Origin of the sequence: Bradyrhizobium arachidis (assembly GCF_015291705.1) — a bacterium.
GTDB classification, from domain to species: domain Bacteria; phylum Pseudomonadota; class Alphaproteobacteria; order Rhizobiales; family Xanthobacteraceae; genus Bradyrhizobium; species Bradyrhizobium arachidis.
The window spans coordinates 8,670,230-9,110,000 of sequence record NZ_CP030050.1 but is presented as its reverse complement, the minus strand read 5'-3'; the positions used below and the strand labels follow the sequence as shown (position 1 = coordinate 9,110,000).

Genomic DNA, 439,771 nt, shown 5'->3' with positions numbered 1-439,771 from the left:
CTTGCAGAAATATTCGCAGCCGCCATAGAGCGTATCGAGTGCCTTGGGCCAGCTCGCGGCGAGCCGCCATCTGACTTCCGGCATCGATTGGGCAACTGCTGGTGCGGCAACGGCACTCGCGGCAAGGCCCAATCCGCCTGCCGTGAGGAATTTACGACGTTCCATGCGCTTCCCCTCTCTGTGATGTCGAGTCCTCGACGAGGGATTGCGATCTTGGTGCCGCTTTGTCTTCGCCGGGCAACCGACGTTCTGTCCGAAATCTTGGTTTTCCGGATCCTGGTCAGGATGACCAAAGGGGATACGCAAAGCAAGCGCACTTTGGTCGTGTTTTCGGCATCGACGTTCAATGTTGCGCTGCGAACGCGGCTTCCATCGCCTTTCGAACCTTCACGGTCTCGTTGCTCGCGTCGAACTCGACGTCGCTCCAGCGCACCATCGCGCCATGCGCGACGTCGTGCCTCAGCTTCAGGCGATGGGCGAGGCCGATCGGCAGCGCGCCGGTCTTCAGGCTCGCGGCCGCCGGCACCAGCTTGCCCCACACCGTGTAGCCGCCTTCGCCGTCCAGCATCTCGCCGGCGCGCAAGGGGCGCTTGGCGACCGCCGCGACGTCGCCGCGGAAACCGTAGGGCTGCCCGGTCGGCTCGCCGCGCAGCGCGGCCGACAGGATCGAGATGTTCAGCTCGAGCCCGATCAGATGATAGGGCTTGTACATCGCCGCGTACCGCCCGCTGGCATCGGTCTTCAGGCCGTATTGCTTGAAGCAGTCGGCGGCGTAGTCGTTCGGCGCCTCCAGCACGACGTAGACGCCCCAGCGCAGATCGCGAAACACCGGCCGGCCGTCGCGCTCGAGCGACGACACCACCTCCACCACGCCGGAGCGCTCCAGCACGCCGCCCTTGTCGCTGGGCCGCATGACATGCGGCAAATCGTCGACGCCGCAGGGCGGAAACAGCAAGCCGCCTGCGGGCACGTCGAGCCCGCAAGCATTCGCAATCGCGGCCATCTCGATCGCCGATTTGGTGCCGTCGAGGAAGGAGTTGAACATCTGCGGGTTCATGCCGGCCGACCGCGCCTCGCCGGCGGTCAGGCCGTAATGCTGCCAGACGCCGTCAGGCGTGACGTCGTGGTAGGCCGGCAGATATTTTGTGCCCTTGCCGGCGGCGACGACGCGGAAGCCGGTGGCGCGGGCCCAGTCGACCATCTCCGCTGTCAGCGCCGGCTGGTCGCCATAGGCGAGCGAATAGACCACGCCGGCCTTCCGTGCTTCCTCGGCGAGCAGCGGGCCCGCCAGCACGTCGGCCTCGACGTTGACCATCACGATATGCTTGCCCGCCGCGATCGCCGCGCGCGCATGCTTGATACCGACCGCGGGATTTCCGGTCGCCTCCACCACCACATCCATGGCGCCGCCGGCGATGGCGCGGGCGCCGTCATCGGTGAATACGGTCCTGGCGATGCGCTCGGCGTCCCAGCCGACGGTGCGGCACGACTCGCGCGCGCGCTCGCGGTCGATGTCGACGATGATGGGCACTTCCAGCCCCGGCGTGTGCGGCACCTGGGCGAGGAACATCGAGCCGAACTTGCCGGCACCGATCAGCGCGACACGGACGGGCTTGCCGGCCGACGCGCGGGCCTGGAGGAGGCGGAAGAGGTTCATAGGCAAAAGTCCTGAGAGTAACAATTAGAGCTCGTCATTCCGGGGCGACGCGCAGCGTCGAGCCCGGAATCCATAACCCCGATCGGGAGTATGGATTCCGGGCTCGCGCTTCGCGCGCCCCGGAATGACAGACTACTCCGCCGCCTGCCGCGGTGCCCGCGCGAGCCGCACCAGCGCATCATCCTCCACCGTCTTGATCGGCGCAAAGTCGCGATGCGCGATGTACTCCGGCCGCGTCGGTGTGCGGATGTAGTTCGAGACCGCGTTCAGTGTCAGGTACACGATCTTGCGCGGGTAGGGCGTGATGTTGCCGCTCGAGCCATGCACGAGATTGCCGTGGAACATCAGCATGCCGCCGGGCTTGCCGGTGGGGGCGACGATGCCGCCCTGCTTGACGAGGCGCGTCACGGTGTCCTCGTCCAGCGTCCACAGCGGATAGGACGTGGTGCCAAGGTCGTGCGAGGCTTCGAGATCGCCGGCGTTCTGGCTGCGCGGCACAAGCATCAGGGGGCCGTTGATCGGCATCACCTCGTCGAGGAAGATCGCGATGTTCATCGCCCGCGGCTCCGGCATGCCGTCGTCGCGCTTCCAGGTGCCGTAATCCTGGTGCCATTGCCAGACATCGCCGGTGAAAGCGGATTTCGCGTTGATCTTGAACTGGTGCATGTAGACAGGCTCGCCGAACACCTGCTCGACCGGCTCGATCATGCGCGGATGCGCGCCGAGGGTTCTGAACGCCTCGTTGTAGAGATGCGCGGCAAAGGCCGTGCGCGGCGCGCCGCTCTTCTCCCGCCAGACCTCCGGCCGGTTGGCGTCATAGATGCCGACCGCCTCGCGCGCGAGCAGATCGACCTCCTCCTGGCTGAACAGCTCGGGCAGGAACAGCCAGCCCTCGCGGTGGAAGAACTCCAATTGCTCCTGAGACAGTTTCATGGGTCGTCCTCCTGTTTTGTTTTTGTCATTCCGGGGCGCGCGAAGCGCGAACCCGGAATCCATTTATTCGCCGTCTATGAGGCCCGATGGATTCCGGGCTCGACGCTACGCGTCGCCCCGGAATGACAGCCGCTTACGCCGCCGCCTCGTCCGTCGCCCTTAATCTCTCCTCAGTCATCCGTCCCGCCGTCTGCGCATGCGCCAGCGCCGCACGCTCGGCAGCCTTCGCCTCGCCTGCGAGAATGTGTTTTGCGATATTGGCATGCTCGGCCCAGGCACTGCCGCGATAGTCGAGCTCCGACAGCACCGTCGCCATCGAACGGCGCATATGCGGCCATTGCGGCGCGATGGTTTCCTCGATCACGGGATTGCCGGCGAGCTGATAGATCGCGCGGTGAAAATCGACATCGAGCGAGATGAGGTCGGCGAGCGAGGTGTTGCGGTCGATGTTCCGTCCGGCGGCGAGCGCTGCGTCCAGCCGTGCGCGTCCCGCCGCGTCGGTGCCTGCGCGCTCCGCCGCCAGCCGTGCGGCCAGCGCATCGATGGCGCCGCGCACCTCATAGAGCTGGCGGATGCGGGAAGGATCGAGCTGGGTGACTTCAAAGCCGCGCTTGCCGCTCTCGGCAACGAGCCCCTGTCGGTGCAACAGATGCAGCGCATGCGACACCGGCTGGCGCGAGACGCCGAGCTTGTCGGCAAGCTCGTTCTGCCGGATGCGCTGGCCGGGCTGCAGCGTGCGGTCGGAGATCGCCTCCAGGATCCGGGCATAGACTTGGTCGATCAGGTTCGGGAGCGGGTCGAGAGGGATCACGCCGGCAGCTCCGAAGCAAAAGGGAATACAGAATTCCGTATTCGAAGGTATAGCGGGAGGGAGGCGGCGTCAATGGTTCGTAAGCCTTTGATTTTATTGGAGCGGTCTACTGTGCATGGGGTTGTTTTCGAATGCGGGCCCCGGCGTGGCCCGGCCGCTACTTCTTCTTGCCCTGTTCGATGAGCATCCGACTCATCAGGTAAAGCCGCGGCACGATCGAGTTGGTGTCGATGAACTCGTCGCGGGCGTGATAGCCGAAGCCGGCAAGGCCAAAGCTTTCGACCACGACCGCCTTGCCGCTGCGGCTGGCATAGCCGGCATCCGTGCCGCCGCCGGTCATCTCGGCGATGTCGAGCTTGCGGTCGATCTCGGCATAGATCGCCTGTCCCTCCTGAGCCAGCGCACGGCCGCGCTCGCTCGCGACGAAGGGCGGGCGCCCCGCAATGATCGTCACCGTCGTCTCGGTGTCGGGCACGAGCTTGGTCTTCAGCTTCTCGTCAAGCGCCGCCTGCAATTTGGCGACGCCGTCGGGAATGGTGAGGCGGACGTCGGCGCCGGCCTCGGCCTTCTCCGGGATCTGGTTGCGCACGGTGCCCGCCTGCGCCGTGGTCCAGTTCAGCTGCGTGCCCGGGATCGACTTGGCGACGTCCTTTGCCTGCAGCAGTTGATGCGCGAGCTCGATCAGCGCGTTGCGCCCGAGATCGGGCGCCGCACCCGCATGCGAGGCGCGGCCCTTCACTTCCATTTTCGCCGTCGCTGTGCCGCTCGCACCCAGCAGCAGCGCGTCGTTCTTCGCCGGAGGCGACGCCGCCGTTGGCTCGCAGGACAGCACGACGTCATGCTGGTCGGCGAGCTCGGCGATGATCTCGCCCGACCCGATCGAGCCGACTTCTTCATCCGGATTGAACGACACCGTGAGCGTCGCGTAGTCCTTCCAGCCGACGTCCTTCAGCATCTTGAGCGCATGCAGCACCACGGCGATGCCGCCCTTGTCGTCGGCGATGCCGGGACCGTAGATGCGGTTGCCGTCGACATGGTACGGCTCGCTTGCGAGGATGCCGCGCTGATAGACCGTGTCCATATGCGCGATCAGCATCAGCTTCCGCGTGCCTGATCCCTTGAACGTCGCGATCACCATGTCGGCGCGGGTGCCCGCGGTGGTCTTGCGCCGCTCGGTGCTGGCGCCCAGCGCCTTGAGACGGGCTTCGGTGAAGTCGGCCATCTTCTTCAGGCCTTCGGCATCGCCGCTGCCGCTCTCGGTCATCACCATTTCGCGCAGGGTCTCGATCAACGGCGCCTTCTCCTGCTCGGCGGCGGCCTTCAGCTTCTCGTCGGCAGCCGCGAGCGCGGTGCTGCTGGCGGCGACGAGGCCGAGCACGGCCAGCATGGAGACGGAGCGGGCTGTCATGAGAGCATCCTTTCGCGTCTTGGGCGTCTGCAATCGCGCGATCGGACGGAAACGTAGCATCCACACCGTCCGGATGCCACGCTGCTCTAGGGCTCCAGCACCTCCACCTCGAGCGCCGCAATCCGCTCCGCATCGGCCAGAGCTTCGATCCCCGCGATACGGTCGCCGCTGAACGTGACGCGCAGCGCGATGCGCAGCTGGCCGTCGAGGATGACGGCCACGCCCATCTCGCCATCGACCAGCGCGGACCGTGCCGCCTGGGCGCGGCCCTTGTAGATCTGCGCGACCGCATCCGCGCCGCGGATCTCGGGCAGCGTGCCGAGCCGCACCGCGGCGTCGTCGGCGCGGAAGACGACGTCGGGATCGAGCACGGCCAAAAGCCCCTCGAAATTGCCCTCGCGCGAAGCCGTGAGAAAAGCATCGACGATCCTGCGCTGATGCGACAGGTCCGCCTCGGGCACCGGCGCGCCCTGCACGCGCCGCCGCGCGCGGCTTGCCAGTTGCCTCGAGGCATCGACCGAGCGCCCGACGATCGGCGCGATCTCCTCGAACGGGACTGCGAACATGTCGTGCAGCACGAAGGCGAGCCGCTCCGGTGGCTGCAACGTCTCCAGCACGACCAGCAGCGCCGCGCCGACGGAATCGGCCATCTCCGTCTCGCGCTCCCGCGTCTCGTCGACCGGCTCCGGCACATGCGGGCCCATCGGATCTTCCTTGCGCGACTTGCGTGCGCGCAGCATGTCGAGGCAGATGCGCGCGACCACGGTGGTGAGCCAGCCCCGGAGGTTCGCGATGTCGGATGTGTCGTAGCGGCTGACACGCAGCCAGGCCTCCTGCACGGCGTCGTCGACCTCGCCGCGCGATCCCAGCATGCGGTAGGCGACGGCACGCAGATGGTCCCTGTTGGCCTCGAACTGCCGCACCAGAAAATTGTCTTCGAAGTTTTCTTGGCTCATCGGTCACATTCCCTCATCGCGATCCGTCATGCCCATGACGAAGCCAATCCGGCCGATGTGACCGGAACCTTCGAAATTCGTGAAACGGAGACTCGATATGATGCACGCCCGCATGAATCACCCCGTCATGGTCCTGCCCGAAGCCATGAATGTCTTGCAGTCCCTCGGCAATTTGACCAAGCAGGGGCTGTCGGAAAAGCTCCTGGAACTGGTGCACCTGCGCGCCAGCCAGATCAATGGCTGCAGCGTCTGCGTCGACATGCATCCCAAGATGGCCCGCAAGCTGGGCGAGACCGAGGAGCGCCTGTTTGCCGTGTCCGCCTGGCGCGATGCGCCTTATTTCAGCGAGGCCGAGCGCGCCGCGCTGGCGCTGACCGAAGCCGTCACCCGCCTTGCCGATCGCGAGGACCCGGTGCCGGATGCAATCTGGAACGAGGCCGCCAAGCATTTTGACGAGCGCGAGCTTGCCACGCTGATCCTCTCGATCGCGGTCATCAACGTCTGGAACCGGCTGAACGCGACGATCAAGATGCCGGTCGGCGTGTGGAAGGTGTGAGGTCTCTCTTACCCTCTCCCCTTGCGGGAGAGGGTGGATCGCTGCGTAGCAGCGAGCCGGGTGAGGGGTTTCTCTCCACGAACTCATGTGTGGATAGAACCCCTCATCCGGCGCTTCGCGCCACCTTCTCCCACAAGGGGAGAAGGGAAGAAGAGAGTTACTCCGCCAGAAACCTGCTCACCACCTCACCGAACTCCAGCGGCGCCTGCTCGAACATCCAGTGGCCGGCATTGGGAATGACCGCCGTCTTGGCGCCTGCAATATGCTCGGCCAGCACCCGCCACATCACGGACAGGCTCCCCGTGGTCGCACCGCCGCCGATCAGCAGCGTCGGCGTCCTGATCACCTGCGCGTCGCTGAGCGTGTAGGGCCGGCGCAGCTCGTTGATCTGGCCGAGGAAGGTCAGCGTGTTGTCGCGCAGCTGCTGTTTGGCGGCCGCCGGCACGCGCCGCCAGGAGCCGTCGCCCTCGATGCCTTCGTAGAAATTCTGCAGCGCGCACTCGATGTCACCGGCGCGGATCATCTCCACCGAGCGCACCGTCCTCGCGGCGAGCGGCGGATGCGCCGGCGTGCCTTCCGGCACCGGCAGGCTGGCATCGAGATCGCCGCCCGGCTCGGCCAGCACCAGCTTGCGCAACAGATCAGGCCGCGCCTGCGCGACGCGAAACGCGATGTGGCCGCCGCGCGAATGGCCCATCAGGTCGACCGGTCCGGGCTTGACCTGCTCGATGAACGCGATTGTGTCGGCGACATGCTGCGCCATCTTGTAGTCGTCGCCGACGGCGTCCCAATGCTCCGGAAAGAAATGCCGCAGGCTGACCGAGATCACGCGATGATTCTTCGACAGCGGCCCGAGCACCGAATACCAGGTGCGAAAGTCACCGAGCGTGCCGTGCACGCAGACCAGCGGATGGCCCTCGCCGACTTCGAGATAGGCCATGTCGTAGCCGTTGACGTGAAATGTCTGCATGATCAGCTCGCCAGAAAGTCCAGGACCACTTCGGAGTATTTCTGCGGCGCCTGCTCGAACATCGGATGCGTCGCGTTCGGGATGATCGCCGTCTTGGAATAGGGCGCGTGCGCGGCTAGCGCATGCAGCACTTTTGGCAGCAGGCCCTTGGTCCGCGCGCCCAGGATGAACAGCGTCGGCATTTTGATGGACTCCGCATCCGCCTTCGAGAAGGGCGGGCGATTGTCGCGGACCTGGCCGATCAGGGTGTAGGCATTGTCGCGCAGGTTTTGCTTCACCATGGCTGGCAGCCGCGGCCAGGTGCCGGCGCCTTCCAGCGTATCCACGAAGACGGCGAGCCCGCCGTCGACATCTCCCGCTGCGATCTTTTCGGCAGAGGCCGTGAAGCGCGCCAGCAAAGGCGAGGGCCCGCCGACATAGTCAGGGTCGAGGCTGGCATCGAGCTCGCCGCCGGGCTCGGCCAGGATCAATCGTCGGAGCAGGTCCGGCCGCTGCTGCGCCACGCGGAAGCAGATGTGCCCGCCGCGGGAATGGCCCATCAAATCGACCGGGCCGAGGTCGAGCTTTTCGATGAAGGCGATGACGTCTTGGACATGCTGGGCGATCGAATAGGTCTCGCCGACACCGTCCCAACGATCGGGGAAGAAGTGCCTCAGGCTGACCGCGATGACCCGGTGTCGCTGCGTCAGCGGCCCGAGCACGCAGCCCCAGACGCGGAAGTCATTGAGCGATCCATGAACGCAGACCAGCGGCGCGCGGCCCCCGTCCTCGCCCACGTCCAGATAGGGCATGTCGTATCCGTTGACGTGGAGGCTTTGCATTCTGGGGGCTCGTGAGAAGAGGGCGGAACTCCTGTGCAAGATTCCCGGAAACCGGGTGGATCGCAACTATTTCCAAGCCTAGATTTGAGGACAGATCACAGTGGGGGCATGCGAGAAGGACGCAAGCTCGGGAACCAAGCCATGACCGACCAGCATTTTGCCCTGTTCGACACCAGGATCGGCCTCTGCGCCATCGCCTGGGGCCCGCGCGGCATCAACGGCACGCAATTGCCGATGGGCGGCGAGCAGAAGATCCGCACCCGCATCAGCCAGCGCCATCCTGACGCCAGCGAAGCCGAGCCGACCGCCGAGGTGCAGCGGGCGATCGACCGCATCGTCAAGTTGCTCGCCGGTGAGCCCGACGATCTCACCGACATCCCGCTCGACCTCGACGGCGTACCCGAGTTCAACCGCGGCGTCTACGAGATTGCCCGCGCCATCCCGCCCGGCAAGACCATCACCTATGGCGACATCGCCAAGCAGCTCGGCGGCGTCCAGCTGTCGCGCGACGTCGGCCAGGCGCTCGGCCGCAACCCATGCCCGATCGTCGTGCCCTGCCACCGCGTGCTGGCCGCCGGCAACAAGCCCGGCGGCTTCTCGGCGAATGGCGGCGTGGTGACCAAGCTGAAGATGCTCGAGATCGAAGGCGCGCTGGTGAACCACACGCCGAGCCTGTTTGATTGAGGCGGCTCACACCGACTTCGTAGGGTGGGCAAAGCGAAGCGTGCCCACCAGTCGGTCGTAATCGGGAGAGATGGTGGGCACGGCGCTTCGCGCCTTTGCCCACCCTACGAACCTTGCTCGGCGTCATGGCCGGGCTTGACCCGACCATCGGAAGCGACGCCGTTCTTCGAACGGCTATGCCCGGGCATGACGGTGTTCGGAACAGCCGCTCGCTCTAAATCTTCGCCGCCGTCTTCGGCCAATACCGATCCCGCAAATGCCGCTTCACCAGCTTGCCCGTGGGCGTGCGCGGCAGCTCGGCTTCGAAGTCGATCGAGCGCGGGCATTTGATGGCGGAGAGGCGGGTCTTGCAGTAGGCGATCAGGTCGGCCTCCAGCGCCTTGCCGGCACGCTTCATGTCGTGCGGCTGCACTACCGCCTTGACCTCCTCGCCCATCTCCTCGTTCGGCACGCCGAACACGGCAACGTCGGCCACTTCGGGATGGGTAATGAGGACGTCCTCGGTCTCCTGCGGGTAGATGTTCACCCCGCCCGAGATGATCATGTAGGACTTGCGGTCGGTGAGGAAGAGGAAGCCGTCCTTGTCGAGATAGCCGACATCGCCGAGCGTCGACCATCCCTTGGCGTTGTAGGCCTTCTTCGTCTTCTCGGGATCGTTGTGATATGTGAACGCCGGCGCGTCGGCGAAATAGACCGTGCCGATTTCGCCAACCGGCTGCTCCTCGTCGTTCTCGTCCAGAATCTTGATCTTGCCGACCACGGCGCGGCCGACGCTGCCGCGATGCTCCAGCCATTGCTGCGAGTTGCAGACGGTGACGCCATTGCCTTCCGAGCCCGCGTAGTACTCGATCAGGATCGGGCCCCACCATTCGATCATCTTTGCCTTCACGTCGACCGGGCAGGGGGCCGCGGCGTGGATCGCGCCCTTCAGCGTCGAGACATTGTATTTGGTGCGAACCTCGTCCGGCAGCTTCAGCATGCGCACGAACATCGTCGGCACCAGCTGGGATTGCGTGACCTCATACTTCTCGACCAGCTTCAAGAATTCTTCGGCATCGAAATGCTCCATGATGATGGAGGTGCCGCCAAGCACGATCGCCATCATGTTGAAGCGCAGGGGAGCCGCGTGATAGAGCGGCGCCGGCGACAGATAAGTGCTCTCCGCGTTCATGCCGCACATGTCGGCGCAGAGCACCCGCAGGAACGCGTTGGGCACGTCGATCGCATTGCCCTCGAAGGCCTTCTTGATGCCTTTCGGGCGGCCGGTGGTGCCCGATGAATACAGCATGTCGTAACCGGCGACTTCGTCCGCGATCGGCGTGGTCGGCTGCGCGGCTGCTTCCTTGTCGTAGGAGCGGAAGCCGGGCAGCGGCTCATCCACCATGAAGAAGATCGGCTCGCCGGGAGCGCCCTTGACCAGGTCCCTGATCTGGTCGGCACATTTCGGCGTGGTGATCACGACCTTGGCGCCGCAATCCCCGATGATGTAGTCGATCTCGTCCTGCTTCAGGTAACGGCTGATCGCGGTGTAATAGAGCCCGCTGCGCTGCGCCGCCCAGCAGATCTCCATGAACGCCAACCGGTTTTCCATCAGCAGTGCGATGTGGTCGCCGGCCTTGAGGCCGAGCGAGCGGAACAACTGCGCGCCCTGGTTCGAGAGCTCGTCGAGCTCGCGATAGGTGATCGCCTTGCCGGTCCCGGCCATTTGGTAGGCGATCTTGTCGGGCGTGGTACGGGCGTAGACGGAGGGGTGGGTCATGGCGTTTCCTCAAAACGCGAATGGCGAGTAGCGAGTGGCGAATAGGGAAGAAGGGCAAACCGCTCTTCGCCTACTCACCATTCGCTACTCGCCACTCACTACTCGCTCTTGTTTTTCTTACAGCCGCTCCACGATCGTCACGTTGGCCATGCCGCCGCCTTCGCACATGGTCTGCAGGCCGTAGCGCTTGCCGCGCTGGTGCAGGGCGTGGACCAGCGTCGTCATCAACTTGGTGCCGGAGCCGCCGAGCGGGTGGCCGAGCGCGATGGCGCCGCCATTGACGTTGAGGCGAGCCGGATCGGCGCCGGTGGTCTTGAGCCAGCCGGTCGGCACCGAGGCGAAGGCCTCGTTGACCTCGAACAGATCGATGTCGTCGACCTTCATGCCGGCCTTCTCCAGCGCCTTCTTGGTGGCGTGCAGGGGAGCGTCGAGCATGATGACGGGGTCGCCGCCGGTCATGGTCATGTGGTGGATGCGCGCCAGCGGCTTCACGCCGAGCTGCTTGAGGCCGCGCTCGTTGACGACCATGACGCCGGAGGCGCCGTCGCAGATCTGGCTGGCGCTGGCCGCGGTGAGCTTGCCGTTCTCGGCGATCAGCTTGACGCCCTTGATGCCTTCGAGCGTGGCATCGAAGCGGATGCCTTCGTCGATATGATGGGTATCCTTGCTGCCGTCGGCGCGAGTGATCTCGAGCGGCACGATCTCCTTCTTGAAGTGGCCGGCTTGCGTCGCTGCGATCGCGCGCTGATGGCTGTTGAAAGAGTATTCGTCGAGATCATCCTTCGACAGGCCGTACTTCTCGGCCATCATCTCGGCGCCGGTGAACTGGCTGAACACGATGTTCGGATACTTCGCCTCGATGCCCGGGCTCTTGTAGTGGCCAAAACCGTTCTTGGCGGCGAGCTGCGAGGACAGGCCCATGGGCACGCGCGTCATCGATTCCACGCCGGCCGCAATCACCACGTCCATCGTTCCGGACATCACGGCCTGGGCCGCAAAGTGCAGCGCTTGCTGCGAGGAGCCACACTGGCGGTCGATCGAAGTTCCCGGCACGCTCTCCGGCAGCTTCGAGGCCATGATCGCGTTGCGCGCGACGTTGTTGGACTGCTCGCCGACCTGCATGACGCAGCCCATGATCACGTCCTCGACCAGCGCAGGATCAACCTTGGCGCGATCGACCAACTCGTCCAACACTTTCGCGGCGAGATCGGCCGGATGCCAGCCGGCGAGGCGGCCCCCCTTGCGCCCGCCCGCGGTACGCGCGGCGGCGACGATGTAAGCCTCGGCCATATCGGTCTCTCCCTGGATTCTTCTGGATGGGTTTGGTTGTCGGGGGCGGATTTAAGGGGCGGGATATCGTTTAGTCAATCGATCAATTAACTCTTGTGATGAGGCGCTGCATCGGCTTATCTGCGGCCGCTTCAAGCGCCGAGAACAGGGATCTCCGTGACTACCAGCGTACCGAATAGGCTCCCGAGCGGAAAAAATTCCACGGCAGAGAAATTGCTCGTGGCCGCCAGCGAGCTGATGATCGAACGCTCATCGATCGAGATCTCGCTCTCCGACATCGCCCAGAAGTCGGGCGCCAACGCCGCGCTAGTCAAATATCATTTCGGCAACAAGGACGGCCTCTTGCTGGCGCTGCTCGAGCGTAACGCCGCGACCGAGCTGTCCAACCTCGAATATCTCCTCGCGCAGCCGATCACGCCGACGGCAAAGCTGAAGCTGCATATCGCCGGCATCATCCGCGCCTATTACCGGTTCCCCTACATGAACCGGCTGATCCATTATCTGCTGCACGAAAGCGTTGCCGGCTCCGCGGACGAGGTCTCGAAATTCTTCGTCGCGCCGCTCTTGGACTTCCATCGTCGCTTGCTCGCCGAAGGCGAGAAGAGCGGCGAATTCCGCGTCACCGATCCGGTGCTGTTCTACACCAGCCTGATCGGCGCCTGCGATCATCTGTTCTTCGGCCGGCACGCGATGTCTCGCGCGACCGGCGTCGGTCCGGTCACCGATGACGTCTGCCGGCAATACATCAAGCACATGGAAACGCTGATCTGCGGCGGCATCCTCGCGCAAGCAATGGATGCTGCCGCGGCCGGATGATCCGGCCATCACTCGTCAATCAGAAGACTTGCAAGTCTAGAGAAGAAACGCCCAAGGAAAGGTAAGAATACGATGGAGTTGAAAAACGTAGCCGTTCTCATCACCGGCGGTGGTTCGGGTCTCGGCGAGGCGACCGCCCGCGCCATGGCGGCCAAGGGCGCCAAGATCGGTGTGATCGACCAGAACAAGGAGAACGCCGAGAAAGTCGCCGCCGAGGTGAAGGGCGTTGCGCTTCATGCCGACGTCACCAGCGAGGAGCAGATCAAGGCGGCAATCGCGAAAGCAGAAGCCGCGCATGGTGTCGCCCGCGTGCTGATGAACTGCGCCGGCATCGGCGGCTCGCAGCGTATCGTCGGCCGCGACGGAGTTTATCCGCTCGAAAAGTTCGCGCGCATCATCAACGTCAACCTGATCGGCACCTTCAATTGCCTGCGGCTGTTCGCCGAGCGCCTCGTCACCATCGAGCCGGTCGGTGAGGAGCGTGGCGTCATCATCAACACCGCTTCGGTTGCCGCTTACGAAGGCCAGATCGGTCAGATCGCCTATTCGGCCTCGAAGGGCGGCGTCGTCGGCCTGACCTTGCCGGCCGCGCGCGACCTCGCCAGCCAGAAGATCCGCGTCAACACCATCGCGCCCGGCCTGTTCTTCACGCCGCTGCTGATGGGCCTGAACGAAGAAGCCCGCAAGAGCCTTGGGGCCCAGGTACCGCATCCCTCGCGCCTCGGCGATGCCAAGGAATACGGCGCGCTCGCCGTGCACATCGTCGAGAACGCCATGCTGAACGGCGAGACCATCCGTCTCGATGGCGCCATCCGCATGGCTCCGCGGTAGCTCTCTCCCTTCTCCCCTTGTGGGAGAAGGTGGCGCGCGTAGCGCGCCGGATGAGGGGTTCTCTCCGCGGAGACAGACCCCTCACCCAAGGGAGTATGTGGTCAGCGACGTACATGCCCTCTCCCACAAGGGGAGAGGGCCCAATAACCGCCACTCAAAGAGCGGATGCAGGAGCGCCCCATGTCCCAACCGCTGCTGATCGAGCATCACGACGGCGTCGATCGGGTGATGCTGAATCGTCCAGAGAGCCTGAACGCGCTCGATCCTGCGCTGATCGATGCGCTCAACGTCTATTTCCAGGGCCTCCAGCGCAATCGCGACACGCGCGTGGTCGTGCTCAAGGGCGCCGGCAAGAATTTCTGCGCGGGGCTCGATCTCAAGAATGCGATGGCGCGCCGGGCCGGGCAGCAGGAGCCGCCCGGCGTCACCGAGTCCTTGGACTCGCAGCGCCGCATCGCCGACATCGTCATGCTGATGCGGCGCTGTCCGCAGCCGATCATCTCTCTGGTGCAGGGGGCCGCAGCCGGTGGCGGCTTTGCGCTGGCGCTCGCCTCCGACATCCGCATCGCGACGAAGTCGGCGCGGATGAACTGCGCCTTCATCAAGCTCGGCCTTGGCGGCTGCGACATCGGCACCAGCTATTTCCTGCCGCGCCTCGTCGGTGTGTCGGTGGCGTCCGAGCTGATCCTCACGGGACGCTTCATCGGCGCCGAGCGTGCGCTCGCGGTCGGGCTCGTCTCGGAGGTCGTTGACGAGGACAAGCTCGATGCAGCGGCTGAGTCTTATGTCGATGCGATGATGACGGCCTCGCCCGTGGGGCTACGCCTGTCGAAGGAATGTCTCAACATGAGCGTCGATGCCGGATCGCTGGAAGCTGTGATCGCGATGGAGGATCGCAACCAGGTCCTGTGCAGCCGCTCCGAGGAATTTTCGGAAGGCATCAGGGCCTTCCTTGAGAAGCGAAAGCCTGTCTATATCAAGCGCTGAACGACAAAGATCCGCAAAGGACAATAATTCCGGGAGACGCAAAATGAGTGGAAGCGCGGCGGCGGTGATGTCAAAGCCCGCCTTTCGCAAGGTCGAGTGGCTCGCGCGCGACATCGATGTCGAGCGCCGGGCCGACGGCACGGTGGTGCTCAAGTCGCGCATTCCGCTGCAGGCCTACGAGAAGCACATCCCGGCCTCGCTGGCGAAATGGGCCAAGGAAGCGCCTGAGCGTATTTGGCTCGCACAGCGCGGTGATCCCAATCGTGACTGGCGCAAGGTTTCCTACGGCGAGGCCAAGCGCACCGTCGATGCGCTGACGCAGGCGCTGCTCGATCCCAGGCTCGACGGACGCCCGGTCGCGATCCTCTCCGGCAATTCGATCGAGCACGCGCTGATGACGCAGGCCGCGATGCAGGCGCGCGTCCCCGCGGCTCCGGTGTCGCCGGCCTACTCCTTGATGAGCCACGATCACGTCAAGCTGAAGTACCTGTTCGACCTGATCAAGCCGGCCGTGGTCATGGTGCAGGACGGTCCGACCTTCGAGAAGGCGCTGAAGGCACTCGATCTCACCGACGTCACCGTCGTTCACGTCGTGCGGCCCTGCGAGGGCGTCAAGAGCGTCAGCTTCGCTGAGCTCGAGGCAACGCCGGTGACTGGGGATGTCGAGGACTCGATCGCAAAGATCACGCCCGACACCGTCGGCAAGCTGCTGTTTACATCCGGCTCGACGGGCATGCCCAAGGCCGTCATCAACACGCAACGCATGATGTGCGCCAATGCGGCGATGATGATGCAGGTGCGGCCGCGCATCCCGGGCGGCCCGCTACCGGTCGTGCTCGACTGGATGCCGTGGAATCACACCATGGGCGGCAATGCCGCTTTCCATCCGGTGCTCGTTGACGGCGGCACGCTCTATATCGATGACGGCCGGCCGATGCCCGGCCAGCTTGAAGAGACCATCCGGAATCTCCGCGAGATCTCGCCGACCTATTACGCCAATGTGCCGGCGGGCTACGCCGCGCTCGCGGCGGCGATGGAGAAGGACGACGCGCTGTGCCGCTCGTTCTTCAAGAACCTGTCGATCATGGCCTATGGCGGCGCGCGGCTGCCCGACGATCTCTACGATCGCATGCAGGCCCTCGCCGTGAAGGCCACCGGCGAGCGCATCGTGTTCTACACCGGCTGGGGCTCGACTGAGACCGCGCCGACTTCGACCGGCACCTATTGGGACACCGAACGCGTCGGCCTGATCGGCCTGCCATTCCCGGGCGTCGAACTGAAGATGGTGCCGTGCGGGTCGAAATACGAGCTGCGCCTGCGCGGCGTCAACGTCACGCCCGGCTACTTCGGTCAGCCTGATCTCACGAAGAAGATGTTCGACGAGGAAGGCTTTTATTGCATTGGCGATGCCGGCGTCTTCGTCGACGAAGCCAATCCGGTGAAGGGCATCATCTTTGCGGGCCGTGTGGTCGAGGACTTCAAGCTCACCACCGGCACCTTCGTGCATGTCGGTTCGCTTCGCACCGATGCGATCGCGGCGGCGACGCCCGTCGTGCATGACGCGCTGGTCGCTGGACAGGATCAGTGCTCCATTGGCTTGCTCGCCTGGCCCAATCTGCATGCGTGCCGTCAGCTCGTCGGCAATCCCGAGCTGACCTTCGAGGACGCGGTGAAGCATCCGGAGGTGATCGCCTGCTTCAGGCGAGGTCTCGAAGCGCACAACACCGAATGCGGAGGCGCCAGCAGCCGCGTCATCGCCCGCGCGATGCTGATGGTCGAGCCGCCCTCGATCGACGGCAATGAGCTCACGGACAAGGGCTACATCAACCAGCGCGCCGGCCTCGAGCGCCGTGCCGCGTTGGTGGAACGGCTCTATGCGGACACGCCGGATCAGGATGTGATCGTGCTGCGATGAAGCACTTCTCTCTCCATTCGTCATTCCGGGGCGCGCGCAGCGCGAACCCGGAATCCATCGGGCCGCATAAACGCGGCGAAATGGATTCCGGGCTCGCCGCTACGCGGCGCCCCGGAATGACGGTCTCAATGACGATAAAATAAGAGGTAGCCGCCATGGACTTCGATTTCTCCGACGATCAGAAACAGCTCCGCGATCAGGCGCGCAAATTCCTCGCGGAAAAATGCTCGCCCAAGGCGGTGCGTGTCGTGCTCGACGGCAAGGCGCCCTACGACAAGGAGCTGTGGAAGGGCCTCGCCGAGATGGGCTTCCTCGGTGTCGCGATTCCCGAGGAGTTTGGTGGCGCGGGCGCCGGTCATCTGGAGCTTTGCGTGATCGCGGAAGAGATGGGGCGGGCGAATGCGCCGGTGCCGTTCTCCTCGACCGTCTATCTTGCCGCCGAAGCGCTGCTGATCGCCGGCAGCGAGGCGCAGAAAAAGAAGTGGCTGCCCGCAATCGCCTCGGGCGAGGCGATCGGCACGCTGGCCCTGTTCGAGGGCAAGGGCAATCCGGCGCCGAAGAACGTCAAGCTCACCGCGGCGAATGGCGTGCTCAACGGTGTCAAGAAGCCGGTAGCCGATGGCGCGATCGCCGACTTCGCGGTGGTTGCCGCGCGCACGGGATCGAGCGGGCGCGAGAACGACATCTCGCTGTTCCTGGTCGACCTTAGGGACGGCGGCGTCGAGGTCAAAAACCTCACCAATCTCGATCCGACCCGCGGGCAGGCTGAGTTCACGTTCAAAGACTGCAAGGCCGAGCCGCTCGGTGCGGCCGGCGAGGGCTGGAGCATCTTGACCCAGGTGCTCGACCGCGCCGCGGTGCTGTGCGCCTTCGAGCAGGTCGGTGGCTCCGACCGCGCGCTGGAGATGGGCCGCGACTACGCGCTCGACCGCATCGCCTTCGGCCGTCAGATCGGATCGTTCCAGGCGGTCAAGCACATGCTGGCCGATATGTATGTCTCGGCGACGCTGGCGCGCTCCAACAGCTATTACGGCGCCTGGGCGCTTTCGACCAATGCGGCCGAGCTGCCGGAAGCGGCCGCCGCCGCGCGGATCAGCGCAACGCAGGCGTTCCAGCATTGCGCCAAGAACAACATCCAGGTTCACGGCGGCATGGGCTTCACCTGGGAGTTCGACTGCCACATGTACTACCGCCGCGCCAACGCCATGGCGTTGGGCTTGGGCAGCCTCTCCTATTGGGAAGACCAGCTGATCGACCGCATGCGGAAGAAGAACGCGGCGTGATGTTGTCGTCATTCCGGGGCGCCGCAAGGCGGCGAACTACGATGTGCAATTGCACATCTGAGAATCCAGAGGTGAATGAATAACGTCGAGATTCCGGGTTCGCGCTGCGCGCGCCCCGGAATGACAGAGAGAAAAGCACCATGAACTTCGACGACACCCCGCAGGAAGCCGAATTCCGCAGCTTAGCCCGCGCCTGGATCGGCGCCAACGCGCCCAGGCAATACGAGGACGAGCTGCGCAAATCCTCGCTTGGCCGCACCGTGCTCAAGAACGCCAACATTCTCGAGGTCGCGAAGGCCTGGCAGAAGAAGAAGGCGGATGCCGGCTGGGCCTGCCTGCACTGGCCGAAGGAATATGGCGGCCGCGGATCATCGCCAATCGAGCGCGTGATCTGGCAGCAGGAAGAAGGGCCGTTCGGCCAGCTGTCCCGCATGTTCATCATCGGCCACGGCATGTGCGGGCCGACCATGATGGCGTTCGCGCGCGAGGAGCATAAGCGCACCTATCTGCCGCCGCTCGCTTCCGGCGAGAAGATCTGGTGCCAGCTGTTCTCCGAGCCCGCCGGCGGTTCGGACGTGGCCGGCCTGCGCACGCGCGCCGAAAAGGACGGCGACGACTGGGTCATCAACGGCCAGAAGATCTGGACCTCGGGCGCGCATTATTCCGACTACGGCATTCTCTTGACCCGCACCGATCCGACCGTGCCCAAGCACAAGGGCCTCACCATGTTCTTCCTGGACATGAAGAGCCCGGGTGTCGAGGTGCGGCCGATCAAGCAGGCAAGCGGCGCGTCCGACTTCAACGAGGTCTATTTCACCAATGTCCGCATCCCCGACCACCAGCGCCTTGGCGAGGTCGGCGATGGCTGGAACGTCTCGCTGACCACGCTGATGAACGAGCGCAGCGCGATCGGCGCGGCCGTCTCGACTGGCTTCCCGGAGCTGTTCGAATATTGCTCCAGCCTGATGCTCGACGACGGCCCGGCAATCGAGGACCGCGCGGTGCGCTCGAAGCTCGCGAACTGGGCGGTGAAGGCGAGCGGGCTGAAATACACCAGCATGCGCGCGATCTCCGCGCTGTCGAAGGGAGAGCGGCCGGGGCCGGAAAACTCCATCGGCAAGCTGGTGGCGGGCTCGATGATCCAGGACGTCGCGACCTATGCGCTGGATCTGCAGGGCGCGGCGGGCGTGGTCAGCGGCGAGGATGCCGAGCTGGCCGGCCGCTTCCAGGCCATGCTGCTGCGTGCCCCAGGCACCCGCGTCGAAGGCGGCACCGACGAGATCATGCGCAACATCATCGCCGAGCGGGTGCTGGGCCTGCCTGGCGATATCAGGGTCGACAAGGACGTGCCGTTCAACAAGATCCCGACCAAGGGAAGAGGTTAGAGGTCCGCCATGAATTTCGACGACACCCCGCAGGAAGCCGCCTTCCGCGAGACCGCGCGCAAATGGGTCGAGGCCAATGCGCCGAAGGAGCTGCATGCCGAGCTGTCAAAATCCTCGCTTGGCCGCATCCGGCTTGCCAAGCACGACATCGTCGATGTCGGCAAGGCCTGGCAGAAGAAGAAGTTCGAAGGCAATTGGGCCTGCCTGCACTGGCCAAAGGAGTATGGCGGCCGTGGCGCGACCCCGATCGAGCGCGTGATCTGGCAGCAGGAAGAAGGCGTCTACGGCAAGCTGACGCAGCCGTTCCAGATCGGGGAGGGCATGTGCGGCCCGACCGTGATGGCCTTCGGCAGCGAGGACGCCAAGCGCCGGTATTTGCCAAAACTCGCCTCGGGCGAGGAGATCTGGTGCCAGCTCTTCTCCGAGCCGTCGGCCGGCTCCGATGTCGCGGGCCTTCGCACCCGCGCGGAGAAGAAGGGCGATAGTTGGGTCGTCAACGGCCAGAAGATCTGGACCTCGGGCGCGCACTACTCCAACTATGGCCTTCTGATCGCGCGCACCGATCCCAACGTGCCCAAGCACAAGGGCCTCACCATGTTCTTCCTTGACATGAAGAGCCCGGGCGTCGAGGTCCGCCCGATCAAGCAGGCCAACGGCATGCAGGAGTTCAACGAGGTCTATTTCACCGATGTGGTGATCCCCGACAGCCAGCGGTTAGGAGCCGTCGGTGAGGGCTGGAGCGTGTCGCTGACGACGCTGATGAACGAGCGCATGTCGATTGGCGCGCGGCTTGCGACCGGCGTGCCTGAAATGTTCGAGTTCTGCGCGAACCTGATGCTGGATGATGGTCTCGCCATCGACGATCCCGCGGTGCGTTCGAAGCTTGCGAGCTGGGCGGCGAAGTCGAGCGGGCTGAAGTACACCAGCTACCGCACGATCTCGGCGCTGTCGAAGGGCGAGCGGCCGGGGCCGGAGAATTCGATCGGCAAGCTGGTCTCGGGCATGATGCTGCAGGACATCGCGACCTATGCGATGGACCTGCAGGGCGCGGCTGGTGTCCTCACCGGCAACGATGATGAGACAGTGCAGGGCCAGTTCCAGCAGATGCTGCTGTCCTCGCCCTCGATGCGCATCGCCGGCGGCACCGACGAGATCCTGCGCAACATCATCGCCGAGCGCGTGCTGGGATTGCCGGGTGATATCCGTGTCGACAAGGATGTGCCGTATAACAAGATCCCGACCAAGGGGCGGTGATCTCGCCTCTCGCTGCATCTCGTAGGGTGGGCAAAGCGAGGCGTGCTCACCATATGCGGATGCGCCGGAGTAAGTCTGTCCGTGGGCACGGCGCGATGCGCCTTTGCCCACCCTACGAAAGAGCGCGAGCTGATCCATGGACGCACAAGTGAAACAGAATGACCGCATCGGCGTGCTTGAGGAGCTCCTCAACGAGCGCTACTCCGTCCGCGCTTTCCATCCCAGGGAAGTCGACCGCGCGACCATCGAGCATGTGCTGACCACCGCGCAGCGCACCGCGTCCTGGTGCAACAGCCAGCCCTGGCAGGTCATCATCGCCAGCGGCGAGGCCAAGGAGCGCTTCCGCAAGCTGATCTACAAGGAAGCGTCGGGCGGGCTCGGCGACGACTACGATTTCACCCCGCCGCGCGAATATGTCGGGGTCTATCTGGAGCGCCGCCGCGAGAGCGGCTTCCAGCTCTACAACACGCTCGGCATCGCCCGCGGCGACAGAAGCGCTTACGCCAAACAGGCGCTGGAGAACTACAATTTCTTCGGCGCGCCGCACGTGGCCATCATCCACACCAACGAGCCGCTCGGCATCTACGGTGCGATCGATTGCGGGGCTTATGTCTCGAACTTCATGCTGGCCGCGCAGGCGCTCGGGCTCGGCACCATTCCGCAGGCGGCGCTGGCGCGTCACTCCGGCCTGATCCGCCGCCACTTCAATCTGCCCGACGATCGCCGCGTCGTCTGCGGCATCTCGTTCGGCTATGCCGACAACGCCCACAAGGTCAACAGCTACCGCACCTCGCGCGCGAGCGTGGCGGACACGGTGGCCTTCGTCGAGGAGTGATCCGGCGGCTATTCGCGGAAAACACCCAAATCCACGCAAGCAAAGGCGGCCGCAGAAACGGCCGCCTTTGCAGCTGTCGTTTGGTCCGATTGACGCGGGCCGCTAGCCGCCGCTGCCGCCGATCACGGCCCGCACGGTCTCGTCGGGCCCGAAATCTTCGGCACCGTCGACATAGAGCAGCGCGGCGAGCTTGGAGCGCGCGCGATTGACGCGGCTCTTGATGGTGCCGACCGCGCAGCCGCAGATCGAAGCCGCGTCCTCGTAGGAGAAGCCCGAGGCACCGACCAGGATCAAGGCTTCGCGCTGGTCCTGCGGAAGCTTGTCGAGCGCGGTACGGAATTCCTCGAACTCGAGATGCGCGTTCTGCGACGGCTGCGTCTTCAGCGTCTTGGCGTAATTGCCCTCGGCATCCTCGACTTCCCGCCGCCGCTTGCGATAGTCGGAGCGGAACAGGTTGCGCAGGATCGTGAACAGCCACGCCGGCAGATTGGAGCCGGGCTGAAACGAGTCGATGTTGGCGAGCGCGCGCAGCAGCGTCTCCTGCACCAAGTCGTCGGCGCGGTCCGCATTGCCGCTGAGCGAGATGGCGAACGCGCGCAGACTCGGCACGGCCGCCAGGATGTCGTTACGCAGGGAGTCCGTGAGAGGCATTAATCCCTCCCATTGTTGTTGTCGTTGGAGCCCCCAGCAACATTCTCGCTTTGAGATATCCCTCCCGGCGCATCAAGCTTTTTGATGAGCTCCGCGAACCGGTCGGGAACCCCCTGCCGCACGACGTCGTCGTACATGGCGCGGAGCTGATGCCCGATCCGGGATTGAATCTCCGGAGTGAGCCCTCCCTTGCCGGGGGTCGTGCTTTTGCTGGCTTGAGATTTGAGATCTTTCATGACCTGTTCCACGTTTCCCCGAGTTAAGTGACTGTAAAATAGAGAAGTTTTCTCAACCGGGAGCCGTTCCCTGGATAGGCACAATGCGACGTGAGATAAAAAGTTCCGCGCTTTGCGGAACTTTTATTGGCCTGATGCGTAAACAGCCCAGCAGGGGAACCCGGGCCCCCCCGCGTATCGCCTGACCTCAGGGTTGGATCTAAGGCTGGCCCGAAGATGAATGGAGTGGGGATGTCCCGTTCACAGCTTGTTGCTGAACACTTGCCGCTGTTGCGCCGCTACGCCCGCGCCCTGACGGGCAGCCAGGCCTCCGGTGACGCCTATGTCGCAGCCATGTTGGAAGCCATGCTGGGGGATCCGTCGGTGCTCGACGAGAGCCACGGGCCGCGCGCCGGTCTGTTCCGGCTGTTCACCCAGATCTGGAATTCCGTCTCGGTCAACGATGATGCCGAGGTGACGACGCTGCCGATGCCGCCGGAGCGGCGGCTGTCGAACATCACGCCGCTGCCGCGGCAGGCCTTCCTGCTACTCTCGCTCGAGGGATTTTCGGAAGAGGAGGTCGCCTACATCCTCGGCACTGACGTCGGCGAGACGCGGCGGCTGGCCGATGCCGCCGGACGCGAGATGGCGGCCGAGATCGCTACCGACGTGCTGATCATCGAGGACGAGACCTTCATCGCCATGGACCTCGAAAGCCTGGTGAAGAACCTCGGCCACAACGTCGTCGGCGTCGCGCGCACCCATGCCGATGCGGTGGCGCTGGCCAAGAACAAGCGGCCCGGCCTGATCCTCGCCGACATCCAGCTCGCCGACGGCTCGTCGGGCCTCGACGCCGTCAACGAGCTGCTGCGCACCTTCGAGGTGCCAGTGGTGTTCATCACCGCCTACCCCGAGCGCTTCCTCACCGGCGAGCGCCCCGAGCCGGCGTTCCTGATCTCGAAGCCGTTCCAGCCCGCAATGGTCTCGGCGGTGGCGAGCCAGGCGCTGTTCTTCCAGCGCAACTCGCGCAACCGCACGCCCAAGGCGCCCGCGGCGTAAGAAGGGCGCCCGCGGCGTAAGAAGGCGCCCGCGGCCTGATAACGCGTTATTCGGCGAAGTGATTGATCCGGCGTGCTGCAAGGCACGCCGGATTTTTCATGTCTGCCTGCCGCGCTTGACGCGCATCGAATTCGCCGCTCATACCTCGGCATCGACCCCAATCGGAGATACGCACCATGGACCAGCAATTGCTCGACCGCCTCGCCATCCGCGACCTCGTCGAGAACTGGGCGGTGTGGCGCGATGCCGGTGACTGGGAGCGTTTTGCTACCGTCTGGCACGAAGAGGGCTGGATGTCCGCGACCTGGTTTCAGGGACCGGCGCGGGATTTCATGCGCGTCAGCCAGGAGGGTTTTGCCAGGGGCGTGCGCATCCTGCATTTCCTCGGCGGCTCCAGCATCGACCGCGCGGGCGAGCGCGCGATCGCCCAGACCAAGATGACGATCTCGCAGCGTGCCCTGGTGCATGACGTGCTCTGCGACGTCGTCTGCACCGGCCGCTTCTACGATTTCCTGGAGAAGCGGCAAGGCCAATGGGGCATCGTCCGCCGCCAGCCGATCTACGAGAAGGACCGCATCGATCCGGTCGATCCCGCGGCAACACTCCGGCTCGACCAGCAAGCGCTGGCCGCACTGCCCGAAGGCTACCGCCACCTCGCCTACATGCAGGAGCTGATCGGCTACAAGGTCAAGCGCGACATGCCCGGCCTGATCGGGCCCGAGGTCGAGAAGCTTTATGCCGAAGGGCGGGAGTGGCTGGCGGGGAAGGCCAAATAACTTGAAGCAAAAGTGAGCCCCACACAAAAGTAAGGCGCGACTGGCATCACCACAGTCGCGCCCTACGTCGCCGGCTTATGGGGCAGGGGGGAATAGCCGGCTGCTGAGACGACTCCCGGGCGCGAAAGTCGTTCCAGGCGGTAGCGAAATTTTTTGTGCCGCCTTCGGTGATTTGCGCACACGGTTAAGTGATCTTAACGGCTGAGAACTCCCGGTCCTCTCGTCGCGTTGTTCCCGCGATCGCCATGGGGCGAGGGATATTTAGCCATGTCACAGATTCAAAAGATATTTTTGGGCGCCGTCGCAATTGCCGCAACGCTCGGTGCGGTCCAGGTCGGCGCGGTGCAGCTGGCCTCCGGCCACGATCTGGCCGACCGCTGGCAGGCGGTTGTCGATAAGCCGGGCCACAACGTCAATCGCGCCAGCAAGGCCGACCGTCTCGCCGAGGTCAAGGCCGCCCCGGTTCCCACCCGCACCGTGTCGATGCGGCTGAACGACCTTGCCGACACGTCGGTGCTGCTGCGGGTCCCTGCGGTAATCGAGACCGGCAATGCCAAGCCGCCGCCGATGCTGCTCAAGGGCAAGGACCAGAAGCAGGGCCGCCCCAAGCCGACGATTGCCTGCGAGCCGATGGTCAGCTCGCTGACCGAGGTCGCAAGGCTGCTCCAGCCAGGTCGCTGCGTGACGTGATCGCGCCTGGCCGAACGACCGGCGTCGTCGCGGCGCTCACATCCTCTTGATCCGTTGTCCGGTCGCGCTATATCCCGGCTTTCCCTTTGATTGACCGGGTAAACGCATGACGACGTCAGATACGGCTGTGCATACGCAGCCATTCCAAGCCGAGGTTTCCGAGCTGCTGCACCTCATGGTGCACTCCGTCTATTCGGAGACCGACATCTTCCTGCGCGAGCTCGTCTCCAACGCCTCGGACGCCTGCGACAAGCTGCGCTATGAGGCGATCGCAAGTCCGGCGCTGCTAGGCGAAGGCGACGCGCTCAAGATCCGTATCATCCCGAACAAGGCGGCCGGAACGCTGACGATCGCCGATAACGGCATCGGCATGGAGCGGCAGGAGCTGATCGACCATCTCGGCACCATCGCCCGCTCCGGCACCAAGGCCTTCGTGTCGAAGCTGAGGGAGGCCAAGGACGGCCTCGGCCTGATCGGCCAGTTCGGCGTCGGCTTCTATTCCGCCTTCATGGTCGCCGACAGGATCGTCGTCATCAGCCGTCGCGCCGGCGAGAGCGACGTCTGGACCTGGACGTCCTCCGGCGGCTCCGGCTTCGAGATCGCGCGGGCCGGCGAGGCGGACGCGGCGCGTTTGGCGCGCGGCACCGAGATCGTCCTGCACCTCAAGGACGACGCCAAGAAATATCTCGAGACGTACGAGATCGAGCGCATCGTCAGCGCCTATTCCGACAACATCCTGTTCCCGATCGAGCTCGTGCCCGAAGAGGGCGAGCCGCGCCAGATCAACTCGGCGAGCGCACTGTGGCAGCGCTCCAAATCCGAGCTGACGGCGGAAGACTACAAGAAGGCCTATCAGCAGATCGCCTCGGCCTTCGACGATCCCGCGATGACGCTGCACTACCGCGCCGAGGGCCGCTACTCCTACGCCGTGCTGTTGTTCGCGCCCTCGACCAAGCCGTTCGACTTGTTCGAGCCGAACCGCAAGGGCCGGGTGAAGCTCTACGTTCGCCGCGTCTTCATCACCGACGATGCCGATCTGTTGCCCGGCTATCTGCGCTTCATTCGTGGTGTGGTCGACAGCGAGGACCTACCGCTCAACATCTCGCGCGAGATGCTGCAGAACAATCCGCAGCTGGCACAGATCCGAAAGGCGGTCGCGACCCGCGTCGTGTCGGAGCTGGAAGGCCTTGCCGACAAGGACCCGGACAACTTTGCAAAGATCTGGGATGCCTTCGGCGCGGTGCTGAAGGAAGGCATCTACGAGGATTTCGAGCGGCGCGAAAAGCTGCTGGCGCTGTCGCGCTTCACCACCACCTCGGGCGAAAAGCGGTCGCTGAAGCAGGTCGTCGCCGATTTCAAGCCGAACCAGACCGAGATCTACTATCTCGTCGGCGACAGCATCGAGCGGCTGAAGTCCAATCCGCGGCTGGAAGCGGCGACCGCGCGCGGTATCGAGGTGCTGCTGCTGTCCGATCCGGTCGACGCGTTCTGGACCTCGATGCCGACGGAGTTCGACGGAAAGCCGCTGAAGTCGCTCAGCCAGGGCGATCTCAACCTCGACCTGATCCCGCGCGTCGACGCGGCGGACGAGGCGAAGAAGGACGAGCCCGAAGCGGACGAAGCCGCGACCGTCGCGGTGATCAAGGCCGCGCTGGGCGAGCGCGTCAGCGACGTCAAGGCCTCGACGCGCCTCACCAGCTCCGCCTCCTGCCTCGTCGCCGACAGCCAGGGCCCGAGCCGCGAACTCGAGCGCATCCTGTCGCAGCAGAACCGCGGCATGCGCACCAGGCCGATCCTCGAGATCAATCTGCGTCATCCCATGGTGAGCGCGATCACCAAGGCGCAGGCCGGCTCCAAGACGGTCGACGATCTCAGCCTGCTCCTGCTCGAGCAGGCGCAGATCCTGGACGGCGAGCTGCCGGAGGACCCGGCGGCGTTTGCGGCGAGGCTGAATCGGCTGGTGCTGCAGGGGCTGGGCTGACGCTCCTCTTGTTCCGTCGTCATTGCGATGGGGAGCAGCTTGCCACGCGCGCAGACCGCGTAGACCCTGTAGGGTGGGCAAAGCGAAGCGTGCCCACCAAATGCGGATGGTGGGCACGCTTCGCTTTGCCCACCCTACGGCACCTGATGAACGAAGCTGCTGCCTCATGCTCCGTCATTGCGAGGAGCCCTTGCGACGAAGCAATCCAGAACCCTCCGTGGAAAGCCTCTGGATCTACTCCGCCGCATCCTTCTGCTTGTCGCTGGCTGTCTCGGCCTGCGGCTTCCCGTCCATCCAGCGTGACAGCAGGTTGGAGAAGCGGTCGAGGTAGAGATAGACCACAGGCGTCGTGAACAGCGTCAGCGCCTGGCTCACCAGCAGGCCGCCGACCATGGCATAGCCGAGCGGCTGGCGGATCTCGGCGCCGGTGCCGGTGCCGAGCATCAGGGGGACACCGCCGAGCAGCGCCGCCATCGTCGTCATCATGATCGGGCGGAAGCGCAGCAGCGCGGCCTGGCGGATCGACTGCTCCGGTGTCAGATGCTGCTCGCGCTCGGCGGCGATGGCGAAGTCCACCATCATGATGCCGTTCTTCTTGACGATCCCGATCAGCAGGATGACCCCGATCAGGGCGATGAGGCTGAAGTCGAATCCGAAGATCATCAGGATCGCGATCGCGCCGACACCTGCCGACGGCAGCGTCGACAAGATGGTCAGCGGGTGGATGTAGCTCTCGTAGAGTACGCCCAGCACGAGGTAGACGACGACCAGCGCGGCGAGGATCAGCATTGGCACGGTGCCGAGCGATTGCTGGAACGCCTGCGCGGTGCCCTGAAAACTCGTCGACAGTGTCGGCGGCGCGCCCATGGCGCCAACCGCGCGCAGCACCGCGTCGGTGGCCTGTCCCAGCGCCACGCCCTCGGCGAGGTTGAAGCTGATCGTCACCGCAGGGAACTGGCCCTGATGCGCGATCGCGAGCGGCCGCACCGGCACGTTGGTCCAGCTACACATCACCGAAAGCGGCACCTGGTCCCCGGTCAGCGGCGACTTGATGTAGAGCTTCTCCAGCGTCTCGAGCTGGCCCTGCAGGGCCGGCGTGATCTCGAGCACCACGTGATAGCTGTTGGTCTGGGTGAAATATTGCGCGACCTGGCGCTGGCCGAAGGCGTCGTAGAGCGTGTCGTCGATCAGTTGCGGCTGGATGCCGTAGCGCGCGGCGGTGTCGCGATTGATCCTGAGCTGCAGCGTCGTACCCTCGGTCTGCTGGTCGGTGGCGACGTCGCGCAGTTGTGGCAGGCCCCTCATGCCGGCCAGGATCTTCGGCGCCCACTCGTTCAGCTCGGCGAGATTGGCGTCCTGGAGCGTGAACTCAAACTGGGTGCGGGTGGCGCGCCCGCCGAGCCGCACGTCCTGCGAGGCCTGCATGTAGAGGCGAGCGCCCTCGACCTCGGCAAGCTTCGGCCGCAGCCGCGCGATGATCGCTTGCGCACTGGCATCGCGCTCCCCGATCGGCTTCAGCGTGACATACATGCGCCCCGAGTTCAGCGCCGTGCCGCCGCCGCCGATGAACATCGCGATGGAATCGACGGCGGGATCGGCCTGCACGATGGCGTTGAGCTCCTCCTGCCGGCGCTTCATCTCGGTGAAGGAGATGTCCTGCGGCATCTCGGATACCGCGGTGAGGAAGCCGTTGTCCTGCTGCGGGAAGAAGCCCTTGGGGATCATGATGAACAGCACTGCCGAGAGCGCGACGGTGCCGAAGAAGATGAGAAGCGTGACGAAGCTGTGTTTCAGCGCGAGATCCAGGCCGCGCTCGTAGGTGCCGAGCAGGCGCTCGAACATCCGCTCGCTCCACTGGTAGAAGCGGCCGCGCCGCGCCTCGTGGTCGGCGCGGAGGAAGCGCGAGGCCATCATCGGCGTCAGGGTCAGCGACACCACGAGGGAGACGAAGATCGCCATCGACAGCGTCACCGCGAACTCGCGGAACAGCCGGCCGATGATGCCGCCCATCAGCAGCAGCGGGATCAGCACCGCGACCAGCGAGATGCTGATCGAGACGATGGTGAAGCCGATCTCGGCCGCGCCCTTGTATGCCGCGGCGACCGGGCTCTCGCCCCGCTCGACATAGCGCGTGATGTTTTCCAGCATCACGATGGCGTCGTCCACCACGAAGCCTACCGCGATGGTCAGCGCCATCAGCGACAGATTGTCCAGCGAATAGCCGAACACCCACATCAGCGAGCAGGCCCCGAGCAGCGCCAGCGGCACGGTGATGCTCGGGATGATCGTGGCCCAGAAGCTGCGCAGGAAGATGAAGATCACCATCACCACCAGCGCGATGGTGATCATCAGCGTGATCTGCACGTCGTCGACTGCGGCGCGGATGGTGATGGTGCGGTCGCTGATGATCTTGATCTTGATCGCGGGCGGGATCGCTGCGATCAGCCGCGGCAGCTTCTCCTTGATGCGGTCGACGGTCTCGATGACGTTGGCGCCGGGCTGCTTGAAGATGACCAGGAACACGCCGCGCTTGCCGTCGGCCCAGGCCGCGGTCTTCATGTCTTCCGGCCCGGACACGGCCTCGCCGATGTCGCGGATCCGCAACGGTGCGCCGTTGCGGTAGGCGACGATGATGTCCTTCCAGTGCGCCGCCTCGAGCAGCTGGTCGTTGGCGTAGATGGTGTAGGAGCGCCGCGTGCCGTCGATGTTGCCCTTCGGGCTGTCGGCGGTGGCGATCGCGATCTGGCTGCGCACGTCCTCCAGCGACAATCCCTTGGCGACGAGCTTGGCCGGATCGATCTGGATGCGCACCGAGGGCTTTTGCTGGCCGCCGACGAATACCTGGGCGACGCCCGGGATCTGGCTGATCTGCTGGGCGAGCTGCGCGTCGGTGCGGTCGCTGACGGTGGTCAGCGGCAGCGTGTCTGACGTCGCCGACAGGATCATGATCGGGGAGTCCGCCGGGTTGACCTTGCGGTAGGTCGGCGGCGAGGGCAGGTTCTTCGGCAATTGCCCGCTCGCCGCGTTGATCGCAGCCTGCACGTCATTGGCGGCGGCATCGATCAGGCGGTTGAGATCGAACTGGATGGTGATCGAGGCCGAGCCGAGCGAGCTCGTCGAGGTCATCTGGGTGATGCCGGGGATCTGGGCGAGCTGGCGCTCGAGCGGCTGTGCGACCGAGGAGGCCATGGTTTCCGGGCTGCCGCCCGGCAGCGACGCGGAAACCTGGATGGTCGGAAAGTCGACCTGGGGCAGCGGTGCAACCGGCAGCAGCGGATAGGCCACGAGGCCTACGAACAGGATGCCCGCCATCAGCAGCGAGGTGCCGATCGGGTATCGGATGAACGGAGACGAGAAGCTCTCTTGCATGCCCTGGGACCACAGAGGGCCAGCGCATCTTCTCCCCCGCGCATGGCGGAGCCGCGCCCGAAAGAGCCCGAGCGCGAATGTGCGTTTCCTTCAGCCCGTTTGTTTCTTGATTGCCCTGGAACGTCGTCGGTCCGGGGCCGGCGTTGTGCTCGAAAGACTAGTCCGTTCGTGCCGGTGTGCGAACGGATTCCTGCACCGGATGTTTGCGACCTTTGTCGGAGGAGAGTTGCAGCGAGTTATGCGCTCCGTGCAGGCCGAAAACGTCGCGTCTTCCCGCTTTCATGCTGTTGCGGCGCCAAGTCTCATGCGTTTCGCCGCGCGTCACAAGCGGGAGAGGTATGAACAGGAACAATCGCTTCTTCCGCGCCATTGTGCCATATCGAAATGACATACCGCGTGCCGTTGTTGCCGATTCGAGGAAATGCCCGATGCGCCTGCCAATTTTGACCCTGACCGCGATTGCTTCGCTGTTTGCCGCGGCGGACGCCCGCGCCCAGACCTATGATCCGCGCTACCCGGTGTGCATGCACGTCTACACGCCGGGCGGCTTCGGTGGCGGTGGCGGCGACTATTTTGACTGCTCCTTCACCTCGCTGCCGCAGTGCCGCGCGACGGCGTCCGGCCGCTCGGCAAGCTGCGACCTCAATCCCTATTACGCCTTCGACGAACCGCCGCCGCCTCCGCGCAAGCGCCACAGGAAGCAGCACTAGCGATCCGCGATTGCAGCTTGGAGAGATGCCTGTCATGCGCAGCTCATTCGGTCTGATGGTGATCGCCGGTGCATTGATCGCGGCTGCGCCGGCGCGGGCGCAGACGTTCGATCCCCGCTTTCCAGTCTGCATGCACGTCTATTCCGGCGCGAATGGCGGCGGTGGGGAATGGTACGATTGCTCCTTCATCTCCGTGCCGCAGTGCCGTGCCACAGCCTCAGGCCGCCCCGCGAGCTGCGATCTCAATCCGTATTATCCGGTCAACGCGCCGCTGCCCCGCGCGCGCTACAGGCGAGGCGGCTAGCTCCGCGCGATCACCGCTCGCCGGGCCACCAGTTCGAGCGCGGATCTTTTGCGGAGATCTTTGTCGTGCGGAGCGCAACCAGATGGCTGCGCTTGTAGGGCCGGCCCGCAAGCTCCGAGCACTGGCGGCAGCACATGGCCCGCTCAAGCTCGTGGATCGGCGTCGACTTCCTCCGCCTGACGATGTCGAGCGCCACCGTCTGATGCGTCTCGCAGCCCAGGCACTTGACCTCGAGATAGCAGTAGCCCGCGTTGAGTGCGTCCCCGAGCGTCGGTGAGGGCTGTGCGGGGCCCTGAAACCCCAGCATCCGCTGGTTCCAGGCTTCGCAGGCGAGACGATCGGCCTCTTTACGCACGTCGGCCGCGCGTTCTGCCGCCGCCCGGACGGACGCACCATAGATTCGCTCGCGGGATTTGGTCGTCATGACGCGGCAACATGCCCGCGCCCGGGACATTTCGGCAAGCCGCTAGGAATGGTGGGTGTGGATGGCTTTGACGCAATCCGCGTTCCGCACCGCTACTCCTTCTTGATCCCCGACAATTCCACAACCTTGCGCCAGCGCTCGGTCTCCGCATTCAGCATGCTGCCGAACTCGCCGGCGTTGCCGTGCAGCGGGATCGCGCCGAGCTCGGCGATGCGGGCCTTGATCTCGGCATCGGACAGCGCGGTGTCGATCTCGCGATTGAGCAGATCGACGATCTCGCGCGGCGTGTCGTGCGGCGCGCCGACGCCGTAGAACGAGCTCGTCTCGTAGCCGGGTAGGGTGTCCGCGATCGACGGCACGTCGGGCAGGATCTCCGAGCGCTCGCGCGTGGTGACGCCGAGCGCGCGCAGCTTGCCGGCGCGCATCAGCTCGAACGACGAGGTGACGTTGTCGAACATGCCCTGGATCTGGCCGCTCATCACGTCGGTGAGGCCCGGCGCTGAGCCGCGATAGGGCACATGGGTGAACTGCACGCCGGCGAGAGACTTGAACAGCTCGCCGGACAGATGCAGCGAGGTGCCGATGCCGGACGAGGCGATCGACATCTTGCCCGGGTTGGCTTTGGCATAGGCGATGAAGTCGGCAATATTCTTCACCGGCAGGTCGTTGTTAACGACCAGCACCAGCGGAATGCGCGCGAGCCCGGCGACCGGCGCGATAGCCCTGGCGAAATCATAGGGCAGCGAGGGATCGAACGAAGCGTTGATCGCGTTCGCAGTCGAGGTCAGCAGCAGCGTGTAACCGTCGGGCGCGGACGTGATCACCGTCTGCGTCCCGATATTGCTGCCGGCGCCGGGCTTGTTCTCGACCACGAAAGTCTGGCCGAGCCGGTCGGACAGCCGCTGGCACAGCAGCCGCGACAGCACGTCGGTCGCGCCGCCCGGCGCATAAGGCACGACCCATTTCACGCTGCGCGAGGGATAGGAGGGGTTGCCGATCGCAAAGGCGCGCGGTGCTGCGAGCGTGGCGACGGTGCAGGCAGCGGCCCGAAGGAAATGTCGTCTGGTGATCATCATCGTGTCCAGTTCGGCTCGTCCTGCAACCAGGGAGAGGGGACGCGCGCAGCGCGCCCGAAATGACTGGATTTGCTATCGCAAGAATTGCGCCACGCCGCACGCCGATCCCGTCGGCTTGGTAAAGGATGACTGGAGTTAATCGCGCACTAACCGGCTTTTACCTTGTCTCTTAACACCTGGGCAGGACGCGCGGGCTAAGCTGCCGCTACCTGCAGACACGTTCCGAAAGAATGAACGGCATGACTACCGGCGTCATCGAGCAATCAAAGGCCGCGCGTGCACCTTCGGCGTCAAAGATCTGGCTGAAAGCCATCGAGCTCACGGCACGGATCGAGACACTGCCGGGCCGCCTGTTCGCCGACGTCGTCGACGATCGGGCGCAGTGTCAGCCTGATCGCATCGCGCTGGTCGCAGACGAGACGACGCTCGACTACGAAGGCCTGTCGAGGCGGACCAACCGCTATGCGCGCTGGGCGCGCTCGGTCGGCGTCGCCAAGGGCGATACGGTCGCCCTGATCATGCCGAACGGCATCGACTATCTCGCGGCCTGGCTCGGTATCAGCCGGGTCGGCGGCGTGGTGGCGCTGATCAATACCAAGCTGGTCGGACCGTCGCTCGCGCATTGCATCGGCGTCGCAAGGCCCTCGCATATCATCGTCGCGCATGAGCTCGCGGAGACGCTGGAGAGCGCGAAGCCGCATCTGAAGACAGATGCAAAAGTCTGGACCCACGGCGATGTCCGCAGCGAGCGCGCCATCGACGTTGCGCTTGCGGCGCTCGACGATGCTCCGCTGGCGCCGGACGAGCGTGGCGACGTCACCATCGATGACCGCGCGCTGCTGATCTACACTTCCGGCACGACAGGCCTGCCGAAGGCCGCCAGCATCAGCCATCGCCGCATCCTCAACTGGGGTTTCTGGTTCGCGGGTCTTACCGGCGCCACGCCGCAGGACCGGCTCTATGACTGCCTGCCGCTGTTCCACTCGGTCGGCGGCATCGTCGCGCCATGCAGCATGCTCGCCGCCGGCGGCTCGGTGGTGATCGCGGACAAATTCTCCGCCTCGAATTTCTGGCCCGACATCGTCCGGCACGACTGCACGCTGTTCCAGTATATTGGCGAGCTCTGCCGCTATCTGCTCAAAGCCCCGCCGTCGGAATACGAGAACCGCCACCGGCTGCGGCTCGTTTGCGGTAATGGTTTGCGCGGCGACATCTGGGAAGATTTCCAGGCGCGCTTCGCCATTCCCCGCATCCTCGAATTCTACGCCGCGACCGAAGGCAATTTCTCGCTGTTCAACGTCGAGGGCCAGCCAGGCGCGATCGGCCGCATCCCGCCGCTGCTTGCGCACCGGTTTCCGGCGAGCCTCGTCAAGCTCGACCCTGATAGCGGCGCGCCGCTGCGCAATGAAGATGGCTGTTGCATCGCCTGCGCCCGCGGCGAAGCCGGCGAAGCGATCGGCCGCATCGGCACGGCCGACGAAGGCGGGGGCCGCTTCGAGGGCTATACCGACGCCGGCGAAACCGAGAAGAAGATTCTCCGCGACGTGTTCGCCAAGGGCGATGCCTGGTTCCGGACCGGCGATCTGATGCGGCTCGACGACAAGGGTTTTTTCCATTTTGTCGATCGCATCGGCGATACCTTCCGCTGGAAGGGCGAGAATGTCGCGACCTCCGAGGTCAATGACGCCGTGCGCGATTTCACTGGCGTGATCGATGCCACCACCTACGGCGTCAGCATTCTGGACACCGACGGCCGCGCCGGCATGAGCGCCATCGTGGTGAACGAGGGCTTTGACATCGCCGCGCTGCCGGCTCATCTCGCCGAGCGCCTGCCGCCTTACGCCCGCCCGGTCTTCGTCCGCATCTCGCGCGAGCTCGATGCGACCGAGACGTTCAAGCAGAAGAAGGGCGAGCTGGCGCGGGAGGGATTTGATCCGGCTGCGATCTCCGATCCGCTGTTCATGCTCGACCCGAAATCCGGCGCCTATGCCGCGCTTGATTCAGCGACGTTTACCAAGATCATCGACGGCACGATCAGGCTGTAGCGTCGCGGAAATCGCCAGATAGGTCCAATTTTATCTGAATTGTCCAAGAAGCCATTTACTTCTGTCGGGTAAACAGACGGCCATGGGGAGGCGGTCATCAAGAGCCGCCGCAACACGAAATATCGATAACAAGAGCGAGCCAGCCATGTCGGTACGGTCCAAGGTCATCGAGGCGATCCAGCAGATCGCCAAAGAGCAGCACGTGACGCTTCCCGCCCTCTCGGACGATCTGTCCCTGCACGAGACGGGCTTCGACTCGCTCGCCTTCGCCATTCTGGTGGCGCGCCTCGAAGACGAGACCGGCGTCGACCCCTTCACCATTTCCGAGGACGCAGCGTTCCCCGCCACCGTGGGCGATTTCGTGCGGGCCTACGAAAATGTCCCCGCGTGAGATTTTTGCGCTTCGCGACCATCTCGGCGCGGAGCTGACCGGCCGTACGCTGTCGGATGCCCACCATGTGGTGTCGCTGACGGATATCCTGTCGCAGACGGTCCTCGGCGGCCGCCTGCATGAGCTGTCTGGCCGTGCCGTCCTGCTGAAATTGTCCGACCAGCTTCGGTCGGGCATCGCCATGATCGAGCTCGACGGCATCGCCCGTCGCATGCTGCTGTGCCCGCCCGATCTCAACCCGGCGCATCTCGACGCGCTGATCGCCGATGCCGGGATCGATGCCGTTGTCACCGACGAGCCCGATCGCTGGACTGATGCCGGCGTGTCGCTGGTCGTCACCGCGCAACTGCCGCTTCAAGCCACCACGCCTGCCAAGACCGAGCGCGCCACCGAATGGCTGATGCTGACGTCGGGCACCTCGGGCGTGCCGAAAATCGCCGGCCATACGCTGGAGGCGTTGACCGGCGCCATCGTCGCCGAAGGTCCGGCAAAAGGCCCCGCGCCGGTATGGGCGACGTTCTACGACATCCGCCGCTATGGCGGCCTGCAGATCTTTCTCCGCGCCATTCTCTCCGGCGGCTCCATGGTGCTGTCCGATCCGCATGAGGCGCTCGGCGATCACGTCGCGCGGCTGAACGGGCGCGGCGTCTCCCACATCTCCGGTACGCCCTCGCATTGGCGCAAGCTCTTGATGAGCGGCGCGGCCGCGCAGTTCGCCCCGCGCTATGTCCGCCTCTCCGGCGAGATCGCCGACCAGGCGGTGCTCGACGGGCTCAAGGCCGCATTCCCGAATTCTTCCGTCGGCCATGCCTATGCCTCGACCGAGGCCGGCGTCGGCTTCGCCGTCAATGACGGGCTCGAAGGTTTCCCGGCCGACTATCTCGGCAACCGCAATGGCGTCGAGATGAAGGTGGTCGATGGCTCGCTGCGCATCCGCTCGACACGCACGGCGCATGCTTATGTCGGCCGCAACGCCACCGCGCTCACCGACGCTGACGGCTTTGTCGACAGCGGCGACATCGTCGAGCTGCGGGGCGACCGCTATTATTTCGTCGGCCGCCGCGGCGGCATCATCAATATCGGCGGGCTGAAGGTCCACCCCGAGGAAATCGAGGCGGTGATCAACCGCCACCCTGATGTGCGGATGTCGCGCGCCAAATCGCGGCGCAGCCCGATCACCGGCGGCATCGTCGTCGCCGACGTGATCCTCACGGAGGGCACCGACCAGGCGCGGATCAAGGAGATCCGCGACCAGATCCTGGAGCAGTGCCGCGCCCAGCTGGCGTCCCACAAGGTGCCGGCGGTGATCCGCTTCGTCGAGGCGCTCGATGTCACTCCGGCCGGCAAACTGGCGCGCACCGATGCATAATGTTCTCGTCACCGGCGGCAGCCGCGGCATTGGCCTTGCGATCGGCAAGCGCCTCGTTGCTTCAGGTTACAACGTGATCGCGGCGGCGCGGCGCGAGAGCGACGAGCTCAAGGCGGCGATCGCAGAGTCCGAGGGCCGCCTGCATTTTCGCGCCTGCGATCTTGCCGTGATCGACGCGATCCCTGCTTTCGCAAAGCTCGTGCGCGACGAGTTTGGCCCCACCTACGGTCTCGTCAACAATGCCGGCCTCGGCACCGAAGGCCTGCTCGCGACCATGCACAATTCGGAGATCGAGGCGCTGGTGCAGCTCAATGTGCTGTCGCCGATCATCCTCACCAAATATGTCGCGCGGCAGATGATGGCCGATGGCGCCGGCCGCATCATCAACATCTCCTCGATCATCGCGACGACAGGCTATAACGGCCTCTCCGTCTACGGCGCGACCAAGGCTGCCGCAACCGGCTTCACCCGCTCGCTCGCGCGGGAGGTCGGCAAGCTCGGCATCACCGTCAATGCGATCGCGCCCGGCTTCATCGACACCGAGCTCACGCACAATCTCTCCGACGAAGGCCGCAAGCGCATCGCCGGCCGCAGCGCATTGCGCCGCCTGCCGGAAACGGACGACGTCGCGCGCATGGTGGAATATCTGCTCGGCGAGGGCGGCCGCAACGTGACCGGTACCGTGTTCACGATCGACGCGGGCAATACCGCGTAAACGGAACCCGTCTGCCACAATTGCGTTGATCCGGCGCAATGACATTCAGCCGGATTTGGTCGTAAGATGCCCCGCAATCGATTGGGTTACGTCAATCGATCTGCCCTAATCGACAGGGAGCAGTCCATGACCGTGCAAGACATGACCGCTTCATCTCAGCACCGGACCGAGCAATCTGGCGCGAAGCCAGACGAGGTCCATTGCCCGCCGATGACGCATCAGAACTCCGGCGGCCACGGCCATGAAATGTATCCGCAGCAATTCGTGCGGCTTGTCGGCTGCCACGATGCCTCGCTCGAGGCCTTGCGCAAGCGCGAGGACGAGAAGCTGCATTAGCGCGTGCGGGCGCTCAAGCTCGATGCTTCGGCAGGTCAATCCGTTCGTGTGAGAATTCCGGCGGCCCCTCGGTGAGGCGGCGGATGCGGCGCTCGCGTTCGTCGACCGGCAGTGCGGGATCGAGCAGCGCTTTGATCTCGTGCACCGCGATCTCCTCGATCCGCGTGGCGTCGGATGCGACCGAGTGCGCCGATGCCGGCGCAGCAGGCGCGATCTTCAGCCCGAGCTCGACCAGCTTGCAGATCGCAGCCGAGCGCGACAAATGATGGGCTTCAGCCCAGGCATCGACAATTGCTGTCAGTCTTTCCGGCATTTTCACCGCACTGATCGGGTCAAGCCCCGTGCGTCGCCGCATCGGCGGGTTGGACTGCCTGTTGCTGAAGTCGGACACCTCGATCATCCCGCCTCGCCCCTGGAGATGCCGCCATCGTAGAGGTTGCCCGGGCCGGCTGTTTGACGTCGATCAATGATCGGCTGCGGCATTGCGGCGCGCTGCGATCTTGTTGTCCGGGCCGGTTTCGGCCAATGATCGAAAGCGGCGCCGCCCGGCGAACCCGGATCGCTCCTGCCTCGTATCTCTCTCGGACGCTTCCAACCATCCGGCATCACCCGATGACATCAGGCGACTCCTTCTACGGCGGCATTCCCGTCTTCCGCGGCTTTACCAGCCTGATGGATCCCGCGCTCTATGCGCCGCTGCCGGATGACTGGAGCATTGGCGTTGCCGATATCGTGGATTCGACCAAGGCGATCGCGGCGCAGCGCTACAAGGCGGTCAACATGGCCGGCGCCGCCGTGATCGCGGCGGTGACCAATGCGCTTGAGGGTCGCGAATTTCCCTTCGTGTTCGGCGGTGACGGCGCGAGCTTTGCGGTCGCGCCTTCGGATCTCGATGCTGCGCGCGAGGCACTGGCCGCGACCGCGACCTGGGTGCGGGAGGATCTCGACCTGAAGATGCGCGTCGCGCTGGTGCCGGTCAGCGCCATCCGCGCGCAGGGCCTCGACGTGCGCGTCGCGCGTTTCGGTCCGTCGGCGAATTTGTCCTATGCGATGTTCTCGGGCGGCGGGCTCGCCTGGGCCGACGCTGCGATGAAGCGCGGCGAGTTCGCGGTCGCGGAGGCACCGGCGGGCGCGCAGCCCGATCTCTCAGGACTGTCTTGCCGCTTCGAGGTGATGCCGGCTGCGCGCGGCCTGATCCTGTCGGTGCTGGTGATGCCCGCCCGCGGCGTCGATCCGGCGGCCTTCCGCAAGGTGATCGAGGACATCATCCACCTGGTCGAGCGCAGCCCGGACGGCGGCCGTCCCGTGCCGCCGGAGGGCCCGCCGCTGAAATGGCCGCCGCAGGGGCTGGACTTCGAAGCCCGCACCAAGCGCGGCGGTCCGCTGCTCGCGCGCAGGGCCAGCGTGCTGGCCTATACGCTGTTCGTCTATCTGATCATGCGTTTCGACCTCAAGGTCGGCGGCTTCGTGCCCAAGGTCTACAAGCGCCAGGTGGTCGAGAACTCGGACTTCCGCAAATACGATGATGGCCTGCGCATGATCCTCGACTGCACGCCGCAGCTTGAGCGCGCCTTGAGCGAGCGCCTCGCGATGGCGGCGCGCGACGGCATCGTGCGCTACGGCCTCTACCAGCAGGACGCGGCGATGATGACCTGCTTCACGCCGTCGGCGCTGCGCAGCGACCATGTCCACTTCATCGACGGCGCGCGGGGCGGCTACGCCTCGGCGGCGACGGCGCTGAAGGCGATGATGGCGGCGGGCTAAAGCATGATCCGGAAAAGTGCGAAGCGGTTTTCCGAAAAGATCATGCTCAAACAACAACCTAAAGCGGGATGACGATTCATCCCAATCTCATCGCGCTTTAGCGCCGGGTCCAGGTCTCGCCGCCACAGAGCGCGCCGACGCAGCCTTCGACCCGCAGCGAATCTGCGCCGGTGACCGTGACGCTGCTCGCATAGGTGCTGCCGTCGTCGGCATTGTAGATCTGGCCCGACCATTTGTTCGGCCCTGACGGCTGCATGCCGCTGAACAGCGGCAGGCCGATCATCGGGCGCCTCGTGAGCGCGGGGTTGGGGTTCTTGCTGTCGGTGGCGGGCTGGCCGGTCGCGGTGTCCATGGGCTCGCGCAGCCAGACGATGTGGCCGCAGATGCCGCCGCCGCACTTGCTGATCTTCACGCGCGCATCACCCGCCTGGGTGAGCCAGGTCCCGTCGGCGCTCTGAGCATGGGCGGCAGTCGCGCCAAACAGCGCAGCCAAAATGACGGAAGGAATCGCGAATCTGCTGAGCATGGAGGGAGCCCCGAAAAATGGAGGCGCTTCCATAGCAGCCCGGCAGGATAGTGCAACGCTGGATGGAATCACATTCCCGCGTTTACCTGCCTGCGCTTACTCGCCTGCGCTCATTTGCCCCAGCGCGCGAAGGCGACCGAGGCGGCGGTCGAAAGCCCGAACACGACCATGGCGCCGCCGACCAGCGCAAACAACGTCCAGGCCGGCGCCTGCGCCGTCATCAGACTGACGCCGCCGATCGCGACGATCAAAAGCCGCGCGGTGGAGGCCAGCACCGGGCCGCCGACGCGTGCCGCGCCCTGCGATGAGAAATACAGCGACACGCCCATGCCGAAGAACACGAAGGCCGGGCCGGCCCAGTGGAAATAGCTGTGCGCCGCCGCAGTGACACCGGGATCCCCGGTGAACAGCGACACCCACAGCGCAGGATCGAGCGCGACGGCGAGGCCGATCAGGCCGACCGCCAGTCCCGAAGCGGCAGCCGCGGTCCAGGCGACACGCCGCGCGCGCTTGATATGTCCGGCGCCCATCGCCATGCCGACCATCGGCACCGAGGCGATGCCGAAGGCGAAGGTGATCGGGATCAGCAGGAATTCCAGCCGCGAGCCAATGCCGTAACCGGCCAGCATCTCGGTGCCGAAGGTCGCCAGGATCTTTGTGAAGATCAGGATGGTGAGCACGGTCTGGAGCGGCGATAGGCAGGCCACGGCGCCGACTTTGAGAATGTCCAGGAACATCGCGCGCTCGAACTGGAAGGCGCGAAAGTTCAGCGCCAGCCGGCTGCGGCCTGATAGTAGATACCAGAGAAAGAAGACCGCGGCGCAGCTGAACGCGATCAGCTGGCCGGCAGCAACTCCGGGCATGCCGAATTGCGGCATGCCGAACAGGCCGAGCCCCAGCGTGCCGCCGAGCGCGATCTGGAGCACGCTCGCGACGATCAGCGTCATCGACGGCAGCCGCATGTCGCCGGTGCCGCGGATCACCGAGGCCAGCGTGTTGACGAGCCAGATCGCGACCGCGCCCGAGAACAGCACCTGCGAATAGCCGCAGGCCTCCTCGAGCACGCGCTCGCGCCCGCCGAGCAGCGTGAAGAACGAGCGGCCGAAGGCGAGCATCATCGCCGTGAAGAACAGTCCGCCGCAGAGGCCGATGATGGCGGCATGCAGCGCCAGCGTCGCGGCGCGATCGCGATTCCCGGCGCCTAGCGCGCGGCTGATCGCCGAGGAGACCCCGCCGCCCATCGCGCCCGCGCTCATCATCTGCGTCAGCATCGCGAACGGAAAAACGAGGGCGATGGCGGCGAGCGGGATGGTGCCGAGCCGGCCGATATAGGAAGTCTCGGCGATCGCAACCAGCGTGCTGCCGACCATCGCGATCATGTTGGGGATCGCGAGCCGGAGCAGCGTCGGCAGGATCGGTGCCGTCAGCAGGCTCGCAATGGGGGAGGCGACCGGGGCCCGCGGCGGCGCGGCGTCTATCGGGGCGTCGATCGTCATGTCCCACCGGGCGGAATATTGGATGATGAGCGACATATTATAGGGCGGCCCCCCTCCGCGCCAGCCCTGCGCTCACGCAGGGCTCACCAGGGCAGGCCGCATAGGTCGATGGTGCCGAGCGTCGGCGCGCGGACGATCTCGAAGACGTAGGGCGCCATGTACTCGAAGCGGATCCGCCCCTCCGGCTGCTCGCAGTAGACCTCGCCCTTGAAGGGCTGCCATCTGCGCGCCTCGTAGAATGCGAAATTGTGCGGCTCGCAGAACAGGAACCCGAAGCGGACCGCCTCGTTGGCGCGCATGGTATGGACGGCTGCGTCGATGGCCATGGTCGCATAGCCGCGGCCGCGCCGGTCCTCGCGGGTGCAGACGCCGCCGATGCCGCCGACATGGACCTTTTGTCCGTTCCAGGTGACGGTGCGGAAGTAGACGCCGACGTGGCAGACGATACCGTCCTCGGGCGTCTCGAGCAGCACGCGAAGATGGGCATTGTCCCATTTGACGTGAGCCCAGGGCTTGCCCGCGATCATCTGCGGTCCCCAGACCGCCTGATGCAGCGGCGCGGCGATCGGCCACGAGGCGTCGCCGTTCAAAATGTCGATCTCGATGCTCATGGCGTCCCTTCGCAGCTCCGCTTCGTGGCGCGCTTGTTCTGTCTTAAGCGCCTCAAAGGCAATGATATTTTATGGCGAACCGCAGGCTTGATCGACCGCGGCCCGTTGCGACGAATTGGTGCATTCGGGCGAAGTCACCCCATCACGCGTTTTCGCAAATTCTGAGGTATTTAATGCTGCAGGAACCTTCTATAAGGGGTGACCGTTAGAACTCGTTCCCACCAGTTGCGGACAAGAAGCCATGACCTTTACGCTGCCCCCACTCCCCTACGCCTATGACGCCCTCGGCCAGTACATGTCGAAGGAGACGCTCGAATATCATCACGACAAGCATCATCAGGCCTACGTCACCAACGGCAACAATGCGCTCAAGGGGACCGAATGGGAAGGCAAGTCCCTTGAGGAGATCGTCAAGGGCTCGTTCGGCAAGAACCCCGCGGTGTTCAACAACGCCGGCCAGCACTACAACCACATCCACTTCTGGAGCTGGATGAAGCCCAATGGCGGCGGCACGAAGCTGCCGGGCAAGCTCGAGAAGAAGATCAACGAGGACCTCGGCGGCTTCGAGAAGTTCAAGACCGACTTCCAGGCGGCCGGCGTCGGTCAGTTCGGCTCCGGCTGGTGCTGGCTCCAGGTCAAGAACGGCAAGCTCGAGATCTCCAAGACCCCGAACGGCGAGAATCCGCTGGTGCACGGCGCCACGCCGATCCTCGGCTGCGACGTCTGGGAGCACTCCTACTACATCGACTATCGCAACCGCCGCCCCGATTATCTCAAGGCGTTTGTCGAGAACCTCGTGAACTGGGAATACGTCGAGTCGCTGTTCGACAAGGCGTAAGCTTTACTCCGTCATCCCGGGGCGATGCGCCAGCATCGAACTACGGTGCGCGGTTGCGCACCTGAGGATCTCGAGATTCCGGGTTCGCACTTCGTGCGCTCCGGAATGACAAATCAGGCGGTCGCATCAGCGGCCGCCTTTTTGCTGTGCGGAATTGACTGATTGAACCAGTCCTGCGCAGCGCGCGCACGGGTCTGTCATCACACCGTTTGCATCGGGGGAACGCCGCCCTTAATCAGGACGGGCATCACCTTCGATCCGACCGAGCCGTTGTCAGAGCCTTCCCCGAACAATCCGGCGCCTGCCGAGGACGCGGAGTCCGAGCCGCGGCCGGGCCGTGTGCGCAAGCCGATCGGCTGGTCGACCATCATCATCGCAGCGCTGGTGGCGGTGAGCGCAGGCCTGGTCTGGCGGCGCGACGGCACCGACGGCGTCCTCGACATCCTCACCCACGATCTCTCGCTGTTCTCAGGCATCCTGCCGCGCGTGCTGGCCGGCTGCCTGTTAGGGGCCTTCATCTCGGAGATCCTGCCGCACGAGAAAGTCTCGCGCTCGCTCGGGCCGAAATCCGGCCTGATGGGCCTCCTGATCGGCACCGCCTTCGGAGCGATTCTCCCCGGCGGTCCCTTCACCGCCTATCCGGTGGCGAGCGCGCTACTTGCGGTCGGTGCCGATTTCGGCGCCACCATCGCCATGGTCGTGAGCTGGACCCTGATCGGCTATGGCCGCGCGGTCGCCTGGGAGATCCCGATCATGGGCACCGACTTCACGCTGTGGCGGATCGTGATCTCGCTGCCCCTGCCGGTACTCGCCGGTGCGCTCGGCCGCTTCGTCTATGTCCGGGTCTATCCGAAGCGTGAAAGCGACGAGGAGGCGAATTGAGCGCAGCGCTCCTGATCGACATCCTGCTCTGGGGCTCGGTGTTCGGCGTCGGCCTGATCGCCTTCCGCCGCGGCCCTCCGGTGTTCAAGGCCTCGCTGCGCGAAGGCACGATGGACTTCATCAACATCGTGCCGCGGATCGCGTTAGGGGTGATCGGCTCCGGCTACATCGCCGCGATCATCCCGCAGGAGGTGATCACCGGCTGGCTCGGCCCGGACAGCGGCTGGCTCGGGGTTGCGACCGCCGTGGTCGCCGGCGCGGCCACACCCGGCGGTCCCGTGATCGGCTTCTCGATCGGGACCGTGGCGCTGAAGTCCGGTGGCGGGGTGCCGCAGGTGGTGGCCTATGTCGTCGCCTGGGCCCTGTTCGCCTTCCAGCGGGTGATTTTGTGGGAAATCCCGTTCATGCCGGCCCGTTTTGTCTGGTTCCGCTGCGCGGTGTCCGTGCCGTTTCCCTTCGTGGCTGCCGCCATCGCGATGGTGATTGGCAAGCCCTAAACGCTCGGGAGGTCATTCCGGGGCGATGCGCAGCATCGAACCTGGAATCTCGAGATTCCGGGTTCGGCTCTTCGAGCCGCCCCGGAATGACATCCTCAGTCGTGGACAGGCGTAATGTTATAATATAACGTCCCTGGCATGGTTCCCGCCGCGTCCCACGCCCACCATCACGACCATGCTCATGGGCATTCCCAAGGTCATTCTCATGACCATTCGCATGGGCACGACCACACCCACGCCCATGTCCACGATGCGGCCTCGCCGCATCCGGCGCAGGACGCACCCTGGTCGATCCTGCGCATGACCATGGCCGGCCGCCTTGCGGCGGCTGTCGCTGTCTGCGCCGTGCTCTGGGGCATCGTCTTTCTGGCGATGAGGTGACCATGGCGGCGCTGCACTTCCACAACGTCACGCTCGGCTATGACCGCCATCCGGCCGTGCACCATCTCAATGGCGAGGTCGCGCGAGGGGCGCTGGTCGCCGTGATCGGCCCCAACGGCGCCGGGAAATCCACGCTGCTGCGCGGCATCGTCGGCATCCTGAGGCCGCTCGACGGCAGCATCCATCTCGGCGGGTTAGACGCCCGCGACATCGCCTATCTGCCGCAGAGTGCGGAGATCGACCGCACTTTCCCGATCTCGGTGTTCGATTTCGTCGGCACTGGGCTGTGGCGCGATGCCGGCCTGTTCGGCGGCATCGGCAAGGCCGCGCGCGGGAAGATTCTCCGCGCGATCGGCGCCGTCGGCCTCAGCGGCTTCGAGAACCGCCCGATCGGAACGCTCTCGGGCGGACAGATGCAGCGCGTGCTGTTCGCGCGCGTGCTGCTCCAGGATGCGCGCCTGATCGTGCTCGACGAGCCCTTCAACGCCATCGACAGCAAGACCACGGCCGATCTGCTCGCGCTGGTGAAGCACTGGCACGGCGAAGGCCGGACCGTGCTGGCCGCGCTGCACGACATGGAGATGGTGCGCACCCACTTTACCGAGACGCTGGTGCTGGCGCGCGGCCCCGTGGCCTGGGGCCCGACAGCGGAGGTGCTGACACCGGAAAACCTGATGGTCGCGATGCGGATGTGCGAGGCCTTCGACGACAGCGCCGCGGCCTGTGGCGAAGATGGGCGCTCGCAGGCGGCGTGATCACAGATGGTCTATGACGCGCTGATCGGCCCGTTCACCGAATTCGAGTTCATGCGGCGGGCGCTCGCCGCCGTGATCGCGCTGGCGCTGGCAGGCGCGCCGATCGGCGTGTTCCTGATGCTGCGGCGGATGAGCCTGGTCGGCGATGCCATGGCGCATGCGATCCTGCCCGGCGCGGCCGTCGGCTTCCTGCTCTCCGGCCTCAATCTGTTTGCGATGACCGCCGGCGGCCTGATCGCCGGCTTTGCGGTGGCGATCCTCGCCGGCGTGGTCGCGCGCTCGACCGGGCTGAAGGAGGACGCTTCGCTTGCGACCTTCTATCTGGCTTCGCTGGCGCTCGGCGTCACCATCGTCTCGATCAAGGGCACCAATATCGACCTCTTGCATGTCCTGTTCGGCAACATCCTCGCGATGGACGATCAGACGCTGCTGGTGGTCGCCTTCAACGCCACGGTGACGCTGCTGGTGCTTGCCGTGATCTATCGTCCACTGGTGATCGAGAGCGTCGATCCTCTCTTCTTGCGCACCGTCAGCCGTGCCGGCGGCCCTGCGCATCTCGCCTTCCTCGCCCTCGTCGTGATCAATCTCGTCAACGGCTTTCAGGCGCTCGGCACGCTGCTGGCGGTGGGGCTGATGATCCTCCCTGCCGGCATCGCGCGGTTCTGGTCGCGCGATCTCACGGCCATGATGTGCATCGCTGTGATCGCCGCGGCCATCTCGGGCTACGCCGGCCTCGTGCTGTCGTTTCAGACCCGCGTGCCGTCGGGGCCCGCGATCATCCTGGTGGCGACGGTGTTCTACATCGTCTCTGTGCTGTTCGGTCGCGTCGGCGGCATCGTCAGGCAGATGTTTCCCGGCCGGCATCTGGAGGCGTGACGATGCGCTTCCTTCTGCTCCTTGCCTTGCTGCTGATGGCCTCACCGCTGCACGCCGCCGAGCGGCTAAACGTGGTCGCAAGTTTCTCGATCCTCGCCGACTTCGTCCGCAATGTCGGCGGCGACCGGATCGATCTGACCACGCTGGTCGGCCCCGACAGCGACGTTCACGTCTATACTCCGGCGCCGGGCGATGCGAAGCGGATCGCGGCTGCAAAGCTCGTCATCGTCAACGGGCTTGGCCTCGAGGGCTGGCTGCCGCGTCTGGTGCAGTCAGCAGGCAGCAAGGCGGAGGTGGTCACCGCAAGCGCCGGCATTGCACCTCTGAAGCTTGGCTCGGCCGCCGATCCGCATGCCTGGCAGTCCGTGCCGAATGCCAAGGTCTACGTGACCGACATCGCCAACGCGCTGGCCGTGGCCGATCCTGACGATGCCGAGTTCTTCCGCGGTCAGGCTAGGGCTTATCTGGAAAAGCTCGAAGCCCTCGACCGCGAGGTCCGCGAGGCCGTCGCCAAAATCCCGGCCGAGCGGCGCAAGGTGATCTCGACCCACGACGCCTTCGGCTATTTCGCCGCCGAATACGGCGTCCAGTTCATCGCCCCCCTGGGCGTTTCCACGGAAACCGAGCCCAGCGCGCGGGACATCGCGGCCATCATCGGCCAGATCAAGGCCCAAAAAATCCCGGCGGTATTTCTGGAAAATATTAGCGATGACCGCCTGATCCGGCGGATCGCGGCCGAGACCGGCGCACAGGTCGGCGGGACCCTGATTTCGGACGGTTTGACCGGCGAAAAGGGGCCTGCACCCACTTACATTGACATGGTCAGGCACAATATAAAGGCCCTGACCAGCGCGCTTGACCATTAGGGCAGGGGGCCACCCCGCCTCGCGTCGCGCGAAAAGCCCGAAGCCGGAGTTGTTATGTCTGAAGCGACCTCCCAGAAAATTCCCGTGACCGTGCTGACCGGCTATCTCGGTGCCGGCAAGACCACGCTGCTCAACCGCATCCTGTCGGAGAACCACGGCAAGAAATACGCCGTCATCGTCAACGAATTCGGCGAGATCGGCATCGACAACGACCTCATCATCGGCGCCGATGAGGAAGTATTCGAGATGAACAACGGCTGCATCTGCTGCACGGTGCGCGGCGACCTCGTCCGCATCATGGACGGGTTGATGAAGCGCAAGGGCAAGTTCGACGCCATCATCGTCGAGACCACCGGCCTTGCCGATCCGGCACCCGTCGCCCAGACCTTCTTCGTCGACGAGGACGTGCAGAAGAACGCCCGGCTCGACGCCGTCGTCACGGTCGCCGACGCCAAATGGTTGTCGGACCGTCTGAAGGACGCGCCTGAGGCCAAGAACCAGATCGCGTTCGCCGACGTCATCGTGTTGAACAAGACCGATCTCGTCAACAAGGGCGAGCTTGCCGAGGTCGAGGCCCGCATCCGCGGCATCAACCCCTATGCGAAACTCCACCGTACCGAGCGCTGCTCGGTGGCGCTGGCCGACGTGCTCGATCGCGGCGCGTTCGACCTCGACCGCATCCTCGACATCGAGCCGGATTTTCTCGAGGCCGACGATCATGACCACGACCATGATCATCACCACCATCACGGCCACGACCATCACCACCATGATCACGGCCACGGCCTGAAGCACTATCACGACGAGGACATGCAGTCGCTGTCGCTGAAGACCGACAAGCCGCTCGATCCCAATGTGTTCATGCCCTGGCTGCAGAACCTGGTGCAGGTCGAGGGCGGCAAGATCCTGCGCTCCAAGGGAATCCTCGCCTTCCACGACGACGACGACCGCTATGTCTTCCAGGGCGTCCACATGATGCTGGAGGGTAACCACCAGCGGAAGTGGAAGGACGGTGAGCCGCGCGAGAGCCGCCTCGTCTTCATCGGCCGCGAATTGCCGGAAAAGGCCATTCGCGAGGGCTTTGAGAGCTGCATCGTCTCGTGATGAAAGAGTTTTCGCCGGCCCCCGATTCCGCCTCGATCGTCTCCGTCACCGACCGCGTCAAGCCGCTCGCGCTTGGCATGGCCGTGACCTCGGTGCATTTCCTTGGCCCCCGCGCCGCCTTCGTCGGCGGCGAGGAGAACGTCGCATTCGTCGACGCCAAGGGTGAGGTCTCCACGGTCGCCGTGCACGGCGGCGGCATTCTCTCGACAGCCTTCGATGGCAAGCGCCTCGTCATGGGCGGCGACGACGGCAAGGTCGTTGCGCTCGATGCCAAGGGCGAGGTGACGCTGCTTGCGACCGATCCGAAGCGGCGCTGGATCGATGCGGTAGCGCTGCATCCGGATGGCGCATTCGCCTGGTCGGCCGGCAAGACCGCGACCGTCAAGAGCGGCAAGGCCGAGGAGAAGTCGCTCGAGGTGCCCTCGACCGTCGGCGGTCTTGCGTTTGCGCCAAAAGGCCTGCGGCTCGCGATCGCGCATTACAACGGCGCGACGCTGTGGTTTCCGAACATGGAAGGATCGGCCGAATTCCTGCCCTGGGCCGGCTCGCATCTCGGCGTCACCTTCAGCCCCGACAACAAATTCCTGGTCACCTCGATGCACGAGGCGGCGCTACATGGCTGGCGGCTCGCCGACAACAGGCACATGCGCATGACCGGCTATCCCGGCCGCGTCCGCTCGATGTCGTGGAGCGCGGGCGGCAAGGGGCTGGCGACCTCCGGCGCCGACACCGTCATCATCTGGCCGTTCGCCAGCAAGGACGGCCCGATGGGCAAGGAGCCCGCGATGCTCGCGCCGCTGCAGGCCCGCGTCTCCGTGGTTGCCTGTCATCCCAAGAACGACATCCTCGCCGCCGGCTACAGCGACGGCACCGTGCTGATGGTGCGGCTGGAGGACGGCGCCGAGATCCTGGTCCGTCGCAACGGCACGCCGCCCGTGTCTGCGCTCGCCTGGAATGCCAAGGGCACGCTGCTGGCGTTTGCGGACGAAAGTGGGGATGGCGGGCTGCTGGAGCTTTAATCTGTCATAGTTCCCGCCGTAGGGTGGGCAAAGGCGCCCTCGCGCCGTGCCCACGATCTTTTTCCTTTGACGGGAGCCGTGGGCACGCTTCGCTTTGCCCCCCTCCGGCAGCTGACATTCATGCGGTTTCTGACGACCTTCCAGCTTGCTGATTTCGCCGACACGCTGGTCAGCCTGTTCACGGCCTTCGTGCTGGGCACGCTGATCGGCGCGGAGCGGCAATACCGCCAGCGCACCGCGGGCCTGCGCACCAACGTGCTGGTCGCAGTGGGAGCGGCCGCCTTCGTCGATCTCGCCATGCATCTGGATGGCGCCGACGGTGCCGTGCGGGTGATCGCCTATGTCGTCTCCGGCATCGGCTTTCTCGGCGCCGGTGTCATCATGAAGCAGGGCATGGACGTGCGCGGGCTCAACACCGCGGCGACGCTGTGGGCCTCGGCCGCGGTCGGCTCCTGCGCGGGCGCGGACATGGTCGCGCAGGCGGCCGCGCTCACCGTGTTCGTCATCGCCGGCAACACGCTGCTGCGCCCGCTGGTCAACGCCATCAACCGCATCCCGCTGAACGAGAAGGCGCTGGAGGCGACCTATTACTTCAAGCTGGCGGTCGCGACCGACGCGCTGCCCGACATGCGCGACCGCCTCGTCGACAAGCTCGAGGCCGCGAAATATCCGGTGGCCGATGTCGAGGTCGCCGAGATCGGCGAGGACAATCTGGAGATCGTCGCAAAGCTGGTGGCCACCGCGGTCGACCCGAACGAGCTGAATGCGGTGGCGACCGATCTCCAGCACCTGCCGGGCGTGCGTCACGCCACCTGGGAAGTCAGCACGACGGAGTGAGCGCGGCGCTTTGGCGCGCAGGGGATAGGTTCCCGCTCATTCGGCCCCGGAACCGGCGTGCCCCAGTTTCGTTGATCCCGCGGACAAACGCGGTGATCGATATGCCCGGCCAGAATGACAAGCGCAGACTGAAGCTCGACCTGACAATCGCCTGTTCGCTGTTCGCAGCAGGCGTCGTGGTGTCGGTGGTGTCACTGGCGCAAATCCGCGCCGAAAGCCGGATGCAGACGGCGCAGGCGACGCAGCCGCTCCAGGGCACGCCATCCGACGAACAGAGCAAGACGCCCGCGGAGTCCAAGCCCGGCGGCGACCGGCCGACCACGCCAGCCCCCGAGCCGGCGCGCCCCGATCCGCAGACGCAGGGTGCGGCAAAGCCGGTGTTGCCACCGGCTCCGGCGGAGAAGGTCGCGCCGCCGATCGAGAAGAAGTAGGTTTCTTTGTCATTCCGGGGCGCGCGAAGCGCGAGCCCGGAATCCATTCATCCGAACGTATTGCCGCCCGATGGATTCCGGGCTCGCGCCAAGTGGCGCGCCCCGGAATGACGGGGCGAGAGAGCCTGCCTCACCGCACCAGAATATTCCTGAACTGCCAGGGATCGCTGGTGTCGATGTCCTCCGGGAACAGTCCCGGTCGATCCGTCAGCGGCGTCCAGTCGGTATAGAAACCCTTCACCGGGCCAAGATACGGCAGCTGGATTTCGAGCAGGCGATCGAAATCCATCTCGTCGGCTTCGACGATGCCTGCGTTCGGGTTCTCCAGCGCCCAGACCATGCCGCCGAGCACGGCGGAGGTCACCTGCAGGCCGGTGGCGTTCTGATAGGGCGCAAGGGCGCGGGTCTCTTCGATCGAGAGCTGCGAGCCGTACCAATAGGCATTGTTGTCGTGTCCGAACAGCAGCACGCCGAGCTCGTCGATGCCGTCGACGATCTCGTTCTCGTCGAGGATGTGATGCTTCTCCTGCATCTTGGCGGCGCGGCCGAACATCTCATGCAGCGACAGCACGGCATCATCGGCCGGGTGATAGGCGTAGTGGCAGGTCGGCCGGTAGACCGCCTTGCCCGATGCGTCGCGCACCGTGAAGTAATCGGAGATCGAGATCGATTCGTTGTGGGTGACGAGGAAGCCGTATTGCGCGCCGCGGGTGGGGCACCAGGTGCGCACGCGCGTGTTGGCGCCGGGCTGCATCAGATAGATGGCAGCACCGCAGCCGGCCTCGTGAGTCCGCGCATTCTCCGGCATCCACTTCTCGTGGGTGCCCCAGCCGAGCTCGGACGGCTGCACGCCTTCCGACAGGAAACCTTCCACCGACCAGGTGTTGACGAAGACATCAGGCTCCTTCGGCTTCTTGGAGCGCTGGGTGTCGCGTTCGGCGATGTGGATGCCCTTGATGCCGGCCTGCCGCATCAAATCCGCCCATTCGGCCTTGGTCTTCGGCCGGGGGGCATTGAGCTTCAGATCGGCGGCGACATTGAGCAGCGCCTGCTTGACGAAGAAGGAGACCATGCCGGGATTGGCGCCGCAGCAGGAGACGGCCGTGGTCGAGCCCGCCGGGCGCGCCCGCTTGGCGGCCAGCGTCACTTCGCGCAGGGCGTAGTTGGAGCGCGCTTCCGGGCCCTTGGACGCATCGAAATAGAAGCCGAGCCAGGGCTCGTTGACGGTATCGATGTAGAGCGCGCCGAGCTCGTTGCAGAGCTCCATGATGTCGGTCGAGCCGGTGTCGACCGAGAGATTGACGCAAAAGCCCTGGCCGCCGCCTTCGGTCAGCAGCGGGGTCAGCAGCTCGCGGTAATTGTCCTTGGTCACGGCCTTCTGGATGAAGCGCACATTCTGTTGCTCGCAATGCGCCTTGCGGCCCTCGTCCTTGGGATCGATCACGGTGACGCGCGACTTGTCGTAGTCGAGATGCCGCTCGATCATCGGCAAGGTGCCTTTGCCGATGGAGCCGAAGCCGACCATGACGATGGGACCGGTGATCTTCGCGTAGATCTGCGAGGGGTGGCTCATGGGATGGTTTCTCCGGAACGTGCTGGCGAACGAAAGGTGAGGGGGTGGATCAGGCGCTGCGGCGCTTGTCAGACGCTGCGGCGCTTGGCGGTGACTTCGATCTCGACCTTCATCTCGGGCTTGGCGAGGGCGGAGACAACCAGCAACGTCGCCGCCGGCCTGATGTCGCCGAGAACCTCGCCGCAGACGGCGAAGTGGGCATCGATGTAGCTGGCGTCGGTGACGTAGTAGGTCGCACGGACGATATCGGCCATCTCGAATCCGCCCTCCTTCAGGGCGGCTTCGATGGTCTTGAAGCAGTTGCGTGACTGGCTCGTGACATCGGCCGGCATCGTCATCGTCGTGTAATCGTAGCCGGTGGTTCCCGCGACGAAGGCGAAATCGCCATCGATCACGGCGCGGCTGTAGCCGACGGTCTTCTCGAGCGGGGAGCCGGTGGAGATCAGGCGACGAGACATGTTTTGGACCTCGACTGAAAGGGGTGTTTCGCGGGGTTAAAAGGCGTTTCCGGCGCCTGCGCAACCCCAAAGGAAGGCTTGGCGCAGGCACGGCCGGGCATTGCCGCAGGATGCTGCGGCTTCGGTTTTCGCTATGAAAGCGATCCCTTAGGCCGCGTGCGCGTGGAGGGCGCGAACCGCCCTCCGTTTGGGCAGGGCCGCGCCGGTCGGGACGATCATCCCCTCGGCACCATCCAGTGCGCGGTCGCTGAACTCGATCGCCAGCAGGCGGTCGCGCTCGAACGGGCCGGGTAGCGACAGCGTGCCGGTCTTCTCGGCCGAGAAGCCGAAGCGGGCGTAATAGGGGGCATCGCCGAGCAGGATCACGGCGCCATGCCCGCGCGCCCGGGCGGCGGCCAGCGCTTGATGCATCAGCGCGGCGCCGATCCCGAGCTCGCGGAAGGCAGGGTCGACCGCCAGCGGTCCGAGGACCAGAGCGGGCCTGCCTCCGGCGCTGACGTGCCACAACCGCACGGTTCCCACGAGTGTCCCCTCGCGCATGGCCGACAGGGCAAGGCCTGCGGCAGGTGCGCGCCCGTCGCGGAGGCGCTGGCAGGTGCGGCCATGGCGATTCTCGCCAAAGCACGTATCGAGCAACGCTTCACGCATCGCGACGTCGGCAGCACGTTCCGCACGGATCGCGAACGGAGCGGCTTTCGAAGTGAGGGCGACTTGTGGCTTCCGAGGAGCAGTCATGGCGCGTCAGTCCCCGCTTGAGCCGACGCGCGTGCAGCACGCCGGTCCAAGACGTCGTCAGAAATCGAAGATGTCAGGGAGGAGCCGGCAAGCCGGCTCCCGGGTTCGTCAGGCCTCAGAAGAGAGGCAGCTTAGATGTGGTACGTCTTGAGCGGCGGGATGCCGTTGAACGCCACCGCCGAGTAGGTCGACGTATAGGCCCCGGTGCCCTCGATCAGCAGCTTGTCGCCGATCTCGAGCGTGACGGGGAGCGGGTACGGGTTCTTCTCGTACAGCACGTCGGCGCTGTCGCAGGTCGGGCCGGCGAGCACGCACGGGGTCATGTCCGCGCCGTCATGCGGGGTGCGGATGGCGTAGCGGATCGACTCGTCCATGGTCTCGGCGAGACCGCCGAACTTGCCGATGTCCAGGTACACCCAGCGCACCTCGTCCTCGTCGCTCTTCCTCGAGATGAGCACGACCTCGGACTCGATGATGCCGGCGTTGCCCACCATGCCGCGGCCCGGCTCGATGATGGTCTCCGGAATCTGGTTGCCGAAGTGCTTGCGCAGCGCACGGAAGATCGAGCGGCCGTAGGTCACGACCGGCGGCACGTCCCTCAGGTACTTGGTCGGGAAGCCGCCGCCCATGTTGACCATGGACAGGTTGATGCCGCGCTCGGCGCAGTCGCGAAACACCTGCGAGGCCATCGCCAGCGCACGATCCCACGCCTTCACCTTGCGCTGCTGCGAGCCGACATGGAAGGAGATGCCGCACGGCTCCAGGCCCAGGCGCTTGGCGACGTCGAGCACGTCGACGGCCATCTCCGGGTCGCAGCCGAACTTGCGGGACAGCGGCCACTCGGCGCCGGCGCAGTCATAGAGGATGCGGCAGAACACCTTCGCGCCGGGAGCGGCACGGGCGACTTTCTCGACCTCGGCGGCGCAGTCGACCGCGAACAGGCGAATGCCGAGCGCGAAGGCGCGCGCGATGTCGCGCTCCTTCTTGATCGTGTTGCCGAAGGAGATGCGGTCGGGCGTCGCACCTGCGGCCAGCGCCATCTCGATCTCGGCGACCGTCGCGGTGTCGAAGCAGGAGCCCATGGAGGCGAGCAGCGACAGCACTTCCGGCGCCGGGTTCGCCTTGACGGCGTAGAACACGCGGCTGTCGGGCAGCGCCTTGGCGAAGCTCTGGTAATTGTCGCGCACGACCTCGAGGTCGACGACGAGGCACGGCTCGGTGTCGAGACCTTCCTTGCGGCGGTTGCGCAGGAATTCCTGGATACGTTCGGTCATGGCACTCTCCAACGGTCCCAGCGACGGGATCCGCATCAACGTGACGTCGGATAAGAGTGCTTCGGCCACATCGCGCGATGGAGGCGCGTTGAGGCCAAAAAACTCAAACCGGACTGTGCTGCCGTGGATTGGTTGGGAGAGCTTCCCGCCCGCACACCTGGCAATGAAGGACAAGCCTTTTCAGTAGCCCGCGCCGGCGTTGGACTGCCGGTAGAGACCAAAAAAGCCCGATCCGTCGTTGCTTTAAGTCGCGTCCCCCGTTGAGAGCGGGGTGCGCCGGTTCGCCTCCGGCTGCCAGTCACGGTTGCAAAAAGTGAAGTCACCTTCGACAAGGCATCTCTTGAGAGAGATGCTGGGCTCCGGGTTTGCTTCGGTCGTTCGACTATTCAGTCTTCGACTTCCGCACTTCCGAAGAGCCCCTCGGCTTCTTCACCCCTTGGCGGCTGTCCGGCCTCTTGTCCGGATACCTACCGACTGACACACGACCACAGGCACGTGCGAAATTGGGCAAGACCGCACATAAGCGTTTTGACTCTGGTTCGCAAGAATTTTTTTAGGCTGCGGACAGAATTGCCTAACGTCTGCTTGCGCAGTGTTGCGCGAGCGACGCGGAAGATGAACGTGCGTTAAGTTTTCTGTGTCGCGCGCGTGTTGCTCACGCGCGTGTGCGCGTCAGCGGCGCTTGGTGAAGGGCTCGACGCGCTGAGCTGCGCGGATGAACGCGGTCATCACGAGCACGCCGAGCGTGAACAGCACGGCTTGCAGGATGTGCGTGCCTTGGTCGCCGAGCCCGAACAAGATCGCGAGCGCCCAGCCGCCGGCAAAGGCCGCGCCGAACACCTCCGCGCCGATCAGGATCGCGGCGCTGATGACGGTGATGACGCTCGGCCAGACGATCTGGCGGGAGGACGAGGAAGGCGCGTTCATGAACTCTGGGATCCCAAGGCTTCGAGGGCCGCAATCTCCCCGAAAAGCCGGCCGGGAGCAAGGGCAAATGGCCCAAAAAAGCCCCATGGCGTGCTATAGCTGCTCGCAACAAATCGGCTCAAAAATCGGGACTTGTGATGTCAGAACCCCGCCAGAATACGGACACCGAGACCAATCCGCTGCTGAAGGCTTGGGTGACGCCGTTCGCGACCCCGCCGTTCGACGAGATCAAGCCGGAGCACTTCGTCCCCGCCTTCGAGCAGGCCTTCGCCGATCACGCCGCCGAGATCGCGGCGATCACCAATGATCCCGCCGCGCCCGACTTCGCCAACACCATCACGGCGCTGGAGCGCTCGGGCAAGCTGCTGAGCAAGGTCGCGGCGGTGTTCTACGACCTCGTCTCGGCGCATTCCAACCCGGCCATCCTGGAGATCGACAAGGAGGTCTCCTTGCGGATGGCGCGGCACTGGAATCCGATCATGATGAACGCCGTGCTGTTTGGTCGCATCGCTCATCTGCACGAGAACCGCGCCAATCTCGGTCTCACCCCCGAGCAGCTCCGCCTGCTGGAGCGCACCTACACCCGCTTCCACCGCTCCGGTGCCGGCCTCTCGGAGGAGGCGAAGACGCGGATGGCGGAGATCAACGAGAAGCTCGCCCAGCTCGGCACCGGTTTCAGCCATCATCTACTCGGCGACGAGCAGGAATGGTTCATGGAGCTCGCCGAAGCGGACCGCCAGGGCCTGCCGGAGAGCTTCGTTGCCGCCGCCAGGGCTGCGGCAGAAGAGCGCGGCATGGAAGGCAAGGCCATCGTGACGCTGTCGCGCTCCTCGACCGAGCCGTTCCTGAAGAGCTCGGCGCGGCGTGACCTCCGCGAGAAGGTCTACAAGGCCTTCACCGCGCGTGGCGACAACGGCAATGCCAACGACAACAACGGCACCATCGTTGAGATCCTCAAGCTGCGGGAGGAGAGCGCCAGGCTCCTGGGCTATCCGACCTTCGCCGCCTACCGCCTGGAGGATTCCATGGCCAAGACGCCAGATGCGGTGCGCGGCCTCCTGGAGCGGGTCTGGAAGCCGGCCCGCACGCGGGCGCTGGCCGACCGCGACGAGATGCAGGCGCTGATCACGGAAGAGGGCGGTAATTTCAAGCTCGCGCCCTGGGACTGGCGCTTCTATGCCGAGAAGCTCCGCCTCCAGCGCGCCAATTTCGACGATTCCGCGATCAAGCCGTATCTCACGCTCGACGATATGGTCGCCGCCGCCTTCGACTGCGCCACGCGCCTGTTCGGCATCACCTTCGAGGAGCGCAAGGACGTTCCCACCTGGCACCCCGACGTCCGGGTCTGGGAGGTGAAGGGGCCTGACGGCAAGCACAAGGCGCTGTTCTACGGCGACTACTATGCCCGGCCGTCGAAGCGGTCCGGCGCCTGGATGACCTCGCTGCGCGACCAGCAGAAGCTCGACGGCGACATCGCGCCGCTCGTCATCAATGTCTGCAACTTCGCCAAGGGCGCTGGCGGTGAGCCCTCGCTGCTGTCGCCGGACGATGCCCGCACCCTGTTCCACGAGTTCGGCCACGGCCTGCACGGTATGCTCTCCAACGTGACCTATCCGTCGCTGTCCGGTACCTCGGTGTTCACCGACTTCGTAGAGCTGCCCTCGCAGCTCTACGAGCACTGGCAGGAGCGGCCCGAGGTGCTGCAGCAGTTCGCCCGCCACTACCAGACCGGCGAGCCGCTGCCGGACGATCTGCTGCAGCGCTTCCTCGCCGCGCGAAAGTTCAACCAGGGTTTTGCCACGGTCGAGTTCGTCTCCTCGGCGCTGGTCGATCTCGAATTCCACACCCAGCCGGCCGAGGCCGCACAGGATGTGCGCGCCTTCGAGAAGAAGGAGCTGGAGAAGATCGGCATGCCCGAGGAGATCTCGCTGCGCCACCGGCCCACCCAGTTCGGCCACATCTTCTCCGGCGATCACTACGCCGCGGGCTATTACAGCTACATGTGGTCCGAGGTGATGGACGCCGACGCCTTTGGCGCCTTCGAGGAGGCCGGCAACATCTTCGACCCGGCCGTCGCAAAGCGCCTGCACGACGACATCTACTCCTCAGGCGGATCGGTCGATCCGGAAGCCGCCTATGAAGCCTTCCGCGGCCGCCCGCCGGAGCCCGACGCGCTGCTCCGCCGCCGCGGCCTGCTCGACGACGCCAAGGCGGCCTGATGGGCATGCGCGTCCTGTTGGGGATATTGCTCGCCGCCGCGATGACCCTCGCGGCAGGCGCGGCGAGCGCGCATCCGCATGTCTGGATCACCGCGACCAGCGAACTGCTTTATGCAGCCGACGGCAGCATCACCGGCGTCCGCCACGCCTGGACCTTCGACGACATGTTCTCGGCCTATGCGGTGCAGGGGCTCGAGGCCAAGAAGAAGGGCGCCTATACGCGCGAGGAGCTGGGGCCGCTGGCGCAGACCAATGTCGAGTCGCTGAAGGAATACGCCTATTTCACCTTCGCCAAAGCCGACGGCAAGAAGGAGCGCTTCAATGAGCCGGTCGACTACTTCCTCGACTACAAGGATACGGTGCTGACCCTGCACTTCACCTTGCCGCTGAAGAACCCGGTCAAGCCCAAGCAGCTGGTGCTCGAAGTGTTCGACCGCTCCTTCTTCATCGACTTCCAGATGGCCAAGGACAATCCGGTCAAGCTGGTCGGCGCGCCCGCCGGCTGCCAGATGAAGCTCGACCGTCCTAGCGACGGCACTGCGACCGCGCAGAAGCTCAACGAGCAGACCTTCATGAGCGGCGAGAACACCAATTTCGGCATGATGTTCGCCAACAAGATCACGGTGGATTGCCCTTGACCGGTCGCCTTCAGTCTCCGCTCGCCCGCGGGCTGCTCGCCTGCGCTGCGCTCGTCCTCGTGCTGGGCGTGGCCGATGCCGCGCTCCATGATCTTCTCGCGCAAAATCCCTTTGGCGCGCCGCGCCCGGCACAGGCGGCCGAGCCCGAGGCCAGCGGCATCGTCGGCTGGCTGCTGGCAAAGCAGTCGGAATTCTATCGCCAGATGTCGTCGACCATCCGTGCCGCCAAATCCGACGGCTCGGCGGTGTGGTCCTTGCTCTTCATCTCGTTTGCCTACGGCATCTTCCACGCCGCCGGCCCCGGCCATGGCAAGGCGGTGATCGCCTCCTATCTCGTCGCCAACCGCGAGACCGCCCGGCGCGGCATCGCGCTGTCGTTCGCCTCGGCGCTGATGCAGTCGCTGGTGGCGATCCTGATCGTCGGCATCTCGGCCTGGATCCTGAACGCCACCGCCAAGACCATGTGCAAGGCGGAGGGCGCGATCGAGATCGCGAGCTACGCCCTGATCGCGCTATTTGGCCTGCGCCTCGTCTGGGTCAAGGGCCGCACCTTCATCCGCGCGCTCCAGGCGGCCCAGCCGGTGCCGGCGATCGCCGGCGTGCCGCATGACCATCATGATCACGGCCATCACCATCATCATGATGCGCATGGTCACCACGATCACCATCACCACGATCACAGTCACGCCCATGCCCATGATCACGCCCACGATCACGCCCATGACCATCACGGGCATGACCACGTCCACGACGAGCATTGCGGCCATTCCCATGGTCCGACGCCAAGCGAGCTTGCCGGCCCCGGCGGCTGGCGGCGCGGCTTTGCGGCGATCCTGACCGTCGGCATCCGTCCCTGTTCGGGGGCGATCCTGGTTCTGGTGTTCGCGCTGGCCCAGGGCCTGTTCTGGGCCGGCATCGCCGCGACCTTCCTGATGGGGCTCGGCACCGCGATCACGGTCGCGGCCATCGCCGTCGTCGCCGTCTCCGCCAAGGACATCGCCCAGCGCCTCAGCGGCGGCCGCGATGGCGGTGGTGCGCTGTTCATGCGCGGCATCGAATTCGCCGCGGCTGCCGTCGTGCTGCTGTTCGGTGCGGGGCTGTTGTTCGGCTACATCGCCGCCGAACGGACGACGTGTTTTTGAGCGCGGCCACGATCACCTAGTACCGTCACCCCGCGCAACGGCGAAGCCGTTGTCGCTGGAGGTGGCCGCTTCTTCAGCGGCCCTCGAAGGGCGACGGCCCGGCTGCATCGGGCCGTTCCATCCTTCGAGGCTCGCCCCACGGTGCGTTGCACCGCGGGGCTCGCACCTCAGGGTGACGGATTTAGAGGAGCCGTGCGCCTCACACCGGCAAAAACCTCATCAGCGCCGGCATGAAGAAGATCCCGAGATTGATCGCGAAGCCGATGCTCCAGAGGATCGAGCGCAGCGTCGGGCGGTTGCCGAGATAGGTCAGCACATAGGCGATCCGCACGATCAGGAACAGCACCGCGAGCTCGTCGATCAGGCGCTGCGGCGAATCCCGGAATTCGGCGAGCAGGACGGCGAAGGCGAAGAACGGGAAGGTCTCGATGCCGTTCTGGTGGGCGCCGAGCGCGCGCTGCGCGATGGCGTCCGCATAGAAGGCGGGATCGCGCGGCCGTGAATTGTCGAAGCCGCGAAACCTGATCCATTTGATCGAGACGATCGTCGACAGATAAAGCAGCACCGCTCCGAAGACGCACCATTCCGCGAGTGTCATCTTTCCTCCCCCGCTTGGATGCGACCCTAGCGAAACCCGCCTCATCTTGACAAGTTCGGGGCAACGCGCGACGCAACGGCCATGACGAACGTTGTCCCCATCGAGACTGCGAAGGCGGCCGTGCAGTCCGGCCGCCCGCGGGTCGGCGTGCTCCTGGTCAATCTCGGCACACCCGATACGGCCGATGCGCCCGGCGTGCGGGTCTATCTCAAGGAGTTCCTTTCGGACGCCCGCGTCATCGAGGACCAGGGCCTGATCTGGAAGCTGGTACTGAACGGCATCATCCTGCGCAGGCGCCCGCGCACCAAGGCGCTCGACTACCGGAAGATCTGGAACAATGAGCGCAACGAGTCGCCGCTGAAGACCATCACGCGCTCGCAAGCCGACAAGCTCGCGGCCGCGCTGTCGGACCGCGCGCATGTCGCCGTGGACTGGGCGATGCGCTATGGCAATCCGTCGATCAAGGCGGGCATCGACGCGCTGATCGCCAAAGGCTGCGAGCGCATCCTGGCCGTGCCGCTCTATCCGCAATATTCCGCCTCGACCTCGGCGACCGTCTGCGACGAGGTGTTCCGCGTGCTCGCGCAGCTTCGCAACCAGCCGACGCTGCGGGTGACGCCGCCATACTATGAGGACGAGGCCTATATCGAGGCGCTCGCGACCTCGATCGAGACGCATCTGGCGACGTTGTCCTTCAAGCCGGAGCTGATCGTCGCCTCTTTCCACGGCATGCCGAAATCCTATGTCGACAAGGGCGATCCCTATCAGAGCCACTGCATCGCCACGACCGAGGCTCTGCGCCGCCGGCTCGGCATGGACGAGACAAAGCTGCTGCTGACCTTCCAGTCGCGCTTCGGCAATGACGAGTGGCTCCAGCCCTACACCGACAAGACCATGGAGCGGCTGGCGAAAGAAGGCGTGCGCCGCATCGCGGTGGTGACGCCGGGCTTTTCCGCCGACTGCCTGGAGACGCTGGAGGAGATCGCGCAGGAGAACGCCGAGATCTTCAAGCACAATGGCGGTGAAGAGTTTTCCGCGATCCCCTGCCTCAACGACAGCGAGCCCGGGATGGACGTGATCCGCACCCTGGTGCTGCGCGAGCTTCAGGGCTGGATCTGATGGTTCGTCCCGTGAGTCGCCGCGACTGTCTGGCGCTTCTCGGGATGACCGCCGCGCTGCCGACCGCAGTGCTGGCGCAGCAGCCGAACGCAACGCGCCGGCTCGGCGTGCTGTCGGTCATTGCGGGCGATGAGGTGATCGGCCAGACACGCCTGGCCGAGGCGCTCGCCACCCATGGCTGGAAGGAGCAGGATAATCTGAGGGTCGACTGGCGCAGCGGCGCCGGAGATCGCGCGCGCATCGCCCGGCTTGCCGACGAGCTGATCGCGCTCAAGCCCGACGTCCTGCTCGCGCTTGGCACGCCCTCCGTCGAGGAACTGCGTCAGCGCACCACGACGATCCCGATCGTGTTCGCCGTCGTCACCGATCCCGTCAGCCAGGGCTTTGTCAAAAACCTTGCCCATCCCGGCGGCAACATCACCGGCTTCACTGATTACGACGGCCCGCTCGCCGGCAAATGGCTGGAGATGCTGACTCAGGTCACGCCCAGGGTGTCCCGCGTCTTCGTCGTCTACAACCCCGCCACCGCGCCGTTCGCGCCCCTGATGCTGCGCACGGTCGAGGAGGCGGCTCGGACCCTGCACGTGACGGTCGAGCCCGCGCCGATCCATGATGCCGCCGCGATCGCGTCGCTGGCCGCGCGCAAGGAGGGCGGCTTTCTGGTGCTGCCCGATTTCTTCACCATGGCCAATCGGATGCAGCTCCTGGCGGCGATCAGCGAAGCGCACGTGCCGGCGGTGTTCTGGAGCCGCACCTTCGTCGACGACGGCGGGCTGATGTCCTACAGCACTGACAGTGCCGAGCAGTTGCGGCGCGCGGCGTCCTATATCGACCGCATCCTCAAGGGCGCGCAGGCGGCCGACCTCCCGGTTCAGAACCCCACAAAGTTCGAGCTCGCGATCAACCTCAGGACCGCGAGGGCGATCGGCGTCACGGTTGCTCCGGGCCTCATCGCACTCGCGAACGACGTCATCGAATGACGTTCTCGAAACGGACGCCTTGCCGGATTCGTTAATTTTCGTCGGTAGGTCTGCGCCCGCACGCTTTCAAGAGCCCGTTGCAAATACATATCGTGACCATTCCCTCCTTCTCCGTCTTGTGCAGAATTGGGCCGATACCGACGTGAATCGCGACCGCTGAACCGGTAGGGTCGCGCTCCCGACCAATGACGGCGTGGGAAGGGGCTTTTCCTGCCTTGTTTTTCCCGCCTTGGAGGAAATATGAGCGGCTTCGACATTTTCGCGATTGTTCTGGTGTTGCTCGTCATCGCCACGCTGCTGGCCGGCGTGAAGACGGTGCCGCAGGGCTATGACTGGACCATCGAGCGGTTCGGCAAATACACGCAGACGCTGAGCCCCGGGCTCAACCTGATCGTGCCCTATTTCGATCGCGTCGGGCGCAAGATCAACATGATGGAGCAGGTGATCGACATTCCCGAGCAGGAGGTCATCACCAAGGACAATGCCACCGTGACGGTGGACGGCGTGGCTTTCTTTCAGGTGTTCGACGCGGCGAAGGCGAGCTACGAGGTCGCCAACCTCACCCAGGCGATCACGGTTCTGACCATGACCAACATCCGCTCGGTGATGGGCTCGATGGATCTGGACCAGGTGCTGTCGCATCGCGACGAGATCAACGAGCGCCTGTTGCGCGTCGTCGACGCTGCGGTCTCGCCCTGGGGCGTCAAGGTCAACCGCATCGAGATCAAGGACATCGTGCCGCCCGCCGATCTCGTCGAGGCGATGGGCCGGCAGATGAAGGCCGAGCGCGTCAAGCGCGCCGACATTCTCGCCGCCGAGGGCCAGCGCCAGTCCGAGATCCTGCGCGCCGAGGGCGCCAAGCAGGGCCAGATTCTCCAGGCCGAGGGCCGCCGCGAGGCCGCCTTCCGCGACGCCGAGGCGCGCGAGCGCCTCGCCGAGGCCGAAGCCAAGGCGACGCTGGCGGTGTCGGAAGCCATCGGCAAGGGCGACGTCGCCGCGCTGAACTATTTCATCGCCGACAAGTATATCAAGGCGTTCGGCCAGTTCGCGGACGCGCCGAACCAGAAGATCATCATGCTGCCGATGGAAGCGACCAGCATGCTCGGCTCGCTCGCCGGCATCGGCGAGATCGCCAAGGCGACGTTCGGGGAGAGTGCCGCATCGGCTACGGCCGCGGCCCGTCGCGGCGGTTCGGTGCCGTCGTCAGGCCCGACGCCGCCGGCCGTGCCGCCGCAGTAGGGCATTTGGAGAGGTCGTGTCATGACCGACATGTTCGCATCGCTCGGCAACTGGAATTGGCTGATCTTCGGCTTCATCCTGATGGCGCTGGAGACGATCGCGCCGGGCGTATTCCTGTTCTGGCTCGGGCTTGCGGCCTTGCTGGTGGGCCTGGTCTCATTCGTCGTCACGATGTCCTGGCAGATCCAGCTCGTGATGTTCGCGATCTTCGCGGCAGCGGCCGTGCCGGTGTGGCGGCGCCTCGCCCGTCCGAAGCTGGACGCCAGCGCCAGCCCCTTCCTCAACAAGCGCACCGAAGCGCTGCTCGGCCGCGAGTTCACGCTGGAGAAGCCGATCATCGACGGCTCCGGCACGGTCCGCATCGGCGACACCGTGTGGCGCGTCGCCGGCCCCGACACGCCGGCGGGAACGCGGGTGAAGGTGGTGCAGGTGGACGGCGCGAATTTGACCGTGGCGGTGACGTAGCTTTCTTACCCTCCCCTGGAGGGGGAGGGTCGGCTCACATTGAGCGTAGCGAAATGTGAGACGGGGTGGGGCGACGGTCTCTCCCCATTCAACAGTGCCCGAGTGGAGAGATCACCCCACCCCGCTCGCGCTGCGCGCGATCGACCCTCCCCCTCCAGGGGAGGGTAAGCGAGAGCCCTACCTCTTCCACCGCTCCGCAAACCGGTGCAGCGGCATGAATGTCTCGCACAACTCCCGCCCGAGCGGTGTCAGCCCGTAACCGCCGCCTTCGCCGAGCTCCACGAAACCCGCCTCGCGCAGCTCCGTCAGCCGCGCCTGCAGCACCGTCGGCGAGGCCTCGTCGCAGGCCGTGCGCAAGCTGCGTGAGGTGAGCGGGACATCGCGCAATTCCCAGAGGATCCGCAGGCTCCAGCGCCGGCCGAGCAGATCGAGCAAGGCCATGATCGGCCGCCCGGTGCGCGAGCCGCGGACATTCCCTGATGCTGCCTTTTTCCCCATCCAATCCCTCTTGCGCGATGCTACAGAAAGTGTAGCGTTGTGCTACGGTAAATGTAGCAATGGAGACGGCCGATGTCCGAGGTCACACCGCGCATTGCGGCGCTGGAGGCGCCTTATCCACCGGAGATCCAGGCGCAGTTCAACCGCATCATGCGCGGGGCGCCGCCGCTGCTGCTGTTCCGGGTGATGGCGGGCCACACCCGCGCCTGGGACAAGTTCCGCGCCGGCGGGCTTCTTGATCCGGGTCCGCTGTCCTTGCGCCAGCGCGAGATCGTGATCGATCGCACCTGCGCGCTGACCCGATGCGAATATGAATGGGGCGTGCATGTCGCGATCTTTGCCGGCCCGGCGCGGCTCACTGAGGACGAGATTCGCGCCACCGTGCAAGGCGATGCAGCCTCGCTGTGCTGGTCGCCGGCCGAGCAGGCGCTGATCGCGGCGGTCGATGCGCTGCATCAGCACGCGACCTTGAGTGACGACGAATTCGCCGCGCTCTCGGCGCATTACGATGCGGCGCAGATTCTCGAGATCATGCTTCTGTGCGGCTTCTACCGCACGGTGTCCTATCTGGCGAACGGGCTGAAGCTGCCGCTGGAAGAGAACGCGGCGCGGTTTCCGCAATAGACGTCCTCTCCCGCGGAGCCGGGGAGGGGACTTGCCTCACCCGAACAGCGGCGTGCCCGGCACGAAGGCGTCGAAGGCGGCCCAGAACTGCGAGCGGTAGCGGTCCTGTTCCTGCAGGATCTCGTGCTTGGCCCCGGCGATCACGAGATGCGAGCCGGCCCGCAGATGGTAGGCGAACTCCTCGATTGCCGCGGTCGAGACCACGGTGTCATTCGAAGCGGCCAGCATCAGGATCGGCTGGCGGATCTCGGAGGGGTAGTTCATGCCCTTGAAGGTGTGCATCGCGCGGAACGCGGTGTCGGCCCAGGCCACCGTTGGCGAGGCCAGCCCCAGCGTCGGGTCCTCCTCCAGGATCGCGGCATTGCGCGCATAGCGTACGGGATCGCTCGTCACGGGATTGTTGATGAAGGGATCGAGCCCGGTGAGGCGGTCGCTGCCGCCGGGAACGTAGCGGCCGCCCTGCCCGAGCAGGCGCATCGTCTTGAGCAGCGCGCGCACCGGAAACGAGGTGGTGCGGCCGGGCAGGTCGATCATCGGCGCCGACAGCACCATGCGGTCGAACCAGCGCTTGCCCGCATGCGCCACCCGCAGCAGCACGGTGCCGCCCATGGAGTGGGCGAGCGCGAAGAACGGCGGCGGACAGTCCGGCAGCACCACCTGCTGCACGAAGGCCTCGACGTCGGTTTCGAAATCGGCGAAGTCGCGCACATAGCCCTTGCGCGGATCGCGCAGGCGGCGCGCGGAATGACCCTGGCCGCGCCAGTCGATCATCGCCACCGCAAAGCCGCGGTCGCGCAGGTCGCGCACGGTCTCGAAATATTTCTCGATCTGCTCGCTGCGCCCGGTGAAGACGCAGACCGTGCCCTTGCGGTTCGCCGGCGGAGCCCAGCGCGCAAAGCGCAGCTCGACGCCGTCGGACGTCTTGATCGTGCCGCTGACGCAGTCTTCGGGAACGGGGTTGGACGGAATCGAGACCAGCGTCATGATGGGGAGTGCGTGGGCGCCAAGTGCTGCAAATCAAGGGGCGGGAGCGTCGAAAAGGCGCCAATGCCGCCCTCTTGAACGCCGTCTCGTGCCACCCATATCATTTTCGTGCAGGCCGCTACCAGTGTTTCGGAACCGGAACATCAGGCTGCACACAGACTAAAGCCCGGCCCGATTGGCGGGCGGGTAACCTGAACAGTCGCTCAATGGAGGACTTGAACCATGCGTACCTATGACCTCACCCCGTTTTATCGTTCCACCGTCGGCTTCGACCGCCTCTTCAACCTGCTCGACCAGGCCGGTTCGGACGGCAGCCCCGGTTATCCCCCCTATAACATCGAGCGTACCGGCGAGAATGCCTACCGCATCACCGTTGCGGTCTCCGGCTTCTCCAAGGACGAGCTCTCCATCGTCGCGAAGGAAAACACGCTGACGATCAAGGGCGAGAAAGTCGCCAACGAGAACAGCAAGTCCGAGGTGCTCTATCGCGGCATCGCGGCGCGTGCCTTCGAGCGCGCCTTCCAGCTTGCCGACTTCGTGCAGGTGAAGGATGCCTCGCTCGAGAACGGGCTGCTTCATGTCGATCTCGTGCGCGAGATTCCCGAAGCCAAGAAGCCGCGCCAGATCGCGATCAACGCCGCCGCGCCAAAGGCGCAGGTGATCGAGAACTCGGCCGCGCAAGCCGCCTGAGACAAGCGACCTCCAGGTTGCGAAAACGCCCCGGTGCCCCGGGGCGTTTTTTCATTTTGCATCGCATCACAGAACGGTGAGGACCGTAACGCCGCGGCCTCACGCTCCGTCCTTTGGGCATCGCACCCGAACAAGACGGAAGATGATCATGTCACTTTGGCGCAGCCTTTTCGTCGCCGCGAGCCTTTTGGCGGCTCCGCTCAGCCTCGCTCACGCGCAGACACCGCAAACCGTGAAGGCCAAGAACGTCGTGCTGGTGCACGGCGCCTGGGCTGACGGCTCGAGCTGGTCGGAAGTGATCCCGATCCTCCAGGCCGCCGGCCTCCATGTCACCGCCGTGCAGAACCCGCTGTCGTCGCTTGCGGACTCCGTCGAGGCAACCAAGCGCGCGCTGGCCGAGCAGGACGGGCCGACCGTGCTGGTCGCGCATTCCTGGGGCGGCACCGTGATCAGCCAGGTCGGCACTGATCCGAAGGTCACCGGCCTCGTCTATGTCGCGGCACGCGCGCCTGATGCGAACGAGGATTTCGTCGCGCTCTCGAAGCAGTTTCCGACCGGCCCGGTGCGCGCCGGTATCGTCGAGCGCGACGGCTACACCAAGCTGTCCGAAGAGTCATTCCTGAAGTACTTCGCCAACGGCGTGAAGCCGGAGCAGGCGAGGGAGCTCTACGCCGTGCAATGGCCGACGGCCGCCTCGATCTTCGCCGGCCGCACCACGGAAGCCGCGTGGCGCTCCAGGCCGAGCTGGTACGCAGTGTCGAAGAACGACTACACCATCAATCCCGATCTCGAACGCTTCCTCGCCAAGCGCATGAACGCCACCACCGTCGAGCTCGATGCCGGCCACCTCTCGCTGGTGTCGCATCCGAATGAGGTCGCGAATCTGATCCGGGAAGCCGCGGGGTATCCGCGGAGCTGAGGTGGTTGCGTGAGTGCAAAAGGCGCCTGCAATCTCAGGCGCCTTTTGTCTTGCTCCACTATCTTCCCGCCGTCGTCCCTGCGAACGCAGGGACCCATAACCCCAGGGAGCAGTTTGGCGATGATTCGGAGTTCGGGACTCGCTCCTCATCCCCACCGATCAATCACGCGGTATGGGTCCCTGCGTTCGCAGGGACGACACCGTTTGTGTGGTCATCCCATCGCATCTAACGCGCAGCGCTAATCCAGCCCCTGCGCGGCCGGCATGTCCTGCGTCGGTAGGATGGTCGGAGCAGGCTTGGCTTGCCCGACGGTCGGAACTGCGGCTTGCGGCGCCGTCTCGGCGGGTTTTGGCTGCGCGGCCGCCGTCTGCTGCTGCTGCGGAGCCTGAGCCTGCGGCGCCACCGGCTCGGCGTGCTTCACTGCCGCGGCCGGCGCCTCGGCGCGCTGTGGCGCGGCCTTGGGCAGCGGCACGGTGCGGCTGGCGACATGCGGGATCGGGGCGGGCGGACGCGGCGGTCCGCCACGGACCATGGTCGGCGGCGGCAGTGCGCTTTGCGGGCGGTAAGGTGCAACCGCGGGCTCTTCATACGAAGGCGCCATGCCATAGGCATCGGCGGCCGGCATGAAGCGGATGATCCGGCCGTCCCGGGCGTCGATCACGAGCCGGCCGTCATCGCCATGGCGGTCGATCACCGCGATGGTGTAGACGCTGCCGCGCAGGCGCGGGATGCCGAGCGGCGAGAAGCCGTTCTCGCGCAGCACGGCGTAAACCTCGGTGGGCGGCAGCAGCACCGGGGCAGGCCCGCGCTCCTCATAGCCATAGCCATAGCCGTAACGCGGCGGCGGTGGCGGCGCGTCCGGCGGGGCATAGGGCCCGTCGAAATCCGACACGGCGATCATGGCTCCGCCGCCGCTTCCGTTCGCCGGAACCTGCGCTTGCACCCCGGTCGCAGCCATCGCCAGCGCGGCGGCGGCCACACATCCTGTGAAAAACTTCATGGTCGACACGCTCCTGTCAGGGCCCCGGATGCTCGTGCTCTTTCGCTTCTTGCGGCGTGACGCGCCTTCCGAAGGGCCGATCCGAAGCTTCATTTGCGATTTCGGCGCGGCTTGGGCCGGATCAGGGCGCGTTTGCTTCAAAACGGGGGCTGCGCAACTTTCGGAAAGCGATTGATTGACTTATCGGGAATCGGGACTTCCACGCGCTTGTGTGCTAGACAAAAATTTGGCAAGGTGATGGTTAGGACAGGAAGACTGTCTCAATTTTGCTCGCGGTTCCGGCACAGGGATTGCAGCGAAAGCTGGCACTTTCGAGCGCCAGGAAGGTACCAGGCAAAGCCGTTCTCGGGGACGTAGAACGCCTAGGCCTGAATTTAAGAAAATGCGGCTCGCAAGCGGACGAGCGGTGACCCAGAGGCGGGTGCCGCGGAACGCCCAAGGTGCGCCGAAGATGGCGGTGAGACAGCTTGCCGCACGGAGAGGACAGGAACAATGAACGGGTCGCAATTCGAGCGCGCAAACATCGTGGCAGAACAGCTGTCGGCGACGGTCGCCTCGAAACCGGCCGATCCGATTCAGGAGCACAATTCCCGTCCGGCCGCTGAAGGCCTCTACGATCCGAGCCTGGAGAAGGACAGCTGCGGCGTCGGCTTCATCGCCAACATCAAGGGCAAGAAGTCCCACGAGATCGTCTCGGACGCGCTGAGCATCCTCTGCAATCTCGAGCATCGCGGCGCTGTCGGCGCCGACCCGCGCGCTGGTGACGGCGCCGGCATTCTGGTGCAGATCCCGCACGCCTTCTTCAGCCGCAAGGCCAAGGAGCTCGGCTTCGCGTTGCCGGCTCCGGGCGAATACGCCATCGGCGCGCTGTTCATGCCGCGCGACACCGCCTGGCGCAACGTCATCAAGAGCATCATCGCCGACCAGATCAAGGAAGAGGGGCTGACCCTGCTCGGCTGGCGCGACGTGCCGACCGACAATTCCTCGCTCGGCGTCACCGTGAAGCCGACCGAGCCCGCGTGCATGCAGGTGTTCATCGGCCGCAACGGCGTTGCCAAGACCGAGGACGATTTCGAGCGCCGGCTCTACATCCTGCGCAAGTCGATCTCGCAGGCGATCTACCAGCGCCGCGACCGCGGCCTTGCCGGCTACTATCCCTGCTCGATGTCCTGCCGCACCGTGATCTACAAGGGCATGTTCCTCGCCGACCAGCTCGGCAAGTACTATCCCGATTTGCACGAGAAGGACTTCGAGAGCGCGCTCGCGCTCGTTCACCAGCGCTTCTCGACCAACACCTTCCCGGCCTGGTCGCTGGCGCACCCGTACCGCATGATCGCGCATAACGGCGAGATCAACACGCTGCGCGGCAACACCAACTGGATGGCGGCGCGCCAGGCCTCGGTGAGCTCCGAGCTCTACGGCAAGGACATCAACCGCCTCTGGCCCATCTCTTATGAAGGCCAGTCCGACACGGCCTGCTTCGACAACGCGCTCGAATTCCTGGTGCAGGGCGGCTACTCGCTGCCGCACGCCGTCATGATGATGATTCCGGAGGCGTGGGCCGGCAATCCCCTGATGGATGAGAAGCGCCGCGCCTTCTACGAATATCATGCCGCGCTGATGGAGCCGTGGGACGGCCCCGCCGCGATCGCCTTCACCGACGGCCGCCAGATCGGCGCCACGCTCGACCGCAACGGCCTGCGGCCGGCGCGCTATCTCGTGACCAAGGACGACCGCATCGTGATGGCGTCCGAGATGGGCGTGCTGACGATCCCCGAGGATCAGATCATCACCAAGTGGCGCCTGCAGCCCGGCAAGATGCTGCTGGTCGATCTCGAGCAGGGCCGTCTCATCCCCGACGACGAGATCAAGGCCGAGCTCGCCAAGAGCCATCCCTACAAGGAGTGGTTGGAGCGGACCCAGATCGTGCTGGAGGAGCTGCCGAAGGTCCCGACCACCGGCGTGCGCTCGAACCTGTCGCTGCTCGATCGCCAGCAGGCGTTCGGCTACAGCCAGGAAGACATCACCATCCTGATGACGCCGATGGCGGCCACGGGCGAGGAGGCAGCCGGCTCGATGGGCAACGACACGCCGATCTCGGCGCTGTCGGACAAGGCCAAGCCGCTGTTCACCTACTTCAAGCAGAACTTCGCGCAGGTCACCAACCCGCCGATCGACCCGATCCGCGAGGAGCTGGTGATGAGCCTCGTCTCGATCATCGGGCCGCGGCCGAACCTGTTCGACCTGCAGGGCATGGCCACGACCAAGCGCCTCGAAGTGCGCCAGCCGATCCTGACCGACGCGGATCTCGAAAAGATCCGCTCGATCTCCGACGTCGCCGAATCGCACTTCAAGTCGCGCACGCTGGACACCACGTTCCACGCCGGTCTCGGCGCCGCCGGCATGGACCAGGTGCTCGATGAGCTCTGCGCGCGGGCCGAGAGCGCGGTGCGCGAGGGCGTCAACATCATCATCCTGTCCGACCGCATGGTCGGCACCGACCGCGTGCCGATCCCGGCACTGCTGGCCTGCGCCGCCGTGCATCATCATCTGATTCGCGTCGGACTGCGCACCTCGGTCGGTCTCGTCGTCGAATCCGGCGAGCCGCGCGAAGTGCATCACTTCGCGTGCCTTGCCGGCTACGGCGCCGAAGCGATCAATCCTTACCTCGCGTTCGAGACCATCATCGCGATGAAGGATCGCCTGCCCGGCTCGCTCGACGACTACGAGATCGTCAAGCGCTACATCAAGTCGATCGGCAAGGGCCTGCTCAAGGTGATGTCCAAGATGGGCATCTCGACCTACCAGTCCTATTGCGGCGCGCAGATTTTTGACGCGGTCGGCCTCAAGGCGGACTTCGTGTCGAAGTTCTTCGCGGGCACGCACACCCGTGTCGAAGGCGTTGGCCTTGCCGAGATCGCCGAGGAGGCCGTGCGCCGCCATGCCGACGCGTTCGGCGAGGCGCAGGTCTACAAGACCTCGCTCGATGTCGGCGGCGAATATGCCTATCGCAGCCGCGGTGAGGACCATGCCTGGACCGCCGAATCGGTGTCGCTGCTGCAGCACGCCGCGCGCGGCAATTCGCAGGAGCGCTATCGCGCCTTCGCCAAGATACTGAACGAGCAGTCGGAGCGCCTGCTGACGCTGCGCGGCCTGTTCCGGATCAAGAATGCGGACGAAGAGAAGCGCAAGCCCGTCCCGCTCGACCAGGTCGAGCCGGCCAAGGACATCGTCAAGCGCTTCGCCACCGGTGCGATGAGCTTCGGCTCGATCTCGCGCGAGGCCCACACCACGCTCGCGATCGCCATGAACCGGATCGGCGGCAAGTCGAACACCGGTGAAGGCGGCGAGGAAGCCGACCGCTTCAAGCCGATGCCGAACGGCGATTCCATGCGCTCGGCGATCAAGCAGGTCGCCTCGGGCCGTTTCGGCGTCACCACGGAGTATCTCGTCAACTCCGACATGATGCAGATCAAGATGGCGCAGGGTGCCAAGCCCGGCGAGGGCGGCCAGCTGCCCGGCCACAAGGTCGACGCGACCATCGCCAAGGTGCGGCACTCGACCCCGGGCGTCGGCCTGATCTCGCCGCCGCCGCATCACGACATCTACTCGATCGAGGACCTCGCGCAGCTCATCTACGACCTCAAGAACGTCAACCCGACGGGCGACGTCTCGGTCAAGCTGGTCTCCGAGATCGGCGTCGGCACGGTCGCCGCGGGCGTTGCCAAGGCGCGCGCCGACCATGTCACCATCGCGGGCTTCGAGGGCGGCACTGGCGCTTCACCGCTGACCTCGATCAAGCACGCCGGCTCGCCCTGGGAGATCGGCCTTGCCGAAACCCACCAGACCCTGGTGCGCGAGCGGCTGCGCAGCCGCATCGTGGTCCAGGTCGACGGCGGCTTCCGCACCGGGCGTGACGTCGTGATCGGCGCGCTGCTCGGGGCCGACGAGTTCGGCTTCGCCACTGCGCCCTTGATCGCGGCCGGCTGTATCATGATGCGCAAGTGCCATCTCAACACCTGCCCGGTCGGCGTCGCCACCCAGGACCCCGTCCTGCGCAAGCGCTTCACCGGCCAGCCCGAGCACGTGATCAACTACTTCTTCTTCGTCGCCGAGGAAGTCCGCGAGATCATGGCTTCGCTCGGCTTCCGCACCTTCAACGAGATGATCGGCCAGGTTCAGCTGCTCGACCAGACCAGGCTGGTCGCGCACTGGAAGGCCAAGGGCCTCGACTTCTCGAAGCTGTTCGTCAAGCAGAAGGAAGAGAAGGGCCAGAAGATCTATCACTCCGAGCGCCAGAACCATCATCTGGAAGCGGTGCTCGACCGCGCGCTGATCGAGAAGGCGACGCCTGCGCTCGACCGCGGCGCGCCGGTGAAGATCGAGGCCACGATCAACAGCACCAACCGCTCCGCCGGCGCGATGCTGTCGGGCGCGGTCGCCAAGATCTACGGCCATGCCGGCCTTCCGCACGACACCATCCATGTCGGCCTCAAGGGCACCGCCGGCCAGGCCTTCGGCGCCTGGCTCGCGCACGGCGTCACCTTCGAGCTCGAGGGCGAAGCCAACGACTATGTCGGCAAGGGCCTCTCCGGCGGCAAGATCATTGTCAAGCCGCCGCGGAACGGCGGTATCGTGCCGGAAGAGAGCATCATCGTCGGCAACACCGTGATGTATGGCGCGATCGAGGGCGAGTGCTACTTCCGCGGCATCGCCGGCGAGCGCTTCGCCGTGCGCAACTCGGGCGCGGTCGCCGTGGTCGAGGGCGCGGGCGATCATTGCTGCGAATACATGACCGGCGGCATCGTGGTCGTGCTCGGCAAGACCGGGCGCAATTTCGCGGCCGGCATGTCGGGCGGCATTGCCTATGTGCTGGACGAGACCGGCGACTTCGACAAGCTGTGCAACCTCAGCATGGTCGAGCTCGAGCCGGTCTTGTCGGAAGAGCTGATCAACGCCGGCACCTACAATCACGCCGGTGACCTCGAAGCGCACGGCCGGGTCGACGTGTTCCAGAACCTGCTCGATTCCGACGTCGAGCGTCTGCACGTCCTGATCACGCGCCATGCAAAAGCGACCGGCTCCAGGCGCGCCGCCGAGATCCTTGCCAATTGGAAGGACTGGCTGCCCAAATTCCGCAAGGTGATGCCGGTCGAGTACCGGCGCGCACTGCGCGAGATGGCCGCCAACGCGGACGCCGAGCCGAAGATCGCGATCGGGGCGTAATTCTCACCTCGCGTCATTCCGGGGCGCGCAAAGCGCGAACCCGGAATCTCGCAAAGATAACCTCCAGGTTCCGGGTCTGCGCGCGGCGCGCGCATCCCGGAACGACGGGAAAGAAAACTAAGCGGCAGGGACTTCGGGTTTAATGGGCAAGATCACGGGTTTTCTCGAAATCGAACGGCATGACCGCAAGTACACTCCGGTCACCGAGCGCGTGAAGCATTACAACGAGTTCGTCGTTCCCTTGAGCGAGAAGGAAGTGCGCGACCAGGCCGCGCGCTGCATGAATTGCGGCATTCCCTATTGCCACGGCACCGGCTCGGTCGCGCCCGGCACGCCCGGCTGCCCGGTCAATAACCAGATCCCCGACTGGAACGACCTCGTCTATCAGGGCAATTGGGAAGAAGCCTCGCGCAACCTGCACTCGACCAACAATTTCCCCGAATTCACCGGCCGCATCTGTCCTGCGCCGTGCGAAGCGTCCTGCACGCTCAACATCGACGACAACCCGGTCACCATCAAGACCATCGAATGCGCGATCGTCGACCGCGCCTGGGATAATGGCTGGCTGAAGCCCGAGGTCGCCGCCGAGAAGACCGGCAAGAAGGTCGCCGTGATCGGCTCGGGTCCGGCCGGCATGGCCTGCGCCCAACAGCTCGCGCGCGCCGGCCACGACGTGCACCTGTTCGAGAAGTACGCCAAGGCCGGCGGCCTGCTGCGTTACGGCATCCCCGACTTCAAGATGGAGAAGGGCGTCATCGACCGCCGCGTCAAGCAGATGGAAGGCGAAGGCGTCACCTTCCACTACAACAGCCATGTCGGCGCTGACGGCAATGTCGATCCGCGCGAGATGCTGAACGAATATGACGCGATTGCGCTCACCGGCGGTGCGGAAGCCCCGCGCGATCTGCCGATCCCCGGCCGCGAGCTCGACGGCATCCACTACGCCATGGATTTCCTGCCGCAGCAGAACCGCCGTGTCTCCAGCGAGCCGCTGGGCGGCGCCGCCGACATCCTCGCCGGAGGCAAGCATGTCGTCGTCATCGGCGGCGGCGACACCGGCTCGGATTGCATCGGCACCTCGATGCGCCAGGGCGCGCTGTCGGTGACCCAGCTCGAGATCATGCCCGCCCCGCCCGAGCGCGAGAACAAGGGCCTGACCTGGCCGAACTGGCCGCTGAAGATGCGCACCTCGTCGAGCCAGGCCGAAGGCGCCATCCGCGAGTTCGCCGTGCTGACGCAGAAGTTCACGGGCGAGAACGGCAAGGTCAAGAAGCTGCACTGCGTCCGCGTCGACGACAAGTTCAAGCCGATTGCCGGCTCCGAGTTCGAGCTCGACGCCGAGCTCGTCCTGCTCGCCATGGGCTTCGTCCACCCCGTGCACGAGGGCCTGCTCAAGCAGCTCGCGGTCGACCTCGACCCGCGCGGCAACGTCAAGGCCAACACGCTCGACTACCAGACCTCGCGCCCGAACGTGTTCACCGCCGGCGACATGCGCCGCGGCCAGTCGCTGGTGGTGTGGGCGATCCGCGAAGGCCGGCTGTGCGCCCGGTCGATCGACACGTTCCTGATGGGGAAGACGGATCTGCCGCGGTAGGCGCGGCGAGCCCCGCCGACAGTTCAATAGACGGTGTCATCGCCCGGCTTGACCGGGCGATCCAGTATTCCAGAGACAGCTATCATTGAAACGATAGCCGCGGCGTACTGGATGCCCCGGTCAAGCCGGGGCATGACCACGGAGTGGGTGGCGAGAGCGGAGCAAACCAAGCAGCATTCGCCCCAACGCCACGCGCCGCCGCCTCAATTCTGCAGCCTCACCCCCAGCATCACCACCGTCCCCTGCGAGCTCGATCCCGCCTGGTTCGAATCCAGGATGTCGTGCCGCAGCGTGCTCTTGATCCAGACGTTGCGGTTGAGCTTGTAGATCAGATTGCCTTCGAGCGAGAAGGTTTTGTCGTTGCGACCCTGGTTCTGGTAATCGTAGGTGCCGTAGGTGAACTTGCCGACCGCCGTGAGCCAGCGGCGGAAGTCGTGATCGACTTCGACACCGTAGGTGTGCACCAGCACGCCGGACGAGCCGGGGACGGTGGTCTCGGCGATCTGCGTGTCGGTGGCAAGTTTCACGGTGGTGAGGCCGCTCGCATTCCAGATCAGTGAGCCCGCGGTGAGGAAGCCGGAGAGCTGGCTGAGGCGCGGGTCGGTATAGTTGCGTGCGGAATAACCGACCGAGACCTCGCCGATGAGGATGCGCGAGAACTCGAAGGACGAGCCGACCTTGGCATAGCCGCCGTTTGAATCGCGGAAGTAGCCGTTGCGGTCGGCGGCCTGGTCGTGGACGCGGGTGTCGCCCTCGATCTCGACGAAGGGCTTGAGGCCCGGCTTCAGCTCGTAGGAGAAGCGGCCGACGCCGCCATACTGGTTGAAGTCGCGGTCGTTGTTGCTGAAGGTCGAGCCGTCGGTGAGCTTTGAATCCGTGTAGGCGGTGCGGTCGACGGTGGCGCCGGCGGCGACCTGGAAACGGTTGAAGGTCTGGTCGAAACCGAGCGTCGTGCCGTAGGTGGCGTAAACCGGATATTTCTGCAGGCCGGCCTGCACGTTCGGGCTGCCGGGATTGTCGGTGGCGAGCCGCAGACGCAGCTGCGAGGTCAGCTTGAGATCGCGGTCGACGTCGAGGCGGCCGTCGACATGGCCGGTGAAATCAGGCCGGTCGATCTCGACCGGCGAGGGCGAGGCAAAGCCGTCGATCGTCGCCGGCATGTTGTTGGTGTAGCCGGAGAACGAGCCGCGCAGGTCCGCGACCAGCGCGTGGCGTTCCCAGTCGGATTGCACGAGGAGGTCGGGCGCGACGACATAGACCGGCGAGCCGACCGGCTTGTTCAGGCGCGCCGGGTTGGTGTCGTAGCCGGCGGAGAGCTCGAGCCCGCCCCTGATCAGGAAGCTGCCGGCATAGTCACCGACCGCGCCGAACGCATCGTCATCGGCCTTGAGGCGGCGGCGCAGCGGCTGGCCTGGCACATTGCCGGCCATCGCCGGGGCGACCGGTGTCTTGTGCGCGGTCTCCGACGGCGGTGGCGCGATGCGCGGCGGGCCGAGCGTCGTCACCGGCGTTACTGGCGGCGGCGGCGAGCCGGGACCGAGCGGGCGCTTCGGCTTGGCCTGCCCGGGATAGAGCTTGGGCTGCTGCCGCTTGCGGTTGAGCGAGTCATAGCCCGAGCCGCTCGCGCCGTTGGCGGCGGGCAGGCCGTAGGTCGGGACCTGACCGGCTGTGTTTTGGCCGAGGCGCGAAGGCGCCGGTGTCTGCGGGCGCTTGCGCGGATCGGCACCGGGATCGGGCAGCGTCGGCAGCGCGTCCGAGGGTGCCTGCGGCACGCCCGCCGTACGGCGTGTCGGCAGCGTGTCGGGCGAGGCGAAGCTGCCGCGGTTGGGATTGAACAGGTCGGGCGTGAGGCTCTGGGCCACCGCCGGGCCGCTTCCAAGAGCGGTCAGCGCAAGGCACGGGACGAGACACGGCAAAGCCGCACGCAACAATTGCGCGCGCTTGCTCCGGCCCCTGCCTGGAGACGACCCCACGATGGAATAACTCCAACGAAATCAAATGCTTCCACGATGGCCTCCGCCGGCTGGCGGGAACCCATCGTTAATGGACTTAAAACAATTATGGTTAATGACCGGTTGAGGGCATTTGCGGCCGCGTCGCCTCACCAGCCCGGGCGTGCTAAGCAGGCGCCAACGGGCGAACGCCCACCTCTTCCTGGACGAGATCATGCCGAGTTCGAAACCGCTGATGACCCAATCATCCGGCCCCATCCCTGAGAGCGTCGAATCCGCGCTCCGCACGCTGGAGACGGAGAGCGGCGGCATCAACGCGCTCGCCGCCGCGCTGCGCGGCCCGCTGGGCGAGGCGTTTGCCAAGGCGGTCGATCTGATCCGCAACGCCAAGGGCCGCGTCATCGTCACCGGGCTCGGCAAGTCCGGCCACATGGCGCGCAAGATCGCGGCGACCCTGGCCTCGACCGGCACGCCCGCGTTCTTCGTCCACACCGCGGAAGCCGCCCATGGCGACCTCGGCATGATCACCGCGGACGACGTCATCATGGCGTTGTCCTGGTCCGGCGAGCAGCCGGAGATGAAGACGCTGGTGAATTATTCGGCGCGCTTTGCAATTCCCATGATAGCGGTGACGTCGAATGCTTCGTCCTCGCTGGGACAGGCCGCCGATATCGTGATCGAGCTGCCGAAGGCGCGCGAGGCCTGCCCGCATAATCTGGCGCCGACCACCTCGACCATGATGCAGGTCGCGATCGGCGATGCCATCGCGATCGCGCTGCTCGAAGGCCGCGGCTTCACCGCACTCGAGTTCGCGCATTTCCATCCCGGCGGCAAGCTGGGCGCGATGCTGAAATTTGTCCGCGACTACATGCGCACCGGCGCGGAGATTCCGGTCAAGCCGCTCGGCACCAAGATGTCGGATGCGGTGGTCGAGATGTCGGCCAAGGGCCTCGGCTGCGTCTGCATCGTCGATGAGGCCGGCGGCATCACGGGCATCATCACCGACGGCGATCTGCGCCGCCACATGCGCCCCGATCTGCTGACGGCGTCCGTCGACGAGATCATGACCAGGCAGCCCAAGACCGTGCCGCCCTCGATGCTCGCGACCGAAATGATCGAGGTGCTGAACACAAGCAAGATCACGACGCTGGTCGTGACCGAGGCGGACAAGGTGGTCGGCATCGTGCATCTGCACGACCTGCTGCGCGCCGGCGTGGCGTAGTCCTATCGCCGTCGTGCCCGGGACAAGCCCGGGCACATCAGCTCACAGCGTCTTCAGATACTCGATCAGCTCATAGCGCTCGTCGTCGTCCTTGAACATGCGGCCGATCACGCCGTCGCGTCTCGGCTCGCCGTCTTTAAGCTCGAACGAATGGCCGCGCACGCTGTTGCCCTGGACCGGCTTGCCGTCCGATCCGGTCATCGAGAACTGCGTTTCACCCGTCTTGCAGCGCTCGTCGGCGGTGACGGCGAAGCCGACGGTCACGGGATCATAGTCGCGGCGGCCCATGCAGAATTTGGTCGGGCGTTCGTTCTGCGGCTTGAGCAGCCAGTACAGCGAAGGCACCGAACCGTTGTGCAGATAGGGCGCCGTCGCCCAGATGCCGTTCAGCGGACGCGCGCGGTAGCGCGCTCCCCCCACCGGATTGAGGCAGTTCTTGCGCGCGAGATTCCACAGCTTCGCCCGCTCGGCGTCCGACAGCTTCTCGTCGTCCATCCATTTGCGGGCGACGAGATCCACCACCGTCATCAGGCCGAGCGCATAGACCATCTCGTTGGGCGAGGCGCTCGCGGTCGGGACATCGCATTGCCACCATGTCTGCAGGTCGGCCGTATTGACCTTCAGGAAGCCGGGCACGTCGATGATCCTGTTGCTGAGCACGAGCGTCTGCTCGGGGTCGGTGTTGATCTCCTTGAGGGGAATCGTGACCGCGTTCAGCACCTTGCTGTCGCCGCTCGGCTCCCAGCGTCCTGACGACCAGAATGCCGGGGTGTCGACCGCTGGCAAATGGCATCCGGAGCACATCTCGGCGTAGATCTTGCGGCCCTTCTCGGCCTTGTCCCTGTCGATCCTCCAGGCATCGCCGAGGATTTGCGACGGCCATTTCGGCGACAGCAGGCCGCCGAATTTCGGACCGGTGGCGGGATCGGGCGACTTGAAGGGATCGGGACCCCTCAGCATGTCCTCGATCCAGCCGAGCGTGTTGACGTGAACCGAGGAGCGCCAGATCCTGTCGCCGGGATAGGCGTCGGACAGGTTGAGCAGCGCCGTCACGCCGAGCGCTTCGCCGGCGTTGCGGATCAGCGGCTGCTCGATCGAGGCGTCGTATTGCGCGAACTTGAACCACGGCACGGTCCAGATCGGGGGATAGCTCACCGGCGCGTCCTGGGCGTGCAGGTTCTTCTCGAATCCCTTGATCCCGCTCAGTGCGAGATCCTGCGAGAACACCTGGTTGCCGATGCGATTGAGGGCGTCGAGGCGGCCGAACCCTTCCTCGGTGTCTTTCTGCTGCCTGCCGTCCCAGGTCTTCTTGCCTTCGATCGTCTCGTTATATTTCTCCTGCCAGCCGATCAGGAACTTGCCGATCGCGCTGAGCTTCTGCTTCAGCGCGTCGCGATCCGTCTTGCCGGCGTCGGCGCCGAGCACGCGATCGGCGAAGCGGTCGAAGCGGAACGGGACGTAGAGCGTGTAGGCGATCGACAGGCCGGTGGCGAGCTCGAGCTTCTTCAGGTCGGTCATGGCCGGGCCGCCGTCGAAGCGGACGTCGATGCCCTGGTAATGGATCTGGCCGGTGTGGCAGGCGGCGCAGGTCAGCCCGATCTTGTCCTCCTCGCGTCGGCCGCTCGCGGGATCGACGACGCCGGTCATCCGTGCAAAGCCGACCGGCAGGCCGTCGACGTTCTCGGCCGGCGTCCATCTCGTCGACCAGCCCGGTACCTGTTTCGTGTCATAGACATTGGCGTAGCCGAAGCGGCGCAACGTCGTCTCGTCGGTCTGGACCGACTGTGGGCTCGGGATGAAGCCGAAGCTTTCGAGATAGGCGCTGTCCTTCATCATGCCCGGCTTCGAGAACAGACGCAGGCGCGGCTGCTCCAGCGCCACGAACCACTCATAGGGCACCGGGAAGGTCGCAGTGCCCTGGCTCGCATGGTGAAACCAGTGCCGGTCCTTCAGCGACCAGTTCTGCTCGAGCCAGAAAGCGGCCTTGGTGTCGGGCACCGCGGGCAACGGCGGCGGCAGCAGCTGCGCGAGGATTCCCTTCTGCGGCAGCATGGCGCGGACCTGGTTGGGGAATTCGGCGACCGCAACGAGCGCGAGAAGCGCGCCGGCGAGGAAGAGCCCCGCGATTCCGAGAGCCCAGCGAAACCTGAGTGCGCAGGATGACAGCAGCGGCTGTGACACGATCCGCTGGGTGATCCTGCCGGGGAATTTGCGCTCGTTGAACAGCGTGCGCACGTCGGCCACGCTGAGATAGAGCTCCGCCTTCTTGCCGTCGACCTTGCCCTTGCCCATGATCTTCAGCAGGACTGGCCATTCGAACTGCATCAGCACCGGGTAGTACCAGCGCGCAGCGCTGCCGGCGCGCTTGAGATTGTCGTGCATGAAGGTCTTGATTTCCGCGGCGTTGAGGCCGGGCTCGCTGACGCCGGTGTTCGGATCGGTGTAGGTCCGGCCGAAGCTCTGGAGGCGCGCGATCTCGTCCTCGTTGACCTTGCCGTCGACGCCGAGAATGCGCGAGCCGGCGCCCAGCTTGTCCAGCGGACCGCCGCGCAGCGCGTCGAGCTGCGGGCCGGACCAGATGCTCTTGAGGATGTGACTGAAACCGTTGGCGATCGTCGCAACGCCGCGGACCTGGATGCGGGCCCAGATCTTCTTCAGTCCGGTCTCGCCGCTCGCATTCGCGATGGTCTGCGACAGCGTGTTGAGCGGGACGGTCCCGCCGTCGACAAAACCTTCGCCGACGAGGCCGCGCAGGAACGGGCAGGGATTGTCTGGCGAGACTGGGATCGAGGGGTCGAAGGGCGGCTTCGAAGCGGGGTCGTGCATGGCCCAAATCCTACAAACAGCGAATCGTGAAATAACGCGCCGATAAAGCGCGAAAAGTCCTAACAAACCGGCAGCACACTATACTACTTCAGCGTGTAGCGAAGTGTGTCCGAATTCACTGTCGCGTCAACACGGGCAGGCGCGAGGCCGGGGAAAACCCGCAAGGGATCGCAGACGGCCGCCGCCTGCCTTTTTAGGATTCGGCGGCGCGTTTGACGTCGCTCTGGACAAGGGTCAGCTTGCCGAGCGGCACGCCCGCATTCAGCAGCCCCTCGCGGTAATGGGCAAGGTCCTCGGGCCGCTTCCAGTGGAAATTGCGCAGGTGACGGTCGACATTCAGGGTCGGGTAATTGGTCATCAGCACCACGGTGGCCTCCGCCGCCTCATCGTCCCGGCGCAACTGTGCCAGCGCCGCCGCGCGGATCGCCAGCGCCTGCATGTGGTTCGGGTTGATGTAGAGCTGCTCGCGGGCCCATGACAGCGTCGCGTCGTATTGTCTCAACAGATAATGGCTGAAGGCGTTCAGCGCGGCCCATTGATAGCGCGGGTCGCTGTTGTCGCGTTGGGCGGCCATCGAGAACAGCTCGATCGCCTCGCGGTGCTCGCCGATCACGAAATGGCAGATGCCGAGCACGCCGCGCGCGCCCATGTCGTAGGGATTGAGTGCGACCGCGCGCTTGGCGGCGTCCATCGCGGCCTCGTAATGGCCTTCCATCGCATGCGCCCAGGATAGGATCGAGAACGCAAAGGAGGAACGCGGGTCGAGCCGGACGCTGGTCTCGGCGAGGTTCATCGCCTCGGCCCACATTTCGCGCGTGCCCTTGACCCAGCCGAACTGGATGCTCTGGATTTGGATCGTGGCGAGATAGGCGTGCGCGATCGACAGTTTGGGATCGAGCCTGATGGCCTCCCGGAACAGGTCGACGGCGGTGGCGAGGTCCTCCTTGGTCTGCCGGTAGTAATGCGACAGCCCCTTGAGGAAGCGGTCCCAGGCGGTCACGTCGGTGGAGGGCCGCGCCGGCGCCGAGGCTTCCGCGCGGACGATCTCGGTGGCGATGGCGGCGGACAGATTGGTAGTGATCTCGTCCTGCATCGCAAAGAGGTCGCCGATGTCGCGGTCGTAGCGGCCGGTCCAGAGCTGCTCGCCGGTCTCGGGGGCGATCAGCTCGGCGGTGACACGGATTTTTGCGCCGGCGCGCCGCACCGAGCCCTGGATCAGATAGGTGGCGTCGATCTCGCGCGCGATCAGGCGGGTCGAGACATTCTTGCCCTTGAAGGCGAAGGTCGAGTTGCGGCTCAGCACGCGATAGAACGATTGCAGCGCCAGCGCGTGGATCAGATCCTCGGTCAGGCCGTCGGAGAAATATTCGTCCTGGGCGTCGCTGAGATTGGCGAAGGGCAGCACGCCGACGATCGCGGTGCGGTACTGCTGCGACAGGACGGACGCTTCCCGCAGCTCGGGGAGGAGCGCCGGTGCGTTCTCGGGCGTCCAGGTGAAGACCCCGACCGCGTCCTTGATGTTCTTGAAACGGTGGTTGCCGGCATCGGTCAGCGGCACCTGGAGATGCTTGCTCGCCTCCCGGTAGGCCTTGGCCGAGATCGCGAAGCCGCCGGGGCTCGCCACCGCTTCGAGGCGAACGGCGATGTTGACGTCGTCGCCGAAGACCTCGTCCTCGTCGGCGATGACATCACCCATGTGGATGCCAAGCCGGAATTGCATGGCGCGGTCGGTCGGCAGATGGTGGTTGCGCTCCGCCATCAGCGTCTGCATCGCGATCGCGGCCTCAGTGGCGCCGACGATCGAGGGGAATTCCAGCAGGAAGCCGTCGCCGGTGTTTTTGACGACGCGGCCGCCGTGATTGAGGACAATGGGGTGAATCGCGCTGCGATGGGCTTTGAAGGCGGCATGGGTGCCGGCCTCGTCGCTGCCCATCATGCGCGAATAGCCGGCGACATCGGCGCAGACGATGGCAGCCAAACGTCTTTCCATAGCCCCGGAGCTCCAAGGGATCGAGGACCGGCCACCGCGTGGCAGTCGCCTCGAATCCCGCATTTCAAGAACCCTGCCTTTATAGAGCAGATGCGGCCGAGCGAAAGTATGATCCGCATTGCAAATTCGCGGTAAATTTGACGCATCCTGGTGGTGGACGCCGGCGGGCGAACCGACTAAGCCGACCCTTTGTGGCGGGCGGTCGGGCGGGCACCTCACATGCTGGGCATTCACGAGATCTGGCTTTTCATCCTGGCGGGCATAGTGCTCAACATCACCCCGGGCCCGGATACGGTCTATGTGATCGGCCGCAGCATGCAGATGGGCTGGCGGGGTGGCGCCGCGGCCGCGCTTGGCATCAGCTGCGGCTGCTTTTTCCATGTCGCGGGCGCCGCGATCGGCCTTTCGGCCTTGCTGATGGCCTCGTCCACCGCATTCTCGCTCGTGAAGCTGGTCGGCGCGGCCTATCTCATCGTCACCGGGCTTCAAATGTTGTGGGCGCGCCCGGTGCTGGCGACGGCCATCGACGAGCCGGCGCGGAGCTCGCTGCGACTTGTGTTCCTCCAGGGCGTCTTCACCAATGCGCTCAATCCCAAGGTCGCGCTGTTCTTCCTGGCTTTCCTGCCGCAATTCGTCGCAGCCGATTCCGCCCACAAGCCGCTCGCCTTCCTGACGCTCGGCCTGATCTTCATCTCGACGGGAACGCTGTGGTGCCTGGTGCTGGCCGCTTTCGCCGCCAAGGCCGCGCATCGCTTGCGCAGCTCCGAAGGCGCGATCGCCTGGGTCAACCGCGCGCTCGGCGGCCTCTTCATCTATCTCGGCATCCGCGTCGCCATGCTGGAGACGCGGTAGATCGTTCGAACGAATGACATTGCGTAGGGTGGGCAAAGGCGCAGAGCGCCGTGCCCGCCATTTGGCGATCCGGACGGTCAGGAATGGTGGGCACGCTTCGCTTTGCCCACCCTACGATCTCTATGAGCCGAAATCGTAGACCTCAGGCGAACTCTTTCAGCAGCGCGCCGCCGACGAGATAAAGCCCCAGCAAAATCATCGCGATCAAAAACCAGCGGCGGAACGCTTCTGCCGGCATCCGCGCCCGCACCGACTGGCCGACGAACATGCCGGCAAAGGCCATCGCCATCGCGACGGCGCCCGGCACGGCATTGGCCGGTGTCAGCAATCCACCGGCGGTGAGATTGAAGGCGAGCGCCAGCGTCGCGGTGGTGAAGAACACGCCGAGCGCCTGCACCAGTTCGTCCTTCTCCATGCCGATCGCCTGCATGAACGGCATCGAGGGGATCACCTGCACGCCCGTCGAGGCCGAGATCACGCCGGTGATGAGGCCGACCACGCCGCCGACCCATTTCTCGTTCTGCGGCGCGACGTGGAACTTGAATTTGCTGAGACCGATGATCGCGTAGATCACCAACAGGACGCCAAGCACCACGGTGCCGTAGCGTGCATGGGGGCCGGTGAGCGCGCCGGCATTGAGCCAGCAGCCGACCACGGTGCCGATCATCAGCGGCCATAGCCGCTTCAGGATGTCGCGCAAATAAGGGCCGACAAAAGTCTGCCAGATGTTGGTGACGATGGCGGGCACGATCACGATGGCGATCGCGCGGCTGGGCGTCATGCTCACCGCAAGCAGGCCCATGGAGACGGTCGGCAGGCCGAGCCCGACCACGCCCTTGACGAATCCGGCGATCAGGAACACGGCGGCGATGACGATGAGAAGCGGGTCGATCATGTCGGACACATTGACCGAAGCTGCATCCCGGCACAATCTGGAGGTTCCGGAGATAGCCTTCGTCTGCTACGAAGTCTGGAGCACGATCCGGAAAAGTGTGCAGCGGTTTTCCGAAAGATCGTGCTCAATCAACAAGGTTGGAGACCTGCCATGCGTTTTGATCTCGTCGATCTCCAGCTCTTCATCGCGGTCGCCGATCAGCGCAGCATCACCCGCGGCGCCGAGCGGTCGCACCTGGCGCTGGCCTCCGCGAGCGCCCGCATCAAGGGGCTCGAGGATGCGCTTGGCGTCGCCCTGCTCAAGCGCGGGCGGCGCGGCGTCGAATTGACCGCAGCCGGCGAGAGCCTGCTTGACCATGCGCGGCTCGTCATCCACCAGATCGACGCCATGCGCGGCGATCTCGCCGGCTTTGCCAGCGGCGTGCGCGCCAGCGTGCATTTTCTCGTCAACACCTCGGGGCTGTCGGAGCATCTGCCGAAGGCGCTGGCCGGATTCCTGCACGAGCATCGCGATGTCGCCGTCGACATCGAGGAGCGCGAAAGCACCGATATCGCGGCCGCGATCACCGCGGGCGCCGCCGATCTCGGCTTTGCCGCCGAGCATGCGCTGCCTGATCATATCGAGCGCTTCGTCTTCAGCGAGGATCATTTGACGCTGGTGACGTCGCGGCGCGGCCCGTTCGCGGGCCGCCGCCAGATCGACTTCCAGGAGACGGGCGCGTGCGATTTCGTCGGGCTCACCAGCGCCACCGCGCTCCAGATGCACATTTCGAAGCACGCCGCCCGGCTCGGCATGCGCCCGCATTATCGCGCGCGCATGCGCGATTTCGACGCGATCTGCCAGATGGTCGCCGCCGACGTCGGCGTGGCCCTGGTGCCGATCTCCGCCGCCCGCCGCTGCGCCAAGCTGATGCCGCTCGCCATGGTCCGCCTGCGCGATGCCTGGGCCAACCGCAAGCTCGTGATCTGCGCCCGCAGCTTCAAGGCGCTGCCAAGGCCGGCCAAGATGCTGGTGGAGCATTTGCGGGCGGAGGCGGTGTGAGGAGGCTGTTGCTGCGAACTGGCGTGAGCTCGCATCGTGGCCGCAAGCTCAACTGCGCTCCCTCCCCCCTTGCGGGGGAGGGCGGGGGAGAGGGGTGGCCCAGCAAAAGGTGTGACTGTCGTGAAGAAGTTTCTTTGCGCGATCGATGGAGTCCCCGTGTGAACCCCTCCCTAGCCCTCCCCCGCAAGGGGGGAGGGAACGCACCTGTCGCGTTGTGAGAGATCGGCTCTCCCCCTCCAGGGGAGGGTAAGAGAAAGCTACTTCGCCGTCTCGACCCCGGCGTCCTTGATCACCTGCGCCCACTTCTTCGTCTCGTCGGCAATGAAGGCGCGAAAATGCTCCGGCTCATCGCCGACAAGCGTCGCGCCTTGCGCGGCGAGCTTCTCCTTCACTGCGGGATCCGCCATGGCCTTGGTCGCGAGGCCATGCAGCGCCGTGACGATCTCCTTCGGCGTGCCCTTGGGCGCCACCATGCCGTACCAGTTCTCGATGCGAAGGTCGGGAAAGCCCGCTTCCTTGGTGGTCGGCACGTCGGGCGCGGTCGGCGCGCGCTCGACTGATCCGACGGCAATCGGCTTCAACGCGCCGGCCTTGACCTGCGGCAGCAAGACGGGGAGATCGAGGAACGTCATCTGCACCTGCTGGCCCAGGAGATCGTTCACGGCCGGAGCGGCGCCGCGATAGGGCACATGCACGATGTCGATCTTCGCTGTGAGCTTGAACAGTTCACCGGCAAGATGCGGCAGGCTGCCGGGACCGGAGGAGGCGAAGTTGAGCTTTCCGGGCTGCGCCTTGGCGAGCGCGATCAGCTCGCCGATGTCTTTCACGGGCACGTTGGTGGCGACGACAAGCATTTCCGGCACGGTCGCAACCAGCGTCACCGGCGTGAGGTCGGTTTGGGTGTCGTAGGCGACGCGCTCCATGCTCGGGCTGATCGCGAGCGCGCCGGCCGAGGAGATCGCGATGGTGTAGCCGTCGGGCGCGGCCTTGGACACCGCGTCGGTGCCGAGCACGCCGCCCTGGCCGCCGCGATTGTCGATCAGCACCGGCTGGCCCGACAGCTCCGACATGCGCTGGCCGATCACACGGGCGATGATGTCATTGGGACCGCCGGCCGGAAACGGCACGATCAGCTTGATCGGTTTTGCGGGAAAATTCTGCGCCGATGCCAATGACGGCAATAGCAGCAATAATCCAACGAGCAGCCTGCGTGAGATGGTCATGCAAGCCTCCCGCTCGCGTTTGTTATTGGTTGAGCAGCCTCAAGGCTTCTTCGTGAACTCTTGCGTCGCCGGCGGCAACGATGCGGCCGCCGCCCTGCGCCGGCTTGCCTTCCCAGGTGGTGACGACGCCGCCGGCGCCAGTCACGATCGGGATCAGGGCCGCGATGTCGTAAGGTTTCAGCTCGGTCTCGACCACGAGGTCGACATGGCCGGCCGCCAGCATGCAATAGGAGTAGCAGTCGCCGCCATAGCGCGACAGCCGTGCGCCCTGCTCGATGCGGCCGAAAATGGCGCGGTCGCGCTCGTTCATCAGCAGCGGAGAGGTGGTGTAGGTGGTCGCCTCCGACAGCGAGGCGCAGCGGCGGACCTGGAGCCGGCGCTCGCCGGAGGGGCCCTTGTAGTTCGCCGAGCCGTTGTCGCCGGAAAAGCGTTCGCCGATGAAGGGCTGGTGCATCATGCCGTAGACCGGCGTGCCCTTGTGCAGCAGCGCGATCAGCGTGCCCCAGATCGGAAAGCCGCCGATGAAGGATTTCGTGCCGTCGATGGGGTCGAGCACCCAGACATAGTCGGCGTCCTCGCGCTCATTGCCGAATTCCTCGCCGACGATGCCGTGCTGGGGGAAGCTGGCCTTGATCAGCCGCCGCATCACCGCCTCGGCGGCGCGGTCGGCTTCGGTGACGGGGTCGAAATCCTTGGTCTTGCTCTTGTCGTCGATCGACAGCGAGGTGCGGAAGAACGGCAAGATGGTCTCGCCGGAGGCGGTGGCGAGCCGTCCGATGAAGGCGGAGAAGTCGATCACCGTCACGGCGTATCCTCAAAGCGAAAGTCGGATGAAGCTTCCACCTGCCTAGCTCAAATCGCCTCTCGCGTGCAGCGCTGTCTTGATTTGGCCCCTGGTATTTTGAATGCCGCGGGCGGCTGCCTCAGCTCAGTCATATCCTGGCCAAATATCGATCACGGAGTTGAAAACTTAGTTCCGAGCATGCCTTGTTCGTATGCAAACGACTATCAACCCATTGAAATTCCTTATCAAAGAAACTGAATCTGGGTTTCTCTTAAAGCAATTGAGCCATGTGCATATTGCATGGGAAATGGCTCAAAAGCCCTTGCACTTTGTGCGGCGCGGCCGCATATTGTTGCGGTGCGGTAGCGCTCTGCGTTACCGCTGCCCTCCTTGGGCGTTTCCTCCCTAGACTTGGGCCGCTTCTTCATTAGAAGCGGCCCTTTTTTCTTGCCGCCTCCGTTTTCATTTTGGCGCGCGCAAGCGGCGAAGCGAAAACGCATTCGCGCCCATCGCGCACGGCGCGATCGTCCAAAGAAAAAGCTGTCGTCTATTCCGCTGCGGCCTGGAACGGGCCGAGATCGCCGAACGGAATCGTCGTCGCCAGCACGTCGGCAAGCACGCCGAAGTCGGAAGCGACTTGCGCAAAGCGCGGGCTGCGCTCGCGCCGCCGCTCGTCCATGTAGATCGCGCGATTGAGCTCGAGCTGCACGGCGTGCAGGCCGCTTGCGGGATTGCCGTAATGCTCGGTGATGAAGCCGCCGGCATAGGGCTTGTTGCGGCCGATCGAATAGCCGAGCCCGCCCAGGGTCTCCTCGACCCGGTCAGGCAAGAGCGGCGTGCAGCTGGTGCCGTAGCGGTCGCCGATCACGACGTCGGGCCGGCGCGGCTCGTCTCTGCTGACGCCGACCGACGGCATCGAATGGCAATCGACCAGCACCACGGTGCCGAACATCTGATGCACCTTGTTGATCAGCCGACGCAGCGCGCGGTGATAGGGCTTGTAGAGCGTCTCGATCCGCGCCAGCGCATCGTCGACCAGGATCCGTTCGCGGTAGATCTCCTGGCCGTCGCCGACCACGCGCGGAATGGTCCCGAGGCCACCCGCGACCCGCATCGAACGGGTGTTGGCGAAGCTCGGCAGGCGGCCGGTGAACATGCGCGGATCGAGCTCATAGGGCTCGCGATTGACGTCGACATAGGAGCGGGGAAAGTTGACCCGCACGGTCGGAAAGCCGCGCGTGCTCAGATGGCCGATCAGCTCGTCCATGAAGGAATCTTCGGAGCGCCGCAGCGTCGTCAGGTCGATCCGCGAGGCGCTGAGGAATTCGTCCGGATAGGTCGAGCCGGAATGGGGCGAGTTGAAGATGATTGGCGCGCGCCATGCGGCGGGCTCCACGATCTCGAAGGCTGGCGACACCTCGCCGTCAAACCGCGTCATCTTCTCAGGCTTCGTCCCTTCGCCGCACGATCCGGGCCCCGGATCGAATGATTCGGCCGGTCGACCGGCTCTTATGTGTCGTCATTGTCCGGAATCGCAACCATTCTGCCAAGCGAAAAGATGTGACGGGCGCTGGAACTTGTCTTAACCGTGCGGGCATCGAGGTGGGGATCGGCTCCGTCGGCTCGATTGATTCGCAGCCCGTTCGGGTTCACAAGGAGCGGGCAGCGCGAGCCGGCGCGGGTTAAGATTTTCACCCCAAATTTACCCTCTGTCGGGCTTAGTGAGCTCTGCTGATATCCTCTGGGGATTCGACGTTTCCTGCCATGCCAAAGATCCTGCTCGCCGAAGACGACAACGATATGCGCCGTTTCCTGGTCAAGGCGCTGGAAAATGCCGGTTTTCAGGTCTCGTCCCATGACAACGGTATGGCCGCCTATCAGCGGCTCCGCGAAGAGCCGTTCGAGATGCTGCTGACCGACATCGTGATGCCGGAAATGGACGGCATTGAGCTCGCCCGCCGGGCTTCGGAACTCGATCCCGACATCAAGATCATGTTCATCACCGGCTTTGCGGCGGTCGCCCTGAACTCGGATTCGGACGCCCCCAAGAACGCCAAGGTGCTGTCCAAGCCTGTGCATCTGCGCGAATTGGTCAGCGAAGTGAACAAGATGCTGGCGGCCTAAATCGGGCCTGTTCCGTCCTTGCGCCGGGTCCCCTGAGCCGTTATAGGGACCCCACCCGACGTAAGTGGACTATTAGGGCACGTAGCTCAGCGGGAGAGCACTACCTTGACATGGTAGGGGTCACAGGTTCGATCCCTGTCGTGCCCACCACGCTTCGCCTTCGGCTTCGCGTGGCACAGCCTGGAAAATCACGGCGAAGCGTGTCCGGCGTAGCTCGGAGAGCGTAGACGGACTGGCGCGCCTTGGAACGTGCCCATACACCAAGCATTGTTCCGCCATGCCCAAAACCTTCAAGCGCGGCGATCACGTCAGCTGGAATTCCGAGGCCGGCCGGGTGCGCGGCCATATCCTGCGCGTCCACACCGGGGACGTCGACTACAAGGGCTACACGCACCACGCGAGCCCGGACGATCCGCAATACGAGATCAAGAGCGACAAGACCGACCACGTCGCCCTGCACAAGGGCCGGGCGTTGCGGCTGCTGCGCAGCTGAGCGGCACAAGCCCGTGGCCGGATCGCGCTCCGCGCCATCCGGGCTACGATGCCCCTCCGGGATCTCCGACTATTTCAGTTCCGTATTCGCGACCGGCATGATTGAGGCGACGTGCCAGCCGTTCGCGTCCTGAACATAGGTCTGGCTGATCAGAAACGTATTCTGCTGGGGCGGTTTGCCCGGAAGCGCGCGCGTGAAAACGATGGGGACGAGGATCTGCATGACCTCGTTCGAGAGCACGGCGACGTGGAATTTCGACATGTCGGGCTCGAGGTGCCAGGTGCCCTCGTAATAGGTCTTGAACCGGGCCGCGACGTCATCGCGGCCGCGCGTCTCGATGCCTCTGGCAAACAACAGCGTTCCGGGCGAATTCAGCAGCATGGCCTTTACCGCGTCCGCATCATGCGCATTCTGCGCCGCGATGAATTTTTCGAAGATGGCTCGTGCCTCGGCGTCATTTGCGGCGGCGCGCGCGCTTCCGGGCGACCAGAACGTTGCAGCGAGAAACAGCGCCGCAGTCACCGCCATAACGCGTCGTGAAGATCGTCGTGGCCTGATGGTGCTGGGAGACGTTTCGGGCCGGGTCATGTTCACCTCTGGTCATTGGCAAGCATCGTTTGAATGGTGATCGACATACCATCGATGGCTGCGGCCGCGTTTTCAGAATTGCACGATCGGCGGCAGCGCCGAGATCACGGAAGGGTTAGTCGCGGCCATCGGATGTCGTGGCACGCACCAGGCAAGCTCGCCTCCAACGCGAAGTTGAGCTATCGTCCGGTGGCTCTATCCGGGGTACGATCTCCCTTCAGACAACGAGGCCGCCCATGAGCGTGTCCGTCATCGAGCAAGCAAAGATCCAGGCGCAGGTGCTGGTGCCGCTGGTCAAGGCGCTGCAGGCCGAACTCGGCGAGGCAAGCGCCAACGCGCTGGTTCGCAAGGCGCTCGGCGATCTCTATCGTGGCTTCGGCGAGGAGTTCTGGAAGGCGAAGAACGAAGCCGATCTCGGCAAGGCCGTGTCTTCGGCGTTCAGGACTTACGCCCGCGACGACGCGCTCGCCTATGACGTGATCGAGCAGACGCCGGACGCCTTTGCGTTCGACGTGACGCGCTGCGCCTATGCCGAGTTCTACAAGGCGCTCGGTGAGCCCGAGCTCGGCTTCCTCTTGGTCTGCACCGCGGACTTTGCGACCGCGGAAGGGTTCGGCCCCGACGTCAAGCTCACGCGCACCCAGACGATCATGCAAGGCGCGCCTCATTGCAATTTCCGCTACCGGCGCGATGGAGGCAAGACACAGTGAAGGGACTGCAAATGACGCGGTTGAGCTGTCTGGCCGCGGCGGTGCTGGCGCTGTTGGCGCCGCGCGCCGAGGCTGCGATCATCGACTGGCAAGCCGAGCTCCAGCGCTGCCGCGAGCTGCGGCAGAACGTGGCGCCGCTGCTTCAGGCCGGCGAGGGGATATCCGCCGTCGGCCGCTCCAACAGGTCCGTCCGTCGCTGCATCTGGATCCAGCGCATCGCGGTGCGCAAGAAAATACCGGGGGCGGAGGTGTGGTAGGCAGCCTGGCGCCCCCGAAGATCATGGCCCCGCCGTGACGAAGGCCGAGATGATCGTGCCATCGCTGCCAAGCGTAATGTGCCAGTGTGATGCGGCACCACCCTGGTGCCAGACCGAATAGACGTCCTGGCCTTGCGCGCCGACACCGAGAAATTCGATCGACGTGATCGGACCCATATCGGCGAGGCCGGGCTGCAGACGCGGCAATTGCTTGCGGGTGAGTTCAGCCAGAGCTGCGCTCATCTCGCCATAGTTGGGCTGGCCCGCTGCGAGGCTCTCGACGAGACGACGAAGCGCAGCGGCGCTGCCGGGATTGGCGGACCGGCTGCTCATGCGCGTCTCGATCGCGCGCTGGAGCTCTTGTGCTGCGGCTGCGTCGATGCGTTGCATGGTGTGGTCGTTGCCATGCTGGTGCAGGATCACGGCCGTCGGAATCCCGTCCGGTCCGAGGGTAAAACGAAACGCGACCTCGATATCCCGCGCGACGAATTCCGTTTCACTCACCGCGTAATAGGCAACCGAGCCTTGGCCGGTCAGCCGTGCCGAGAGATGGTCATCGTCACGCGTGATGGTGAAGACAGCGCCATGGAATTGATAGCTTCCGGCATAGCGATCCAGAGTCGCTTGCGGCAACTGAATCTCCTTGGCTTTCGAGCCGGATTGATCCGAACCATCGACTGTTCTGCCCGCCTCGTTATTGCGGTCCGGGCCGGGTTGCTCCGCCGAGCGGATTCTGGCGGCCAGCACATTCCAATCGGACAAGCCCAACATCTTCGCGACGAGCTCGAGGCTCTCGCTGACGGTGAGGGAGACTGATCGGGTGCTGCTGAGGGCTTCGCGAAGCGTTTGCGCCATGACCTTGGCGTCGCGGAAATCGCGCATCTTCTATTCCTTTGCGATATGAACGGAGAATGTCAGGGCTTGCGTTACTGACCCGTTCGCTCGAGCAAAGGAAGCGTGCGGCGGTCTGATACACTTCACCATACCCCGAAGGGCGCAAGCGGCAGGCGGTATCTACCTGGCAAAAATTGTGCTTGAGAGCCTCGTGATTGTCAACCGGTCATCGATCTCGCGATAAAGCTGTGTCACTCATGGCTCCAATTGATGCAGGCACGCGCATAAGCATTCTTGATGTTGGTCAGCTCTTGACCGTCCGAAGCAGCATCTCCTTCAATCCGGTTGGATAGAGGCTCGGCCCGCCCTCCGCGTCGAGATCGGCGAGGTTGAACCAGCGCGCGACGATTTGCTCTCCATTATCCTCGCGAAAGTCGATGCGGTCCTCGCCGCCGAACGCGCCGTCGGGGAACGTGACCTCCGCAACGAACATCACCTCGTGTCCGGTCGATCCCTCGTGCGCGAAAATGTTCTCCATCACCAGCGGCTCGCTCGTGATGGTGACGTCGATACCGAGCTCTTCGTTGAATTCGCGCACGAGCGCCGTCCGCCAGCTCTCGCCGAACTCGATCGCGCCGCCGAGCGGGCGCACGCCCTTGATCCGCCCCGCATCGTCCCGCACTTCCGCCGCCAACAGCAGCCCGTCCCGCCAGTGCAGGCCGATCGCGACGACGCGGATGTGAGGGTGAGGCCGCCATGTGGTCATGGGGCATGGTTAGTCGGCTTCGGGCGCTTTCGCAATCGGGGCGCGCCGGCCCAAAGCTTTCATCATGTCACCCCTTGACCGCGCCGGCGGTGAGCCCGGAGACGAGATAGCGCCGCACTGCGAGCGAGAAGATCAGCACCGGGGCCATCACCAGCGAGCCGCCGGCGGCGATCTTGCCCCATTCCCAGCCCTCGTAGTTCATGAAGTTGACGACCGCGACCGGCGCGGTGCGCGCATTGGTCCGGGTCAGGATCAGCGCGAAGAAGAAATCGTTCCAGGCGTAGAGGAAGCACAGGATCGCGGTCGCGGCGATGCCCGGCGTCACCATCGGCAGCACGATCTTGGTGAACACCGTGCGCGTCCGCGCGCCGTCGACGAGGGCTGCCTCCTCCAGCGAGACCGGGATGGTGTCGAAGAACGGCTGCATCATCCAGATCACCAGCGGCAGATTGAAGCTGGTGTAGACCAGCACGAGGCCGGTGATGGTGTCGAGCAGCCCGATCCAGCGGTAGAACAGGAAGAAGGGAATCGTGAACGCGATCGGCGGCGCCATGCGCGTCACCAGGATCGCAAAGGAAAGCGCATGCTTGCCGCGTCCGGCCCAGCGCGACAGCGCGTAGGCGGCAGGCACGCCGAACAGCAGCGCCAGCGCGGTCGAGAGCGAGGCGCTGAGCAGGCTGTTGACGAAGGAGGCCGAGAACGCGCTGTGCCAGAGCGAGATGTAGTTCTCAAGCGTCGGCGTGAAGATCAAAGGTGGCGGGAATTGCAGGATCTGATCGTTGGTCTTGAAGCTCATCTGCAACAGCCACAGGAACGGCGAGAGCAGGATCAGCAGCGTGACTGTGATCGCGACCAGCCGACCGGGCGTGGCCTTGCGGAAGGAGGATTCGCTCATGCCAGCGCCTCCTTGCGCCGGCCCATCCAGACCAGGCCCAGGCTGATGCCGCAGACAAGCAGCAGCATCACCACGGTGACAGCGCTCGAATAGCCGATCTCGTTGGTGTCGAAGGCGAGAAGGTACGCATAGTAGTTCGTGACTTCAGTGACGGTGCCTGGCCCGCCGCCGGTCAGGAGGAAGATCAGCGGAAATGCCTTCACGCTGTCGATCAGGCGGAACATGCCTGAGATCACCAGGATCGGCGTGATGAAGGGCAGCGTCACGTACCAGAAGATCTGAAGCTTGCTCGCGCCGTCGACGAGGGCTGCTTCCGAATATTCATCCGGAATGGTCTGGAGCGCCGCGAGCACCATCAGGAAGGTGAAGGGCAGCCATTCCCAGGTGTCGGCGATGATGATCGCGGTCAGCGCGAAGTCGACGCTGGAGGTCAGCGCCGGCAGGGTGAAATGCAGCGCCTGCGCCGCATAATAGAGCGGGCTGATGTCGGGCGCGTAGATCAGCTTCCAGATCACCGCGACCACGATCGGCGGCAGCACCATCGGTATCAGGAAGAAGGTGCGCGCGAACTCGACGAAGCGCGACGGCACGTTCAGCAGCAGCGCCAGCAGCATGCCGAGCAGCACCTGGAACAGCACGCTCGCGACCGAGAGCTTGGCCTGCACGGCCAGCGAGTTGACGAAGCGGGGGTCGCCCGGCAGCAGGGCATAGTTGCGGAACGGATCGCTGAAATCGGTGGCCGAGCCCGGCGTCGTCAGCTGGAACGGCGTCAGACTCGTTACGATAAGATAGATCGCCGGCAGCACCGCCACCGCGAACAGCACGATCAGGCTCGGGGTGAGCGCGAAGGCGATGAACCTTCGGCGCTCCAAGTCAATTCCACTCTCGGCCAATTCCGCTCTCGCTCAAAGCTTTGTCCCGGCACGGCGGAGTGCGGCGATGGCCTGATCTTGCGCTGCGTTCATCGCGTCCTTGGCCGGCAACTGGCCGGTGGCGACCTGCTCGAACGCCTTGTTGAGGACATCGCCGACGATGGGGAACTCCTTCGACGTACGATAGGCCATGTAGTTCTCGCCCTTGCCCGGCAGCTCCAGCACCTCGAGATAGAGCGCGCCAAGGTCCTGGCCGTTGACCGTGTTGAGCTTGCGATAATCGTCGCTGGTGATGATCGAGCGCCGGCACACCGAGGAGTGACCATGCTCCTTGACGAGCTTCATCGAGATCTCGGGCGACAGCGCCCATTTGATGAATTCCCACGCCGCCTTCTGGTTCTTGGCGTTCTTGGGAATGCCGAGCCCCTGGCTATTCGAGGCTGGGTAGTCGTGCACGGGGCCGGCGGGCGAGCGCACCACGCGCGAGGTCTCCTTCACCTTGCTCTCGTCGGAGAGCAGGATCGGCGTCACCCAGGCGCTGGAATGGATGAAGATGTTGGCGCGGCCGGTCAGCATCGCCTGCCGGGCCTGGTCCTCAGTGTAGGTCAGACCGCCCTTGGGCGCGCTCTTCAGGAGGTTCGCGTAGAACTCGACGCCCTGAATGGCCTCCGGCGTGTTCAACGCTGGCATCGGGTCGCCGGGCGGATTCCTGAAGATGTTGCCGCCAAAGCCCTGGATGTAGGGCGGCAGGTTCCAGTTGTGCAGGAACCACGACACCAGGCCGCTGACGCCATCGGTGCCGTTGATCTCGGCGCAGACCTGCTGAAGCTCGGCGAAGGTCTTGGGGATCTTCAGCCCCTTCTTCTCCATCAGGTCCATGCGCGACAGACCCATCAGCATCGCGCCGCCTTCCCAAGAGTAGCCGTAGGTCGCACCCTTGGCGTCGCGATAGGGCACCTGCGCGCCGTCGACGAAGTCTTTCGGATTCCAGTCGGCAGGCGTCAGATTGGCATCGCCCGTGAACTCGTCGAGGTTGGCGAGCAGGCCGGCCGCGATCCAGCGGGTCGCGAGCGTGAAGGTGACGTTGACGAAATCATAGGCCGAACCGCCCGAGGACAATTCGAGATTGGCCTGCTGGTTGTAGACGGGCAGCGCGGAGAGCTGGAGGTCGACCTTCATGCCGGTCTTTTCCTCGAACTCGGGAATGTATTTCTGCAGCAGCGTGAAGAAGCGGTGCTGGAACGAGGCGCCGTGCAAGGTGACGCCGGCAAACGGTTTTGTCTGTGCGATCAGCGGTGCGGGGAATGCCGCGAGCGCGGCAGTCGCGGCGCTGGCCTTGAGCAATTTACGGCGGGTGAGCGAACTCGCGCGCGATGCGGTCTTCATGTTTGTCTCCCTCGATTATTGTTTGCCGGTGTCAACGCGCCCGTCTGGGGCGGGCGTTCTCGTCCTCGGCGTCCTTTTTCTTCTGGCGCGACATGGCCGTGACGATGTTTCCTTCGGTGAGATCCATCAGCTTGTGCATGGCCTGGCGCGCACCGTCCGGATTGCGCGCCCAGATCTCGTCGAGCACGGCGCGATGATAGGGCAGGCTCTTGCGCGGCGCGCCGGGATTGGTGCTCGACAGGTTGAATGACATCCGCAGGGCCGCGGCCACTGTCGCGCCGAAGGCGATCAGAAAATCGTTGCCGGTGGCGATCAGGATGCCGCGGTGAAACTGCAAATCCGGCTCGGCATAGGCGGCGCGGTCCATGCCGGCTGCGTCCATGCCGCGATAGGCGCGCTCGATCCGGGCAAAATCCTCGTCGGTGCCGCGCAGCGCGCAGATCGCGCAGGCCTCGGGCTCGACGATGCGGCGGACCTCCATGATCTGCTTGGCGAACTCCTGCGTCGGCAAGGCCGACAGCGTCCAGTTCAAGAGCTCCTCGTCGAGCATGTTCCAGTCGAAGCGCGCGCGGACATGCGTGCCGGCCTTCTGCTTCGAGGCGATCAGGCCTTTCGCCTTCAGCAGCGACAGCGCCTCGCGGATCGAGGCGCGGCTGACATCGAAGCGCGACGCCAGCTCGATCTCGCGCGGTAGCGTCGTGCCCTCGCGCCACACGCCGGTCAGGATCAGCCGCGCCACCTCGCGGGCGACCTGGGCGCTCGATTGCGCGCTGTCCTTGCTAGGAGATTTTGCCACGTTGATCCCGGTTTCGTGGAATTAAATGTCTGATTTATTGCACGTGCGAATGGGGCGGCCACAGAAATTATGGCCTATATCCGCAGGATAATCCTGGAGGCTGCGGTTTGACAAGAATTATTATGTCAGACATATTTTCTGTTGTCTCAACGCCGCGCAGGACAAAACCATCGTGACAAAGCCCCACATCATCCTGGTCATGACCGACCAGCAACGGTTCGACACGATTGCGGCGACGGGCCATCCCTACATGAAGACGCCGAATCTCGATCGCCTCGTGCGCGAGGGCGTCTATTTCGACAATTGCTTCATCAACGCGCCGAGCTGCGTGCCCTCGCGCGCGGCGCTGTTCTCCGGCCTCTATCCGCATGCCTCGGGCGTGCTGAAGAACGGGCAGCACTGGCAGAAGACCTGGGTGAGCAATCTCGGCGACGCCGGCTATCACTGCGTCAATGTCGGCAAGATGCACACCATCCCCTATGACGCGAAAGCCGGCTTCCACGAGCGCTTCGTGGTCGAGAACAAGGACCGCTTCTTCGAGGGGCGCTGGTTCGCCGACGAGCTCGACAAGGCCTTTGCCGCGCACAAGCTGACCAAGCCGTCGCGCGCCGGCTATCGCAGCATGCCTGACTATGGCGACCGCATGGGCGCCTTCACCTGGGAGATGCCGAAATCGCTGCATCCCGACATCTTCGTCGCGGAAACCGCGATGTGGTGGCTGGAGACGCGCCCCAAGCCCGAGGCGCTGTTCATGCAGATCGGCCTGCCCGGACCGCATCCGCCCTATGATCCGCTCCCGGAATATCTGGAGCACTATCTCGCCCGCAACGACCTGCCGGTGCCGCAGCCGACCGAGGCCGAGATCGAGGGCCTGCCGGCGTATCTGAAGGAGAAGCGCCGGCACGACACCGAGGTCGACCACGATGCGGTGTCATGGAAGCTCGCGCCGACGCACGAAGAGATGCGCCGCTTGCGCGCGCACTACTACGCCAACGTCACCATGATCGACGAGCAGATCGGCCGCCTGATCGAGATGCTGGACAACAAGGGCTATCTCGACAATTGCGTCATCATCTTCATGTCCGACCATGGTGACAATCTCGGCGAGCACGGCCTCAGCCAGAAATGGTCGATGTACGAGCCTGTCACGCGCATCCCGCTGCTCTTCTGGTCGCCCAGCCTGTTCTCCAACGGCCGCCGCATCCGCGAAAAATGCCAGCTGTTCGATCTCGGCCCGACCATTCTCGATCTCGCCGGCGCACAGCATCCAAAGCCGTTCCAGGCGCACAGCCTGCTGCCGGCGCTGAAGGGCGAGGAATGGGCCGGCCGCGACTTCGTGTTCTCCGAGCAGGCCGGCGACGTCGCCATGACCGGTGCGCGGCTGATCACCATGGTCCGCGATAACAGGTGGAAGGTCGTATTCATTCACGGGGCCGCGGACGGCCAGCTGTTCGACCTCGAGACCGATCCGCTCGAGCAGCGCAATCTCTGGGGCGTGCCCGAGCATGCCGGCGAGGTGAGCCGCCTCAAGGACGCCTTCATCGACTGGCGCCAGAACAGCCTGCTCGAGACGATGGATCTGAACGCGGCGGCGCGGTGAGGGCGGCCTGCTCCCTGGCACCGCTTGCAGGGCGAGGTGACATATTCCAGATAGTGTGCCGTCGCCGGCATAAAGGCTTCGCGGTCTTGATCCGCTGTTGGCTGCCTGCCATTGTCCGGTCATCCACCGCGGCAATGTCTCGTCGAGACGTGTCGCGTCGCCGGATGTGAAAAGAAGGCAGATTGGCGAGATGAGCAACGTAAACAAGCCCGGCGGCAACTACCTGCCGGTGATCATCCATGGTGGAATTGCGTATGTGAGTGGTCAGCTGCCGCGTCGCGGCGAAGATCTGCTGTACGCAGGCAAGGTCGGTGCAGGTGTCGATATCGCGGCCGCACAAGAGGCTGCTTCCCTCTGCGCCGATCTCTGTATTGCGGCCATCAACCACGCGACAGGTGGAGAGGACAAGATCGTCCAGGTCTTGCAGGTCGTGGGATATGTCGCTTCGGCGCCTGGATTTACCCAACAGTCGCAAGTCATGAACGGTGCCTCCGATCGGCTGATCGAACGCCTCGGCGATCGCGGTCGTCATACGCGTACGTCCGTCGGCGTCGCCGAGTTGCCGCGGGGAGCGCCGGTCGAGCTGAACATGATGGCTGCTGTTCGGTCGTAGGCTCGTCGATCGGTGATCGACGCAGCGACAGACCACCTTATGTAACGAGATATTTGGCGACCGCCGCCTCGTCCCACGCAATCCCGTTCCCCGGCTCCTCGCTCGGCAGCGCAAAGCCGTCCTCGATCTTCAGCCGGCTCGCCAGCACCGCGTCGGCCCAGTCGACATATTCCAGCCAGTGCGCGGTCGGCGTCACGCAGAGCAGATGCGCGCTGACCTCCGAGAATAGATGCGTCGACATCTCGATGCCGGCGGCATGGGCGAGGGCAGCGGCACGCAGCCAGCCGGTCACGCCGCCGATGCGCTGCACGTCAGGCATCACGTAATCGGACGCCTCGGCGGCCAGTGCCGCCTGCATCGAGAACGCGCTGTCGAAATTCTCGCCGATCTGGACCGGCGTGCGCAGCGCGTCCGCGATGCGGGCATTGCCTTCATAGTCGTCGTGGCGGATCGGCTCCTCGATCCAGGTGAGGCCCTCGTCGTCGAGCATCTCGCCGCGGTGGATCGCTTCAGTCACCGTCAGGGCCTGATTGTAGTCGCACATCAGGGTCACCTCGTCGCCAACGGCCTTGCGCACCGCACGAACCACGGCGAGATCGTCCCGCGCATCGGGCCGGCCGACGCGGATCTTTGCGGCGCGAAAACCTTCGGCCAGCAGTTTCTGGGCTTCTTCCACCGCGGCGCCCGCCGGCATGATGCCGAGCCCCTTAGAATTGTAGGCGCGCACCGGCTTCGGCGCGCCGCCGAGCAGGCGCGCCAGTGGCAGGCCCTTGCTGCGGGCCAGCGCGTCCCATGCCGCCATGTCGATGCCGGATTGTGCCAGCCGCTGCAGGCCGGCAAGGCCAAGCAGCGTGAAGCGCTGGGTCAGCTTGCGCTCGATCTCGAACGGCAGCAGCGGATCGCCTGCGAGCAGCTCTGACATTTCCGTGACCATCGCGGTCAGCGGCTTCAAGGCCGACGGCGTGATCGAGAACAGATAGGCATGCCCCACCGCGCCCTGGTCGGTCTCGCAGTCGATCAGCACCAACGGCGCCTTGGCGACCGCGCCGGTCGAGGTCTGGAGCGGCAGGTTCATCGGCGCGATCACGGGGCGCGCATGGAAGCGCTTGATGCGGATATCGGTCATTCCAGGGTCTCCCGGCGGCGTGAATGCAGGTTCAAAGCCGATCTTAAACAATCATCATGAAACGAAAAGATGGCTGCCGCGACCACCATAAAATGGGGTTGCGCGAACCTGTGTTTATTGGCTCTGTGCCGCCGCAGGCTGCGCCGCAAATCTGGAGAGATTTGCGGCAAAATCGCACACAACGGAGCCACAGAGTGAAACAAGAGATCTCCGAAGAGCAGCGCAAGAGCGGCCTCCTGACGGGCGCCGCGATCGCTTTCCTCCTGCTCGCGCTGCCGCTCGCGGTCTGGCTGGACCTGACCGAACTCAGCAAGACGGCGCTGCGCCGGCAGGCCGCCGATCTCAACTCGGTGATCACGAGCGTTCGCAGCTATTATGCCTCCAACGTGGTCGGGCGCATCCTCGCCAATCCCAACGGCACCACCAAGGTCGTGCACAATTATGAATCCGTCCCCGGCGCGATTCCGATCCCCGCGACATTGTCGCTGGAGCTTGGGCGGGTGATCGGCGCGCAGCAGGAGAACATCACCTATCGTTTCGTCTCGGACTTCCCGTTCCAGAACCGCGCCCCGCACCAGCTCGACAAGTTCGAGAAGGACGCGCTCGATGCGCTGCGCAAGGACCCCGAGCAGAAGATCATCGACACCGAGACCTCGCTGTTCTCCGACAAGGTCCGCCTGGTCGCGCCCGTCACGATGGGCCCGGCCTGCGTCAGCTGCCACAACAGCCACCCCGAAAGCCCGAAGAAGGACTGGAAGGTCGGTGATATCAGAGGCATCCAGGAGGTGATCATCGCCCAGCCGATCGCCGCCAACATCTTCTCGTTCAAGTTCCTGCTGGCCTATTTCCTGATCGCCGCGGGCAGCGGGCTCTCGTTCCTCTCGCTCCAGCGCCGGCAGGCGAGCCGAATCAAGACCATGAACAAGGAGCTCGAATCCGCCAACGACTTCCTCGCCTCGCTGTCGATGAAGATCTCGCGCTACATCCCGCCGCAGGTCTACAAGAGCATCTTCTCCGGCCAGAAGGACGTCACCATCCACACCGAGCGCAAGAAGCTCACCATCTTCTTCTCCGACATCCAGAACTTCACTGCGACCACCGAGCGGCTGCAGCCCGAATTGCTGACCCAGCTCCTCAACGAATATTTCACGGAGATGTCGGCGATCGCGCATGAGCATGGCGGCACGGTCGACAAGTTCATCGGCGACGCCATGCTGATCTTCTTCGGCGATCCCGAGACCAAGGGCGACCGCGCCGACGCGCAGGCCTGCCTCCAGATGGCCTGGCGCATGCAGCAGCGCCTCGCCGAGCTCAACGCGAAATGGCGGGCGTCCGGCATCGAGCAGCCGTTCCGCTCGCGCATGGGCATCAATTCCGGCTATTGCAATGTCGGCAATTTCGGCAGCAGCGACCGCATGGACTACACCATCATCGGCGCGGAAGCGAACCTCGCCGCGCGCCTGCAGTCGATCGCCGAGCCCGGCGGCATCGTGCTGAGCTACGAGACCTTCGCCCTCGTCAGCGACATCGTCCGAGCCCACGCGCTGCCGGCGATCACGATGAAGGGCATCAGCCGCGAGGTGATTCCCTATTCGGTCGACGCGCTGAATGATGCCGCAGCCGAAAGCAGCGGCATCATCACCGAGCGCGCGCCCGGCCTCGAGCTCTATCTCGATCCCGCCGTGGTGAAGTCAGGCGACGCCGCCCGCGTGCGCACGCTGCTGGAAAACGCGCTCGCCTCGCTGAAGCCGGCGTGAGGGGCAGGTAACCGCTATCTGATCGAGAGAGTCCCCGTGTGGTACCCCTCTCCCTAACCCGCCCCGGCAAGGGGGGAGGGAACGTACCTTTCGTGTGGCGAATGACTCAATTCATCAGGGCGTTTGCAATCAGCCACAGTGTAGCTGCGCACTCCGCTGCGCTCCCTCCCCCCTTGCGGGGGAGGGCGGGGGAGAGGAGTGGCCAGCAAAAGGTGCGAGTATGATCGTCACGCTGACTGCAACGAAGCGCCAACGCGGCGCCTCAGTCACGTCACCTCGCCGCACCCTCCGTGAACGCCGTCTCGATCACGTCGCCAAACGGCTGCCAGGAGCGGCCGTCGAACTGGACCAGCCGCATCTGCCTGATCGGCAGATAGCTGTCCGCCGAGGTGTTCATCCGGATGTCGGGCAGCGCGACGGAAGGCTGATAGGCCTTCAGCGATGCCGCTTGCCGCATGATGTTGTCGCGCGAGAAATCGTCGCCGCATTGCTTCAGCACCTTGGTCAGCGCTTCGGCGGCGGCGTAGCCATAGACCGCCGCGCTGTTGTTGGTGCTTTCGATCTGATGGTACTTGTCCATGAAGGCGAACCAGTCCTTCATGCCGGTATCGTCCTTCCAGGCCGGATCGCTCGGATCCTTCAGGAACGCCGCCGAGATCACGCCGGATGAATTTTCGAGGCCCGCGGGCGCCATCGCATTGGCGATAGAGGCGGAGGCATCGTTCACGATGAAGACCGGGCGCCATTTCATCGAGGCCGCCAGCTTGATCACCTTGGACGCCGTCGACGGCACGCCGAGAAAGACGAAGATGTCGGCGCCCGCGCGCTTGAGGATCGAGACGTGGCCGTCGAGATGCTCGTCATTGATGTCGAAGGCGATGTCGACGAGGACCTGACGGTTGAGATCGCCGAGCCCTTCCTGGATGCCCTTGTAGAGCATCCGTCCGAACTGATCGTTCTGCCAGAGCACCACGATCTTCTTCCGGGGGTAGTAGGCCTGGATGTAGTTGGCATAGATCCGCCCCTCGGAGCGGAACGAGGGCTGCCAGCCCATGGTCCACGGAAACGCCTTGGCCTGGCTCAGCTCCTCGTCGCCGGAGGCGACGAACAGCTGCGGGATTCTCTTCTCGTTCAGATACCAGCGCGTGGCGATGTTGCCGGGCGTGCCGAACGAGCCGAACATCAGCTGCACGCCGTCCTTCTCGACCAGGCTGCGGGTCAGGTCCAGCGCGGTAGCCGGATCGGAATTGTCGTCGCGCGTGATGAAGCGGATCTTGCGGCCGTTGATCCCGCCGCGCGCATTGATCATGTCGAAATACGCGGCCTCCGCGGTGCCAATCGCGCCGAACTCCGAGAGCGGCCCCGAATACGGCATGACATTGCCGATGCGGATTTCGTTGGCGGTTGCAGGTTGTTCGGTGTGTTGCTGCGACATCGCCCCGAGCGAGGCGAAAGCAATCATCGAAACGAACAGCAGTCTGCCGGTGACGCGCATGTTCGACACCTTGTCGTTGGCCCCCAACGAGGTCGACCCGATCCGCTCCAAGGCCGCTTGATTTAGGTCAAGCGTTTGGCATTCCTGTGGCCGGGGCGCCCGCTTCACTGCGACGCATGGCCCTGAAGCGAAACGGCAGGCGTGTTGACGCGCCGGTGCATTCAGGTCTGAGACCAAACGTTTCGCATCAACTCCGTCATCCTGAGGTGCGAAACGTGGGACGCAGAGCGTCCCACGGGGAGCCTCGAAGGATGCACGGCCACCGCCGTGGCCGCGTGGAGAGAGCTGGGCCGTCGCCCTTCGAGGGCCGCCGAAGAGGCGGCCACCTCAGGGTGACGGTGATGGACTGATTGTCGCGGTTAGGGGCGTAGCCCACAAGTGCGGTCCGGCCATGTCGTTGCCGGAGCTGGCCCTCGACCGTACCTGCTACGGCAGCCCGCGTGCCTCCAGCTGATGCACCAGCAGCAGTGTCGGCTCGGCGAGACTGTCGCCCGAACCATCAAGCCCGAACGCCGCGGCGATGCTGTCGCGGCTGCGCAGCAGCGCGCTGCGCGGACAGTGGCCGGCGCCGCAGAGCGTCTTTTTCAGCGTCTCGCCTTGTGCGACGAGATTGGCAGCATCGTCCGCGGCCCAGGCCAGCACGATGGGCACATCGACATTGAGGATCCCGGGATAGACCGACCGCTTGTCATACTGGGCGGCGTCGGAGCCGAGATAGGCCTTCACGCTGTCGCTGGCGTCCTTGCCGGCGCGGTAGATCCCGGACACTAGCACCACGGCGGCGACCTCGGCGCGATCGGTCTGGAGCTCGGGATGCGCCAGCAAGGTTGCGACATGGAACGCGCCGGCGCCGTAGCCGACCGCGACGATCTCGCGGGCATCGCCATTGAACAGATCGATATTGCCGTGGACCCAGGACAGCGCCGCCGCGACATCGGTCGCGCCGACCGGCCAGGTCGCCGCAGGCGCCAGGCGATAATTGACCCGCACCCCGATCATGTCGTTGCGCGCGGCAAAGCACATCGCCTGGTCCTGGACCTCGCGCGATATGTCCGGCGCCCCACGGTCGCCGGTGAAGGTGTCGCCGGTCACGAACACCAGCACCGGCCGCGGCGTCGTCGCCTTGGTCGTGCTGGCGGCGACGTCGAGCACGTTGGCTTCGCTCTCGCCATAGCGCAGGCCGCGCGAGAAGGTGACATCCTCGCACAGCCGCGCGGTGCCGCCGGCGGTCGTGTCGGAATCGGTGAGGCCTGCCAGGACAAGATCGGACGGGGTGGGCAGCCGCGCAGGCATCGGGCCATGCGCTGAGGCTGTCGTGACGGTCAGAAGCAGGAAAAATGCGAGATAATTCTTCATATTGGTGCCGGCCTTGCGCGCCTTATCATGGGTCGCCGATCGGGCCTGTCTTTTCAATTCGCCTTATTAGTTAGCTGGGCTTGAGGCGATTTCACGGCGCTGTTGGCCGCCTCTCGGGGCCTCAATTCCCCGGCTGGAACGTGCAATCCGCCCCGCTGCCGTCCTTCCGCCTGATCGCGTTGGGGTCGATCGTGCAGCTCAGCTTGCTCAGGCTCTCGAAATTCGATCCGGCCGCGCCGTCAGGCGGAATGCCCGCCAGCGCTTCCGTGGCGAAGATCTCGTTTGCGGTGGAGCCGTTCACGGTCTTGGTCTTCTTGCCGAAGCTCACCTCGCAGTTGCGGACGGTGATATCGACATTGCCGGTGCGGCAGACGATCTTGTCCGCCGTCACCACGATCGGCTTCTTGTAGGGAATGTCGGCATTGGCGGCGAACAGCATCGCCATCGCCTTCTTCTCGGGCCCCGTCAGGTCCGGCGACAGCGGCGCGATCACGCCCGCGAGCGCCAGCGCCGTCGAGCCCGAGACTTTTGCAGGCGCGGCAGCTGAGGCACCGGCCGCACTTTGTGCGCAGGCAGCGACGAGGCCACAGGCGAGGATCGATCGAACGGATTTCATCTTTGCTCCACCGACCTGCCGTTTCAGGCGGCTTTCTTGCGCGTGGCGGCCTTCCTGGCGGCCTTCTTCGTGGTCTTCTTCGTAGTTTTCTTGGCTTTTTTCTTCTTCGCCGCCTTCTGGGCCGCGAGATAGGCCTCGACCTTCTTGGAAGAATGGCCGGCCGCGCCGACCACGAGCCTCAGCTTGGCCGGAGTGATCTTGAACTTCTTCGACCAGTAGCGGACCTCGTAGGGCTCGCTGAGCGCGATCCGGCTCTTGTCGGCGGCGCGGTGCTTCTGGAGCTTGATGTACTCCTCGACCTTCCTGGCGGAATGGCCGACCTTCTTGACGGCGTATTTCAGCTTGGCCGGCGTCACCTTGAACTTCTTCGACCAGTAGGCGACTTCGTATTTCTCGGTGAGCGCAATCAGCGCCCGATCGGCTCCGCCCCGCTTTGCCTTGTTGTCGGCCATGCATCCCTCCTGCCCTGGATGGCATCCAGTCTAGCATGCAACCGGATTTGGAAGGCAAGATGCCAATCCCGCATCGATTGCGCGGCGCGGCCGTTTAGCACTGATGTATCAGATATTTGTCGCGCGACCCCGCCTCGAGCCGGTTGAGACTTTCTACTGTGCATGGGGTTGTTTTCGCAGTCTTGTTTTGGGGCTGCCCCGTCACACCCGCTTCATGGTCCGGAAGGTGATGGAATAGCGGCGTGCCTCGACCGGCGGGATGCTGTGCTCCCATTGCGAGCGCGCCTCGCCGTCCATCATGTAGAGCGAGCGCGGCAGGGCCTCGAGCGCGTGGCGCTGCCATTTGTCGCCGCTGCGGCGGCGGAAGCGGAATTTGCAAGGCGAGCCCAGCGACAGGCCGAGCACCTTGTCGAAATGCGGCTTGTCGCGATGCCAGCCGATGCCGACGCCGGCCTCGTATTCGGTGCACAGCACCTGCCGCACGCTGCCCTCAGGGAGGCCGGCCCAGGCCTCGACCCGGCGCGCGACTGATAGCACCCACACCGGGATCGGATCCGCCTCGGTGAGCCGCTGTAGCGTGTAGTCATAGCGGTAGCCGAACGAGGCTACGCGGCGGTTGCCCTCGAAGGCGCCGAACTGGAAGCGCTGGAGCGGCAATGCTGCGATGCGGCCGATCAGATCCTGCTCGGCGGCGGCGTCGATAAAATTGTCCGCATAGCGAAGCCCGGCGGGACCGCTGTCCGGATCGGCGAACAAACCTAGCTGCGTCATTTCTCGCATTTCCGTGATGGAACCTAATGGCGGCTGATGCGACTTATCTATTGACGCGGGAAGTAACGTGCGAGGCTGTCATGGCAGAGAAGCATACCGCCGATCCGGCAGAGATCATGCGGGCCACCGGTCATCCCGAGCTGGAATACGCCGCCGGCTGGACCATCGCAGGTCTCGTCACCATCGGCACCATCGTCGCGGCCTGGGTGTTCGCGATCTAGGCGATTGGAAACTGAAGCTCGAAGGCGGCGCCCTCGTCCGTCGGCTTGAGCCTGATCGAGCCACCATGGCTCGCCATCACCGCGCGCGCAATCGCGAGGCCCATCCCGGTACCGCCCTGGTCCCGCCGGGTGGTGAAGAACGCATCAAATATCCTGGCGCGGTTCGGCGCCGAGATCGGTTCGCCGTCATTGCTGACCGTCACAAGCAGGGTCGTCCGCGCGTCGACCGCCTCCAGCCTGATTGTCCCCGCCTTGTGCCGCATCGCGTTGTCGGCGAGGTGCGAGAGCACGATCAGCGCCTTCTCCGACGACATCCCGATCGCACGGTCGAGGCTGCCGCTGGCTTCGATCGAGCTCGCCGGAAACCGGCTCCTGAGGTCGGCGATCACGGGCGCCAGCTCCGTCCGCTCGTTCTGCGGCAGGCTCTCGGCCCGCGCCAGCTCGCGCAGCCGCTGCGCCATCGCCTCCAGCCGCTGGGTGTCGGACAGGATGTTGGCGATGAAGGTCTTCTGCTCGGCCGGCGTCAGGCTGCCGGCCTTGCCCTGAACCGAGTCCTGCAACAGCTCGGCGGCGCCCTTGATCGAGGTCAGCGGCGATTTCAGCTCGTGGGTGAGGTGGGCCGAGAACGTCGCGATATAGTCGGAGCGCCTGGCGAGCTGCTCAGCCATGCCGAGGAAGCTGTGCGAGAGCTGGGCGAACTCGCGGGTGCCGTAATGCCGCAGCGGCCGAAACGCCTCGCGGTCGCCGCGGCCGATTCGCGCGGCGCGGTCGATCAGCTCGCGCATCGGCAGGGTGATGGTGCGGGAGAACACGAGGCCGATGGCGATGGTGCCGAGGATCACGGCGAGCCCGGCCAGCACGAACTTAGCCCGCTCCTGGTAGAGATGGTCGAAGATGTTGCTCGGCGTGCGCGTGGTGTAGATCACCCCGGCGACGCGGTTGTTGACGATGACAGGCATCGCCGAGAACACGTGGACGCCGAGGCCGCGGCTGAAGGAATAGATCGGCGGAGGCGGCTTGTCCGGCACGCGGTTGCGTAAAGTTGCGCGGTACTGCCCGTGCAGCGCGTCCGCGACCTCCTCGAGATGGGCGAGCGATTGCCCGACCTCATAGCGCCCGGCGATCACGACGCCCTGCGGATCGAGGATGCGGAAGCCCGCCAGCGTCACTTTCTGGGTCTCGCGGATGATGGGCGTCATCCTCGCGCCGATCTCGACATAAGCGGGCTGAGCTGCTTGCGGCGCGGGCAGCGCATCCGGCCGCCGCCTGAGCAGATCGTTGGCGGTGAGGTCGAGCGCGGCGCGGATTGGGGTGACCGGGTCGCCGGGGTCGGGCAGCATGTTCGGCGGCACCTCGGCGCCGAGCACTAGGCCGCTGCCAAGCCTTACCGTGACCTCCTGCGCGTAGATCGTCGCCAGCACGCGGCTCTGAGCGATCAGCTCGGCCTGGGTCTGGCGGATCAGCTGGTTGTCGTAGAGGCGGAAGAAGAACAGGCCGACCAGCGGCAGCACGCCGACGGTCGCCAGCACCGCGAAGATCACGAGGGTGAGCGACGGCCGCCATTTGTCGGGCGCCGCGCTCATGCCTCTTTCTCGCAGCGGCCAAGCTTGAAGCCGACGCCGTGGATGGTCTCGATCACGTTCTCGCAATTCTGCGCCGCGAGCTTGGCGCGGATGTTGCGAATGTGGCTGTCGATGGTGCGATCGGAAACCTGGATGTTGAGCTGGTACGCCGCGCGCATCAGCTGCTCGCGGTTGAATACCGAGGTCGGCCGGGTCAGGAACGCGCGCAGGATACCGAATTCGATCGCGGTGAGCTTCAGCGGCGTGCCGGCGAAGGTCGCGACATGCTGCTCGGGATCAATCAGGAGGCCGCCTTGCACCAGCGCGGCCGGACCTGTCTTGTCCTCGCCGTTGCGCGGGCTGAGCCGGCGCAGGATGACGTTGACCCGCGCCACCAGCTCGCGCGGGCTGAACGGTTTTGTCACGTAGTCGTCGCCGCCGATCTCGAGGCCAAGGATGCGGTCGATCTCCTCGTCGCGCGCCGACAGGAACAGGATCGGCACGTCGGAGCCTTTACGGATCTCGCGGCAGACGTCGAGGCCGTCGAACTCGGGCATGCCGATGTCGAGCACGATCAGGTCGGGCCTGTCGGCGGCGAAGCGGACGAGCGCCTCCTTGCCGTCGCGGGCCTCGATCACGCCCATGCCGGCCTTCTTCAGGGCGACGCGGATGACCTCGCGGATGTGGCCTTCGTCGTCGACGATGAGAATGCGATGCGCCAAGAAATTCTCCGCTGCCTCGTCAGCCTGCCGGCTGATTCGTCACCTGGGCGTCCAGCCTGCGCTGGAGCCGCCAGTTACGGAAGCCCCAGCTTCGCCAGGCCAGATCCTGGCGCTGCTGTTCTACAAGGCGGTCGCGGCGCGACACAAGGCAGGTCTCGGGATTGCCCGGCCTGAGCATGATCGCCTTGTCGATGGCGGGCAGCGCCTGCGGCCCGAGCGTGAGGAGATAGTTGATGTCGATCTGCACGCCGTTGCCCGATGCCTCCCGGCTGTGGGCGACATTGTAGTTGGCGATGAAGGCATCGAGGTTCACCAGCGAGCAGCCATAGAGCGCAACCGCCAGCGCGATCAGATTGACGCTGACCAGCCACTCGTTGGAGCGGTCGAGCACGATGCGAGCGACGATCAGGATCAGCCCGAGCGCGACCAGCCCCATCCAGATGAAGGCCGCGATCCGCCAATAGGTCAGCATGTAGATGTCGACATAGAGGTCGAGGCGGAGGATGGAGGAGGCGACAAGCAACACGTTCTGCCCGACCCAGAGATAGACCAGCGGCCGGATCACCCTGGATTTCTCGGCCGGGCCACCCGGGCGCATCGCGACCAGCACGAAAGCGGCAGCGAGCAGGGCGGTCGCGATCAGCGGATAGGCGCCGCGATGGGCATAGGCCGCATAGGTCACATTATCGCGCAGCGCGACATGGCCCCAGAGATAGATGCCGTCGAGCAGGGACTGCGCCGCGAACAGCAGGTTGAACAGGATCAGCGAGCGCAGAATGGTGGAGGGACCCAGAAACTCCGGCGAGATGAAGGGCGCAAGCGGCTCTGGCTCAGCGACATCGGTTTGGGTGGTTATGGCAATCTTCTTGCGCCGCCAGCGCACATGGATGAACGGCCAGACCAGCGCCAGCATCAGGATCCAGAACAGCACGCGCGGGACGCTGACATATTCGAGGATGATCTTTGGATTAAGTAGCGAGACCCATTGCTCGATCACGGGATTGGCGGCAGCGAACAGCGTGACGAAGACGGTGCCAAGCACCACCGGCATCAGCCACAGCGCGATGCCGCGCGTGAACGCCGACATGTTGAAGACCTGAAGCGCGTCGGGGAAGACTCTGAAGGGGCCGAACAGGACGAAGTTTCGCAGCGCGCGGGCGCGATCGGCGAGGCCGGTCGTTTCAGGATTTGTTGCCAGCAGCAGGGCGATGACCAGCGCTATAATGAGGATCAGGAACGAAAGCGTGTTGAGCTCTTCGATAACGGGCACGAGTCCGAGGACGATGACGGCGGCACCGATCGCCGCGCGACGGATGTCCAGGGATGCGTGGTTGGCGAGGAGCGAGGCGCAGACGATTGCGACCGCAAACACGACCAGCGATAGCCCGGCCCGCTGGCCATAGAACAGCCAGTCGGCGAGTGCGGCGAGCACCAGCGCCATCGCGAGCTTGGCCGATACTGTCGAAGGCCTGATCGGTTGGATGTCCGTCGTCGGCGTTATGGCCAGGCTCGTCATCTGCAAATGACCTTTCGTGAATAGCGATATCGTGCAGTCTGCACGGCGCTTGCGCAGAAGCCGGGGCCTTCGTCTGCACGGTTTCAGGAGTCTTTTGCAGTTTTCGTGCAGGTGCGCCTTTGCCCCTCGCGCAGCTTCAGTCGCCCTGATAGGTGCGATGCGTTCATCACCTTGGGCGTGACGCATCATGCAATTCCTCCGCCGTATCGGTCTCATCCTGCTCTGGCTTGCCGCGCCATTCGTCGCATTCGTGGCCGCGAACAAGAACGATCCCTATCTGGTCCCGCTGCGCGGCGCCGGAAACATCGCGCTTGTCGTCGCAAGCATCCTGATCGTCATCGTCCTGCTCCGGAGAGGGCGCTGGCGCACCATCGCAGGCAAGCTGCTCGTCATGCTGTGGTGCCTGCCGCCGGTCCTGATGCTAGCAGCCCATCTCAGGTTCGAGCTACGCAAGCACGACGTTCTTTCTGCCGGCGCAGCCGAGACGCGTCAGCTCGGGCCTCACTTCATGGTCGGCTATTCTTCCTTTCCCGAGGTCGCGCGCCTTGCCGAGCAGGGATTGATCGGCGGCGTCTACGTCACCAGGCACAATATCCGTGGGCGGACGATCGAAGCACTGCGCGCCGACATCGCGGCGCTCCAGGACAAGCGGCGTGCCGCGAATCTCCCGCCGCTGGTCGTCGCCGCCGATCAGGAAGGCGGCATCGTCGGGCATCTCGCGCCGCCGCTGACCAAGGTGCCGGCGCTGGCGACGCTCACCGGGCTAGCGCCTGATGACCAGCAGGCCAAGGCCGAAGAGTTCGGCCGCATCCACGGCCGAGAACTTGCCGGGCTCGGCGTCAACCTCAATCTCGCGCCGGTGCTCGATCTGAAGCCGCCGCAGCGGCGCAACCGCCTCGATTTCCACACGCTAATCGGCCGGCGCGCCATCGCGAGCGATCCCGTCGTCGTCAGCACGATCGCGAGCGCCTATGTCCGCGGGCTGGAAGAGACAGGCGTCGGCGCGACGCTCAAGCACTTTCCCGGCATCGGTCGCGTGCGCACCGACACGCATCATTTCAGCGCCAATCTCGACACTCCCGTCAAGGAACTGGAGGCAACCGACTGGCTGCCGTTCCGCGAGGTGCTGTCGCATTCGCGCAGCGCGCTGATGGTCGGGCACGTCACGCTCACCGCCGTCGATCCCGATCGCGCCGCTTCGCATTCGAAGCGCGTCGTCGACGGGATCATCCGCGGCAAATGGGGCTATCAGGGCGTCGTCATGACCGACGACCTCGTGATGGGCGCGATCTACCAGAACGACGTCTGCAAAGCCGTGGTCGAGGCGATCAATGCCGGCGTCGATTTGCTGCTGGTCGCCTATGACGGCGCGCAGTTCTACCGGGTCTTTTCCTGCGCCCTGCAGGGATCACGGCAGGGCAGGCTCGATGCGGCGATGTTGCATGCGAGCGCGGCGCGGCTGCAACGTCTCGTCATGCCCGGGCTTGTCCCGGGCATCCACGTTCTCGATGCAAAGAGGCAAGGCGTGGATGGCCGGGACAAGCCCGGCCATGACGACGAGAACACGTCGAACCTTCGGCGCGCCAAGCTATGATTTCGCGAACTGGCGGTAGTCCGGCTCGCGGTGAAACCAGAATTCGTAGCCGGTGACGGCTTTTTGCATGGCGACGTCGTGGATCGGCTGATTGAGCGGGACGACCGGAACGTCGCGCATGCAGAGTGCGATGAAATCCTTCACCGCCTTGTCGTACTCCGCTGCATCCGTGGTGAAGCGCGCTTTCTCGATCAGCGCGTCCATCTCCTTGTTCTGGTAGGAGGATATGTTGAAGATCGAATTGTTGCCGTGAAAATTCCAGTAGAAGTAATACTCGGGATAATCGAGCCAGCCGCTGAAGCGGTTGAGCGCGAGCGGCAGCTCCTTCTTGTTGAGCGTCGTGCGCCAGTTGGCGCCGGGGATTTTTTCGATTGACGTCTTGATGCCGATCTTGGCGAGGCTCTCCTGGATCAGGATGGCGGTCGGTTCGCCGACGGTCGCGGTGCCCGCGTCGAGCGACAAGGTCGTCTCAAGGCCGGCCTCGAAGCCCGCTTCCTTCATCAGCGCCTTGGCCTTGTCGAGATCGGTGACATAGGGAAACGGCTGCGGCCAGACCGGTTTTGAGACTTCGGCAGGCCCGCCGTACATGGGAACGGCGCGCCCGAAGAACGCGCTGCTCTGGATCTGCTCATAGGGCATCGCCCAGGCGATGGCCTGGCGCAGCTTCGCATTGTCGAACGGCGGCTTTGCGGTGTTCAGCGCGACGTACCAGAGCGCATTCGGGATCGGCACGCCGGAGACCTTGACCTTGCCCTCCCTGATGATCTGCTCGAAGTCGCGCGGCGCAAAGCCGCTGGAAATATCGGCATCGCCGCGCTCCAGCATGGCGCGGCGCGTGCCGGCGGAGGGCACGTCGCGCGCGATGACGCGCTTGACCTTCGGCAGTGGTCCGCTCTTCCAGTCATCGAAGCGTGCCAGCACGGTCTCGCTGCCGGGCTTCCAGCTCTCGATCCTGTAGGCGCCGCCGCCTGCCTCGTTGTTCTTCAGCCAGGCCAGCGCCCAGGGGTCCTCGGCGGTCGCGTTCTTCTTCGCAAGCTCCGAGTTGATGATGAAGGGAACGACGACGGCGACGTTGAACAGCAGCATCTTGTCCTTGCGCACATAGTCGATGCGGAAGGTATGGTCGTCGACCACCACGAACTGCTCGGGCTTCTCCAGCGATCCCGCTGACATCTGGAAGGTCGGAAAGCCGCCGACTTTCACCGCGCGATCGAACGACCATTTGACGTCCTGGGCGGTCACAGGCGTGCCGTCGTGGAATTTCGCGTCTTTGCGAAGCTTGAAGGTGCAGGACATGCCGTCGGCCGCGACCTCCCAGCTTTCCGCGAGCTCAGGCGCGAGCTTCTCGCGGTCGTACGAGACCGTCCCGTCCGGGAGCGTCTTCGAGGCATAGGTCAGCAGGCGGTCGTAGCAATTCCAGGACAGGCCGTTCACGGTCTGGTTGGAGCCGACGCCCTGCATGTCGAGCGAGTTCGGCCCGAGCTCCTGCACCACCAGAAGCGTCTCACTGCGTCCCTGGGCAGAGGCGAAGCGGGGAGCGAATGCTGTCATTCCGGCGATGCCGAGGCCGCCGAGCACCAAATTGCGGCGAGTGATGTCAAAAGGTGATGCTCTCATCGGTGCCTCTTTTGCGAGAAATTTACGCCCTAAAGAGGCAAGGCGCATGCCATCAGCCGCGCTTCACGACGTCGCATCCGCTCCTGGCCTATCTCAACTCCTCCGCCAGGAAATCGACCAGCGCACGCACCTTGGTCGAGGGACGCGGACCCGCGGGGAACACGGCGTAGACGTCGACAGGTGCGAGCTTGTAGCTCTTCAGCACAGGCACCAGCGCGTCTCGGGACCGGCCATCACCGGCGAGGTCATCGCGATGCCGAGACCGGCCAGCACGCTCGCGAACACGCCGGGGCCGGAATCGGTGGTGATGCGGCCGCGGACATCGACCGAGGTCTCGGCACCGTTGCGGGTGAACGACCACGTGGTGTGGCCGAACAGGCCGGGACCGAAGATGCAATCATGCGAGGCGAGATCGGCCGGCGTCTTCGGCGTGCCGCGTTTGGCCAGATAGGACGGCGATGCGGCGAGAAAGCGCGGCAGGGTCGCAAGCTTCCGTGCGCCAAAGCCGGAGTCGCTCAGCGGGCCGAGCCTGATCGCGACGTCGGTGCCTTCCACGACGAGATTATGCCGCTCGTCGGCAACCGACAGCTCGACGCGCAGCATGGGATGCGCGTCAAGGAATTTCGAGAGGCGCGGAATAATGTGTCTCGTGCCGTAGACGATCGGCATCGTAATGCGCAGCGTCCCGCGCAGGGAATCGATGCCGCGCGCGGCGTCCTCGGCATCTTCAATGTCTGCGAGCACTTCGCGGGCGCGGGTCAGGAACAGCGCACCGGCGTCGGTGACGGTGATCCTGCGTGTGGTTCGCAGCAGCAGCTTGACGCCGAGACGTGTTTCCAATTCGCCGATGATGCGCGACACCGAGGGCTGCGACAGGGCCAGCTCGCGTGCCGCCTGTGAAAAGCTGCCGCTCTCCGCCGCACGGACGAACACGGCCAGTTCCTGCAATCGGTCACTCATTTGAAATCCGGATAAATGTTGTCCATATGGACCATATACCCATTCATTTTCAAATAATCCAATTAGAGCGGGCCAACAGCAACCGATGGAGTTTCCCATGGCCCTGCAAGACCGACTCGACGCCTTCAAAGCCGATTTCGAAGGCGGCCGCTTTCCGATCAAACCGACGAAGGAGGCGCTGGACACCATGCACCGCGCCACCGCCGAACTGATCGCCAGCGGCCAGGCGCAGCGCGCGAAGAAGGCCGGCGACGCCGCGCCGGAATTCATCCTCAAAGATCCCGACGGCAAGCAGGTCGCCTCGCGCGATCTGCTCGCGAAGGGACCGCTGGTCGTGTCGTTCTATCGCGGCGTTTGGTGCCCCTACTGCAACCTCGAGCTCCAGGCGCTCCAGGAGGCGCTACCGGCGATCGCCGCGCACGGCGCGAGCTTGGTTGCGATCTCGCCGCAGACCGCGCCGAACAGCCGCAAGTCCGAGCGCGACAACAAGCTGTCGTTCCCGATCCTGAGTGACGTCAGGAGCGAGGTCGCCGACGCCTTCGGCATTCGCTTCGCACTGCCGGAAGCTCTCGTCGCGCTCTACAAGTCATTCAAGAACGATCTGCCGACGTTCAACGATGACCCGTCCTGGGTGCTGCCGATGCCCGCGCGCTACGTCATCGGTCGCGACGGCATCATTGCTTATGCGGAGGTGAACCCGGACTATACTCATCGTCCTGATCCGTCCGAGCTGTTGCCGGTGCTGGACCGGTTGCGGGCGGGCAAGGCGGCCTGAGCAACTACGGCGTCACCGCGCCGCGTGCGACCGCGCGCGGGGCGGTCAGCTCCTTCCAGGTTGAATTCGCCACATGCACCGGCGAGAAGGCGGGACGTTCGACGTAACGCCCATCGCCGGCCTCGGCGCGCAGATCGCCTTCCTTCCAGACGACGCGGCCGCGCGACAGCGTCGCGGCCGGCCCGCCGGTGCAGGCAAAGCCCTCGAACACATTGTAATCGATCTTGCTCATCTGCCGCTTGGCGCTGATGGTCTTGCTCGCCTTGGGGTCCCACAGCACGATATCGGCATCCGAGCCGACCGCGACCGCGCCCTTGCGCGGATAGATGTTGAGGATGCGGGCGATGTTGGCCGAGGTGACCGCGACGAACTCCTCCTTGGTCAGCCGTCCCGTGGCGACGCCCGCGGTCCAGAGCAGCCCCAGTCGGTCTTCGAGGCCGCCGGTGCCGTTCGGGATCTTCCTGAAATCGCCGAGCCCGAACCGCTTCTGCTCCGTGGTGAAGGCACAGTGGTCGGTGGCGACCACCTGGAGCGAGCCGGACTGAAGGCCGGCCCACAGACTGTCCTGGTGAGACTTGTCGCGGAACGGCGGCGACATCACGCGCTGAGCGGAATGATCCCAGTCCCTGTTCTGGTATTCGTCGGCATCGAGCAGCAGATGCTGGATCAGCGGCTCGCCATAGACGCGCTTGCCAGCCGCCCGCGCCCGGGCGATCGCCTCATGTGCCTCGCGGCAGCTGGTGTGCACGATATAGACTGGCGTGCCCGTCATATCAGCGATCATGATGGCGCGGTTGGTGGCTTCGCCCTCGACCTCCGGCGGCCGGGAGTAAGCGTGGCCTTCGGGGCCGGTGACGCCGCGCGCGATCAGCGCATCCTGCATCAACGCGACCACGTCGCCGTTCTCCGCATGGACCACGGGCATGGCGCCGAGATGGGCGCAGCGCGCGAACGAGTTGTAGAGCTCGTCGTCGTTCACCATCAGCGCGCCCTTGTAGGCCATGAAATGCTTGAAGGTGTTGACCCCGTAGGTTTTGACCACGGTCTCCATCTCGTCATGGATCTGCTTCGACCAAGACGTCACCGCCATGTGGAAGCCGTAGTCGGTCACCGCCTTCTCGGATTTGTGCCGCCACTCCTGATAGGCCGCGAGCATCGACTGGCCGGGATCGGGCAGGCAGAAATCCACCACCATCGTGGTGCCGCCGGCGAGCGCCGCCTTCGTTCCCGATTCGAAATCGTCGGCGGTCACCGTGCCCATGAACGGCATCTCGAGATGGGTGTGCGGATCGATTCCGCCCGGCATGACGTAGGCGCCGCCGGCGTCGATGATTTCGGCGCCAGTGGGGGCCTCGAGCGACGTACCCATCGCCACGATCGTCTTGCCGTCGATCAGCACGTCCGCGCGGCGCAAATGATCGTGATTGACGACGGTGCCGCCGCGGATGAGGAGGGGCATGGGAGACTCCGGAGCGAGACAAGGGGACGTTCCGCCACGAAGGCTAAGGGCGGCGTGCGCGATGCGACAGGCGAAATTTTAGTCAGCCGGTCGTTTTGCCGCGCACTCTCTACGCCGCCCGCGCGATCATCCCGTCGATCATCGCACGCACGAGGCCCGCGATCTCCTTGCGCAGCGCCGGCAGGGGAACTGCGACCAGCTTCTGCTCAAGCCCCAGCGCCACCATGCCATGCACGGCCGAGAACAGGCTGCGTGCGGTGATGCCGAGCTCCTCGGGGCTGCGCTTTGGAAACAGGACGGCCAGCGGCTGGTAGATGTGGCGGAACAGCTGCATCTGGTCGTCGATCGACCAGTCGGGCACGGCCTTGCCGGCCTCCATGCGGTGCTCGAACAGCGCGCGCCAGAGTTCGAGATTCTCCGCGGCGAAATCGCAATAGGCGATCGCGATGCGAACCAACGTCTCCTGCGGCGATGGCTCGCCCGCGCTCTCCGCCGCGCTGAGTGCTTCGTCGAGGCGAAGCAGCGTGCGCGAGCCGACGCGCAGGATCAGCTCGTCCACATCGGCCACGAGATTGTAGACCGCACCATTGGCGCAGCCGATCTCGCGGGCGAGATCGCGGGTTTTCAGGCCGGCCAATCCGCGGCTTGCGATCATCCGTTCTGCCGCCAGGATCAGGTCGGCCCGAAGTTTCTCTCGACGTTCCAAGGCTTTAGACATTTGTTAACCAAGGTTGTGAGCGTTGCTCAAATTTATCTTGAGCGACGCTCAAGATGTGCTACAAAGCGCTTGTGAGCAACGCTCATAACAGGGAGCAGCCAATGTTCAAGACCGTAGTGACACTTTTCCGCGGCAGCGTGGCCGCCGCGGGCGAGGAGCTGGAGGACCGGACGGCCCTTCTGATCCTCGACCAGCAGATGCGCGATGCGGCCGCGGCCGTCGAGCGCAGCAAGCGGACGCTGGCGCTGGCGATCGCCCAGGACCAGCAGGAAGGCCGCAAGCTCGAGGCGACCGTCGCCCGTATCGCCGATCTCGAGACGCGCGCGGTTGCGGCGCTCGATGGCGGCCGCGAGGATCTCGCCAAGGAAGCGGCCGAAGCCATCGCAGGGCTCGAGGCCGACCGCGATGCGGCGATGACGGCCCGCGCACTGTTCGCGACCGAGATCGTTCGGCTGAAGCGGCATGTGGCGAATGCGCAGGCCCGCATCACCGAGCTCGACCGCGGCCGTCGCGTCGCCCGCGCTTCGGAAGCGGTGCGCTCGCTTCGCCGCAGCGGTATCGAGGCAGCACGCCCTTACGAATCCACGCTGCCGGAGGCGGAGAGCACCTTGCGGCGCCTGCGCGAGCGCCAGCTGGAGGCCCAGGCGGCTGACGACGCACTGGTCGAGCTCGACGCGGCCACCGGTCCGCTCGCGACCGCCGAGAAACTCGCCGAGCAGGGTTTTGGCCCCCGGCTCAAGACGACCGCGGACGACGTGCTGGCGCGGTTGAAGTCCAAGCGCACCCCGACTGCCTGATCTCGAACCCGATCTCTCAAACCCCATCATCATTCGAACCAACAGGAGACCATCATGAACCAGAACGGCCAACCCCACAGCGGCGCCTGGGTGACCTTCACTTACGCGTCCTTCGCAGCCTCCGCCTTCCTCGTTGCGCTCGGCGTCTTCTTCCTGCCGATCGACCTCTGGATGAAGGGCTATCTCACCATGGGCATCGTGATGCTGATCCAGACCTGCGTCACCCTGACCAAGACCGTGCGCGACAATCACGAGAGCAGCCGGCTGATGAACCGCATCGAGGATGCCAAGGCCGAGCGGCTGCTGATGGAGGTCTCCAAGGCGGCTTGAGACAGCGGCTTGAACCCGGCAACGAGCAAGAGCGGCGGAGCAATGTGCTCCGCTGCTCCCGCGCCGAAAGGGAAATTGTCGGGTGCCTCTGAAGGTTTCATTTACCCTGGGGCGACAGCGCCAGGTTGAGCTTATCGCTCCTTAATACGTGCGAGCGCACAGATCGCCCGATCGAGGGCAGGCAGATGGCGTCTCTGGAAAACGGCGAATCGGCACCGCGCGCGAAGAAGGGTTTTGCGAAGCTCGGTGCAATAGCCGCCAGGCTGCGCGGACAGGCCGGCTTCTGGCTCGGCGCGCTGTCGCAGCCGACCATCGATCTCAGCTTGCGAACATCTCCGGGACTGCGCACACGGATCATCGAATCGCCGGGGCTGTCGCTGCCTCGCGCGGAGCTCGATACGCTCGTCGACCAGCTTCGCATCGTCGCGGCCAAGACGCTGCCGCAGGACAGCCTGACCTACGGCATCTTCTCAGGCGAGCCGGAGCGGCTGGCGTGCGCCATCGTCACGCTGATCTGCGAGGAGGAGAGCGGGCGCCCGATCGCCTTCAACGCGCTGTCGGTCATGGACGTCGCGCTCGACGGCCGGCCGGTCGAGGTCACCCATCTCGGGCTCGTGATGGTCGACCCTGACGTCCGCGGGCAGGGCCTGTCCTGGGTGCTCTACGGACTGACGGCCCTGGTGCTGTTCGCCCGTGACGGGCTGCGTCCGAAATGGATCTCGAACGTCACCCAAGTGCCGTCGGTGGTCGGCATGGTCAGCGACACGTTCTCGGATGTGTATCCGTCGCCGCTGCCCGGCGCGCGCCAGAGCTTTGCGCATCTGCAGCTTGCGCGCGGCATTCTGGCCCGTCACCGCGCCGTGTTCGGCGTCGGCGAGGAAGCGGGTTTTGACGAGGCGCGCTCGATCATCACCAACGCCTATACCGGCGGTTCGGACGCGTTGAAGAAGACTTTCGAGTCCGCGCCGAAGCACCGCAACGCCATCTACAACGATTTCTGCGAGCGCGAGCTTGATTACGCGCGCGGCGACGACGTGCTCCAGCTCGGCCGCATCGATCTCGCCGGCGCGCGGCGCTACGTCCTGAGCGAGGTGCCGCATGGCTCGCTGCCGGCGCTGCTCGCAGCGTCGGCGATGCTCGCGCTGCAACGGCTGGTGCTGCCTTTGGTCTACTGGCTGGACGATACCCGCGCGTATGGCTCGCTGAGGCCGCGCCGTAGCGATGCAGAGGGCGGGCGATGAATTTCGACTATTATTCCTTCACCGGCCGCAATCTCGGCTTCATCGATGAGCGCGAGCAGCAATTGCTGCGGCAGGCGCGCGTGTTCGTCTGTGGCGTCGGCGGCATGGGCGGCGCGGCATTCATGGCGCTCGCACGCGCCGGCGTCGGCAAGTTCGTGATCGCCGACATCGACCGGTTCGAGGTCTCGAACCTGAACCGCCAGGTGTTTGCCTTCGCCGACGAGGTCGGCCGCGAGAAGGCCGACGTCGCCGCGGAGGCGGCGAGGCGCATCAATCCGACCATCGAGATCGACGTGCTCGGCGAAAGCTGGACCAGCGAGCTCTCCGGCATCGCCGAGCGTTGTCCCGTGATCGTCAACGGCATGGACGACATCGCGGCCGGCGTGCACCTCTATCGAACGGCGCGGGATGCGGCGGCCACCGTGATCGACGCCTACATGTCGCCGCTGCCGTCGGTCATCGTGGTGCGCCCGGATGATCCGAGGCCCGAAGAGCGTCTGAATTATCCGACGCGGAACAAGGACTGGCGCGAGATCAGCGAGGCCGATCGGCGCGCGGCGATGCTCGCCGAGATCGAGCACGTGATGCTGCATTCGTCCTCGCGCAACTATGTCGATCTCGAGATCGCGGGCGAGGTCGCCGCCGGGCGGCGCAGCCGGATGTCGTTCGCGCCCATGGTGATCTCGACCGGCATGCTGATGGCCTATGAGGCCATCGCGCTCATCATTGGCCGCAAGTCGGGCACCGATTGCCGCGGCTGGTTCCTCAATCCGCACCGGCCCGCGATCGAGAAGCCGCGCAATGCCATCGTGGCCGCGCTGATGCGCCCGCTGGTCCGCCGCGCCATCGCCGAACTTGCGGGTGGCAAATGAGCGCGGGGGCGATCGCCGATTCCATCGTCAATCTGTGCGGCGCCATCGGCCTTGCCGTGGCCATGATGACGTTCTACCGGCGCGATCCCCGCAGCCCGCTGACGCACCGGCTGCTGGTCGCACTCGGCGTGATTGCCTCGCTGTTCCTGATCCGCGGTGCAGCGTGGTGGACCGGCAGCGTCTTGCTCGATCGCCTGTCGGTGCTGCCGGCCGCGCTGATCCCGCTCGGCGCGCTGATCGTGACCGAAGGCATCTTGCGGCGGCATGCGCCGCGCGCGGTGAAGATCGCCGCGCTCGCCGGCGCCGTGGTGCTGGGGCTCGGCGGCGCGCTCGGCCTCGAGCAGTTCGCAAAACCCTACGCGATTGCGCTGGCGCTGTTGCAGCTCGTGGGCTTCGTGACCTGCGGCCTGCTGCTGGCGCGGCGCGACCGGACAGAGCTGATGGGTTCCGAAAACCGCAGCATCGGGCGGCTCGCCGTCGGCGCGCTGCTGGTGCTGCCCTTCATCCTCACCGATTTCCGCACGCTGTGGCCGGACATTCCGGTTCGGCTCGGCGCACTTGGCGCGCTGCTCACGGTCACGGTCATGCTGATCGCTGGCGGCGGCGCGGAGACGCGGCGGCACGGGCTGACGCTGATGACGGTGCGGCTAGCGAGCTCGGCCCTGCTCGGCATTGCCGCCGCCTTCATGGCAGGGGACGTCGATGCGGCGCAGGTGATCCGGTTCTGCGCGGTCGCAGTGGCCGGCGTGCTCACCATCGGCATGATGACCGACGCGCTTCGAGCCCTGTTCGAATCGCAGGAGCCGGGCCTGCTTAACTCCATGGCCGGATCCCCCGCGCAGACGCGCGCCGAGCTGATTGCCGAGCTCGCGCGCCATCCGATCTTCGAGAGCGCGCGGCGCTTTCGCGCCGTCGACCTCGCCCCTTACGATCCGCCGCTGCTCCATGAGCTCCTGGTGACGTCGCGCGTGCTGCGCCGTTCCGAGGCGCCGTGGGGACTGGCGCTCACCCATCCTGCGGTCGAGCGCATGACGTCGCTGATGACGGCGCACAGCGCCACCCATGTGATTGCGCTGGGGCAGGATCCGATCGAGCTGATCGCGCTGGCGGTGCCCGTTACCTCGGCCGATCCCGCCACCGAAACGGCGCTCACCCTGGTGCAGCGGCTGCTCACCCTCACACCAGAGGCCGCATGACGCTGGAGATTCGCGAGGGCGACCGCAGGGCCGCATTCGATGCTGCGCTGAATGCCTATGGCGCGGACAGTCCCTACGTGCCGCCGCTGTGGAGCGATTTCGACCGGATGTTCGATCGCGCCAAGAATCCCTTCATCACCGAGGGACATGGCCGCTACGCGCTGTTCTCCGCGCATCGCGACGGGAGGCCAATGGGGCGGATCGCTGCTTCGATCCACGACGCCTCCAATCGCAAGCATGGCACGCGCGACGGCGCGTTCGGGTTCTTCGACTGCGTCGACGATGGCGAGGTCGCGGATGCGCTGCTGCATGCGGCGGAACGCTGGCTCACCGAGCGCGGCATGACGGCGATATCAGGCAATTTCAATCTCACGGCGATGCAACAGATCGGCGTGATGACAGATGGATTCGACAAGGCGCCCTTCACCGACATGATGTGGAGCGCGCCGCACATCGCCCGTCATCTCGCGCGCGCCGGCTACAAGGCGGTCTTCCCGATGACGACGTTCGAGATCGCGCTGGACCAGGGCCAGCCGGAGCAGCTGCTCGGCGACAAGCAGCGCGCGGTGCTCGCTGACACCGATTTCGTCTGGCAGCCGATCAAACGCTCCGCGTTCAAGGTGCGCCTCGAGGACGCCCGCCTGATCCTCAATGACGGCTTTGCCGAGAACCCCATGTTCGTGCCGCCGACAGCCGCCGAATATCTGTTCCAGGCCGGCGATATGATGTGGGTCATCGACAAACGGATCTCGACCGTGGTCTATCACCGCGGCCGCCCGGCCGGCGCCATCATCGCGATCCCCGATCTCAATCCGCTGGTGAAGTCGGTCGGGGGCCGGATCGGACTGTCGGCGCCGTTTCGTTTCCTGAAGCACCGCTTCAGCAACACCCGCGCCGTCCTGATCTACCAGTCGGTCTGCCGCGATTTGCATAATCGCGGGCTCAACGGCGCGATGCTCTATCGCACCGCGCTGGCGCTGCGCGAGGCCGGCTACCGCACGCTCGGCGGAACCTGGATCGCCGACGTCAACGGCGCCTCGTTGCATCAGGCCGAGAAGGTCGGCGCCAGGCCGCTGCACCGGCTGCATCTGTACACCAAGCCGTTGGCGGCGTCATGAGCCTCCTGACGCCGGATCTGTTGCGCGAGCTCGTCGCGGAGGCGCGGCTGGCGCCGAGCGTTCACAACATTCAGCCGACGCGCTGGCAGATGCTCGCCGACGGCCGGCTGGCGCTGGTCGACGACACCACGGTGCGGGCACCCGTCGCCGATCCCACCGGCCACGATGTGCGCGTTTCGCACGGCGCGGCGCTGGAGGGGATGAGCCTCGCGCTCAATCGGCGTGGACTGTCGATTGCCGACGTTGCGATTGATGATCAGAAATCCACCTCACCCCATGCGGTGGTGTGCAGGCTAACGATCGGCAGCGGTGCTACCTCCGATCCGCTGGTGGACAACGCGCCACGGCGGATGTCTTGGCGCAGCACTTTCGCCGCATCGTCCCAGGACGAGGCATCGCTCGCAGAGCTCACGGCCTCACGCGACGATCTCGTTTGCATCCGCGACCGCAAACAGGTCGCGGACATCGCGGCCTGGGCGGACGAGGCCGAACTGTCCTTCATTCGTGCGGCTGATTTCCGGCGCGAGTTGCTGACATGGATGCGGCTGTCGCCGAATGATCCCCTCTATCTGCAAAGCGGCCTCAATCGCGAGGCGCTTGCGATGAACGCGATCGAGGCGGTCGGCGCCCGCCTCGTGCTGGGTCCGCTGTTCCCGCTGCTCGACAGGCTCGGTCTCGCGGCGCCCCTGCTGTCCGACCATGCCAAGACGCAATCGGCGGCGGCCATGATCCTGTTCTGCCGCCCGCGTGGCGAGGATCCGCTTCTGAGCGGCCGCCATTTCTATCGGGCATGGCTGGAGATCGATCGCGCGGGCCTCAAAGCCTGTCCGATGTCGTCGCTGGCCGATCATCCCGCCTTCAATGACAGGCTGCGCGCGATGGCGCGGCTCAGTGACGAAGTGCGTCTCGTCAATGTGTTCCGCGTCGGCCGTCCCTCGGCATCGACATCGCCGCGACATTTCCGGTTGCCGGTCGATCAACTGATCGTCTAGCGCCGTCGCGCCTCATATCGCGCCTGCGAGATGCAACCGAGCCATGACGGATCACGCGGGCGTGCGCTCTTGCGCGCCGAAGCGGGCAGGGGCACTCTGCGCATGCGGCGCACAAAGAACGCCGCCAATAAGACCTGCGCGAGGAAGCTCCATGGCGGCGACGCGGATCGACTGCGACATCCACCCGGCGGTTGGTGGCACACGCACGACGCTGCTTCCCTATCTCAGCGATCACTGGAAAGAGCAGGTGGTGAGCCGCGCCATCGACGGGCTCGATCTTACCTCCTATCCGCCGAGCATGCCGTTTTCGGGCCGCGCCGACTGGCGGCCGGCCAATGGCGCCAAGCCCGGCTCCGATCTCGCGATGGTGCAGAAGGGCGCGTTCGAGCAGCTCGGTGCCAGCCACGCCATCCTCAACGTGCTCTACGGTGCGCAGGCCGTGTTCGACGCCTATATGGCGGCCGACTTCTGCAAGGCGATCAACGACTGGATCGCCGCCGAATGGCTGTCGCGCGACCCGCGCCTGCGCGCTTCCATCGTGGTGCCGATGCAAGCGCCGGATCTCGCCATCGAGGAGATCGAGCGCCGCGCCGGCGACAACCGTTTCGTCTCCATCCTGGTGCTGGCGCAGGGCGAGACGCTGCTGGGACGGCGGCATTTCTGGCCGGTCTACCAGCTCGCCGAGAAGTACAAGCTGCCGCTCGCGATCCATGCCGGCACGCAATACCGGCAGGCGCCGAGCTCGGCCGGCTGGCCGTCGCACCGCTACGAATATTACTTCGTCGAGGCACAGGCGTTTCAGGCCCAGATCCTGAGCCTGATCTATGAGGGCGTGTTCGGCAAGTTCCCGAACCTCAAGGTCGTGCTGATGGAATCGGGCGTGAGCTGGTTACCGGCCTTCATGTGGCGCGCCAACAAGACCTGGCGCGGCGTGCGTGTCGAGGTGCCGTGGGTCGAGCGCGAGCCGGCCGCGATCATCCGCGAGAATTTTCGCGTCACCATGCAGCCGTTCGATGCGCCCGGCGACGCCAGAAGTGTCGAGGAGATCATCGACCAGATCGGCTCCGAGAAGATGTTCCTGTTCGCGTCCGACTATCCGCACTGGCAGTTCGACGGCGACGATCCGATCCCGCCGAATCTGCCGAAGAGCATCATCGCAAAGATGTGTGTCGACAATCCGCTGGAGACGTTTCCGCGGCTGTCACTCGCCAACTAATTCAGGAGGATCGCATGAGTGAGGTCATCGACCGTCCGCTGCGTGACGACGAAAAGCCCACCGCGACGCGGCTGCGCATCGTTGATTGCGATGTGCATCCAAGCCTGCGCTCGACGGACGATCTCAACGAGTTCCTGCCGAAGCGCTGGCAGCAGCATTTGCGGGAATATGGCAGCCATCTGCGTACGCCGTATCTCTTTACCACGCCCTATCCGCGGTCCTCGCCGTTGATCGCGCGGCGCGACGCCTGGCCGCCGACCGGCGGGCCGCCCGGCTCCGATCTCGCCTTTATGCAGAAGCAGCATCTCGATCCGCTCGACGTCGAGTTCGGCATTTTGCAGGTGCTCGACCTCTTCATCTTCTCGCAGCAGAACCTCGAGTTCGGCGCCGCGATCCAGCGCGCCATCAATGACTGGCAGCTGGCGTTCTGGTCACATCGCGATCCGCGTCTGAAGGCCTCGATCCTGGTCGGGCAGGATGGCGTGGACCTTGCCATCGCCGAGATCGAGCGCTGTGCGAAGATCGGCGAATACATCCAGATCAACGTCTCGCCGCGCGCCAACGAGCCGCTCGGCCGCCGCCGCTACTGGCCGATCTACGAGCGCGCGCAGGCGCTCGACCTGCCGCTCGGCATCCATGTCGGCGGTTATGGTGGCCACGCGCCAACCGGCGGCGGCTGGCCGTCTTATTATGTCGAGGAGCACCAGTCGAACGCGCACACCATCGCGGCGCAGCTTGCGAGCCTCGTCATCGAGGGCGTGCCGGAGCGGTTTCCAAAACTGAAGATCGTCTTCATCGAGGGCGGCTTCGGCTGGATCCCGTCGGCGGTGTGGCGCATGGACCAGCACTTTGAGCGCTTCCGCAGCGAAGTGCCGCACCTCAGGCGCAAGCCGTCGGAATATGTCCGGGAGCATTTCTGGTTCACGACCCAGCCGATCGACGAGCCCGACGAGGCGCGACATCTGCGCGCGCTGATCGAATGGGTCGGCATCGACCGTCTGCTGTTCTCGTCGGACTATCCGCATTGGGACTTCGACGATCCGCGCTTCGCCTTCAAGACGCCGCTGACCGAGGCCGAGCGGAAGAAGATATTCAGCAGCAATGCCCGCGCGGTCTACAAGTTCTGAAGGTTTTGAGAGGACATGGCTCGTCACATCGTCGCCACCACCTCGGAGATCCCGCCCGGCGGCAACAAGGTCGTCGATATCGCCGGGCGTGACATTGTCGTGTTCCATGTCAATGGCGAGTTCTTCGCGCTGCTGAACCGCTGCCCGCACGAGGGCGCGCCGCTGGAGAAAGCGGCCTGCGTGGCGCGGCTGACCTCGCCGGAGCCGGGCGTCTATGAGCGCTCGCGCGTCGGCGAGATGCTGCGCTGTCCCTGGCACGGCTGGGAATTCGACATGCGCAACGGCCAGTCCTGGTTCGACCCGAAACGCGTCAAGATCCGATCATATCCGGTCGCGGTGGAGCGCGGCGAGGAACTCCAGAAGGGCCCGTATGTCGCCGAGACGTTTCCGGTGCATGTCGAAGACAGTTATGTGATTGTCGAGGTCTGAAGTCACACACCGTCATTCCGGGGCGATGCGAAGCATCGAACCCGGAATCTCGAGATTCCGGGTCTGGTCCTCCGGACCATCCCGGAATGACACGTTGATGGGTCCGCGATCCTCATCACGCATTGAGATTCCAACGCAGGTGCGATATGGCTCTCGCGCTTTCCAGAGGCGGAGATGAGCTTTGTCGAAACAATCCCTGCGTGAGGAGGCCGAGCGCCTGATCCGCGAATCGATGGAAAAGAAGACCATCGTCGTCAAGCAGGGCACGACCCGCATCGAGGCCGTCTGCGGCAAGTGCGGCGCGCCGAACCGGGTCCAGGCGGAAAAAGGCCAGAGCCGCGTTAAGTTCGCCTGCAAGAATTGCGGGCACAAGCAAGAGACGCTGTAACGGTTTCAGGCGGATTTGCGCCTGCCCGAGCGCGCGATCGTCCTCAGGATCGCCGAACCTGCCTTCAGGCCGGACTGAAGCGCGCCTTCCATGTAGCCGTAATAGGCAAAGCAGGTGTGCTCGCCCGCAAAATACATGCGCTTGTGAAATGCGCTGTTGAGCAGCGGTCCGGCGCGCGTGACTTCGCCGGGCGCGGGACAGGAATAGCCGGCACCGGTCCAGGGATCGGCGGGCCACGGAATGAAGTCGGGGGGCTGGGACAGATTGTCCTCATAGCCGCGATAGACCTGGCCGATCCGCGAGGCGTAGAATGCATCGACGGCGGACTTGCCGCCGCGCTCCCATTGTCGAAGGGCTTGCTGTGCCGGTCTGCTGCCGGCGAACAGGCTGAGCTCGACCTCGCGCCCGCGCGGCGCGATCTGATTGTCGGTGCCTTCCCAGGTGACGCCGAAGCGGCTCGAAGTCGCGGCCGGTGCCAGCCCATGGTCGATCCAGAAGCGGCGCTTGACCGGACTGAGGTATTTCACGGCCGTTCCCATCGAGATGTAATGGTCGGACGTGAGTTGTGGCGTGATCTCGATCTTCGCGAAGCGACCGCCGGGCCACAAGCTCGGCGGAATCGCAAGCACGACGTAGTCGGCGAGGTGGAAGGCCGCCCCCTCCGGCGTGATCGTCACGCCCTCCTTGTCGATGTCGATCGCGACGACAGGCGAGGACAGATGGACCACTCCTCCGACGTTCCTGATTTCCTCGGCAAGGTGCTCGGCCAGCGCTTGATTGCCCTCCGAGCAGCGTAGCGTCTCGGTCTGGGTGAAAAAGGCGGCTGGGTGTCCCTTGAGCGCGCCGCCATGGACCACGGCGAAATTGGCGAGCAGGCTCTGTCTCTCGACGGGCTGACCCGCGTCGTTGCTGAACTGCTCCTTCATCGCGAGCTTGGCGAGACGCGAACAAGGTTCGCCCCGAATCCAGTCCGCCATGGACTGCTGATCCAGCGCGTCGGCATCGGAGGTGAGCCAGGGCGCATGCTTGTGCACGTGCCGCGCGCGCTTTGCCATCCGCCCGAAGGCCACCTCCATCTGCTCGAACAGGGTCTTGAGCGCGAACGGATTCGAGATCTTTCGACCGTCGAGATAGATCGGCATGTCGAGATCGAGCGCGTCGAAATTCGAGTCCAGCGTGAACAGCGAGAGGCCCAGCCGGAACTGACGCGCCAGGGCCAGCCACAGCGGATGATTGTAGCCGATCAGCTCACCGCCCGCTTCGACCACGCCGCTCGCCTTGTTCTTGCTCCAGACGCGGCCGCCAACGCGTTCGCGCGCCTCGAAAATCGTCACGTCGCAGCAATGGGCGAGCGTGTAGCCGGCCATCAGGCCGCCGAGTCCCGCTCCGACGATCGTGACACGCGGCCGTCGCGCCACCCGCGCCGGGCGTGGCATGTCGCGGGGAGGTGTGGCCGCCGTGACGACCATGGCGTTCGCGAGTGTCGAACTGACCAGCTTCTGACGGTCGAAGCCGATGAACTTCCTGCCGTAACGGCGATTGAGCCGTGCGTAAATCGAGCGCATGATCGAAATCCTCGGATCGAAATCAAAAATCGAAAAACAATCTCAAACGGTCGAGGACCCCATTGAGAGTGCAGCGAGAGGCGCCGGGCGGCCCTCGAATTCGATGGGTCCGGGGATCGAGGATAACCCGCAACCTCTGGTCGTGTCGAGGGCGGGGCGCGGCTATGGTGCCGCGTGCAAACTTTGGTGCTCGCACCGCGCCTGTTGAGCGGCGCTGCTTCTGGGCCTCGGTGGCGCGGTCTACTCCCCGTCCACAAATCTCTTGAACGCATCCGCGTAATCCGGATGCCAGCGCGACAGCGGCGGGCGGTTCTCGACGATGTCGCCGGCGGCCCACAGCATGCGCTTCTCGTCCAGCGCCCGCGGCACGTCGTTATCAGGGCACAGGATATAGAAGTCGCCGGCCTCCAGCCGCGTCAGCATGAAATCGACCGTCTGCTCAGCCGTCCAGGCGCCGGCCGGCTTTTCGGTGCGGCCCTTCGCGGTGAGGCCGGTGAAGACGAAGCCGGGGATCAACAGATGCGCGGTGATCCTGCAATCCCTGGTGTTGCGAAGCTCGTGCTGGAGCGCTTCCGTGAACGCCTTCACGCCGGCCTTGGAGACGTTGTAGGCGGGATCGCCGGGCGGCGTGGTGATGCCCTGCTTGGAGCCGGTGTTGATGATGAGGCCCGACTTGCCGCGCGCCATCATGTTGGGCGCGAAGATGTGCGAGCCGTTGATGATGCCCCACATGTTGACGCCGATGATCCGCTGCCAATTGTCCGGCTCGGCGAACAGCGTGCTGCCGGGCTGGATGCCGGCATTGTTCATCAGGATGTCGGTTCCGCCAAAGCGCTCGCGCACGGCGCGCTCCAGTTCCGCCACGCTCTCGGCCTTGCCGACATCGACGGCGAAGGTCATCACATGTGTGGCGGACGCGATCGATGACAGTTTTGTTGCGGATTCTGCGAGGCGTGCCTGATCGACATCGGCGATGCACACCTTCATGCCGGCACGCGCGAAAGCCATGGCGGCGGCCAGTCCGATGCCGGATGCGCCACCCGTGATCACGGCGACATTGTCTTTGACGATGGCGGAATGTGGCATGGTTGGTCTCCGGAGCAGGGGCTGGGCCGAGCTATAACATGGCGCTCGCGGGACCCTGCACAAGTCGGCATGGCAGGGCTTCGTTCCGCGCTGACTTTACGCCTTTCCGGCAGCGCTGTATTCTCTTCGACCTAACGATCCCGCCCAGATCGAACCAATCAATCACCTGACAGGGAGTGCAGCCATGGCTGTGTCGCAGGCTATTCCGATCACGCGCCATCCGTTCGCCAACGGGTCCTACAAGCAGATGCTGATCGACGGCAAATGGGTCGATGCGGCCTCCGGCAAGCGCTTCGAGACCCACAATCCCGCCACCGGCGAGCTGCTTGCAACCGTCGCGGAGGGCGACAAGGAAGACATCGACCGTGCGGTCGCGGCTGCCCGCCGCGCCTTCGAAGGTCCCTGGAGCAAGGTCAAGCCGTTCGAGCGGCAGAACCTGCTGCTCAGGCTCGCCGATCTCGTCGAGAAGAACTTTGACGAATTGTCGCAGCTCGACACGCTCGACATGGGCGCGCCGGTCAGCCGCACCCGTGCCTATCGCCTGCGCGCTGTCGGCATGCTGCGCTACTATGCCGGCCAGACCACCGCGATCCATGGCGAGACCATCGAGAACTCGCTGCCCGGCGAGATCTTCTCCTATACGCTGAAGGAGCCGATCGGCGTCGTCGGCGCGATCATTCCCTGGAACGGTCCGCTTACCGCGACGATCTGGAAGATCGGGCCGGCGATCGCGACCGGCTGCACCGTGGTGCTCAAGCCCGCCGAAGAAGCGCCGCTGACCTCGCTGCGCATCGCCGAGCTCGCGCTGGAAGCTGGCATTCCGCCCGGCGTCGTCAACGTCGTGCCCGGCTATGGCGAGACCGCGGGCGCCGCGCTCGCCTCGCATCCTGACGTCGACAAGGTCGCCTTCACCGGCTCGCACGTCACCGGACAGTCGATCATCCGCGCCTCCGCCGGCAACCTCAAGCGCGTCTCGCTCGAGCTCGGCGGCAAATCGCCGGACATCGTGTTCGCCGATGCCGATCTCGATGCCGCAGTTCCCGGCGCCGCGATGGCGGTGTTCGCGAATTCCGGGCAGATCTGCAGCGCCGGCACCCGCCTGTTCGTCGAGCAGTCGATCTACGAGGAGTTCGTCGGCCGCGTCGCCGAGTTCGGCAAGAAGCTCCAGGTCGGCAACGGGCTCGATCCCAACACCCAGATCGGCCCGCTGGTCTCCGAGCAGCAGCTCGAGCGCGTCACCGGCTATCTCGACATCGGCCAGAAGGAAGGCGCGAAGGCGCTCGCCGGCGGCGGCCGCGTCACCGAAGGCGCGCTGTCGAAGGGCTTCTTCGTCTCGCCGACGGTGTTCGCCGGCGTTCAGGACAACATGCGCATCGCGCAGGAGGAGATCTTCGGCCCTGTCATCTCCGCGATCGCGTTCAAGGACATGGACGAGCTGGTCAAGCGCGCCAACAACACCACGTTCGGCCTCGGCTCCGGCCTGTGGACGCGCGACGTCAGCAAGGCCCATGCGGTCGCGAAGAGCTTGCGCGCCGGCTCGGTGTGGGTGAACTGCTATCAGGCGATGGACCCGGCCGTGCCGTTCGGCGGCTACAAGATGAGCGGCTACGGCCGTGAGTCCGGCAAGCAGCATGTCGAGGAATATCTCAACGTGAAGGCCGTCTGGATCAAGACGGCGTAAGACCTGTTCTCTCCCGGCGTTCCGCGGGAGGGAATATCTGCTTTTAGAGGGGCGGCACCTTTTCCGGGTCCCGCCCCTCGCTATATGATCCACGTCCTTCCATAGCCATTTCGGGGCCAGCATGAAATTCGAGGCGTTGTTTAAACCGTTGCAGGTCGGTCCGTACAAGCTTGCACATCGCGTCGCGATGGCGCCGCTGACGCGCATGCGCGCCGAGCGCGAGAGCTTTTCGCCGCGGCCGCTCAACGCCGAATATTACGGCCAGCGTGCAACAAAGGGCGGCCTGATCATCGCCGAGGCTTCTCCCGTGCTTTCGCACGGCCGCGGTAATCCGGCGACACCCGGCATCTATACGGAGGCGCAGATCGCCGGCTGGCGCAAGGTGACGGATGCCGTGCACGCCAAGGGCGGCATCATCTTCCTTCAGCTCTGGCATGTCGGCCGTGTCTCGCATTCCTCCTTCCATGGCGGTGAGCTGCCGGTCTCGGCTTCGGCGATTGCGATCAAGGCCGAAGGCATGCAGGCGATGACCGCCGACGGCAAGATTTCCGACTACGAGACGCCGCGCGCGCTGGAGACCGACGAGGTCAAGGACATCGTCGAGGCCTTCCGGCAGGGCGCCAAGAACGCGCTCGCCGCCGGCTTCGACGGCGTCGAGATCCACGGCGCCAACGGCTACCTGCTCGAGCAATTCCTGCAATCGCGCAGCAACCAGCGCACCGACCAATATGGCGGCTCGATCGGGAACCGCGCGCGGCTTCTGCTCGAGGTCACGCAGGCCGCGATCGACGTCTGGGGTGCCAACCGCGTCGGCGTGCGGCTGTCGCCCCACGGCATCGCCAATGATTCCGGCGAGCCCGATCCGATGCCGCTCTACACCCATGTGGTTAAGGCGCTCGACAAGCTCGGCCTCGCTTACCTCCACTTCATCGAGCCGCGCTCCAGCGGCGCCGGCCGCGCCGACGTGCACTGGGAGAACGTGCCCTCCGCGATGGTGCTGTTCCGCCCGCACTACAGCGGCGTGCTGATGACCGCCGGCGGCTTCACCGGCGAGACCGCGAACGCGGCGATCGCCGACGGCCACGCCGACATCATTGCCTTCGGCCGCATCTTCATCTCCAATCCCGATCTGCCGCACCGCCTTGCGCACGACTACCCGATCACGCCGTACAACCGCGCGACGTTCTATGGCGGCGAGGAGAAGGGGTATACGGATTACCCTGTCTATGACGAGCTGACGCCGGCCTGATCCGTCATTGCGGGGCGATGCGCAGCATCGAACTATGATGCGCAATCGCGCATCTGAGAATCCATCTAACGTCCTGGCTTGCCGCCCAATGGATTCCGGGCTCGCGACTTCGTCGCGCCCCGGAATGACAATCGTGTATTGTCGTCTCCATAACGACGTTCAGGAAACACCATGGCCAAAGCCGCAGTCGCCGCAGGAACCGCCACCGGCCAATGCCTCTGCGGCAAGGTCACCTTCGAGATCGACGTTCCCGCGCGCTGGGCCTGGCACGACCATTCCGCGGCAAGCCGCCGCGCGCATGGTGCGGCCTACGCCACCTATGTCGGCAGCTGGAAGAAGCGCTTCCGCATCACGTCAGGCAAGACCGCGCTGACCCGTTACGAGGACAAGGCCACCAAGACCGCGCGCAGCTTCTGCTCGCATTGCGGCACGCCGATCGCCTATGAGCGTCCGCGCGGGCCCCACATGGTCAACATCCCCCGCGCGCTGTTTACGGAGCGCACCGGTCGCCAGCCGCTCTACCACATCGCGATCGAGGAGCTGCAGGAGTGGGCCTATACCGGCGAGCCCCTGGTGCCGCTGAAAGGCTTTCCCGGCGTGGTCTGGCAGCGCTCGAAAAAGAAGAAGCGCGCTAGCGGCGAGGACCCGTTCGAGCTTGGCCGCGAGGAGCAGTTTTAGTCTTTGGCTTGGCGGTTGTCTTGGCGATTGTCTTCGCGATTGTCCTGGCAGCTGCCTTGCGCGGCGCGGCCTTCTTCGATTTGGTTTCCTTGGGCGTCGCCGCTACGAAGTCGAGCCCGCGCTTGACCCATCGCTTCAGATCGGCGCCGCTTTGGTAGCCTTCCGGCGCGACGCGCACAAATCCCCTCATGATGCGCCCGCGCATCTCCATCGGTGTCGTGTGCGGCTCTTCCAGCATGCGCGCATGCGCCTCGGGGCCGACGCGGATCATCATTCCGCCGCGGCCGCTGATGGTGCAGCACATGGTGTTATCGACCATGAAGCAGAGGCCGCCCATCATCTTCTTTTCCGCCACGTGGCGCTGGCCGGCCAGCAATTTGCGCACCCGTGCCGCAGTCTCTTCGTCATACGCCATTGTGCTTCCCCTTGCGGGCTGACGCCTGGGTCGATCCATGTTCCCAGCTTACGCGCGCCCGCGCAAGGCAGCCATGAGGACACTCCATTGCGCGTCGCCTCCGAGTTCGGCCATCATGCGACCGGCCGCAGCAACGTCCGCGGCACGGAGGAAACATGAAGAACAAGATCACCGGCCGCTCCGCCTTTCTCGCGCTGCTCAAGGACGAAGGCATCACCCATCTGTTCGGCAATCCCGGGACCACCGAGCTGCCGATCATGCACGCGCTGAAGGACCATCCTGACCTCACCTATGTGATGGCGATGCAGGAGAGCCTGGTGGTCGCGATTGCCGACGGCTACAGCCGCGCGTCGGGCAAGCTGGTTGCCTGCAACGTCCATGTCGCGCCCGGCCTCGGCAACGCGATGGGCTCGCTCTACAACGCCCAGTTCACGGGCACGCCGATGATCCTGACCGCGGGCCAGCAGGAGCAGGGCCACGGCCTGATGGAGCCGGTGCTGTACGGTCCCTTGGTGCGGATGGCCGAGCCGCTGGTGAAATGGGCAGTCGAGGTGACGCGGCTGGAGGATCTGCCGCGCATCGTGCGCCGCGCGGCCAAGGTTGCGATGACACCGCCGACCGGGCCGGTGTTCATCTCGCTGCCCGGCGACATCCTCAACAGTGAGGCCGGCATCGATCTCGGCCGCTCCACCCGCATCGACGCGCGCACAAAACCGTCGGACGAGGCGCTCCGGGCCTTCGCCGCGCGATTGCTCAAGGCCGAGCGCCCCGTGATCGTCACCATGGACGAGGTGGTCAAGAGCGATGCGCTGAAGGAAGCCGCAGAGCTCGCCGAATTGCTCGGCGCCGCTGCCTACCAGTCATCGACGCCCTATGGCGCGCACTTCCTGTCGGAGAGCCCGAGCTTTGTCGGCACGCTCGCGCGCGTGCAGAAAGTCGCACGCGATACGCTGGCGCCGCACGATCTGCTGGTCGCGCTCGGCGGCGATCCCTTGCGGATGTCGGTCTATAGCGAGGTCGACGCGCTGCCTGATGGCCTCGGCATCGTGCAGATTGGCCTCGTCGATTGGGAGATCGCCAAGAATTACGGCGCCGAGATCGCGCTGAAGGCGGACGTCAAGGAAACGCTGCGCGCGCTGATCCCGATGCTGAAAGACATGGGCGGCGCGGCGCTCGCAAACCGCGCCAGGGAGCGTCTCGCTGAACTGGCACCAAAGAACTGGACCGCGCGCCGCGCCGCGTTGGTCGAGCAGATCGGCAAGAGTGCGGGCCGCAACCCCATCGATCCGGACTATCTGGTGCTGCAGATGGTCGAGGCCATGCCCGATCACGCGATCCTGGTCGACGAAGGCCTCACCTCCAGCCGCCAGATCACGAACCTGCGTCCGCACCGCGACCGCTATGGCTATCACGGCCTTGCCTCCGGCGGCATCGGCTGGGGCCTGCCGGCGTCCGTCGGCGCCAGCATCGCCAACCCGGATCGCCCGGTCGTGTGCTTCTCCGGCGATGGCAGCGCGATGTATTCGATCCAGTCGCTGTGGACCGCGGCGCATCACAAGCTGCCGCTCAACGTCGTCATCGCCAACAATGGCGGTTACCGCATCATCAAGCAGCGCCTGCTCGCCTTCCATGGCGACGACAATTACGTCGGCATGGACTTTGCCGATCCGCCCGTGGATTTCGCCGGTGTCGCGAAAGCGCTGGGCTGCGAGGCGATCAGGATCAGCGATCCGCGCGAGCTGAAAGCGACGCTGGCGTCGGCGTTCAATCGGCCAGGAACGAAGCTGATCGAGGTGATGGTGGACGGGAAGGTGTAGGGCAAGGAAGATGCAGCGACAGCATCCTCTGCCTCATCACCGTCACCCTGAGGCGCCGGAGCGAAGCGGAGGCCTCGAAGGGCGACGGCCCGGCTGCATCTCGGCCGTTCATCCTTCGAGGCTCGTCCGGCGGTGCTTGCACCGCCGGTCTCGCACCTCAGGATGACGGAACTTAAAGCGTGGGGCGCTAGCCTGCCTCCTTCCCCACCCGATACCCCGCCGCCGGATGCGGTGCGCCGAGCCTTGCACGGCCATCGCCGAACAGCTTCTCCCGCAGCGTGCCTTTCGCATATTCGCTCTTGTACCGCCCGCGCTTGGTCAGCTCCGGCACCAGCATATCGGCGATGTCCTCGAAATCGCCGGGCGAGATCGCAAACGCGACGTTGAGGCCATCGACGTCGGTCTTCTCGAACCAATCCTCGATCTTGTCGGCGACGCTTTCGGGCGTGCCGACCACGACCGGGCCCGCGCCGCCGATGCCGACATGCTCGATGACGTCGCGCACCGTCCAGACCCGGTCCGGATCGCCGCGGGTGACGTTGTCCAGCGCGCTACGGCCGGCGTCGTTCTGCACGTGACGCACCTGCTGATCGAGCTCGTAGCCGGAGAAGTCGATGCCGGTCCATCCGGACATCAGGGCGAGGGCGCCTTCCGGATTGATGTGCGAGCGGTAGTCGGCATATTTCGCTGCGGCTTCAGCTTCGGTGTTGCCGAGAATGATCGTCATCATGTTGAACATCAGGATCTCCGCCGGATTGCGGCCGAGCGCGGCTGCCTCCTGGCGGATCGCGGAGACGCGCGGCGCGATGATCTTGGCCGACGGTCCCGACATGAACACGCATTCGGCGTGCTTGGCCGCGAATTGCCGCCCCCGCGGCGAGGTGCCGGCCTGGTACAGCACCGGCGTGCGCTGTGGCGACGGCTCGCTGAGGTGGATGGTGTTGTTGATGCGGTAGTTCGCGCTCTCGTGGTTGATGCGATGGACCTTGCTGGGATCGGTGAAGATGCCGCGCGCCCGGTCGCGCAGCACGGCGTCGTCCTCCCAGCTGCCTTCCCAGAGCTTGTAGACGACCTCCATATATTCGTCGGCGATGTCGTAGCGGTCGTCGTGCCCGGCCTGCTTGTCCTTGCCGGCGCCGCGCGCGGCGCTGTCGAGATAGCCGGTGACGACGTTCCAGCCGATCCGTCCCTCGGTGAGGTGATCGAGCGTCGACATCCGCCGTGCGAACGGGTAGGGCGGCTCGAACGAGAGATTGCTGGTGACGCCGAAGCCGAGATTTTTCGTCACCGCCGCCATCGCCGAGAGCAGCAGCAGCGGCTCGTTCGACGGCGTTTGTGCTGCATTGCGCAAGGCCGCGTCAGGGCTGTTGCCATAGACGTCATAGACCCCGAGCACGTCGGCCAGGAACAGCCCGTCGAAACGGCCGCGTTCCAGCGTTTTGGCAAGGTCGATCCAGTAGGGCAGGCGGTTATATTCGGCGGTGCGGTCGCGCGGATGGGTCCACAGGCCCGGTGACTGGTGTGCGACGCAATTCATCGCAAAGGCATTGAGCCTGATCTCTTTGGCCATGCTGGTCCCCTGGCGCCCTGTACTGAGCGCTCTTCGAATGATAGACGTGCGCCCCAATCTGGCGACGTTCTTGCATATCGTTTGCCCTTGGCAAGGCCAAAATCAGCGGCTGGCAAGCCAATCTCAAGCGAGCAAGAACGAAACCCGAAGAGAAGTACAAGCGAACTACAAGAACTGCCCAAGTCCCCGCCACTTTCGAAGGGCACCCTGCCTCGGATAGGGTCCTTCGTCTCAAAGCCTCGAAAACAAGTCATGACCAGAGCCGACGCCATCGCCCGCGCCCGTGAGGATTTCCAGTCCGGCGCATTTCTCGCCGAGCTCGACCGCCGCGTCGCCTATCGGACCGAAAGCCAGAATCCGTCGCGCGGCCCCGAGCTGCGTGCCTATCTGGAACAAGAGATGATGCCCTCCTTCGCCGCGCTCGATTTCACCAGCCGGATCGTCGAATCTCCGAGCGGCAAGGCGCCGTTCCTGTTCGCCGAGCATCACGAGAGCACGTCCGCGCCGACCGTGCTGGTCTACGGCCATGGTGACGTCGTCGACGGCATGGAGGGCGAGTGGCGCGACGGCCGCGATCCCTGGCGCACGACAGTTGCGGGCACGCGGCTCTACGGCCGCGGCACCGCCGACAACAAGGGCCAGCACAGCATCAACATGGCCGCGCTCCGCGCCGTGCGCGCGGCCCGCGGCGGCAAGCTCGGCTTCAACGCCAAGTTCATCGTCGAGATGGGTGAGGAGATCGGCTCGCCTGATCTCGGCAAGGTCTGCGATCTCAACCGCGATGCGCTCAAGGCCGATCTGTTCATGGCCTCCGACGGGCCGCGCCTGTCGGCTGATCGCCCGACGCTGTTCCTGGGCTGCCGCGGCGGCATCCGCATCCATCTCGATGTGAATTTGCGCGACGGCGGCCATCATTCCGGCAATTGGGGCGGCGTGCTCGCCAACCCCGCGACCATCCTGGTCAATGCCATTTCGACGTTGGTCGACGGCTATGGCCGTCTCCAGCTCGAGGCGCTGAAGCCGCCGCGGCTCAGCAACCAGATCCGCTCCTATCTCGCCGACGTGCAGGTGGTCCCGACAGCGGACGAGCCGGCGCTGGCAGAGAACTGGGGCGAGGAGGGCCTGTCGGCGGCCGAGCGGCTCTACGCCTGGAACACGCTCGAAGTGCTGGCGATGTCATCGGGCAATATCGAGAAGCCGGCCAATGCCATTCCCGGCCATGCCAATGCCGTGCTGCAACTGCGTTTCGTCGTCGGCACTGAGGTCAACGGCCTGATCGAGGCCATCCGCGCGCATCTGGTTCAGAACGGCTTTCCGATGGTCGAGGTGCGGGCGGCGCAGAGCTTTGCCGCCTCGCGCACCGATTTCGACAGTCCCTGGATCAAATGGGCGGCGGATTCGGTGAAAGAGACCACGGGCAAGCCGCCGGCGGTGCTGCCGAATTTCGGCGGCTCGCTGCCCAATGACGTGTTTTCCGAGATTTTGGGACTGCCGACGATCTGGGTCCCGCACTCCTATCCCGGCTGCTCCCAGCATGCGCCCAACGAGCACATCCTGCTGCCATTGACCGAGGAGGCCTTGACGGTGATGGCCGGGCTGTTCTGGGATCTCGGGGAATTGCCAAAGCCGTTAACCTGAGCCTCCGGTCCAGCCAAAAGTCACATTCTATTCCGGTCCGTTTTGTGCTTGCATCCCGCCCGCATCATCCTGAAAGGGGAAGAAAAAAGTGAAACATTTCCGTAGCATCGGGCTCGCGCTCGCCGCGACCTTCGCCGTCAGCCAGGCCGGGGCCCAGGAGCTGACCGGCACACTGAAGAACATCAAGGACACCGGCGCCATCACGCTGGGCTTCCGCGACTCCTCGATCCCGTTCTCCTATCTCGACGACAACCAGAAGCCCGTCGGGTTCGCGATGGACATCTGCTACAAGATCGTCGATGCCGTGAAGAAGGAGCTCAAGCTCGACAAGCTCGAAGTCAAGCTCAACCCGGTCACGTCGGCGACCCGTATTCCGCTGATGGCCAACGGCACCATCGACCTCGAATGCGGTTCGACCACGAACAACGCCGAGCGCCAGAAGCAGGTTGCCTTCACCAACACCCACTTCCTGACCGCCAGCCGCTACGTCTTCAAGAAGTCGAGCGGCCTGAAGTCGATCGACGACCTCAAGGGCAAGACCGTGGTGTCGACCGCCGGCACCACCAACATCAAGCAGCTCACCGAGGCCAACGTCGAGAAGAAGCTCGGCGCCAACATCATCCCGGCCAAGGATCACGCCGAAGCCTTCCTGATGGTCGAGACCGACCGCGCGGTCGCCTTCGTCATGGACGACATCCTGCTCGCGAGCCTCGTCGCCGGCTCGAAGACACCGGACGACTACACCATCTCCAAGGACGCGTTCTCCAAGCCCGAGCCCTACGGCATCATGCTGCGCAAGGATGACGCCCCGTTCAAGAAGGTGGTCGATGCGGCGACGGCTGCGCTCTACACCTCCGGCGAAGGCCAGAAGATCTACGACAAGTGGTTCACGGCCAAGATCCCGCCGAAGGGCCTGAACCTCAACACGCCGATCTCCTCCGAGCTGAAGAACGAGTTCGCCAAGCCTTCGGACTCGCCGAACCCGGACGACTACAAGTAAGATGCTGCTTCCCTCTCCCCGCAAGCGGGGAGAGGGAAGACATGCCGGCCGTTCTGGAGGGAAGTGGCCGGACATTTGCATAGGCGCCGGGACATTTCTGACTGGCGCGTTCGCGCGGGGGACACGTGAACTACAACTGGAACTGGGGAATCTTCTTCCAGCCGAACCCGATGGGGACTGGCACCTATCTCGACATGCTGCTGTCGGGACTGGTGCTGACCCTGGAGACCGCGGTGCTGGCCTGGATCATCGCGCTGATCACCGGCTCGATCGTCGGCGTCATGCGCACGCTGCCCTCGAAGGGCGCCTACTGGTTCGGCTTCTGCTACGTCGAATTCTTCCGCAACATGCCGCTGCTGGTGCAGCTGTTCCTGTGGTTCTTCGTGCTGCCGGAAATCCTGCCGAAGGCCGCGGGCCTCTGGCTGAAGCAACTGCCGAACGCGCCGTTCTGGACGGCGGCGATCGGCATCGGTCTGTTCATGTCGGCGCGCGTCGCCGTTCAGCTGCAGGCCGGCATCGGCTCGCTGCCGCGCGGGCAGAAGATGGCGGCGACTGCGCTGGGCCTGACCACGGTGCAGGGCTATCGCTACGTGCTGCTGCCGATGGCGTTCCGCATCATCCTGCCGCCGCTGACCTCCGAGTTCCTCAACACCATCAAGAACACGGCGGTCGCGATCACCATCGGCCTACTGGAGCTGACCGGCCAGGCACGCTCGATGCAGGAATTCTCGTTCCAGGTGTTCGAGGCCTTCACCGCCGCGACCATCCTCTATCTCCTCGTCAACGCCGTCGTCGTGACCGCGATGCGCTTCCTCGAGCGCTGGGTCGCGATCCCCGGCTACATTACGGGGAAATAAGCGATGCTCAGCAATTTCGATTTCGACGTCATCCGCCGCGCGCTGCCCTATCTGTTCTACGAGGGCATGACGTTCACGCTGACGCTGACCGCGCTCGCCGCGTTCGGCGGCCTGGTGTTCGGCACGGCGCTCGCCCTGATGCGGCTGTCCGGCTACAAGACCCTCGGGCGCATCGCCGGCATCTATGTCGACTTCATGCGCTCGCTGCCGCTGGTGCTGGTGATCTTCTGGTTCTACTTCCTGGTGCCCTATATCGGGCAGTGGCTGACAGGCGCCTCGCGCCCGATCAGCGTCGGCGCGTTCGCATCCTCGCTCATCACCTTCATCATGTTCGAGGCCGCGTACTTCTCCGAGATCATGCGCGCCGGCATCCAGTCGATCTCGCGGGGGCAGCCGGCCGCGGCCAGCGCGCTGGGGCTGACCTACGCCCAGACCATGCGCTACGTCGTGCTGCCGCAGGCGTTCCGCAACATGCTGCCGGTCCTGATCACTCAGACCATCGTGCTGTTCCAGGACACCTCGCTGGTCTACGTCCTGTCGATCACGGACTTCCTGGGCGCGGCGAGCAAGGTCGCACAGCGCGACGGCCGCCTCGTCGAAATGTACCTGTTCGCAGCCGTCGTCTACTTCACCATCTCCTGTATCGCGTCCTTCGGCGTTCGCCGCCTCCAGGCGCGCATCGCCATCATTCGCTAGAGCGCATCGATCATGATCGAAATCAGCCACGTCAACAAATGGTACAGCCCGACCTTCCAGGTGCTGACCGACTGCACCACCAATGTCACCAAGGGCGAGGTCGTCGTGGTCTGCGGCCCCTCGGGCTCGGGCAAGTCGACCCTGATCAAATGCGTCAATGCGCTGGAGCCGTTCCAGAGCGGCGACATCCTGGTCGACGGCACCAAGGTCAACGATCCCAAGACAAATTTGCCGAAGCTGCGCTCGCGCGTCGGCATGGTGTTCCAGCACTTCGAATTGTTCCCGCACCTGAAGATCATCGACAATCTCTGCCTCTCGCAGGAGAAGGTGCTCGGCCGGTCGCACGACAAGGCGGTGACGAAGGGCATGCAGCTCTTGGAGCGCGTCGGGTTGAAGGAGCAGGCGCAGAAATTTCCGGCGCAGCTCTCCGGCGGCCAGCAGCAGCGCGTCGCCATCGCGCGTGCGCTTGCCATGGACCCGATCGTGATGCTGTTCGACGAGCCGACCTCGGCGCTCGATCCCGAGATGGTCAGCGAGGTGCTCGACGTCATGGTCGACCTCGCTCGCGAAGGCATGACCATGATGGTCGTGACCCACGAAATGGGCTTTGCCCGCAAGGTCGCCAACCGCGTCATCTTCATGGACCGCGGCGAGATCGTCGAGGACGCCCCGAAGGACGACTTCTTCGGCAAGCCGCGCAGCGACCGTGCGCAGAAGTTCTTGTCGAAGATTTTGTCGCACTAAGGTCTCCGTCATTCCGGGACGCGCCAGAATTGAATTCGCCGTCATCCCGGGGCGCGCGTAGCGCGAGCCCTGGATCCATACTCCCGATGGTGGTTATGGATTCCGGGCTCATTCGCTTTGCGAATGCCCCGGAATGACGAAACGAGGGTGATTGGCGCCACCATTTCGGTTATAAGCGCGCCAAATCCCCCTTTCCCGCCAGGAGACCCGCCTTGGACTCGATCGCCTACGTCAACGGTTCATTCGTCCCGCTCTCGGACGCCAAGGTCTCGATCCTCGATCGCGGCTTCCTGTTTGCCGACGGCATCTACGAGGTCTCGGCGGTGCTCGACGGCAAGCTGGTGGACAACGCCTCGCATCTGGCGCGGCTGGAGCGGTCGGTCGGCGAGATCAAGCTGAAGCTTCCGGAGACCGTCGAGCGCATCACCGAGCTGCAGAAGGAGCTGATCGCGCGCAACAAGGTCGAGAACGGCCTCGTCTACCTCCAGGTCACGCGCGGCGCCGACAAGGGCCGCGACTTCGCCTTTCCGAAGGGCGACGTCAAGTCGAGCCTGGTGATGTTCACCTCCGAGAAGGACATCATCAACGCCGCCTCGGCCAAGACCGGCATCAACGTGATCACGGTGCCCGACATCCGCTGGGAGCGCCGCGACATCAAGAGCGTGGCGCTGCTGGCGCAGGTGCTGGCGAAGCAGGCCGCGGCCGAAGCCGGTGCCGGCGAAGCCTGGATGCTGCAGGACGGCTACGTCACCGAAGGCGGCTCGTCCTCGGCGTTCATCCTGACCAAGGACGACGTCATCGTCACCCGCAAGAACTCCAACGCCATCCTGCCGGGCTGCACCCGCAAGGCGGTCGTCGCACTCGCCGAGGAGCGCCAGCTCCGCGTCGAGGAGCGGTCGTTCACGGTGGAAGAGGCGCTGGCCGCGAAGGAGGCGTTCGCGACGTCGGCTTCGCTGTTCGTGCAGCCGGTCGTCGCCATCGACGGCAAGAAGGTCGGTGACGGCAAGCCCGGCCCGATGGCCACGCGGTTGCGCGAGATCTATGTGGAGTTCGCCAAGGCGACGGCGGTTTAGGCCGCATACTCCGCTATCGTAGCTATCGTAGGGTGGGCAAAGCGAAGCGTGCCCACCATTCCCGCGGATGCGTGAGAAGGCGTGGGCACGGCGCAAGTGCGCCTTTGCCCACCCTACGAGATTTGTCCTTGTGGCCTACGCCACCGACGCCTTCACCTTCACCGGGTGCACCGCGCGGAACGCGATTGCCAGCCTATTCCAGGCGTTGATGGCGCCGATCAGCATGGTCAGGTTCACCGTCTCCGCGTCGGAGAATTGCGCGCGGACCTGATCGTAAGTCTCGTCAGGCGCGTGCGTCTCGGAGATCAGCGTCACGGCTTCAGTCCAGGCCAGCGCGGCGCGCTCGCGGTCGCTGTAGAACGGGGACTCCCGCCAGGCGTTGAGCAGATAGATGCGCTGCTCGGTCTCGCCACGCTTGCGGGCGTCTTCGGTGTGCATGTTGATGCAGAAGGCGCAGCCGTTGATCTGCGAGGCCCGGATCTTGACGAGCTCGATCAGCGATTTCTCGAGGCCCGTCGACTGGATCTGTTCCTCCAGCGCCATCAGCGCTTTCATCGTCTCGGGGGCGGCCTGGTAGAAGTTCATGCGGGGTTTCATGGTCGTTCTCCTTGCTTGCTGGATTGAGGTCAGTGAGCGCCGCCGGCCGAGGTCTGGCCGGCCTTCTTCAGGAACAGGACGGCGGCGAGCGCGACGATCAGCGCCATGCCGAGCAGATAGAAGGTGTCGCTGAAGGCGAGAATAAAGGCCTGCTTCTGCACGGTATGGCCGATCGCGACATAGGCACGATGCGCGGCATCCGCACGGTCGAGGACGCCGTGATTGACGAAATACTGCGTGAGCTGTTCCAGCCGCGTCCGCGTCGCCTGCTCGAACATCGAGACCGACTGCATCAGCACGTTGGAGTGATACTGCTCGCGCTTGGTCAGCACGGTCTGGAGCAGCGCGATGCCGACGGCGCCGCCGAGATTGCGCATCATGTTGAACAGGCCGGAGGCCGAGCCGGCGTTCTCCGCCTCGATGCCCGCCGTCGCGACCGCCGACAGCGGCGCCATCACCAGCGCCTGGCCGATGGCGCGAACGACGTTCGGCCACAGCAGCTGGTCGGCGGCATAGTCGTTGGTCATATAGATGTTCATGAAGTTCGACGCAGCGAACAGCACGAAGCCGATGCCGATGATGATCCGCGCGTCGAACTTCTGCATCAGGCGCGGCACCAGCGGGATCAGCAGGAGCTGCGGCAAGCCGGTCCAGGCCAGCACGAAGCCGATCTGCTCGGCATTGTAGCCCTGGATGCGCGCCAGATATTGCGGCATGATGAACACCGAGCCGTAGAGCGCGATGCCGAGCAGGAAATTCGCCAGCATGCCGAAGCCGAAATTGCGGCGCGCGAGCAGGCGCAGATTGAGCAGCGGCTTCTTCACGGTGAGCTCGATGATCAGGAACGCGGTCAGTGCCACGGCTGCGATCACGCTGAGCTTGACGATGAAGGGCGATCCGAACCAATCGTCCTTGTTGCCTTCCTCCAGCACGGTCTGCAGCGCGGACAGGCCGATCGCCATGGTGATAATGCCGGCCCAGTCGCCCTCGCGAAGCAGCGCCAGCTTCATCGGCTTGGCCTCGAGCGCATACCAGAGCATGGCGACCATGATCGCGCCGGGCACGAGGTTGACGTAGAAGATGTACTGCCAGCCGAGATTCTCGGTGAGATAGCCGCCGATGGTCGGGCCGATCGCGGGGGCGAACGTCGCCGACAGCGCGAACATGGCAAGGCCGACGGGCTGCTTTGCGCGCGGCAGCAGCGTGATGATCAGCGTGAACGCCATCGGGATCAGCACGCCGCCGGTAAAGCCCTGCACGGCGCGCAGCACGATCATCTGCGGCAGGTCCTGCGCCAGCGCGCAGGCCGCCGACAGAATCAGGAACAGCACCGCGTTGGTGAGCAGGTAGATCCGGATCGAGAACACTTGCGCGAGCCATCCCGACAGCGGGATCACCACGATCTCGGCGATCAGATAGGAGGTCGAGATCCAGCCGCCGTCATCGATGCCGGCGCCGATCGCGCCCTGGATGTCCGCCAGCGAAGCGTTGACGATCTGGATGTTCAGCACCGCCATGAAAGCGCCGAGCGTGGCGCCGATCACCGCGATCCAGGTTTTTGCGGAAATGACTGGTGCGGCAGGCGCAGCCGGAGCGGGGATGCCGGCAGCGGAGGCGGCGTTGAGGGCGGGTTGGAGCGTGCTCATGGAAGCCTCGTCTCGGGTATGGAGACAGGATGCGTCAGGCGATTGGTTTCGATAATCGAGGAAGTTGGGGAAGCATCGTCCGGCAGGAATTGATAGTCCTGCCGATCAACCCACCTCAGCTGCCGTTCGGGCGAGGCGCGTTGTTGGCGAGATGCCTGGCCGTATTGCGCTCGGCCAGCACCGTCTGCTTGGTGTCGACGGTCGGCACCGCCGACATGCCGGGCCGGAGCAGTCCGGTCAGGCTGTGGTCGTCGAGCACGATCTTCACCGGCACGCGCTGCACGATCTTGGTGAAGTTGCCGGTGGCGTTGTCAGGCGGCAGCAGCGCGAATTCCAAACCGCTCGCCGGCGACAGGCTGTCGACATGACCGTGCAGGGTCTGGTTGCGGAAACTGTCGACGCGGAGCTCGACCGGCTGGCCGGGGCGCACATGCGTGAGCTGGGTCTCCTTGAAGTTCGCGACCACATAGACCGCGTCGAGCGGCACCACCGCCATCAACTGCGTGCCGGCCTGCACGAACTGGCCGACGCGCAGGCTGCGCGCGCCGACGGTGCCGTCGACAGGCGCGGTGACCTCGGTATAGGACAAATTCAACCCGGCCTGCTGCGCGACCGCGCGGGCGCGGTCGAGCTGCGCCGCGGCCTGGGCGCGCTGGGTGGTGAGGACGTCGACCTTGCGCTGCGCGGCGACGAGGCCCGATTTGGCGTGCTGCAATTGCGCGTTGCTGGCGCGCAGCGCCGCATCGGTCTGCTGCGCGCGCTGGATCGTGCCGGAGCCCGACTTCATGAGGTCGTCGTAGCGGGCGCGCTCCTCCTGCGCGAACTTCAGATTGGCGTCGGCGGCGGCGACATCGGCGGTGCTCTGCTCGATGACCGGCTGCTGCAGCTCGAGCTGCGCATCGATGTTGCGCACCGAGGCTTCGCCGGCGGCGACGTCGGCTCTCGCCTGGTTCAGCGCCGCCCTGAAGTCGCGGTCGTCGATCTTCGCCAGCAATTGGCCGGCCTTGACCCGCTCATTGTCGCCGACCAGCACCTTGGCGATATAGCCGGAGACCTTCGGCGCGATGATCGTGGAGTCGGCCTTCACATAGGCGTCGTCGGTGGATTCGAGGTAGCGGCCGTTGGTCCAGTAGTCGTGGCCATAATAGGCGACCGCCGCCGTGCCTGCGAGCAGCGCGAGAGCCAATGCCGCGCGCCGGACCAGGTTCCGGGCCGAAAGAGCCGGCGGCGTCTTGGCGTAATTATTAACGATTTCAGTTGCTTGCTCGAAGTTTTCGGTGCGGGGCATCTCGGACATGGCAGTCTCCTATCGGCTCCGTGAGACTATCGTTCGTTCCGGCTCAGGTGATAATTTGCGAAGTTCGGGAAGGATTATCCATCGAGGGTGGATAGTCTGCACCGTCGTCCTGGCTTGTAATGATCTACCGAAGCAGGCCGGCGACTGCCCCAGAGGGATTGCCGCGTCTGTCGTGCGATTGCTGCTAACCCATGGCGCCCGCACGGAGCTGCGAGCGGATGAGGGCGTGTTTATGATCTGATGAGATAATCGGGGTGAGTTCCTTCCGATTATCGATCGAGATGGGATAATCGGCGGTCATGGATCGATTGACGAGCCTCGAAGTGTTCAGCCGGGTGGTGGAGACCGGCGGCTTCTCCGCAGCCGCCCGTAAGCTCAACATGTCGACCACCATGGTGAGCAATCACGTTCAGGCGCTGGAAGACCGGCTCGGGGTGAGGCTGCTTCACCGCACCACGCGCAAGGTCAACCTCACCGAGATCGGCAAGGCCTATTACGACCGCTGCGTGCAGATCCTCGCCGATATCGAACAGGCCGACGACATCGCGGGCGAACTGCAATCGGTGCCCCGCGGCACGCTGCGTATCCACGTTGCGACCCACATGGTGCCGTTCGTTGCGCCCGTGGTGGCGAAGCTGCTGTTGGCCTATCCCGAGCTCAAGATCGATCTGCGCATGGGCGAGGCCGATGTCGATCTCATCGAGGAAGGCTACGATGTCGCCCTGCGCATGACCCCGCCGCCCGATTCAAGCTTGATCGTGCGGAGCCTTGCCACCTGGCGTCACGTGCTGTGTTGCTCCCACGACTATCTCGAGAAGCACGGCCGGGTGCAGCGGCTCGACGAGCTGACCGCGCATAATTGCGGCCGTCACCTGAACTATCCGTTCGGCGACGAGTGGCGCTTCTTCGATCGCAAGGGCGCGCCGGCCGCGGTGCGCATCTCCGGCAGCTTCGTCACCAACAGCGGGGAAGCGCTGCGCAGGGTGGCGCTGGAGGGGGCTGCCGTCTGCCTGATGGCCGGGTTTCTCGTCCAGGACGATCTCGACGCCGGCCGGCTCATCCGGTTGCTGCCGGAATATCGGCCGGTCGAGCTGTCGATGAACGCGGTCTATCCGCACCGGCATCATCTGTCGGCCAAGGTCAGGACTTTCATCGACCTGCTCGTGCACCACAGCGCCGAGCAGCAGAAGCTGGTCAATCCGTATGCGTGACGGCGCCGTGTCGGCAGAACCGTAGGGTGGGCAAAGGCGCGAAGCGCCGTGCCCACGATCTCGTCGTGAATTCGAAGGAAGCCGTCGGCACGCTTACGCTTTGCCCGCCCTACGATAGCGTCAACGCGGTGGCGGCAATCGTCCAAATACGCTGTCGAGCGCGATGCCGATCGCAAGCAGGCGGCGATCGCTGCCTGCCGGGCCGTCCAGCTCGAGCCCGACAGGCAATTTGCTCGTGGCGCCCAGCGCGACTGGAATCTGGATACCGGGAATGCCGGCATTGCTGCCGGGATCGGTGTTCTGGATGAGCAGGCCGAAATTTTCCAAGCTGCTGGAGTCGGGATTGGAGGCAATCGCCACGCGCGTCGTGGTCGGGAAGGCGATGGCGTCCAGCCTGTTGCCGGCAAACGTGCCGCTGTAGAGGGCCTGAAGTGCCGGCCGCCCGGTCTTGATCGCGGCGTCATAGAGCGGCTTGGCGTCGAGCAGCGTGCCATCGGGAGCCGGCAGTTTGCGCGGGATCACGAAGCCATCATAGATGCCCTTGACGTCGGCGCTGGAGATGTCCTTCGCCAGCGCCTCGATGCTGAGGCCGGTGCCGGTATGCTGGAGATAGGCGGCCAGATCGTCATAGGCCTCGTACAGCGCGACGGGAAAGCTGACCTGGCCGTTGAGCTCGGCGAGCTGCGGCATCGCGATCTCTATGATGGTGACGCCCTGCGCCTTCATGGCTGCAATCGCCGCGTGGAACGCGGCTTCGGTGTCGGCATCGAGATTGGTCAGCATCGTCTTCACGATGCCGATGCGAACCTGCTTCAGATCCGCCGGTGTGATGTCGTCGCCGCCGGCGACGACGCGGTCGAGCAGTGCGACATCCGCCATGGTTGCGGCCATAGGGCCAGCGGTGTCGCGGGTGTGCGAGATCGGCGCGATGCCTTGCTGCGGATAACGACCGATCGTCGGGCGCAGCGAGGCGCATCCATTCAGCGCGCCGGGCACCCGGACCGATCCGCCCGTGTCGGTGCCGAGCCCGCCCGCAACGATCCGCGCACCGATCGCAGCGCCGGTCCCGGACGAGGACCCGCCGGCGATCAGCGAGCGGTCATAGGCGTTTCGCACACCGTACTCCACGCCGGTCTTGAACGCGGTGTTGTAGCCGGAGACCCCGAAAGCGAGCTCGTGCATGCTGGTCTTGCCGATGATGACCGCGCCTGCGGCGTGCAGCCTGGCGACCACGGGCGCGTCTGACTTCGGAATGTAGTCCTTCAGCGCGGGTGTGCCGGCGCTGCACGGAAGTCCGGCAACCTCGATATTGTCCTTGATCACGATGGGAACGCCGCCGAGCGGCTTGCTGGTGTCGCCGCTCGCGTCGAATGCGGCGGCGGCCTTCAGCGCGCCAGCCTCGTCCAGAGTCACGAAGGCGTTGAGATCGGCATGGGCCTTGGCACGGGTGAGAGCTTCCGTCGTGAGTGATGTGCTCGCGCCTTTTCCGGCGCGGAGGTCGGCGGCGGCCTGGCTCAGGGTCAACTGGTGGAAATCCATGATGCGTCACCTGATTGCGGAGGCGCCAACAGGCGCCCCTTAAAGTCTGGAGGCTGAGGCCTCACTGGTGTCGCGTCAATCGTGGGCGTGCATCTTTTGCGTTACCGATGTCGTCAAATTCGCAACGAGCCGCTCGACCTCGGGCTTCACCTTGGCGATCGCGGCGTCCTTCACGGGTCCGTAGCCACGGATTTCCATCGGCGCTTTTGCGATGACAACGAGGTCGGACAGTCGCGCTGCGTCGAGATTGCCGAGCATGCGCTCGATCAGCCCTTCATACCAGCTGATCAGCTCCCGTTCAGTGCGCCGCTCATGCGTGTAGCCGAACGGGTCGAACGGCGTTCCGCGTAATCCCTTCAATCGCGCCAACACGGCGAGCGGCCTCTGGATCCACTGGCCGAAGGCGCGCTTGCGCGGACGGCCGCGGGCATCGCGCTTGGAGGACAGGAACGGCGGGGCGAGGTGATACTGGACGCTGAATCCGTCCTCGAACTCGCGCTTCAGCTCGTCGCGGAAGCCGCTCTGCATATGCAGGCGCGCGACCTCGTACTCATCCTTGTAGGCCATCAGCTTGAACAGGGCGCGGGCAACCGCCTCGGTCAGCGCCGTGCTGTTCAGGGCCGTTTCGGCGTTGCGGACCTTTGCGACGATTGTCCGATAGTGCGTCGCATAAGATTCGTCCTGATAGGCGGTGAGGAATTCGGCGCGCCGGGCGATGATCTGGTCCAGCGTCTCGGCTTGCGGCGTCGCGCTCGCCTCCGGCAAGAAGTCCGGATCGGCAGCCGCAATGCGGCCCCAGGCAAAGGCCTGCCTGTTGCGCTCGACCGCGATGCCGTTGAGCTCGATCGCGCGCAGCAGTGCGGATAGCGAGACCGGCACCAGCCCATGCTGCCAGGCAAAGCCGAGCATGATGATGTTGGCGTAGACGGCGTCGCCGAGCAGCCGTTCGGCCAGCGCATTGGCATTGATGGTGTCGAGATTGCTCTCACCGATGACATGGCCGATCGCGCGCAGGCGGGCGGGGGAGGCGAGATCAGCATCGCGGAAACGCACGACGTCGCCGGTCGGCATCTCCGCCGTGTTGACCACCGCGCGGGTGCCGCGGCGATAGGTGCCGGATGCCTTGGGCGAGGAGCTGACGACGAGGTCGCAGCCGATCAGTGCATCGGCCGCGCCCTGGTCGATGCGGACCTGGTGCAGCGCGTCCGGGGACGCGGCAAGCCGGAGATAGCTCAGCACGGGGCCGAATTTTTGCGCAAAGCCGGTGAAGTCGAGCACCGAGACGCCGCGTCGTTCCAGATGCGCGGCCATGCCGATCAGCGCGCCGACCGTGATCACGCCGGTGCCGCCGACACCGGTCACGAGCAGATCGTAGGGTCGATCGAGCGTTGTGGTGACGGGCAGGGGAAGCGTGGCGGCCCGGCCCACCGCATCGATCTCGCTTGCACTCTTCTTGCGTCGCGTCGCGCCTTCGACGGTGACGAAGCTCGGGCAGAAGCCGTTGAGGCAGGAGAAATCCTTGTTGCAGGCCGACAGGTTGATCCGGCGCTTGCGGCCGAATGGCGTCTCCTTCGGCTCGACGCTGAGACAGTTGGACTCGACCGAGCAATCGCCGCAGCCTTCGCAGACGAGGTCGTTGATATAGGCAAAGCGCTTGGGGTCGGCGAGCTGCCCCCGCTTGCGGCGTCGCCGCTTCTCGGTGGCGCAGGTCTGCTGGTAGATCAGGACCGAGACGCCCGGGACATCCCGCAGCTCGCGCTGGACCGCATCCATCTCCTCGCGCGGATGGATGGTGACGCCGATCGGCAGGTCCGCCGGAGCAAACTGCGCGGGATCGTCCGAGACCAGCGCAATGCGCGCGACGCCCTCGGCGCGGACGCTGTGTGCGATGGCATGCACGCTGATGGGGCCGTCGACCGGCTGGCCGCCGGTCATTGCGACGGCATCATTGAACAGGATCTTGTAGGTGATGTTGGCTTTGGCGGCGATCGCCTGGCGGATCGCCATCGAGCCGGAGTGATAATAGGTGCCTTCGCCGAGATTCTGGAAGACGTGCTTGTTGCCGGTGAATCGCGACGATGCCGCCCAGTTCACGCCCTCGCCGCCCATCTGGATCAGCGACGAGGTCTCGCGGTCCATCCAGCTCGCCATGAAATGGCAGCCGATGCCGGCCAGCGCCTTCGAGCCTTCGGGGACCTTGGTTGAAATGTTGTGCGGACATCCCGAGCAGAAATACGGCGTGCGCGTTGCACCGGCGACGGTGATCGTGCGTGCGGCCTCCGGCATCAAGGCGGCCGCACGTGCCGCAAGGTTGAGGCCGGGAAACATCGGATCGAGCCGGCGCGCGAGCACGCCGGCCAGCGCGCGCGGCGACAATTCGCCGATCCAGGAGATCAGCCGCCCGCCGCGCTCGTCGTGCTTGCCGACCATGCGCTCGGGCTTGGTGCCGGGATAGTCGTAGAAATATTCCTTGAACTGGCTCTCTATGATGCCGCGTTTCTCCTCGACCACGAGGATTTCGCGCTTGCCCTTCACGAACTCCATCGCGTCGTGCAGCGCCAGCGGCCAGACCATGCCGACCTTGTAGATGTCGATGCCGATGCTGCGGCAGGCCGCCTCATCGAGCCCCATCAGGCGCAGTGCCTCCATCAGATCGAGATGCGCCTTGCCTGTAGTGACGATGCCGTAGCTGGCATTGGGGATGTCGTAGATATGGCGATCGATCGGGTTGGCCTTCGCGAAGGCGTAGACCGCGTGCTTCTTCGCCTCCAGCCGCTCCTCGATCTGCGGCCCCGGCAGATCGGGCCAGCGATAGTGCAGCCCGCCTGGCGGCGGCGTGAAGTCCGGCGGGCGAAAGGCGCGGGGCGGGCGCAGCGCGACGGAGGCGCCTGATTCCACGATCTCCGAGATCGCCTTGAAGCCGACCCACATGCCGGAGAAGCGGCTCAGCGCGTAGCCATATTCGCCGAACTCGAGATATTCGCTGACGCTGGCCGGATGCAGCGTCGGCATGAACCAGCTCATGAAGGCGACGTCGGACTGGTGCGGCATCGACGAGGAGACGCAGCCATGGTCGTCGCCGGCGACCACCAGCACGCCGCCACGCGGCGAGGAGCCGTAGGCGTTGCCGTGCTTGAGCGCATCGCCGGAGCGATCGACGCCGGGGCCCTTGCCGTACCAGAGCCCGAACACGCCATCGACCTCGCGGTCTCCTTGCGTCTCGACCTGCTGCGAGCCAAGCACGGCGGTTGCGGCGAGGTCCTCGTTCACTGCGGGGAGAAATTCGATCGCATCGTGCTTCAATCGCTCCTGGATGCGCCACAGCTCGAGATCCATGCCGCCGAGCGGCGAGCCGCGATAGCCGGAGATGAAGCCCGCGGTGTTGAGCCCCGCGGCACGGTCGCGCCTGATCTGGTCGAGCGCAATGCGGACGATGGCCTGCGTGCCCGTGAGGAAGACGCGGCCCTCGTCGCGGTCGTAGCGGTCGGAGAGCTCGTAACTGTCGAGTGACGGAATGGCGTCCATGGCGGACCTCGCGCGGCGATCAGCGAAGGTTAGGCCTGGGCGGCTGGTAGGTCTTACCTATTTTTCCCGCGTAGATCACAAATTCGGTAGAATTTTGCGCTATGCTATCAAATTTGGTAGAAGTTCCCGATCTGAGAGGCTTTCATGATCGAAGAACAGGACACGCGAATACTCGCCCATCTTCAGAAGGACGGCCGCGCCACCAACCAGCAGTTGGCCGATGAGGTCGGCATGTCCACCTCCGCCTGCTGGCGCCGGGTGCGTGCGCTGGAAGAGAGCGGTGTCATTCGCGGCTATGCGGCGCTGGTCGCGCGCGAGCAGGCGGGCTTTGCGATGTCCGCTATCCTCCACGTTTCGCTGGAGCGGCACGATGCCAAGTTCGTCGACGAATTTGTCGCCCGGGTCACGAAGCGCCGCGAGGTGCTGGAGTGCTTTGCGACCACGGGCGACGCCGACTACCATTTGCGCGTCGTCGTGCAGGACATGGCGGCCTACAACCGCTTCCTCGACGAGTTCATGTTCCGCATCCCCGGCATCCGCTACGTCCGCAGCAACGTGGTGCTGAAGGAGATCAAGACCGGCGTGGCGCTGCCGTTCTGATGAGGCTGGCACGGTGCCGTAGGGTGGGCAAAGCGAAGCGTGCCCGCCATTCGTTCACGGCGACAGAAAGATGGTGGGCACGGCGCGAGAGCGCCTTTGCCCACCCTACGGCACCGTTGATCGTGTCACGGTGCTTTTGCTTCAGCCCCGCCCCTGAGCAGAATCATGAAGACGAGAACGTGGCTGACGAGCAGCAGCGGCACGTAAACGGCCGGAATGTAAATGCCGGCGCCGAAGAGGCCGGGATTCTGGATTTTCGTCACGCCCATGTAGTAGGCGTTCAGAAGATCCAGCGTGCCCCAGACGTTGAATATCCAGACCAACGGAACGGCGATCGACCATCGCCAGGTGAGTGCCGCCATCGAAACGAGCGCGAGGGTGGCGGCGATGAGATCGCCCCAGCCGACCTGGCCGGCGAAATCCGGGCTCAACTCCGAAGAGACGAACCCGGCGACCATGAAGTTCATGCCCAGGAACCTGAACGCGTTGAAGGCTGCGAGAAGTCTCAAGGCGGCGTAGCGCGGCATGGCGCGGAGTGCCGGCCAGACGTAGATGGCGGCCACCACCGCGCTTGTCAGGAAAGCGCCGACGACGCTGAGCACGAACGGTAGATTGAAGTCCGGTGGCACTTTGGGATTCCTTGCGATTGTCTGTCCGGTCGCGTGAGATCGAAACGGCTCGACCTCCGCGGACGCTCAGGGCTTTGTCATGAGCAGACGGAGCGGCATCAGCGGGCCGACTGCGATATATTCGTGGTCCACGAGCTCCTGCTTGGCGAGGGGCAGGCCGTCCATGATCGCGTGTCCCTCGGCAACGTCCTTGACGTTCAGCAGGAACACAGCGCCGCGCCCGTCGGACCGCGAATACCATTCTCGAACCATCCCGTTGAGGTAGAGCTGAACGGTCTGCCTGACTTCGTCGGGCATGACGGCCATCACCTGTTCGCGTGTGATGCCCGCCTTGACGGTCAGGATGACCATGACCCCGGTTGTCGGCGAGGTGGCTTGTGCTTGGGCAAGGGCTGGGTCGACCATGAGAGTTGCACCTGTCAGTGTGAGGGTGAGTGCCAATACGACGTTGCGGATTGTCTTCATCGGCTTCATGTCTCCGGTCACGGCGGTCGCCGTGATGTCGCCGATGTCGGCGCACGCGGCGGTACGGCTCATCAGCATTCCGGATGTAAGACCGCTTTTCGCGCGGCACTATTCGCGATAATGTTGATGGGCTATGAAGCAAAACTTCACAGTCAGGCAGGGCGCGCTCGATGGTGTGGAGGCGTTCCTGAGCGTCGCCCAGCACCGCAGTTTCCGCCGGGCGGCCACCGAGCTCGGGGTCACGCCGTCGGCCATCAGTCAGGCGGTGCGCGCTCTCGAGGCGCGCATCGGCGCCGCGCTCTTCATCCGCACGACGCGCAGCGTCGGTCTGACCGAGGCCGGCGAAAGATTCCTCGCGCGCGCAAGGCCTGCCTTCGAGGAGCTCATTGCGGCAAGCGGGGCGGCACGTGAGCTCGGACAGCGACCGGCCGGGCTCCTGCGTCTCACCGTGCCGCGCTCAGTCGTGCCGATCCTGCTGGAGCCGCTGATCGCCTCGTTCTGCCAGGCATTTCCCGAGATCGAGGTGGAGCTTGCTGCAAGCGAGGAGCTGGTCGACCTCGCAGCCGAAGGTTTCGATGCCGGCATCAGGTTGGGCCAGTTCATCGCTCCCGACATGGTCGCGGTGCGCCTGACCAAGCCTTTGCCTCTCATCATCGTCGGCAGTCCGGCTTACCTCGCCCGTCGCGGCCGGCCCGAACGCCCGGACGATCTGCGCGAGCACGCATGTTTGCGATTGCGGCGATCGAACGGTGCGCTTGCATCATGGTCGCTCGACGACAACGGCCGTTCGATCGAGATCGTCGTTTCGGGACCTTTCATCGCCAACGACTTTCCCACGATGCTCGGAGCCGCCATTGAAGGCGTGGGTCTTGCGCAGGTGCCCGCGCCGCTGGCCACCGGCGCCGTGACGGCAGGAAAGCTCGTCCATGTGCTGGAGCGATTTTCGCCGATGACGCCGGGTGTATTCCTCTACTATCCCGGCCACCGGCAGATCATGCCGAAGCTGCGAGCCTTCATCGACCATGTGAAGGGGCGCTCGGGGACAACGGCCTGATCTAAAGCATGATCCGGAAAAGTGCGCAGCGGTTTTCCGAAAAGATCATGCTCAAACAACAACCTAAAGCGCGATGACGATTCATCCTAATCTCATCGCGCTTTAGCGCCCCTCCCGCACAAACCTGTTCCGCAGCGTTCCGATGCCGGTGATGTCGATCTCGACGACATCGCCGTGCTTGATATCGGGCGACGCGCCATCCGTGCCCATCCAGATCACATCGCCGGGCCACAGCGTAAAATATTTCGTCAGCTCGACCAGGAATGGGACCACACCAAAAATCATGTCGTTGGTATGGAAGCGGTTGGTCTCCTGGCCGTTGACCCGGACGACCGTTTCCATTTTGGCAATATCGGCCTCGGTCTCGATCCATGGGCCCATCGGCTTGAACGTGTCGGCGTTCTTCGCGCGCCACAGGCCGCGATCGGCCTTCTGCCAGGAGCGCTCGCTGACGTCGTTGCCGATGGTGTAGCCGAACACGCAATCCATCGCATTCTGTTCGGTGAGGTGCTTCACCTTCTTGCCGATGACGACGACGAGCTCGCCTTCATAGTGGATCTTCTCGGTCGCGAAGGAGGGGATCACGACGTCCTCGTTGTGGGCGATCAACGCGTTCTGCGCGCGATAGCCGATCTCGGGCCGGTCGGGCACAGCCGGCACCTCGCCGCGTTTGTCCGCGGCCTCCTTCAGGTGCTTGAGGTAATTCAGCCCGACGCAATAGAAGGTCCGCGGGATCAGCGGCAGCTCGATCTTGACCTCGCCAAGCGGATGTACGCGCGAGCTGCGCTGCCATTCGCCAAAGGGGTCGCCGTCGACCGCGATCACCTGGTCGCCTTCGACGATTCCCCAGGAGATTTTGCCGGACGCCGTGAATTTCAGCCAGCGCATGTCCAGTCCTCGCCGTTATTCCGCGGCATCGCGCGGCTGCACCTTCCAGGCGCCGGCGGGAGGCCGCGTCAAGCCGAGGTTCTCCCGCAGCGTCTTGCCGCGATACTCCTTCTGGAACAGGCCGCGCCGCTGCAATTCCGGCACGATATGCTGCACGAAGTCGGCATAGGAGCCGGGCACGTAGGTCGCAGCGATGACAAAGCCGTCGCAGCCGCGCTCGACGAACATCTCCTCCAGTCTGTCGGCGATCTCCTTGGGGCCGCCGACCATGGCGTCATGCACTTGGCCGCGGCCGGAGAAGGTGACGAAGTCGCGCGCGCTCGGATTGCTCTTGCCGGAAGTCTTCAGCACGCCGTCGCGGATGCCGAGAATGCCCTGCATGCTCTTCAAGTCCTCCGTCGTCAGCGGCTCGTCGAGATCCTTGGACGCGAAATCGTAGTTGAGCGCTTCGGCGAGCAGCGACAGCGCGTCGATCTGGAGCGGCAGCTTGTTGATCAGCGCCATCTTGTCCTCGGCCTCGGCCTTTGTCGCGGCGCAGACCGGCGTCGTCAGATTGCACAGGAACATCTGGTCGGGATCGCGGCCGGCCTTGGCGGCCTCGTTGCGCACGGACGCATAGCCTTCCTTGGCGGCCGCGAGGTTGCGCGCGGCAGTGAAGATCACCTCGCCCCATCGCCCCGCAAAGCGCTGGCCACGGCCGGACGCGCCGGCCTGGATGATGACGGGGTGGCCTTGCTGCGAGCGCGGCACCGTGAACGGGCCGCGCGACTTGAAGGCCGGCCCGTTGTGATCGAGCCGCTTCACCTTGCTCGGATCGGCAAAGCGGCCGCTCTTTTTGTCCATGATGATCGCGCCGTCCTCCCAGGTGTCCCAATGGCCGAGCACGACCTCCATGAATTCGTCGGCCTTGTCGTAGCGGGAATCATGTTCGGGATGGGAGTCGCGTCCCATGTTGAGCGCTTCGCCGTCATTGAGCGAGGTCACGACGTTCCAGCCCGCGCGCCCGCCCGACATCAAGTCGAGCGTTGCGAAGCGGCGGGCGACGTCGAACGGCTCGTAGTAAGTGGTCGAGCAGGTCGCGCCAAGGCCGAGCTTGTCGGTGACCATGCCCATCGTGGTCAGCACGATCAGCGGGTCCATCTTCACGCAGCGGATGCCGTATTCGACGGTGTGAGCATGGTCGTTGCCGTAGCGGTCCGGCATCGCCAGGCGATCGTCGAAGAAAGCCATGTGGAATTTGCCGGCTTCGAGGATCCTCGCGATCTCCTGGTAATAATCCGCCGACATCGAATCGTCGCGCGAGTCCGGATGCCGCCAGGAGCTCGGCAAGTTCGTGCAGTTCTGCGCCTGAAGGAAGCCGACCAGGACCATCTGCCGATTCATGCTGCTGTTCTCCAAATTGCGTCAGGTGAGGTCGAGCACCGTGTCGAGCCGGTACTCGCGCGCCAAGGCGCGCATTTTCTCCCAGGTCGCATCCTCGACCTCGATGCCGTCACGCAGGCGCTGCTGCTCGCGGATGCCTTCGATCTCGCCGGGATAGTAGACGCCCTTGCTGCCCTCGGAGGGCGGCGTCGATTTCAGGTAGTGCGCGAATTCTGCGACCTCGCGCTTGAATTCCGTCAGCGGGCGGAACGCGGCGACGTTGAACACCGCCATGAAGCATCCGTCATTGTGCCGTCCCGTGGGTTCGACGCCGAAGCCGAGACCGGTGAGCAGGCCGCACAGCACCTCGACCATGGCGGCAAGGCCACTGCCCTTGTAACCCTCGGTGCCGCCGAGCGGCAGCAGCGCGCCGCCTTTGCGGTATTGCGTCGGGTCGGTGGTGTGCCGCCCCTCCGCGTCGATGATCCAACCGGTGGGAATTTCCTCACCGCGCGCGACCGCGAGCTGGATCTTGCCGGCCGCGACCGCAGAGGTCGCCATGTCCAGATAGAACGGCGCCGCGAGATCGGACGGCACCGCGATCGAGATTGGATTGGTGCCGAGCCGCGCCTCCTTGCCGCCGAACGGCGCCACGTGCTTCGGCGAGCGGCCGGAATCCGCCGTGGCGATCCCGATCATGCCCTCGCGCATCGCCATCAAGGGATAGGCGGCGAGGCGGCCGACATGGCTCTGCCGGAACACTGTGCAGGCGGCGACATTCGCCGTCTTCGCCTTCTCGATCGTGAGCGCCATCGCCTTGGCGTTGACGTGGAAACCAAAACCCCAATGGCCGTCGATCACGGTCGTGGTCGGCGACTCCTGGACAATGGTCCATGGTGCGCCGGGCACGATGTGGCCGGCCTTGATGCGGTCGATATAGGTGGGAACCGCTATCACGCCGTGGGAATCATGGCCGGCGAGATTGGCGTTGACGCAGCCAGTGGCGACCGCGTCGGCCTCTTCCTCGAACGCGCCGGCGGCCCGGAGCAGCGCGGCGCTGATGCGCGTGAGGCGATCGGCTCTGACGATCGGCATGGCGTTCCCTCGGCTTTCGTGCCCTTAATGGGCTGCTTGTTGGGCGCCATCGTCTCAAAGCGCGGGAGCGATATCAATCTCCCGTAAACCAATACAGGCCTGCAAATTCGTAAAGAGAGCGCGCCTTTGGTCGAAGATTCGTCCCGCGTGGCGGTATTTTCGCGAGTTTAGTGCCGCGCGTTCGCAGCTCGTTCACTTTGATCGATGGTTTGCCGCAGGCAATAACGACCACTTAGGCCATCGCCCTTCATAAAGGCACCGGGAGAAATAGGCAGAAATGCCCGGGAGCTAAGAACGTGCCGACGACACTCGCGCGCACCTTTGCGGCGTTGAGCGCCATCAATGAAGCGATCCTCTACGCGAAATCGCCGGAGGAGCTGTACCAGAAGGTCTGCGACGCCGGGTTTTCGAGCGGAGACTTTTTGGCCGTCGCCGTGTTCCTGGTGGATGCGGATGGTCAGCGGCTGCGTTTCGCCGCCGGTTGCGGCGACGACATTCCGCGGCTGCGCTCGCTCCTGATCACCACGCAAGCCGGCACGCCCGAGGGGGCGGGCGTCGGCGGCGAGGCGTTTCGCGATCAGAAGCTGTGCATCAGCAACGACTATCTGAACGATCCGCGGTCGCTGGCGTGGCGCGCCGGCGCGGCCAGCGCCCATATCGGCGCAGCTGCCGCGTTGCCGCTGCTCTGCAACGGCAAGAGCGTCGGCGTGCTCTATGTGACCCGCAGCGAGGCCAACTCGCTCAACGAGCAGATGGTGTCGCTGTTCGAGCGCATGTCGGCCAACATTTCCTATGCACTGGAGAATTTCGCGCGCGAGACCGCGCGGCAAACCAGCGATCGATCGACGCGGCGGCTCAATCGCATGTTCGGCGCGCTCAGCGCGACCAATGAAGCCATCCTGCGGGCCAAGACCGAGCAGGAATTATATCAGCTGGTGTGCGACGCTTCCGTGCACAGCGGCAAGTCGCTGGCGACGATCGTGTTGCTGCGCGAGCCGGATTCGCACTGGATGATCCCGGTCGCCTCCACCGGAGAAAATCTCCAACTGGTCACCCAGGCGCGCTATTCGATCGATCCGGACAATCCCTATGGCAAAGGCCTCTCCGGCGAGGTGTTCCGCACGCAGAAGGCCATCGTCGAGGACGATCTCGCCAGTCGCACCAAGGGCTCGCCCTGGGAGCAGGCTAATGTCAACACCGGGGTCGCGGCCTGCGTCGTCGCGCCGCTGATCAGGCACGGCGAGAGTGTCGGCGTGCTGCTGTTCTTCATCAGCCGTTCCTGGGCCAAGGACGAGGAGATCGTCGCGCTGCTGCTGCGCATGGCCGAGAACGTCTCGTTCGCGATCGAGAATTTCGGCCGCGAGACCGAGAAGGCCAGGATCGCCGCGGAAGAGGAGCGCCTGGCGCGCATGTATGCGGCGCTCAGCGCGACCAATGAGGCGATCCTCCGCGCGCACTCGCGGGCCGAGCTGTTCGATCTCGTCTGCGAAGCGACGGCAAAGGGCGCCAAGTTCACCTCGGCCGCCATCGCGCTGGTCGATCATGATGCCGAGCTGCTCCGAGTCGCCGCGTGCTACGGGCCGAACGCGGACGTCGTCCGCAGCTTCAAGTTCTCCACCTCCGAACAGGTGCCTGAAGGACGGGGGCTGACCGGAACCGCCTTCCGGTCGCGGCAACCCTGCATCAGCAACGATGTGCTGTGCGACGACCGGATCGCACCCTGGGCCGCCAACGCGCGCCGCAACGGCATCGGGTCTTCCGCGGCGCTGCCGCTGTTCAACGGCGACCGCGTCGAAGGCGTCTTCCTTTTCAACTCGCCAGAACGCGGCACGTTCACGCCCGAATTCATCGAGCTGTTGCAGCGGCTCCAGGCCAATGTCGCCTTCGCGCTCGAGAATTTCGATCGCGCGGACGAGAAGGCCAAGGCCGAGATGCAGCGCAACCGGCTGCGCGGCATGCTGGAGGCGCTGAGCGCCACCAACGAAGCGATCATGCGGGTCAAGACCCGCGACGAATTGTTCGAAGCGGTCTGCGACGCCGCCGTGCTCGGCGGCACCTTCACGTCGGCCACCATCGCCATGGTCGATCCGACCGGTCGCCATCTCGACATCGCCGTCACCAAGGGCGAATGCCGCCATCACGTCGAGAAATGGCGCTTTGCGACGTCCGCCGACGAGGTCGAAGGGCGGGGGCTCGCCGGCACCGCGTTCCGCACCAGGGCGCCTTGCGTCGCCAACGAGCTCCTCACCGACGTTCGCGCGACCCATTGGCGCCGCATCGCCCGCGATCAGGGCACGAAGTCGGGCGGCTGCTTCCCCCTGTTGAAAAACGGCACCGATGCCGTCGGCGTCCTCCTGTTCCTTTCGCCGGACGAAGGCACGTTCACGCCTGACCTGATCCAGCTGCTGGGGCGCCTTGCGGAGAACGTCTCCTTTGCGCTCGACAATTTCGACCGCGCGGAGGAGCGGGCGCGGACCGAGGCGCAGAAGGAGCGCCTGACGCGGATGTTCGCGGCCCTGAGCGCCACCAACGAGGCCATCGTGCGCGCCAAGTCGCGCAGCGAGCTGTTCGAGCTGGTGTGTCAGGCCGCCTCTACCGGCGGCAAGTTCACCTCGACGACGATCGCTCTGGCCAGCGCCGATAGCGATCAGCTCGCGATCGTTGCGGCGGCAGGGCCGTCCGCAGAGACCACGCGCAACGTTCGTCTGTCCATCGATGCCGATCGGCCGGAGGGCCGCGGCATGAGCGGCACCGCGTTCCGCACCCGCCAGCCCTGCGTCAGCAACGACTACGTCAACGACAGCCGCGTCAGCGCCTTCCATCAGATCTTGGAAGGCGATGGCGCACGGTCGGGCGCGGCGTTCCCGCTGATCACGCACGACGAGCCCGTCGGCGTCATGATCTACATGTCGACCGAATCGGCCACCTTTACGGCGGAATTCGTCGAGCTGCTGCAGCGTCTCGCCGACAACGTCTCCTTTGCGATGGAGAATTTCGACCGCGCCGACGAGAAGAACCGGGCGGACGAGCGGATCGAATATCTCGCCTCGCATGACAGCCTGACCGATTTGCCGAACCGCGAGACCTTCAACGGGCTGTTGCGGGCGGCGATCGACGAAGCGCAGCGGCACGATCACCGTTTCGCGGTGCTGTTCATCGATCTCGACCGCTTCAAGGTCATCAACGATTCGCTCGGTCACGAGGCGGGCGACCTGTTGCTGCTTGAAGTCGCGAACCGGCTGCGCGGCGCGCTGCGGGCCAGCGACGTCGTCGCGCGCCTCGGCGGCGACGAGTTCGTGGTGATCCTCGACCAGTGCGGCGAGATCGACGACGTCCAGCGTATCGCGACCGGGCTCTTGACCGCGCTGGCCGAGCCCATGGAGCTGGCCGGCCACGAGTGCCACACCACGGCGTCGATCGGCATCGCGATGTATCCGGCCAACGGCTCGGACGCGCAGACGCTGACCAAGAACGCGGACATGGCGATGTATCTCGCCAAGGAAGACGGCAAGAACGGCTATCGCTTCTTCTCCAAGGAAGTGAAGACGCAGTCGATCGAGCGGTTGTCGCTGGAGAGCGCGCTGCGCCGGGCGCTCGAGCGCGAGCAGTTCACGCTGAACTACCAGCCCAAGGTCGACATGGAGACCGGCCAGATCACGGGTGTCGAAGCCTTGCTGCGCTGGACCCATCCCGATCTCGGCAGCGTCTCGCCGGCGCAGTTCATTCCGCTTGCGGAGGAAACCGGCCTGATCGTGCCGATCGGCCGCTGGGTGCTGAACGAAGCCTGCGCGCAGGCGATGGCCTGGCAGCGCCGCGGCCTCCTGCCACTGTCGATGGCGGTCAACCTCTCGCCGCGGCAGTTCGCCGACGAGCATCTGTTGCAGGACGTCGACGAGGCGCTGGCTGCGAGCGGCATGTCGCCGGTGCTGCTCCAGCTCGAGGTTACCGAGAGCATGATGATGCGCAATGTCGGACGCGCGCTGAAGGTGCTCGACGCCATCCAGAGCCGCGGCATCCGCCTCGCCATCGACGATTTCGGCACCGGCTATTCCTCGATGTCGCTGATGAAACACTTCCCGATCGACACCATCAAGATCGACCGCTCCTTCGTGCGCGACCTGCCGCAGGACTCGGAAGACCAGGCGATCGCGCAGGCGATCATCAGCATGGGCAAGGCGCTCGGCATGACAGTCGTGGCCGAAGGCGTCGAGAACGCCGAGCAGGAGGCATTCCTGCGCACCCATGGCTGCGACGAGATGCAGGGCTATCTGATCTCCAAGCCGCTGCCGGCCAGGCAGATGGCAGAGCTGCTGCGGCCGACGGTGCTGCCGGTCGCGCCGCCGCTCCAGCCGGAGCTGGGCTCGGGCGACGCCGCGGCGTCAGGGCTGAAACGCGCTGTCATCTAGCGGCTGCGGGTGCAGCTCACGGACCTCGTGCTCGCCGGCTTCCGCCTTGCTCGGAAAATCCTGCGGTCCCGTCAGCGAGGTCTGCTCGACGAACAGCGCGAGAATCGTGCGTGCACCCTCGGCGAAGCTCGTGCCCTCGTTCAGGCCGAGCGCTGTGCACCATGCTCCGTTCATCGGCTCCCGGTCGTCGACCACGGCCATGGCTGGCCCCCACCACCAGGCGGGCGCGGGCGAGCGTTCGTCTCCGGGCACGACATGCCAGCGGACGAACTCATCCATCACGCGCTCGAACTCCAGGCGTGCAGCCTGATGCATGCGGTCGATACTCCCAGAATCTGCATCCGATGACAGGCCGACGTACGGATTTGATCGCGACACTGGCGTTCGGAAAAATCGGCTCGCGCACATTGGGCGAGCCATGCATGCCGACATCATCGTCGGCCACGCCTGAATTGGTGGCCGTCGGCGATACGCCAACGGCGGCCATGAACAGGCATTCTAGCCGCCTGGAGGTGCGGCAGGCAAGGTACGGATGTTACGGTTGCTTAACGGACCTTGAGCGGATGCGCCTTCTGGTGCCAGGCCCAGGCGGTGCGGATCACCGTGGCGAGGTCGGAGTGGCGCGGCACGAAGTCCAGCACTTTTCGTGCGGCGGAGGGGTCGGCGACCAGGTAAGTGGGATCGCCGGCGCGGCGCGGCTTGACGGTGTGCGGCACCTCGCGCCCGGCCTCCTTCTTGATGGCGTCGAGGATCTCGCGCACCGAGAAGCCGGAGCCGGTGCCGAGATTGAAGCTGCCGCCGGCATGTCCCTGTTCCAGCAGCTTCAGCGCGGCGACATGTGCCGCCGCGAGATCGGTGACATGGATGTAGTCGCGGATCGCGGTGCCGTCGGGCGTGTCGTAGTCGTCGCCGAACACGGCGAACTCGACATGGCCCTGGAGCGCCATCATGGCGCGCGGAATGAGGTGGGTCTCGTTGTCACGCAGCTCACCGATGCCGCCGGCCGGATCGGCGCCGCTGGCGTTGAAATAGCGCAGGCAGAACGCACCGAAGCCGTAGGCCGAACGATAATCGGCGAGCATGCGCTCGATCATCCACTTCGATGCGCCATAGGGATTGATCGGCGCGCAGGGAAAGTCTTCCGGCAGCTCCTTGGAATCGGCATTGCCGTAGACGGCGCCGGTCGAGGAGAACACGATACGATGACAGCCCGCATTGCGCATCGCCTGCAGCAGCGACAGCGTGCCCTGGACATTGTTGATGTAATATTTCTGCGGGTCGGTCATGGACTCGCCGACGAGGCTGGCGGCGGCGAAATGCATCACCGCCGTGACCTTGTGATCGGCAAAGGCGCGTGCCAGCGCCGCGCCGTCGAGCAGATCGCCCGTCACCAGCGGCCCGGCCACAAAATTGCGATGACCTGTCGTGAGATTGTCGTAAACGACGGGCTGATAGCCGGCGGCGGCCAGAGCGCGGCAGGCGTGCGAGCCAATATAGCCCGCGCCTCCTGTGACGAGGACGGTCGGTCGGTCGGTCATGTCGTAATCTACTCTTCTCTCAGCGATTGAACGGCCGGTTGCGGCTGAAGAGAAGATAGAGTGCGCGGGGGTTGGTGGTCAAATAGCGCCAGAACAGGCGGCGCGGCTCGAGCAAGGTCCGCCAGGCCCATTCGAGCCCGATCTTCTGCATCCAGAGCGGTGCGCGTGCCCGGCTGCCGGACAGGAAGTTGAACAGGCCGCCGGACGTCTTGATAACGCCAACATTGGTGAGATGCGGCGTGAATTCCTCGACGAATGCCTGCTCGTTGGGCACGCCCAGCGCGACCCACAGGTAATCCGGCGCGAGCGCGTTGATCTCGTCGACCTTCGCGCGCAGCGCTTCGCCTTTGAGATAGCCGTGGCTGCGCCCGATGATCTTGAGGTCCGGATACATCTTCTGGACGTTCTCGACGGCGGCGAGGTTCTCGACCTCGCTGGCGCCGAACATGTAGAAGGTGCGGCCGACTGCTTCCGCCTTGCGCGCGACGACATGGAACAGGTCCGTGGTCGCGACGCGCTCGGGCAGCGGAAACCAGGATTGCAGCCTCGAGGCCGCCACCAACGGCTGACCATCGGCATTGATCATGTCGGCGGCGCGGAACAGGCGCTCGGTCTGCGGCTCGGTCGAGCAGCGCGCCAGCACTTCGCCATTTGCCGAGGTCAGGAACAGCGGACGACCGATGCGCTTGTCGGGATCGGTGGCCTCGATCATGAAGTCGGCGGTCGCTTCCAGGTCGAGCGCGGCCATGCGCAGGCCGCCGACGGTGATGCGCGGCACGTCGGCTGTGGCTGCCCTTCCGTCGAGATTGACGCGGCGCTCAAGCATATTGTCTGCCTCGCTGGCGCGCTTGGGTTGCGGGGGTGAGCTCGTCGAGCACGACACCGACGAGCTTGCGCTCGGCGCGGCCGAGCGTGCTCAAAATCTCTTCAAGGCCGTCGTTGATGTCGAGGCTGGTCGGGAGCACCGCCACCAGCGCATCAGTGTCGTCGAGCAGCTTGCGGCTGCCGGCGCTGAGCGGCGTCACGGGGCCGTCGAGAATCACGAGATCATAGCCGCCGGCGGAGCGCGCCTGCGCAATCGCCTTGCGGATGGCCTCAGCCGCCTTGCCGGCATCGCCTTCGGCGGCGGGCAGAACCGAGATGCCATTGACCGTCTTGATCTCGCGCGCGGCCTTGCTGCCGTTCGAGAGCCAGCCGAGCCGGCTCGGCTCGCTCTTGCCGTTGCGGCCAACCTTGTTCGAGAGCGAATGTGCCAGATGATCGGCATCTATCATCAGCACGCGCACGCCGTCGCGCGCGGCCGCGAGGGCGAAATTCAGCGCTGTTACGCTCCGCCCGGTGGTCTCGCCGGCGCCGACCAGCGCGATGACCGGCATCGCCTTGCCGCCGGCGCGGCGGGCGACGGCAGCGCGCATGTCGCGCCAGGCGTTGAGCAGGCTCGTCAGCGGGAAGCCGGGCCGCAGCGTCGGCCAGCCCAGCCGGGTGACATCGGCGCCGCCGCCGGTGGCAAGGATGGCGCCGAGCGTGTGAATGACATCGGCTTCCTGGAGCCGCGCGATCAGCGGCTTTTCGATCACAGGTTTTTCGGCCATCGCAGGTTGCAGCGGTGGCGCGGCAAGTTCCGGCAGGGCGTGCCCGACGTCGGGAGCGCGCGCGACCGGCTGCGGCGGAGCAGGCTCCGGCGTTCGTGCGACCTGCGGTGCGCGCGCAGTGTCCGGCGCCGGCGTGCGCTGGGGGCGGGCGGGCGTCGGCACCGGTGCGGCCGCGCTGGCGAGCAGAAATTCGGCGGCGACGAACCAGCCCGATGCGGCGATCGCGCCGAAGATGAAGCCGATCATCGCGAACAGGCTCATCCCCGGCGGGAACGAGCGCCGCTGCGGCACCGTGGCTTCGCCGATGACGCGGGCCGCCGAGGTGTTCAGCGTCTCCTGCTCCTCGGTCTCGCGCGAGCGCTTGAGGAAGGACTGATAGACGTCGCGGCTGGCGTCGGCCTCGCGCTCGAGCTCGCGCAGCCGAACTGCGGCCTGGCTGAGCTGGACGCTCTGCCGCTTCTGCGCTTCCAGCGCCCGGTTGAGCGAGGCCTCGTAGTCGCGGGCGCGCGTCAGATCGTTCTTGGCGGACTGGGCGAAGCGGTCGATCTCCTCGTTGATCGTGCGCTTGAGATCCTCGACCTGCTTCTCGGTCTGGCGCAGCGCCGGATGGCGCGGGCCGAGCTCGCCGGCCTGCTCCGCGTATTTCTTGCGGGCGTCGGCATATTGGGCGCGCAGGTTCGCGATGGTCGGCGATTGCAGCGCCTCGGGGATCGCGCCGGCATCTGCCGCCGTGCGCCGGCTGGCCTCGATCTGGTCGAGCCGCGCCTGCGCGTCCATCGTCGCCGCGCGGGCTGCCGACAGCCGCTGGTTGCTGGCGGAGAGCTGCTGGTCGCTGATCAACGCGTCCTGGGTGCCGACGAAATTGTTCTGGGCCTTGTAGGTGGCGAGCGTGGTTTCGGCGTTGCGCAGCCGCTCGCGCAGCTCCTTGAGGCGGCCGGAGAGATCGTTGGTGGCGCGCCGTGCGGCAGACGCCTGCGAGTTGCGGGACTCCGTGAGGTAGGCGTTTGTCAGCGTGTTGGCGAGCATCGCTGCCTTCGCCGGGTCGGTCGACCAGACCTCGATGTCGACGATGAAGCTCTTCTCGGTCTTGCGGATGGTGATGTGCTTGTTCAGCGCCTCGAGCGCCCCGAGCTGCACTTCCCTGCTGTCCGCGGCCGAGGGCGCGCGGGGCTGAAGGCCGATCAGGCCGAGCAGCGACGACATCAGGCTCTTGCCGTCACTGCCGCCGAATTCGGGATCCTTGTCGAGGCCGGCCTGCTGGATCACCTGGAGCAGTACGCTGTTGGATGTGATCAGGCGCGCCTGGCTCTCCACCACCATGGACATGCCGGAGACGTCCTGCGCCCGCGGCGTGAGCTCGCGATCGACCAGCTGCAGCTCGCGCGGATCGACATAGAGCTGGGCGGTGGCGGTGTAACGGGGCGTCATGCTCTTGCCGACGGCAACGGCGAGCGTCGCGCCGAGCAGGGCGGCCGCGGCAATCGCGACCTTGCGGCGCCAGAGCAGATGGGAAAGCTCCAGCACGCTGAAGCCGGCCTCCGGCTTCTGCCGCGGAGCCTCCGGCCTGGCGCGATCTATCGGCTGGTTATAGTCAAGCATGGTCCCCAGCTTTCATTCCAACGGCCGCGGGCTGAGGGGTTACTCTTCGCTTTACGCCACGCACCCGGGATATAGGTGCCCAATCAACGCAACAGGGAAAATTAACCATACTCATTGAGGGACTATTCACCGAAATGGCAAACAAAGCGTTTAAGCGCATGCTGCTCTTGAACGCGTCACCGCGATGCAGTCCCCCAGAGATTAATGGTTCGTTACCGCGCGCGAGCATGCCGCGAAGCTTTGCTTCTCCTGCGATGGCCTGCGCGCGCATGATTGTCACATCTTCCGCAGGATGACGTGATAGTCGCCGCGGCGGACATCGGTCCCGCGCGGCAGCACGGCATTCAGCAGGGCGGCACCGGCATCGACCAGGGCTGCGAACAGCGGCTTGCGCCGGCGCATCTCGGGATAGCGCGGGCTCTCGACCTCGCGGCGGTAGATCATCTCGAGGCCGTTGGCGGCGGCGAAGGCTTCGAGCCGCGGCAGCGTCACCAGCGGATGGAAGAAGGTCGGGAACGGCGGCTCGCCGGGCAGCCCGGCATCCCTGATTCCGCGGATATTCCGGTAGAACCAGACGTGAAACCAGTGCGGCGAATATTTGGTTACGACGCCGGACAGCGAGCGCGGATTGGGCGCGCCGATCAGGATCATGCCGCCGCGCTTGAGCGCGTCGCGGAAATTCAAGAGCGCAGCGTCGACATGGGGCAGATGCTCGATCACGTTGTAGCAGATCACGAGATCGAAGGTTGCCTGGCCGAAGCGGTAGGTCTGCACGTCGCCGAGGATCGCTTCATCCGCGTAGGTGTTGTTACGAACCTGGTCCTCGTCGATGTCGACGACGGTGATCTTGCTGCGGCTCAGCAATTCCGGCGGCACGACGCTGCACGAGCCGCCGCCGGCTTCGTAGATCGCGAGTGGGCCCTGCGGCAGCTCGCGGCGCAGCGTGTCCTGCACGGCGAGCAGGCTGTCGCGCGCTTCGCCGGGCACGAGGTCGTGCAGCGCCGGCGCCTGTGCGGCGGCCGCGGGAAGGTGGGTGACTGTCGCGAAATCGATCGTGGCTGGCTTGTTCATTTTTTCTGACCGCGCTTGTTCTATTCAAATTTACAGGAAAAAACTCGCGAGCCCGAAGAGCAAATCCGATGCCGCGCCGCTTCACGCGTCACGGTGCTTACGTTCGGGTTAATGCGCACGGTCGTTAACTACGGCATTGTTCATGTCGGGCCGTCTTCGCGGCGATGGACCACGAATTGCAGTACCACGCACGCATGATTGCGCGGGAGAAACAGGCGAAAGCGGTTAAGTGCATTGGTACGGCGAGATGCGGCTCGGCGCCGTGTTGCGCATCCAGGCCGGGCGTTCATTTTGGGACGGATCCGTGCCGCGGCGATGTGCCGTCGCGGGACGGCGCCGATCCCGCGCGATCGAAGCAGGGCTTTTTCAATCTATCTCGGACATCTAGAACGTCATGACATTGATCCCGACAGACCTGTCAGCCACGCGTCTCCAGGATGCCGTGCGCGATCCCAACCGGGAGATCGCGGCGAGCTCCCGCGTCATCGACCTGTCGGTCGGCATCGTCGTCTGCATTCCCTGCTTCCGCCGCCCACAGCATCTGCGGCTGACGCTGGACTCGCTCGTGAACCAGCGTACGCCGCGCTCCTTTGCCGTCGTCATGGTCGAGAACGATGCCGCGCGGCGCGAGAGCGCGCCGGTCGCCGCCGAGTATCTCGCGGACGGCAGGCTTCAGGGCATCTGCCTCGTCGAGAAGCGGCAGGGCAATTGCCAGGCGATCAACGCCGCGTTCGAGACAGCGCAGGCGCTGTTTCCCGCCGCGACCCGCTTCCTGATGATCGACGACGACGAGATCGCCTCGCCCGACTGGCTCGAGTTGATGGTCCGCACCGCGGAGGCGACCGGCGCCGACGTGGTCGGCGGGCCGGTGCTGCCCGTCTTCGAGGACGACAGCAGGCCGTGGCTCGCGCGTCATCCCGCTTTCTGTCCCGCCTACGATTACACCGGCGCGGTGTCGCTGATCTATGGCTGCGGCAATTGCCTGATCACGCGCGTGGCGTTCGAGCGGTTCGAGCGTCCCGCCTTCGACCTGCGCTTCAATTTCCTCGGCGGCGGCGACTGCGATTTCTTCGTGCGCTGCCGCGATGCCGGCATGACGTTTCACTGGACCGCGGAAGCGGTCATCACGGAGACCGTGCCGCAGAGCCGCACCAGCCTCAGCTGGATCGCCAAGCGCGGCCTGCGCATCGGCGCGATCAACTACCGTGTGCAGTCGAAGGCCGCGCAGAAGGCGGGGGCACGGGTTCGGGTATTTGCGCAGATGCTGGCGCGCTTGCCGCTATCGCTGCTTCGCTCCGCGCGCCTGCTCGCGACATCGAAAGCCGTCGTCGCCATGCATCCCACGCTGGTCGCGCTCGGCTCTCTGCTCGCGGCGTTCGGCATCGAGCCGAAGCCCTACGAGGCCTCGAAGATCGTATCCTGACCTGACGGTATCGGGTTAGATGCCGAAGCGGGCGAGGGCAGTTCTCGCCACGGCGCGCGGCAGCGCCTTGAGCGATCGCCGGCCGATCATCCCGAGATAGCCCAGGGCCTGGCGATATCGGCCGAAGCGCACCGCCTGCATCGCCGCATAGGTGACGAGATGGATCTCGGCGGCCCGGCGCAATCCGGCCGCGGTGCCCTCGGGCAGCCGCGCCAGGATCAGCCCGTCGTCGAACACGCGCGCGACCGCCGGGAAGAAATCCTGCGGCGTCCGCACCGCCGCGTTCATGGTGTTGGCGGTGTGCAGGCGATAGTCGAGCAGCAGCTTGGGCGCGAACTCGAATTCTCCGATCGCCGCGAGGCGGCACCAGCAATGCCAGTCCTCGCAATATCTGAGCGAAGTGTCGAAACCGCCGATGGCGCGGAAGGCTTCGGCACGCGCGAGCGCGATGCCGCCATTGACGATGAAGTTGCCGGCCGCGAGCCGCGCCAGCACGTCGCCGGAGGGCTTGCGGCGGCCTTTCAGCAGCTCGCGCCGGCCGATCTGCCGTCCCTCGCTGTCGATGGTGTTGTAGTCGCCGTAGACGAGAACCGCGCGGGGAGCGCCGCGTGCCGCCGCCAGCAGGGCCGCCGCCGCGCCGGGGCGCAGGCGGTCGTCGGCATCGAGGAAGAGCAGCCAATCGCCGCTCGCATGGCGCGCGCCGAGATTGCGCGCGGCCGACACGCCGGCGGAATCGTTGGCCAGCAGGCGCAGCCGCGGGTCGCGCATGGCGCGAACGATTGCAACCGTGTCGTCCGACGAGCCGTCGTCCACGACGATCACCTCGCCGACCTCGCTCTGCGCCAGCGCGCTGACAAGGGTTTCGCCGATATAGGCCGCAACGTTCTTGGCGGGGATGACGACGGACACTGGCGCGGTCGGGCTCGCCGGCAGCGGCAGACGCACCGCTGGAGCGATGCGTGAAGAAGCCGGCAAATCGAGAACGTCTTCGGCGGTGATCAGAGCCACAGCTCGCCTTTAAGGATCCGTTAACCAGGGCGCATCTGTCGAACCGGAATTGCGATCGATCGCAACATCGGCCCGCTCGCGAATGATACTCGCATTACGGCCAAATCGTTGCCGCAAGGACCTGCGCGTCTGCGGTTTCGTCAATTAGCGTTAAGCCGATGGCATTAAGCCTGTGGCAAATTTGGAAGAGTGCGGCAGCCGGTCTCATGCGAGAATGCGCATCTGACTGCTCGCGGATGGATTCAGTGCCCGCAAAGACATTCGACGACGACTCCGATGCCATGGTCCTCAATCTCTTCTACGAGGACAAGGACGATCGCTGGTTTCCGGGCGACCGGCATCTGCGGCGCATGGCGCGCCGGATGCTGCTCGGCGAGCCGCGCATGAGCGGGCAGCTTCGCGTGTTCCTGAATCTTTGCGCGGGGCTCGACCGCCTCGGCATCCGCTACCGTGTCAACGACTACGGCTACATCGCGCAGCATCCAGGCGAGCTCGCCTGCATCATCGGCCGTACCTTCCTGCTCGACAAGTTTGCGTGGAAGAACCCGATCCTGCTCGGCGTTGCCGCGCACAACCATCCGCTCGACGACCCTGATTTGTTCAAGCGCCTGCCGGTGAAGAAGGTCGTGGTGCCCGGGCCGTGGTACGTCGACATGTACCGGCCATACTGGCCCGACACGGAGGCCTGGCCGGTCGGCATCGACACGGATCTCTGGGCGCCGTCGCCCGCCTCCGACAAGACCGTCGACGTGCTGATCTACGACAAGGTCCATTGGGACCGCGAGCGCTATGCGCCCGAGCTGATCGAGCCGGTTCGCGCCCGTCTCGCCAAGGAGGGCCGCTCGTTCATCGAGTTGCGTTACGGCAGCTACAAGGAAGAGGACTACCAGGCCGCGCTGGCGCGCTCGCGCGCGATGATCTTCCTGTGCCAGAACGAGAGCCAGGGCATCGCCTATCAGCAGGCGCTGTCCTGCGGCGTGCCGGTGTTCGCCTGGGATCCCGGCGGTCCTTGGCGGGATCCCGATTATTATCCGCACCGCGTCCAGTTCGGGCCGGTGTCCTCGGTGCCGTACTGGGACGCGCGTTGCGGCACGAGGTTTGCCGACGTCGCGGGCTTCGAGACGGGCTGGGACGATTTCTGGGCCGGATGCGCGGCCGACAGGTTCGATCCGCGCGGCTTCGTGCTCGACAATCTCACGCTGGAGCAGCGCGCGCTGCAATATTACGAGATCGCGCGGAGCATCGTGCGCCAGCAGGCGGTCTCGCAGACCTCAGGCCGAGTGGTTGACGAATGCTTAACAGGCATCGGCTAGAACCTGAACTTTCCCGGCTTCATCGACCTGCCTTGAGCCATGGATCGCAGCGCCGCTGACATGACCGACGTCGAGGCCCGATCGCTCGGTTACGCCTTCCGCGATGGGCTTGCGGGGCTGAACGCCGTGCAGGCGGCGCGATGTCTCGTCGCGATCGCAGCGCTGCTCCTCGTGCTGGTGACGCTCGATCCGTTTCCCGATTTGCGCAGTGAGGCCGCCACCACCGTCGTCGGCGGACGCATGGCGCTCGCCTATATCTCCTGGGGCCTGCTGGCTGCGGTGGCGGTGCTGTTCGTCGCCAGCACGGACGGGCCTTCGCTGAGGAGCCTGGTCACGCCGCTGCATCTCTGTCTCGTCGGCTGGCTGCTGGTCAACATCATCTTCTCCGAGAGCCGCGGCGTGTCGATCCAGCGCTTCGTGCTCGCCGCCAGCGTGACCTCGCTCGCGGTGCTCTTGCCGTTGCTGCCGCCGACCCAGCGCAGCTTCAATCTGTGCCTCGGCGGTGCCGCGCTCGTGCTGCTGGTGCTGTGTTATCTCGGCGTCTTCCTCGCGCCGCAATACGCGACCCACACCGCACTCGACATCACCGAGCCGATGCTGGCCGGCGACTGGCGTGGCAGCTTCGGCCACAAGAACGTCGCTTCGCCCGTGATGACCATCCTGGTCTATGTCGGCATTTACCTCACCGCCGTCGGCTCGTTCGTGATGGGGCCGGCGGTCGCAGCGCTCGCCGGCATCTTCCTGATCTTCACCGGCGGCAAGACCTCGTCGGTGCTGTGCCTTGCCATCTATGGGCTTGCATCGCTGGTCTATGTGACGCGGAGCCTGTGGCTGAAGCGGATCATCTGCTTCGTGCCGTTGATCGTGATGAACCTTTTGACGGTCGGCAGCGTCTTGAGCCCGGCGCTCGGCGCCATGACGCGGCAGCTTCCGCTGGATCCGACCTTCACCGGCCGTTCCGACATCTGGGAGTTCGCGCTCGCGGCCGTCGCCGAAAAGCCGGTCATCGGCCACGGCTACGCGGCGTTCTGGGACGACGTCACCGAACGGCAGACCGCCCAGGGCGCCGAATGGGCGACGAGCGCGGCGCACAGCCACAACAGCTATCTGGACCTCGCGGTCACCATCGGCTTGCCGGGACTGCTGCTCGTCATCCTCGTCTTCGTGCTCGCGCCGCTTGGCAATTTCCAGTCGGCCCAGGCCTATAGCCGCAGCGGCGCGCTGGCAAAACTGTTCCTGACCGTGTGGCTGTTCGGTCTCTACTACGGAACCACTGAAACTTTCCTGCTCGAGCGGCAGAATCCGATCTGGTTCATGTTCGCGCTCGCGGTCGCCGGCCTGCATTTCCTGGCCAGGTTCCAATGCGTTGATCAGATGAAACCCGAACGCTGACAGCTTGTCGCAGGGCCGTGGTGGGACCGGCTTAACGATAAGCAGCGACGTTGCTTGTGGTCTGCGGCAAAACATAATCTATCTGGAAACATTCAGTAATCGTATGTCCCGCGGATGACGTTTGTCAGCGTCGAGCAAGTCAACGGTCAGGTGTCCAGCGCGTCGGGAATCGCGGTCGATTTCGTGCGCGACTGGCGGCAGGCCGCATCGCGCCTGAGCGCAGGCCATCGCACCGCGTTCCAGCATGCTTACTGGCTCGGGCCCTGGTACGAGGCGTTCGGCGGCGGCGCGCCGCTGATCGCATTGATCTCCGATGCGGCGACGGGCAGGGACATCGCGGTGGTGCCGATGGTCAGCCATATCAGGCGCGGCATCCGCATCGTCGAATTTGCCGATTTCGGCGTCACCGACAACAACGCGCCGATCCTGGCGTCCGATGCAGCGCTGGACGCGGCGGCGATGGATGCGATCGGGGAGGCGCTCGTCGAGGCCTTGCGCCCGCTACCCGACGGCTTCGATCTGCTGCGCCTGAAGAAGATGCCGGCCCATGTCGGCGGCAAGGCCAACCCGCTGGTGTCGCTCGGCCGGATCGGCTCGAGCTCGCTCAATGGCAATCTCGTGCTGACCGGCGACCACTATGAGGCCTACCAGGCCTCGATCAAGCGCATGCAGATGCCTCGCTGCTGGCGCGTCTTCAGCCGGCACGCGGGCGCACGGTTCGAGATCGCCTCCGGTGTCGCGCGTGCACATGAGCTATTGGACGTGATGGATGCCCAGCAGCAGGCGCGCATGCGCAAGCTCGGCTCGCGCTTCGTCCTCAACGACGAGACCCATGCGAAATTCTATCGCGAGATCGCGCGCCAGGGTGTTGCGGATGGTTATGCCGTCATCTCGGCGCTGGTCTGCGACGAGGGCGTCGTCGCCACCACGCTCGGCGTCAGGCTGGGCGCGACCTATTTCCTCCTACGCATCAGCCACGCCGGCGATCCATGGTCGAGCTGCTCGCCCGGTCTGCTCGTCACCGAGCGCACCATGGCCGCGCTGCATGCACAGGGCGTGCGCCGGTTCGATCTCAGCATCGGCAATCACGACTACAAGCGCCGCTTCGGCGCCGAGAAGGTGCCGCTGACCGATGTCAGCGTCGCGCTGTCCTGGCGCGGGCTCCCTTATGCCTTGCGCGACCATGCCGCGCAGGGCCTGCGCCGTCACCCGAGGCTTGCCGCCATCGCCACCCCGGCGCTGCGCAAGATGCGTTGACCCGTCATCGCGAAAGGCCTGCACTGAAGGCACCGAGCAACGCGCGGCCCTGCGGCCAGTCACCGAGCCCGCTCGACGCATTGATATGGCCGAGCGCGCCCAACACGACCAGCCCGGATTGCCAAGCGTGGGCTCGCTGCCGTGTCGTATCGATTTCGCCATAGGGATCGTCCGTGCTGGCAATGACGAGCGCGGGAAAGCGCAGTGCGCGGTCCGGTACGGCCTTGAACGCGGCAGCCTCCGCGGGAAAGTTGACGCCATCGGGATCGGGCACCGCAACCAGAAACGCGCCGGCGATGGCAGATGGCAAGCGGGCGGCCCAGTGCGCGACCAGCAGACAGGCGAGGCTGTGTGCCACAAGCACAGGCGGCTTCGCGCAGTGCCTGACCGCTTGCTCGAGCGATTGCTCCCAGTCGTCGAGATCGGGCTGGTCGAAGCTCGCCGGCTGAAATCGCGCGTAGCGCGCATCCTTGCGCTCCCAGAGCGTCTGCCAATGGGTGTCGCCGGAGCCGCCGAGGCCCGGCAAGGTGATGATGTCGTGCATGATCGTCCCGTGATATCTGAGATGGACGCGCAGTGTGGCCGGTCTGGGCGCTGCGTCACATGGCAAGTCATCGGCGCAATCGATCATCTGCCGATGATCTCAAGGCGGAATGGAGATTTTTCTTGGATCGTTTCGGGAGCATCGACGCCAAGGATCTGAAGATCCTGGAGGCGCTGCAAGCCAATGCGCGCGTGCCGCTGTCCGAGCTCGGCCGTTCGGTCGGGCTGTCCCAGCCGGCGGTCTCCGAGCGCGTCAAGCGGCTGGAGGAAGCCGGGATCATCGAAGGCTATGGCGCCCGGATCAATCCGCGTGCGCTCGGGCTCGGCCTGATGGCGCTGGTGCGCCTGCGCACCTCGCATGAGCACATCAAGACCTGCCTCAAGAGATTTGGCGAAATTCCGCACATCATCGAGGTCCACCGCGTGACGGGCGATGACTGCTTCGTGCTCAAGGTGCTCGTTCCCGCCCCGGAAGACCTCGAGACGATCGTGGATCGTATAGCCGGCTTCGGCACTGTGACGACCTCGCTGGTGCTGCGGAGCGAACCGCCACGGCCGATCGGCCGCGAGCTTGTCATGAAGAAAGCCGAGCGTCGCTGAGACGCGTCACAGCCGGCCGGTCATCGCATTGACACAAAGCTCGCGATTGCGTGGCGCTTCCGGCGATCGCAATCCTCGTGCTATCGTCGCTTCTCCCCCGGAGGCGACATGGAAGATCGTTCGGCTAAATATCGCGCATTCTATGCGCAGCTGATCTGCGCTGCGGCGAAAGCCGCGGATCCCCGGCTCGAACAGGCCTTCCGGACCGTCAGGCGCGAGCCGTTCGTCGGGCCCGGGCCGTGGTCGATCACGCTCGGCGGGCATCCTTATGTGGTCACGCCCGATGATGATCCTGCCTTCCTCTATCAGAACGCGCTTCTTGCACTGGATCCGGAGCGCGGCCTCAATATCGGCATGCCCAGTGCGCATGCATATTGGCTCAGCGGCTGTGCTGTCATGGAAGGTGAGACCGTCCTCCAGATCGGCGCGGGCAGCGGCTATTACACCGCGATTCTGGCGCATCTCGTCGGCCCCGGCGGCCGGGTCCATGCCTATGAGATCGACGAGCGCCTGGCGGCACTCGCACGCGACAATCTGAAGGACATCGCCCATGTCGATGTACGCGAACGTTCCGGCATCGCGTCGGACCTGCCCGCAACCGACGTGATCTATGTCTGCGCCGGCGCGGCGCAGCCGGCCACGGAATGGCTCGATGCGCTGCGCCCCTGCGGCCGGCTGGTGTTTCCCCTGGCGCCGGAAGGCATGCTCGGCGGCATGCTGATGATCACGCGCCCGGATGACGGCGCGATCTGGCCGGCGAAATTCCTCAGCCGGGCCCAGTTCATTGGCTGTGCGGGATTGCAGGATGAAGATGCCGCCCGCCGATTGGCCGAGGCGTTCGCGAAAGGATGGGAAAGCGTGCAGTCGTTGCGGAGGGAGGGCGCTCCGGACGAGACGTGCTGGTTTGCCGGTGAGGGCTGGTGGCTGTCGACGGCGCCGCCGACGGATTCAGTTCAGGTGGATATCGCGCAGGCCTAGCGCCTCACGATCCCGTGCATTCCGCGCAGTGCAGCCGGCCGCGCGAGGCGCGGAACAGGCTGCGGCAATACCAGCGCCGCGCCAGCGCCTGCGCGGGCTTGCGGATCATCTGCGCGATCAACAAGAGTTCGAAAGCCATTCGTATCGCTTTTGGTCGTACTATTCTGCCAACAGAGATGGGGCGGCATTCCCGAATGAGAATGCCGCCCGCGTCGCATCAGCCATGCAATCGGCCGCGCAGCTTAACCTTTCAGCTTAGCCGTGAAGTTTCTTGGCGGTCTCCGCGATCTGCCGGCCCTGATAGCGCGCGCCGGCGAGCTCGTTGGCGCTGGGCTGGCGGCTGCCGTCGCCGCCGGTGATCGTGGTGGCGCCGTAGGGCGCGCCGCCGGTGACCTCGTCGAGCTTCATCTGGCCGGCGAAGCCGTAGTTCAGGCCGACCACGACCATGCCGAAATGCAAGAGGTTGGTGATGATCGAGAACAGCGTCGTCTCCTGGCCGCCGTGCTGGGTCGCGGTGGACGTGAAGGCGCCGCCGACCTTGCCGTGCAGCGCGCCCTTGGCCCAGAGCCCGCCGGCCTGATCGAGGAAGTTCGCCATCTGCGAGGCCATGCGGCCGAACCGGGTCCCGGTGCCGACGATGATCGCGTCGTAATTGACGAGGTCTTCGATCTTGGCGATCGGCGCGGCCTGGTCGACCTTGTAGTACGAGGCCTTGGCGACTTCGGCCGGCACCAGCTCGGGCACGCGCTTGATGTCGACGGTCACGCCGGCCTCGCGCGCACCTTCGGCGACGGCATTCGCCATCGCTTCGATGTGGCCATAGGCGGAATAATAGAGGACGAGAACTTTGGTCATGGTGGTCTCCGGTGGGGGATTAGATGCGATTGGTTCGGTTGTTAGTTGTCGTTGCCGGGCTTGACCCGGAGATGGATGCCCGGCTCGAGGCCGGGCATGACGAGTTGTTGTGTTGTCACGCCGCGTCGACGAGCACGATCTCCGAATCCTCCAGCGCCGTGATCTTCAGCTTGCTCTCGTCGCGGATCGCGGCGCCGTCGCGGGCGTTGACGCGCACGCCGTTGATCTCGATCGAGCCCGCCGCCGGCACGAGATAAAGATGCCGTGCCTTCTGCGGCGCGTACTCGGCGCTCTCGCCGGCCTTCAGCGTGGTGGCGAGCACCCGCGCATCGGCGCGGATCGGCAGCGCGTCGGTGTCGCCTTCGATCCCGCTCGCGATCGTCACGAGCTTGCCGGAGCGGTTCGCCTTCGGAAACGGCTTCGAGCCCCAGGTCGGCTGTCCACCGCGCGCGGTCGGCTCGATCCAGATCTGGAAGATCCGCGTCTGCGTCGGCTCCAGATTGTATTCGGAGTGGCGGATGCCGCTGCCGGCGCTCATCACCTGCACGTCGCCGGCTTCAGTGCGTCCCTCGTTACCAAGGCTGTCCTGATGAGTGATCGCGCCCTCGCGCACATAGGTGATGATCTCCATGTTGGCGTGGGGGTGAGCCGGAAAGCCCGTGTTCGGCGCGATCTCGTCGTCGTTCCACACCCTTAAAGAGCCATGACCTATGTTGTTCGGATCGTAGTGGCTGGCGAAGGAGAAGTGATGCTTGGCCTTGAGCCAGCCGTGATCGGCGCCGCCGAGCTTGTTGAAAGGTCTGAGTTCGATCATTTGCGTAGTCCTTGGTTTGAACAAGCGAGCCTTGATCAGGCGTTGAAACCGCCGTCGACGTTGAGCACGGTGCCGGTGACGAAGGAGGCTTCCGGGCTTGCCAGGAAGACGACGCCGGCGGCGACTTCCTCGGGGCGACCGAAGCGCTGCAGCGCATGCTGCTTGCGCTGGGTCTCGGCGAACTCGCCGCCGTCCTTCGGGTTCATGTCGGTGTCGATCGAGCCGGGCTGCACCACGTTCACGGTGATGCCGCGCGGGCCGAGGTCGCGTGCCGCCCCCTTGGTGTAACCGACCACGGCCGCCTTGGTGGCGACGTAGTCGGCAAGGCCGGGGAACGAGGCGCGGTCGGCGAGCATCGAGCCGACCGTCACGATGCGGCCGCCTTCACCCATCAATTGCGAGGCGGCTCGGATCGCCGCGATCACGCCGTGCACGTTGATCTGATCCTGGCGGGCGAACGCTTCGGTGTCGGCCTTGGCATCGTCGATCGCACCACCGGCAGCGACACCGGCATTGTTGACGAGGATGTCGAGATGGCCGAACTCCTTCGCGACATCATTGACGAGTTGCGTCACGTCCTTCGCCGAAGCTTGATCGGCCTTGAAGGCGCGGGCCTTCACACCCTTGGCCTTCAACTCGGCGACCACGGCCTCGGCCTTGTCGGGCGAGGCGACATAGCTGATGGCGACATCCGCGCCTTCATCGGCGAGAGCGCGGGCTGAGGCCGCGCCGATGCCGCGCGAGCCGCCGGTGACGAGGGCAACCTTGCCTGAGAGCTTCTTGGTCATTGGATTTCTCCAGTCCTGAATTTCTGATGACCCTTGGATAAGCCTCCGCCTGTGGTATAGAAATAGAAACTGTTGAAACGCATTGTTTCTCTAAATATCCTGATTGGACCGAGCCATGGCCAAACTCCCCGATTTCGAGGCGCTCGCGATTTTCGCAAAAGTCGTGGAATTACGGTCGTTTGCGGGGGCGGCGAGCGAGCTTGCGATGTCCAAGGCCACGGTATCCAAGGCCGTGACGCGGTTGGAAGAGCGGCTTGGCGCCCGGCTGTTCAACCGCACCTCGCGCCGGCTGGCATTGACCGATGCCGGCCACAAGCTCGCCGACCGCGCCACCCGCCTGCTCGCCGACGGCGAGGCGGCCGAGAACGAGGCGCTGGCGCAATCGGTGGCGCCGCGCGGCCTGGTGCGGCTGGCGGTGCCCATGACGTTCGGGATCAAGGCGGTGGCGCCGCTGTTGCCGGAATTCTTCGAGACCTATCCGGAGGTCTCGGTCGATCTGCATTTGAGCGATGCGACCGTTGACCTGATCGGCGAGGGCTTTGACATGGCGGTGCGGATCGCGCGGCTGCCGGACTCCTCGCTGATCGCGCGGCGGCTCTTCACGATGCCGCGCTTCACCGTGGCCGCGCCGTCCTATCTGAAGAAGCACGGACGCCCGACGCATCCGATGCACCTCGCCGAGCACAAATGCTTCAGCTACGCCTATCTCTCCACGCCCAACGTCTGGCACTACACCAATTCGGCCGGCGAGCAGGCGAGCGTGCGTCCCGGCGGCCAGCTCCGCGTCAACAATGGCGAAGCCGTGATGCCATCGCTGCTCGCCGGCCTCGGCATCGCCGAGCTGCCTGAATTCATCGTCGGCGACGCCATCTCCTCCGGTGCCCTCGAAGTCATCCTGAAGGACTGGAAGCAGGCCGAAGGCGCCGTGCACCTCGTCACCCCGCCCGGCGGCCCGCGCCCCGCGCGCGTCGAGGCGCTCGGCGATTTCCTCGCGGCAAAGCTGCCGGGCACCTGCAAGCGGCGACCGCGGAAGGGCGGCAAAGCCGGATAGATAGGTGGGCACGGCGCTTCGCGCCTTCGCCCACCTTACGGCATCTCGCTAGTCTCTCCTCAAAGCGACTACCGTAGGGTGGGCAAAGCGAAGCGTGCCCACGTCTTCGGCTGAGGGGATCACGGGTGTCTCGATATCGGCGCGCAGGGCAACACGTTCTTTTTCACGGTCGCGGCACATTGCAGTTCGGCGAGTGATGGTGGGCATGCTTCGCTTTGCCCACCCTGCGACACCTCGCTTTTCGGCCTGACTACGGCACCTTCACGCCGTCGATCGCGGCGATGCGCAGGCTCGGTTTCAGCGTCTCTTCCAACTGCGACTTCAATTCATGCACGCGCGGGTCGGTCGAGCGGGCCGCGCATACCGCGTATTGATGGACCGATTGCGCCAAAGCGCGCCGGGCCTCCGGCGTTCGCGTCAGGTCGGGCTTCGAAAGCCGCAGGACGATCGCCGCGAGATTCACCAGCATCTCGTCCAGCGCGACGTCGATGGTCGCAAGATTACGCATGGCCCACTCCTGGCAGGGCAACAGCCGCTCCAGGGGATGCGTTCCCGGCCGGGCTGGACATGGTTAATGCCTGGTAAACGTCTTGTTCTTCCCGGTCGCCACGCTAGGCTGGGGTCGAAACAAGAAAAGTCAGGGAGGGGAGTTGCCATGGATCGACGCGATATCCTGCGCGCCGTTGCCGCATTGCCGTTGTTGCGGGCTGCATGGCCGGAGCCGGCCTTCGCGCAAGCCTATCCGGCGCGCAACATCACGCTGATCGTGCCGTTTCCGGCCGGCGGGCAGGCCGATCTTGCGGCGCGCCCCGTCGCGATGGCTCTGGAGCGGATCCTCGGCAAACCCGTGATCGTCGACAACCGCGCCGGCGGTGGCGGCGGCTCGGTCGGCAATGCCGCAGCGGCGCGCGCCGAGCCCGACGGCTATACGCTGCTGATGACGCTGTCCTCGCTCGCGGTGCTGCCCGAGGCCGACCGGCTGTTCGAGCGGCCGGTCGCCTACGAAGTCTCGCAGTTCATGCCGATCGCGCGCGTGCTCGCCGATCCCACCCTGCTCGCCGTGCCGGCCTCGGCGCCGTGGAAGACGGCGCAGGAGTTCGTCGAGGATGCAAAGAGACGGCCCGGCCAGATCACCTATGGCTCCTCCGGTCCCTACGGCACGCTGCATGTGGCGATGGAGATGTTCGCCGGCAGCGCCGACATCAAATTGCTGCATGTGCCGTTCCGCGGCGCGGGGCCGGCGCTGACCGCGCTGCTCAGCGGCACCGTGCAGGCGATCGCAGCCGCGCCCGGCACGCTGAAGCCGCAGGTCGACGACGGCAAGCTGCGCGTGCTCGGCAATTGCGGCGCCCAGCGCATCGCGAGCTTTCCTGACGTGCCGACGTTCCAGGAGCTCGGCTACAAGGACGTCGAGATGTACATCTGGGCCGGCTTGTTCGCGCAGAGCACGCTGCCTGCGCCGATCGCGGCCCGCCTGCGCGAGGCGATGGCGCAGGCGATGGCGAGCCCCGACGTGCTCAAATCGTTCGAGGCCTCGGGCAGTCTCGTCGCCTATCAGGACGCGCCGGCCTTCTCCGAATTCGTCGCGGCCGACAGCACGCGCCTGATCGCGGCGGTGAAGAAGATCGGCAAGGTGGAGTAGGTTCCAGCCGCACTTTCACATTTTTTTGTTGGTTCAGAACCTGACCGCGTCTCATTGATTGAGGACAAATCAAGAGAAGCGAGAAGGATTTGGACATGCGAACAGAGCGGATTGCGCTGGGTGTGGCGCTCGCGATCGGCGGCATCGTCGCGCAGGGCGCTGCATTCGCCCAGGAATATCGCGGCACCATGGAACAGCAGATGGCCTGCACGCCGGATGTGTGGCGGCTGTGCAGCGACCAGATTCCGGATGTGAACCGCATCGTGGCCTGCCTGCAACAGAACTCGCCGCAGCTCTCCAGTGGCTGCCGCGCGGTGTTCCGGTCCAACAACCAGGTGCAGCCGCAGCAGCAGGTGCCGCGTGGTCGTGCCGCGCCGCCGCCGCGCTATAACAATGCGCCGCCGCCACCTCAGCAGATGCAGCCGCCGCCTTATGACAATGACGACGATTAGTGCTGCCTAGCCTGGTTCAGCGCTCCGGCTTGCTGTCCGATTGAGGTCGATGTCCAAGCGCCGTCCGCAAGACCACGGCAAAGAGAATGGCTGCGACTGGCCAATGGAACCAGATCTTATGGCCAGCGAAAAGATTGATCAGAATCAGGAAGGCCGACACCGTGAGTGCCACTGCAACCGGCCGGGGCAGCTTTCTGAGCCAAGCCGTGACGACATTCGTCGACGATGGTGCCACGCGCCTGTCTTCCATCCGCGGAGCACGCGCTCTTTCCAACGGCGTTGCGCTTCCCTCGATCGGGAAGCTCCCTTGCCCGGCGGTCCGGCCGCCAAGGGTCAGCCGGTAGCTGGTCAGGGGCGCAATGTTCTTCATGGGGCGCTGGCCGAGGCAGTCGAAGCCAACGGATAATTTGTTGTGCACCTGATCGTAGACGGAGCTCGAGATCACGACGCCGCCAGGGTCAGCGAGTTCTTGCAGCCGCGATGCGATATTGACCCCGTCGCCATAGATGTCGGAACCATCAACCATCACGTCGCCGAGGTTGATGCCGATGCGAAACTGCATCGGGTTCGCCTGAGGCGCGTCCGAATCTTGACTGGAAATTTCCTGCTGAATCTCGACCGCGCACTGCACGGCCTCGACGACGCTGGCGAACTCGGCGATCACGGCATCGCCCCAGGTATTCACGATGCGGCCGTCATGGCGCTCGACCAATCGCGCAATGGCGGTGCGGTAGCGGCGGAGCGTCTCCAACGTTCCGGTCTCGTCCGCTTCCATGAGACGAGAATAGCCGTACACGTCAGCGCACAGCACGGTGGTCAGTCGTCGTTTCACCTTGTCGTCGGTCATCCTCCGTATGGTAGCCTTCCTGACCGGCAAATGCATCAGGCATCGTATCCGGTGCCACCGCAGGCAACGACCGGTTGTGGCGCCAGGCCGTCTTAGCCCCGCAATGACTCGCTGCCAGCCAGGGTCCGCATGTCCGCGGCTGTCGAGGCCGGCGCCGCTTTAAGGCCGGTGCTCGCAGACGTCGACCCATTCGGCCGCGGTCAGCTCGGCCAGGCGATCGGGGGTGATGCGCACCGCGCTGTGGGTCGAGCCCGCGGCCGGTACCACCACGTCGAACGCCTTCAGCGAGACGTCGCAATAGACCGGCAGCGGCGACTTCAGCCCGAACGGGCAGACGCCGCCGACCTCATGGCCGGTGATCTCGGCGACCTCTTCCAGTCCCAGCATCTTCGGCTTGCCGCCGAACTGCGCTTTCACCTTCTTGTTGTCCATGCGCGAGGTGCCGGCCGCGACGATCAGGATCACGCGTTCGCCGACGCGCAAGGACAGCGTCTTGGCGATCATACCGGGCTCGACGCCATAGGCCTCGGCGGCCAGCGTCACGGTCGCCGAGCTGATCGGGGATTCCATGACGGAGATGTCGGGGGCTTTCTCGGCGAAGAAGGCGCGAACGGATTCCAGGCTCATTCCAGTCTCACGGGCAGTGACCTCTGGGCGATCCCTAGATGATCCCTGGCAGCTCGGAGAGCGCGCGGACGCGGTGGTCCGGCGCAAAGCCAAGCTCGTCCATCTGGGTGCGGATCGCCTTGAACATGGTCAGCGGTGCCACGAGTTCGTTCTCGACGCAAGCCAGCGCCATTGCCTCGGGCGTGACGCGCTCGATCCAGGCGACGTTCAATCCAAACGACTTTGCGCCCGCCACGTCCCATGGATTGGAGGAGACGAACAGCACCTCGTTCGGTGCGGTGCCGAATGTCTCGCCGATCAGCTCATAGGCCTCCGGGCTCGGCTTGAAGACCTTCTTGGCATCGACGCTGACGGTGGCATCGAGCAGGCCGTCGAGCTTGGTGTTGCGCACCAGCGCATTCAGCATGTCCGGGCTGCCATTGGAGAGGATGGCGAGTTTTCGCGGTTTGAGCGCCGCGAGTGTTGCCGCCGCGTCCGGATAGAGATCGAGATGCAGATATTTCTCGATCACGCGCTCGAACGCGTCCTTCTCATAGGCGAGCCCGAGCACGCGCAGCGTATAGGCCAGCGAGTCGCGGGTGACGGCCGTGAAATCCTGGTAGCGCCGCATCAGCGAGCGCAGCCAGGTATATTCGAGCTGCTTGATCCGCCAGACCTGCGTGATGATCTCGCCGTAGCCCGGAAACGCGTCCTCGGTGATCTCGGCGACGGACTGGATGTCGTAGAGCGTTCCGTAGGCGTCGAAGACGACGGCTTTGATGGTCATCGGCTGTCCTTCCCGGCAGTTGCGGTCACAAGAGATCCGCTTGGGGGAGTGCGCATAGTCGTCAGCTTACCAACCACAGCGGAAATCTGCCACTGCAAGTATGATCGGAGGCTTGTGACCCATTGCTGAAAATCGGAGCGCCGAGTAGCCTTGCCCACGTTGCCAAAGAGCAGGGGCGTCTCATGAACAGGCGTTATGCAATTGGACTCTGTGCGACGGTGTTGATTTCGGTTGTGACGTTCCCGAATAGTAGTGTTGCCCAAGTAAAGTCTCTTAAGGATCGGTTGGTTGGCACTTGGATTTACGTGTCCAGCACCGGGACGCGTGAGGATGGTAGCGCCGTAGAGCGGCCAAAGCTGCAAGGCGCTGTCACCTACGCCGCCGATGGTCACTTCCATTTCATTACGGTTCGCTCCGATGCTCCAAAGTATGCATCGGGCGATTCTGCACGGCCGTCCCCTGAGGAGGCCATGGCCATTGCGTCAGGTGTGGTTGCTTACACTGGGACATACACAGTCGACGAGAGCACGAAGACGATCCACGTCAACATCGAAACGAGCTCGTTTCCCAATTTGGTCGGAACGCCAAATCAACGTCGGATCGTGACATCGATTACGGACGATGAATTGAAGTTTACAAATCCACGCACCCCAGCTGGCATCACGCTGGAGCTGGTATTCAAACGGGCGAAATGACGATCTGGATTTCCGTTTGTCGCGACGTTCGTGGCGGATTGATTGTCGAAGCGGGCGGCTCGCTAGTCGGAGCCGTCGGTGTGTCTGGTGGGCCTGGCGGTGATGCTGACGAAGCCTGCGCTAGGGCCGGAATCGACGCCCTACGCGGCAAGCCGGAGTTTTAGGGCCGCTTGTCCGCCTCGGTGACAAAAAACCGCGAGCGCCGCATCGGCGAGCGCAGCCAACAGCCCTTCTCGGCGCGGCTGCGGCGTGACCTGCCTATTGGCCCATGGCTCACCCCAGCTCAGAGCGCCGCGAAGTCTGCTTCCTGATGGTGACCCGAACAGGGCCATGCAAGCTGGCCAAGGCCGCCTTTGACCCAACTCGGACATCAGAGACACTGGTTTTGACCAGAATGCTCGTGCGACATCCTTGCCAATTTGAAGGTCTTTTGGATGGGCGTAGTCTTCTTTAGAGCTGCTTTTCGAGACGGGACGTGCCGACGTCTCCGTTCGACGCGAATGGCAGTAATGCCGTCGGCAGGCATCACACTCTCAATAAAACCGACAGTCCTTTTGTGCCGGTCTCACGAGCACTGGCCGTGCGCGCGGACATGCGAGTTCATTTGACCGCAACGAAGGAGTGCTGCTCATGGTTGGAAAAACTCATCCCGAACCAGGCGATCGGGCGGCCGGCAATGGAATTCTAAGCCGGCGCATTTTTCTTGAAGGCGCGCTCGCTGTTGGTGCGACCGGTGCGGGCCTGTCCTGCGGATCGGCGGAACAGCTTACGGTGCAGCCGTGGATGAAGGTGCCGGGTCCCGGATTTGCGGGCTACGGCCAGCCCTCACCGTTCGAGAGCAAGGTCGTCAAAGTCTTTCCGCCGCCCCCCAACCCGGCCGGTGTCGGCTCGTCACGCACGCCACTGCACATGCTCGAAGGAATGATCACACCATCTGGGCTGCATTTCGAGCGTAGCCATTCCGGCATCCCAGAAATCGATCCCGATCAACACCGGCTGGTGATCCATGGACTTGTGAAGCGCCCGCTTGTGTTTACGGTCGAAGCGCTGTCGCGCTATCCGATGCAATCGCGCATCGCCTTCATCGAGTGTGGCGGCAACAGCCAGGCGCTCAACGCGCCTCAGGCCCAGCCGCTCAATGTGGCGGCTATTCACGGCCTACTGGGTTGCGCGGAATGGACCGGTGTGCGGCTCTCCACGTTGCTCGACGAAGCTGGCATCGAACCTGAGGCGCGCTGGGTGATCGCCGAGGGGGCTGACGCCGCCGCCATGAGCCGCAGCATCCCGCTCACCAAGGCGATGGATGATGCGCTGCTCTGTCTCTATCAGAACGGCGAGCGAGTGCGGCCTTCGAATGGCTACCCGGTGCGGCTGTTGCTGCCTGGTTTCGAGGGCAACATGAACGTGAAGTGGCTGCGCCGGCTCAAGCTGACCGCAGGCCCCGCCATGACCAAAGACGAAACATCGAAATACACGATCCTACTCAAGGATGAAAAGGCTTGGCAGTTCGTGTTCCCGATCGAAGTAAAATCCGTCATCACGCGTCCGTCGCCGGGACTCGCGCTGAAGGGACCGGGATTCTACGAGATTTCCGGGCTCGCCTGGTCGGGCAACGGCAGCATCCGGCAGGTCGACGTGTCGGCTGACGGCGGACGAAGCTGGGCGCCGGCAGCTTTGCAGGGCCCGATCCTGCCAAAGGCGCCCGTGCGCTTCCGCGCAGCGTGGCAATGGAACGGCGGTCCCGCCGTGCTGCAGAGTCGCGCCACCGACGACACGGGCTTGGTGCAGCCAACGCGTGCTCAGTTCGCCGACGAGCGCGGCTTGCGTGGGGTCTACCACTACAACGCCATCGCAAGCTGGCGCATCGACGAGATGGGGGAGGCCAGCAATGTTTACGCTTAAACCCATTGCAGTAGTCTGCGTATCTATGCTGACCGTTGTACCGGCGGCCCTGGCCCAGGCCCCGCAGTTCGGGCAACCGATCGCGCCCCCCGACATCGCAGCGTGGGACATCAGCATCGGACCGGATGGAGCAGGTCTGCCGCCTGGTCGTGGCACCGCAATCGAGGGGGAAGCCATCTATGTAGCGAAATGTCAGGCCTGTCACGGCGAGAAGGGAATCAGCCCCAGTGTCGCGCTCGCTGGAGCGCTTGCCGGCGGCATGGGCACACTGGCGCCGGACAAAACACCGATAAAGACTGTGGGAAGTTTCTGGCCCTATGCAACAACGCTGTTCGACTACATCCGCCGCGCAATGCCATTCCAAGAGTCGAAATCGCTCACCGCGGACGAACTCTACGCGGTATCGGCCTATATCCTCAATCTCAACGGGATCGTCGGATCGAACGATGTGATCGACGCGCAGTCGCTGCCCAACGTGAAAATGCCGAACCGGGACGGGTTCATCCTGTTCCCGCGCAATCCGAAGTAAGGGGGCGGACCTTAGTCCACACATGGCCCATCGCGACCAACCCGATTTGGCCTCTTTATGTCGGCGAGGAGGGGCACAGCAGCCGATATTTGCTCAGTCGGAGTTCTTCGCTGTTTGCCTCCTATCGGACAGAGGACCGGGCGAACCGCACGAATGGATGGTGCGACTAATACTGCACAAGACGTTCATCGAAGCCGCCATCCTTCGCCCCGTACTTTTTAATCGAACCACCATGACCAGCCTGCTACTGCTGTTTGCGATGCTCTACGCCGCGTGCGGGCTGGTACTCAGCATCGTTGTGAATGTGGTGTCGTTCACCAGCGTACAACTCGGCGGAAATGCCTTGTTTCCAGTGCTTATGTGGGGAATCTTCCCGGCCTTTTTGTCGGTCATCCTCATCGGCATTTCGGAAAGGGAAGGGAAGATGCGTAGCGGTGTGGGCGAGGAGATCGATCATTGGGAGCTGGTATTTGCGGGGTGCCCCTCGTCAATGAAATATATCTTCTGGGTCTGTTTCGTTTATGCGTGGGCGATCGGTATCGTCCTCGCCATATTGCAAACCCACGAACCGAACCTGATTTGGCGCGGCGCCTCCGCTTTTTGGATGGCGTTCTATGCGTTGGGCCTTGCGTCGGTTACAGGCGCCTATCTCCGCCGCGGCGCGCCTCAAACGCCGTGAAGGGCGATGGCTCTCATTCCTCAATGTCGGTGATCTCTCAGGTGAGCTGCCCGACCAGTCCGCAAGCGCGTTAGCAGGTCCATCGATTTTCACTTTCTTGCTCGGATGTCGGCTCTTGGGCCCGGCGCTGACTTTCGCGCAGGGCGCCCCAATGTCTGCTGCCGAGCGAGAAGCGGAACTAGGTCGCGCCGGGTAACGAGGGCAGCTAATGAGACCCATAGCTGACGCCGACGGTGGCCCCGGCCGGTGCACAATTGGTCTGCTCGACTCACCATTGATCTGAGTCAATCTCCTCAGTGTCCTCCCGGTGAAATGATTTCGACTGCAGCATGCAAGTAATCGGACGGCTCCGGCGCAATCCCGCCGAAACTTTCCCGCGAGGGAGGAGGCCTCCATGGCTGACCATGCCACCGTTCCAACTGAATTCTGCCTGGCGTCGCCGGGCCCGTCGACCGCGATCACTCGCCGCTCGCTGCTTGGCGGGACCGGCATTGCGGTTGGTGCCGCCGTGCTTGCGTCTCCGCCGAGCATGCCCGGGTTCGCCCCGGCGCTGGCGCAGCCTGCGAGCGCAAACGCCCGACCGCTCGACGAGGCATTCAAACGCCGGGCCTTTGAAGTCCGCGGGGTCTGTGCGAGCAACAACGAGAAAATTCCCATCGCGCCCCACCCCGCGAATGGCGACGAGGCGCGCTACAGTAACAAGATCGGCTCCGATTCACGTGGCCTGCCGCACGACAAACGCGGCGAAGTGACACAGGAGGCTTGGCAGGCTCTCTATGCCGCCTGCCAGTCGGGCGATCCCGCCGATTTCGAAAAGATCCCGCTTGGCGGCACTCGCAAGCTGGTCAATCCCTTGGGCACGCTGGCAGTCAGTCTCAGCGGCATAAACGCAACTCAGATTGGAATACCCCCGGCACCGGCTCTTGCAAGTGCGGAGCGCGGCGGCGAGGCGGTCGAGGTATATTGGCAATCCCTGCTTCGTGATGTTCCGCTTACCGAGTTGCGCGACGACACCTCCAATCGGGACGTGCTTGTAGCAACCGAGGAGATCAACAAGCTTGCCGATTTCCGAGGGCCGAAGTCTGGTGGGCGGGTCACGCCCGGCACACTGTTCCGCGCCAATGCGCTTTATTTCGACGCAGGCGACCCGAAGGGCCGCTCCGTCACGCCTCCAGGCGTTTTGAACGGTCCGCTGATCTCGCAGTTCCTGCTCAGGGACGCGCCCTATGCCTCACAGTGGATCAGTGCTCAAATTCGTACCGCGTTGCCCGCCAGCGAATTCCTGACTGACTACGAGGAGTGGCTGGCGATCCAGAATGGCGCCGCACCGAAGCGCCAGTTGCAGTTCGACGCGACACCGCGATACATCACGACAGGAAGAGATCTCGCAGAGTATATCCACACTGGTCCGGCACTCGGGTGGGCGGCAGCGCTGCTCCTCGCAACCCCAGGAGGCGGGGCAGACAAGCGCTACTCCGGGATCTATCCACCGGCAGAGCCCGTGTCCTACCCCTCGAACCCGTATCGGAAATCGAAAACCCAGGGCCCCGGTGGTGGCACCTTCGGATTGCCCTACGTGCAGGCACTGCTCGCCACGGGGATCAGTAACTCCGTCCGCGCGTCTTATTGGCAGAAGTATTTCGTGCACAGGGCTGTGAGACCGGAAGCCTACGGTGCTCTGGCGCACCATCGCCTCGCCAATGGCGTGAGCGACTACCCGCTGCATGATGATTTCCTGAAATCGGAAGCCCTCGCTCGCAGCAAGGCCAAATACGGCACTTATCTGCTGTCGCAAACCTATCCGGAGGGCGCGCCCTTCCACTCCACCTATCCCGGCGGGGCCACGAGCGTTGGGGCCGTCACGGCTACCATATTGAAGGCGTTCTTCGACGAGAGCCGCGTCATCGCCAATCCGGTGCAGCCCGATCCGGCTGACCCGACAAGGCTCGTGCCCTATGACGGCTCACCGCTCACGGTCGGCGGAGAGTTGAACAAGCTCGCGGTGAATTTCGGTTTCGGACGGAATTGGGCGGGCATCCACTGGCGTTCCGACGCCTCCGCCTCAATGGCGATCGGTGAGGAAGTGGCTATCTGCATGTTGCGGGACGAGCGCGCCACCCTTCGCGAGCCGTTCGACGGCTTCTCCTTCACGCGTTTCGACGGCAGCCGCGTGACGATCTGACAGCAGACGGGCGGCGTGCCTGCCGTGCGGCGCCGGTGCACATGAGCGGAAGCGTTTATGCTCGACGGCCTGTCGGTGATGGCCCAGCGCCTCGCCTGCGAAATTGACGTTGGCCCGAAGGCGGCCTCGTTCTGATCACGATGCGCGTTGGATTGACCTGGCCCTTAACCCGTAACAGCCCTTGATCTGGCGCAATACCCTCCAACAGCGACCATGCATTCATTCTATGGGGCAGGCTTTAATGGATAGTGGAGAACGTCCATGAAGCAGATGAGTCTGAGCAAAGTTGCAATTGCAACCTCGGCCTTCGCGTGCGCGACGTTGCTCTCGTTCAGCTGGTCTGAACAGCGCGGTGTCTCGCTGTCAGTTGAGAGCGCGCAGGCGCGGATTGGTCGCCCATTGACACCCCTTAGCGGTGCCGGCGTTGCGCGTCGCCATTACCGGCGGGCTGCGTATGGCTACGGTGCTGGTGTGGTCGGTGCTGGCTTGGCGGCCGGCGCGATTGGGACGGCCGCGATAGCGGCCACCTCACCTTATGGGTACTATCGTGGCGGCCCTCATGTAGACGCCGGGTGGGGCTACACTGGCAATTATTATGGCAGCTACTACGGCAGTCCTGGCGACTACGACGGCTACGCCAATCGCAGCTACGTCACCGGGCGGCCAACGCTGTTTCCGCGCTACTACGGCAGCAGCTATGCAGCTGGCGGCTACCCTGCCGGCAATTACGACGGCTACGCCAACCGCAGTTACGTCACCGGACGGCCAACGCTAATTCCGCGCTACTACGGCGACGCCTATGCCGCTGGCGGCTACCCTGCCGACTATTACGGCGGCTACGCCAACCGCAGTTACGTCACCGGACGACCGACGCTGATTCCACGCTACTACGGCGGCTGGAACTGGTGAAACGAAGGCTTTTGCGTTCGGAAGCGTCGGGCGGTCGCGCCTTGACAGGTCAAGCAATTTGAATCGCTTGATTTGGATCAAGCACGAAGATCTGGAAATCTCGCATGCAGAACCAGCAACTATCACTATTGGCGAGGACACTCTCATGAAAAAGATGAGCATGTTTGGCGCAATTTTGGTGGGAGCGACGATATTGTGCGCCGCCCCGATTTCGATTCAGTGGTCGCAAGAGAAGGGGTTGTCCGTATCGTCGGACAATGCTTCCGCCCGAGTAGGAAGACCGGCAACTGCAACGAGCGTCGCTGGCGTTGCGCGGAGAGCGGATCGACGGGCGGTGCGCCGCTGCGCAGCGGGAGTTACCTGCTAGAGGTGATGTCCGCTTGTGACTCCAACCGGCCGACCCGGCATGTCCGCTAGAGTCCACTCTTTGGGGTGAAGCGGGCTCGATATACTCAACCAGGCTTCCTCTGATGTTGACCCTAAGCGGGCACGACCTGACACCGCCAAGGTCGTAACGCCTCCTTCGCTTCACTGCTCCAGGCAGGGAAGCTGCGAAGCCTTGCGCCGGATCAAAGGTGATTTTCTGGACCTGCGGAGTTCGCGAAGCAGGAACGTCCATTTGCAGGGGACTGAAAATGAAGATTGCATTCTTATCGCTGGCCCTAGTGGGCCAACCGGTCCCGATACCGGTCTCTGATAAGGTTCCGGTGCTGAATGTGGAGGCGCTGTGCAAGGCAACAGTAGACGATGCCAAAGCACAGGGACTGACTGCCGTTCAGAGTTTCTCGGACTGCATGAAAGACGAAAAGCAGGCGCAACAACAAATAAGCACTTTGTGGGCGACCAGTCCCAGTGATGTTCGCAATCGTTGCGAGGGCGGCACTACGTCGATAGGGATGCAAAGTTACGTCGAACTGCTCACGTGTTTACAGGCCGCAATTGTCTCAGCCCACCCCGAGCTTGTCCCTCCAAGGCAAGGAATCAGGGACCGTAATAAACAGTAGCTGGATGAAGGCTTGTTATCTTGGAAAGGCCGAGTCGGGTTCTGGCCCTAAGCTGCCTTTCCTCTTATGCACCTGAACGTCGGCTTTCCAGCCGCGAACGGATCAGGAAGCGCGGTTGTGACCCAACTGCGACATCCGCGCGCATGTTGCTGTGATGCACAATACCGATGGGATTAGAAGCATATGTTAGACTGTCGCTCGGCCTGAGGGCGACGAAATGCGACGGCGCGAGTTCATAACGCTTGTCGGCAGTACGATGGTGGCGTTGCCGCTCGCAGCGTTGGCCCAGAAAGCGGGACGGACCTATCGCCTGGGTTGCTTGTCTCCGCATCCTAGCGATATTCAATTTAACGTACGTTTTTTCGACCAACTACGGCGCGCTGGTTTCATTGACGGCCAAAACCTCACGATTGATTACCGCGCCTTTGCATCTCAGATCGATCTGATTTCGCAACTCGCGGCGGAGCTGGTCATAGCCCAACCCGATGTCATCTATGCTGCTGGACCCGAGGCAGTTAACGCCGTACAGCGGGCAACCAAGAGCATTCCCATCGTTGGGATCACAGGCGATATGGTCGGGGAGGGATTGGTAAAATCGTTCGCCCGGCCCAATGGCAATATCACGGGGATCAGCATTTTTGCCCCTGAGCTTGACGGCCTGCGACAGGACATCCTGATCGAAGCCGTGCCCGGGATTCGCCGCATGGCGGCTCTCGCCGACGACCTTTGGTTCGAACGCGTGGTGCAGGGACGGTTGCGAGGCGAGGCGAAGGCGCGCGCCCTGCAAGAGGCGGCGCGCGCACGCAACGTTGAGCTTTCAATCTATCGCGTCACCAGAGCTGAGGAGATTGCAGCGACTATCGATAAGGCACAGGCATCGGGGGCCACGGCGCTGAATGTCCTTAATTCCGGGATGCTCGACGGCAATGGTCCACTGATTATGGAACGAGTTGCAGCACTGCGCCTTCCAACCATGTATCAGTGGGGAGTGCGGGCCGAGCAAGGTGGCTTTATCGGCTACGGTCCATCCTCCGATCACTTGGCAGACCTGACTGCCCGATTCGCGGCGAGCCTTTTGCGCGGCACGATGCCTGCCGATCTGCCGGTCGAACAGCCGACGAAATTCGAGCTGGTAATCAACCTCAAGACCGCTAAGGCGATGGGTGTGACGGTTCCGGAGGTTTTGTTGGCGCGCGCCGACAAGGTGATCGAGTGAGACGATGCTCCGCATGAGTCTGCTTGTGGCCCAAGCCGGACTCAGGGCAAGCACCTCCAACGCGCTGCAATCCAGGGCGGAGCGGACCTCGGACGAAGAGCAGCGCGAACTAGACGGTCGGTGGACGTTCTCGCCGCGTCCAGGTCGCCCGCTCGGCGAAGACCTGGCTGACCTCAGCCATGTGCTCGGTGCCCCACGCGCAGAGCGGCACCAGCGCTTCGGCCAGGCTGTGGCCCAGAGGCGTGAGGCTGTAGTCCACCCGCGGCGGCACTTCCTTGTAGTCGGTTCGCTTCACGAGACAATCGGACTCCAACTCCTTGAGCTGCTGGATCAGCACCTTGTCGCTGACGTCGCGCACGGATCGCCGAAGCTCGCCGTAGCGGGTCGGCCCGCCCTGCGCGAGGAAGTACAGGATCAGCGGCTTCCACTTGCCGGCGACGACCCGCAGGGTCGCGTCGAGGCCGCAGGTGAAGCCGGGCAAATTCGGCGTGCAATTCTGGACGGAAGGTGAAGTCTGCGCCGGCGGTGAGATCGGGTCTGACATTTTTGGGCACTTACCAAAAGGTGCATACTTGTCGATAGGTGGGTACGCCGCCAGCTCAGTGCAACCTCAATGAAGGGAGCACATCATGAGCAGACTACAAGGCAAGACGGCAGTGGTGACCGGCGGCGGCACCGGCATCGGGCTTGGAGCGGCAAAACGGTTCGTCGACGAAGGTGCGTTCGTCTATCTCTTCGGGCGGCGGCAGGAGCCGCTCGATGCCGCCGTTGCTCAGCTGGGGCCCTCGGCGCGCGCCGTCAGGGGCTCGGTGACTGATCTGTCCGATCTCGACCGGCTGTATGCGGCGGTGAAAGCCGAACGGGGCGGGGTCGATATTCTGTTTGCCAATGCAGGGACCGGATCGTTCGCGCCGCTCGGCGAGATCACGGTCGAGCACTACGATCAGATTTTCGACGTCAACGTGAAGGGGCTGGTGTTCACGGTGCAGAAGGCTCTGCCGCTGATGACAAAGGGGGCGTCGATCATCCTCACCGGCTCGAGTACGGGCGTGATGGGGACGCCGCAGTTCAGCATCTACAGCGCGACCAAAGCCGCGATCCGCAATCTCGCGCGCAGCTGGGCGCAGGATCTGCGCGGCACCGGCATCCGCGTCAATGTGCTGTCTCCGGGGCCGACCAAGACCGAGCTGGCGTTGGAGGTCGTCGGCGAGGAAGCGTTCGATGCGCTCGGAAACTCTACGCCGATCGGGCGTGTGGGCGATCCCTCCGAGACGGGGGCCGTGGCCGCTTTCCTCGCATCCTCGGACAGCAGCTTCATGACCGGCGGCGAGGTCTTCGTCGACGGCGGCCTGGCGCAGGTCTGAGGCCTCGTTCACCTCTCCCGCTTGCGGGAGAGGTCGGCGCGTCCCGGGCGATGCGAAGCATCGTCCCGCGCGCCGGGTGAGGGCTTTCTCCTCTTGGTGATTGTCCCATTGTGGAAACACCCCCTCCCGCAAGCGGGAGAGGGTGTGCGCCTCCGTTGTAGCAATCAACCTGATCTCATCACGCTTTAGGCTCGGGCGTGTACTCATAAATCCGCGCGTCCGCTTTTGGGCCATGAGGGGACCAAGCTCGGGCAAGTCCGGGATGCCTGATCGTGCCCCTCAGCAGACATTGGCTTTGCAGTGCCCTAAATGGGCGACCTGCGCTTCAGCTTCGGTCGCTTGATCCAAGTCAACGTCTGGCAGTGATTGGGATAAGAGGCTCTCTCGTTTCTCGATGGGAGGAGCACATGAGGAATGTGGTCGGACTGCTCCTTGTTGGGTTAGCCGTCACCCCAGCATTGGCTCAGAAAGCGAAGGAGCAAACACCCAAGCAACCTACACTTATTGAGCAAGCACGACCGGGGGTCACCTACGAGGATTGCGTCACCCGATGCGAGAAATGCGGATCGGGTCTACATACAGATTGCGTTAGGAATTTTTGCACGGGCTATCCTCACCGAAAACCGGGAGCCGAGCCATTGCCTGTGGTTTGCCCGGAGACGGATTAGGGACCGTAATAAACAGTAGCTGGATGAAGGCCTGTTATCTTGGAAAACCGAGTCCGGTTGTGGCCCTTAGCCGTCCTCGGTCTTCGACGACGTGATATCTGCTTTCAGAGGTCGAACAGACTCGCGCTGGAATTATGAGTACACACCCTAGTCATCTGGAACGCAAGTTCGTCACATTAGTTGATAGCTCGAATCTCTACAGAGGAGAGAGCTTGTGGCGAATGCAGGTGAGCGAGGCCGGCCGATCGCGCCGTTGGTGCTTAGTCCGCCGGAGCGGGCGTACTTGGAGAGACAAGTTCGTCGTCATCGCGTTGCCCGATCGCTATCTGAGCGCTGCCGCGCGATCCTGCGGTGTGCGGATGGCTTGCCAAGCAAGTCTGTGGCTGTCGAACTCGGCCTCCACGAACACACCGTCGGCAAGTGGCGCCGCCGATTTTTGAAGGATCGCTGTGATGGCCTGCTTGACGAGGCCCGCCCGGGCCGCCCTCGAACCATCAACGACGATCAGGTTGCTGAGGTAATTGAGCGGACATTGCGTACAACGCCACCCGACGCGACGCACTGGTCGATCCGCTCAATGGCTGCGGAAACTGGCTTTTCCCACACCACGATCCGCCGAATGTGGACGGCGTTCGGCCTGCAGCCGCACCGCAGCCAGACATTCAAGCTGTCGAGCGACCCGCTGTTCGTCGACAAGGTCCGCGATATCGTCGGCCTTTACCTTTCCCCACCGAACCGAGCCCTTGTCCTCAGTGTCGATGAGAAAAGCCAGATCCAGGCCCTGGATCGCGAGCAGCCGGTCCTGCCGATGATGCCGGGCGTACCGGAACGGCGCACGCACAGCTATGTGCGGCATGGTACGACCTCGCTGTTTGCCGCGCTCGATGTCGCCTCTGGATTCGTCATCGGCAAATGCTACAAGCGCCACCGGGCAGTCGAGTTCTTGAAGTTCCTCAAAGAGATCGACGCTCAAGTCCCTGAAGGGATCGATGTCCATATCGTCATGGACAACTACGCCACTCACAAAACACCCAAGATCAAAGCGTGGCTCGCCCGTCGGCCGCATTATCATGTCCACTTCACGCCGACTTCCGCGTCATGGATCAATCAGGTCGAACGCTGGTTCGCTGAGCTCACCCGAAAGCAGATCCAGCGAGGTGTTCACACCTCCGTCAGGCAGCTCGAGGCCGACATCCGTACCTTCATCGACCTGCACAACAAAAATCCCAAGCCCTTCAAATGGACCAAGTCCGCAGACCAGATTTTGGCTTCCGTCAAACGCTTCTGCCACAAAGCCCAGCAGACTTTATGTGGCGAACTTTAGATTCACGTGACTAGATCCCCAGCAGTTTTCGTGCGTTCGCCTTCAACACCTTCGGCCGGATCTCGTCCCGGATCTCGATCTTGGCAAAATCCGACAGCCAGCGGTCCGGCGTGATCACCGGCCAGTCCGAGCCGAACAGCATCTTGTCCTGCAGGATCGAGTTGATGTAGCGCACCAGGATCGGCGGGAAGTATTTCGGCGACCAGCCGGAGAGGTCGATGTAGACGTTCGGCTTGTGGGTCGCGACCGACAGCGCCTCTTCCTGCCAGGGGAAGGAGGGGTGCGCGAGGATGATCTTGAGGTCGGGGAAATCGGCCGCGACGTCGTCCATGTACATCGGGTTGGAATATTTCAGCCGCATGCCCATGCCGCCGGGCATGCCCGAGCCGACGCCGGTCTGGCCGGTGTGGAACAGCGCGATCGCGCCGCCATTGTTGATCTCTTCATAGAGCGGATAGGCCATGCGGTCGTTGGCGTAGAAGCCCTGCATGGTCGGGTGGAATTTGAAGCCGCGCACGCCGTATTCCTCGATCAGCTTGCGCGCCTCGCGCGCGCCGAGCTTGCCCTTGTGCGGGTCGATCGAGACGAAGGGGATGAGGACGTCGAGATGGTCGGAGGCGATCTCCAGCATCTCCTCGTTCTTGTAGCGACGGAAGCCGGTCTCGCGCTCGGCATCGACAGGGAAGATCACCGCGGCGATGTTCTTGGAGCGGTAGTAGGCCGCGGTCTCCGGCACGGTCGGCGGATGCTTGTGCGGCGACTTGAAGTACTCCGCCATCTGCGCCTGGAAATCGTCATAGCCGTCGTCGGGATGGGTGCCGCAGGGCTCCTCGGCATGGGTGTGGATGTCGATGGCGACGACGTCGTCGATGTTTGGCAGCTTTAGCTTTGGCATTGGTGTCCTCCCGGCGGGTTGGCAAATTGATTATATGATATAACGAATTTGGCAAGGCGTTGCCGGAGGTAAAAGCGCTGCCTGCAAAAAGTCTTTGCTATGCCTGACCGCGAATGGAGAAGATTGGGCCGATCCGGCCTTTTCTACTGTGCATGGGGTTGTTTTCAAGAATTTGCTGGCCCGGAACCGGGCAGTTAACATTGACATGACCTCCCGCCATGCCTTAAGAACCGCCCCGTCCCGGGCGGTCGGTCCGCCAGCGGGAAAAATCTCATTTTGCCACATTCGCGCGTGCCGAAACGGTAGTGCCGAACACGGCCTTTCGAACGTTCAGGATTCTGCCATGAAGGTCCGTAACTCGCTGAAGTCGCTGCGCGGTCGCCATCGCGCCAACCGCCTGGTCCGCCGCAAGGGCCGGGTCTATGTGATCAACAAGGTGCAGCGCCGCTTCAAGGCTCGCCAGGGCTGATATTGCCCTCGCGGTCGCCTTTCGCGCGCTCCCGCAAGACCACGGTCTCACACGAGTTTGACGCCGCCCCTGCTATGCAAGGGCGGCTTTGCGCGTTTAGACTTTGATGATGGCTGTGAGATTCCCTTTCGCGCGCACCCTCTCCATGGTGCTTGGTCTGGCCCTTGTGCTGGGAACCGCCGGGCTGGCTCCGGCCCTGGCGCAACAGGTTGAGCCGCCGCCTCCGCCCGGCAAGCAGAAGAAGCTTCCCGAGGCGCCGTCCAAGCTGCCCAAGGTTGACCGCAGCAAGAATCTCGATTTCCTGTTCGGCGCGCTGAAGGCTGCGCCTGACGAAGCCAGCGCCAAGCATGTCGAGGCGCGGATCTGGGCGATCTGGATCCAGACCCCGAGCGACACCGCGGCGCTGCTGATGTCGCGGGCCAAGACCGCGGTCGAGGCGCAGAAGATCGACATCGCGATCAAGCTGCTGGATTCGGTCATCAAGCTCAGGCCTGACTATATCGAAGCCTGGAACCGGCGTGCCACGCTCCACTACATGCAGAACGACTACGGCCGTTCGCTCGCCGACATCCGCGAGGTGCTGATCCGCGAGCCCCGCCATTTCGGCGCGCTCGCAGGGCTCGGCATGATCATGCAGGAGGTCGGCGACGAGAAGCGCGCGCTCGAGGCCTACCGCAAGGCGCTCGCCGTCAATCCGCACCTCGAGAAGATCCCCGAGCAGGTCAAGGCGCTGACCGAGAAGGTCGAAGGCCGCGATATTTAGCCGACAAGTCGATCAGTTCTTGAGCAGGTGCGGCGGCGGTGGATTAACCACGATAAGACGCACCGAGTGGCGAGGGGTATTGGCGCCACGGTCGCGGGCTTACCTTCATGGCAGGAGCACAGCCATGATGCGTTTGATCCTTGCAGGTACATTGCTGCTGGCGTCGGGGACGGTGAGTCTCGCCGACGGGTTGTTCTGGGTGGTCGGCAACCGCGCCACTGGCAAGTGCAACATCGTGACCAGCAATCCCGTGATCGACGGTGACATCTGGTTCGGCGATGGTCCCTACAAGTCCAGGGACGACGCCAAGCTTGCCCGCTCGACCATCCGCGCCTGCCCTGCCGTCACCCCGGACGAGGAAAAGGACGAGGACAGCACCAACTAGGCCGACCGCGTCCCTAGTGCAGGACGCTGCCGCCGCGCTCCGTCAGGCCGTGATCGGCTGCCGCGGCGTAGGCCCTTGCCAGCTCCGCCTCGAGATGCTCGTTGATCAGGAGCAGCGCCCGCACGGCACCGCGCAGATCGCCATTGCAGCTCGCCACGATCTCGTCGATCGCAGTGTCGTTCGATCTGAAGCTCATCGAAAATTCTCCGGTTCAAACCAGGACATATCCTGCCGGCCGTTCCTCGCATCCCCTGAGGCTGCGAGGAGGATCGGCGCCCACCCGGGTCTTAATGGCGGAACCGACCATGGCGATTATATGGAAGGCGCGATGACGACTGCATGAAGCTGGTCCGAGGCTTGTGTGTCACGGGGGAATGGCGTTGATTTTGCTCGATTTTTTGGTTCGGCAATTATGCACATATCCACAGCCCCTCAATTGCGGTGGAAGCGCTGACGCGCTCCGGGCGAAACTGCTGCGTGCAAGACCCGTAATTACCCTGTGCCCTGGACCGTCCGGATTCTCCCCATGATCGTGATGTCAGTCGTGACGGCGCTGGTCCTGCTGGCGCTGGTCACGCAGGCCGGAATCGTGGCCGTGCAGCGCGCCTTTCCGCCGCAAGGCCGGATGATCGAGGTCGAGGGCGCAACGCTCCACGTCGTCGACATTGGTCCGCGCGAGGCCGGCCTGCCGATCGTGATGCTGCACGGCGCGAGCTCCAATCTCGAAGCGATGCGGCGTCCGCTCGGCGACATGCTCGCCAGGGAGCATCGCGTCATCCTGATCGACCGTCCCGGCCATGGCTGGAGCACGCGCGCGCGGCGGCAGGATTCGACGCCGGAGATCCAGGCGCGGATGATCGACGAGGCGCTTGGCAAGCTTGGGATCGAACGCGCGGTGTTCGTCGTGCATTCCTGGAGCGGGGCGCTTGGCGCGCGGATCGCGCTCGATCATCCGTCCCGCGTCGCCGGCCTCGTGATGCTCGCGCCGGTGACCCATCCCTGGCGCGGCGGGGTCGGCCGCTACAACGAGATCATCGCAACGCCCGTGATCGGTCCGCTGCTCGCCTACACCATCACGCTGCCGCTCGGTTATTTTCTCGCCGAACCCGGCGCGCGCAACGTGTTCCTGCCGCAGATGATGCCGGATGGTTTCGTGCAGGACTCCGCAACGCCGCTACTGCTGCGCCCGCGCGAATTCATCGCCAATGCCTATGATCTGGTGACGCTGAAAGGGGCGGTGATTGCGCAAGCTCCACGCTATGGCGACATCAAAGCACCGGTCACCATCATCGCCGGCGAGCCGGACAAGACGGTGAAGACCAGCATCCACGCGCGCCCGTTCGCCGCGACGGTGCCGAACGCAAAGCTGATCGTGCTGCCCGATCTCGGCCACATGGTGCAGAACGCGGTGCCGGATCTGGTGAAGACGGAGATCGAGGCGATGATCGGGAGAATCGTCCCGGCGCAGGCGGCCGCCGACTAGAGCGTTTTCGAGCGAAGTGGATACCGGTCCGCGTGGAGAAAACGCGTCAAAGCGAAAAGCCGGAGCTTCGGGTCTGATTCAATCAGAACCGAAGCCTTAGCGGCGCCGCTTGCAAGCTTACTGCTTGATCTTCCCGTCCTTGTCGAACTGCGAGACGAAGGCCCAGAGATTGTTGATCTCGTTCTCGTTCTTGATGCCGGCGAACGCCATCTTGGTGCCGGGGATCTTGGCCTTGGGGTCCTTGATGTATTCCTTGAACGTGGCTTCGTCCCAGGTGATGCCGGAATTCTTGTTCGCGTCCGAATAGCTGTAATCCGGCGCGGTGCCGGACTTGCGGCCGTTGAGGCCGTTGAGCTCGGGGCCGACCTTGTTCTTGGCGCCTTCGCCGATCGCGTGGCAGGCCAGGCATTTGTTGAATGACGATTTGCCGGCCGCGACATCCTGCGCCATCGCGGCGGGTGCGGCGGCGGTCACGGTGAGGATCATCAGTGCGCCAAAAGTCAGTTTTGTCATCGGGTGCTCTTCGTCTCTTCCCTGGTGGGTTTGGCCTGTTCAGTCTCTTGCCTGGTCGGCAGTCGTCGAACCCGCCGGTTTTGGCAGGCCCGCCCGGCTTGGACAAGCTTTGAAACCATGACAGGTTTCATGGCTGCCTACTTGTCCCAGAGCGAACTCGCAGGAGATCGCGGCTCCGACTTTCGGATGGCCTACCCAAACCCTCGCGGACGTGATTGATTTGGCGTGATAAATTGATCGTGCGGCGTGAGCCGGAAGGATATGCCATGAGGGATTTGACATGGCCATCATGATGCCTGCGAGCGACCAGGCGGTGCTTGCGCGCCGCGCTGAGATCGTGGCTGCATTGCGCGCAATCGTGCCTGGCGAGGGCGTGATCGATACGCCTGCCGAGATGCGGGCCTACGAATCCGACGGGCTGACCGCCTACCGCCAGCCGCCGATGGTGGTGGTGCTGCCCGATACCACCGAACAGGTCTCGCTGGTCCTGAAATATTGTGCCGGGCAGGGCATCAAGGTGGTGCCGCGCGGCTCGGGCACATCGCTGTCAGGCGGCGCGCTGCCGCTTGAGGACGGCGTGCTGCTGGGCCTTGGCAAGTTCAAGCGCATCCGCGAGATCGATTTCGACAACCGCGTGGTCGTCACCGAACCCGGCGTCACCAATCTCGCGATCAGCCAGGCGGTCGCGCACGCCGGCTTCTATTACGCGCCCGATCCGTCCTCGCAGATCGCCTGCTCGATTGGCGGCAATGTCGCGGAAAATTCCGGCGGCGTGCACTGCCTGAAATACGGCATGACCACCAACAACGTTCTCGGCTGCGAGATCGTGCTGATGAGCGGCGAGATCCTGCGCATCGGTGGCAAGGGGTGCGAGAATTCCGGTTACGATCTGATGGGCGTCATCACCGGCTCGGAAGGCCTGCTCGGCGTCATCACCGAGATCACGGTGCGCATCCTGCAGAAGCCGGAAACGGCGCGCGCGCTGATGGTCGGCTTTGCGCAGGTCGAGGCGGCCGGCGAATGCGTCGCGCGCATCATCGGCGCCGGCATCATCCCCGGCGGCATGGAGATGATGGACAAGCCGGCGATCCACGCCGCGGAGGCCTTTGTCCATGCCGGCTATCCGCTCGATGTCGAGGCGCTGCTGATCATCGAGCTCGACGGTCCCAAGATCGAGGTCGACGAGCTGATCACGCGCGTCGAGGCCATCGCCAATGTTTGCGGCTCCACCACCTGCCAAATCTCGACCTCGGAGGCCGAGCGCAATTTGTTCTGGGCCGGCCGCAAAGCCGCCTTTCCCGCCGTCGGCCGCATCTCGCCCGACTATCTCTGCATGGACGGCACCATCCCGCGCGGCGCGCTGCCGAAGGCGCTGGCGCGCATCCGCGAGCTCGGTGAAAAGTACCAGCTCGGCTGCGCCAACGTGTTCCACGCCGGCGACGGCAATCTGCATCCGCTGATCCTCTACGATGCCAACAAGCCCGGCGAGATCGAGCGCGCCGAAGCCTTCGGCGCCGACATCCTGCGCGCCTGCGTCGAGTTCGGCGGCGTGCTCACCGGCGAGCACGGCGTCGGCATCGAGAAGCGCGACCTGATGCCGGACATGTTCACCGAGATCGACCTCAACCAGCAGCAGCGGCTGAAATGCGCCTTCGACGCGCAGGGCCTGCTCAATCCCGGAAAAGTGTTTCCGACCCTGCATCGCTGCGCCGAGCTCGGCCGCATGCATGTCCATGCCGGGAAGGTGGCGTTTCCGGACATTCCGCGGTTCTGAGCGGTCGCGCGGAGGGAAGGGGCCCATGCAAGCCCTTCCCTCCGCAAACCACTCACAGCAGCCCGTACTGCGCACGCTCGCGCTTCGCCAGCAGCGCCAGCGCTTCGCCGGCGATGCAGGTCTTGAAATGCGCGCTCTCCTGGTGCGCCTTGAACGCGGCCTCGTCGCGGAACAGCTCGTAGAACAGGAACTGCGCCGGATTATCCTTGCCGCGCGAGATCAGGAACAGCTTGACGCCGTCCTCGCGCTGCGCCTCGGGCAGGAAGCGGTCGAGGATCCCTGCGACCTTGTCGGCCTCGCCGGGCTTAGCCTCCCATTGCGCGACGACGAGCAGGCCGCCGCCATCGACGGCCTCGCTGAGGGATTTCTGCGTGGCATAGTGGTTCATGGCTCTCCTCCTCGCTGTTCGCCTTCAGTCTTGATCGCGATCGGTGCGAGCTTGTAGCGAGGGCCCGGACCGGCTTGGTTCGCCGGCCATCGAAGTGTCGATGTCGTGAACGCTTCGCGTGATCGTAGCGTTGCGATGGCCCGGCGCAGGATCACGAGCGCGCCGGCAATGGTCGCCGGCGTCACGCCGCATTTGATTTTGACGGCGAATTTCGCTACCGCCTTTTCCCGTGGACACGCTCAGGGTCAGAGACGCCAAAGACGTCGAAGAGGTGGTACGCGCGGCGATTGCCAATGAGCAGCCGCTCGAGATCATCGGTCATGGCAGCAAGCGCAGCATCGGGCACACCATGGCGACCAATGCCGTGCTCGACGTCTCCGCGCTCAATGCCGTCACCTCCTATGAGCCGAACGAGCTGATCGTCACGCTCCAGGCCGGCGCGCCGCTTAACGACGTGCTGTCGCTGATCGATGCCAAGAACCAGCAATTCGCCTTCGAGCCGATGAACACGGCGCCGCTGCTCGGCACGCCGGCGGTCGGGACCATCGGCGGCATGATCGCGGCAGGGCTCGCCGGTCCGCGCCGCATCAGGGCGGGCGGGGCCCGCGACCATCTGCTCGGGGCGCATGCCGTCTCCGGTTTCGGCGACAGCTTCAAGACCGGCGGCAAGGTGGTGAAGAACGTCACCGGCTACGACCTCTGCAAGCTGCTCGCGGGGTCCTGGGGCACGCTGTCGGTGATGACTGAAGTTACGCTGAAGGTGATGCCCAAGCCCGAGGCCGAGCGCACCCTGCTGCTGCGCGGGCTGGAGGATGCCGCCGCCAACAAGGCGATGACCGCGGCGCTCGGCTCGCCCTTCGACGTTTCAGCAGCCGCGCATCTGCCGAAATCGGCGTTCCGCGCCAAGACCGAGGGGCTCGGCGATATCGCCGGCCAGGGCGAGGCACTGACCGTGCTGCGGCTCGAGGGCATCACGTCTTCCGCCGCCCACCGCGCCAGCTCGCTGCGCGAATTGCTGGCGCCGTTCGGAACCGCGACGCTGATCGAGGACACGGCGTCTGCCGCGCTGTGGGCCGCCATCCGCGACGTGCTGCCGTTCGCGACCGGCGGCGCGCTCGGCGCGTGGCCGGTCTGGCGGATCGTCTGCCCGCCGGCCTCGGGCGCGGCGCTCGGCACGCAATTGGCCCGCGAGACCGGCGGCGACGTGATCTATGATTGGGGCGGCGGCCTGATCTGGGCGGCGCTGCCGCCGAAGGGCGACGCGCATGCGCCGATCGTGCGCCAGCGCGTGGACGCCTTTGGCGGACACGCCACGCTGATCCGGGCGGCCGAGAATGTCAGGCGCGATGTCGACGTGTTCCATCCGCAGGCGCCCGGCGTTGCGGCCCTGAGCGAGCGGGTGCGCGCCAGCTTCGATCCGAAGACCATTTTGAACCGGGGACGCCTGAGGCGGGGCGCTGCGGCATGAAGACCGAATTCTCACTGGCGCAGCTCGCCGACCCCGACATCGCGGAGGCCGACAAGATCCTGCGCGCCTGCGTCCATTGCGGCTTCTGCACCGCAACCTGTCCGACCTATGTGCTGCTCGGCGACGAGCTCGATAGCCCGCGCGGCCGCATCTACCTGATCAAGGAGATGCTGGAGAAGGACCAGGCGCCGACCGCCGAGGTGGTCAAGCATGTCGATCGCTGCCTGTCGTGCCTGGCCTGCATGACGACCTGTCCGTCCGGGGTGAACTACATGCACCTCGTCGACCAGGCCCGGGTCAGGATCGAGCAGCGCTATGAGCGCCCCCTGGCCGAGCGGCTGCTGCGCCAGGTGCTGGCCTTCGTCCTGCCGGATCCGCAGCGCTTCCGCATCAGCATGTGGCTGGCGCGGCTCGCGCGCCCGCTCGCCGTATTCCTGCCGACGCCGCGGCCGTCGGCGACGCCCGGCCTGATCCAGCGCCTCAAGGCGATGCTGGCGCTGGCGCCGAACCGGCTGCCGTCGCCCGGGCCTGCTGCCGGTAGCGTGTTCGCGGCCCTCGGCAAGAAGCGCGGCCGCGTCGCGCTGCTCCAGGGCTGTGCCCAGCAGGTGCTGGCGCCGCGCATCAACCAGGCCGCCATCAGCCTGCTCACCCGCCACGGCATCGAGGTCGTGCTGGTCCGGGACGAGCAGTGCTGCGGTGCCCTGACCCATCACCTCGGCAACGACCACGATGCGTTGGCGCGGGCCCGTGCCAACGTCACGGCGTGGCAAAAGGAAGCGGCCGGCGAGGGGCTCGACGCCATCCTGGTGACGACTTCCGGCTGCGGCACCGTGATCAAGGACTACGGCTATCTGCTGCGCGAGGACACGGCGTTCGCGGCCGATGCGGCCAAGGTGTCCGCGCTCGCCAAGGACATCACCGAATACGTCGCCGGCCTCGGATTGGAATCGACTGCACGGCAAGACAACATCGTCGTCGCTTATCACTCCGCATGTTCGCTGCAGCACGGGCAGAAAATTACCGGCCTTCCGAAAGAATTGCTTTCCAAGAATGGATTCGTGGTGAAAGATGTCCCGGAGAGCCATTTGTGTTGCGGCTCGGCGGGGACCTACAACATTCTCCAGCCCGAGCTTGCGGGCAGGTTGCGCGATCGCAAGGTCGCCAACATCGCAAGCGTCAAGCCGGACATGATTGCCGCGGGCAATATCGGCTGCATGGTGCAGATTGCCAGTGGCACGTCAGTTCCGGTCGTACACACGATTGAGCTTCTCGATTGGGCTACGGGCGGGTCGCGGCCGGCATTGAACGCGCAGGTTTGAGCTTTCAAGGGCTGAGCTTTCGTCCGCAGGTGACGGCAGAACGACGCCCGATCGACCATTGTTCGGCGGCAACAGGAGGACCACGATGGCGAAAGCGAAGAAGAAGAAAAGCAAGAAGGCCAAAAAGGCCAAGAAGGTTGTAGCGGCGAAGAAGACCGCGAGGAAAGCAGCCAAGAAGTCCGCGAAGAAGTCTGCCAAGAAAGCCAAGAAGTCGGCCAAGAAAGCTGCGAAGAAGGCCGCGCCGAAGAAAGCTGCGAAGTCGGCCAAGAAGGCTGTGAAGCAGGCTGCGCCGAAGAAGGCTGCGAAGAAAGCAGCACCGAAGAAAGCGAAGGCAGCTCCCGCGCCGAAGCCGTCAGCGCCGGTGGTGGCGCCGGCTCCGGCTCCCGAGCCCGCCGCCGAGACGAGCTGGGCGATGCCTTCGTCTTCTGCGGAGCCGACGCCGGCCGACGGGCAAGGCTAGGCCGCAAGGCTGGCGTTGGGCTTGGTCCCAAGGTTCGGCGAAAGGTTGGGGCCACCCCAACGGCAACGAGCGACAACAGCAAAGGCCGCGGCAGTGATGCTGCGGCCTTTTTGCATCGTCACGCTGGTCGGGGCGGCGGTCGTTCTCGCCGTCAGCTTGATTCGTGGCGCAGACATCACTGCAGCTCGGTTCTCCGTAGTAACCCGGACCGCTCAATGCACTTTGGAATGCAAATAATGTGATCTAGAAGACACACAGCCTGACAACCTTTCGTGGAATCGCCAAAACGCCCAAAAAGTCGGCAGATGCCCGTGATTTTTGCTTCACGGTTTGCCGACCCCAATCCAAATTGCCGCAGTTACGAATTTTTGAAGTCAGATCGTCTGCCCCGGGGGGCTTCCGGGGGACTGGCTGGTAGAACTGGTGATGGGGATCGAAATGAAGAAAGTAGCTTTGTTGGCAACGGCGCTGGCAATGGTGACGGGTTCGGCTTTCGCGGCAGACATGCCGGTCAAGGCATTGAAGGCTCCGCCGCCGCCCGCCTTTGATCCTTGGGATGTCGCCTTCGGCGCGGGCATCATGAGCGACTACATCTTCCGTGGTGTCACCCAGTCGAACCACAATCCGTCGGTCGCGGCCTATTTCGAGCCGCGCTACAACGTCAACAAGGACCTCCAACTCTACGTTGGTACGTCCGCGGAGAGCATCTCGTTCCCGAACCGCGCTGCGGCTGAGGTCGATATCTACGGCGGTATCCGCCCGACCTTCGGCATGTTCGCCTTCGACTTCGGTATTTGGGGCTACCTCTATCCGGGCGGAAGCTGCTTCGGCTCGCAGGGCACCCTCGCTCAGGGCAATTGCGGCAGCAGCCTCGACAACTCCGTGGGCCCGATCGGCCTGCCGATCAACGGCAACTTCGCCAAGAAGGACGCGAGCTTCTACGAAGTCTATGCCAAGCTGAACATCAACATCAACGATCAGTGGGTGGTCGGCTTCAACGAGTATTACTCGCCGAACTTCCTGAACCTCGGCGCCTGGGGCAACTACTCTTCGATCACGGCCAAGTGGACCGCGCCCAGCACGACCTTCGGCGCCAGCGGCGTCGGCATGTACGTGTCGGGTGAATTCGGCCGTCAGTGGCTCGGCACCTCGGACATCTTCTACGGCATCGCGGGTGACCCCGTTTATGCCAACGGCATCAAGGAGCCCAGCTACAACACCTGGAACATCGGTGTCGGCTTCACCTACAAGGTGTTCACGCTCGATCTGCGCTACTACGACACCGACCTGTCGAAGGGCAATTGCAACGCCTTCACCAGCGACTTCTCGGCGACCAACGCCAGCCCCGGCTTCGTCACCCCGATCAACGGCGGTGCAAACGCAGCCACGGCGTTCGGCTCCAACTGGTGTAGCGCTACTGGCGTCGCCAAGCTCTCGGTCGACCTGACGGCGATGAGCAACCTGAAGTAAGTTCTTTCCGAGACGACTTAACGAGGGCGGCAGGGCAACCTGCCGCCCTTTTGCTTTGCGGCGTGGATGGCGTCTGTGAGAGCGCTCGGCCTGCATGGTTCGAGACGCGCCGCAGGGCGGCGCTCCTCACCATGAGGGTCTAGGATCTTGCCGCGAGGACAGACCTCATCCTGAGGAGCCCGCCGGAGGCGGGCGTCTCGAAGGATGGCTGCAACGAAGTCCTGTCGAGGTTGCGTAGCCTCGGGATTGTCTGGGGCCACCTCAGCGCGCCGCGGTGGTCTCCGCCTGGGCCGCCTCGCCGCCCTTGCCGAGGACGTGGATATCGCCGTCCTTCACCATCATCACCTTGCGGGTGTGGAAGGCATCCAGCGTCGAGCGGTGGCCGATCGAGACGATGGTGGCCTGCGGCAGCCTTTCCGCGAGCAGCCGGTACAGCCGGCCCTCGGAGGGCTCGTCGAGCGACGCCGTGGCCTCGTCCAGGAACAGATAGTCCGGCGCATGCAGCAGCGCGCGGGCCAGCCCCAGTCGCTGCTGCTCGCCGAGCGACAGGATCCGGTTCCAGTGACCGTCCTCGTCCAGCCGTTTCGCCAGCCGCGGCATGCCGACCGCGTTGAGCGCCTCCGCGATCTTCTCGGGCGCAACCGTGCCGTGCTCGGCGGGGTAAATGACAGCGTCGCCGAGCGGGCCGATCGGAAAATACGGCCGCTGCGGCAGCATCATCAGCCTGGCTTTTTCGGGAATGGCGATGCTCCCGGTGCCGAATGGCCAGATGCCGGCGATCGCCCGGAACAATGTCGACTTGCCGGAGCCGGATGGCCCGCTCACCAGCACCCGCTCCGCCGGCTCGACCGTGAAGGCATCGGCGCTGACCAGCGGCTCGCCGTTCGGCAGCTCCACCAGCAACTGCGCAAGGGTGATCGCCTTGCCGTTCGACCGTGCAACGCCGATGGTCGGCTCGCGCGCGGCGATGGAAGCGGCGGAGCTGACCGACATCTCGAAGCCGTCGAGACGGGCGACGATGGCGCGCCATTCGGCGAGCGAGCGGTAGGCCGTGACGAAGAAGGACAGCGCATCCTGCACGCTGCCGAAGGCCGAGCCGGTCTGCATCATGTCGCCGAGCTGGATGCGTTTCGCGAAGTAGGCCGGAGCGACCACGACGTAGGGAAAGATTGTTGCTGCCTGACCATAGCTCGCCGTGAAGGCGGTGAGGCGCTTGGTCCGGCTCATGATCGCGTACCAGTTGGCGATGACGGAGCCGAAGCGGTGCAGCAGATGGCCTCGCTCGGCGCTCTCACCCTTCAACAGCGCGATCTGCTCGGAATTTTCGCGCACGCGGATCAGGTTGAAGCGGAAGTCGGCCTCATAGCGCTGCTGCTCGAAATTGAGGTTGATGAGCGGAGCGCCGATCCAGTGCGTCAGTCCCGTCCCGAGGATCGCGTAGACCATCGCGCACCAGACCAGAAAACCCGGGATGACGATATCTGTGCCGTAGATGTGCAGGGGGGCCTTGTTGGACAGACCCCAGAGGATGACGACGAACGAGGCCAGCGTCACGATCGAGGACAGCAGACCGAGGCCAAGGACGAGCGTTTGCTCAACGAAGTTCTTGACGTCCTCGGTGATACGCTGGTCCGGGTTGTCGGCCGGGTCGCCCTTGAGCTGCATGCGGTAATGCGTGGCGCCTTCGAGCCATTCGCCGAGATAGTGTTGCGTCAGCCATCGCCGCCAGCGGATCTGGAGCCATTGGTTCAGGTAAAGCTTGTAGACGGCCACTGCGACGTAGGTGAAAGCAAGGCCGATGAAGATCCAGACCTCCATGACGAACTCGTTGAGATCGTAGGCCTGGAGTGCGCTGTAGAACCGGTTCTGCCATTGATTGAGCAGCACGTTGATCGCCACCAGCGTCAGCTCCATCGCGATGACGACGCCGAGCAGGCCGCGGCCGGCCCATTTGTCTTCCGATCGGAAATACGGACCGGCGATTCGCCAGACGACCGCGAGCGTGGCGCTGATGTTCTTCACAGAGCAGGATCTCCTCGAGGGGGGTGTGCACAAGTGCCGGGAGTCAAATGGCTGCGGCCATGCGGAATTTGGCTGCGCTTAGACTAAAGTCGCAAGTTCTGCAATTTGCGTTGGCTTGTCGCGGCTCGCAACCTTAGCATGGGCTTTAACGGCGCGGGGTGGGGGCCTCCAGGATTTCGCGAGCTTGTGAGCGGACGGGAACCGCCGCACTTCGCGAGGAATTCGCGTCCTGCTCAGGGGTTATCTTTCCAGCGTCAAGCGGGTTTGGCCGTCCACGCAAGGCCGCCTGCCGCAACACATGCGTGGGGGAGGAAGACCATGTGGAATCAAATCTATGATCCGCTGCACAGCCCGGTGCTGTCGACGATCGCCGCGGCGGTGCCCGTCGTCACGCTGCTGGTCCTGATCGCGAGCGGCCGCGTCCAGGCGCATATCGCGGCCGTCATCGCCGTGATCGTGACCAATCTGATCACGATCTTCGTCTTCACCATGCCGGCGAACATGTCGATCCGGGCCTCGATCCTTGGCATCGTGACCGGCTTCTTCCCAATCGGCTGGATCGTCCTCAACGTCATCTTCCTCTACCAGGTGACGGTCTCCACCGGGCGCTTCGAGCTGCTCAAGCGCGCGGTCGGCGGCGTCACCGAGGACCGGCGGCTGCAATTGCTGCTGATCGCATTCTCGTTCGGTGCCTTCTTCGAGGGCGCTTCGGGCTTCGGCACCCCTGTCGCGATCACCGGCGCCGTCCTGATCGGCCTCGGCTTCTCGCCGCTCGCCGCATCCGGCCTGTCGCTGATCGCCAACACCGCGCCGGTGGCTTACGGCGCGCTCGGCACGCCGATCCAGGGCCTTGCCTCGGTGACCGGACTCGATCCCTACATCCTCGGCGCGATGGTCGGCCGCCAACTGCCGTTCTTCTCGCTGATCGTGCCGTTCTGGGTGGTGTGGGCGTTCGCGGGCTGGAAAGGCATGAAGGACGTCTGGCCGGCGATCCTGGTCACCGGCGTGTCGTTCGCGATCCCGCAATTCGTGATCTCGAACTTCATCAATCCCTGGATCGTCGACATCGGCGCATCGCTGATCTCGATGGGCGCGCTGATCCTGTTCCTGCGCGTGTGGCAGCCGCGGCAGCTCTGGCTGTCGCCGGCCCTGCGCGGCCACGATGAATCGGCCGCCACCATGGCGGCGGCGAGACCGCTCGACAAGACGCCGCTGACGCAGAGCGAGCTCTTCAGCGCACTGCTGCCGTGGATCATCGTCTGCGTCGTAATGCTGATCTGGGGCAACGGCGCCTTCAAGACCTGGGCGAACTCGATCTTCGTCTGGAACTATCCCGTTCCCGAGCTGCACCAGATGATCAACAAGGTGCCGCCGGTGGCGGCCAAGCCGACGCCGGAGGCCGCTGTGTTCGGCTTCACCTATCTCTCCTTCACCGGCACCGGCATGCTGATCGCGGCAATCATCTCCGGCTTCCTGATGGGCGTCGGCCCCGGCCGGCTCCTGACCGAGTACGGTCGCACCATCCGGCTCTGCGCGATCTCGCTGATCACGATCTCGGCGATGCTCGCAATCGGCACGCTGACGCGTCTGTCCGGCGTCGACGCCACGCTCGGTCTCGCCTTCGCCGCGACCGGCGTGCTCTATCCCTTCTTCGGCACGCTGCTCGGCTGGCTCGGCGTGGCGCTGACGGGATCGGACACCGCCTCCAACGTGCTGTTCGGCAATCTCCAGAGGATCACCTCCGAGCAGCTCGGCCTGTCGCCGGTGCTGATGGCGGCGGCGAACTCGTCCGGCGGCGTCATGGGCAAGATGATCGACGCGCAGTCGATCGTCGTCGCCTCCACCGCCACCAACTGGTACGGCCACGAAGGCACGATCCTGCGCTTCGTGTTCTGGCACTCGATCGTGCTGGCCTGCCTCGTCGGTGTGCTGGTGACGCTGCAGGCCTATGTCTGGCCGTTCACGGCAATGGTCCTGAAGTAGCGACATCGGCTTCGCTGCAAATCCCCGCGGGGTTCGCCCCCCGCGGGGATTTTTGCATCTGAAGCGTGATCCGGAAAAGTACGCAGCGGTTTTCCGAAAAGATCATGCTCAAGCAACAATCCAAAGCGAGATGACGATTCTTCCCTATCTCATCGCGCTTTAGTGTGGGCGAACCTTCTCAATGGCGCCGCCGTCTTATAGAAGGTGCCGCAAATCAGGTCGGTCGAGAGGTGTCATGGTTTCGTTCAAGCAGCTGGTGTGTGCGGCGGTTGCAATGCTCGCGATGTCCAGCCTCGCGCGCGCCGAGGAGGGGTTTCCGTTCGGCACCGAGCTGACGCTGGAGGCGCTGCCGCAAGCCGGCTCGAAGCGGATTCCCAACATCGAGATCGGCGACAATGGCGAGGTCGTGCTGGAGCTCTGGTGCAAGGGCGGCAAGGGCCAGTTCTCGGTCGCCGGCAACACCGTGATCTTCGTGCCCGGCCAGATCCAGGATCGCTCCTGTCCGCCGGCCAAGGCCCAGGCCGACGACGACCTCGTCGCGGCGCTCGGCAGCGTCGAAACCTGGAAGCGCCAGGGCGACGTGCTGACCCTGATCGGCCCGAAGCCGCTGCGCTTTCGCGCCAACGGGAATTGACCGTCAGGTCATTCCGGGGCGGCGCGTCAGCGTCGAACCCGGAATCTCGCGCTACAATCTCCAGATTCCGGGTTCGCGCTTTGCGCGCCCCGGAATGACTTCGTCACTTCCACACCGACTTGTCCGCGTCCCACCGCTGGCCCTTCAGCTCCTTGGCGAGCGCCTCGATCGAGCCGTTGTCGTCGGGCTGATCGCCTTCCTCGTCGGCGGAAGCGTCATCCGACAGATTGAGCTTGGCGCCGCTGCTCTCGTCGGCGGTGGTGGTCGAGGGGCTGCCGATCCACAGCATCAGCTTGTCGGTGGCGCCCGGCTTGTCGGGCGAGATCAGGCCTGCGACCTCGATCGTGTCGGTGAGCTCGAGCGCCGGGAAATCCTGGTTCGGCCGCTTGAAGACCAGCTTGAGCTTGCCGGTGGCCGGGTTGAAATTGTGCGACACCGGCTTGGCCGCGAGCGTCCTGCTCAGCACGCCGGCGAGGGCCGAAGCGAGCTTGTCGCGGTTGACCTTGTCGCCGTCGCGCCAGTCGGCGGCGGGAATGCGGATGGTGCGGTCCATCTCGGTCATCCCCGCGGTCCAGCCGGCCGCGGTGACGCCGGGCATTGCCTTGAACTTTGACAGCAGCGCGGCCGCGCGCTCCGGATCGACCGACATGTTGATGGTCTGCTCGCCGGCGCGCAGCGCGTCGCAGCCGACCGAGAGGCTTGCCAGCGTCACCTCGATGTCCTGGCCCTTCAGGCTCTTCAGGAACTCGGTCGCCGCATCCAGCTTGACCTTGACCGCGATCGCCTCCGGCGAGACGTCGGTGAAGTCCTTCGGCTGCGGCGTGATGCCGTCGTCGGAGGTCTGGTTGTCCAGAAACTCCTTCTCGCTGAGATCGGAATTGTCCGGCGAGGTCACCTCGGTCACGGACTGGCCAATCGAAATCTGGCCGCGGAATTCGAACGTGTCGCCGGTCGGCTTGCGCAGCAGCTTGACGCTGACCGGCGATTTCTCGCCGAGGCTCTGCGTCGTGCCCGTCAGGTTCTGGCCGGCGACCTGGAGATTGACGACGAAGCGGTCCTTGCGGTCGGAATTCTTCGCGACGGGATAGCAGACGTCCAGCACGGCCGCGGTGACCGTCTTGCCCTGGCGCGTTTCCTTCAGGACCACGTCGGCATTGCCGTCCATCAGCCCGTCGATCGAGGTGAAATAGCGCGTCTCGGTTCCGCCCGGCGCGGCGGCCTTCGGCGACAGTTTCATCTGGGCGGATGCGACCTCGGGCGAGGCGGCGAGCAGAGCCGCCAAAATCATCGTCGGGCAAACCAGAAGCGCGCGCATCGCCGAAATCCTCGAAGGAACAGAATCGGCCGCCACCGTAGTTGGTTTTGGCCGTCGGTTGAATTGCAAAGCGTCAGGGAGAGGATCGGCAAAAAAGAAGGCCGCCCGGAGGCGGCCTTCGTAACGCTGTAATGAAGGATGGGCTTAGAAGCCGCCCATGCCGCCGCCGGCGGGCATCGCGGGCGCAGCTTCCTTCTTCGGCATTTCGGCGACCATGGCCTCGGTGGTCACCAGCAGGCCGGCGACGGAGGAGGCGTCCTGCAGCGCGGTGCGGACCACCTTGGCGGGATCGATGATGCCCTTCTCGACCATGTCGACATAGTCCTCGTTCTGGGCGTCGAAGCCGAAGGTCTCGGACTTGTTCTCCAGGATCTTGCCGACCACGATCGAGCCTTCCACGCCCGCGTTCTCGGAGATCTGGCGGATCGGAGCTTCCAGCGCCTTCAGCACGATGTTGATGCCGGCCTGGACGTCCGCATTGGCGTTGGTGAGACGGCCCACCGCCTTCTTGGCGCGGAGCAGCGCGACGCCGCCGCCGGGGACGATGCCTTCCTGCACCGCGGCGCGGGTGGCGTTGAGCGCGTCCTCGACGCGGTCCTTCTTCTCCTTGACCTCGATCTCGGTGGCGCCACCGACGCGGATCACCGCGACGCCGCCGGCGAGCTTGGCAAGGCGTTCCTGGAGCTTCTCACGGTCGTAGTCCGTTGTCTCCTCGATCTGGGCCTTGATCTGGCCGACGCGGGCCTCGATGTCGGGCTTCTTGCCGGCGCCGTTGACGATCGTGGTGTTCTCCTTGTCGATCACGACCTTCTTGGCGCGGCCGAGCATCTTCACCGTGACGTTCTCGAGCTTGATGCCGAGCTCTTCCGAGATCAGCTGGCCGCCGGTGAGGATGGCGATGTCCTCCAGCATGGCCTTGCGGCGGTCACCGAAGCCCGGCGCCTTGACGGCAGCGACCTTGAGGCCGCCACGGAGACGGTTGACGACCAGGGTGGCCAGCGCCTCGCCCTCGACGTCCTCGGCGATGATCACGAGCGGCTTGCCCGACTGCACCACGGCTTCCAGCACCGGCAGCATGGCCTGCAGGCCCGACAGCTTCTTCTCGTGCAGGAGGATGTAGGCGTCCTCGAGCTCGGCGGTCATCTTCTCGGCATTGGTGACGAAGTAGGGGCTGAGATAGCCGCGGTCGAACTTCATGCCCTCGACGATGTCCACCTCGGTGTCGAGCGACTTGTTCTCCTCGACGGTGATGACACCCTCGTTGCCGACCTTCTGCATCGCCTGGGCGATCATCTTGCCGATGGCGGCATCGCCATTGGCCGAGATGGTGCCGACCTGGGCGACCTCGGAGGAGGCGGCGACGGGCTTGGCGCGCTTCTCGATGTCCTTGACCACGGCCTGGACGGCGCTGTCGATGCCGCGCTTGAGGTCCATCGGGTTCATGCCGGCGGCAACCGCCTTGGCGCCTTCGCGCACGATGGCCTGAGCCAGCACGGTCGCGGTGGTGGTGCCGTCGCCGGCGAGGTCGTTGGTCTTGGAGGCGACCTCACGCACCATCTGGGCGCCCATGTTCTCGAACTTGTCCTCGAGCTCGATCTCCTTGGCGACGGTGACGCCGTCCTTGGTGATGCGCGGCGCGCCGAAGCTCTTCTCGATGACGACGTTGCGGCCCTTCGGGCCGAGCGTCACCTTGACGGCGTTGGCGAGAATATCGACGCCGCGCAGCATGCGGTCGCGCGCGTCTCCGGAAAACTTGACGTCCTTGGCAGCCATGGTCTGCAATCCCTCGTGTTGCGTGATGTGTCTTGTTTCGTGCGGTGCGGCGCTCTCTTCGTCATTGCCGGGCTTGACCCGGCAATCCATCCTCGTACGAAGAATGATGGATGCCCGGGTCAGGCCCGGGCATGACGATGGAGTATTCAGCGGCCGTTCAGGCGGATGGCCTTAGGCCAGCACGCCCATGATGTCCGACTCCTTCATGATCAGGAGCTCTTCGTTGTCGATCTTGACCTCGGTGCCCGACCACTTGCCGAACAGCACGCGGTCACCCGCCTTGAGGTCGATCGGAATCAGCTTGCCGGTCTCGTCGCGGCCGCCGGGGCCGACGGCGACCACCTCGCCCTGGGACGGCTTTTCCTTGGCGGTGTCCGGGATGATGATGCCGCCCTTGGTCTTTTCCTCGGCGTCGATACGTTTGACCACGACACGGTCATGCAGCGGACGAAATTTGGATTTAGCCATGACGTTTCCCTTTGGAGGCTCGCTTCGGAAGTAGTGAAGTCGGTGGGGCGGCGCTGCCGTTCCTCCTCTTCCCGAGGATCGAACGGAGCGCTTAGCAATCGGGCTTTCCGAGTGCTAAGAGTGGCCCGGGAATATGGCTTGGCCGCGATCCTGTCAAGCAAAGGTGGTTAAGCGATTGGTGAGGCGGATATAGGATGTTGGCATTGAAAACTTGGTCGGGGCGCCCGCGTATTAAAGGACGTCATTGCTCCGGCGGCAGTTTTGCGCTTGGCTGCGGGAGGGGTGCGGCCATGGTCTTGTTCGGGGGAATGCCATGATCAATTCAGCTCGCGCGCGCACGGTCGCCAATCTGGCCGCTGCCTCTGGCCTGGCGTTGCTGCTCGGCGCCTGTGGCGGCGGCATGAGCCTACCGTCCTTCTCGTCCTCCCAGCCGGCACCCGAGGCCGAGCCCGGCACCGGTCCTGAAATGCCGGCGAGCATCCGTGCCGACGAGATCGTCGGCCGCTGGGGTCTCGCCTCGTTCCAGAACCCGGCCGACCGCGCCCGCACCGAGGCCGCGGCGAGGGCCCAGTGCAAGAATCCCTACGTGATCACCGCCGGCTCCTCCGGCGGCGTGATCATGCATCTCGCCGACCAGGCGACCCCGCAGGAGCTGCGGCTGAAGGGCTCGCCCAGCGGCAAGAACTATATCGGACCGGCCGGCCCGACCCCCGGCGAGCAGGACCGTGAGATCGTCTCCTTCGACGGCCGCGTCCTGATCACCCGCTTCATCGACAAGGACGCCGCCACCCGCTACGGCAACATGGTCTACGTCCGCTGCGCGCCGCGGGCGTGATCATTCCTCTGTCGTTCAGGGGCACGCGAAGCGTGAACTATGGTGCGCGCTTGCGCACCTGAGAATCTCGAGATTCCGGGTTCGGTCCTGCGGACCGCCCCGGAATGACAGCGTGAGATAAATCCCCAAAAACAAAAACGCCGGCCCCAGGGCCGGCGTTTTGCTTTATCCGTATCTGGTGCGCTCAGTCGAACAGCGCGTCGATGTCGTCCTGCGAGGCGTGGCCGACGTCGCCGGCGAGCTTCGGGCCGTTGAGGAGCTTCTCGTCGTCGCTGCGCTGGTCGATCGGCGCCGGCACATGGGCCTTGATCGCGTCGACGCCGCCCCAGATCTCCATCATCGCATTGATGTGCTGCTCGATGAACTTCATCGTGGTCATGACCTTGCTGATGCGCTGGCCGGTCAGGTCCTGGAAGTTGCAGGCTTCGAAGATCGAGATGACGCGTTCCTGGATGTCGTCGGCGAGGCGCTTCTGCTGGTCGGCCGAGTCCACCTTGGACATCGCGCTGGCGGCCTGGTCGATCGATTCCGCGGCTTCGAGGATCTGCTGGGTCGCCTGCTCGGTGCCGCCGACGACCGCGCCGAGCTCGCCATTGACCTTGGCCATCTCGCCGCCGTCGAAGCTCTTGCCGTGCAGCGTCGCGATCTCGCGCTTGGTGCGGTCGATGGCGTCGTGGATCAGGTCGAGCTCGACCTTCAGCTTCTCGCACTGCTCGATCTGCGCGCGGTAGGTCTCGAGCATGGTGCGGGCTTCGGAAAGCTCGTGGGCCGTGGACGCGTCGATCGCCGCCATGGCCGCGCTGCCGGACAGCGGGGCAGCCACAACGCCCTTGGCCATCTGTGCGCGGATCGCACGCAACTCCGCCATGATCTCGCTATGCATCGGGCCTGCCTCTTCGGTTACGTCAAGAATCGGCATCTCGCCACCGACGATATCTTCGACGCGAAAACGTTTGCGGTGAACAGCCATCAGGATACTCCCCCCACCTCACTCACGCGTCTTTGTAGGCAGAAGCGATTTAACACGAAGTTCACAGCCGGAACTGTGTTTGCAGACGTGCGCGACGGCGCGCAAAGACGCGATTAACCATGCGCGCGGGGCATTCATCGAAAATAAACGCTGATCGCCAAATTGCAGCCTCGTGCACGACGTGGTGAATCGAAACGGCCGATACGTTTACCAAACAAAACGGCTTTTGCTCTTTATTGACCACGTCGGGGGGCGCGATCAGCCATCAGCTCTCCAAGACGCAAATGATCTAGACGAAACAGTACAGAGTACGTCGATGTTCAAGAAAATGTCTGTCGCGCTGCTCGGCAGCGCTTGCTCCGTCATGGCCGGCGCGAACAGCGCGAGCGCCTTCGACAACACGGTGCCGAACGATCCGCCCGCGGTGCTCTACGCCCCGCAGGTGCCCCCCGCGCCGGTGCGCGTAGCCTCCAATTCGAACATGGGCGGCGGCTTCATCGAATTCCTGTTCGGCGACGGTCCCGGCCGCGGTCCGGCCTACGCGCCGCAAGCGCCGGTCTATCAGCAGCAGCCCGGCTATTACGACCAGCGCCGCCTGCCGCCGATGGGCGAGCCGCAGATGCAGGGCGGATACCAGCAGGGCGCGCTCCAGCAGGAAGCGATCGATCCGCGGCAGCGTCCGTTCGATCCGAGATTCGAGAAACAGATCGTTGACTATAGCGGCAAGGAAACTGCCGGCACGATCGTGGTCGATACGCCGAACAAGTTCCTCTACCTCGTCGAAGGCAACGGCAAGGCGATGCGCTACGGCATCGGCGTCGGCCGTCCCGGCTTCACCTGGTCGGGGGTCAAGTCGATCACGGCAAAACGCGAATGGCCGGACTGGACGCCGCCGGCGGAAATGATCGCACGCCGTCCCGATTTGCCCCGGCACATGGAAGGCGGGCCGGAAAACCCGCTCGGCGCGCGCGCGATGTATCTCGGCTCCACGCTCTACCGCATCCACGGCTCCAACGAGCCCTGGACCATCGGCACCAACGTCTCCTCCGGCTGCATCCGCATGCGCAACGAGGACGTCATCGACCTCTACGGCCGCGTCAATGTCGGCACCAGGGTCGTGGTGATGTGATGTTCTTGCTTCGTCTCTCCCCGCCTGCGGGGAGAGGCTGCATTGCATCGGAGATGCAATGCGGGTGAGGGGGAGTCTCCGCGAGTCCAACTCTCACTCATTTTGCGGAGAGAGCCCCTCACCCCAACCCTCTGCCCGTAAGAACGGGGAGAGGGAGAAGACCGGCCTCACGCGTAATCGCTGCCGCCATCGTCGCCGCCGCCGAAATCGCTGTCGTCGGCCATGTCCATGTTGCCGTCGTCGTGATCGTCGTCGTAATTCTGGTCGTTGTTGTCGCGATCATTCGAGGCCTGGTCGAAGAAGCCTTGCTGAGAATCCTGGCGAGAATCCCGGTTCGAGCCGACGTCGTTGAGGCCGGCATCGCGCGCGAGCGAGCCGCCGGACTGGTCGCTGCTGCCGCCCCACGGGCTGCGATCGCCCAATGCGTTGGTGTCGCCAAAGGCCTGCTGGTGCCCGCCGCCCATCATGCCGCGGATGCTGGAGAGCAGCAGCGAGCCGCCGACGACGCCGGCCGCGGCTGCCGCCGCCGTGCCGAGGAACGAGCCGCCGCCACCGCCGACCGGCGGGGCGCCATAGCCCGGAGCTTGGCCCTGACCCGGACCTTGTCCGTAAGGCTGACCATAAGGCGGCTGGCCGTAGCCCGGCTGGGTCTGCTGCATCGCTTGGCCGGTGTTCCAGACCGGCCGCTGCTCACGCGGCGGCACGTTCGGAACGGAACCGCGCGACTGGCTGCCGCCGAACAGCGTGTCGCGCATGGTGTCCAGGAAGCCGCCGGACTGCTGCTGCTCGGGCGCATGGGCCGCTTCCAGCTCCTGGATGCGGTTATGGGCGCGCTTCAGTGCTTCGTCCTGCAACAACGTGGTCTGCACCAGGGCGTAGATCGCGCCGGGTGCCTTACGCAGGCCGTCGGAGATCGCGGTGATCGCGTCGGGATCGCGCGGTGCATTTTCCAGTTTCGAAAGCCGGTCGAAAAGCTCGTCAACGAGCTGGCGTTCCTGCGGCGTCATGATCAATCTCCCTCGCGCAAACCAAGCGCGAGCAAGATGTAGGGTTCCATTATGGCCCCAACAGTGCCGGCCGGATTAAATTTCAGTATGCGACAAGCTGACCCGCGGCTTGTTTTCCGCCGGGTTCACCCCAGCGTGACGCCGCTGTCCGCCAGCAGGCGCGCGAAGGCATCGCTGGCAAGATAGGCATGCTCGCGCTCGCGGACGTCGGTCATCGGATCGAGGCCGGTGAGGACATCATCGACGAAACCGGGATGGCACATCACGAGGCCGCCGTCGGGGAGGCCTTGGAGGAATTGCCGCATCAACGCGCCGAAATCGGCCGCGCGCGTGAAATCATAGGCGCCGGCAAAGCCCGGATTGAAGCTGAGGCGAGCGCCATCCGCGCGGCGGCGGAATTGCGCGCTGAGGATATCGAGCACCATGGCCTTTGGGGAGGCGAGGCGCTGGGCCAGCGGCAGGTTGCGGCCGCCCTGGCGAACCCAGGCTTTCGGCGCGCCCTCGCTGACGGCATCGACAAAGCCGTCGCGCACCTGCGGAAAGAGCTGCACATGCTGGTGGCCGTCGACAAAGTCGGGCGCGCGGCCGAACGCTTCCACGAAGGCCGCCAGCTGCGCCTTCACCTCGTTGCGAAAGAATTCGCGGTCGAGCCGGCGTGCAAGCCCGGCGCGCAGCAGCTTTGGAAACGGCAAGAACATGTCGCCGTCGAGGGGACGAAAATGCATGGTGAGCGGCCGGAACGGCGCCGACAACGTCACGTGCAATCCGATAGCGCAGCGCAGGCTCGCCTTTACGGAGGCCTGGAGCGCTTCGACCTCGCTGCGTTCGATCGCGGGGCCGACCATCATCACCGAGGTCGCGTTGAGGCGGCCGCGTTCGATCAGGTCGCGGATGGCGCGGTTGACACCCGGGCTGATGCCGTAATCGTCGGCGCAGAGCCAGATCCGCCGCAGGCTCGCGGCCGCGCTCATTCGGCCGCGGTCCTCTTGGCGGCGTCATCGGCCTCGAAATGCTTCTCGCTGTGCTCGGCGACGAAGTAGATCGGGCGTGCCTTCAGCTCGGAGAGGATCTTGCCGATATATTCGCCGACGATGCCGATCATGATCAGCTGCACGCCCCCGATCGTCATCAGGCCGACCACGAGCGAGGGATAGCCGGGCACCTGCTTGCCTGTGGTGAACACCTCCCAGAGGATTGACAGGCCGAACAGGAAGGCGATGCCGGCGAGGATGACGCCGAGCAGGCTGGCGAAGCGCAGCGGCGCCACCGAGAACGAGGTCAGGCCCTCGATGGAAAGACCGAGCAGGCGCGCGGCATTGAAGGTCGTGACGCCATGGGCGCGGGGCGCCGGCTCGTAATCGACGCGGATCTGGCGGAAGCCGATCCAGCTGGCGAGGCCCTTGAAGAAGCGGTTGCGCTCCGGCAGCTGCCGCAGCGCCGTGACCGCGCGCGGCGAGAGCAGGCGGAAGTCGCCGGCGTCCTCCGGAATCTTCTGGCGCGCGCCCCAGTTGATCAGGGCGTAGAAGCCGTGCACGGCGAGCCGCCGCAGGAAGGTTTCGTTGTCGCGATGCGCCTTGGCGGTATAGACGACGTCATAGCCGTCTTCGATCCAGTGTCGCACGAGCTGCTCGATCAGGGCCGGCGGATGCTGGCCGTCGCCGTCCATGAACATCACGGCGCCGAGCCGGGCATGGTCGAGGCCGGCCATCAGCGCCGCCTCCTTGCCGAAATTGCGCGACAGCGACACCACCTGGACGTCGATCGCGTCGGCCGGCAGCGAACGGGCGATCGACAGCGTCGCATCCGCGCTGCCGTCGTCGACATAGACGACCTCGCAGGACAGCCGATAGCGCTGCCGCAGCGTCCTGGCGAGATCGCAGATGCGCTGGTGCAGGGCGGCAAGGCCCGCCGCCTCGTTGTAGACGGGGACGACAATCGACAGCCCCTTGGCGGCGGCGCTGCTTGGGGTGGTTGTCAGGCCGGAAACGTCAGAGCCCAGCGTCATCGATTAGGGTTCCAGAGGCGATCAAGTCTTCTCAACAGCATATGGTAGCTGCCGTTTGCTGTCGCTACGCTGAACGAACCTGAGGCTCACCGCCGCAGGAACGCCTCGAGTTTGGCGAACAGCGGGTTCTCCCGGTCGAACACATAGTCGAGCGAGACCACCGAGACGGTCTCGGCGCCGTGCTCGCGCAGGAAGCTGGCGAGCGCATAGAGCTGGCCCGGCGGGCAGTGCAGCGTCAACATGCCTGACGAGGTCGGGCCGCCGAACGGGGCCTCGACGCCGAACCGGGTGTGGGCTTCGCCGAGCAGCGCCGCGTCGCACTGGCGGAAGCGGGTGCGGACCTCGCGGTATTTGTTGGCCCGCGCCCTTGCGGCGATGTGGTCGAGGATGACGCGCGCGGTCTCGCGCGCCTGCGACGACCAGTCGGCGTCCTTCGACGCCACCAGATTGGCCTGGCTGCGCAGCATCACGCCGTCGTCGAGCACCCGCAGGCCGTTGGCGGCGAGCGTGGCTCCCGTGGTGGTGATGTCGACGATCAGCTCGGCGCTGCCGGCCGCCGGCGCGCCTTCGGTGGCGCCCGCGCTTTCGACGATGCGGTAATCGGTGATGCCATGCTGCGAGAAGAACGTGCGGGTCAGGTTGATGAACTTGGTCGCGACCCGCATCCGCATGTGATGCTGCTCGCGGAAGCCGGTGGTGACGTCGTCGAGGTCGGCCATGGTGCGGACGTCGATCCAGGCCTGCGGCACCGCGACGACGACGTCGGCATAGCCGAAGCCGAGGCCCTCGATCAGCGACACGCGCTTGTCGGCGTCCGCGATGTTCTCGCGCACCAGGTCCTCGCCGGTGACGCCGAGATGCGCAAAGCCGCGGGCGAGCTGCGCGGCGATCTCGCTGGCCGAGAGATAGGCGACCTCGACATTGTCCAGGCCTGCGATGGTGCCGCGATAATCGCGTGCGCCGCCGGCCTTCGACAGCTTGAGGCCGGCGCGGGCGAAGAACGCTTCGGTGTTTTCCTGAAGGCGGCCCTTGGAGGGAACGGCCAGAACGAACGGCGCGCTCATGACTTAAGCTCCCACCTTGCGGCCGATGCGGCTCAGCGCATCGATCCAGACCGAGAACCCGACGGCGGGGATCGGCTCGGCCGATCCAAGCTGGGTCATCAGCCCGTCATAGCGGCCGCCGGCGACCAGCGGCTCGACGCCGTTGCCGCGGTGATGCAACTCGAATTCGAAGCCGGTGTAATAGTCGAGGCCGCGCCCGAACGCGGTCGAGAAGCGCGTCTGCTTCACGTCGATTCCGCGCGCCGCCATGAAGCCGACCCGGCTCTCGAACTGGTCGATCGCGGCAGACAGATCGAGCTTCGCATCCGCGGTGAGCGCGCGCAGCTCGGCGATGGCGTCGTCCGGATTGCCTGATATCGACAGGAAGCGCTTGAGCACGGCGATCGCCTCGCGCGGCAGCGCGCCGCCCTTCAACGTCGATTGCTCCAGGAAACGATCAGCGATCTCCGCCGTGGTGCGGCCGCCGACATTTGTGGTGCCGGCGATCGACATCAGATCGGTGACGAAGGCCAGCGCCGCCTTGCGGTCGGAGCCGGCGAGCGCGGCGAGCACGCCCTCATATTCGCTGCGGGTCGCGGTGGCCGCGGCCGCCAGCTTCTCCAGATCTTTCTCCAGACTGATCTTGCGGTTGAAATCCTTGACCAGGCGGCGGCGCCAGACCGGAAAAAGATTCAGCGCGTCGAGCAGCGCATTGAACAGCGCGACGTCGCCGGTGCGGATCTCGACATCGCGGACGCCGAAGGCCCCCGTGGCCTCCAGCGCCAGCGCCAGCATCTCGGCGTCGGCCGCGGCGCGGTCCTGACGACCGAACGATTCGATGCCGGCCTGAAGGAATTCGCTGGCCTGGCCGCTGCGGTAGCGGAACACCGGACCGAGATAGCTGAACCCCGCCGGCTGGCCGGCCTGGCTAGATGCGAGGTAGTCGCGGGCGACCGGAATGGTGAGGTCCGGCCGCAGGCAGAGCTCCTCGCCGGAGAGGTCCGTGGTCAGGTACAGGCTCTTGCGGATGTCCTCGCCGGAGAGGTCGAGGAACGGCTCGGCCGGTTGCAGGATCGCGGGCTCGGCCCTGACATAGCCGGCCTGCGCGAACGACAAGAGCAGCGTATCCGCCCAGGCGGCGGAGCCGGCAGCATTTGAGGTGGCAGTCGCGGTCATCTCAGGGTCCATCGTCCCGGTGGAACCGGGCAAGGCAAGGGGGAGGCGAATTGGCGCAGCCCTTAGCATGGCCCGAAAGCGGTTTCGACCTCCAATGGATCAATCCCTTAACGGCTTTGGAGCTGGAAGGACGCGATCTCGCGGAAAGTGTCTCAGGTAATTTAATACCTGAAAACGAGAGGTCTGGCTTTCATTCGGTTTGGCCAGCGACGTCTATGGACCCATCGTCAGGCAATGCGCCGGTGGAAGCGAAGACAAGCCCTGCTGCTTCCAGCACAGCGTGATCTGCGAGCTGCTCGGCAAGCTCGAGAATTCTGTGCCTTTTGCCCGGGTCCCTTATGCCGAGAAACGCCTTGATAAGCCCGAGTTCCTCGCGCCGCCGCATCTCCAATGCATCGTCGTCCATGGTCAGGTCGTCCCCAGCGGCAGCCTCATTGCTGGTCGCTGATTTTGTGCGTCGCATGCGACTCGCCGCCGCAACCGCAGGCTCGACCTCACATTGAGAAATTGAGTGCGGCGGGCAAGTCGTCGCATACTCATTTTGGGTATGGCGGATCATTCATCTGCTGCCGCCCTTCGTTTACAATGTAAATATTGGTTTCCGATTCATGCGCAATACTTCAGATGTTATCCGGGCGGTCTCGCGGCATACGCTGGCCTATATGCTGTTTTCGATCAGCGAGATGTTCCGGCATTACGACGAGTTCGATCCGCTGGACCTTCTGATCGTTCATGCAATTCTCAACGCGAATGTCATCAATGTGATGAACGACCCGTCGCTGGACGAGAGCTTCTCCAGCATTCATGCGGTCGAGCCGGATGCGATCAAGCAAGGTGTGTCTCGGGCGGCACTCTCTCGCTTCCTCAGCCTGCCGCTCGAGACAGTTCGCCGTCGCGTGACAGGACTTAAGAAACGAAAGATTCTCGCCGAGACCAAGGCCGGGCTCATCGTGACCGAGCAGAACGCTTTCAGGTTTGGGAACAATCACGAACTGCAGAAGACCAATATGCTGTTGCTGACCAAACTGCTGCGCGATCTCAAGCGCTCCGGCATCAACGGGCCGGACGATCTGCGCGTCCGCAAGGGCGCTACATCCACGAGGAAGGCGAAATAAGCGGCGGGATATGGATCGAAGCCATCTCAACATCGCTCGCGATGGAGCGCAAAAAATAGCGGCGAACGGCGGGCTGTCTTTTCAGGGGCTGAGGCCATCCGCTGCCCTCGAGCTTCAATCGTACGACTTCGATCATTTCGGCGAAACCGAGCGATATGCCGGCGCGTCCAGCATGCCGCTGTCTGTCGGGACAACTGCCATCATGCGCGCCAGGCTTAGCCTGCCAAACATGACTCTCTCGCTGGTGAAGACGTTCCCGCGGATCATTCGCGGTTATGACCTGGCCCATGCCGTCGCCGTGGTGGTTCCGATGGATCATGTGACCGCGACCCGGATCAACGGGCGGACGATTGGCAGCTCGATCGTGATTCTAAAGGGAGCGTCCGATTGCCTGGTCTATGAGCCTGAGGGGCGCCTGATAGGTGTTGCATATTTCAGTGCGCCCGGGCGCGAGCCTTGGGGACAATTGAGCGACGGCTATCACCTGCTGAATGCGGCACCGGGCATGCTCGCCTCTCTGCGCGGCTTGATCTCCACGACGCTTGAAACCGCAGCCTATGATCCAGACGTCCTGGACGAGCCGGCCTCGCGAGCCGTCGTCGAGCAATCGCTGCTCAGCACCGTGGATGCCGCAATCCGGACCAGCGTGACTAGTGCGGCTGCTCCATCCCTGACGAATCGCTATCGGCAGATCGTCGTGGATATGGAAGAGTCGATACGGCGCAATCTGATGATCTGGCCCAAGACCACCGAACTGGCAGAGCAGGTGGGCGTGTCGGTTCGGACCCTCCAGAGCGCGACGCTGGCCATTTGCGGCATGAGCCCGAATCGCTACAGCCGGGTGTTGCGCCTTTGGTCGGTGCGCAAGCAGCTGCGCGTCGGCCCGGCAGCGCGCAGTGTGAAGTCCTGCGCGATTGCGCATGGCTTCTGGCATCTGAGCGAGTTCGCGGCGAGTTACCGGGCAGCTTTCGGGGAACTGCCGTCCGAGACCTTGCAGCGGTCGCTGCGAGGGGAATAGGCTAACCGCCGCCCCAATCGCCCAGCACCGCTTGCACCAGCGCCAGCGCTGCCACCGCGGCGGTGTCGGCCCGCATGATCCGCGGACCCAGCGCCAGCCGCAGGATCTTGGGCTGCCGCAGCAGCAGGGCCCGCTCTTCTTCGGCAAAGCCGCCTTCGGGACCGATCAGCACGTCGACGCCGTGGCCGGCCGCCTCGCGCGCGTTTTGCAGGTTCTGGACAGGATTTTGGACGTCTGCCGCTTCATCGCAGAAGATCAGCAGCCGATCGGCGGGGCGCTGGCTCAGGTAGCGCTCCAGCGGCACCGGCTCGGCGACACCGGCGATGCTCAGGATGCCGCATTGCTCGGCCGCCTCGACCACATTGGCGCGCATCCGCTCGGTGTTGACCCGGGAAGCCTGGGTGAACCGGGTCAGGACTGGTTGCAGCGTCGCGGCACCCATCTCGATGGCCTTCTGGACCATGTAGTCGAGACGGGCATGCTTGAGCGGGGCGAAGACGTAGGCGAGGTCGGCCAGACGGTCCTGGGGCCGGGTCTGCTGCAGGATCACCAGCCCATCCGGCCGCTTGCGGCCCTCGATGGCGGCCTGCCACTCGCCGTCGCGGCCGTTGAAGGCCAGAACTTCGGCCCCGGCGGCCAGCCGCAGCACATTGCCGAGATAATTGCTCTGGTCGCGGTCGAGCGCGACCCTGGCGTCCTGGGCCAGGGGAGCGTCGACGAACAGGCGGGGGGCGCGGAAATCGTGGGAAGGCATGGTTCGAAGGTCCGATTTGCCGGCTTTCTTAACCGAAAGCAGCACTTTCGGGGTAAATATCGCCACTTTGGTGCGTCCCGACGCCGCGCTCTTGCCCTATTCGACGGGTTGTTAAGGGCCGGCGGGAATCGTAAATACGCGAGCACGCTGGTTGCGCTTCAATTGGGAAGACGCCGAGCCCCGTAAGCTCCTGCCGGAGAGACTGTCTTGATGATCCGTCATTTGATGGTTCCGATCACTGTCGCCATGATCAGCCTGGGCGCCGCGGGCGCCTATGCGCAAAGCGCCTTCCCGGCGCCGCTACCGAACCAGGCTGCGAGCAGCTCGGCCTTTCCGCCCGTGAACGGCTCGGCGCCGACCGCCTCTGTCGGCGCGGCACCGCAATCCTCGTTTCCCGTGAATGGCGCTGCGCCCATTGGCGGCGCCGGCGCCTTCAGCGCCGCTCCGCCGACGCAGGCCGGTTCCGGTGAGGACTGCATGAAGGCGTTCTTGCCTCTGCGCGAGGAGGCCGAAAAGCGCGGCAAGCTGATCAAGGCCGCGAGCGACCGTCACGCCCCGCCGGACGAGGCCTGCAAGCTGATCCGCAATTTCAGCCAGGCTGAAACGAACATGCTCAAATACATCGAGAAGAATTCCGCCAAATGCGGCATCCCGGCACAGGTCGGCGCGCAGATGAAGGAAGGCCACAAGAACACCGAAGCCATGACGACGAAGGTCTGCAACGTCGCGCAGCAGATGCAGCAACAGCAGGCGCGGCCGGCCGGTCCGTCGCTGAGCGAGGTGCTGGGGTCTGGTTCTGCGCCTGAAGCCAATGCCGGCAAGAAGGGCGGCAGCACCTTCGACACGCTCAACGGCAACGTCCTCACCCGATGAGCGACACATCCGCCCGTGTTGCCGATTCCACCGGCAACTGGGTCGATACGCTCGCGCCGCATTGGGCGCGACCTTACTTGCGCCTGTCCCGCTTCGATCGTCCGATCGGCTCCTGGCTCTTGTTGATGCCGTGCTGGTGGTCGGCCGCGCTCGCGAGCGGCATGGCGCACGACGTCCGCCGCCTGCCGCTCACCATTGTGCTGTTCTTCATCGGCGCCTTTGCGATGCGCGGGGCAGGCTGCGCCTGGAACGACATCACCGACCGCGACCTCGACGCCAGGGTCGAGCGCACCCGCTCGCGGCCGCTGCCCGCGGGGCAAATCACCGTGAAGCAGGCGCTGGCCTTCCTGGTCGCGCTGGCGCTGGTCGGCCTCGTCGTGCTGCTCCAGTTCAATCGCTTTGCCGTCGTGACCGGCATCGCCTCGCTGGTGGTCGTCGCCGTCTATCCCTTCATGAAGCGCGTCACCTGGTGGCCGCAGGTCTTCCTCGGGCTCGCCTTCTCCTGGGGCGCGCTGATGGGCTTTGCCGTCACCTTCGGCCGCATCGACATCACCGCGCTGGTGCTCTATGCCGGGTCGATCGCCTGGGTGATCGGCTATGACACCATCTACGCGCATCAGGATGCCGAGGACGACGCGCTGATCGGCGTCAAATCCACCGCGCGCCTGTTCGGCGCGCACACGCACCAGGCCTTGATCCTGTTCTACGGCCTCGCGGTGGTGCTGATCGGTGTCGCGCTGGCATCAGGTGATGTGCGCTGGCCGGCATGGCTCGGGCTTATGGCCTTCGCCGCGCATCTCGCCTCGCAGATCGTGCGCCTCCGGATCGACGATCCCGAGCTGTGCAAGCGCCTGTTCTATTCGAACAAGCACGCGGGCCTGCTGCTGTTTGCGGGATTGCTGACGGACGCCGTGATGCGGGCGGCGTGACGCCGTAGGGTGGGCAAAGGCGCCCTTGCGCCGCGCCCACCATCTTTCCGAGAAAAAGATAGACGAGATGGGCACGCGTCGCTTTGCCCACCCCACGGCACCTGTGAGTGCCGTTCAATTCCGCGCGATGATCTCGTGTTCGCCGAGATGAACCGGCAGCTCGCGCGCGACGCCGGCGCGGCGGCGCATCAAGAATTTCGGACGGCGGGTGCGGATCGCGTTGGCGCGGCGACGGCGGGCTGCGGGCTTGCGCGCGCCTTCGTCGAGCTGCGGCAGCGCGAAAAGCTCGCTCCAGATCGCCCAGGCCTCGTTGAGTTCTTCGCCGTCGGCGCTGACCTGCAGCGGAACGGAGAGCGAGGGATCGCGATGCACGAGGACGAGCGCCTGCGCCTCGTCATTGCCGCGCAGCGCAACGCCGACGAAGTCGCTGACGCGCACGTTGATCGCCATCTGCATGCCGCGGACGGCACGGCGCAGCACGACGCGTTCGCGATGAAGCTCGATCTGCCGGGTGTAACCGTCGGCGCGCGGATCGTGCGCATCGAAGCGGACCGGAAGGGAAAGAGGGTCGAGCCGCAAGGAGCGGCTCGACCCGGCGGGAGCGACCCCGCTTGTTGATGTTTGACGCCTCACGGCTTTCATTCTCCCCGCCGAGATTATGTTCCCGGTCGATGCGAGGACCTTAGCGCGTCCATTTCCGAAACCGCTTAAAAAGGCTGGTTAATCCAACCTCACCGCCGCGCATGATTGACAAGACCTTGGCGCGCATGATTGACGAGACGTTGCCTTGGACGTGCGAATCTGAGCCTTTTGCGGGCTGAAAACGCTTGAAGTCCGCACCATTTGGGCACATCTGGTGGTCACGGCGCCTGTCGCCCCGAAACCTCCCGCGCCCCAACAGGATTTCGTTTGTGAACCCTTCACCAAGCTCGACGCTTTCGCCTAAAGCCAATCGCGATCTGTTCGATCAGTCCGCGCTGTCCGATCTCGCACAGCGGCTGGTGGAGGCGGCGAGGCGCGCCGGCGCGGATGCGGCCGATGCGGTCGCGGTGCGCGGCGTCTCGCAAGGCGTGGAGGTGCGCGACGGCCGCGTCGAGGAATCCGAGCGGTCCGAGGGCGACGATGTCGGCCTGCGCGTGCTGGTCGGCCAGCGCCAGGCGGTGGTCTCGACCAACGACGTCAGCGGCGATGCCGTGACCAAGCTCGCCGAACGCGCGGTGGCGATGGCGAAGGTCGCGCCATCAGACAAATATGTCGGCCTCGCCGATCCCGCGCTGCTCGCGCGCGACTTCCCCGATCTCGATCTGCTCGATCCCGACGTGCCCGCAACTTCAGAGCTCGAGCGCCGCGCGCTGGCTGCTGAAGCCGCCGCGCTCGCCGTGAAGGGCGTGACCAAATCCGGCGGTGCGTCGGCATCGGCCGGCATGGGCGGCATGGTGCTCGTCACCTCGACCGGCTTCCACGGCTCTTATTTGCGTTCCAGCCAGGGCATCTCGGCCACCGCCATATCAGGCGAAGGCACCGGCATGGAGCGCGACTACGACTTCACCTCGGCGCCGCATGGCGCCGATCTGCTGTCGCCGGAAGTCGTGGGCCGTTCCGCCGGCGAGCGCACGGTGGCGCGCTACAATCCGCGCAAGGTCGAGACCTGCAAGGTGCCCGTCGTGTTCGATCCGCGCGTTGCCGGCTCGCTGGTCGGCCATCTCGTCGGCGCCATCAACGGCGCCTCGATCGCGCGCAAGACCAGCTTCCTCAAGGACAAGCTCGGCCAGCAGCTGTTCGCCAAGAACATCCGCATCATCGACGATCCCTTGCGTAAGCGCGGCCTGCGCTCGCAGAGCTTCGATGCCGAAGGCGTCGCAGTGAAGCGGACTGCGCTCGTCGACGAGGGCGTGCTGACGACCTGGCTGCTCGACTGCGCCACCGCGCGCGAGCTCGGCCTCGTCACCACCGGCCACGCCCATCGCGGCGTCTCGTCCTCGCCCTCGCCGGGGCCCTACAATCTGCATCTCGAGCCCGGCACACCGACGCCGGCCGAGCTGATCTCCGACATCAAGCAGGGATTCTACGTCACCGATTTGATCGGCTCGGGGGTCAACGGCGTCACCGGCGATTACAGCCGCGGCGCCTCCGGCTTCTGGATCGAGAACGGCGAGATCACCTATCCCGTCAGCGAGGTGACGATTGCGGGCCACCTGTTCGAGATCTTCAAATCGATGCAGCCGGCCAACAATCTGGAGTTCCGCTACGGCATCAATGCGCCGACGGTGCGCATCGAGGGTTTGACGCTTGGCGGACGTTGACGCGCACTCCCTCGAAACCATCCTGACGCGTGATGCGGCGCTGCTGAAAGACACGGTGCGGGAGGCGGGCAGCCTCGCGCACTCGATGTTCCGCACCGAGCTGAGGAAATGGATCAAGGGCGCGTCCTCGCCGGTCTCGGAAGCCGACATCGCCGTCAACGACCTGCTCGAGGCGCGCCTGCGCTCGGCGACTCCAGGCTATGGCTGGCTGTCGGAGGAGAGCGCCGACGATTCCACGCGGCTGTCGCGGCGGCTGACCTGGGTGGTCGATCCCATCGACGGCACGCGCAACTATCTCAACGGCCATGACGAATGGTGCGTCAGCGTCGCGCTGGTCGAGGATGCCGCGCCGGTGCTGGCCGCGGTATACGCGCCGACCACCAACGAGTTCTTCTTCGCGGCCCGCGGCCAGGGCACGACGCTGAACGGCAAGGCCGTGCGGGCAGCGGGCGGATCGGCGCTCGATTTCTCCCGCGTCGCCGGCCCGAAGCCGATGGTCGAGCGGCTCAATACCTCCGGCGGCGACATCAAGCTGCATCCGCGAATCGGCTCGCTCGCGCTGCGCCTGTGCCGGGTCGCCGATGGCGTGCTGGATGCGGCTTTTGCGGGCGGCAACAGCCATGATTGGGACCTTGCGGCGGCCGATTTGATCGTGCAGGAAGCGGATGGTAGGATGAGCGACCTCTCCGGAGATCCCATCCTCTATAACCGCCGGGAAGTGGCGCACGGGGTGCTGGTGGCAGCGGGTCGCGATCGTCATGCGAGCATTGTCGCGCATCTTCGAAACCGCCCCTTAGCCTGAAGCGCTTTCGTCGTGCTTGTCGAACACTGCTTTGCCGGGCAGCCCGTTAGGAACAGAATCCATGTCAGATAGTGCCCCGCAACAATTGCTGCATCTCGTCATCGGCGGCGAGCTCGTCGATCTCGAGCACAACACCTTCAAGAACCTGGACGACGTCGAGATCGTCGGCCTCTATCCGAACTATGCGACCGCCCACGCCGCCTGGCGGGCCAAGGCGCAGAGCACGGTCGACAACGCCCAGATGCGCTATTTCATCGTCCATCTGCACCGGCTGCTCGACCCTACCCAAGAATCGAAGCCGGCGCGTTGAAGAAACTGCTTCGCAATACGCTGCGAAGCAGCTGGTTTCAGCGTGCCGTCGGGGTCCTGGCGGCCGAATATCTGCGCTTTGTCTGGCGGACCAACAAGTTCACGTTCGATCCGCCCGACGTCTATGACATCGTCGAGCCGCAGATCCCGGCGATTTTCGCATTCTGGCACGGCCAGCATTTCCTCACCCCGTTCATCAAGAACAAGGACTCCTACAAGGCCAGGGTCCTGATCTCGCGGCACCGCGACGGCGAGTACAATGCGATCGCCGCCGAGCGGCTCGGCATCGGCACGATCCGCGGTTCCGGCGACCATGGCGGCGCCTTCCACCGCAAGGGCGGTGTCGGCGCCTTCAAGGAAATGGTGCGGACGCTCGAGGACGGTTGTAATGTCGCGCTGACCGCCGATGTCCCCAAGCGCGCGCGCGTGGCCGGGCTCGGCATCATCATGCTGGCACGGGAATCGGGGCGGCCGATCATGCCTTTCGCGATGGCGACCAGCCGATTCATCCGGCTCAAGAACTGGGACCGTACCACCATCAATTTGCCATTCGGGCGGGGCGCATTGGTCGGCATCAAGGAAATCCACGTTCCGCCGGACGCCGACGCGGCCATGATGGAAACCCTGCGGCTCGAGCTGGAAGAGACGCTGAACGAGGCGACCCGCCGCGCCTATGCGCAGCTCGGCCGTCCGGGACCCGCAGATGGCTAGTTCGCTTCCGATGACGCTGCGGATGTATCATCGCCTGGCGAGCGGCCTGGTGCCGCTGGCGCCTGCGCTGATCAAGCGGCGGCTGAAGCAGGGCAAGGAGGATCCCGCGCGCGTCGGCGAGCGGCGGGGCCTTAGCCAAGACGTCCGTCCGCACGGTCCGCTGGTCTGGATCCACGGCGCCAGCGTCGGCGAGGTCCTGGCCGCGGCCGCGCTGATCGAGCGCCTGCGCGACCTCAACCTGCGCATCCTGCTCACCTCGGGCACCGTGACCTCTGCGGCCGTCGTCGCCAAGCGCTTTCCGCCCGACGTCATCCATCAATACGTGCCCTATGATTCGCCGCGCTACGTCGCGCGCTTCCTCGACCATTGGAAGCCGTCGCTGGCGCTGTTCATCGAATCCGACCTGTGGCCCAACCTGATCCTGGCGGGCGCAGCGCGCCGGGTGCCGATGGTGCTGATCAACGGGCGGATGTCGCCGCGCTCCTTCCCGCGCTGGCGGCGGATGTACGGCACCATCTCGGCGCTGCTGTCGCGGTTCGACATCTGCCTAGCGCAATCGAAGGTCGATGCCGAGCGCTTCTCCGCGCTCGGCGGCCGCGACGTCGTCACCACGGGCAATCTCAAGCTCGACGTTCCCGCGCCGCCGGCCGATCCCGCGAGGCTGGAGCGGCTGATGGCGATGACGCGCGGGCGTCCGATCATCGTCGCGGCCTCGACCCATCCGGGCGAGGACGAGATGCTGGTCGCGGCCCATCGCAGCCTCGCCGGTTTCTTTCCGCAACTCCTCACCGTGATCGTCCCGCGCCATCCGGATCGCGGCTCCTCGATCGCAGGGCTGATCACGGCATCCGGCCTGAAGCCCGGCTTGCGTTCGCGCGAGGAGCTGCCGACCGCCGCGACCGACGTCTATGTCGCCGACACCATGGGCGAGCTCGGCCTGTTCTATCGCCTCTCGCCGATCGTCTTCATGGGCGGATCGCTGATCCGCCATGGCGGGCAGAATCCGATCGAGGCGATCAAGCTCGGGGCCGCGATCGTCCATGGCCCGCACGTCTTCAACTTCGCCGACGTCTACGAGGCGCTCGATGCGAGCGGTGGCGCGCGTCAGGCCGACACGCAGGAAGTGCTGGTCAAGCAGCTCGGCCAGCTCCTGGCCGATCCCACCATGCGCGACAAGATGCAGCGCGCCGGCAGCGGCGTGGTGGATCAGCTCGGCGGCGCGCTCGACCGCACCATGGGCGCACTCGAGCCGTATCTGCTGCAGCTGCGGATCGAGATGGGAGCGGCCAATGCGTGAGCCGGCCTTCTGGTACCGGCCACGTTCCCCGAAGTCGCATCTTTTGAGTCCGTTGGGCGCGCTCTACGGCGCCATCACCGCGCGCCGCATGGCGCGCAAGGGCTTTGACGCCGGCATTCCCGTGATCTGCGTCGGCAATTACCATGTCGGCGGTGCCGGCAAGACGCCGACCGTGCTGGCGCTGACCAAGCTGCTGCGCGAGCTCGGCGAGACGCCGGTGGTGCTCAGCCGCGGTTATGGCGGACGGCTTCAGGGCCCGGTGATGGTCGATCGCGCGCGTCACACTGCCGCCGACATCGGCGACGAGCCGCTGATGATGGTGCGCGACGTGCCCGTCGCGGTCGCGCGCAACCGCGTCGACGGCGTCGCGCTGGCGAAGTCGCAAGGCGCCACCGTGATCCTGATGGATGACGGCTTCCAGAACCCGCATCTGATGAAGGATGCATCGCTGATCGTGATCGACAGCGAGCGCGGCCTCGGCAACGGCAAGGTGTTTCCGGCCGGCCCCCTGCGCGCGCCGCTGAAGGCGCAGCTCGCGCGCACCGACGCGCTGGTGCTGATCGGCGACGGCCATGCCGCGGACGATGTCGCGGCCGAGCTCGAAAGGCGCGGCAAGCCCAGGCTGCGCGCACGCTTGACGCCGGATACGGCTTCCGTCGGGCAGCTCGCCGGCAAGTCCGTTTTCGCGTTCGCCGGCATCGGCGATCCCGAGCGCTTCTTCCGCAGCTTGCGCGCCTGCGGCATCGATGTTGCCCGCACGCGCCCCTTTGCCGATCACCACAGGTTTTCGCACGACGAGCTCGCCCTGCTTGCGGCGGACGCCCGACGCGAGCAGCTCACGCTGGTGACGACGGAAAAGGACCTCGCGCGCCTGCGCGGCCGCGGCGATGTGCCAGGCGGCATCGTGCCGTTCGCCGTGCAGCTCTCCTTCGACGATCCGGCAACGCTGCGGCAGCTGATCAGCAATCACCTCTACAAGGCGCGCGAGCGGCTGTTTTCCAGGCGATGATTTTGTAGATCGCGTAGGGTGGGCAAAGCGCAGCGTGCCCACCATCAGGAACATCTGGGTTGAAAGTGAGAGTCGTGGGCACGCTTCGCTTTGCCCACCCTACGGCGTCACGGCTGCAATCTCGGTTCAGCACTTGGTCGTGCTCACCACGCACCAACGGCAATCATTCCGATAATGGTCAGGCACGAGGCGCAGGCCACCATGAAGGTATAGCATTCGGGTGTATTCATCGCTTCCTCCCAAACTGCAGCCAATTGCTTGGCCATTGCTACGCGGGAGAGATCACCGGTCTTCGAGCCGCTTCAATGCGGCGCGTTGCGGCCGGTCTTGTGGTGCGCCTTCGTCTCATTCTCGTCACCCTGATCCGCCGGATGACGATCGGCATCGAGAGCCTCGAAGCGTTCTGTTGCGATCAGAAGCTGTTTGCGCATTTCAGCGAGACGGGCGCGGCAATATTCACGATACAGCAGGTCCAATATGGTGGGCATGAACACCCCCATCGGTTGGTATTCGATTGACTGATATGCCGCCGCGAATTTTCGAGGTGATCCTAGCCCGTCAGATGGCTCTTCGATATGAGCCCGTTCACAGACTGCGCCAATTCCAATGCTCAACGGCTTTTGGTTGACTTGATTGTCTGCGCGATAAAAGCAACAGGGCCAATTACCTAACATGCATGTTAGCAGCCCTGTGTTTCACCAAGATTTCGTCAAACAACTTAAGCGCGCCGAATTGCAACAAAGAATCCAACTACAGCGCGAAATGACTCACCATTGAGTGCACGCGCTATTCGATGCAACGCAGATCGGCATGATGAGATCATTTGTCTGTGAGACCGGCGGTGCGAGCGCGCGCGAACACCGTCGGGACGCCGGCACATTCGTCGCCATGCCCTGGAGATCGGCTGCATCGCCAGCGGCTGGAGCATGATCCGGAAAAGTGCGCAGCGGTTTTCCGAAAAGATCATGCTCAAACAATAACCTGAAGCGCGATGACGATTCATCCTGATCTCATCGCGCTTTTAGGGCGGCTGCGCTCTTGCCATCGTGTCGCAGCCTGCCATTCAGGCGACATTCATCGCAAGGCGCCTATCGATGTCAGACGATCGGGAGAATTCGATGAGATTGCCGTCCGCAGCCTTCGCCGCGAGCCTTGTGTGTCTGATCATTGCGCCGGTGCTGGCGCAAACGCCGGCGCCTGCACCAAGTCCGACCGCCACCGTGCCGGTTCCCGCGACCAAGCGCGTGACCTGTCTTGCGACGACGCAAAACTTTAAGGGGCAGGAGAAGCGAGACCAGATGCAGCTCTGCATGGCGCAGGCGCGGCTCGATTGCCTGAAGCAGGCGATCGATCAGAAGGTCGTCGGCGAAGCGCGCAAGAGTGCGATCAAGACTTGCGTGGGCACGGATGGTCCCGAGCCACAATAGCGGAGCGATGCTGCGATCTCGATATCGTAGGGTGGGCAAAGCGAAGCGTGCCCACGTTGTTCGTTGCTGCCGTGGAGAGATGGTGGGCACGGCGCTTTGCGCCTTAGCCCACCCTACGAGATCTACGAAATCACGCTCACGGCTGCTTCAGCGCGCCCGGAAAGTGCCGCTGCAGCACGGCAGCGGGCGTGGCGTAGGCTTCCTGCAAATCGACGCTCCAGTATTTCAGCTCGTCGAGCGGGATGCGCGTGTCGGTGATGGCACAGCGCACGAAGGTCCCCGGCGAGATCACGCGGAAATCGCCGTCGAGATACTGCACCTGCGCTTCGCCATGGCCCGAGGGGCCGAACTTGTTCAGCACGGTCGAAAGTCTCCGTGGAGGGGCCGCTTCCTGGGAGAACCCGGGAGGGCACGATGTGTTGGACGGGATGTAGCATAGATAGGGTGGCTTGTCCGCCCGTTAAACCCACCGGTTTGTGATGTTTTGCCGCCGTTTTCGCGTGATAGTGCTGGGCCGAAGGATTTTGACGCAGACACCGATGCGCCTTCGACTGACCGCCCTGTTCCTGATGCTGCTGATGCCGGCCGCGCATGCGTCGCCGGCGCCGCAGCAGGTCGACATTCCGCTGTCGTCGGGCGTGCTGCATGCGCAGCTCTACAAGCCCGAAGGCGACGGGCCGTTTCCGACCGTGATCGCGCTGCATGGCTGCGGCGGCCTCGGCAACCATTCAGAACCAGTGCTGCCGCGCTATCGTGACTGGGCCGAGCGCCTGCTCAAGGCGGGCAATGCCGTGCTGCTGCCCGACAGCTACGGCTCGCGCGAGCTCGGGCCGCAATGCCGCGTCAAGGAGATGCACGTCAAGGCGCGGCGCGAGCGCGTCGCCGACATTGCGGCCTCGCGCGCCTGGCTGATGAAGCAGACCTGGGTGGCGCGCAGCCGCATCAGCCTGATCGGTTGGGCCAACGGCGCCAGCGCACTGCTCTGGGCGGTGCGGCCGCAGGGCGGGGCACGCGACGCGAGCCCGGATTTCCGCGCCGCCATCGCGTTCTATCCCGATTGCCGGATTTCCGCCGGTCTGGGGTGGAGCACGCGGGTGCCGACCCTGGTCCTGATCGGCGGCAATGACGATGTCTCCTCGCCGCCGGCCTGCCGCCAGATGGTGGACGGCGCACACGGCCGCAGCGCGCTCGCACGCATCGTGGTCTATCCCGGCGCCTATCACGACTTCGACCGCGCCAACACGCCGCTGCATGCGGCCGCTGCTAACGGCGACGCCGCCGCACCCGAGCACGGCCATCTCGGCACCGATTCCGAGGCGCGCGCGGAGTCGCAGAAGGAAGTCGCGGAGTGGCTGGCGCGGTAGCGCGGATGAGCGGACTTGTCGCGCCGTAGCTCGGTAGACGCGAAGGCCGAAGCGGGGCCGCCCGAGGAACAATGTGAGGCGGACAGCCCCGCATCGACCACCGCCCTGCACGGAGCCTGATGGCCGACCGGGAATCTACGGATCGCGTGCCTTGCGAGTTTCAACAGGTGATCGCGCCATCTTTCGACCACGATGTCGATTAAACGCAATCCTCATGCGCAACCGCATCACCCTCTTCGCTTCCGCCCTGATCGTCTTCACCGTCGCGGTCTTCCTGTTCGAAGCCCACGCCGGCGCCCCCATGCGCGCGCCGGACCATTGCGGCTTCTGGACCACGATCGACGCGGGATTGTCCTGCCGGTAGGGCGGGCCCTATCAATTCCGTCACCCTGAGGTGCTCGCCTCTTCGGCGAGCCTCGAAGGGCGACGGCCCGGCTGCATCTCGGCCGTTCATCCTTCGAGGCTCTCTGCACGATGCTGCGCCTCGCGCAGCTCGCACCTCAGGATGACGGGTCTGATATGACGAGCTGCGTAGGCCACATGCATCTCCACACATTCGCTGTCATCGCCCGGCTTGACCGGGCGATCCAGTATTCCGAGGCGTCTGTGATTCACCGAGAAGCGGCGGCGTACTGGATTCCCCGCCGGAGCCTGTCATCGGGCTCGCCGAAGGCGAGACCCGGCGGCGGGGAATGACAGCGAGGGCGCAGCGCCACCCTCGCGCCTCAGAACAAGCTGCCCTGATCCACCGGCTTGCGCTTCGGCGCGGGCTTTGTGTCCTGCGTGGCCGGCTTTGCTTGCGACGGCGCGCGCTTTGCCGCCGGGACGGTGCGATCCGCATCCGCGGTCGCGCCGACCCGGCCATCGGCGAACTCGATCTCGACACGTGCGCCGGGACCGATCGAGTCCGCCGCATGCACGGGATGTCCCCCTTCATCGCGCACCAGCGCAAAGCCGCGCGCGAGCACGCTGCGATAGGACAGCGCCGAGAGCAGCTTGCCGCTGTTCTCGACGCGGGTATCGAGCCGGTGCAGCAGCGTTGCCAGCGCGCGCTGTGCGCGCTCGGCCAGCCGATGGGTGCGCTCGCGCTGGCGGGCGATGGCGTTCCGCTGCGCCTGCGCATTGGACAGCTTTGAGGCACGCAGGCGCACCTCGAGCCCGGCAAAGCGGTCGCGCCGCTGCCGCAGCAGCGAGCGTGCGGAAAGGCCAAGCCGCTCGCCGCATACGGTGAGGCGGTGATCGGCCTGCGAGATCTGGCCGTGCAGCACCCGCAGCGTCAGCTTTGAGCTGGCCGCGGTGAACCTGCGGAAATGCGCATGCGTGTTGGCCTTAAGGCAGCGGGGCAGGGACGCGCCCGCTGAATCCAGCCGCTGCCGGGGGATCGCCAGGAGATCACCTGCGGCCGGCAGCGCGCGCGCGGCGGCGCGCAATTCGCTGCGGCGGCTCTCCTGGGCGCGCTGCCAATAGGCGCGGGTGCGGCGACCGAGATCGGCGACCTCGACGAACAATTCGCTGCGCACGGGGACAGCCATCTCGGCCGCCGCCGTCGGCGTCGGCGCGCGCTTGTCGGCGACGAAATCGATCAGCGTGATGTCGGTCTCGTGGCCCACGGCCGAGATCAGCGGGATCATGCTCTCGGCTGCGGCACGGACCACGATCTCCTCGTTGAACGACCAGAGATCCTCCAGCGAGCCGCCGCCGCGCGCCACGATCAGCACGTCGGGCCGCGGGATCTTGCCGCCCTCCGGCAGCGCGTTGAAGCCGCGGATCGCGGCCGCGACCTGCTCGGCCGAGCCTTCGCCCTGCACCTTGACCGGCCAAACCAGCACGCGGCGCGGGAAGCGGTCCTCGAGCCGATGCAGGATGTCGCGGATCACGGCGCCGGTCGGCGAGGTGACGACGCCGATCACCTCCGGCAGCCATGGCAAGAGCTGCTTGCGCGCCTCGTCGAACAGGCCTTCGGCGGCGAGCTTCTTCTTGCGCTCCTCCATCAGCGCCATCAGCGCGCCGATGCCGGCCGGCTCCAGCGCCTCGATGACGATCTGGTATTTCGAGGAGCCCGGATAGGTCGTGAGCTTGCCCGTGGCGATGACCTCGAGCCCCTCCTGGGGCTTGAAGCGCATGCGGCCGTGCACGCCCTTCCAGATCACCGCCTCGATCTTGGCACTCTCGTCCTTGAGCGCGAAATAGCAGTGACCGGAGGAGTGGGCGCCGCGAAAGCCGGAGATCTCGCCGCGGACCCGGACATGGCCGTAGGTGTCCTCCACCGTCCGCTTCAGGGACTGTGAGAGCTCGGAGACGGTGAATTCGGGCGCGTTGTGAAGTTGTTCCGCAGGCGGCATCGGCAATCGATTCGGCATTTTGGGGTCGGACCCGACGTTAAGGATTTTCGCCGCGCAGTGCCAATCCGGGGATTGATCGAAAGAGTACTCTGTATTATAGAGTTCTCTATTGACGATGAGTTTTACGGAGTCCGGCCATGGCGATGCAATTGCTGCGAGGTGCTCTGAGCCTGCTGAAATGGGGCCTGTGCGCGATCGGTGCCGTGGCGCTGATCTTCACCGCCCTGATCGCGACCCCGCTGGAGCGGCCGCCGGAGCTGCACTCGGTGTCCGACTCCCGCAAGGGCGTCGACATGACGACCCTGCCGGCGCTGGAGCGCTTCCAGGCCCGTGACGGCACCTGGCTCGGTTATCGCCATTACGCGGCGGGCGGTTCGGCCACCGCGCGCGGCGCGATCTTCATCCATGGCTCGTCCGGCTCTTCCGGCACGGTCAATCACGCCTTGACGGCGGCGCTCGCCACGCACGGCGTGGAGACCTGGGCGCTGGACACGCGCGGTCACGGTGCCTCGGGCACGCGCGGCGATATCGGCTACGTCGGCCAGCTCGAGGACGATCTCGTCGATTTTGTCGCCCATGTCCGCAAGAGCGCGCCTGATTTGCCGCTGACCCTGATCGGCCATTCCGCCGGCGGCGGCTTCTCGCTGCGCATCGCCGCCACTCCGATCGTGCAGGACCTGTTTGTCCGCACCGTGCTGGTCGCGCCCTATCTCGGCTATGACGCGCCGACCAACATGCCGCATTCCGGCGGCTGGGCCAGCGCCGACATCCCGCGCTTCCTCGGCCTCGCCGCGCTGCGCAAGCTCGGCATCGACTGCTGCGCGCAGCTCCCGGTGCTCGCCTTCGCGGTGCCTGCGAATTCGGAGCGCTTCCTCACGCCGACCTATTCCGACCGCCTGATGCGCAACTTTGCGACGCGCGGCTATCGCCTCGATCTGCCGGCCGTGACGCATCCCATGACGATCTTCGGCGGCGCTGAAGACGAGATGATGATCTCCGGCAAATATGCCGAGACCGTGCAGGCCATCAGGCCGTCCGTCGACGTCAAGCTGATCGAGGGTGTCAACCACATGGGCATGGTCACCAATCCGAAGGCGGTCAACGCGATCGCCGAGGACGTGGCGACGCGGGGAGCGAACCAGTCATGATCGACAGCAAGGAGGCCACTGCCGCGCTGGCCGAGATCGACGACATCGTCCAGCGCGTGCGGCAGTCGCGCATCTACGATCTCGCCAGCCAGATGATGATCATGTGGGGCGTGCTGGTGTTCGTCGCCAACATGGCGACCTGGCTGTGGCCGCACGGCGCTTATTACTATTGGTTCGCCGTCTACGTCTTCGGCATCGCCGGCTCGTTCGCGATCAGCACGATGAACCAGACTGCGACCGGGGTTCGCAGCTTCGACATGCGGATGCTGCTCGCCTTTGTGATGTTCATCGCCTTCGGCTTCCTCTGCGCGCACGTGCTCAGCCATTTCACGCCGCGTCAACAAGGCACGTTCTGGACCATCTATTTCATGCTGTTCTATGCGCTGGCAGGGCTGTGGTTCGGCACAGCCTTCGTCGTGATCGCGCTCGCGATCACCGCGCTGACGCTGATCGGTTATTTCTTCGCCACCGGCGATGCCTTCCTGCCCTGGATGGCCGTCGTCAACGGCGCCGGCCTGATCGTCGGCGGCCTCTGGATGCGGCGGAGCTAGCGCCATGGCCGAGCTCGACGACATCATCCACCAGCCGTTGCGCTTGAAGATCATGGCCGCCCTGAATTCGCTGCCGACCGCCGCCGCGGGTCTCGAATTCTCCCGCCTCAAGAAGCTCACCGGTGCCACCGACGGCAATCTCGGCGCCCATATCGAGACCTTGGCCAAGGCCGGCTACGTCTCGGTCGACAAGGCCTTCGTCGGCAAGAAACCGCAGACTACCGTCACCGCTACGGCAGCCGGCCGCGGCGCCTTCGCGCGGCACGTCGCGACGTTGCAGGAGATCATTGCGGGGAAGCAGGTGTAGACGCGATCGTCATCGCGGTGCGGCTTGCTGTGCCCTCTCCCCTTGCGGGAGAGGGCATTTCCGCTGGTAGACACAGGCTCGCTCGGGTGAGGAGTTCGCGGATGCAACCCCTCATCCGGCGCGCATTCGCGCGCCACCTTTTCCCGCAAGGGGAGAAGGGGCAGCGGAGCAAGTCGCCCCGGAATGACGGGGAGCGTCAGGCGTTTCCCCTTGAGGCCCGCCCCGATTCGTGCGACCTCCGCCCCCAGCAAAACCCCTTATTCTGAGCCTTCGATGCACATTCTCCTGCTCGGTTCCGGCGGCCGCGAACATGCCCTGGCGTGGAAGATCGCAGCTTCTCCCCTGGTGACCAAATTCTGGTGCGCGCCCGGCAATGCCGGCATGGCGCGCGAGGCGGAGTGCGTGGCGCTCGATATCGCCGACCATGCCGCGGTGATCGAGTTCTGCAAGAAGAATGCGGTCGAGCTCGTGGTGGTCGGCCCGGAGACGCCGCTCGCCGCCGGCATCGTCGATGATCTCTCGGCCGCCGGTATCAAGGCGTTCGGTCCGAACAAGATCCCGGCCCAGCTCGAAAGCTCCAAGGGTTTCACCAAGGCGCTCTGCACCGAATTCGGCATTCCGACCGGCGCCTACAAGCGCTTCACCAAGCCTGAGGATGCGCGCGACTACGTCAACAGCCAGGGCGCGCCGATCGTCGTCAAGGCCGACGGCCTTGCCGCCGGCAAGGGCGTCGTCGTCGCCAAGACCGTGCGCGAGGCCGAGGACGCCATCGCCATGATGTTCGAGGGCGCTTTTGGCGAGGCCGGCGCGGAGGTCGTGATCGAGGAGTTTCTGCCCGGCCGCGAGATCAGCTTCTTCGCGCTGTGCGACGGCGAGACGGCCATCCCGCTCGCCTCGGCGCAGGACCACAAGCGCGTGTTCGACCATGATGTCGGCCCGAACACCGGCGGCATGGGCGCCTATTCGCCGACGCCGCTGGTCACGCCCGCGATCCACGACGCGATCATGGCCAAGATCATTTTGCCGACGGTCGCCGGCATGAAAAAGCGCGGCACGCCGTTCCGCGGCATCCTGTACGCCGGCATCATGCTGACGACGCAGGGGCCGAAGCTGTTCGAGTTCAACGTGCGCTTCGGCGATCCCGAGTGCCAGGTGCTGATGCTGCGCATGATGTCGGACATCGTGCCGGCGTTCATCGCCGCCTGCGACGGGGAGTTGAAGCATTTCGATCTGCGCTGGTATCCGGAATCCGCGCTGACCGTGGTGATGGCGGCGAAGGGCTATCCCGGCGACTACCAGAAGGGCACGCGCATCGAGGGGCTCGATGACGCAGCCAAGGTGGAGACCGTCGAGATCTTCCACGCCGGCACGGTCGAGAAGGAAAGTGCGATCCTCGCCAATGGCGGCCGCGTGCTCAATGTCTGCGCGCTCGGCAAGACTGTCACAGAGGCGCAGAGCCGCGCCTATCAGGCTGTCGACCGCATCAACTGGCCGGACGGCTTCTGCCGCCGCGACATCGGCTGGCAGGCGGTGGAAGCGGAGAAGGCCAAGGGCTGACAGGCTTTTTGCCGCTGCGCGCGCAAAGAAACTTCGCGCCATCGCGCCGCCACACCGACATTCCAGAAATGCGTAGTCGGCCGTTGGACTTAGCGTCCTCTGCCGATCTCACCGTGCTACTGTGCATGGGGTTGTTTTCGACTGTCATGTCGAGGCGCCCCCGCGACCGACCAGACAAGGATGCAGAAAGATGTCCGATCTCGCCGACCTCTATCCCGGCTTCGCCTCGGAATGGATCAACACCTCCTTCGGCAGCATCTTCGCCCGCGTCGGCGGCAGCGGGCCGCCGCTGCTGCTGCTGCACGGCTTCTCCGAGACGCATGTGATGTGGCACCGCGTGGCGCCTGAGCTTGCCGACAGGTTCACGCTGATCATCGCCGACCTGCCCGGCTATGGCTGGTCCGACATGCCCGAGAGCGATGCGCTGCACATCCCCTACAGCAAGCGCGCGATGGCGAAAGCCATGGTCGAGGCGATGGAGCGGCTCGGCCATGTGCACTTTGCGCTCGTCGGTCACGACCGCGGTGGCCGCGTGTCGTATCGCCTGGCGCTCGATCATCCCGGACGGCTGTCGAAGCTCGCCGTACTCGATATCCTGCCGACCTATAATTACTGGGAGCGGATGAACCGCGCCTATGCGCTGAAGATCTATCACTGGACTTTTCTGGCCCAGCCCGCGCCGCTGCCGGAGACGCTGATCTCGGGCAATGGCGAGTTCTTCCTGCGCTTCAAGATGGCGAGCCAGACCAAGTCGAAGACGCTGGATGCGATCGACAAGCGCGCGCTCGAACATTACCTCGCCCCGTTCCGCGACCCCGCACGCGTCCATGCGATGTGCGAGGATTACCGCGCCGGCGCCTATTTCGACTACGACCTCGACAAGGCCGATTTCGAGGCCGGCAAGAAGATCACGGTGCCGATGCTGGCGCTGTGGGGCAATGCCGGCATCGCGCAGGCCGCCGCGACGCCGCTCGATACATGGAAGCAATGGGCGACCAATGTCGACGGCATGCCCGTGGATTCCGGGCACTTTCTCACGGAGGAGAACCCGGATGTGACCGCGAAGGCGCTGCGCGAGTTCTTCCTCGCGCCTTAGCGCCGCTCCCGGAAGAACTCCTTGAGCAGCCGCGCCGCCTCGCTCTCGCCGACGCCGGAATAGACATCCGGGGCGTGGTGACAGGTCGGCGAGGCGAAGAACCGCACGCCGGATTCGACCGCGCCGCCCTTGGGGTCGGCGGCGCCGTAATAGAGCCGGCGCACCCTTGCAAAGGAGATCGCGCCCGCACACATGGTGCACGGCTCCAGCGTCACGTAGAGGTCGCAGTCGACGAGGCGCTCGCTGCCGATTTTCCTGGCCGCCTCGCGCAGCGCAACGAGTTCGGCATGGGCGGTGGGGTCATGGTCGGTCAGCGTCCGGTTGCCGGCGGTGGCGATGACCTCGTAATCGCGGACCACCACGCATCCGATCGGAACTTCGCCCGCTTTTCCGGCATTTTCGGCCGTCTTGAGCGCCAAATCCATGAAAGAGGGGGCTTTCAAGCCTCGTATCATCCAAAGAAACCTGCTAGTAGCTGCGCCTTCAGCAGAAGTGCTTACCGGTTTTGCCTGAGCATGCGGCTCGGAACGAGCGCGCGCACTGCTCCCGCGCCGCCTCCTTAAGTGAGATTATTCATGCCTCGCGACAGCGACAAAGACAACGATTCCCGCGGCCGGCGAGGCCCGGCCAAAGGCGGCCGCAGCGGCAAGCCGCGCGGCCCCGAGAAGAAGTTCGCCAAGCGCGGCTTCGAGGGCAAAGGCGACCGCGACAGCCGTCCGCCCCGTGGCGACCGCGACAGCCGCCCGTTCCGCCGCCGCGAGGACGGCGATGCCCCGCGCCGCGATTTCTCCGACCGCCCGCGCTTCAAGCGCGATGACCGCGGCGGCGAAGGCCGCGGCGAGCGCAGCTTCAAGCCGCGTGGCGACCGTCCCTTCTCCGATCGCTCCTCGCGCGATGGCGAGAAGCGGCCGTTCAAGCCGCGTGGCGACCGCCCGTCCCATGGCCGCGACGACCGTCCGCCGCGCAGCCGGGATCGCGACGAGTCGCGGCCGGCCGGCCGGTCCGGTGGTGAGAGGAAGTTCGGCGAGAAGCGGCCCTATGCGCCGCGCGGCGAGCGTCCCGAGCGCAAGTTCGACGGCGAGCGGAAGTTTTCGCGGGGCGGCGACCGTGGAGATCGCGGTGACCGTGCGCGCGATCGTGGCGAGCGCGGCGATTCCAAGCCGTGGCAGAAGCGCGATGCGGGCCCGCGCGGCGACCGTCCGCGCAAGTCCTTCGACAAGGATTTCGGCGGCCGCGATCGCGGCGACGAGAAGCCCTGGCGTCAGCGCGACGACCGTCGTGAGGGTGGTCGCGGCGGCGAGGACCGTCCGCGTTTCTCGCGACGCCGCGACGAGGGCGGTGATGATCGCCCGCGTTTCTCGCGTCCGCGCGAGGAGCGGTCCGGTGACGATCGTCCGCGGTTCAACCGCTCGCGCGAGGGGCGGCCGGAAGGCCGCATGGACTGGCAGGAGCATCCGCGCAGCGAGGGCCGCTTCCGCGACCGTCCACGCCGCGACAACGAGGACGACAGCAGGATCTTCGAGAAGCGTCCGGCCTTCGGCGGCCGCGGCGCCTATCGCGAGCGCGACCGCGATTTCGAGGGGCGGCCGCGCCGCGACGAGGCGCCGAAGCCGAAGAAGACCGGCGAGCGCATCGCCAAGGCGCTGGCCCGTGCGGGCCTCGCCTCGCGCCGCGACGCCGAGGAGATGGTCACGCAGGGCCGCGTCACCGTCAACGGGCGTGTGATCAACTCGCCCGCGCTCGACATCACGCAGAACGACGTCGTCCTGGTCGACGGCAAGCCGTTGCCGCCGCGCGAGCGCACGCGGCTGTTCCTCTACCACAAGCCGCGCGGGCTGATGACGACGCATGACGATCCCGAAGGACGTCCGACTGTGTTCGACAATCTGCCCGAAGGCCTGCCGCGGCTGATCAGCGTCGGCCGGCTCGACTTCAACACGGAAGGCCTGCTGCTGCTCACCAACGACGGCGGTCTTGCGCGCACGCTCGAGCTGCCCGACACCGGTTGGCTGCGCCGCTACCGCGTCCGCGCCCATGGCGACGTCACCCAGGCGCAGCTCGACGCGCTCAAGAGCGGCATCGAGGTCGAGGGCGTCAAATACGGTCCGATCGAGGCGACGCTGGAACGCGACCAGGGCGCCAATGTCTGGCTGGTGTTCGCGATCCGCGAGGGCAAGAACCGCGAGGTGCGCAATGTCTGCGCTCATCTCGGGCTCGAGGTGAACCGGCTGATCCGGGTCTCCTATGGCCCGTTCCAGCTCGGCGAGATCCCCGAAGGCCAGGTCGACGAGATCAAGTCACGCGTGCTGCGCGAGCAGCTCGGTGACAAGGTGATCGAGAAGTCGGGCGCCGAATTCGACGTGCCGTCGAAATCCTCGCGCGTCGACGACGCGCCGAGCGCGAAGAAGCCCGCCAGCAAGCGCGCCGTGATCGCCGACCGCAAGGGCCGCCGCGTGCTGGTGCAGCGCACCGGCAGCGAGGAGGCGCGCGAGCGCAACGAGATGGAAGCGAACGGCTACGGCCCGCCGCGTCGTCCCAAACGCGGCTATCACGGCAAGCGCGACCTGACGCCGCGGGAGGATTAGCTTGCGCGTCGTCGGCGGCAGGTTGAAGGGGCGCAATCTCGCCTCACCGTCCTCGCGCGACATCCGCCCGACGGCGGACCGCCTGCGCGAGGCCGTGTTCAACATCCTCGTGCACGCCTATGACGATCCGATCGAGGATGCGCGCGTGCTCGATCTCTTCGCCGGCACCGGCGCGCTCGGCATCGAGGCGTCCTCGCGCGGCGCGAAGTTCACGCTATTCGTGGACAACGGCGCGGAGGCGCGGGCGCTGCTGCGCAACAATGTCGAGACGCTCGGCCTCGGCGGCGTCACCAAAGTCTATCGCCGCGATGCCACCGATCTCGGCCCAGCGCACCCCGTCGAGCCATTCTCGCTGGTCTTCCTCGATCCGCCCTATGGCAAGGGCTTTGCGGAGAAGGCGCTCGCGTCCTTGCGTGACGGCGGCTGGCTGACATCGGGCGCACTGCTGGTGGTGGAAGAGGCGAGAGCCGCGCAGTTCGTGACGCCGGAAGGGTTTGAGGAGCTGGAGCGACGGGCGTACGACGACACCGAGTTTGTGTTTTTGAAGAGGCCGTAGCGCTGGTGCCGTAGTGCCGTAGGGTGGGCAAAGGCGCAACGCGCCGTGCCGACGAACTTTCCATGATCGTGATAGGTGGTGGGCACGCTTCGCTTTGCCCACCCTACTGCACCGTCACCGCCGCCCGAACAGCTTCTCCACGTCCGACAGCTTCAACTCGACATACGTCGGCCGGCCGTGGTTGCACTGGCCGGAGTTCGGCGTCTCCTCCATCTCGCGGAGCAGAGCGTTCATCTCCTCCGGGCGCAATCTGCGGCCGGCGCGCACCGAGCCGTGGCAGGCCATGGTGGCGGCGACGTGCATCAGGCGGCGCTCGAGAGGCAGAGCCTCGTCCCATTCGGCCATATGCTCGGAGAGATCGCGCAGCAGCCCGCCAGCGTTGGTCTTGCCGAGCAGCGACGGCGTCTCGCGCACCGCGACCGCGCCAGGGCCGAAGGATTCGATCGCTAGGCCAAATGACGCAAGTTCATCGCTGCGCTCCAGCAGGCGCTCCACGGTGGCCTCGTCCATCTCGACGATCTCGGGGATCAGGAGAATCTGCCGCTGCACGCCGTTGGCCGCCAGTGAAGCCTTGAGCCGCTCATAGACGATGCGCTCATGCGCGGCATGCTGGTCGACGATGATGAGGCCGTCGCGGGTTTGCGAGACGATGTAGGTCTCGTGAATCTGCGTGCGCGCCGCACCGAGCGGGCGGTCGACAAGGTCAGCCACCGGCTGCGTCTCGAACCTGATGTCCGCGCTGGGCGCGCCGACATCGAACGCAGCCTGCGCGCGCTCGGCGAAGACGGGCGCGGCGGAGCCTTCGAATGGCGGCATCGGCGCGACCGGAGCCGACGGCGAGGCGCGCCAGTCCCAGCCTGCGGAGCGCTGCGGCGCGAAGGCAGGCCGGAACGAGGCCAAGGCGCTCTCGCCGCTGTTGGCGGCGGTGCGGCGGCCCTCGCGCGCAAGCCCTTCCTTCAATCCGTGCACGATCAGCGCGCGGACGAGGCCGGCATTACGGAAGCGCACCTCGGTTTTGGCCGGATGCACGTTGGCATCGACCTCGCGCGGATCGAGCGTGACGAACAGCGCCAGCACCGGATGCCGGTCGCGCGGCAGATAGTCGGCATAGGCCCCACGCACCGCCCCGAGGATCAGCTTGTCGCGGACGGGTCTGCCGTTGACGAAGAGATATTGCCCGAGCGCATTGGCCTTGGTCAGCGCGGGGGCTGCCGCATAGCCGGCAACGACGACGCCCTCGCGCTCGGCATGGACTTCAAAGGCATGGCTGCGGAATTCTGCGCCCAGGATGTCGCCGAGCCGCGTCAGCCGGCCGGCGGCGCCGGGCAGGGCCGCGGCCCAGGTCACCGGCGCGCGCTCCTCGCCGGCGAGCGTGAAGGCGACGTCGGGCCGCGCCATCGCAAGGCGTCGCACCACCTCGCGGATCGCCTCCGCCTCGGTGCGGTCGGTTTTCAAAAATTTCAGCCGTGCCGGCGTCGCGTAGAAGAGGTCGTTGACCTCGACGCGCGTGCCATGCGCCAGCGCCGCCGGCATGATCTCGGACTTGTCGCCGCCCTCGACATTGAGCGCCCAGGCATGCGGCTCGCTCGCGTGCCGCGTGGTGATGGACAGCCGCGCCACCGAGCCGATCGAGGGCAGCGCCTCGCCGCGGAACCCAAGCGTGCGGATCTGGAGCAGATCCTCGTCGTCGAGCTTGGAGGTCGCGTGGCGCTCGACCGCGAGCGCCAGGTCTCTAGCGGTCATGCCGCTGCCGTCGTCGGTGATGCCGATCCGCCGTCGTCCGCCGCCATCGGTGAAGACGTCGATCCGGCTCGCGCCGGCGTCGATGGCGTTCTCGACGAGTTCCTTGACCACGCTCGCCGGACGCTCGACCACCTCGCCGGCGGCGATGCGGTTGACGACCTGCTCTGGCAATTGGCGGACGGGCATGGGCTCTGGGCTTGGGCTCTGGGCTTGGGCTTGCGATCTGGATTCGCTGGCGGCGGCTATCTTAAGCCGTGTTGCGTCAAAAGCATGTGTTGGGCAACAGCGGTGTCGCGGCCTGGGGAAGAGGGCTGCCTATCACATTGAAGACATTGGACGTTCAAGAAAATCGCGCAAGCCGGATCATGCGATTTCCAGTGACCGTCCTGATTGTGGGGTGCGTGGCCGCGGTGTAGCATCGTGAAAAAATGGCAACAGGACGGGAGGACGCCATGTGCCATCTCTTCGCGCACCAGCCCCAACGCGACTACGAATCCCAGACCCGCTCTTTGCGGATCGGCGGGCACTGCACCTCGATCCGGCTCGAGATGGCATTCTGGGACACGCTGGAGGAGATCGCGGCCAAGGAGAGCATGAGCCTCGGCAAGTTCCTGACCACGCTCTACAACGAGGTGCTCGACCACCACGGCGAGGTCAACAATTTCGCCTCGCTGCTGCGGTGTTCGTGTTTGATCTATCGCTCCCGGAGCACGGTGCCGGTGCCGGAGTTCAAGCCCACGGTGGCGCAGATTCTCGACGCGGCCGAGTAGCCGCTACAGCGAGAGCCGTATCCACAATCTCGGTGTCGTCCCGGCGAACGCCGGGACTCATACCGCGGAATCCATCGAGCGCAGGTGATCTGAGTACCGGACGGCTGATTTTCGTCAAACTGCTCCCTGTGGTTATGGGTCCCCGCTTTCGCGGGGACGACATCTTGGGTGGGGATACGTAATCCCTCTTCATCGCCGTCCGGGCGATCGCGATGGCAACCTGAGGTCAAATCTCCTTCTTCTGCATCGCGCCCGCAATGTAATCCGCCTGGCGGATCGCCAGCGCCACGATGGTCAGCGTCGGGTTGCAGGCCGCGCCGCTGGTGAACTGGCTGCCGTCGGAGACGAACAGGTTCTTGATATCGTGGCTCTGCCCGAACTTGTTGACTACGCCGTCGCGCGGCTTCTCGCTCATCCGGTTGGTGCCGAGGTTGTGCGTGCTCGGATAGGGCGGTGTCGGATAGGTCACGGTGGCGCCGACGGCATCATAGACCGCGGCACCCTGCTTGTAGGCATGTGCGCGCATCGCGATGTCGTTGGGATGGTCGTCGAAGTGCACGCTCGCAACCGCCTGCCCGTGCTTGTCCTTCACGACCGGGTCGAGCGTGATGCGGTTGGTTTCCTGCGGCATGTCCTCGCCGACCAGCCACATGCCGGCCATCCTGGGATAGCCGTCGAGCGCCGACGTGAACGAACGGCCCCAGGCGCCGGGGTTGAGGAACGCGGCCATGAAGGGCAGGCCGATCGACAGCGTCTCCATCTCGTAGCCGCCGACGAAGCCGCGCTTCGGATCGTTGACGGATTCATCGCGGATGATGCCGGCCATGGTGGTGCCGCGATACATGTGCACCGATTTCTCGAACACGGCGTAGACGCTGCCGGTCATGTGCCGCATGTAGTTGCGCCCGACCTGGCCCGATGAGTTGGCAAGGCCGTCGGGGAACATGGTCGAGGCGCTGTTGAGCAGCAGCCGCGGGCTTTCGATCGAATTGCCGGCGACCGCGACGATACGCGCCTTCTGGCGCTGCATCGCCCCGCTCTCGTCGGCATAGACGACGCCGGTCACTTTGCCGCTCGCGTCATGCTCGATCTTGACCACCATGCTGCTTGGGCGAACTTCAAGGTTGCCGGTCGCCTCGCCCTTGGGGATCTCGGTGTAGAGCGTCGACCATTTGGCGCCGGACTTGCAGCCCTGGAAGCAGAAGCCGATCTGCTGGCAGGAGCCGCGGCCATCGCGCGGCTGGCTGTTGATCGCCATGTTGCCGGTGTGCACGGTCTTGTAGCCGAGCTTCCTGGCGCCGGCCTCCAGCACTTTGAAGTTATTGTTGCCGGGAAGTCCGGGAATGCCGTTGGTTCGGGTCACGCCCATCTTGTTCTCGGCCTTGGCGTACCATGGCTCCATCTCGGCCAGCGTGACCGGCCAGTCCAGAAGGTTCGCGCCGGGAATGTTGCCATAGGTGCTCTTCACCTTGAACTCGTGCTCGTCGAAGCGGAGCGAGGCGCCGGCCCAATGGGTCGTGGAACCGCCGACTGCCTTGACGATCCAGGCGGGCAGGCCCGAGAAGTCTTTCGCAACGCGCCACGTGCCGGACGTGGTGCGCGCATCGGTCCAGGCGAGCTGGGAAAAACTCTCCCACTCGTCATTGACGAAATCCTGGTTCTCGATGCGGGGACCTGCTTCCAGGATGACGACCTTGACGCCCTTCTGCGCGAGCTCGTTGCCCAGCGTGCCGCCGCCGGCACCGGAGCCGACGATCACCACAACGCCGCTGTCGTTCAGATCGAATTTTGCCATCTGCGTTCTCCTGAACCTGGGTGGCCTTTAAGCCTTCGGCAGCCAGTCGATATCGGCGAAGCCGCGGTTGATGTAGCCGCCATGCTCGGCGGAGGAGCCCTCGTAGCCGAACCGCGGCCAGACCTCTTTCTGGTTGTAGAGCGAGACGACGAGGTCGCCGCGCACCTTCTGGAAGAAGTCGCTTCCCTCGATCTCCTTCAGCAGCACCACGCGATCGGCTTCCCATTGCACCTCGGCATAGGGCGCCTTGTGACGATCCTTCGCGTTCTGATCGAGCCTTGCGATGCCGTCGCTGATGAGAGCCTTGACGGCGGGATCCTTGGCCGCCTTGCCGTCCCACGGCTTGATCGCGGTGATGTAGTAGCTGTCGCCGAGCACATCGTGCGGATAGATGTCGCGCGCGACCTTCAGCAGCGTCTTCATCGTCGCGGGCGAAAGCGCGGTGGCATCGTCGGCCCAGGCGCTCTCGATGCTGACACCGACGCTGGTGGCTGCGGCCACGACCGGCACGGCGGTCGCCGCGCCCTTGAGAAAGACGCGGCGGCTGTGCTTGCTTCGACGATCGACTTCTCTCATGGCATTCCTCCGTGGATTTTTGTGATTTGGGTTTTTGAACTTGATCAGCCGAAGCGTCCGCCCCGCTGGATCACCTCGATCTTGTAGCCGTCGGGATCGCTGACGAAGAAGAAGCGCGCCAGCGTCCTGCCGTCGTGCTTGAAGTCGCGTAGCGGCCCTGGAGCGAGCTTCTCGCGCTCGAAGCGGGCGTGTTCGGCGTCGAGATCCTCGACCACCACCGCGAGATGGCCGTAGCCGTCGCCGAGCGCATATGGCTCCTTGCGATCGAAATTGACCGTCAGCTCGACCTCAAAAGGTGAGGAGGGGTGACGCAGATAGATCAGGGCGAAGTCCGCGAATTTCAGATGGTCGGCGACCTCCAGGCCGAAGGCGCGCCTGTAGAAGTCGAGCGAGCGGGCCTCATCCAGCACGCGGATCATGGAATGAACGGGTTTTGCCATTCAGTTCTGCTCCTTGAGGTAGGCGATGATGGCGGCGCGCGTCTCCGGCTTGGCCTGCCGGTACACCATGGTCACGCCGGGAACGACGGCTTGCGGATTGGTCAGCCATGCATCGAGCCTGGTCTCGTCCCAGGCGAAGTCCGCCTTCGCGAGGGCGTCCGAGTATTTGAAGCCCTCGACCTTGCCGGCTGGGCGGCCGACGATCTTCACCAGTGGCGGCCCTTGCCGCGTCGGCTCCGATGCGCTTGTGGTGTGGCACACCGCGCATTGCTGCTTGAACAGCGTCGCGCCGTCCGGCGACCTTGCGGCCGGCAACGGCATTTGCGCATCGGCGATCCGCACCACCAGCACCATCGCGGTGCACAATCCCAGCACGATTGCGCGCATCGTCAAGGCTCGCCCGTCCACATCAAATCCAGCGTGCGCAAACTCTAGGCGTCGCCAAAGATGCGGTGGTAGTAGCGGGCTATTTCGCTGCGCGCGGAGATGTGCGCGGCATGTGGTGTTCCGCGCTGCCTTATATGCGGAGCACAATTCCGCGAAAGCGCCGTCAAATCCCTAAACGATCACCACACCATGCGCATTGCATGTCGACCGCGCCGCTTGAACTCTTTGCGCGATGCGATGGCCGGTGCAGACGAGCGGCGTGGGAGCCGCCGAGCCATTCATCGCGAAAAATCCAGGAGAAATGGATGAAGTTGGTGAAGACCTCGATGATCGCATGCGCCCTGTCGGCTCTCATTGCGACGCCCGTTCTCGCGCAAGGCGCGCCGCCTGCCAAGACCGGCGGCACCGTGCAAAGCAAGCCGATGCAAGGCACGATGGGCAGTGGCGATGAGGAGATGAACGCTCAGCCCGGCGCGGCGGGTGAGAAGACCGGCATGAAGTCGACCAAGGGTACCCGCGGCACGGTCGGCACCACGGGCAGCGCTGTGCACAAGGGGACCGCCGACGATGCCGCGACTGGCGGTGCAGCCCCGTCCAAGCGTTACTAGTCCCGCTGGCTGAAATGGCAAAACTCCGGTCGCCATGCGGCCGGAGTTTTCGCTAGTGCTTGCTAATCGTTGAAGCGGCCGCCGCGGCCGGCCTTGACGTCGCTGCGGCGCTTCTTGCCGTCGAGCCGGCGCTGTTTGGAGGCGTAGGTCGGCCGCGTCGCGCGGCGCGGCGTCGGGCGCACCATGGCCTCCTTGAGGATCTCGACGAGGCGGTCGATGGCGTCCTGGCGGTTGCGCTCCTGGGTGCGGAAGCGCTGGGCGTGGATCACGATCACGCCGTCCTTGGTCATGCGCTGGCCGGCGATGCGGGCGAGCCGGATGGCTGCGTCCTCCGGAATCGTCAGCTTGCCTGTGTCGAAGCGCAGTTGCGCCGAGGTCGCGACCTTGTTGACGTTCTGCCCGCCCGGGCCGGAGGCGCGGACAAAGCCGATCTCGATGTCGTCCTCGTCGATGACGAGGTCGCGGGATATCCGCAGCATGATGGCACCATTTCTGATGTCCGGACATATCGCGGACGTCCACGTTCGGCAATGGCGCCGATAAAAACGCAAATGGCCGGGCTAAGCTCGGCCATTTGATGAACCGCATAGAGAAGGGGGTCAGTTCGACTTCGTCGCCGGTGCTGCCGCCGGCTGCGCGGCGGCCTGCGGGGCGCGGCCGACGACCACGGTCAGCAGGCCCTGGCCCCACAGCCGCTTGGCGGCCGCCTTTGCGTCGTCCAGCGTCACCGCGTCGACTATGGCGTTGCGCTTCTCGATATAGTCGATCGGCAGCTTGTCCTGCTGGTACTGCAGCAGCGCCTGGGCGAGCTTGGAGGAGGTGTCGAGCGCCAGCATCTGGGAGCCCTTGAGGTAGGACTTGGCCTCGTCGAGCTCCTTCTGCGTCGGGCCCTCCTCGGCGATGCGGCGCACCTCCTTGTCGATGGCATCGATGGTGTCGCCGGCACGGTCGGCGCGGGTGCCGGTGTTGCCGATGAAGACCGCCGAATGTTCCATCCAGAGCAGCGATTCGAACACCGAATAGGCGAGGCCGCGCTTCTCGCGCACCTCGCGATAGAGCCGCGAGGACAGTCCGCCGCCGCCCAGGATGTGGTTGACGACATAGGCCGCCATGAAGTTCGGATCACTGCGCTTCACGCCGGGGCCGCCGAAGGTGATGACGGTCTGCGGCACGTCGAGCGTCACGAAGGTGCGCTGCGGCGGCTTGGCCGCCTCGATGTCCGGGACCGGCGTGAGGTTAGCCTTGGCGGGAAGACTGCCGAAGGTGTGGTCGAGCAGCTTGCCGAGGGTCTCGGGATCGACGTCGCCAACCACCGCGACCTTCAGCCCGTCCTTGGCGAGCACGCGGCCGACATAATCCTTCAGATCGGCGACCGAGATGGTCGGCACGCTGTCGAGGGTGCCGTTGGTCTGCCGCCCATAGGGATGATCGCCGAAGGCGACCTCGAGGAACTTGCGGCTCGCCAGCGAGGTCGGGTTGGTGGTCTCGCGGCGCAGGCCGGAGAGAACCTGCGAGCGGATGCGCTCGACATCGGCAGTGTCGAAATGCGGCGAGGTCAGCGCGCTCCTGAGCAGGTCGAAGGCCTCGTCCTTGTTGTCGCGCAGCATGCGCAGGCTGCCGCGGAACGTGTCGCGGGTGGCGCTGAAGGAGAGCTCGATGGCGCGGCGGTCGAGCCGCTCATGGAAGGTCTTGGAGTCGAGATCGCCGGAGCCTTCGTCAAGCAGGTCACCGACGAGGTTGGCGACACCCGACTTGTCCTTGGGATCCTGTGCCGAGCCGCCGGCAAACGAATATTCCATGGCGATGAGTGGCACGGTCGCGTCCTGGACGAACCAGGCCTCGATGCCGCCGGGGGAGACCAGGCGCTGGATCTTTGCGGCCGCTTGCGATGGCGAGATGCTCGCGAGCGCGAGCGCCGCGCCGGTGGCAAGGGAGAATGCAACGCGTCGAAGGAAGGGATAGGTCACGAACGCTTCTCCTCGCGCTTGGCGGTGGCGGTGTCCTTGATCAGATAGCCGGTCACCGATCGCTTCTTCTCGAGCCATTTCTGCGCAACTGCGCGCACCTGTTCGGCGGTGACCGCGCGGATGCGGTCCGGCCAGCTCCTGATATCCTCGATCGAAAGGCCCGTGGTCAGCGCGCCGCCATACCAGCGCGCGAGCACCGCCTGATTGTCCTGGGCGTAGATCGCTTCGGCAATGAGCTGGGTCTTCACCCGCTCGAGGTCCTCGGCGCGGATCGGGTTCTGCGCGATGTCGGCGATGACGCCGTCGATCACCTGCTCGACCTCGGTAAAGCTGACGCCGGGCTTCGGCGCGGCCGAGATCGCGAACTGGGTCGGGTCGAGCGAGATGCTCGAATAGCTGGCGCTGGCGGAGACCGCGAGCGGCTTGTCGACGACGAGGGCGCGGTAGAGATAGGAGTTGCTGCCGCTGCCCATCAGCTGCGCCAGCACGTCGAGCGCTGCGCTTTCGCCGGCCGCGGCGGTCGTCGCCGAGGGCACGAGATAATAGCGCCGCAGGTTCGGCTGCTCGACGCGCGGGTCGGCCAGCGTGACGGTGCGCGGCGCCGCCGGCTCCGGCTCCTGCGGGCGGACGCGCCGCGCCGGGATCGCGGGCTGGGCGGGGATCGCGCCGAAATTGCGCTCGACCAGCGGGCGGATGTCGGCGGCCTCGACGTCACCGGCGATCACCAGGATCGCGTTGTTCGGCGCGTAGAAGCGGCGGTAGAAGGTGAGCGCATCCTCGCGATCGAGCTTCTCGATTTCCTGGTGCCAGCCGATCACCGGCCGGCCGTAGGGATGGTTGAGATAGAGCGCGGCCATGATCTGCTCGTTGAGCCGCGCGTCCGGATTGTTGGCGACGCGCATGTTGTACTCTTCGAGCACGACGTCGCGCTCGGGCAGCACGTTCTCGTCCTTGAGGATCAGGCCGGTCATGCGGTCGGCCTCGAACTCCATCATGGTCGGCAGCTGCTCTTTCGGAACGCGCTGGTAGTAGTTGGTGTAGTCGACCGAGGTCGAGGCGTTCTCGTTGCCGCCGACGCGGAGCACGGTCTGGGAGAATTCGCCGACCGGATGTTTCGAGGTGCCCTTGAACATCAGATGCTCGAGGAAGTGCGCGAGGCCGGACTTGCCCGGCGTCTCGTCGGCCGAGCCGACCTTGTACCAGATCATCTCGGTGACCACGGGCGTGCGGTGATCCGGGATCACCACGACCTGCATGCCGTTGCCGAGCGTAAAGCTGGCGGGCGGGGCCGATGTCACAGTGGTCTGAGCGAGGGCGCTGGCTGAGAGGACGCTCGTCGAAAGCAGCGCGGCAAGAAGGCAGGCAGCCGATCGGTAAGAGGACATCATCATCCTTATGAAAGGCCGAGGTCCGGATGTCCGGCTCGGTGGCGCGGTATGCTACACCGCGCGGCTGAGGCTTCGCGTCACGAAGCAGAGAACGCAACGGGTAGGCAAGTTACTGATAGGCAATTTATCGATTGCGTCCGGCGTGCAGGGGCCGCCGGTGCCAGGTCCGCTTCGGTCAGGATGTCGCAGCGGACAGGAACGCTATTGTTCCTTGTCCTTGCCCGACATGATGTCGAAGTAGGTCTTTTTCGTATTGTCCTTGCCGGCGCCGTAGGCGTAGTTCGGCGAAGGCGTCTGGTAGCCCGGCGGGGGCTCGACCAGGGACTGGCGCGGCGGCTCGCTGGTGAATTGCTTTTCTTCGGGCGTGCCGCCCTTCATCATGCCCCACAGGCCGCCCGTGAAACCGAGCTGGGCGGGGCTCAGCGACGGATTGGAGTTCGTGCCCGGCTGAATCGGATCGTTGCTGGTACGCTCGGGGGCTGCGGTCCTGCCGACTTCCATCTCGGCCGGTGAAAGCGTGCGGCCCGCCTGCCAGCTCTCGGTTGCCTTGACGGCCTTCTTCCGCGCGGCGATGGCCTCCTTGCGGCGCTTCTCGTCGGGGTCCTTTGGCCAGTTCGGCGCATTCTTGGCCTGGGCGCCGGCCGGCGGCGGCAGGTCGAGCTTCGGCGGCACGACCAGCGGCGAGCGCTCGCGGTATTCGATGCCGGGCTTTTCCATGCTCTTGGCGCCGATGCCGGACATCAGATTGTCGATGAGCTTCTCTTCGAAGGTCATCCCGTCATCTTCATCATCGTCGTCACCGGCGCGGGCGGCGCCTGCTGCCATGACGAGACCGATGCCGAGCGCGACAGCGGACACTTTCAACGCCCGCCAGAGCCCGCCTTGGGGATCTCGAACCATTGAACCGCTGGTCTTCGAGCTGCGCATCACTGTACCTGTTCCATATTGTGGCAGATTGCCGCTCGCTCGCGGCCTAACCCTCGCAAAAACAGGGTTCCACCTGCCGGTCCGTATCGGCCGGGATCAGGGCGCTTTTGCGGCGGGTACCCCCAGGAAGGAATCATACAATAGCCCCGCCACCCCAGCAACGATGGCCACGTCGGCGAGGTTAAACACGTACCAATTATAGGTATTTCCGGCTATCTCGACGTGGAGCAGGGCGAAATCGACCACCGCGCCATAGGCGAGGCGATCGATACCGTTGCCGATCGCGCCCCCGATGATCAGGCCGAGCGCGACCGTCGCCAGCAGGGTGTGCGAGCGGGCCATCCAGATCGCCAGCGCCACCACGGCAATGGCCTTGACCGCCATCAGCGCGATTTGCGCCGCCTGGCCGTCGTTCTGGAGCCAGCCGAAGCTGATGCCGATGTTCCAGGCCAGCACCAGGTCGAAGAACGGCGTCACCCGCACCACGCCGCGACGGGCGAGGTCGAACACGTTGAGCAGCCAGAGTTTCGAGGCCTGGTCGAGGATGACCGTGACCACGGCCGAGAGGATGCCGGCGCGGAGCGGGGTCATGGCTGGCCGATCAGACGCTCACGCCCAACGCCTTCCATTCGCGCAGTGCCTGAGCATCGCGCGGGGTGACGTCGGGATATTCGGCGTCCTCGCCGACGGTCGGCGAGATCTTCCAGGAGCGGGCGCATTTGGTGCCGACCGCCTTCTCGACCACGACCGCGACGCCGGGCACGGCATCGAGGCGGAACGCGCTCGCCGGCGCCTCGCCCTCGCGCACCTCGTAGTTCGAGGTGATGCAGACTTCGGCGAGATCGACATCGAACAGCGTCATCATCATGTCCCTGTCGGCGACATAGATCACCGGCGAGGCCTCCAGCGACGAGCCGATGTTCTTGGCGGCGCGCTCGAGCTCAAGCGCGCCGGTCACGACGCGGCGAATGTCGCGGATCGTCTCCCACTTTGCGGCGAGCTTGTCGTCGCGCAGCTGCTCGATGTCGGTCGGGAACAAGGTCAAATGGACCGACGGCTCCGCGTTGGGGCGGAACATCCGCCAGGCCTCATCCGTCGTGAAGCTCAGGATCGGCGCGAGCCACTTCAAGAGAGCATCGCACAACAGCTCGATGGCGGTGAGCGCCGCCTTGCGCGCCACCGAGGACGGCGGATCGCAATACAGCGTGTCCTTGCGGATGTCGAAGTAGAACGCCGACAGCTCGGAGTTCATGAAAGCCGACAGGCTTGCGACCACGGTCTTGTAATCGAACGCGGCATAGGCCTTGCGGATGGTTTCGGCATGGCCGGCCAGCTCGTGCAGCATCAGCCGCTCGAGCTCGGGCATGTCGGCATAGGCGACCTTCTCGCTTGCCTTGAAGTGATGCAGCGTGCCGAGCATCCAGCGGAGCGAGTTGCGCAGCTTGCGATAGGTCTCGATGGTGTTCTTCAGGATCTCCGGGCCGATGCGCTGGTCGTCGGCATAGTCGGTGGCGCAGACCCACAGGCGCAGGATGTCCGCGCCGGAATCCTTGATCACCTTCTGTGGCTCGACAGTGTTGCCGAGCGACTTCGACATCTTGCGGCCGTTCTCGTCGAGCGTGAAGCCGTGGGTCAGCACGATGTCGTAGGGCGCGCGGCCGCGCGTGCCGGCGCTTTCCAGCAGCGAGGAGTGGAACCAGCCGCGATGCTGGTCGCTGCCTTCGAGATACATCACGGTGTCTTCGCCGCCGTCGACCTTGCGGACGATGTTGCCGAGCTGCGGGAAGTTCTGGCGATCCTCGAGCACGAAGGCGTGCGTGGACCCGGAATCGAACCAGACGTCGCAGATGTCGTCGACCTTCTTCCAGTCTTCGCTCGCGCGGGAGCCGAGGAAGCGCTCGCGGGCGCCGTCCATGTACCAGGCGTCGGCGCCTTCCTCCATGAAGGCTTCCGCGATGCGCTGGTTGACGATCTCGTCCTGGAGGATCTCGGCAGAGCCGTCGGCCTTCTCGCGCACGAATACGGCGATCGGCACGCCCCAAGCGCGCTGGCGCGAGATCACCCAGTCCGGACGATTGGCGATCATGCCGTTGATGCGGTTCTCGCCCGACGGCGGCACCCATTGCGTGACCGAGATCGCATGCAGCGCGCGGGCGCGCAGCGTGTCGCCCTTCTTCGCATGGCCGTTCTCGCTGACGTCCTTGTCCATCGCGATGAACCATTGCGGCGTGTTGCGGAAGATCACCGGCTTCTTCGAGCGCCAGGAGTGCGGATATTGGTGCTTGAGACGGCCGCGCGCGAGCAGCTTGCCGCCCTCGATCAGCGCCTTGATCACGGCCTCGTTGGCATCGCCCTTCTCGCCCTTGTCGTTGAGCACGCGCTTGCCGGTGAAGCCGGGGGCCTGTGCGGTGTAGGCGCCGTTCTCGTCGACGGTATAGGGGATCGCAGTCGAGATGCCGCGCGCATCGAGCTCGCGGGTGTTGGCCATCCAGACGTCGAAGTCCTCGCGGCCGTGGCTCGGTGCGGTGTGCACAAAGCCGGTGCCGGTGTCGTCGGTGACATGCTCGCCGGCGAGCAGCGGCACGATGAACTCGTAACCGCCGCCGAGGCCGCGCAGGGGATGGGCGCATTCGACCGCGTCCAGCGTGTCGCCGGGAATGTCGCGCACCTTCTCGTAAGAGGTGACGCGCGCCTGTTTGAACACCTCTGCGGCGAGCGCATCGGCCAGGATCAGGAGATCGCCGGTCTTGGCCCAATTGTCGGCGGGCGCGTCCGTGACCTTATAGAGGCCGTAGGCGATCTTCGGCGAGAACGAGATGGCGCGGTTGCCCGGCAGCGTCCAGGGCGTCGTGGTCCAGATCACGACCGAGGCATTGGCGAGCGCGCCATGCGCAGGCGAGGTGACCGGGAATTTCACCCAGACCATGTCGGAGGTGTAGTCCTCGTACTCGACCTCGGCTTCCGCGAGCGCAGTCTTCTCGACCACGCTCCACATCACCGGCTTGGAGCCGCGATACAGCGTGCCGTTGGCCGCGAACTTCATCAGCTCGCGCGCGATCTGCGCTTCGGCCGGATAGCTCATGGTCTGATAGGGATGATCCCAGTCGCCGATGATGCCGAGGCGCTTAAACTCCTCGCGCTGCACGTTGATCCAGTGCGTCGCATAGGCACGGCATTCTTTCCGGAACGCCACCATCGCGGCGGAGTCGCGGAAATCGGGCTTCTGCTTGCCCTTCTTGCGGTAGTTCTCCTCCTCGATCTTCCATTCGATCGGCAGGCCGTGGCAGTCCCAGCCGGGCACGTAGTTGGAGTCGAAGCCGAGCATCTGCTGGCTCTTGGTCACGACGTCCTTGAGGATCTTGTTCAGCGCATGCCCGATATGGATGTTGCCGTTGGCATAGGGCGGGCCGTCATGCAGCACGAACTTGGCGCGGCCCTCGGCGTCCTTGCGCAGCTTGTCGTAGAGACCGATGTCGTTCCAGTATTTCAGGATCTCCGGCTCGCGCTGCGGCAGGCCGGCGCGCATCGGGAATTCGGTCTGCGGCAGGAACAGGGTCTTCGAATAGTCTTTGGCTTCAGACTTTTGGGACTTTTGCGGCTTTTCGGACATGAGGCTGACTGGCTCGGAAGGGCGCGGGAACGGATGGCGATTGGGAATCGCGGGGTGAAACGTCAAAATCCCGGTCTTGCGCCGAGCCTTCAGGCTCAGGCGGAAGCCGGGCCGCTAATCCCTATGATGCGCCGCGCAAACATGGGCCCTCCATAGCAGCCGGGCGAGGCAAGCGCAAAGGTTCGGCGGGCCGGATTCGGGCCTCAATCGATCACGCCGAGCCGCGGAAACGCGTCGGGGGCGGCGGCCAGCATGGCGCGGGCGCGGGCGGAATCGTCGTCCATCTGGCGGATCAGGGCCTCCAGGCTGTCGAATTTCAGCTCCTCGCGGATGAAGCCGACGAAGGCACAGTCGAGCGTCTGGCCGTAGAGGTCGCCCTTGAAGTCGAACAGGAAGATTTCCAGGAGGGGCGCGCCATTATCAAAGGTTGGGCGGCGGCCGAAGCTCGCCACCCCATCCAGCCGCTCAGGCCCGCGGCCGACCCGCACCGCATAGATGCCGTGCTTGAGCCCGCAATTGGCATCCAACTGGATATTGGCGGTGGGGTAGCCGAGGTCGCGGCCACGCTTCTCGCCGTGGATCACCTCGCCGGTGACGAACCAGGGTGCGCCCAGCATGGTGGTGGCATCATTGAGCAGGCCTTCGGCGAGCGCGATCCGGATCGCGCTGGAGGACACCGGCCGCTCGTCGATGTCGATATGCGGCTGCACGTCGACCTCGATGCCAAGCCGGGGCGCCTCGTTGACCAGCAGGCTCGGCGAGCCGACGCGACCTTTGCCGAAATGGAAGTCGTAACCGACCGCGATGCCGCTGACGCCGAGGCGCCCGATCAGGTCATGGTGAATGAAGTCTTGCGCGCTGGTGCCGGCGCGCGCCTTGTCGAAGGTCATGACCACGGCGCCGGCGAGCCCGGTGCCGGCCAGTAGCCGCAGCTTGGCCCGTTCATCCGTCAAGCGGAATTGCGGGGTGTTGGGGCTGAAAAACCGCCGCGGATGCGGCTCGAAGGTCAAGGCCAGCGCAGGGCGGCCATGCGCCCGGCCCATTTCCAGGGCCGCGGCGATCACGGCCCGATGGCCGAGATGAACGCCGTCGAAATTGCCCATGGCGACCACGGCGCCCCGGGGAATGGCGGAATCCGGCGTGCTGTCGCGGATAACGGTAAAAGGCGGAGACATCAGGGGAATTCTCGGAGCCGGCGGGACCGGCCGGGACCGTGGCGCGACCGGCCGGATGAAGTCAAGCGGGAGGGTGCGGCCGAATTGAACACGATTTCAATTCTTCGAAGGCGTCCCCAGTTAACGGGCTGTTTAACGCCTTGATGCTAGTCCTTGATCGTGGAACCGCCGGGCTCCGGTCTGGCAGGTCTGATCGTAATATTCCTGGGTATGCGTTGGGGGAGTCGAGATGGCGGTTGATTTGTCGATGCCGGTTCTGGTGGTGGATGACTATAGCACCATGATCCGTATCATCCGGAATCTGCTGAAGCAGCTTGGCTTCGATAATATCGATGATGCCAGCGACGGTTCGGCGGCGCTGAACAAGATGCGCGGCAAGAAATACGGGCTTGTGATTTCCGACTGGAACATGGAGCCGATGACGGGCTACGACCTGCTGCGCGAAGTGCGCGCGGATCCGAACCTCGCCACCACGCCGTTCATCATGATCACGGCGGAATCGAAGACCGAGAACGTGATCGCGGCCAAGAAGGCCGGCGTGAACAATTACATCGTCAAGCCGTTCAACGCGGCGACGCTGAAGACCAAGATCGAGGCGGTCTTCCCGGACATGGCGAGCGCGTAAGCGCTAAAGCTGCCAGCTGAATTCGGAGGGCCCGGGCTTTGTCCCGGGCTTTCTCTGCTGGGTTCGTCATTCCGGGTTCGCGCTTCGCGCGCCCCGGAATGACAGAGCTAGAAAATCACCACTTCAATTCGCGCATCAGCGCCTTCGGCGGATGGCCGAACAATTCCATCACCGAGTTCGGGTCGAGCTGGTCGAGGCCCTCGAACTCCTCGGCATGGATGCCGCGGGTGACGAACAGGCAGTCGATGCCGAACTCACGCGCGCCGGTCAGGTCGGTGCGGACGGAATCGCCGATCGCCAGCACCTTCTTCCGGTCGATCATATGGCCCTGGCGTTCGCCGGCGAGCCGCATCGCGCGCTCGTAGATCGGCCGGTGCGGCTTGCCGTAGAAGATCACCTCGCCGCCGAGCTCCCGATAGAGCTCCGCGATGGCGCCGGCGCAATAGATCAGCCGGTCGCCGCGCTCCACGACGATGTCGGGGTTGGCGCAGACCAGCGTCAGCTTGCGCTCGCGCGCCTTCAGCATCATGCCGCGATAGTCTTCCGCCGTCTCGGTCTCGTCGTCATAGAGGCCGGTGCAGACAATGTAGTCGGCCTCTTCCAGCGGCGCGGTGGTCGCATCGAGGCCGCGGTAGATCGAATTGTCGCGCTCGGGGCCGAGCCAGAACATCTTGCTTCCGGGATGCTCGGCGACATAGAGCCGGGTCAGATCGCCCGATGACACGATGGCGTCATAGGTCTCGTCGGCGACGCCGAGCTTGCGCAGTTGCCGCTGCACGGAGTCGGCCGGGCGCGGCGCGTTGGTGATCAGGATCACCGTACCGCCGCGGCTGCGATAGGTATGCAACGCCTCGCAGGCTTCGGGGAAGGATTCGAGGCCGTTATGAACCACGCCCCAGATGTCGCTGAGCACGACCTCGACGCCGCCCACGAGCTCGCGCAGGCCTTGGGCGAAATGCAGCGTGGTCATGACGTGTGTGGCCGATCAGATGCGGCGCGCGAGCGCGGCGTTACCGGTGATGCGCTGTGACGGAGCTGCGGCTGACGTCGCGCTTGGGCTGGGGGAAGCGGAGCCATTGGATCCCTGAATGTCCTGCGCCTGGTTCGGCGCGGCCCCGCCGGTAGCAGATGCCCCCTCCGGCCGCAATGGCCGGGGCGGCGCGAACAGGAAGCCCTGGCCGAACCGCACGTCATAGTCGAGCAGATCGACCACGGCGCGCTCGCCCTCGATCCGCTCGGCGATCAGGTCGATGCCGAAACGGCCGAGCAGGTCGGAAAGATCGGACGGGTGGATGTCGGAGGCCGACGCCTGCCTGGGGTCGAGCAGCAGCGTCGCCGGCACCTTGATGAAGCGCACGCCACGATCGGCGAGCTCGCGCGGCTCGATCCTGAGATCGGTGACATGGTCGATCGAGAAGCGGAAGCCGCGCTGGGCGAGCGCGGCGAGGTTCTCGGTCTCGGCCGGGCCGAGATTGCGGAAGGTCGCCTGCTTGAACTCCAGCACCAGCGAGGGCGCCAGCGCCCGGTTGGCTTCGAGGAAGTCGAGGCATTGCGCGAAGGTGGTGGAATTGCCGAGCGTGGAGGCCGCCACGTTGCAGAACACGCCGACATCCTTGTTGCGCACCATCAGGCGCCGCAGCACCTGCACGCAGCGCAGCATCACCATGTTGTCGATGCGCCCGATCAGCCCGGAGGCCTCGGCGATGCTGATGAACTCCTCGGCCGCGATCAGCTGGTCGCGCTCGTCGCGCACCCGCGTCACGGCTTCGTAGAACCGCACCTTGCGCTGCGGCAGCGTCACCATCGGCTGAAGGAAGATGTCGATGCGGTTCTCGTCGACCGCGTTGCGCAGCGTTGCCAGCATTTGGGTCTGGTTGCGGCCACCGGCGGGAGCCTGATGGGCGGTCTGGGTCTGGACCGCGGGTGCTGCCGGGCGCGATGGCGGAGTGGCAAGCGGGGGAGGTGCGACCGGCTTCTGATCGAACGGTGCGGCCAGATCGATTGGCGCCTCCGCTTCCAGACTTGCGACGGGAGCGGGAGAGGGCAGTGGCGCCGCGCCGGCCAGGAGATCCTCATGCGCCGACACTGTGGTGGCGAGCTGCTTGACCAGCCCGCCGAGCTCATTGATCTCGCCGACCACCGACTGGATGCGGTCGGAGTTGGTCGAATTGGACGAGGCGATACGTCCCTCGATCGCAGCGAGGCGGCGGCCGAACTCGGCGACCTGGCGGGCGAGGTCGGCGGTGCCGCGCGAGAGGTCGGCGATCTGGCCGCCGACATCGCTGCGGTCGCGCAGCCGCATCGACACCGCATTGTAGAGGATCAGGAAGGTCAGCGCGGTCAGCGCCACGATCGCGGATTCGGTTCCGCTGATGCCGGCGACCGAATAGAGCACCAGCCCGAGCGAGGCGGCGACCAGAACCATGCAGATGGCGATGAAGATCGTCGAAATGCGAATCATGCCGCGCGTTACGCCTCAAAGAGCTGACTGCCTCACGCCGGGAAAACACGGGTCGCGGTCCGAACCCCGTCACGCCTCATGCTCCCCCAAGCCGCACGAGCTTAACATCATTGTTGATTCGAGGGGATAGCGGCCTCGTAGCTGCTTATCTCAATCCGGCGCGGCGAAAGCCCTCGAGGTAGTGCTCGCGGTCGGCGGCGAGCTTGATCGGCATGAACTCGGCGATCCAGGCCAGCGACACGTTCGGCTGGGCGCGGCGGAGTTCCTCCAGGGCGGCATGGGCGATCCCGGCTTGCCCGGCCATGCCCGCGGCCGCGGTCAGCACCCGGTGTGCGCCGACGAAGTCGCTGCGCTGGCGCAGGGATTCCTGGGCGAGGCGGATGGCTTCCGGGTAGTCGCTACCGAGGAAGCGGGCATAGGCGGCGATGCCGAAATAGACGGGGGCATAGGGATCGCGCGGACTGAGGCGGATCGCCCTGCGCGCCGCCTCGTCGGCCTCCTGCCAGCGGCCGCAATAGCTCAAGGCCAGTCCATAATAGCCCTGTGCCAGCGCAAAATTCGGATTGAGCTGCAGCGCGGTCTCGAATTCGGCGAGCGAGTCGTCGAACCGCCGCGCGAACAGGTTGACGTGGCCGAGCGCGTTGTGCGCCCAGGCATCCTCGTCGTCGGCGCGGATCGCGGCGCGCGCCGCGCGCTCGGCGGCGGTGATGGCGCTCGCCATCTCCATCCAGCCCATATGCGCGGTGAACATGTAGCTGGTGCCGAGCAGGCCGAGCGCCTTGCCGTAGTTCGGGTCGAGCGCGATGGCCTTTTCGAGCAGCGCCTGCGCCACCACATGGTCCTGCCGCGTCACGCGCCAGTAATGCGACAGCGCGCGCATCACGAGGTCCCAGGCGTCCATGCTGTCGGGCGGTTTGCGCTCGGCGCGAAAATTTTCGGCTGCGTAAAGCTGCGGCTCGATCGCGGCGACGATGGCTTCGGTGATCTCGTCCTGCACGGCGAAGACGTCGGCGAGCTCGCGGTCGTAGCGCTCGGCCCAGAGATGACTGCCGGTGGCGACGTCGTTGAGCTGCGCGGTGATGCGGACGCGCTCGCCGCCCCTGCGGACGCTGCCTTCGACGACATAGCGCACGCCGAGCTCTTCGGCGACCTGCCGCAGATGCACCGTGCGGCCCTTGTAGATGAAGGAGGAGTTGCGCGCGATGACGAAGAACCAGCGCAGCTTCGACAGCGCGGTGATGATGTCCTCGCTGATGCCGTCGGAGAAATAATCCTGCTCGGCCTCGCCGCTCATGTTGGTGAAGGGCAGGACGGCGATCGCGGGACGATCGGGCAGCGGCAGTCCGGTCGGCGCTGCGGTCGTGGGCGCCAACAAGACCGCCGGCTTCGCTGCATCCGAGCGCTCGATCACCGCGCCGACGAAGCGCACGCCCTTGCGTGCGATGGTGCGGATCAGCCGCTGCTCCTCGCCATTGTCATTGACCGCGCGCCTGGCGGCATTGATCCGGCTGGTCAGCGTCGATTCCGAGACGACGCGGCCGTTCCAGACCGCGTCGAGCAGATTGTCCCGCGTCACCACGCGCTCGCGGTTGCGGACGAGATAGATGAGGAGATCGAACACCTGAGGTTCGAGCGCGATGAGCGCATCCGCCCGCCGCAATTCGCGGCGCTCGGGATCGAGCACGAAATCCTCGAACTGAAACGTCACAATCCCTCCTCGGCTCCCGCGCGGAAATCAAGGCGGCCTCAGCGTAAAATAACGCCGCTCTCAAGGCCAGCGATGCGCATGCGCCCTATCGTCCCGGCGTTTTCAACCCGCAGGAGATTGCTCATGTCGACATCCGCCGCACTCAAGCCAGCCACACCCGATCTTGCCGCCGTCAAGCAGCGCCAGCATGGCGCCTGGTCGTCCGGCGACTATGCCGTCGTCGGCACCACCTTGCAGATCGTCGGCGAGCAGCTCTGTGAGGCACTCGACATACGCGCCGGCAGCAAGGTGCTGGACGTCGCCGCCGGCAACGGCAATGCGACATTGGCCGCAGCACGGCGCTGGTGTGACGTCACATCCACGGACTATGTGCCGGCGCTGCTCAAGCGCGGGCAGGAGCGCGCGGCGGCGGACCATCTGACCGTCGAATTCCGGGAGGCGGATGCCGAGGCGCTTCCCTTTGCGGACAACAGCTACGACGTCGTGCTCTCGACCTTCGGCGTGATGTTCACGCCGGACCAGGACAAGGCGGCCTCCGAGCTCGCGCGGGTCTGCAAATCCGGCGGCAAGATCGGCCTCGCCAACTGGACGCCGCAGGGGTTCATCGGCCAGCTCTTCAAGACCATCGGCAAGCATATCGCCCCGCCGGCAGGCGTGAAGTCGCCTGCGCTGTGGGGCACCCCAGCTCGGCTCGAGGAGATGTTCGGCAGCAAGGCTTCCGAGATCGTGGCCGAGCCGCGCATGTTCGTGTTCCGCTACCGCTCGCCGGACCACTGGCTCGAAATCTTCAAGACCTTCTACGGGCCGACGCTGAAGGCGTTCGCCGCGCTCGACGAGAGCGGCCAGGCCGCGCTGAAGCGCGATCTCATGGCGCTGCTCGGCGAGTTCAACCATGCCGATGACGGCACGATCGTCGTGCACAGCGAATATCTGGAAGCGGTCATCACCAAGCGCTGAAATCGAGTGTGGTCAGGCCGGATCAACTCCGGCCTGATCGTCGTCCTCCGCTAGAACGGCGCGGTGGCGCCGACCGTGTCGGCCGAGACCGCCTCGCGGCTGCCGAGCGGCTTGGGGCGACCGGTCGTCGTGTCGCGCAGGGTCTGCCGCTCGATCTCCGAGTTCAGCTCGGCGCCGAACATGATGACGATCGCCGACATCCACATCCACATCATCAGGCCGATCGCCGCGCCAAGCGAGCCGTAGGTCGCGTTGTAATTGGCGAAGGACGAGAGATACCAGGACAGCAGCGACGAGCCGGCGATCCAGAGAATGGCGGCGGTCAGCGCGCCGGGGCTCAGCCATTGCCAGCGCGGCGCATCGCGGCTTGGCGCGAAGCGGTAGAGGACGGCGAGCGCGACCATGAGAATCAGGAACAGCAGCGGCCAGCGCGCCAGCGCGACGATCAGCTTGCTCTCGGGGGCGATGCCGAGATGATCGAGCGCGAGCGGGAAGGCGACCACGGTGCCGACCATCACCAGGAGCGCGACGATGCCACCGACCGTGAAGGCCAGCGACACCAGGTTCAGCTTGATGAAGCTGCGCTTCTCGTGCTCCTCATAGGCGACGTTGAGCGCGTCGAAGATCGCCTTGACCCCGGCATTGGCGCTCCAGATCGCGAGCACGAAGCCGAACAGGAATGTGGCGCCGAGCGCCGTGTTGCCCTTCGACACCACGCGCCCGACCTGCTCCTCGACGATCTCAAACGTGCCCTGGGGCAGCATCATTGCCAGCTTCTGGAGGTTGTCGCTGATGGTGGTGGGATCGGCGAATAGTCCGTAGGACGAGACCAGCGCCGTGACGGCCGGAAAGATCGCGAGCAGGCCGAAGAACACGACGCCGCCGGCGGTGGCGAGCAGGCGATCGTCGTCGATGCGCTGATAGGTGCGCCAGAAGATGTCCTTCCAGCCGGCGAAGGGAATCGCGAACGGGCTTTTCGAGCGGCGGCCGTGGCCGGGCTGCGTCGCCGCGCTGGCCGGGCTGGTTTCCGGTGAGTTCGCCTCGCTGTTGCGGTGATCCTGCGGAGGTCCCGGACGGATCAGGCCGGAGTCCTGGAAGTAGCGCTCCGCCGTCAGCACGAAGACGGCAGTGGCCGCCACCAGCAGCCAGCTGTCGATCTGCTCGGAGCGCCGCACCAGCATGTCACGTCTCCATCCTTTGCCCGTGGCGCCGCCGGCGCGCGGCCGTGACGCCCAGCAACCCCACCGCCGCGAGCATCAGGCCGAGCTGCACGGGCCGGTTGGTGCGAACCGGCCGGCTCCTGTTGCCATGACCGCGTTCGCCGGGTGCGAGCGGCGCGAGGGGAATCGTCGTCGCCACCTCCTTCACGGCCTGCTTGACCGTTCCGCGCGGGATCCGCGGCGTCGCGATCGCCACGCGCAGGCGGCTCGCAAGCGGCACGATCGGCTTGGCCTTGCGCTTCATCTGCGCCGTCGCGATCCCGGCACAGACCGCGGCCAGCACCAGCAGCACGGCGGCGACGGCGCCAAAGCCCCAGAATTGCCCGTAGGTGATCGCGATCCAGCGGTACAAGGCGACCAGCCCGACGAAAAATGCCGCGACAACGAACAGGCCCGCGACCGCGAACAGCCCGCCGGCCACGGCGTAGGATGTCACCTTGCCGGTTGCGTGGCTGGTCTGGTCACGCAGATAGGATTGAGCGGCGCGTTTGACGTGATTGAGCTTGAGCGCCACGCCGGCGCGTAACAATTCGCCCGATGGCGCGAGCATGCGGACACCCTCCGAGAGCGAGACAATGCATCGGGGGATGAACGTGGCCGAATTTGACTTGTTCCGTTGGACCGTGATCGCCGCGACGGATCAGCCGAGGTCGGCGGCCGAAATCCAGAATACCTCGCCTTCGGAGTCTTCCGTGTCCAGCCACAACAGCGGCAGTTCCGGGAAGGCTTCGTCAACCAGCTCGCGGCCGCGGCCGATCTCGCAGATCAAGCCGCCATTCGCCGTGAGGTGATCGGGCGCGTCTTGCAGGATCCGGCGGACCACGTCGAGACCGTCGGCGCCGCCATCGAAGGCCAGCTTCGGCTCAGCCCGGCATTCGGGCGGCAGCGCCGCCATGCCTTCGGCATCGACGTAGGGCGGATTGGTGATGATGAGGTCATATCTGGCATCGCCGAGCGGGGCGAACAGATCGCCGCGGTGGAGCGTGATGCGGTCATCGAGCCCGTGCTCGCTGACATTGCGCGCGGCGACCTCGAGCGCGCCCTTGGAGACGTCGACGGCATCGACCGTGGCGTTCGGGAAATGATGCGCGGCGAGAATCGCAAGGCAGCCCGAGCCGGTGCAGAGATCGAGCACGCGCTCGACCCCCGTGGGGTCGTCGATCAGCGAGCCGGGCTCGCCGTCGCCGCCGAAATGCGAATCCAGCAGCTCGCCGATGAAGGAGCGCGGAACGATGACGCGCTCGTCGACATAGAACGGCAGGCCACGCATGTAGATCTTGTTGACGAGATAGGCCGTCGGCTTCCGCGTGGTGATGCGCTGATGGATGAGATCGAGCAGGGTCTTGCCTTCCGCCGCCGTGACGCAGGCATGGCCAAAGATCTCGAACTGGTCGGGATGCAGATGCAGGACTTCGCAGACCAGGAACACGGCCTCGGCGACCGGATCGGTCGTGCCGTGCGCGAAGGCGAGCTTGGCCTCGGTGAAACGGCTCACCGCATAGCGGACGAAATCGATCAGCGTGAGCAGCTCGCCGCGACCGACCTTCGCGAGCTTGGGTGCCGCTTTCGCAAGTTTCGATGCGGCGCGGCCGCGCGTTGTTCTTTTCGATGCTCTTGCCATCAGGATTTCGTCCAGCGTGCGGCGGCCTCGTCGTCACGGGCGTGGGCCTCGACCCAGCCGGTCCCGGTGGCGCTCTCTTCCTTCTTCCAGAACGGGGCGCTGGTCTTCAGGTAATCCATCAGGAACTCGGCCGCCTCGAACGCCGCCCGGCGGTGTTGCGAGGCAGTGAGCACCAGCACGATGTTCTGGCCGGGCATGAACCGCCCGACGCGGTGGATGACCGTGACGCCGTTGAGCGGCCAGCGCGAGATGGCCTCGTCGACGTGGCGCTGGATCTCTTCCTCCGCCATGCCGGGATAATGCTCGAGTGTGAGCGCCGAGATCTTCGAACTGTCCTCATCGGCGCGGCAGATGCCGGAGAAGCTCACGACTGCGCCGATGTCGGTGCGGCTCTTGGTCAGGACCGCGATCTCGCGCGCGATGTCGAAATCGTCTTCCTGGATGCGGATGGTGACGGGGCAGGTCATGAGCCTAGCCGCCGGTCATCGGCGGGAAGAACGCGATCTCGCGGGCGCCTGCGATTGGGGCATCCGACTTGACGTGGGCGTGGTCGATCGCGGCGCGGATCACCTTTGGCTTCTCGAAGGCGTAGGCGTAAGCCTCGCTTTGGCCGGACAGCCAGGCGATCAGCTCCTCGACGGTGTGCACGGTCGCGGGCGGCTCGATAGTCTCCTCGGCCTTGCCGATGCGCTCGCGCACCCAGGCGAAGTATTTCACCTTCATCCCTCATCCTCCTTGATGAGGTGGTGGATGCCGGCGCGGAAATAGTCGTAGCCGGTATACATGGTCAGCAGCGCCGAGGCCCAGAGCAGGACGAGGCCGATCAGCGAGACCACGGGGACGACCTCATCGCCGGCGGGACCTGCGAGCAGGAAGCCGATGGCGACGAGCTGAACCGTGGTCTTCCATTTGGCGAGCTTGGTCACGGGCACGCTGACGCGGAGCGCGGCGAGATATTCGCGCAGGCCCGAGACCAGGATCTCGCGGCACAGGATCACGATGGCGGCCCACAGCGACCAGCCATGGATGATGCCGTCGGCGGCCAGCATCAGCAGGCAGGAGGCGACCAGCAGCTTGTCGGCGATCGGGTCGAGCATCCGGCCGAACGCCGATTGCTGATTCCAGATCCGCGCGTAATAGCCGTCGAGATAGTCCGTCACCGCGGCGCCGATGAAGATGGCGACCGCGACCCAGCGCAGCCACAGCGGATAGTCCATGATCGACTGCGCATAGATGCATCCGACCACGACCGGGATCGCGGCGATCCGGCCATAGGTCAGGATGTTCGGGAGGGACATCGCGCGGCTGGTCGTCCCTCGTGTCGTGGCGATGTTCATCCGTCCTACCAATACCGCTGATGCCCTGAGGTCAACTGCTCCTCCCACATGGGGTACGGGATGCGACGACCATATGACCCTGTCCCCTTTAGTTCATCCCGGCTGGGGATGGAAATACTCGAAAATCCGGCGGGCGCTCTCGGCGCTGACCCCCGGAACCTTGCCGAGATCGGCGATCGAGGCCCGTTCGATCTCCTTCAGGGTTCCGAAATGGTGCAGCAAGGCGCGTTTGCGCGACGGGCCGATGCCCGGAATCTCCTGCAAACCGGCCTCGCGGATGTCCTTCTTGCGCAGCTTGCGGTGTGAGCCGATGACGAAGCGGTGGGCCTCGTCCCGCAGCCGCTGGATGAAATAGAGCACGGGATCGCGCGGCTCCAGCTTGATCGCCTCGCGCTCCGGCATGAACAGGGTCTCGCGGCCGGCATCCCGGTCCGGCCCCTTGGCGACCGACATCAGCGACACCTGGGTCAGGCCGAGATTGGCAAAGATCTCCCGGACGGCGTTGAGCTGGCCGCGGCCGCCGTCGATGATGACGAGATCGGGCCATTGCGGGAAGTCGTCGTCTTTCGCCTTGCCGGCGGCGTCCTCGGGCGGATTGATCAGGCGCTTGAAGCGGCGCTCCAGCACCTCGCGCATCATGGCGTAGTCGTCGCCCGGCGTGAGCCCTTCCGACTTGATGTTGAACTTGCGGTACTGGTTCTTCACGAAGCCGTCGGGACCCGCGACGATCATGGCACCGACCGCGTTGGTGCCCTGGATGTGGCTGTTGTCGTAGACCTCGATGCGCTTGGGCGCATGCGGCAGGCTCAGCGCGGTCGCCATCGCGTCGAGCAGGCGGCTTTGCGTCGCGGTGTCCGCGAGCTTGCGGCCGAGCGCCTCGCGCGCATTGGTCAGCGCGTGGGCGACCAGCTCCTTCTTCTCGCCGCGCTTGGGCGCGGTGACCTCGATCTTGTGGCCGGCCTTGATCGACAGCGCGTTGGCGAGCAGCTCGCTCTCCTCGATTTCGTGCGAGAGCAGGATGTTCTTCGGCGGCGGCTTGTCGTCGTAGAACTGGGCGAGGAAGGAGCCCAGCACTTCCTCGGGCGTGAAGGTCTTCTCCGCGCGCGGGAAATAGGCGCGGTTGCCCCAGTTCTGGCCGGTGCGGAAGAAGAACACCTCGACGCAGGAGAAGCCGCCCTCCTGGTGGATGGCGAACACGTCGGCTTCCTCCACGGTGCGCGGATTGATGCCCTGCTGCGACTGGATCGCCGACAGCGCAGCGAGGCGGTCGCGGTAGAGCGCGGCGCGCTCGAATTCGAGCTCGCCGGAGGCCTTCTCCATCTCGCCGGCAAGCTCCTGCTTCACCGCATGGCTCTTGCCGGAGAGGAAGTCGGTCGCTTCGCGCACCAGCGTCGTATAGCCGCCGAAGTCGATCTCGCGGGTGCAGGGACCGGCGCAGCGGCGGATCTGGTACAGCAGGCAGGGCCTTGTGCGGCTCTCGAAGAAGGAGTCCGTGCAGGAGCGGATCAGGAACGCGCGCTGAAGCGCGGTGATGGTGCGGTTGACGGCGCCGGCGGAGGCGAACGGGCCGAAATAGCGCCCGGGCCGGGTCTGCGCGCCGCGATGCTTGAGGATCTGCGGCGCCCAATGGTCGCCGGTGATCAGGATATAGGGAAACGATTTGTCGTCGCGCAGCTGCACGTTGAAGCGCGGCCGCAGCTGCTTGATGAGATTGGCTTCCAGCAGCAGCGCCTCGGTCTCGGTGTTGGTCGAGACGATCTCCACGGTCACCGTGGCCGCGATCATGCGCAGGATGCGCGCCGGCTGCGGCGCGCTCTGGCGCGCATAGTTCGACAGGCGCTTTTTGACGTTCTTGGCCTTGCCGACATAGAGCACGTCGGCATTGGCATTGAGCATGCGGTAGACGCCGGGCGAGGTCGGGGCGAGCCGGACCGCGCGCTCGATCGCCTCATGGCCGGTCGCCAGCGGGCCTTCGCCGACCGCGCCGCTCTCTTCGAGGATGTCAGGCAGCAGCGCGTCGTCCTCGTCCTCGCCGCCGGTGGTGGCGGGATCGAGGTCCGGCGGCGTCAGGCTCTCCGGCGGGGCGTCGGCAAGGCGGGCCGGTTTGCGCGCGCGCTCGTCCGGACTGTCGGGGGAATCGTGAACCATGGAGCGAATTTAGGCGCTGGGGGTGCCGATTTGAAGTTCCGGCCATGCCGCACGCACAGGCTGGCGGCGCAGTTCCCGGTAACGCTTGCTTAAGCCTGTTAACAGCGCGGTAACCCGGCTTAACAGGCCTTTTACTTAAAACTCTCGATAAATCTTACGCGAAAAAGTCGTGGTTCCGTAACCATGCGGTGGTCTCGCGCGGCGGCGCGGGCATCGCGGGGGACGGCAGTTGTGTTGGAGAGTACCGATGAAGTGGTTCGTTGTGGGCGCAGCCGCGTTGGTTGCAGCCGGCTGGACAGCTTCGGCGGAGGCCGCCGATCTCAATTACGGGCAGGGTGCGCCTTACACCGTCAATCAGCCCCTCAACGCGTATAGCTGGGCCGGTCCCTATCTCGGCGGCAACATCGGCTATGAGTGGGGCTCGGTCGACAACAATCCGGCAAAGCCGTCCGGCTTCGTCGGCGGCGTGCAGGCCGGCTACAATTTCCAGAACGGCCCGTGGGTGTTCGGCGTCGAGGGCGACATCCAGGCAGCCGGCGCCGACGACACGTTCGCGCCGTGGAAGTTCTCCAATCCGTGGTTCGGCACGCTGCGCGGGCGCGGCGGCTATGCGTTCAGCAACGTGCTGTTCTACGGCACCGCCGGCCTCGCCTTCGGCGAGCTGCGCGCGCAGACCTTCGGCTGGACCGAGTCGCACACCAGCGCCGGCTGGACCATCGGCGCAGGCGCCGAAGTCGGCCTCGCGCCGAACTGGAGCGCGAAGCTCGAATATCTCTACATCAATCTGTCGACGAGCCAGTTCGCAATTACAGGCGTGTCCAACGGCTATAGCGCCAGCGTTGTGCGCGCAGGCGTGAACTATCACTTCTGATAGCTGAAGAAGAAAATACCGGACACCACCTCCCGGCCGCGCGCGGCCGGGATTTTTTTTAGTCAGGCGCGCTAGGAGAGGATGACCAAGTTAACCGCCTTCGGTCCCTTCCCCTTCTTGTCCGGTTCGACTTCGAAAGTAATACGCTGTCCTTCGGCAAGGTCCTTCAATCCCGCCCGCTCAACAGCGGTGATGTGAACGAAGACATCGCGACCGCCGTCGTCCGGCTTGATGAATCCGTAGCCGCGCTCGCCGTTGAAGAACTTAACCGTTCCCGTCATGGCCATCGGGAAACTCCCCCTCATTGCTCCTCCGTCGCGACGCAGACTCACGTCACGACATGACCGGGCCTTACGAAGCCCGGGAGCTGGCCATCCTTGAGCGGACCGTGCAGTCCGGTCGGATCTTTCTTAGGCCTTCACTCCGCCGCAACCATTCGCGGAAGCGGAACGTAAAGCCAGTCACGCAAACAGCATAATACGGTTCGTCGCAGATTGACTACCGCTCCTGCATCTTTTTCCCAAGAATGCCGGAGTGTTACGATCGAGGTACCTCTAATCGGAATCTGGCAGCGCCGCCCTGGCCGAGCGGCATTTCCAGCTCGGGCAGGATGGTCTTGAGCTCGCCTTGCAGCGTGTAGGGGGGATTGACAATCAGGAGTCCCGTGGATGTGAGCGCTGCGCCATCAAGCTGCGGCGCGACACTGAATTCGAGACGCAGACATTTTCCCGGAGGCTTTGCTGCGGCTGCGAGCCGCGCCACCGATTGCGCCAGCGTGTCGGTGGCGCGCCGATTCTTGGCTGGATACCAGATTACATAGATACCGGTCGGCCATTTCGCGAAGGCGGCTGCGAAGGCTTCGCCGAGCTTTTCGAACTCATCTTTGGCCTCGAACGGCGGATCGATCAGCACGAGGCCGCGGCGCTCCTTCGGCGGCACGAAGGCCGGCAGCGCAACCCAGCCGTCGAGATCGACCACGCGCGCCTGTTCGTCGCGGCGCAGCACGTCGATCAGCGCCTTGCGCGCTTTCGGCTCGAGCTCGCAGGCAACGAGCCGGTCCTGCGGCCGCAGCAGGCCGCGCGCGATCAGCGGCGAGCCCGGATAAGCCTTGAGCTCGCCCTTCGGATTGAAGGCGCGGACGATGTCGAGATAGGGTTTCGTCAGCGCCGCGGTCTCGTTCGACAGACGCGCCTGCATCAGCCGCGCGATGCCGGTCAGCCACTCGCCGCCGCGCCGTGCCTCATCGCTTTCGAGATCGTAGAGACCGGCGCCGGCATGGGTGTCGATGACGCGGAACGCCCCCGGCTTGTCCTGCAGGTAGGTGAGAATGCGCGCGAGCACGATGTGCTTGATGACATCGGCGAAGTTGCCGGCGTGGAAGGCGTGGCGGTAGTTCATGGCGCAGAGTTACGACATCGCGCGATGAAAGTAACTGCCGTCATTCCGGGGTGGTGCGTTAGCACCGAACTATGGTGCGCAATTGCGCACCTGAGAATCTCGAGATTCCGGGTCCGTGCTAACGCACCATCCCGGAATGACGACGAGAGCGTTGTGCCTCAACCGCCCCTGATCGGCGGCATCGTCACCTGGTCGCGGCGGCAGGCGCGGCGGTCGGTTTCCTCGCAGGCGCGGAATTGCAGATCCTTGCTGAGGCAGATGCGCACTTCGGATAGCCGCGTCCGGTTGCAGGTGACCGAGACGGCGGCATTGCTCAGGCCTGGATTGGCCCTGATGAAGGCCTCCTCGACCTCCGCCGGCGCCACGGTCTTGGCCTGCGACAAGTCGAGATACTCGGCCGGAATCTTGATCGCGGCGCGCGCCTTGCGGATCGTCTCGAAATAGCTGCGGCCTTCGAGGCCCGAGCAGGTGCCGTGCTTGTCCCACTCGTTGAAGATCAGGCCCGGCGCCGGCATCAGATCGAGCATCGAGGAGACGATGTTGCGGTTCAGCCGCGGCGCCGGCCGCTGGCAATATTCGGGGAAACCGCTCTCATATTGCGGCCACAGGCCGTGCACCACGAAGGCGTAGGGCCGTCCGCTGCACTGGATCTGGGAGCGGCCGCCGCGCTCCGCCGCCTCCTCGCAGAACGAGGGCGACCATGACAGCGATAGCACATAGAAATCGAATTCGCCGGGCGCGTTCTGCCGCTTGTCCTGGGCCTTGGCGCCGCCGGCCAGCATGACCAGCCCGGCAGCCAGGGTCAGCGAGATCATCAGGCGGGAGAACGAATGCAATCTGGAATGAAACATGGCGACGCCCCTCAACTAGACTGTGCAGTCAGCCTAGCAGGCGATAAGAACATTTCAAGAACAAAATTGATGCGAGCCACGTTCGGCCGCTTGATCGGGCCGAATCAGGCTTCTCGAATTACTGTCTGGCGGCGCGGCAGGCCGGATTGTAGGCCCAGTTGCGGTCGAGCCCGACCACGCACCATTCGACACCATTGCCGTAGCCGGCAAAGCCGCCGTCCTCGACGATCGAGAAATGCACCTTGCGCACCTTGCCGTCGTTGAGCATGGCATCGCCGGTGCAGTAGCGGCGCGGAATGTTGTCGGACTGCCAGGGCCGGAAGGCGACCTCGTGAACGGCGGCGAAGCCCGTGATCTTCAACGGAGAATTCCAGAACGAGCTTTCCTTCTCCCAGAACTGGCTGGCGATCGTCGGCAGCGCCCTGTCGCAATCGGCGACGGCGCCGTCATAGCGCGGCCCGCTCAGCCAGAAGTTCAGCTCGAGCGGATTGGCGGCCTTGGCCTCGCCGAGCGACAGCGCTCCGAACATGAGGCCGAACACGGCGGCGAAGCGGAGCGATTTCAGGGAGAGGGCGCGCATGGGCAATCCGGACAGCTGGTCTTGCGAAGGTGGGACGGTGACGCGAAGGCCGGGCGGGGTCAAGTGCAGCGCGGCAACACTTGGCAAGGAGTTGACCGTAAGGGCGCGCCCGGCAGGGCTTCGGTTCTTTTCACTTCCATCCCGGCGCCGTAAACTGCCGCCAACCAATTGGAGTAACGGGAATGCGAATCATTGCGGCCGCGGGCCTTCTCGCCCTGGGTATTTTGGCGAGCCAGTCGGCGCGTGCTGACCTCCTTCCGGTCCCGCCGTTCAAGGGGAACGACACCGGCGGCATCATCGCCTATTCGATGGCGACGCAGGTCGATGCCCGTCAGGTCGCGGTCGATCACTGCGCGCGCTACGGCAAGGTCGTGAAATTCCTCGCGGTCCAGGCCTATGAGGGCGGCTACATCTCGTTCTCCTGCCGCTGGGTGCCCTATGGCGCCGCCGAACGGCCGATCCGCACGCTGTACTGAGGCGTCGGCCTAGCGCCGCCTCTCTCAAGCCGGGAGCCTCCAACATGACGCGCAAACTCGCTTTGCTCGGCTCAAGCCTTTGCCTCGTCCTGTCGGCGGGCGCAGCCAGCGCCGACGACCTGCCGGTGCGCAAGGCCGGTCTCTGGGAAATGAAGATGGTCAGGAGCGGCTCGGCAATGCCTGAGATGACCATGCAGCACTGCACCGACGAGACTGTCGACAAGGAGATGAGCAACAACGTCTCCCCGATGGCCAAGCAGATCTGCTCCAAGCAGGACATCAAGAAGACCGCGACCGGCTATGTCAGCGATTCCGAGTGCAACGTCGCCGGCATCAGCACGACCTCGCATGCCGAGATCACGGGCGATTTCAACTCGGCCTACACTGTGAAGACCTCCTCGCACGCGCAAGGCGGCGCTGCCGGTGCCGCGGGCCGCGATACCTCCATGACGTTAGAGGCGAAGTGGCTGGGCGCCTGCAAGCCGGACCAGAAGCCCGGCGACATCGTGATGCCCGGCGGCTTCAAGATGAACGTGCGCGACGTCGATAAGCTGAAGGCGCTGCTGCCGAAATAGGGCTGTCGTCCTTCCCCTCTCCCCTTGTGGGAGAGGGTGGCTCGCCGCGAAGCGGCGAGACGGGCGAGGGGTCTGTCTCCGCGGCGCCAGCTACACCGGGATCCTCACGCTCGCTCTCAATCCCCCCATCGGGCTGTCGCCGAGCGTGATGTCGCCGCCATGGGAGCGGGCGATGTCGCGGGCGATCGCCAACCCCAAGCCGGTACCGCCTTCGTCCTGGTTGCGGGCGTTGTCGAGCCGCAGGAACGGCTTGAACACTTCTTCGCGTAAATGCACCGGGATACCCGGGCCGTCGTCGTCGACGGTGACGGTGAGATAGCGGTGATCGCGCTGGCCGTTGATGGCGATCGCCTTGCCGTAGCGCGCGGCGTTGGTGACGAGGTTGGCGAGGCAGCGCTTGAACGAGGCCGGCTTCACCGTCACCACGGGCAGGCCGTGGAACGCCACGGTCGCGGTGTGGCCGTGGCGCTCGGCGTCGCTGCGCAGCTCTTCGAGCGCCTGCGCCATGTCGGTCGGCTGCGACTGTTCGCCGGAATCGCCGCGGGCAAATGCGAGGTAATCCTCCAGCATCATTGACATCTCGTCGACGTCCTTCCGCATGCCCTCGAGCTCGGGATTCTCGCCGATCAGCGCCAGCTCGAGCTTGAAGCGGGTCAGGATTGTGCGCAGGTCATGGCTGACGCCGGCGAGCATCGCGGTCCGCTGCTCCATGGTGCGCTCGATGCGCGACTTCATCTCGATGAAGGCGACCGCCGCGCGCCGCACCTCGCGCGCGCCCCTGGGTCTGAAGTTCGGGGCTTCGCGGCCCTTGCCGAAACTTTCCGCCGCGTCGGCAAGGCGCAGGATCGGCTTGATCTGGTTGCGCAGGAACAGCACTGCGACGATCAGGAGGATCGAGGATGTGCCGACCATCCAGAACAGGAAGATCTCCGAGTTCGAGGCATAGGCCGCACTGCGCTGCGCAAACACGCGCATCACGGCGTCATCGAGCTGGATACGGATCTCGACCAGGTTGGAGCGGCCGACCGTGTCGATCCAGAACGAGCGGCCGATCTGGCGGCCGAGCTGCACCGACAGCGTCTGGTCGAGCAGCGAGAAGAACGGTTTCGGTCCCGGCGGCGGCATGTCGCCGGCGGGCAGGAAGTCGACCACGAGGCCGAGGCGCTGCTGCGCGATGCGGCGGATCTGGTCGCGGTCCTTGTCCTGCGGATAGCCCTTGTAGACATCGATCAGCGCGGCGATGTCCTGCACCACCGCGGCCGACAGGCGGCGCGTCACCGTGTTCCAGTGCCGCTCCATGAACACGAAGGCGACGACCGATTGCAGGATCACCATCGGCACGATCATGATCAGCAGCGCGCGGGCATAGAGGCCGGTCGGCATCCAGCCCTTGAACGCATTGCCCATCCAGCCATTGGCGGCCGAGACGCGGCCGGCGGCGCTCTTGAGCAGCGTCAGGCCGGTATCGATCGTGCTCATCGCTCGCGCTTCACTGATTTATGGCGAGGCCACCAGGCGGTAGCCGATGCCCCGCACCGCCTGGAGGAACAGCGGATTGGCGGGATCGGTCTCGATCTTGCGCCGGAGGCGGTTGATCTGCACGTCGACGGCGCGTTCGTTGACGCTGCCATTGCCGGTCAGCGCGCTGCGCGGCACGGTCTCGCCCGGTGTCTCCGACAGGATCCGCAGCATCTCGCGCTCGCGGTCGGTGAGGTGGATGACCTCCTCGCCCTGGCGCAATTCGCCGCGTTCGAGATGGTAGACATAGGGGCCGAACGCGATCTTCTCGACCGCTGCGGTTTGCGGCGGCGGGGCTGCGCGCTTGAGGATGTTGTTGATGCGCAGCGCCAGCTCGCGCGGCTCGAACGGTTTTGCCACGTAATCGTCGGCGCCGATCTGCAAGCCTTCGATGCGGGCTTCCGCCTCGTGCCGCGCGGTCAGCATCACGATCGGCACCGAGGACGAGGTCCGGATGAAGCGGGCGAGATCGAAGCCGGTTTCGCCGGGCATCATGACGTCGAGGATCAGCAGATCGAAATGCAGACTCATCAGCTTTGAACGCGCGTCGCTGGCGCTGGCGGCGGTCGAGACGCGGTAGCCTTCGGCCGCGAGGAAGCGCGACAGCAGATCGCGGATGCGGCGGTCGTCATCGACCAGCAAAAGATGCGGGGCGTCGTCGGCCGGTTGCACCGGCGGTCGGGCGAGCGTGGCAGCGAGCGGCACGGTCACTCCTTGCTGTCTTGATTGACGGAAGCGAAGATCGTCTCCAGCACCTTGTCCGGATCGTCGCGGTCGATCATCGCGCGCAGGAAACGCTTGACGGTCTCGGCGTCCTGCGGCGCCATCTCGGCGAGCGCTTTCGTGATCCGTGTGGTCTGGAGCCCGGCGAGCTTCTGCACCAGCGCCTCGCCCTTGGGCGTCGCGTAGAGCAGGCGCTGGCGGCGGTCATTGTCGCCTGTCTTCTGCACGATGTAGCCCTCGTCGAGCAGCTGCTTGAGCACGCGGCCGAGCGATTGCTTCGTGATCCTGAGGACGTCGAGCAGGTCGGCAACCTTCAGGCCGGGATAGCGATAAACGAAATGCATGACCCGGTGATGGGCCCGGCCGAAGCCGAACGCCTCCAGCTCCTGGTCGGGATCGCCGACGAAATCGCGATAGGCGAAGAACAGCAGCTCGATGATATCCCAGCGCAAATTGCCTCCGTCGCCTACGGCTGGCCGCGGCTCGGCGGCGTCTTGAGAGGGAGTTGCGAAATTTATGTCAGGCATATTGACTTATCTTGGGTTCAATGTTACAAAACGATCGACCCGCACGAAACTTTAGATCGTTTCGTGTCGGGTGGCATCGAAGCAGAACGGCCGGAGTGAGCCGGACAGGCGGCGACGGCCGGAGCAGATCTACCGTGCGATTGTCGAGCGGCATTTCGGCAAAACATACTGGACTTCCGCCTTCCGCAAAAGCATGTCCTCGGCGACATGCTGGCCACGGAAACCGGCCGTAACATGGCTGGCGGCGGTCCGGCCAGTAACCCAATCAAGCCAGCCGGGCCCGGAAGCGGGCAGGCGGGCGCCAAAGCAGCGCCGCGACCGGCAGCGGGAGGCAAGGACATGAGCATGAAATTCGACATCCAGCCCGCATCCAATCCCACGCCAGAGAAGGACCGCGTCGCCAAGCTGGTGGACCCCGGCTTCGGGCGGGTCTTCACCGATCATATGGCTGTGGTCCGCTACAACCAGGCCAAGGGCGGCTGGTACGAGGCGAAGATCGAGGCGCGCGCCAACTTCCAGCTCGATCCGGCCGGCGCCGTGCTGCACTACGCCCAGGAAATTTTCGAGGGCCTCAAGGCCTACAAGCGCGACGACGGCGGCGTGAACCTGTTCCGTCCCGACGCCAATGCGCGCCGTTTCAAGGACTCCGCCGATCGCATGGCGATGGCGCAGCTGCCTGAGGACGTCTTCATCGAAGCGGTCGAGCAGGTCGTGCGCATCGACCGCGCCTGGATGCCGGGCGGCGAGGGCAGCCTTTACCTGCGTCCCTTCATGATCGCGAGCGAGACCTTCCTCGGCGTCAAGCCGTCGTCCGAATACATCTTCGCGGTGATCGCTTCGCCTGTTGGATCCTACTTCAAGGGCGGACCCGCGCCGGTCTCGATCTGGGTCTCGGAGAATTACACGCGCGCCGCCATCGGCGGCACCGGCGCCGTCAAGTGCGGCGGCAATTATGCCGCGAGCCTGCGCGCCCAGGCCGAAGCGATCCAGCACGGCTGCGATCAGGTCGTCTTCCTCGACGCGGTCGAGCGCCGCTACATCGAGGAGCTTGGCGGCATGAACGTGTTCTTCGTGTTCGACGACGGCTCGCTTTCGACGCCGCCGCTCGGCACCATCCTGCCCGGCATCACCCGTGACTCCATCATCAAGCTCGCCCGCGATGCCGGCAAGACCGTGCGCGAGGAGTCGTACTCGCTCGACCAGTGGCGCAAGGATGCGGCCTCGGGCCGCCTGAAGGAAGCGTTCGCCTGCGGCACCGCAGCCGTGATCTCGCCGATCGGCAAGGTGCGCTCGGTGAGCGGCGATTTCGAGATCTCGGGCGGCGCCGCCGGCCCCGTCGCCATGGGCCTGCGCAAGCAGCTCATCGACATCCAGTACGGCCGCACCAACGATCCGCACAACTGGATCCGCAAGGTGTCGTGAGACCAAGTTGCGCGTTCCCCTCTCTCGCGCGGGAGAGGGGAAATGCGCAAGGTTTGTGGCTTATTGCGCACTGAACGTGCTGCTGCCGACAAGCGACAAAGCCAGGACACAACAAGCATCCTGGACATCGCGATCATGGCAACAAAACTCTCCCAGCCGCTGAAGTGGGCCGTTCTCGCCGCCATCACCGGCGTCTCCGTGTTCGGCATCCTCACCATCGGACCCACGCCGGAAGTCGTCGCGCAAGACCGCTCGCCGATCGTCGACGTGCGCACCACCGACCCCGAGATGAACGCCGCGATCGCGCGCGCCCGCGGCACGCTGCCGACGTTCTGGGCCTCTTATGACGCGCCAAAATCGTCCGAGACCGGCCATTCCCTGAAAGTACGCTTTTCGACCCGCAAGGGCGGGGAGCACATCTGGATCGCGGAGGTGAAGAAGCTGCCGAACGGGGCCTATTCGGGTTTCTTCGCCAACGAGCCGCGCGACCTGCCCGGCAAGCACGCGGGCGACGCGGTCAAGTTCGCGGAAGCCGACATCTCGGACTGGATGTTCATGCGCAACGGCAAGATCGTCGGCGGCGAAACCATCAAGCCGACACTGAAGTCGCTACCGAAGGCGGATGCCGATGCGCTGAGGGCGCGGATGGAGCAGCCGTAAGTCTCTTCCCCTCTCCCCGCTTGCGGGGAGAGGGCAGGGTGAGGGCGGTGGCAGTTGGACTCGCGGAGAGTCCCCCTCACCCGGAATCCGCGCGTTCCGCGCGCATTCCGACCTCTCCCCGCAAGCGGGGAGAGGTGAAAAGGCGCCGTTTGCGGGTTGTAGGCCAACGTTGTAAGTCAACGTTGACTTATCTAGCTTGCAACGAACGACATGGCCGAGAAACCCAAAAAACCCCAGAAACTGAAGGCGCGCCTGCCGCGCGGGCTCGAGGATCGCGATCCCGCCGCGATCCGGGCGACGCGCGAGATGGTCGAGAAGATTCGCGCCGTCTACGAGCTCTACGGTTTCGAGCCGGTGGAGACGCCGGCGATGGAATACACCGACGCGCTCGGCAAGTTCCTGCCCGACCAGGACCGCCCGAACGAGGGCGTGTTCTCGTTCCAGGACGACGACGAGCAGTGGATCTCGCTGCGCTACGATCTGACCGCACCGCTCGCGCGCTATGTCGGCGAGCGCTACGGCACCGATGGTCTCGTCCTGCCCTATCGCAGCTACCGCGTCGGCTACGTGTTCCGCAACGAGAAGCCCGGCCCCGGCCGCTTCCGCCAGTTCATGCAGTTCGACGCCGACACCGTCGGCTCGGCGACGCCGGCGGCGGATGCCGAGATCTGTATGATGGCCGCTGATACGATGGAGGCGCTCGGCATTGCGCGCGGCTCCTATGTCGTGAAGGTCAACAACCGCAAGGTGCTCGACGGCGTTCTGGAAGCCATCGGCCTCGGCGGCGACGAGAACGCCGCACGCCGCCTGACCGTGCTACGCGCGATCGACAAGCTCGACAAGTTCTCCGCCGACGAAGTGCGCAAGCTGCTTGGTCCCGGACGATGGGATGGCGGTGAGGAAGGCAAGGGCGACTTCACCAAGGGCGCCAATTTGAGTGAGGCAGAAGCCGACGTCGTTCTCGCCATCACCAAGCCGCGCGACGATTGGAAAGAGGCGATTGCCGCGGCGGAAACCTACCTCGCCAAGAGCCAAGTCGGCCAGGCCGGCGTCAGCGAGCTGGAAGAGATTGCGAAGCTGGTGACGGCGTCGGGGTACGGCGCCGATCGCATCAAGATCGATCCCTCCGTCGTGCGCGGCCTCGAATATTACACCGGCCCCGTTTACGAGGTTGAACTGTTGCTGGAGACCAAGGACGAGAAGGGCCGCCCGGTGCGGTTCGGCTCGGTCGGTGGCGGTGGTCGCTACGACGGCCTCGTCTCGCGCTTCCGCGGTGAGCCGGTGCCGGCAACCGGTTTCTCGATCGGGGTGTCGCGTCTGCAGGCTGCGCTGACCTTGCTCGGCAAGCTCGACACGCGGCCCGAATTCGGCCCCGTCGTCGTCACCGTGTTCGACCGCGACCGCGTCGCCGACTATCAGAAGATGGTGGCATCCTTGCGCACAGCGGGCATCCGCGCCGAGCTCTATCTCGGCAATCCCAAGAACATGGGCAACCAGCTCAAATATGCCGATCGCCGCAACAGCCCCTGCGTGATCATCCAGGGCTCGGATGAGAAGGCGCGCGGCGAGCTGCAGATCAAGGATCTGATCGAAGGCGCGAAAGCCGCCGCCGCGATCGCCTCCAACCAGGAATGGCGCGAGACGCGGCCGGCGCAGTTCTCGTGCAGCGAGGCCGATCTCGTTTCAAAAGTGCGCGAGGTCCTCGCGCGCCATGACGTAAAGTGGGGATAGCCATTCCGGCAGGCCGTCATGCCCGGGCTTGTCCCGGGCATCCACGTCTTGTTTGATGCGCACCTTCATGAACGGCCGGGGTGCGCCCGGTCATCGCGACAGCAGGGAGAAGACAATGCCTGAGATCACCGTCAGCATGGCCGAGGGCCGCACCGACGAGCAGAAGGCCGGCATGATGCGCGACATCACCCAGGCGCTGGTGAAGAATCTCGGCGTCGACGCCGATGCCGTCGTCATCCAGATCAACGAAGCCCCGCTCCGCCACAAGATGAAGGGCGGCAAGACCTTCGTGGAGCGCGCGGCGGCGGCGAAGAAATAGCCACTGCTCGTTCGGCAAATACAGGTGTCGTCCCCGCCTAGTGCGCAATTGCGCACGGGCGCGGGGACCCATAACCACAGGAAGTGGTTATCTGGCGAGCTGGTAACTCCGAGTCATCGCCAAACTCGATCCTGTGGTTATGGGTCCCGGATCGGCGCGCGCTTTAGGCGCGCTTGTCCGGGACGACACTGTGTATGAGGCCCCCATGGACGCACGCGACTTCATCAAGGTCGGCATGAGCGCCGAGCGCACGCTGGTGGTGCCGGCCGAGCGCACGGTCGGGCATTTCGTGCCGGGCATGCCGATGGTCTATGCGACGCCCATGATGATCCTGGAGATGGAGATGACGTCGGGCGATGCGATCCGCGTCGCGCTCCAGCCGGGCTGGGTCACGGTCGGCACCGAGGTCGATATCCGTCATCTCGCTGCGGCGCTGGTCGGCGCGACTGTGCGAACCACGGCCAAGGTCGTCGCGGTCGAGCGCCGCGTCATCCGCTTCGAGGTCGAGGCGTTCGAAGGCGCGCGCAAGCTCGGCGAGGGACGTCACGCGCGCGGGCTCGTCAATGTCGCGATGTTCAACAAGCGGCTCGGAGCGTAGCCCGGATCTCGTAGGGTGGGCAAAGGCGCGAAGCGCCGTGCCCACCATTCCTCCGTGATGGATACAGATCGTGGGCACGCTTCGCTTTGCCCACCCTACGGCACTACGGCACCGTCCTACTTCGCCAATTCCTTCGACCGCTGCGTCGCCGCCGCGATGGCGCGGATCATCAGTTCGCGCAAGCCCGGCTCGCCCATCAGCACGCCGAGCGCCGCGGCGGTGGTGCCGCCGGGCGAGGTCACGTTCTGGCGCAACGTTGCGGACGGGAGCTCCGACTGGTGCAGCAGCTCGCCGGAGCCGGCGACCGTCTCGCGGGCAAGCTTCGTCGCCAGCGCTTCGGGCAATCCGGCTTCGACCCCGGCGCGCGCGAGCTCTTCGGCGAGCAGGAACACATAGGCCGGGCCCGAGCCGGACACGGCCGTCACCGCGTCCATCAGGCCTTCATCCTCGACCCATTCGACCGAGCCGGTGGCGCGCAGCAGCGCGTCGGCGACGGCGCGCTGAGCGGCGCTGACATTCTTCGCTGCAACCGCCACGGTGATGCCGCGGCCGATTGCGGCCGGCGTGTTCGGCATTGCGCGCACCACGGCGCCGCCGATGACCTCTTCGAGCGAGGCGATCGTGGTTCCCGCCATGATCGAGACCACCGAGGTCTTGCCGGACACGAACGCTTTCAGCCTGGCGCCGGCCTCGCGGAACATCTGCGGCTTCACCGCGACGACCATGGTCTCGACGGTGCCTGCCGCCGTGACATCGGGATTGAGCGCGACGCCTTTTGCGGCCAGCGCGGTGATCTCGGGCGAGATGAACGGATCGACCACCGCGACGCGGCGCGGGTCGAGCCCGCCGGCAAGCCATCCGGTCAGCATCGCGCCGCCCATCTTGCCGGCGCCGGCGAGCAGGATGGTGCCGGTGATGTTTTGGAGAGTGCTGTTTGCCACTGCGATCACCCAAGCAAAAGGTGTCGTCCCTGCGAACGCAGGGACCCATAACCACAGGCGGTTCTAATGGATCGAGATGTTGGCAACAAGCCGCGTGCCACAAGGGATATCACGCGGTATGGGCCCGGCGTTCGCCGACGACGGAGGAGGGAGGTGCGGCTCCCTCACGAAGCCTACGCCTCGCCCACCGTGTCGAACATCGCTGCGTCCATGGCCTGCGCGGTGGTCTTACCGGCCCACACCACGAACTGGAACGCCGGGAAGTAGCGCTCGCAGGCATGGATGGCGCCGGCGAGCATGGCCTCGCATTGCGCGGTCGAGGCGGTGAGGCCGCCCGGCAGCACCAGCGCCTGGCGATGCATGATCATGCCGGTGTTGGTCCACAGGTCGAAATGGCCGATCCATAATTGCTCGTTGACCGCGGCGACGAGCCGCTGCACCTCGCCCCGGCGCGCGAGCGGAATCTTCATGTCGAACGCGCAGGCCAGATGCAGCGCCTCGATCTCGCCCATCCAGGTGAACGAGATCTGGTAGTCGGTCCATTGTCCCTTGGAGACAATGGTGAGTTCGTCCTCGCCGGAGCGTTCGAACGGCCAGTTGTTGCTGGCAGCGATATCCTCGACCACCGCGAGCGGGTGATTTCGGGAATCGATATTGCCTTCGAGCAGGGACATGCCGTCTCGACCTCTTACCTTCTTGTTGTCTTTGATACGCACGCGGTTGGGTCCGGCGCGCGCTCCCTAAACGTCGTCGATCCCGGGAGTCGCTTTCGCGATCTAGGATCGGCGCGGCCTGTCGCGGATCAACTGATGTGATTTGCGGAATCTGCGCAACTGGCTGCCGAGTCCGTCCACAAGCCAGGACTCCTTCGTCCACAGCTCATCTCTTGGCCACAATTCTTAACGACGAGAACAAACCGGAATCGGATTCCCTGAAAGCGCCAATCGTTAATTCCGCCGCGCGAGGGCCGGACCGCCATCGCGGCATGGGACCATGCGGTTTTCCCATGCGGAACACGCTTGCTGCGGCCCCGAACCGGCGTCATATTTCCTTTTAGGTCGCTCAATCCCGAGCGGCCGATGTTCTCAGGGCGGGGTGAAAGTCCCCACCGGCGGTAAGGGCCGAAAGGCCTAAGCCCGCGAGCGCCTTCCGCGAGGGTTATCCCGAAGGGAAGGGTCAGCAGATTCGGTGCAACTCCGAAGCCGACGGTCAAAGTCCGGATGAAAGAGAACGGTCGGTGGCAGACGCATCGCAAGGTGCGGCTGTTTGTCGTTCCGTGTGCCCTGATTCTGGTCCTTTGAAGGAAAGCCATGAATCAGATGTTGCAAGATCCCCAAACCGAAACGTCCGAAGCTACCCAACCGCCGGTTCCATCGAACCCGGTGACGGAGCATCCGCGCTTTGCCAAGCCGCAGCGGGTGGCCTTCGTGCAGGCCTGCTGGCACCGCGACGTGGTCGCGGAGGCCCGCATCGCCTTCATGAAGGAGGCCGAGGCGCGCCACCTCACCCATGTCGACGTGTTCGAGGTGCCGGGCTCGTTCGAGATCCCGCTGCACGCGCAGATCCTCGCCAAGACGCGGCGCTACACCGCGATCGTCGCGGCCGGCCTCGTCGTCGACGGCGGCATCTATCGCCACGAGTTCGTCGCCGACACCGTGATCAAGGCGCTGATGGACGTGCAGCTGCGCACCGAGGTGCCGGTGTTCTCGGCGGTGCTGACGCCGCAGCAATTCCACGAGACCGAGGTGCACTACGATTTCTTCCGCCGGCACTTCGCCATCAAGGGCGTCGAGGTCGCGGCGGCCTGTGCGGAGACATTGCTCGGCCTCGAGCGCCTGCGCGGTCAGGTCGCAGCGGGGATTGTGTAGGGACGCAACGAGTCGCGCTTCTCATCCCGAGGAGCGCGACCCGTCACCCCCGCGCAATGGCGAAGCCATTGTCGCTGGAGGTGCTCGCCTCTTCGGCGAGCCTCGAAGGGCGACGGCCCGGCTGCATCGGGGGCCGTGCATCCGTCGAGGCTCCCCGTGAAGCGCTGTGCGCTTCACGGCTCGCACCTCAGGATGACGGATGAAACAGCCCCTCACACGCCGCTGATTGTCAATCCCGCCGCCGTCCCTGTAAGGTCGGCGGCGGGAGGAGGCCGTGCCGTGGAGACGGGGCGGCTGGCAAGATCATGTTCGAAGGACACGATCCCTATCTCGTCGCGCTCTCTGTGGCGATCGCGAGCCTGGGTGGCTATACCGGCTTTGCGCTTGCGGCTCGCATCCGCAACACGCCCGGCGTCAGCAACCGCGTGATGCTCGCGGGCGCGGCGGCGTTCCTGGCCGTCGGCATCTGGACCATGCATTTCGTCGGCATGCTGGCCGCGCCGCTGCCGCCCGACACGGTCTATCTGGTCCTTCCCACCATCATCTCCTTCCTGATCTGCGCGCTGGTGGTCGGCATCTCCTTGTTCTTCGTCTCGATCGGTGAGCCCAGCTTGAAGCGGGTGGCCTCATCCGCGGTCCTGCTCGGCGTCGGTATCGCCAGCATGCACTATGTCGGCATTCATGGGCTCGCCGGGTCGTTCGGCATCGTGCACAACCCGGCGATGGTGATGCTGTCGATCCTGGTCGCAATCGTCACCGCCTATGGCGGTCTGCGTGCCTTTCTGGCGCAGCAGGAGGGCGTCCGGCTGATTGTCAGCTCGATCGCATTCGGCATTGCCGTCTCCGGCATGCACTACACCGCGATGCTGGGCATGCATTTCGAGCCGCTGACCGGTCCTGCCCATCACCATCTCGGCGGCGGCCTTGCCGCGTCGCAGCAGATATTGTCGATCGTCGTGGCCGTGCTGTGCTTCGTGATCGCTGCCGGCTTCCTGCTCTCGCTGGTGCCGGATCGGCGGCAGACGGCAGCCTCTCCGGTGGCAGATTCGGTTTCGCCGCCGGTCGCTCCCGCCGAGCCGGTTATTTCGGCGGTGGCGCTGCGGCCAATGGGGCCACTCGGCGGCCTCGGCCAGCCGCCCCGCGCGCCGGCGCCGCGACTGCCAGTCGAGGGCGCCGACGGCACCCATTTCATCGACACCGCCAATATCCGCAGCGTCCGCGCGGATGCGCACTACACCCGCGTCCATGACGGCACCCGCGAGCGGATGTGCCCCTGGTCGATCTCGGAAGCGGAAGCCCAGCTCGATCCCTCGCTGTTCCTGCGGGTGCACCGCAGCCATATCGTCGCAATCCCCCATGTCGCGCTGGTCCGCAAAGAGGGTGACGGTGCCGTGCTCGAGCTCGATGGCCCCTCGCCGCACCGGGTGCCGGTCAGCCGGGCCAAGATCGCCGAGGTGAAGGCCCGGCTGGGGCTGGCGAACCGGCGGCAGGCGTAGAAGTCAGGAGGCGAGCTCTCTCGCTCCCTCGCCCCGCTTGCTCTTACTTCGCCCTCTCCCCGTTCTTACGGGGAGAGGGTTGGGGTGAGGGGCCTCTCTCCACAGATGAGATCTTCGATAGACCTGTACCCCCTCACCCGGATTGCATCTTGCGATGCAATCCGACCTCTCCCCGCAGGCGGGGAGAGGTGAAGGGTCTCTCCCCCTGACGCAATTCGTGCTCTTCCACCCGCAATTCGTGCAAAAAGCCCGCCTTTGTGCCGCTCATGTTGCGGCTCGCCCCGCCGGGAGTGACCGTCCGTCCCAACGTCCGCGCCGTCACGCGCAGAGACGATCATGGGAGGAGACGATGATCCCGGGCTCATTCAGCTATTACCGGCCGGCGAGTGTCGCCGACGCCGTCAAACTTCTATCCGATCTCGGCGAGGACGCGCGGCCGCTGGCCGGCGGGCACAGCCTGGTGCCGATGATGAAGCTTCGGCTTGCCACCCCCGCCCATCTGATCGATCTGCACGGCATCGCCGCCCTCAAGGGCATCCGCCACGACGGCAACAATCTCGTCATCGGCGCGATGACCACCCAGCATGAGCTGCTGGCCTCCGACGAGGTCGCCAAGGCGATGCCGATCCTGCATGAGGCTGCGCTTTTGATCGCCGACCCGCAGGTGCGCTACCGCGGCACGATCGGCGGCAATGTCGCCAACGGCGATCCCGGCAACGACATGCCGGCCCTGATGATGACGCTGGGCGCGACCTACCGCCTCGAAGGCGCCGGCGGCGCCCGCGACGTGGCGGCGGCCGATTTCTACCAGGGCGCCTATTTCACCGCGCTGGAGCCCGGCGAGATCCTCACTTCCGTCTCGGTGCCCGTGCCTCCGGCCGGCCACGGCTACGCCTACGAAAAGCTCAAGCGCAAGGTCGGCGACTACGCCACCGCGGCGGCCGCCGTCGTCCTCACCGTGTCCGGCGGCAAGGTCGCGACCTGTTCGATCGGCCTCACCAATGTTCACGAGACGCCGTTGCTGGCTGTCGATGCCGCCAAGGCGGTGATCGGCACCAGCCTCGATGCCGCGACCTTGAAGAAAGCCGCTACGGCAGCCGAAGCGATCATGGCGCCGGCCGCGGATGCGCGCGGGCCGATCGAATACAGAAAGCATGTCGGCGGCATCATGGTGACGCGGGCGCTGCAGCGCGCAGCAAGCCGAGCGAAATAAGGGAGGGGACCGATGGCCAAAACACATGTGACCATGAAGGTGAACGGCGCCGAAGTCGAAGGCCTCGTCGAGCCGCGCACGCTGCTGGTGCACTTCATCCGCGAGAATCTCGGGATGACCGGCACCCATATCGGCTGCGAGACCACGCATTGCGGCGCCTGCACCGTCGATATCGACGGCATGTCCGTCAAATCCTGCACGATGTTCGCGGTGCAGGCGCAAGGAAGCGACATCACCACGATCGAAGGCATGGCCAATGCCGACGGCACGCTGTCGGCGCTTCAGGAAGGTTTCCGCATGATGCACGGCCTGCAATGCGGCTTCTGCACGCCCGGCATGATCATGCGCGCGCATCGGCTGCTGAAGGAAAACGCCTCGCCGAGCGAGCAGGAAATCCGGATGGGCATCTCCGGCAATATCTGCCGCTGCACCGGCTACCAGAACATCGTCAAAGCCATTCAATACGCCAGCGCCAAGATCAACGGCGTGGAATTCCGGGAGGCCGCAGAATGAACGACATGACTCCCACGCGGGAACAACGCGAAGCCGCACTCGAAGGCATGGGCTGCAAGCGCAAGCGTGTCGAGGACATCCGCTTCACGCAAGGCAAGGGCAATTACGTCGACGACGTCAAGCTGCCGGGCATGCTGCATGGCGACTTCGTCCGCTCGCCGCATCCGCACGCGCGCGTCAAGAAGATCGACGACAGCGAGGCGCTGAAGGTGCCGGGCGTGCTCGCGGTGATCACCGCCGAGACGCTGAAGACCGTCAACCTCGCCTGGATGCCGACGCTTGCCGGCGACGTTCAGATGGTGCTCGCCGACGGCAAGGTGCTGTTCCAGAACCAGGAGGTCGCTTTCGTCGTCGCCACCGACCGCTACGCGGCCGATGACGGCATCAACAAGGTCGTGGTCGAATACGAGCCGTTGCCGCCGCTGGTCGATCCCTTCAAGTCGATGGATCAGGATGCGCCGGTGCTGCGCGAGGACCTCGCCGGCAAGACCTCGGGCGCGCACGGCCCGCGCAAGCATCACAACCACATCTTCGAGTGGACGGTTGGCGACAAGGAGCTGACCGACGCGGCCTTCAACAAGGCCGAGGTCAAGATCAAGGAGATGATCTCCTACCACCGCACCCATCCGTCGCCGCTGGAGACCTGCCAGTGCGTCTGCTCCTTCGACAAGATCAAGGGCGAGCTGACGATCTACGGCACCTTCCAGGCGCCGCATGTGATCCGCACCGTGGTGGCGCTGATCGCGAAGCTGCCGGAGCAGAAGATTCACGTCATCGCGCCCGATATCGGCGGCGGCTTCGGCAACAAGGTCGGCGCCTATCCCGGCTATATTTGCGCGGCCGTGGCCTCCATCGTGACAGGCAAGCCGGTGAAATGGGTCGAGGACCGCATCGAGAACCTCACTGCGACCTCGTTCGCGCGCGATTATCACATGACCACCGAGATCGCCGCGACGAAGGAGGGCAAAGTCACGGGGCTTCGTGTCCACGTGCTCGCCGATCACGGCGCGTTCGATGCCTGCGCCGACCCGTCGAAATGGCCGGCCGGCTTCTTCAACATCGTCACCGGCTCCTATGACTTCCCGACCGCGCATCTGGCGGTGGACGGCGTCTATACCAACAAGGCGCCCGGCGGCGTCGCCTACCGTTGCTCGTTCCGCGTCACGGAGGCCGCCTATTGCATCGAGCGCGCCATGGATATCCTGGCGCAGAAGCTCAACATGGACCCGGCGGAGCTGCGGCTGAAGAACTTCATCAAGACGGAGCAGTTCCCGTATCACTCGGCGCTGGGCTGGGAATACGATTCCGGCGACTACCACACCGCCATGCGCAAGATGATGGAGACGACCGGCTACGCCGCGCTCCGGAAGGAGCAGGCGGAGAAGCGCGCGGCGTTCGCGCGCGGCGAGACCCGCGAGATCATGGGCCTGGGGGTCTCCTTCTTCACCGAGATCGTCGGCGCCGGGCCGTCGAAAAACTGCGACATCCTCGGCATCGCGATGTTCGACTCCTGCGAGATCCGCTTGCACCCGACCGGTGCGGGCATCGCGCGCATGGGCACCAAGAGCCAGGGCCAGGGTCACGAGACCACCTGGGCCCAGATCATCGCGACCGAGATCGGCATTCCCGCCGACAACATCATGGTGGAGGAGGGCAACACCGACACCGCGCCCTACGGGCTCGGCACCTATGGCTCGCGCTCGACGCCGGTGGCGGGCGCCGCGATCGCGATGGCTGCGCGAAAAATCAAGGCCAAGGCGCAGATGATCGCGGCCTACAAGCTCGAGGTCCATGAGGACGATCTCGAATTCGACATCGACGGTTTCCGGGTGAAGGGTCTGCCGGAAAAATTCATGTCGATGAAGGATATCTGCTGGGCAGCGTACAACTCGGTGCCGCCGGGCATGGAGCCGGGGCTGGAAGCGGTCAGCTATTACGATCCGCCCAACATGACCTATCCATTCGGCGCGTATCTCTGCGTGATGGACATCGACGTCGACACCGGCGTGTACAAGATCCGGCGCTTCTACGCGCTCGACGATTGCGGCACCCGCATCAACCCGATGATCATCGAGGGACAGGTGCATGGCGGCCTCACCGAAGCCTTCGCCATCGCAATGGGCCAGGAGATCCGCTACGACGAGGCCGGCAACGTCGTCACCGGCTCGTTCATGGACTTCTTCATGCCGACCGCGGTGGAGACCCCGCATTGGGAAACCGATTTCACCGTCACCCCGTCGCCGCATCACCCGATCGGCGCCAAGGGCGTCGGCGAAAGCCCGAATGTCGGCGGCGTGCCGGCCTTCTCCAACGCCGTGAATGATGCGTTCTCGTTCCTGGGCTCGACGCACATCCAGATGCCGCACGATTTCTGGCGCAACTGGAAGGCGGCGAAGGATCTGGGCGCGGTGGCGTAACGATGAAAGGCCGTGACGAGATCGCACAAGCCTTGGCTGCATCGGGCTACATCGCCGATGCGGACCTCGCGACTGCGATCTCGCTGATGCAATTGCTGCGGCGTCCGCTGCTGCTCGAAGGCGAGGCGGGCGTCGGCAAGACCGAGGTGGCGAAGGCGCTGGCAAAGGTGCACGCGACCGAGCTGATCCGCCTGCAATGCTACGAAGGGCTCGACCAGTCCGCCGCACTTTACGAGTGGAACTACCAGCGCCAGCTGCTGGCGATCCAGGCCCATCGCGGCAGCGACAGCATCGAGGACCAGGTGTTCTCGGAAAAATACCTGCTGGAGCGCCCGCTGCTCGCCGCGATCCGCCGCGCCCAGGCGCCGGTGCTGCTGATCGACGAGATCGACCGTGCCGACGACGAGTTCGAGGCTTTCCTGCTCGAGCTTCTGTCCGACTTTCAGGTCTCGATCCCCGAGCTCGGCACCATCCCCGCCATCACGATCCCGCATGTCGTGCTGACCTCGAACGGCACGCGCGAACTGTCGGACGCGCTGCGCCGGCGCTGTCTCTACCACTACGTCGACTATCCCGACGTCGATCGCGAGACCCGGATCATCCTGGCGCGCGTCGCGGGTGCGAGCCCATCGCTCTCGCTCCAGATCGCACGCATGGTCGAGGGCGTGCGCAAGGAGGAGCTGCGCAAAGTCCCGGGCGTCGCGGAGACGCTGGACTGGGCCGCAGCCCTCGTCGGGCTCGACGTCCGCGACCTCCACGACGCGCCGGAGACCGTGCACGAAACGATGGTCTGCTTGCTCAAGACCCAGGAGGACCGTGCCCGTGTCACGGGCGAGGTCACGCAACGCCTGCTGGGGAAGGTTGCATGAGCTGCTGCGGCTCCAGTCCCGGCTATGACGACCTCGACGAGGTCTCGCGCTTCGTGTCCGCGAGGCTTGCCGCCTTCCTGCGCACGCTGCGCGACGCCGGCTTTCGCATCGGGCTCGCCGAAGGGCAGGATGCGGCGACGCTGATGGCGGCGGGTTATGCCGCCCGGCCGAACCTTCTGCGCGCGGCGTTCAAGCACCTGTTCTCGGCGCGCAAATGCGATTGGGACAAGTTCGACGGGCTGTTCGATGCGTTCTGGCTGGGCAAGCGCGTGCGCTCGCGCTCCCGGACGATTGGTTCGACGCCGGGCATCAGTAATCCCTCGTTGAAGAGCCTGCAGGACAGGTCGGCGGAGCAGGGCGGCAGCCAATCCGTCACCGATCAGCTTCCCTCCTCCGACGATGCGCCGGAAGGCCGCTTCGGCGAGGGCCGCATGGAAGGTGCCTCGCGCGCGGACAATCTTGCCGAGGTCGATTTCAGGAAGCTCAGCGATCCCGATCAAGTCGCGCAAGCGCATGAGGCCGCAGCGCAGCTCGCCAAAGCGATGCGAACGCGCCTGACCCGGCGCGATCTGGCGCGACGACGCGGTTACCGGCTCGACCTCCGGCGCACCATCCATCGCAACATCAGCCACGGCGGGGTGCCGATCAGCCTCGTCAAGCGTCGGCGCAAGGACAAGCCGCTGCGGCTGGTCGTGCTGCTCGATGCCTCGGGCTCGATGAGCATGTACACGTCAGTGTTCCTGCGCTTCATCCACGGTGTGCTCGACCAGTTCCGCGAGGCCGAGGCGTTCCTGTTCCACACGCGGCTCGCTCATGTCTCCGACGCGATGAAGGAGAAGGACGCCGGCCGCGCGCTCGACCGGCTCTCGATCATGGCGCAGGGCGCCGGCGGCGGCACCAGGATCGGCGAGTCCCTGCAGACCTTCAACCGCTGGCACGCTGCCCGCGTGATCCATTCGCGCAGCTGCGTGATGATCGTCTCCGACGGCTACGAGACCGGTGACGCAGCCTTGCTCGGACGAGAAATGGCGGCGTTGCACCGGCGCTGCCGCCGCATCGTCTGGCTCAACCCGATGATGGCCTGGGAGGGCTATGCGCCCGAGGCGCGCGGCATCAAGGCGGCCCTGCCGCATGTCGATCTCTATGCCCCCGCCAATTCGCTGAACAGCCTGCGTGCGCTCGAGCCTTATCTGGCAAAACTCTGAGGGATGTTGCGATGACCGCCCCTATCGAAGTGCTGGATCTCGTCGCGCAGATGAAGGCCGCGGAGCGTGCCTTCGTGCTCGCGACGGTGGTGCGGACGGTGTCGGTGACCGCGGCGAAGGCTGGCGCCAAGGCGATCATTGCGGCCGACGGCACCATCGTCGCGGGTTGGATCGGCGGCGGCTGTGCCAGGGGCGCGGTGCTGAAGGCGGCCCGCGAGGCGCTCGCCGACGGCGTGCCTCGCATGGTCTCGGTGCAGCCCGAAAACCTGCTGGCCGAGCTCGGCGTCAGCGCCGGCGAGAGCCGCGACGGCATCCGCTTTGCCAGCAATATGTGCCCGAGCAAGGGCACCATGGACATCTTCGTGGAGCCGGTGCTGCCGCATCCCTCGCTGGTCATTCTCGGTGCAAGCCCCGTAGCGCTGTCTCTTGCGGCGCAGGCGCGCGTGCTTGGCTATCACGTCACGCTCGCGGCGCCTGCTGCGGAGCTCGCGGCGCCGCCGGATGCCGATGCGATCATCGACGGCTACCAGCTCGGCGAGCTCAACGATGCCAAACGCTTCGTCGTGGTCTCGACGCAGGGCAAGGGTGATGAAGCGGCGCTCCGCGCGGCGGTCGCGACCAAAGCCGACTATCACGCCTTCGTCGGTAGCCGTCGCAAGATGGCTTCGCTGCGCGCAAAACTCCTTGCCGAAGGCGCCAGCGCCGCTGCGATCGATGACTTCAAGGCGCCTGCCGGGCTCGATCTCGGCGCCATCACGCCGGAGGAGATCGCGATGTCGATCCTCGCCGAGATCACCAGGGAACGGCGGCGCGGCCAGCGCGCCAGTCAAGCAGCAAGCAGAGAGTGACCGATCATGCAGATGAACGACAGCCAGCGTATTCCTGCCTCGCGTGAACAGGTGTGGGTGGCGCTGAACGATCCCGCTGTGCTGAAGCAGTGCATTCCCGGCTGCCAGTCGCTCGACGTGACCGCGCCGAACGAGATGACGGCGACGGTGGTGTTCAAGGTCGGTCCGGTGAAAGCGACCTTCAGCGGCAAGGTGACGCTGTCCGATCTCGATCCGCCCAACGCCTATCGCATCTCGGGCGAGGGCTCCGGCGGCGTCGCCGGTTTTGCCAAGGGCGGCGCGGTGGTGCGGCTGGAATCCGAGAGCGCCGAGGTCACGGTGCTGCACTACGAGGTCGACGCGCAGATCGGCGGCAAGCTCGCCCAGCTAGGGGCGCGGCTGATCAACTCGACCGCGACGAAGCTCGCCGGGGAGTTCTTCAAGTCGTTTGCCGACGTGGTGAGCGCGAAGGCCGAGGCAGGCTAGCTCTCGTAGCTCTTGCAGGGTGGGCAAAGCGCAAGCGTGCCCACGATCTCATCCCAATAAGAAGGTGGGCACGGCGCTATGCGCCTTTGCCCACCCTACGATTTCGCCGCCAGCGGTGAGAGCCGAAAACGATCAGTCGAACAGGCTCGACACCGACTCTTCCGCCGCGGTGCGCGCGATGGCGTCGGAGATCAGGCTGCCGATCGGCAGCGTGCGGATGTTCGGCGCCTTGGTCACCGCGTCGGTCGGCAGGATCGAGTCGGTGATCACGAGCTCCTTCAGCTTGGAGCCCGCGATGCGGGCGGCCGCGCCGCCGGAGAGCACGCCATGGGTGATGTAGGCGTAGACGTCCTTGGCACCCTTGGCGATCAGCGCGTCGGCCGCGTTCACCAGCGTGCCGCCGGAGTCCACGATGTCGTCGACGAGGATACAGGTGTAGCCGGCGACGTCGCCGATCACGTTCATGACCTCGGATTCGCCCGGACGCTCACGGCGCTTGTCGACGATGGCGAGCGGGGTGTTGATGCGCTTGGCGAGGCCGCGCGCGCGCGCCACGCCGCCGACGTCGGGCGAGATCACCATCACCTTGGAGAGATCGAACTTCTCCTTGATGTCGCGCACCATCAGCGGCGCCGCGTAGAGATTGTCGGTCGGGATATCGAAGAAGCCCTGGATCTGGCCGGCATGGAGGTCGAGCGTCATGACGCGGTCGACGCCGGCCTGCGTGATCAGATTGGCGACGAGCTTTGCCGAGATCGGCGTGCGCGAACCCGACTTGCGATCCTGCCTTGCGTAGCCGAAATAGGGCAGCACCGCGGTGATGCGGCGCGCCGAGGAACGGCGCAGCGCGTCGGTGATGATCAAGAGCTCCATCAGATGGTCGTTGGCCGGGAACGAGGTCGACTGGATGATGAAGGCATCCGAGCCGCGGACGTTCTCCTGGATCTCGACGAAGATCTCCATGTCGGCGAAGCGCCGGACCACCGCCTTGGTCAGCGGCAGGTCGAGGCCCTGCGCGATGGCCTGGGCGAGAGCCGGATTGGAGTTGCCGGCGACAAGCTTGATGGAGCCGTTCTTGGCCGACATGGACGCTTCCTCCCGCGCTTTGCTGGATACGACGTTCAACATCAGAGAATACCCACTGGGAGCACGGTTACGACGAGCGAGCAAATATCAGGCCGAAGCGTGCAATGGCAACCCGGGATGCTACGTTTTCCCTTCGAAAATCCTGAGTCGGGCCAACGGCTTGGCGGCAAACTGAGCCCGTGGTTTAGCGGGGGTTATTGCGCGGCATAGCCGAGCGCCGAGACCGGCATCTCAGGCGCGGGCGCGGCCGGAACGGCGCTCGCCACCGCTGGTCCCCGCAAGCCGGGAGCGGCGCCCGGGGCATCCGGCGTCCCGTTGATCATGTTGGAAAGTCCGCTGAATCCGGCCTGGGCGATCTTCCGCAGCACGAGGTCGTCGGCCGCAGTCCAAGGATCGCGGCCGCCCTTGGCGGAGGTAGGTTCCTCGCCGGAGAGGCGCAGCGCCCGCTGCTGGTTGGCGTCGTAGACGTCCCAGACCCAGGCGATCACGGTCTTGCCGCGGACGACCTGGGCGGAGAGGTAGCTGCGCACACGGTAGGCGGCCGTCCCCTCGCGGGAGACCACGGACAGGCTGCGCAGCTTGGATTCGCTGTCGAGCACGCCGACCATGCGGTCGAAAACCTGTGGCGGCGGCCCGTCGATCGATTCGAAGGCCACCGTCGCTCCTGACCCGGTGCTCGGCGCCATCGCGTAGGAGTTGGCCGCACTGCCGCCGCCACCGGCGCAGCCGCCAAGCGCGGTCGCCGCTGCCAGCAGCATGACCGCCAGCACGCGCGAACCCGCGCGGCCCAAGATGAATGACGCATCCCTCATTATGGAGGGCAGCGATATCGTTAAAATGCATTAACGTCTAGGGCAGAGGCGACACAGACCACTGTCGTCGCGCCTGTCCACCGTCATTCCGGGGCGATGCGCAAGCATCGAACCCGGAATCTCGAGATTCTCAGGTGCGCAATTGCGCACCATATTCTCGCTACGCGAGCCCCGAAATGACAGGGTTGCCCTTGTGTTCACCCCTCCAGCGCGATCGCGTGGATGTGGCGGCCGTAATCCGGCTCCTTGCGATGCACCGAGCGGCGGTAGCTGAAGAAGCGCTCATCGGCGTAGGTGTCGAGGCCGAGATCGTCGATCATCAGGATGCCGGCAGCTTCGAGCCGCTTGCGGATGAAGCCGGCGAGATCGAACATCGCGTGTCCCTCGCGCACCGAGGGGATGAAGAACATGGCATTGTCCGCATCGGCCTCGATGAAGCGCGCCACGAACTCGTTGCCCACCTCATAGCTCTCCTGCCGGATCAAGGGGCCGATCGCGGCGATGATGCCGCCGCGCGTGGCGCCGAGTTTTTCCATCGCCGAGATCGTTGCTTCCAGAACGCCGGTGAGCGCACCCTTCCAGCCGGCATGCGCGCCGCCGATGACGCGCGCGTTGGGATCGACGAACAGCACCGGGCCGCAATCGGCGGTGGAGACGCCGAGCGCGATGCCGGGCGTGTTCGTCACCAGCGCGTCGCCCTTCGGGCGCGGCCCGCTCGGCCACGGAAGTTCGGCAACGCGCACGTCGGGCGAATGGATCTGGTGCAGGCTGAGGAAGCGCTCCGGCGCGACGCCGACATGCTCGGCCATGCGGCGGCGGTTCTCCGCGACGAGGGCCTGATCGTCGTTGGAGCCGAGCCCGCCGTTCAACGCGGAATAGATGCCGCTGGAGACGCCGCCCTCGCGGGTGAAGAAGGCGTGCCGCAGGCCGGGCACCGCCGAGAGCAGCGACGAAGTGAGAGTCATCAATTGCCTCCGGCCTGCTCGAGATCGCTGAGGCCGGCAATGCCCGACAGCCGAGGCTCGGAGATGCCGAGCACCTTGAACATCGAGCCCATGCCGCTGCGTCCGGTATCAGTGAGGCGCTTCAGCGCCACGGAAATGTCGGTGGCGACTTCCGGCGTCGCCTTCTGCATCAGGGCGGCGGCGCGGGTGTCGATGCCGACGCGCTTGAGGAAGTCGCCCTGCGTCACCGGACCGTGGACGCGCGCGCCGACGTCTTCCGCCGCACGCGCTAGCGCCTGGAAGTCGACATGGGCGGTGACGTCGGCCTGTCCCGGCGCCTTCAAGGGATCGGTGAAGGTGTGGCGCGCGATCGCCTGGAAGGTGTCGCCGGCATCGCTGCGCAGATGGCCGTAGTCGATGATCAGTGCCGCCCCGTCCTGGTCGCGCACGCGCGTCGCAAGCTTCATGATCTCGGCATCCGGCCGCCATTCGAACACCGCGCCAACGGGGGCGGCGCGCACCAGCGGCGGCAGCAGCACGTCGAAGCGTGGCGTCGGCTCGGCCGCCGCGCCGAATTGAAGCTTGCCGTTGGGGTCGAGCTCGATCACGCGCTCGTGCCAGCCGTTCTCGTAGCGAACCATCTGGTGAATCGGCAGCACGTCGAAATATTCGTTGGCGAGGATGATGCTCGGCCCCTCCGGCACGTCGTCGATGCTGTCGTGCCATTCGATGTTGCGCACGCCTTGCAGCGTTGCACTTTGCCGATCGCGCAGCACGGGATTGACCTCGACCATGTGGACATGGAGAGCCTGGTAGAGCGGCGGCAGCACGCGCAGCGCACGGAGCGCATCCGCCATCATGGTGCCGCGGCCGGGGCCGAGCTCGATCAGCCGCAGGAATTGCGGGGAGCCCATCTGCTTCCACACCGAGGCGGTCCACAGGCCCAAGAGCTCGCCGAACATCTGGCTGACCTCCGGGGAGGTGGTGAAGTCGCCTTCACGTCCGAGCGGGTCACGCGAGACGTAGTAGCCGTAGCGCGGATGCATCAGGCACAGTTCCATGTACCGCCAGACCGGCATCGGGCCCGAGGATTTGATCAGCGCCTTGATCTCGTTGAGGAGCGGCTGGTCGGTCACGGCGTGCTTTCTCGAAATGAATTAACGAACGACCTTGATCGGCCCCGGCGCACCGCGCCTGATTGCCCATACAATAAGTATGCCCCCGACAATAAGCATCGGGATCGACAACAGCATGCCCATGGTTAACCCGCCCCAGAGGAACCCGAGCTGGACGTCCGGCTCGCGGAAGTGCTCGCCGGCGATCCGGGTCAGGCCATAGATCAGGATGAAGGCGCCGAGGATCATGCCGGGTCGCTTCAGGGCACCGCAGCGGATCATGATCGCGAGCACGGTGAAGAGCAGGATGCCCTCCATGCCGGCTTCGTAGAGCTGGCTTGGATGGCGTGGCAGCTGGGTGGGATCGTTCGGGAAGATCATCGCCCAGGGCAGGCTGGGATCGGTGGCGCGGCCCCACAATTCGCCATTGATGAAATTGGCGATGCGCCCGAGCAGGAGTCCGATCGGGGCGACGGCGGTGGTGATGTCGCCGAGCGACAGGATCGAGATGCGGTTGCGATAGGCGAACCACATCACCGCGATGACGCAGCCGAGAAAGCCGCCATGGAACGACATGCCGCCCTCCCACAACCGGATGATCGCGGCGGGGTGCTCCATGAAGAAGGGCAGATTGTAGAAGAGCACATAGCCGGTGCGGCCGCCGAGGATGATGCCGAGCGTGACCCACAGGATGAAGTCGTCGATCTGCGCCAGCGAGATCGGCGCCGGCCCGCCCCACAGGCGCTCGTTCTTCAGCAGCGAGCGCGCATAGAGCCAGCCGAACACGATGCCGCAGATATAGGCCAGCGCATACCAGCGGATCGCGAACGGGCCGATCTCGATCGCGATCGGCTTGAAGGCGGGGAAGTCGATCAGCAGAAAGGGCATCAGGCCTTCTATGTCTAGACAAGATTGCGGCGATAGAGCGCCAGCAGGCGCTCCCAATGCCGCTCGGCGGCGTCGCGGTCGTAGACCGGGCGCTTGGGAAAGGCAAAACCGTGATGCGTGCCGGGATAGATCTCGACCTCGGCCTTCGTGCCGTTCTTGGCGCCGCTCATGCCCTGCCTGACCTTTTCGATGACCTCCATGGGCGCATAGATGTCGGTCTCGGCGCAGGCGAAATAGAGTTCGGCCCTGGTCTTGCTTGCTGCAAGATGCGGGCTGTCGTCCTGGTCGGTTGCGAGATGGGTGCCGTAGATCGAGGCGGCGGCCTTGACCCGATCGGGGAAGTGCGTGGCGGCGTTGACCGCGTAGCGGCCGCTCATGCAATAGCCGACGGTGCCGACGATTTTCGTGTTCGCTGCGGCCTGGCCCTCGGCGTAGGTGAGCAGGGCGCGGGTGTCGTCCATGATCATGGGAATGGTGAGCGAGCCCATCAGGGCGAACATGCGCTTGCGCTCGGGCGCGTTCGGATCGGCCGGCAGCGCGCCGAGCTCCATCACGCCGGAGCGGTAATAGAGGTTCGGCAGCATCACGTAATAGCCCGAGGTCGCGAGCCGGCGTGCCATGTCACGCAGCTCCTCGCGGATCGCCGGCGCGTCCATGTAGAACAGGATGACCGGAAACGGCCCGCCACGTTCGGGATGGGTGATGAAGGTTGCGGTGTGGCCGTCCTTGGTCGGGATCGCGATCTGCTGGTCGATCATCTGTTCGATCCTTTCTTGCACCTTCTGATTCTTCTTATGCCGGGACGTTGAATACGATTGCAAGGAAACCGGGGCATGACAAGGATACCGCCGCTTCGCCCTTGAACCATCAGGTGCGGATTGCCATTGTCTTTCCGAGCGTTCGCGCAAAGTTTATCGGAAGACCGCCAGGAGACCGACATGACCCAGACCAGCAACCGGTTTTTCGACGAGATCGGCCGCCTGATGAACGACGCCGCCGGTGCGGCCCAGGGCGTCAAGCGCGAGTTCGACACGGTGATGCGCACGCAGGCCGAAAAATTCCTCCGCGACATGGACCTCGTCAAGCGCGAGGAGTTCGAGGCGGTCAAGGACATGGCGCGCCTCGCCCGCGAGGAGAACGAGGCCCTGAAGGCGCGGATCGCGGCGCTGGAGGCCAAGCTCGGCGGGTAACGCCTCTCGGTGTCATTCCGGGGCGCGACAAAGTCGCGAACCCCGGTGCGCAATTGCGCACCTGGGAATCTCGAGGTTCCGGGTTCGATGCTTCGCATCGCCCCGGAACGACGGGTACGGGATGGCAACCCACCCCCGCAAAAAATCCCCGCATTTCCTTGTCATTTCCGCATCTTCCGGGTAAAAGCCCGCCACGTCCGCGGCCCCCGCACCCCTGGAGGCTTGCTGCGGACTATGCCATGGGCCGCGCTGCGGCCCATTAACTTTTGCAAAAACAAGGACTTAACGACATGGCGACGACCGTCAAGGAATTGAAGGCGACCGCACGTCCGAAGAGCGGCAAGGGGGCCGCCCGGGCTGAGCGTCGCGCCGGGCGAGTGCCCGGAGTGATCTATGGTGACAACCAGCCCCCGCTGACGATCTCGATTGCAGATCGTGAACTGCGCCAGCGCATCCTCGCCGGCCGGTTCCTGACCACGCTGGTCGACATCGACCTCGACGGCAAGAAGCACCGCGTGATTCCGCGCGACTATCATCTTGATCCGGTCAAGGACTTCCCGATCCATGTCGACTTCATGCGTCTTGGCGAAGGCGCCACCATCCGCATCAGCGTGCCCCTGCACGTGGTGAAGGCGGAAGGCTCCCCGGGCGTGAAGCGCGGCGGCACCGTCAACATCGTCGCCCACGCGATCGAGCTCGAATGCGGCGTCGAGAGCATTCCGCAGTACATCGAGGCCGACGTCGGCTCGCTCGAAATCGGTCACTCGCTGCATCTGTCGGACGTCAAGCTGCCGGCCGGCGTCAAGGCGCTGACCCGTGAGGACGCGACCCTCGTCACCATCGTGCCGCCGTCCGGCTACGCCGAAGAGCAGAAGGCTGCGGCTGCGGCTGCTGCTGGTGGCGCGGCTCCGGCTGCGGGCGCTGCTGCTCCGGCGGCTGGCGCGGCTGCTGCGGCGGCTGGTGCTGCTGCTCCGGCGGCTGCCAAGGCTCCCGCCGGCGGCGACAAGAAGAAGTAATCTCTCAAAGCTGGCGCGCGGTCTCTGGCCGCGCGCCGAGCGAGGGGCGCGCCGCGTCATGCGACTCTTTGTTGGGCTCGGCAATCCCGGCGCGAAATACGCACGTAACCGGCACAATATCGGCTTCATGGCCGTCGACGAGATCGCGCGGCGTCATGGTTTTTCACCATGGCGCCGTCGTTTTCAGGGCGAGACCTCGGAAGGTGCGCTCGGCACTGAGCGCGTGATCCTGCTCAAGCCCACGACCTACATGAACGATTCCGGCCGCAGCGTTCAGGAGGCCGCGAGCTTCTTCAAGATCGCGCCGGGCGACGTCACCGTGTTTCACGACGAGCTGGAGCTGCCACCGGGCAAGGTGCGGGTGAAGATCGGCGGTGGCATCGCCGGCCACAACGGCCTGCGCTCGATCTCCGCCCATATCGGCAACGACTATCGCCGGGTGCGGCTCGGCATCGGTCATCCCGGCGTCAAGGAAATGGTGCACGGCCACGTGCTGTCGGACTTCGCCAAGGCCGACAACGACTGGGTGACGACGCTCTGCGACGCGGTCGCCGAGCACGCCGCACTGATCGCCAAGGGCACGGATGCGACCTTCGCCAACAGGGTGCATCTCGCCATGCAGGCGAAGGGATTTTTGAAGGACGAGAACGGCAAGGAATGACACTTGTCATCGCCGGACTTGATCCGGCGATCCATCCCTTCGAAGACGATGGATGCGCGGGTCAAGCCCGCGCATGACGAACTCGGAAGACATTGACGCGCGGAGCGCGGAGGCCAGGACTTATGGGATTCAAATGCGGGATCGTCGGATTGCCCAATGTCGGCAAGTCGACCTTGTTCAACGCGCTGACCGAGACGGCCGCGGCGCAGGCCGCGAACTATCCGTTCTGCACCATCGAGCCGAATGTCGGCGAGGTCGCCGTGCCCGATCCGCGGCTCGACAAGCTCGCGGCGATCGCCAAGTCGGCGCAGATCATCCCGACGCGGCTGACCTTCGTCGACATCGCCGGCCTCGTGCGCGGCGCGTCCAAGGGCGAGGGCCTCGGCAACCAGTTTTTGGCCAACATCCGCGAGGTCGACGCCATCGCGCATGTCGTGCGCTGTTTTGAAGACTCCGACATCACCCATGTCGAGGGCAAGATCGCCCCGCTCGCCGACATCGAGACCATCGAGACCGAGCTGATGCTCGCCGACCTCGACAGCCTCGAGAAGCGCGTCGACAACCTCACCAAGAAGGCCAAGGGCAACGACAAGGACGCCAAGGAGCAGCTCGACCTCGTCAACCGCACGCTGGTGCTGCTGCGCGACGGCAAGCCCGCGCGTCTCGTCGAGCGCAAGGCGGAGGAGGAGCGGGCGTTCTCCATGCTCGGCCTGTTGTCGTCCAAGCCCGTGCTCTACGTCTGCAACGTCGAAGAAGGCTCCGCCGCCACCGGCAACGCCTTCTCCAAGGCGGTCGAGGAGCAGGCAGCGAAGGAAGGCGCCGTCGCCGTCGTCATCTCCGCCAAGATCGAATCCGAGATCGCCACCATCTCGCGTGAAGAGCGCGCCGACTTCCTGGAGACGCTGGGTCTTGAAGAGGCGGGCCTCGATCGCCTGATCCGCGCCGGCTACTCGCTGCTCCAGCTCATCACCTATTTCACGGTGGGCCCGAAGGAAGCGCGTGCCTGGACCATCCATCGCGGCACCAAGGCGCCGGGCGCGGCCGGCGTGATCCACACCGACTTCGAGAAGGGTTTCATCCGCGCCGAGACCATCGCGTATGAGGACTACGTCGCGCTCGGCGGCGAAGCCGGCGCCCGCGATGCCGGCAAGCTGCGCCTCGAAGGCAAGGAATATGTCGTCGCCGACGGCGACGTGATGCATTTCCGGTTCAATACGTAAGCCCTGTCATTCCGGGGCGCGCGAAGCGCGAGCCCGGAATCCATCGCGCCTCAGAATGATTGGATGAATGGATTCCGGGCTCGTGTCTTCGAGGCGCCCCGGAATGACGGGGGCTACCGCATTCCGCCGCCCTGATCTCGGATCGCGCCGAGATGCTCGTTGATGCGGAATACGATCAGGATCAGCTCGGCGGCGATGCGCGAGAACACGACGCCGACGACGACGCTGGCGATCGACGACAGCAGCACTAGGAAGCCGCCGAACGGGCTGATGGCCATCGTCGCCAGACCCGAGAAGACGCCGGAGAGGCCGAACAGGCAGATCAGCGCGATCACCAGCCAGTAGAAGGTCTTGATGATGGTCGGCGTGATGAAGCGGTCCCATTGAAACAGGTCGCTGAATGAAAACATTGCTCTCCCCAGGGCAAATCGGGACTTTCGGATCGGGACGTCACTCGGGCCTCGGCCTTGACCCGACTCAAATCAAGACAGCCGCCTCCTATGTAGCACGAGCCATGCGGGCCGGCGGGTTGAGATTGCCGCAAACTGCGGCCACAATCTGTCATTTCCGCAACGCACTCCCAAGATGACCCTGACCTTCGAAGACTTCCCGCCCGGCCGGTACGGCACATTCGGCCCGCGCCATGTCACCCGCGACGAGATCCTGGCCTTCGCCGCCGAGTTCGATCCGCAGCCGATGCATCTCGACGAGGAGGCTGCCAGCAAGAGCATGCTGCGCGGCCTGTCCGGCTCCGGCTGGCACCTGTGCTCGCTGATGATGCGGATGATGGCCGACGGCTTCATCACCCGCGCCGCCTCGCTCGGCTCGCCCGGCGTCGACGAAGTGCGCTGGCTCTCGCCGCTCAGGCCCGGTGATGATCTTATGCTCGACGTCGATGTCGTGGAGGCGCGCGCCTCGAAGAGCCGCCCCACACTCGGCATCGTCAAGTTCAAATGCACCGTGCGCAACGCGGCCGGGCAGGCGCTCTGCGAGATGACCTCGCCGATCCTGATCAAGCGGCGCGAGGGAGCGGTCTGATGCGGTTCTTCGAAGACATCGCGATCGGCCAGCGCCGCGAGATCGGCGCCTATACGTTCACGGCGGAGTCCATCAAGACGTTCGCCGCAAAGTTCGATCCGCAGCGCTTCCACCTCGACGAGGAAGAGGGCAAGAACTCGCTGTTCGGCGGGCTCGCTGCTTCCGGCTGGCATGTCGGCTCGGCCTGCATGAGCCTGCTTGTCGCGGATGGCCAGCGTCTGGCGCGGGAAGCCGCAGCGCGCGGCGAGGAGGTCGCGGTGTGGGGCCCGTCGCCGGGCTTTCGCGATTTGCGCTGGATCAAGCCGGTGCTCGCCGGCGATACGGTCTCTTACGTCAACGTCGTCATCGACAAGCGCACCTCCGCCTCGCGCCCCGGCTGGGGCATTTTGACGGCCCAGACCACCGGCACCAACCAGCGCGGCGAGGAAGTCTATTCCATCACCGCCAGCGCCTTCGTGCCGATGCGCGCGAAGGCTTAGATCTGTTCCAGGATGAACGGGCAAATGAGTGCGCGAGTGTTGCCCGCGCGCTATGGACGCGATTCCGGGCGGCTGCCATAAGCCTGCTCAACATGGTTACCCGCGAAGCAGTCGGCGGAACCATCGAGTTGCTAACCAATTATGAACCTGTCGCTGTCTAATTGAAACGAAATGGGCAGAGAACAGGGGACGAGGACCATGGCAGACCGCGGCGCACTCAAGCTGGTCGGATTCATTTTTGCTACCGCCACGCTGGCCGTGATGCTGGTTGCCGGCATGGTGGTGAAGGGCTATGCCGACGGCGCCTACACCCTGGAAGCCTCAACCGTGGAAGCGGCCCGGTAAGATCTTAAATCTTCGCGGCCGGATCCGGCCTTCAGCTTAGCGGCTATAGACGAACGCCAAGATGGCGATCGCAACCACGAGCAGCCCGACAAAGCGCAGCATGATCGTGCCGAACTGGTTCGGCGCGGGCCGCAGCGGGATGGGGTCCGTGTTGTCGGGCCGAATGCTTTCCATCTGAGATGTCCCCGGCCCGGCCGTGACGGCACGGGCGCTTGGCATTGGTCGCCGGGGAGGGGGAGAGGGTTCAAAGTGGACTCTCGTGTCCGGGGCACGAGACCTGCACGAATCAAAACCGCCGCGCTCCCTTCCGGGAACGCGGCGGCCACTGATGCTTGAAGCTGGCGCTTAGCTGTTGCGCAGGCCGTCGGCGGCGCGCTTCCACTGCGCGACGTTGTCGGAGATCATGCGGGTCGACTTCATCGCGGCCTGGCTGAGCTGGGCGTAGCCGGAGATCTCGCGCTGGACGCGCTGGCCTTCGGCATGGAGCAGGTCGCGCAGGCTCTCGAGCTCGGAGATCAGGTTCTCGATCTCGGCGAGCGAAGTGCCGGCGACGCGCTGGATCAGCGAGTTGACATTGGTGACGGTGGCCTCCGCGCTCGGATCGAGCGGCGGCGCGTCGGTGGTCGGCGTCGCCGGCCGGCGCAGATAGGCGATGTCATTGCGGACGAAGTCGCGGATGCCGGCCTCGACCTCGGTCACGGCGGCGAGGTCGGTGTCGACCGTCTCGGTCTCGGTGGATTCGATCTTTTCCGGACGAGTAGCGTTCATCGTTGTTCCCCTGATCGCGTTGAGCGCAGCGCGAGTGTCCCCCGCACGACGGCGTTCTGTAGGCTGACTAGGGCGCCCGATTTTGGCCGCAACTGGGCCAAGATGCGGCAAGGGCGGACCATTCGGGGGCTTTGCCGTGGCGTATGGTTAGGGAAATGTGAACGGCTGCTGTGAAGATGATCCTATCCCCTCATGGTGAGGAGCGCGAAGCGCGCAGCGGACGATGCTGCGCATCGCCGCGAGAACCATGCGGGCCCCGCCGCTGCGGGGCCTCGATCCTTCGAGACGCGCTCCTTCGGAGCGCCCTCAGGACAAGGGGAAAGAGTGGGGCTAGGCCTACCAGCTCTTCTTGAAGCCCGCCGTCACGCTCTTGTTGATCGCGCCCTGCGAGGTCTCGCCGACCGAGCCGGAGACGGTGACGTTGTCGAACAGCTTTTGCTCGGCGCCGACCTTGCGCAGCCATTTGTCGTCGGTGGTCGACAGCGACTGGCCGGCGCTGATGCTGGTGCCGGTGTCGGTGATGGTGACCTTGGCGCTCTGGTCGGTCTCGTAATTGCGCGTGATGTGGCCGCCGATGCCGGGCACGGCGGTGGTGCCCTGCTGGTTGACGCTGTAGCCGTTCTGCAGCGTCAGCGACGTGTCGCCCGACAGCGGCATCGACTTGGTCAGCGATGCCCCGAGCTTGCTCTGTTCGGAGCCGGGATCGACACGCGCTTCGACCGCGGTCTTGTCCCAGATCGCGCCCGCGCCCGGCGCGGTCGCGGTCGCCCAGGCGCTGCCGGAGGATTGCGGCAGGCTGCCGCCATTGGCGGCCTTCTGCGCCAGCAGCTCGGACATCGTCCGCGGCTCGCTCGCCACCGTCATGTCGGCGCCGATCCTGGTGTCCCAGAACTCGAACACCGACTGCTTCACGGTCACCGCGGAGGAGCCGTTGGCGTTGGCGTTCGACGACCAGTTCAGCCCGTTATTGGCCGTGGCCTGGGCGCGTTTCTTGGCGGCGATGATGTCGTTGAGCGTGCCGGCGTCGATGGCGAGCTGGCTCCAGTCGAGCTTGTCGACGTCGATGCCCTTCATGATGTCGGGATCATTGACGCTGGGGGCCTCCGCCGTCTCGGCTTCCTCGTCGTCGGGCGCTGCGGCCGGGCCGGGGGAGAAGGGCGGAATGATCTGCGCCGAGACCGTCAGCACCGAGCCGACAATGAACGCGGCCGCCAGCACCGGCAGCCTGGTCCAGCCAAAACCTGTCGAGAATTCCATCGTCCTGCCCGCGAGCCCCGGCGCATGCCGTCCGCCAATAATATAAGGCGGCCTTCGGTGATGACCATGCGCCATTCGGTCCGCAGGCATAGATGCTGATCTATCGTTGCGAAATTGTGGCAACTCGCGCGGACGCGAACCAACGGGCCGCGCGAAAAGGCGCGCGCCCGATGACGAGCTCGTGACACGACGGCATCCGGCGGGGCTGGAAGCCAGGACGTCGCGTCAAGCGTCGTCATCGATCCCGAAAAGCGGGGCCCGTTGGCGTCCCCCTCAGCCGGCGCTGGTCATCTTCGGCAGATGAATGGCGCGGCCGAGTGCCTGCTCGACCAGGTCGAAGGTGTCGATCAGCACGCGCATGCTGATCAGCTTGCCTGCCTTGAACTGGGCGAATTGGGCGACCCGCAAGGAAATCGGCTTGTTGGAATCGAGCGCCGTCAGCGAATAGCGCAGCATCGAGGCGGCGGAATCCACGCCCAGCATGATGCTCTCGCGGTCGAAGCGACGGACCTGGAAATTGTCGGCGAGCTGGCGGATGACCTCGAGCACGGCGTCCCGGCCCTGGCGTGCGCCGAGGAATGGAAACATGTCGATGGGACCATAGAGCGCCCACTCGACGTCCTCGTCGATCAGGGACTCGATGTCCTCGAAATGCCGGTCGTTGATCGCGCGATGCAACGCACGCGAAAAACGCCAGAGGCTGTGCTCTGTCATTTGGGGCAGTCCTGAAGCTGGCTTGCAGAAAAAACGGAAAACGGCCCCATGCACCGCAATGTGCCCCGGGGCGTTCAACTCATTTGTATGCGAACAAGGTAAGGGATTTCGGCCAAAACGCAATTCACGTTTTCGCAATGCACAATTGATGGCGTTTTGTGAGATTTACAATAGAAGCCCGTAGTTTTCCGGTTTCTGCTTCACCTCTCCCCGCAAGCGGGGAGAGGTCGGATCGCTCTTGCGATCCGGGTGAGGGGGTACAGGTCTCATTGCGACCTGATGCGTGGAGAGAGCCCCTCACCCCCACCCTCTCCCCGTAAGAACGGGGCGAGGGAGCGCAGCGGTGATCGCCTCGACACTCAATCCACCCGCCGCCCCATGATCAGCGGCCCGATCTCGCGCTCCAGCACCTGCTGCACCAGATCGTAGGAATCGATGATCTCGCGGATCTGCGAGACCTGCCCGCCGCGGAAGGTGTAGAATACCGCCATGTCGAACTGCACGATGCGGCCGTTGCTGCGCTTCTTGAAATAGCTGTGCATGTAGGTCGCGACCTCGTCGCCGTCGGCGAGGATGTGCGGCGCCTTGTAGCGGATCTCCGAATAGCGCGACCAGATCGTCTGCCAGAGCTCGCGCAGCTCGGCCTTGCCGTGCCGCGGCACCATGTGCGGCAGCACGTCGATCGGCGCATGGGTGAGGAAGTCGACGTCCTCGGTGCAGCACGACAGCGCGGTCTCGAGATCGCCGCGCGCGAAGGCGTCGAGCAGATGCAGCACACGCTGCCTGTTCAGCTTTTCAACCGTCATGCGGCGCCGCCTTTCCTCGGCCGTGGATTGCAAACGCTATCGCGCCGCTCGCGCGCGCTTCAATCCGCAAAAACACAGGGCACAAGGTATGACGCGCGAGCGCAATACCCGGTTCATGGGGTGCAATTGTGGATTGCGTTTGCATCCGCATGCGCGAATTCGGCCGCACCCGGTGACACCCTGCGCACACCGGCGGGCGCGCCGCGCCAGGGAACCCGGGCCCGCTTGCACTCGTTGAGAACTAGACATCGCATCCGGAGACAACGATCCATGAAATCCCCGCTTCTCGCCATCGCCGCCGCACTTTTGATGCTTGGCGCGAGCTCCGCCGCCAACGCCAAGGGCTGCATCAAGGGCGCCGTCGTCGGCGGCGTCGCCGGCCACTATGCCGGCCATCACGGCATGCTCGGCGCCGCCGCCGGCTGCCTCTACGGCCGGCATCATGCGAAAGAACAGCAAATGCAGCAGGAAAGGCAGCGACAACAGCAGGGGCAGCTGAACGGGCAGGGCAAGCTGTAGGCGGAAAACCGCGTTCCCCGCCTTCTACTCGGCATGCCCTGATGGTAAGTTCCGCTCACAAACGCTGGGGTTGAGCGGAAGCGGGCGATGGATATCGTGAAGTATCGGTGGGGTGTCGTCCTCGCCACCTTGCTCCTCGGCTTCATCGTCGCGTTCGTCGTCAGCGTCTTCCGCTCGCGAGGCGTCAAATACAATTGGCTCGGCGTCCTGCTGTCGTTCTCGACAATGGGCCTCGCCATCTACCTGGTGTTCTTCCGCCAGCTCTAAAGCCGTTCGCCTCACCCTCCGCCGTGGGAAGGGTTGCCGCCATTGGCGTGACCCATCTCACATCACGCCCTCGCCGGTGCGGATAGCGTCATGTGCATGTCACCAGGGAGACATGCCATGGCCGCCACCATCGCCGCCGCGAGAAAGTCCCGCCTCCACAACGCGCTCGAAGGCCTCGCGCTGACCGCCACGCTGCAGAGCTTCCCGACCTTCGCCGCCGCGGCCTTCCTGCTCAAGCTGATCGGCAACCACGACCTCGTCGGCGACCCCGGCGTCGCCATCTTCGTCGCTATCGCCTCGCTGATGCACGCGCTGCTCGCGGTGACTCTCGGCCCGAGCTTCCCCGGCTTCTTCAAGACTGTCTACGAACCGAAATTCTTCGAGGCCCATCTGTCGCTGTCCGACAAGATCACCGCCTGGCGCACCCAGCCGGTCGCGTCACTTCAGCTCATGACGATCGTACTGCTGCTGTCGGTGATGGCGGTGGTGACGGCGAGTGTGGGGTAAGGGGACATCTCTCCGCCGTCATTCCGGGCGCCGCAAAGCGGCGAGCCCGGAATCCATAGCCACGACTGGCGCCGCTGCGTCCCTACCGCTTCTTCCAGCCCCCGCGTCGTCCCGGCGCTCCACCCGTCGACTTCGGCGCGGGCCCGAACTCCGGCCCGGACTGCCTTGAGTCCGTCGGCTGGATGATCCGGCTCGTGCTGCCGAACGGCTTTGACGGTAGCGTCTGATTGGCGCGATAGGGCAGCGATTCCGGCCCGTGCATCTCGTCGAGATGCGGCTTGTGCACCCGCGATCCGCTGCCTCCGCCGCTGGCTTTCAGCGCAGAGCTCACGGTCTTTTTCTTCATGGCACTCACCGGCAGGTTCGCGGCGTCGCCATACTTCTTCGCTCCCGCATAGGCGCCGGCCTTGCCCGCGACGGCGCGCTGCTTCGCGGTCGGGTCGTCGACCACCGCAAGCTCTGTCGCGCGCAGGCGCTTGACTTCGTCGCGCAGGCGCGCGGCTTCCTCGAAGTTCAAATCGGCAGCGGCCTCGCGCATCCGCGTTTCCAGATCGGCGAGCACGGCTTCAAAGTTGTGGCCGATCGAGATGACGTCGTCGGTCATGTCGTGGCCGCCGACCTCGACAAGCACGTGGTCGCGCTCGTAGACGGAGTTGAGGATGTCGCCGATCTGCTTCTTCACGCTCTCCGGCGTGATGCCGTTGGCGTTGTTGTACTCGACCTGTTTTTCGCGACGCCGATTGGTTTCCGCAATGGCGCGCTCCATCGAGCCGGTCATGCTGTCGGCATAGAGGATCACCTTGCCGTCGACGTTGCGCGCGGCGCGGCCGATGGTCTGGATCAGCGAGGTCTCGCTGCGCAAAAAGCCTTCCTTGTCGGCGTCGAGGATCGCGACCAGCGCGCATTCGGGAATGTCGAGACCCTCGCGCAGCAGGTTGATGCCGACCAGCGCGTCGAACGCACCGAGACGGAGGTCGCGGATGATCTCGATGCGCTCGATGGTGTCGATGTCGCTGTGCATGTAGCGGACGCGAATGCCCTGCTCGTGCAGATATTCGGTGAGGTCCTCCGCCATGCGCTTGGTGAGCACCGTGATCAGCGAGCGATAGCCGGCCTGCGCGGTGGCGCGGACCTCGCCGACGAGATCGTCGACCTGGGTGCGGGCGGGGCGGATGTCGACAGGGGGATCGATCAAGCCGGTCGGGCGGATGACCTGCTCGACAAAGACGCCGCCGCTCTCGTTGAGCTCCCAGCCGCTCGGCGTCGCCGACACCGCAACCGTCTGCGGCCGCATCATGTCCCACTCCTCGAAGCGCAAGGGGCGGTTGTCCATGCAGGATGGCAGGCGGAAGCCGTATTCGGCCAGCGTCGCCTTGCGGCGGAAGTCGCCGCGGAACATGGCGCCGATCTGCGGGATGGTGACGTGGCTCTCGTCGGCGAAGATCAGCGCGTTGTCGGGGACGTATTCGAACAGCGTCGGCGGCGGCTCGCCGGGGCGGCGCCCGGTGAGATAGCGCGAATAGTTCTCGATGCCGGCGCAGCTTCCGGTCGCCTCCATCATCTCGAGGTCGAACGTGGTGCGCTGCTCCAGTCGCTGCGCTTCGAGCAGACGGCCTTGATCATGCAGCTGGTCGAGCCGCTGCTTCAATTCGAACTTGATCGACTTGATCGCCTGCACCAGCGTCGGGCGCGGCGTCACGTAGTGGGAATTGGCGTACATCTTGATGAATTCGAGCTCATCCTGCTTGTGGCCGGTGAGCGGATCGAATTCCTCGATCTGTTCGATGGTGTCGCCGAACAAATTCACCCGCCAGGCGCGGTCCTCATAGTGCGCCGGGAAGATGTCGATGACGTCGCCGCGCACGCGAAACGTGCCGCGGGTAAAGTCGGCCTGGGTGCGCTTGTACTGGAGTGCGACGAGGTCGGCGATCAGCTGGCGCTGGTCGATGCGCTCGCCCTTCTTCAGCGCGAAGGTCATCGCGGTGTAGGTCTCGACCGAGCCGATACCGTAGATGCAGGACACCGACGCCACGATAATGACGTCGTCGCGTTCGAGCAGCGCGCGCGTCGCCGAGTGGCGCATGCGGTCGATCTGCTCGTTGATGGACGAGTCCTTTTCTATGTACGTGTCCGTGCGAGGGACATACGCTTCAGGCTGGTAGTAGTCGTAATAACTGACAAAATACTCGACCGCGTTATCAGGAAAAAAGTTCTTGAACTCGCCATAGAGCTGGGCGGCGAGCGTCTTGTTCGGCGCCAGGATCAGCGCGGGGCGCTGCGTCGCCTCGATCACCTTGGCCATGGTGTAGGTCTTGCCGGAGCCGGTGACGCCGAGCAGCACCTGCGAGCGGTCGTTGCGCTCGATGCCCTCGACCAGCTCCTTGATCGCGGTCGGCTGGTCGCCGCGCGGCTCGTAGGATGACTTGATCTCGAAGCGCACGCCGCCTTCGGACTTTTCCGGGCGCGGCGGGCGATGCGGCGTCCACACCTTCATGGAGCCGTCGTCCTTGCGGAACTCCGGCCGTCCTTCGCGGATCAGCGATTCCAGCGCGTCGGCGGTCGCCTTGACGCCGAGCGCCTCCATCTTGGAACGTGGCGGGCGCGCCAGCGCTTCCGCGTCGTCTTCTTCGGTGGGCAGGCCAAGCTGCCGCGCCAGTTCCGGATCGAGCGTCGGGATCGTGGCGGCAGTGCCGTAATTGGCTTGTGGCGCCTCGTCGAAACCTTCGGTCGAGGCGCGCGCCCCCGGCGGCTGCGGATTGGGCCGCAGCGGCATCGGCCGCGTCGTGTCCTGCGGAAACTCCTTCGGCGTCGAGGCGCGCGCGCGATGCGCGGCGGCCTCGCCCCCGGCGCGGCGGTCGCGCGAATTGTCCGGCGGCGGCTGCAGCCCGGTGCCCGATCCCAGCCCGGCATCGCCGCGATTGATCGCGGGATTGAGCAGCTCGGCCAGCGCCGGCCCGATCGGCTGCACATCGGGTCGATGCGCTTTGGAGTTCGGGGCCTTGGTTTTGGGGGATTTTGGGGGAGCAGGTTTCTTCGCCATGAGGCGAATATGGGACGAGTCCGGCTCTCAGGAAAGGGCGAATGCCCGGCTCCGTTCAGGCTGCTGACAGCAGGTTGGCAGCAGGCCGCGATGTCACGCGGCCGGCCGCGGGCCCTTGTCGTCGCCGGCCTGATGCGGCTTCAGGATGTCGAGATGGATGCCGCCGCAATCGGTGCAGCGCATGGCCCAGTACTCGCATCCGGCGCGGCCGGCGATCACACGGAGCACCGTGAGATCGCCGTCGCATTCCGGGCATTTCGACAGCACGCTGCGGGCGTAGATCCGAGGCCGCGGTGTGTCTTCGAATTCCATCACTGACATGACCGGTTCCCTGTCTTACCTCGCTGCAGCTGTTCCCTCGGAAATCCGCTTATTCGTCGTCGCTGTCGGCGCGCCGGCGGAAGCGATCGATGTGGTGCTTGGCGTCGGCGATCGCGGCGTCGCGGTCGGGCCAGGCGAAGCCGACTTCCATGGCCGGAAACAGCACGCCGTCGATGGCAAGCGGGCTGAAATCGGCGCGCCGGATACGGGCGTGCCAGAGGCCTTTGCCGGCCTCGAAGGATTCAATGTCAAAGCCGTCGTAGATGGTCGTCATAGGTAGTCCCCAAATGCTCGTGTCGGAGGGTTAGAGGACCACGTTTGAGGATTTCGGTATGTGAAGCCGTTCACATGCAGTCCAGCTTTTTCACCCGAACGGGTGAGGGCTAGAGCGTTTGAGCGAGTGGAACGGAACTAGCCGCGTGCGGCCGCCCGGCCCAGCCGCCGCGGGCGGGCGGCGGGTTCCGACGCGGCGCGCATGATCCAGCGGCGGAACGCGGCGAAGTCGCGCTGCTCGGTCTGAAAACTGCGATAGAGGAGATACCAGCGCATGCCCTTGGGCACCGAGAGATCGAATGGCGCGACCAGCCGGCCAGCGGCGATGTCGTCGTCGATATAGGGCCGGATGCCCATGGCGATGCCGAGCCCGTCGGCGGCGGCCTGCAGCGCCTGGCCATAGAACTGGAACTCGGGGCCGCGCGGATTGATGCGCGTGAGGTTCGCGGCCTTCAGCCAGATCGGCCAGTCCTCCGGCGAATGTTCGACACGGATCAGGGTCGGGCCCTTGAGATCGGCCGGGCGTTTCAACGAGGTGGCGAGGCGCGGCACGCAGACCGGCGTGAGGTCGCCGGCGAACAGCGGCTCCGCGACCAGCCCCGGCCAGTCGCCGGTGCCGAGCTTGATGCCGCAGCTCCAGTCCTCGCCGAACGGCACCGAGGCGCCGCCGGTGGTGAAGCGCACTTCGATGTCCGGCTCCTCGCTGCGAAACTCCGACAGGCGTGGGATCAGCCAGCGCATCGCGAAAGTGTGGCCGACGCCGATGGTGAGTACGCGCATGCCGGAGGGCGCCGTCACCTGCGCGGTGAGGCTGGCCAGCGCATCGAAGATCGGCGTCAGCCCGCTCTGATAGGCGCGGCCGGCCTGCGTCAGCACCAGCCTGTTGGCCTTGCGCTCGAACAGCGCGACGCCGAGCCGCTCTTCGAGCAGATGCACCATGCGGCTAACCGCGGCCGCCGACACGCTGAGTTCGAGCCCGGCCGCAGCAAAGCTGCCGGTCCGCGCCGCCGCCTCGAATGCCTTGATGCCGTTGAGAAACAGCAGCCGCCGCAAATGACTGACCCTCAGGAAAGCTGATGCCAGGCCAAGATAACTCAGTTTGCGGAGGGGGAGCAAGCGAGGCACAAGAATGGGAGTAATTCAGGCTGATTTGTTGAAGGCGGGCGCGGTCCCTTCGCCTCTCCCCGCGCGCGGGGAGAGGCCGGAATTTGCGCAAGCAAATTCCGGGTGAGGGGGACTCTCCGCGAGTCTCACTGCTTCCGTCCCTGCAGAGACCCCCCTCACCCCACCCTCTCCCCGCAAGCGGGGCGAGGGAGTGAAACAGCGTGCGTCCCTTACTCGCCACACCGGAGATACTCGTGACGCCCTTCATGATCGCTGCCCTTGGATTGCTGATGGTCGCCACCGCGTTCCTGTCGGGGCTGTTCGGCATGGCGGGCGGGCTGATCCTGATCGGCGTGCTGCTCGCCCTGATGCCGCTGCCGACTGCGATGGTGCTGCATGCGATCACGCAGATGGCCTCGAACGGCTGGCGCGCGTTCCTGTGGCGGGCGCATATCCGCTGGCGGCCGGTCGCGAACTACATGGTCGGCGCTGCCATTGCGCTCGCGGCCTGGTCGATCACGCGCTACGTGCCGGACAAGCCGGTCGCGCTGCTGATGCTGGGCGCGACGCCATTCATGGCGCGGCTGCTGCCGGCGAACATCAAGCCGGACCCCGATAGGCTCTGGCAGGGCACGGTCTACGGCACGATCTGCATGGGGCTGATGCTGATGACCGGCGTGTCCGGCCCGCTGCTCGACACCTTCTTCCTCGGCGGCGATTTCGGCCGGCGCGAGAAGGTCGCGACGAAAGCGATGTGCCAGCTCGTCAGCCATTTCACAAAACTGATCTATTTCGGCGGCGTGATCGATCAGGCCGCGAGCCTCGATCCCGTGCTCGCGGGCGTTGCGATCACAGCCTCCATGCTCGGCACCACGCTGGCGCGGCGCATCCTCGAAGCCATGACAGATCAGCAATTCGTGGCCTGGTCGAACAAGCTGATCACCACCATCGCCTGCTACTATATCGCCTATGGCGGCTGGCTCCAGCTTCGCGCGCCGGTGCTGGCCGCCTTCGCCAAAGGTGGCCTGCAGTAAAGGGAGGTTTGCAATGAGCGAGACCGCCGATCCGCTGGTGCTGGATTTCGTCGAATGGGTCGCGCGCGAGCCGCGCGCCTATGCCGAGGTGATTTCGACCTGGAAGACCTCGTGCCCGCGCCTCACCATCTGGGAGGACGCCGCTGAGCGCGGCTACGTCGCCCGCGAGACGCTGCCCGGCATTGGGCTCGTCATCGCCGTGACCGAAGGCGGCGAGAAATTGTTGCGCACGAACGGGCGGTGAGCACGTTGCTTCGACTTGCTCCCGCCGGAGTGCTAGCGCGAAGGCGCCGCCAGTCGGGGCCGGATGATCTCGACCATGCGCTCGGCCGAGGTGCCCGGCGGAAAGAAGCCGAGATATTTTCCGTCGCGATCCATGAGATAGATGAAGGACGTGTGGTCGACCGTGTATTCGCCGGCGTCCTTGCCGATCGGGATCTTGGCAAAATAAACCTTGTAGGCCTCTGCCGTCGCCTCGATGGCGTCGAGGCTGCCGGTCAGCCCGAGCAGCCGCGGATGAAACAGCGGCACGTATTCGGCGAGATGCTCAGCCGTGTCGCGTTCGGGATCGAGCGTGATGAAGACCGGCTGTACGGCGTCGGCGTCCGGGCCGAGCTGCTCGAGCGCCTGTCCGATCGCCATCAGGTCGGTCGGGCAGACATCGGGGCAGTAGGTGAAGCCGAAATAGACCAGCATCAGCCGCCCGCGAAAGTCGCGGTCGCTGCGCGGCTTGCCGGTCTGGTCGATCAGCTCGAACGGGCCGCCGACCGGCTCCCGATTCCACATCAGGATGTCCATGGTCTCCGCAGCCGAGCGCGCCTGCGCCACGCCCGCGCAGGCGAGCGCCAGCATCGCGCAAAGCCAGGCGCCTCGCATCACAGCCCGAAGGTGAGGCGGCTGCCCGTCGTCGTCACCACCACCTTGCCCTCCATCTGGGCATTGGCTTCCTGTGCGAAGTTGAGGCCACTGCAATGCATGGGCACCACGACGTCAGGATTGAGCGCCTTGATCTCGCTCACGACCTGCGTGAGGTAGTCCTTGGGCGCCGGGCCGAGATGGAAGCCGCCGACGATGGCGTGCACCTTCTGAATGCCCGACACCTCCTGCGCCTGCTTCACCGAGTTGACGATGCCGACATGGCCGCAGGACGAGATCACGACGAGGCCGAGATCCCGCACGTTGAAGCAGGTGGCGTGCTCGTGGATGTGCTCGTCCGGCACGATCTTGCCCTCCATCTCCGCGGGCAAATAGTGGCCGACATTGCAGCCCAGCCCGTCCTTGATGCCGAACTCGACCAGGGTGTTCGGCAGCACGCGCTCGCTGCTGCGGCGGGTGATCTTGCCGGTGGTGAAGGCATGGTCCGCGATCACGGTCGGCGTTTCGCACAGCACGGTCGTCACCTTCTGCGCCGCGAGCTGGCGGCGGTCGAGCGTGCCGAAATCGGCGAACTGCCCCTGCGTCGGCGTCGGGTTGACGCGGTGGCAGAAATTATCCTCGCCGCCCGCATAGAGCTTGAGGTCGGCGGGCAGCTTGTCGCGGAACTTGTCGAGGAAGCCGTTCAGGCCGCCGAAATGATCGTAATGGCCGTGGCTGACGATCAGCGCGTTGAGCTTGGCCGGATCGACGCCGATCAGCGCCATGTTGTTGAGCAGCACCTCGGGCGTGTAGCCGTAGTCCAGCATCAGCGTGCGCTGGTTGCCGCCGCCTTCGGATTCCAGCCAGAGCGACAGGCCCCATTCATTGTGCAGCGATTTGCGGAAATCGCCACCGCGCGCGGCCGGTGCGATCGAGACGCCGTTGATCTGCTTGGGGCGGAAGAACAGGTCGAAGCTCGAATCCACGAGAACGCGGACCGAAAGCTTGTCGACGGTCGGAACAGCCATCGGCGCAGCGTTCGCGATCTCGACACAGGTGAAGGCATTTGCGGCCGCTGCTCCCGCGAGTGCCGCCGAGCCGAGCAGGAAATCGCGCCGTGGAATGGTTCTGGTCATTGCAATGCCTCCCGCTGTTTGAAATGCCCGAGCTTAAGTCCAATCCGGGACCGGCTCAACACGCAGCAGCCGGTCCGGCGCGAGGGCCAGCGAGGCCGTCGGGTCACACCCCGGCACCGGCGACGGGACGGCTTTCTTGCGCTCCCTGCCGTGAAGGCTACTGTGCTCGGCAGTTGCAGCAATGGAATTGATCATGTCACTCAAACTGTTCGAACTCGTCGGCACCGACGCGGCGCGCCCCTTCAGCCCGTATTGCTGGCGCACGCGGATGGCGCTAGCGCATAAGGGCCTTGCGGCGGAATCGCTGCCCTGGCGCTTCACCGAGAAGAGCGCGATCGCGCCGCACGGCTCGGAAAAGGTTCCGGTGCTCTTGCATCACGACAAGCCGGTAATCGATTCCTGGGCGATCGCGAATTATCTCGAGGACAATTTTCCGGATCGCCCATCGCTGTTCGGCGGTGAGGGCGGCCGCGCCATGGCGCGCATGCTCAATGCCTGGGGCGACATCGCCATCGTCGGCGGCATCTTTCCGCTGATCGTCGCCGACATCCCGCACAATCTCGCCGACGTCGACGCCGCCTATTTCCGCCAGTCGCGCGAGGCGCGTTTTGGCGGCAAGAGCCTGGAACAGGTGATGGCGAACCGCGATACCGGCGTGGTCGCGTTCCGCAAGTCGCTGGAGGTGATGCGGCAGACCCTGAAGAAGCAGCCCTTTATCGGCGGCAGCGCGCCGAACTATGCCGACTACATCGTGTTCGGCGGCTTCCAATGGGCGCGGGTGACGAGCCCGTTCAAGCTGCTCGAAGCGGATGATCCGGTCTACGCCTGGCGCGAGAAGCTGCTCGATGCGTTCGACGGCATGGCGCGCAAGTCGCCGGGGCACGCGGTGTAGGGCACACTCTCTCCACTGTCGTCCCTGCGAACGCAGGGACCCATACCGCGTGATCTATCGAGCGTGCTTGGTATGAGTACCGAGCGACGGTCTTTCGCCAAACTTCTCCCTGTGGTTATGGGTCCCTGCGTCACGTGCGCAATTGCGCACTGGGCAGGGACGACAGCTAGGGTGTGGTGGCCTTCTCGCACTTAACGAGCAGCGCTCGCCGCGCCCGCCGCCTTCCGCAAACACTCCCGGCACAGACAATCCTCGCCCTCGACCGGCATCGGCAGCTTTGCGGTCTCCTCCGCGCACCAGCAATTGCCCGAGAGGTCGCAGCCGAACTCGGTGCCGCAGCGGGAGCAGGTGAGGCGGCGCGGTTCCGGCGCCGGGGATTCTTTCGGGATTGTCATGATTTACGCAAAAGCTTCGGCGTCATTTTCATGTCGGGTTCATCTGCCGCTGCGGTATATTAGGCGCCGCGCACGTTTCAGGAAAGCGGTTGGCAAGGCGCGAAGGACAAATCGATGGCCCGCGATTCGCAAGCCGCCCTCGTCGCGCTCAACCGCTTCGGTTTCGGCGCCCGCGGCGGCGCATCCGGCGATCTCATCAATGCGGCCTCCGATCCCAGAGGCTTCGTGAAGGCGGAACTGGCGCGCCCCAACGGCGTGCTGCTGGAAGCGCCGGGCCTGCAATCGACGCCGCAGCTCGGGCAGGCGGTGTTTGCCTATCAGGACCAGGTCAAGCAGGCGCGTGAGGCGGCGAAGGCCGCCGCGCCCGCTGAAGCGCCACAGCCGGCGCCGGCCGACCAGAAGCCGGGCCTCCGCAGAAACCTCTCGCTGAATGCGGTCGCAACCGAGATTGCCGGCCAGATGACGGAGGCGAAGCCGGCCGACACTGCGGCGAAGCCCGAGATGATGCAGCCGGGCGCTGCCGCGCCGCCGGCCGCAAAGCCTGCACCGCAGCCGCTCAACGTCATCCAAAAGACCTTTCGCGCCGAGGCGCTGGCGCGGTTGCAGCGCGCGACGCTGGTCGAGTGCGGTTTCACCGAGCGGCTCGTCGTGTTCTGGTCCAATCATTTCTGCATCTCCGCCAGCAAGGGCGAGCTGGCGCGGATCTGGGCCGGCGCGTTCGAGCGCGAGGCGATCCGCCCGCACGTGCTCGGGCGCTTCGCCGACATGTTGAAAGCCGTCGAGCAGCATCCGGCGATGCTGTTCTTCCTCGACAACCAGCAATCGCTCGGCCCGGATTCGCGCGCGGGGCAAAACCGCAAGCGCGGGCTGAATGAAAATCTCGCGCGCGAGATCATGGAGCTGCATACGCTCGGCGTCGGCGGCGGCTATACGCAGGAGGACGTCACCTCGCTCGCGCGCATCATCACGGGGTGGACCTTTGCCGGGCGGCAGGGGCAGCTCGGCACACCAGGCTCCTTCGTGTTCAACACCAATGCGCATCAGCCCGGCCCGCAGGTGCTGCTCGGCAAGACCTACGAGCCGGCGGGCCTCGCGCAAGGCGAGGCCGCGCTCGCCGACATCGCGCGCCATCCCTCGACCGCGAATTTCATCGTGACAAAGTTCGTCCGCCACTTCGTCGCCGATGATCCGCCGCCGGCGCTGGTGGCGCGGCTGCGCGACGTCTTCGTCAGGACCGATGGCGACCTCAAGGCGCTTGCGACCGCGCTGGTCGATTCCGACGAAGCCTGGAAAGCGCCGCTGACCAAGATGCGCAGCCCTTACGATTTCCTCATCGCAAGCGGCCGGCTGCTCGCGCGCGTGCCGGAGGATCCCGGCGCCTACCTCAACAATCTCAATCTGCTGGGACAGCCGCTGTGGTCGCCGGCCGGCCCCAACGGTTTCCCTGACACCAGCGCCGCATGGGCTGCGCCGGAAGGCATCAAGCTCCGGCTCGACATCGCCGCGCAAATGGGCGCGCGGCTCGGCAACAACATCGATCCGCTCGACCTGCTCGAATTTGCCGCGGCGGATGCGGCGTCCGTCGAGACGCGCAAGACCATCGAGCGCGCGGAGTCGCGCCAGCAGGCGCTGGCACTCTTGCTGATGTCGCCGGAAATGCAGAGGAGATGATGATGATCGACTGCGTCGAGAACAGGCTCCTCACCTCGCGCCGCGGCCTCCTGCTCGGCGGCGCATCGTTCGCGGCCTGGGCCTATTTGCCGAAATTCGCGCGCGCGGCCGACGGGCGCGATCCCAGGTTGATTGTCGTGATCCTGCGCGGCGCGCTCGACGGGCTCTCGACCGTCGCACCGGTGGGCGATCCCGACTATGCCGGCCTGCACGGTTCGATCGCGCTCGCGGCCGACGGCGCGCATCCCGCGATCATGCTCGATCCTTTCTTCGCGCTGCATCCGTCGATGCCGGAATTCGCGCGCATGTATCGCGACAGGCATGCCGCAGTGATCCACGCGGTCGCAACGCCCTATCGCGACCGCTCGCATTTCGACGGGCAGGACGTGCTCGAAAGCGGCTATGCCGGCCCGGGCCGCGTGCAGTCCGGCTGGCTCAACCGCGCGCTGGAAGCGCTGCCGCGCGGCGAGCGCGTATCGAGCGGGCTTGCGGTCGGCCCCACCACGCCGCTGGTGCTGCGCGGCAACGCGCCGACCGTCGGCTGGGCGCCGGTCGCGCTGCCGCAGGCCGATGACGACACCGCGATGCGCCTCGCCGATCTCTACCGCCACCGCGATCCCGCGCTGGCTGCGGCATTGTCGCAAGGCCTCCAGCTCGAGAAGGCAGCGAATGGCGACGACATGAAGCGCAAGCCCGGCAACCAGGTCGTGCAGATGCGCCAGGTCGCGCGCGGCGCGGCAAAACTGATGGCGGCCGACGACGGCCCGCGCATCGCCGCGCTCGCCTTCGACGGTTGGGACACGCATGCCAATGAAGGCGGCCCGGTCGGGCGTCTCGCCTTCCTGCTTGGCGGGCTCGACGGTGCGCTCGCCGAATTCGAAAGCGGCCTCGCTGATCGCTGGCGCGATACCGTCGTCGTCGTCGCCACCGAGTTCGGCCGCACCGCGCGCATCAACGGCACCGACGGCACCGATCACGGCACCGGCACCATCGCGCTGCTCGCCGGCGGCGCCGTGAAAGGCGGCCGCGTCATTTCCGACTGGCCCGGCCTCAAGCTCGCCAATCTCTACGAGGGCCGCGACCTCAAGCCGACCACAGATCTGCGCTCGGTGATCAAGGGCGTGCTGCAGGGGCAGTTCGGTCTGTCCGATCGCGTGCTGGCGGAAACGGTGTTTCCGGATAGCGCAAGCGCAAGGCCGATGAAGGGATTGGTTGCCTAACCCACAAACGCTCGTCATTCCGGGCCCGCGCCTTGCGGCGCGTCCCGGAATGACGACATGATGAGCCGGACATCAGGAGATCACCGCATGTACATCGCCATGAACCGCTTCCGCGTCGCCAAAGGCTCCGAGGCCGCCTTCGAGCAGGTCTGGCTCACGCGCGACACGCATCTGGACAAGGTGCCGGGCTTCGTCGAATTCCATCTGCTGCGCGGGCCGGAGCTGGAGGACCACACGCTCTACGCCTCGCACACGGTGTGGGCGAACCACGCCGCGTTCGAAGCGTGGACCAAATCGGAGGCGTTTCGCGCCGCGCATCATAAGGCCGGCGACAACAAGCCGCTTTATCTCGGCCATCCCCAATTCGAGGGTTTTGAGGTGATGCAGACGGTGGGACGCGGCGCCAAATAGCGCCGCGCCGGAGAGATCAGCGCCGCAAAAATCAGCCCAGCGTGATCCTGTCGATCTCCGCCATCTCCTCCGCGCTGAGCTTCCAGGCGATCGCCTTGACGTTCTGCTCGATCTGCTCGACGCGGGTCGCACCCGCGATCACGCTCGACACCTGCGGGCGGGCGGCGAGCCAGGAGAAGGCGAGCTCCAGCATGCTGTGCCCGCGCGCGGTCGCAAATGCCTGCAGCTTCTCGACGATCGCCTCGTTGCGCGGCGTGACGTAGCGGTCGCGCAATCGCGGCGTCTGGCCGAAGCGGGTGTCGCCGGGCGCGGCCTCGCCCTTCCGGTATTTGCCGGTGAGAAGGCCGCTCGCGAGCGGGAAGAACGGCAACAGGCCGAGCTTGTATTCCACGGCTGCCGGCAGCAGGTCCTTCTCGATGTCGCGCACGACGAGTGAATATTCGTCCTGGCAGGAGACGAAGCGGCTGACATTCATCGCGCGCGCGACGTATTCGGCTTCCGCGATGCGCCAGGCCGGGAAGTTCGAATTGCCGATGTAGCGCACCTTGCCCTGGCGGACGAGATCGTCGAGCGCGCGCAGGCTCTCCTCGATCGGCGTCAGCGGATCGTAATCGTGCTGCTGGTAGAGATCGATGTAGTCGGTCTTCAGCCGCTTCAGGCTCGCTTCCACGGCCTCCATGATGTAGCGGCGCGAGGCGCCCTGCTTGGTGCCGTCCTCCGCCATCGGCTTGGAATATTTCGTCGCCAGCACGATGTCCTTGCGGCGATCGCCCAGCACGGTGCCGAGCACGTTTTCCGAGCCGCCCATGTTGGAATAGATGTCGGCGGTGTCGAACAGCGTGATGCCGAGATCGAGCGCGCGATGGATCACCTTGCGCGAGGCCTCGAGGTCGGTGCGCTGGCCGAAATTGTTGCAGCCGAGCCCGACCGCGGACACGCGAAGGCCGGAGGCGCCGAGATTACGAATTTCCATGGGAGATCCCTGTCAGAAGTCTACAGCGGTGTATTGTGACCGCGGTGCACGCGACCGGCAAGGAGCCCACCTGCGCTGCTGCCATGCGGCCAAAAAAATGCGGCCCCTGTCAGACGCGGCGACTGACGGGGACCGCTTTGGGGCGCTTGATCGGTGACGGGGGGCCTGATCAGACGCAGCTGCAACTTAATCCCGGTGTGTTACGCGCCAGTGACAGGCAAAGTTATCCACAGGCCGCGTGATCCGGGAAAAGCCGGCAAAAATCAGAAGATCTTGCGATAGACGATGAAGCCGGAGCGCTCGGCGACCTTGTCGTACAGGCTCTGCGCGGTGACGTTGGTCTCGTGCGTCTGCCAATAGACGCGCGGGGATCCCGCAAGCTTCGCGCGCTCGTAGACGCCATAAATCAGCGCCGAGGCGACGCCTTTGCCGCGCGCGGCTTCCAGCGTGAACAGGTCCTGCAGATAGCAGGACGGCTCGATTGCGGTGGTGCTGCGGTGGAACAGATAGTGCGTCAGTCCGAGCAACTTGCCGTCGCTCTCGGCGACCAGCGCATGCACCGGCTCATAGGCATCGAAGAAGCGCTGCCACGTCACCTTCGTGATTTCGGGCGCGAGCGCGGTCGGGCCGGAGCGGCCGTAGAAGGCGTTGTAGCCGTCCCACAGCGGCAGCCATTGGTCGTAGTCCTGCTTCGTGACGGCGCGAATGGTGAGCGACATGTGAGAATTCCGCGAGAGATTGAACGTCATTCATACGGGATGTTCGTGCAGATGATCAAATGTCTTGCGAGACGGATGGATATTCAGTCGTGGCGACAGTGTGCCATGCCCCTCACCCGGATTGCTTCGCAATCCGACCTCTCTCCGCGGAAAGGCGGGGAGAGGTTAAGACGAGCAACGCTCGCTTGGGTAAGGGACGTGCGGCTCTCTCACCCCTCGCCCCGCTCTTGCGGGGAGAGGGTGGGGTGAGGGGCTGTCTCCGCGAGCGCCGGTTCGGATTGTAACGCAGCGGATGGCGCAGTCGCATCACTCCGCGACGCGCAGATATCGGATCAGCTTGCGGTTCGCGGGATCGCGCAGCGAACGGTAGTAGTCGGCGCGCCCCGGCGCGTCGGTGTGGCGGACGAGGTCGGTCACTGGCGTGTAGCTCAGCATGCGGCCGCCGTCGGGCAGCACGTTGCAGACGAAGCGCAGCACCTCGCCATTGCGCAGCTTGATGTTGATCGGCGTGGCATCGCCGACCCGTACCATCTCCATGCGCTGCGCGATGAAGGTGCTGAGCTCGTCCTCGGGCAGCTCGAACGCGCCGGTGTCGCGGCCGTGATACATCAGCGCGATGAACGGCGGCTTGCCGTCGGCGATCTCGTCCGGCAGCGCAAAATAATCGCGGAACGCGCGGTTGATGAATTCGGCCCGCGTCTCGGCATCGAGCAGCACGATGCCGATGTCGACCTGGTCGAGCGCGGCCGACAGCCGCGCGGCGGTGGCGTGGCTCTGGCGCTCGGCGGCGAAGGTGGCGAGCAGCCGCTCGCGCATCAGGCCGGTGATGCCTGCAGTGCCGAAGGCGGTCACGGCGAGGAGGCCGACCAGGTCGGCCGCGGCATGGAGGGACATGGCGCGGTGGCCAAGGCAGAACAGCGCCGCGCCGATCACGGCGAGCGCCGCGCTGGTCATCGCGGAGGCGAAACCCGACAAGGCGCCGGCAAGCGCGACGACACAGACGAACACCGGCGCAGGCGAGGGAAGGGGAATGGTGCGATCGAGCAGGATCGCGAGCAGCGCAATCGCTGCCGTCAGCACCGGACCGGAGATCGCACGCCATCCGAACCGCATCTCGTTCCTCCCTGAACGAGTAAGGCGGTCAGACTGACCTACCGTTGCGCGAGCGCAATCCGATTTCGTGCGATGCGCTTAAGAGGCGCTTGTGGTTCCGGGCAAAGCTTTCGGATGATTTAGAGCGTTTTCGAGCGAAGTGGATACCGGTTCGCGTCAAGAAAACGCGTCAACACAAGAATCCGGAGCCCGGTTCCGATTCCGGCGGAGCGGGGCTCTAGCCCAAATGCATCTGCTTCACGCGCTGTTGCTGCGCCGGGACATTGAGCGTCGACGTTCCCGGACCCTTGCGCGTGCCGACCAAGATCAGCAGCGACGCTGCGACCAGGATGGCCGCGGTCAGGGTGATTGCAACGATGACCACAGGTGATTTCATCGACGTCCTGTCGCGATGCCGGTTGGCGGGGGCCACGCGGCGCCTTGAAGGCTGGTCGAGGATGAGACGGGAATCAGACCGGCAGGCCCATCGCCATGGTCGCCTTGGTCGACAGCACCGTCAGGGTGACGATCAGGCACAGCGAGAGCGCGGCGACGGCGAGCGAGGCCGCGACCGCGTTGGTCAGCCGGGAAGACGAAACGGTATCGGTATGGCCCTGAAAGCCTGCCGTGCCGGACGCCCGAATCATGGTCTAAATCCTTCAACGTGCGAGCGAATCACCCGCGACATCGAACAATTTCACTATTTCAACGGGCAATATTGCGGCGGCTATCGCGCCGAAAATGGCGAGATTGCGGCGAGGATGAACCTTATACCCGTTATTCGCCAGCGCGGGCGCGCCCTCAGGCGCCCGCGGCGATGCTGGCGGGATCGTCGATGTCGGCTGGCCGCCAGTCCATCGACACGAAGCCGGGCGTGGCTTCTACCCGCTTCAGCCAGTCCCGAATCGCCGGGAAGGTCGAGAGGTCGAAGTCGCAGCGATCGGCGAGGTGGGTGTAGCCGTACAGCGCGATGTCGGCGACCGTGAGCTGGCGGGCGGCGAAATAGGCGTTGGTCTTGAGATGGTTCTCCATCACCTGCAGCGCGCCATAGCCGCGCTCCATCCAGTCCTCCAGCGCGTGCGTCTGCAGGTCGCGGCCGCCCTTGACCAGCGACAGCCAGAAATAGGCGGCGCCGATGTTCGGCTCGAGCGCGTGCTGCTCGAAGAACATCCATTGCAGCGCCTCGGCGCGATCGATGCGGTTCTCCGGCGCGAGCGGCGTGCCGACGGCGACGTACCAGAGGATGGCGTTGGACTCGGCGAGAAAGCGGTCGTCGCCGACATCGAGCAGCGGCACCTGGCCCGACGGATTCTTGGTCAGAAAATCCGGCGTGCGGCTTTCGCCGCGCAGAATGTCCACCTCGATCGCTTCGTAGGGCACGTTGAGCAGCGCCAGCGCAAGGCGGACCTTGTAGCTGTTGCCCGAGCGTTGCATCGAATAGAGCTTGTACATTCGGGGAGTTTCGAATCCGTGGTTGGGAAAGGCGCGGCACGTGTTGCCCCGCAGCGCGGATAAACAATGATGCCGATGCGAATCCGCCGCAAGAGCCAGCCGATAGAAAAACTCGAAAACCCTACCGCACTGCAACGCCGCGGAAGATCATTTTCGCGCGACGATGCAAATGAGTTCACGCTTGCGTCAACGCGTGGACGCATTCGACCGTGCATTGGTGCGAGAGGGTTGATCGATCCAGTTGAGGCGGGGCGTTGACGCCTCCACGATCGTCATGGCCGGGCATAGCCGTCCGAAGGACGGCGTCGCTTCCGCTCGCCTATGACCCGGCCATCCACGCCTTGCCACGCGGCAAGAAGAACGTGGATGCCCGGGACAAGCCCGGGCATGACGGCGTGCTGCTTTCATAACGGCACGCAACACGCAAAATTGCTCCGAGGACAAGCCTTGCCGGATATGAGGGGTTTGCCCGGCAAAGTTGCGGAAAATTGCGGGAAATCGCGCCTTGAAACGCTCCAAATCCGTAAACTTTTGCGAGATCGGGCCGAAGTTTCTTGCGGCGCAGCGGCACACGTTTTAGGGTGGTCACATTCCCACAATCAGAGTCGTGAGGCGAAAGGCTTCACGACGCTTGTCAGGAGATGACGATGTCCTTCCTTGCCGCTGCGCTCGACCGTGTGAAGCCGTCCGCGACCATCGCGGTCACGGATAAAGCACGCGCGCTGAAAGCGGCGGGCCGCAACGTCATCGGCCTTGGCGCCGGCGAGCCCGACTTCGACACGCCCGCCAACATCAAGCTGGCCGCGATCCGCGCCATCGAAGCCGGCAAGACCAAGTACACCGCGGTCGACGGCATTCCCGAGCTGAAGGACGCCATCATCGCGAAGTTTCAGCGCGAGAACGGCGTCGCCTACAAGCCGAACCAGATCATCGTCGGCACCGGCGGCAAGCAGGTGCTCTACAATGCGCTGATGGCGACCATCAATCCGGGCGATGAGGTGATCATCCCCGCGCCCTATTGGGTCAGCTACCCTGAAATGGTTGCGCTCGCCGGCGGCGAGCCGGTGCCGGTGGTCTGCACCGCCGCCACCGGCTTCAAGCTCGGGGCCGAGGCGCTCGAGCGCGCGATCACGCCGAAGACCAAATGGGTCATCCTGTGCTCGCCGTCGAACCCGACCGGTGCCGCCTACACCAGGGCCGAGCTGAAAGCGCTCACCGACGTCTTGGTCAAGCATCCGCATGTGTGGGTCATGACCGACGACATGTACGAGCACCTCGTCTATGACGACTTCCAGTTCACCACGGTCGCGCAGGTCGAGCCCAGTCTCTATGACCGCACGCTCACCGTGAACGGCGTGTCGAAGGCCTATTGCATGACCGGCTGGCGTATCGGTTATGCCGGCGGCCCGGCGCAGCTGATCAAGGCGATGTCGACCATCCAGTCGCAGTCGACCTCGAACCCCTGCTCGATCGCGCAGTGGGCTTCGGTCGAGGCGCTGAACGGTCCGCAGGACTTCATCCCCGCCAACAACAAGGTGTTCAAGGAGCGCCGCGACCTCGTCGTCTCCATGCTGAACCAGGCCAACGGCATCGAGTGCCCGCGGCCGGAAGGCGCGTTCTACGTCTATCCGTCCTGCGCCGGCACGATCGGCAAGAAGGCGCCGTCGGGCAACGTGATCTCGAACGACGAGCAGTTCGTCACCGAGCTGCTCGAGACCGAAGGCGTCGCCGTGGTGCAGGGTTCGGCCTTCGGCCTCGGCCCGGCCTTCCGCATCTCCTACGCGACCAAGACCTCCGACCTCGAAGACGCCTGCAAGCGCATCCAGCGCTTCTGCGGCAATCTGCGGTAAGGCTGTCGCAATCGAAACGAAAAGGCCCGCTTCGCGCGGGCCTTTTTATTTGGTGGCTCGATGAGGTGGAGTCGGATGGACTATTGCTTTGGTTGGCGTTGTGCCTTGCCCCTCACCCGGATTGCTTCGCAATCCGACCTCTCCCCGCAAAGAGCGGGGAGAGGTTAAGGAAGCGTCCGACCGTTGTTCATCGTGAGGGACGCGCGGCGCGTGCGCTCCCTCGCCCCGTTCTTACGGGGAGAGGGTGGGGTGAGGGGCTCTCTCTACACGCCCGCTTTTAGATGCGTTCGATCTGGCACCCCCAGGACTCTTGTGGCATAGACCATCGCGCGGCGTGTGCCGTGCCCTTCCTGCTCGCATCACATTCATAGCCGGAGACGTTTCATGCGCCGTTCGTTCATCTTCGCCGGGCTCGCTGCCGCCAGCCTCGTTGCCTCCGTCGCAAACAGCGATGCGCAGCAGCAGCGGATGGTTCGCGTCGGCGTGCTCGAATGCCGCGGCGGCGCCAGCGTTGGCTTCATCGTGGGATCGGTGACCAATCTCGGCTGCGTGCTGCGCGCCGAGGGCGTGCCCGAAGATCGCTACGTCGCGACGATCCGGAAAGTGGGCCTCGACATCGGCATCACCCAGGAGACCACGCTGGCCTGGGGCGTGTTCGCGCCGGTCGACCGGCTGGGCCCCGGCGATCTCTCCGGCAATTATGCGGGCGCGCAGGGCAGCGCCTCGGTCGGCGTCGGCCTCGGCGGCAACGTGCTGGTCGGCGGCTCCAACAATTCGATCGCGCTCCAGCCGCTCAGCGTGCAGGGCCAGGTCGGCCTCAACGTCGCCGCCGGCCTCGAGAGCCTGGAACTCCGCCCCGGACGCTAAGCGCCAAGGGCAGTGCTGTTTTCCACCTCTTCCCGTCGGGGAGAGGTGGAACACCGCGGCTCATCTCCAAGACGTTACACCGGATCTAACCGACGACGCACCGCAGCGACGTTTGATGCTTGCCAAATCTTTGGGACGGGCAGAGCATCACCGTTTGCCGACCCAATCATGGGCCGAGCTCCACACCAAGGAGGCGGCGAATGGGACAAGACGTCAGAAGTCCCCGAGGTCCACGGTGCATTGCACTGGTGGGCCCTTTCCAAAGCGGTAAAACCACACTTCTCGAAGCAATACTGGCGCGAACGGGCGCAATCCCGCGCGCCGGCAGCGTCGATGCCGGAACATCCGTCGGCGACGCCACAGCCGAGGCCCGTCATCACAAGATGACCGTCGGCCTCACTGCCGCCACCACGAGTTTCATGGGCGACAGCTACACCTTCCTGGATTGTCCCGGTTCCGTCGAATTCGCCCACGACATGCGCGCCGCGCTGCCCGCGGTCGATGCCGCGGTCGTGGTCTGCGAGGCCGACGAGAAGAAGCTGCCGCAGCTTCAGATCATCCTGCGCGAGCTGGAAGAGCTGAAGATTCCGCGTTTCCTGTTCCTCAACAAGATCGATCGCGCCAGCCAGCGCATCCGCGAGACGCTCGCGATGCTCCAGCCCGCCTCGCGCGTGCCGCTGGTGCTGCGCCAGATCCCGATCTGGAAGGGCGATCTGATCGAGGGCTTTGTCGATCTCGCGCTGGAGCGCGCGTTCGTCTATCGCGAGCACAAGGCCTCCGAGGTGGTCGCACTCGAAGGCGGCGATCTCGATCGCGAGAAGGAGGCGCGCTTCTCGATGCTGGAGAAGCTCGCCGACCACGACGATGCGCTGATGGAGCAGCTGCTCGAAGACATCCAGCCGCCGCGCGATGCCGTGTTCGACGACCTCGCCCGCGAACTCCGCGAAGGGCAGATCTGCCCCGTGCTGCTGGGTTCGGCGGCGCGCGAAAACGGCGTGCTGCGGCTGATGAAGGCGTTGCGCCACGAGGCGCCTGGTGTTGCGGAGACCGCGAAGCGGCTCGGCGTTCCCGAGAGCAAGGATGCGGTCGGCTACGTCTTCAAGACGCTGCATTCGCAGCATGGCGGAAAGCTGTCGCTGACGCGATTGCTCGCCGGCCATCTCGACGACGGCGCGACGCTGCAATGCTCCTCCGGCGGGACCAGCCGCATTTCCGGCATCCTCGCCGTCAACGGCGCCTACGACACCAAGCGTGCCGCGGCGGACGCCGGCGACACCGTCGCGCTCGCCAAGCTGGACCCGTTCAAGACCGGTGACACGGTCTCGAACGGCAAGACCGCGCCGGCCGCGCTCACCGCCCCCGAGCCGACGTCGCCGGTGCTCGCGATGTCGATCGCGTCCACCGACCGTAAGGACGATGTGAAGCTCGGCCAGGCGCTGGCCCGCCTGCACGAGGAGGATCCCTCGCTGGTTGTCGTGCAGAATCCCCAGACCCACGACACCGTGCTGTGGGGGCAAGGCGAGATGCATCTGCGCGTCGAGGTCGAGCGCTTGCGCGACCGCTTCGGCGTGAAGATCTCTTCGCATCCGCCCGCCATCGGCTATCAGGAGACCATCCGCAAGCCGATCACCCAGCGCGGCCGCCACAAGAAGCAGTCCGGCGGCCACGGCCAGTTCGGCGACGTCGTGCTCGACATCAAGCCGCTGCCGCGCGGCGACGGCTTCAAGTTCGCCGAGAAGGTGGTCGGCGGCGCGGTGCCGCGCAACTACATCCCGGCGGTGGAGGAGGGCGTCGTCGACGGATTGACGCGCGGTCCGCTCGGCTTCCCCGTCACCGACGTGCAGGTAACGTTGACCGACGGCTCCTATCACAGCGTCGACAGCTCCGATCTCGCCTTCCGCACCGCGGCGCGGATCGGATTGAACGAAGGCCTGCCGCAATGCCAGCCGGTGTTGCTGGAGCCGATCCACGTGGTCGAGATCGTCTGTCCGACCGACGCCACCGCCAAGATCAACGCGATCCTGTCGGCACGGCGCGGCCAGATCCTCGGCTTCGACACCCGCGACGGCTGGAGCGGATGGGACTGCGTCCGTGCCATGATGCCGGAAGCGGAGATCGGCGAGCTGATCGTCGAGCTGCGCTCGGCCACGGCAGGGGCGGGCAGCTTCACCCGCCAGTTCGACCACATGGCCGAAGTCACCGGCCGCGCCGCCGACCAGATCATCGCCGCGCATCAGCACGCGGCGTGATCAGATACGAGCGCTGCTTTCTCCTCTCCTCGCTCTTGCGGGGAGAGGAGACGTAAGTTCGGGCCCTCTTCATTCGTCATTGCGAGCGCAGCAAAGTCTTAAACTCCGTCATCCTGAGGTGCGAGCCATGGGGCGCAGAGCGCCACATGGGGAGCCTCGAAGGATGCTCGGCCCCGCTGCTGCAGCCGGGCCGTCGCCCTTCGAGGGCCGCTAAAGAAGCGGCCAACCTCAGGGTGACGGCGAGGGGTCGCAATCACGGAGGAGGCGGAGAGGATGCTTGCGTTCGCCTCCTGATGATGTATTTTACATCATTGTACACACTCCAGATATCACTTATAACTCCTGATACGTGAGGCCACGGTGATCACGTCGTTCCAGATGCGGGCAGCCCGCGCACTGCTCGGCATTGACCAGAAAACCCTGGCCGAGCTCGCCGGCGTGTCGCTGCCGACCATCCAGCGGATGGAGGCCTCGACCGGCAATGTGCGCGGCGTGGTCGAGACCTTGATCAAGGTGGTCGAGGCGTTCGACCGAGCCGGTGTCGAGCTGATCGGCGAGCAGGCGCGCAGCGACAGCGGCGGACGCGGCGTTCGCCTGAAGGAGCCGGGGCCGCCGCGCCGCGTGGGGGCATGATCGCATTGGTCGTGCTTGGGATCAGGATGAGCTAGCGCATCGCTGCGCAATACGCCGCACGATGCATGGAGCATTGTGGGACATGAGCATCACAAGCGATCACGCAAGCGGGCTGCATCGGCTGCGCCGGCCAACCTTCGCTGAACTGTACCTGCCAAAGCTCGTCACGGTCTGGCGCGAGGGCTATGGCCTGTCGGATTTCCGCGCTGACGTGTTCGCGGGCCTCACCGTCGCGATCGTCGCGCTGCCATTGTCGATGGCGATCGCGATCGCTTCCGGCGTGACGCCGGACCGCGGCCTCTACACCGCCGTCGTCGGCGGCTTCATCGTCTCGCTGCTCGGCGGCAGCCGCTTCCAGATCGGCGGGCCCGCCGGCGCCTTCATCGTGCTGGTCGCGGTGACCGCGGAGCGGCACGGCGTCGACGGCGTCATCCTCGCCACCATGATGGCGGGCGTCATCCTGATCGCCGCGGGCCTGCTGCGGATCGGCACCTATATCAAGTTCATTCCCTATCCCGTCACCGTCGGCTTCACCGCCGGCATCGCCGTGATCATCTTCGCCAGCCAGCTGCACGATCTCGGCGGCATCACGCTGGCGGGGAAAGAGCCCAGCGAATTCGTGCCAAAGATCATTGCGCTCGCGGGCGGCCTGCACACGATCAACCCGTCCGCGGTTGCCGTTGCGATCGTCAGCATCGCCATCATCGGTGCTTTGCGGATCTGGCGTCCGACTTGGCCCGGCATCCTGATCGCGGTCGTGTTCGCGGCGATTGCGTGCGCGGTATTCTCGCTGCCGGTCGAAACCATCGGCAGCCGCTTCGGCGGCATCCCGCGCGAACTGCCGTCACCCGCGTTGCCCGCATTCTCGCTGGAGAAGGCGAAAGGCGTGTTGCCCGATGCGATCGCCTTCGCGCTGCTCGCCGCGATCGAATCGCTGCTCTCGGCGGTGGTGGCTGACGGCATGACCGGACGCCGTCACCGCTCCAATTGCGAGCTGGTGGCGCAAGGCGTTGCCAATATTGGCTCGGCGCTGTTCGGCGGCATCTGCGTTACCGGTCTGATCGCGCGCACCGCGACCAACATCCGCGCCGGCGCGCGCGGGCCGCTCGCGGGCATGCTGCATGCGGTGTTCCTGCTGCTGTTCATGCTGATCGCGGCACCGCTTGCGAGCTACATCCCGCTTGCCGCGCTTGCCGCCGTGTTGGTGGTGGTGTCCTGGACCATGGCGGAGAAGCAGGAGTTCGCGACACTCTTGCGCTCGTCCTGGGGCGACGCCATCGTGCTGCTCTCAACCTTCCTGCTCACGATCTTCCGCGATCTCACCGAAGGCATTCTGGTCGGCTTTTCGCTCGGCGCGGTGCTGTTCATCCATCGCATGGCGGAGATGACCGGCATTGAGGAGCGCACGCCGCTCGTGGCCGCCGACCGCCCCGATGACGGCAATGGCGAGCGTGTGCCTTACGATCCCGCGCTCGCGGTCGATCGCGACGTGCTGGTCTATCGCATCACCGGCGCGTTCTTCTTCGGCGCGGCCTCGGCCATCGGCAACGTGCTCGACGGCGTCGCCGACAAGCGCAAGGGATTTGTGGTCGATTTCGCCGCGGTGCCGTTCCTGGATTCGACCGCGGCCAACGTGCTCGGCCGCGTCGCCGCCAAGGCGCATCGCCAGGGCATCCGCCTGTTCATCACCGGAGCCACGCCCGCGGTCCGCCGCGCGCTGCTCACCCATGGCGTGACGCCGCCGCGCGCCCGCTATCGCGAGACGATCGAGCGCGCGGTCTCGGACATCAAGGGCGGTGCGGCGCGGCCCGTGGCCGATGATGTGGCCGGGAGCTGATGTCGTACTGAGCCTCCCGGCTTGACAGAGCCCGCGGGACGCGAAATGGATCGCCTCCAAATACGACCCCAAGGAGACGACGACAGTGACCAAGGCTCCCGCAGCCTGCTTGATCGGATGGCCGGCCGCGCATTCGCGCTCGCCGCTGATCCATCATTACTGGCTGCGCACGCTCGGCATCGCCGGCGGCTATGTCATCGAGGCGGTTCCGCCCGACGATTTGCGCGATTTCGTGCTGCGGCTGTCGCTGCGCGGTTTTGTCGGCGCCAATGTCACCATCCCGCACAAGGAAGCGGTGCTCGCGCTCTCGACACCCGATGCGCGTGCGAAAGCCGTCGGCGCAGCCAACACGCTGTGGTTCGAAGACGGCGAGTTGCGTTCGACCAACACCGATGTCGAGGGTTTCATCGGCAATCTCGATGCCAGCGCGCCCGGCTGGGACAGGGCGGAGGAAGCGCTGGTACTCGGGGCCGGCGGTTCCTCGCGCGCGGTCGTGTTCGGCTTGCGCGAACGCGGCATCAAGCGCATCCATCTCGCCAATCGCACCATCGCGCGGGCCGAGACTCTCGCAGGACAGTTCGGGCCGAACGTGCATCCCGTTACGTGGGACGCGGTCAACGACGTGCTGCCGCGCGCAAAACTTCTCGTGAACACGACCTCGCTCGGCATGCACGGCCAGCCGTCACTCGATGTCGATGTCGCGCGCTTGCCGAGCGAGGCCGTCGTCGCCGATCTCGTCTATGTCCCGCTGGTGACGCCGCTGCTAGGGGCCGCCCAAGCGCGCGGGCTCAAGACCGCCGACGGGCTCGGCATGCTCTTGCACCAGGCGGTGCGCGGCTTTGAATTGTGGTTCGGCCGCAGGCCCGAGGTGACGGCCGAGCTGCGCGCATTGGTCGAGGCTGATCTCACAAAGACTTGAGAGAATAGTCAGCGCTCTTCGGCGTTCTCCATCCGTGGGGACAATCGGAGACCGTCATGACCGTTCAACGCCAAACTTTCACGCACCCGCTCATCGCTGTTGCGATGGTGGCCGCTTCCACCCTCTATGCTTTCGCGCAGAAGGCGCCGGTGCCGACGCGCGTGCGCGGCACGATCGAGAGCGTCAACGGCGATACCATGCAGGTCAAGTCGCGCAGCGGCGAAGACGTCAAGCTGCGCATCGCGCCTGACGTCAACGTTTCAGGCATTACAAAGATTTCACTCGCCGACATCAAGGTCGGCTCTTTCGTCGGCGCCACCACCGTGCCGGGACCGGACGGCGGCCAGAACGCGGTCGAGGTGCATGTGTTTCCTGAGAGCATGCGCGGCACCGGCGAAGGTTCGCGGCCCTATGACCTCAAGCCCAACTCCAGCATGACCAACGCGACGGTCTCGGAGAGCGTCGTCGGCAATGACGGCCACACGCTGCTGGTCAAGTACAAGGACGGCGAGAAGAAGGTGTTCGTCGCCGACAACACGCCGGTCGTGACCTTCGTGCCCGGCGACAAATCCGATTTGAAGGCCGGCGCGAAAGTCATCGCCTTCATGAAGCAACTGCCCGACGGCTCGTTCGAGACCAACCGCGTCAGCGTCGGCCGCGACGGCCTGACCCCGCCGATGTGATCGGCGGAGCATGGAATAGCGGTGGTTACGCGGGGTTGCCGTGTCTGACCACCGCAACGTCCTGGAGGGACAAGGCCATGCCGACACCGACCAACTGGATGCCACGCGCCGCCGTGGCTGCATTCGCCACCTTTATCGCCGTTTCATCCGCCTCCGCGCAGCAGGCGCCGACGGTCCGCATCCGCGGCACCATCGAGAGCGTCGATGGCAACATGCTCGGCATCAAGACCCGCGAGGGCAGCGACGTGAAGGTGAAGATGACCGACAACGTCGCGGTCTTCGCCGTGGTGAAGACCGAGCTGTCCGAGATCAAGGAAGGCTCCTATATCGGCGTCACCGCCATGCCCGAGCCGGACGGCACCCAGAAGGCGATCGCCGTGCACATCTTCCCGGAGAACCAGCGCGGCGCCGCCGAAGGTTTCCGCCCCTGGGACGCCCGCGCCAACTCGACGATGACCAACGCCACCGTGGCGCAGACGGTGAAGGGCACCGACGGCCAGAACATCACGGTGAAATACAAGGACGGCGAGAAGAAAGTCGTGGTGCCGCCGGAGACGCCCATCGTTACCTTCGTTGCCAGCGACAAATCGGAAGTGAAGCCCGGCGCCAAGCTGATCATCTTCGGCGCGGCGAAGAAGGAGGACGGCTCGCTGGAGGCGAACCGGGTGAATGTCGGGCGGGACGGGATCACGCCGCCGATGTGAGGGGTGCGAGCGCTGAACCCGTAGGGTGGGCAAAGGCGCACTTGCGCCGCGCCCACGTCTTCTCTCGCTCCGAGAAAATTGGTGGGCACGCTTACGCTTTGCCCACCCTACGGCACTGCGGCACCGCCGCTGCGGCTACACCGCAATGATATGATCGTCGATCTCGTCGATCCGGTTGACGCCGCACAGACCCATCGTGGTCAGCAGCTCCTTCTGGATGATGTCGATCGCCTTGGCGACGCCGGCCTGGCCGCCGGCGCCGAGCCCATAGGCATAGGCACGGCCGATCATGCAGGACTTGGCGCCGAGCGCGAGCGCGCGCATCACGTCCTGGCCGGAGCGGATGCCGCCGTCGAACATGATCTCCATCTTGTCGCCGACCGCATCCGCGATCTCCGGCAGCACCTCGATCGAGGATGGCGCGCCGTCGAGCTGGCGGCCGCCATGGTTCGACACCACCAGCGCCTGCGCCCCGGTCTTCGCCGCTTCCTCGGCGTCTTCGACGTCCAAAATGCCCTTGATGATGAGCTTGCCCGGCCAGATGCTGCGGACCCACTCGACGTCCTTCCAGTTCAACGACGTGTCGAATTGCGATGCCGTCCATTCGGCGAGACGGTTGAGATCCTCGGTGTTCTTCACGTGGCCTGCGATGTTGCCGAAGGTGCGGCGCTTGCCTTGCAGCACGCCCGAGACCCAGGCCGGCTTGCTGGCGAAATCCAAAAGCTTCGATAGCGACCATTCCGGTGGCACCGTCATGCCGTTCTTGATGTCGGCATGGCGCTGGCCGATCACCTGCAGGTCGACGGTGAGCACCAGTGCGCTGCACTTGGCGGCGGCGGCGCGCTGGATCAGCTCCTTGATGAAGCCGCGGTCCTTCATGACGTAGAGCTGGAACCAGAACGGCTTCTCGACATTGGCGGCGATGTCCTCGATCGAGCAGATCGACATGGTCGATTGCGTGAACGGGATGCCGGCGGCCTGCGCGGCGCGGCAGGCGTAAATCTCGCCGTCGCCATGCTGCATGCCGAGCAGGCCCACCGGCGCGAGGATCAGCGGCATGGTCGAGGGCTCGCCCAAAATCGTGGTCGAGGTGTCGCGCTTGGAGACGTCGACCAGGATGCGCTGGCGGAATTTGATCGCCTGCAGGTCCTCGCGGTTGGCGCGCAGCGTTTCCTCGGCATAGGAACCGCGGTCGCAATAGTCGAAGAACGCCTTCGGCACGCGGCGCTTATGCAGCGCGCGAAGATCGTCGATACAGGTGATGTGCTTCATGAACGTTCCCCGGCCCGTCTCGTCTCGGAAGTCTTGCATCGGATGATTGAGGGGTCATCTAGCATGGTTGGATGCACAGCCAAATCGTTTGAGAGGAGGGCGCCATGACGAAGCCGCAGACGGGACCTTCGCCGGAACAGATCAAGGAGAAACAGGCCCTCGAGGACGCACTGGAAGAGGGGCTGGAGGAGACCTTCCCGGGCTCCGATCCCGTCAACGTCACCCAGCCGCCGCCGAGCCGCGACGATGGCCATGTCAAGCGCTCGGGCTAGGCCGGGTTCCACTCCGATTGCGGCGCTGCGGCAGGAAATATAATGTTAACAACCCCTTATCGACGGAGGGAGTACCCCTGTTCCGTAACGATTGATCACATTTTTTGAAGCCAAGTTGACCGCGTTGGGCTTATAAGACCCTCAGCAAATCAGGGATGCGGGGCCCGAACGGGCAGCCCGTGGTTGTAGAGGGGTCCCCTGGTTGTTGCTCTGGGGGACGATATGAGTCGCAAATATTTCGGGACGGACGGGATCCGGGGCCGCGCCAACGGACTGATCACGCCGGAGCTCGCGCTCAAGGTCGGCCAGGCCGCGGGCCTTGCATTCCAGCGCGGTGATCACCGCCACCGCGTCGTGATCGGCAAGGATACCCGCCTGTCCGGCTACATGATCGAATATGCGATGGTCGCGGGCTTCACCTCGGTGGGCATGGACGTGCTGCTGGTCGGCCCGATGCCGACGCCGGCGGTGGCGATGCTGACCAAATCGATGCGCGCCGATCTCGGCGTGATGATCTCGGCCTCGCACAATCTGTTCGAGGACAACGGCATCAAGCTGTTCGGCCCGCAGGGCTTCAAGCTCTCCGACGACGTCGAGAAGCAGATCGAGCAGCTGCTCGACGAGCCCATCGAGAAGCGTCTTGCGCAGAGCGCGAGCCTCGGCCGCGCCCGCCGCATCGACGGCGTGCATGACCGCTACATCGAATTCGCCAAGCGCACGCTGCCGCGCGACCTCTCGCTCGACGGCTTGCGCGTCGTGGTCGACTGCGCCCATGGCGCCGCCTACAAGGTGGTGCCGGAAGCGCTGTGGGAGCTGGGCGCCGACGTGGTGCCGATCGGGGTCGATCCCGATGGTTTCAACATCAACAAGGATTGCGGCTCGACCTCGCCGGAAGCGCTGTCGAAGAAGGTGCGCGAGATGCGCGCCGACATCGGCATCGCGCTCGACGGCGATGCCGATCGCGTCATCCTGGTCGACGAGCGCGGCCATGTCGTCGACGGCGACCAGCTGCTCGCGGTGATCGCCCAGAGCTGGAAGGAAGACGGACGCCTGTCGCGGCCCGGCATCGTCGCGACCGTGATGTCCAATCTCGGCCTCGAGCGCTTCCTGAAAGGGCAGGGGCTCGATCTCGTGCGCACGCCGGTCGGCGACCGCTACGTGCTCGAGCAGATGCTGGGCGGCGGCTACAATCTCGGCGGCGAGCAGTCCGGCCACATCATCCTGTCCGACTATGCCACCACCGGCGACGGTTTTGTCGCCGCACTGCAAGTGTTGGCGGTGGTGCAGAAGCTGCGCCGCCCGGTGTCGGAAGTCTGCCACCGCTTCGATCCGCTGCCGCAGATCCTCAAGAACGTCCGCCACAAGGGCGGCAAGCCGCTCGACGATTCCGAGGTCAAGTCAGCGATCTCCGACGGCGAGAAGCGCCTCAACGGCCACGGCCGCCTCCTGATCCGCTCCTCCGGCACCGAGCCCGTGATCCGCGTCATGGGCGAGGGCGAGGACCGCATCCTGGTCGAGGACGTCGTCGACACCATCGTCTCCGCGCTGGGCCAGGCCGCGGCGGCGTAAGGTCCTTCAAGCGCGAGCGGCGTGGGGCGATCTCATCCCACGGGCAGTATCGTAGGGTGGGCAAAGCGAAGCGTGCCCACGTCTGTCGCCGTATCAGAGAGATGGTGGGCACGGCGCAAATGCGCCTTTGCCCACCCTACGATATCGGACTCGCGGAGAGGGTAAGACCCACGCATTCCAGCCATTTGCGATTGGCGCTGGTTCCGCCACCGCCTGCATCGTAATGAGTGGATGCGGCGGTTCGCCGCGCCTGCCGGGATGCTCCATTGAACAAGCCTGTCGTCGTCTCCAAGGAAACGCTGACCGAGCCCGTCGTCGTCAGCGATGTCGCGCCCGCCGTCGCCAAGGCGGCGGGGCCGGCCTATGTTGTGCTCGCCGGCATCAGCTTCTCGCACTTCCTCAACGACACCATGCAGTCGCTGATCGCCTCGGTGTATCCGATCCTGAAGGACACCTATGCGCTCGACTTCGCGCAGATCGGCATGATCACGCTGGCGTTCCAGTTCACGGCCTCGCTGCTGCAGCCGGTGGTCGGGCATTACACTGACAAGAAGGCGCAGCCTTATTCACTGGCGATCGGCATGGCTTCGACCTTCTTCGGCCTGCTGCTGCTCAGCGCCGCCCACCAATATCTCGTCATCCTCGTCGCCGCCGCGCTGGTCGGTCTCGGCTCGGCGGTGTTTCACCCGGAATCGGCGCGCATCGCGCGGCTCGCCTCGGGCGGCCGCTACGGCTTTGCGCAATCGGTGTTTCAGCTCGGCGGCAGCTTCGGCACCTCGATGGGGCCGGTGCTGGCCGCGCTGATCGTGGTGCCGTTCGGGCAGGGCAGCATCGCCTGGTTCTCGTCGATCGCGTTTCTCGCCATTGTCATTCTCTGGCGCATCGGCCGCTGGTACGCGCCGCAGATCACGGCGAAGAAAGCTGCGCCGGCCCACACCCAGCCAGGCGGCCCGAGCTCGCGCCGCGTCGCGGTGGCACTGCTCGTGCTGGTGGCGCTGCTGTTCTCGAAGCAGCTCTATGTCTCAAGCCTGTCGAGCTACTACATCTTCTACCTGATCGATCGTTTCGGCGTGTCGACGCAGGCCGCCCAGATCTATCTCTTCATCTTCCTCGCAGCGAATGCGGTCGGCGCCTTCTTCGGCGGTCCGCTGGGCGATCGCTTCGGCCGCAAGATCGTGATCTGGATCTCGATCCTCGGCGCGTTGCCGTTCACGCTGGCGCTGCCCTATGCCGGGCTCTACACCAGCGCGGTGCTGTCAGTGATCATCGGCCTCATCATCTCCTCGACGACGTCGTCGATCATCGTGTTCGCGCAGGAGCTGGTGCCGCACCGCTTCGGCATGATCTCCGGCGTGTTCTTCGGCGTCGCCTTCGGCATCGGCGGCCTCGGCGCCGCCGTGCTCGGCAAGCTCGCCGACCACACCTCGATCGCGTTCGTCTATCAGGTCTGCGCGTACCTGCCGGCGATCGGCCTGCTTGCCGTGTTCCTGCCAAAACTGCCGCAGCACGCGCGTTAACAAAATCTGCGCCGCAGCGTTGCGGCTTCATACATCCTTAGCAATTGCGGTCCTGAGCGCTGGCATTTTTGCAACGCTCGCGCTGCATCCGCGTGTGCAGTGAGAAAATATCAACCTTAAAAATTAGGGTTAAGTGGCGCTTAAGCATTTGGTGCCATCGTCCTCCCGTGAGTTTCCAGAACGTGGGGCGTCTGCATTTTGCCTCACCGGCCATAAGGACGAAGCCAATGCGTAGCGTTAAGTCTCTCCTTGCCGCGGGTGCGGCATCCCTGATCTCGTCGATGGCGTTTGCCGCCGATATGCCGATCGCGGCGCCGCCTCCCATGTACGCGCCGCCGGCTCCGCCCGCCGATTTCGGTGGCTGGTATCTCCGTGGCGACATCGGCATGACCAACCAGAGCGCCAAGAGCCTCGATAGCGCCTTGCCGGCTGGGTATTCGAAGACGACGGAGGGTCTCGGCTTCGACTCCTCGCCGCTGTTCGATCTCGGCGTCGGCTATCGCTTCAACAACTGGTTTCGTGCGGACGTGATCGGCCAGTACCGCGGCAAAGCCACCCTGCACGGCAGCGACACCGTCGTCGGCCCCGGCTTCGTCGGCGTCAACAATTACAGCGGCAGCAAGTCCGAGTGGGTCGTCATGGCGAATGCCTATGTCGATCTCGGCACCTGGTGGTGCATCACTCCGTTCATCGGCGCCGGTGTCGGCGGCTCGTACAACAAGATCAGCGGCTTCCGCGACGACGGCATCTCATACAGCCCGGGACTCAACAACAGCGTCGCTTACTTCGCCGACAACGGAAAGTGGAACTTCGCCTGGGCCGCTCACGCCGGTCTGGCCTACAAGGTCAATCCCGGGTTCACCGTCGAACTGGCGTACAGCTACATGAACCTCGGCGACGCGGCGCCCGGCAACTTCCATACATTCGACGGCCTCCAGTCAGGCCCGACCACGATCAAGATCAAGGAGCTCACGTCGCACGACGTCAAGCTCGGCGTGCGCTGGGATCTCAACAGCCCGCCGGCCTACGTGCCGCCGCCGCTCGTCACCAAGGGCTGATCCTTCAAGCCCACCGGTTAAACTCTCTTAACGGCGCGGGATCATCCCGCGCCGTTTTGCTTTGCGTATTTTTCATGGCTTCGCGGCGACGAAAAGCTCCAGCGCAACCATTGGTTAAGGTTAACGAGCCATGATCATGGCGAAAGTTCGAGTTTATTTGGAGCGTTGCGATGCGTGGGCTTTTGTTGGCGGCGGCGATGTTGGGGACGGTATCTGCCGCGCACGCGGCCGACATGCCGGATCTGCCGATCCTGCGCGGCAGCGTCACCGACGGTTTGTCGAGGACGAGCCACAATTGGGATGGCTTCTATGTCGGCGGCACCGCCGGCTACACGGCCGACGCGACCGATTTCGGCCAGAGCGTCGTCGGCCTGACCAACTACATCTTCCGCGACAGTGTGCTGCAGGGGCCGACGTCAACGTGGTCGCTGCTGCAAAAGGCCAACACGCAAGGCGTCAATTACGGCGGCTTCATCGGCCGCAATTGGCAGTGGTACGATGCCATTCTCAGTCTCGAAGGCACCTACAGCTATTTCGGCAACCTCTCGACGGGATCGACCGGCTCCAACGCGCTCGTGATCGTCAACCCGGCCGGCGAGGTACGGCCGGCCGGCATCACCCACAATTATGCCGTCTCGCTCACCGGCACCGCCACGGCCCAGGTCAAGGACATGATCACGCTGCGCGGCCGCGCCGGTTGGGACGGCGGACCCTTCATGCCCTACGCGTTCTTTGGCGCTGCCGTCGGACGGATGGACATCACCCGCACGGTGACGAGCGACGTGCGGTTGCGCACGGACGTGACGACAACGGACATCTTCGGCAACCAGAACACCACGATCGGAACGACGTGGGTACCTGTTCCGTCGCAATCGGGTACGCAGGGCCAGCATCGGACCAACACCTTCGCGGTCGGCTGGACCGCCGGCCTCGGCCTCGAATACTGCATCTGGGATGGGCTCTTCGCCCGCATCGAGTACGAGTACGTCCGGTTCTCGCCCGTCATGAACACGTCGGTGACGCTGAACAATGCGCGCCTCGGCGTTGGCTACAAGTTCTGACACGGCCTCGCTGCGCCGCGGTTGACAGGCTCTCCTTGTCCTGATGCTCTGTCGTTCCAAAATGGGGCGGCAGCGATGAAGATCTACGGCGACAGCAATTCCGGCAATTGTCTGAAGGTGAAGTGGGTCTGCGACAAGCTCGCGGTGCCCTATCAGTGGATCGAGATCGACACCCGCAAAGGCGAGACGCGCACGCCGCAATTTCTGGCGATGAACGGCGCCGGCCAGGTGCCGACCGTCGCCTTCGACGACGGCCGCACGCTGGCGCAGTCCAACGCCATCATCCGCTACCTCGCCCGCGACAGCGCGCTGATCCCGCGCGAGGTCTTCACGGCGGCCAAGATGGACGAATGGCTGTTCTGGGAGCAGTACAGTCACGAGCCCTACATCGCGGTGTGCCGCTTCCTCATCGTCTATCTCGGCAAGGCTGCCTCCGAGCTCGACCCTGAAAAGGTCAAGCGCGGCTATGCGGCACTCGACCGCATGGAGCAGCATCTTTCCGGCAGCCGCTTCTTCGCCGGTGAGGCAATGTCGCTCGCCGACGTCTCGTTGCTCGCCTATACCCGCGTTGCGCATGAAGGCGGCTTCGATCTCGGCCGTCATGCGGCCGTCCGCCGCTGGATCGGCGAGGCCGAGGCTTTTCTCGGCCTGCCGCCGGCACGCTAAAGCATGATCCGGAAAAGTGCGCAGCGGTTTTCCCTCGCGACAAACGCGGAACGCGTTTGCGCGGAGATCATGCGCAAACAACAAGCTAAGCGAGATGACGATCCTGATCTCATCGCGCTCTAGGCTGGAGTTTCGATATGAACGAAAAGTCCGTCTCCATCCGTCCCGCGCGCCGCGAGGACGTCGCGGCGATCGTTGAGATGCTCGCCGACGATCATCTCGGGCGCGGGCGTGAGCGCGTCGAGGATCCGCTGCCTGCGTCCTATTACGCGGCGTTCGAGCGGGTCGCGCACGATCCGAACCTGACGCTCGTGGTGGCCGAGAGCGAGGGCAGGGTGGTCGGCTGCCTGCAACTCGCGGTGCTCGCAGGCATCAGCTCGCAAGGCGGCGTGCGCGGACTGCTCGAGGATGTCCGCGTTGCTTCGGATTGCCGCAGCCGCGGCATCGGCGAGCAATTGGTGCAATGGGCGATCGCGGAAGCGAAGGCGCGCGGCTGCAATCTGGTCGAATTGCTGACGCATGCGAGCCGCGTCGATGCACAGCGCTTTTACGAGCGTCTCGGATTCTCACGCAGTCACGTCGGCATGACTGTCCGCTTTTGAGGCAGCAGGAGCGTTTTCGAGCGAAGTGGATACCGGTTCGCATCAAGAAAACGCGTCAATAGAAAAATCCAGAGCCCCATTCCGATTGTATCGGAATGGGGCTCTGGTCGCGGACATTGCATAAGCTGCACAATCGGATCGCGCGTTCGTTCATCTTAAGAGCTGATAAACTACCCGCCCGTCGTTCACCTTTCAGCAGGAACGAACGGTGCTAGGCAGCGTCAGACACCGGGCTCGGTCGGTTCGGGGATTTCGATGACAAGCTATTCCATGATCAAGGTCGGCAACGGCTACGTTGTGCAGGCCAATGACAAGTGCATTCTGAAAGTGAGCAGCCGCCGCCGGGCCGCGCAATTGATCAGCGAGGCCACGGACTTGCTGAATGCGCTCACGCCGGTTGAATCCCCCGATATCGCAGCCGAGCCGCCATCACTCCGCCGTGAGCCGCCGGAACTTTCTTGACTGGTCTGCCCGATTCCCGTATCAGCCGCGGCGGGACACCTCCCCCCAACGGGAGGCTTACTATCTGGAAGGGTAGATCATGACTGTAGCGAAGCCCGCTTCGCGGCCGACCGTGCCGCATTTCTCCTCCGGCCCCTGCGCCAAGCGCCCCGGCTGGAACGCCCAAAATCTCAAGGACGCAGCGCTCGGCCGTTCGCATCGCGCGAAGGTCGGCAAGACCAAGCTCAAGCTCGCGATCGATCTGACGCGCGAAGTGCTCGAGGTGCCCGCCGATTATCGCATCGGCATCGTGCCGGCGTCCGACACCGGCGCGGTCGAGATGGCACTGTGGTCGCTGCTCGGTGCACGGCCCGTCACCACGCTCGCCTGGGAATCCTTCGGCGAGGGCTGGGTCAGCGACATCGTCAAGGAATTGAAGCTCAAGGACGTCACCAAGCTGAACGCGGCTTACGGTGAGATCCCCGACCTCTCGAAGGTGGACCCTGCGAGCGACGTCGTCTTCACGTGGAACGGCACCACCTCGGGCGTGCGCGTGCCGAACGCCGACTGGATCAGCGCGACCCGCGAAGGCCTGACCATCTGCGACGCGACCTCCGCCGCGTTCGCCCAGCCGCTCGACTGGGCCAAGCTCGATGTCGTCACCTTCTCCTGGCAGAAGGCGCTCGGCGGCGAAGCCGCGCACGGCATGCTGATCCTGTCGCCGCGCGCCGTTGAACGGCTCGAGACCTACAAGCCGGCCTGGCCGCTGCCGAAGATCTTCCGCATGACCAAGGGCGGCAAGCTCAACGAAGGCATCTTCGTCGGCGAGACCATCAACACGCCGTCGATGCTCTGCGTCGAGGACTATCTCGACGCGCTGAACTGGGCCAAGTCGATCGGCGGCCTCAAGGCGCTGATCGCGCGTGCCGACGCCAACACCAAGGTGCTCGCCGACTGGAAGGCGAAGACGCCGTGGATCGACTTCCTGGCCAAGGACGCCTCGATCCGCTCCAACACCTCGGTGTGCCTGAAATTCACCGATCCCGCGATCACCTCGCTCTCCGACGACGCGCAGGCCGACTTCTCGAAGAAGCTGGTCGCGCTGGTCGAGAAGGAAGGCGCCGGCTACGACTTCGCCTATTACCGCGATGCGCCGGCCGGCCTGCGCATCTGGTGCGGCGCCACGGTGGAAGCAAAGGACGTCGAGCTGCTGACGCAGTGGATCGACTGGGCCTTTGCCGAGACCAAGGCTTCGCTCGCCAAGGCGGCGTAGTTGTTTTCTTCGCCTCTCCCCGTTCTTACGGGGAGAGGCCGGGTCGCGCAGCGATCCGGGTGAGGGGCTCTCTCCGCGAGCACTTCGCCTGTGGCTGCCCCTCACCATAGCCGGTGCTTTGCATCGGCGTCCTTTCTAAAAACGGCGGCCGAAGGCCGCCTATGCCCTCTCCCCGTAAGGACGGGGAGAGGGAGAGCAACAAGCTTCCAAGTCACTCACGATTTCCGGCTCTCGGGCCGATCCTCCCTTAGGGACGGTGAAGGACACATCCCCATGACCAAACCCAAAGTTCTCATTTCCGACGCTCTGTCTCCCGCCGCCGTGCAGATCTTCAGGGATCGCGGCGTCGAGGTCGACTTCCAGCCCAATCTCGGCAAGGACAAGGACAAGCTCGCCGAAATCATCGGCAATTACGACGGCCTTGCGATCCGCTCCGCGACCAAGGCCACCGCAAAGATCCTGGAGAAGGCGACCAATCTCAAGGTGATCGGCCGCGCCGGCATCGGCGTCGACAATGTCGAGATTCCCGCGGCGACCGCCAAGGGCATCATCGTGATGAACACGCCGTTCGGCAATTCGATCACGACCGCCGAGCATGCCATCACCCTGATGCTGGCGCTGGCCCGCGAGATCCCGCAGGCCGACGCTTCGACCCAGGCCGGCAAGTGGGAGAAGAACCGCTTCATGGGCGTCGAGATCACCGGCAAGGTGCTCGGTGTCGTCGGCTGCGGCAATATCGGCTCGATCGTCGCCGATCGCGCGCTCGGCCTGCGCATGAAGGTGGTCGCGTTCGATCCGTTCCTGTCGCCGGAGCGCGCCAAGGACATCGGTGTCGAGAAGGTCGACCTCGATGAGCTGCTCAAGCGTGCCGACTTCATCACGCTGCACACGCCGCTGACCGAGAAGACCAGGAACATCATCGACGCAGCCGCGATCGCCAAGATGAAGAAGGGCGTGCGCCTGATCAACTGCGCCCGCGGCGGCCTCGTCGACGAGCAGGCGGTGGTCGATGCGCTCAATTCAAAGCACATTGCGGGTGCCGCCTTCGACGTCTTCGTCGAGGAGCCCGCCAATACCAACGTGCTGTTCGGCCATCCCAACGTGATCTGCACGCCGCATCTCGGCGCCTCCACCACGGAAGCGCAGGAGAATGTCGCGCTCCAGGTCGCAGAACAAATGTCGGACTATCTGCTCACCGGCGCGATCTCGAACGCGGTCAACTTCCCCTCGATTACCGCCGAAGAAGCGCCGAAGCTCAAGCCGTTCATCGCGCTCGCCGAGAAGCTCGGCTCGTTCGCCGGCCAGCTGACTGAAAGCGGCATCCTCAAGGTCGAGATCACCTATGAGGGCCACGTCGCCGAGATGAAGATCAAGGCGATCACCTCGGCCGTGCTGTCAGGCCTGCTGCGGCCGATGCTGGGTGAGGTCAACGTGGTGTCCGCGCCCGTCGTCGCCAAGGAGCGCGGCATGGTGGTGGACGAGATCGTGCGCGCCGCGCAGAGCGATTACGAGAGCCTGATCACCGTCACCGTGGCGACCGAACGCCAGGAGCGCTCGGTCTCCGGCACCGTGTACCATGACGGCAAGCCGCGCCTCGTCGACGTCAAGGGCATCCGCATCGATGCCGAGTTCGGCAAGTCGATGATCTACATCACGAACGAGGACAAGCCGGGCTTCATCGGCAGGTTCGCAAGCCTCCTCGGCGATGCCAAGATCAACATCGCGACCTTCCATCTCGGCCGCGCCGCGCCCGGCAGCGATGCCATCGCCCTCGTCGAAGTCGACGGCGCCGTGCCGGCCGACCTGCTCGCCAAGGTGCAGGCCCTGCCGCAGGTCAAGCAGGTCAAGGCGCTGACGTTCTAGCCGCGCCTTCACCTCTCGCCGTCATGGCCGGGCATAGCCGTCCGAAGGACGGCGTCGCTTCCGCTCGCCTATGACCCGGCCATCCACGCGCTTCCTCGCGGCACGAAGAACGTGGATGCCCGGGTCAAGCCCGGGCATGACGAGTGGATAGAGCGGCGCCCGCAACCTGCGGGATGACGATCATCATATCATATATTCCGAGCTGCGGAACAGCGCCGCCCTTTTCGTAAGGAGCGGCGTTTTTGTTGATCGACTGGCGCGCTTTATTTCTCCCCGCGCTCCCCAACTTTGTGTACCAATGGCGCCCAGGACGCTCTGTTCAAAATCGTCGAAGGGAGAAAACAATGCGTGAAGCCGTCATCGTTTCCTATGCACGCACGGGCCTCGCGAAATCCGGCCGCGGCGGGTTCAACATCACGCCGCCGATGTCGCTGGCGGCACACGCCATCCAGCACGCGGTCGATCGCGCCGGCGTCGACAAGGACTATGTCGAGGACTGCTATCTCGGCAATTGCGCCCATGGCGCGCCGAACATCGGCCGCCAGGCCGCGCTGCTCGCCGGCTTGCCGAAGACCACCGCCGGCGTCTCGGTGAACCGCTTTTGCTCGTCGGGGCTGCAGACCATCGCGATGGCCGCCAACTCGATCCGCTCGGATGGCGCCGACTGCATCGTCGCCGGCGGCGTCGAGAGCATCTCGATGCCGGGCGGCGGCACGCCGAAGGAATCGATCGATCCTGAATTGCTCAAGGTCGCGCCCGATATCTTCATGGCGATGATCGACACCGCCGACATCGTCGCCGAGCGCTACAAGCTCAGCCGCGAATATCAGGACGAGTTCTCGCTGGAATCGCAGCGCCGCATGGCCGCGGCGCAGCAGGCGAACAAGTTCAAGGACGAGATCGTCCCGATGAAGACCAAGATGAAGGTCGTGGACAAGCAGACCAAGGCCGAGAGCATCGTCGACTACGTCGTCGACCGCGACGAATGCAACCGGCCTGAGACCACGATGGAAGGATTGGCCAAGCTCGAGCCGGTGAAGGGCCCCGGCAAGTTCGTCACCGCCGGCAATGCCAGCCAGCTCTCCGACGGCGCGGCCGCCGTGGTGCTGATGGAAGCCAAGGACGCCGAGAAGCGCGGCCTCAAGCCGCTCGGCCGCTTCGTCGCCTGGGCGACCGCCGGCTGCGAGCCCGACGAGATGGGCATCGGTCCCGTGTTCGCGATCCCGAAGCTTTTGAAGCGCACCGGTCTCAAGATCGACGACATCGATCTGTGGGAGCTCAACGAGGCCTTCGCCAGCCAGTGCCTCTATTGTCGCGACCAGCTCGAGATCGATCCCGCCAAGTACAACGTCAACGGCGGCTCGATCGCGATCGGCCATCCCTTCGGCATGACCGGCGCCCGTCTCACCGGCCACCTGCTCCAGGAAGGCGCCCGCCGCAAGGCTAAATGGGGCGTGGTGACGATGTGCATCGGCGGCGGCCAGGGCGGCGCGGGGCTGTTCGAGATCTACAGCTGAGAGCAGGCGATACGAATGCGAAAGGGCACGGCGCGCGCTGTGCCCTTTTTGTTTGGGTGGTACTTGTGCGCGTCATTCCGGGGCGTCGCGAAGCGACGAGCCCGGAATCCATCGTGCCACCGTCGTTGCAGCCTGATGGATTCCGGGCTCGCGCCAAGAGGCGCGCCCCGGAATGACGCTGTGCTCGAATTCCCCTCCTACGCCCCCGCCACCACCGGCGCGAACACCACTTCGATCAGCGTGCCGGAGCTGCCTGCGCTCTTGATGTTGAAGCGGGCGCGGTTGGCTTCGACCAGCGCTTTGGTCAGCGATAGGCTGAGCGCCGAATTGTCCGAGGCGTCCCCGGGCGGCGGGGTGCGGAACGGCTCCATCGCGGCGGCGAGCTCGCGCTCGGAAAGGCCGTGGCCGGTGTCGCGGATGCGCAGCGCAATCTCGCGGCGGTCGGTCATCGCGGTGGAGACGATGACCTGGCCGCCGGCGCTCGCCAGCCGGATCGAGTTCGAGATCAAATTCATCGTGATCTGCCGCATCGCGCGCGCATCGGCTGCGACCTGCGGCAGCGCATGGCCGAGCGAGGTGCGGATGATGATGCGCTCGCGGTTGGCCTGCGGCTGCATCACCGCGACGCAGGCCTCGACGAGGTCGTTGAGGTTGAGGTTGGCGAAATTGAGATCGAGCTTGCCGGTCTCGATCCGCGACAGCTCCAGCAAATCGTCGATGATGGCGATGACGCGCTCGCCGGAGGCGCGGATGTCCTTCATGTATTCGCCGTAGCGCTCGTTGCCGAGCGCGCCGAAGCGCTCGGAGATCATCACCTCGGCAAAGCCGATGATGGCATTGAGCGGCGTGCGGATCTCGTGGCTGATCCGCGCAAGCATGTCGGCTTTCGCATTGGCCGCGCCGTCGACGAGGCGGCGCGCCTGCGTCAATTCGCTCTCGCCCTTCTTCGCCTGCGAGAGATCGCGGAACACGGCGAAGAAGTTCGGCCCGTCCGGCCGGGTGCGGCCGATGATCATCGCGAGCGGAATGACGCCGCCTTTCTTCTCGCGGCCCAGCACCTCGCGGCCATGGTCGAGCAGGCTCGCAATGTCCTGGCTCTTGAGGCTTTCGAGATAGTCGACGACGACATGCTGGCTCTCGGGCGCGAACAGGCTGACGAGGTTCTGCTCGAGCAGCGCTGCGCCGTCATAGCCGAACAGCGCCTCGGCGCTGCGGTTGCAGGCGTGGATGTTGCCTTCGGCATCGAACATGACGATGCCCTCGGCCGTGGTGTCCAGGATCGCGGCGAGATCCTCGGCATCGGCATCGCCGGCTTCGGGCTCCGGCTCGACCGGCACCTTCGCGACGGCTTCTGTGACCACAGGCGGCGCGACGACGGCCTGCGGCAGTGCGCAGATCAGCGCATGCGCGCTGTCGCCGTCCCAGTCGATGGTGTGCAGATGCGCTTCGGTGGTCGCGAGCGGCGCCTCGCCATTGGCAATCGCCGCGCTGATCGTGATCGGCGTGCCTCCTTGCGAGGTGCTGCTCGCCGAGGACACGCCCACTTCGACATAGAGCGCATCGAGCCCGCCGGCATCCTCCAGCGCGTGGATGCTGGCATAGCCCATGCGCGCGAGGAAGGCGGCGTTGGCGTAGAGCAGGCGGTCGAGGCGATAGATCAGGATGCCCGTCGGCACGAGATCGAGCAGCGCGCGGTCGCGCATGCTGTGGCCGTATGCGGGCGGCGCGGGCTCGGTCAGCCATTCCGCCAGCGCGTGCGGTGCCTCGGCCTCGGCCGTCGGCGTGATCTCGGCGGCCGGCGGCTCGGCCGCGGCGGCACCGATCGCCTCGCGCTCGCGCTCGAGCCGTTCGGAGAGTTGCCGCGCGAGCTCGTTGAACGCGCTGTTCTCGACCGGCGTCAGCGTCGGCGATCTGGCATCGCCGGGCGGGCGGAACGGCACGACATTGGGCGAGGTTTCCAAAGGAGTTTCCGAGGGAATTTCCGAGGGCGTTTCCACTGGCGTTTCCGGATCGGTTGGATGTGAATTCGCGTCGGGGGTGGGGTCGGGCAGTTCGGCGACAGGCTCAGGTGTGGGCTCAGGCTCAGGCGGTTCGATTGGCATAGGCGCCTCCGCTGCCGGCGAGTTCTCCGGCTCCGGTTCGAGCTCGACGACATCCGCCGAGAGACGCTGCGGCGCCATTGGTTCGACGAACAGCTCGAAGCGGCGCAGCGCATCAAGTCGGTTGAGGCCGTCGAGATCGCGGCAGACGCCAAAGCCGCGGAAGCCCGCAAAGTTGCGCATCCGGTCGTAGATCGGCAGGCCCGCGAGCTCGACCGGAATGTGCTCGCCACCATCGGCCGGCCAGCTCACGGTGATGCCGGCCCAGGTGTCATGGCTCGCCAGCGCCTGTTCGACGCGGCCATCAGGGTCGAGCGAGAATTCTTCGGCGATCTCGCGCCAGGGCCGGCCGAAGCCGGCGGCAGTGTGCGCGCCCATCAGGCGGATGAACTCGTCGGAGCCGAGCACAAAGCGCCCCTCTGCATCCATCTGCCACAGGAAGCGCAGCGGATGCTGGCGCGGTGACGCTGCTGACGGCGACTCGCCCATGCCGGATGTGATCGGCGCGGCTTGGGGCGGCACAATGGCTGCGGGCGGGTTTTCAACCGGAGTTTGGGCGCCGTCGTTGTGCGAGTCGTGGACGCTTTCTTGGACGGGCTCCTCAGCCGCCGCCTTGACAGCGTGCTGGATCGAGACGATCTCCGCCGCCGCTTCGCCCGCAAGCGGCTCGGGCGTGCTCTCGATGGTGTCGTGCACCGTCTCGACCGGCTCCGCGAAGGCATCGAACAGGTCGATACCGGCAGGCGCATTCTGCGATGGCGACTCTTCGCTGGCCGCCGCTTGCTGAGCAGCCTGAACCGGCGCTTCGGCCACCGCATCCGGCGCGGGGTCCGGCGCGCTCGCAGGCGCAGCCTGCTGCACGGCCGGCGTGATCAGCGCGACCAGGGCGACATCGGCGCCCGTGCCGACCCGTTGCAGCACCATCCGGCCGTTGGCGATCGCCGCCTCAGCGCGGCCGTATCTCAGCGCATCGCTGCGGGCCCGGTCGAGCCCGGCATCACGCAGATCCTGGCAGCCGAGCAGGGCGCGGGCGGCCTCGCTGCCGCCGGCAAACGTTCCGTCGGGCGCGAACGCCGCCATCGGCACCTTGGCGCCGGCGACGAGGCGGTGCAGCCGCTCGGTCAGCGTCATGCTGCGCGTCGCGGCATCCATCGCGGTGATGAGCACGCCGGTGCTTCCATCGGCAAACTCGAGCCGCGCACAGGCGCAGGTCATCAGCATGCCGAGCCGGGCGCCAAAGCCTTGCAGCCGTTCCAGCCTGACCGCGCCGCCCACCGGCAGCCGCCGCGCCAGCCGCGCCACCTGGCGGCGATGGCGCTCGGCCGGGCCAAAGGTCTTTTCCGCCAGCGCTGCAGCGTGGGGCGCGCCGAAGAATTTTGCGCCGACCGGATTGGCCCACAGCACGCGGGCACCGTCGGTCGACCAGAGCCAGCTCGGCAATGGCGAGGTCGCGTGCACGGAAAGCCGGGGATCGCCGACGCCTCGCAACTGGAAATCCGAACTCGTCATCCGACCGGCTTTAAGTCCTGCGTATCAGCTTCAGGAGGCAAGGATGCCGGGAATGGCAGCCTTAAGAAAGGGTTAGTATCGCCCGCGGGCGCGGGCAGGTCCACGGCCCCCCGTCCGCAGGGGCGGCCTTAAGCCGCGATAACCTTAATCTGGCTGAACCCGCAAGGCGAAGCCCGGTTGCATCCGCAGGAATCGGCGAGACGGGTGGCTCGCGTCATACCGGCAATACCGTCGGCCGCTAGTCTTGGCGTGGGCGCGCCGGGGGACGGCCGACATGGCCGACAGCAGCAGGACAGGAGTGGATGGGATGACCGACCAGGGACACGAGCGTTTCGAGCTTCCGCCGGAGATGCGCTCGATGGCGGAAACGAGCTTCAGGCAGGCGCGCGAGGCCTTTGAGAAGCTGCTCGCCAATGCCGAGGCCGCCGCCGGCTCGATCGAGGAGCGCGGCGCCAGCATGCGCTCCGGCGCCAGGGACATCGGCGCCCGCGCGATCGCCTTCGCCGAGACCAATGTGCAGGCCTCGCTCGACTACGCCCAGTCGCTGGTCCACGCCAGGGATCTGTCCGAGGTGATGCGGCTGCACGGCGAATACGTCCAGGGCCAGATGAAGACCCTGGCCGAGCAGGCCAGCGAAATGGGCCAGATCGTCAGCCGCGCCGCGATGGACGCGACCCGGGCGAAGCACTGAAGCCTGATCGGATGAGGCACTCGCGCCCCGACGGTGGTGCGTTCCCTCCCCCCTTGTGGGGGAGGGCTAGGGAGAGGGGTGGCCCTGGAAAAGGTGCCGGTTGATGCACCGGAAAGTGCGCGAACGACAGAATCCCCGTGTGGCACCCCTCTCCCCAACCCTCTCCCGCAAGCGGGAGAGGGAGTGAACCGGGTCCATGGTCAGCATCAAAATACCGCAACCCAGAGTTCCCCATCCGGGGAACCTCATCTTCAAGATTAAATTATCGCGTCGCACCTCCGGATCACATTGCGGTGCACAATGTTGACATGATGGAGCGCAATAGTCTGGGCGCTGGGCGAGCCATCTCTTTGTTTCGCGTTTCCAGTCTTTCGTACCCGCTGAATGTCAGGCCTTCGGGGCCCGGCGGGCGCGCCAGAAGGCTCACTCCATTTTTTCATCATCGTGAGGGACGACCATGACAGGTGCGACTGATCCGTTTTCTGCCTCGATCATTCCGTTCGAGGTCCCCGAGCAGATGCGTGCGTTCGCCGAGAAGGGCGTGTCGCAGGCCCGCGAGAACTACGCCAAGTTCAAGGATGCCGCCGAGACCCACAACGGCACCGTCGAGGCCGTGTTCACCACCGCCAGCAAGGGCGCGAGCGAGTACACCGCCAAGCTGGTCGAGTTCATGAAGGCCAACTCTTCGGCCTCGCTGGACTTCGCCCAGGAGCTGCTCGCCGCCAAGAACCCCGCCGATGCGTTCACGCTGTGGACCGGCCACGCCCGCACCCAGCTCGAGACCTTCCAGGCCCAGGCCAAGGAGCTGGTCGAGCTGACCCAGCGCATCGCCAACGAGACCGCCGAGCCGATCAAGGCCAGCGCCTCGAAGCTCTACAAGCCCGCCGCCTGATCAAAACGGCGGATCGCACGCTCTAGGAAACCCGGGCCGCGAGGCCCGGGTTTTGTTCTGGAAATAACGTTGCTTAAGGCGGGAATTATCGGGTTTTGCGGCCTTGCCAAAAACCCCCGTTGCACCTAGTTTCCGCCCCGTCCAGCCCCCTCGGTAACCGGCCCTCCCAGGGCGTCCCAAGGCGCGGCTCGCAAGGATGCAGTTGTAGCTCAGTTGGTTAGAGCGCCTGTCTGTGGAACAGGAGGTCGGTGGTTCGAGCCCACCCAACTGTACCAACGTAGCAAATCTTCCCGCAATCCCGGCATCTTACTGATAGACCAGACGTTTTTGCGCCCTATAAAATACAAAAGGCGCTACAAATGGCATTGCGGATGGTCGCGTTAAGTCGTGCTGCTGATGGTCGATGGTTTGCCCGCAAAGGCATTCCTGCGGATGTCCGCGAGGAGTACCAGCGGCTCTATGGTGTCAGGCGAGAGGCTCACCTCAAGCTCCCTGCAGGCACCCCTCGCCCCGAGGCAAAAGCGCGTCTCGGAGAGTGGGCAGCTGAAATCGAAACACGCATTGCAACGCTTCGGGCTCAGAGGAATGGCGAGGGTCAGCCTCTTACTCGCATAAACGCAATCGCGCTCGCTGGCCGCTGGTACAGCTGGTTTGTCGCGCAGTACGAGAATGATCCCGGACCGGCGAAGGTCTGGCGGGAATTGAGCGACCTGTTCGTGTGGGAAGTGATCCGTCCCGAGGCCCCTGACAGCTACGAGGAGGATCAAAGGTCCGATCCCAACTGGGATTGGGCCAAGGAACCCAACGTTCGCGAGGCGGTGCGGCCACGGGTCGCCGAGCAGGCGCGGGTGGCGACGTTTCTTGCCAGCGAAGGCATCGCCCTGAACCCTACGGCGCATGCGCTCTTCGTGGATGCTGTCAGCGACAATCTCTTGCCTGCGTTCTCGCTGCTGGAGAAGCGCGCCAATGGTGACTATTCCCGAGACGACACGCCCGACGCGTTTCCGATATTTACGAACGGCCACACACGCCGCGCAGACGTAAGCTGCTGGGATCTGTTCGATGCCTTTGTGAAGGCCACCAAACCAGCGGATACGACAGTGCAGCGCTGGCGCGCCGTGTTTCTCGAAATGCAGCGTGAATTTGCGGAGGTGGGTGCCGATGGTATTGCCGAGGAAGCCGCGCGCTCGTGGATACACGGCTTGATCACCGCAGACAGGACTGCACAGACCGTCCGTGAAATCTGGCTCTCCGCGTCTCGGCGAGTGTTCAACTGGGCCAAGGAACACAAGCGCATTCGCAAGAACCCGTTCGCCGAGGTCAAGGTGGACGTGCCGCGGAGAGCGCAGACGCGGGAGCATGGCAGGTCTTTCACCGACGAGGAGGCGCGCACCATCCTGATGGCGAGCTTGGCCTACGAAGCTCCGGCTACGCCCACCGAGAGGACACGACGTTGGACGCCTTGGCTTTGCGCTTACTCTGGTGCCCGCCCCGGCGAAATCACTCAGTTGCGCGGCGCCGACATTGAGGACAGGCAGGGGATGTACGTGATGAAACTGACGCCCGATGCCGGCACAGTGAAGAACCGCAAGATACGGGTCGTGCCGCTTCACGAACACCTCATAGCGCAGGGTTTCCTCGCATTGGTGCATTCAGTCGGAAAGGGTGCTCTGTTCTACAATGACGCCACGCCCCAGCCCGTAAGCAATGATCCCTTGAAGCCGACACGCAGTCGAGCAGGCACGGCGCGGGCACACCTCGGGGAATGGGTGCGAGGGTTGGGGATCACCGATCCGGGAATTAGTCCGAACCATAGCTGGAGACATACGTTCAAACGCATCGCTGAGGCCGTGGGGATCACGGAGAAGGTCCACGACGCGATAACGGGTCACACGCCGGCCACCGAAGGTCGCAAGTACGGACAACCCACCGTGACCGACATGGCCGAGGCACTCAAGAAGTTTCCCCGCTACTCGCTGGATTGAACAGGCCAGTAAACGATCAGACGGAGCTGATGCGATGGATAAGGAAGAATTAGAAAAGGTCGTTGCTCTCACCTTAGAGGCAAACAAGGAGTACTCTGTCGTTAGAGACCTCGGTGATCTATATGTAAATCTCCTGCGTTGCTCGCGAAGTCCTGATCGACATTACCGGGTTCAAGCCGTGGATAGCCTGCGCGCCTTCCTCGAAACCTTAGCACTCAAACCGAAGATGCCCGCCATGGAGTTGGTGGATAGAGCGTCACAACGGGTCGGCTGGCAAGAAGAGCCCAGCAGCGAATACGAGAAGGCGCTTGATCGGATTTGCCGGGCGGCCATCACGTGCATGATTGAGGCGTCCGGTTACACTCAAGGAAGCTTGCTGACGAGGCGCACGAAGGAGCTGGTCCGCCAAATCGATGAATTCAATCGTATCAGGGGAAAGGCGTGACATCCGCCTTGGGTCTGTCGGGCAGATAATGATCAATCGAGAAGAGCTACAAGCAGCCACCTACGCCACCCTAAGAGCACACCCAACATCCGAGCAAGCCCAAGCCCTTGTCGCGAAGCTCGCGTCGATGGTGGAGGAGTACACGATCCACGCCGGATTGCGGGAAAGGAAACGCAGGGACACCGCGGGCAAGCTCCAATACGCTACCGGAGCATTCCTGGCTGACCTTTTGCGTCCGTTCGAAGTAGAGGAGCACGAGGGCTGCTGGGTTTACAAGTCCTTGAACAAAGCCTCCTTCACTCGCGCTCCCGTGGGGCGGCACGCTTTCAATCAGTTGTACAACGGGCTTGAGGGACTGGGCTTCTTGCAGCACGTACCGGGACACAAGGTCTCGGAGGAGCGCGAGGACACTGGGAAGTACGCTGCACGTTTCCGTGCAACACCGGAATTGCTCAGGTTCTGCACTGAGCATGGTGTGCCACCAGCCGCTGTGCTGGATCACTTCGAATTTGAGTATGAGCTTCCCAAGCACCCCGTTCAGCTGCGAAAGCGTAAACTCAAGACGTCCTACCGCACGACTGAACCTGTCGGGAAGCCGATGGAGTTCGAACGAACACCAATGGTGGAGGGGATGGAGCGGGCCATTTCCGAGCTGAACGAGTTCTTCGCCAAGCACACGCTGCGCGGCGGAGTGCATCAAGGCTACGTCCGCATCTTCCAGAACGGTGATGATCCAGACTTTCACTGGAATAAGGGAGGCAGGCTCTACAGCCAGCACGCCGGAAATTACCAAACCCAGTCCGCAACACGTCGGCAGAAGATGACGATAAATGGCGAGCCGGTGGCAGAAATCGACATTAGCGGAAGCTACCTCACAATCTTCCTATCGCTCTATGGGCTCCAACTGGACCTCACGGAGGATCCCTATCTACTTCCGGGGCTTGGGGTGGAGCACCGAGGAGCGGTGAAGCAGTGGTTCGTCGGGACGTTCGGCAGCGCAAAGCCAATCAGGCGATGGCCGGAGGACATGCTCGCAGATGATCCCAGTCTGCGGGAACACCGGGTCGCCGACATCTCCAAGGCCGTATTCACGAAATACCCTGTGCTGAGGAGCTGGGGCGAGCCGTTCAATGGCCGCACTTACAGCTGGGCCGACCTGATGTGGCTTGAGAGCGAGGTGATGTTCTCGACCATGCTGAATTTGATGCGCGAACACCAAACCCCAAGTCTTGTTGTCCACGACAGCCTGATCGTTCCAGTCTCAAAGGCCGAAATCGCCACCGAGAGGCTGAGGAGGAGGTTTCAAGACCAGCAGAAGGCGACCCCCAGATTGAAGACAAAACTGGCCTGAGCCTGAAGAAGGCCACACACCACACAGTTAATAACAAGATACAGGGGAGCACACAGAGGACACCAAGGAGACTTAGGGGACAACATGGAGGGGGAGGAGGAAGAATAATTATAGGAGAATAGACAGAGGATACAGGGGAGAGGAGGAGAGAGACGAACGCGGGAGACACATAGGTACACTGGGACCATTATTGTTCATGTCGCAGTACGGGAGGTCCTCTCCGTTGGCCCTACGTCGCCCTATGACTGGAGTAGGCCCATTCGGCCCAGCGGTGACTTAAGAGATGCTTGTGTCTCCTTCAGCTTCTTGGGGGCGGCTCGCCCAAACGCCCGCGGTGGTCTTCCCAGAAGTCTTGGGGCGGTATGTCACCTTAGATTTCGGGTCGAAAGTGTCGCAAGTTCCGGATGTGGCGTTAATATAACGAAGCGGGTGGAGGGCGATGCTCGGGCGGAGGTCCTCCGGCTATTGGGGAGAAGCTCGGGGGAATGAACTATCTAATCCTCGCAGGTGCGGTGCTGCTCGTGGTGGGCTACGGGGCCTTTCTGGTCCTTCAAGGGCTATTCAGAGGTCTGGGTGCTGCTTCGAAAGCCGTCGCTGACCAGCGAGAAGCTCTGGCCAGCAAGAGGGCCGAACGTGTGGCCCAGCAGGAATACGAGCGGGGCCAGTCGTACCGCGCAGAGAACCCCGTCAGAGTGGTCGGCATACCCAACCCAGACGCATTTCGCCGCGCCTTCGCTCTCCTGGACGACTACGTGGCCGCCGCAAGCGCCTACCGACCCGCTCTCCCGAGCACAGTGGATACGCGGTTTTGCTGAGGACCGACTGCAGGCAAAGGCATACGAAGCGGAAATCCATCGTGTGGCCTTGCTCAACTCGCAAGCGCGGCAGCTACACACCACCTTCCACGCGAAGTACGCGGCGGCGCTTGAAGCACGCGATCTGATGGAGATTTACCTCGCTGATCTGAGTTTGAAGTGGAGAGATGCTGAGACTGCCCTCCTGCGAGACTACGAGCAAACAAAGGAGACCTACGAAAGGGACTGCCAGCGGGCTACTCAGCCCATTCGAGCGGTCAACCAGCGTTATCGCGGGCGAAGCAATGATGGTGTACGCGGCCACTTTGAGCTTGCGCTGTGCAACATCACCTTGCCCATCCCCGACGACTATCCGTGGGAAGTGCTTTACGATCAGCAAGACCGAGTGCTTCAAGTGAACCAATGCGTGCCATCGCTGCCTGACGCTTCGGTGGTGCGACAAGACAGCAAGCGCGCGCCGGCCAAGAGGGACGCCGAGGCGGTCCTTCGGCGCTATGTGCCAGCCATTACGCTACAGATTGCTCATCACGTTGCCCGAAACGACCTTCAGGACGATGTAGACAGGATTGCCGTTAACTGCTGGTCACGGTTCTTCGACCCGGCCTCGGGCAAGCTGAAGGACGCGTTTGTGGCGGCTCTTGCGGTTCGAAAGCAGGACATCATCGAGTTCAACCTGCAGCGGGCGGATGCCTTAGAAGCCTTCCGGGTCCTCAAGGGCGCCTACGTGTACAACGTCGCCGAGGTGGTGCCCATTGAGCCAGCCATTCGGCTCGATAAGGAGGACGAGAGGTTTGTTGCCGGAAGAGACGTGCTCGACGGCATGGCCCAAGGACAGAACCTCGCAGCCATGGACTGGCAGGATTTCGAGCACCTCATTCGCGAGCTATTGGCAAAGGAGTATGCCGACAAGAATGCAGAGGTGAAGATTACGAGAGCCAGCCGAGATCGAGGGGTGGACGCGGTGATCTTCAATTCAGACCCGCTGCACGGTGGGAAGTTCGTGGTTCAAGCCAAGCGCTACTCCAACACGGTTGACGTAGCCGCTGTACGGGAGCTTTACGGCACCGTGCTGAACGAAGGCGCCAACCGGGGCATCCTTGTGACCACAAGTCACTTTGGACGGGATGCGCACGAATGGGCGGCGAACAAACCACTCACATTAATTGATGGATCCAATCTTTTGGCGCTGCTTGGTAAGCACGGCTACAACTTTAGAATACAGTCGGAGAGCTAATCCTGCATTGCCCGTCACGTCAGAGGACGCGAATAATTCTGCATCCTAATTTCATCATACCTTCTATTTTGCTCTTCGCGTTCGGACGCGCTCGGTCGCCATTGAGTGAGGCGGCGTTCGACTTCTTTCTTTGCTTCGCGTGCCTCGGCCCAAGCCAAGAGAGGTAGCGGATCCGGTGCAGTCAGCTCCTCATGAAATACGGTTAGGGCGATTGTCGCCGGGGCTCCGAAGAGAATGCCGAGGAAAAGCGCCCAGCCTCCCCAAATGAAGAAGCAAACAATCGCCAGCATAGTAAGATAGAACGAGGTCCTTGCAGCAACTCCCAGCAGGACGACCCTTGTCCGGGGCCGAACAAGCCTCCGTAAAATTGTCCAGATTTGTCGAACGATGTAGATCACCGCAATCACTTCGACGGCGAAGACGAGCCTATGCGACCATCCGGAGCTTGTGTAGTCGACGAACAATTGCTGGAGGGTCGTAGCCATTCGCTGAAGCAATACGACAAGTGTGGCAAGCAGAGCTAAGCTCCGGACGTCAGGCCGACGAGCAATCCGAGACAGCAGCCCATACAACGAACCAAGGAACGACATATTCTACTCAAATCTTACCGTTCCAGATTTGCGCGAAGAATTGTGGCCAGTCCGTGGCGGCTTTGCTGCGATAACCTGGGCGGCGGCTTTGCCCCTTGAAGCCGAGTAATGTGAACCGGGCGGAGTGGGTCGGTTCAAATTAGGATCCGGTGTCGTCAGAGAGGCTCATTTAGGGAGCCTCAGTCTCTTCGGCGATGCTTGCTCGCCGTGTCACACGCACCAGAATGCCGCATTCGGAAGAACGCAACGCGAAGGCAACGACTGCGAGGAGTGTGAAGAAAGACACGGTTTCATTAGCCGTGTCCATCGGTCTCACTGCTGGTGAGACGTCCCGAGGCCCGTGCGAGCATCAGCTTGATCGCGGTGGGAGCATATGGCGTGCCCATTTTTGTGGTGTGCCCAGCCTCTGCGAGCGCCGCTGAGATTTCCCTGAGAGACCTCTTACCGCCCTTTGGTCTTGCGCGTGCCAAGCCGCGAGCAAGCGCTACTGTCTCCGGCCGTTGCTCACCTATCGACTTTCGCCCCTCAACCTTGACGCCTGAGCGCCGCTTACGATCCCGCGCGCCCTTGAGCTTCGCCACGAGCATCGCTTTTTCGAACTCGGAGATGGCGCCAAGGACTTGCCTGATCAGACGCGCGGTCGGAGTGTCATCCAAAAATGATGTTGGGCTGTCAGCGGCAATCAAATCTATGCCTCGCGCCTTCAGCATTGCGAAGCCCACCTCCTGAACCATCAGGTCGCGCGCGAAGCGGTTGGCGGTCTCGACGATGATCGTCTTGGTGCCGTTTGCTTCGAGAGCCTCCAGCATCTCAGCGAACCCCGGGCGGGTGTCGATGGGGTCAGAACCCTTCACCGCTTCATCATGATAGGTGCCCACAAGCTCGATCCCGGCGCGCTTGACGAAACCTTCGATGGCTTGGAGTTGCCTACGGCCGCTGTCCTTGTCCTCCCCGATGTTAGCCGCGGAGGAAGTCCTCAAATAGGCGAATGCCTTGATGAATTTTGATGATTTACCCACGTCTTGCCCCCGTTTGTGTATCGAATTCCTGAGAAATAGATACAATATTCCGGTTCCTGACGGAAGGGTTTCGGCAATCGGTCACTTGAAAAAGCACTGAATATAGCCTAAATGCCACTTGGCACGAATTTAGAGGCACTTGGCATGAAACATAGAGAGGCAGATATTGGGAAAGCGTCGAAGCGCAAGGACAAATCTCGGGCTTCAGTGCCGCACGAGGGCATACTTCGGATCATAGAGACGAAATATACGCCCAATCGCAAGGTGACATGGGGTCTCCATGGCAAGACGCACGTCAAGGTGATTGGCGGCGCCGTGGAAACCGTGAAGGGGTACTTCGACTTAGTTACAGGACTGTCGACTGTAACGGAAACACCAGGTTTCGAAGGGCACTCCGCTCGGCCCGACGCCGCTGCACCAGAGCTCTTTGATGTCCTCGTCGTCGACCGACATACCTTTCAAGTCGCACCGACAGCCCTGCGATGCCTCTACAACTATTCCGACGAGGAAATTCAGCGCTTCGTTGTTCCGAAGCGGACTTTGGCTCGGCGATTTGAAAAAAATGAAGTGCTTACGGTCGAAGAGACAGACAAAGCAGTTCGGCTCGCACGGGTCGATAAGCTCGCCGCCAAAGTGTTTGGTGACGCTGAGAAGGCGCACAGGTGGCTTAGGAAACCAAAGAGCTCACTGGGCGGTGAGACGCCCTTAGCTTATCTGTCCACGGAAGCGGGCGCTCGTGCTGTGGAAGATATGCTTCATCAGATTGATCACGGAATTTTGCCGTGAGGCTCTGGCGCATCTCTAACTTTGCTGACCTCTCCGGCCTCGGTGGGCTGAAGGCGAGTGGCCGGTGGCATGAGAAGGGACGGCACGTGGTGTATGCGGCCGATCATCCCGCGTCAGCATTGCTCGAGGTGATGGTTCACCTCGAAATCGATTTCGAAGACCTTCCCACTACCTATCAGCTCTTGGAAATTGACTTACCAGACGATATTGCGCGTGAGACGGTTTCCGTTGCGGACGTTGAGAAAATCTCAACAGGCTGGAAGAACGACGCGAAGATCACTCGGGGCCTGCTGGTACCTTGGTTTGAGGGAACAAGGACTGCGGTAGTTGAGGTGCCGTCTGCGATAATTCCGTTCGGCCAAAACTATATCATCAATCCTGCGCACAAAGATGCTGCACGCCTGACAATAGTACACGCCGCTCTCTACCCACACGATCTGCGGCTGTTTGGAGCGGCACGGAGTACGGCTACAGGATGAGGAGCATACGTCGGCTTCCTTGCCAAGGAGGCCTGCGGGAATAAGGATACGACGTTGACGCTTGTTGTTGGCCGAGTTGCCGGACCGCGCGTGTCCATTGTGTCTGACACGCTGCTTACGGGTCCAGGCGACCAGCCGCTTCCGTTTCAGAACGGAGTGATAAAGTCGTGCTTGTTGCCGGGAGATTTGAGCGTCTCCTTTTCCAATTCTCCCGTATCAGCTGGCCGTGCCTTTAAGGAGTTCACTGAATGATACCCATTGGGTGCGGGTTTTACCGAGGTCGTTACATTCTTTGAAATTCGAGCCGACTAACCGGCAACGATTATCTCATTGCGTTCGCCCATCCGGCGAAGCTTATCAAGGTGGCAGATGGAAAGCGGGTCAGCACCCTTTCCAAGACGCAATGGATCGGCGATCACTCTGCATATAGAAGCTTTCGCGCGTGGGAACTGAAGCAGAAGCCGAAAACCGAGCAAGGTCGCGCGATAAACGCGGTGGTGTTTGCTGATGACATGCCAAGTTCGCCCGCGAGCGACTTGTTTTCCATTATGAGACATGTTGTCGCCGACAGATTAGTTTCGACCGCGGGCGGCTTCGTGACGGTTGTTAGCAATTTCGAAAACGGTTTTCGCTTTTCGGCCTACTCGGACATGCTTTTTGATTGGCCGGAGGGAAGACCAGCAGACTACAATTTAGCCCTTTCCGATAAAATTGCATTCACAGCGACCGACGAAAACGCGAGCTTTGCTGTCGCTCAGGTCTCACCAGGTTTCATGGGCACGAACCTGGTGGCCTACTATTTTACTCGGTCGCGAAGGCTGTTCTTCTTCTACGGCGAAGGAAACGGCCTCGCAGACCGTTGTCAGGTCTTCCGCGACGTACCGGCTACGTCGATCTATGACACGTTAAACGGCTTTTTGTGTGCTGACCTTAAATGGTTGCTTCTTATCACCTCACCGCATAGCTCCGGTCCTTATCGGCCTTCCCCAAATATCAAAACGCCCGGCGTCCAACTTTCTTGGTTCACCGAGGCCAATACTTTTCCCGCGCCCCTGAAATCGACCCTGTCGCCCTAAGTCGTTATTGAACAAAATACAAAAGCTCCATACAAAGTGAGCACTCGTAGGCGGAAAATCGCTAGGTTTATCAATGCTTCGGAAGTTGGCTGGTCGTTCCCACCCAACTGTACCAGCGAGGGCAGGGATTTTGGCTGTAAAGCAGCAATCCCCGATCACCAGGCTTGGTTCGGTCGCAGCCCCAGCCGGAGGATGTGAGTGCCGCTCCAGCTCATCGTCGTCGCTTGCGGCTCGGGACTGTGTGCGCGACACGGCACCCAGGTTGCCGGGAGCCGCCGCTGCTTTCGTTTGAGGCTATGCTAGATTGCTGTGCGCGCCGGTCCTTGGACCCATTATTTACTGGCGGTCTATCTCCGAACGGCGAACGCGCGGTGAGCACGTTGGTGCAGTTTCAATCGGCTTTACGTTTCTATACGCCGCGTTAGCCGACTTCCATTTCGACCGGCATCCAGCCTGAACGCGGGGACAACACGCAAAGCTGAACGCGCGGCGAGAACTCCTCAAACTTCGGCCGTTTGATCACTAAGTCATTGTTTGCGAGTTGCCCTGGTCGCGATGTCGACGGAGAGTGGCTCGTGCGAACAACGACGGCAACTCGCCGAGAGCTTTGTTCATCCGATCAACCCAGCGATGCTCGATACACAGCACTTGCGATCAACACTGGCATCATGAAGGCGAGCCAACTTAGAAACAGACCCGCAACAAGAGTGCATAGCCGATCGGACTCCGGCGACGCCTCTTCCGTCAAGTACCGACGGCGCTTCTGGGCTACTCCGAGAGCACCGCTCGCTTGGCTGCCCATTGCCGGTACGCTGGTGCGTGCTTGCCATCGAGCGCCAGGAATAGCCATGAAATCGTCCGTCGTGAAACGATCCATCATGGTCGGCGACCACAAGACCAGCGTCAGCCTGGAAGAGGCATTCTGGACGGCCACGAAAGAGATTTCCGGCCAGCGCAACATGTCGCTTTCGGATCTGGTTAGTGAGATCGACCACAACCGGCAGCACGCAAATCTGTCTTCTGCGATACGACTCTACGTCCTCGCCTTCTTCAAGAACTACGCGGCTGGTGTGATCACAAAGGACCATGGGATATCGGTAGCCCGCAAAGTCAGCCCCGACTGACGCTGCTGTGGTCAAACTACCAAGGAAACGTGAGGTCGCGGAGCGACCGCAGAAGCTTGGCAATCAGGCCGGGCTCTCGTGCCGGATATTCCGCGATCTTCCGATCTCCCTTCCAGAGCTCGACTGCGCATTCTCCTGCTAGTGACTGGGCGCGTTCTTTTGCCCTCTCTTCATTTGGGCATACGAGGTTCACACGCCGCACAATCCGACCCGTCGATGGTCCGCGCAGGTAGATCGAATATTCTTCGTTCGAAGGCTTGTTGCCGTCGCTCAGCTTACACCAACCTTACGGCCGATTTTGAGCGGCCCTGTCAGGTATAAGCGACCGGGAAAATTATGCAATGCCGGCTGCCCACAAACGAGCAGGCCTGCGTGCACTGCCTTGAGACGCCGGCCGCGCGACACCGGAGCCGCCCCGGCGGGGCGGCCCGATGCGCGTGACCTTGGTTGGGGGCTAGTGCAAAGGCCTCGTGAGGAAGTTGGCCTGTTGCTGAGATGATGCTGACGATGCCACCCCTGCCTGCGCGAAATGCGAGTCGCTACCGAAATCGCCCGCCATCATCTGATTGAGGAGGGCGTATGCCTTCGCGCCGGCGCCCGCGGCGGTATCGGTCGTCGTCGTGGCGGGAGTGGATGGGACGCTCGATGCTCCGGTGTCGCTGCGCGTTGTCGCCGCCCGTGCGAAGTCGGGATGATTGTTGAACGACTGAGCAGCGTTGAGGTGCGATTGCGCCCAAGACCTGCCATCCCCTGAGGTCGTTGTCGTGGACGTGCCCGAACTCGTCACCGACGTCGTCGTCGATGTGCTCGAGCTCGTGGTGGTCGCCGGAGGATCCTTCACCGTGATGGTCTGGGCCGCGCTCGTGATCGGGGTGCCGGTCGAGTCGGTCGCGGTGACCGTCAGCGTCGCGGTCGGATGACCGTGACCGCGGTAGGAGGAGCTCAGCGAGAGACCGCTGTTGACCTCGGCCGCGGTCAGCGTGATCGAATTTCCGCTGAAGGTCTTGCCGTCGAGTTTGTCCGTGATGGTTTCGTATTTCGGCAATCCGGAGATGTTGACCGTCACGTTGTCGCCGACATGCGGCACGCTCACCCCCAGGCCCAGCGGGATGCTGCCGCCCGGGCTGACCGACAGTGTGTTATCGGCGACGGTGAGAGTAGGCGCAACCGGCGTCGTCGGCTTCGCCGGCGTCGTCGTGTCCGTTCCGCCCGTGCTACCCGAGGACGCGCTGCCGGAGGAAGTGTTGCCAGTCGGATCGGTCACGGTGGTGCCGCCCGATGTCGTGCCGGACGAGGAATTGCCGGTCGTGCTACCCGAGGACGTGCTGCCGGAGGAAGCGGTGCCAGTCGGATTGGTCACGGTGGTGCCGCCCGATGTCGTGCCGGACGAGGAATCACTGGTCGTGCCACCCGAGGACGTGCTTCCGGAGGAAGCGGTGCCAGTCGGATTGGTCACGGTGGTGCCGCCCGATGTCGTGCCAGACGAGGAATTACCGGTCGTGCTACCCGAGGTGCTGCCCGATGACGACGTGCCGCCCACGCCCTGCCAGCCGCTTGCGGCCGAGCCGGTGACGAGCGTCATATTGCGATAATCGACAGCCGCCGATTCGGATGCTGGCGACCGGTAGATCCCATATTCCCAATAGGTCGGATCGCCAAAACCCAAGGGACCCTTATAGTTCACGACCTCCTGGCCATTGACCGACACCTTCAGATAGCCCGCGCTGGTGTTGGAGAAATTGGCCTGGACGTTGATGTCGTAATACTGTCCCGGCACGATAGTGGGACCGTCCCAGGTAAGGTGCTTCAGATCAGAGGATCCGTTGCTGGGATTGCCGCCGGGCAGGGCATACAGCGCATCAAACTCCATCTTATCGCCGACCATGTTGACGTAAAATGGAGGCGAGGTGGACACGCCGCTCGCGCTGTCATCGTTGTGCATTTGGCCCAGGATGAAATACGACGACGTCGTATTGACGAACGTGTTGTTGGGGCCGTTGGGCTCAAGCTTGACCTGATAGTCGATGGCGATCGGGGTGCCGGCCGCAATACGCGCGTCGCCTTCAATTTCGGAGCGATCAGGATAAGAGCTGTCGTACCAGGCACGATCGCCCGAGTGGACTTCGAAGCGCAGTGTGTTGGAGTCAGGATTGCTCAGGCTATAGCTGTTGCCAGCCGTCTGGACTTCGTAGCCGTCGCCACCGATGTCAAAGCGATTTTTCGGTGTAGACGAAAACGACGTAATCGTGCCGGTAGTATCCAAAATTCAGGCTCCATCGCGTTGCAGAGATGATTCTCTTTGACGTTGACAAGGGAATTCGCTGCCGCACGCCGTGATGGCCCGCGACCTATTGCATGCTCGCAGTGCTGCGCACCGCGAACACCTTCACGTGCCGCGCCTCGCGAAGGCGCGAGACACAGCGCACGCCCGCAGCGCGAAGCGCCGCGAACTGATTTCAAAGCAGTGGGAATTTCGAGGTGCCCCCCCAACTGCTGGGCCAGTCGGTTAATTAGGAAGTGTGGCGAAAAAAATAGGCGAGCATGGCGATAATTTGCATTATCGTAGTCCTATAGACGTCACGCCGTAGGTGGAATGATGCTCCGTGGTCGGAGCGGTATGGCCGCGAATGTGCGTTATCCATCCACGCCGCCGCCGCCAGCAGCGTGCCCAGCGCCACCGCGCCTGACACCGGGTTCACCAACCGCTAATACTCTGCGCCGCGAAGATGTAGGCGTTGGCGCCGGTCGGCATCGCCGCGAACAGCACGATGACGCCGGCAGCATTCGGCGGCAGGCCCAGCAGTTTTGCCAGCACGAATGCGGCCGCCGGCATCGCCACCAGCTTGAGCGCGCACATCACCAAAATGCTGAGCTTCTCGCCCTTCACCTCGAAGCGGAACAGGTGATGCCGAGCGCGATCAAGGCGGCCGGCGATCCCGCCTGCGCGAGCAGCTCGATCGTCCTGTCGACGACGGAATTGCGGTGACACTGGACCAAACTTTCGACGCGGGGAGGGCCCTATCCGCAATGCTGCTCAAGGCCAATTTTGTGCGCTGTCACCGTAGCTCCCTAGGTCGCAATGCGATATCGGTAGCGAGCCAAGGGCGTTCATGGAAAAGCAAGCCAGGCGGAAAAGATCGTGAGTTTCTTCGAGCGTCTCAAGACAGAAGCATCCGTTGAGTGGCGGGCCTACACCGAACATCCCTTCACGAACGGATTGGCAGACGGCTCGCTCCCCGAAGCGGCGTTTCGTCACTACCTCGTTCAGGACTACCTGTTCCTCATCGAGTTTGCTCGCGCGTACGCGCTCGCGGTCTACAAGTCGCCCAGGCTTGCCGACATGCGCGAGGCCGCGGCCGGCCTTTCGGCCATCCTCGATGTCGAGATGAACCTGCACGTGAAGCTCTGTGCCGGCTGGGGTCTATCCCCGTCCGATCTTGAACAGGCTCCTCCGGCCGCAGAGATGCTGGCCTATACACGCTACGTGCTCGACGCTGGAATGCGCGGCGACCTGCTGGCACTCAAGGTGGCGCTTGCCCCCTGCGTGATCGGGTACGCGGAGATCGCAACGCGGCTCGCCTCGCGACCCCAAGCGGACGCTGCGACGAACCCCTATCGCGCCTGGATCGCCGAATACGCCGGCGTGCCGTACCAGGAGGTCGCTGCCAGAGCGCGGGCGCACATGGAGCAACTCGCCGAACTCTATGCCACGCCGGCCCGCGAGGCAGAGCTGATCGCGATCTTCAAGGAGGCCACCAGGCTCGAGGCAGATTTTTGGGAGATGGCCTGGCGCGCGGGCTCGCGGGTCGAATAGCGGTTTCGGCAATCGTCGGGGGTCCCTATCTCACCCCCGCCACCACGATCACCACCACCGGCAACGTCATCGCCGCCAGCAGCGTCCCCAGCGCCACCGCGCCGGACACCGGATTCACCAGCCGCTGATACTGAACCGCGAAGATATACGCGTTCGCGCCGGTCGGCATCGCCGCGAACAACACGACGACGCCTGTCACGACCGGTGGCAGGCCGAGCAGTGTCGCCAGCGCGTACGCGACCGCCGGCATCGCCAGCAGTTTGAGCGCGCTCATCACGACGACGCTTGTCATCTCGCCTTTCACCTCGAACCGAAACAGGTTGATGCCGAGCGCGATCAAGGCGGCCGGCGATCCCGCCTGCGCGAGCAGCTCGATCGTCCTGTCGACGACGGGATTGAGGCCGAGGCCGGTGAAGCGCCACACCACGCCGAAGCCGATCGCCAGCATCAAGGGGTTGCGGGAGAGATCGGTGAGCACGGGGCGGATCACCGAGAGGGCAGAGCCGGTGCGCTTGCGGCTGACGAGCTCCATCTGCAGGATGCCGCAGAGCCAGAGCAGCGGCGTGTTCACCGACAGGATCAGCGCCATCGGCCCCGCCGCCTCGTTGCCGAGCGCCGAGAGCACCAGCGGAATGCCGAGCATCACGATGTTGCCGTAGACCGAGCCGATCGCGAACACGACACCGTCCTCGCGGTCCTCGCGCCGCGCGCGCAGCAGGGCCGAGAGGATCAGCGCCGCGATCCAGGTCAGCGCGAGCGCGCCGTAATAGGCGCCCCACATGCGCCACGGGCTGACGTCGGGGAATTCCGACACGACGATGGTGCGGAACAGCAGGGCGGGAATCGCGATGCTGAAGGCGAATTCGCTAATGCCCTTGTGCGCGGTCTCCGAGACGAAGCGGAACAGCACCGAGGCATAGCCCGCAGCGATCAGGGCGAACACCGGCGCGACGATCAATACGGTGGCCATGCGCCCCTCAACCTCACGGGGATATGGCCTCACCACCCCACGCACCCTCAATGGTGCCATCATGCCCCTGTTTTGCCCGACGAGTCAAATGGATTTCGTAAAATCCGCAGACGTGCGGAGATTCGCAAGCCGGCCCGGGGCCACGGCTACTGTGCATGGGGTTGTTTTCGAATCTTTTTAACGGACCCCACCCACCGCCGTCATCCCCCGCGAAAGCGGGGGATCCAGTACGCCGCGGCTTCTCGATTGAACCATCGCCGTCTCGGAGTACTGGGTCGCCCGGTCAGGCCGGGCGACGACAGCGTAAGAGATGGTGGGCTCCGTCAACCACGGCGCCTTCGCCACGGCCGCCGCTGTTGCCGAGACCGCACAGCGGCGCGTTTTCGCATCTGCCCTCGGTTGCCAACCAACCGCCGTTCACCCACTATTCCCTCCTGTTCGACATTTGGGGGGATCCATGCCGGTGTTTCGCTTCAGACAATCCGTGGCCGCCGCAGGCCTCGCGCTTGCGCTGGCCGTCCTGGTGCAGCCGGGCTCTGGCTTTGCCTACACGCCGGAGCAGCAGCAGGCCTGCACGCCGGATGCGATGCGGCTCTGCGGCGAGTTCGTTCCCAACGTCGACGCCATCACCGCCTGCATGATCCAGAGGAAGTCGCAGCTCTCGCCGCAATGCGCGGTGTTCTTCCGTCGCGGGCCGGAGCCAGGTGAGGCGGCCTCCCGGCGCGCCAGCAGGCCGACCAACATCGCGCCGAAAAGCGCCTCGACGACCGCGAAGAAGAAGCCGGCGGCGAAGGCGAGCAAGAAGAAGAAAACCGACGAGGGCTGAGCACGACAGCCGCGTTCCTCTTTTGAAACCTCGTGATGCCCGGGCGCCTGCCCGGGCATTTGCATTCCGTGCTCCGCTTGTGACCGATGTCACGCAAGCTTGTGTCACGCAAGCTTGCCGTTCCCGGGTCGGAACGACTCCGGCCCTCAGCCTCGCGACAGCTTCCGGACTCCTTTTGTTCGCGCGGGCCCCGCGCGGACTTGCGGGTATTACGGACGGGCGCGATGGAAAAGAGTCGGGAGAAGGTTTACGCGGGCAGGTTGCATTCGGTTTTTCCCGCCGCGCTGCTCAAAAAGCGCACAGACGCTTGGATGACAGGCGTTTCATTGCAGTGCGTGTCTCGTCGCTCGCAGCAGTGTGACTCAAAAGCCAACACCCACTGTTATTTCGTGGCGGCGACGCAACTCCTGATAAATTTTTCTTTCACGAATCAGCGTCGTGATTCATTTTCATAGCCTGGGGTCAATCTGGAGGCCGAAGGTATGAACGTTATTGTTTTTGCATCGCGTAAAGGCGGCTCGGGGAAGAGCACCCTGGCTGCACATCTCGCCGCGCAGATCAAGGCGACCAAGCCCATCCTGCTCGTCGATGCGGATCCGCAAGGCTCGCTCACGCTGTGGCACAAGCTGCGTGGCACCAACGAGCCGCCGATCAAGGCAGCGGTGAACTCCGTCAGCGGCATCGTCTCCGCTGCCAAGCGCGACGGCTATGAATGGGTGTTGATCGACACGCCGCCGAACCTCTCGGCCGTCGTCGACGACGCGATCAAGAATGCCACCATGGTCGTCATTCCCGCCCGTCCCGGCGTGTTCGACGTCAACGCGGTGCAGGAAACCATCCAGATGTGCCGAGCGGCGCGCAAGCCCTATGCGGTCGTGCTCAACGGTGCGCCGGCCAAGCGCGACGAGTCCGAAAGCCCGATCGTCACCATCGCCCGCGAGGCGCTGGCGAAATTCCGCGCTCCGGTGTGGGGCGGCCAGATCACCAACCGTTCGGATTTGCTGATGGCGCTGAGCCACGGCGAAGGCGCGCGCGAGTATCAGGCCGAGAGCCGCGCGGCGCAGGAGATCGCAAGGCTGTGGGCGGCGATCGAGCGTTCAGTGAAGGCTATTCGCGGCACGGCGTCGGCGTCCGGCGCAATGCACAAGCAGGCAGCATAATTTCACAATTCATTCCCCGGACGACAAACGCGCGGATGCCCGCGCGTTTTGCGTTTCCGGGCTTCACTCCTCATTCCGGGATGGCGCATCAGCGCCAGACCCGGAATCTCGAACTGAAGCTCACGCCACCATCAGCATGTAGAACACGATGACCGGTGACAGGGTCAGGATCACCGACCAGATGCCGACGGCCCAGAGAATGTCGCCGGTGGTAAAGTTCTGCTCTGCTGCGTCGTAATGCGACGCCGCCTCGTTATGACTATTCACAAACGCCCCCGCGATTTCTTCGCTTATGGGCTTGGACGATAGGCGGGATGCTTTAAGATTCCGTCCCGCAGGCTCCTGCGCTTTTCCAGCGCATTTGCCACCACGGATTAACTATGCGAGTGCGGCGCGCCGCCGTCAGGCGAGCCAGATCCGGAACAGCAGCACCGGCATCAGGCCGAGCACGACAGCCCAGAACCCGAACGACGATACCACGAGAATTCCCTGCAAGAGATCGGCGGGCGCGAATTGGCTCGCGGCCGTAGGCCGGGTGCGATTCCCCATTGGATATTCCCCCTTTGGTAGACTTTGAGGGAAACGATAGGCGCCATTGCGTAAACGAGACGTGGATGCGCCTTGCGGCAGTAGCGAGGGGAGTTCGCGCACGGTTAACCACGGCAGCGCTCTCTCACTCCCTCTCCCCGCTCTTGCGGGGAGAGGGTGGGGTGAGGGGCTGGCTCGGCAAACACGAAAGAAGCGCTACGCCGCGACCTTCATCCGCCGCGCGATCTCGCGATCGATCGTGGCGGCGAGCTCGCTGCTCACCTCCACCATCGGCAGGCGCACTTCGGGGCTGTCGATCAGGCCGCTGCGCCACAGCCAGTACTTTGCCGGTGCAGGGCTCGGCTCTGCGAACAGCAGCCGCGTCAGTTCCGCGACCTCATTCCAGCGTGCCAGCGCAGCATCGTGGTTGCCGCGCTTGAGCTCGCTATAGATCGCAGCGAACGTCGCGGTCTCGACATGGGCGGACAACACGATGCCGCCATCGGCACCGTCGGTGAGTGCCTCGAGATAGTTCGCGTCCTCGCCGGTCAGCACGCGAAAATCCTTCGGACGGTCGCGCAGCAGCGCGATCGATTGCTCGCGGCTCGCGCCGCAATCCTTGAGGCCGACGATGTTCTGATGCTCGGCGAGCCGTAGCATGGTCTGGTTGGTGATGTTGACCGCGCAGCGATAGGGAATGTTGTAGAGCGCGAGCGGCCAGGCGGCGTGATCGGCCAGCGCCTCGAAATGGGCGAGCAACCCGCGCTGCGAGGGCCGCACGTAATAGGGGCTCGCGATCAAATAGCCGTCGATCGCCCAGTCCGCGGTCTCGTCGAGGCGATCCTTCATTCGCGCCGTGTCTGCGCCCGACAGGCCGAGGCAGATCGGGATGTTGCGGCGGCCCGCCGCCATCTCCTCGCGCACGACGGCGACGAGGCGCTCGAGCTCGGCCTCGCGCAAGGTCATGCCTTCACCGGAGGTCGCCCCCAGGATGAAGCCGTCGATAGCCTGTCCGCAATAGTGCCGGGTCAGTCGCCGCAGCGAGGTCTCGTCGAGCTTGCCGCCCTGAAACGGCGTCACCAGCGGCAGCCACAGCCCGTGCAATTGATCGCGTAGTCCGGTCATGTTCCATCTCCTTCTCGGGAAAAAACCTGAGACGGAGGGCACATGAAAAAACCCCGTCCAGGTGGCGGGGTTTTCGGGATTTGTCGCGATGACGAAGTCAGCCTAGCGCGCGCAAGATTCCGAGGTCCCCGGATGGGGGCCTTTTTTCGAAACGATGGCGCACGACTTCGTGATCATGGGCAAATGATGCGGGGTACACCTGGAACTGTCAATACACGCGGAAGGCGAAAACGGAATCGCAAGAAAAAAAGCCGGACCCGAAGGGCCCGGCTTAGGTATTGGCCACGTGAGGCCGACACAATCACCTTCCAAGAGGGATTACTGAACTCCCGCGCCACTGGAGGAGGGGGACAAATGCGCAACGCGAAGGCTCAGCGTGCAAGCAGTATGGGCTTCTCCAGCGCCATGCAGCAACAGCCGAGGCCGCATGTCAGACATGCGGAAATCAGGACGGCCAACGCTGCGCCTTGCTCACCACGAAGTCGCGGAACACCTGCACGCGCGCGACCGTCTTCAACTCCTCGGGATAGACGAAATAGGTGTCGAGCTGGATCGAATCGGACTCGCCGAACAGCTGCACGAGGCGGCTCTGCTCCTCGACGAGATAATCCGGCAGCGCGGCGATGCCGAGGCCCTGCTGACAGGCGCGCACCAGGCCAAGGATGTTGTTGACCTTGAAATAGGCCTCGCGCGGACCCGAGCCGTTGCGCGCAGCTTCGACCAGCCAGTTGCGGTTCTGAAGATGCGGCGCGAAGTTGCCGTCGGAGAGCGTGATGATGCGGTGAGAGTCGAGCTCCTCCAGTGTGCGCGGCGTGCCGAAGCGCTTGATGTATTCCGGCGAGCAATAGGCGTGGAAGCCCATCGCGAACAGCTTGCGCTGGATGAGATCGGGCTGCGTCGGCTTGCGGGTGCGGATCGCAACGTCCGCCTCGCGCATGGAGAGATCCAGCTCCTCGTCGGTGACGATCAGCGAGATCCGGATCTCCGGATAGAGCGCGGTGAACTCGCCGAGCCGCGGGATCAGCCAGTTGATGCCGACGCCCGGCGTGGTGGTGATCTTGAGGTCGCCGCTCGGCCGCTCCCGGCTGTCGGTCAGCTTGGCGCGCGCCGCCTGGAGCTGCATGAACACGTCATGCGCGGTGCGGAACAAGAGGTCGCCCTGCTCGGTGAGGATCAGGCCGCGGGCGTGGCGGTGGAACAGCGAGACCGAGAGCTCCTGCTCCAGCGCCGAGACCTGGCGTGACACCGCCGATTGCGACAGGCCGAGCTGCTCGCCTGCATGCGTGAAGCTGCCTGCTTCCGCCGCCGCGTGAAACACCTTCAGCTTGTCCCAGTCCATGTCTGTAAATCCGTCGCGTGTTCGAGGCATGATCGTTATTCCGCTGCAGCGCGCTCGCTGGCGCGCAGGGACAGGAATCGTTCGGCTTCGAGAGCTGCCATGCAGCCGAGGCCTGCGGCCGTGACCGCCTGGCGATAGGTCTCGTCGGCCACGTCGCCGGCGGCGAACAGGCCGGGCACCGAGGTCGCGGTCGAGTTCGGGGCGACCTCGACATAGCCCGACGGTTTCAGCTTGACCTGGTCTTTCACGAGCTCGGTCGCCGGCGCATGTCCGATGGCGATGAAGATGCCGTCGGTCTTCACGTCCGTGAGCGCGCCGGTCTTGACGTTCTTGAGGCGCACATGGGTGACCTTGTTGGGGTTCTCGGTGCCGCAGATCTCGTCGACGGCGGAGTCCCAGATCACCTTGATCTTCGGGTGCTTGAACAGGCGCTCCTGCAGGATGCGCTCGGCGCGGAAGTGATCGCGGCGATGCACGATGGTGACCTGCGAGGCGTGGTTGGTGAGGTACAGGGCTTCCTCGACCGCGGTATTGCCGCCGCCGACCACCATGACCTCCTTGTTGCGGTAGAAGAAGCCGTCGCAGGTGGCGCAGGCTGAGACGCCGCCGCCCTGGAACTTCACCTCGGACGGCAGCCCGAGCCAGCGCGCCTGCGCGCCGGTGGCGAGAATCACGGTGTCGGCGAGATAGACATCGCCACTGTCGCAGGTGAGGCGGAACGGCCGCTGGTGGGTGTCGAGCTTGATCACCAAGTCGGAGACGATCTTGGTGCCGACATGGACCGCCTGCTTCTCCATCTGTTCCATCAGCCAGGGGCCCTGGATCACGTCGGCGAAGCCCGGATAGTTCTCGACGTCGGTGGTGATGGTGAGCTGGCCGCCCGGCTGGATGCCCTGGATCAGGATCGGCTCGAGCATCGCCCGCGCGGCGTAGATCGCCGCGGTGTAGCCGGCGGGGCCGGAGCCAATGATGACGACCTTTGCATGAACAGGAGCGGACATTTCGATGGACGCCTTTCACGGGGGATTTGCAGCGCGGGCGCGGAACGTGCCGGGAGGCCTCGCGGAGGCGCTGAAATATCAGAGCTAATCTAAGCCTTCTGGTGAGCCATGCAAGAATTGCATTCCCTGTCAGCGGATTTTTCCAACACGGAACAAAAGTCGATTGCGCTGCACGCGCAATAAAATTGCGCTAGCCGCGCGGACTGGGTATGAGGATTGCGACAAACCACCCAATACCGCCGCAAAGGCCAGGAGTTCCAATCACGTGTCGCGGAACCTAGACGAGATCGACCTGAAAATTCTGACCGAGATCCAGGCCGACGGTCGAATCACGAATGTCGAGCTGGCCAAGCGGGTCGGCATCTCGCCGCCGCCGTGCCTGCGCCGGGTCCGGACGCTGGAGGAGGAGGGCTATATCCACGGCTATCGCGGCCTCCTCGACGCCCGCAAGCTCGGCTTCGACGTCACCGTGTTCGCCGCCGTGCACCTCTCCAGCCAGGCCGAGGCTGATTTGCGCGCCTTCGAGGACTTCGTCCGCGCCGAGCCCCTGGTGCGTGAATGCTGGATGCTGTCGGGCGAGGTCGATTTCATTCTGAAATGCGTCGCGCCTGACATGGCGACGTTCCAGGATTTCGTGACGCACCTGACGGCGGCCCCGCACGTGCGCAATGTGCGCACGTCCCTGGTGCTGCACAATTCGAAATACGAGGCGGCGGTGCCGCTGGACGTGAAGGGACGGAGGTAGGGCGCGAGCCTGTTCGATCCGTCATCCTGAGGTGCGAGTGATGGGGCGCAGGGCGCCCCATCGGGAGCCTCGAAGGATGCACGGCCCGCATGCAGCAGCGCGCGGCAACAGTTGGGCCGTCGCCCTTCGCGGCTCGCCGAAGAGGCGAGCACCTCAGGGTGACGGTGAAAGAGTTGGGCGCGCGGCTCTCCACACCGTCGTTACGAGCGCAGCGAAGCAATCCAGAATCGTTTCGCGGAGGCAGTCTGGATTGCTTCGTCGCTTCGCTCCTCGCAATGACGCGTGGAGAGAGCGCGGGCTCTCTCACGCAAGCCCCGCGTCGAAACAAAAAGGCCGCGCAACGCGCGGCCTTTCGAACATCAGCGCAGCGGCAAATCGCTACCGCCACTCCACCTTGGTGATCTCATAGGCCTTGGCGCCGCCGGGCGTATTCACCTCCACGGAGGCGCCCTTCTTCTTGCCGATCAGCGCGCGCGCGAGCGGCGAGGTGATGGAGATGCGGCCCTTCTTGGCGTCGGCCTCGACCTCGCCGACGATCTGCCACACCGTCTTCTTCTCGGTGTCCTCATCGACCAGCGTCACGGTGGCGCCGAACTTGATGGTGTCGCCGGAGAGCTTCGAGATGTCGATGATGTCGGCGCGCGCGAGCTTGTCCTCGAGCTCGGCGATGCGGCCCTCATTGTGCGACTGCTCTTCCTTCGCGGCATGATATTCCGCGTTCTCCGACAGGTCTCCGTGCGAGCGCGCCTCGGCGATATGCTCGATGATCCGCGGACGGTCCACGGACTGGCGCTGCTTCAATTCTTCCCCGAGCGCGACAAAGCCGGCCTGGGTCATCGGAACCTTTTCCATCTCTTCTCTCGTCCTTCGGCCCCGCGCCCCCGCAACAACAGGAGGCGCGGCAACCTTGATTCGTCACTATGTCCGGGGCTGAGCACGCGGCCACCGGTGGGTTATGTGGGTCTGGCGCCGGAACAGAACAACCATATGGCCGGACAGTTCCTCCGGCCATTGTGGCTTCATTGCCAATCACTTAGCGGAAAGGCCAGCTTTCCGCGCCCGCGATCAGGTTTCCGAAAAGTAGCTCTGCAGGGTACGAACCTCAAGGTCCCCGCCCAGATAGGCGCGGATGCCCTGCGCGGCCGCCACGGCCCCGGAAAGAGTGGTGTAATACGGCACTTTATGCAAGAGGGCCGCGCGCCGCAGCGAACGGCTGTCGGCCAGCGCCTGCGGGCCTTCGGTGGTGTTGAAGACGAGCTGGACATCGCCATTGGTGATGGCGTCGACGATGTGCGGCCGCCCCTCCAGCACCTTGTTCACCTTCTCGGCCGGGATGCCCTCGTCGGTGAGGAAGCGCGCCGTGCCCGACGTCGCCAGCACCTTGAAGCCGAGCGAATGCAGTTCGCGCACGGCCTCCGCGATGCGCGTCTTGTCGCTCTCGCGCACCGAGACGAACACCGTGCCCTTGCGCGGCACCCGCGTGCCGCCGCCGAGCTGGCTCTTGGCAAAGGCGACCTCGAAATTGCGGTCGATGCCCATGACCTCGCCGGTCGAGCGCATCTCCGGGCCCAGCACGGTGTCGACGCCGGGGAAGCGCGCGAACGGAAACACCGATTCCTTGACGCCGACGTGCTTGAACTCGCCCTTCTTCAATTTGAAGTCGGCCAGCTTCTCGCCGGCCATGATGCGCGCGGCGATCTTCGCGACCGGCGTGCCGACCACCTTGGCGACGAAGGGCACCGTGCGCGAGGCGCGCGGGTTGACCTCGAGCACGTAAATCTCGCCGTCCTTGATGGCGTATTGCACGTTCATCAGGCCGACGACGTCGAGGCCGAGCGCGAGCTCGCGGGTCTGGCGCTCCAGCTCGTCGATCATCACCGCGTCGAGCGAGTGCGGCGGCAGCGAGCAGGCGCTGTCGCCGGAATGGATGCCGGCCTCCTCGATGTGCTCCATGATGCCGACGATGAAGACGTCCTTGCCGTCGCAGAGGCAGTCGACATCGACCTCGGTGGCGTCGGACAAGTAACGGTCAAACAGCAGCGGATTCTTGCCGAGCACAGTGTTGATCTGCCCGGTCTTGTCGTTCGGATAGCGCGCCTTGACGTCGGCCGGCACCAGCTCCGGCAGCGTGCCGAGCAGATAGTCGTTGAGCTGGTTCTCCTCGCGGATGATCTGCATGGCGCGGCCGCCGAGCACGTAGGACGGGCGCACCACCAGCGGCAGGCCGAGATCGGCGGAGACGAGGCGGGCCTGCTCGACCGAATAGGCGATGCCGTTCTTCGGCTGCTTCAGCCGCAGCTTGTCGAGCACGCGCTTGAAGCGGTCGCGGTCTTCGGCGAGATCGATCGCGTCGGGCGAGGTGCCGAGGATCGGCACTTCGGCAGCTTCCAGCGCGCGCGCAAGCTTCAGCGGCGTCTGGCCGCCGAACTGCACGATCACGCCGTGCAGCGTGCCGTTGCTGCGCTCCTTCGCGATGATCTCCAGCACGTCCTCGGCGGTGAGCGGCTCGAAATAAAGACGGTCGGCGGTGTCGTAGTCCGTCGATACCGTCTCCGGGTTGCAGTTGACCATGATGGATTCGTAGCCGGCGTCATGCAGCGCGAAGCAGGCGTGACAGCAGCAATAGTCGAACTCGATGCCCTGGCCGATGCGGTTGGGGCCGCCGCCGAGGATGATGACCTTCTTCTTGTCGGACGGGGTGCTCTCGTCCGCTGGCGCGCCGGCAAACAGCGCCTCATAGGTCGAGTACATGTAGGCGGTGGGCGAAGCGAATTCGGCGGCGCAGGTGTCGATGCGCTTGTAGACGGGGCGGACGCCAAGCGCGTGGCGCTTCGCCGTCACCTCGGCTTCCGTCATCTGGGCGAGCACCGCGAGCCGCGCGTCGGAGAAACCCATGGCCTTGAGCGTGCGCATGCCGAAGGCGTTGCCTGGCAGGCCGCTCTTCCGGACCTTCTCCTCCATGTCGACGATGCCGCGCATCTCGCCGAGGAACCACGGGTCGATCTTGCAGGACTTGAAGATCTCCTCATTTGTCCAGCCGAGCCGCATCGCCTGGGCGACCTGAAGCAGCCGGTTCGGCGTCGGCGTGCCGAGCGCGGCGCGGATCGCGTTCTTGTCGTCGTCGCGGCCCAAACCTTCGATCTCGATCTCGTCGAGGCCGGTCAATCCGGTCTCGAGCCCGCGCAAGGCCTTCTGCAGGCTTTCCTGGAAGGTGCGGCCGATCGCCATGACTTCGCCGACCGACTTCATCGACGTGGTCAGCGTGGTAGAGGCGCCGGGGAATTTCTCGAAGGCGAAACGCGGCACCTTGGTGACGACGTAGTCGATGGTCGGCTCGAACGAGGCGGGCGTCGCGCCGCCGGTGATGTCGTTGGCGATCTCGTCGAGCGTGTAGCCGATCGCGAGTTTTGCTGCGACCTTGGCAATCGGAAAGCCGGTGGCCTTCGAGGCCAGCGCCGACGAGCGCGACACGCGCGGGTTCATCTCGATCACGACCATGCGGCCGTCCTCGGGGTTGACGCCGAACTGCACGTTGGAGCCGCCAGTCTCGACGCCGATTTCGCGCAGCACCGCCAGCGAGGCGTCGCGCATGATCTGGTATTCCTTGTCGGTCAGCGTCAGTGCCGGCGCGACCGTGATGGAATCGCCGGTGTGCACGCCCATCGGATCGAGGTTCTCGATCGAGCAGACGATGATGCAATTGTCTTTCTTGTCGCGCACCACCTCCATCTCGTACTCTTTCCAGCCGAGCACGGATTCTTCGATCAGCACTTCGTTGGTCGGAGACGCGTCGAGGCCGCGCTCGATGATGTCGAGGAATTCTTCCTTGTTGTAGGCAATGCCGCCGCCGGTGCCGCCCATGGTGAAGGAGGGGCGGATGATCGCGGGCAGGCCGATCTCGGACAGCGCCATCATCGCCTGTCCCAGCGCATATTCCTGATAGCGCTTGCGGCGGTCGCTTTCGCCGAGGGTCCATTGCCGGTCGAGCTCTTCGAGCGCTGCCCCCGACAGCTTCTCGCGTTCGGCGTGGTACTTGTCGCGGAACGACTTCTTCAGCTCGGAGGCGTTGGCGAGACGCGACTTCGGCGTCTCGAGCCCGATCTTGGTCATGGCCTCGCGGAAAAGCTGGCGGTCCTCGGCCTTGTCGATCGCATCCGCGGTGGCGCCAATCATCTCGACGTCGAACTTCTCCAGCGTGCCCTGCCGGCGCAGCGATAGCGCGCAGTTCAGCGCGGTCTGGCCGCCCATGGTCGGCAGCAGCGCGAAGCCGCCGGGAATGACGTGGCGTTCCTTCTCGATGATCTTGGCGACGATCTCGGGCGTGATCGGCTCGATATAGGTCGCATCGGCCAATTCCGGGTCGGTCATGATGGTGGCCGGGTTGGAATTGACGAGGACGATGCGATAGCCCTCTTCCTTCAGCGTCTTCACCGCCTGCGTGCCCGAATAGTCGAACTCGCAGGCCTGGCCGATCACGATGGGACCGGCGCCGATGATCAGGATGGTGGTGATGTCTGTACGTTTGGGCATCAACTCTCGCCGGACTGGAATTTAGGCACAAAAAAAGGGCGCGCTTGCCGCGCGTCCCCTTGTGCGAGAGCGCGGGGTCTTCCCTCGCGCGCGGGTGGGTCTTAGACCAGTTTTCGGGGCGGCGAAACCCCGAAAAACGCCCATCAACCGGCAATTTTGACGGGTTTTGGTCGTGCCTGCCAGCCACGAGCGAGGTGCACCAGAAGCGAGGCCGCAACGCTCGATCCGCCGATCCAACCGAGGTCGGTTGCCGACAGGGTGGCCAGCACCGCGCCGCCGAGCACTCCGCCGATGGCGAAGCCGAGATACATCGCGGAGGCATTGAGCGAGAGCGCGATCATCGAGGCCTGCGGCTCGATCCGGATGATGCTGGCGATCTGGGCCGGATAGAACGCCCACCCCGAGAGGCCCCAGAGGAAGATCGCGCCCAGCACCGCGTAATGCGCCTGGCCGGGCATCAGCTTCAGGACCAGCGAATGCAGGATCAGCGCGCTCGCCATGCCGGCGAGGCCAAGGGCTGCGGTCGCGAGCGTGCCGAGCCGGTCGGCGAGGATGCCACCGAGCATGTTCCCGATCGCGGCGGCGCCGCCGAACACCAGCAGTGCGAGGCTGATCTGCGAGGCATCGAAGCCAAGGCCATGCAGCGGGACCGCGAAATAGGTGAACACGGTGAAGCCGCCGAGCGCCCAGAGAATGGTGATCACGACATTGCTGTGACGCGCGACCGCCAGCCGTTCGCCGAGCGAAGCCGTGTTGCGCGGCAGGCCGCGGGGCAGGCCGAGCAGGAGGCCTGCAAGCGCAACAGCGCCGATCAGGGCAACCATCGCAAAGGTCGCGCGCCAGCCGAGCAGGCTGCCGACGAGGTTGCCGAGAGGAACGCCGATCACGGTCGCGACCGTGAGGCCCGAGGTGACCAGCGCTACCGCGCGGCCGCGCCTTTCGGGGGAGGCGACGGCCACCGACACCGCGAGCGCCGTCGGCATGCACAGGCCCGAACCCAGCGCCATCAGCATCCGCGAGGCCAGCAGGAAGGCATAGTTGCTCGCCACCATGGCCGCGAGATTGCCAGCGATGAAGGTCGTCAGCGCCAGCGCCAGCACCGTGCGGCGGTCGATATTGTTCAGTGCCACGGCCAGGATCGGCGATCCCACGGCATAGGTGAGGGCATAGGCGGTCACTAGTTGGCCGGCCGCCGAGACGGATATCGAGAGATCATTGGCGATCGCTGGCAAAAGACCAGCAATCACAAAGCTTTCGGTGCCGATCGCGAAGGCCCCGAGGGCCAGCCAGAATACGCTCATGTGAAGACGATCCCTATGTTCAATGTTTATTGAACTATCGAACGCAACGGTTTCAGTGTCAATTGGTTCAAGAACTATTGAACATTGCGGCCGCTTTGCTATGATTCGGGACCATGAGCCGCACGCCCCTCCATCCCACCCGCGAGCAGATCGAGCTGCCGATGGTTCTGGATTGCCTGAGCGATCCGATCCGACTGGCGATCGTCTACCAGCTTGCCCAGCAGGAACGTGTCAGCAGCGAGCTCTGCTGCGGCGACTTCTCCGGGCTCGCCGGCAAATCCAACCTTGCCTATCACTTCGCAAAACTGCGCGAATGCGGCCTGATGCTGACGCGCGTCGCGGGCACCAACCGCTTCATGCGGCTGCGCCGTGAGGATCTGGATGCGCGTTTTCCGGGATTGCTCGATGCCGTGATCAGCTCGGCGGCCAAGGACGCGGACCGGCTTCAGCTGCTGCCGGAGTGCGAGGTGGTCGAGGCGGACTGAAGTTGAGACGATTGCGTGCGGTTTGGCCGGCAGTCCGTCTTCGCTTGGGCTTCGCTCCATCTACGCCGGACACGCTGCGCCCCTTCGGGGCTTGCGTGGCTGCGCCACGCGTAGCCCCGAAGGCGCGAAGCGTGGAGACCCGGCCTGGATTTGAACCAGGATGAAGAGCGTTGCACCGCCCTCGCGTAGACGCTTCCGCCACCGGGCCGTCGCGATCATGCCTGATCAGGATACCGCAGGCCACCTCAGCTAATTATTATGCTTAACGAACTAGCGGCGGCCGCGCGATGAAGCTCATACGCCAGCGATTGTGGCCGATATTGGTGTGAGCGCGCTGGACCGCGAAGCCCGCGGCCCTCAGCTTGGCGGTGATCTCGTCCTCGCTGTAGCGCTGGAGCCCGATGCGCGAGCGTAAGTGACGGTAATCTGACAGCGCGGTGCTGATCAGCCCGATCAGCGCGTCCTTCAGAAAACCGTGCCGCAGGCCGAAGCTGAGCAACGCCATCACGTCGCGGCCCATGCCCACATTGGGCTGCAAGATATCGCCGAGCACCAGCTTGCCGGAGGGCTTCAGGATGCGGCGGATGTTGAGCAACGCGCCGTCGAGCTCCTCCGATGTCATGTATTGCGCGACCGAGTTCATCACCGCGAGATCGATCGACTGGTCCTGCATCTTGCGGACGTCGTCGAGCGAGCGGACGCGGATTTTCGTGTTCGGGGCAAAGCGCGCGATCAACCGACCGCGCACGCCGGGCGCCGGCTCGGCCAGGATCAGCTTGCCGCAGGCCGATGCCACCTGGCTCGCCGACAGCGCCTCGCCGCAGGCATAGTCCAGCACGCTCGCGTCGGGCGAGGGGATGTAACCAATGATGTCCCGCGCGATGATCTGGAAGTGCAAATCGCGATGCAGCTTGCTGACATAGATCGTATGCGTCGAGTCGTAATAATCGATCCAATCGTCCATGATATCCGAGGGTCCCGGCCGAGTGGTTCCTGGGAAGGAACCGGCGCTGCCCGCCTTGCGTTAGGGGTGCGACGGCGCGCCGTCAATGTCCGCGTCCTAACAGGAAGGTTCATCGTGAGCAAAGCCCCCAGCAAGGTCTCGCCCGACCTCGACACCCCCACCGATCTGTCGTCCCAGGCGGTCAACAAGGTTTCGGAGGCGCTCAACGTGCTTCTGGCCGATGCTTTCGCGCTGTATCTGAAGACCAAGAATTTCCACTGGCACATCAGCGGCCGGCATTTCCGCGACTATCATCTGCTGCTCGACGAGCAGTCCGATCAGATCTTCGCCACCACCGACCAGCTCGCCGAGCGCGTCCGCAAGATCGGCGGCACCACGCTCAAATCGATCGGCCAGGTCGCAAAACTCCAGACCATCAAGGACAACAACGAGGATTACGTCCCGCCGCGCGAGATGCTGCGCGAATTGATGCAGGACAACAAGCATGTCGCGGCTGCCATGCGGAAGGCGCATGAGGTCTGTGACGAGGCCGGCGATGTCGCCAGCGCCAGCATCCTCGAAGTCTTCATCGACGAGACCGAGCGGCGAACGTGGTTTTTGTTCGAGGCCACGCGGCAGGAAGGCGGCAACGAGGCGTGAGGCTCGGCTGCCGTAGCTCCCGTAGGGTGGGCAAAGCGCGCTCTTCGCGCGCCGTGCCCACCTTCTATCCATGCGGCTAATATTGGTGGGCACGCTTCGCTTTGCCCACCCTACGGGACCGCGCCTGTAGCTATCTCCACAGCCGCATCAACGCGCCATCCTTGCCCGTGACCGGATCGGCTGGCGGCAACGCCACTTTCGGAATCGTCTTCAACGCCTTGGCGTGGTTCTCCGGCGAGGGTCGCGTGATCTCCATCTTGCTGCCGGGTGGATAGGCGCCGATCACGGAGAAATCGTCACTCGCCTTGATGCATTGATGCCCGGTGCCGGCGGGCAGGATCGCGACGTCGCCAGCCTTGATCTCCAGCTCCTGGCCATGATCGCCGCCGAAGCGGACCCGCGCATAGCCGCGCGCGATGCCGAGCACCTCATGCACGGTCGAATGATAGTGGAGATAATCGTAGACGCCATTGCGCCACGTGCCGCCCCAGTCATTCGCTTCGAACAGGTTTTCGATCGTCTCTTCCGGATGCTTGGGATCGAGCTTCATCGCGCCCTGGTAGACCAGGAAGGGAAGGATGTTGTTCGGCACGAGCCCGTCATCCTCGAACACGATGGCGAGCGGCTCGGCATGGTCGCGGACGACGGACATAGCGGGACTCCTGCGTGAGCGTAGCAGGGATCAACGGGGGGCGGGAGACGACGTTCCTCTGACGAAGAAGCCCGGGACCAGGCCCGGGCTCGATGCGTGACACAGCTTTGCGAGCGCGCCTTACGCGCTCTTCTTCTGCCGCATCAGATCGGCAAAGCGCTGGAACAGATAGTGCGAGTCGCGCGGACCCGGCGAGGCCTCGGGGTGGTACTGCACCGAGAACACCGGCTTGCCGTCGAGCTGGATACCGCAATTGGATCCGTCGAACAGCGAGATGTGGGTCTGCGTCGCGCCCTTCGGCAGCGTCGTCTCGTCCACGGCAAAGCCATGGTTCATCGAGGTGATCTCGACCTTGCCGGTGGTCTCGTCCTTCACGGGATGATTGGCGCCGTGATGGCCCTGATGCATTTTCTTCGTCTTCGCGCCGACGGCGAGGCCGAGCATTTGGTGGCCGAGGCAGATGCCGAAGGTCGGGGTGCCCGACTTGATGACGTCCTGGATCACAGGCACGGCATATTTGCCTGTGGCTGCCGGATCGCCCGGGCCATTCGACAGGAACACGCCGTCAGGCTTCATCGCCAGGATGTCTTCGGACGAGGTCGTCGCCGGCACCACCGTCACCTTGCAGCCGACGCCGGCGAGCAGGCGCAGGATGTTGCGCTTGATGCCATAGTCGATGGCGACGACGTTGAACTCCGGCTTGTCCTGCCGGCCAAAGCCCTTGTCCCAGGCCCACGGCGTCTCGTCCCAGGTGAAGCGCTGGCCGCTGGTGACCATCGGCACGAGGTCCATGCCCTCGAGGCCCGGCCATTCGCGCGCTTCCTCCTTGAGGCCATGCAAATCGAATTCGCCGGTCCTGGAATGCGCGATCACGGCATTGGGCATGCCCTTGCTGCGGATCAGCGCGGTCAGCGCCCGGGTGTCGATGCCGGAGAGGCCGATGATGCCGCGCGCCCTAAGCCAGGCGTCGAGGTGCTTGGTGGCGCGGTAGTTCGAAGGATCGGTGATCGCGGTGCGCAGGATCACGCCGCGCGCGCCGGGCGTCGCGGCCATGTTCACCGTCTCGATGTCTTCCTCGTTGGTACCGACATTGCCGATATGCGGGAAGGTGAAGGTGATGAGCTGGCCGGCATAGGAGGGATCGGTGAGGATCTCCTCATAGCCGGTCATCGCGGTGTTGAAGCAGACTTCACCGACGGCGTGGCCTTCGGCGCCGAGACCGAAGCCTTCGAGCACCGTGCCATCGGCGAGCACGAGGAGCGCGGTCGGTTTGTGGTCCGGCCAAGCGGTATCGTTTTCATGTTGGGTCATGAGCGCGTTTCATAGTCTGGGCCGGCGCTGGCGTCAAAGCGGGAGAGGGCCGATTCACATGCGTTTTTGCATAATTGACGGGCGGCCTCGGCCACTTAAGCTGGAACTGGCAATTTTGAGCCATTTCGGCGGCCGGTGGGGAAACAAAGCACCGGCAAGCGGTCCAGTCTGGCCTCTTGGCCGCGAACGGCTTAGATCAGGCGCGACAGATTGAGAGGACCCCGGCCATGCTGCGCGACGACATCAACAATGCGGTCAAGGAGGCCATGAAGGCCAAGGACGAGCGCAAGCTGTCCACGCTGCGCATGGTCAACTCGACCATCAAGAACGCCGACATCGACGCGCGCGGGCAGGGCAAGCCGCCGCTGACCGACGCCGACCTGCTCGCCGTGCTCCAGAAGATGATCAAGCAGCGCCAGGAATCGGTCGAACTCTACGACAAGGGCGGCCGCGCCGAACTCGCCGCGCAGGAGCGCGAAGAGATCGCGGTGATCTCGGCCTATTTGCCGAAGCAGATGTCCGACGACGAGGTCAAGAAGGCGATCGCGGACGCCATCGGCGAGACCGGTGCTGCCGGTATGAAGGACATGGGCAAGGTGATCGCGGTATTGCGCGCGAAATATGCCGGACAGATGGATTTTGGTAAGGCGTCCGGCCTCGTGAAGGCCGCGCTGACGGGCTAGCCGTCATTCCGGGCGACGCGAAGCGTCGAGCCCGGGATCCATCGGGCCGCCGACTCTGTTGCGCAATGGATTCCGGGCTCGCACTCCGCGCGCCCCGGAATGACAAGAAGAGGGAGCCAACCGATGACCGGCGCGATCAGACCGTTCCGCATCGCCATCAGCGACGACATCCTCGCCGACCTCAAATCGCGCCTCGCCCGCACGCGCTGGCCGGAGGCGGAGCTGGTGGACGACTGGAGCCAGGGCGCGCCGCTGCAATGGATTCAGGAGATCTGTGGCTATTGGGCGAGCGGTTACGACTGGCGCGCGCGTGAGGCAAAGCTCAATCGCTTCGATCAGTTCACCACCGAGATCGACGGGCTCGACATCCACTTCATCCATGCGCGCTCGAAAGAACCGTCCGCGCTGCCGCTGATCATCACCCATGGTTGGCCGGGCTCCATCGTGGAATTCCAGAAGGTGATCGCGCCGCTCACCGATCCCGCCGCGCATGGCGGCAATCCCGCCGATGCGTTTCACGTGGTGTGTCCGTCGCTGCCCGGCTTCGGCTTCTCGGCCAAGCCGAAGAGCACCGGCTGGGGTGTCGACCGCATCGCCGCGACCTGGGCCAAGCTGATGGACCGGCTCGGCTATATCAGTTACGGCGCGCAAGGCGGCGACTGGGGCTCGGCGGTGACGACCTCGCTCGGCGCGCAGGACGTGGAGCACTGCGCCGGCATCCACATCACGCTCGCGTTCAACGCCGCCCCGAAGGTCGAGGGTGACCCGACGGCGGAGGAGAAGCGCGCGCTCGCCGGCCTCAAGCATTACGTCGATCTCGACTCCGGCTATTCCAGGCAACAGTCGACGCGGCCGCAGACGCTCGGCTATGGCCTGACGGATTCGCCGAGCGGGCAGGCGGCCTGGATCCTCGAAAAGTTCTGGGCTTGGACCGATTGCGACGGCCACCCCGAGCACATCTTTGACAAGGACGAGCTGCTCGACAACGTCATGCTCTATTGGGCGACCGAGACGGCGACCTCGTCGGCGCGGCTCTATTGGGAGAGCTTTGGCAAGCGGCGCACCATGCCGGTGGTCAAGGTGCCGACCGGCGTTGCAGTGTTCCCGAAGGAGATCATCACGCCAGTGCGGCGCTGGATGGAGCCGAACTTCCACAACATCACCCATTGGAGCGAGATGGAGAAGGGCGGCCACTTCGCCGCCTTCGAGCAGCCGGAGCTGTTCGTGCGCGATGTCAGGACGTTTTTCGCGACGGTGCGGTAAGACCCCGCTGTCATTCCGGGGCGCCCGCAGGGCGAACCCGGAATCCATTGGGCCGCAGCAAATGCCGCGCAATGGATTCCGGGCTCGACGCTGGCGCGTCGCCCCGGAATGACGCCCGAGAAGTACCGTCATGCCCGGGCTTGTCCCGGGCGTCCACGGCCTTAAACTGGCACCAAAACAAGTGGCCTCGTGGATGGCCGGAACAAGCCCGGCCATGACGCCGAGAGTACGGAAACGACCCAAGCCCATGCTGACCGAAGCCGCAACCTACGACGAGCTCTATCGCAACTTCCGCTGGGACATCCCGGCCCGCTTCAACATGGCGGAGGCGTGCTGCGACCGGCATGCCGACGGCACCGGCCGCCTCGCGCTGGTCTATGTCGACGAGAACGGCGCGACCACGCGTACCTCGTTCGACGAGGTCGCGGAGATGTCGCGGCGTTTCGCCAATGTACTGAAGGCCGACGGCCTTGTGCGCGGCGACCGCGTCGCGGTGTTCCTGTCGCAGTCGCTGGAATTGCCGATCGCGCATGTGGCGGCATTCCGCGCCGGCCTGATCTCGATTCCGCTGTTCGCTCTGTTCGGCGAGGACGCGCTGGAGTTCCGCCTGTCGAATTCGCAAGCGAGAGCCATCATCACCGACGAAGCGGGCTGGGAGAAGCTGACGAAGATCCGCGAACGGCTGCCCTATTTGCAGGACATCTATATCACGAGCGGCGCGGTTCACGCCGGCGCAAAACCGTTCTGGTCAGCGATCGAAACCGCGTCCGAGGACTTTGCGACCGTCGATACTTCCGCCGACGATCCCGCGCTGATCATCTACACCTCAGGCACCACGGGCAACCCGAAGGGCGCGCTGCATGCGCATCGCGTCGTGCTCGGCCATCTGCCCAATGTCGAGATGTGCCACAACTTCTTGCCGAGGCCCGGCGATCTGATGTGGACGCCGGCGGACTGGGCCTGGATCGGCGGTCTCATCAACGGACTGTTCGCATTCTGGTACCACGGCATCCCGTTGGTGGGACATCGTGCGCGAAAGTTCGAGCCGCAGGCGGCGATGCAGATGATGGCCGACCTCGGCGTGCGCAACGTCTTCCTGCCGCCGACGGCGCTCAAGTTGATGCGGCAGGCGGGCGTGAAGCATCCCGGCGTCAAGCTGCGCAGCATCTTCACCGGCGGCGAATCGCTCGGCAGCGAGCTGCTCGGCTGGGTGCGCGAGACCTTTGGCATCGACGCCCATGAAGTATTCGGCCAGACCGAGTGCAATCTCGTGATCGGCAGCAACTCCAACCTGTTTCCGATCCGCCCGGGCGCGATGGGCAAGGCGACGCCGGGCTTCGATGTCCGCATCGTCAACGACCAGGGCGAGGAGCAGCCCCGCGGTCAGCGCGGCATCATCGGCGTGCGCCAGCCGTGCCCGTGCACGATGCTCGAATACTGGTGCAATCCGGAGGCCACGGCGAAGAAATATGCCGGCGAGTTCCTGCTCACCGGCGATCTCGGCGTGCAGGATGAGGACGGCTATTTCTGGTATGTCAGCCGCGAGGACGACGTCATCACCACCGCCGGCTATCGCGTCGGCCCTTCCGAGATCGAGCACACCTTGATGAAGCATCCGTCGGTGGCGATGGCCGCGGTGGTCGGCATTCCCGATCCGATCCGCACCGAGTCGATCAAGGCATGGATCGTGCTGCGTCCGGGCTTTACCGGCAGCGATGCGCTCGCGCGCGAGATCCAGGAATTCGTGAAGGTGCAGCTTGCCGCCCATGAATATCCGCGCTTCGTGGAATTCGCCGAGACCTTGCCGATGACGGCGACGGGCAAGGTGCTGCGGCGCGAGCTGCGCGCGAGGGGTTAGCTTCCGACAATGGCAAAGTCCGCCCAAGTCGCGGGGCTTCACCGCGCATCGCTCGACAAGCTGCACGATCTCGATGCGGCGCTGGAGCTGATGTATTACGGCTGGCGCGGCATGACGCTGGAGGCCGACGAATATCTTGCGAAGCAGGGCCTGTCGCGTCCGCATCATCGTATCCTTTACGTAGTGGCGCGCCGGCCCGACATCGCGATCGGCGCGCTGATCGAGATTCTCGGCATTTCCAAGCAGGCGCTGAACCGGCCGCTCAATCTCCTGCTGGAGCGCAAGCTCCTGACGTCGAAGCGGGCGCCCGAGCAGCATCGCTCAAAACTGCTGCGCCTGACCGCCGCGGGGCAGCGCATCGAGCAGAAGGCGTCTGACCACGAACGCAAGGTCCTGCGCGAGGCGTTCGACCGCGTCGGGGCGCCGGGGGCGGCGGCATGGATGGCCGTAATGGGATCGATCGCCGACAACAACTGATAGATCTTGAGGTCAACATAGTTGACATGAGACGCACGCTTTGCCACCTTCCCGGCAACGGGCCGGGGAGGGCTGCGTCATGAGCGCACGGAAAATGGATCGCGCGGCTGCCGAACGCTTCGTCGCGGCTTGGTGCGCGAGCTGGTGCAGGGTCGACATCGACGCGGTCGTCGCGCATTTTGCCGACGATGCGCAGATGCGCAGCCCCCTGGCGCTGTCGCTGACCGGTTCTGCTGTCGTCAGGGGCGCCGAGAACATCCGCGCCTATTGGCGAGAGGCCTATGGCCACATCGAAAGCGCCGACCTGAAGATCCTGAGCTGGAGCTGGGACGAGGTCATCGCGCGCCTGACGGTGTGGTGGCAGCTCGGTGACACCCGCGCCAGCGAGTTCATGGATTTCGATGATGCGGGCCGGGTGGTGCGCAGCGAAGCCTTTTACGGAAAATGACCATGCACCTTTCGGATTTCGTCCTGCTGCTCAACGCGCTCTGGTTCGGCGGCGCCTTCGTCCAGTTCAGCATCGCGCAAGCCAACACGTTGAAGATACTTTTGCCGCGCGAAGAGCGCAGCAATCCGATCGCGCCGACGCTGGCGGCGAGCGTGGCGTTCCTCGGCGGGATGAACCTGCCGATCGGGCTGTTGTCGCTCTATCTTCTGGCGGCGCGCCCCTCGTTCTTCCAGCCGGTCGAGGCGCAGCTCGCGCTGTTCCTGTTCTTCGCCGCCTGCCACTTCAGCCAGTTCGCCTACAATCTTCCGGTCCTGATGCGCGGAGGGCGCGTCGGGGTGGCATACTGGCCGGTGCTGAAAGGTCCGATGCTGAGGATCTTCGTCATCGACGCGGCGCTGTTCGCGGCCAATCTCGGCGTGGCGCTGCTGCTCGTATCTCGCTGACTTGAGCATGATCTTTCGGAAAACCGCTGGGCACTTTGCGCTAACGCGGCCCTCCGGGTCCGGATCATGCTTTAGCGCGACAGCGCCGATCGCAGCGTCGCGGCGAGATCCTGCCGTCGGAATGGCTTGGTCAGAATGCGCGCGTCGACCCCGTCGGGCGTCTTGACCGGATTTTGGCTATAGCCGGAGGTGAAGAGCACCTTGAGCCCTGGCCGCAATTGGGTTGCCTGCCTCGCAAGCTCCGGGCCGAACATGCCGCCGGGCATTACGACGTCGGTGAACAGCAGATGGACGTCCCCGGGCTGGCGTAGCAGCTCCAGTGCTGCGGGCCCGTTCGACGTGGCGACGACGCGGTAGCCGAGGGCTCTCAGCTCGCTCTCGACATAGGCTCGCACCATGTCGTCGTCCTCGACGACGAGAATAGTCTCGTGTCCGTCGGGGGCAACGATCGGCTCCGGCGGTGGCGGCTCCTCATTCAGCGCCGTCGCGATGCGGGGAAAGAACAGCCTGACGACGCTGCCCTGTCCCGGCTCTGACTGCAATTGCACGAGACCGCCGGATTGCTGCGCAAATCCGTAGACCATGCTGAGGCCGAGGCCGGTCCCCTTGCCGACCTCCTTGGTGGTGAAGAACGGCTCGAACGCGCGGCTCGCGGTGTCCGCCTCCATGCCGCAGCCGGTATCGGTCACGGCCACCATGACATAGTCGCCCGGCCGCGGCTCGCCGTTGACGTCGAGATCGGATTCGCTGAGCGAGTTGTTGCGCACCTCGACGGTCAGCTTGCCACCGTCAGGCATCGCGTCGCGCGCGTTGAGGACGAGGTTGAGCAGGGCAGTTGCCAGTTGGCCGGGATCGACGCTGGTCAGCCATAAACCCGGTCCGAACGCGAAGCTGCACTCGATGTGCTCGCCCAGTGTCCGACGCAGCAACTGCTCCATGCCGAGGATTCGTTCGGCTATGTCGATCTCGCGCGGCCGTAAGGGCTGCTTGCGCGCGAAGGCGAGCAGGCTGCGTGTCAGGTCGGCGCCGCGCTCGGCGGCGGTCGCAATGTCGCTGGCGATCCCCTGCAATTCCTTGTTGCCCGCCAGCCTGTCGGCCAGATGCTCGGAGTTGCCGAGAATGACGGTCAGCAGGTTGTTGAAATCGTGCGCCACGCCGCCGGTGAGCTGGCCCATGGCTTCCATCTTCTGGGACTGGCTGAGCTTGTGGCTGAGGTCGGCGATGGCGGCGCGTTGCTGCTCGAGCGACTCGGCCGTGCCGTTGAGCAGCATCATCAGTCCGCCGAGCTCGCCGCCCGGATAAGGCGGCGGAATGCGCGCGCTGAGATCGCCGAGCCCGAGCCGTTTCGCCATCGCGGCGAGCCGCCCCACCTGGCGCCCGAGGCTGACGGTTGCGAGGATCCAGACGCCGGCCAGCAGCAGCAGCGAGGCCACCGCGAGAATCGCCATGTCCTCGTAGAGCCGGCGGTTCGCCGCCGCGACCAGCCCGTCCTTGGATCGTCCAACGATGATATAGAGGCCAGCCTTGCGCATCGACGGTGAGCGGGCGACGGCCCAGACCTGCGCGCGGCCTTCGCGATCGGTCAACTCGCGCGACGCCTCGCCATCGGGTGAGGCCGCGAAGCGGAACAGGTCTGATCCCGCGATCGACGCGCCGACGGGCTCGCGCCAGCCACCCAATTTGGGCGCGACCAGCACCGTGCCCTTGCTGTCGACGAGCAGGATCTCCTTCTCGGCGAGCAGACGCTTGTCGTGAAATTCCGCGAATTTGTTCAAATTGAACGAAGCCAGCAGGACGAATTTCAGCGCGCCGGCGTCCGAGCGCACGGGATAGGCGATCTGGAGCACCGATATTCCGGTGAGGCGGCCGAAAACCGGCTCCACCGCGACGATACCTTGCGAGACCTTCGCCTGCTTGAAATAGGCACGATCGTTCAGATCGAGCGTGCGGTTGGTCCGCAGCGAGTCGCAGAACAGGCTGCCGTCGGGATCGATGGTCAGGATTCCCGTGAACTGCGGATATTCTTCGCGCACATCGGAGAGAAACGCCGAGCATGCCGCCTTGTCGCGCGTGTCGACGTCTCGGGCGCGGGCGAGGCCATAGTGAAGCTGGGCGGTGCCCTGGATCTTCTCGTCCAGATCGCTCGCGATGTCGTCGGCGGATGCGGCGAGATTAGCCAGGGCCGCGTTGATCTCGCTGGTCCGGTTCTGCACGAAGCGCAGGCCGACGAGGATCGCCGGCACGAGCATGGCCGCGATGACGAGGATCAGTAACCGGGTACGCAGGCTCATCGGTGGGGCGGATCCGCTCTTCGCGCGTGTTTGTTCGGAGGTACAATTTGCGGCACGATGGTCAGTGCAGTCCATAGGTATAGGCTCGAAAATCGCACGGAAGAGACAAGCATCTCGCGCTGCAGGTATTTCGGCATCGTTGCACCTTCGCGTCATCCCCCAGCAAGTTGCGCGTGGGCGCGGCAGCGCTAATATTGTCATCCGTGCGCGACGAGAGATCGCGCCGGCAGACGGGGAGGAAGCCGATGTCCATCTCGGGCAAGGTCGATCCGGTGGTGCGTGCCGTCGCGGCGACCGACATCGCCGAGGCGCTGGCCGAGGGCCTGCGCGATTTCCAGGCGCTGCCGCTTTACGGCCTTGCCTTCGGCGCGCTCTATGCCGCCGGCGGCATCGTCATCATGCTCTGCCTCACCGCCTTCGGCATGGTCTATCTCGTCTATCCCCTTGCCGCCGGCTTCGCGCTGATCGGGCCATTCGTGGCGATCGGCCTTTACGAGGTCAGCCGGCGCCGCGAGCACGGCGAGCCGGTGTCGTTCGGCGCGATCTGGTCGGCGATACGTTCGCGCAGCGAGATCGGCTGGATGGCCTTCGTCACGCTGTTCGTGTTCGTGATCTGGATGTACCAGGTGCGACTCCTGATCGCGCTGCTGCTCGGACTGCATGCCTCGTTCTCCAGCCTGCAGGAATTCATGACGGTGGTGCTGACGACGAACGAGGGCCTGCTCTTCCTCGCGATCGGCAATGCGGTCGGCGCCGCGCTGTCGCTGATTCTGTTTTCGCTGACCGTGGTGTCGTTTCCGCTGCTGCTCGACCGCGAGGTCGATTTCGTCACGGCGATGGTGACGAGCGTGCGCGCGGTGGTGACGAGCCCACTGCCGATGATCGGATGGGCCGCCGTGATCGTGATGCTGCTGATCGTCTCAGCGTTGCCCTACTTTCTCGGGCTGGTGGTGACGCTGCCGGTGCTTGGGCATGCGACGTGGCATCTCTATCGGCGGCTGGTGGCGCCGGTGTCTGCCTAGTCGTCATTCCGGGGCGCCCGAAGGGCGAGCCCGGAATCCATTCATCCACCAACTCCGTCGCTTGATGGATTCCGGGTCCGCGCGGAGCCTGTCATCGGGCCGCGCCTTGCGCGGACCCGGTGGCGCGCCCCGGAATGACCAATGCGCCTACGGCGTCTTGATCCCCATCGCCTTCAGCGCGTCGAGCATGCGCTGCGGCGGGCCCATTTTCACCACCAGCGGCTTGCCGGTCTCGAGCACGCTCTTGAGACTGGAGAGAATCGCGGGCCAGCCGGTGCGGCCGCCGGCGAGGATGTCGTCGCTGAGCGGCCGGTCGTGGCCTTCGCTCATAGTGAGACGCACCGCATCGCCGACCTGTTCGATGTCGTAGGTGACGAGCGTCGGCCCAAGCTTCTCCATCAGCTCGGGCCAGTTCACGTTGAACGTGACCGAGAGCTTTCGCGGCGGGTCGTAGGCGAGAACCTCGCCGCTGATGTGCAGGGCTCCATCAGGCGTGCGCACGATGAACGCGCCGCCAAGTCGCGGCTCGACCTCCACGCTATTGCCGAAGAAATAGAGCTTGCTGAACTCGGCCGAGGTCAGCGCCTCCCAGACTTTCTCCGGCGTCGAGGCGATGTAGATGGTGTAGACCGTCAGGGGCTTGAACTGATCGAGGTTCATCATTCAAATCCTTCGATGCCGAGTGCGGCTGGCGGGATCGCTGGCACCTTCCCGGTTTCCAGCAGGCTCTTGAGCCCAGACAGGATCGCCGGCCAGCCCCTTGAAATGCCGTCGAGCAGCTTGCTGCCGTCGGCGAAGCCTTCGTGGGTCACGGTCAGCTTCACGAGCGCGCCCCAGGGTTCGAGCGTGAAAACGACCTTGGTCGGCCCTTCGTTCCGCATGTCCTCGTCCACTTCGTGCTTGAAAGTGTAGGACAGGCGCCGCGGCGGAACGACCTCCAGGATCTCGCCGGTGTCGGTGGTCCTGCCGCTCATCACAAGCGCAATGGACGAGCCCACCTTCCAGTCCGACCTGACTTCGGTGTCGAACCAGTATTGCCGCGTGAACGCGCTGTCGGTCAGGGCCTCCCACAGCTTTTCCGGCGTGGTCTCGATATAGGTGACGTAGACGAATTCGGGGCGGGCCATCAGGCGGCATCCTTGGTCGGATAGGTCGGCGGAACGATCCCGATCGTGTGGCCGGTCTCGAGCAGGCTCTTCAGGTTCGACAGGACCATCGGCCAGCCGCCGGAGATGTCGCGCAGGGTCTTGCCGTCCTCGCCGAGCTCGTCATGCGTGACCGTCAGCTTGACGACCTTGCCGCGCGGCTCGAGATCGAAGGTGACGCGCGAGGTTCCTTCGCCGGCCCCTTCGGGTTTGCGATTGTACCAGCTATAGGCGAGCCGTCGCGTTGGATCGAAGGTGATGATCTCGCCTTCGACCGTCGGGTTGCCGTTGTTGGTGAAGCGATAAGGCGCGCCTTGCTTCCAGTCGGACGTGATGCGATGGCCGAACCAGTAGCGCTCGGTGAAATCGCCGTCGGTCAAGGCCTGCCACAGCGCCTCGGGCGTCGTCTCGATGTAGGTCACGTAGACGTAATTCGGCTTACTCATCGCGCTTCTCCAACTGGCGTTTCAACTCGCTGAGCGCGGCGAGCTTGCCGCGCTCGAACTTCTTGATCCAGCGCTCGCCGATCTGATGGATCGGCACCGGATTGAGGTAGTGCAGCTTCTCGCGGCCATGCCTGAGGGTCGTGACCAGGTTGGCCTCTTCGAGAATGACAAGGTGCTTTGTGACGGCCTGCCGCGTCATCGCGAGGCCTTCGCAAAGTTCGTTCAGCGTCTGGCCGTTTCTGGCGTGAAGCCTGTCCAAGAGCGAGCGTCGTGACGCGTCGGCGAGCGCTTTGAAGACCTCATCCATGGCGGAGATAATAGGCAACCAAATGGTTGCATGTCAAGTGCAGGTCATTCCCGGGCGAAGCGGGAATCTCGAGATTGCGGATAACCGCTGCGCGGTCTCCGGAATGACGTGCAAAAGAACGTGTCTTTGGCGCGCCTAAATTGCCGTGCTAGCGTTGAAGCTCAGCCAACACAGATTGGTTCCGGGAGGACTTTGATGTTCCGTTGCGTCCTGACTGCTGCCTGCCTCGTCCTTTTTGCCGGCAGCACTGTTGTCCACGCGCAAAAACAAACCATCGGCGCGCCGCCGGAAGCTTCCAACATGAAGCTGGTCGGCACCAACGACCTCCAGGCGCGCAGCGCCTATCAGCCGACCATCCATCACCAGGGCGATCGCTGGATCGCCTATATCGGCCATCATGGCGGCACCGACGATGTGCCGGCGCCCGTCAATCCGATGACGGGGCAGGCGGAGCCGAACGGGACCTCGATCGTCGACGTCACCGATCCCGCGCATCCCAAATATTTGCGGCATCTGCCGGGGCAGGAAGGCAAGTACGAATCCGGCGGCGCGCAAATGGTGCGGGTCTGCGACGGCAAATCGTTGCCGAAAGCCGATCCCAACGCGGTCTACATGCTGCGCACCTTCGGCAGCGAGGCGCATGAGATCTGGAATGTCGCCGATCCCGCCAATCCCGTGCTCCTCACGCGCATCGGGGGATTGAAGGACACTCACAAGAGCTGGTGGGAATGCGACACCGGCGTCGCCTTTCTCGTCTCGGGCGCGCCGGACTGGCGCACGCGGCGCATGACACAGGTCTATGATCTGAGCGATCCCGCGCATCCGCAGAAGATCCGCGACTTCGGCCTGCCCGGCCAGGAGCCTGGTTCGACCGGCGCGGTGCCGACCGAACTGCACGGGCCGATCTCGACCGGGCCGAACGGCAACCGCGTCTATTTCGGCTACGGCACCAACAAGGGCGGCATCTTGCAGATCGTCGATCGCGAGAAGCTGTTGAACGGTCCGAAGGAGCCGACGGCGGACAATCTGCGCTATCCCGAGATCGCGCGGATGCCGATGTCCGCCTTCAACGGCGCGCACACGACGTTCCCGATGCTCGACATGCCCGTCGCCGAGTTCGCCGAGGACAAGGATGGCAAGACGCGGGACATCGTCATGATCGTCGACGAGGCGATCCTCAACGAATGCGGCGAGGCGCGGCAGATGGTGTGGTTCGCCGACGTCACCACCGAGACGCGGCCGATGATGATCTCGAGCTACACCGTGCCGGAGGAGAGCGGGCGGTTCTGCCAGCGCGGCGGCCGGTTCGGCTCGCATTCGTCGAACGAGAGCATGGCGCCGGTCTATTACAAGAAGATGGCCTTCATCGCCTTCTTCAATGCCGGCGTGCGCGCGCTCGACATCCGCGATCCCTATCATCCGAAGGAAGTCGGCTACTTCATTCCCGCGATCACCGCGGCGACCGACAAGCGCTGCATTCCGGTCGAGGGCGGCGAGCGCTGCAAGGTCGCGATCCAGACCAACAATGTCGAGACCGATGATCGCGGCTACATCTACATCGTCGACCGCGCCAACACCGGTCTGCATATCCTCGAGCTGACGGGACCTGCCCGCACTGTTGCCGGCCTGCCGAAGAACTGACGATGCGGCGCGGGGCAATCATGCTGATGGTCATGCTGGCTCTCGGCGCGGCGTCGCGCGTGTGCGCAGATGAGACGGAACGCGTCGGGCAATGGCAGGAAATCAGTTGGCCGTTTCCCCGCGATGGCTGGCCGACGGGCCGCGCCTTCCGTTGCACCGCGGGCGGCTGCAATGGAGCCGAGCTCTACGCCCGCGCCAAGCGCGGCTTCTGCAATTGCGACACCGGCGTTGCCGATGACGACGAGGTCGACCGCGTCACCGACATCGATCTGATCAGCCCGCGCTTTGCGCCTGTCGCGACGGGAGAGGAGGTGGCGCTTGGCGAACTGCGTGGCCGCGCGAGGCGGTATGATCTCGACATGCCCGATGGTGTTCGTCACGCCTCGATCGGCGTCGCCGTCGCGCGTCGGTGCGATCTGTTCGTTGCGGTGATGCAGGGGCGTGGAGAGGCCGGTGCGATGCAGCGCGCGGCGCTCACGTTTCTGGAGACGCAGGAGATGAGGGGATGGATGGCTGCTGCGCTGGACGGGCGGTGAGGTCTCCACCACCTCCGCTGTCATACCCCGCGAAGGCGGGGTATCCAGTATTCCGCGGCTTCTCCGTATCCCACGAGCGCCGCGGAGTACTGGATCACCCGCCTTCGCGGGTGATGACACCGGTGATTGAGGAGCCGCAGTGCCACGCAGTGACGTCTTCCGTTCCCCTCCGTCCCATGCATTAATACAGGCAAACACCTCAGCCGAGTCCCGCCCATGATGTCCATGCAAGCCTATCTCGCCTTCGTCGCCGCCTGCATCGCGCTGGCGCTGCTGCCGGGGCCGATCGTCACCCTCGTCATCGCCAACGGCCTGCGCCATGGCACGCGCGCGGCGCTGACCAATGTCGCCGGCGCGCAAGCTGGCCTCGCCATCGTGATCGGCATCGTCGCGATCGGCCTGACCTCGCTGATGTCGACGATGGGCTACTGGTTCGACTGGGTGCGCTTTGCCGGCGCGGCCTATCTGGTCTGGCTCGGCATCAAGTTGATCTGGGCGCCGGTCGAGGGCGTCAATGTCGACGAGCCGCCGGCGCCGCCCCGCGGCGGCTTCTTCCTGCAAGGCTTCCTGGTGCTGCTGTCGAACCCGAAAGTGCTGGTGTTCTTCGGCGCCTTTATCCCGCAGTTCATGGACATGAGCCAGCCGCACTTTCCGCAAGTCGCATTGCTAGGCGTCACCTTCATGGTCACCGCCGTGATGACCGACGCGCTCTACGCCATCGCCGCCGGCCGCGCGCGAAAGTTCTTCTCGGCCCGCCGCACGCGGATGATGTCGCGCGTTTCCGGCGGCTTCATGATCGGCGGCGGTATCTGGCTGGCGCTGACCCGGGCCAAATGAGCTGCGTTGAACCTTCGTAGGCGGCGGTGCGTCCAAGGGAGCATTGCCGCTGACGAAGGGTTATTGCCGTGCCGAATTTACCGCCGCTGGTTTACGCGATGCTGCTCGCGCCGCTCGCGCTGATCCTGATTGCCGCTATCGTGAAGACCTGGCAGGCGCGCGAGGCGCGGAGCTGGCCGCAAGTCGCCGGCAAGGTGATCACATCCGTTGCCGAAGTTCGCGAGGTCAAGGTCTCCGACGACGAGCGCGAAGACGGCTTTCGCACCGAGAGCCGCAATTTTGCGAATGTGACTTACGAGTATGCGGTCGGCGGGCGCAAGCTGAGCTGCAACCGCATCTCGATCGGCGAGGACCTCGGCAATTTCCAGGTCGCCGAGAAGCTGGCGAAATATCCCGCCGGCAGCATCGTCACCGTCTACTACAATCCGAAGCATCCCGATCAGGCGGTGCTGGAGCGCGACCTGCCCAAGGGTCTGTGGGGCTGCCTTGGCATCGGTTCAGCGATCGTGATCGCCATCATCTTCGGCTCGGCCTTCGGCCTCAACCAGAGCTACCAATATCTCGCGCACCACATCGGGCGGCCCGATCTTGCCGGCCTCGTCATCGGCTTCGGCGCGTTCGGCCTCGTCATCGCGCTGATGGCGTGGGCGGTGCAGCGGCAGGCCTCGATGGCTACGCGCTGGCCGGTCGTGCCGGGCACCATCAAGCTGTCGGAGATGGAAGAGTATCACGAGGCCAGCGAGCCGGGCGAGGCGCGCGGCGTCGAGATGTTCGCGCGGCGCGTGTCCTACACCTACAGCTATCAGAATGTCCGCTACACCAATGAATGCGCGCGGGTCGCTGCGGAAACGCCGGCGGCATCGGGCAAGATGCTGGAGAGGCTGATGGCGCGCTACCAGGACGGCGCCACCGTCGAGGTGCGCGTCAATCCCGACAACCCTGCCGAGGCTACGCTGGATGCCCGCGGCGACGGCCGCTTCGCCTACGTGCTGTGGGGCATCGCCGCGATCTTTGCCGCACTGGCAGTGTTCGTCGCGACGCGGGGTGGTTGATTGGAAGCTTGCAGAATCGTCTTGCTCCGCTGCTCTCCCTCCCCCCGCAAGGGGGGGGAAGGGAACGCACTGCGTGTCGTGGCGGCACTTCGCTTTACACCAACAGCTCCGCCCGCAATTCCACCTCGATCGCCGCAAAAATCCTTCCCAGCCGCTCGGCCCATTGCTGCTGGCCGGATTGATCGGCGATGAGGTCCTGGCGGATCTCGATGCCGGTGTTGACGAGGCCGCGGGCTTCGCCGTGGACGGGGATGGTGTAGTCGCTGAGATCGCTCACAGCATAGGGCTCGTTGTCGCCGACGACGAGATCGCCTTCCTCGCGCAGATGTTTCAGCAAGAGCTGCGGCAGCACGGTGTCGCGGTTGTACAGCGCGCCGATGTGCCAGGGCCGCGCGACGCCGGCATAGACCGGCGTGAAGCTGTGCAACGACACCAGCACGGTCGGCCGCTTGTCACGCAAGCGGCGGTCGATCGCGGCATCGATGCGATGATGATAGGGCTCAAAAATCTCGCGCCGCCGTGCCGCCCGCTCGCTCTCGGAGATGCCTTCGTTGCGCGGGATTCTGGTGGCTTCGGAGATCACGGGGATCGAGCTCGCAACGCCGGGCGAGCGGTTGCAGTCGATCACCAGCCGCGAATAGCGCTGCGCGATCAGATGCGCATCCAGCATTTTTGCCAGCCGCTCGGCGACGCCGGCAATGCCGATGTCCCAGGCGATGTGCCTCGTCAGCTCGCTCTCGGCGACGCCGAGATCGCCCAGCGCGCGCGGCAGCACCCGTCCGTAATGATCGGAGGTGAGCAGGAACGGCGATGCGCCTTCCGCATTCACCTCATGCACTGGTGGAATGTCCCCCTCGCCAAGAAGTTGATCGGCCGTGTCGACTGCGTCCAGCGTCATTCCTGATTGCCTACGGAAAATGCAATTGCCCCTCGAAATCAGGCAGGAATCGCCTGTCCGAAATTGATCCGGCTTGCCGGACGATGCCGTCACCCGCGATTCATCTCAAGACCGAATATCGCGCACTCCCGCTCTTGACCACGGCGACATTTACGAGGCGCGACGCTGTCGCTTCGCGTGATTGGCGGTTATAGACACCCGATGACCTCCGATCGTCTCTTCGTCTACGGCACCCTGATGCGCGGCTTCGACCATCCGATGGCGCGGCTGCTCGCGGGCCATGCGGATTTCCTGGGTGAAGCAACCTGCCGCGGCCGGCTCGTCCTGGTGAAGCATTATCCTGGCCTGCTGCTGTCGGATGCGGCCTCCGACATCGTCCATGGCGAGCTGTTTCACCTGCGCGTGCCCGACGAGCTGCTGGCCGAGCTCGACATGTACGAGGCCTGCGGCGAAGGCTTTCCGGAGCCGACGGAATATCTGCGCCAGCTGATCGACGTGACAGGCGCAGATGGCAGCACAGGCAAGGCCTGGACCTACATCTACAACTGGCCCGTCACTGATCTGCCGCGCATCGAGTCCGGGCGGTTTCTCGAACACTGACAGCGGATGCTTGCTTCACCTCTCCCCGCCTGCGGGTCGGATCGCTCTTGCGATCCGGGTGAGGGGGTACAGGTCCATCGCCGATCTCGCGTGTGGAGAGAAGCCCCTCACCCCAACCCTCTCCCCGTAAGAACGGGGCGAGGGGGCGCGCCGCCGTCGGGGCGGGCAGTTCGATCATCAGGCAGACAGCACTTCCTTCACCACGCGCACGTCGACCTCGTGCTCGACGTAAGTCCATTCCTCGGTCTGCCTGAGCATTCCCACCAGCTCCTCGAACAGCGCGGCGTCCGCCGGCGCGAATTCGAACCAGGTCAGGAAATCGAAGGGGCCGCCGAGGTCGCGGCAATGATAGAGCTGGCGAGCGATCGCGGGCAGGAAGCGAAGGCTACTTGCGATGTGGTGCGACTTGTCCTCAAAAATCTTGCGGCGCTCTTCCTGCGTCAGCTCCCACCAGGCGTCCGATTTGCGGATCGGGATCAGCGCCGCGCTGGTTGCCTCGGGACGGCCGAGCCCGGCCTGCACGGCCACGAGCTGATCCTTTTCGGCCCGCTCGGTGTAGCGCAAGCTGGAGGGCACCCCGGCCAGTCGCCAGGCATTGCGCGAGGGCACCAGCGGCAACGAGACGGCCTCGCTGTCGGTGACCGACAGCGCCGGCATGAAGGGCAGGGGCTCGCCCGTCACCGGTGAAATCGAGGTGACGCGCCAGCCCCCGCTGTGACCGCCTCGAAAGGTCCTGAACATGGGCGTATGGAAGCGTGGAACCGGGCGGGGTTCAAGCCTTGGTACCGTCATTGGTCCCATCATCCTGAGGTACTCACGTTGCATAACGGTGTGAGCCTCAAGGCGGAGGGCGCCCAGGGAATGACGGAAACGCCCTGTGAATAGGTCGAATAAGCCGGATAACCCGCCTAAACCTGACTTCTGGCCGGCCCGCACCTATATCCCTGATCCTTCGCCCGACTCACCCCGGTTTGCGCTACACCCACGCCATGCGCTTCACGCCCCAGTTCCTCGACGAGCTTCGTGCCCGGCTTTCGGTCTCCGAGGTCGTGGGCAAGCGCGTCAAGCTGAAGAAGGCCGGGCGGGAGTGGAAGGGGCTGTCGCCGTTCCAGCAGGAGAAGACGCCGTCCTTCTACGTCAACGACCAGAAGGGATTTTACCACGACTTCTCCTCCGGCAAGCACGGCGACATCATCACCTTCGTGATGGAGACCGACGGGCTGCCGTTCGCGGAAGCCGTCGAGCGGCTCGCGGGCATGGCGGGCCTGCCGCTGCCGGCGGTGACGCCGGATGCGGCGCGGTTCGAGCAGCGGCGCAAGTCGCTGCATGACGTCATGGATCTCGCGGCGAAATTCTTTGCGGAAACGCTGGCCTCACGCGTCGGTGCCAAGGCGCGCGGCTATCTCGCCGACCGCGCGATCTCGCCGGCGACGCAGTTGCAGTTTCGGCTCGGCTATGCGCCGCCGGATCGCTTCGCGCTGAAAGAGCATCTCGGCAAGCTCGGCATCTCCGTCGACGACATGGTCGAGACCGGGCTGCTCGTGGCAGGCAACGACATTCCCGTTCCTTACGACCGCTTCCGCGATCGCGTGATGTTTCCGATCACGGATTTGCGCGGCCGCGTCATCGCCTTCGGCGGGCGCGCGCTGGAGAAGGACGTTCCGGCAAAATACCTGAATTCGCCGGAGACGCCGCTCTTTCACAAGGGCGACAATCTCTACAATCACCAGACCGCGCGCAAGGCCACGCATGATGGTAGCGCGCTGATCGTGGTCGAAGGCTATGTCGACGTCATCGCCATGGTCACCGCGGGCTTTGCCGGCAGCGTCGCGCCGCTCGGCACCGCGCTGACCGAGAGCCAGCTCGCGCTGCTCTGGAAGATGGCGGACGAGCCGATCCTCTGCTTCGACGGCGACCGCGCCGGGCAGAAGGCGGCTTATCGTGCTGCCGATCTCGCGCTGCCGTTTCTCGCGCCGGGAAAAAGCCTGCGCTTTGCGCTGCTGCCGGAAGGGCAGGACCCCGACGATCTCGTGCGCTCGGGTGGGCGCGGCGCGATCGAGGAGGTGATCTCAGCGGCCCGTCCGCTCGCCGACATGATCTGGTCGCGCGAGCTCGAAGGCGGCAATTTTGCCACCCCCGAGCGCCGTGCCGCGCTGGAGGCCCGCATCAAGGAGCTCACGAACGGCATCCGCGACGAGGTGGTGCGGCGCTATTATCGCGACGATTTCGTCGAGCGGCTTCAGCGCACCTTCGCCCCCGAGGGCGGGCGCGGCTTTGGCGGCCGGGGCAATTTCCGGCCCGGTCAGGGCGGCCGGCCGTTCCAGCCTAGGGGCGGTGCGAATCGATTCGGCGGCCAGGGATTCGGCGGCCAAGGCCGCCGCGGCCCGCCCGGTCCGACCCTGCTGCCCTCCGGCCCCTACCAGGCGGCGAGCCCGCAGCTGGCGGCCAGCCCGATCATGAAGGGCCAGCGCAGCGCCATCTCCCGCCGGGAGGCCCTGATCCTGCAATGCCTGATCAACCATCCCTGGCTGCTGCATGAGCACCTCGAGGAGATCGCCGCCCTGGAGCTGGCCCATCCCGAGGCCCACAAGCTCAGGGCCGGAATCATCGCCGCCTTCGCCAACGACCATCACCACTCCCCGGACCCCGAGGAGCAGGCCGAGAAGATGCGCGGCGACCTCGAAAAGAGCGGTTTTTCGCAGGTCCTTCAAAGGGTTGAGAATGCCATCACCACCGCGGCGGTGTTTGGCGCCCGCGAAGGCGCGGCGCGTGACGACGTTCTTGCCACCTGGCACCAGCTCGTTGCCTTGCATCGGCAATACCATTCACTACTTAGAGAGCTGAAGGACGCCGAGCTGGCCTTGGGGGAAGACCCCAGCGAGGCCAATTTGGCGTGGCTGCGTGACGTGAAGGCTCGGCTGGCCGAGGTCGACGGTACCGAGGCCCTGATCGAGGGTTTTGGCGAGCTGTCGGGCCGGTTCCAGAAGAGCGTGTGATGAAAGAATCATGCGGACGGCTGGGGCCGGAACCGCTAAAAGACTCGCCAAATCCAAGGTTTGGCGGCAAAAACAGGGTTAATCGAGGCTTAACGGTCTTGTAGCACTTTGGCCACCAGGCGGCCGCAGGCAGAACAGACGCGTCAGGAATGAATCCGCGCAATCGCTGTTGGCACTACACCTGCATCCGCTGCGACAAAGAGGCTCACGAAGCGTTAGGCAAATCCGGCGAGAGAGAGTTGGGGGTGGCGAGAGACACGTGCGCCGCCTTTTCCGTGTCGAGAGCTGCCGAAGCGAGAGCGTCGAGCAACAGGTTCAAGTGGATTCACGCGGGGCGCGGCGATCGTCTCGCATGAAGCGCGTTTAGGAGCAATGGATGGCCACCAAGGCAAAGACGCTGCAGGCGAAGGACAAGGAAAAAGACGACAAGGCAGCGGATGCTCCCGAGAAGGATTCCCAGGACGCGCCCTCGCCGTTGCTCGATCTGTCTGACGCGGCAGTGAAAAAGATGATCAAGCAGGCCAAGAAGCGCGGCTTCGTGACCTTCGATCAGCTCAATGAAGTTTTGCCGTCCGACCAGACCTCGCCCGAGCAGATCGAGGACATCATGTCCATGCTCTCGGACATGGGCATCAACGTCACCGAAGCCGACGACAGCGAGGGCGAAGAAGAGAAGGACGAGGGTGACGACGAGACCGATAACGAGCTCGTCGAGGTCACCCAGAAGGCCGTCACCGAGGTCAAGAAGAGCGAGCCGGGCGAGCGCACCGACGATCCGGTGCGCATGTATCTGCGCGAGATGGGCACGGTCGAGCTGCTCTCCCGCGAAGGCGAAATCGCGATCGCCAAGCGCATCGAGGCCGGCCGCGAGGCGATGATCGCGGGTCTGTGCGAAAGCCCGCTGACCTTCCAGGCCATCATCATCTGGCGCGACGAGCTCAACGAGGGCAAGATCTTCCTCCGCGACATCATCGATCTCGAAGCGACCTATGCCGGCCCCGACGCCAAGGGCGGCATGAACACCGCGATGATCGGCGCCCCCACCGGCGAGAACGGCGAAGCGCCGGCTGAAGGCGGCGAGGCTGTCGCCGCCACCGCTGCTGCGCCCGCGCATGTCGCCCCGCCCGCGGCGCCCCCGTCGCCGACCCCGTTCCGCGCCGCGCCCGCCGCCGGTGAAGAAGGCGGCGAGGAGAAGGATCCGGGCGAGGCCGCGGCCGAAGCCGACATGGACGACGACGAGTTCGAGAACCAGATGTCGCTTGCCGCCATCGAGGCGGAGCTCAAGCCGAAGGTCGTCGAGATCTTCGACAAGATCGCCGACAGCTACAAGAAGCTGCGTAAGCTTCAGGAGCAGGACATCCAGAACCAGCTCCAGAACGAGTCGCTCTCGCCGCATCAGGAGCGCAAGTACAAGAAGCTGAAGGACGAGATCATCGTCGAGGTGAAGTCGCTGCGCCTCAATCAGGCCCGCATCGACAGTCTCGTCGAGCAGCTCTACGACATCAACAAGCGCCTCGTCTCGCATGAGGGCCGCCTGATGCGCCTCGCCGATAGCCATGGCGTCGCGCGCGACGACTTCCTGCGCAACTACACCGGCTCGGAGCTCGATCCGCGCTGGCTCAACCGTGTCTCGAAGCTTTCGGCCAAGGGCTGGAAGAACTTTGTCCACCACGAGAAGGACCGCATCAAGGATCTCCGTCACGAGGTGCATCAGCTCGCCGCGCTGACCGGCCTCGAGATCGTCGAGTTCCGCAAGATCGTGCACTCCGTGCAGAAGGGCGAGCGCGAAGCACGCCAGGCCAAGAAGGAGATGGTGGAAGCCAACCTCCGTCTCGTGATCTCGATCGCCAAGAAGTACACCAACCGCGGCCTGCAGTTCCTCGACCTGATCCAGGAAGGCAACATCGGCCTGATGAAGGCCGTTGATAAGTTCGAGTACCGCCGCGGCTACAAGTTCTCGACCTACGCCACGTGGTGGATTCGGCAGGCGATCACTCGCTCGATCGCCGACCAGGCGCGCACCATCCGCATCCCCGTGCACATGATCGAGACGATCAACAAGATCGTGCGCACGTCGCGCCAGATGCTCAACGAGATCGGCCGCGAGCCGACCCCGGAAGAGCTCGCCGAGAAGCTCGGCATGCCCTTGGAGAAGGTCCGCAAGGTCCTCAAGATCGCCAAGGAGCCGCTCTCGCTGGAGACGCCCGTCGGTGACGAAGAGGATTCACATCTCGGCGATTTCATCGAGGACAAGAACGCGATCCTGCCGATCGACGCCGCGATCCAGTCGAACTTGCGCGAGACCACCACGCGCGTGCTCGCCTCGCTCACCCCGCGCGAAGAGCGTGTGCTCCGCATGCGCTTCGGCATCGGCATGAACACCGACCACACGCTGGAAGAAGTCGGCCAGCAGTTCTCGGTGACGCGCGAGCGTATTCGTCAGATCGAAGCGAAGGCGCTGCGCAAGCTGAAGCATCCGTCGCGGTCAAGGAAGCTGCGGTCGTTCCTGGATAACTAATTCGGATCGTCATGCCCGGGGTTGCCCCGGGCATTCATCCAAACGAAAACGGCGGGCCAAAAGCCCGCCGTTTTTCTTTTGCGCTGTCGCTTCGCGCCTCTCGCGGGCTGCGCCTACTTCTTCTTCGCCCCCACCCGCTCGATCCTCTTGATCTCGAGCGCCGGCCGTCCGCTCTTTTCCGCGATCTCGCGGTCCTGCTCCATGATGAAGCCGCGCGCGGGTTCGTCGCCGTCGAGGCCGCCGAGCAGCTCGGCGGGGACGCGGCGGTTGGAGCGTTGGGAATCGTCCTCATAGACGACGTTGAAGAAGGCGAATTCGCCTTTGGGATTGGTTCCGGGTTTCTTGGCCATGGCGGCTTGTCGTCGATCAGCGCGCCGCAGTCAAATGACTTCGCGACTTGTCAAACGCGAAAGTGAGCGGGTGCCGCTCTCGCCACCGATCGACAACATCTGTTCGTGAGATTGAAGCGCCCGGCGTTTCGCGAGGTTCGATGCGCGCCCTCAATAAACGGCGGGCCGCGAAAGCCCGCCGTTTATTTTTGGTCTTCAGCGTCGCCCGGGGCTGGCAGGGCGACAACCTAAAATAGAAGACTATAGCTTGCGTCAGGCGGTGGCAAGACAAATCGTGGGAACGCCGATGTCAACGAGCGAAGCAGATATGCGCTGGTCTTGGCGTCGAGTTCCAATGCAACATCGAAGCAATTGATTGAATCACCAACGCAGTTTGTTCAGGTTCGCGGCTCTTGCAATGCAACGAGAGCGTTGCGCCTTGCAGGAATGCGCAATGATTTGCACGGCCTTCCGTCTGCGTGCGGATCGCGTACTAACATATGTTAATGGCAACGGCGCCACGCGGCGTGCGTTCACCTTGTCCGGGCGCGCTGCGCCAGCTCCTGAACGAGGAGTTGCGATCTGCGACCGCCGCCACGTCCTCCATCATCGTCCTTGCGTCCCTGCGCCATGATCGCGCTGCCCATCGCCGCAGAACCGAAGGTGATGAGGAAGGACGCTAGCAGCAGCCCGAGCGCGATGCCGCCGGCGCGGTCGGCGAAGATCAGCTCGCGCAGATGTCCGGGGTTGAGCCAGAGCAGTCCGCCCACGAGCAGCACTGCGGCGCAGGCGCCGATCGCGAGGTTGATGGCGAGCAGGCGGAAGAGCGGGATGCGGAGCAGGGAGGGGCGAGTCGGCATGACTGATTGCCTCATGCTGGATCGACGCATCGGCTGACAGCGCCGCACAAGCATCGACATCATAGCGAAAGCTCTCACCGCCGTCATTCCAGGGCGCGCGTAGCGCGAGCCCGGATCTACGTACCCACCAACCCTGCCGCGCGATGGATGCCGGGCACGCCCTTCGGGCGCCCCGGAATGACGAGAGGAGTTACGGCGCCACCAGCTCGACCCGCCGGTTCAGCGCGCGGCCGGCGTCCGTTGCGTTCGAGCCGACCGGCGCCAGAAGGCCGACGCCGGCGGTGCGCAGCCGCGTCTGCGCGATGCGAAAGCTCTTCACCAGCTCCGCCGCGACCGCCTCCGCGCGGCGCTTCGACAGGTCGAGATTGTATTCGTACGGGCCCTGGCTGTCGGTGTGGCCGACGATGAAGACGCTCAGCTGCGGCTGGCTCGTCAGCAGCTTTGCGATCTGCTCCAGCGTTGGGCGGCTTTCGGGTTTAAGCACCGCTTTGTCGGTGTCGAAGTAGATGCCATAGAGCGCGATGTGGCCGGTCTCACCAAGGCCTTTGGCCATCGCGGCGGCATCCACCATCTTGTTGGCGATCGCACCCAGCTCGGCGACGGTGACCTGCGCATAGATGTCCTGGTTGTTCTGGCTGACAAGGACGCTGGCATAGGTCTCGCGGCCGCCTTCGCTCTTGCGGCCGGCGAAATAGCGGTAGTTGAAGCCGTCGACCCACATCTGCGGCACCGGGAGCGTGTCGACGCTTTCGGTGAAGGGGATGGCGCCGCAGGCATCGGTGTCGCAGGCAAGCAAATTCTCGAAGCCGGCTTTGGCCAGCTGCGTCTCGAAGTTGCGCGACACTTCCAGGATCGAGGGGCCGGGATTGGTGCGATAGGCGATGCGGACAATGCGGCCCTCGAGCCGCCGCGCATCAGTCGGCTGGCCATCCTTGAAAGGCGCCGCCTGCATCCGCGCCGCGTCAAAATCCTTCACGACATAGCCGGTGATGACGCTGCCGGCGAAGCGGCCGATGCCGGGATAGTCGCGCCCTCCTGCGATATCGCGCGTCTGCGCGGAGGCGGCGGTGTGGAGCGAGAGCAGAGCGAGGACGGCGAGCATCCGGCAGGGAATGGGCATGGTCATCTCGATCGGTTGGGGCAGGTGGAGCGCTGCTCCTTAGTCGCGCCCGCGCCACGATCGGTTCTGGCGGGTTTGCCGCTTTGACGCGAATCCGGTTCCCGGGCATGATCGCGCCGCTTCCACGCATTGTCCCTAAGGATTTTCCCATATGTTGAGACCGCTTCTTGCCGCCGCCTCCATCCTCTTGCTGGCCGGCGGATCGGCGCAGGCTGCGCGCTGCGGCGGCGACTTCAACAGCTTCGTCGCCAGCATGGCTGCAGAGGCGCAAGGAGCCGGCGTCTCGGCGAGCGTGACCAGCGCGGCCTTCAGCGGCATCACCCAGGACGGCGCGGTGCTCGCCTTCGATCGGCGCCAGCGCTACACGTTCAACAAGAGCTTCGAGCAGTATGTCTCGACCCGCGTCGGCGCCGGCCGCATCAATGGCGGCCGCGCGCTGCTCCAGCGTCATGCCGCGCTGCTTTTGCGCATCGAGCAGCAGTTCGGCGTGCCCCGGCAGATCCTGGTCGCGATCTGGGGGCTGGAGAGCGATTTCGGCAAGGGCGACATCGGCAAGCTGCCGGTGATCCGCACGCTGGCGACGCTCGCGCATGATTGCCGCCGCACCGATCTGTTCCAGGGCGAGCTGCTCGCTGCGCTCAAGATCGTACAGCGCGGCGACCTGCCGCTGCGCGACCTCATCGGCGCCTATGCCGGCGAGATCGGCCAGACCCAGTTCCTGCCGTCGTCCTACATTAAATACGGCGTCGACTTCGACGGCGACGGCCATGTCGATCTTCGCCATAGCGTCCCCGACGTGCTCGCCTCGACCGCGAACCTCTTGCACACCAACGGCTTCAAGATGGGCCAGCCCTATGGGGAGGGCACCGCCAATTTCGAGGCGATGCGCGAGTGGAACAGGGCGGTGGTGTACCGGAAGACGATCGGCTATTTCGCGGACCGGCTGATGGGGCAGTAGGGGCGCATTGCTTGTAGGATGGGTAGAGCGAAGCGAAACCCACCGCGCACCCTCCTCGCGGAAGCAGGATGGGTTTCGCTGCGCTCTACCCATCCTACGAATTCAATTCCCCTTCGCCATCTTCTCCAACCGCCGCTGCAACGGCGCCCAATAGGTCCCCGGGCGGAAGCGCTGGAGCAGGTCCATGAAGCGGGCGTCGTTGCCGATCAGGATGCGCGGCTCGTTCCTTTCGATGCCCCTGATGATGCGCAGCGCCGCGTCCTTCGGCGTGGTCTTCGCCGCGGTCTCGAACCGCTCGATCATCTGCGAGCGGCGGGCATTGTCGGTCACGCCGACGCCTGTGCGTGAAGAGCGCGCAATCGCGGTGGCGACCCCGCCGGGATGGACGACCGACAGCTTGACGGGACTGCCTGCCACCGCCAGCTCGTGCCGCACGCTCTCGGAAAAGCCGCGCACCGCGAATTTCGCGGCCGCATAGGCCGATTGCCCGGGCGGGGCGATGATGCCGAAGATCGAGGAGAGGTTGACGATATGCGCCTCTGCCTGCGTCTTCAGATGCGGCAGGAAGGCGCGCGTGCCGTGCACCACGCCCCAGAAATTGATGTCGAACAGCCACTTCATCTGCGCCTGGTCGATCTCTTCGAACGTTCCCAGCAGCGCCACGCCGGCGTTGTTGACGACGATGCTGAGCACAGGATGCGCCGCGATCGCATCGGTCGCGAACTGCGCGATGTCGCTCGCTTCGCCGACATCGACGCGGTGCACGCTCACCTTGCGCTCTCCTCCGATCTCCGCAGCGAGCGACTTCAGCCCGGCCTCGTCGCGATCGGCGAGCGCAAGATCGCAGCCGCGCCCGGCGAGCTCGATTGCGAGCGCGCGGCCGATGCCGCTGGCGGCTCCCGTGATGGCGGCAGCGCCACGAATCGCAGTCATGATGTTCCCCCGTCAAGCCCCTGCTGATGGAACCATGATTTACATTTTTTTGAAACGAAACCGAACCGTAGCCTCCCCCGGTTTTTAACATACGTTACGAGACCAAGCATTGGAGACGCTGATGGGACAAGCAAAACCATTTCGCGCGACAGCGCTGATCGTTGAAGACGACGTCATGCAGCGGGAGATGCTGTGTGTCCTATTGGAAGAGAGCGGCTACCGGGTGATCCAGTGCGAAAGCGCCGAGGCCGCCGAGCGCATCCTCGACAAGAGCGCGGGCGCGCTTTGCCTGATGATGACCGACGTGCAGCTCGCCGGCCGCATGAACGGGGTCGAGCTCGCGCACGTCGCCAAGGATCGCAACCCCCGGCTCGACGTGGTCGTCACCTCCGGCCGTCCCCTGAAACAGCCCCTGCCTGATGGCGCGAAATTCTGGGCCAAGCCCTGGGCGCCGCTCGATGTGTTACGCGAGGCCGAGCTCGCGCAGCTGTCCTGAGGGGCCAATGTTCTGGGAGCGAGGGTCCGGCTTTCGTGCCGCGAGGCGGACTGATAAGGTCCGCCCATGACCTGGTCCTTCCTGCTCACCTCGCTGATCGTCGTCGCCTCGCCCGGCACCGGCGTGCTCTACACATTGGCGGCGGCGTTGACGCGTGGCTCGCGCGCCAGCGTCGCGGCCGCCTTCGGCTGCACGCTCGGGATCGTGCCGCACATGATGGCGGCGATGCTCGGGCTTGCCGCCGTGCTGCACACCAGCGCGCTCGCTTTCGCCGCGCTGAAATGGTGCGGCGTGCTCTATCTGCTCTACATGTCCTGGCAGGCGCTGCGTGAGACGGGAGCGCTCGCGGTCGAGAGCAGGATCAAGGAGCGGTCAGCCGGCCGCGTCATCGTCACCGGCTTTCTGATCAACATCCTCAATCCAAAACTGTCGATCTTCTTCCTCGCCTTCCTGCCGCAGTTCATCGCCGCGGACGAGGCGCATGTGCTGGCGCGGATGCTGGAATTGAGCGGCGCCTTCATGGCGATGACCTTTGCCGTGTTCGTCATCTACGGCCTCTGCGCCGCCTCCGTGCGCGAGCGCGTGATCTCCCGCCCCGCCGTGATGACCTGGCTGCGCCGCAGCTTTGCGGCCGGCTTTGCCGCGCTCGGTGCCAAGCTGGCATTTGCGGAGCGGTAGGCTCTTCACCTCTCCCCACTGCCTTCTTCACCTCTCCCCGCCTGCGGGGAGAGGTCGCATCCGATCGCAGATGGGATGCGGGTGAGGGGGACAGGTCCATCGACGATCTCGCATGTTGAGAGAAGCCCCTCAGCCCAACCCTCTCCCCGTAAGAACGGGGAGAGGGAGAAACAGCAGCGGAACGCGCCAAATAAAAAAGCGGGCCTGTTGCCCGCCACCTTCAAACCAGCCTGACCCGATACCCGGGCGGAGCGAGGCTCCACCCGGGCAAAGAAAAAGAAGCCTCGTTACTTCTTCTTCGCCTTCTTGGCCTTCTTCGCCTTCTTCTTCGCCGCCTTCTTCGCTTTCTTAGCCATAGTATCCTCTCAAAGGGTTCATGGTTAAACGCGACACGAGGGATGCTCGGCGGAGGGCCAGCCTCGCAACATCCTCGATGACAAACTCAGCAGATTCGCAGCTTTCTGCCCCGCGCTGTCACATCGGTGTCATCGCGTTATCCACAGCTCAGATGCATTTTGGGGTGATTTTGGCCCGCGAATCCGCATCGAAGCGGCGCCGGCGGCATGGCTAACGATCCGGCAACGGGCGCTCGCCGTTCATGAATCCAAAACCAAAGGCGCGCTTTGACGGATCGCGGTGAGACTCCGTTAAGTGCAGGCGCGCATTCTTCTCCGCAAGAAAACGGGGATGGGTCATGGACGGACGGCTGCCACGGACGGGGGGCGGGACGCTGCACGCGCCGCACGCGCCATGCTGAACGTTCCGACACTCTGGACCGTCTTCGTCGTCAACTTCCTGGCGCTCGGCCTGATCTGGGCCTATGTGGCGCGCTCCTATCCGAAATTCGCCGCCGCACGGTTCTGGATGGCATCAGCCTTCGTCGGCGCCGCCGGCGCCACGACGGCCCTGGCCCGCCTGTTCGTCGCCTCGCCCTTGCCGCTTCTGCTCGGCGCTGCCGGGGTCATCGCAGCGAGCTGCCTCGCCGCGATGGGCATCCAGCGCTTCTACGACCGGCCGGTCTCCTGGCGCGCCATGGGTGGGGTGGGCGCGTTGAGCCTCACCGGCGTCGTGGTCTTCATGGTCGGCTTCGAGCACATGCAGCTGCGGATGCTCAGCTACACGCTGGGCCAGGCCCTGCCGCTTGTGCTCGCGCTGCATCTGCTGTTGTCGCCGCCGGAGGGCCGCGTCAGTCCGGGCGCGCGTCTGTCCGCCATCGTCATTTTCGCCATCATCGCGATCTTCCTCGTCCGCGCCGGCGGCAATCTGCTCGGCTACGATTTCTCGGCAAGGGCTGGCGGCCAGGCCCATGCCGTCATGGTGCTGGTGCTGCTGTTCCTGTCGATGACGCTCAATTTCGGCTTCCTCCTGATGGCGATGGACCGCCTGCGGGGCGAGGTCGCCGACCTCGCGCTGCTCGACGATCTCACCGGCGTCGCCAACCGGCGGCATTTGTTGCAGCGCCTGTCCGAGGAATGCGCCCGCTCGGAGCGCAGCGGCGAGCCGTTCTCGCTGCTGGTGATCGACCTCGACGGCTTCAAGACCATCAACGATACCCATGGCCATGCCGCCGGCGATGCCTGCCTGCGGCACTTCACCCTGATGGCGCAGACGCGCCTGCGGCCCGGCGACATGCTCGCCCGCACCGGTGGCGACGAGTTCTGCGTCGTGCTGCCGTCCTCCTCCTTGCGCGAAGGAGCGATGATCGCCCGCCGCGTGCTCGAGGTGTGCCGGCAGGATGCCGCGAGCTGCACCGGCACCGACATCCCGATCGCGATCTCGATCGGCGTTGCCGAGTGGGACCGCAGCGTCGGCCAATTCCCGGATAGGCTGATCGCATATGCCGACCACGCGCTCTATGCCGCCAAGAAGAACGGCAAGAACGATTTTGCGGTTTACGATCCGGCCCCGCCGCTCGCACCCGAACCCGTCGAGAGCAAGCGCACATTCGCGTAAAGCCTGCTACGATCGGGTTCGTTATTGGACCCGCATGATGATGTCTCGCCTGTTCGCGGCGATTTTCGCCGCTCTCCTCCTGACCGCACCAGCTGCCGCAACCGACGCCGAGCTCGCAAAGCTCGCGCGCGCCTCCGGCACGCCCGACATTCCCGGCCTGAAGATCGTCTGGCTGGCGCCGTGGGGCGATGTCCAGAGCGCCCATGCCTGGCGCAACATCATCGTGCACCAGACCGAGGGGCCATCAGGCTCGGCGCGCGGCGGCGCCGCGGAGCAGGCGAAGAATCCGACCCGCCGCGGCGTCACTGTGTGGGTCGAGACCGACGGCACGGTCTATTGGGCGGTGGCGGAAAACCTGGTGCCGACCCATGGCGACGGCGCCAACCGCAACGACAACAAGTACATCGACAACAGGTCGACCTATCGCCAGGTGGTCCGCGACAATTCGATCGGCGTCGAGTTCGCCGGCAACTATCCCGATGTCACCACAGGTCCGACCGAAGCGCAGGTCGCGGCCTGGAAGATCCTCGTCAAGGTCCTGCGCGCGCGCTACGACATCCCGCTCGACCGCGTCTATGCCCACAACTGGATCGACTACAAGGACGCGCGCTATTGCGAAGGCTGCTGGCTCGCGACGCTGGCGCGGGCATGGGGCGAGTAGCCATCGCCGTCATTCCGGGGCGCGACGAAGTCGCGAGCCCGGAATCCATTCATCCACTGACGCTGCGGTTCGATGGATTCCGGGCTCGCGCTGCGCGCGCCCCGGAATGACGAGCAGCTAAACCGCCTCCGCCATCCAGCCGAACAGCCGCCGGATCAATCCCGGCCGCCGCGGCACCTCGGGCGGACCGTCCGCCGCCAGCACGCGTTTGAAGAAGTAGTCCAGGAAGACCATGTCGTTCGGCTCGGTGACGGTGAACTTCTCGTCGCCGAAGAATACGCTGTAATCGTAGAAGAACGGGCCGACGAACGGCACCGTCGCAGTCGATGCATAATCCTTGGAGATCACGAACTCGGACGGCTCGAGTCCGTGCTCGCGCATGGCTTGCTCGACCAGCGGCAGCTTGCGCATGAACTGGGCAGAGAAGCCGCCGACGGTGGATTGCAGGATGATCGACACAGTGTCCGTCCATGGATGCTGTCGGTCATTTTGGGTCGGTTGACCGGCCGCGCGGGTTCAAGGCAAGCTCGGTTCTGCGCCAGGCGTTGCAAGGGGGTGTGTGATGGCGGTCTCGCTGGACAGCGCGGTACGTGCCGATTTTCGCGTGGCGACGCCGTCTCGCCGGGCCTTGCGTGCGGTCGGCGTGATGCCGGCGATCGTGCTGTCACTGTGCGCCTCGCTGTTGGTGGCGCTGGAGACGCCGAGCAAGCCGTTCCTCGACAAGAACAGCTTTTATCTCGCCTCTGCCGGTTTTCGTGTGCAGGTCGCCAACGACGCAGCGGGCCAGAAGGCGCTGCGCGCGCTGCCGCCGCACCGCTTCGTGACGCACCGGAACGGCGGGAACATTCTCTATCTCTACGCCGAGCCGCTTCATTGCGTCTGCATCTTCATCGGCACGCAGGCAGCTTACGAGGCCTATCGCGGCATGCTCAGCCGCGGCGCTGATCAGCCGGACGTGGTCTCCGCCGACTACAAGACGCAGGCGAGCGCGCTGCTCGACGAGACGCCGGCGCAGTTGGAAGATCAGGTCGAGCCGGAATCGCTCGCGGATTATTTTCGCGCGTTTTATTGAGCGGCGGGCGCTCTCCCACAAGGGGAGAAGGAAGGACGAGCGCGGAAACACTCATGGTTGCCCCAAACAAAAAAGCCGGCGTTGCCGCCGGCTTTTTCGTGTTCTCGATCCGCCAATTCGTAGGCGCTAAAACCTCGCTTTACAGCGCGGCTTCCAGCGCAGCCTGTTCCTGCCTTGCGATCGTGCCCTTGACCGCGGACTGCACCTTCTCGAAGGCGCGGACCTCGATCTGGCGGACGCGCTCGCGCGACACGCCGAACTCGGCGGCAAGATCTTCCAGCGTCATCGGCTCATCGGCGAGGCGGCGGGCCTCGAAGATGCGGCGTTCGCGCGGGTTGAGCACGCCCATGGCGCCGTTCAGGGCGTCACGGCGGTGATCATACTCCTCGTGCTCCGCCATCATGGCTTCCTGGTTGGGCGTATTGTCCACCAGCCAGTCCTGCCATTCGCCGGCTTCGCCGTCGTCGCGGATCGGGGCGTTGAGCGAGGCGTCGCCACCGAGGCGGCGGTTCATGTCGATCACGTCCTGGTCCGTCACGCCGAGGCGCTTGGCAATGGTCGCGACCTGGTCGGGGCGGAGATCGCCTTCGTCCAGCGCGTTGATCTTGCTCTTCGCCTTGCGCAGGTTGAAGAACAGCTTCTTCTGGTTCGCGGTGGTGCCCATCTTCACGAGCGACCAGGAACGCAGGATGTACTCTTGAATCGACGCCTTGATCCACCACATCGCGTAGGTGGCGAGACGGAACCCCTTCTCGGGTTCGAAACGCTTCACCGCCTGCATCAGGCCGACATTGCCTTCCGAGACGACCTCGGAGATCGGCAGGCCGTAGCCGCGATAGCCCATGGCGATCTTGGCGACGAGCCGGAGGTGGCTGGTGACGAGTTGGTGCGCCGCGTCGCGATCGTCATGCTCACGCCAACGCTTGGCGAGCATGTATTCCTGCTGGGGCTCCAGCATCGGGAACTTGCGGATCTCGGCGAGGTAGCGAGAAAGGCCGGATTCTCCATTGAGAATCGGCAAAGCAGCGGTACGGGCCATAGTGCGCCCTCCAAAGGTTCAGGCCCCCGATAGCGGCGGGCCAGGCAGACGACCGCTGTGTCAAAGCCGGCCGGGCTGCGATGTTCCGCGTTGGTGAATTTCAACGCAGGGGCAATATACCCCATGGGGGGTCGAAAAGGGAAGGATTGCTGACGTCACGTCCCCGTGTGGCAGCTATAACTTTTTGTAAGGTAACGCTTTTCTGAAACCGCCTGCGTCATAGCGCCGCTTTCAGCACGCTCTGAAGGAGAAGCAAATCCTCCGGCAGAGCCGCCTCCCAGTGGAGTAATTCTCCCGTCCTGGGGTGCTCCAATACCAGCAGATAGGCATGCAGGGCCTGCCGTCCAAGGGCAGCCAAAGCTGCCTGCGACTCGGGGCCGAGCTGGTTCGCCTTAGTCTTGAAATGCGGGCCATAGACGGCATCGCCCATCAGGGGATGGCCGATATGGGCGAGGTGGACGCGGATCTGGTGGGTGCGGCCGGTCTCGAGCTCGCAGGCGAGCAGGGCGGCGACGCCCTTGCCGTCGCGCCCGGCAAAGCTCTCGATGATCTCCCAATGCGTCACGGCCTCGCGGCCGCCCTGGCGCACCGCCATCTTCTCGCGCGCATGCGGATGGCGGTCGATCGGCGCGTCCACCGTGCCGCGATGCCGGCCGGGAAGCCCCCAGGCGAAGGCCATATAGCCGCGCCGCATCTCGCCGGTGCGGCCGTGATCAGCGAACTGCGCCGACAGCGAGGCATGCGCCATGTCGTTCTTGGCGACCACCATCAGCCCCGTCGTGTCCTTGTCGAGCCGATGGACGATGCCGGGCCGGCGCACCCCGCCGATGCCCGACAGCGAAGCGCCGCAATGGGCGATCAGCGCGTTCACCAGCGTGCCGGTCTCATGGCCGGCTGCGGGGTGCACGACGAGGCCCTTGGGCTTGTTGATGACGATGATGTCGTCGTCCTCGAACACGATATCGAGGGCGATCTCCTCGCCCTTGGGCTCTGCGGGCGCCGCTTCCGGCACGTCGATTATGATCGTATCGCCGGATGTGACGTGATAAGCGGGGTCCCGGATGGCGGCGGCCTTCAGGCTCACCGCGCCCGCCAGGATCAGGGTTTTGAGCCTCGATCGCGACAGCTCCGGCAGACGCGCCGCCAGCACGCGGTCGAGCCGGGGCGAGCCCTCGGAGCCTTCGACCACGACCTCCAACCTTTGCGCTGACCCCGAGCTTTCCATGACGACGTCTGATACCGCTGTTCCCGAACCGACCCCCGAGCAGGCCGCGCTGTTCGCGCGGGTGCGGCGGATGATGCTGATCGCGGGGTTGACCACGGCGCTGGCGATCTGCGCCGTCCTGATCGCGGTGGGCTACCGCCTTTTCAAGTCGGAGGGAAGGGCGGTTGAGACCGCCGGCGACGTCATTGCCACCCTGCCCAAGGGCGCCAAAATCGTCGCAACCGGCGTCGCCGGCGACCGGCTGGTGGTCACGCTCGATATCGGCGGAGTGACCGAGATCCGCACCTTCGACGCCCACACCCTGAAGCCCGCCGGAAAGCTGAAATTTGCCAATGAGCCGTAAAAGGGCGGTTCGGGTCCTTGCGGCGAACAAATTTCGAGGCTATTGGCTAGCCCTCACGCTCCCTTCGTCTAGCGGTTAGGACGCGGCCCTCTCAAGGCTGAAACAGGGGTTCGATTCCCCTAGGGAGCGCCAAGCCTGCGATATTCCTCGACTTTCTGCGATACCATTCGACGGCGTTCCTTCCCGGCCGCGCGACGGCGCTCGGTCGTAGGTTGCGCGCCGAAGCGTCGCCGCAGCTGGAGTGATCGAGCGAACCCGCTTTGCATTCACTCCGGCGCAAAATAAGCCACATCGCGCCGTCGCTTCTGAGCCGCGCGATGGTTGCATGATGAGCGCATGGCTCGGGCTCCCCTCAACGCCCGTTCGAACGGCGATCGCGAGAGGAGCCTTGGCCGTAAGTCCTGGCCGCAAGTTCAGTGATGCGCCGAAACGCTCCTGACGGTCTCGGTGAGCATGTCACCCGAGGTGGAATGGCCGACGTCGCCCAGGCTGATGATGCCGACCATCCGCTTGCTCTTGTTGATCACCGGCAGTCTGCGGACCTGCAGCTTCTCCATATGATGCATCGCCTTGGCGAGGTCATCGTCCTCGCGGCAGCAATGGATGCCCTCGGTCATCACGTCACGCGCCGTCGCGCGGCCGGCATCGAAGCTGTGGCTCGCGAGCCCTTTGCAGACGATATCGCGATCGGTCACCATTCCGACCAGCTTGTCGTCCTCGCCGATCGGAATGCAGCCGATGTCATGCGCCCGCATCAGTTTGGCAAGCTCGGTGATTGGGGTGTCGGGGCTGACCCAGTCGACACCCTTGTGCATCACGTCTTTGACTTTCATGGCGAGCCTCCGTTCGTGGGTTTCGAGTGCGTTAATGAAATGCAGCGGCACCCCCATCTTCCGAACTCCGACCAGACAGGCGCAGACGCTCTCGCCGCCACCCTGTTGAACAGTATGACGGCGAGCTCGCGGCCAGAGTTCCCGCCCAGGATCGCAAGGGCAATGGGCGGTGTACAAAATCCTCAGTCATGCGCGCTGAAGCGCCCGTGCGGTGCGTTGGCCGTCAGGCGCGCAAACTGCGCGTGACCCATATGAAGCAGCGTCTCATGATCGCCGGCTTCCATATAGATGTCCGGCTGCGCCCCGATGCTGTCGTCGACGATGATATCCAGTCCGTAGCATTTGCCGACGGCAGGAACTGCACCGCGAGTACAGTCGCTGAACAGCCGATTGATCTCGGTTTCATCGGCCATATGGACATTGTCGCCGAGGCTTGTCCTCAGGTCCGACAGGCGGAGATGATGCGATGCGGGCAAGATGGCCAGCATGTATCCGCCGTCGCGCCGCAACACGATGCCCTTGGCGAGGCGGTCGCCCGAGATATGGCATGCCTCGGCCGTTCGAGCGGACGTCATGCTGAGTTCGTGTGGAATCACCTCGTACTGGATGTTCTCAGCGGCTAGGTATTTCTGGAGCGTGGGAGCAATGGCCATGGCATCACCTCCGATGCTGAATGGAAACCATCCACCGTGAGGTCGACCCTGCAGATTCTCGCCATACGATGAGCGGCTGCCTGACTAGAGACCCAACATAGGTCTTCCATCCGCAAGCTGCAATTCATTTCCCCTTGGAGCCGCAGCGAGCGTGCGCGGGAGCAAGCTTTGCGCATGGCTCGGCGCGGGCGCTCTCCTATGCGGTCGTTCCGTCGATCGAGCGGCGGATCACCCGCTGCACTTCCGCATTCGACAGAAACAGATCGTGGTTGATGATGCCCCAGCCTTCCTGGGACGCATCGACCACGCGCACGCCGAGCCGCTGAATCACATCCTTCTCGGCGGCGCCGACCCTGGTCATTCCGCCTGCGATTTGGCCCGACAGCGCGAGTGCGCGATCGTTCGTCGCGGCGATCACGGTGATCTTGCCGGCGAGCGGACCGATGCGGTGGATCGCCGATGAGAACACGTCCATGTCGATATCGGGCGCGGCAAACACGACCGCGCCGATCTTGCCCGTCACAGTGTCGCCGTACCGCGCATAGAGCTGACGCAGGCTCTCGAGAGTCAGCATGGTTCCCATGCTGTGCGCAACGATATGCACGCGGCCGCTGCCTGGAGCCGACACGAGCGCAGAGAGCACGCGCTCGAAATCGTCGCGAGACCACATCGCGCTGTCGCGGTCATAGGCATAGTCGAACAGTCCTGCCTTGGAGGGCCAGGAGAATGCCATGGTCCGTCCGCGGAACTTGATCCCATCGGAGAGATGGGCGGCATCCAGCACCGCCGTCTCGAATGTCTGCTTGAAGCCGTGCACATAGATCAGCACGTCCCCTCCGCCGGTCTGCGCAGCGAGATCGCCCGCGGCGGCCGACACTGGTTCGATCCGATCAAGGCGCCAATCGCCAAGTCCGACCGAGGCAAGCGACAGACGGCTCTCGTCCGGCGCCACCAGCTTTGCCCGCGCGACCGTCATGCTCGTCGCGCGCTCCGGCCCAAACCAGGGTTTGGTGCGGCCGCCGTTGACGGGCTTGCGCGTGGTGGTGACAAGCAAGGTGGGGTCAACGGAGAGGGATGATGCGTCGAAACGCGCGCCGGTCGCACCGAGACCGGCGCATCCGCCGAGGGCGAGCGCACTGCCGGCAGACACAAGCCCGCCGAGCAGAGCGCGGCGCGAAACAGAAATATGAGAGTCGCGTTGCAGAAGGCGTCGGACGATCACACGGAACCCCAGGGAACTTTGCCCACCGTAAGCCGCCCCGCCTGTCTCCCTGAATGACAATGGGGGCGAGAAGACGGCGGAGCGGCTTCGCGGTCGGTTGCATGGTGATGGCCTCCGCGCGAGCGCAAGATCAGTCTGACATCGGACCAAGTTGCCTGTCGGGCAAAACAGCCAGATCCGCCGTCAAGTCGCCACGCCAAAAATATTCCATTTTACCGAAATTCGGATTTGTCGTATGTGTCAGCCATCCCAGCCCACCAAAGGATTCCGCCGGTCCAAGACGGCCGCATCCACATCGAGAAAATCAACGCGCCGTTCCTCTTCACGCTCAAGGCCAGCGGCCCGGAGTTCGGCGCGGGCATCAAGTACGCCATCGAGCAGGGCTGGCTCGAAATGCACGAGAGCGGAACCTATGTCCGGCTGCTGTCTCCGGGCCAAGACCTGCTCGAATAGCGAGTTCTCACCAACACACGTTCACTGGCCTGAGCCTCCAACCCCAGCCAGTCCAGACGCGACGCCATCGCGTGCAACCGCCATACGCTGCGTAACTCCAACCCGGCGCTCCCCAGCCGGGTCCCCAAGCAGGTCCTCCCCACCCCCAGCCGGGTCCCCAAGCTGCCGCGCTGGCGAGCCCAAGGCCGAGACCTATGCCCACAGCTGGTGCTCCCCAACCGCCGCCGCGCCAACCGCCGCCGCGCCAACCGCCTCCCCAACCGCCGCCATGCCAACCGCCGCCGTGCCATCCTCCATGAAAGCCGCGTTGGGCGGACGCTGCACTAGGCACCAGAGCAAGCACCGCTGCGACACTGAGAGCGAAAAACGCCTTCTTGATCATGACAACCTCCGGTTTGCGTTGCGCGACATAAACGCTTCGCGATCACTTTTGTTCTGATCGCGCCCAACGGCGGGACTTCAAATAATCAGGTCGGCCGACCTTGAAGCCCACGACTGGTCACGGAACGGCTGGCGGCGCAGACGTTGATCCATATCACCCCAAAGTTTTATTTCCGGCGATGGAGCAGCCTTGGAGGCGCGAGACCTAGCGGCCTTCAGGCGAACTTTAATCAAAAAGGAGCCAGCGAATGCCGGGATCATCCCAATGCGTTTCTCTGGCTGCTGTCGCGCTGACATCGTTGGTCACGTTCGGCGCCCACGCCGCGCCGGTCACTGCAACATGCCCGGCCGGATACACTATGCATCCACGGCTCAATCTCTGCGTCACTGCGCCGACCTGCGCTGAAGGAGCGACACTGCACCCGCGTCTTCATCTCTGCGTCGCGACGCCAACATTTGATCTGGATCGACTTGGCACCCGCGTTTGCATCGCTGCGTCGGAACTTAGAACGGGCGTTTCGAACATGACGCACCGCCTCGTCTCAAAAGACGGCCCCAACTCAGCGCGGTCTGGGTTGAGGCCGAGGCACAAAGGCGACAATCGATCAATCCGGGCATCTCGACCTAACCAGGGCATCACATCATATGTCCCAGGCATCCTACAAAGTGTTTGCTGCGACTTGGGGCAATGGCGAGGTGATGGTCGAGCTAGAAGTTAGCAAGGACCAGTGGGATCGCATTGCTCGCGGAGATCGTGTCGAATTCAAAGGGCGCGGATACTGGTATGACGGCGACTGGTTTCAAGATATTTGGGATTTCAATTGTCCGCACGGCGAACTGACCATCCGGTACGGTCAGCCAAACGACGGCGACTTTTCAGGTGAAGGATGCACCGGGCCGATAAGCAGCGTCGTGGTCGAGGGGCGCTGAACGGACCCTTTGGTCTGCTGCTTGCGGACCCACAGCCGGTAGGCTTCGTACTTGTAGGGGGTATCACCGGTTCGCGACGGGATCAGCTTCGCCCGCCGCCCTCAGGACGAGGGCGATGTCGAGACCCCACCTGCCTGCCAAATGATCTCCCATCCGAGCATGATGCATCGGCATCAGCGAGGGTGGTCGTTGTTCCCGGAATCTGCCTTGATGCGATTTCAGTGCAGAGGAGTTTTGAATGAGTGGTTTGGTGATCTCTGGCGGCCGGGTGGTGGATCCCGCGAGCGGGATGGATGCCATTGGCGATGTAGCGGTGGTGGACGGCAAGATCGCCGCGGTCGGTACTGACCTCGGCGGTGCCGAGCGGGTGATCGACGCGACCGGCCTCGTGGTCGCGCCCGGCTTCATCGATCTGCACGCCCATGGCCAGTCGATCCCGGCAGATCGTATGCAGGCGTTCGACGGCGTGACGACGACGCTTGATCTGGAGGCCGGCGTGCTGCCGGTCGGGTCCTGGTACGAGCGCCAGGCGCGGAAGGGCCGTGTGCTGAACTATGGCGCCGCCACCAACTGGGCCTTTGCGCGCATCGGCGCGATGACGGGCTCCAATGCCGAGAGCTCGCTGGAGGCATTTGGCAACGCGATGCGCGACCGCCGCTGGATGGACAATGTTGCAACCGATGCCGAGGTCGCCGGCATCCTCGAGCGTCTTTCGCGCGGCCTCAACGAAGGCGGCATCGGCATCGGCATTTTGAACGCCTATGCGCCGGGCGCCGGCGTGCAGGAGCTGACCGCGGTCTGCCAACTCGCCGCCAAGCAGGACGTGCCGACCTTCACCCACGTCGCCTACATGTCGCGCATTGACCCTGAAAGCGCGGCGGAGGCCTATATCCGCCTGATCGGCTATGCCGGCGCCACCGGTGCGCACATGCACATCTGCCATTTCAACTCGTCCAGCAAGACCGACATCGAGCGCTGCCGCGTGCTGGTCGAGAAGGCGCAGGCGCAGGGCCTGCCCATCACGGTCGAGGCCTACCCCTACGGTACCGGCTCGACCGTGCTGGCCGCCGCCTTCTTCAGCGATCCGCAATTCGTCGAGCGCAACGGCACCGGCTATGACTCGGTGCAGCGCGTGACCGATGGCTATCGCTTCCATGATCGCGAAGAGCTCCTGAAGGCGCAGGCCGAGGAGCCGTCCTCGCTGGTGCTCTGGCACATCCTCGACACCGAGAACAATGCGCATCACCGCGACCTGCTCGACATGTCGGTGCTGTATCCCGGTGGCGCGATCGCGTCGGATGCGATGCCGTGGACGACGTCGGATGGCAAGACCTATACCGGCGATGCCTGGCCGCTGCCCGACGATGCCACCTCGCATCCGCGCTCGGCCGGCTGCTTCACGAAATTCATCCGCGAATGGGTGCGCGAGCGCAAGACCGTGTCGCTGCTCGAAGGTGTGCGCAAATGCGCGCTGATCCCGGCGGAGATCCTGTCGCAAAGCACGCCCGCAATGCGCGCCAAGGGCAGGCTTGCGAAGGACGCCGATGCCGATATCGTGGTGTTCGATTACGAGAAGCTCTCGGACCGCGCGACCTTCACGGCAATGAACCGTCCGTCGGAAGGCGTGCGGCATCTGATCGTCAGCGGCCAGGTGCTGATCAGCGACGGCGTGCTCGATGTCGCGGCGCGGCCCGGAAAGCCCGTGCGCCGCCCCGTCGGCGAGGGCTGACCCATGCCGGTCCCCATTCTCCTGGTGACGGGCTTTCTGGGGGCGGGCAAGACCACTGTCGTCAACCATCTGCTGGCGAATGCGGAGGGGCGGCGGATTGCCGCCGTGGTCAACGATTTCGGTGCGATCAACATCGATGCGGAGCTGATCGCAGGCGCGAGCGACGGCGTGGTCAGTCTTGCCAATGGCTGCATCTGCTGCTCGCTCGAAGGCGATCTGCTCCGTACGCTCTCCACGCTGCTGCGGCGCGATCCAAAGCCCGACTACATCGTCATCGAGACCAGCGGCGTCGCCGACCCCGGCGACGTCGTGCGCAACCTGATGGACCCGGTGATCCTGCGCGAGGCGCCGCTGGAGACCGTGCTCTGCGTGATGGACGCCGCGACGCCGTCGGCTGCGCTCGACGACGCCCTTCAGCGCTCACAGTTGCGCGTCGCCGATATCGTGGCGCTGAGCAAGCTGGATCTGGCGGATGAAGGCGCGGGCGCGCGAATGCGCGAGGCCATCCGCACGCAGCGCGTCCCCGCCGTGGTGGTCGATGCCAGGCGCGGGGAGATTCCGTCCGCGTTGCTGTTTCCCGCGAGTGTGGATCGCGCGTCCGCGCCGCGCGATCCAGGGCCGAAACGCCTGGCAGAGGAGCGCTTCGAGACGCTGAGCTGGACCTCCGAGCAGCCGCTCTCGCTGCCGCGCTTGCAGCAGGCGATCGGCCGGCTCGCGCCAAAGCTTGCGCGCGCAAAGGGCCTGTTCGAGACGATCGAGCAGCCCGGCCGCATGATGGTGTTTCAGTTCGCCGGCGGCCGCGCCACGCTCGCGCCGGGCGAAGCTCCGGCGGAAGCCGTGCCGCGCGCGCGGATCGTCTTCATCGCCGAGCTCGGCGTGCTCTCGAAGGCTGAGCTCGACGGGATCATGGAGACGTGCGTTGCGAGCTGAAGCTGTCGCAGCCTCACGCAAATTGCGCGATGCCGTTCCCGACCGACCAATTCTCCGCGGGGGCATCCAGCACGTTGACGAACACGTCCTCGGGGCGGATGCCGGGGTTTTCGCCGAGCAGCTCCGCGATGCTTCGGTACAGCGCCTTCTTCTGCTCAGGAGTACGCGCGGCGAACACGGTGATCTGGATCAGCACGGCATCGTCGCTGCGCCTGACGCCGTAGGCGTTGCCGCAACGGAAGTTTGCAGGCGAAAGCTCGCTGATGGTCATGAACTCGTCGCCATCGGGCACGTTCAGCGCCTCGCGCATGGCGCGATAGAGGCCGTCGAGGATCGCCTGCCGGTAGGCGTCCGGCTTTCCGGCGCGCATCGAGATGTGGAGGAGAGGCATCAGCTGGTCCCTTTGCATGCGGGGCCGATCGGCCAGGATGCATGCAAGCGCCCGCCGTCCGGCCCGTTGACGAAGCGGGCTATCAATCCCAATGGGTTTTTGACACGATGTCGAGAAACCATGTTATTAACACCGTGTCAAATACTATTGCGGGCAAGAGGAGCAGGATTTGAGGCCACGCGAATTCGATCACGACGACGTCCTGCGCATCGCGTTCGACCAGTTCTGGCGCAAGGGCGTGCGCGGCACCTCGCTGTCGGACATCGCGCGCGATGCCGGCGTTCAGCGCGGCAGCCTCTACAATGCTTTCGGCAGCAAGGAAGCGCTGTTCCTGCAGGCATATGAACGTTACGCGGGCGATTACCTCCTCGCCCTGCAAAAGTCGCTCGGCACCGGTACTCTAAGAAAGCGCCTCACCGCGTTCTTCGACCTGACCATCACCAACTTCCGCTCGGGTTCGCCGCCACGCGGATGTCCGACCACGCGCGGCTTGATGGAGCTCGGCGCGGCCGAGGGCGAAGGACTGGATGAAGATGCGCGTCAGGTCTTTGCGAGCCTCGTGTCGCGTATCACCGCTCTGGTGCAGGACACGTTGGCGGCGGGGGCGGAGCGGGGCGAATTCAGCGGCAACCCCGCGGCCGCAGCGCTGCACATCGTCACGGTAACGCGGGGCCTTGCCGTGCTCGAACGCGCCTTCGATGACGAGCCGCAGCTGCGCAAGATTGCCGTCCACACGATCGATCTCGTGCTCGGCAAGAAGAGCGGCTAGGCGATAAACACGAGAGCGACGACCCCAGCGGTAGTCGCGCTGGGATCGTCTGGAGGTTTCATGGAGGGCATCGAGCTCTGCGTCTCCATGGCGATGTTGATAGCGCAAGATGGCTCTGCTGGCGAATAGAACCCGTCAAAGCATCAGCACAGGGCGAGCGCATTGACCGCGCGCGTTGCGGCGGCCTCTGTCCCTGATGGCACGAACTGGCACATGATGATCTCGAGCTCGCCAGGCTGCTTGCCTCGCGCAACCGCCAGCAGCCGCATCAACTCCGCCTCGTCTTGCGAGAGGCGCCGGCACGACGGCGGCATGAAGCACAATTCGCAGGGCCGGCCGCTGCGCAGGATCCTGACCAGCGCGGCCGCCCGCGCCACCAGCAGCGGACTGTCGGCGATGTCAGGCGCCTCGTCGGCATAGCGATAGGCCGCCTCCCAGCAATCGGACGCGCCGGTCGCATAGGCCGCGCCGATGAAGCGGAACAGCGACAACGCGACGCGGGAAAACTGATCGTAGCTTTCGACGTTTCGCGATGTCGAAAGCACAGCCTGAAGCGGACAGCGCGGCGACTGGCCGGCCTCTGGGATCGGCACGGTGCCGCACGCATCCTGCATCATGAACGATCTCGTCAATGTAGCGTGGGGCTTCCGACCAGCCAGGTCTTCATCGCCATCGTCCGATCATGGTCGAAGGATTGGACATGTCGATCGGGCAGGATCAGACCGGCCATGTGGAAGATCGTCGCAAGCCCCCGTACGGGCGCGAGCGCCCAATCCGCCCCCACCGGCGGCAGCCAGGATTCGAACTGCTCGCGCGCGACGTCGATGCGTTCCTGCTGCACGGCGGCGATGGCGTGCAGAATTCCGTGCTCGCTTTCGCTCATGCGCGGACAAGTGGGGCAGTGCACCTCGATCGCCGTATGCGCGGTGCAGGCAAAGATCTCGATGATGGCCTCCAGAGAGGGCACGGCATCGCCGACGCGGAAATGGTCGTACACTTGCTGGATGTCGGCCGCGGTCGGAACGGCGCTGCCGCTGCGCGCTTTTGCCCGAAATCCCCAGATGAAGAGCCGCTCCGCCGCGCACAGCGCGGGAAGGTCGAGCGACCTGCGATATGTCGATTGATGCATTGAGCCTCCGGCCCTTGGCATGCACGCATGCCGTAATACGCGCTGACGATCTGTGGCGATGGTTCGGTCAGGGCGGTCTGCAAGTCAACGCGTGGAGGGGCGATATCGAAATGTTCTAGATTGGAAGAGCTTGCATCTCGGATGCCGCCGACGGGAGCCGGAATGCTTAAAGCTTTGCTAAGGGAGGCAGGATAAAATGGCATATCAGCCCTTTCATTCACGCGAGCACCGATGATTTTCTCCCGCATCAGTTTCAAGCTGGTCCTGATTGTCGGCATCAGCCTCCTCGGCATGATCGCGCTGGCGCCGATCGCGCTGTCGACCCTGCGCAGCCAGATGATCGCCGACCGCCAGGCCAAGACGCAGCACATGGTGGATGTCGGCTACGGGATCCTCGCGCATTACCAGAAGCTCGAGAGCGACGGAAAGCTCTCGCGCGAGCAGGCTCAGGCCGGCGCAATGGCCGAGATCAAGAGCCTGCGCTACGACAAGGTCGAGTATTTCTGGATCAACGACATGACCCCCAGGATGGTCATGCACCCGATCAAGCCCGAGCTCGACGGCAAGGATCTCTCCGCAATGAAGGACCCCGCCGGCAACGCGCTGTTCGTCGGCTTCGTTGATGTTGTCAAGAAACAGGGCGCCGGCTTCTATGGCTATCTCTGGCCCAAGCCCGGCTTCGACCAGCCGGTCGGAAAAATCTCTTATGTGAAGGGCTTTGCGCCCTGGGGCTGGATCATTGGCACCGGCATCTATCTCGACGACGTCGACGCCGTGTTCCGCCAGGACGCGATGACCTTCGCGCTGGTGTGCCTTGCGGTGCTCGTGCTCGTGCTGGGCGCCTCCTTCGTGATCGGCCGCAGCGTCACCAAGCCGCTGGCAAAGATCACCGCGCTGACCGAGCGTCTCGCGGCCGGCGACAGCGCGTTCGATGTGCCCTACACCGAGCGCCGCGACGAGGTCGGCGGGCTCGCCAAGGCGCTTGCCGTGTTCAAGGACAATGCGTCGGCGGTGGGCCGGATGCATACCGAGCAGCAGGAAGCGAAGCAACGGGCCGACGACGAGAAGCGCAAGACCATGGCCGATCTCGCCGGCAAGTTCGAGGCGAGCGTGCAGGCCGTGGTCCGCGATGTCTTCAACGAGGCGCGCGCGATGCAGCAGGCCGCGCAAGGCATGTCGGAAACCGCGAACAAAGCCACCGATCGCGCGAGCTTCGTCGCCACCGCCTGCCAGCAGGCCTCCAGCAACGTGCAGACGGTGGCCTCCGCCGCCGGCCAGCTGTCGTCCTCGATCACCGAGATCAGCCAGCGCGTCGCCCAGGCGGCGAGCGTCGCCGACAAGGCCGCCGCCGACGGCCAGCGCACCAACGACACCGTGCAGGGGCTCGCCGCCGCCGCGCACAAGATCGGCGAGGTCATCGACCTCATCAACCAGATCGCCTCGCAGACCAATCTGCTCGCGCTCAACGCCACCATCGAGGCCGCGCGCGCAGGCGAGGCTGGCAAGGGATTTGCCGTGGTCGCGAGCGAAGTGAAGTCGCTGGCGAGCCAGACCGCGAAGGCGACCGACGAGATCGGCGCGCAGATCACCGCAATCCAAGCCGAGACCAATCAGGTCGTCGGTAACATCGACAGTATCCGCAAGACCATCATGGAGGTCAACGAGATCTCCTCCTCGATCGCAGCCGCGGTCGAGGAGCAGGGCGCCGCGACGCAAGCAATTGCCCACAGCGTGCAGGAGGCGGCCTCCGGCACCGACCAGGTCTCGCAAAACATCTCCGGCGTCACCGATGCGACGGCGGAGACCGGCCAGGCCGCGGGCCTCGTGCTGCAATCGAGCGGCCGGCTGACCCAAAAGCTGCAATCGCTGGAGAACGAGGTCAGCACCTTCGTGGCGGGCGTACGCGCGGCTTGATACAGCGCCAATAGCTCTGCCGCCGCGCGGATAATTCGCCGCGTCGCGGCGCATGCGGGCCATTGATATTCCGGCCCGCGGGACCGGTCATCGCGACCGGCTTTCCCGCCCTTGACGGCTGCGGCTAAAGTGAAGAAGCAGGATCATCGAACCTGCCGACCCGCAGCCCGCGCGGGCATGGAGACGCCGCATGTCGTTCAAGA

General features: G+C 64.7%; 438 protein-coding genes, 4 tRNA genes, 1 pseudogene and 1 riboswitch (2 of these 444 cut by a window edge). Of the genes and pseudogenes, 240 read left to right on the top strand and 203 right to left on the bottom strand.

The features are described from left to right. From WN72_RS43060 to WN72_RS43035, 6 genes are all read right to left on the bottom strand, one after another. Nucleotides 1-165 carry the beginning of a TRAP transporter substrate-binding protein gene (locus tag WN72_RS43060; protein ID WP_092215594.1) on the bottom strand. Its footprint begins 924 nt before the window's first position, so 165 of the gene's 1,089 nt are visible here — the first part of the coding sequence; its start codon is at nucleotides 163-165; its stop codon lies off the left edge, out of view. A gap of 178 nt (nucleotides 166-343) precedes the next feature. Beyond that, a complete protein-coding gene (locus WN72_RS43055; protein ID WP_092215597.1) occupies nucleotides 344-1,657 on the bottom strand; it encodes an NAD(P)H-dependent oxidoreductase in 1,314 nt (437 codons plus the stop codon). 132 nt (nucleotides 1,658-1,789) lie between these two features. Further along, complete coding sequence (locus tag WN72_RS43050; RefSeq protein ID WP_092215599.1) at nucleotides 1,790-2,590, bottom strand: phytanoyl-CoA dioxygenase family protein; 801 nt, start codon at nucleotides 2,588-2,590, stop codon at nucleotides 1,790-1,792. Nucleotides 2,591-2,723: 133 nt separating this feature from the next. Then, entirely contained in the window at nucleotides 2,724-3,401 is a 678-nt protein-coding gene (locus WN72_RS43045; protein WP_027562845.1) for a GntR family transcriptional regulator, read from the bottom strand. 157 nt (nucleotides 3,402-3,558) lie between these two features. Then, entirely contained in the window at nucleotides 3,559-4,809 is a 1,251-nt protein-coding gene (locus tag WN72_RS43040) for a M20/M25/M40 family metallo-hydrolase (RefSeq protein WP_092215600.1), read from the bottom strand. An 86-nt stretch (nucleotides 4,810-4,895) separates the two neighbouring features. After that, nucleotides 4,896-5,765, bottom strand: a complete 870-nt coding sequence (locus tag WN72_RS43035) for a sigma-70 family RNA polymerase sigma factor (protein ID WP_092215601.1) — start codon at nucleotides 5,763-5,765, stop codon at nucleotides 4,896-4,898. A gap of 100 nt (nucleotides 5,766-5,865) precedes the next feature. On the opposite strand from WN72_RS43035, the gene WN72_RS43030 reads away from it, so the two are divergent. After that, on the top strand, nucleotides 5,866-6,321 hold the full coding sequence (locus WN72_RS43030) for a carboxymuconolactone decarboxylase family protein (protein WP_092215816.1): 456 nt from the start codon (nucleotides 5,866-5,868) through the stop codon (nucleotides 6,319-6,321). Nucleotides 6,322-6,478: 157 nt separating this feature from the next. On the opposite strand, the gene WN72_RS43025 is transcribed toward WN72_RS43030, so the two are convergent. Together WN72_RS43025 and WN72_RS43020 are read right to left on the bottom strand one after the other, a co-directional pair. Next, nucleotides 6,479-7,291 carry an alpha/beta fold hydrolase gene (locus WN72_RS43025; protein WP_092215603.1) on the bottom strand — a complete coding sequence of 271 codons (813 nt, stop codon included), beginning with the start codon at nucleotides 7,289-7,291 and terminating at the stop codon, nucleotides 6,479-6,481. Nucleotides 7,292-7,293: 2 nt separating this feature from the next. After that, nucleotides 7,294-8,112, bottom strand: a complete 819-nt coding sequence (locus tag WN72_RS43020) for an alpha/beta fold hydrolase (RefSeq protein WP_092215605.1) — start codon at nucleotides 8,110-8,112, stop codon at nucleotides 7,294-7,296. Between the two features lie 141 nt (nucleotides 8,113-8,253). Between WN72_RS43020 and WN72_RS43015 the strand changes: the two genes are divergently transcribed. Beyond that, complete coding sequence (locus WN72_RS43015) at nucleotides 8,254-8,796, top strand: methylated-DNA--[protein]-cysteine S-methyltransferase (RefSeq protein WP_092215818.1); 543 nt, start codon at nucleotides 8,254-8,256, stop codon at nucleotides 8,794-8,796. 214 nt (nucleotides 8,797-9,010) lie between these two features. Here WN72_RS43015 and WN72_RS43010 read toward each other — a convergent pair whose 3' ends face one another. Both WN72_RS43010 and WN72_RS43005 read right to left on the bottom strand, forming a co-directional pair. Then, nucleotides 9,011-10,555: an acyl-CoA synthetase gene (locus WN72_RS43010; RefSeq protein ID WP_092215607.1), complete on the bottom strand. Its 1,545-nt coding sequence runs from the start codon at nucleotides 10,553-10,555 to the stop codon at nucleotides 9,011-9,013. Nucleotides 10,556-10,672: 117 nt separating this feature from the next. After that, on the bottom strand, nucleotides 10,673-11,845 hold the full coding sequence (locus tag WN72_RS43005) for an acetyl-CoA C-acetyltransferase (protein ID WP_092215609.1): 1,173 nt from the start codon (nucleotides 11,843-11,845) through the stop codon (nucleotides 10,673-10,675). Nucleotides 11,846-12,058: 213 nt separating this feature from the next. Between WN72_RS43005 and WN72_RS43000 the strand changes: the two genes are divergently transcribed. The 8 genes from WN72_RS43000 to WN72_RS42965 all read left to right on the top strand — a co-directional run bounded on the left by WN72_RS43000 (nucleotide 12,059) and on the right by WN72_RS42965 (nucleotide 21,151). After that, nucleotides 12,059-12,661 (top strand): TetR family transcriptional regulator, encoded by a 603-nt coding sequence (locus WN72_RS43000; protein WP_027562854.1) that lies wholly within the window; start codon nucleotides 12,059-12,061, stop codon nucleotides 12,659-12,661. A gap of 72 nt (nucleotides 12,662-12,733) precedes the next feature. Then, the gene (locus tag WN72_RS42995) at nucleotides 12,734-13,492 is read left to right on the top strand and encodes an SDR family NAD(P)-dependent oxidoreductase (RefSeq protein WP_027562855.1); all 759 of its coding nucleotides are present in this window, start codon (nucleotides 12,734-12,736) and stop codon (nucleotides 13,490-13,492) included. 180 nt (nucleotides 13,493-13,672) lie between these two features. Beyond that, on the top strand, nucleotides 13,673-14,479 hold the full coding sequence (locus WN72_RS42990) for an enoyl-CoA hydratase/isomerase family protein (RefSeq protein WP_027562856.1): 807 nt from the start codon (nucleotides 13,673-13,675) through the stop codon (nucleotides 14,477-14,479). Between the two features lie 43 nt (nucleotides 14,480-14,522). After that, complete coding sequence (locus WN72_RS42985; protein ID WP_092215610.1) at nucleotides 14,523-16,394, top strand: AMP-binding protein; 1,872 nt, start codon at nucleotides 14,523-14,525, stop codon at nucleotides 16,392-16,394. A gap of 155 nt (nucleotides 16,395-16,549) precedes the next feature. Next, nucleotides 16,550-17,677, top strand: coding sequence for an acyl-CoA dehydrogenase family protein (locus WN72_RS42980; protein WP_092215612.1), 1,128 nt, complete (start codon nucleotides 16,550-16,552; stop codon nucleotides 17,675-17,677). A 140-nt stretch (nucleotides 17,678-17,817) separates the two neighbouring features. Next, nucleotides 17,818-19,062 (top strand): acyl-CoA dehydrogenase, encoded by a 1,245-nt coding sequence (locus WN72_RS42975; RefSeq protein WP_092215613.1) that lies wholly within the window; start codon nucleotides 17,818-17,820, stop codon nucleotides 19,060-19,062. A 9-nt stretch (nucleotides 19,063-19,071) separates the two neighbouring features. Beyond that, nucleotides 19,072-20,316, top strand: coding sequence for an acyl-CoA dehydrogenase (locus tag WN72_RS42970; protein WP_092215615.1), 1,245 nt, complete (start codon nucleotides 19,072-19,074; stop codon nucleotides 20,314-20,316). Between the two features lie 136 nt (nucleotides 20,317-20,452). Beyond that, a complete protein-coding gene (locus WN72_RS42965) occupies nucleotides 20,453-21,151 on the top strand; it encodes a nitroreductase (protein ID WP_092215617.1) in 699 nt (232 codons plus the stop codon). Between the two features lie 102 nt (nucleotides 21,152-21,253). On the opposite strand, the gene WN72_RS42960 is transcribed toward WN72_RS42965, so the two are convergent. Continuing rightward, nucleotides 21,254-21,802 carry a sigma-70 family RNA polymerase sigma factor gene (locus WN72_RS42960; protein ID WP_018316216.1) on the bottom strand — a complete coding sequence of 183 codons (549 nt, stop codon included), beginning with the start codon at nucleotides 21,800-21,802 and terminating at the stop codon, nucleotides 21,254-21,256. After that, on the bottom strand, nucleotides 21,802-22,038 hold the full coding sequence (locus WN72_RS42955; RefSeq protein ID WP_027562862.1) for a NepR family anti-sigma factor: 237 nt from the start codon (nucleotides 22,036-22,038) through the stop codon (nucleotides 21,802-21,804). The genes WN72_RS42960 and WN72_RS42955 overlap by 1 nt, the downstream gene beginning before the upstream one ends. A gap of 231 nt (nucleotides 22,039-22,269) precedes the next feature. Here WN72_RS42955 and WN72_RS42950 point away from each other — a divergent pair, with 231 nt between their 5' ends. From WN72_RS42950 to htpG, 4 genes are all read left to right on the top strand, one after another. After that, entirely contained in the window at nucleotides 22,270-23,076 is an 807-nt protein-coding gene (locus WN72_RS42950) for a response regulator (protein ID WP_027562863.1), read from the top strand. 176 nt (nucleotides 23,077-23,252) lie between these two features. Continuing rightward, the gene (locus tag WN72_RS42945) at nucleotides 23,253-23,852 is read left to right on the top strand and encodes a nuclear transport factor 2 family protein (RefSeq protein ID WP_092215625.1); all 600 of its coding nucleotides are present in this window, start codon (nucleotides 23,253-23,255) and stop codon (nucleotides 23,850-23,852) included. 267 nt (nucleotides 23,853-24,119) lie between these two features. Further along, a complete protein-coding gene (locus WN72_RS42940) occupies nucleotides 24,120-24,542 on the top strand; it encodes a hypothetical protein (RefSeq protein ID WP_092215627.1) in 423 nt (140 codons plus the stop codon). Nucleotides 24,543-24,648: 106 nt separating this feature from the next. Then, on the top strand, nucleotides 24,649-26,523 hold the full coding sequence (gene htpG / locus WN72_RS42935; RefSeq protein WP_092215629.1) for a molecular chaperone HtpG: 1,875 nt from the start codon (nucleotides 24,649-24,651) through the stop codon (nucleotides 26,521-26,523). A 234-nt stretch (nucleotides 26,524-26,757) separates the two neighbouring features. Here htpG and WN72_RS42930 read toward each other — a convergent pair whose 3' ends face one another. Next, nucleotides 26,758-29,892 carry a multidrug efflux RND transporter permease subunit gene (locus WN72_RS42930; RefSeq protein ID WP_092215631.1) on the bottom strand — a complete coding sequence of 1,045 codons (3,135 nt, stop codon included), beginning with the start codon at nucleotides 29,890-29,892 and terminating at the stop codon, nucleotides 26,758-26,760. 428 nt (nucleotides 29,893-30,320) lie between these two features. Here WN72_RS42930 and WN72_RS42925 point away from each other — a divergent pair, with 428 nt between their 5' ends. Continuing rightward, nucleotides 30,321-30,602, top strand: a complete 282-nt coding sequence (locus WN72_RS42925) for a DUF3551 domain-containing protein (protein ID WP_027562869.1) — start codon at nucleotides 30,321-30,323, stop codon at nucleotides 30,600-30,602. Nucleotides 30,603-30,636: 34 nt separating this feature from the next. Continuing rightward, the gene (locus WN72_RS42920; RefSeq protein ID WP_027562870.1) at nucleotides 30,637-30,906 is read left to right on the top strand and encodes a DUF3551 domain-containing protein; all 270 of its coding nucleotides are present in this window, start codon (nucleotides 30,637-30,639) and stop codon (nucleotides 30,904-30,906) included. A gap of 10 nt (nucleotides 30,907-30,916) precedes the next feature. On the opposite strand, the gene WN72_RS42915 is transcribed toward WN72_RS42920, so the two are convergent. Continuing rightward, entirely contained in the window at nucleotides 30,917-31,330 is a 414-nt protein-coding gene (locus WN72_RS42915) for a hypothetical protein (protein ID WP_027562871.1), read from the bottom strand. 92 nt (nucleotides 31,331-31,422) lie between these two features. Further along, nucleotides 31,423-32,403, bottom strand: a complete 981-nt coding sequence (locus WN72_RS42910) for a Bug family tripartite tricarboxylate transporter substrate binding protein (protein WP_092215820.1) — start codon at nucleotides 32,401-32,403, stop codon at nucleotides 31,423-31,425. 233 nt (nucleotides 32,404-32,636) lie between these two features. Here WN72_RS42910 and WN72_RS42905 point away from each other — a divergent pair, with 233 nt between their 5' ends. The 5 genes from WN72_RS42905 to WN72_RS42885 all read left to right on the top strand — a co-directional run bounded on the left by WN72_RS42905 (nucleotide 32,637) and on the right by WN72_RS42885 (nucleotide 37,262). Further along, nucleotides 32,637-34,451, top strand: coding sequence for a long-chain-acyl-CoA synthetase (locus WN72_RS42905; RefSeq protein WP_092215633.1), 1,815 nt, complete (start codon nucleotides 32,637-32,639; stop codon nucleotides 34,449-34,451). A 145-nt stretch (nucleotides 34,452-34,596) separates the two neighbouring features. Further along, a complete protein-coding gene (locus WN72_RS42900; protein WP_015688794.1) occupies nucleotides 34,597-34,842 on the top strand; it encodes an acyl carrier protein in 246 nt (81 codons plus the stop codon). Then, nucleotides 34,829-36,211: a class I adenylate-forming enzyme family protein gene (locus tag WN72_RS42895; protein ID WP_167380778.1), complete on the top strand. Its 1,383-nt coding sequence runs from the start codon at nucleotides 34,829-34,831 to the stop codon at nucleotides 36,209-36,211. Before WN72_RS42900 ends, WN72_RS42895 begins: the two co-directional genes overlap by 14 nt. After that, nucleotides 36,204-36,926, top strand: coding sequence for an SDR family NAD(P)-dependent oxidoreductase (locus WN72_RS42890; RefSeq protein ID WP_092215638.1), 723 nt, complete (start codon nucleotides 36,204-36,206; stop codon nucleotides 36,924-36,926). Before WN72_RS42895 ends, WN72_RS42890 begins: the two co-directional genes overlap by 8 nt. A 126-nt stretch (nucleotides 36,927-37,052) precedes the next feature. Continuing rightward, the gene (locus WN72_RS42885; RefSeq protein WP_027562876.1) at nucleotides 37,053-37,262 is read left to right on the top strand and encodes a hypothetical protein; all 210 of its coding nucleotides are present in this window, start codon (nucleotides 37,053-37,055) and stop codon (nucleotides 37,260-37,262) included. A 13-nt stretch (nucleotides 37,263-37,275) separates the two neighbouring features. Here WN72_RS42885 and WN72_RS42880 read toward each other — a convergent pair whose 3' ends face one another. Continuing rightward, a complete protein-coding gene (locus tag WN72_RS42880) occupies nucleotides 37,276-37,662 on the bottom strand; it encodes a hypothetical protein (RefSeq protein ID WP_027562877.1) in 387 nt (128 codons plus the stop codon). 212 nt (nucleotides 37,663-37,874) lie between these two features. Here WN72_RS42880 and WN72_RS42875 point away from each other — a divergent pair, with 212 nt between their 5' ends. Beyond that, nucleotides 37,875-39,026 (top strand): DUF3095 domain-containing protein, encoded by a 1,152-nt coding sequence (locus tag WN72_RS42875; RefSeq protein ID WP_092215640.1) that lies wholly within the window; start codon nucleotides 37,875-37,877, stop codon nucleotides 39,024-39,026. A 97-nt stretch (nucleotides 39,027-39,123) separates the two neighbouring features. Here the strand turns inward: WN72_RS42875 and WN72_RS42870 are convergent, their stop codons facing one another. The 3 genes from WN72_RS42870 to WN72_RS42860 form a co-directional block, all read right to left on the bottom strand. Continuing rightward, complete coding sequence (locus WN72_RS42870) at nucleotides 39,124-39,552, bottom strand: DUF2147 domain-containing protein (protein WP_092215642.1); 429 nt, start codon at nucleotides 39,550-39,552, stop codon at nucleotides 39,124-39,126. A gap of 110 nt (nucleotides 39,553-39,662) precedes the next feature. Then, nucleotides 39,663-41,048: an MATE family efflux transporter gene (locus WN72_RS42865; RefSeq protein ID WP_092215822.1), complete on the bottom strand. Its 1,386-nt coding sequence runs from the start codon at nucleotides 41,046-41,048 to the stop codon at nucleotides 39,663-39,665. A gap of 83 nt (nucleotides 41,049-41,131) precedes the next feature. Then, nucleotides 41,132-41,659 carry a GNAT family N-acetyltransferase gene (locus WN72_RS42860; protein ID WP_027562881.1) on the bottom strand — a complete coding sequence of 176 codons (528 nt, stop codon included), beginning with the start codon at nucleotides 41,657-41,659 and terminating at the stop codon, nucleotides 41,132-41,134. 241 nt (nucleotides 41,660-41,900) lie between these two features. On the opposite strand from WN72_RS42860, the gene WN72_RS42855 reads away from it, so the two are divergent. The 11 genes from WN72_RS42855 to WN72_RS42805 all read left to right on the top strand — a co-directional run bounded on the left by WN72_RS42855 (nucleotide 41,901) and on the right by WN72_RS42805 (nucleotide 50,145). Continuing rightward, nucleotides 41,901-42,497, top strand: a complete 597-nt coding sequence (locus tag WN72_RS42855; protein ID WP_026312923.1) for a superoxide dismutase — start codon at nucleotides 41,901-41,903, stop codon at nucleotides 42,495-42,497. A 270-nt stretch (nucleotides 42,498-42,767) separates the two neighbouring features. After that, nucleotides 42,768-43,379 (top strand): permease, encoded by a 612-nt coding sequence (locus WN72_RS42850; RefSeq protein WP_027562883.1) that lies wholly within the window; start codon nucleotides 42,768-42,770, stop codon nucleotides 43,377-43,379. Further along, complete coding sequence (locus WN72_RS42845) at nucleotides 43,376-43,876, top strand: hypothetical protein (RefSeq protein WP_027562884.1); 501 nt, start codon at nucleotides 43,376-43,378, stop codon at nucleotides 43,874-43,876. Before WN72_RS42850 ends, WN72_RS42845 begins: the two co-directional genes overlap by 4 nt. Before the next feature lie 138 nt (nucleotides 43,877-44,014). Continuing rightward, on the top strand, nucleotides 44,015-44,257 hold the full coding sequence (locus tag WN72_RS42840; protein WP_035730688.1) for a hypothetical protein: 243 nt from the start codon (nucleotides 44,015-44,017) through the stop codon (nucleotides 44,255-44,257). A gap of 2 nt (nucleotides 44,258-44,259) precedes the next feature. Further along, the gene (locus tag WN72_RS42835; RefSeq protein ID WP_167380780.1) at nucleotides 44,260-45,012 is read left to right on the top strand and encodes a metal ABC transporter ATP-binding protein; all 753 of its coding nucleotides are present in this window, start codon (nucleotides 44,260-44,262) and stop codon (nucleotides 45,010-45,012) included. Nucleotides 45,013-45,018: 6 nt separating this feature from the next. After that, nucleotides 45,019-45,888: a metal ABC transporter permease gene (locus WN72_RS42830; RefSeq protein ID WP_027562886.1), complete on the top strand. Its 870-nt coding sequence runs from the start codon at nucleotides 45,019-45,021 to the stop codon at nucleotides 45,886-45,888. 2 nt (nucleotides 45,889-45,890) lie between these two features. Next, on the top strand, nucleotides 45,891-46,754 hold the full coding sequence (locus WN72_RS42825) for a metal ABC transporter substrate-binding protein (protein WP_027562887.1): 864 nt from the start codon (nucleotides 45,891-45,893) through the stop codon (nucleotides 46,752-46,754). 54 nt (nucleotides 46,755-46,808) lie between these two features. After that, nucleotides 46,809-47,858, top strand: a complete 1,050-nt coding sequence (locus WN72_RS42820; protein WP_027562888.1) for a CobW family GTP-binding protein — start codon at nucleotides 46,809-46,811, stop codon at nucleotides 47,856-47,858. Further along, the gene (locus tag WN72_RS42815) at nucleotides 47,858-48,877 is read left to right on the top strand and encodes a WD40 repeat domain-containing protein (protein ID WP_167380781.1); all 1,020 of its coding nucleotides are present in this window, start codon (nucleotides 47,858-47,860) and stop codon (nucleotides 48,875-48,877) included. Before WN72_RS42820 ends, WN72_RS42815 begins: the two co-directional genes overlap by 1 nt. A 120-nt stretch (nucleotides 48,878-48,997) precedes the next feature. Continuing rightward, a complete protein-coding gene (locus WN72_RS42810) occupies nucleotides 48,998-49,714 on the top strand; it encodes an MgtC/SapB family protein (protein ID WP_027562890.1) in 717 nt (238 codons plus the stop codon). 101 nt (nucleotides 49,715-49,815) lie between these two features. Beyond that, on the top strand, nucleotides 49,816-50,145 hold the full coding sequence (locus WN72_RS42805; RefSeq protein WP_027562891.1) for a hypothetical protein: 330 nt from the start codon (nucleotides 49,816-49,818) through the stop codon (nucleotides 50,143-50,145). A 130-nt stretch (nucleotides 50,146-50,275) separates the two neighbouring features. Here WN72_RS42805 and WN72_RS42800 read toward each other — a convergent pair whose 3' ends face one another. The 5 genes from WN72_RS42800 to WN72_RS42780 all read right to left on the bottom strand — a co-directional run bounded on the left by WN72_RS42800 (nucleotide 50,276) and on the right by WN72_RS42780 (nucleotide 55,112). Next, entirely contained in the window at nucleotides 50,276-51,718 is a 1,443-nt protein-coding gene (locus WN72_RS42800; protein WP_092215653.1) for a homospermidine synthase, read from the bottom strand. Nucleotides 51,719-51,786: 68 nt separating this feature from the next. Beyond that, on the bottom strand, nucleotides 51,787-52,176 hold the full coding sequence (locus tag WN72_RS42795; RefSeq protein WP_027562893.1) for a RidA family protein: 390 nt from the start codon (nucleotides 52,174-52,176) through the stop codon (nucleotides 51,787-51,789). Nucleotides 52,177-52,323: 147 nt separating this feature from the next. Continuing rightward, nucleotides 52,324-52,911, bottom strand: coding sequence for a GNAT family N-acetyltransferase (locus WN72_RS42790; protein ID WP_092215656.1), 588 nt, complete (start codon nucleotides 52,909-52,911; stop codon nucleotides 52,324-52,326). Nucleotides 52,912-53,042: 131 nt separating this feature from the next. After that, nucleotides 53,043-54,185 carry a type III PLP-dependent enzyme gene (locus WN72_RS42785; protein WP_092215658.1) on the bottom strand — a complete coding sequence of 381 codons (1,143 nt, stop codon included), beginning with the start codon at nucleotides 54,183-54,185 and terminating at the stop codon, nucleotides 53,043-53,045. Nucleotides 54,186-54,857: 672 nt separating this feature from the next. Beyond that, the gene (locus WN72_RS42780; RefSeq protein ID WP_027562896.1) at nucleotides 54,858-55,112 is read right to left on the bottom strand and encodes a hypothetical protein; all 255 of its coding nucleotides are present in this window, start codon (nucleotides 55,110-55,112) and stop codon (nucleotides 54,858-54,860) included. A gap of 137 nt (nucleotides 55,113-55,249) precedes the next feature. On the opposite strand from WN72_RS42780, the gene WN72_RS42775 reads away from it, so the two are divergent. The 3 genes from WN72_RS42775 to WN72_RS42765 are packed head-to-tail and all read left to right on the top strand — an operon-like array spanning nucleotide 55,250 to nucleotide 59,111. Beyond that, entirely contained in the window at nucleotides 55,250-57,331 is a 2,082-nt protein-coding gene (locus tag WN72_RS42775; RefSeq protein ID WP_092215659.1) for a M3 family metallopeptidase, read from the top strand. Next, nucleotides 57,331-57,969, top strand: coding sequence for a DUF1007 family protein (locus tag WN72_RS42770; protein WP_092215661.1), 639 nt, complete (start codon nucleotides 57,331-57,333; stop codon nucleotides 57,967-57,969). Before WN72_RS42775 ends, WN72_RS42770 begins: the two co-directional genes overlap by 1 nt. Beyond that, the gene (locus WN72_RS42765; protein WP_092215663.1) at nucleotides 57,960-59,111 is read left to right on the top strand and encodes a nickel/cobalt transporter; all 1,152 of its coding nucleotides are present in this window, start codon (nucleotides 57,960-57,962) and stop codon (nucleotides 59,109-59,111) included. The genes WN72_RS42770 and WN72_RS42765 overlap by 10 nt, the downstream gene beginning before the upstream one ends. 199 nt (nucleotides 59,112-59,310) lie before the next feature. Here the strand turns inward: WN72_RS42765 and WN72_RS42760 are convergent, their stop codons facing one another. Further along, nucleotides 59,311-59,709, bottom strand: a complete 399-nt coding sequence (locus tag WN72_RS42760; protein WP_027562900.1) for an MAPEG family protein — start codon at nucleotides 59,707-59,709, stop codon at nucleotides 59,311-59,313. A gap of 81 nt (nucleotides 59,710-59,790) precedes the next feature. On the opposite strand from WN72_RS42760, the gene hemH reads away from it, so the two are divergent. The 4 genes from hemH (at nucleotide 59,791) to WN72_RS42740 (ending at nucleotide 63,512) form a co-directional block, all read left to right on the top strand. Then, nucleotides 59,791-60,828 carry a ferrochelatase gene (gene hemH, locus WN72_RS42755; RefSeq protein ID WP_092215665.1) on the top strand — a complete coding sequence of 346 codons (1,038 nt, stop codon included), beginning with the start codon at nucleotides 59,791-59,793 and terminating at the stop codon, nucleotides 60,826-60,828. Nucleotides 60,829-60,839: 11 nt separating this feature from the next. Beyond that, a complete protein-coding gene (locus WN72_RS42750; RefSeq protein WP_167380782.1) occupies nucleotides 60,840-61,808 on the top strand; it encodes an ABC transporter substrate-binding protein in 969 nt (322 codons plus the stop codon). A 240-nt stretch (nucleotides 61,809-62,048) separates the two neighbouring features. Beyond that, nucleotides 62,049-63,047 carry an SPFH domain-containing protein gene (locus WN72_RS42745; protein ID WP_027562903.1) on the top strand — a complete coding sequence of 333 codons (999 nt, stop codon included), beginning with the start codon at nucleotides 62,049-62,051 and terminating at the stop codon, nucleotides 63,045-63,047. A gap of 21 nt (nucleotides 63,048-63,068) precedes the next feature. Beyond that, a complete protein-coding gene (locus WN72_RS42740) occupies nucleotides 63,069-63,512 on the top strand; it encodes an NfeD family protein (protein ID WP_027562904.1) in 444 nt (147 codons plus the stop codon). Between the two features lie 177 nt (nucleotides 63,513-63,689). On the opposite strand, the gene WN72_RS42735 is transcribed toward WN72_RS42740, so the two are convergent. Further along, nucleotides 63,690-64,010: a winged helix-turn-helix transcriptional regulator gene (locus tag WN72_RS42735; protein WP_092215669.1), complete on the bottom strand. Its 321-nt coding sequence runs from the start codon at nucleotides 64,008-64,010 to the stop codon at nucleotides 63,690-63,692. Nucleotides 64,011-64,082: 72 nt separating this feature from the next. Here WN72_RS42735 and WN72_RS42730 point away from each other — a divergent pair, with 72 nt between their 5' ends. After that, on the top strand, nucleotides 64,083-64,634 hold the full coding sequence (locus WN72_RS42730; RefSeq protein ID WP_092215671.1) for a carboxymuconolactone decarboxylase family protein: 552 nt from the start codon (nucleotides 64,083-64,085) through the stop codon (nucleotides 64,632-64,634). 36 nt (nucleotides 64,635-64,670) lie between these two features. Here WN72_RS42730 and WN72_RS42725 read toward each other — a convergent pair whose 3' ends face one another. Next, a complete protein-coding gene (locus WN72_RS42725; protein ID WP_027562906.1) occupies nucleotides 64,671-65,618 on the bottom strand; it encodes an alpha/beta hydrolase in 948 nt (315 codons plus the stop codon). Between the two features lie 222 nt (nucleotides 65,619-65,840). Here WN72_RS42725 and WN72_RS42720 point away from each other — a divergent pair, with 222 nt between their 5' ends. Continuing rightward, nucleotides 65,841-66,308, top strand: a complete 468-nt coding sequence (locus WN72_RS42720) for an Hsp20 family protein (protein WP_027562907.1) — start codon at nucleotides 65,841-65,843, stop codon at nucleotides 66,306-66,308. 148 nt (nucleotides 66,309-66,456) lie between these two features. Further along, nucleotides 66,457-67,227 carry an alpha/beta fold hydrolase gene (locus tag WN72_RS42715; RefSeq protein ID WP_092215824.1) on the top strand — a complete coding sequence of 257 codons (771 nt, stop codon included), beginning with the start codon at nucleotides 66,457-66,459 and terminating at the stop codon, nucleotides 67,225-67,227. 239 nt (nucleotides 67,228-67,466) lie between these two features. Here WN72_RS42715 and WN72_RS42710 read toward each other — a convergent pair whose 3' ends face one another. After that, complete coding sequence (locus WN72_RS42710) at nucleotides 67,467-68,228, bottom strand: hypothetical protein (protein WP_092215826.1); 762 nt, start codon at nucleotides 68,226-68,228, stop codon at nucleotides 67,467-67,469. Between the two features lie 492 nt (nucleotides 68,229-68,720). Here WN72_RS42710 and gltB point away from each other — a divergent pair, with 492 nt between their 5' ends. Both gltB and WN72_RS42700 read left to right on the top strand, forming a co-directional pair. Then, nucleotides 68,721-73,454: a glutamate synthase large subunit gene (gltB, locus tag WN72_RS42705; protein WP_092215673.1), complete on the top strand. Its 4,734-nt coding sequence runs from the start codon at nucleotides 68,721-68,723 to the stop codon at nucleotides 73,452-73,454. 142 nt (nucleotides 73,455-73,596) lie between these two features. Further along, on the top strand, nucleotides 73,597-75,048 hold the full coding sequence (locus WN72_RS42700; protein ID WP_092215675.1) for a glutamate synthase subunit beta: 1,452 nt from the start codon (nucleotides 73,597-73,599) through the stop codon (nucleotides 75,046-75,048). 203 nt (nucleotides 75,049-75,251) lie between these two features. Here WN72_RS42700 and WN72_RS42695 read toward each other — a convergent pair whose 3' ends face one another. Beyond that, complete coding sequence (locus WN72_RS42695) at nucleotides 75,252-77,021, bottom strand: outer membrane beta-barrel protein (protein ID WP_092215677.1); 1,770 nt, start codon at nucleotides 77,019-77,021, stop codon at nucleotides 75,252-75,254. A 193-nt stretch (nucleotides 77,022-77,214) separates the two neighbouring features. Between WN72_RS42695 and WN72_RS42690 the strand changes: the two genes are divergently transcribed. Next, entirely contained in the window at nucleotides 77,215-78,222 is a 1,008-nt protein-coding gene (locus WN72_RS42690; RefSeq protein WP_167380783.1) for a KpsF/GutQ family sugar-phosphate isomerase, read from the top strand. Between the two features lie 42 nt (nucleotides 78,223-78,264). Here the strand turns inward: WN72_RS42690 and WN72_RS42685 are convergent, their stop codons facing one another. Both WN72_RS42685 and WN72_RS42680 read right to left on the bottom strand, forming a co-directional pair. Continuing rightward, nucleotides 78,265-81,048 carry a di-heme-cytochrome C peroxidase gene (locus WN72_RS42685; protein WP_092215680.1) on the bottom strand — a complete coding sequence of 928 codons (2,784 nt, stop codon included), beginning with the start codon at nucleotides 81,046-81,048 and terminating at the stop codon, nucleotides 78,265-78,267. Between the two features lie 193 nt (nucleotides 81,049-81,241). Further along, entirely contained in the window at nucleotides 81,242-83,038 is a 1,797-nt protein-coding gene (locus WN72_RS42680; RefSeq protein ID WP_167380784.1) for an adenylate/guanylate cyclase domain-containing protein, read from the bottom strand. A gap of 219 nt (nucleotides 83,039-83,257) precedes the next feature. On the opposite strand from WN72_RS42680, the gene WN72_RS42675 reads away from it, so the two are divergent. Next, nucleotides 83,258-83,890, top strand: a complete 633-nt coding sequence (locus WN72_RS42675; protein WP_092215685.1) for a LysE family translocator — start codon at nucleotides 83,258-83,260, stop codon at nucleotides 83,888-83,890. 142 nt (nucleotides 83,891-84,032) lie between these two features. On the opposite strand, the gene WN72_RS42670 is transcribed toward WN72_RS42675, so the two are convergent. Further along, nucleotides 84,033-84,785: a sulfite exporter TauE/SafE family protein gene (locus WN72_RS42670; protein ID WP_092215687.1), complete on the bottom strand. Its 753-nt coding sequence runs from the start codon at nucleotides 84,783-84,785 to the stop codon at nucleotides 84,033-84,035. 150 nt (nucleotides 84,786-84,935) lie between these two features. Here WN72_RS42670 and WN72_RS42665 point away from each other — a divergent pair, with 150 nt between their 5' ends. Then, a complete protein-coding gene (locus WN72_RS42665; RefSeq protein ID WP_027562918.1) occupies nucleotides 84,936-85,826 on the top strand; it encodes a LysR substrate-binding domain-containing protein in 891 nt (296 codons plus the stop codon). A 257-nt stretch (nucleotides 85,827-86,083) separates the two neighbouring features. Here the strand turns inward: WN72_RS42665 and WN72_RS42660 are convergent, their stop codons facing one another. From WN72_RS42660 to WN72_RS42645, 4 genes are all read right to left on the bottom strand, one after another. Next, nucleotides 86,084-87,049 (bottom strand): Bug family tripartite tricarboxylate transporter substrate binding protein, encoded by a 966-nt coding sequence (locus tag WN72_RS42660; protein WP_027562919.1) that lies wholly within the window; start codon nucleotides 87,047-87,049, stop codon nucleotides 86,084-86,086. Nucleotides 87,050-87,071: 22 nt separating this feature from the next. After that, a complete protein-coding gene (gene hisN / locus WN72_RS42655; protein WP_027562920.1) occupies nucleotides 87,072-87,854 on the bottom strand; it encodes a histidinol-phosphatase in 783 nt (260 codons plus the stop codon). Nucleotides 87,855-88,078: 224 nt separating this feature from the next. Then, on the bottom strand, nucleotides 88,079-88,333 hold the full coding sequence (locus WN72_RS42650) for a hypothetical protein (protein WP_141263227.1): 255 nt from the start codon (nucleotides 88,331-88,333) through the stop codon (nucleotides 88,079-88,081). A 47-nt stretch (nucleotides 88,334-88,380) separates the two neighbouring features. Next, complete coding sequence (locus WN72_RS42645) at nucleotides 88,381-89,271, bottom strand: N-formylglutamate amidohydrolase (protein ID WP_027562921.1); 891 nt, start codon at nucleotides 89,269-89,271, stop codon at nucleotides 88,381-88,383. 326 nt (nucleotides 89,272-89,597) lie between these two features. On the opposite strand from WN72_RS42645, the gene cpdR reads away from it, so the two are divergent. The 3 genes from cpdR to WN72_RS42630 all read left to right on the top strand — a co-directional run bounded on the left by cpdR (nucleotide 89,598) and on the right by WN72_RS42630 (nucleotide 90,450). Then, nucleotides 89,598-89,957 carry a cell cycle two-component system response regulator CpdR gene (gene cpdR, locus WN72_RS42640; RefSeq protein ID WP_007597092.1) on the top strand — a complete coding sequence of 120 codons (360 nt, stop codon included), beginning with the start codon at nucleotides 89,598-89,600 and terminating at the stop codon, nucleotides 89,955-89,957. 75 nt (nucleotides 89,958-90,032) lie between these two features. Beyond that, nucleotides 90,033-90,107: transfer RNA gene (locus WN72_RS42635), tRNA-Val, on the top strand. Between the two features lie 127 nt (nucleotides 90,108-90,234). Continuing rightward, nucleotides 90,235-90,450, top strand: a complete 216-nt coding sequence (locus tag WN72_RS42630) for a hypervirulence associated TUDOR domain-containing protein (protein ID WP_092215691.1) — start codon at nucleotides 90,235-90,237, stop codon at nucleotides 90,448-90,450. Between the two features lie 69 nt (nucleotides 90,451-90,519). Here WN72_RS42630 and WN72_RS42625 read toward each other — a convergent pair whose 3' ends face one another. Further along, the gene (locus tag WN72_RS42625; protein ID WP_027562923.1) at nucleotides 90,520-91,038 is read right to left on the bottom strand and encodes a Cif family virulence factor; all 519 of its coding nucleotides are present in this window, start codon (nucleotides 91,036-91,038) and stop codon (nucleotides 90,520-90,522) included. 236 nt (nucleotides 91,039-91,274) lie between these two features. On the opposite strand from WN72_RS42625, the gene WN72_RS42620 reads away from it, so the two are divergent. Both WN72_RS42620 and WN72_RS42615 read left to right on the top strand, forming a co-directional pair. Continuing rightward, nucleotides 91,275-91,748 carry an L-2-amino-thiazoline-4-carboxylic acid hydrolase gene (locus WN72_RS42620; RefSeq protein WP_092215693.1) on the top strand — a complete coding sequence of 158 codons (474 nt, stop codon included), beginning with the start codon at nucleotides 91,275-91,277 and terminating at the stop codon, nucleotides 91,746-91,748. An 11-nt stretch (nucleotides 91,749-91,759) separates the two neighbouring features. Beyond that, the gene (locus tag WN72_RS42615; RefSeq protein ID WP_092215830.1) at nucleotides 91,760-92,005 is read left to right on the top strand and encodes a hypothetical protein; all 246 of its coding nucleotides are present in this window, start codon (nucleotides 91,760-91,762) and stop codon (nucleotides 92,003-92,005) included. 21 nt (nucleotides 92,006-92,026) lie between these two features. Here WN72_RS42615 and WN72_RS42610 read toward each other — a convergent pair whose 3' ends face one another. The 6 genes from WN72_RS42610 to WN72_RS42585 form a co-directional block, all read right to left on the bottom strand. Next, a complete protein-coding gene (locus WN72_RS42610; protein WP_092215695.1) occupies nucleotides 92,027-92,887 on the bottom strand; it encodes a glyoxalase superfamily protein in 861 nt (286 codons plus the stop codon). Between the two features lie 256 nt (nucleotides 92,888-93,143). After that, complete coding sequence (locus tag WN72_RS42605; protein WP_092215697.1) at nucleotides 93,144-93,605, bottom strand: NUDIX hydrolase; 462 nt, start codon at nucleotides 93,603-93,605, stop codon at nucleotides 93,144-93,146. A 67-nt stretch (nucleotides 93,606-93,672) separates the two neighbouring features. Then, nucleotides 93,673-94,500 (bottom strand): carbohydrate ABC transporter permease, encoded by an 828-nt coding sequence (locus WN72_RS42600; protein ID WP_092215699.1) that lies wholly within the window; start codon nucleotides 94,498-94,500, stop codon nucleotides 93,673-93,675. Continuing rightward, nucleotides 94,497-95,372, bottom strand: coding sequence for a carbohydrate ABC transporter permease (locus tag WN72_RS42595; RefSeq protein ID WP_199820253.1), 876 nt, complete (start codon nucleotides 95,370-95,372; stop codon nucleotides 94,497-94,499). The genes WN72_RS42600 and WN72_RS42595 overlap by 4 nt, the downstream gene beginning before the upstream one ends. A gap of 33 nt (nucleotides 95,373-95,405) precedes the next feature. Next, nucleotides 95,406-96,758, bottom strand: a complete 1,353-nt coding sequence (locus WN72_RS42590; protein ID WP_092215703.1) for an ABC transporter substrate-binding protein — start codon at nucleotides 96,756-96,758, stop codon at nucleotides 95,406-95,408. Between the two features lie 31 nt (nucleotides 96,759-96,789). Continuing rightward, nucleotides 96,790-97,554, bottom strand: coding sequence for a FadR/GntR family transcriptional regulator (locus tag WN72_RS42585; RefSeq protein ID WP_208617494.1), 765 nt, complete (start codon nucleotides 97,552-97,554; stop codon nucleotides 96,790-96,792). Nucleotides 97,555-97,726: 172 nt separating this feature from the next. On the opposite strand from WN72_RS42585, the gene WN72_RS42580 reads away from it, so the two are divergent. Together WN72_RS42580 and WN72_RS42575 are read left to right on the top strand one after the other, a co-directional pair. Next, nucleotides 97,727-99,154, top strand: coding sequence for a sulfatase family protein (locus WN72_RS42580; protein ID WP_244553730.1), 1,428 nt, complete (start codon nucleotides 97,727-97,729; stop codon nucleotides 99,152-99,154). Between the two features lie 190 nt (nucleotides 99,155-99,344). Then, the gene (locus WN72_RS42575) at nucleotides 99,345-99,767 is read left to right on the top strand and encodes a RidA family protein (RefSeq protein WP_092215710.1); all 423 of its coding nucleotides are present in this window, start codon (nucleotides 99,345-99,347) and stop codon (nucleotides 99,765-99,767) included. Nucleotides 99,768-99,804: 37 nt separating this feature from the next. On the opposite strand, the gene WN72_RS42570 is transcribed toward WN72_RS42575, so the two are convergent. Next, entirely contained in the window at nucleotides 99,805-100,893 is a 1,089-nt protein-coding gene (locus WN72_RS42570) for an enolase C-terminal domain-like protein (protein WP_092215712.1), read from the bottom strand. A 194-nt stretch (nucleotides 100,894-101,087) separates the two neighbouring features. Between WN72_RS42570 and WN72_RS42565 the strand changes: the two genes are divergently transcribed. Next, nucleotides 101,088-102,650, top strand: coding sequence for an adenylate/guanylate cyclase domain-containing protein (locus WN72_RS42565; RefSeq protein WP_167380785.1), 1,563 nt, complete (start codon nucleotides 101,088-101,090; stop codon nucleotides 102,648-102,650). Nucleotides 102,651-102,921: 271 nt separating this feature from the next. On the opposite strand, the gene WN72_RS42560 is transcribed toward WN72_RS42565, so the two are convergent. The 5 genes from WN72_RS42560 to WN72_RS42540 all read right to left on the bottom strand — a co-directional run bounded on the left by WN72_RS42560 (nucleotide 102,922) and on the right by WN72_RS42540 (nucleotide 107,340). Further along, on the bottom strand, nucleotides 102,922-104,145 hold the full coding sequence (locus tag WN72_RS42560; protein WP_092215832.1) for an ABC transporter substrate-binding protein: 1,224 nt from the start codon (nucleotides 104,143-104,145) through the stop codon (nucleotides 102,922-102,924). Between the two features lie 426 nt (nucleotides 104,146-104,571). Next, nucleotides 104,572-105,501, bottom strand: coding sequence for an alpha/beta hydrolase (locus WN72_RS42555; RefSeq protein WP_027562936.1), 930 nt, complete (start codon nucleotides 105,499-105,501; stop codon nucleotides 104,572-104,574). 121 nt (nucleotides 105,502-105,622) lie between these two features. Next, nucleotides 105,623-106,117: a hypothetical protein gene (locus WN72_RS42550; RefSeq protein WP_092215715.1), complete on the bottom strand. Its 495-nt coding sequence runs from the start codon at nucleotides 106,115-106,117 to the stop codon at nucleotides 105,623-105,625. A 23-nt stretch (nucleotides 106,118-106,140) separates the two neighbouring features. Beyond that, entirely contained in the window at nucleotides 106,141-106,569 is a 429-nt protein-coding gene (locus WN72_RS42545) for a DUF3606 domain-containing protein (protein ID WP_027562938.1), read from the bottom strand. Nucleotides 106,570-106,770: 201 nt separating this feature from the next. After that, nucleotides 106,771-107,340, bottom strand: a complete 570-nt coding sequence (locus tag WN72_RS42540; protein ID WP_092215717.1) for an alpha-ketoglutarate-dependent dioxygenase AlkB — start codon at nucleotides 107,338-107,340, stop codon at nucleotides 106,771-106,773. Nucleotides 107,341-107,420: 80 nt separating this feature from the next. Here WN72_RS42540 and WN72_RS42535 point away from each other — a divergent pair, with 80 nt between their 5' ends. Then, a complete protein-coding gene (locus WN72_RS42535; RefSeq protein WP_007597071.1) occupies nucleotides 107,421-107,561 on the top strand; it encodes a hypothetical protein in 141 nt (46 codons plus the stop codon). On the opposite strand, the gene WN72_RS42530 is transcribed toward WN72_RS42535, so the two are convergent. From WN72_RS42530 to WN72_RS42520, 3 genes are read right to left on the bottom strand one after another with little or no spacing between them, the layout of a single operon-like run. Continuing rightward, entirely contained in the window at nucleotides 107,558-109,144 is a 1,587-nt protein-coding gene (locus WN72_RS42530; protein WP_092215719.1) for an ATP-binding protein, read from the bottom strand. The two genes, WN72_RS42535 and WN72_RS42530, sit on opposite strands and share 4 nt — an antisense overlap. Then, nucleotides 109,141-109,845, bottom strand: coding sequence for a response regulator transcription factor (locus tag WN72_RS42525; RefSeq protein WP_092215721.1), 705 nt, complete (start codon nucleotides 109,843-109,845; stop codon nucleotides 109,141-109,143). Before WN72_RS42525 ends, WN72_RS42530 begins: the two co-directional genes overlap by 4 nt. Nucleotides 109,846-109,864: 19 nt before the next feature. Then, complete coding sequence (locus WN72_RS42520; RefSeq protein ID WP_092215723.1) at nucleotides 109,865-111,361, bottom strand: DUF4153 domain-containing protein; 1,497 nt, start codon at nucleotides 111,359-111,361, stop codon at nucleotides 109,865-109,867. 187 nt (nucleotides 111,362-111,548) lie between these two features. Between WN72_RS42520 and WN72_RS42515 the strand changes: the two genes are divergently transcribed. Then, entirely contained in the window at nucleotides 111,549-112,955 is a 1,407-nt protein-coding gene (locus WN72_RS42515) for a glycoside hydrolase family 3 N-terminal domain-containing protein (protein ID WP_244553731.1), read from the top strand. Here the strand turns inward: WN72_RS42515 and WN72_RS42510 are convergent. The 3 genes from WN72_RS42510 to WN72_RS42505 all read right to left on the bottom strand — a co-directional run bounded on the left by WN72_RS42510 (nucleotide 112,950) and on the right by WN72_RS42505 (nucleotide 115,532). Further along, nucleotides 112,950-114,572, bottom strand: coding sequence for an ABC transporter substrate-binding protein (locus WN72_RS42510; RefSeq protein ID WP_092215725.1), 1,623 nt, complete (start codon nucleotides 114,570-114,572; stop codon nucleotides 112,950-112,952). The two genes, WN72_RS42515 and WN72_RS42510, sit on opposite strands and share 6 nt — an antisense overlap. 88 nt (nucleotides 114,573-114,660) lie before the next feature. After that, nucleotides 114,661-114,783 carry a hypothetical protein gene (locus WN72_RS47560; protein ID WP_283807131.1) on the bottom strand — a complete coding sequence of 41 codons (123 nt, stop codon included), beginning with the start codon at nucleotides 114,781-114,783 and terminating at the stop codon, nucleotides 114,661-114,663. Beyond that, entirely contained in the window at nucleotides 114,771-115,532 is a 762-nt protein-coding gene (locus WN72_RS42505; protein ID WP_244553732.1) for a LysR family transcriptional regulator, read from the bottom strand. The genes WN72_RS47560 and WN72_RS42505 overlap by 13 nt, the downstream gene beginning before the upstream one ends. Before the next feature lie 97 nt (nucleotides 115,533-115,629). Between WN72_RS42505 and WN72_RS42500 the strand changes: the two genes are divergently transcribed. Then, a complete protein-coding gene (locus tag WN72_RS42500) occupies nucleotides 115,630-116,307 on the top strand; it encodes a peroxiredoxin-like family protein (RefSeq protein ID WP_092215834.1) in 678 nt (225 codons plus the stop codon). A 4-nt stretch (nucleotides 116,308-116,311) separates the two neighbouring features. On the opposite strand, the gene hydA is transcribed toward WN72_RS42500, so the two are convergent. Next, nucleotides 116,312-117,766, bottom strand: a complete 1,455-nt coding sequence (hydA, locus tag WN72_RS42495; RefSeq protein WP_092215727.1) for a dihydropyrimidinase — start codon at nucleotides 117,764-117,766, stop codon at nucleotides 116,312-116,314. Between the two features lie 109 nt (nucleotides 117,767-117,875). Beyond that, complete coding sequence (locus tag WN72_RS42490) at nucleotides 117,876-118,484, bottom strand: TetR/AcrR family transcriptional regulator (RefSeq protein ID WP_092215729.1); 609 nt, start codon at nucleotides 118,482-118,484, stop codon at nucleotides 117,876-117,878. A 101-nt stretch (nucleotides 118,485-118,585) separates the two neighbouring features. Between WN72_RS42490 and WN72_RS42485 the strand changes: the two genes are divergently transcribed. The 11 genes from WN72_RS42485 (at nucleotide 118,586) to WN72_RS42435 (ending at nucleotide 128,190) form a co-directional block, all read left to right on the top strand. Further along, nucleotides 118,586-119,281: a PspA/IM30 family protein gene (locus WN72_RS42485; protein WP_092215731.1), complete on the top strand. Its 696-nt coding sequence runs from the start codon at nucleotides 118,586-118,588 to the stop codon at nucleotides 119,279-119,281. 54 nt (nucleotides 119,282-119,335) lie between these two features. Beyond that, nucleotides 119,336-119,611 carry a YiaA/YiaB family inner membrane protein gene (locus tag WN72_RS42480; protein ID WP_027562950.1) on the top strand — a complete coding sequence of 92 codons (276 nt, stop codon included), beginning with the start codon at nucleotides 119,336-119,338 and terminating at the stop codon, nucleotides 119,609-119,611. A 185-nt stretch (nucleotides 119,612-119,796) separates the two neighbouring features. After that, nucleotides 119,797-120,852: a hypothetical protein gene (locus tag WN72_RS42475; protein ID WP_092215733.1), complete on the top strand. Its 1,056-nt coding sequence runs from the start codon at nucleotides 119,797-119,799 to the stop codon at nucleotides 120,850-120,852. Continuing rightward, the gene (locus WN72_RS42470; protein ID WP_092215735.1) at nucleotides 120,849-121,724 is read left to right on the top strand and encodes a HesA/MoeB/ThiF family protein; all 876 of its coding nucleotides are present in this window, start codon (nucleotides 120,849-120,851) and stop codon (nucleotides 121,722-121,724) included. The genes WN72_RS42475 and WN72_RS42470 overlap by 4 nt, the downstream gene beginning before the upstream one ends. Further along, complete coding sequence (locus WN72_RS42465; RefSeq protein WP_092215738.1) at nucleotides 121,721-122,920, top strand: hypothetical protein; 1,200 nt, start codon at nucleotides 121,721-121,723, stop codon at nucleotides 122,918-122,920. The genes WN72_RS42470 and WN72_RS42465 overlap by 4 nt, the downstream gene beginning before the upstream one ends. Then, nucleotides 122,917-124,038: a GNAT family N-acetyltransferase gene (locus WN72_RS42460; protein WP_092215740.1), complete on the top strand. Its 1,122-nt coding sequence runs from the start codon at nucleotides 122,917-122,919 to the stop codon at nucleotides 124,036-124,038. The genes WN72_RS42465 and WN72_RS42460 overlap by 4 nt, the downstream gene beginning before the upstream one ends. Next, on the top strand, nucleotides 124,035-125,030 hold the full coding sequence (locus WN72_RS42455; RefSeq protein ID WP_092215741.1) for a nitroreductase family protein: 996 nt from the start codon (nucleotides 124,035-124,037) through the stop codon (nucleotides 125,028-125,030). Before WN72_RS42460 ends, WN72_RS42455 begins: the two co-directional genes overlap by 4 nt. A gap of 151 nt (nucleotides 125,031-125,181) precedes the next feature. Further along, nucleotides 125,182-126,246, top strand: coding sequence for an amidohydrolase family protein (locus WN72_RS42450; protein ID WP_092215743.1), 1,065 nt, complete (start codon nucleotides 125,182-125,184; stop codon nucleotides 126,244-126,246). A 14-nt stretch (nucleotides 126,247-126,260) separates the two neighbouring features. Then, complete coding sequence (locus WN72_RS42445) at nucleotides 126,261-127,373, top strand: amidohydrolase family protein (protein WP_027562957.1); 1,113 nt, start codon at nucleotides 126,261-126,263, stop codon at nucleotides 127,371-127,373. Nucleotides 127,374-127,388: 15 nt separating this feature from the next. After that, a complete protein-coding gene (locus WN72_RS42440) occupies nucleotides 127,389-127,802 on the top strand; it encodes a Rieske (2Fe-2S) protein (protein ID WP_092215746.1) in 414 nt (137 codons plus the stop codon). Nucleotides 127,803-127,983: 181 nt separating this feature from the next. Beyond that, complete coding sequence (locus tag WN72_RS42435) at nucleotides 127,984-128,190, top strand: hypothetical protein (protein ID WP_027562959.1); 207 nt, start codon at nucleotides 127,984-127,986, stop codon at nucleotides 128,188-128,190. 5 nt (nucleotides 128,191-128,195) lie between these two features. On the opposite strand, the gene WN72_RS42430 is transcribed toward WN72_RS42435, so the two are convergent. After that, on the bottom strand, nucleotides 128,196-129,755 hold the full coding sequence (locus tag WN72_RS42430) for a flavin monoamine oxidase family protein (RefSeq protein WP_092215748.1): 1,560 nt from the start codon (nucleotides 129,753-129,755) through the stop codon (nucleotides 128,196-128,198). 240 nt (nucleotides 129,756-129,995) lie between these two features. Further along, nucleotides 129,996-130,841 (bottom strand): SDR family NAD(P)-dependent oxidoreductase, encoded by an 846-nt coding sequence (locus WN72_RS42425; RefSeq protein ID WP_092215750.1) that lies wholly within the window; start codon nucleotides 130,839-130,841, stop codon nucleotides 129,996-129,998. A 184-nt stretch (nucleotides 130,842-131,025) separates the two neighbouring features. On the opposite strand from WN72_RS42425, the gene WN72_RS42420 reads away from it, so the two are divergent. The 3 genes from WN72_RS42420 to WN72_RS42410 all read left to right on the top strand — a co-directional run bounded on the left by WN72_RS42420 (nucleotide 131,026) and on the right by WN72_RS42410 (nucleotide 134,449). Continuing rightward, nucleotides 131,026-132,522 carry an aldehyde dehydrogenase family protein gene (locus WN72_RS42420; protein ID WP_027562962.1) on the top strand — a complete coding sequence of 499 codons (1,497 nt, stop codon included), beginning with the start codon at nucleotides 131,026-131,028 and terminating at the stop codon, nucleotides 132,520-132,522. A 121-nt stretch (nucleotides 132,523-132,643) separates the two neighbouring features. Continuing rightward, the gene (locus tag WN72_RS42415; protein WP_092215752.1) at nucleotides 132,644-133,771 is read left to right on the top strand and encodes an alkene reductase; all 1,128 of its coding nucleotides are present in this window, start codon (nucleotides 132,644-132,646) and stop codon (nucleotides 133,769-133,771) included. Between the two features lie 171 nt (nucleotides 133,772-133,942). Beyond that, nucleotides 133,943-134,449 carry a GFA family protein gene (locus tag WN72_RS42410; RefSeq protein ID WP_027562964.1) on the top strand — a complete coding sequence of 169 codons (507 nt, stop codon included), beginning with the start codon at nucleotides 133,943-133,945 and terminating at the stop codon, nucleotides 134,447-134,449. Here WN72_RS42410 and WN72_RS42405 read toward each other — a convergent pair. Next, a complete protein-coding gene (locus tag WN72_RS42405; protein ID WP_167380786.1) occupies nucleotides 134,403-134,864 on the bottom strand; it encodes a TfoX/Sxy family protein in 462 nt (153 codons plus the stop codon). The genes WN72_RS42410 and WN72_RS42405 overlap by 47 nt on opposite strands. Before the next feature lie 155 nt (nucleotides 134,865-135,019). Between WN72_RS42405 and WN72_RS42400 the strand changes: the two genes are divergently transcribed. Further along, nucleotides 135,020-136,681: a thiamine pyrophosphate-binding protein gene (locus WN72_RS42400; protein ID WP_027562966.1), complete on the top strand. Its 1,662-nt coding sequence runs from the start codon at nucleotides 135,020-135,022 to the stop codon at nucleotides 136,679-136,681. Between the two features lie 187 nt (nucleotides 136,682-136,868). Here the strand turns inward: WN72_RS42400 and WN72_RS42395 are convergent, their stop codons facing one another. Continuing rightward, nucleotides 136,869-138,251 (bottom strand): LLM class flavin-dependent oxidoreductase, encoded by a 1,383-nt coding sequence (locus WN72_RS42395; protein WP_027562967.1) that lies wholly within the window; start codon nucleotides 138,249-138,251, stop codon nucleotides 136,869-136,871. A gap of 252 nt (nucleotides 138,252-138,503) precedes the next feature. On the opposite strand from WN72_RS42395, the gene WN72_RS42390 reads away from it, so the two are divergent. The 6 genes from WN72_RS42390 to WN72_RS42365 all read left to right on the top strand — a co-directional run bounded on the left by WN72_RS42390 (nucleotide 138,504) and on the right by WN72_RS42365 (nucleotide 144,259). Then, complete coding sequence (locus tag WN72_RS42390; RefSeq protein WP_092215754.1) at nucleotides 138,504-139,889, top strand: M20 family metallopeptidase; 1,386 nt, start codon at nucleotides 138,504-138,506, stop codon at nucleotides 139,887-139,889. An 88-nt stretch (nucleotides 139,890-139,977) separates the two neighbouring features. Next, nucleotides 139,978-140,889: an amino acid ABC transporter substrate-binding protein gene (locus tag WN72_RS42385; protein ID WP_027562969.1), complete on the top strand. Its 912-nt coding sequence runs from the start codon at nucleotides 139,978-139,980 to the stop codon at nucleotides 140,887-140,889. Nucleotides 140,890-141,014: 125 nt separating this feature from the next. Continuing rightward, nucleotides 141,015-141,746: an amino acid ABC transporter permease gene (locus WN72_RS42380; RefSeq protein WP_092215755.1), complete on the top strand. Its 732-nt coding sequence runs from the start codon at nucleotides 141,015-141,017 to the stop codon at nucleotides 141,744-141,746. Nucleotides 141,747-141,749: 3 nt separating this feature from the next. Beyond that, nucleotides 141,750-142,442, top strand: coding sequence for an amino acid ABC transporter permease (locus tag WN72_RS42375; protein WP_092215757.1), 693 nt, complete (start codon nucleotides 141,750-141,752; stop codon nucleotides 142,440-142,442). 12 nt (nucleotides 142,443-142,454) lie between these two features. Beyond that, complete coding sequence (locus tag WN72_RS42370) at nucleotides 142,455-143,186, top strand: amino acid ABC transporter ATP-binding protein (protein ID WP_027562972.1); 732 nt, start codon at nucleotides 142,455-142,457, stop codon at nucleotides 143,184-143,186. A gap of 212 nt (nucleotides 143,187-143,398) precedes the next feature. After that, nucleotides 143,399-144,259: a D-amino-acid transaminase gene (locus WN72_RS42365; RefSeq protein ID WP_027562973.1), complete on the top strand. Its 861-nt coding sequence runs from the start codon at nucleotides 143,399-143,401 to the stop codon at nucleotides 144,257-144,259. A gap of 135 nt (nucleotides 144,260-144,394) precedes the next feature. Here the strand turns inward: WN72_RS42365 and WN72_RS42360 are convergent, their stop codons facing one another. The 3 genes from WN72_RS42360 to WN72_RS42350 form a co-directional block, all read right to left on the bottom strand. Further along, nucleotides 144,395-144,856 carry a carboxymuconolactone decarboxylase family protein gene (locus tag WN72_RS42360; protein WP_092215759.1) on the bottom strand — a complete coding sequence of 154 codons (462 nt, stop codon included), beginning with the start codon at nucleotides 144,854-144,856 and terminating at the stop codon, nucleotides 144,395-144,397. A gap of 29 nt (nucleotides 144,857-144,885) precedes the next feature. Further along, nucleotides 144,886-146,502: an MDR family MFS transporter gene (locus WN72_RS42355; protein ID WP_092215761.1), complete on the bottom strand. Its 1,617-nt coding sequence runs from the start codon at nucleotides 146,500-146,502 to the stop codon at nucleotides 144,886-144,888. A gap of 115 nt (nucleotides 146,503-146,617) precedes the next feature. Continuing rightward, nucleotides 146,618-147,799, bottom strand: coding sequence for an HlyD family secretion protein (locus tag WN72_RS42350; protein WP_092215764.1), 1,182 nt, complete (start codon nucleotides 147,797-147,799; stop codon nucleotides 146,618-146,620). Nucleotides 147,800-148,098: 299 nt separating this feature from the next. Between WN72_RS42350 and WN72_RS42345 the strand changes: the two genes are divergently transcribed. Then, entirely contained in the window at nucleotides 148,099-149,010 is a 912-nt protein-coding gene (locus WN72_RS42345) for a LysR family transcriptional regulator (RefSeq protein WP_092215765.1), read from the top strand. A 120-nt stretch (nucleotides 149,011-149,130) separates the two neighbouring features. Here WN72_RS42345 and iaaH read toward each other — a convergent pair whose 3' ends face one another. Together iaaH and WN72_RS42335 are read right to left on the bottom strand one after the other, a co-directional pair. After that, nucleotides 149,131-150,549 (bottom strand): indoleacetamide hydrolase, encoded by a 1,419-nt coding sequence (iaaH, locus tag WN72_RS42340; RefSeq protein WP_092215767.1) that lies wholly within the window; start codon nucleotides 150,547-150,549, stop codon nucleotides 149,131-149,133. A gap of 75 nt (nucleotides 150,550-150,624) precedes the next feature. Then, nucleotides 150,625-154,074, bottom strand: a complete 3,450-nt coding sequence (locus WN72_RS42335; RefSeq protein ID WP_092215769.1) for an indolepyruvate ferredoxin oxidoreductase family protein — start codon at nucleotides 154,072-154,074, stop codon at nucleotides 150,625-150,627. 144 nt (nucleotides 154,075-154,218) lie between these two features. Here WN72_RS42335 and WN72_RS42330 point away from each other — a divergent pair, with 144 nt between their 5' ends. Further along, nucleotides 154,219-154,674 (top strand): Lrp/AsnC family transcriptional regulator, encoded by a 456-nt coding sequence (locus tag WN72_RS42330; RefSeq protein WP_027563162.1) that lies wholly within the window; start codon nucleotides 154,219-154,221, stop codon nucleotides 154,672-154,674. A gap of 125 nt (nucleotides 154,675-154,799) precedes the next feature. On the opposite strand, the gene WN72_RS42325 is transcribed toward WN72_RS42330, so the two are convergent. Then, entirely contained in the window at nucleotides 154,800-155,303 is a 504-nt protein-coding gene (locus WN72_RS42325; protein ID WP_092215773.1) for a hypothetical protein, read from the bottom strand. 66 nt (nucleotides 155,304-155,369) lie between these two features. After that, nucleotides 155,370-155,840: a hypothetical protein gene (locus WN72_RS47350; RefSeq protein WP_092215836.1), complete on the bottom strand. Its 471-nt coding sequence runs from the start codon at nucleotides 155,838-155,840 to the stop codon at nucleotides 155,370-155,372. Between the two features lie 61 nt (nucleotides 155,841-155,901). On the opposite strand from WN72_RS47350, the gene WN72_RS42315 reads away from it, so the two are divergent. Continuing rightward, the gene (locus WN72_RS42315; protein ID WP_027563159.1) at nucleotides 155,902-156,822 is read left to right on the top strand and encodes a LysR family transcriptional regulator; all 921 of its coding nucleotides are present in this window, start codon (nucleotides 155,902-155,904) and stop codon (nucleotides 156,820-156,822) included. Nucleotides 156,823-156,924: 102 nt separating this feature from the next. Here the strand turns inward: WN72_RS42315 and WN72_RS42310 are convergent, their stop codons facing one another. From WN72_RS42310 to WN72_RS42300, 3 genes are read right to left on the bottom strand one after another with little or no spacing between them, the layout of a single operon-like run. Continuing rightward, entirely contained in the window at nucleotides 156,925-157,710 is a 786-nt protein-coding gene (locus WN72_RS42310; protein WP_027563158.1) for a fumarylacetoacetate hydrolase family protein, read from the bottom strand. A 15-nt stretch (nucleotides 157,711-157,725) separates the two neighbouring features. Next, on the bottom strand, nucleotides 157,726-159,093 hold the full coding sequence (locus WN72_RS42305) for an LLM class flavin-dependent oxidoreductase (protein ID WP_027563157.1): 1,368 nt from the start codon (nucleotides 159,091-159,093) through the stop codon (nucleotides 157,726-157,728). 21 nt (nucleotides 159,094-159,114) lie between these two features. Further along, nucleotides 159,115-160,167, bottom strand: a complete 1,053-nt coding sequence (locus tag WN72_RS42300) for an Ldh family oxidoreductase (RefSeq protein ID WP_092215775.1) — start codon at nucleotides 160,165-160,167, stop codon at nucleotides 159,115-159,117. 296 nt (nucleotides 160,168-160,463) lie between these two features. On the opposite strand from WN72_RS42300, the gene WN72_RS42295 reads away from it, so the two are divergent. Further along, nucleotides 160,464-164,573 carry a bifunctional diguanylate cyclase/phosphodiesterase gene (locus WN72_RS42295; protein ID WP_167380787.1) on the top strand — a complete coding sequence of 1,370 codons (4,110 nt, stop codon included), beginning with the start codon at nucleotides 160,464-160,466 and terminating at the stop codon, nucleotides 164,571-164,573. Here the strand turns inward: WN72_RS42295 and WN72_RS42290 are convergent. The 5 genes from WN72_RS42290 to WN72_RS42270 form a co-directional block, all read right to left on the bottom strand. After that, a complete protein-coding gene (locus tag WN72_RS42290) occupies nucleotides 164,547-164,888 on the bottom strand; it encodes a hypothetical protein (protein ID WP_092215780.1) in 342 nt (113 codons plus the stop codon). The two genes, WN72_RS42295 and WN72_RS42290, sit on opposite strands and share 27 nt — an antisense overlap. A 230-nt stretch (nucleotides 164,889-165,118) precedes the next feature. Further along, complete coding sequence (gene galE, locus WN72_RS42285) at nucleotides 165,119-166,111, bottom strand: UDP-glucose 4-epimerase GalE (protein WP_027563153.1); 993 nt, start codon at nucleotides 166,109-166,111, stop codon at nucleotides 165,119-165,121. Nucleotides 166,112-166,130: 19 nt separating this feature from the next. Next, nucleotides 166,131-166,937, bottom strand: coding sequence for a WecB/TagA/CpsF family glycosyltransferase (locus WN72_RS42280; protein WP_027563152.1), 807 nt, complete (start codon nucleotides 166,935-166,937; stop codon nucleotides 166,131-166,133). After that, the gene (locus WN72_RS42275) at nucleotides 166,930-169,302 is read right to left on the bottom strand and encodes an exopolysaccharide transport family protein (RefSeq protein ID WP_092215781.1); all 2,373 of its coding nucleotides are present in this window, start codon (nucleotides 169,300-169,302) and stop codon (nucleotides 166,930-166,932) included. The genes WN72_RS42280 and WN72_RS42275 overlap by 8 nt, the downstream gene beginning before the upstream one ends. A 276-nt stretch (nucleotides 169,303-169,578) precedes the next feature. Continuing rightward, complete coding sequence (locus WN72_RS42270) at nucleotides 169,579-170,373, bottom strand: class I SAM-dependent methyltransferase (RefSeq protein ID WP_092215783.1); 795 nt, start codon at nucleotides 170,371-170,373, stop codon at nucleotides 169,579-169,581. Nucleotides 170,374-170,767: 394 nt separating this feature from the next. Here WN72_RS42270 and WN72_RS42265 point away from each other — a divergent pair, with 394 nt between their 5' ends. Continuing rightward, on the top strand, nucleotides 170,768-171,796 hold the full coding sequence (locus tag WN72_RS42265; protein WP_092215785.1) for a glycosyltransferase family 2 protein: 1,029 nt from the start codon (nucleotides 170,768-170,770) through the stop codon (nucleotides 171,794-171,796). Between the two features lie 15 nt (nucleotides 171,797-171,811). On the opposite strand, the gene WN72_RS42260 is transcribed toward WN72_RS42265, so the two are convergent. Next, nucleotides 171,812-172,798, bottom strand: coding sequence for a glycosyltransferase (locus WN72_RS42260; protein ID WP_027563148.1), 987 nt, complete (start codon nucleotides 172,796-172,798; stop codon nucleotides 171,812-171,814). A 251-nt stretch (nucleotides 172,799-173,049) separates the two neighbouring features. Here WN72_RS42260 and WN72_RS42255 point away from each other — a divergent pair, with 251 nt between their 5' ends. The 3 genes from WN72_RS42255 to WN72_RS42245 all read left to right on the top strand — a co-directional run bounded on the left by WN72_RS42255 (nucleotide 173,050) and on the right by WN72_RS42245 (nucleotide 176,766). Then, nucleotides 173,050-174,117, top strand: coding sequence for a glycosyltransferase (locus WN72_RS42255; RefSeq protein WP_167380788.1), 1,068 nt, complete (start codon nucleotides 173,050-173,052; stop codon nucleotides 174,115-174,117). Between the two features lie 39 nt (nucleotides 174,118-174,156). After that, nucleotides 174,157-175,509 carry an O-antigen ligase family protein gene (locus tag WN72_RS42250; RefSeq protein WP_027563146.1) on the top strand — a complete coding sequence of 451 codons (1,353 nt, stop codon included), beginning with the start codon at nucleotides 174,157-174,159 and terminating at the stop codon, nucleotides 175,507-175,509. Nucleotides 175,510-175,623: 114 nt separating this feature from the next. Further along, nucleotides 175,624-176,766, top strand: a complete 1,143-nt coding sequence (locus tag WN72_RS42245; protein WP_027563145.1) for a GNAT family N-acetyltransferase — start codon at nucleotides 175,624-175,626, stop codon at nucleotides 176,764-176,766. 4 nt (nucleotides 176,767-176,770) lie between these two features. Here WN72_RS42245 and WN72_RS42240 read toward each other — a convergent pair whose 3' ends face one another. Further along, complete coding sequence (locus tag WN72_RS42240) at nucleotides 176,771-177,310, bottom strand: RBBP9/YdeN family alpha/beta hydrolase (protein ID WP_092215789.1); 540 nt, start codon at nucleotides 177,308-177,310, stop codon at nucleotides 176,771-176,773. Between the two features lie 122 nt (nucleotides 177,311-177,432). Here WN72_RS42240 and WN72_RS42235 point away from each other — a divergent pair, with 122 nt between their 5' ends. Together WN72_RS42235 and WN72_RS42230 are read left to right on the top strand one after the other, a co-directional pair. Continuing rightward, nucleotides 177,433-177,909, top strand: coding sequence for an Lrp/AsnC family transcriptional regulator (locus WN72_RS42235; protein WP_092215792.1), 477 nt, complete (start codon nucleotides 177,433-177,435; stop codon nucleotides 177,907-177,909). Between the two features lie 108 nt (nucleotides 177,910-178,017). Next, nucleotides 178,018-178,887, top strand: coding sequence for a protein-L-isoaspartate O-methyltransferase family protein (locus WN72_RS42230; protein WP_027563142.1), 870 nt, complete (start codon nucleotides 178,018-178,020; stop codon nucleotides 178,885-178,887). A gap of 4 nt (nucleotides 178,888-178,891) precedes the next feature. Here the strand turns inward: WN72_RS42230 and WN72_RS47555 are convergent, their stop codons facing one another. From WN72_RS47555 to WN72_RS42215, 4 genes are all read right to left on the bottom strand, one after another. Beyond that, complete coding sequence (locus WN72_RS47555) at nucleotides 178,892-179,026, bottom strand: hypothetical protein (RefSeq protein ID WP_265441850.1); 135 nt, start codon at nucleotides 179,024-179,026, stop codon at nucleotides 178,892-178,894. 116 nt (nucleotides 179,027-179,142) lie between these two features. Next, nucleotides 179,143-179,742 carry an NAD(P)H:quinone oxidoreductase gene (gene wrbA / locus WN72_RS42225; protein ID WP_027563141.1) on the bottom strand — a complete coding sequence of 200 codons (600 nt, stop codon included), beginning with the start codon at nucleotides 179,740-179,742 and terminating at the stop codon, nucleotides 179,143-179,145. A gap of 115 nt (nucleotides 179,743-179,857) precedes the next feature. After that, entirely contained in the window at nucleotides 179,858-180,556 is a 699-nt protein-coding gene (locus WN72_RS42220; protein ID WP_092215793.1) for a pirin family protein, read from the bottom strand. Nucleotides 180,557-180,591: 35 nt separating this feature from the next. Then, complete coding sequence (locus WN72_RS42215; protein ID WP_027563139.1) at nucleotides 180,592-181,344, bottom strand: SDR family NAD(P)-dependent oxidoreductase; 753 nt, start codon at nucleotides 181,342-181,344, stop codon at nucleotides 180,592-180,594. A gap of 115 nt (nucleotides 181,345-181,459) precedes the next feature. Here WN72_RS42215 and WN72_RS42210 point away from each other — a divergent pair, with 115 nt between their 5' ends. Continuing rightward, a complete protein-coding gene (locus WN72_RS42210; RefSeq protein ID WP_027563138.1) occupies nucleotides 181,460-182,395 on the top strand; it encodes a LysR family transcriptional regulator in 936 nt (311 codons plus the stop codon). Nucleotides 182,396-182,645: 250 nt separating this feature from the next. Here WN72_RS42210 and WN72_RS42205 read toward each other — a convergent pair whose 3' ends face one another. Beyond that, nucleotides 182,646-182,903: a hypothetical protein gene (locus WN72_RS42205; protein ID WP_027563137.1), complete on the bottom strand. Its 258-nt coding sequence runs from the start codon at nucleotides 182,901-182,903 to the stop codon at nucleotides 182,646-182,648. Nucleotides 182,904-183,050: 147 nt separating this feature from the next. On the opposite strand from WN72_RS42205, the gene WN72_RS42200 reads away from it, so the two are divergent. Together WN72_RS42200 and WN72_RS42195 are read left to right on the top strand one after the other, a co-directional pair. Beyond that, nucleotides 183,051-184,037, top strand: a complete 987-nt coding sequence (locus WN72_RS42200; RefSeq protein ID WP_092215795.1) for a tripartite tricarboxylate transporter substrate binding protein — start codon at nucleotides 183,051-183,053, stop codon at nucleotides 184,035-184,037. 95 nt (nucleotides 184,038-184,132) lie between these two features. Continuing rightward, on the top strand, nucleotides 184,133-184,489 hold the full coding sequence (locus tag WN72_RS42195) for a hypothetical protein (protein WP_092215796.1): 357 nt from the start codon (nucleotides 184,133-184,135) through the stop codon (nucleotides 184,487-184,489). A gap of 16 nt (nucleotides 184,490-184,505) precedes the next feature. Here WN72_RS42195 and WN72_RS42190 read toward each other — a convergent pair whose 3' ends face one another. The 3 genes from WN72_RS42190 to WN72_RS42180 all read right to left on the bottom strand — a co-directional run bounded on the left by WN72_RS42190 (nucleotide 184,506) and on the right by WN72_RS42180 (nucleotide 186,729). Continuing rightward, nucleotides 184,506-185,336 carry an adenylate/guanylate cyclase domain-containing protein gene (locus WN72_RS42190; RefSeq protein WP_092215798.1) on the bottom strand — a complete coding sequence of 277 codons (831 nt, stop codon included), beginning with the start codon at nucleotides 185,334-185,336 and terminating at the stop codon, nucleotides 184,506-184,508. A 159-nt stretch (nucleotides 185,337-185,495) separates the two neighbouring features. Beyond that, nucleotides 185,496-185,963 carry a YbaK/EbsC family protein gene (locus WN72_RS42185; RefSeq protein WP_092215799.1) on the bottom strand — a complete coding sequence of 156 codons (468 nt, stop codon included), beginning with the start codon at nucleotides 185,961-185,963 and terminating at the stop codon, nucleotides 185,496-185,498. 34 nt (nucleotides 185,964-185,997) lie between these two features. Beyond that, nucleotides 185,998-186,729: a haloacid dehalogenase type II gene (locus tag WN72_RS42180; RefSeq protein ID WP_092215801.1), complete on the bottom strand. Its 732-nt coding sequence runs from the start codon at nucleotides 186,727-186,729 to the stop codon at nucleotides 185,998-186,000. Between the two features lie 182 nt (nucleotides 186,730-186,911). Between WN72_RS42180 and WN72_RS42175 the strand changes: the two genes are divergently transcribed. The 9 genes and pseudogenes from WN72_RS42175 (at nucleotide 186,912) to WN72_RS42135 (ending at nucleotide 195,845) form a co-directional block, all read left to right on the top strand. Then, on the top strand, nucleotides 186,912-187,424 hold the full coding sequence (locus tag WN72_RS42175; protein WP_141263234.1) for a lipocalin-like domain-containing protein: 513 nt from the start codon (nucleotides 186,912-186,914) through the stop codon (nucleotides 187,422-187,424). 29 nt (nucleotides 187,425-187,453) lie between these two features. Continuing rightward, nucleotides 187,454-187,588: pseudogene (locus WN72_RS42170) on the top strand (heme-binding protein); the annotation flags it as partial. Between the two features lie 466 nt (nucleotides 187,589-188,054). After that, nucleotides 188,055-189,326, top strand: a complete 1,272-nt coding sequence (gene soxC / locus WN72_RS42165; RefSeq protein WP_051378613.1) for a sulfite dehydrogenase — start codon at nucleotides 188,055-188,057, stop codon at nucleotides 189,324-189,326. Continuing rightward, on the top strand, nucleotides 189,313-189,855 hold the full coding sequence (locus WN72_RS42160; protein WP_027563130.1) for a c-type cytochrome: 543 nt from the start codon (nucleotides 189,313-189,315) through the stop codon (nucleotides 189,853-189,855). Before soxC ends, WN72_RS42160 begins: the two co-directional genes overlap by 14 nt. 22 nt (nucleotides 189,856-189,877) lie before the next feature. Next, on the top strand, nucleotides 189,878-190,534 hold the full coding sequence (locus tag WN72_RS42155; RefSeq protein WP_143130588.1) for a hypothetical protein: 657 nt from the start codon (nucleotides 189,878-189,880) through the stop codon (nucleotides 190,532-190,534). 394 nt (nucleotides 190,535-190,928) lie between these two features. Continuing rightward, nucleotides 190,929-192,716, top strand: a complete 1,788-nt coding sequence (locus WN72_RS42150; RefSeq protein ID WP_194482963.1) for a vanadium-dependent haloperoxidase — start codon at nucleotides 190,929-190,931, stop codon at nucleotides 192,714-192,716. 399 nt (nucleotides 192,717-193,115) lie between these two features. Continuing rightward, nucleotides 193,116-193,625, top strand: coding sequence for a hypothetical protein (locus tag WN72_RS42145; protein ID WP_244554038.1), 510 nt, complete (start codon nucleotides 193,116-193,118; stop codon nucleotides 193,623-193,625). A gap of 635 nt (nucleotides 193,626-194,260) precedes the next feature. Then, nucleotides 194,261-194,629 (top strand): hypothetical protein, encoded by a 369-nt coding sequence (locus tag WN72_RS42140; protein ID WP_027563126.1) that lies wholly within the window; start codon nucleotides 194,261-194,263, stop codon nucleotides 194,627-194,629. A gap of 217 nt (nucleotides 194,630-194,846) precedes the next feature. Beyond that, complete coding sequence (locus tag WN72_RS42135) at nucleotides 194,847-195,845, top strand: ABC transporter substrate-binding protein (RefSeq protein ID WP_092220997.1); 999 nt, start codon at nucleotides 194,847-194,849, stop codon at nucleotides 195,843-195,845. 109 nt (nucleotides 195,846-195,954) lie between these two features. On the opposite strand, the gene WN72_RS42130 is transcribed toward WN72_RS42135, so the two are convergent. After that, on the bottom strand, nucleotides 195,955-196,389 hold the full coding sequence (locus WN72_RS42130) for a winged helix-turn-helix transcriptional regulator (RefSeq protein ID WP_027563124.1): 435 nt from the start codon (nucleotides 196,387-196,389) through the stop codon (nucleotides 195,955-195,957). Between the two features lie 85 nt (nucleotides 196,390-196,474). Between WN72_RS42130 and WN72_RS42125 the strand changes: the two genes are divergently transcribed. Beyond that, a complete protein-coding gene (locus WN72_RS42125) occupies nucleotides 196,475-197,209 on the top strand; it encodes an SDR family NAD(P)-dependent oxidoreductase (RefSeq protein ID WP_027563123.1) in 735 nt (244 codons plus the stop codon). An 882-nt stretch (nucleotides 197,210-198,091) separates the two neighbouring features. After that, nucleotides 198,092-199,201 carry an IS630 family transposase gene (locus tag WN72_RS42120; RefSeq protein ID WP_080137402.1) on the top strand — a complete coding sequence of 370 codons (1,110 nt, stop codon included), beginning with the start codon at nucleotides 198,092-198,094 and terminating at the stop codon, nucleotides 199,199-199,201. Between the two features lie 10 nt (nucleotides 199,202-199,211). On the opposite strand, the gene WN72_RS42115 is transcribed toward WN72_RS42120, so the two are convergent. After that, the gene (locus WN72_RS42115; protein ID WP_027563122.1) at nucleotides 199,212-200,096 is read right to left on the bottom strand and encodes an amidohydrolase family protein; all 885 of its coding nucleotides are present in this window, start codon (nucleotides 200,094-200,096) and stop codon (nucleotides 199,212-199,214) included. Between the two features lie 343 nt (nucleotides 200,097-200,439). Between WN72_RS42115 and ykgO the strand changes: the two genes are divergently transcribed. From ykgO to WN72_RS42100, 3 genes are all read left to right on the top strand, one after another. Then, entirely contained in the window at nucleotides 200,440-200,565 is a 126-nt protein-coding gene (gene ykgO, locus WN72_RS42110) for a type B 50S ribosomal protein L36 (RefSeq protein ID WP_006611362.1), read from the top strand. 109 nt (nucleotides 200,566-200,674) lie between these two features. Beyond that, complete coding sequence (locus WN72_RS42105) at nucleotides 200,675-201,328, top strand: tetratricopeptide repeat protein (RefSeq protein ID WP_027563121.1); 654 nt, start codon at nucleotides 200,675-200,677, stop codon at nucleotides 201,326-201,328. A 124-nt stretch (nucleotides 201,329-201,452) separates the two neighbouring features. Then, nucleotides 201,453-201,713, top strand: coding sequence for a hypothetical protein (locus tag WN72_RS42100; RefSeq protein WP_092215367.1), 261 nt, complete (start codon nucleotides 201,453-201,455; stop codon nucleotides 201,711-201,713). A gap of 13 nt (nucleotides 201,714-201,726) precedes the next feature. Here the strand turns inward: WN72_RS42100 and WN72_RS42095 are convergent, their stop codons facing one another. Further along, nucleotides 201,727-201,909: a hypothetical protein gene (locus WN72_RS42095; protein WP_027563119.1), complete on the bottom strand. Its 183-nt coding sequence runs from the start codon at nucleotides 201,907-201,909 to the stop codon at nucleotides 201,727-201,729. Between the two features lie 330 nt (nucleotides 201,910-202,239). Between WN72_RS42095 and WN72_RS42090 the strand changes: the two genes are divergently transcribed. Continuing rightward, entirely contained in the window at nucleotides 202,240-203,196 is a 957-nt protein-coding gene (locus tag WN72_RS42090; RefSeq protein WP_167380769.1) for an alpha/beta fold hydrolase, read from the top strand. Nucleotides 203,197-203,313: 117 nt separating this feature from the next. Here WN72_RS42090 and cycA read toward each other — a convergent pair whose 3' ends face one another. After that, entirely contained in the window at nucleotides 203,314-203,709 is a 396-nt protein-coding gene (gene cycA / locus WN72_RS42085; RefSeq protein ID WP_027563117.1) for a cytochrome c-550 CycA, read from the bottom strand. Between the two features lie 280 nt (nucleotides 203,710-203,989). On the opposite strand from cycA, the gene WN72_RS42080 reads away from it, so the two are divergent. Then, complete coding sequence (locus WN72_RS42080) at nucleotides 203,990-205,483, top strand: FAD-linked oxidase C-terminal domain-containing protein (RefSeq protein WP_092215363.1); 1,494 nt, start codon at nucleotides 203,990-203,992, stop codon at nucleotides 205,481-205,483. Nucleotides 205,484-205,535: 52 nt separating this feature from the next. On the opposite strand, the gene WN72_RS42075 is transcribed toward WN72_RS42080, so the two are convergent. Further along, entirely contained in the window at nucleotides 205,536-205,871 is a 336-nt protein-coding gene (locus WN72_RS42075; protein ID WP_092215360.1) for a putative quinol monooxygenase, read from the bottom strand. A 229-nt stretch (nucleotides 205,872-206,100) separates the two neighbouring features. On the opposite strand from WN72_RS42075, the gene WN72_RS42070 reads away from it, so the two are divergent. From WN72_RS42070 to WN72_RS42055, 4 genes are all read left to right on the top strand, one after another. Next, nucleotides 206,101-207,339 (top strand): FAD-binding protein, encoded by a 1,239-nt coding sequence (locus WN72_RS42070; RefSeq protein ID WP_092215359.1) that lies wholly within the window; start codon nucleotides 206,101-206,103, stop codon nucleotides 207,337-207,339. Beyond that, nucleotides 207,336-208,658: a glycolate oxidase subunit GlcF gene (gene glcF / locus WN72_RS42065; RefSeq protein WP_027563113.1), complete on the top strand. Its 1,323-nt coding sequence runs from the start codon at nucleotides 207,336-207,338 to the stop codon at nucleotides 208,656-208,658. Before WN72_RS42070 ends, glcF begins: the two co-directional genes overlap by 4 nt. A gap of 85 nt (nucleotides 208,659-208,743) precedes the next feature. Then, on the top strand, nucleotides 208,744-209,118 hold the full coding sequence (locus tag WN72_RS42060; protein ID WP_027563112.1) for a hypothetical protein: 375 nt from the start codon (nucleotides 208,744-208,746) through the stop codon (nucleotides 209,116-209,118). Between the two features lie 438 nt (nucleotides 209,119-209,556). Further along, nucleotides 209,557-210,588 (top strand): TorF family putative porin, encoded by a 1,032-nt coding sequence (locus tag WN72_RS42055; protein WP_027563111.1) that lies wholly within the window; start codon nucleotides 209,557-209,559, stop codon nucleotides 210,586-210,588. Nucleotides 210,589-210,849: 261 nt separating this feature from the next. Here WN72_RS42055 and WN72_RS42050 read toward each other — a convergent pair whose 3' ends face one another. After that, the gene (locus tag WN72_RS42050) at nucleotides 210,850-212,610 is read right to left on the bottom strand and encodes an ABC transporter ATP-binding protein/permease (RefSeq protein WP_092215357.1); all 1,761 of its coding nucleotides are present in this window, start codon (nucleotides 212,608-212,610) and stop codon (nucleotides 210,850-210,852) included. A gap of 318 nt (nucleotides 212,611-212,928) precedes the next feature. Between WN72_RS42050 and WN72_RS42045 the strand changes: the two genes are divergently transcribed. After that, entirely contained in the window at nucleotides 212,929-214,593 is a 1,665-nt protein-coding gene (locus WN72_RS42045; RefSeq protein WP_027563109.1) for an L-lactate permease, read from the top strand. 235 nt (nucleotides 214,594-214,828) lie between these two features. Next, nucleotides 214,829-215,227, top strand: a complete 399-nt coding sequence (locus WN72_RS42040) for an META domain-containing protein (protein ID WP_027563108.1) — start codon at nucleotides 214,829-214,831, stop codon at nucleotides 215,225-215,227. Nucleotides 215,228-215,330: 103 nt separating this feature from the next. Here WN72_RS42040 and WN72_RS42035 read toward each other — a convergent pair whose 3' ends face one another. The 3 genes from WN72_RS42035 to WN72_RS42025 all read right to left on the bottom strand — a co-directional run bounded on the left by WN72_RS42035 (nucleotide 215,331) and on the right by WN72_RS42025 (nucleotide 218,783). After that, a complete protein-coding gene (locus WN72_RS42035; RefSeq protein WP_167380768.1) occupies nucleotides 215,331-216,542 on the bottom strand; it encodes a hypothetical protein in 1,212 nt (403 codons plus the stop codon). 144 nt (nucleotides 216,543-216,686) lie between these two features. After that, nucleotides 216,687-218,315: a chaperonin GroEL gene (gene groL, locus WN72_RS42030; RefSeq protein ID WP_092215351.1), complete on the bottom strand. Its 1,629-nt coding sequence runs from the start codon at nucleotides 218,313-218,315 to the stop codon at nucleotides 216,687-216,689. A gap of 171 nt (nucleotides 218,316-218,486) precedes the next feature. After that, nucleotides 218,487-218,783, bottom strand: a complete 297-nt coding sequence (locus WN72_RS42025) for a co-chaperone GroES (protein ID WP_027546050.1) — start codon at nucleotides 218,781-218,783, stop codon at nucleotides 218,487-218,489. A 313-nt stretch (nucleotides 218,784-219,096) separates the two neighbouring features. Here WN72_RS42025 and WN72_RS42020 point away from each other — a divergent pair, with 313 nt between their 5' ends. Beyond that, nucleotides 219,097-219,618 carry a hypothetical protein gene (locus tag WN72_RS42020; RefSeq protein ID WP_027563105.1) on the top strand — a complete coding sequence of 174 codons (522 nt, stop codon included), beginning with the start codon at nucleotides 219,097-219,099 and terminating at the stop codon, nucleotides 219,616-219,618. A gap of 184 nt (nucleotides 219,619-219,802) precedes the next feature. Here the strand turns inward: WN72_RS42020 and WN72_RS42015 are convergent, their stop codons facing one another. Next, on the bottom strand, nucleotides 219,803-220,588 hold the full coding sequence (locus tag WN72_RS42015; RefSeq protein WP_092215349.1) for a protein phosphatase CheZ: 786 nt from the start codon (nucleotides 220,586-220,588) through the stop codon (nucleotides 219,803-219,805). Nucleotides 220,589-220,904: 316 nt separating this feature from the next. Between WN72_RS42015 and WN72_RS42010 the strand changes: the two genes are divergently transcribed. Beyond that, a complete protein-coding gene (locus WN72_RS42010) occupies nucleotides 220,905-221,717 on the top strand; it encodes a L,D-transpeptidase family protein (protein WP_167380767.1) in 813 nt (270 codons plus the stop codon). 167 nt (nucleotides 221,718-221,884) lie between these two features. Here the strand turns inward: WN72_RS42010 and WN72_RS42005 are convergent, their stop codons facing one another. The 6 genes from WN72_RS42005 to WN72_RS47345 all read right to left on the bottom strand — a co-directional run bounded on the left by WN72_RS42005 (nucleotide 221,885) and on the right by WN72_RS47345 (nucleotide 227,507). Then, on the bottom strand, nucleotides 221,885-222,724 hold the full coding sequence (locus WN72_RS42005) for a DUF2076 domain-containing protein (protein WP_092215347.1): 840 nt from the start codon (nucleotides 222,722-222,724) through the stop codon (nucleotides 221,885-221,887). A gap of 125 nt (nucleotides 222,725-222,849) precedes the next feature. Further along, nucleotides 222,850-223,695: a ChbG/HpnK family deacetylase gene (locus tag WN72_RS42000; RefSeq protein WP_092215345.1), complete on the bottom strand. Its 846-nt coding sequence runs from the start codon at nucleotides 223,693-223,695 to the stop codon at nucleotides 222,850-222,852. Then, the gene (locus WN72_RS41995) at nucleotides 223,692-224,729 is read right to left on the bottom strand and encodes a glycosyltransferase family 2 protein (RefSeq protein WP_027563100.1); all 1,038 of its coding nucleotides are present in this window, start codon (nucleotides 224,727-224,729) and stop codon (nucleotides 223,692-223,694) included. Before WN72_RS41995 ends, WN72_RS42000 begins: the two co-directional genes overlap by 4 nt. An 86-nt stretch (nucleotides 224,730-224,815) precedes the next feature. Beyond that, nucleotides 224,816-225,793: an ATP phosphoribosyltransferase gene (gene hisG, locus WN72_RS41990; protein ID WP_092215343.1), complete on the bottom strand. Its 978-nt coding sequence runs from the start codon at nucleotides 225,791-225,793 to the stop codon at nucleotides 224,816-224,818. Nucleotides 225,794-225,796: 3 nt separating this feature from the next. Then, nucleotides 225,797-226,948: an ATP phosphoribosyltransferase regulatory subunit gene (locus WN72_RS41985; RefSeq protein WP_028146508.1), complete on the bottom strand. Its 1,152-nt coding sequence runs from the start codon at nucleotides 226,946-226,948 to the stop codon at nucleotides 225,797-225,799. Between the two features lie 190 nt (nucleotides 226,949-227,138). Then, nucleotides 227,139-227,507: a hypothetical protein gene (locus WN72_RS47345; protein ID WP_245003222.1), complete on the bottom strand. Its 369-nt coding sequence runs from the start codon at nucleotides 227,505-227,507 to the stop codon at nucleotides 227,139-227,141. A 49-nt stretch (nucleotides 227,508-227,556) separates the two neighbouring features. On the opposite strand from WN72_RS47345, the gene WN72_RS41975 reads away from it, so the two are divergent. Continuing rightward, the gene (locus tag WN72_RS41975; protein ID WP_027563096.1) at nucleotides 227,557-228,063 is read left to right on the top strand and encodes a hypothetical protein; all 507 of its coding nucleotides are present in this window, start codon (nucleotides 227,557-227,559) and stop codon (nucleotides 228,061-228,063) included. A 10-nt stretch (nucleotides 228,064-228,073) separates the two neighbouring features. Next, the gene (locus tag WN72_RS41970; protein WP_027563095.1) at nucleotides 228,074-229,081 is read left to right on the top strand and encodes a helix-turn-helix domain-containing protein; all 1,008 of its coding nucleotides are present in this window, start codon (nucleotides 228,074-228,076) and stop codon (nucleotides 229,079-229,081) included. 1 nt (nucleotide 229,082) lies between these two features. On the opposite strand, the gene WN72_RS41965 is transcribed toward WN72_RS41970, so the two are convergent. Further along, entirely contained in the window at nucleotides 229,083-229,835 is a 753-nt protein-coding gene (locus WN72_RS41965) for a 16S rRNA (uracil(1498)-N(3))-methyltransferase (RefSeq protein ID WP_027563094.1), read from the bottom strand. Nucleotides 229,836-230,045: 210 nt separating this feature from the next. Here WN72_RS41965 and WN72_RS41960 point away from each other — a divergent pair, with 210 nt between their 5' ends. Both WN72_RS41960 and ubiA read left to right on the top strand, forming a co-directional pair. After that, nucleotides 230,046-230,708, top strand: coding sequence for a hypothetical protein (locus WN72_RS41960; RefSeq protein WP_027563093.1), 663 nt, complete (start codon nucleotides 230,046-230,048; stop codon nucleotides 230,706-230,708). Continuing rightward, complete coding sequence (gene ubiA / locus WN72_RS41955; RefSeq protein ID WP_092215342.1) at nucleotides 230,705-231,637, top strand: 4-hydroxybenzoate octaprenyltransferase; 933 nt, start codon at nucleotides 230,705-230,707, stop codon at nucleotides 231,635-231,637. Before WN72_RS41960 ends, ubiA begins: the two co-directional genes overlap by 4 nt. A gap of 114 nt (nucleotides 231,638-231,751) precedes the next feature. Here the strand turns inward: ubiA and WN72_RS41950 are convergent, their stop codons facing one another. Beyond that, nucleotides 231,752-232,270 (bottom strand): DUF6101 family protein, encoded by a 519-nt coding sequence (locus WN72_RS41950; protein ID WP_027563091.1) that lies wholly within the window; start codon nucleotides 232,268-232,270, stop codon nucleotides 231,752-231,754. Between the two features lie 278 nt (nucleotides 232,271-232,548). On the opposite strand from WN72_RS41950, the gene WN72_RS41945 reads away from it, so the two are divergent. The 6 genes from WN72_RS41945 (at nucleotide 232,549) to lpxK (ending at nucleotide 238,068) form a co-directional block, all read left to right on the top strand. After that, a complete protein-coding gene (locus tag WN72_RS41945) occupies nucleotides 232,549-233,940 on the top strand; it encodes a TldD/PmbA family protein (protein WP_027563090.1) in 1,392 nt (463 codons plus the stop codon). After that, on the top strand, nucleotides 233,927-234,742 hold the full coding sequence (locus WN72_RS41940; RefSeq protein ID WP_092215340.1) for a 3'(2'),5'-bisphosphate nucleotidase CysQ: 816 nt from the start codon (nucleotides 233,927-233,929) through the stop codon (nucleotides 234,740-234,742). Before WN72_RS41945 ends, WN72_RS41940 begins: the two co-directional genes overlap by 14 nt. Before the next feature lie 61 nt (nucleotides 234,743-234,803). Next, on the top strand, nucleotides 234,804-235,052 hold the full coding sequence (locus WN72_RS41935; RefSeq protein WP_027563088.1) for a DUF4170 domain-containing protein: 249 nt from the start codon (nucleotides 234,804-234,806) through the stop codon (nucleotides 235,050-235,052). Continuing rightward, nucleotides 235,049-235,762 (top strand): lysophospholipid acyltransferase family protein, encoded by a 714-nt coding sequence (locus WN72_RS41930; protein ID WP_027563087.1) that lies wholly within the window; start codon nucleotides 235,049-235,051, stop codon nucleotides 235,760-235,762. Before WN72_RS41935 ends, WN72_RS41930 begins: the two co-directional genes overlap by 4 nt. Next, nucleotides 235,725-237,059 carry a 3-deoxy-D-manno-octulosonic acid transferase gene (locus WN72_RS41925; protein WP_092215338.1) on the top strand — a complete coding sequence of 445 codons (1,335 nt, stop codon included), beginning with the start codon at nucleotides 235,725-235,727 and terminating at the stop codon, nucleotides 237,057-237,059. Before WN72_RS41930 ends, WN72_RS41925 begins: the two co-directional genes overlap by 38 nt. Next, entirely contained in the window at nucleotides 237,052-238,068 is a 1,017-nt protein-coding gene (gene lpxK, locus WN72_RS41920; protein WP_092215336.1) for a tetraacyldisaccharide 4'-kinase, read from the top strand. The genes WN72_RS41925 and lpxK overlap by 8 nt, the downstream gene beginning before the upstream one ends. A 302-nt stretch (nucleotides 238,069-238,370) precedes the next feature. Here lpxK and WN72_RS41915 read toward each other — a convergent pair whose 3' ends face one another. Then, a complete protein-coding gene (locus WN72_RS41915) occupies nucleotides 238,371-238,568 on the bottom strand; it encodes a hypothetical protein (RefSeq protein WP_027563084.1) in 198 nt (65 codons plus the stop codon). Nucleotides 238,569-239,186: 618 nt separating this feature from the next. On the opposite strand from WN72_RS41915, the gene WN72_RS41910 reads away from it, so the two are divergent. Continuing rightward, entirely contained in the window at nucleotides 239,187-239,495 is a 309-nt protein-coding gene (locus WN72_RS41910) for a hypothetical protein (protein ID WP_027563083.1), read from the top strand. A gap of 136 nt (nucleotides 239,496-239,631) precedes the next feature. Here the strand turns inward: WN72_RS41910 and WN72_RS41905 are convergent, their stop codons facing one another. Next, nucleotides 239,632-239,856, bottom strand: coding sequence for a DUF2093 domain-containing protein (locus tag WN72_RS41905; protein ID WP_027563082.1), 225 nt, complete (start codon nucleotides 239,854-239,856; stop codon nucleotides 239,632-239,634). Nucleotides 239,857-240,034: 178 nt separating this feature from the next. Between WN72_RS41905 and WN72_RS41900 the strand changes: the two genes are divergently transcribed. Then, nucleotides 240,035-240,859, top strand: coding sequence for a dienelactone hydrolase family protein (locus WN72_RS41900; RefSeq protein ID WP_167380766.1), 825 nt, complete (start codon nucleotides 240,035-240,037; stop codon nucleotides 240,857-240,859). Nucleotides 240,860-241,073: 214 nt separating this feature from the next. Next, nucleotides 241,074-241,223, top strand: a complete 150-nt coding sequence (locus WN72_RS41895) for a hypothetical protein (protein ID WP_167336549.1) — start codon at nucleotides 241,074-241,076, stop codon at nucleotides 241,221-241,223. A 361-nt stretch (nucleotides 241,224-241,584) separates the two neighbouring features. Here WN72_RS41895 and xseA read toward each other — a convergent pair whose 3' ends face one another. Further along, nucleotides 241,585-243,201: an exodeoxyribonuclease VII large subunit gene (gene xseA, locus WN72_RS41890; protein WP_167380773.1), complete on the bottom strand. Its 1,617-nt coding sequence runs from the start codon at nucleotides 243,199-243,201 to the stop codon at nucleotides 241,585-241,587. 137 nt (nucleotides 243,202-243,338) lie between these two features. On the opposite strand from xseA, the gene WN72_RS41885 reads away from it, so the two are divergent. From WN72_RS41885 to WN72_RS41865, 5 genes are all read left to right on the top strand, one after another. After that, nucleotides 243,339-244,349, top strand: coding sequence for an alpha/beta hydrolase (locus WN72_RS41885; protein WP_027563078.1), 1,011 nt, complete (start codon nucleotides 243,339-243,341; stop codon nucleotides 244,347-244,349). Beyond that, a complete protein-coding gene (locus WN72_RS41880; RefSeq protein ID WP_092215328.1) occupies nucleotides 244,346-244,900 on the top strand; it encodes a hypothetical protein in 555 nt (184 codons plus the stop codon). The genes WN72_RS41885 and WN72_RS41880 overlap by 4 nt, the downstream gene beginning before the upstream one ends. A 4-nt stretch (nucleotides 244,901-244,904) precedes the next feature. Continuing rightward, nucleotides 244,905-245,207 carry a winged helix-turn-helix domain-containing protein gene (locus WN72_RS41875; RefSeq protein ID WP_027563076.1) on the top strand — a complete coding sequence of 101 codons (303 nt, stop codon included), beginning with the start codon at nucleotides 244,905-244,907 and terminating at the stop codon, nucleotides 245,205-245,207. Nucleotides 245,208-245,480: 273 nt separating this feature from the next. After that, nucleotides 245,481-246,764 (top strand): phosphoribosylamine--glycine ligase, encoded by a 1,284-nt coding sequence (gene purD / locus WN72_RS41870; RefSeq protein WP_092215326.1) that lies wholly within the window; start codon nucleotides 245,481-245,483, stop codon nucleotides 246,762-246,764. A 190-nt stretch (nucleotides 246,765-246,954) separates the two neighbouring features. Beyond that, entirely contained in the window at nucleotides 246,955-247,860 is a 906-nt protein-coding gene (locus WN72_RS41865) for an alpha/beta fold hydrolase (protein ID WP_092215324.1), read from the top strand. Here the strand turns inward: WN72_RS41865 and WN72_RS41860 are convergent. Then, nucleotides 247,857-248,315 carry a nucleoside deaminase gene (locus tag WN72_RS41860; protein ID WP_035730700.1) on the bottom strand — a complete coding sequence of 153 codons (459 nt, stop codon included), beginning with the start codon at nucleotides 248,313-248,315 and terminating at the stop codon, nucleotides 247,857-247,859. The two genes, WN72_RS41865 and WN72_RS41860, sit on opposite strands and share 4 nt — an antisense overlap. A 120-nt stretch (nucleotides 248,316-248,435) precedes the next feature. Here WN72_RS41860 and WN72_RS41855 point away from each other — a divergent pair, with 120 nt between their 5' ends. Both WN72_RS41855 and rsmD read left to right on the top strand, forming a co-directional pair. Further along, nucleotides 248,436-250,445 (top strand): pseudouridine synthase, encoded by a 2,010-nt coding sequence (locus WN72_RS41855; protein ID WP_167380765.1) that lies wholly within the window; start codon nucleotides 248,436-248,438, stop codon nucleotides 250,443-250,445. Nucleotide 250,446: 1 nt separating this feature from the next. Continuing rightward, complete coding sequence (rsmD, locus tag WN72_RS41850; protein ID WP_092215320.1) at nucleotides 250,447-251,001, top strand: 16S rRNA (guanine(966)-N(2))-methyltransferase RsmD; 555 nt, start codon at nucleotides 250,447-250,449, stop codon at nucleotides 250,999-251,001. Nucleotides 251,002-251,115: 114 nt separating this feature from the next. On the opposite strand, the gene mutL is transcribed toward rsmD, so the two are convergent. Next, nucleotides 251,116-252,930 (bottom strand): DNA mismatch repair endonuclease MutL, encoded by a 1,815-nt coding sequence (gene mutL / locus WN72_RS41845; protein WP_092215318.1) that lies wholly within the window; start codon nucleotides 252,928-252,930, stop codon nucleotides 251,116-251,118. Nucleotides 252,931-253,196: 266 nt separating this feature from the next. Here mutL and WN72_RS41840 point away from each other — a divergent pair, with 266 nt between their 5' ends. Further along, nucleotides 253,197-253,514 (top strand): ribbon-helix-helix domain-containing protein, encoded by a 318-nt coding sequence (locus tag WN72_RS41840; protein WP_027563069.1) that lies wholly within the window; start codon nucleotides 253,197-253,199, stop codon nucleotides 253,512-253,514. 226 nt (nucleotides 253,515-253,740) lie between these two features. On the opposite strand, the gene WN72_RS41835 is transcribed toward WN72_RS41840, so the two are convergent. From WN72_RS41835 to WN72_RS41820, 4 genes are read right to left on the bottom strand one after another with little or no spacing between them, the layout of a single operon-like run. Continuing rightward, nucleotides 253,741-255,309, bottom strand: coding sequence for a GMC family oxidoreductase (locus tag WN72_RS41835; RefSeq protein ID WP_027563068.1), 1,569 nt, complete (start codon nucleotides 255,307-255,309; stop codon nucleotides 253,741-253,743). A 27-nt stretch (nucleotides 255,310-255,336) separates the two neighbouring features. Continuing rightward, nucleotides 255,337-255,885, bottom strand: coding sequence for a hypothetical protein (locus tag WN72_RS41830; RefSeq protein WP_027563067.1), 549 nt, complete (start codon nucleotides 255,883-255,885; stop codon nucleotides 255,337-255,339). Nucleotides 255,886-255,929: 44 nt separating this feature from the next. Then, the gene (locus WN72_RS41825; RefSeq protein WP_027563066.1) at nucleotides 255,930-256,325 is read right to left on the bottom strand and encodes a VOC family protein; all 396 of its coding nucleotides are present in this window, start codon (nucleotides 256,323-256,325) and stop codon (nucleotides 255,930-255,932) included. Further along, nucleotides 256,326-256,712 (bottom strand): c-type cytochrome, encoded by a 387-nt coding sequence (locus WN72_RS41820; RefSeq protein WP_027563065.1) that lies wholly within the window; start codon nucleotides 256,710-256,712, stop codon nucleotides 256,326-256,328. Nucleotides 256,713-257,017: 305 nt separating this feature from the next. On the opposite strand from WN72_RS41820, the gene WN72_RS41815 reads away from it, so the two are divergent. Then, on the top strand, nucleotides 257,018-257,320 hold the full coding sequence (locus WN72_RS41815) for a hypothetical protein (RefSeq protein ID WP_027563064.1): 303 nt from the start codon (nucleotides 257,018-257,020) through the stop codon (nucleotides 257,318-257,320). Between the two features lie 62 nt (nucleotides 257,321-257,382). Here the strand turns inward: WN72_RS41815 and arfB are convergent, their stop codons facing one another. The 7 genes from arfB to WN72_RS41780 form a co-directional block, all read right to left on the bottom strand. Beyond that, the gene (gene arfB, locus WN72_RS41810; protein ID WP_027563063.1) at nucleotides 257,383-257,799 is read right to left on the bottom strand and encodes an alternative ribosome rescue aminoacyl-tRNA hydrolase ArfB; all 417 of its coding nucleotides are present in this window, start codon (nucleotides 257,797-257,799) and stop codon (nucleotides 257,383-257,385) included. A gap of 120 nt (nucleotides 257,800-257,919) precedes the next feature. Then, nucleotides 257,920-259,287, bottom strand: a complete 1,368-nt coding sequence (locus WN72_RS41805; protein WP_027563062.1) for a M16 family metallopeptidase — start codon at nucleotides 259,285-259,287, stop codon at nucleotides 257,920-257,922. After that, nucleotides 259,284-260,675: a M16 family metallopeptidase gene (locus WN72_RS41800; RefSeq protein ID WP_194483056.1), complete on the bottom strand. Its 1,392-nt coding sequence runs from the start codon at nucleotides 260,673-260,675 to the stop codon at nucleotides 259,284-259,286. The genes WN72_RS41805 and WN72_RS41800 overlap by 4 nt, the downstream gene beginning before the upstream one ends. 201 nt (nucleotides 260,676-260,876) lie before the next feature. Continuing rightward, complete coding sequence (locus tag WN72_RS41795; RefSeq protein WP_027563060.1) at nucleotides 260,877-261,602, bottom strand: hypothetical protein; 726 nt, start codon at nucleotides 261,600-261,602, stop codon at nucleotides 260,877-260,879. A 96-nt stretch (nucleotides 261,603-261,698) separates the two neighbouring features. Then, nucleotides 261,699-262,193, bottom strand: a complete 495-nt coding sequence (gene lspA / locus WN72_RS41790) for a signal peptidase II (protein ID WP_092215312.1) — start codon at nucleotides 262,191-262,193, stop codon at nucleotides 261,699-261,701. A 10-nt stretch (nucleotides 262,194-262,203) separates the two neighbouring features. After that, entirely contained in the window at nucleotides 262,204-265,212 is a 3,009-nt protein-coding gene (gene ileS, locus WN72_RS41785) for an isoleucine--tRNA ligase (RefSeq protein WP_092215310.1), read from the bottom strand. Nucleotides 265,213-265,415: 203 nt separating this feature from the next. Next, nucleotides 265,416-266,387 (bottom strand): bifunctional riboflavin kinase/FAD synthetase, encoded by a 972-nt coding sequence (locus WN72_RS41780; RefSeq protein ID WP_092215308.1) that lies wholly within the window; start codon nucleotides 266,385-266,387, stop codon nucleotides 265,416-265,418. A 229-nt stretch (nucleotides 266,388-266,616) separates the two neighbouring features. Here WN72_RS41780 and WN72_RS41775 point away from each other — a divergent pair, with 229 nt between their 5' ends. Further along, on the top strand, nucleotides 266,617-267,012 hold the full coding sequence (locus WN72_RS41775; protein WP_027551917.1) for a response regulator: 396 nt from the start codon (nucleotides 266,617-266,619) through the stop codon (nucleotides 267,010-267,012). Nucleotides 267,013-267,127: 115 nt separating this feature from the next. Here the strand turns inward: WN72_RS41775 and WN72_RS41770 are convergent, their stop codons facing one another. The 3 genes from WN72_RS41770 to WN72_RS41760 form a co-directional block, all read right to left on the bottom strand. Beyond that, nucleotides 267,128-267,982 (bottom strand): TIGR01459 family HAD-type hydrolase, encoded by an 855-nt coding sequence (locus tag WN72_RS41770; RefSeq protein WP_027563056.1) that lies wholly within the window; start codon nucleotides 267,980-267,982, stop codon nucleotides 267,128-267,130. A 15-nt stretch (nucleotides 267,983-267,997) separates the two neighbouring features. Further along, nucleotides 267,998-269,473 carry an EAL domain-containing protein gene (locus WN72_RS41765; protein ID WP_092215305.1) on the bottom strand — a complete coding sequence of 492 codons (1,476 nt, stop codon included), beginning with the start codon at nucleotides 269,471-269,473 and terminating at the stop codon, nucleotides 267,998-268,000. A 145-nt stretch (nucleotides 269,474-269,618) separates the two neighbouring features. Then, nucleotides 269,619-271,181: a winged helix-turn-helix domain-containing protein gene (locus tag WN72_RS41760; protein ID WP_167380764.1), complete on the bottom strand. Its 1,563-nt coding sequence runs from the start codon at nucleotides 271,179-271,181 to the stop codon at nucleotides 269,619-269,621. A gap of 123 nt (nucleotides 271,182-271,304) precedes the next feature. Here WN72_RS41760 and WN72_RS41755 point away from each other — a divergent pair, with 123 nt between their 5' ends. Continuing rightward, entirely contained in the window at nucleotides 271,305-272,138 is an 834-nt protein-coding gene (locus WN72_RS41755; RefSeq protein ID WP_027563053.1) for a class I SAM-dependent methyltransferase, read from the top strand. 50 nt (nucleotides 272,139-272,188) lie between these two features. On the opposite strand, the gene WN72_RS41750 is transcribed toward WN72_RS41755, so the two are convergent. From WN72_RS41750 to uvrC, 7 genes are all read right to left on the bottom strand, one after another. Next, on the bottom strand, nucleotides 272,189-273,319 hold the full coding sequence (locus tag WN72_RS41750; protein ID WP_092215302.1) for a YihY/virulence factor BrkB family protein: 1,131 nt from the start codon (nucleotides 273,317-273,319) through the stop codon (nucleotides 272,189-272,191). 1 nt (nucleotide 273,320) lies between these two features. Continuing rightward, nucleotides 273,321-273,908, bottom strand: coding sequence for a phage holin family protein (locus WN72_RS41745; protein WP_092215301.1), 588 nt, complete (start codon nucleotides 273,906-273,908; stop codon nucleotides 273,321-273,323). 90 nt (nucleotides 273,909-273,998) lie between these two features. Beyond that, the gene (gene prmB, locus WN72_RS41740) at nucleotides 273,999-274,979 is read right to left on the bottom strand and encodes a 50S ribosomal protein L3 N(5)-glutamine methyltransferase (RefSeq protein WP_092215299.1); all 981 of its coding nucleotides are present in this window, start codon (nucleotides 274,977-274,979) and stop codon (nucleotides 273,999-274,001) included. Further along, nucleotides 274,979-275,446 carry a molybdenum cofactor biosynthesis protein MoaE gene (locus tag WN72_RS41735; RefSeq protein ID WP_027563049.1) on the bottom strand — a complete coding sequence of 156 codons (468 nt, stop codon included), beginning with the start codon at nucleotides 275,444-275,446 and terminating at the stop codon, nucleotides 274,979-274,981. The genes prmB and WN72_RS41735 overlap by 1 nt, the downstream gene beginning before the upstream one ends. A gap of 4 nt (nucleotides 275,447-275,450) precedes the next feature. Further along, the gene (moaD, locus tag WN72_RS41730) at nucleotides 275,451-275,702 is read right to left on the bottom strand and encodes a molybdopterin converting factor subunit 1 (protein ID WP_092215297.1); all 252 of its coding nucleotides are present in this window, start codon (nucleotides 275,700-275,702) and stop codon (nucleotides 275,451-275,453) included. Beyond that, nucleotides 275,699-276,316 carry a CDP-diacylglycerol--glycerol-3-phosphate 3-phosphatidyltransferase gene (gene pgsA / locus WN72_RS41725; protein WP_027563047.1) on the bottom strand — a complete coding sequence of 206 codons (618 nt, stop codon included), beginning with the start codon at nucleotides 276,314-276,316 and terminating at the stop codon, nucleotides 275,699-275,701. Before pgsA ends, moaD begins: the two co-directional genes overlap by 4 nt. A gap of 93 nt (nucleotides 276,317-276,409) precedes the next feature. Next, the gene (gene uvrC / locus WN72_RS41720; protein WP_092215294.1) at nucleotides 276,410-278,464 is read right to left on the bottom strand and encodes an excinuclease ABC subunit UvrC; all 2,055 of its coding nucleotides are present in this window, start codon (nucleotides 278,462-278,464) and stop codon (nucleotides 276,410-276,412) included. A 247-nt stretch (nucleotides 278,465-278,711) separates the two neighbouring features. On the opposite strand from uvrC, the gene WN72_RS41715 reads away from it, so the two are divergent. Then, entirely contained in the window at nucleotides 278,712-279,335 is a 624-nt protein-coding gene (locus WN72_RS41715) for an outer membrane protein (protein ID WP_027563045.1), read from the top strand. A 71-nt stretch (nucleotides 279,336-279,406) separates the two neighbouring features. On the opposite strand, the gene WN72_RS41710 is transcribed toward WN72_RS41715, so the two are convergent. The 4 genes from WN72_RS41710 to WN72_RS41695 all read right to left on the bottom strand — a co-directional run bounded on the left by WN72_RS41710 (nucleotide 279,407) and on the right by WN72_RS41695 (nucleotide 282,164). Next, the gene (locus tag WN72_RS41710; protein WP_008544396.1) at nucleotides 279,407-279,622 is read right to left on the bottom strand and encodes a cold-shock protein; all 216 of its coding nucleotides are present in this window, start codon (nucleotides 279,620-279,622) and stop codon (nucleotides 279,407-279,409) included. 250 nt (nucleotides 279,623-279,872) lie between these two features. Next, on the bottom strand, nucleotides 279,873-280,733 hold the full coding sequence (locus WN72_RS41705; protein WP_092215292.1) for a 23S rRNA (adenine(2030)-N(6))-methyltransferase RlmJ: 861 nt from the start codon (nucleotides 280,731-280,733) through the stop codon (nucleotides 279,873-279,875). A gap of 158 nt (nucleotides 280,734-280,891) precedes the next feature. Then, a complete protein-coding gene (locus tag WN72_RS41700) occupies nucleotides 280,892-281,584 on the bottom strand; it encodes a ribonuclease T2 family protein (protein ID WP_027563043.1) in 693 nt (230 codons plus the stop codon). A 118-nt stretch (nucleotides 281,585-281,702) separates the two neighbouring features. After that, on the bottom strand, nucleotides 281,703-282,164 hold the full coding sequence (locus WN72_RS41695; protein ID WP_027563042.1) for a hypothetical protein: 462 nt from the start codon (nucleotides 282,162-282,164) through the stop codon (nucleotides 281,703-281,705). A 182-nt stretch (nucleotides 282,165-282,346) separates the two neighbouring features. On the opposite strand from WN72_RS41695, the gene WN72_RS41690 reads away from it, so the two are divergent. After that, a complete protein-coding gene (locus WN72_RS41690; RefSeq protein WP_027563041.1) occupies nucleotides 282,347-282,640 on the top strand; it encodes a hypothetical protein in 294 nt (97 codons plus the stop codon). 44 nt (nucleotides 282,641-282,684) lie between these two features. Further along, nucleotides 282,685-283,215 (top strand): DUF3617 domain-containing protein, encoded by a 531-nt coding sequence (locus WN72_RS41685; protein ID WP_027563040.1) that lies wholly within the window; start codon nucleotides 282,685-282,687, stop codon nucleotides 283,213-283,215. Nucleotides 283,216-283,305: 90 nt separating this feature from the next. On the opposite strand, the gene WN72_RS41680 is transcribed toward WN72_RS41685, so the two are convergent. From WN72_RS41680 to WN72_RS41670, 3 genes are read right to left on the bottom strand one after another with little or no spacing between them, the layout of a single operon-like run. Continuing rightward, nucleotides 283,306-284,694, bottom strand: coding sequence for an ATP-binding protein (locus WN72_RS41680; RefSeq protein WP_027563039.1), 1,389 nt, complete (start codon nucleotides 284,692-284,694; stop codon nucleotides 283,306-283,308). Between the two features lie 18 nt (nucleotides 284,695-284,712). Further along, nucleotides 284,713-285,444, bottom strand: a complete 732-nt coding sequence (locus tag WN72_RS41675; RefSeq protein ID WP_027563038.1) for a response regulator — start codon at nucleotides 285,442-285,444, stop codon at nucleotides 284,713-284,715. Further along, the gene (locus WN72_RS41670; protein WP_027563037.1) at nucleotides 285,441-285,983 is read right to left on the bottom strand and encodes a MarR family winged helix-turn-helix transcriptional regulator; all 543 of its coding nucleotides are present in this window, start codon (nucleotides 285,981-285,983) and stop codon (nucleotides 285,441-285,443) included. Before WN72_RS41670 ends, WN72_RS41675 begins: the two co-directional genes overlap by 4 nt. A gap of 339 nt (nucleotides 285,984-286,322) precedes the next feature. Between WN72_RS41670 and WN72_RS41665 the strand changes: the two genes are divergently transcribed. From WN72_RS41665 to WN72_RS41645, 5 genes are all read left to right on the top strand, one after another. Further along, a complete protein-coding gene (locus WN72_RS41665) occupies nucleotides 286,323-287,405 on the top strand; it encodes a branched-chain amino acid aminotransferase (RefSeq protein WP_092215399.1) in 1,083 nt (360 codons plus the stop codon). A 135-nt stretch (nucleotides 287,406-287,540) separates the two neighbouring features. Beyond that, complete coding sequence (locus WN72_RS41660; protein ID WP_092215289.1) at nucleotides 287,541-288,065, top strand: YegJ family protein; 525 nt, start codon at nucleotides 287,541-287,543, stop codon at nucleotides 288,063-288,065. A 210-nt stretch (nucleotides 288,066-288,275) separates the two neighbouring features. Further along, nucleotides 288,276-289,796 (top strand): histidine--tRNA ligase, encoded by a 1,521-nt coding sequence (gene hisS, locus WN72_RS41655; RefSeq protein ID WP_027563034.1) that lies wholly within the window; start codon nucleotides 288,276-288,278, stop codon nucleotides 289,794-289,796. A 115-nt stretch (nucleotides 289,797-289,911) separates the two neighbouring features. Next, nucleotides 289,912-290,115, top strand: a complete 204-nt coding sequence (locus WN72_RS41650) for a tautomerase family protein (protein ID WP_008144861.1) — start codon at nucleotides 289,912-289,914, stop codon at nucleotides 290,113-290,115. Between the two features lie 205 nt (nucleotides 290,116-290,320). After that, entirely contained in the window at nucleotides 290,321-290,713 is a 393-nt protein-coding gene (locus tag WN72_RS41645) for a thioesterase family protein (protein WP_092215287.1), read from the top strand. A gap of 116 nt (nucleotides 290,714-290,829) precedes the next feature. Here the strand turns inward: WN72_RS41645 and proC are convergent, their stop codons facing one another. After that, nucleotides 290,830-291,654 carry a pyrroline-5-carboxylate reductase gene (gene proC, locus WN72_RS41640; RefSeq protein ID WP_092215285.1) on the bottom strand — a complete coding sequence of 275 codons (825 nt, stop codon included), beginning with the start codon at nucleotides 291,652-291,654 and terminating at the stop codon, nucleotides 290,830-290,832. Nucleotides 291,655-291,827: 173 nt separating this feature from the next. Then, on the bottom strand, nucleotides 291,828-292,328 hold the full coding sequence (locus WN72_RS41635) for a type III secretion system chaperone family protein (protein WP_027563031.1): 501 nt from the start codon (nucleotides 292,326-292,328) through the stop codon (nucleotides 291,828-291,830). A gap of 403 nt (nucleotides 292,329-292,731) precedes the next feature. Further along, nucleotides 292,732-292,890, top strand: a riboswitch (FMN riboswitch). Between the two features lie 74 nt (nucleotides 292,891-292,964). On the opposite strand from WN72_RS41635, the gene WN72_RS41630 reads away from it, so the two are divergent. The 9 genes from WN72_RS41630 to WN72_RS41590 all read left to right on the top strand — a co-directional run bounded on the left by WN72_RS41630 (nucleotide 292,965) and on the right by WN72_RS41590 (nucleotide 302,548). Continuing rightward, nucleotides 292,965-293,522 carry a 6,7-dimethyl-8-ribityllumazine synthase gene (locus WN72_RS41630; RefSeq protein WP_092215283.1) on the top strand — a complete coding sequence of 186 codons (558 nt, stop codon included), beginning with the start codon at nucleotides 292,965-292,967 and terminating at the stop codon, nucleotides 293,520-293,522. A 305-nt stretch (nucleotides 293,523-293,827) separates the two neighbouring features. Further along, nucleotides 293,828-295,018 (top strand): MHYT domain-containing protein, encoded by a 1,191-nt coding sequence (locus tag WN72_RS41625; RefSeq protein WP_092215281.1) that lies wholly within the window; start codon nucleotides 293,828-293,830, stop codon nucleotides 295,016-295,018. A gap of 349 nt (nucleotides 295,019-295,367) precedes the next feature. Further along, nucleotides 295,368-296,231 (top strand): FAD binding domain-containing protein, encoded by an 864-nt coding sequence (locus WN72_RS41620; protein ID WP_092215279.1) that lies wholly within the window; start codon nucleotides 295,368-295,370, stop codon nucleotides 296,229-296,231. A 12-nt stretch (nucleotides 296,232-296,243) separates the two neighbouring features. After that, nucleotides 296,244-296,744, top strand: a complete 501-nt coding sequence (locus tag WN72_RS41615) for a (2Fe-2S)-binding protein (protein WP_027563027.1) — start codon at nucleotides 296,244-296,246, stop codon at nucleotides 296,742-296,744. After that, on the top strand, nucleotides 296,741-299,161 hold the full coding sequence (locus tag WN72_RS41610; RefSeq protein WP_027563026.1) for an aerobic carbon-monoxide dehydrogenase large subunit: 2,421 nt from the start codon (nucleotides 296,741-296,743) through the stop codon (nucleotides 299,159-299,161). The genes WN72_RS41615 and WN72_RS41610 overlap by 4 nt, the downstream gene beginning before the upstream one ends. A gap of 2 nt (nucleotides 299,162-299,163) precedes the next feature. Beyond that, nucleotides 299,164-300,030, top strand: coding sequence for an AAA family ATPase (locus WN72_RS41605; RefSeq protein WP_027563025.1), 867 nt, complete (start codon nucleotides 299,164-299,166; stop codon nucleotides 300,028-300,030). After that, nucleotides 300,027-301,235, top strand: a complete 1,209-nt coding sequence (locus WN72_RS41600; protein ID WP_092215277.1) for a vWA domain-containing protein — start codon at nucleotides 300,027-300,029, stop codon at nucleotides 301,233-301,235. Before WN72_RS41605 ends, WN72_RS41600 begins: the two co-directional genes overlap by 4 nt. Nucleotides 301,236-301,246: 11 nt before the next feature. Then, entirely contained in the window at nucleotides 301,247-302,083 is an 837-nt protein-coding gene (locus WN72_RS41595; RefSeq protein ID WP_092215275.1) for an XdhC family protein, read from the top strand. Nucleotides 302,084-302,089: 6 nt separating this feature from the next. Continuing rightward, nucleotides 302,090-302,548, top strand: coding sequence for an SRPBCC family protein (locus tag WN72_RS41590; protein ID WP_092215273.1), 459 nt, complete (start codon nucleotides 302,090-302,092; stop codon nucleotides 302,546-302,548). Between the two features lie 132 nt (nucleotides 302,549-302,680). On the opposite strand, the gene WN72_RS41585 is transcribed toward WN72_RS41590, so the two are convergent. The 6 genes from WN72_RS41585 to WN72_RS41560 form a co-directional block, all read right to left on the bottom strand. Continuing rightward, nucleotides 302,681-303,634, bottom strand: a complete 954-nt coding sequence (locus WN72_RS41585; protein ID WP_167380762.1) for a ribose-phosphate pyrophosphokinase — start codon at nucleotides 303,632-303,634, stop codon at nucleotides 302,681-302,683. A 194-nt stretch (nucleotides 303,635-303,828) separates the two neighbouring features. Then, the gene (locus WN72_RS41580) at nucleotides 303,829-304,446 is read right to left on the bottom strand and encodes a hypothetical protein (protein WP_092215269.1); all 618 of its coding nucleotides are present in this window, start codon (nucleotides 304,444-304,446) and stop codon (nucleotides 303,829-303,831) included. A 197-nt stretch (nucleotides 304,447-304,643) separates the two neighbouring features. Next, nucleotides 304,644-305,411: a peptidoglycan editing factor PgeF gene (gene pgeF, locus WN72_RS41575; RefSeq protein ID WP_092215267.1), complete on the bottom strand. Its 768-nt coding sequence runs from the start codon at nucleotides 305,409-305,411 to the stop codon at nucleotides 304,644-304,646. Then, nucleotides 305,411-306,526, bottom strand: coding sequence for a class I SAM-dependent methyltransferase (locus WN72_RS41570; protein WP_027563018.1), 1,116 nt, complete (start codon nucleotides 306,524-306,526; stop codon nucleotides 305,411-305,413). The genes pgeF and WN72_RS41570 overlap by 1 nt, the downstream gene beginning before the upstream one ends. Nucleotides 306,527-306,547: 21 nt before the next feature. Then, nucleotides 306,548-307,393, bottom strand: a complete 846-nt coding sequence (lgt, locus tag WN72_RS41565; protein ID WP_167380761.1) for a prolipoprotein diacylglyceryl transferase — start codon at nucleotides 307,391-307,393, stop codon at nucleotides 306,548-306,550. Between the two features lie 14 nt (nucleotides 307,394-307,407). After that, entirely contained in the window at nucleotides 307,408-308,151 is a 744-nt protein-coding gene (locus tag WN72_RS41560; RefSeq protein WP_027563016.1) for a dienelactone hydrolase family protein, read from the bottom strand. 180 nt (nucleotides 308,152-308,331) lie between these two features. Between WN72_RS41560 and WN72_RS41555 the strand changes: the two genes are divergently transcribed. The 4 genes from WN72_RS41555 (at nucleotide 308,332) to ychF (ending at nucleotide 311,480) form a co-directional block, all read left to right on the top strand. Next, nucleotides 308,332-308,583: an accessory factor UbiK family protein gene (locus WN72_RS41555; protein ID WP_018648337.1), complete on the top strand. Its 252-nt coding sequence runs from the start codon at nucleotides 308,332-308,334 to the stop codon at nucleotides 308,581-308,583. Between the two features lie 290 nt (nucleotides 308,584-308,873). Beyond that, nucleotides 308,874-309,599, top strand: coding sequence for a 50S ribosomal protein L25/general stress protein Ctc (locus WN72_RS41550; RefSeq protein WP_092215265.1), 726 nt, complete (start codon nucleotides 308,874-308,876; stop codon nucleotides 309,597-309,599). Between the two features lie 58 nt (nucleotides 309,600-309,657). Next, nucleotides 309,658-310,260, top strand: a complete 603-nt coding sequence (gene pth / locus WN72_RS41545) for an aminoacyl-tRNA hydrolase (protein WP_092215263.1) — start codon at nucleotides 309,658-309,660, stop codon at nucleotides 310,258-310,260. 122 nt (nucleotides 310,261-310,382) lie between these two features. Beyond that, nucleotides 310,383-311,480: a redox-regulated ATPase YchF gene (gene ychF, locus WN72_RS41540; protein WP_092215261.1), complete on the top strand. Its 1,098-nt coding sequence runs from the start codon at nucleotides 310,383-310,385 to the stop codon at nucleotides 311,478-311,480. A gap of 113 nt (nucleotides 311,481-311,593) precedes the next feature. Here the strand turns inward: ychF and WN72_RS41535 are convergent, their stop codons facing one another. Next, on the bottom strand, nucleotides 311,594-311,890 hold the full coding sequence (locus tag WN72_RS41535; RefSeq protein WP_027563012.1) for a DUF4282 domain-containing protein: 297 nt from the start codon (nucleotides 311,888-311,890) through the stop codon (nucleotides 311,594-311,596). Nucleotides 311,891-312,065: 175 nt separating this feature from the next. Here WN72_RS41535 and WN72_RS41530 point away from each other — a divergent pair, with 175 nt between their 5' ends. The 3 genes from WN72_RS41530 to WN72_RS41520 all read left to right on the top strand — a co-directional run bounded on the left by WN72_RS41530 (nucleotide 312,066) and on the right by WN72_RS41520 (nucleotide 313,342). Next, complete coding sequence (locus WN72_RS41530; protein WP_092215259.1) at nucleotides 312,066-312,518, top strand: MaoC family dehydratase; 453 nt, start codon at nucleotides 312,066-312,068, stop codon at nucleotides 312,516-312,518. Further along, nucleotides 312,518-312,997, top strand: a complete 480-nt coding sequence (locus WN72_RS41525; protein ID WP_092215257.1) for a MaoC family dehydratase — start codon at nucleotides 312,518-312,520, stop codon at nucleotides 312,995-312,997. Before WN72_RS41530 ends, WN72_RS41525 begins: the two co-directional genes overlap by 1 nt. Before the next feature lie 198 nt (nucleotides 312,998-313,195). Next, nucleotides 313,196-313,342, top strand: coding sequence for a hypothetical protein (locus tag WN72_RS41520; protein WP_007596790.1), 147 nt, complete (start codon nucleotides 313,196-313,198; stop codon nucleotides 313,340-313,342). 36 nt (nucleotides 313,343-313,378) lie between these two features. Here WN72_RS41520 and WN72_RS41515 read toward each other — a convergent pair whose 3' ends face one another. The 5 genes from WN72_RS41515 to WN72_RS41495 form a co-directional block, all read right to left on the bottom strand. After that, nucleotides 313,379-313,516: a hypothetical protein gene (locus tag WN72_RS41515; RefSeq protein ID WP_167336550.1), complete on the bottom strand. Its 138-nt coding sequence runs from the start codon at nucleotides 313,514-313,516 to the stop codon at nucleotides 313,379-313,381. 171 nt (nucleotides 313,517-313,687) lie between these two features. Beyond that, nucleotides 313,688-314,110: a hypothetical protein gene (locus WN72_RS41510; RefSeq protein WP_027563009.1), complete on the bottom strand. Its 423-nt coding sequence runs from the start codon at nucleotides 314,108-314,110 to the stop codon at nucleotides 313,688-313,690. A gap of 336 nt (nucleotides 314,111-314,446) precedes the next feature. Then, nucleotides 314,447-315,367 carry a hypothetical protein gene (locus WN72_RS41505; RefSeq protein WP_027563008.1) on the bottom strand — a complete coding sequence of 307 codons (921 nt, stop codon included), beginning with the start codon at nucleotides 315,365-315,367 and terminating at the stop codon, nucleotides 314,447-314,449. Between the two features lie 273 nt (nucleotides 315,368-315,640). After that, nucleotides 315,641-316,081 carry a nuclear transport factor 2 family protein gene (locus tag WN72_RS41500; RefSeq protein ID WP_027563007.1) on the bottom strand — a complete coding sequence of 147 codons (441 nt, stop codon included), beginning with the start codon at nucleotides 316,079-316,081 and terminating at the stop codon, nucleotides 315,641-315,643. 359 nt (nucleotides 316,082-316,440) lie between these two features. Continuing rightward, nucleotides 316,441-316,887, bottom strand: coding sequence for a nuclear transport factor 2 family protein (locus WN72_RS41495; protein ID WP_092215255.1), 447 nt, complete (start codon nucleotides 316,885-316,887; stop codon nucleotides 316,441-316,443). A 270-nt stretch (nucleotides 316,888-317,157) separates the two neighbouring features. Here WN72_RS41495 and WN72_RS41490 point away from each other — a divergent pair, with 270 nt between their 5' ends. The 3 genes from WN72_RS41490 (at nucleotide 317,158) to WN72_RS41480 (ending at nucleotide 318,180) form a co-directional block, all read left to right on the top strand. Next, nucleotides 317,158-317,406, top strand: a complete 249-nt coding sequence (locus tag WN72_RS41490) for a hypothetical protein (RefSeq protein ID WP_092215253.1) — start codon at nucleotides 317,158-317,160, stop codon at nucleotides 317,404-317,406. An 87-nt stretch (nucleotides 317,407-317,493) separates the two neighbouring features. Then, on the top strand, nucleotides 317,494-317,673 hold the full coding sequence (locus WN72_RS41485; RefSeq protein ID WP_027563004.1) for a hypothetical protein: 180 nt from the start codon (nucleotides 317,494-317,496) through the stop codon (nucleotides 317,671-317,673). Nucleotides 317,674-317,790: 117 nt separating this feature from the next. Next, nucleotides 317,791-318,180, top strand: coding sequence for a hypothetical protein (locus WN72_RS41480; protein WP_092215251.1), 390 nt, complete (start codon nucleotides 317,791-317,793; stop codon nucleotides 318,178-318,180). An 82-nt stretch (nucleotides 318,181-318,262) separates the two neighbouring features. On the opposite strand, the gene uvrB is transcribed toward WN72_RS41480, so the two are convergent. The 4 genes from uvrB to WN72_RS41460 form a co-directional block, all read right to left on the bottom strand. Further along, entirely contained in the window at nucleotides 318,263-321,220 is a 2,958-nt protein-coding gene (gene uvrB, locus WN72_RS41475) for an excinuclease ABC subunit UvrB (RefSeq protein WP_027563002.1), read from the bottom strand. A 93-nt stretch (nucleotides 321,221-321,313) separates the two neighbouring features. Beyond that, on the bottom strand, nucleotides 321,314-321,541 hold the full coding sequence (locus WN72_RS41470; protein ID WP_027563001.1) for a hypothetical protein: 228 nt from the start codon (nucleotides 321,539-321,541) through the stop codon (nucleotides 321,314-321,316). A gap of 49 nt (nucleotides 321,542-321,590) precedes the next feature. Beyond that, nucleotides 321,591-321,815: a hypothetical protein gene (locus WN72_RS41465; RefSeq protein WP_027563000.1), complete on the bottom strand. Its 225-nt coding sequence runs from the start codon at nucleotides 321,813-321,815 to the stop codon at nucleotides 321,591-321,593. 137 nt (nucleotides 321,816-321,952) lie between these two features. Beyond that, the gene (locus WN72_RS41460) at nucleotides 321,953-322,867 is read right to left on the bottom strand and encodes a LysR substrate-binding domain-containing protein (RefSeq protein WP_027562999.1); all 915 of its coding nucleotides are present in this window, start codon (nucleotides 322,865-322,867) and stop codon (nucleotides 321,953-321,955) included. 305 nt (nucleotides 322,868-323,172) lie between these two features. Between WN72_RS41460 and WN72_RS41455 the strand changes: the two genes are divergently transcribed. Together WN72_RS41455 and WN72_RS41450 are read left to right on the top strand one after the other, a co-directional pair. Further along, nucleotides 323,173-323,952 (top strand): sulfite exporter TauE/SafE family protein, encoded by a 780-nt coding sequence (locus tag WN72_RS41455; RefSeq protein ID WP_092215249.1) that lies wholly within the window; start codon nucleotides 323,173-323,175, stop codon nucleotides 323,950-323,952. Between the two features lie 13 nt (nucleotides 323,953-323,965). Beyond that, entirely contained in the window at nucleotides 323,966-324,196 is a 231-nt protein-coding gene (locus tag WN72_RS41450) for a hypothetical protein (protein ID WP_092215247.1), read from the top strand. A gap of 32 nt (nucleotides 324,197-324,228) precedes the next feature. Here the strand turns inward: WN72_RS41450 and WN72_RS41445 are convergent, their stop codons facing one another. Beyond that, the gene (locus WN72_RS41445) at nucleotides 324,229-324,804 is read right to left on the bottom strand and encodes an SCO family protein (RefSeq protein WP_244553725.1); all 576 of its coding nucleotides are present in this window, start codon (nucleotides 324,802-324,804) and stop codon (nucleotides 324,229-324,231) included. A 23-nt stretch (nucleotides 324,805-324,827) separates the two neighbouring features. Beyond that, nucleotides 324,828-325,943: an MBL fold metallo-hydrolase gene (locus WN72_RS41440; protein ID WP_092215243.1), complete on the bottom strand. Its 1,116-nt coding sequence runs from the start codon at nucleotides 325,941-325,943 to the stop codon at nucleotides 324,828-324,830. A 193-nt stretch (nucleotides 325,944-326,136) separates the two neighbouring features. On the opposite strand from WN72_RS41440, the gene WN72_RS41435 reads away from it, so the two are divergent. Beyond that, nucleotides 326,137-326,835, top strand: coding sequence for a glutathione S-transferase family protein (locus WN72_RS41435; RefSeq protein ID WP_027562994.1), 699 nt, complete (start codon nucleotides 326,137-326,139; stop codon nucleotides 326,833-326,835). Between the two features lie 191 nt (nucleotides 326,836-327,026). On the opposite strand, the gene WN72_RS47340 is transcribed toward WN72_RS41435, so the two are convergent. Next, nucleotides 327,027-327,230: a cysteine-rich CWC family protein gene (locus tag WN72_RS47340; RefSeq protein WP_028146510.1), complete on the bottom strand. Its 204-nt coding sequence runs from the start codon at nucleotides 327,228-327,230 to the stop codon at nucleotides 327,027-327,029. A gap of 114 nt (nucleotides 327,231-327,344) precedes the next feature. Here WN72_RS47340 and WN72_RS41430 point away from each other — a divergent pair, with 114 nt between their 5' ends. The 3 genes from WN72_RS41430 (at nucleotide 327,345) to hmuQ (ending at nucleotide 330,532) form a co-directional block, all read left to right on the top strand. Further along, nucleotides 327,345-328,901 carry a DUF1800 domain-containing protein gene (locus tag WN72_RS41430; RefSeq protein WP_092215241.1) on the top strand — a complete coding sequence of 519 codons (1,557 nt, stop codon included), beginning with the start codon at nucleotides 327,345-327,347 and terminating at the stop codon, nucleotides 328,899-328,901. Between the two features lie 2 nt (nucleotides 328,902-328,903). After that, nucleotides 328,904-330,121: a DUF1501 domain-containing protein gene (locus tag WN72_RS41425; RefSeq protein ID WP_167380760.1), complete on the top strand. Its 1,218-nt coding sequence runs from the start codon at nucleotides 328,904-328,906 to the stop codon at nucleotides 330,119-330,121. Between the two features lie 87 nt (nucleotides 330,122-330,208). Next, nucleotides 330,209-330,532 carry a heme-degrading protein HmuQ gene (hmuQ, locus tag WN72_RS41420; RefSeq protein WP_092215237.1) on the top strand — a complete coding sequence of 108 codons (324 nt, stop codon included), beginning with the start codon at nucleotides 330,209-330,211 and terminating at the stop codon, nucleotides 330,530-330,532. 31 nt (nucleotides 330,533-330,563) lie between these two features. Here the strand turns inward: hmuQ and WN72_RS41415 are convergent, their stop codons facing one another. From WN72_RS41415 to WN72_RS41390, 6 genes are all read right to left on the bottom strand, one after another. Continuing rightward, complete coding sequence (locus WN72_RS41415) at nucleotides 330,564-331,505, bottom strand: aldo/keto reductase (RefSeq protein WP_092215235.1); 942 nt, start codon at nucleotides 331,503-331,505, stop codon at nucleotides 330,564-330,566. A gap of 263 nt (nucleotides 331,506-331,768) precedes the next feature. After that, nucleotides 331,769-332,224 carry a GNAT family N-acetyltransferase gene (locus tag WN72_RS41410; protein WP_092215395.1) on the bottom strand — a complete coding sequence of 152 codons (456 nt, stop codon included), beginning with the start codon at nucleotides 332,222-332,224 and terminating at the stop codon, nucleotides 331,769-331,771. 306 nt (nucleotides 332,225-332,530) lie between these two features. Beyond that, complete coding sequence (locus WN72_RS41405) at nucleotides 332,531-333,337, bottom strand: PAS-domain containing protein (protein ID WP_092215234.1); 807 nt, start codon at nucleotides 333,335-333,337, stop codon at nucleotides 332,531-332,533. A gap of 217 nt (nucleotides 333,338-333,554) precedes the next feature. Beyond that, nucleotides 333,555-333,713, bottom strand: a complete 159-nt coding sequence (locus WN72_RS41400; RefSeq protein ID WP_167380759.1) for a hypothetical protein — start codon at nucleotides 333,711-333,713, stop codon at nucleotides 333,555-333,557. Nucleotides 333,714-333,786: 73 nt separating this feature from the next. Beyond that, nucleotides 333,787-333,963 (bottom strand): hypothetical protein, encoded by a 177-nt coding sequence (locus WN72_RS41395; RefSeq protein WP_167336551.1) that lies wholly within the window; start codon nucleotides 333,961-333,963, stop codon nucleotides 333,787-333,789. 154 nt (nucleotides 333,964-334,117) lie between these two features. Next, entirely contained in the window at nucleotides 334,118-334,768 is a 651-nt protein-coding gene (locus WN72_RS41390; protein WP_027562986.1) for a glutathione S-transferase family protein, read from the bottom strand. 647 nt (nucleotides 334,769-335,415) lie between these two features. Between WN72_RS41390 and WN72_RS41385 the strand changes: the two genes are divergently transcribed. The 8 genes from WN72_RS41385 to WN72_RS41350 all read left to right on the top strand — a co-directional run bounded on the left by WN72_RS41385 (nucleotide 335,416) and on the right by WN72_RS41350 (nucleotide 344,510). Then, on the top strand, nucleotides 335,416-336,618 hold the full coding sequence (locus WN72_RS41385; RefSeq protein WP_027562985.1) for a pyridoxal phosphate-dependent aminotransferase: 1,203 nt from the start codon (nucleotides 335,416-335,418) through the stop codon (nucleotides 336,616-336,618). A 384-nt stretch (nucleotides 336,619-337,002) separates the two neighbouring features. Continuing rightward, nucleotides 337,003-337,485 (top strand): DUF992 domain-containing protein, encoded by a 483-nt coding sequence (locus WN72_RS41380; RefSeq protein ID WP_027562984.1) that lies wholly within the window; start codon nucleotides 337,003-337,005, stop codon nucleotides 337,483-337,485. Between the two features lie 200 nt (nucleotides 337,486-337,685). Then, nucleotides 337,686-339,734 carry an elongation factor G gene (locus tag WN72_RS41375; protein ID WP_092215230.1) on the top strand — a complete coding sequence of 683 codons (2,049 nt, stop codon included), beginning with the start codon at nucleotides 337,686-337,688 and terminating at the stop codon, nucleotides 339,732-339,734. Between the two features lie 360 nt (nucleotides 339,735-340,094). Beyond that, the gene (locus WN72_RS41370; RefSeq protein WP_008566993.1) at nucleotides 340,095-340,367 is read left to right on the top strand and encodes a helix-turn-helix domain-containing protein; all 273 of its coding nucleotides are present in this window, start codon (nucleotides 340,095-340,097) and stop codon (nucleotides 340,365-340,367) included. 82 nt (nucleotides 340,368-340,449) lie between these two features. After that, nucleotides 340,450-342,204 (top strand): SulP family inorganic anion transporter, encoded by a 1,755-nt coding sequence (locus WN72_RS41365; RefSeq protein WP_092215228.1) that lies wholly within the window; start codon nucleotides 340,450-340,452, stop codon nucleotides 342,202-342,204. A gap of 85 nt (nucleotides 342,205-342,289) precedes the next feature. Continuing rightward, nucleotides 342,290-343,123 carry a shikimate dehydrogenase gene (locus WN72_RS41360; protein ID WP_092215226.1) on the top strand — a complete coding sequence of 278 codons (834 nt, stop codon included), beginning with the start codon at nucleotides 342,290-342,292 and terminating at the stop codon, nucleotides 343,121-343,123. 56 nt (nucleotides 343,124-343,179) lie between these two features. Beyond that, on the top strand, nucleotides 343,180-343,806 hold the full coding sequence (locus WN72_RS41355; RefSeq protein WP_092215225.1) for a hypothetical protein: 627 nt from the start codon (nucleotides 343,180-343,182) through the stop codon (nucleotides 343,804-343,806). Between the two features lie 98 nt (nucleotides 343,807-343,904). Then, on the top strand, nucleotides 343,905-344,510 hold the full coding sequence (locus tag WN72_RS41350) for a single stranded DNA-binding domain-containing protein (protein WP_167380772.1): 606 nt from the start codon (nucleotides 343,905-343,907) through the stop codon (nucleotides 344,508-344,510). A 135-nt stretch (nucleotides 344,511-344,645) separates the two neighbouring features. Here the strand turns inward: WN72_RS41350 and WN72_RS41345 are convergent, their stop codons facing one another. After that, nucleotides 344,646-345,782, bottom strand: coding sequence for an alpha-hydroxy acid oxidase (locus tag WN72_RS41345; RefSeq protein ID WP_027565105.1), 1,137 nt, complete (start codon nucleotides 345,780-345,782; stop codon nucleotides 344,646-344,648). A 104-nt stretch (nucleotides 345,783-345,886) separates the two neighbouring features. On the opposite strand from WN72_RS41345, the gene WN72_RS41340 reads away from it, so the two are divergent. The 11 genes from WN72_RS41340 to WN72_RS41290 all read left to right on the top strand — a co-directional run bounded on the left by WN72_RS41340 (nucleotide 345,887) and on the right by WN72_RS41290 (nucleotide 357,621). After that, entirely contained in the window at nucleotides 345,887-346,054 is a 168-nt protein-coding gene (locus WN72_RS41340; RefSeq protein WP_167336552.1) for a hypothetical protein, read from the top strand. 222 nt (nucleotides 346,055-346,276) lie between these two features. Then, a complete protein-coding gene (gene glmM / locus WN72_RS41335; RefSeq protein WP_027565106.1) occupies nucleotides 346,277-347,623 on the top strand; it encodes a phosphoglucosamine mutase in 1,347 nt (448 codons plus the stop codon). A 266-nt stretch (nucleotides 347,624-347,889) separates the two neighbouring features. Then, nucleotides 347,890-349,140 (top strand): MFS transporter, encoded by a 1,251-nt coding sequence (locus WN72_RS41330; protein WP_092215221.1) that lies wholly within the window; start codon nucleotides 347,890-347,892, stop codon nucleotides 349,138-349,140. Nucleotides 349,141-349,367: 227 nt separating this feature from the next. Beyond that, nucleotides 349,368-350,198: an outer membrane protein gene (locus WN72_RS41325; RefSeq protein ID WP_167380758.1), complete on the top strand. Its 831-nt coding sequence runs from the start codon at nucleotides 349,368-349,370 to the stop codon at nucleotides 350,196-350,198. Nucleotides 350,199-350,368: 170 nt separating this feature from the next. Beyond that, entirely contained in the window at nucleotides 350,369-351,259 is an 891-nt protein-coding gene (locus WN72_RS41320; RefSeq protein ID WP_027565109.1) for an outer membrane protein, read from the top strand. Between the two features lie 75 nt (nucleotides 351,260-351,334). Beyond that, a complete protein-coding gene (locus tag WN72_RS41315) occupies nucleotides 351,335-351,925 on the top strand; it encodes a glutathione S-transferase family protein (RefSeq protein ID WP_092215218.1) in 591 nt (196 codons plus the stop codon). Between the two features lie 137 nt (nucleotides 351,926-352,062). Further along, nucleotides 352,063-352,527 carry a GNAT family N-acetyltransferase gene (locus WN72_RS41310; protein WP_027565110.1) on the top strand — a complete coding sequence of 155 codons (465 nt, stop codon included), beginning with the start codon at nucleotides 352,063-352,065 and terminating at the stop codon, nucleotides 352,525-352,527. A gap of 255 nt (nucleotides 352,528-352,782) precedes the next feature. Next, on the top strand, nucleotides 352,783-352,989 hold the full coding sequence (locus WN72_RS41305) for a hypothetical protein (protein ID WP_027565111.1): 207 nt from the start codon (nucleotides 352,783-352,785) through the stop codon (nucleotides 352,987-352,989). Nucleotides 352,990-353,068: 79 nt separating this feature from the next. Then, a complete protein-coding gene (locus tag WN72_RS41300) occupies nucleotides 353,069-354,241 on the top strand; it encodes a phosphoserine transaminase (protein WP_092215216.1) in 1,173 nt (390 codons plus the stop codon). A gap of 273 nt (nucleotides 354,242-354,514) precedes the next feature. Beyond that, a complete protein-coding gene (serA, locus tag WN72_RS41295; RefSeq protein WP_092215214.1) occupies nucleotides 354,515-356,104 on the top strand; it encodes a phosphoglycerate dehydrogenase in 1,590 nt (529 codons plus the stop codon). Between the two features lie 344 nt (nucleotides 356,105-356,448). After that, complete coding sequence (locus tag WN72_RS41290) at nucleotides 356,449-357,621, top strand: thiolase family protein (RefSeq protein WP_027565114.1); 1,173 nt, start codon at nucleotides 356,449-356,451, stop codon at nucleotides 357,619-357,621. Between the two features lie 197 nt (nucleotides 357,622-357,818). Here the strand turns inward: WN72_RS41290 and WN72_RS41285 are convergent, their stop codons facing one another. Further along, nucleotides 357,819-361,229: a PAS domain-containing sensor histidine kinase gene (locus WN72_RS41285; RefSeq protein ID WP_092215212.1), complete on the bottom strand. Its 3,411-nt coding sequence runs from the start codon at nucleotides 361,227-361,229 to the stop codon at nucleotides 357,819-357,821. A gap of 307 nt (nucleotides 361,230-361,536) precedes the next feature. Here WN72_RS41285 and WN72_RS41280 point away from each other — a divergent pair, with 307 nt between their 5' ends. From WN72_RS41280 to WN72_RS41245, 8 genes are all read left to right on the top strand, one after another. Further along, on the top strand, nucleotides 361,537-361,920 hold the full coding sequence (locus tag WN72_RS41280; protein WP_092215210.1) for a phasin family protein: 384 nt from the start codon (nucleotides 361,537-361,539) through the stop codon (nucleotides 361,918-361,920). Between the two features lie 457 nt (nucleotides 361,921-362,377). Next, nucleotides 362,378-362,812 (top strand): phasin, encoded by a 435-nt coding sequence (locus tag WN72_RS41275; protein WP_027565117.1) that lies wholly within the window; start codon nucleotides 362,378-362,380, stop codon nucleotides 362,810-362,812. 198 nt (nucleotides 362,813-363,010) lie between these two features. Continuing rightward, nucleotides 363,011-363,087, top strand: a tRNA-His gene (locus tag WN72_RS41270). Between the two features lie 84 nt (nucleotides 363,088-363,171). Continuing rightward, nucleotides 363,172-364,797: a site-specific integrase gene (locus tag WN72_RS41265; protein WP_143130582.1), complete on the top strand. Its 1,626-nt coding sequence runs from the start codon at nucleotides 363,172-363,174 to the stop codon at nucleotides 364,795-364,797. A 34-nt stretch (nucleotides 364,798-364,831) separates the two neighbouring features. Continuing rightward, nucleotides 364,832-365,242: a hypothetical protein gene (locus WN72_RS41260; RefSeq protein ID WP_092215206.1), complete on the top strand. Its 411-nt coding sequence runs from the start codon at nucleotides 364,832-364,834 to the stop codon at nucleotides 365,240-365,242. A gap of 28 nt (nucleotides 365,243-365,270) precedes the next feature. Continuing rightward, on the top strand, nucleotides 365,271-366,593 hold the full coding sequence (locus WN72_RS41255; RefSeq protein ID WP_092215204.1) for a hypothetical protein: 1,323 nt from the start codon (nucleotides 365,271-365,273) through the stop codon (nucleotides 366,591-366,593). A gap of 485 nt (nucleotides 366,594-367,078) precedes the next feature. Beyond that, nucleotides 367,079-367,408, top strand: a complete 330-nt coding sequence (locus WN72_RS41250; protein ID WP_092215202.1) for a hypothetical protein — start codon at nucleotides 367,079-367,081, stop codon at nucleotides 367,406-367,408. A 43-nt stretch (nucleotides 367,409-367,451) separates the two neighbouring features. After that, entirely contained in the window at nucleotides 367,452-368,642 is a 1,191-nt protein-coding gene (locus WN72_RS41245; protein ID WP_208617493.1) for a restriction endonuclease, read from the top strand. 14 nt (nucleotides 368,643-368,656) lie between these two features. Here WN72_RS41245 and WN72_RS41240 read toward each other — a convergent pair whose 3' ends face one another. Next, the gene (locus WN72_RS41240; protein ID WP_143130581.1) at nucleotides 368,657-369,127 is read right to left on the bottom strand and encodes a hypothetical protein; all 471 of its coding nucleotides are present in this window, start codon (nucleotides 369,125-369,127) and stop codon (nucleotides 368,657-368,659) included. Between the two features lie 398 nt (nucleotides 369,128-369,525). Then, nucleotides 369,526-370,296 (bottom strand): recombinase family protein, encoded by a 771-nt coding sequence (locus WN72_RS41235; RefSeq protein ID WP_244553724.1) that lies wholly within the window; start codon nucleotides 370,294-370,296, stop codon nucleotides 369,526-369,528. Nucleotides 370,297-370,395: 99 nt separating this feature from the next. Here WN72_RS41235 and parS point away from each other — a divergent pair, with 99 nt between their 5' ends. The 4 genes from parS (at nucleotide 370,396) to WN72_RS41215 (ending at nucleotide 373,716) form a co-directional block, all read left to right on the top strand. Then, nucleotides 370,396-371,037 carry a type II RES/Xre toxin-antitoxin system antitoxin gene (gene parS, locus WN72_RS41230; RefSeq protein WP_167380757.1) on the top strand — a complete coding sequence of 214 codons (642 nt, stop codon included), beginning with the start codon at nucleotides 370,396-370,398 and terminating at the stop codon, nucleotides 371,035-371,037. Then, a complete protein-coding gene (locus tag WN72_RS41225) occupies nucleotides 371,034-371,516 on the top strand; it encodes an RES family NAD+ phosphorylase (RefSeq protein WP_092215196.1) in 483 nt (160 codons plus the stop codon). The genes parS and WN72_RS41225 overlap by 4 nt, the downstream gene beginning before the upstream one ends. Before the next feature lie 362 nt (nucleotides 371,517-371,878). Continuing rightward, entirely contained in the window at nucleotides 371,879-372,592 is a 714-nt protein-coding gene (locus WN72_RS41220; protein ID WP_092215194.1) for a hypothetical protein, read from the top strand. Nucleotides 372,593-373,440: 848 nt separating this feature from the next. Further along, a complete protein-coding gene (locus WN72_RS41215) occupies nucleotides 373,441-373,716 on the top strand; it encodes a ribbon-helix-helix domain-containing protein (protein ID WP_092215193.1) in 276 nt (91 codons plus the stop codon). 454 nt (nucleotides 373,717-374,170) lie between these two features. On the opposite strand, the gene WN72_RS41210 is transcribed toward WN72_RS41215, so the two are convergent. Both WN72_RS41210 and WN72_RS41205 read right to left on the bottom strand, forming a co-directional pair. Next, nucleotides 374,171-375,979 (bottom strand): heparin lyase I family protein, encoded by a 1,809-nt coding sequence (locus WN72_RS41210; protein WP_194482962.1) that lies wholly within the window; start codon nucleotides 375,977-375,979, stop codon nucleotides 374,171-374,173. Nucleotides 375,980-376,411: 432 nt separating this feature from the next. Further along, on the bottom strand, nucleotides 376,412-376,705 hold the full coding sequence (locus tag WN72_RS41205) for an AEC family transporter (RefSeq protein ID WP_231164131.1): 294 nt from the start codon (nucleotides 376,703-376,705) through the stop codon (nucleotides 376,412-376,414). Between the two features lie 150 nt (nucleotides 376,706-376,855). Here WN72_RS41205 and tenA point away from each other — a divergent pair, with 150 nt between their 5' ends. Beyond that, nucleotides 376,856-377,530, top strand: a complete 675-nt coding sequence (gene tenA / locus WN72_RS41200) for a thiaminase II (RefSeq protein WP_027563732.1) — start codon at nucleotides 376,856-376,858, stop codon at nucleotides 377,528-377,530. Between the two features lie 25 nt (nucleotides 377,531-377,555). On the opposite strand, the gene WN72_RS41195 is transcribed toward tenA, so the two are convergent. Beyond that, nucleotides 377,556-378,500: an AEC family transporter gene (locus tag WN72_RS41195; RefSeq protein ID WP_027563733.1), complete on the bottom strand. Its 945-nt coding sequence runs from the start codon at nucleotides 378,498-378,500 to the stop codon at nucleotides 377,556-377,558. A gap of 457 nt (nucleotides 378,501-378,957) precedes the next feature. Between WN72_RS41195 and WN72_RS41190 the strand changes: the two genes are divergently transcribed. Both WN72_RS41190 and WN72_RS41185 read left to right on the top strand, forming a co-directional pair. Beyond that, nucleotides 378,958-379,326, top strand: coding sequence for a hypothetical protein (locus WN72_RS41190; protein ID WP_092215179.1), 369 nt, complete (start codon nucleotides 378,958-378,960; stop codon nucleotides 379,324-379,326). A 482-nt stretch (nucleotides 379,327-379,808) separates the two neighbouring features. Beyond that, nucleotides 379,809-380,486, top strand: a complete 678-nt coding sequence (locus WN72_RS41185; protein ID WP_027563735.1) for a ParA family protein — start codon at nucleotides 379,809-379,811, stop codon at nucleotides 380,484-380,486. 120 nt (nucleotides 380,487-380,606) lie between these two features. Here the strand turns inward: WN72_RS41185 and WN72_RS41180 are convergent, their stop codons facing one another. From WN72_RS41180 to trxB, 5 genes are all read right to left on the bottom strand, one after another. Next, nucleotides 380,607-380,753, bottom strand: coding sequence for a hypothetical protein (locus WN72_RS41180; RefSeq protein WP_167336554.1), 147 nt, complete (start codon nucleotides 380,751-380,753; stop codon nucleotides 380,607-380,609). Between the two features lie 135 nt (nucleotides 380,754-380,888). Continuing rightward, the gene (locus WN72_RS41175) at nucleotides 380,889-381,035 is read right to left on the bottom strand and encodes a hypothetical protein (RefSeq protein WP_167336555.1); all 147 of its coding nucleotides are present in this window, start codon (nucleotides 381,033-381,035) and stop codon (nucleotides 380,889-380,891) included. 195 nt (nucleotides 381,036-381,230) lie between these two features. After that, a complete protein-coding gene (locus WN72_RS41170) occupies nucleotides 381,231-382,139 on the bottom strand; it encodes a 4-hydroxy-tetrahydrodipicolinate synthase family protein (RefSeq protein ID WP_167380755.1) in 909 nt (302 codons plus the stop codon). A 445-nt stretch (nucleotides 382,140-382,584) separates the two neighbouring features. Further along, complete coding sequence (locus tag WN72_RS41165) at nucleotides 382,585-383,508, bottom strand: LysR family transcriptional regulator (RefSeq protein WP_027563737.1); 924 nt, start codon at nucleotides 383,506-383,508, stop codon at nucleotides 382,585-382,587. Nucleotides 383,509-383,513: 5 nt separating this feature from the next. Beyond that, complete coding sequence (gene trxB, locus WN72_RS41160) at nucleotides 383,514-384,479, bottom strand: thioredoxin-disulfide reductase (protein WP_092215173.1); 966 nt, start codon at nucleotides 384,477-384,479, stop codon at nucleotides 383,514-383,516. Between the two features lie 265 nt (nucleotides 384,480-384,744). Here trxB and WN72_RS41155 point away from each other — a divergent pair, with 265 nt between their 5' ends. Further along, nucleotides 384,745-385,224, top strand: coding sequence for an Lrp/AsnC family transcriptional regulator (locus WN72_RS41155; protein WP_027563739.1), 480 nt, complete (start codon nucleotides 384,745-384,747; stop codon nucleotides 385,222-385,224). A gap of 378 nt (nucleotides 385,225-385,602) precedes the next feature. Here WN72_RS41155 and greA read toward each other — a convergent pair whose 3' ends face one another. The 3 genes from greA to WN72_RS41140 form a co-directional block, all read right to left on the bottom strand. After that, nucleotides 385,603-386,076 carry a transcription elongation factor GreA gene (greA, locus tag WN72_RS41150; protein ID WP_027563740.1) on the bottom strand — a complete coding sequence of 158 codons (474 nt, stop codon included), beginning with the start codon at nucleotides 386,074-386,076 and terminating at the stop codon, nucleotides 385,603-385,605. A gap of 213 nt (nucleotides 386,077-386,289) precedes the next feature. After that, nucleotides 386,290-389,754, bottom strand: a complete 3,465-nt coding sequence (gene carB / locus WN72_RS41145; protein ID WP_092215171.1) for a carbamoyl-phosphate synthase large subunit — start codon at nucleotides 389,752-389,754, stop codon at nucleotides 386,290-386,292. 143 nt (nucleotides 389,755-389,897) lie between these two features. Next, a complete protein-coding gene (locus WN72_RS41140) occupies nucleotides 389,898-391,055 on the bottom strand; it encodes an MFS transporter (RefSeq protein WP_092215169.1) in 1,158 nt (385 codons plus the stop codon). 113 nt (nucleotides 391,056-391,168) lie between these two features. On the opposite strand from WN72_RS41140, the gene WN72_RS41135 reads away from it, so the two are divergent. Further along, nucleotides 391,169-391,540, top strand: coding sequence for an ArsR/SmtB family transcription factor (locus WN72_RS41135; RefSeq protein ID WP_092215167.1), 372 nt, complete (start codon nucleotides 391,169-391,171; stop codon nucleotides 391,538-391,540). 132 nt (nucleotides 391,541-391,672) lie between these two features. Here the strand turns inward: WN72_RS41135 and WN72_RS41130 are convergent. Both WN72_RS41130 and WN72_RS41125 read right to left on the bottom strand, forming a co-directional pair. Further along, nucleotides 391,673-391,748, bottom strand: a tRNA-OTHER gene (locus WN72_RS41130). A 54-nt stretch (nucleotides 391,749-391,802) separates the two neighbouring features. Continuing rightward, on the bottom strand, nucleotides 391,803-392,504 hold the full coding sequence (locus WN72_RS41125; protein WP_027563744.1) for a class I SAM-dependent methyltransferase: 702 nt from the start codon (nucleotides 392,502-392,504) through the stop codon (nucleotides 391,803-391,805). Between the two features lie 114 nt (nucleotides 392,505-392,618). Here WN72_RS41125 and WN72_RS41120 point away from each other — a divergent pair, with 114 nt between their 5' ends. Then, complete coding sequence (locus WN72_RS41120; RefSeq protein WP_027563745.1) at nucleotides 392,619-393,143, top strand: Dps family protein; 525 nt, start codon at nucleotides 392,619-392,621, stop codon at nucleotides 393,141-393,143. A 130-nt stretch (nucleotides 393,144-393,273) separates the two neighbouring features. Here WN72_RS41120 and WN72_RS41115 read toward each other — a convergent pair whose 3' ends face one another. Together WN72_RS41115 and carA are read right to left on the bottom strand one after the other, a co-directional pair. Continuing rightward, entirely contained in the window at nucleotides 393,274-393,795 is a 522-nt protein-coding gene (locus WN72_RS41115; protein WP_092215165.1) for a cupin domain-containing protein, read from the bottom strand. 120 nt (nucleotides 393,796-393,915) lie between these two features. After that, the gene (gene carA / locus WN72_RS41110; protein WP_027563747.1) at nucleotides 393,916-395,106 is read right to left on the bottom strand and encodes a glutamine-hydrolyzing carbamoyl-phosphate synthase small subunit; all 1,191 of its coding nucleotides are present in this window, start codon (nucleotides 395,104-395,106) and stop codon (nucleotides 393,916-393,918) included. Nucleotides 395,107-395,333: 227 nt separating this feature from the next. Here carA and WN72_RS41105 point away from each other — a divergent pair, with 227 nt between their 5' ends. The 6 genes from WN72_RS41105 to WN72_RS41080 all read left to right on the top strand — a co-directional run bounded on the left by WN72_RS41105 (nucleotide 395,334) and on the right by WN72_RS41080 (nucleotide 400,278). Further along, nucleotides 395,334-395,789: a GatB/YqeY domain-containing protein gene (locus tag WN72_RS41105; RefSeq protein WP_027563748.1), complete on the top strand. Its 456-nt coding sequence runs from the start codon at nucleotides 395,334-395,336 to the stop codon at nucleotides 395,787-395,789. 123 nt (nucleotides 395,790-395,912) lie between these two features. Next, a complete protein-coding gene (locus WN72_RS41100) occupies nucleotides 395,913-397,052 on the top strand; it encodes an epoxide hydrolase family protein (protein ID WP_092215163.1) in 1,140 nt (379 codons plus the stop codon). Nucleotides 397,053-397,299: 247 nt separating this feature from the next. After that, on the top strand, nucleotides 397,300-398,910 hold the full coding sequence (locus WN72_RS41095) for an acyl-CoA synthetase (RefSeq protein WP_092215161.1): 1,611 nt from the start codon (nucleotides 397,300-397,302) through the stop codon (nucleotides 398,908-398,910). A 9-nt stretch (nucleotides 398,911-398,919) separates the two neighbouring features. Beyond that, nucleotides 398,920-399,387, top strand: a complete 468-nt coding sequence (locus tag WN72_RS41090) for a MarR family winged helix-turn-helix transcriptional regulator (RefSeq protein WP_092215158.1) — start codon at nucleotides 398,920-398,922, stop codon at nucleotides 399,385-399,387. Between the two features lie 79 nt (nucleotides 399,388-399,466). Beyond that, entirely contained in the window at nucleotides 399,467-399,835 is a 369-nt protein-coding gene (locus WN72_RS41085) for a YybH family protein (RefSeq protein ID WP_092215156.1), read from the top strand. Between the two features lie 2 nt (nucleotides 399,836-399,837). Continuing rightward, on the top strand, nucleotides 399,838-400,278 hold the full coding sequence (locus WN72_RS41080) for a hypothetical protein (protein WP_027563753.1): 441 nt from the start codon (nucleotides 399,838-399,840) through the stop codon (nucleotides 400,276-400,278). A 71-nt stretch (nucleotides 400,279-400,349) separates the two neighbouring features. Here the strand turns inward: WN72_RS41080 and WN72_RS41075 are convergent, their stop codons facing one another. After that, nucleotides 400,350-402,569, bottom strand: coding sequence for an ATP-binding protein (locus tag WN72_RS41075; protein WP_092215154.1), 2,220 nt, complete (start codon nucleotides 402,567-402,569; stop codon nucleotides 400,350-400,352). Between the two features lie 245 nt (nucleotides 402,570-402,814). Between WN72_RS41075 and WN72_RS41070 the strand changes: the two genes are divergently transcribed. Then, entirely contained in the window at nucleotides 402,815-403,591 is a 777-nt protein-coding gene (locus WN72_RS41070; protein WP_092215152.1) for a DUF2189 domain-containing protein, read from the top strand. A 147-nt stretch (nucleotides 403,592-403,738) separates the two neighbouring features. Here the strand turns inward: WN72_RS41070 and WN72_RS41065 are convergent, their stop codons facing one another. Genes WN72_RS41065 through WN72_RS41050 form a run of 4 tightly spaced genes read right to left on the bottom strand, consistent with a single transcriptional unit; the run spans nucleotide 403,739 to nucleotide 405,489 of the window. Beyond that, entirely contained in the window at nucleotides 403,739-404,251 is a 513-nt protein-coding gene (locus WN72_RS41065) for an SRPBCC family protein (protein WP_092215389.1), read from the bottom strand. After that, nucleotides 404,251-404,718: an SRPBCC family protein gene (locus WN72_RS41060; RefSeq protein ID WP_092215150.1), complete on the bottom strand. Its 468-nt coding sequence runs from the start codon at nucleotides 404,716-404,718 to the stop codon at nucleotides 404,251-404,253. The genes WN72_RS41065 and WN72_RS41060 overlap by 1 nt, the downstream gene beginning before the upstream one ends. Next, entirely contained in the window at nucleotides 404,718-405,182 is a 465-nt protein-coding gene (locus tag WN72_RS41055; protein WP_092215149.1) for an SRPBCC family protein, read from the bottom strand. Before WN72_RS41055 ends, WN72_RS41060 begins: the two co-directional genes overlap by 1 nt. After that, entirely contained in the window at nucleotides 405,175-405,489 is a 315-nt protein-coding gene (locus WN72_RS41050) for an ArsR/SmtB family transcription factor (protein WP_092215146.1), read from the bottom strand. The genes WN72_RS41055 and WN72_RS41050 overlap by 8 nt, the downstream gene beginning before the upstream one ends. 195 nt (nucleotides 405,490-405,684) lie before the next feature. On the opposite strand from WN72_RS41050, the gene WN72_RS41045 reads away from it, so the two are divergent. The 4 genes from WN72_RS41045 to WN72_RS41030 all read left to right on the top strand — a co-directional run bounded on the left by WN72_RS41045 (nucleotide 405,685) and on the right by WN72_RS41030 (nucleotide 409,555). Further along, nucleotides 405,685-407,130, top strand: a complete 1,446-nt coding sequence (locus WN72_RS41045) for an LVIVD repeat-containing protein (protein ID WP_092215144.1) — start codon at nucleotides 405,685-405,687, stop codon at nucleotides 407,128-407,130. 20 nt (nucleotides 407,131-407,150) lie between these two features. Then, nucleotides 407,151-407,666 carry a hypothetical protein gene (locus WN72_RS41040; protein ID WP_347337471.1) on the top strand — a complete coding sequence of 172 codons (516 nt, stop codon included), beginning with the start codon at nucleotides 407,151-407,153 and terminating at the stop codon, nucleotides 407,664-407,666. A 216-nt stretch (nucleotides 407,667-407,882) separates the two neighbouring features. Further along, nucleotides 407,883-408,503: a LysE family translocator gene (locus WN72_RS41035; RefSeq protein WP_194482961.1), complete on the top strand. Its 621-nt coding sequence runs from the start codon at nucleotides 407,883-407,885 to the stop codon at nucleotides 408,501-408,503. Between the two features lie 68 nt (nucleotides 408,504-408,571). After that, nucleotides 408,572-409,555, top strand: coding sequence for a DUF3592 domain-containing protein (locus WN72_RS41030; RefSeq protein WP_092215140.1), 984 nt, complete (start codon nucleotides 408,572-408,574; stop codon nucleotides 409,553-409,555). Between the two features lie 94 nt (nucleotides 409,556-409,649). Here WN72_RS41030 and WN72_RS41025 read toward each other — a convergent pair whose 3' ends face one another. After that, nucleotides 409,650-410,453 carry an N-formylglutamate amidohydrolase gene (locus WN72_RS41025; RefSeq protein ID WP_092215137.1) on the bottom strand — a complete coding sequence of 268 codons (804 nt, stop codon included), beginning with the start codon at nucleotides 410,451-410,453 and terminating at the stop codon, nucleotides 409,650-409,652. A gap of 201 nt (nucleotides 410,454-410,654) precedes the next feature. Between WN72_RS41025 and WN72_RS41020 the strand changes: the two genes are divergently transcribed. Beyond that, complete coding sequence (locus tag WN72_RS41020; protein ID WP_027563765.1) at nucleotides 410,655-411,053, top strand: gamma-glutamylcyclotransferase family protein; 399 nt, start codon at nucleotides 410,655-410,657, stop codon at nucleotides 411,051-411,053. A 177-nt stretch (nucleotides 411,054-411,230) separates the two neighbouring features. Here WN72_RS41020 and WN72_RS41015 read toward each other — a convergent pair whose 3' ends face one another. Beyond that, nucleotides 411,231-411,794, bottom strand: coding sequence for a chlorite dismutase family protein (locus tag WN72_RS41015; protein WP_027563766.1), 564 nt, complete (start codon nucleotides 411,792-411,794; stop codon nucleotides 411,231-411,233). A gap of 248 nt (nucleotides 411,795-412,042) precedes the next feature. Between WN72_RS41015 and dnaG the strand changes: the two genes are divergently transcribed. Beyond that, nucleotides 412,043-414,049: a DNA primase gene (gene dnaG / locus WN72_RS41010; protein ID WP_092215135.1), complete on the top strand. Its 2,007-nt coding sequence runs from the start codon at nucleotides 412,043-412,045 to the stop codon at nucleotides 414,047-414,049. A 376-nt stretch (nucleotides 414,050-414,425) separates the two neighbouring features. Beyond that, nucleotides 414,426-416,567, top strand: a complete 2,142-nt coding sequence (rpoD, locus tag WN72_RS41005; RefSeq protein ID WP_027563768.1) for an RNA polymerase sigma factor RpoD — start codon at nucleotides 414,426-414,428, stop codon at nucleotides 416,565-416,567. Nucleotides 416,568-416,680: 113 nt separating this feature from the next. Here rpoD and WN72_RS41000 read toward each other — a convergent pair whose 3' ends face one another. The 3 genes from WN72_RS41000 to WN72_RS40990 form a co-directional block, all read right to left on the bottom strand. Continuing rightward, a complete protein-coding gene (locus WN72_RS41000; protein WP_027563769.1) occupies nucleotides 416,681-416,917 on the bottom strand; it encodes a hypothetical protein in 237 nt (78 codons plus the stop codon). A 512-nt stretch (nucleotides 416,918-417,429) separates the two neighbouring features. Further along, nucleotides 417,430-417,756 carry a hypothetical protein gene (locus WN72_RS40995; protein ID WP_092215133.1) on the bottom strand — a complete coding sequence of 109 codons (327 nt, stop codon included), beginning with the start codon at nucleotides 417,754-417,756 and terminating at the stop codon, nucleotides 417,430-417,432. Nucleotides 417,757-417,946: 190 nt separating this feature from the next. After that, nucleotides 417,947-418,876: an OmpA family protein gene (locus WN72_RS40990; protein WP_430640365.1), complete on the bottom strand. Its 930-nt coding sequence runs from the start codon at nucleotides 418,874-418,876 to the stop codon at nucleotides 417,947-417,949. 151 nt (nucleotides 418,877-419,027) lie between these two features. On the opposite strand from WN72_RS40990, the gene WN72_RS40985 reads away from it, so the two are divergent. Beyond that, a complete protein-coding gene (locus tag WN72_RS40985; RefSeq protein WP_092215129.1) occupies nucleotides 419,028-419,834 on the top strand; it encodes a lytic murein transglycosylase in 807 nt (268 codons plus the stop codon). Nucleotides 419,835-419,936: 102 nt separating this feature from the next. Here the strand turns inward: WN72_RS40985 and WN72_RS40980 are convergent, their stop codons facing one another. After that, entirely contained in the window at nucleotides 419,937-420,767 is an 831-nt protein-coding gene (locus WN72_RS40980; RefSeq protein ID WP_092215127.1) for an SDR family NAD(P)-dependent oxidoreductase, read from the bottom strand. Nucleotides 420,768-420,888: 121 nt separating this feature from the next. On the opposite strand from WN72_RS40980, the gene WN72_RS40975 reads away from it, so the two are divergent. The 4 genes from WN72_RS40975 to WN72_RS40960 all read left to right on the top strand — a co-directional run bounded on the left by WN72_RS40975 (nucleotide 420,889) and on the right by WN72_RS40960 (nucleotide 424,555). Beyond that, complete coding sequence (locus WN72_RS40975) at nucleotides 420,889-421,263, top strand: response regulator (protein WP_027563773.1); 375 nt, start codon at nucleotides 420,889-420,891, stop codon at nucleotides 421,261-421,263. Between the two features lie 66 nt (nucleotides 421,264-421,329). After that, nucleotides 421,330-421,941 carry a LysE family translocator gene (locus tag WN72_RS40970; protein ID WP_092215125.1) on the top strand — a complete coding sequence of 204 codons (612 nt, stop codon included), beginning with the start codon at nucleotides 421,330-421,332 and terminating at the stop codon, nucleotides 421,939-421,941. A 750-nt stretch (nucleotides 421,942-422,691) separates the two neighbouring features. After that, entirely contained in the window at nucleotides 422,692-423,894 is a 1,203-nt protein-coding gene (locus WN72_RS40965; protein ID WP_167380754.1) for a GGDEF domain-containing protein, read from the top strand. 34 nt (nucleotides 423,895-423,928) lie between these two features. Beyond that, complete coding sequence (locus WN72_RS40960) at nucleotides 423,929-424,555, top strand: peptidoglycan recognition protein family protein (protein ID WP_092215123.1); 627 nt, start codon at nucleotides 423,929-423,931, stop codon at nucleotides 424,553-424,555. A 117-nt stretch (nucleotides 424,556-424,672) separates the two neighbouring features. Here WN72_RS40960 and WN72_RS40955 read toward each other — a convergent pair whose 3' ends face one another. After that, entirely contained in the window at nucleotides 424,673-425,014 is a 342-nt protein-coding gene (locus WN72_RS40955) for a hypothetical protein (protein ID WP_027563777.1), read from the bottom strand. Between the two features lie 103 nt (nucleotides 425,015-425,117). Between WN72_RS40955 and WN72_RS40950 the strand changes: the two genes are divergently transcribed. Then, the gene (locus tag WN72_RS40950) at nucleotides 425,118-425,627 is read left to right on the top strand and encodes a hypothetical protein (protein ID WP_092215121.1); all 510 of its coding nucleotides are present in this window, start codon (nucleotides 425,118-425,120) and stop codon (nucleotides 425,625-425,627) included. A 139-nt stretch (nucleotides 425,628-425,766) separates the two neighbouring features. Here WN72_RS40950 and rpoH read toward each other — a convergent pair whose 3' ends face one another. Together rpoH and WN72_RS40940 are read right to left on the bottom strand one after the other, a co-directional pair. Next, a complete protein-coding gene (rpoH, locus tag WN72_RS40945) occupies nucleotides 425,767-426,666 on the bottom strand; it encodes an RNA polymerase sigma factor RpoH (RefSeq protein WP_027563779.1) in 900 nt (299 codons plus the stop codon). A gap of 217 nt (nucleotides 426,667-426,883) precedes the next feature. Beyond that, a complete protein-coding gene (locus WN72_RS40940; protein WP_092215119.1) occupies nucleotides 426,884-427,891 on the bottom strand; it encodes an RluA family pseudouridine synthase in 1,008 nt (335 codons plus the stop codon). Here WN72_RS40940 and WN72_RS40935 point away from each other — a divergent pair. Together WN72_RS40935 and WN72_RS40930 are read left to right on the top strand one after the other, a co-directional pair. Then, entirely contained in the window at nucleotides 427,890-428,234 is a 345-nt protein-coding gene (locus tag WN72_RS40935; protein WP_027563781.1) for a hypothetical protein, read from the top strand. The two genes, WN72_RS40940 and WN72_RS40935, sit on opposite strands and share 2 nt — an antisense overlap. A gap of 57 nt (nucleotides 428,235-428,291) precedes the next feature. Continuing rightward, nucleotides 428,292-428,366: transfer RNA gene (locus WN72_RS40930), tRNA-Glu, on the top strand. Between the two features lie 281 nt (nucleotides 428,367-428,647). Here WN72_RS40930 and WN72_RS40925 read toward each other — a convergent pair. From WN72_RS40925 to WN72_RS40915, 3 genes are all read right to left on the bottom strand, one after another. Further along, nucleotides 428,648-429,067 (bottom strand): CBS domain-containing protein, encoded by a 420-nt coding sequence (locus tag WN72_RS40925; protein ID WP_027563782.1) that lies wholly within the window; start codon nucleotides 429,065-429,067, stop codon nucleotides 428,648-428,650. Nucleotides 429,068-429,249: 182 nt separating this feature from the next. Next, complete coding sequence (locus WN72_RS40920; protein WP_092215118.1) at nucleotides 429,250-429,720, bottom strand: aminoacyl-tRNA deacylase; 471 nt, start codon at nucleotides 429,718-429,720, stop codon at nucleotides 429,250-429,252. 196 nt (nucleotides 429,721-429,916) lie between these two features. Continuing rightward, nucleotides 429,917-430,942 carry an alpha/beta hydrolase gene (locus tag WN72_RS40915; protein WP_027563784.1) on the bottom strand — a complete coding sequence of 342 codons (1,026 nt, stop codon included), beginning with the start codon at nucleotides 430,940-430,942 and terminating at the stop codon, nucleotides 429,917-429,919. A gap of 237 nt (nucleotides 430,943-431,179) precedes the next feature. Here WN72_RS40915 and WN72_RS40910 point away from each other — a divergent pair, with 237 nt between their 5' ends. The 4 genes from WN72_RS40910 (at nucleotide 431,180) to WN72_RS40895 (ending at nucleotide 435,365) form a co-directional block, all read left to right on the top strand. After that, nucleotides 431,180-431,395 (top strand): hypothetical protein, encoded by a 216-nt coding sequence (locus WN72_RS40910; protein ID WP_416207767.1) that lies wholly within the window; start codon nucleotides 431,180-431,182, stop codon nucleotides 431,393-431,395. A 1,026-nt stretch (nucleotides 431,396-432,421) separates the two neighbouring features. Further along, nucleotides 432,422-432,706: a hypothetical protein gene (locus WN72_RS40905; RefSeq protein WP_027563786.1), complete on the top strand. Its 285-nt coding sequence runs from the start codon at nucleotides 432,422-432,424 to the stop codon at nucleotides 432,704-432,706. A 238-nt stretch (nucleotides 432,707-432,944) separates the two neighbouring features. Next, the gene (locus WN72_RS40900; RefSeq protein WP_092215075.1) at nucleotides 432,945-434,435 is read left to right on the top strand and encodes an amidohydrolase family protein; all 1,491 of its coding nucleotides are present in this window, start codon (nucleotides 432,945-432,947) and stop codon (nucleotides 434,433-434,435) included. A gap of 3 nt (nucleotides 434,436-434,438) precedes the next feature. After that, complete coding sequence (locus WN72_RS40895) at nucleotides 434,439-435,365, top strand: CobW family GTP-binding protein (RefSeq protein WP_092215073.1); 927 nt, start codon at nucleotides 434,439-434,441, stop codon at nucleotides 435,363-435,365. Nucleotides 435,366-435,378: 13 nt separating this feature from the next. Here WN72_RS40895 and WN72_RS40890 read toward each other — a convergent pair whose 3' ends face one another. Then, nucleotides 435,379-435,756: a tautomerase family protein gene (locus WN72_RS40890; RefSeq protein ID WP_092215379.1), complete on the bottom strand. Its 378-nt coding sequence runs from the start codon at nucleotides 435,754-435,756 to the stop codon at nucleotides 435,379-435,381. Nucleotides 435,757-435,925: 169 nt separating this feature from the next. Here WN72_RS40890 and WN72_RS40885 point away from each other — a divergent pair, with 169 nt between their 5' ends. Further along, entirely contained in the window at nucleotides 435,926-436,525 is a 600-nt protein-coding gene (locus tag WN72_RS40885) for a TetR/AcrR family transcriptional regulator (protein ID WP_092215071.1), read from the top strand. A 143-nt stretch (nucleotides 436,526-436,668) separates the two neighbouring features. Here WN72_RS40885 and WN72_RS40880 read toward each other — a convergent pair whose 3' ends face one another. Beyond that, on the bottom strand, nucleotides 436,669-437,142 hold the full coding sequence (locus WN72_RS40880; RefSeq protein WP_092215069.1) for a hypothetical protein: 474 nt from the start codon (nucleotides 437,140-437,142) through the stop codon (nucleotides 436,669-436,671). An 11-nt stretch (nucleotides 437,143-437,153) separates the two neighbouring features. Beyond that, nucleotides 437,154-437,654, bottom strand: coding sequence for a hypothetical protein (locus WN72_RS40875; RefSeq protein ID WP_092215067.1), 501 nt, complete (start codon nucleotides 437,652-437,654; stop codon nucleotides 437,154-437,156). A gap of 231 nt (nucleotides 437,655-437,885) precedes the next feature. On the opposite strand from WN72_RS40875, the gene WN72_RS40870 reads away from it, so the two are divergent. Continuing rightward, on the top strand, nucleotides 437,886-439,568 hold the full coding sequence (locus tag WN72_RS40870; RefSeq protein ID WP_027563792.1) for a methyl-accepting chemotaxis protein: 1,683 nt from the start codon (nucleotides 437,886-437,888) through the stop codon (nucleotides 439,566-439,568). 190 nt (nucleotides 439,569-439,758) lie between these two features. Further along, a protein-coding gene (locus tag WN72_RS40865) for an acetyl-CoA carboxylase family protein (protein ID WP_092215065.1) crosses the window boundary here: on the top strand, nucleotides 439,759-439,771 show its 5' portion. It continues 3,290 nt past the right edge of the window; only the first 13 of its 3,303 coding nucleotides appear in the window; its start codon is at nucleotides 439,759-439,761; its stop codon lies off the right edge, out of view.

Excerpts from the sequence above, each read along its gene's own strand:
- WN72_RS41745 (WP_092215301.1), bottom strand. The coding sequence starts at position 273,908 with ATGCTCGCGCCATCGGGCGAATTGTTACGCGCCGGCGTGGCGCTCAAG.
- WN72_RS41465 (WP_027563000.1), bottom strand. The coding sequence starts at position 321,815 with ATGACGACCATCTACGACGGCTTTGACATTGAATCCTTCGAGGCCGGC.
- WN72_RS42995 (WP_027562855.1), top strand. The coding sequence starts at position 12,734 with ATGGAGTTGAAAAACGTAGCCGTTCTCATCACCGGCGGTGGTTCGGGT.
- WN72_RS42985 (WP_092215610.1), top strand. The coding sequence starts at position 14,523 with ATGAGTGGAAGCGCGGCGGCGGTGATGTCAAAGCCCGCCTTTCGCAAG.
- WN72_RS42775 (WP_092215659.1), top strand. The coding sequence starts at position 55,250 with ATGTCAGAACCCCGCCAGAATACGGACACCGAGACCAATCCGCTGCTG.
- WN72_RS41350 (WP_167380772.1), top strand. The coding sequence starts at position 343,905 with ATGCCACGCGCCGCCGTGGCTGCATTCGCCACCTTTATCGCCGTTTCA.
- WN72_RS42980 (WP_092215612.1), top strand. The coding sequence starts at position 16,550 with ATGGACTTCGATTTCTCCGACGATCAGAAACAGCTCCGCGATCAGGCG.
- WN72_RS41795 (WP_027563060.1), bottom strand. The coding sequence starts at position 261,602 with ATGCGCAGCTCGAAGACCAGCGGTTCAATGGTTCGAGATCCCCAAGGC.
- WN72_RS47345 (WP_245003222.1), bottom strand. The coding sequence starts at position 227,507 with ATGATCCGCCATACCCAAAATGAGTATGCGACGACTTGCCCGCCGCAC.
- WN72_RS42535 (WP_007597071.1), top strand. The coding sequence starts at position 107,421 with ATGGCAGAGAAGCATACCGCCGATCCGGCAGAGATCATGCGGGCCACC.
- WN72_RS41395 (WP_167336551.1), bottom strand. The coding sequence starts at position 333,963 with ATGATTCGGGCGTCCGGCACGGCAGGCTTTCAGGGCCATACCGATACC.
- WN72_RS41610 (WP_027563026.1), top strand. The coding sequence starts at position 296,741 with ATGAACGACATGACTCCCACGCGGGAACAACGCGAAGCCGCACTCGAA.
- WN72_RS41075 (WP_092215154.1), bottom strand. The coding sequence starts at position 402,569 with ATGAGCCTGCGTACCCGGTTACTGATCCTCGTCATCGCGGCCATGCTC.
- WN72_RS41820 (WP_027563065.1), bottom strand. The coding sequence starts at position 256,712 with ATGCGCGCAATCGTGCTGGGATTGTGCACCGCGATGGTGCTGGTGGTG.
- WN72_RS42590 (WP_092215703.1), bottom strand. The coding sequence starts at position 96,758 with ATGAAGACCGCATCGCGCGCGAGTTCGCTCACCCGCCGTAAATTGCTC.
- WN72_RS41650 (WP_008144861.1), top strand. The coding sequence starts at position 289,912 with ATGCCTGAGATCACCGTCAGCATGGCCGAGGGCCGCACCGACGAGCAG.
- WN72_RS41815 (WP_027563064.1), top strand. The coding sequence starts at position 257,018 with ATGAAGTTGGTGAAGACCTCGATGATCGCATGCGCCCTGTCGGCTCTC.
- WN72_RS42560 (WP_092215832.1), bottom strand. The coding sequence starts at position 104,145 with ATGCGCGTCACCGGCAGACTGCTGTTCGTTTCGATGATTGCTTTCGCC.
- WN72_RS41250 (WP_092215202.1), top strand. The coding sequence starts at position 367,079 with ATGAACTATCTAATCCTCGCAGGTGCGGTGCTGCTCGTGGTGGGCTAC.
- WN72_RS41530 (WP_092215259.1), top strand. The coding sequence starts at position 312,066 with ATGACCCTGACCTTCGAAGACTTCCCGCCCGGCCGGTACGGCACATTC.
- WN72_RS41450 (WP_092215247.1), top strand. The coding sequence starts at position 323,966 with ATGAGCGAGACCGCCGATCCGCTGGTGCTGGATTTCGTCGAATGGGTC.
- WN72_RS41290 (WP_027565114.1), top strand. The coding sequence starts at position 356,449 with ATGCGTGAAGCCGTCATCGTTTCCTATGCACGCACGGGCCTCGCGAAA.
- WN72_RS41400 (WP_167380759.1), bottom strand. The coding sequence starts at position 333,713 with ATGAAATCACCTGTGGTCATCGTTGCAATCACCCTGACCGCGGCCATC.
- WN72_RS40950 (WP_092215121.1), top strand. The coding sequence starts at position 425,118 with ATGGCGGTCTCGCTGGACAGCGCGGTACGTGCCGATTTTCGCGTGGCG.
- WN72_RS41425 (WP_167380760.1), top strand. The coding sequence starts at position 328,904 with ATGATCGACTGCGTCGAGAACAGGCTCCTCACCTCGCGCCGCGGCCTC.
- WN72_RS43055 (WP_092215597.1), bottom strand. The coding sequence starts at position 1,657 with ATGAACCTCTTCCGCCTCCTCCAGGCCCGCGCGTCGGCCGGCAAGCCC.
- WN72_RS42645 (WP_027562921.1), bottom strand. The coding sequence starts at position 89,271 with ATGACGCGGTTTGACGGCGAGGTGTCGCCAGCCTTCGAGATCGTGGAG.
- WN72_RS42230 (WP_027563142.1), top strand. The coding sequence starts at position 178,018 with ATGGAAGATCGTTCGGCTAAATATCGCGCATTCTATGCGCAGCTGATC.
- WN72_RS41645 (WP_092215287.1), top strand. The coding sequence starts at position 290,321 with ATGGACGCACGCGACTTCATCAAGGTCGGCATGAGCGCCGAGCGCACG.
- WN72_RS42335 (WP_092215769.1), bottom strand. The coding sequence starts at position 154,074 with ATGGACGCCATTCCGTCACTCGACAGTTACGAGCTCTCCGACCGCTAC.
- WN72_RS41535 (WP_027563012.1), bottom strand. The coding sequence starts at position 311,890 with ATGTTTTCATTCAGCGACCTGTTTCAATGGGACCGCTTCATCACGCCG.
- WN72_RS41070 (WP_092215152.1), top strand. The coding sequence starts at position 402,815 with ATGTCCATCTCGGGCAAGGTCGATCCGGTGGTGCGTGCCGTCGCGGCG.
- WN72_RS41165 (WP_027563737.1), bottom strand. The coding sequence starts at position 383,508 with ATGCCTCGAACACGCGACGGATTTACAGACATGGACTGGGACAAGCTG.
- WN72_RS41660 (WP_092215289.1), top strand. The coding sequence starts at position 287,541 with ATGGCAACAAAACTCTCCCAGCCGCTGAAGTGGGCCGTTCTCGCCGCC.
- WN72_RS42400 (WP_027562966.1), top strand. The coding sequence starts at position 135,020 with ATGAAGAACAAGATCACCGGCCGCTCCGCCTTTCTCGCGCTGCTCAAG.
- WN72_RS41345 (WP_027565105.1), bottom strand. The coding sequence starts at position 345,782 with ATGAAGCACATCACCTGTATCGACGATCTTCGCGCGCTGCATAAGCGC.
- WN72_RS41680 (WP_027563039.1), bottom strand. The coding sequence starts at position 284,694 with ATGAGCACGATCGATACCGGCCTGACGCTGCTCAAGAGCGCCGCCGGC.
- WN72_RS41240 (WP_143130581.1), bottom strand. The coding sequence starts at position 369,127 with ATGGCTACGACCCTCCAGCAATTGTTCGTCGACTACACAAGCTCCGGA.
- WN72_RS42330 (WP_027563162.1), top strand. The coding sequence starts at position 154,219 with ATGATCGAAGAACAGGACACGCGAATACTCGCCCATCTTCAGAAGGAC.
- WN72_RS40925 (WP_027563782.1), bottom strand. The coding sequence starts at position 429,067 with ATGAAAGTCAAAGACGTGATGCACAAGGGTGTCGACTGGGTCAGCCCC.
- WN72_RS42355 (WP_092215761.1), bottom strand. The coding sequence starts at position 146,502 with ATGAGCACGCTCCAACCCGCCCTCAACGCCGCCTCCGCTGCCGGCATC.
- WN72_RS42375 (WP_092215757.1), top strand. The coding sequence starts at position 141,750 with ATGCTCAGCAATTTCGATTTCGACGTCATCCGCCGCGCGCTGCCCTAT.
- WN72_RS42290 (WP_092215780.1), bottom strand. The coding sequence starts at position 164,888 with ATGCATCAGGCTGCACGCCTGGAGTTCGAGCGCGTGATGGATGAGTTC.
- WN72_RS42555 (WP_027562936.1), bottom strand. The coding sequence starts at position 105,501 with ATGAAGAATTATCTCGCATTTTTCCTGCTTCTGACCGTCACGACAGCC.
- WN72_RS41355 (WP_092215225.1), top strand. The coding sequence starts at position 343,180 with ATGACCGTTCAACGCCAAACTTTCACGCACCCGCTCATCGCTGTTGCG.
- WN72_RS41840 (WP_027563069.1), top strand. The coding sequence starts at position 253,197 with ATGTGCCATCTCTTCGCGCACCAGCCCCAACGCGACTACGAATCCCAG.
- WN72_RS42795 (WP_027562893.1), bottom strand. The coding sequence starts at position 52,176 with ATGTCTCGTCGCCTGATCTCCACCGGCTCCCCGCTCGAGAAGACCGTC.
- WN72_RS42115 (WP_027563122.1), bottom strand. The coding sequence starts at position 200,096 with ATGCCAAAGCTAAAGCTGCCAAACATCGACGACGTCGTCGCCATCGAC.
- WN72_RS40960 (WP_092215123.1), top strand. The coding sequence starts at position 423,929 with ATGATGATGTCTCGCCTGTTCGCGGCGATTTTCGCCGCTCTCCTCCTG.
- WN72_RS41195 (WP_027563733.1), bottom strand. The coding sequence starts at position 378,500 with ATGGCCACCGTATTGATCGTCGCGCCGGTGTTCGCCCTGATCGCTGCG.
- WN72_RS41975 (WP_027563096.1), top strand. The coding sequence starts at position 227,557 with ATGCGCAATACTTCAGATGTTATCCGGGCGGTCTCGCGGCATACGCTG.
- WN72_RS42780 (WP_027562896.1), bottom strand. The coding sequence starts at position 55,112 with ATGAACGCGCCTTCCTCGTCCTCCCGCCAGATCGTCTGGCCGAGCGTC.
- WN72_RS42760 (WP_027562900.1), bottom strand. The coding sequence starts at position 59,709 with ATGACACTCGCGGAATGGTGCGTCTTCGGAGCGGTGCTGCTTTATCTG.
- WN72_RS41185 (WP_027563735.1), top strand. The coding sequence starts at position 379,809 with ATGAACGTTATTGTTTTTGCATCGCGTAAAGGCGGCTCGGGGAAGAGC.
- WN72_RS42940 (WP_092215627.1), top strand. The coding sequence starts at position 24,120 with ATGTCACAGATTCAAAAGATATTTTTGGGCGCCGTCGCAATTGCCGCA.
- WN72_RS41550 (WP_092215265.1), top strand. The coding sequence starts at position 308,874 with ATGGCGACGACCGTCAAGGAATTGAAGGCGACCGCACGTCCGAAGAGC.
- WN72_RS42860 (WP_027562881.1), bottom strand. The coding sequence starts at position 41,659 with ATGAGCATCGAGATCGACATTTTGAACGGCGACGCCTCGTGGCCGATC.
- WN72_RS42710 (WP_092215826.1), bottom strand. The coding sequence starts at position 68,228 with ATGAAGTTTTTCACAGGATGTGTGGCCGCCGCCGCGCTGGCGATGGCT.
- WN72_RS42900 (WP_015688794.1), top strand. The coding sequence starts at position 34,597 with ATGTCGGTACGGTCCAAGGTCATCGAGGCGATCCAGCAGATCGCCAAA.
- WN72_RS42055 (WP_027563111.1), top strand. The coding sequence starts at position 209,557 with ATGAAGAAAGTAGCTTTGTTGGCAACGGCGCTGGCAATGGTGACGGGT.
- ileS (WP_092215310.1), bottom strand. The coding sequence starts at position 265,212 with ATGTCCGAAAAGCCGCAAAAGTCCCAAAAGTCTGAAGCCAAAGACTAT.
- WN72_RS42175 (WP_141263234.1), top strand. The coding sequence starts at position 186,912 with ATGAACAGGCGTTATGCAATTGGACTCTGTGCGACGGTGTTGATTTCG.
- arfB (WP_027563063.1), bottom strand. The coding sequence starts at position 257,799 with ATGCTGCGGATATCCCGCGACCTCGTCATCGACGAGGACGACATCGAG.
- WN72_RS42970 (WP_092215615.1), top strand. The coding sequence starts at position 19,072 with ATGAATTTCGACGACACCCCGCAGGAAGCCGCCTTCCGCGAGACCGCG.
- WN72_RS41560 (WP_027563016.1), bottom strand. The coding sequence starts at position 308,151 with ATGATCGACCAGCAGATCGCGATCCCGACCAAGGACGGCCACACCGCA.
- WN72_RS42190 (WP_092215798.1), bottom strand. The coding sequence starts at position 185,336 with ATGACCGACGACAAGGTGAAACGACGACTGACCACCGTGCTGTGCGCT.
- WN72_RS42300 (WP_092215775.1), bottom strand. The coding sequence starts at position 160,167 with ATGCCGATCGTCAGAGCCGATCGCCTCACGCGCATCAGCGCCGCGCTG.
- WN72_RS41045 (WP_092215144.1), top strand. The coding sequence starts at position 405,685 with ATGTTCCGTTGCGTCCTGACTGCTGCCTGCCTCGTCCTTTTTGCCGGC.
- WN72_RS41300 (WP_092215216.1), top strand. The coding sequence starts at position 353,069 with ATGACTGTAGCGAAGCCCGCTTCGCGGCCGACCGTGCCGCATTTCTCC.
- WN72_RS42570 (WP_092215712.1), bottom strand. The coding sequence starts at position 100,893 with ATGACCGATATCCGCATCAAGCGCTTCCATGCGCGCCCCGTGATCGCG.
- WN72_RS41830 (WP_027563067.1), bottom strand. The coding sequence starts at position 255,885 with ATGAGAGAAGTCGATCGTCGAAGCAAGCACAGCCGCCGCGTCTTTCTC.
- WN72_RS41625 (WP_092215281.1), top strand. The coding sequence starts at position 293,828 with ATGTTCGAAGGACACGATCCCTATCTCGTCGCGCTCTCTGTGGCGATC.
- groL (WP_092215351.1), bottom strand. The coding sequence starts at position 218,315 with ATGGCTGCCAAGGACGTCAAGTTTTCCGGAGACGCGCGCGACCGCATG.
- WN72_RS42685 (WP_092215680.1), bottom strand. The coding sequence starts at position 81,048 with ATGCACGACCCCGCTTCGAAGCCGCCCTTCGACCCCTCGATCCCAGTC.
- WN72_RS42920 (WP_027562870.1), top strand. The coding sequence starts at position 30,637 with ATGCGCAGCTCATTCGGTCTGATGGTGATCGCCGGTGCATTGATCGCG.
- WN72_RS41555 (WP_018648337.1), top strand. The coding sequence starts at position 308,332 with ATGACCCAGACCAGCAACCGGTTTTTCGACGAGATCGGCCGCCTGATG.
- WN72_RS41995 (WP_027563100.1), bottom strand. The coding sequence starts at position 224,729 with ATGACGCTGGGCTCTGACGTTTCCGGCCTGACAACCACCCCAAGCAGC.
- WN72_RS41865 (WP_092215324.1), top strand. The coding sequence starts at position 246,955 with ATGTCCGATCTCGCCGACCTCTATCCCGGCTTCGCCTCGGAATGGATC.
- WN72_RS41695 (WP_027563042.1), bottom strand. The coding sequence starts at position 282,164 with ATGCGCGCCCTCTCCCTGAAATCGCTCCGCTTCGCCGCCGTGTTCGGC.
- WN72_RS41910 (WP_027563083.1), top strand. The coding sequence starts at position 239,187 with ATGAGATTGCCGTCCGCAGCCTTCGCCGCGAGCCTTGTGTGTCTGATC.
- WN72_RS41325 (WP_167380758.1), top strand. The coding sequence starts at position 349,368 with ATGCGTAGCGTTAAGTCTCTCCTTGCCGCGGGTGCGGCATCCCTGATC.
- WN72_RS42945 (WP_092215625.1), top strand. The coding sequence starts at position 23,253 with ATGGACCAGCAATTGCTCGACCGCCTCGCCATCCGCGACCTCGTCGAG.
- WN72_RS41090 (WP_092215158.1), top strand. The coding sequence starts at position 398,920 with ATGGCAAAGTCCGCCCAAGTCGCGGGGCTTCACCGCGCATCGCTCGAC.
- WN72_RS42245 (WP_027563145.1), top strand. The coding sequence starts at position 175,624 with ATGACGTTTGTCAGCGTCGAGCAAGTCAACGGTCAGGTGTCCAGCGCG.
- WN72_RS42615 (WP_092215830.1), top strand. The coding sequence starts at position 91,760 with ATGACGCGGTTGAGCTGTCTGGCCGCGGCGGTGCTGGCGCTGTTGGCG.
- WN72_RS42785 (WP_092215658.1), bottom strand. The coding sequence starts at position 54,185 with ATGACCGAACGTATCCAGGAATTCCTGCGCAACCGCCGCAAGGAAGGT.
- glmM (WP_027565106.1), top strand. The coding sequence starts at position 346,277 with ATGAGTCGCAAATATTTCGGGACGGACGGGATCCGGGGCCGCGCCAAC.
- WN72_RS41780 (WP_092215308.1), bottom strand. The coding sequence starts at position 266,387 with ATGTCTCCGCCTTTTACCGTTATCCGCGACAGCACGCCGGATTCCGCC.
- WN72_RS42020 (WP_027563105.1), top strand. The coding sequence starts at position 219,097 with ATGATCAATTCAGCTCGCGCGCGCACGGTCGCCAATCTGGCCGCTGCC.
- WN72_RS42520 (WP_092215723.1), bottom strand. The coding sequence starts at position 111,361 with ATGACGAGCCTGGCCATAACGCCGACGACGGACATCCAACCGATCAGG.
- WN72_RS41630 (WP_092215283.1), top strand. The coding sequence starts at position 292,965 with ATGAATCAGATGTTGCAAGATCCCCAAACCGAAACGTCCGAAGCTACC.
- WN72_RS42060 (WP_027563112.1), top strand. The coding sequence starts at position 208,744 with ATGGCGAAAGCGAAGAAGAAGAAAAGCAAGAAGGCCAAAAAGGCCAAG.
- WN72_RS41305 (WP_027565111.1), top strand. The coding sequence starts at position 352,783 with ATGACAAGCTATTCCATGATCAAGGTCGGCAACGGCTACGTTGTGCAG.
- WN72_RS42550 (WP_092215715.1), bottom strand. The coding sequence starts at position 106,117 with ATGAAATCCGTTCGATCGATCCTCGCCTGTGGCCTCGTCGCTGCCTGC.
- WN72_RS42395 (WP_027562967.1), bottom strand. The coding sequence starts at position 138,251 with ATGGCCAAAGAGATCAGGCTCAATGCCTTTGCGATGAATTGCGTCGCA.
- WN72_RS41375 (WP_092215230.1), top strand. The coding sequence starts at position 337,686 with ATGGGACAAGACGTCAGAAGTCCCCGAGGTCCACGGTGCATTGCACTG.
- WN72_RS42390 (WP_092215754.1), top strand. The coding sequence starts at position 138,504 with ATGACCAGAGCCGACGCCATCGCCCGCGCCCGTGAGGATTTCCAGTCC.
- WN72_RS42875 (WP_092215640.1), top strand. The coding sequence starts at position 37,875 with ATGACATCAGGCGACTCCTTCTACGGCGGCATTCCCGTCTTCCGCGGC.
- WN72_RS42205 (WP_027563137.1), bottom strand. The coding sequence starts at position 182,903 with ATGCGTAATCTTGCGACCATCGACGTCGCGCTGGACGAGATGCTGGTG.
- xseA (WP_167380773.1), bottom strand. The coding sequence starts at position 243,201 with ATGCCGCCTGCGGAACAACTTCACAACGCGCCCGAATTCACCGTCTCC.
- WN72_RS42200 (WP_092215795.1), top strand. The coding sequence starts at position 183,051 with ATGGATCGACGCGATATCCTGCGCGCCGTTGCCGCATTGCCGTTGTTG.
- WN72_RS42540 (WP_092215717.1), bottom strand. The coding sequence starts at position 107,340 with ATGACGCAGCTAGGTTTGTTCGCCGATCCGGACAGCGGTCCCGCCGGG.
- WN72_RS40890 (WP_092215379.1), bottom strand. The coding sequence starts at position 435,756 with ATGCCTCTCCTCCACATCTCGATGCGCGCCGGAAAGCCGGACGCCTAC.
- WN72_RS41590 (WP_092215273.1), top strand. The coding sequence starts at position 302,090 with ATGCAGATGAACGACAGCCAGCGTATTCCTGCCTCGCGTGAACAGGTG.
- WN72_RS43020 (WP_092215605.1), bottom strand. The coding sequence starts at position 8,112 with ATGCAAAGCCTCCACGTCAACGGATACGACATGCCCTATCTGGACGTG.
- WN72_RS41255 (WP_092215204.1), top strand. The coding sequence starts at position 365,271 with ATGATCAATCGAGAAGAGCTACAAGCAGCCACCTACGCCACCCTAAGA.
- WN72_RS42910 (WP_092215820.1), bottom strand. The coding sequence starts at position 32,403 with ATGATCACCAGACGACATTTCCTTCGGGCCGCTGCCTGCACCGTCGCC.
- WN72_RS42835 (WP_167380780.1), top strand. The coding sequence starts at position 44,260 with ATGGCGGCGCTGCACTTCCACAACGTCACGCTCGGCTATGACCGCCAT.
- WN72_RS42670 (WP_092215687.1), bottom strand. The coding sequence starts at position 84,785 with ATGATCGACCCGCTTCTCATCGTCATCGCCGCCGTGTTCCTGATCGCC.
- WN72_RS40975 (WP_027563773.1), top strand. The coding sequence starts at position 420,889 with ATGGGACAAGCAAAACCATTTCGCGCGACAGCGCTGATCGTTGAAGAC.
- WN72_RS41440 (WP_092215243.1), bottom strand. The coding sequence starts at position 325,943 with ATGACCAGAACCATTCCACGGCGCGATTTCCTGCTCGGCTCGGCGGCA.
- WN72_RS42250 (WP_027563146.1), top strand. The coding sequence starts at position 174,157 with ATGGATCGCAGCGCCGCTGACATGACCGACGTCGAGGCCCGATCGCTC.
- WN72_RS41470 (WP_027563001.1), bottom strand. The coding sequence starts at position 321,541 with ATGTCAGTGATGGAATTCGAAGACACACCGCGGCCTCGGATCTACGCC.
- WN72_RS42405 (WP_167380786.1), bottom strand. The coding sequence starts at position 134,864 with ATGGCGTATGACGAAGAGACTGCGGCACGGGTGCGCAAATTGCTGGCC.
- WN72_RS42855 (WP_026312923.1), top strand. The coding sequence starts at position 41,901 with ATGACCTTTACGCTGCCCCCACTCCCCTACGCCTATGACGCCCTCGGC.
- WN72_RS42825 (WP_027562887.1), top strand. The coding sequence starts at position 45,891 with ATGCGCTTCCTTCTGCTCCTTGCCTTGCTGCTGATGGCCTCACCGCTG.
- ykgO (WP_006611362.1), top strand. The coding sequence starts at position 200,440 with ATGAAGGTCCGTAACTCGCTGAAGTCGCTGCGCGGTCGCCATCGCGCC.
- WN72_RS42135 (WP_092220997.1), top strand. The coding sequence starts at position 194,847 with ATGCGACGGCGCGAGTTCATAACGCTTGTCGGCAGTACGATGGTGGCG.
- WN72_RS42490 (WP_092215729.1), bottom strand. The coding sequence starts at position 118,484 with ATGTCTAAAGCCTTGGAACGTCGAGAGAAACTTCGGGCCGACCTGATC.
- WN72_RS42160 (WP_027563130.1), top strand. The coding sequence starts at position 189,313 with ATGTTTACGCTTAAACCCATTGCAGTAGTCTGCGTATCTATGCTGACC.
- WN72_RS41050 (WP_092215146.1), bottom strand. The coding sequence starts at position 405,489 with ATGGATGAGGTCTTCAAAGCGCTCGCCGACGCGTCACGACGCTCGCTC.
- WN72_RS42425 (WP_092215750.1), bottom strand. The coding sequence starts at position 130,841 with ATGCCACATTCCGCCATCGTCAAAGACAATGTCGCCGTGATCACGGGT.
- WN72_RS42155 (WP_143130588.1), top strand. The coding sequence starts at position 189,878 with ATGGCCCATCGCGACCAACCCGATTTGGCCTCTTTATGTCGGCGAGGA.
- WN72_RS41125 (WP_027563744.1), bottom strand. The coding sequence starts at position 392,504 with ATGGACGATTGGATCGATTATTACGACTCGACGCATACGATCTATGTC.
- WN72_RS42360 (WP_092215759.1), bottom strand. The coding sequence starts at position 144,856 with ATGAAACCCCGCATGAACTTCTACCAGGCCGCCCCCGAGACGATGAAA.
- WN72_RS40920 (WP_092215118.1), bottom strand. The coding sequence starts at position 429,720 with ATGGCCATTGCTCCCACGCTCCAGAAATACCTAGCCGCTGAGAACATC.
- WN72_RS41985 (WP_028146508.1), bottom strand. The coding sequence starts at position 226,948 with ATGACCGCGACTGCCACCTCAAATGCTGCCGGCTCCGCCGCCTGGGCG.
- WN72_RS42605 (WP_092215697.1), bottom strand. The coding sequence starts at position 93,605 with ATGACCACATGGCGGCCTCACCCTCACATCCGCGTCGTCGCGATCGGC.
- WN72_RS41410 (WP_092215395.1), bottom strand. The coding sequence starts at position 332,224 with ATGTCGCTCACCATTCGCGCCGTCACGAAGCAGGACTACGACCAATGG.
- WN72_RS41015 (WP_027563766.1), bottom strand. The coding sequence starts at position 411,794 with ATGTTCAGGACCTTTCGAGGCGGTCACAGCGGGGGCTGGCGCGTCACC.
- WN72_RS42150 (WP_194482963.1), top strand. The coding sequence starts at position 190,929 with ATGGCTGACCATGCCACCGTTCCAACTGAATTCTGCCTGGCGTCGCCG.
- WN72_RS42420 (WP_027562962.1), top strand. The coding sequence starts at position 131,026 with ATGGCTGTGTCGCAGGCTATTCCGATCACGCGCCATCCGTTCGCCAAC.
- WN72_RS41755 (WP_027563053.1), top strand. The coding sequence starts at position 271,305 with ATGTCGACATCCGCCGCACTCAAGCCAGCCACACCCGATCTTGCCGCC.
- WN72_RS42880 (WP_027562877.1), bottom strand. The coding sequence starts at position 37,662 with ATGATCGAGGTGTCCGACTTCAGCAACAGGCAGTCCAACCCGCCGATG.
- WN72_RS47340 (WP_028146510.1), bottom strand. The coding sequence starts at position 327,230 with ATGACAATCCCGAAAGAATCCCCGGCGCCGGAACCGCGCCGCCTCACC.
- WN72_RS42740 (WP_027562904.1), top strand. The coding sequence starts at position 63,069 with ATGACCGACATGTTCGCATCGCTCGGCAACTGGAATTGGCTGATCTTC.
- WN72_RS42800 (WP_092215653.1), bottom strand. The coding sequence starts at position 51,718 with ATGAGCCACCCCTCGCAGATCTACGCGAAGATCACCGGTCCCATCGTC.
- WN72_RS41585 (WP_167380762.1), bottom strand. The coding sequence starts at position 303,634 with ATGTCGGCCAAGAACGGCTCCATCAAGCTTGTCGCCGGCAACTCCAAT.
- greA (WP_027563740.1), bottom strand. The coding sequence starts at position 386,076 with ATGGAAAAGGTTCCGATGACCCAGGCCGGCTTTGTCGCGCTCGGGGAA.
- WN72_RS42045 (WP_027563109.1), top strand. The coding sequence starts at position 212,929 with ATGTGGAATCAAATCTATGATCCGCTGCACAGCCCGGTGCTGTCGACG.
- WN72_RS41580 (WP_092215269.1), bottom strand. The coding sequence starts at position 304,446 with ATGAGGGATGCGTCATTCATCTTGGGCCGCGCGGGTTCGCGCGTGCTG.
- WN72_RS41605 (WP_027563025.1), top strand. The coding sequence starts at position 299,164 with ATGAAAGGCCGTGACGAGATCGCACAAGCCTTGGCTGCATCGGGCTAC.
- WN72_RS42315 (WP_027563159.1), top strand. The coding sequence starts at position 155,902 with ATGAAGCAAAACTTCACAGTCAGGCAGGGCGCGCTCGATGGTGTGGAG.
- WN72_RS41750 (WP_092215302.1), bottom strand. The coding sequence starts at position 273,319 with ATGCTGGTGCGGCGCTCCGAGCAGATCGACAGCTGGCTGCTGGTGGCG.
- WN72_RS42415 (WP_092215752.1), top strand. The coding sequence starts at position 132,644 with ATGAAATTCGAGGCGTTGTTTAAACCGTTGCAGGTCGGTCCGTACAAG.
- WN72_RS40900 (WP_092215075.1), top strand. The coding sequence starts at position 432,945 with ATGAGTGGTTTGGTGATCTCTGGCGGCCGGGTGGTGGATCCCGCGAGC.
- purD (WP_092215326.1), top strand. The coding sequence starts at position 245,481 with ATGCACATTCTCCTGCTCGGTTCCGGCGGCCGCGAACATGCCCTGGCG.
- WN72_RS42185 (WP_092215799.1), bottom strand. The coding sequence starts at position 185,963 with ATGAGCCTGGAATCCGTTCGCGCCTTCTTCGCCGAGAAAGCCCCCGAC.
- WN72_RS42275 (WP_092215781.1), bottom strand. The coding sequence starts at position 169,302 with ATGCTTGACTATAACCAGCCGATAGATCGCGCCAGGCCGGAGGCTCCG.
- WN72_RS41000 (WP_027563769.1), bottom strand. The coding sequence starts at position 416,917 with ATGGCCAAGAAACCCGGAACCAATCCCAAAGGCGAATTCGCCTTCTTC.
- WN72_RS41175 (WP_167336555.1), bottom strand. The coding sequence starts at position 381,035 with ATGGGGAATCGCACCCGGCCTACGGCCGCGAGCCAATTCGCGCCCGCC.
- WN72_RS42370 (WP_027562972.1), top strand. The coding sequence starts at position 142,455 with ATGATCGAAATCAGCCACGTCAACAAATGGTACAGCCCGACCTTCCAG.
- WN72_RS41385 (WP_027562985.1), top strand. The coding sequence starts at position 335,416 with ATGTCCTTCCTTGCCGCTGCGCTCGACCGTGTGAAGCCGTCCGCGACC.
- WN72_RS41020 (WP_027563765.1), top strand. The coding sequence starts at position 410,655 with ATGACCTCCGATCGTCTCTTCGTCTACGGCACCCTGATGCGCGGCTTC.
- WN72_RS41775 (WP_027551917.1), top strand. The coding sequence starts at position 266,617 with ATGGCGGTTGATTTGTCGATGCCGGTTCTGGTGGTGGATGACTATAGC.
- WN72_RS42725 (WP_027562906.1), bottom strand. The coding sequence starts at position 65,618 with ATGACGCTGGTCTCGATTCCGTCCAACCCCGTTCCCGAAGACTGCGTC.
- WN72_RS41895 (WP_167336549.1), top strand. The coding sequence starts at position 241,074 with ATGCGCAACCGCATCACCCTCTTCGCTTCCGCCCTGATCGTCTTCACC.
- WN72_RS41860 (WP_035730700.1), bottom strand. The coding sequence starts at position 248,315 with ATGATACGAGGCTTGAAAGCCCCCTCTTTCATGGATTTGGCGCTCAAG.
- WN72_RS42005 (WP_092215347.1), bottom strand. The coding sequence starts at position 222,724 with ATGACGCCGCAGGAACGCCAGCTCGTTGACGAGCTTTTCGACCGGCTT.
- ychF (WP_092215261.1), top strand. The coding sequence starts at position 310,383 with ATGGGATTCAAATGCGGGATCGTCGGATTGCCCAATGTCGGCAAGTCG.
- WN72_RS42310 (WP_027563158.1), bottom strand. The coding sequence starts at position 157,710 with ATGCGCTGGCTGAAATTCACGGCGTCCGGCAAAATCTCCTGGGGAATC.
- WN72_RS42220 (WP_092215793.1), bottom strand. The coding sequence starts at position 180,556 with ATGATCGAACTCAGACCTTTCAACAAGCTCGGCGGCGCCGATCACGGC.
- WN72_RS41260 (WP_092215206.1), top strand. The coding sequence starts at position 364,832 with ATGGATAAGGAAGAATTAGAAAAGGTCGTTGCTCTCACCTTAGAGGCA.
- WN72_RS41615 (WP_027563027.1), top strand. The coding sequence starts at position 296,244 with ATGGCCAAAACACATGTGACCATGAAGGTGAACGGCGCCGAAGTCGAA.
- WN72_RS41280 (WP_092215210.1), top strand. The coding sequence starts at position 361,537 with ATGACCGACCAGGGACACGAGCGTTTCGAGCTTCCGCCGGAGATGCGC.
- WN72_RS40935 (WP_027563781.1), top strand. The coding sequence starts at position 427,890 with ATGACGACGTCTGATACCGCTGTTCCCGAACCGACCCCCGAGCAGGCC.
- trxB (WP_092215173.1), bottom strand. The coding sequence starts at position 384,479 with ATGTCCGCTCCTGTTCATGCAAAGGTCGTCATCATTGGCTCCGGCCCC.
- WN72_RS42830 (WP_027562886.1), top strand. The coding sequence starts at position 45,019 with ATGGTCTATGACGCGCTGATCGGCCCGTTCACCGAATTCGAGTTCATG.
- WN72_RS41710 (WP_008544396.1), bottom strand. The coding sequence starts at position 279,622 with ATGGCCATGACGGGAACGGTTAAGTTCTTCAACGGCGAGCGCGGCTAC.
- hemH (WP_092215665.1), top strand. The coding sequence starts at position 59,791 with ATGACGAACGTTGTCCCCATCGAGACTGCGAAGGCGGCCGTGCAGTCC.
- WN72_RS42480 (WP_027562950.1), top strand. The coding sequence starts at position 119,336 with ATGAACCAGAACGGCCAACCCCACAGCGGCGCCTGGGTGACCTTCACT.
- WN72_RS42040 (WP_027563108.1), top strand. The coding sequence starts at position 214,829 with ATGGTTTCGTTCAAGCAGCTGGTGTGTGCGGCGGTTGCAATGCTCGCG.
- WN72_RS42885 (WP_027562876.1), top strand. The coding sequence starts at position 37,053 with ATGACCGTGCAAGACATGACCGCTTCATCTCAGCACCGGACCGAGCAA.
- WN72_RS41435 (WP_027562994.1), top strand. The coding sequence starts at position 326,137 with ATGTCACTCAAACTGTTCGAACTCGTCGGCACCGACGCGGCGCGCCCC.
- WN72_RS41275 (WP_027565117.1), top strand. The coding sequence starts at position 362,378 with ATGACAGGTGCGACTGATCCGTTTTCTGCCTCGATCATTCCGTTCGAG.
- WN72_RS42810 (WP_027562890.1), top strand. The coding sequence starts at position 48,998 with ATGCGGTTTCTGACGACCTTCCAGCTTGCTGATTTCGCCGACACGCTG.
- WN72_RS42075 (WP_092215360.1), bottom strand. The coding sequence starts at position 205,871 with ATGAACCACTATGCCACGCAGAAATCCCTCAGCGAGGCCGTCGATGGC.
- glcF (WP_027563113.1), top strand. The coding sequence starts at position 207,336 with ATGAAGACCGAATTCTCACTGGCGCAGCTCGCCGACCCCGACATCGCG.
- WN72_RS41515 (WP_167336550.1), bottom strand. The coding sequence starts at position 313,516 with ATGGAAAGCATTCGGCCCGACAACACGGACCCCATCCCGCTGCGGCCC.
- WN72_RS41135 (WP_092215167.1), top strand. The coding sequence starts at position 391,169 with ATGAGCCGCACGCCCCTCCATCCCACCCGCGAGCAGATCGAGCTGCCG.
- WN72_RS42690 (WP_167380783.1), top strand. The coding sequence starts at position 77,215 with ATGCCGAGTTCGAAACCGCTGATGACCCAATCATCCGGCCCCATCCCT.
- WN72_RS42035 (WP_167380768.1), bottom strand. The coding sequence starts at position 216,542 with ATGCGCGCGCTTCTGGTTTGCCCGACGATGATTTTGGCGGCTCTGCTC.
- WN72_RS42460 (WP_092215740.1), top strand. The coding sequence starts at position 122,917 with ATGACGCTGGAGATTCGCGAGGGCGACCGCAGGGCCGCATTCGATGCT.
- WN72_RS42280 (WP_027563152.1), bottom strand. The coding sequence starts at position 166,937 with ATGCTTGAGCGCCGCGTCAATCTCGACGGAAGGGCAGCCACAGCCGAC.
- WN72_RS40995 (WP_092215133.1), bottom strand. The coding sequence starts at position 417,756 with ATGCCGACTCGCCCCTCCCTGCTCCGCATCCCGCTCTTCCGCCTGCTC.
- WN72_RS41405 (WP_092215234.1), bottom strand. The coding sequence starts at position 333,337 with ATGCGGTTCGGATGGCGTGCGATCTCCGGTCCGGTGCTGACGGCAGCG.
- WN72_RS42530 (WP_092215719.1), bottom strand. The coding sequence starts at position 109,144 with ATGAGCGCGGCGCCCGACAAATGGCGGCCGTCGCTCACCCTCGTGATC.
- WN72_RS41665 (WP_092215399.1), top strand. The coding sequence starts at position 286,323 with ATGAGCATGAAATTCGACATCCAGCCCGCATCCAATCCCACGCCAGAG.
- WN72_RS42025 (WP_027546050.1), bottom strand. The coding sequence starts at position 218,783 with ATGGCTAAATCCAAATTTCGTCCGCTGCATGACCGTGTCGTGGTCAAA.
- WN72_RS41485 (WP_027563004.1), top strand. The coding sequence starts at position 317,494 with ATGGATATCGTGAAGTATCGGTGGGGTGTCGTCCTCGCCACCTTGCTC.
- WN72_RS41880 (WP_092215328.1), top strand. The coding sequence starts at position 244,346 with ATGATCGACAGCAAGGAGGCCACTGCCGCGCTGGCCGAGATCGACGAC.
- WN72_RS42430 (WP_092215748.1), bottom strand. The coding sequence starts at position 129,755 with ATGCGCTCGATTTACGCACGGCTCAATCGCCGTTACGGCAGGAAGTTC.
- WN72_RS41510 (WP_027563009.1), bottom strand. The coding sequence starts at position 314,110 with ATGAACGCTACTCGTCCGGAAAAGATCGAATCCACCGAGACCGAGACG.
- WN72_RS41735 (WP_027563049.1), bottom strand. The coding sequence starts at position 275,446 with ATGACCTGCCCCGTCACCATCCGCATCCAGGAAGACGATTTCGACATC.
- WN72_RS42140 (WP_027563126.1), top strand. The coding sequence starts at position 194,261 with ATGAAGATTGCATTCTTATCGCTGGCCCTAGTGGGCCAACCGGTCCCG.
- WN72_RS42410 (WP_027562964.1), top strand. The coding sequence starts at position 133,943 with ATGGCCAAAGCCGCAGTCGCCGCAGGAACCGCCACCGGCCAATGCCTC.
- WN72_RS42100 (WP_092215367.1), top strand. The coding sequence starts at position 201,453 with ATGATGCGTTTGATCCTTGCAGGTACATTGCTGCTGGCGTCGGGGACG.
- WN72_RS41495 (WP_092215255.1), bottom strand. The coding sequence starts at position 316,887 with ATGACGGTTGAAAAGCTGAACAGGCAGCGTGTGCTGCATCTGCTCGAC.
- WN72_RS42080 (WP_092215363.1), top strand. The coding sequence starts at position 203,990 with ATGGCCATCATGATGCCTGCGAGCGACCAGGCGGTGCTTGCGCGCCGC.
- WN72_RS42195 (WP_092215796.1), top strand. The coding sequence starts at position 184,133 with ATGCGAACAGAGCGGATTGCGCTGGGTGTGGCGCTCGCGATCGGCGGC.
- WN72_RS41190 (WP_092215179.1), top strand. The coding sequence starts at position 378,958 with ATGCCGGTGTTTCGCTTCAGACAATCCGTGGCCGCCGCAGGCCTCGCG.
- WN72_RS41025 (WP_092215137.1), bottom strand. The coding sequence starts at position 410,453 with ATGACGCTGGACGCAGTCGACACGGCCGATCAACTTCTTGGCGAGGGG.
- WN72_RS41835 (WP_027563068.1), bottom strand. The coding sequence starts at position 255,309 with ATGGCAAAATTCGATCTGAACGACAGCGGCGTTGTGGTGATCGTCGGC.
- WN72_RS40895 (WP_092215073.1), top strand. The coding sequence starts at position 434,439 with ATGCCGGTCCCCATTCTCCTGGTGACGGGCTTTCTGGGGGCGGGCAAG.
- WN72_RS40875 (WP_092215067.1), bottom strand. The coding sequence starts at position 437,654 with ATGCATCAATCGACATATCGCAGGTCGCTCGACCTTCCCGCGCTGTGC.
- WN72_RS41705 (WP_092215292.1), bottom strand. The coding sequence starts at position 280,733 with ATGAACTACCGCCACGCCTTCCACGCCGGCAACTTCGCCGATGTCATC.
- WN72_RS42445 (WP_027562957.1), top strand. The coding sequence starts at position 126,261 with ATGAGTGAGGTCATCGACCGTCCGCTGCGTGACGACGAAAAGCCCACC.
- WN72_RS42990 (WP_027562856.1), top strand. The coding sequence starts at position 13,673 with ATGTCCCAACCGCTGCTGATCGAGCATCACGACGGCGTCGATCGGGTG.
- WN72_RS41265 (WP_143130582.1), top strand. The coding sequence starts at position 363,172 with ATGGCATTGCGGATGGTCGCGTTAAGTCGTGCTGCTGATGGTCGATGG.
- pgsA (WP_027563047.1), bottom strand. The coding sequence starts at position 276,316 with ATGAACATCGCCACGACACGAGGGACGACCAGCCGCGCGATGTCCCTC.
- WN72_RS42890 (WP_092215638.1), top strand. The coding sequence starts at position 36,204 with ATGCATAATGTTCTCGTCACCGGCGGCAGCCGCGGCATTGGCCTTGCG.
- WN72_RS41525 (WP_092215257.1), top strand. The coding sequence starts at position 312,518 with ATGCGGTTCTTCGAAGACATCGCGATCGGCCAGCGCCGCGAGATCGGC.
- WN72_RS42510 (WP_092215725.1), bottom strand. The coding sequence starts at position 114,572 with ATGAGAGCATCACCTTTTGACATCACTCGCCGCAATTTGGTGCTCGGC.
- WN72_RS42610 (WP_092215695.1), bottom strand. The coding sequence starts at position 92,887 with ATGCGCGATTTCCGCGACGCCAAGGTCATGGCGCAAACGCTTCGCGAA.
- WN72_RS41115 (WP_092215165.1), bottom strand. The coding sequence starts at position 393,795 with ATGTCCGTCGTCCGCGACCATGCCGAGCCGCTCGCCATCGTGTTCGAG.
- rpoD (WP_027563768.1), top strand. The coding sequence starts at position 414,426 with ATGGCCACCAAGGCAAAGACGCTGCAGGCGAAGGACAAGGAAAAAGAC.
- WN72_RS41800 (WP_194483056.1), bottom strand. The coding sequence starts at position 260,675 with ATGATGTCCTCTTACCGATCGGCTGCCTGCCTTCTTGCCGCGCTGCTT.
- WN72_RS41970 (WP_027563095.1), top strand. The coding sequence starts at position 228,074 with ATGGATCGAAGCCATCTCAACATCGCTCGCGATGGAGCGCAAAAAATA.
- WN72_RS41900 (WP_167380766.1), top strand. The coding sequence starts at position 240,035 with ATGCGCCTTCGACTGACCGCCCTGTTCCTGATGCTGCTGATGCCGGCC.
- WN72_RS41140 (WP_092215169.1), bottom strand. The coding sequence starts at position 391,055 with ATGAGCGTATTCTGGCTGGCCCTCGGGGCCTTCGCGATCGGCACCGAA.
- prmB (WP_092215299.1), bottom strand. The coding sequence starts at position 274,979 with ATGGCAAGAGCATCGAAAAGAACAACGCGCGGCCGCGCCGCATCGAAA.
- WN72_RS42450 (WP_092215743.1), top strand. The coding sequence starts at position 125,182 with ATGGCGGCGACGCGGATCGACTGCGACATCCACCCGGCGGTTGGTGGC.
- WN72_RS42015 (WP_092215349.1), bottom strand. The coding sequence starts at position 220,588 with ATGGCTGTTCACCGCAAACGTTTTCGCGTCGAAGATATCGTCGGTGGC.
- hisG (WP_092215343.1), bottom strand. The coding sequence starts at position 225,793 with ATGAGCGCGCCGTTCGTTCTGGCCGTTCCCTCCAAGGGCCGCCTTCAG.
- WN72_RS43050 (WP_092215599.1), bottom strand. The coding sequence starts at position 2,590 with ATGAAACTGTCTCAGGAGCAATTGGAGTTCTTCCACCGCGAGGGCTGG.
- WN72_RS41390 (WP_027562986.1), bottom strand. The coding sequence starts at position 334,768 with ATGTACAAGCTCTATTCGATGCAACGCTCGGGCAACAGCTACAAGGTC.
- WN72_RS41825 (WP_027563066.1), bottom strand. The coding sequence starts at position 256,325 with ATGGCAAAACCCGTTCATTCCATGATCCGCGTGCTGGATGAGGCCCGC.
- WN72_RS43040 (WP_092215600.1), bottom strand. The coding sequence starts at position 4,809 with ATGACAGCCCGCTCCGTCTCCATGCTGGCCGTGCTCGGCCTCGTCGCC.
- lpxK (WP_092215336.1), top strand. The coding sequence starts at position 237,052 with ATGCGTGAGCCGGCCTTCTGGTACCGGCCACGTTCCCCGAAGTCGCAT.
- WN72_RS41885 (WP_027563078.1), top strand. The coding sequence starts at position 243,339 with ATGGCGATGCAATTGCTGCGAGGTGCTCTGAGCCTGCTGAAATGGGGC.
- WN72_RS42345 (WP_092215765.1), top strand. The coding sequence starts at position 148,099 with ATGGATCGATTGACGAGCCTCGAAGTGTTCAGCCGGGTGGTGGAGACC.
- WN72_RS42620 (WP_092215693.1), top strand. The coding sequence starts at position 91,275 with ATGAGCGTGTCCGTCATCGAGCAAGCAAAGATCCAGGCGCAGGTGCTG.
- WN72_RS43010 (WP_092215607.1), bottom strand. The coding sequence starts at position 10,555 with ATGACCCACCCCTCCGTCTACGCCCGTACCACGCCCGACAAGATCGCC.
- hydA (WP_092215727.1), bottom strand. The coding sequence starts at position 117,766 with ATGCCCCTCCTCATCCGCGGCGGCACCGTCGTCAATCACGATCATTTG.
- WN72_RS41105 (WP_027563748.1), top strand. The coding sequence starts at position 395,334 with ATGCTGCGCGACGACATCAACAATGCGGTCAAGGAGGCCATGAAGGCC.
- WN72_RS41100 (WP_092215163.1), top strand. The coding sequence starts at position 395,913 with ATGACCGGCGCGATCAGACCGTTCCGCATCGCCATCAGCGACGACATC.
- WN72_RS43015 (WP_092215818.1), top strand. The coding sequence starts at position 8,254 with ATGACCGACCAGCATTTTGCCCTGTTCGACACCAGGATCGGCCTCTGC.
- WN72_RS41365 (WP_092215228.1), top strand. The coding sequence starts at position 340,450 with ATGAGCATCACAAGCGATCACGCAAGCGGGCTGCATCGGCTGCGCCGG.
- WN72_RS41080 (WP_027563753.1), top strand. The coding sequence starts at position 399,838 with ATGCACCTTTCGGATTTCGTCCTGCTGCTCAACGCGCTCTGGTTCGGC.
- pgeF (WP_092215267.1), bottom strand. The coding sequence starts at position 305,411 with ATGACTCTCACTTCGTCGCTGCTCTCGGCGGTGCCCGGCCTGCGGCAC.
- WN72_RS40985 (WP_092215129.1), top strand. The coding sequence starts at position 419,028 with ATGTTGAGACCGCTTCTTGCCGCCGCCTCCATCCTCTTGCTGGCCGGC.
- WN72_RS42125 (WP_027563123.1), top strand. The coding sequence starts at position 196,475 with ATGAGCAGACTACAAGGCAAGACGGCAGTGGTGACCGGCGGCGGCACC.
- WN72_RS40990 (WP_430640365.1), bottom strand. The coding sequence starts at position 418,876 with ATGCCCATTCCCTGCCGGATGCTCGCCGTCCTCGCTCTGCTCTCGCTC.
- WN72_RS41065 (WP_092215389.1), bottom strand. The coding sequence starts at position 404,251 with ATGAACCTCGATCAGTTCAAGCCCCTGACGGTCTACACCATCTACATC.
- WN72_RS41215 (WP_092215193.1), top strand. The coding sequence starts at position 373,441 with ATGAAATCGTCCGTCGTGAAACGATCCATCATGGTCGGCGACCACAAG.
- WN72_RS41315 (WP_092215218.1), top strand. The coding sequence starts at position 351,335 with ATGAAGATCTACGGCGACAGCAATTCCGGCAATTGTCTGAAGGTGAAG.
- WN72_RS42470 (WP_092215735.1), top strand. The coding sequence starts at position 120,849 with ATGAATTTCGACTATTATTCCTTCACCGGCCGCAATCTCGGCTTCATC.
- WN72_RS42960 (WP_018316216.1), bottom strand. The coding sequence starts at position 21,802 with ATGCCTCTCACGGACTCCCTGCGTAACGACATCCTGGCGGCCGTGCCG.
- WN72_RS42455 (WP_092215741.1), top strand. The coding sequence starts at position 124,035 with ATGAGCCTCCTGACGCCGGATCTGTTGCGCGAGCTCGTCGCGGAGGCG.
- WN72_RS41600 (WP_092215277.1), top strand. The coding sequence starts at position 300,027 with ATGAGCTGCTGCGGCTCCAGTCCCGGCTATGACGACCTCGACGAGGTC.
- WN72_RS42665 (WP_027562918.1), top strand. The coding sequence starts at position 84,936 with ATGCGTTTTGATCTCGTCGATCTCCAGCTCTTCATCGCGGTCGCCGAT.
- WN72_RS41310 (WP_027565110.1), top strand. The coding sequence starts at position 352,063 with ATGAACGAAAAGTCCGTCTCCATCCGTCCCGCGCGCCGCGAGGACGTC.
- WN72_RS47555 (WP_265441850.1), bottom strand. The coding sequence starts at position 179,026 with ATGGCTTTCGAACTCTTGTTGATCGCGCAGATGATCCGCAAGCCCGCG.
- uvrB (WP_027563002.1), bottom strand. The coding sequence starts at position 321,220 with ATGGCGAAGAAACCTGCTCCCCCAAAATCCCCCAAAACCAAGGCCCCG.
- WN72_RS41925 (WP_092215338.1), top strand. The coding sequence starts at position 235,725 with ATGCGCAGCTCGGCCGTCCGGGACCCGCAGATGGCTAGTTCGCTTCCG.
- WN72_RS41595 (WP_092215275.1), top strand. The coding sequence starts at position 301,247 with ATGACCGCCCCTATCGAAGTGCTGGATCTCGTCGCGCAGATGAAGGCC.
- WN72_RS47350 (WP_092215836.1), bottom strand. The coding sequence starts at position 155,840 with ATGAGCCGTACCGCCGCGTGCGCCGACATCGGCGACATCACGGCGACC.
- lspA (WP_092215312.1), bottom strand. The coding sequence starts at position 262,193 with ATGACCCCGCTCCGCGCCGGCATCCTCTCGGCCGTGGTCACGGTCATC.
- WN72_RS42680 (WP_167380784.1), bottom strand. The coding sequence starts at position 83,038 with ATGGAAAGACGTTTGGCTGCCATCGTCTGCGCCGATGTCGCCGGCTAT.
- WN72_RS41380 (WP_027562984.1), top strand. The coding sequence starts at position 337,003 with ATGCGCCGTTCGTTCATCTTCGCCGGGCTCGCTGCCGCCAGCCTCGTT.
- WN72_RS42465 (WP_092215738.1), top strand. The coding sequence starts at position 121,721 with ATGAGCGCGGGGGCGATCGCCGATTCCATCGTCAATCTGTGCGGCGCC.
- htpG (WP_092215629.1), top strand. The coding sequence starts at position 24,649 with ATGACGACGTCAGATACGGCTGTGCATACGCAGCCATTCCAAGCCGAG.
- WN72_RS43030 (WP_092215816.1), top strand. The coding sequence starts at position 5,866 with ATGCACGCCCGCATGAATCACCCCGTCATGGTCCTGCCCGAAGCCATG.
- cpdR (WP_007597092.1), top strand. The coding sequence starts at position 89,598 with ATGCCAAAGATCCTGCTCGCCGAAGACGACAACGATATGCGCCGTTTC.
- cycA (WP_027563117.1), bottom strand. The coding sequence starts at position 203,709 with ATGACAAAACTGACTTTTGGCGCACTGATGATCCTCACCGTGACCGCC.
- WN72_RS42975 (WP_092215613.1), top strand. The coding sequence starts at position 17,818 with ATGAACTTCGACGACACCCCGCAGGAAGCCGAATTCCGCAGCTTAGCC.
- WN72_RS42505 (WP_244553732.1), bottom strand. The coding sequence starts at position 115,532 with ATGAGTGACCGATTGCAGGAACTGGCCGTGTTCGTCCGTGCGGCGGAG.
- WN72_RS41095 (WP_092215161.1), top strand. The coding sequence starts at position 397,300 with ATGCTGACCGAAGCCGCAACCTACGACGAGCTCTATCGCAACTTCCGC.
- WN72_RS42305 (WP_027563157.1), bottom strand. The coding sequence starts at position 159,093 with ATGAATCGGCAGATGGTCCTGGTCGGCTTCCTTCAGGCGCAGAACTGC.
- WN72_RS40970 (WP_092215125.1), top strand. The coding sequence starts at position 421,330 with ATGACCTGGTCCTTCCTGCTCACCTCGCTGATCGTCGTCGCCTCGCCC.
- WN72_RS41690 (WP_027563041.1), top strand. The coding sequence starts at position 282,347 with ATGCGAATCATTGCGGCCGCGGGCCTTCTCGCCCTGGGTATTTTGGCG.
- WN72_RS41715 (WP_027563045.1), top strand. The coding sequence starts at position 278,712 with ATGAAGTGGTTCGTTGTGGGCGCAGCCGCGTTGGTTGCAGCCGGCTGG.
- WN72_RS42815 (WP_167380781.1), top strand. The coding sequence starts at position 47,858 with ATGAAAGAGTTTTCGCCGGCCCCCGATTCCGCCTCGATCGTCTCCGTC.
- iaaH (WP_092215767.1), bottom strand. The coding sequence starts at position 150,549 with ATGGATTTCCACCAGTTGACCCTGAGCCAGGCCGCCGCCGACCTCCGC.
- mutL (WP_092215318.1), bottom strand. The coding sequence starts at position 252,930 with ATGCCCGTCCGCCAATTGCCAGAGCAGGTCGTCAACCGCATCGCCGCC.
- WN72_RS41855 (WP_167380765.1), top strand. The coding sequence starts at position 248,436 with ATGCCTCGCGACAGCGACAAAGACAACGATTCCCGCGGCCGGCGAGGC.
- WN72_RS42840 (WP_035730688.1), top strand. The coding sequence starts at position 44,015 with ATGGTTCCCGCCGCGTCCCACGCCCACCATCACGACCATGCTCATGGG.
- moaD (WP_092215297.1), bottom strand. The coding sequence starts at position 275,702 with ATGAAGGTGAAATACTTCGCCTGGGTGCGCGAGCGCATCGGCAAGGCC.
- WN72_RS42675 (WP_092215685.1), top strand. The coding sequence starts at position 83,258 with ATGCTGGGCATTCACGAGATCTGGCTTTTCATCCTGGCGGGCATAGTG.
- WN72_RS40880 (WP_092215069.1), bottom strand. The coding sequence starts at position 437,142 with ATGATGCAGGATGCGTGCGGCACCGTGCCGATCCCAGAGGCCGGCCAG.
- WN72_RS41620 (WP_092215279.1), top strand. The coding sequence starts at position 295,368 with ATGATCCCGGGCTCATTCAGCTATTACCGGCCGGCGAGTGTCGCCGAC.
- WN72_RS41700 (WP_027563043.1), bottom strand. The coding sequence starts at position 281,584 with ATGTTTCATTCCAGATTGCATTCGTTCTCCCGCCTGATGATCTCGCTG.
- WN72_RS42790 (WP_092215656.1), bottom strand. The coding sequence starts at position 52,911 with ATGACTGCTCCTCGGAAGCCACAAGTCGCCCTCACTTCGAAAGCCGCT.
- WN72_RS42905 (WP_092215633.1), top strand. The coding sequence starts at position 32,637 with ATGAACGGCATGACTACCGGCGTCATCGAGCAATCAAAGGCCGCGCGT.
- WN72_RS42575 (WP_092215710.1), top strand. The coding sequence starts at position 99,345 with ATGAGCAACGTAAACAAGCCCGGCGGCAACTACCTGCCGGTGATCATC.
- carA (WP_027563747.1), bottom strand. The coding sequence starts at position 395,106 with ATGACCCAACATGAAAACGATACCGCTTGGCCGGACCACAAACCGACC.
- serA (WP_092215214.1), top strand. The coding sequence starts at position 354,515 with ATGACCAAACCCAAAGTTCTCATTTCCGACGCTCTGTCTCCCGCCGCC.
- WN72_RS41635 (WP_027563031.1), bottom strand. The coding sequence starts at position 292,328 with ATGTCCCTGCTCGAAGGCAATATCGATTCCCGAAATCACCCGCTCGCG.
- WN72_RS42095 (WP_027563119.1), bottom strand. The coding sequence starts at position 201,909 with ATGAGCTTCAGATCGAACGACACTGCGATCGACGAGATCGTGGCGAGC.
- dnaG (WP_092215135.1), top strand. The coding sequence starts at position 412,043 with ATGCGCTTCACGCCCCAGTTCCTCGACGAGCTTCGTGCCCGGCTTTCG.
- WN72_RS41960 (WP_027563093.1), top strand. The coding sequence starts at position 230,046 with ATGATCCGTCATTTGATGGTTCCGATCACTGTCGCCATGATCAGCCTG.
- WN72_RS43035 (WP_092215601.1), bottom strand. The coding sequence starts at position 5,765 with ATGAGCCAAGAAAACTTCGAAGACAATTTTCTGGTGCGGCAGTTCGAG.
- WN72_RS41490 (WP_092215253.1), top strand. The coding sequence starts at position 317,158 with ATGAAATCCCCGCTTCTCGCCATCGCCGCCGCACTTTTGATGCTTGGC.
- WN72_RS42010 (WP_167380767.1), top strand. The coding sequence starts at position 220,905 with ATGTTCAAGAAAATGTCTGTCGCGCTGCTCGGCAGCGCTTGCTCCGTC.
- WN72_RS41500 (WP_027563007.1), bottom strand. The coding sequence starts at position 316,081 with ATGACAGAGCACAGCCTCTGGCGTTTTTCGCGTGCGTTGCATCGCGCG.
- WN72_RS43005 (WP_092215609.1), bottom strand. The coding sequence starts at position 11,845 with ATGGCCGAGGCTTACATCGTCGCCGCCGCGCGTACCGCGGGCGGGCGC.
- WN72_RS42930 (WP_092215631.1), bottom strand. The coding sequence starts at position 29,892 with ATGCAAGAGAGCTTCTCGTCTCCGTTCATCCGATACCCGATCGGCACC.
- WN72_RS41040 (WP_347337471.1), top strand. The coding sequence starts at position 407,151 with ATGCTGATGGTCATGCTGGCTCTCGGCGCGGCGTCGCGCGTGTGCGCA.
- galE (WP_027563153.1), bottom strand. The coding sequence starts at position 166,111 with ATGACCGACCGACCGACCGTCCTCGTCACAGGAGGCGCGGGCTATATT.
- lgt (WP_167380761.1), bottom strand. The coding sequence starts at position 307,393 with ATGCCCTTTCTGCTGATCGACTTCCCCGCCTTCAAGCCGATCGCGATC.
- WN72_RS42745 (WP_027562903.1), top strand. The coding sequence starts at position 62,049 with ATGAGCGGCTTCGACATTTTCGCGATTGTTCTGGTGTTGCTCGTCATC.
- WN72_RS42240 (WP_092215789.1), bottom strand. The coding sequence starts at position 177,310 with ATGCACGACATCATCACCTTGCCGGGCCTCGGCGGCTCCGGCGACACC.
- WN72_RS42770 (WP_092215661.1), top strand. The coding sequence starts at position 57,331 with ATGGGCATGCGCGTCCTGTTGGGGATATTGCTCGCCGCCGCGATGACC.
- WN72_RS42870 (WP_092215642.1), bottom strand. The coding sequence starts at position 39,552 with ATGCTCAGCAGATTCGCGATTCCTTCCGTCATTTTGGCTGCGCTGTTT.
- WN72_RS42715 (WP_092215824.1), top strand. The coding sequence starts at position 66,457 with ATGTCACTTTGGCGCAGCCTTTTCGTCGCCGCGAGCCTTTTGGCGGCT.
- soxC (WP_051378613.1), top strand. The coding sequence starts at position 188,055 with ATGGTTGGAAAAACTCATCCCGAACCAGGCGATCGGGCGGCCGGCAAT.
- WN72_RS42545 (WP_027562938.1), bottom strand. The coding sequence starts at position 106,569 with ATGGCCGACAACAAGGCAAAGCGGGGCGGAGCCGATCGGGCGCTGATT.
- WN72_RS42265 (WP_092215785.1), top strand. The coding sequence starts at position 170,768 with ATGACATTGATCCCGACAGACCTGTCAGCCACGCGTCTCCAGGATGCC.
- pth (WP_092215263.1), top strand. The coding sequence starts at position 309,658 with ATGCGACTCTTTGTTGGGCTCGGCAATCCCGGCGCGAAATACGCACGT.
- WN72_RS41320 (WP_027565109.1), top strand. The coding sequence starts at position 350,369 with ATGCGTGGGCTTTTGTTGGCGGCGGCGATGTTGGGGACGGTATCTGCC.
- WN72_RS41520 (WP_007596790.1), top strand. The coding sequence starts at position 313,196 with ATGGCAGACCGCGGCGCACTCAAGCTGGTCGGATTCATTTTTGCTACC.
- WN72_RS42000 (WP_092215345.1), bottom strand. The coding sequence starts at position 223,695 with ATGAGCGCGGCCGCGAGCCTGCGGCGGATCTGGCTCTGCGCCGACGAT.
- carB (WP_092215171.1), bottom strand. The coding sequence starts at position 389,754 with ATGCCCAAACGTACAGACATCACCACCATCCTGATCATCGGCGCCGGT.
- WN72_RS42215 (WP_027563139.1), bottom strand. The coding sequence starts at position 181,344 with ATGACCAAGAAGCTCTCAGGCAAGGTTGCCCTCGTCACCGGCGGCTCG.
- WN72_RS41770 (WP_027563056.1), bottom strand. The coding sequence starts at position 267,982 with ATGACCACGCTGCATTTCGCCCAAGGCCTGCGCGAGCTCGTGGGCGGC.
- WN72_RS42955 (WP_027562862.1), bottom strand. The coding sequence starts at position 22,038 with ATGAAAGATCTCAAATCTCAAGCCAGCAAAAGCACGACCCCCGGCAAG.
- WN72_RS42950 (WP_027562863.1), top strand. The coding sequence starts at position 22,270 with ATGTCCCGTTCACAGCTTGTTGCTGAACACTTGCCGCTGTTGCGCCGC.
- WN72_RS42625 (WP_027562923.1), bottom strand. The coding sequence starts at position 91,038 with ATGACCCGGCCCGAAACGTCTCCCAGCACCATCAGGCCACGACGATCT.
- WN72_RS42650 (WP_141263227.1), bottom strand. The coding sequence starts at position 88,333 with ATGCGTTTTCGCTTCGCCGCTTGCGCGCGCCAAAATGAAAACGGAGGC.
- WN72_RS42700 (WP_092215675.1), top strand. The coding sequence starts at position 73,597 with ATGGGCAAGATCACGGGTTTTCTCGAAATCGAACGGCATGACCGCAAG.
- WN72_RS42720 (WP_027562907.1), top strand. The coding sequence starts at position 65,841 with ATGCGTACCTATGACCTCACCCCGTTTTATCGTTCCACCGTCGGCTTC.
- WN72_RS41060 (WP_092215150.1), bottom strand. The coding sequence starts at position 404,718 with ATGGCCCGCCCCGAATTCGTCTACGTCACCTATATCGAGACCACGCCG.
- WN72_RS42270 (WP_092215783.1), bottom strand. The coding sequence starts at position 170,373 with ATGAACAAGCCAGCCACGATCGATTTCGCGACAGTCACCCACCTTCCC.
- WN72_RS40940 (WP_092215119.1), bottom strand. The coding sequence starts at position 427,891 with ATGGAAAGCTCGGGGTCAGCGCAAAGGTTGGAGGTCGTGGTCGAAGGC.
- WN72_RS41415 (WP_092215235.1), bottom strand. The coding sequence starts at position 331,505 with ATGGAAATTCGTAATCTCGGCGCCTCCGGCCTTCGCGTGTCCGCGGTC.
- WN72_RS42130 (WP_027563124.1), bottom strand. The coding sequence starts at position 196,389 with ATGTCAGACCCGATCTCACCGCCGGCGCAGACTTCACCTTCCGTCCAG.
- hisS (WP_027563034.1), top strand. The coding sequence starts at position 288,276 with ATGGCCGAGAAACCCAAAAAACCCCAGAAACTGAAGGCGCGCCTGCCG.
- WN72_RS42730 (WP_092215671.1), top strand. The coding sequence starts at position 64,083 with ATGTCCGAGGTCACACCGCGCATTGCGGCGCTGGAGGCGCCTTATCCA.
- WN72_RS42630 (WP_092215691.1), top strand. The coding sequence starts at position 90,235 with ATGCCCAAAACCTTCAAGCGCGGCGATCACGTCAGCTGGAATTCCGAG.
- WN72_RS41340 (WP_167336552.1), top strand. The coding sequence starts at position 345,887 with ATGACGAAGCCGCAGACGGGACCTTCGCCGGAACAGATCAAGGAGAAA.
- WN72_RS42865 (WP_092215822.1), bottom strand. The coding sequence starts at position 41,048 with ATGACGATCGACGCCCCGATAGACGCCGCGCCGCCGCGGGCCCCGGTC.
- WN72_RS42925 (WP_027562869.1), top strand. The coding sequence starts at position 30,321 with ATGCGCCTGCCAATTTTGACCCTGACCGCGATTGCTTCGCTGTTTGCC.
- WN72_RS41085 (WP_092215156.1), top strand. The coding sequence starts at position 399,467 with ATGAGCGCACGGAAAATGGATCGCGCGGCTGCCGAACGCTTCGTCGCG.
- WN72_RS41035 (WP_194482961.1), top strand. The coding sequence starts at position 407,883 with ATGATGTCCATGCAAGCCTATCTCGCCTTCGTCGCCGCCTGCATCGCG.
- WN72_RS41430 (WP_092215241.1), top strand. The coding sequence starts at position 327,345 with ATGGCCCGCGATTCGCAAGCCGCCCTCGTCGCGCTCAACCGCTTCGGT.
- WN72_RS41965 (WP_027563094.1), bottom strand. The coding sequence starts at position 229,835 with ATGCCTTCCCACGATTTCCGCGCCCCCCGCCTGTTCGTCGACGCTCCC.
- WN72_RS40980 (WP_092215127.1), bottom strand. The coding sequence starts at position 420,767 with ATGACTGCGATTCGTGGCGCTGCCGCCATCACGGGAGCCGCCAGCGGC.
- WN72_RS41670 (WP_027563037.1), bottom strand. The coding sequence starts at position 285,983 with ATGCCTGACATAAATTTCGCAACTCCCTCTCAAGACGCCGCCGAGCCG.
- WN72_RS42735 (WP_092215669.1), bottom strand. The coding sequence starts at position 64,010 with ATGGGGAAAAAGGCAGCATCAGGGAATGTCCGCGGCTCGCGCACCGGG.
- WN72_RS42965 (WP_092215617.1), top strand. The coding sequence starts at position 20,453 with ATGGACGCACAAGTGAAACAGAATGACCGCATCGGCGTGCTTGAGGAG.
- hmuQ (WP_092215237.1), top strand. The coding sequence starts at position 330,209 with ATGTACATCGCCATGAACCGCTTCCGCGTCGCCAAAGGCTCCGAGGCC.
- ubiA (WP_092215342.1), top strand. The coding sequence starts at position 230,705 with ATGAGCGACACATCCGCCCGTGTTGCCGATTCCACCGGCAACTGGGTC.
- WN72_RS41480 (WP_092215251.1), top strand. The coding sequence starts at position 317,791 with ATGGCCGCCACCATCGCCGCCGCGAGAAAGTCCCGCCTCCACAACGCG.
- WN72_RS42515 (WP_244553731.1), top strand. The coding sequence starts at position 111,549 with ATGCAATTCCTCCGCCGTATCGGTCTCATCCTGCTCTGGCTTGCCGCG.
- WN72_RS42475 (WP_092215733.1), top strand. The coding sequence starts at position 119,797 with ATGGCGTCTCTGGAAAACGGCGAATCGGCACCGCGCGCGAAGAAGGGT.
- WN72_RS41915 (WP_027563084.1), bottom strand. The coding sequence starts at position 238,568 with ATGGGGGTGTTCATGCCCACCATATTGGACCTGCTGTATCGTGAATAT.
- WN72_RS41685 (WP_027563040.1), top strand. The coding sequence starts at position 282,685 with ATGACGCGCAAACTCGCTTTGCTCGGCTCAAGCCTTTGCCTCGTCCTG.
- gltB (WP_092215673.1), top strand. The coding sequence starts at position 68,721 with ATGAACGGGTCGCAATTCGAGCGCGCAAACATCGTGGCAGAACAGCTG.
- WN72_RS42210 (WP_027563138.1), top strand. The coding sequence starts at position 181,460 with ATGGCCAAACTCCCCGATTTCGAGGCGCTCGCGATTTTCGCAAAAGTC.
- WN72_RS41445 (WP_244553725.1), bottom strand. The coding sequence starts at position 324,804 with ATGCTGGCGCTCGCCTGCGCGGGCGTGGCGCAGGCGCGCTCGGCTGCG.
- WN72_RS43025 (WP_092215603.1), bottom strand. The coding sequence starts at position 7,291 with ATGCAGACATTTCACGTCAACGGCTACGACATGGCCTATCTCGAAGTC.
- WN72_RS41170 (WP_167380755.1), bottom strand. The coding sequence starts at position 382,139 with ATGACCGGACTACGCGATCAATTGCACGGGCTGTGGCTGCCGCTGGTG.
- WN72_RS42440 (WP_092215746.1), top strand. The coding sequence starts at position 127,389 with ATGGCTCGTCACATCGTCGCCACCACCTCGGAGATCCCGCCCGGCGGC.
- WN72_RS42350 (WP_092215764.1), bottom strand. The coding sequence starts at position 147,799 with ATGTCCGAGATGCCCCGCACCGAAAACTTCGAGCAAGCAACTGAAATC.
- WN72_RS42660 (WP_027562919.1), bottom strand. The coding sequence starts at position 87,049 with ATGACCATCTCACGCAGGCTGCTCGTTGGATTATTGCTGCTATTGCCG.
- WN72_RS42180 (WP_092215801.1), bottom strand. The coding sequence starts at position 186,729 with ATGACCATCAAAGCCGTCGTCTTCGACGCCTACGGAACGCTCTACGAC.
- WN72_RS42895 (WP_167380778.1), top strand. The coding sequence starts at position 34,829 with ATGTCCCCGCGTGAGATTTTTGCGCTTCGCGACCATCTCGGCGCGGAG.
- WN72_RS42600 (WP_092215699.1), bottom strand. The coding sequence starts at position 94,500 with ATGAGCGAATCCTCCTTCCGCAAGGCCACGCCCGGTCGGCTGGTCGCG.
- WN72_RS41285 (WP_092215212.1), bottom strand. The coding sequence starts at position 361,229 with ATGACGAGTTCGGATTTCCAGTTGCGAGGCGTCGGCGATCCCCGGCTT.
- WN72_RS40965 (WP_167380754.1), top strand. The coding sequence starts at position 422,692 with ATGCTGAACGTTCCGACACTCTGGACCGTCTTCGTCGTCAACTTCCTG.
- WN72_RS41055 (WP_092215149.1), bottom strand. The coding sequence starts at position 405,182 with ATGAGTAAGCCGAATTACGTCTACGTGACCTACATCGAGACGACGCCC.
- rpoH (WP_027563779.1), bottom strand. The coding sequence starts at position 426,666 with ATGGCCCGTACCGCTGCTTTGCCGATTCTCAATGGAGAATCCGGCCTT.
- WN72_RS41765 (WP_092215305.1), bottom strand. The coding sequence starts at position 269,473 with ATGATTCGCATTTCGACGATCTTCATCGCCATCTGCATGGTTCTGGTC.
- WN72_RS42805 (WP_027562891.1), top strand. The coding sequence starts at position 49,816 with ATGCCCGGCCAGAATGACAAGCGCAGACTGAAGCTCGACCTGACAATC.
- wrbA (WP_027563141.1), bottom strand. The coding sequence starts at position 179,742 with ATGACCAAAGTTCTCGTCCTCTATTATTCCGCCTATGGCCACATCGAA.
- WN72_RS42820 (WP_027562888.1), top strand. The coding sequence starts at position 46,809 with ATGTCTGAAGCGACCTCCCAGAAAATTCCCGTGACCGTGCTGACCGGC.
- WN72_RS42485 (WP_092215731.1), top strand. The coding sequence starts at position 118,586 with ATGTTCAAGACCGTAGTGACACTTTTCCGCGGCAGCGTGGCCGCCGCG.
- WN72_RS42915 (WP_027562871.1), bottom strand. The coding sequence starts at position 31,330 with ATGACGACCAAATCCCGCGAGCGAATCTATGGTGCGTCCGTCCGGGCG.
- WN72_RS40870 (WP_027563792.1), top strand. The coding sequence starts at position 437,886 with ATGATTTTCTCCCGCATCAGTTTCAAGCTGGTCCTGATTGTCGGCATC.
- WN72_RS42090 (WP_167380769.1), top strand. The coding sequence starts at position 202,240 with ATGATCGTGATGTCAGTCGTGACGGCGCTGGTCCTGCTGGCGCTGGTC.
- WN72_RS42105 (WP_027563121.1), top strand. The coding sequence starts at position 200,675 with ATGGCTGTGAGATTCCCTTTCGCGCGCACCCTCTCCATGGTGCTTGGT.
- parS (WP_167380757.1), top strand. The coding sequence starts at position 370,396 with ATGAAACATAGAGAGGCAGATATTGGGAAAGCGTCGAAGCGCAAGGAC.
- WN72_RS41875 (WP_027563076.1), top strand. The coding sequence starts at position 244,905 with ATGGCCGAGCTCGACGACATCATCCACCAGCCGTTGCGCTTGAAGATC.
- WN72_RS40905 (WP_027563786.1), top strand. The coding sequence starts at position 432,422 with ATGTCCCAGGCATCCTACAAAGTGTTTGCTGCGACTTGGGGCAATGGC.
- uvrC (WP_092215294.1), bottom strand. The coding sequence starts at position 278,464 with ATGGTTCACGATTCCCCCGACAGTCCGGACGAGCGCGCGCGCAAACCG.
- WN72_RS41935 (WP_027563088.1), top strand. The coding sequence starts at position 234,804 with ATGTCAGATAGTGCCCCGCAACAATTGCTGCATCTCGTCATCGGCGGC.
- WN72_RS41505 (WP_027563008.1), bottom strand. The coding sequence starts at position 315,367 with ATGGAATTCTCGACAGGTTTTGGCTGGACCAGGCTGCCGGTGCTGGCG.
- WN72_RS42500 (WP_092215834.1), top strand. The coding sequence starts at position 115,630 with ATGGCCCTGCAAGACCGACTCGACGCCTTCAAAGCCGATTTCGAAGGC.